Source organism: Paenibacillus sp. FSL F4-0122 (genome assembly GCF_038002845.1).
Classification (GTDB): Bacteria; Bacillota; Bacilli; order Paenibacillales; family Paenibacillaceae; genus Paenibacillus_AQ; species Paenibacillus_AQ odorifer.
This window is the reverse complement of sequence record NZ_JBBODI010000001.1, coordinates 519044-980416: the sequence shown is the minus strand read 5'-3', so window position 1 is coordinate 980416 and position 461373 is coordinate 519044. Positions and strand designations below refer to the sequence as shown.

At 44.9% G+C, this 461373-nt stretch carries 390 protein-coding genes, 4 tRNA genes, 7 pseudogenes and 2 riboswitches (2 of these 403 only partly in view); of the genes and pseudogenes, 307 read left to right on the top strand and 94 right to left on the bottom strand.

The window, feature by feature from the left end; all coding sequences use genetic code 11:
* The 3 genes from MHH49_RS04140 to MHH49_RS04130 all read left to right on the top strand — a co-directional run.
* Window positions 1–767: the 3' portion of an ABC transporter substrate-binding protein gene (locus MHH49_RS04140; RefSeq protein ID WP_076224652.1), read on the top strand. The gene continues 424 nt to the left of window position 1, outside the view; 767 of the gene's 1191 nt are visible here — the last part of the coding sequence; its start codon lies off the left edge, out of view; its stop codon occupies window positions 765–767.
* A 139-nt stretch (window positions 768–906) separates the two neighbouring features.
* Window positions 907–978, top strand: a tRNA-Glu gene (locus tag MHH49_RS04135).
* A 6-nt stretch (window positions 979–984) separates the two neighbouring features.
* A tRNA-Leu gene (locus MHH49_RS04130) sits at window positions 985–1067 on the top strand.
* An 87-nt stretch (window positions 1068–1154) separates the two neighbouring features.
* Here the strand turns inward: MHH49_RS04130 and MHH49_RS04125 are convergent.
* Window positions 1155–1778: a hypothetical protein gene (locus MHH49_RS04125; RefSeq protein WP_051491199.1), complete on the bottom strand. Its 624-nt coding sequence runs from the start codon at window positions 1776–1778 to the stop codon at window positions 1155–1157.
* 227 nt (window positions 1779–2005) lie between these two features.
* Here MHH49_RS04125 and MHH49_RS04120 point away from each other — a divergent pair, with 227 nt between their 5' ends.
* Together MHH49_RS04120 and MHH49_RS04115 are read left to right on the top strand one after the other, a co-directional pair.
* Window positions 2006–2371 carry a helix-turn-helix domain-containing protein gene (locus MHH49_RS04120; protein WP_036681672.1) on the top strand — a complete coding sequence of 122 codons (366 nt, stop codon included), beginning with the start codon at window positions 2006–2008 and terminating at the stop codon, window positions 2369–2371.
* Between the two features lie 88 nt (window positions 2372–2459).
* A tRNA-Leu gene (locus tag MHH49_RS04115) sits at window positions 2460–2542 on the top strand.
* 67 nt (window positions 2543–2609) lie between these two features.
* On the opposite strand, the gene MHH49_RS04110 is transcribed toward MHH49_RS04115, so the two are convergent.
* The gene (locus MHH49_RS04110; protein ID WP_076224655.1) at window positions 2610–3119 is read right to left on the bottom strand and encodes a GyrI-like domain-containing protein; all 510 of its coding nucleotides are present in this window, start codon (window positions 3117–3119) and stop codon (window positions 2610–2612) included.
* A gap of 172 nt (window positions 3120–3291) precedes the next feature.
* On the bottom strand, window positions 3292–3771 hold the full coding sequence (locus tag MHH49_RS04105) for a glutathione peroxidase (protein ID WP_036681674.1): 480 nt from the start codon (window positions 3769–3771) through the stop codon (window positions 3292–3294).
* A gap of 180 nt (window positions 3772–3951) precedes the next feature.
* Here MHH49_RS04105 and MHH49_RS04100 point away from each other — a divergent pair, with 180 nt between their 5' ends.
* The 15 genes from MHH49_RS04100 to MHH49_RS04030 all read left to right on the top strand — a co-directional run bounded on the left by MHH49_RS04100 (window position 3952) and on the right by MHH49_RS04030 (window position 17363).
* Window positions 3952–4374, top strand: coding sequence for an organic hydroperoxide resistance protein (locus MHH49_RS04100; RefSeq protein ID WP_036681676.1), 423 nt, complete (start codon window positions 3952–3954; stop codon window positions 4372–4374).
* Window positions 4375–4564: 190 nt separating this feature from the next.
* Window positions 4565–4843: a hypothetical protein gene (locus MHH49_RS04095; protein WP_036681678.1), complete on the top strand. Its 279-nt coding sequence runs from the start codon at window positions 4565–4567 to the stop codon at window positions 4841–4843.
* A 94-nt stretch (window positions 4844–4937) separates the two neighbouring features.
* Complete coding sequence (locus MHH49_RS04090; protein WP_038569098.1) at window positions 4938–5357, top strand: thiol-disulfide oxidoreductase DCC family protein; 420 nt, start codon at window positions 4938–4940, stop codon at window positions 5355–5357.
* A gap of 79 nt (window positions 5358–5436) precedes the next feature.
* Window positions 5437–6348: a copper amine oxidase N-terminal domain-containing protein gene (locus MHH49_RS04085; protein ID WP_076272106.1), complete on the top strand. Its 912-nt coding sequence runs from the start codon at window positions 5437–5439 to the stop codon at window positions 6346–6348.
* Between the two features lie 31 nt (window positions 6349–6379).
* Window positions 6380–6814: a DUF6526 family protein gene (locus tag MHH49_RS04080; protein WP_036681683.1), complete on the top strand. Its 435-nt coding sequence runs from the start codon at window positions 6380–6382 to the stop codon at window positions 6812–6814.
* A 185-nt stretch (window positions 6815–6999) separates the two neighbouring features.
* The gene (locus MHH49_RS04075; RefSeq protein WP_051491201.1) at window positions 7000–8163 is read left to right on the top strand and encodes a hypothetical protein; all 1164 of its coding nucleotides are present in this window, start codon (window positions 7000–7002) and stop codon (window positions 8161–8163) included.
* A complete protein-coding gene (locus MHH49_RS04070; protein WP_076224663.1) occupies window positions 8156–9388 on the top strand; it encodes a CpaF family protein in 1233 nt (410 codons plus the stop codon). The genes MHH49_RS04075 and MHH49_RS04070 overlap by 8 nt, the downstream gene beginning before the upstream one ends.
* Window positions 9389–9417: 29 nt before the next feature.
* Entirely contained in the window at window positions 9418–10221 is an 804-nt protein-coding gene (locus MHH49_RS04065; RefSeq protein ID WP_326048255.1) for a type II secretion system F family protein, read from the top strand.
* A 13-nt stretch (window positions 10222–10234) separates the two neighbouring features.
* Window positions 10235–11107 carry a type II secretion system F family protein gene (locus MHH49_RS04060; RefSeq protein WP_326048256.1) on the top strand — a complete coding sequence of 291 codons (873 nt, stop codon included), beginning with the start codon at window positions 10235–10237 and terminating at the stop codon, window positions 11105–11107.
* A 13-nt stretch (window positions 11108–11120) separates the two neighbouring features.
* Window positions 11121–11309 carry a Flp1 family type IVb pilin gene (locus MHH49_RS04055; RefSeq protein ID WP_036681690.1) on the top strand — a complete coding sequence of 63 codons (189 nt, stop codon included), beginning with the start codon at window positions 11121–11123 and terminating at the stop codon, window positions 11307–11309.
* The gene (locus MHH49_RS04050; protein ID WP_094902977.1) at window positions 11306–11977 is read left to right on the top strand and encodes a TadE family protein; all 672 of its coding nucleotides are present in this window, start codon (window positions 11306–11308) and stop codon (window positions 11975–11977) included. Before MHH49_RS04055 ends, MHH49_RS04050 begins: the two co-directional genes overlap by 4 nt.
* 27 nt (window positions 11978–12004) lie before the next feature.
* The gene (locus MHH49_RS04045; protein ID WP_341137911.1) at window positions 12005–14233 is read left to right on the top strand and encodes a hypothetical protein; all 2229 of its coding nucleotides are present in this window, start codon (window positions 12005–12007) and stop codon (window positions 14231–14233) included.
* Between the two features lie 18 nt (window positions 14234–14251).
* A complete protein-coding gene (locus tag MHH49_RS04040) occupies window positions 14252–15232 on the top strand; it encodes a TadE/TadG family type IV pilus assembly protein (RefSeq protein WP_326048258.1) in 981 nt (326 codons plus the stop codon).
* 25 nt (window positions 15233–15257) lie between these two features.
* On the top strand, window positions 15258–15767 hold the full coding sequence (locus MHH49_RS04035) for an A24 family peptidase (RefSeq protein ID WP_076316888.1): 510 nt from the start codon (window positions 15258–15260) through the stop codon (window positions 15765–15767).
* A gap of 18 nt (window positions 15768–15785) precedes the next feature.
* The gene (locus MHH49_RS04030; RefSeq protein ID WP_326048259.1) at window positions 15786–17363 is read left to right on the top strand and encodes a DUF6382 domain-containing protein; all 1578 of its coding nucleotides are present in this window, start codon (window positions 15786–15788) and stop codon (window positions 17361–17363) included.
* A gap of 27 nt (window positions 17364–17390) precedes the next feature.
* Here MHH49_RS04030 and MHH49_RS04025 read toward each other — a convergent pair whose 3' ends face one another.
* Window positions 17391–18293, bottom strand: coding sequence for a TIGR01777 family oxidoreductase (locus MHH49_RS04025; RefSeq protein WP_326048280.1), 903 nt, complete (start codon window positions 18291–18293; stop codon window positions 17391–17393).
* 48 nt (window positions 18294–18341) lie between these two features.
* Window positions 18342–18803 carry a DUF2621 domain-containing protein gene (locus tag MHH49_RS04020; protein ID WP_036681700.1) on the bottom strand — a complete coding sequence of 154 codons (462 nt, stop codon included), beginning with the start codon at window positions 18801–18803 and terminating at the stop codon, window positions 18342–18344.
* 172 nt (window positions 18804–18975) lie between these two features.
* On the opposite strand from MHH49_RS04020, the gene MHH49_RS04015 reads away from it, so the two are divergent.
* The 14 genes from MHH49_RS04015 (at window position 18976) to MHH49_RS03950 (ending at window position 34544) form a co-directional block, all read left to right on the top strand.
* A complete protein-coding gene (locus MHH49_RS04015; protein ID WP_038569120.1) occupies window positions 18976–20085 on the top strand; it encodes a deoxyribonuclease IV in 1110 nt (369 codons plus the stop codon).
* Window positions 20086–20150: 65 nt separating this feature from the next.
* Window positions 20151–21050, top strand: a complete 900-nt coding sequence (gene purU / locus MHH49_RS04010; RefSeq protein WP_036681703.1) for a formyltetrahydrofolate deformylase — start codon at window positions 20151–20153, stop codon at window positions 21048–21050.
* Window positions 21051–21225: 175 nt separating this feature from the next.
* Window positions 21226–21975 (top strand): SAF domain-containing protein, encoded by a 750-nt coding sequence (locus MHH49_RS04005; RefSeq protein ID WP_038569122.1) that lies wholly within the window; start codon window positions 21226–21228, stop codon window positions 21973–21975.
* 12 nt (window positions 21976–21987) lie between these two features.
* Entirely contained in the window at window positions 21988–23052 is a 1065-nt protein-coding gene (locus MHH49_RS04000; RefSeq protein WP_038569124.1) for a hypothetical protein, read from the top strand.
* Complete coding sequence (locus tag MHH49_RS03995; RefSeq protein WP_341137910.1) at window positions 23049–24494, top strand: ATPase, T2SS/T4P/T4SS family; 1446 nt, start codon at window positions 23049–23051, stop codon at window positions 24492–24494. Before MHH49_RS04000 ends, MHH49_RS03995 begins: the two co-directional genes overlap by 4 nt.
* A gap of 12 nt (window positions 24495–24506) precedes the next feature.
* Window positions 24507–25556: a hypothetical protein gene (locus MHH49_RS03990; RefSeq protein ID WP_038569125.1), complete on the top strand. Its 1050-nt coding sequence runs from the start codon at window positions 24507–24509 to the stop codon at window positions 25554–25556.
* An 11-nt stretch (window positions 25557–25567) separates the two neighbouring features.
* The gene (locus MHH49_RS03985; protein WP_036681711.1) at window positions 25568–26437 is read left to right on the top strand and encodes a hypothetical protein; all 870 of its coding nucleotides are present in this window, start codon (window positions 25568–25570) and stop codon (window positions 26435–26437) included.
* A gap of 57 nt (window positions 26438–26494) precedes the next feature.
* The gene (locus tag MHH49_RS03980) at window positions 26495–26704 is read left to right on the top strand and encodes a hypothetical protein (protein ID WP_036681712.1); all 210 of its coding nucleotides are present in this window, start codon (window positions 26495–26497) and stop codon (window positions 26702–26704) included.
* A 5-nt stretch (window positions 26705–26709) separates the two neighbouring features.
* On the top strand, window positions 26710–26853 hold the full coding sequence (locus MHH49_RS03975; protein WP_155288092.1) for a hypothetical protein: 144 nt from the start codon (window positions 26710–26712) through the stop codon (window positions 26851–26853).
* Between the two features lie 15 nt (window positions 26854–26868).
* Entirely contained in the window at window positions 26869–27249 is a 381-nt protein-coding gene (locus tag MHH49_RS03970; protein ID WP_036681716.1) for a hypothetical protein, read from the top strand.
* Between the two features lie 20 nt (window positions 27250–27269).
* The gene (locus MHH49_RS03965; RefSeq protein WP_052096826.1) at window positions 27270–27767 is read left to right on the top strand and encodes a hypothetical protein; all 498 of its coding nucleotides are present in this window, start codon (window positions 27270–27272) and stop codon (window positions 27765–27767) included.
* A gap of 36 nt (window positions 27768–27803) precedes the next feature.
* Window positions 27804–28472, top strand: coding sequence for a hypothetical protein (locus MHH49_RS03960; RefSeq protein ID WP_038569127.1), 669 nt, complete (start codon window positions 27804–27806; stop codon window positions 28470–28472).
* 6 nt (window positions 28473–28478) lie between these two features.
* A complete protein-coding gene (locus tag MHH49_RS03955) occupies window positions 28479–30737 on the top strand; it encodes a PKD domain-containing protein (protein WP_341137909.1) in 2259 nt (752 codons plus the stop codon).
* A 12-nt stretch (window positions 30738–30749) separates the two neighbouring features.
* Window positions 30750–34544 carry a glycoside hydrolase family 78 protein gene (locus MHH49_RS03950; RefSeq protein WP_339211476.1) on the top strand — a complete coding sequence of 1265 codons (3795 nt, stop codon included), beginning with the start codon at window positions 30750–30752 and terminating at the stop codon, window positions 34542–34544.
* 87 nt (window positions 34545–34631) lie between these two features.
* Here MHH49_RS03950 and MHH49_RS03945 read toward each other — a convergent pair whose 3' ends face one another.
* A complete protein-coding gene (locus tag MHH49_RS03945; RefSeq protein WP_036681725.1) occupies window positions 34632–35264 on the bottom strand; it encodes a hypothetical protein in 633 nt (210 codons plus the stop codon).
* A 303-nt stretch (window positions 35265–35567) separates the two neighbouring features.
* Here MHH49_RS03945 and tkt point away from each other — a divergent pair, with 303 nt between their 5' ends.
* Both tkt and ppnP read left to right on the top strand, forming a co-directional pair.
* Window positions 35568–37610: a transketolase gene (tkt, locus tag MHH49_RS03940; RefSeq protein WP_036681727.1), complete on the top strand. Its 2043-nt coding sequence runs from the start codon at window positions 35568–35570 to the stop codon at window positions 37608–37610.
* A gap of 33 nt (window positions 37611–37643) precedes the next feature.
* A complete protein-coding gene (gene ppnP, locus MHH49_RS03935) occupies window positions 37644–37961 on the top strand; it encodes a pyrimidine/purine nucleoside phosphorylase (protein ID WP_036681729.1) in 318 nt (105 codons plus the stop codon).
* Between the two features lie 1011 nt (window positions 37962–38972).
* On the opposite strand, the gene MHH49_RS03930 is transcribed toward ppnP, so the two are convergent.
* Window positions 38973–39875, bottom strand: coding sequence for an NAD(P)-dependent oxidoreductase (locus MHH49_RS03930; RefSeq protein ID WP_076215746.1), 903 nt, complete (start codon window positions 39873–39875; stop codon window positions 38973–38975).
* A gap of 235 nt (window positions 39876–40110) precedes the next feature.
* On the opposite strand from MHH49_RS03930, the gene MHH49_RS03925 reads away from it, so the two are divergent.
* The 3 genes from MHH49_RS03925 to MHH49_RS03915 all read left to right on the top strand — a co-directional run bounded on the left by MHH49_RS03925 (window position 40111) and on the right by MHH49_RS03915 (window position 42830).
* The gene (locus MHH49_RS03925; protein WP_036681734.1) at window positions 40111–41466 is read left to right on the top strand and encodes a glucose-6-phosphate isomerase; all 1356 of its coding nucleotides are present in this window, start codon (window positions 40111–40113) and stop codon (window positions 41464–41466) included.
* A 146-nt stretch (window positions 41467–41612) separates the two neighbouring features.
* Complete coding sequence (locus MHH49_RS03920) at window positions 41613–42245, top strand: YigZ family protein (RefSeq protein WP_076104841.1); 633 nt, start codon at window positions 41613–41615, stop codon at window positions 42243–42245.
* 3 nt (window positions 42246–42248) lie between these two features.
* On the top strand, window positions 42249–42830 hold the full coding sequence (locus MHH49_RS03915; protein WP_036681739.1) for a TetR/AcrR family transcriptional regulator: 582 nt from the start codon (window positions 42249–42251) through the stop codon (window positions 42828–42830).
* A gap of 146 nt (window positions 42831–42976) precedes the next feature.
* On the opposite strand, the gene MHH49_RS03910 is transcribed toward MHH49_RS03915, so the two are convergent.
* Window positions 42977–43378, bottom strand: coding sequence for a secondary thiamine-phosphate synthase enzyme YjbQ (locus MHH49_RS03910; protein ID WP_339211479.1), 402 nt, complete (start codon window positions 43376–43378; stop codon window positions 42977–42979).
* A 208-nt stretch (window positions 43379–43586) separates the two neighbouring features.
* Between MHH49_RS03910 and cysT the strand changes: the two genes are divergently transcribed.
* The 7 genes from cysT to MHH49_RS03875 all read left to right on the top strand — a co-directional run bounded on the left by cysT (window position 43587) and on the right by MHH49_RS03875 (window position 51268).
* A complete protein-coding gene (gene cysT / locus MHH49_RS03905) occupies window positions 43587–44402 on the top strand; it encodes a sulfate ABC transporter permease subunit CysT (RefSeq protein ID WP_038569140.1) in 816 nt (271 codons plus the stop codon).
* The gene (locus tag MHH49_RS03900) at window positions 44399–45196 is read left to right on the top strand and encodes a sulfate ABC transporter permease subunit (RefSeq protein ID WP_036681745.1); all 798 of its coding nucleotides are present in this window, start codon (window positions 44399–44401) and stop codon (window positions 45194–45196) included. The genes cysT and MHH49_RS03900 overlap by 4 nt, the downstream gene beginning before the upstream one ends.
* A 1-nt stretch (window position 45197) precedes the next feature.
* Window positions 45198–46262 (top strand): sulfate/molybdate ABC transporter ATP-binding protein, encoded by a 1065-nt coding sequence (locus MHH49_RS03895; protein WP_076104838.1) that lies wholly within the window; start codon window positions 45198–45200, stop codon window positions 46260–46262.
* A gap of 316 nt (window positions 46263–46578) precedes the next feature.
* Window positions 46579–47646: a sulfate ABC transporter substrate-binding protein gene (locus MHH49_RS03890; RefSeq protein ID WP_076099033.1), complete on the top strand. Its 1068-nt coding sequence runs from the start codon at window positions 46579–46581 to the stop codon at window positions 47644–47646.
* Window positions 47647–47785: 139 nt separating this feature from the next.
* Complete coding sequence (locus MHH49_RS03885; protein WP_076099032.1) at window positions 47786–48571, top strand: MBL fold metallo-hydrolase; 786 nt, start codon at window positions 47786–47788, stop codon at window positions 48569–48571.
* Between the two features lie 313 nt (window positions 48572–48884).
* Entirely contained in the window at window positions 48885–49466 is a 582-nt protein-coding gene (locus MHH49_RS03880; protein WP_341137908.1) for a GNAT family N-acetyltransferase, read from the top strand.
* Window positions 49467–49483: 17 nt separating this feature from the next.
* Entirely contained in the window at window positions 49484–51268 is a 1785-nt protein-coding gene (locus MHH49_RS03875; RefSeq protein WP_341137907.1) for an ABC transporter ATP-binding protein, read from the top strand.
* A 71-nt stretch (window positions 51269–51339) separates the two neighbouring features.
* On the opposite strand, the gene MHH49_RS03870 is transcribed toward MHH49_RS03875, so the two are convergent.
* Window positions 51340–52143 carry a Cof-type HAD-IIB family hydrolase gene (locus tag MHH49_RS03870; RefSeq protein ID WP_036681768.1) on the bottom strand — a complete coding sequence of 268 codons (804 nt, stop codon included), beginning with the start codon at window positions 52141–52143 and terminating at the stop codon, window positions 51340–51342.
* Window positions 52144–52155: 12 nt separating this feature from the next.
* Window positions 52156–53103, bottom strand: a complete 948-nt coding sequence (locus MHH49_RS03865; RefSeq protein ID WP_076142158.1) for a DMT family transporter — start codon at window positions 53101–53103, stop codon at window positions 52156–52158.
* A 228-nt stretch (window positions 53104–53331) separates the two neighbouring features.
* On the opposite strand from MHH49_RS03865, the gene MHH49_RS03860 reads away from it, so the two are divergent.
* The 6 genes from MHH49_RS03860 (at window position 53332) to MHH49_RS03835 (ending at window position 60470) form a co-directional block, all read left to right on the top strand.
* Window positions 53332–54045: a metal-dependent hydrolase gene (locus MHH49_RS03860; protein ID WP_038569151.1), complete on the top strand. Its 714-nt coding sequence runs from the start codon at window positions 53332–53334 to the stop codon at window positions 54043–54045.
* A gap of 59 nt (window positions 54046–54104) precedes the next feature.
* Entirely contained in the window at window positions 54105–55916 is a 1812-nt protein-coding gene (locus MHH49_RS03855) for a cache domain-containing sensor histidine kinase (RefSeq protein WP_076104832.1), read from the top strand.
* Window positions 55909–57108: a response regulator transcription factor gene (locus MHH49_RS03850; protein ID WP_051491207.1), complete on the top strand. Its 1200-nt coding sequence runs from the start codon at window positions 55909–55911 to the stop codon at window positions 57106–57108. Before MHH49_RS03855 ends, MHH49_RS03850 begins: the two co-directional genes overlap by 8 nt.
* A gap of 189 nt (window positions 57109–57297) precedes the next feature.
* Entirely contained in the window at window positions 57298–58629 is a 1332-nt protein-coding gene (locus MHH49_RS03845; RefSeq protein WP_076142159.1) for an ABC transporter substrate-binding protein, read from the top strand.
* Window positions 58630–58736: 107 nt separating this feature from the next.
* Window positions 58737–59612: a carbohydrate ABC transporter permease gene (locus tag MHH49_RS03840; RefSeq protein WP_076099026.1), complete on the top strand. Its 876-nt coding sequence runs from the start codon at window positions 58737–58739 to the stop codon at window positions 59610–59612.
* Window positions 59613–59642: 30 nt separating this feature from the next.
* On the top strand, window positions 59643–60470 hold the full coding sequence (locus tag MHH49_RS03835) for a carbohydrate ABC transporter permease (RefSeq protein ID WP_036681776.1): 828 nt from the start codon (window positions 59643–59645) through the stop codon (window positions 60468–60470).
* 90 nt (window positions 60471–60560) lie between these two features.
* Here MHH49_RS03835 and MHH49_RS03830 read toward each other — a convergent pair whose 3' ends face one another.
* Entirely contained in the window at window positions 60561–61562 is a 1002-nt protein-coding gene (locus tag MHH49_RS03830) for a lipoate--protein ligase (RefSeq protein WP_036681778.1), read from the bottom strand.
* A gap of 227 nt (window positions 61563–61789) precedes the next feature.
* On the opposite strand from MHH49_RS03830, the gene MHH49_RS03825 reads away from it, so the two are divergent.
* From MHH49_RS03825 to MHH49_RS03810, 4 genes are all read left to right on the top strand, one after another.
* Window positions 61790–62878, top strand: a complete 1089-nt coding sequence (locus MHH49_RS03825; RefSeq protein WP_038569156.1) for a pyridoxal phosphate-dependent aminotransferase — start codon at window positions 61790–61792, stop codon at window positions 62876–62878.
* Between the two features lie 124 nt (window positions 62879–63002).
* On the top strand, window positions 63003–63740 hold the full coding sequence (locus MHH49_RS03820; RefSeq protein WP_038569158.1) for an adenosylcobinamide amidohydrolase: 738 nt from the start codon (window positions 63003–63005) through the stop codon (window positions 63738–63740).
* A 49-nt stretch (window positions 63741–63789) separates the two neighbouring features.
* Complete coding sequence (gene cbiB, locus MHH49_RS03815) at window positions 63790–64749, top strand: adenosylcobinamide-phosphate synthase CbiB (RefSeq protein ID WP_038569160.1); 960 nt, start codon at window positions 63790–63792, stop codon at window positions 64747–64749.
* Window positions 64750–64757: 8 nt separating this feature from the next.
* Window positions 64758–65438, top strand: a complete 681-nt coding sequence (locus tag MHH49_RS03810) for a histidine phosphatase family protein (RefSeq protein ID WP_052096836.1) — start codon at window positions 64758–64760, stop codon at window positions 65436–65438.
* A gap of 99 nt (window positions 65439–65537) precedes the next feature.
* Here MHH49_RS03810 and catA read toward each other — a convergent pair whose 3' ends face one another.
* Window positions 65538–66197 (bottom strand): type A chloramphenicol O-acetyltransferase, encoded by a 660-nt coding sequence (catA, locus tag MHH49_RS03805; RefSeq protein ID WP_038569162.1) that lies wholly within the window; start codon window positions 66195–66197, stop codon window positions 65538–65540.
* Between the two features lie 142 nt (window positions 66198–66339).
* Between catA and MHH49_RS03800 the strand changes: the two genes are divergently transcribed.
* The 8 genes from MHH49_RS03800 to MHH49_RS03765 all read left to right on the top strand — a co-directional run bounded on the left by MHH49_RS03800 (window position 66340) and on the right by MHH49_RS03765 (window position 73549).
* Window positions 66340–66876 carry an AAA family ATPase gene (locus tag MHH49_RS03800; RefSeq protein WP_036681786.1) on the top strand — a complete coding sequence of 179 codons (537 nt, stop codon included), beginning with the start codon at window positions 66340–66342 and terminating at the stop codon, window positions 66874–66876.
* A gap of 124 nt (window positions 66877–67000) precedes the next feature.
* Complete coding sequence (gene pdxR / locus MHH49_RS03795) at window positions 67001–68452, top strand: MocR-like pyridoxine biosynthesis transcription factor PdxR (RefSeq protein WP_076104824.1); 1452 nt, start codon at window positions 67001–67003, stop codon at window positions 68450–68452.
* A gap of 13 nt (window positions 68453–68465) precedes the next feature.
* A complete protein-coding gene (locus tag MHH49_RS03790; RefSeq protein ID WP_076224705.1) occupies window positions 68466–69398 on the top strand; it encodes a D-alanine--D-alanine ligase in 933 nt (310 codons plus the stop codon).
* Window positions 69391–70554, top strand: a complete 1164-nt coding sequence (locus MHH49_RS03785; RefSeq protein WP_341137906.1) for an aminotransferase class I/II-fold pyridoxal phosphate-dependent enzyme — start codon at window positions 69391–69393, stop codon at window positions 70552–70554. Before MHH49_RS03790 ends, MHH49_RS03785 begins: the two co-directional genes overlap by 8 nt.
* Before the next feature lie 95 nt (window positions 70555–70649).
* On the top strand, window positions 70650–71711 hold the full coding sequence (gene cobT, locus MHH49_RS03780; RefSeq protein WP_076104822.1) for a nicotinate-nucleotide--dimethylbenzimidazole phosphoribosyltransferase: 1062 nt from the start codon (window positions 70650–70652) through the stop codon (window positions 71709–71711).
* Entirely contained in the window at window positions 71708–72256 is a 549-nt protein-coding gene (gene cobU / locus MHH49_RS03775) for a bifunctional adenosylcobinamide kinase/adenosylcobinamide-phosphate guanylyltransferase (RefSeq protein WP_036681798.1), read from the top strand. Before cobT ends, cobU begins: the two co-directional genes overlap by 4 nt.
* A complete protein-coding gene (gene cobS / locus MHH49_RS03770; protein WP_341137905.1) occupies window positions 72253–73068 on the top strand; it encodes an adenosylcobinamide-GDP ribazoletransferase in 816 nt (271 codons plus the stop codon). The genes cobU and cobS overlap by 4 nt, the downstream gene beginning before the upstream one ends.
* Before the next feature lie 154 nt (window positions 73069–73222).
* Entirely contained in the window at window positions 73223–73549 is a 327-nt protein-coding gene (locus MHH49_RS03765) for a YnfA family protein (RefSeq protein ID WP_036681801.1), read from the top strand.
* A 988-nt stretch (window positions 73550–74537) separates the two neighbouring features.
* Here the strand turns inward: MHH49_RS03765 and MHH49_RS03760 are convergent.
* Window positions 74538–76226: a methyl-accepting chemotaxis protein gene (locus tag MHH49_RS03760; RefSeq protein ID WP_341137904.1), complete on the bottom strand. Its 1689-nt coding sequence runs from the start codon at window positions 76224–76226 to the stop codon at window positions 74538–74540.
* Window positions 76227–76593: 367 nt separating this feature from the next.
* Window positions 76594–76639: riboswitch (PreQ1 riboswitch) on the top strand.
* Between the two features lie 10 nt (window positions 76640–76649).
* On the opposite strand from MHH49_RS03760, the gene MHH49_RS03755 reads away from it, so the two are divergent.
* The 10 genes from MHH49_RS03755 to MHH49_RS03710 all read left to right on the top strand — a co-directional run bounded on the left by MHH49_RS03755 (window position 76650) and on the right by MHH49_RS03710 (window position 85219).
* Entirely contained in the window at window positions 76650–77363 is a 714-nt protein-coding gene (locus MHH49_RS03755) for a queuosine precursor transporter (RefSeq protein ID WP_076128125.1), read from the top strand.
* Between the two features lie 277 nt (window positions 77364–77640).
* Window positions 77641–79122 (top strand): AMP-binding protein, encoded by a 1482-nt coding sequence (locus MHH49_RS03750; protein ID WP_341137903.1) that lies wholly within the window; start codon window positions 77641–77643, stop codon window positions 79120–79122.
* Window positions 79119–80270, top strand: coding sequence for a thiolase family protein (locus tag MHH49_RS03745; RefSeq protein WP_341137902.1), 1152 nt, complete (start codon window positions 79119–79121; stop codon window positions 80268–80270). The genes MHH49_RS03750 and MHH49_RS03745 overlap by 4 nt, the downstream gene beginning before the upstream one ends.
* Window positions 80267–80668, top strand: coding sequence for an FAS1-like dehydratase domain-containing protein (locus MHH49_RS03740; RefSeq protein ID WP_076128119.1), 402 nt, complete (start codon window positions 80267–80269; stop codon window positions 80666–80668). Before MHH49_RS03745 ends, MHH49_RS03740 begins: the two co-directional genes overlap by 4 nt.
* The gene (locus MHH49_RS03735) at window positions 80643–80984 is read left to right on the top strand and encodes a MaoC family dehydratase (protein WP_341137901.1); all 342 of its coding nucleotides are present in this window, start codon (window positions 80643–80645) and stop codon (window positions 80982–80984) included. Before MHH49_RS03740 ends, MHH49_RS03735 begins: the two co-directional genes overlap by 26 nt.
* Before the next feature lie 2 nt (window positions 80985–80986).
* Window positions 80987–81808, top strand: coding sequence for an SDR family NAD(P)-dependent oxidoreductase (locus MHH49_RS03730; RefSeq protein WP_341137900.1), 822 nt, complete (start codon window positions 80987–80989; stop codon window positions 81806–81808).
* On the top strand, window positions 81809–82609 hold the full coding sequence (locus MHH49_RS03725; RefSeq protein WP_076274620.1) for an energy-coupling factor transporter ATPase: 801 nt from the start codon (window positions 81809–81811) through the stop codon (window positions 82607–82609).
* Window positions 82594–83451: an ATP-binding cassette domain-containing protein gene (locus MHH49_RS03720; RefSeq protein WP_076099021.1), complete on the top strand. Its 858-nt coding sequence runs from the start codon at window positions 82594–82596 to the stop codon at window positions 83449–83451. The genes MHH49_RS03725 and MHH49_RS03720 overlap by 16 nt, the downstream gene beginning before the upstream one ends.
* Complete coding sequence (locus MHH49_RS03715) at window positions 83444–84247, top strand: energy-coupling factor transporter transmembrane component T family protein (protein ID WP_076147454.1); 804 nt, start codon at window positions 83444–83446, stop codon at window positions 84245–84247. Before MHH49_RS03720 ends, MHH49_RS03715 begins: the two co-directional genes overlap by 8 nt.
* A 6-nt stretch (window positions 84248–84253) precedes the next feature.
* Complete coding sequence (locus tag MHH49_RS03710) at window positions 84254–85219, top strand: NAD(P)H-dependent flavin oxidoreductase (RefSeq protein ID WP_341137899.1); 966 nt, start codon at window positions 84254–84256, stop codon at window positions 85217–85219.
* An 84-nt stretch (window positions 85220–85303) separates the two neighbouring features.
* Here the strand turns inward: MHH49_RS03710 and MHH49_RS03705 are convergent, their stop codons facing one another.
* Window positions 85304–86398, bottom strand: coding sequence for a M24 family metallopeptidase (locus tag MHH49_RS03705; RefSeq protein ID WP_036681827.1), 1095 nt, complete (start codon window positions 86396–86398; stop codon window positions 85304–85306).
* Window positions 86399–86623: 225 nt separating this feature from the next.
* Between MHH49_RS03705 and MHH49_RS03700 the strand changes: the two genes are divergently transcribed.
* Both MHH49_RS03700 and MHH49_RS03695 read left to right on the top strand, forming a co-directional pair.
* The gene (locus MHH49_RS03700; RefSeq protein WP_076099019.1) at window positions 86624–87466 is read left to right on the top strand and encodes an SDR family oxidoreductase; all 843 of its coding nucleotides are present in this window, start codon (window positions 86624–86626) and stop codon (window positions 87464–87466) included.
* Window positions 87467–87491: 25 nt separating this feature from the next.
* Window positions 87492–87995 (top strand): GNAT family N-acetyltransferase, encoded by a 504-nt coding sequence (locus MHH49_RS03695; RefSeq protein ID WP_341137898.1) that lies wholly within the window; start codon window positions 87492–87494, stop codon window positions 87993–87995.
* A gap of 17 nt (window positions 87996–88012) precedes the next feature.
* On the opposite strand, the gene MHH49_RS03690 is transcribed toward MHH49_RS03695, so the two are convergent.
* Window positions 88013–88357: a winged helix-turn-helix transcriptional regulator gene (locus MHH49_RS03690; protein WP_076272025.1), complete on the bottom strand. Its 345-nt coding sequence runs from the start codon at window positions 88355–88357 to the stop codon at window positions 88013–88015.
* A 91-nt stretch (window positions 88358–88448) separates the two neighbouring features.
* Between MHH49_RS03690 and MHH49_RS03685 the strand changes: the two genes are divergently transcribed.
* From MHH49_RS03685 to MHH49_RS03640, 10 genes are all read left to right on the top strand, one after another.
* The gene (locus MHH49_RS03685) at window positions 88449–88709 is read left to right on the top strand and encodes a YqkE family protein (RefSeq protein WP_341137897.1); all 261 of its coding nucleotides are present in this window, start codon (window positions 88449–88451) and stop codon (window positions 88707–88709) included.
* Between the two features lie 228 nt (window positions 88710–88937).
* The gene (locus MHH49_RS03680; RefSeq protein ID WP_036681839.1) at window positions 88938–89885 is read left to right on the top strand and encodes an ABC transporter permease; all 948 of its coding nucleotides are present in this window, start codon (window positions 88938–88940) and stop codon (window positions 89883–89885) included.
* Window positions 89886–89887: 2 nt separating this feature from the next.
* The gene (locus MHH49_RS03675; protein ID WP_036681842.1) at window positions 89888–90832 is read left to right on the top strand and encodes an iron chelate uptake ABC transporter family permease subunit; all 945 of its coding nucleotides are present in this window, start codon (window positions 89888–89890) and stop codon (window positions 90830–90832) included.
* Window positions 90826–91581, top strand: a complete 756-nt coding sequence (locus MHH49_RS03670) for an iron ABC transporter ATP-binding protein (RefSeq protein WP_076147449.1) — start codon at window positions 90826–90828, stop codon at window positions 91579–91581. Before MHH49_RS03675 ends, MHH49_RS03670 begins: the two co-directional genes overlap by 7 nt.
* Window positions 91582–91703: 122 nt before the next feature.
* Window positions 91704–92705, top strand: a complete 1002-nt coding sequence (locus MHH49_RS03665) for a siderophore ABC transporter substrate-binding protein (RefSeq protein WP_341137896.1) — start codon at window positions 91704–91706, stop codon at window positions 92703–92705.
* A 166-nt stretch (window positions 92706–92871) separates the two neighbouring features.
* Window positions 92872–93375, top strand: coding sequence for a sigma-70 family RNA polymerase sigma factor (locus MHH49_RS03660; protein WP_341137895.1), 504 nt, complete (start codon window positions 92872–92874; stop codon window positions 93373–93375).
* Entirely contained in the window at window positions 93368–94561 is a 1194-nt protein-coding gene (locus MHH49_RS03655; protein WP_038569190.1) for an anti-sigma factor, read from the top strand. Before MHH49_RS03660 ends, MHH49_RS03655 begins: the two co-directional genes overlap by 8 nt.
* Before the next feature lie 202 nt (window positions 94562–94763).
* Window positions 94764–95270: a metallophosphoesterase family protein gene (locus tag MHH49_RS03650; protein WP_036681852.1), complete on the top strand. Its 507-nt coding sequence runs from the start codon at window positions 94764–94766 to the stop codon at window positions 95268–95270.
* Window positions 95271–95372: 102 nt separating this feature from the next.
* Window positions 95373–95834, top strand: a complete 462-nt coding sequence (locus tag MHH49_RS03645) for a GNAT family N-acetyltransferase (RefSeq protein ID WP_341137894.1) — start codon at window positions 95373–95375, stop codon at window positions 95832–95834.
* Between the two features lie 33 nt (window positions 95835–95867).
* Window positions 95868–96590, top strand: coding sequence for an HAD family hydrolase (locus MHH49_RS03640; RefSeq protein ID WP_339211550.1), 723 nt, complete (start codon window positions 95868–95870; stop codon window positions 96588–96590).
* Between the two features lie 321 nt (window positions 96591–96911).
* On the opposite strand, the gene MHH49_RS03635 is transcribed toward MHH49_RS03640, so the two are convergent.
* Both MHH49_RS03635 and MHH49_RS03630 read right to left on the bottom strand, forming a co-directional pair.
* Window positions 96912–98018 carry an FAD:protein FMN transferase gene (locus MHH49_RS03635; RefSeq protein WP_076272021.1) on the bottom strand — a complete coding sequence of 369 codons (1107 nt, stop codon included), beginning with the start codon at window positions 98016–98018 and terminating at the stop codon, window positions 96912–96914.
* 173 nt (window positions 98019–98191) lie between these two features.
* Window positions 98192–99124 carry a glycosyltransferase family 2 protein gene (locus MHH49_RS03630; protein WP_076099014.1) on the bottom strand — a complete coding sequence of 311 codons (933 nt, stop codon included), beginning with the start codon at window positions 99122–99124 and terminating at the stop codon, window positions 98192–98194.
* 235 nt (window positions 99125–99359) lie between these two features.
* Between MHH49_RS03630 and MHH49_RS03625 the strand changes: the two genes are divergently transcribed.
* Window positions 99360–100082, top strand: coding sequence for a DsbA family oxidoreductase (locus MHH49_RS03625; protein WP_076099013.1), 723 nt, complete (start codon window positions 99360–99362; stop codon window positions 100080–100082).
* A 615-nt stretch (window positions 100083–100697) separates the two neighbouring features.
* Complete coding sequence (ltrA, locus tag MHH49_RS03620; protein WP_341137893.1) at window positions 100698–101960, top strand: group II intron reverse transcriptase/maturase; 1263 nt, start codon at window positions 100698–100700, stop codon at window positions 101958–101960.
* Window positions 101961–102115: 155 nt separating this feature from the next.
* Here the strand turns inward: ltrA and MHH49_RS03615 are convergent, their stop codons facing one another.
* From MHH49_RS03615 to MHH49_RS03575, 9 genes and pseudogenes are all read right to left on the bottom strand, one after another.
* The gene (locus MHH49_RS03615) at window positions 102116–103696 is read right to left on the bottom strand and encodes an oleate hydratase (protein WP_339211553.1); all 1581 of its coding nucleotides are present in this window, start codon (window positions 103694–103696) and stop codon (window positions 102116–102118) included.
* A 157-nt stretch (window positions 103697–103853) separates the two neighbouring features.
* Complete coding sequence (locus tag MHH49_RS03610; RefSeq protein WP_036681438.1) at window positions 103854–104423, bottom strand: TetR/AcrR family transcriptional regulator; 570 nt, start codon at window positions 104421–104423, stop codon at window positions 103854–103856.
* Between the two features lie 19 nt (window positions 104424–104442).
* Window positions 104443–104781, bottom strand: coding sequence for a hypothetical protein (locus MHH49_RS03605; protein WP_341137892.1), 339 nt, complete (start codon window positions 104779–104781; stop codon window positions 104443–104445).
* Window positions 104782–104883: 102 nt separating this feature from the next.
* Complete coding sequence (locus MHH49_RS03600) at window positions 104884–105405, bottom strand: hypothetical protein (protein ID WP_036681441.1); 522 nt, start codon at window positions 105403–105405, stop codon at window positions 104884–104886.
* A gap of 153 nt (window positions 105406–105558) precedes the next feature.
* Window positions 105559–106539: an RluA family pseudouridine synthase gene (locus tag MHH49_RS03595; RefSeq protein WP_076099010.1), complete on the bottom strand. Its 981-nt coding sequence runs from the start codon at window positions 106537–106539 to the stop codon at window positions 105559–105561.
* A gap of 95 nt (window positions 106540–106634) precedes the next feature.
* Window positions 106635–106823 carry a CLC_0170 family protein gene (locus tag MHH49_RS03590; protein ID WP_038569199.1) on the bottom strand — a complete coding sequence of 63 codons (189 nt, stop codon included), beginning with the start codon at window positions 106821–106823 and terminating at the stop codon, window positions 106635–106637.
* Between the two features lie 18 nt (window positions 106824–106841).
* Window positions 106842–108065 (bottom strand): Ger(x)C family spore germination protein, encoded by a 1224-nt coding sequence (locus MHH49_RS03585; protein ID WP_036681449.1) that lies wholly within the window; start codon window positions 108063–108065, stop codon window positions 106842–106844.
* Window positions 108058–109161: a GerAB/ArcD/ProY family transporter gene (locus tag MHH49_RS03580; protein WP_036681452.1), complete on the bottom strand. Its 1104-nt coding sequence runs from the start codon at window positions 109159–109161 to the stop codon at window positions 108058–108060. Before MHH49_RS03580 ends, MHH49_RS03585 begins: the two co-directional genes overlap by 8 nt.
* Window positions 109109–110607, bottom strand: a pseudogene (locus tag MHH49_RS03575) (spore germination protein). The gene MHH49_RS03580 and the pseudogene MHH49_RS03575 overlap by 53 nt, the downstream one beginning before the upstream one ends.
* A gap of 328 nt (window positions 110608–110935) precedes the next feature.
* Between MHH49_RS03575 and recQ the strand changes: the two are divergent.
* Both recQ and MHH49_RS03565 read left to right on the top strand, forming a co-directional pair.
* Window positions 110936–112771 (top strand): DNA helicase RecQ, encoded by a 1836-nt coding sequence (gene recQ, locus MHH49_RS03570; RefSeq protein WP_038569203.1) that lies wholly within the window; start codon window positions 110936–110938, stop codon window positions 112769–112771.
* A gap of 15 nt (window positions 112772–112786) precedes the next feature.
* Window positions 112787–114694, top strand: a complete 1908-nt coding sequence (locus MHH49_RS03565) for a B12-binding domain-containing radical SAM protein (protein WP_341137891.1) — start codon at window positions 112787–112789, stop codon at window positions 114692–114694.
* A 1438-nt stretch (window positions 114695–116132) separates the two neighbouring features.
* On the opposite strand, the gene MHH49_RS03560 is transcribed toward MHH49_RS03565, so the two are convergent.
* The 4 genes from MHH49_RS03560 to MHH49_RS03545 are packed head-to-tail and all read right to left on the bottom strand — an operon-like array spanning window position 116133 to window position 119686.
* Window positions 116133–117083: an alpha/beta fold hydrolase gene (locus tag MHH49_RS03560; RefSeq protein ID WP_036679539.1), complete on the bottom strand. Its 951-nt coding sequence runs from the start codon at window positions 117081–117083 to the stop codon at window positions 116133–116135.
* A gap of 27 nt (window positions 117084–117110) precedes the next feature.
* Window positions 117111–118079 carry a type I phosphomannose isomerase catalytic subunit gene (locus tag MHH49_RS03555; protein WP_038569207.1) on the bottom strand — a complete coding sequence of 323 codons (969 nt, stop codon included), beginning with the start codon at window positions 118077–118079 and terminating at the stop codon, window positions 117111–117113.
* A 48-nt stretch (window positions 118080–118127) separates the two neighbouring features.
* Window positions 118128–118730: a class I SAM-dependent methyltransferase gene (locus MHH49_RS03550; protein ID WP_036679532.1), complete on the bottom strand. Its 603-nt coding sequence runs from the start codon at window positions 118728–118730 to the stop codon at window positions 118128–118130.
* Window positions 118730–119686: a TIGR01212 family radical SAM protein gene (locus tag MHH49_RS03545; RefSeq protein WP_076107276.1), complete on the bottom strand. Its 957-nt coding sequence runs from the start codon at window positions 119684–119686 to the stop codon at window positions 118730–118732. Before MHH49_RS03545 ends, MHH49_RS03550 begins: the two co-directional genes overlap by 1 nt.
* Window positions 119687–120010: 324 nt before the next feature.
* Between MHH49_RS03545 and MHH49_RS03540 the strand changes: the two genes are divergently transcribed.
* Entirely contained in the window at window positions 120011–120190 is a 180-nt protein-coding gene (locus MHH49_RS03540; RefSeq protein ID WP_036679526.1) for a hypothetical protein, read from the top strand.
* A 196-nt stretch (window positions 120191–120386) separates the two neighbouring features.
* Entirely contained in the window at window positions 120387–121103 is a 717-nt protein-coding gene (gene trmB / locus MHH49_RS03535) for a tRNA (guanosine(46)-N7)-methyltransferase TrmB (RefSeq protein ID WP_036679523.1), read from the top strand.
* 85 nt (window positions 121104–121188) lie between these two features.
* On the opposite strand, the gene MHH49_RS03530 is transcribed toward trmB, so the two are convergent.
* Both MHH49_RS03530 and MHH49_RS03525 read right to left on the bottom strand, forming a co-directional pair.
* Window positions 121189–122304, bottom strand: coding sequence for an MGDG synthase family glycosyltransferase (locus MHH49_RS03530; protein ID WP_341137890.1), 1116 nt, complete (start codon window positions 122302–122304; stop codon window positions 121189–121191).
* Window positions 122305–122355: 51 nt separating this feature from the next.
* The gene (locus MHH49_RS03525; protein WP_036679516.1) at window positions 122356–122883 is read right to left on the bottom strand and encodes a phosphatase PAP2 family protein; all 528 of its coding nucleotides are present in this window, start codon (window positions 122881–122883) and stop codon (window positions 122356–122358) included.
* A 405-nt stretch (window positions 122884–123288) separates the two neighbouring features.
* Between MHH49_RS03525 and MHH49_RS03520 the strand changes: the two genes are divergently transcribed.
* The 4 genes from MHH49_RS03520 to rplT all read left to right on the top strand — a co-directional run bounded on the left by MHH49_RS03520 (window position 123289) and on the right by rplT (window position 125957).
* Entirely contained in the window at window positions 123289–124527 is a 1239-nt protein-coding gene (locus MHH49_RS03520) for a glycosyltransferase family 2 protein (RefSeq protein WP_036679513.1), read from the top strand.
* 280 nt (window positions 124528–124807) lie between these two features.
* Window positions 124808–125305 (top strand): translation initiation factor IF-3, encoded by a 498-nt coding sequence (gene infC, locus MHH49_RS03515; protein ID WP_036679510.1) that lies wholly within the window; start codon window positions 124808–124810, stop codon window positions 125303–125305.
* A 60-nt stretch (window positions 125306–125365) separates the two neighbouring features.
* On the top strand, window positions 125366–125566 hold the full coding sequence (gene rpmI / locus MHH49_RS03510) for a 50S ribosomal protein L35 (protein WP_036679507.1): 201 nt from the start codon (window positions 125366–125368) through the stop codon (window positions 125564–125566).
* 31 nt (window positions 125567–125597) lie between these two features.
* A complete protein-coding gene (rplT, locus tag MHH49_RS03505; protein ID WP_036679505.1) occupies window positions 125598–125957 on the top strand; it encodes a 50S ribosomal protein L20 in 360 nt (119 codons plus the stop codon).
* Between the two features lie 129 nt (window positions 125958–126086).
* Here rplT and MHH49_RS03500 read toward each other — a convergent pair whose 3' ends face one another.
* On the bottom strand, window positions 126087–126629 hold the full coding sequence (locus MHH49_RS03500) for an acyl-CoA thioesterase (protein WP_052096840.1): 543 nt from the start codon (window positions 126627–126629) through the stop codon (window positions 126087–126089).
* Window positions 126630–126938: 309 nt separating this feature from the next.
* On the opposite strand from MHH49_RS03500, the gene MHH49_RS03495 reads away from it, so the two are divergent.
* The 5 genes from MHH49_RS03495 (at window position 126939) to MHH49_RS03475 (ending at window position 132243) form a co-directional block, all read left to right on the top strand.
* Window positions 126939–127988 (top strand): BMP family lipoprotein, encoded by a 1050-nt coding sequence (locus MHH49_RS03495; RefSeq protein ID WP_076107271.1) that lies wholly within the window; start codon window positions 126939–126941, stop codon window positions 127986–127988.
* Between the two features lie 179 nt (window positions 127989–128167).
* A complete protein-coding gene (locus MHH49_RS03490; protein WP_036679500.1) occupies window positions 128168–129706 on the top strand; it encodes an ABC transporter ATP-binding protein in 1539 nt (512 codons plus the stop codon).
* Window positions 129699–130772: an ABC transporter permease gene (locus MHH49_RS03485; protein ID WP_076107269.1), complete on the top strand. Its 1074-nt coding sequence runs from the start codon at window positions 129699–129701 to the stop codon at window positions 130770–130772. The genes MHH49_RS03490 and MHH49_RS03485 overlap by 8 nt, the downstream gene beginning before the upstream one ends.
* Window positions 130773–131729 carry an ABC transporter permease gene (locus MHH49_RS03480; RefSeq protein ID WP_036679496.1) on the top strand — a complete coding sequence of 319 codons (957 nt, stop codon included), beginning with the start codon at window positions 130773–130775 and terminating at the stop codon, window positions 131727–131729. It begins immediately after the preceding gene.
* A 184-nt stretch (window positions 131730–131913) separates the two neighbouring features.
* Window positions 131914–132243 carry a hypothetical protein gene (locus tag MHH49_RS03475; RefSeq protein WP_036679494.1) on the top strand — a complete coding sequence of 110 codons (330 nt, stop codon included), beginning with the start codon at window positions 131914–131916 and terminating at the stop codon, window positions 132241–132243.
* Window positions 132244–132264: 21 nt separating this feature from the next.
* On the opposite strand, the gene MHH49_RS03470 is transcribed toward MHH49_RS03475, so the two are convergent.
* Complete coding sequence (locus MHH49_RS03470) at window positions 132265–132711, bottom strand: GNAT family N-acetyltransferase (RefSeq protein ID WP_036679492.1); 447 nt, start codon at window positions 132709–132711, stop codon at window positions 132265–132267.
* 591 nt (window positions 132712–133302) lie between these two features.
* Here MHH49_RS03470 and ilvB point away from each other — a divergent pair.
* From ilvB to MHH49_RS03445, 5 genes are all read left to right on the top strand, one after another.
* Window positions 133303–135045: a biosynthetic-type acetolactate synthase large subunit gene (gene ilvB / locus MHH49_RS03465; RefSeq protein WP_036679490.1), complete on the top strand. Its 1743-nt coding sequence runs from the start codon at window positions 133303–133305 to the stop codon at window positions 135043–135045.
* Window positions 135042–135530: an acetolactate synthase small subunit gene (gene ilvN, locus MHH49_RS03460; protein ID WP_170914191.1), complete on the top strand. Its 489-nt coding sequence runs from the start codon at window positions 135042–135044 to the stop codon at window positions 135528–135530. The genes ilvB and ilvN overlap by 4 nt, the downstream gene beginning before the upstream one ends.
* A 177-nt stretch (window positions 135531–135707) precedes the next feature.
* Window positions 135708–136700 (top strand): ketol-acid reductoisomerase, encoded by a 993-nt coding sequence (gene ilvC, locus MHH49_RS03455; protein ID WP_036679485.1) that lies wholly within the window; start codon window positions 135708–135710, stop codon window positions 136698–136700.
* Between the two features lie 102 nt (window positions 136701–136802).
* Window positions 136803–138344 (top strand): 2-isopropylmalate synthase, encoded by a 1542-nt coding sequence (locus MHH49_RS03450; RefSeq protein ID WP_036679482.1) that lies wholly within the window; start codon window positions 136803–136805, stop codon window positions 138342–138344.
* Between the two features lie 286 nt (window positions 138345–138630).
* Complete coding sequence (locus tag MHH49_RS03445; RefSeq protein ID WP_341137889.1) at window positions 138631–142563, top strand: collagen binding domain-containing protein; 3933 nt, start codon at window positions 138631–138633, stop codon at window positions 142561–142563.
* A 67-nt stretch (window positions 142564–142630) separates the two neighbouring features.
* Here MHH49_RS03445 and MHH49_RS03440 read toward each other — a convergent pair whose 3' ends face one another.
* Both MHH49_RS03440 and MHH49_RS03435 read right to left on the bottom strand, forming a co-directional pair.
* Complete coding sequence (locus MHH49_RS03440) at window positions 142631–143776, bottom strand: response regulator (protein ID WP_051491105.1); 1146 nt, start codon at window positions 143774–143776, stop codon at window positions 142631–142633.
* An 84-nt stretch (window positions 143777–143860) separates the two neighbouring features.
* Complete coding sequence (locus MHH49_RS03435) at window positions 143861–146965, bottom strand: ATP-binding protein (protein WP_076100438.1); 3105 nt, start codon at window positions 146963–146965, stop codon at window positions 143861–143863.
* Window positions 146966–147083: 118 nt separating this feature from the next.
* Between MHH49_RS03435 and MHH49_RS03430 the strand changes: the two genes are divergently transcribed.
* The 4 genes from MHH49_RS03430 (at window position 147084) to MHH49_RS03415 (ending at window position 149781) form a co-directional block, all read left to right on the top strand.
* A complete protein-coding gene (locus tag MHH49_RS03430; protein WP_051491104.1) occupies window positions 147084–147650 on the top strand; it encodes an RNA polymerase sigma factor in 567 nt (188 codons plus the stop codon).
* Window positions 147647–148099 carry an anti-sigma factor family protein gene (locus MHH49_RS03425; RefSeq protein WP_038569222.1) on the top strand — a complete coding sequence of 151 codons (453 nt, stop codon included), beginning with the start codon at window positions 147647–147649 and terminating at the stop codon, window positions 148097–148099. The genes MHH49_RS03430 and MHH49_RS03425 overlap by 4 nt, the downstream gene beginning before the upstream one ends.
* A 75-nt stretch (window positions 148100–148174) precedes the next feature.
* Complete coding sequence (locus MHH49_RS03420) at window positions 148175–148672, top strand: hypothetical protein (RefSeq protein WP_036680114.1); 498 nt, start codon at window positions 148175–148177, stop codon at window positions 148670–148672.
* Window positions 148673–148689: 17 nt separating this feature from the next.
* Window positions 148690–149781, top strand: coding sequence for a DUF4097 family beta strand repeat-containing protein (locus tag MHH49_RS03415; RefSeq protein WP_038569223.1), 1092 nt, complete (start codon window positions 148690–148692; stop codon window positions 149779–149781).
* A gap of 75 nt (window positions 149782–149856) precedes the next feature.
* Here MHH49_RS03415 and MHH49_RS03410 read toward each other — a convergent pair whose 3' ends face one another.
* Window positions 149857–150837 (bottom strand): aldo/keto reductase, encoded by a 981-nt coding sequence (locus tag MHH49_RS03410; RefSeq protein ID WP_076274977.1) that lies wholly within the window; start codon window positions 150835–150837, stop codon window positions 149857–149859.
* Window positions 150838–151063: 226 nt separating this feature from the next.
* Between MHH49_RS03410 and leuB the strand changes: the two genes are divergently transcribed.
* From leuB to MHH49_RS03380, 6 genes are all read left to right on the top strand, one after another.
* Window positions 151064–152146, top strand: coding sequence for a 3-isopropylmalate dehydrogenase (gene leuB / locus MHH49_RS03405; protein ID WP_036680106.1), 1083 nt, complete (start codon window positions 151064–151066; stop codon window positions 152144–152146).
* Between the two features lie 171 nt (window positions 152147–152317).
* Window positions 152318–152857 carry a peroxiredoxin gene (locus MHH49_RS03400; protein WP_038569225.1) on the top strand — a complete coding sequence of 180 codons (540 nt, stop codon included), beginning with the start codon at window positions 152318–152320 and terminating at the stop codon, window positions 152855–152857.
* A gap of 225 nt (window positions 152858–153082) precedes the next feature.
* Complete coding sequence (locus MHH49_RS03395) at window positions 153083–153490, top strand: hypothetical protein (RefSeq protein ID WP_036680100.1); 408 nt, start codon at window positions 153083–153085, stop codon at window positions 153488–153490.
* A gap of 389 nt (window positions 153491–153879) precedes the next feature.
* The gene (locus MHH49_RS03390; RefSeq protein ID WP_036680098.1) at window positions 153880–154983 is read left to right on the top strand and encodes an ATP-binding protein; all 1104 of its coding nucleotides are present in this window, start codon (window positions 153880–153882) and stop codon (window positions 154981–154983) included.
* 107 nt (window positions 154984–155090) lie between these two features.
* Window positions 155091–156596, top strand: coding sequence for a leucyl aminopeptidase (locus tag MHH49_RS03385; protein ID WP_143766164.1), 1506 nt, complete (start codon window positions 155091–155093; stop codon window positions 156594–156596).
* Window positions 156597–156716: 120 nt separating this feature from the next.
* A protein-coding gene (locus MHH49_RS03380; protein ID WP_094903917.1) for an IS3 family transposase occupies window positions 156717–158275 on the top strand; the annotation gives its coding sequence in 2 pieces (ribosomal slippage) (window positions 156717–157350 and window positions 157350–158275; 1560 coding nt in all).
* 93 nt (window positions 158276–158368) lie between these two features.
* Here the strand turns inward: MHH49_RS03380 and MHH49_RS03375 are convergent.
* The 4 genes from MHH49_RS03375 to MHH49_RS03360 all read right to left on the bottom strand — a co-directional run bounded on the left by MHH49_RS03375 (window position 158369) and on the right by MHH49_RS03360 (window position 161094).
* Entirely contained in the window at window positions 158369–158515 is a 147-nt protein-coding gene (locus MHH49_RS03375; RefSeq protein WP_169744741.1) for a hypothetical protein, read from the bottom strand.
* 103 nt (window positions 158516–158618) lie between these two features.
* The gene (locus tag MHH49_RS03370) at window positions 158619–158798 is read right to left on the bottom strand and encodes a FeoB-associated Cys-rich membrane protein (protein ID WP_038569228.1); all 180 of its coding nucleotides are present in this window, start codon (window positions 158796–158798) and stop codon (window positions 158619–158621) included.
* A 44-nt stretch (window positions 158799–158842) separates the two neighbouring features.
* Window positions 158843–160855: a ferrous iron transport protein B gene (feoB, locus tag MHH49_RS03365; RefSeq protein WP_341137888.1), complete on the bottom strand. Its 2013-nt coding sequence runs from the start codon at window positions 160853–160855 to the stop codon at window positions 158843–158845.
* Window positions 160852–161094, bottom strand: a complete 243-nt coding sequence (locus tag MHH49_RS03360) for a FeoA family protein (protein WP_036680093.1) — start codon at window positions 161092–161094, stop codon at window positions 160852–160854. The genes feoB and MHH49_RS03360 overlap by 4 nt, the downstream gene beginning before the upstream one ends.
* Before the next feature lie 238 nt (window positions 161095–161332).
* On the opposite strand from MHH49_RS03360, the gene MHH49_RS03355 reads away from it, so the two are divergent.
* The 4 genes from MHH49_RS03355 (at window position 161333) to MHH49_RS03340 (ending at window position 165839) form a co-directional block, all read left to right on the top strand.
* Window positions 161333–162292 carry an aldolase catalytic domain-containing protein gene (locus tag MHH49_RS03355; protein ID WP_170914180.1) on the top strand — a complete coding sequence of 320 codons (960 nt, stop codon included), beginning with the start codon at window positions 161333–161335 and terminating at the stop codon, window positions 162290–162292.
* Window positions 162293–162536: 244 nt separating this feature from the next.
* Entirely contained in the window at window positions 162537–164663 is a 2127-nt protein-coding gene (locus tag MHH49_RS03350; protein ID WP_341137887.1) for a putative bifunctional diguanylate cyclase/phosphodiesterase, read from the top strand.
* Between the two features lie 64 nt (window positions 164664–164727).
* Window positions 164728–164801: transfer RNA gene (locus tag MHH49_RS03345), tRNA-Gly, on the top strand.
* A 147-nt stretch (window positions 164802–164948) separates the two neighbouring features.
* Window positions 164949–165839 (top strand): cation diffusion facilitator family transporter, encoded by an 891-nt coding sequence (locus MHH49_RS03340; RefSeq protein ID WP_076274973.1) that lies wholly within the window; start codon window positions 164949–164951, stop codon window positions 165837–165839.
* Window positions 165840–166141: 302 nt separating this feature from the next.
* Here the strand turns inward: MHH49_RS03340 and MHH49_RS03335 are convergent, their stop codons facing one another.
* Complete coding sequence (locus MHH49_RS03335; protein ID WP_036680069.1) at window positions 166142–167497, bottom strand: dipeptidase; 1356 nt, start codon at window positions 167495–167497, stop codon at window positions 166142–166144.
* 158 nt (window positions 167498–167655) lie between these two features.
* Entirely contained in the window at window positions 167656–168339 is a 684-nt protein-coding gene (locus tag MHH49_RS03330; protein WP_038569235.1) for an SDR family NAD(P)-dependent oxidoreductase, read from the bottom strand.
* A 115-nt stretch (window positions 168340–168454) separates the two neighbouring features.
* Between MHH49_RS03330 and MHH49_RS03325 the strand changes: the two genes are divergently transcribed.
* From MHH49_RS03325 to MHH49_RS03310, 4 genes are all read left to right on the top strand, one after another.
* Complete coding sequence (locus MHH49_RS03325) at window positions 168455–168850, top strand: winged helix-turn-helix transcriptional regulator (RefSeq protein ID WP_244886429.1); 396 nt, start codon at window positions 168455–168457, stop codon at window positions 168848–168850.
* 42 nt (window positions 168851–168892) lie between these two features.
* On the top strand, window positions 168893–169846 hold the full coding sequence (locus MHH49_RS03320; protein ID WP_036680063.1) for a TRM11 family SAM-dependent methyltransferase: 954 nt from the start codon (window positions 168893–168895) through the stop codon (window positions 169844–169846).
* A gap of 33 nt (window positions 169847–169879) precedes the next feature.
* Window positions 169880–170497 (top strand): NUDIX hydrolase, encoded by a 618-nt coding sequence (locus MHH49_RS03315; protein ID WP_036680055.1) that lies wholly within the window; start codon window positions 169880–169882, stop codon window positions 170495–170497.
* 202 nt (window positions 170498–170699) lie between these two features.
* Window positions 170700–170852: a hypothetical protein gene (locus MHH49_RS03310; protein ID WP_155288093.1), complete on the top strand. Its 153-nt coding sequence runs from the start codon at window positions 170700–170702 to the stop codon at window positions 170850–170852.
* Window positions 170853–170953: 101 nt separating this feature from the next.
* On the opposite strand, the gene MHH49_RS03305 is transcribed toward MHH49_RS03310, so the two are convergent.
* The 3 genes from MHH49_RS03305 to MHH49_RS03295 form a co-directional block, all read right to left on the bottom strand.
* Window positions 170954–171421: an ASCH domain-containing protein gene (locus tag MHH49_RS03305; RefSeq protein WP_036680053.1), complete on the bottom strand. Its 468-nt coding sequence runs from the start codon at window positions 171419–171421 to the stop codon at window positions 170954–170956.
* 29 nt (window positions 171422–171450) lie between these two features.
* Window positions 171451–173412: an ABC-F family ATP-binding cassette domain-containing protein gene (locus MHH49_RS03300; protein ID WP_341137886.1), complete on the bottom strand. Its 1962-nt coding sequence runs from the start codon at window positions 173410–173412 to the stop codon at window positions 171451–171453.
* Between the two features lie 120 nt (window positions 173413–173532).
* Window positions 173533–173700, bottom strand: coding sequence for a hypothetical protein (locus MHH49_RS03295; RefSeq protein ID WP_162636617.1), 168 nt, complete (start codon window positions 173698–173700; stop codon window positions 173533–173535).
* A gap of 178 nt (window positions 173701–173878) precedes the next feature.
* Between MHH49_RS03295 and MHH49_RS03290 the strand changes: the two genes are divergently transcribed.
* From MHH49_RS03290 to MHH49_RS03175, 24 genes are all read left to right on the top strand, one after another.
* Window positions 173879–174256, top strand: a complete 378-nt coding sequence (locus tag MHH49_RS03290; RefSeq protein ID WP_036680049.1) for a PH domain-containing protein — start codon at window positions 173879–173881, stop codon at window positions 174254–174256.
* 689 nt (window positions 174257–174945) lie between these two features.
* On the top strand, window positions 174946–176523 hold the full coding sequence (ggt, locus tag MHH49_RS03285) for a gamma-glutamyltransferase (RefSeq protein ID WP_076107253.1): 1578 nt from the start codon (window positions 174946–174948) through the stop codon (window positions 176521–176523).
* Window positions 176524–176843: 320 nt separating this feature from the next.
* Window positions 176844–178280 carry an amidase family protein gene (locus tag MHH49_RS03280; RefSeq protein ID WP_256717927.1) on the top strand — a complete coding sequence of 479 codons (1437 nt, stop codon included), beginning with the start codon at window positions 176844–176846 and terminating at the stop codon, window positions 178278–178280.
* Between the two features lie 843 nt (window positions 178281–179123).
* Window positions 179124–179441 (top strand): transposase, encoded by a 318-nt coding sequence (locus tag MHH49_RS03275; protein WP_038573118.1) that lies wholly within the window; start codon window positions 179124–179126, stop codon window positions 179439–179441.
* A complete protein-coding gene (locus tag MHH49_RS03270) occupies window positions 179390–180316 on the top strand; it encodes an IS3 family transposase (RefSeq protein WP_143760599.1) in 927 nt (308 codons plus the stop codon). Before MHH49_RS03275 ends, MHH49_RS03270 begins: the two co-directional genes overlap by 52 nt.
* Window positions 180317–180531: 215 nt before the next feature.
* Window positions 180532–180744, top strand: coding sequence for a hypothetical protein (locus tag MHH49_RS03265; protein ID WP_341137885.1), 213 nt, complete (start codon window positions 180532–180534; stop codon window positions 180742–180744).
* A gap of 829 nt (window positions 180745–181573) precedes the next feature.
* On the top strand, window positions 181574–183148 hold the full coding sequence (locus MHH49_RS03260) for a PucR family transcriptional regulator (RefSeq protein ID WP_036680042.1): 1575 nt from the start codon (window positions 181574–181576) through the stop codon (window positions 183146–183148).
* Between the two features lie 74 nt (window positions 183149–183222).
* Window positions 183223–184347, top strand: coding sequence for an XdhC family protein (locus MHH49_RS03255; RefSeq protein WP_076107247.1), 1125 nt, complete (start codon window positions 183223–183225; stop codon window positions 184345–184347).
* On the top strand, window positions 184289–184861 hold the full coding sequence (locus MHH49_RS03250) for an NTP transferase domain-containing protein (protein ID WP_170914181.1): 573 nt from the start codon (window positions 184289–184291) through the stop codon (window positions 184859–184861). The genes MHH49_RS03255 and MHH49_RS03250 overlap by 59 nt, the downstream gene beginning before the upstream one ends.
* Window positions 184862–185103: 242 nt before the next feature.
* Window positions 185104–186264, top strand: coding sequence for a BMP family ABC transporter substrate-binding protein (locus MHH49_RS03245; protein WP_036680038.1), 1161 nt, complete (start codon window positions 185104–185106; stop codon window positions 186262–186264).
* Between the two features lie 109 nt (window positions 186265–186373).
* The gene (locus MHH49_RS03240) at window positions 186374–187906 is read left to right on the top strand and encodes an ABC transporter ATP-binding protein (protein ID WP_341137884.1); all 1533 of its coding nucleotides are present in this window, start codon (window positions 186374–186376) and stop codon (window positions 187904–187906) included.
* Complete coding sequence (locus MHH49_RS03235; RefSeq protein WP_038569246.1) at window positions 187903–189045, top strand: ABC transporter permease; 1143 nt, start codon at window positions 187903–187905, stop codon at window positions 189043–189045. Before MHH49_RS03240 ends, MHH49_RS03235 begins: the two co-directional genes overlap by 4 nt.
* Before the next feature lie 3 nt (window positions 189046–189048).
* Window positions 189049–189978: an ABC transporter permease gene (locus tag MHH49_RS03230; protein ID WP_038569247.1), complete on the top strand. Its 930-nt coding sequence runs from the start codon at window positions 189049–189051 to the stop codon at window positions 189976–189978.
* A 58-nt stretch (window positions 189979–190036) separates the two neighbouring features.
* Window positions 190037–190984 carry an FAD binding domain-containing protein gene (locus MHH49_RS03225; protein WP_038569248.1) on the top strand — a complete coding sequence of 316 codons (948 nt, stop codon included), beginning with the start codon at window positions 190037–190039 and terminating at the stop codon, window positions 190982–190984.
* Entirely contained in the window at window positions 190971–193265 is a 2295-nt protein-coding gene (gene pucD / locus MHH49_RS03220; RefSeq protein ID WP_038569249.1) for a xanthine dehydrogenase subunit D, read from the top strand. Before MHH49_RS03225 ends, pucD begins: the two co-directional genes overlap by 14 nt.
* A complete protein-coding gene (locus MHH49_RS03215; protein ID WP_080742422.1) occupies window positions 193252–193788 on the top strand; it encodes a (2Fe-2S)-binding protein in 537 nt (178 codons plus the stop codon). The genes pucD and MHH49_RS03215 overlap by 14 nt, the downstream gene beginning before the upstream one ends.
* A gap of 4 nt (window positions 193789–193792) precedes the next feature.
* A complete protein-coding gene (uraD, locus tag MHH49_RS03210) occupies window positions 193793–194305 on the top strand; it encodes a 2-oxo-4-hydroxy-4-carboxy-5-ureidoimidazoline decarboxylase (RefSeq protein ID WP_038569250.1) in 513 nt (170 codons plus the stop codon).
* A gap of 47 nt (window positions 194306–194352) precedes the next feature.
* A complete protein-coding gene (gene pucL / locus MHH49_RS03205; protein ID WP_341137883.1) occupies window positions 194353–195303 on the top strand; it encodes a factor-independent urate hydroxylase in 951 nt (316 codons plus the stop codon).
* Complete coding sequence (gene uraH / locus MHH49_RS03200; RefSeq protein ID WP_341137882.1) at window positions 195303–195707, top strand: hydroxyisourate hydrolase; 405 nt, start codon at window positions 195303–195305, stop codon at window positions 195705–195707. Before pucL ends, uraH begins: the two co-directional genes overlap by 1 nt.
* Window positions 195708–195740: 33 nt before the next feature.
* Complete coding sequence (locus MHH49_RS03195) at window positions 195741–197135, top strand: allantoinase (protein ID WP_341137881.1); 1395 nt, start codon at window positions 195741–195743, stop codon at window positions 197133–197135.
* Window positions 197132–198388: a Zn-dependent hydrolase gene (locus tag MHH49_RS03190; RefSeq protein WP_341137880.1), complete on the top strand. Its 1257-nt coding sequence runs from the start codon at window positions 197132–197134 to the stop codon at window positions 198386–198388. The genes MHH49_RS03195 and MHH49_RS03190 overlap by 4 nt, the downstream gene beginning before the upstream one ends.
* A 34-nt stretch (window positions 198389–198422) precedes the next feature.
* The gene (locus MHH49_RS03185; RefSeq protein ID WP_341137879.1) at window positions 198423–199655 is read left to right on the top strand and encodes a pyridoxal-phosphate-dependent aminotransferase family protein; all 1233 of its coding nucleotides are present in this window, start codon (window positions 198423–198425) and stop codon (window positions 199653–199655) included.
* A gap of 240 nt (window positions 199656–199895) precedes the next feature.
* Complete coding sequence (locus MHH49_RS03180) at window positions 199896–201707, top strand: adenine deaminase (RefSeq protein ID WP_445667551.1); 1812 nt, start codon at window positions 199896–199898, stop codon at window positions 201705–201707.
* Between the two features lie 358 nt (window positions 201708–202065).
* Entirely contained in the window at window positions 202066–202518 is a 453-nt protein-coding gene (locus MHH49_RS03175) for an IDEAL domain-containing protein (RefSeq protein WP_036680123.1), read from the top strand.
* A 91-nt stretch (window positions 202519–202609) separates the two neighbouring features.
* Here the strand turns inward: MHH49_RS03175 and hemH are convergent, their stop codons facing one another.
* Window positions 202610–203623 (bottom strand): ferrochelatase, encoded by a 1014-nt coding sequence (gene hemH, locus MHH49_RS03170; RefSeq protein WP_341137878.1) that lies wholly within the window; start codon window positions 203621–203623, stop codon window positions 202610–202612.
* 454 nt (window positions 203624–204077) lie between these two features.
* Between hemH and MHH49_RS03165 the strand changes: the two genes are divergently transcribed.
* Both MHH49_RS03165 and MHH49_RS03160 read left to right on the top strand, forming a co-directional pair.
* Window positions 204078–206375 (top strand): FMN-binding protein, encoded by a 2298-nt coding sequence (locus MHH49_RS03165; RefSeq protein ID WP_036680007.1) that lies wholly within the window; start codon window positions 204078–204080, stop codon window positions 206373–206375.
* Window positions 206376–206572: 197 nt separating this feature from the next.
* Window positions 206573–207529, top strand: a complete 957-nt coding sequence (locus MHH49_RS03160; RefSeq protein WP_036680004.1) for a 3'-5' exoribonuclease YhaM family protein — start codon at window positions 206573–206575, stop codon at window positions 207527–207529.
* 70 nt (window positions 207530–207599) lie between these two features.
* On the opposite strand, the gene MHH49_RS03155 is transcribed toward MHH49_RS03160, so the two are convergent.
* Window positions 207600–208256 carry a 3'-5' exonuclease gene (locus MHH49_RS03155; protein ID WP_341137877.1) on the bottom strand — a complete coding sequence of 219 codons (657 nt, stop codon included), beginning with the start codon at window positions 208254–208256 and terminating at the stop codon, window positions 207600–207602.
* A gap of 111 nt (window positions 208257–208367) precedes the next feature.
* Between MHH49_RS03155 and MHH49_RS03150 the strand changes: the two are divergent.
* The 4 genes and pseudogenes from MHH49_RS03150 to MHH49_RS03135 all read left to right on the top strand — a co-directional run.
* Window positions 208368–208883: pseudogene (locus tag MHH49_RS03150) on the top strand (TerD family protein); the annotation flags it as partial.
* A 111-nt stretch (window positions 208884–208994) separates the two neighbouring features.
* Window positions 208995–209666 (top strand): vWA domain-containing protein, encoded by a 672-nt coding sequence (locus MHH49_RS03145; protein WP_036680121.1) that lies wholly within the window; start codon window positions 208995–208997, stop codon window positions 209664–209666.
* A gap of 183 nt (window positions 209667–209849) precedes the next feature.
* Complete coding sequence (locus tag MHH49_RS03140) at window positions 209850–210467, top strand: DNA-3-methyladenine glycosylase family protein (protein ID WP_341137876.1); 618 nt, start codon at window positions 209850–209852, stop codon at window positions 210465–210467.
* A 22-nt stretch (window positions 210468–210489) separates the two neighbouring features.
* Window positions 210490–211200, top strand: a complete 711-nt coding sequence (locus tag MHH49_RS03135; protein WP_341137875.1) for a DNA alkylation repair protein — start codon at window positions 210490–210492, stop codon at window positions 211198–211200.
* A gap of 28 nt (window positions 211201–211228) precedes the next feature.
* Here the strand turns inward: MHH49_RS03135 and MHH49_RS03130 are convergent, their stop codons facing one another.
* Window positions 211229–211921: a PspA/IM30 family protein gene (locus tag MHH49_RS03130; RefSeq protein WP_076099515.1), complete on the bottom strand. Its 693-nt coding sequence runs from the start codon at window positions 211919–211921 to the stop codon at window positions 211229–211231.
* A 59-nt stretch (window positions 211922–211980) separates the two neighbouring features.
* Window positions 211981–212199, bottom strand: coding sequence for a PspC domain-containing protein (locus MHH49_RS03125; protein ID WP_038569266.1), 219 nt, complete (start codon window positions 212197–212199; stop codon window positions 211981–211983).
* A gap of 286 nt (window positions 212200–212485) precedes the next feature.
* Between MHH49_RS03125 and MHH49_RS03120 the strand changes: the two genes are divergently transcribed.
* Window positions 212486–212899 (top strand): zinc ribbon domain-containing protein, encoded by a 414-nt coding sequence (locus MHH49_RS03120; protein WP_076273979.1) that lies wholly within the window; start codon window positions 212486–212488, stop codon window positions 212897–212899.
* Between the two features lie 556 nt (window positions 212900–213455).
* Here the strand turns inward: MHH49_RS03120 and MHH49_RS03115 are convergent.
* Window positions 213456–214559: a GerAB/ArcD/ProY family transporter gene (locus MHH49_RS03115; RefSeq protein WP_038569268.1), complete on the bottom strand. Its 1104-nt coding sequence runs from the start codon at window positions 214557–214559 to the stop codon at window positions 213456–213458.
* A 145-nt stretch (window positions 214560–214704) separates the two neighbouring features.
* Between MHH49_RS03115 and MHH49_RS03110 the strand changes: the two genes are divergently transcribed.
* From MHH49_RS03110 to MHH49_RS03035, 16 genes are all read left to right on the top strand, one after another.
* The gene (locus tag MHH49_RS03110) at window positions 214705–216219 is read left to right on the top strand and encodes a spore germination protein (RefSeq protein WP_076099516.1); all 1515 of its coding nucleotides are present in this window, start codon (window positions 214705–214707) and stop codon (window positions 216217–216219) included.
* Window positions 216216–217439 carry a Ger(x)C family spore germination protein gene (locus MHH49_RS03105; protein ID WP_038569271.1) on the top strand — a complete coding sequence of 408 codons (1224 nt, stop codon included), beginning with the start codon at window positions 216216–216218 and terminating at the stop codon, window positions 217437–217439. The genes MHH49_RS03110 and MHH49_RS03105 overlap by 4 nt, the downstream gene beginning before the upstream one ends.
* A 6-nt stretch (window positions 217440–217445) precedes the next feature.
* Window positions 217446–217676, top strand: coding sequence for a hypothetical protein (locus tag MHH49_RS03100; protein WP_036675888.1), 231 nt, complete (start codon window positions 217446–217448; stop codon window positions 217674–217676).
* 287 nt (window positions 217677–217963) lie between these two features.
* Window positions 217964–219523, top strand: a complete 1560-nt coding sequence (locus MHH49_RS03095) for a response regulator transcription factor (protein WP_036675962.1) — start codon at window positions 217964–217966, stop codon at window positions 219521–219523.
* Window positions 219520–221310 carry a sensor histidine kinase gene (locus tag MHH49_RS03090; RefSeq protein ID WP_076099517.1) on the top strand — a complete coding sequence of 597 codons (1791 nt, stop codon included), beginning with the start codon at window positions 219520–219522 and terminating at the stop codon, window positions 221308–221310. Before MHH49_RS03095 ends, MHH49_RS03090 begins: the two co-directional genes overlap by 4 nt.
* 184 nt (window positions 221311–221494) lie before the next feature.
* Window positions 221495–222796: an ABC transporter substrate-binding protein gene (locus tag MHH49_RS03085; protein ID WP_036675885.1), complete on the top strand. Its 1302-nt coding sequence runs from the start codon at window positions 221495–221497 to the stop codon at window positions 222794–222796.
* Window positions 222797–223024: 228 nt separating this feature from the next.
* The gene (locus MHH49_RS03080; protein ID WP_341138769.1) at window positions 223025–223837 is read left to right on the top strand and encodes a carbohydrate ABC transporter permease; all 813 of its coding nucleotides are present in this window, start codon (window positions 223025–223027) and stop codon (window positions 223835–223837) included.
* Entirely contained in the window at window positions 223837–224658 is an 822-nt protein-coding gene (locus MHH49_RS03075; RefSeq protein ID WP_341137874.1) for a carbohydrate ABC transporter permease, read from the top strand. Before MHH49_RS03080 ends, MHH49_RS03075 begins: the two co-directional genes overlap by 1 nt.
* A 37-nt stretch (window positions 224659–224695) precedes the next feature.
* The gene (locus tag MHH49_RS03070; RefSeq protein WP_341137873.1) at window positions 224696–227767 is read left to right on the top strand and encodes a glycoside hydrolase family 2 TIM barrel-domain containing protein; all 3072 of its coding nucleotides are present in this window, start codon (window positions 224696–224698) and stop codon (window positions 227765–227767) included.
* 188 nt (window positions 227768–227955) lie between these two features.
* A complete protein-coding gene (locus MHH49_RS03065; protein ID WP_076099520.1) occupies window positions 227956–228666 on the top strand; it encodes a lantibiotic protection ABC transporter ATP-binding protein in 711 nt (236 codons plus the stop codon).
* Window positions 228663–229409: a lantibiotic immunity ABC transporter MutE/EpiE family permease subunit gene (locus MHH49_RS03060; protein WP_036675878.1), complete on the top strand. Its 747-nt coding sequence runs from the start codon at window positions 228663–228665 to the stop codon at window positions 229407–229409. The genes MHH49_RS03065 and MHH49_RS03060 overlap by 4 nt, the downstream gene beginning before the upstream one ends.
* 2 nt (window positions 229410–229411) lie before the next feature.
* A complete protein-coding gene (locus tag MHH49_RS03055) occupies window positions 229412–230173 on the top strand; it encodes a lantibiotic immunity ABC transporter MutG family permease subunit (protein WP_038569276.1) in 762 nt (253 codons plus the stop codon).
* Between the two features lie 15 nt (window positions 230174–230188).
* Window positions 230189–230848, top strand: coding sequence for a response regulator transcription factor (locus tag MHH49_RS03050; RefSeq protein WP_038574204.1), 660 nt, complete (start codon window positions 230189–230191; stop codon window positions 230846–230848).
* A gap of 101 nt (window positions 230849–230949) precedes the next feature.
* On the top strand, window positions 230950–232212 hold the full coding sequence (locus tag MHH49_RS03045; protein WP_340950471.1) for a HAMP domain-containing sensor histidine kinase: 1263 nt from the start codon (window positions 230950–230952) through the stop codon (window positions 232210–232212).
* Between the two features lie 289 nt (window positions 232213–232501).
* Complete coding sequence (locus MHH49_RS03040) at window positions 232502–233275, top strand: SDR family NAD(P)-dependent oxidoreductase (RefSeq protein WP_036675873.1); 774 nt, start codon at window positions 232502–232504, stop codon at window positions 233273–233275.
* 499 nt (window positions 233276–233774) lie between these two features.
* Window positions 233775–234134: a hypothetical protein gene (locus tag MHH49_RS03035; RefSeq protein WP_036675871.1), complete on the top strand. Its 360-nt coding sequence runs from the start codon at window positions 233775–233777 to the stop codon at window positions 234132–234134.
* A 64-nt stretch (window positions 234135–234198) separates the two neighbouring features.
* Here MHH49_RS03035 and nrdF read toward each other — a convergent pair whose 3' ends face one another.
* From nrdF to MHH49_RS03010, 5 genes are all read right to left on the bottom strand, one after another.
* Complete coding sequence (gene nrdF, locus MHH49_RS03030; RefSeq protein WP_076099522.1) at window positions 234199–235158, bottom strand: class 1b ribonucleoside-diphosphate reductase subunit beta; 960 nt, start codon at window positions 235156–235158, stop codon at window positions 234199–234201.
* 39 nt (window positions 235159–235197) lie between these two features.
* Window positions 235198–237282, bottom strand: coding sequence for a class 1b ribonucleoside-diphosphate reductase subunit alpha (gene nrdE, locus MHH49_RS03025; RefSeq protein WP_076099523.1), 2085 nt, complete (start codon window positions 237280–237282; stop codon window positions 235198–235200).
* Window positions 237269–237628, bottom strand: coding sequence for a class Ib ribonucleoside-diphosphate reductase assembly flavoprotein NrdI (nrdI, locus tag MHH49_RS03020; RefSeq protein ID WP_036675861.1), 360 nt, complete (start codon window positions 237626–237628; stop codon window positions 237269–237271). Before nrdI ends, nrdE begins: the two co-directional genes overlap by 14 nt.
* Window positions 237629–238032: 404 nt before the next feature.
* Window positions 238033–239682 (bottom strand): helix-turn-helix domain-containing protein, encoded by a 1650-nt coding sequence (locus MHH49_RS03015; protein ID WP_052096847.1) that lies wholly within the window; start codon window positions 239680–239682, stop codon window positions 238033–238035.
* Window positions 239683–239712: 30 nt separating this feature from the next.
* Window positions 239713–241536 carry a sensor histidine kinase gene (locus MHH49_RS03010; protein WP_081382494.1) on the bottom strand — a complete coding sequence of 608 codons (1824 nt, stop codon included), beginning with the start codon at window positions 241534–241536 and terminating at the stop codon, window positions 239713–239715.
* Between the two features lie 227 nt (window positions 241537–241763).
* Here MHH49_RS03010 and MHH49_RS03005 point away from each other — a divergent pair, with 227 nt between their 5' ends.
* The 4 genes from MHH49_RS03005 to MHH49_RS02990 all read left to right on the top strand — a co-directional run bounded on the left by MHH49_RS03005 (window position 241764) and on the right by MHH49_RS02990 (window position 251841).
* Window positions 241764–243107: an ABC transporter substrate-binding protein gene (locus MHH49_RS03005; RefSeq protein WP_038569278.1), complete on the top strand. Its 1344-nt coding sequence runs from the start codon at window positions 241764–241766 to the stop codon at window positions 243105–243107.
* Window positions 243108–243205: 98 nt separating this feature from the next.
* Window positions 243206–244144 (top strand): carbohydrate ABC transporter permease, encoded by a 939-nt coding sequence (locus MHH49_RS03000; protein ID WP_036675858.1) that lies wholly within the window; start codon window positions 243206–243208, stop codon window positions 244142–244144.
* A 15-nt stretch (window positions 244145–244159) separates the two neighbouring features.
* Window positions 244160–244999, top strand: a complete 840-nt coding sequence (locus tag MHH49_RS02995; RefSeq protein ID WP_080742424.1) for a carbohydrate ABC transporter permease — start codon at window positions 244160–244162, stop codon at window positions 244997–244999.
* 149 nt (window positions 245000–245148) lie between these two features.
* Entirely contained in the window at window positions 245149–251841 is a 6693-nt protein-coding gene (locus MHH49_RS02990) for an S-layer homology domain-containing protein (RefSeq protein WP_341137872.1), read from the top strand.
* Between the two features lie 160 nt (window positions 251842–252001).
* Here the strand turns inward: MHH49_RS02990 and MHH49_RS02985 are convergent, their stop codons facing one another.
* Complete coding sequence (locus MHH49_RS02985; protein WP_038569280.1) at window positions 252002–252844, bottom strand: helix-turn-helix domain-containing protein; 843 nt, start codon at window positions 252842–252844, stop codon at window positions 252002–252004.
* 180 nt (window positions 252845–253024) lie between these two features.
* On the opposite strand from MHH49_RS02985, the gene MHH49_RS02980 reads away from it, so the two are divergent.
* The 5 genes from MHH49_RS02980 (at window position 253025) to sigK (MHH49_RS02960) (ending at window position 260039) form a co-directional block, all read left to right on the top strand.
* The gene (locus tag MHH49_RS02980; protein WP_076144458.1) at window positions 253025–254167 is read left to right on the top strand and encodes a DUF2264 domain-containing protein; all 1143 of its coding nucleotides are present in this window, start codon (window positions 253025–253027) and stop codon (window positions 254165–254167) included.
* Between the two features lie 73 nt (window positions 254168–254240).
* Window positions 254241–256052: a heparinase II/III family protein gene (locus MHH49_RS02975; protein WP_036675855.1), complete on the top strand. Its 1812-nt coding sequence runs from the start codon at window positions 254241–254243 to the stop codon at window positions 256050–256052.
* A 72-nt stretch (window positions 256053–256124) separates the two neighbouring features.
* Window positions 256125–257261, top strand: coding sequence for a glycoside hydrolase family 88 protein (locus tag MHH49_RS02970; protein WP_036675853.1), 1137 nt, complete (start codon window positions 256125–256127; stop codon window positions 257259–257261).
* Window positions 257262–257271: 10 nt separating this feature from the next.
* Window positions 257272–259131, top strand: coding sequence for a DUF2264 domain-containing protein (locus MHH49_RS02965; protein WP_036675851.1), 1860 nt, complete (start codon window positions 257272–257274; stop codon window positions 259129–259131).
* Between the two features lie 206 nt (window positions 259132–259337).
* Window positions 259338–260039 (top strand): RNA polymerase sporulation sigma factor SigK, encoded by a 702-nt coding sequence (sigK, locus tag MHH49_RS02960; RefSeq protein ID WP_036675850.1) that lies wholly within the window; start codon window positions 259338–259340, stop codon window positions 260037–260039.
* A 219-nt stretch (window positions 260040–260258) separates the two neighbouring features.
* On the opposite strand, the gene MHH49_RS02955 is transcribed toward sigK (MHH49_RS02960), so the two are convergent.
* Window positions 260259–263417 carry an amidase family protein gene (locus MHH49_RS02955; RefSeq protein WP_094903893.1) on the bottom strand — a complete coding sequence of 1053 codons (3159 nt, stop codon included), beginning with the start codon at window positions 263415–263417 and terminating at the stop codon, window positions 260259–260261.
* A 903-nt stretch (window positions 263418–264320) separates the two neighbouring features.
* Here MHH49_RS02955 and sigK (MHH49_RS02950) point away from each other — a divergent pair.
* Window positions 264321–264839 (top strand): annotated as a pseudogene (gene sigK, locus MHH49_RS02950) (RNA polymerase sporulation sigma factor SigK); the annotation flags it as partial.
* 392 nt (window positions 264840–265231) lie between these two features.
* Here the strand turns inward: sigK (MHH49_RS02950) and MHH49_RS02945 are convergent.
* Window positions 265232–266197 (bottom strand): NAD(P)H-dependent flavin oxidoreductase, encoded by a 966-nt coding sequence (locus MHH49_RS02945; RefSeq protein ID WP_036675848.1) that lies wholly within the window; start codon window positions 266195–266197, stop codon window positions 265232–265234.
* Between the two features lie 309 nt (window positions 266198–266506).
* On the opposite strand from MHH49_RS02945, the pseudogene MHH49_RS02940 reads away from it, so the two are divergent.
* The 7 genes and pseudogenes from MHH49_RS02940 to MHH49_RS02915 all read left to right on the top strand — a co-directional run.
* Window positions 266507–266698, top strand: a pseudogene (locus MHH49_RS02940) (sigma factor); the annotation flags it as partial.
* A gap of 201 nt (window positions 266699–266899) precedes the next feature.
* A complete protein-coding gene (locus MHH49_RS02935; protein ID WP_179087385.1) occupies window positions 266900–267052 on the top strand; it encodes a hypothetical protein in 153 nt (50 codons plus the stop codon).
* Between the two features lie 66 nt (window positions 267053–267118).
* Window positions 267119–267238 (top strand): annotated as a pseudogene (locus MHH49_RS31120) (RHS repeat-associated core domain-containing protein); the annotation flags it as partial.
* Between the two features lie 153 nt (window positions 267239–267391).
* Window positions 267392–267799 carry a toxin C-terminal domain-containing protein gene (locus tag MHH49_RS02930; RefSeq protein ID WP_076297792.1) on the top strand — a complete coding sequence of 136 codons (408 nt, stop codon included), beginning with the start codon at window positions 267392–267394 and terminating at the stop codon, window positions 267797–267799.
* A gap of 1 nt (window position 267800) precedes the next feature.
* On the top strand, window positions 267801–268328 hold the full coding sequence (locus MHH49_RS02925) for a hypothetical protein (RefSeq protein ID WP_341137871.1): 528 nt from the start codon (window positions 267801–267803) through the stop codon (window positions 268326–268328).
* A 948-nt stretch (window positions 268329–269276) separates the two neighbouring features.
* A complete protein-coding gene (locus MHH49_RS02920; RefSeq protein ID WP_081384105.1) occupies window positions 269277–270095 on the top strand; it encodes a DUF5071 domain-containing protein in 819 nt (272 codons plus the stop codon).
* Window positions 270096–270196: 101 nt separating this feature from the next.
* Window positions 270197–270352, top strand: a pseudogene (locus tag MHH49_RS02915) (sigma factor-like helix-turn-helix DNA-binding protein); the annotation flags it as partial.
* Between the two features lie 470 nt (window positions 270353–270822).
* On the opposite strand, the gene MHH49_RS02910 reads toward MHH49_RS02915, so the two are convergent.
* The gene (locus tag MHH49_RS02910; RefSeq protein ID WP_036675840.1) at window positions 270823–271872 is read right to left on the bottom strand and encodes a LacI family DNA-binding transcriptional regulator; all 1050 of its coding nucleotides are present in this window, start codon (window positions 271870–271872) and stop codon (window positions 270823–270825) included.
* 200 nt (window positions 271873–272072) lie between these two features.
* Here MHH49_RS02910 and MHH49_RS02905 point away from each other — a divergent pair, with 200 nt between their 5' ends.
* The 8 genes and pseudogenes from MHH49_RS02905 to MHH49_RS02870 all read left to right on the top strand — a co-directional run bounded on the left by MHH49_RS02905 (window position 272073) and on the right by MHH49_RS02870 (window position 278766).
* The gene (locus MHH49_RS02905) at window positions 272073–273071 is read left to right on the top strand and encodes a methionine ABC transporter ATP-binding protein (protein WP_341137870.1); all 999 of its coding nucleotides are present in this window, start codon (window positions 272073–272075) and stop codon (window positions 273069–273071) included.
* Complete coding sequence (locus tag MHH49_RS02900; protein ID WP_036675839.1) at window positions 273071–273733, top strand: methionine ABC transporter permease; 663 nt, start codon at window positions 273071–273073, stop codon at window positions 273731–273733. Before MHH49_RS02905 ends, MHH49_RS02900 begins: the two co-directional genes overlap by 1 nt.
* Before the next feature lie 24 nt (window positions 273734–273757).
* Window positions 273758–274612, top strand: a complete 855-nt coding sequence (locus tag MHH49_RS02895) for a MetQ/NlpA family ABC transporter substrate-binding protein (protein WP_036675837.1) — start codon at window positions 273758–273760, stop codon at window positions 274610–274612.
* Window positions 274613–274695: 83 nt separating this feature from the next.
* Window positions 274696–275073 carry a tautomerase family protein gene (locus MHH49_RS02890; RefSeq protein ID WP_036675836.1) on the top strand — a complete coding sequence of 126 codons (378 nt, stop codon included), beginning with the start codon at window positions 274696–274698 and terminating at the stop codon, window positions 275071–275073.
* 20 nt (window positions 275074–275093) lie between these two features.
* Window positions 275094–276089, top strand: coding sequence for an aldo/keto reductase (locus MHH49_RS02885; protein ID WP_341120538.1), 996 nt, complete (start codon window positions 275094–275096; stop codon window positions 276087–276089).
* Between the two features lie 21 nt (window positions 276090–276110).
* Entirely contained in the window at window positions 276111–277538 is a 1428-nt protein-coding gene (locus MHH49_RS02880) for a Sapep family Mn(2+)-dependent dipeptidase (protein ID WP_341137869.1), read from the top strand.
* Between the two features lie 171 nt (window positions 277539–277709).
* A pseudogene (locus MHH49_RS02875) lies at window positions 277710–277988 on the top strand (sigma factor); the annotation flags it as partial.
* 139 nt (window positions 277989–278127) lie between these two features.
* On the top strand, window positions 278128–278766 hold the full coding sequence (locus MHH49_RS02870) for a YczE/YyaS/YitT family protein (protein WP_036675832.1): 639 nt from the start codon (window positions 278128–278130) through the stop codon (window positions 278764–278766).
* A gap of 55 nt (window positions 278767–278821) precedes the next feature.
* Here MHH49_RS02870 and MHH49_RS02865 read toward each other — a convergent pair whose 3' ends face one another.
* Window positions 278822–279238: a MerR family transcriptional regulator gene (locus MHH49_RS02865; RefSeq protein WP_036675831.1), complete on the bottom strand. Its 417-nt coding sequence runs from the start codon at window positions 279236–279238 to the stop codon at window positions 278822–278824.
* Window positions 279239–279358: 120 nt separating this feature from the next.
* Between MHH49_RS02865 and MHH49_RS02860 the strand changes: the two genes are divergently transcribed.
* From MHH49_RS02860 to MHH49_RS02835, 6 genes are all read left to right on the top strand, one after another.
* Window positions 279359–280408 carry an NAD(P)-dependent alcohol dehydrogenase gene (locus MHH49_RS02860; RefSeq protein WP_036675829.1) on the top strand — a complete coding sequence of 350 codons (1050 nt, stop codon included), beginning with the start codon at window positions 279359–279361 and terminating at the stop codon, window positions 280406–280408.
* Between the two features lie 567 nt (window positions 280409–280975).
* A complete protein-coding gene (locus tag MHH49_RS02855; protein ID WP_341137868.1) occupies window positions 280976–282376 on the top strand; it encodes an ABC transporter substrate-binding protein in 1401 nt (466 codons plus the stop codon).
* Between the two features lie 84 nt (window positions 282377–282460).
* On the top strand, window positions 282461–283378 hold the full coding sequence (locus MHH49_RS02850) for a carbohydrate ABC transporter permease (RefSeq protein ID WP_341137867.1): 918 nt from the start codon (window positions 282461–282463) through the stop codon (window positions 283376–283378).
* On the top strand, window positions 283375–284244 hold the full coding sequence (locus MHH49_RS02845; protein WP_341137866.1) for a carbohydrate ABC transporter permease: 870 nt from the start codon (window positions 283375–283377) through the stop codon (window positions 284242–284244). The genes MHH49_RS02850 and MHH49_RS02845 overlap by 4 nt, the downstream gene beginning before the upstream one ends.
* Before the next feature lie 281 nt (window positions 284245–284525).
* Complete coding sequence (locus MHH49_RS02840) at window positions 284526–285923, top strand: MATE family efflux transporter (protein ID WP_038569377.1); 1398 nt, start codon at window positions 284526–284528, stop codon at window positions 285921–285923.
* Between the two features lie 323 nt (window positions 285924–286246).
* The gene (locus tag MHH49_RS02835) at window positions 286247–287053 is read left to right on the top strand and encodes an AAA family ATPase (protein WP_176462605.1); all 807 of its coding nucleotides are present in this window, start codon (window positions 286247–286249) and stop codon (window positions 287051–287053) included.
* 104 nt (window positions 287054–287157) lie between these two features.
* Here the strand turns inward: MHH49_RS02835 and MHH49_RS02830 are convergent, their stop codons facing one another.
* Entirely contained in the window at window positions 287158–288195 is a 1038-nt protein-coding gene (locus MHH49_RS02830; protein ID WP_036675820.1) for a LacI family DNA-binding transcriptional regulator, read from the bottom strand.
* A 465-nt stretch (window positions 288196–288660) separates the two neighbouring features.
* Here MHH49_RS02830 and MHH49_RS02825 point away from each other — a divergent pair, with 465 nt between their 5' ends.
* The 18 genes from MHH49_RS02825 to MHH49_RS02740 all read left to right on the top strand — a co-directional run bounded on the left by MHH49_RS02825 (window position 288661) and on the right by MHH49_RS02740 (window position 312028).
* Entirely contained in the window at window positions 288661–289581 is a 921-nt protein-coding gene (locus MHH49_RS02825) for an ABC transporter permease (protein WP_051490892.1), read from the top strand.
* A 17-nt stretch (window positions 289582–289598) separates the two neighbouring features.
* A complete protein-coding gene (locus MHH49_RS02820; protein ID WP_036675818.1) occupies window positions 289599–290480 on the top strand; it encodes a carbohydrate ABC transporter permease in 882 nt (293 codons plus the stop codon).
* 64 nt (window positions 290481–290544) lie between these two features.
* On the top strand, window positions 290545–292158 hold the full coding sequence (locus MHH49_RS02815; protein WP_341137865.1) for an ABC transporter substrate-binding protein: 1614 nt from the start codon (window positions 290545–290547) through the stop codon (window positions 292156–292158).
* Between the two features lie 57 nt (window positions 292159–292215).
* Complete coding sequence (locus MHH49_RS02810) at window positions 292216–293697, top strand: glycoside hydrolase family 32 protein (protein WP_036675815.1); 1482 nt, start codon at window positions 292216–292218, stop codon at window positions 293695–293697.
* Between the two features lie 21 nt (window positions 293698–293718).
* Window positions 293719–294612 carry an ROK family protein gene (locus tag MHH49_RS02805; RefSeq protein ID WP_036675814.1) on the top strand — a complete coding sequence of 298 codons (894 nt, stop codon included), beginning with the start codon at window positions 293719–293721 and terminating at the stop codon, window positions 294610–294612.
* 86 nt (window positions 294613–294698) lie between these two features.
* Window positions 294699–298502, top strand: a complete 3804-nt coding sequence (locus MHH49_RS02800; protein ID WP_051490875.1) for a GH32 C-terminal domain-containing protein — start codon at window positions 294699–294701, stop codon at window positions 298500–298502.
* A gap of 298 nt (window positions 298503–298800) precedes the next feature.
* On the top strand, window positions 298801–299802 hold the full coding sequence (locus MHH49_RS02795; protein ID WP_036675812.1) for a LacI family DNA-binding transcriptional regulator: 1002 nt from the start codon (window positions 298801–298803) through the stop codon (window positions 299800–299802).
* A gap of 21 nt (window positions 299803–299823) precedes the next feature.
* Window positions 299824–300804 (top strand): N-acetylglucosamine kinase, encoded by a 981-nt coding sequence (locus tag MHH49_RS02790; RefSeq protein ID WP_076144472.1) that lies wholly within the window; start codon window positions 299824–299826, stop codon window positions 300802–300804.
* Window positions 300805–300847: 43 nt separating this feature from the next.
* The gene (locus tag MHH49_RS02785) at window positions 300848–302146 is read left to right on the top strand and encodes a 6-phospho-beta-glucosidase (protein ID WP_341137864.1); all 1299 of its coding nucleotides are present in this window, start codon (window positions 300848–300850) and stop codon (window positions 302144–302146) included.
* Between the two features lie 24 nt (window positions 302147–302170).
* A complete protein-coding gene (locus tag MHH49_RS02780; RefSeq protein ID WP_036675807.1) occupies window positions 302171–303097 on the top strand; it encodes an ABC transporter permease in 927 nt (308 codons plus the stop codon).
* A 59-nt stretch (window positions 303098–303156) separates the two neighbouring features.
* Window positions 303157–304047: a carbohydrate ABC transporter permease gene (locus tag MHH49_RS02775; RefSeq protein WP_036675805.1), complete on the top strand. Its 891-nt coding sequence runs from the start codon at window positions 303157–303159 to the stop codon at window positions 304045–304047.
* A 33-nt stretch (window positions 304048–304080) separates the two neighbouring features.
* A complete protein-coding gene (locus MHH49_RS02770) occupies window positions 304081–305727 on the top strand; it encodes an extracellular solute-binding protein (protein ID WP_076144476.1) in 1647 nt (548 codons plus the stop codon).
* Window positions 305728–305765: 38 nt separating this feature from the next.
* Window positions 305766–307496: a family 10 glycosylhydrolase gene (locus MHH49_RS02765; protein WP_076297800.1), complete on the top strand. Its 1731-nt coding sequence runs from the start codon at window positions 305766–305768 to the stop codon at window positions 307494–307496.
* 265 nt (window positions 307497–307761) lie between these two features.
* Window positions 307762–309045, top strand: coding sequence for a DUF1963 domain-containing protein (locus tag MHH49_RS02760; RefSeq protein WP_341137863.1), 1284 nt, complete (start codon window positions 307762–307764; stop codon window positions 309043–309045).
* Between the two features lie 166 nt (window positions 309046–309211).
* Window positions 309212–309541: a PadR family transcriptional regulator gene (locus MHH49_RS02755; protein WP_036675798.1), complete on the top strand. Its 330-nt coding sequence runs from the start codon at window positions 309212–309214 to the stop codon at window positions 309539–309541.
* A 14-nt stretch (window positions 309542–309555) separates the two neighbouring features.
* Window positions 309556–310422 carry a pentapeptide repeat-containing protein gene (locus MHH49_RS02750; RefSeq protein WP_076098896.1) on the top strand — a complete coding sequence of 289 codons (867 nt, stop codon included), beginning with the start codon at window positions 309556–309558 and terminating at the stop codon, window positions 310420–310422.
* Window positions 310423–310498: 76 nt separating this feature from the next.
* On the top strand, window positions 310499–311257 hold the full coding sequence (locus MHH49_RS02745) for an ABC transporter ATP-binding protein (RefSeq protein ID WP_076098895.1): 759 nt from the start codon (window positions 310499–310501) through the stop codon (window positions 311255–311257).
* Window positions 311258–312028, top strand: a complete 771-nt coding sequence (locus MHH49_RS02740; protein ID WP_036675795.1) for an ABC transporter permease — start codon at window positions 311258–311260, stop codon at window positions 312026–312028.
* A gap of 66 nt (window positions 312029–312094) precedes the next feature.
* Here the strand turns inward: MHH49_RS02740 and MHH49_RS02735 are convergent, their stop codons facing one another.
* On the bottom strand, window positions 312095–314026 hold the full coding sequence (locus tag MHH49_RS02735; RefSeq protein ID WP_341137862.1) for an ATP-dependent DNA helicase: 1932 nt from the start codon (window positions 314024–314026) through the stop codon (window positions 312095–312097).
* 284 nt (window positions 314027–314310) lie between these two features.
* On the opposite strand from MHH49_RS02735, the gene MHH49_RS02730 reads away from it, so the two are divergent.
* The 8 genes from MHH49_RS02730 (at window position 314311) to MHH49_RS02695 (ending at window position 321653) form a co-directional block, all read left to right on the top strand.
* Window positions 314311–315492, top strand: a complete 1182-nt coding sequence (locus MHH49_RS02730; RefSeq protein WP_076179004.1) for a sensor histidine kinase — start codon at window positions 314311–314313, stop codon at window positions 315490–315492.
* A 182-nt stretch (window positions 315493–315674) separates the two neighbouring features.
* On the top strand, window positions 315675–316121 hold the full coding sequence (locus tag MHH49_RS02725) for a V4R domain-containing protein (protein ID WP_076104743.1): 447 nt from the start codon (window positions 315675–315677) through the stop codon (window positions 316119–316121).
* A gap of 147 nt (window positions 316122–316268) precedes the next feature.
* On the top strand, window positions 316269–317528 hold the full coding sequence (locus tag MHH49_RS02720; protein ID WP_076104742.1) for an MFS transporter: 1260 nt from the start codon (window positions 316269–316271) through the stop codon (window positions 317526–317528).
* Complete coding sequence (locus tag MHH49_RS02715; protein WP_076098889.1) at window positions 317525–318829, top strand: alkaline phosphatase family protein; 1305 nt, start codon at window positions 317525–317527, stop codon at window positions 318827–318829. The genes MHH49_RS02720 and MHH49_RS02715 overlap by 4 nt, the downstream gene beginning before the upstream one ends.
* Before the next feature lie 28 nt (window positions 318830–318857).
* Window positions 318858–319730, top strand: a complete 873-nt coding sequence (locus MHH49_RS02710) for a YitT family protein (protein ID WP_036675789.1) — start codon at window positions 318858–318860, stop codon at window positions 319728–319730.
* A gap of 173 nt (window positions 319731–319903) precedes the next feature.
* A complete protein-coding gene (locus tag MHH49_RS02705; RefSeq protein ID WP_076144518.1) occupies window positions 319904–320986 on the top strand; it encodes a nucleotidyltransferase domain-containing protein in 1083 nt (360 codons plus the stop codon).
* A gap of 129 nt (window positions 320987–321115) precedes the next feature.
* Entirely contained in the window at window positions 321116–321442 is a 327-nt protein-coding gene (locus MHH49_RS02700; RefSeq protein WP_036675787.1) for a DUF6442 family protein, read from the top strand.
* A 1-nt stretch (window position 321443) separates the two neighbouring features.
* On the top strand, window positions 321444–321653 hold the full coding sequence (locus tag MHH49_RS02695; protein WP_036675786.1) for a helix-turn-helix transcriptional regulator: 210 nt from the start codon (window positions 321444–321446) through the stop codon (window positions 321651–321653).
* Between the two features lie 102 nt (window positions 321654–321755).
* Here the strand turns inward: MHH49_RS02695 and MHH49_RS02690 are convergent, their stop codons facing one another.
* Complete coding sequence (locus MHH49_RS02690) at window positions 321756–324428, bottom strand: cation-translocating P-type ATPase (RefSeq protein ID WP_341137861.1); 2673 nt, start codon at window positions 324426–324428, stop codon at window positions 321756–321758.
* Between the two features lie 223 nt (window positions 324429–324651).
* On the opposite strand from MHH49_RS02690, the gene MHH49_RS02685 reads away from it, so the two are divergent.
* The 3 genes from MHH49_RS02685 to MHH49_RS02675 all read left to right on the top strand — a co-directional run bounded on the left by MHH49_RS02685 (window position 324652) and on the right by MHH49_RS02675 (window position 327257).
* Entirely contained in the window at window positions 324652–325833 is a 1182-nt protein-coding gene (locus tag MHH49_RS02685; protein ID WP_036675782.1) for a sensor histidine kinase, read from the top strand.
* 5 nt (window positions 325834–325838) lie between these two features.
* The gene (locus MHH49_RS02680; protein WP_076098888.1) at window positions 325839–326507 is read left to right on the top strand and encodes a response regulator; all 669 of its coding nucleotides are present in this window, start codon (window positions 325839–325841) and stop codon (window positions 326505–326507) included.
* A gap of 231 nt (window positions 326508–326738) precedes the next feature.
* Window positions 326739–327257 (top strand): DUF6622 family protein, encoded by a 519-nt coding sequence (locus MHH49_RS02675; RefSeq protein ID WP_076098886.1) that lies wholly within the window; start codon window positions 326739–326741, stop codon window positions 327255–327257.
* Between the two features lie 60 nt (window positions 327258–327317).
* Here MHH49_RS02675 and MHH49_RS02670 read toward each other — a convergent pair whose 3' ends face one another.
* Window positions 327318–328724: an MFS transporter gene (locus MHH49_RS02670; protein WP_076098885.1), complete on the bottom strand. Its 1407-nt coding sequence runs from the start codon at window positions 328722–328724 to the stop codon at window positions 327318–327320.
* A gap of 111 nt (window positions 328725–328835) precedes the next feature.
* On the opposite strand from MHH49_RS02670, the gene MHH49_RS02665 reads away from it, so the two are divergent.
* The 6 genes from MHH49_RS02665 (at window position 328836) to MHH49_RS02640 (ending at window position 338870) form a co-directional block, all read left to right on the top strand.
* Window positions 328836–329723, top strand: a complete 888-nt coding sequence (locus MHH49_RS02665) for a LysR family transcriptional regulator (RefSeq protein WP_036675776.1) — start codon at window positions 328836–328838, stop codon at window positions 329721–329723.
* 405 nt (window positions 329724–330128) lie between these two features.
* A complete protein-coding gene (locus tag MHH49_RS02660) occupies window positions 330129–334727 on the top strand; it encodes an endo-1,4-beta-xylanase (RefSeq protein WP_341137860.1) in 4599 nt (1532 codons plus the stop codon).
* 243 nt (window positions 334728–334970) lie between these two features.
* Window positions 334971–335528: an RNA polymerase sigma factor gene (locus tag MHH49_RS02655; RefSeq protein WP_341137859.1), complete on the top strand. Its 558-nt coding sequence runs from the start codon at window positions 334971–334973 to the stop codon at window positions 335526–335528.
* A complete protein-coding gene (locus MHH49_RS02650) occupies window positions 335510–336643 on the top strand; it encodes a hypothetical protein (protein ID WP_036675771.1) in 1134 nt (377 codons plus the stop codon). The genes MHH49_RS02655 and MHH49_RS02650 overlap by 19 nt, the downstream gene beginning before the upstream one ends.
* A gap of 81 nt (window positions 336644–336724) precedes the next feature.
* Window positions 336725–337597 (top strand): hypothetical protein, encoded by an 873-nt coding sequence (locus MHH49_RS02645; protein ID WP_036675769.1) that lies wholly within the window; start codon window positions 336725–336727, stop codon window positions 337595–337597.
* A 259-nt stretch (window positions 337598–337856) separates the two neighbouring features.
* On the top strand, window positions 337857–338870 hold the full coding sequence (locus tag MHH49_RS02640; protein ID WP_051490872.1) for a stalk domain-containing protein: 1014 nt from the start codon (window positions 337857–337859) through the stop codon (window positions 338868–338870).
* Between the two features lie 130 nt (window positions 338871–339000).
* On the opposite strand, the gene MHH49_RS02635 is transcribed toward MHH49_RS02640, so the two are convergent.
* Window positions 339001–340443, bottom strand: coding sequence for a DHA2 family efflux MFS transporter permease subunit (locus MHH49_RS02635; RefSeq protein WP_235219372.1), 1443 nt, complete (start codon window positions 340441–340443; stop codon window positions 339001–339003).
* A gap of 294 nt (window positions 340444–340737) precedes the next feature.
* Here MHH49_RS02635 and MHH49_RS02630 point away from each other — a divergent pair, with 294 nt between their 5' ends.
* The gene (locus tag MHH49_RS02630) at window positions 340738–341319 is read left to right on the top strand and encodes a TetR/AcrR family transcriptional regulator (protein ID WP_036675766.1); all 582 of its coding nucleotides are present in this window, start codon (window positions 340738–340740) and stop codon (window positions 341317–341319) included.
* A 98-nt stretch (window positions 341320–341417) separates the two neighbouring features.
* Here the strand turns inward: MHH49_RS02630 and MHH49_RS02625 are convergent, their stop codons facing one another.
* The 3 genes from MHH49_RS02625 to MHH49_RS02615 are packed head-to-tail and all read right to left on the bottom strand — an operon-like array spanning window position 341418 to window position 344442.
* A complete protein-coding gene (locus MHH49_RS02625; RefSeq protein ID WP_143759037.1) occupies window positions 341418–342689 on the bottom strand; it encodes an ABC transporter substrate-binding protein in 1272 nt (423 codons plus the stop codon).
* Between the two features lie 32 nt (window positions 342690–342721).
* Window positions 342722–343561, bottom strand: a complete 840-nt coding sequence (locus MHH49_RS02620; RefSeq protein ID WP_036675762.1) for a carbohydrate ABC transporter permease — start codon at window positions 343559–343561, stop codon at window positions 342722–342724.
* Window positions 343561–344442: a carbohydrate ABC transporter permease gene (locus tag MHH49_RS02615; RefSeq protein ID WP_038569413.1), complete on the bottom strand. Its 882-nt coding sequence runs from the start codon at window positions 344440–344442 to the stop codon at window positions 343561–343563. The genes MHH49_RS02620 and MHH49_RS02615 overlap by 1 nt, the downstream gene beginning before the upstream one ends.
* A gap of 263 nt (window positions 344443–344705) precedes the next feature.
* Between MHH49_RS02615 and MHH49_RS02610 the strand changes: the two genes are divergently transcribed.
* From MHH49_RS02610 to MHH49_RS02595, 4 genes are all read left to right on the top strand, one after another.
* A complete protein-coding gene (locus MHH49_RS02610) occupies window positions 344706–345176 on the top strand; it encodes a VOC family protein (RefSeq protein WP_076225217.1) in 471 nt (156 codons plus the stop codon).
* Window positions 345176–345874 (top strand): SDR family oxidoreductase, encoded by a 699-nt coding sequence (locus MHH49_RS02605; RefSeq protein ID WP_036675756.1) that lies wholly within the window; start codon window positions 345176–345178, stop codon window positions 345872–345874. The genes MHH49_RS02610 and MHH49_RS02605 overlap by 1 nt, the downstream gene beginning before the upstream one ends.
* Window positions 345875–346178: 304 nt before the next feature.
* A complete protein-coding gene (locus MHH49_RS02600; protein WP_076098875.1) occupies window positions 346179–347012 on the top strand; it encodes a metallophosphoesterase family protein in 834 nt (277 codons plus the stop codon).
* Window positions 347013–347162: 150 nt separating this feature from the next.
* Window positions 347163–348323, top strand: coding sequence for a serine hydrolase domain-containing protein (locus MHH49_RS02595; protein ID WP_051490870.1), 1161 nt, complete (start codon window positions 347163–347165; stop codon window positions 348321–348323).
* Between the two features lie 182 nt (window positions 348324–348505).
* On the opposite strand, the gene MHH49_RS02590 is transcribed toward MHH49_RS02595, so the two are convergent.
* Both MHH49_RS02590 and MHH49_RS02585 read right to left on the bottom strand, forming a co-directional pair.
* Window positions 348506–349714: an MFS transporter gene (locus tag MHH49_RS02590; RefSeq protein ID WP_051490869.1), complete on the bottom strand. Its 1209-nt coding sequence runs from the start codon at window positions 349712–349714 to the stop codon at window positions 348506–348508.
* Between the two features lie 118 nt (window positions 349715–349832).
* Window positions 349833–351008, bottom strand: coding sequence for a serine hydrolase domain-containing protein (locus MHH49_RS02585; RefSeq protein ID WP_076141189.1), 1176 nt, complete (start codon window positions 351006–351008; stop codon window positions 349833–349835).
* A gap of 172 nt (window positions 351009–351180) precedes the next feature.
* Between MHH49_RS02585 and MHH49_RS02580 the strand changes: the two genes are divergently transcribed.
* Window positions 351181–351639: an Lrp/AsnC family transcriptional regulator gene (locus MHH49_RS02580; RefSeq protein WP_036675753.1), complete on the top strand. Its 459-nt coding sequence runs from the start codon at window positions 351181–351183 to the stop codon at window positions 351637–351639.
* A gap of 123 nt (window positions 351640–351762) precedes the next feature.
* Here the strand turns inward: MHH49_RS02580 and MHH49_RS02575 are convergent, their stop codons facing one another.
* The gene (locus MHH49_RS02575) at window positions 351763–352611 is read right to left on the bottom strand and encodes an AraC family transcriptional regulator (RefSeq protein ID WP_036675751.1); all 849 of its coding nucleotides are present in this window, start codon (window positions 352609–352611) and stop codon (window positions 351763–351765) included.
* Window positions 352612–352882: 271 nt separating this feature from the next.
* Between MHH49_RS02575 and MHH49_RS02570 the strand changes: the two genes are divergently transcribed.
* The 4 genes from MHH49_RS02570 to MHH49_RS02555 all read left to right on the top strand — a co-directional run bounded on the left by MHH49_RS02570 (window position 352883) and on the right by MHH49_RS02555 (window position 356937).
* Entirely contained in the window at window positions 352883–354262 is a 1380-nt protein-coding gene (locus MHH49_RS02570) for an ABC transporter substrate-binding protein (RefSeq protein ID WP_036675749.1), read from the top strand.
* Between the two features lie 64 nt (window positions 354263–354326).
* Entirely contained in the window at window positions 354327–355229 is a 903-nt protein-coding gene (locus MHH49_RS02565) for a carbohydrate ABC transporter permease (protein WP_036675748.1), read from the top strand.
* 14 nt (window positions 355230–355243) lie between these two features.
* Window positions 355244–356098, top strand: coding sequence for a carbohydrate ABC transporter permease (locus MHH49_RS02560; RefSeq protein WP_036675746.1), 855 nt, complete (start codon window positions 355244–355246; stop codon window positions 356096–356098).
* A gap of 38 nt (window positions 356099–356136) precedes the next feature.
* Entirely contained in the window at window positions 356137–356937 is an 801-nt protein-coding gene (locus MHH49_RS02555) for a histidinol-phosphatase HisJ family protein (protein WP_036675745.1), read from the top strand.
* Between the two features lie 6 nt (window positions 356938–356943).
* On the opposite strand, the gene MHH49_RS02550 is transcribed toward MHH49_RS02555, so the two are convergent.
* The 6 genes from MHH49_RS02550 to MHH49_RS02525 form a co-directional block, all read right to left on the bottom strand.
* Entirely contained in the window at window positions 356944–357870 is a 927-nt protein-coding gene (locus MHH49_RS02550) for a sensor histidine kinase (RefSeq protein WP_036675743.1), read from the bottom strand.
* A 20-nt stretch (window positions 357871–357890) separates the two neighbouring features.
* On the bottom strand, window positions 357891–358652 hold the full coding sequence (locus MHH49_RS02545) for an ABC transporter permease (protein ID WP_036675742.1): 762 nt from the start codon (window positions 358650–358652) through the stop codon (window positions 357891–357893).
* Window positions 358645–359568: an ABC transporter ATP-binding protein gene (locus MHH49_RS02540; protein ID WP_036675740.1), complete on the bottom strand. Its 924-nt coding sequence runs from the start codon at window positions 359566–359568 to the stop codon at window positions 358645–358647. Before MHH49_RS02540 ends, MHH49_RS02545 begins: the two co-directional genes overlap by 8 nt.
* A gap of 82 nt (window positions 359569–359650) precedes the next feature.
* Window positions 359651–360343, bottom strand: coding sequence for a response regulator transcription factor (locus MHH49_RS02535; RefSeq protein ID WP_036675739.1), 693 nt, complete (start codon window positions 360341–360343; stop codon window positions 359651–359653).
* Between the two features lie 209 nt (window positions 360344–360552).
* Entirely contained in the window at window positions 360553–363168 is a 2616-nt protein-coding gene (locus MHH49_RS02530; protein WP_341137858.1) for an FAD-dependent oxidoreductase, read from the bottom strand.
* A gap of 6 nt (window positions 363169–363174) precedes the next feature.
* Entirely contained in the window at window positions 363175–363459 is a 285-nt protein-coding gene (locus MHH49_RS02525) for an ArsR/SmtB family transcription factor (RefSeq protein ID WP_036675735.1), read from the bottom strand.
* A 101-nt stretch (window positions 363460–363560) separates the two neighbouring features.
* Between MHH49_RS02525 and MHH49_RS02520 the strand changes: the two genes are divergently transcribed.
* From MHH49_RS02520 to MHH49_RS02510, 3 genes are all read left to right on the top strand, one after another.
* Complete coding sequence (locus MHH49_RS02520; RefSeq protein ID WP_076104728.1) at window positions 363561–363881, top strand: rhodanese-like domain-containing protein; 321 nt, start codon at window positions 363561–363563, stop codon at window positions 363879–363881.
* Between the two features lie 4 nt (window positions 363882–363885).
* Complete coding sequence (locus MHH49_RS02515) at window positions 363886–364305, top strand: rhodanese-like domain-containing protein (RefSeq protein WP_076316724.1); 420 nt, start codon at window positions 363886–363888, stop codon at window positions 364303–364305.
* 1291 nt (window positions 364306–365596) lie between these two features.
* Window positions 365597–366274 carry a winged helix-turn-helix domain-containing protein gene (locus MHH49_RS02510; protein ID WP_076098862.1) on the top strand — a complete coding sequence of 226 codons (678 nt, stop codon included), beginning with the start codon at window positions 365597–365599 and terminating at the stop codon, window positions 366272–366274.
* Here MHH49_RS02510 and MHH49_RS31115 read toward each other — a convergent pair.
* Together MHH49_RS31115 and MHH49_RS31110 are read right to left on the bottom strand one after the other, a co-directional pair.
* Window positions 366262–366471 (bottom strand): DUF1720 domain-containing protein, encoded by a 210-nt coding sequence (locus MHH49_RS31115; RefSeq protein ID WP_445667565.1) that lies wholly within the window; start codon window positions 366469–366471, stop codon window positions 366262–366264. The two genes, MHH49_RS02510 and MHH49_RS31115, sit on opposite strands and share 13 nt — an antisense overlap.
* On the bottom strand, window positions 366471–366992 hold the full coding sequence (locus tag MHH49_RS31110) for a DUF1720 domain-containing protein (RefSeq protein WP_445667564.1): 522 nt from the start codon (window positions 366990–366992) through the stop codon (window positions 366471–366473). Before MHH49_RS31110 ends, MHH49_RS31115 begins: the two co-directional genes overlap by 1 nt.
* A 236-nt stretch (window positions 366993–367228) precedes the next feature.
* Between MHH49_RS31110 and MHH49_RS02495 the strand changes: the two genes are divergently transcribed.
* Window positions 367229–370060 (top strand): glycoside hydrolase family 3 protein, encoded by a 2832-nt coding sequence (locus tag MHH49_RS02495; RefSeq protein ID WP_036675729.1) that lies wholly within the window; start codon window positions 367229–367231, stop codon window positions 370058–370060.
* Between the two features lie 46 nt (window positions 370061–370106).
* A complete protein-coding gene (locus MHH49_RS02490; RefSeq protein WP_038569451.1) occupies window positions 370107–370523 on the top strand; it encodes an HIT family protein in 417 nt (138 codons plus the stop codon).
* Window positions 370524–370573: 50 nt separating this feature from the next.
* Here the strand turns inward: MHH49_RS02490 and MHH49_RS02485 are convergent, their stop codons facing one another.
* Together MHH49_RS02485 and MHH49_RS02480 are read right to left on the bottom strand one after the other, a co-directional pair.
* Entirely contained in the window at window positions 370574–370891 is a 318-nt protein-coding gene (locus tag MHH49_RS02485) for a hypothetical protein (RefSeq protein WP_076213413.1), read from the bottom strand.
* Window positions 370892–370919: 28 nt separating this feature from the next.
* Entirely contained in the window at window positions 370920–371858 is a 939-nt protein-coding gene (locus MHH49_RS02480) for an MBL fold metallo-hydrolase (RefSeq protein WP_076213410.1), read from the bottom strand.
* Window positions 371859–372006: 148 nt separating this feature from the next.
* A riboswitch (guanidine-I (ykkC/yxkD leader) is annotated at window positions 372007–372114 on the top strand.
* Window positions 372115–372198: 84 nt separating this feature from the next.
* Here MHH49_RS02480 and MHH49_RS02475 point away from each other — a divergent pair.
* From MHH49_RS02475 to MHH49_RS02465, 3 genes are all read left to right on the top strand, one after another.
* Window positions 372199–372561 carry a DMT family transporter gene (locus tag MHH49_RS02475; RefSeq protein ID WP_036675723.1) on the top strand — a complete coding sequence of 121 codons (363 nt, stop codon included), beginning with the start codon at window positions 372199–372201 and terminating at the stop codon, window positions 372559–372561.
* Complete coding sequence (locus tag MHH49_RS02470; protein WP_036675721.1) at window positions 372562–372876, top strand: DMT family transporter; 315 nt, start codon at window positions 372562–372564, stop codon at window positions 372874–372876.
* A gap of 195 nt (window positions 372877–373071) precedes the next feature.
* On the top strand, window positions 373072–373911 hold the full coding sequence (locus tag MHH49_RS02465) for an aldo/keto reductase (protein ID WP_218640637.1): 840 nt from the start codon (window positions 373072–373074) through the stop codon (window positions 373909–373911).
* Window positions 373912–374455: 544 nt separating this feature from the next.
* On the opposite strand, the gene MHH49_RS02460 is transcribed toward MHH49_RS02465, so the two are convergent.
* Complete coding sequence (locus MHH49_RS02460; RefSeq protein ID WP_038569461.1) at window positions 374456–375529, bottom strand: M42 family metallopeptidase; 1074 nt, start codon at window positions 375527–375529, stop codon at window positions 374456–374458.
* A 247-nt stretch (window positions 375530–375776) separates the two neighbouring features.
* Here MHH49_RS02460 and MHH49_RS02455 point away from each other — a divergent pair, with 247 nt between their 5' ends.
* From MHH49_RS02455 to MHH49_RS02380, 16 genes are all read left to right on the top strand, one after another.
* On the top strand, window positions 375777–375953 hold the full coding sequence (locus MHH49_RS02455) for a hypothetical protein (protein ID WP_155288103.1): 177 nt from the start codon (window positions 375777–375779) through the stop codon (window positions 375951–375953).
* Window positions 375954–376092: 139 nt separating this feature from the next.
* The gene (spoVAC, locus tag MHH49_RS02450) at window positions 376093–376596 is read left to right on the top strand and encodes a stage V sporulation protein AC (protein WP_036675716.1); all 504 of its coding nucleotides are present in this window, start codon (window positions 376093–376095) and stop codon (window positions 376594–376596) included.
* On the top strand, window positions 376593–377624 hold the full coding sequence (gene spoVAD / locus MHH49_RS02445; RefSeq protein ID WP_036675714.1) for a stage V sporulation protein AD: 1032 nt from the start codon (window positions 376593–376595) through the stop codon (window positions 377622–377624). The genes spoVAC and spoVAD overlap by 4 nt, the downstream gene beginning before the upstream one ends.
* Before the next feature lie 2 nt (window positions 377625–377626).
* A complete protein-coding gene (spoVAE, locus tag MHH49_RS02440) occupies window positions 377627–377977 on the top strand; it encodes a stage V sporulation protein AE (RefSeq protein ID WP_036675923.1) in 351 nt (116 codons plus the stop codon).
* 155 nt (window positions 377978–378132) lie between these two features.
* Entirely contained in the window at window positions 378133–379089 is a 957-nt protein-coding gene (locus MHH49_RS02435) for an AAA family ATPase (RefSeq protein ID WP_036675712.1), read from the top strand.
* Between the two features lies 1 nt (window position 379090).
* Window positions 379091–380335 (top strand): DUF58 domain-containing protein, encoded by a 1245-nt coding sequence (locus MHH49_RS02430; RefSeq protein WP_076213404.1) that lies wholly within the window; start codon window positions 379091–379093, stop codon window positions 380333–380335.
* 1 nt (window position 380336) lies between these two features.
* Window positions 380337–382577, top strand: a complete 2241-nt coding sequence (locus tag MHH49_RS02425; protein WP_076213401.1) for a DUF4129 domain-containing transglutaminase family protein — start codon at window positions 380337–380339, stop codon at window positions 382575–382577.
* 87 nt (window positions 382578–382664) lie between these two features.
* On the top strand, window positions 382665–383186 hold the full coding sequence (locus MHH49_RS02420; protein ID WP_076213420.1) for a YqeG family HAD IIIA-type phosphatase: 522 nt from the start codon (window positions 382665–382667) through the stop codon (window positions 383184–383186).
* Between the two features lie 2 nt (window positions 383187–383188).
* A complete protein-coding gene (gene yqeH, locus MHH49_RS02415) occupies window positions 383189–384316 on the top strand; it encodes a ribosome biogenesis GTPase YqeH (RefSeq protein ID WP_076104718.1) in 1128 nt (375 codons plus the stop codon).
* 17 nt (window positions 384317–384333) lie between these two features.
* Entirely contained in the window at window positions 384334–385206 is an 873-nt protein-coding gene (gene aroE, locus MHH49_RS02410) for a shikimate dehydrogenase (protein WP_076213398.1), read from the top strand.
* Window positions 385207–385273: 67 nt separating this feature from the next.
* Window positions 385274–385567: a ribosome assembly RNA-binding protein YhbY gene (gene yhbY, locus MHH49_RS02405; protein ID WP_036675703.1), complete on the top strand. Its 294-nt coding sequence runs from the start codon at window positions 385274–385276 to the stop codon at window positions 385565–385567.
* 36 nt (window positions 385568–385603) lie between these two features.
* Window positions 385604–386206 (top strand): nicotinate-nucleotide adenylyltransferase, encoded by a 603-nt coding sequence (locus MHH49_RS02400; protein WP_036675702.1) that lies wholly within the window; start codon window positions 385604–385606, stop codon window positions 386204–386206.
* A complete protein-coding gene (yqeK, locus tag MHH49_RS02395) occupies window positions 386178–386756 on the top strand; it encodes a bis(5'-nucleosyl)-tetraphosphatase (symmetrical) YqeK (protein ID WP_036675700.1) in 579 nt (192 codons plus the stop codon). The genes MHH49_RS02400 and yqeK overlap by 29 nt, the downstream gene beginning before the upstream one ends.
* Window positions 386753–387100 carry a ribosome silencing factor gene (gene rsfS, locus MHH49_RS02390; RefSeq protein WP_036675699.1) on the top strand — a complete coding sequence of 116 codons (348 nt, stop codon included), beginning with the start codon at window positions 386753–386755 and terminating at the stop codon, window positions 387098–387100. The genes yqeK and rsfS overlap by 4 nt, the downstream gene beginning before the upstream one ends.
* Window positions 387097–388020, top strand: coding sequence for a CvfB family protein (locus tag MHH49_RS02385; protein ID WP_076141205.1), 924 nt, complete (start codon window positions 387097–387099; stop codon window positions 388018–388020). Before rsfS ends, MHH49_RS02385 begins: the two co-directional genes overlap by 4 nt.
* 56 nt (window positions 388021–388076) lie before the next feature.
* Entirely contained in the window at window positions 388077–388847 is a 771-nt protein-coding gene (locus MHH49_RS02380) for a class I SAM-dependent DNA methyltransferase (protein ID WP_038569469.1), read from the top strand.
* A 754-nt stretch (window positions 388848–389601) separates the two neighbouring features.
* Here MHH49_RS02380 and MHH49_RS02375 read toward each other — a convergent pair.
* Together MHH49_RS02375 and MHH49_RS02370 are read right to left on the bottom strand one after the other, a co-directional pair.
* On the bottom strand, window positions 389602–389760 hold the full coding sequence (locus tag MHH49_RS02375) for a hypothetical protein (RefSeq protein WP_036675694.1): 159 nt from the start codon (window positions 389758–389760) through the stop codon (window positions 389602–389604).
* Window positions 389761–389894: 134 nt separating this feature from the next.
* Window positions 389895–390851, bottom strand: a complete 957-nt coding sequence (locus MHH49_RS02370) for an ArsR/SmtB family transcription factor (protein ID WP_036675692.1) — start codon at window positions 390849–390851, stop codon at window positions 389895–389897.
* A gap of 376 nt (window positions 390852–391227) precedes the next feature.
* Here MHH49_RS02370 and MHH49_RS02365 point away from each other — a divergent pair, with 376 nt between their 5' ends.
* Genes MHH49_RS02365 through MHH49_RS02345 form a run of 5 tightly spaced genes read left to right on the top strand, consistent with a single transcriptional unit; the run spans window position 391228 to window position 396634 of the window.
* The gene (locus tag MHH49_RS02365; RefSeq protein ID WP_339811470.1) at window positions 391228–392598 is read left to right on the top strand and encodes an arabinan endo-1,5-alpha-L-arabinosidase; all 1371 of its coding nucleotides are present in this window, start codon (window positions 391228–391230) and stop codon (window positions 392596–392598) included.
* Window positions 392595–394070 carry an alpha-N-arabinofuranosidase gene (locus MHH49_RS02360; protein WP_076215856.1) on the top strand — a complete coding sequence of 492 codons (1476 nt, stop codon included), beginning with the start codon at window positions 392595–392597 and terminating at the stop codon, window positions 394068–394070. The genes MHH49_RS02365 and MHH49_RS02360 overlap by 4 nt, the downstream gene beginning before the upstream one ends.
* Window positions 394071–394074: 4 nt before the next feature.
* Window positions 394075–394347: a DUF6171 family protein gene (locus MHH49_RS02355; RefSeq protein ID WP_076101283.1), complete on the top strand. Its 273-nt coding sequence runs from the start codon at window positions 394075–394077 to the stop codon at window positions 394345–394347.
* Between the two features lie 31 nt (window positions 394348–394378).
* Complete coding sequence (locus MHH49_RS02350) at window positions 394379–395656, top strand: glycoside hydrolase family 27 protein (protein WP_076106163.1); 1278 nt, start codon at window positions 394379–394381, stop codon at window positions 395654–395656.
* A 12-nt stretch (window positions 395657–395668) separates the two neighbouring features.
* A complete protein-coding gene (locus tag MHH49_RS02345; protein WP_076215859.1) occupies window positions 395669–396634 on the top strand; it encodes a glycoside hydrolase family 43 protein in 966 nt (321 codons plus the stop codon).
* Window positions 396635–396714: 80 nt separating this feature from the next.
* Here MHH49_RS02345 and MHH49_RS02340 read toward each other — a convergent pair whose 3' ends face one another.
* Entirely contained in the window at window positions 396715–397242 is a 528-nt protein-coding gene (locus MHH49_RS02340; protein ID WP_038569473.1) for a hypothetical protein, read from the bottom strand.
* A gap of 236 nt (window positions 397243–397478) precedes the next feature.
* Here MHH49_RS02340 and MHH49_RS02335 point away from each other — a divergent pair, with 236 nt between their 5' ends.
* Window positions 397479–400154: a YhgE/Pip domain-containing protein gene (locus MHH49_RS02335; protein ID WP_076215863.1), complete on the top strand. Its 2676-nt coding sequence runs from the start codon at window positions 397479–397481 to the stop codon at window positions 400152–400154.
* A gap of 82 nt (window positions 400155–400236) precedes the next feature.
* On the opposite strand, the gene MHH49_RS02330 is transcribed toward MHH49_RS02335, so the two are convergent.
* The gene (locus MHH49_RS02330; RefSeq protein ID WP_036675684.1) at window positions 400237–401211 is read right to left on the bottom strand and encodes an aldo/keto reductase family protein; all 975 of its coding nucleotides are present in this window, start codon (window positions 401209–401211) and stop codon (window positions 400237–400239) included.
* A 66-nt stretch (window positions 401212–401277) separates the two neighbouring features.
* Here MHH49_RS02330 and MHH49_RS02325 point away from each other — a divergent pair, with 66 nt between their 5' ends.
* Window positions 401278–401985, top strand: coding sequence for an SGNH/GDSL hydrolase family protein (locus MHH49_RS02325; protein WP_076215872.1), 708 nt, complete (start codon window positions 401278–401280; stop codon window positions 401983–401985).
* 41 nt (window positions 401986–402026) lie between these two features.
* Here the strand turns inward: MHH49_RS02325 and MHH49_RS02320 are convergent, their stop codons facing one another.
* The gene (locus tag MHH49_RS02320; protein ID WP_036675683.1) at window positions 402027–402797 is read right to left on the bottom strand and encodes a DeoR/GlpR family DNA-binding transcription regulator; all 771 of its coding nucleotides are present in this window, start codon (window positions 402795–402797) and stop codon (window positions 402027–402029) included.
* Window positions 402798–403038: 241 nt separating this feature from the next.
* On the opposite strand from MHH49_RS02320, the gene MHH49_RS02315 reads away from it, so the two are divergent.
* From MHH49_RS02315 to fucU, 4 genes are read left to right on the top strand one after another with little or no spacing between them, the layout of a single operon-like run.
* A complete protein-coding gene (locus MHH49_RS02315; RefSeq protein WP_076215876.1) occupies window positions 403039–404805 on the top strand; it encodes an L-fucose isomerase in 1767 nt (588 codons plus the stop codon).
* A 29-nt stretch (window positions 404806–404834) separates the two neighbouring features.
* Window positions 404835–406280 (top strand): rhamnulokinase, encoded by a 1446-nt coding sequence (locus MHH49_RS02310; RefSeq protein ID WP_341137855.1) that lies wholly within the window; start codon window positions 404835–404837, stop codon window positions 406278–406280.
* Between the two features lie 20 nt (window positions 406281–406300).
* Window positions 406301–406951: a class II aldolase/adducin family protein gene (locus tag MHH49_RS02305; protein WP_038569477.1), complete on the top strand. Its 651-nt coding sequence runs from the start codon at window positions 406301–406303 to the stop codon at window positions 406949–406951.
* An 11-nt stretch (window positions 406952–406962) separates the two neighbouring features.
* The gene (gene fucU, locus MHH49_RS02300; RefSeq protein WP_036675675.1) at window positions 406963–407391 is read left to right on the top strand and encodes an L-fucose mutarotase; all 429 of its coding nucleotides are present in this window, start codon (window positions 406963–406965) and stop codon (window positions 407389–407391) included.
* A gap of 75 nt (window positions 407392–407466) precedes the next feature.
* Here fucU and MHH49_RS02295 read toward each other — a convergent pair whose 3' ends face one another.
* Window positions 407467–409458: a beta-galactosidase gene (locus MHH49_RS02295; protein WP_036675674.1), complete on the bottom strand. Its 1992-nt coding sequence runs from the start codon at window positions 409456–409458 to the stop codon at window positions 407467–407469.
* 264 nt (window positions 409459–409722) lie between these two features.
* Between MHH49_RS02295 and MHH49_RS02290 the strand changes: the two genes are divergently transcribed.
* From MHH49_RS02290 to MHH49_RS02250, 9 genes are read left to right on the top strand one after another with little or no spacing between them, the layout of a single operon-like run.
* Window positions 409723–410694, top strand: coding sequence for an ABC transporter permease (locus MHH49_RS02290; protein WP_341137854.1), 972 nt, complete (start codon window positions 409723–409725; stop codon window positions 410692–410694).
* 17 nt (window positions 410695–410711) lie between these two features.
* The gene (locus tag MHH49_RS02285) at window positions 410712–411596 is read left to right on the top strand and encodes a carbohydrate ABC transporter permease (protein ID WP_036675671.1); all 885 of its coding nucleotides are present in this window, start codon (window positions 410712–410714) and stop codon (window positions 411594–411596) included.
* 34 nt (window positions 411597–411630) lie between these two features.
* A complete protein-coding gene (locus MHH49_RS02280) occupies window positions 411631–413217 on the top strand; it encodes an extracellular solute-binding protein (RefSeq protein ID WP_076275353.1) in 1587 nt (528 codons plus the stop codon).
* 51 nt (window positions 413218–413268) lie between these two features.
* Window positions 413269–415683 (top strand): helix-turn-helix domain-containing protein, encoded by a 2415-nt coding sequence (locus MHH49_RS02275; protein ID WP_081389379.1) that lies wholly within the window; start codon window positions 413269–413271, stop codon window positions 415681–415683.
* A gap of 46 nt (window positions 415684–415729) precedes the next feature.
* Entirely contained in the window at window positions 415730–418348 is a 2619-nt protein-coding gene (locus MHH49_RS02270; protein ID WP_445667550.1) for an exo-rhamnogalacturonan lyase family protein, read from the top strand.
* A 27-nt stretch (window positions 418349–418375) separates the two neighbouring features.
* Entirely contained in the window at window positions 418376–419083 is a 708-nt protein-coding gene (locus MHH49_RS02265) for a DUF1961 family protein (RefSeq protein ID WP_341137853.1), read from the top strand.
* Between the two features lie 21 nt (window positions 419084–419104).
* On the top strand, window positions 419105–419914 hold the full coding sequence (locus MHH49_RS02260) for a polysaccharide deacetylase family protein (RefSeq protein ID WP_038569480.1): 810 nt from the start codon (window positions 419105–419107) through the stop codon (window positions 419912–419914).
* Between the two features lie 27 nt (window positions 419915–419941).
* The gene (locus MHH49_RS02255) at window positions 419942–421213 is read left to right on the top strand and encodes a rhamnogalacturonan lyase family protein (RefSeq protein ID WP_038569482.1); all 1272 of its coding nucleotides are present in this window, start codon (window positions 419942–419944) and stop codon (window positions 421211–421213) included.
* A gap of 15 nt (window positions 421214–421228) precedes the next feature.
* Window positions 421229–423448 (top strand): glycoside hydrolase family 88/105 protein, encoded by a 2220-nt coding sequence (locus MHH49_RS02250; protein ID WP_176462569.1) that lies wholly within the window; start codon window positions 421229–421231, stop codon window positions 423446–423448.
* A 519-nt stretch (window positions 423449–423967) separates the two neighbouring features.
* On the opposite strand, the gene MHH49_RS02245 is transcribed toward MHH49_RS02250, so the two are convergent.
* Window positions 423968–424795: a helix-turn-helix transcriptional regulator gene (locus MHH49_RS02245; RefSeq protein WP_076297615.1), complete on the bottom strand. Its 828-nt coding sequence runs from the start codon at window positions 424793–424795 to the stop codon at window positions 423968–423970.
* A 147-nt stretch (window positions 424796–424942) separates the two neighbouring features.
* Between MHH49_RS02245 and MHH49_RS02240 the strand changes: the two genes are divergently transcribed.
* Window positions 424943–426229, top strand: coding sequence for a Gfo/Idh/MocA family oxidoreductase (locus MHH49_RS02240; protein ID WP_038569484.1), 1287 nt, complete (start codon window positions 424943–424945; stop codon window positions 426227–426229).
* A gap of 191 nt (window positions 426230–426420) precedes the next feature.
* On the opposite strand, the gene MHH49_RS02235 is transcribed toward MHH49_RS02240, so the two are convergent.
* Window positions 426421–427683, bottom strand: a complete 1263-nt coding sequence (locus MHH49_RS02235; protein ID WP_341137852.1) for a TraB/GumN family protein — start codon at window positions 427681–427683, stop codon at window positions 426421–426423.
* 259 nt (window positions 427684–427942) lie between these two features.
* On the opposite strand from MHH49_RS02235, the gene MHH49_RS02230 reads away from it, so the two are divergent.
* The 13 genes from MHH49_RS02230 (at window position 427943) to MHH49_RS02170 (ending at window position 452104) form a co-directional block, all read left to right on the top strand.
* Window positions 427943–429064 carry a glycoside hydrolase family 88 protein gene (locus MHH49_RS02230; RefSeq protein WP_339823565.1) on the top strand — a complete coding sequence of 374 codons (1122 nt, stop codon included), beginning with the start codon at window positions 427943–427945 and terminating at the stop codon, window positions 429062–429064.
* Entirely contained in the window at window positions 429054–431216 is a 2163-nt protein-coding gene (locus tag MHH49_RS02225) for an alginate lyase family protein (protein ID WP_341137851.1), read from the top strand. The genes MHH49_RS02230 and MHH49_RS02225 overlap by 11 nt, the downstream gene beginning before the upstream one ends.
* 67 nt (window positions 431217–431283) lie before the next feature.
* Window positions 431284–433005, top strand: a complete 1722-nt coding sequence (locus tag MHH49_RS02220; RefSeq protein WP_036675655.1) for a sensor histidine kinase — start codon at window positions 431284–431286, stop codon at window positions 433003–433005.
* Window positions 433005–434588 (top strand): response regulator transcription factor, encoded by a 1584-nt coding sequence (locus tag MHH49_RS02215; protein WP_076100553.1) that lies wholly within the window; start codon window positions 433005–433007, stop codon window positions 434586–434588. Before MHH49_RS02220 ends, MHH49_RS02215 begins: the two co-directional genes overlap by 1 nt.
* Before the next feature lie 169 nt (window positions 434589–434757).
* Window positions 434758–435687: a carbohydrate ABC transporter permease gene (locus MHH49_RS02210; RefSeq protein WP_051490863.1), complete on the top strand. Its 930-nt coding sequence runs from the start codon at window positions 434758–434760 to the stop codon at window positions 435685–435687.
* Window positions 435688–435702: 15 nt separating this feature from the next.
* Window positions 435703–436539: a carbohydrate ABC transporter permease gene (locus MHH49_RS02205; protein WP_036675652.1), complete on the top strand. Its 837-nt coding sequence runs from the start codon at window positions 435703–435705 to the stop codon at window positions 436537–436539.
* A gap of 141 nt (window positions 436540–436680) precedes the next feature.
* Window positions 436681–438078, top strand: a complete 1398-nt coding sequence (locus tag MHH49_RS02200) for an ABC transporter substrate-binding protein (RefSeq protein ID WP_076100552.1) — start codon at window positions 436681–436683, stop codon at window positions 438076–438078.
* Window positions 438079–438193: 115 nt separating this feature from the next.
* Window positions 438194–439468 (top strand): alpha-L-fucosidase, encoded by a 1275-nt coding sequence (locus tag MHH49_RS02195; RefSeq protein WP_256717902.1) that lies wholly within the window; start codon window positions 438194–438196, stop codon window positions 439466–439468.
* A 25-nt stretch (window positions 439469–439493) separates the two neighbouring features.
* Window positions 439494–441326, top strand: a complete 1833-nt coding sequence (locus tag MHH49_RS02190; protein ID WP_076100550.1) for a glycoside hydrolase family 35 protein — start codon at window positions 439494–439496, stop codon at window positions 441324–441326.
* A gap of 41 nt (window positions 441327–441367) precedes the next feature.
* The gene (locus MHH49_RS02185; RefSeq protein ID WP_341137850.1) at window positions 441368–449335 is read left to right on the top strand and encodes a polysaccharide lyase family 8 super-sandwich domain-containing protein; all 7968 of its coding nucleotides are present in this window, start codon (window positions 441368–441370) and stop codon (window positions 449333–449335) included.
* A 162-nt stretch (window positions 449336–449497) separates the two neighbouring features.
* Window positions 449498–450205 (top strand): DUF421 domain-containing protein, encoded by a 708-nt coding sequence (locus MHH49_RS02180; RefSeq protein ID WP_076100545.1) that lies wholly within the window; start codon window positions 449498–449500, stop codon window positions 450203–450205.
* A 108-nt stretch (window positions 450206–450313) separates the two neighbouring features.
* Complete coding sequence (locus MHH49_RS02175) at window positions 450314–451810, top strand: alpha-N-arabinofuranosidase (RefSeq protein WP_076100543.1); 1497 nt, start codon at window positions 450314–450316, stop codon at window positions 451808–451810.
* A gap of 12 nt (window positions 451811–451822) precedes the next feature.
* Window positions 451823–452104 (top strand): DUF6171 family protein, encoded by a 282-nt coding sequence (locus MHH49_RS02170; RefSeq protein ID WP_076100542.1) that lies wholly within the window; start codon window positions 451823–451825, stop codon window positions 452102–452104.
* Between the two features lie 49 nt (window positions 452105–452153).
* Here the strand turns inward: MHH49_RS02170 and MHH49_RS02165 are convergent, their stop codons facing one another.
* The 3 genes from MHH49_RS02165 to MHH49_RS02155 all read right to left on the bottom strand — a co-directional run bounded on the left by MHH49_RS02165 (window position 452154) and on the right by MHH49_RS02155 (window position 459450).
* Window positions 452154–453068: an ArsR/SmtB family transcription factor gene (locus MHH49_RS02165; protein WP_076100540.1), complete on the bottom strand. Its 915-nt coding sequence runs from the start codon at window positions 453066–453068 to the stop codon at window positions 452154–452156.
* Window positions 453069–453262: 194 nt separating this feature from the next.
* Window positions 453263–458062, bottom strand: a complete 4800-nt coding sequence (locus MHH49_RS02160) for a LamG-like jellyroll fold domain-containing protein (protein ID WP_076272370.1) — start codon at window positions 458060–458062, stop codon at window positions 453263–453265.
* Between the two features lie 482 nt (window positions 458063–458544).
* On the bottom strand, window positions 458545–459450 hold the full coding sequence (locus MHH49_RS02155; RefSeq protein WP_036675644.1) for an ArsR/SmtB family transcription factor: 906 nt from the start codon (window positions 459448–459450) through the stop codon (window positions 458545–458547).
* A 276-nt stretch (window positions 459451–459726) separates the two neighbouring features.
* Between MHH49_RS02155 and MHH49_RS02150 the strand changes: the two genes are divergently transcribed.
* The gene (locus MHH49_RS02150) at window positions 459727–460971 is read left to right on the top strand and encodes an extracellular solute-binding protein (protein ID WP_076101554.1); all 1245 of its coding nucleotides are present in this window, start codon (window positions 459727–459729) and stop codon (window positions 460969–460971) included.
* A gap of 79 nt (window positions 460972–461050) precedes the next feature.
* Window positions 461051–461373, top strand: the start of a protein-coding gene (locus MHH49_RS02145) for a carbohydrate ABC transporter permease (protein WP_036675641.1). The gene runs 556 nt beyond the window's last position; 323 of the gene's 879 nt are visible here — the first part of the coding sequence; it begins with the start codon at window positions 461051–461053; the stop codon falls past the right edge of the window.

Genomic DNA, 461373 nt, shown 5'->3' with positions numbered 1-461373 from the left:
CCAAAGTGACAGTTGATGAACGTACTGGAGATTTGAACGAATGGGTATTCCGGGCCTCTTTTATTGATCCTTTCCAAGGTGAAGTAATGGCTAACTTTGCTAAGGATACACTTAAAGCGAAGACGGCTGTTATTTATACGGATGCTTCAAGCGATTATTCCAAAGGGCTGCAGACCTTCTTTAAAGCAACGTTTACTAAGAACGGTGGCTCTATCTTAAGCGAAGAATCCTATCAACAAAAAGATTCTGATTTTAAAGCTGTATTAACACGTATTAAAGAAGCTAATCCCGATGTTATTTATCTTCCAGGCTATTATGAGGAGGTCGGCAAAATCGTAAAGCAAGCTCGCGAAATGGGGATCACCGTTCCGTTTATGGGCGGGGATGGCTGGGATTCACCTCAACTGGCTGAGATTGCCGGAGCGGATGCCCTAAACAATACGTTTATGTCCAATCACTATTCACCTGAAGATAGCTCGCCAGAAGTAAAATCGTTCGTAGATGCCTTCAAGGCTGCTAACGGTGATCTTGTTCCAGATGGGATGGCTGCGCTTGGATATGATGCTGTGAAACTAGTGGCAGACGCGATTACACGTGCAGACTCCACAGAACCTGAGAAGCTGAAGGCTGCACTGGCGGGGACGAAGGATTTACTACTGGCCACGGGTAAAATCACAATGAATGAAACGCATGACCCGGTAAAAGCAGCTGTGGTGCTAAAATTTGTAGATGGAGTACAAACCTTTGAGGCAAAAGTAAATCCATAAGCGTTGTGATTAGAGGCGCGTACCTTTATTGGTGCGCGTTTCTTTTAGTTTAAACTTTTTTTTGAAAAAAGGCTTGTCAAAATTCTTATGGTTTGATATACTCATTTTTGTTGTGACAAGAAAATAACTTGTAAAGCATGGCCCGTTGGTCAAGGGGTTAAGACACCTCCCTTTCACGGAGGTAACATGGGTTCGAATCCCATACGGGTCATATTATGCGGTAGTGGTGGAATGGCAGACACGCTATCTTGAGGGGGTAGTGGGTGTATACCCGTGGAGGTTCGAGTCCTCTCTACCGCATACAAATAAAAAGTAAGAAACCCTTTGTTCGCAGAGGATTTCTTACTTTTTTTTATAAGATCAGAAGTGAAATTCAGTGGCCTCAGGTCATCTCTTAAAAGCCCCAGCATACTGGGGATAGAGCTGTCTTATGCAGTCTGGGCAGATATCATGGGTGAATTGCAAAGAAAGCTGATGCTTTAAGAAATGTTCAATGGTGATCCATTCATCCTTGGGATTACGAATACATTTACAGGAAGCACAGATTGGGATTAGCTCAAAAGATGATGGTAAGGTTGAACGGAGGTTTATGATCTCCGGATGAAGAGGTTCTTCTTTATAGGGGCCCACATCATATAGTGAAATTATAAAAGTGGCTTCTGGGTGCGGATCTGAGAGAAATGGATAGATCTCCAAACGGAAGATTCGTTTCCCTTTATTAGCGGTTTGTATGGAGAATTCGGAAGTATAAACCTGATGCTCTCTGCGGAGTATATATTTCACTGATTCATAAAGCTTGGCCCATTGATCGGGATCGATAATCACATCTTGCATGAGCTCTGAGTAATACGCACCAATCCATTTCTTATTAGTAGAAAGACCATATTCATGACTAAAGGCCTTCCACCTACTGTTGGTGAACTGGATAATCCCATGACTGTTGATCACCACCGCATTGTGCGGTAAAGCTTCAAGTGAATGGATAATGGAAGATGATAAGCATTTTGACAAAAGTCACCGCTCCCTCCTAGAGATCATTCAGGATGATAAGTTAACAAAGGGGGCCAGACGGTATTCTAACAGATACTTGTCACCTGAGTCGCCTCTTATCGTCACTCCAGCCATATGATATAATCGGATAATACATAACAATACTAATTATATACTTTTTTACGTTATTTTGCAATAGGAAATTACGTAAATAAGTAATTTATTTTTAGATGGAGGGCGATTCACCGATGCAGACCATATACGAACGTATAGAATACCTGATTAAGCAGAAAGGTTTGACCAAAAAATCATTCTGTGAGCAGTTAAATATCAGCACAGGTAATATGGGAGATTGGAAGCGGGGGAAGACTACTCCAGGAACACATAAGCTGATTGAGATCGGTGATTTTTTTCATGTTAGTCTGGACTGGCTTATTCTCGGCAAAGATACACCGGATACTGTACGAGAGAGCGGCGTAGACTATGATTTGAGTGATGTTCAGCTATCGGAAAGCCGAGTAGATGAATTACTTCCAGCAGAAAAGAATTTTATCAAGGAATATATAGCTTTTGCTGAATATCGTAAACAGAAAATGGTCGACGAAGAATCTTAAAATCTGCATCTTTACTTTTGAGAAAAGTACATTTATAATAATGAATGTTGACCTCAAACAAATTTATGTTCTATGTTTAACACACCGCGCGGTAGTGGTGGAATGGCAGACACGCTATCTTGAGGGGGTAGTGGGTGTATACCCGTGGAGGTTCGAGTCCTCTCTACCGCATACAGAATGAAGAAAGAGGCCTTGCGATGCAAGGCTTCTTTTTTTGTACATTCCTCAATCACATAACCTACTTCTTTACAAGCGGCACGCATAGATTGGCTTCGAATCCTTCATCATCCGGACCGGACTTTTCCGTGTATTGGATGTAAAAGACTCCATCAGGGTTGAACTTATAACCGGAATCCGGCAGCCATTCATTATGTATATAATTCCAGGTGTGTTGAAAAGCCAACTGAGGGAAACCGTTTGCAGTAAATATAGCATAGGTAGACGCAGAAATTTTCTTATGAACAAGGCCTTCAGGGATACAATCTAACTGCTCGACTTCAACACCAAGGAAAAAATCAGTATCCCATGCGGTATGCTCCCACAATTTAGGCACGGACGTACGATTCTGAAATAGACCGAGATAACAACCGCTGCTTTGAACTTTTGTGGGTATAGCATCAAATTTTGCATCAATATCCAGCTCGCCAAAAACATATTCCCAAAGATTCGCGTATGGCTCCCCGGATGAGTTTACATTTGCCCAGCCAATAACATTTAGTTCGGGTATATCAAGCAGTTGAACAGTCACCGATTATCCCTCCCAGAAAAAATATTCCAACAATATTATAAAATATTCCAAGAGATTAAAGGGTGCTGATATATAGCGATATTATGACGTTCTTTCAAGTTGAAAAGGATACTTTACCGCATAACAACAGGGGGGGGCTGTGTGATGTGGTGAGTATCCTTTTACTAAAGAATTATTTTAAAAGCTTGGAAATATCGGATTCGATCTGCTGTGGAGTGGTTTTAGGAGCAAACCGTTTTAGAACACGGCCATCTTGGTCAACTAGAAACTTCGTAAAGTTCCATTTCACGTTTTTTGAGCCTAAGACACCAGGGGCTTCCTTAGATAAGTATTTGAATAATGGATGTGCTTCATCACCTTTTACATCAATCTTCTCGAACATAGGAAAGGTTACCCCATAATTAATCTCGCAGTATTCCGCAATTTCATCACTTTCGCCAGGCTCTTGTCCAGCAAATTGATTGCTTGGAAATCCTAATACTTCGAACCCGCGGTCCTTAAACTTCTCGTACACTTCCTGAAGACCTTTATACTGGGGAGTAAATCCACATTTGCTGGCAGTATTCACAACCAGGAGTACTTTACCTTTGTACTTTGACAATGATTCCTCTTCACCCTTAAGAGTGTTGACCTCAAAATCATAAATACTCATGGATGACACCTCCATAGTTAATTTAAGTTTTTAACAATTTAATTGTACACTATTTATGGTCTGGAGCCAAATAAGAAAGTATTATGAATCATTCCTCATCTTCGTTTCAAATCATACCTGTTGTTTAAAGTATAAAGTATGAGCATGACCAATACAGCTTGATGAAGGAGAAGATGACTCATGAAAGCATTATACACAGCAACTACAACAGTCCATGGCGGTCGTGAAGGCTCCATTGAATCCTCGGATGGCGTGTTAAAGCATAATCTAAGCATGCCTAAAGAGCTTGGAGGACCGGGAGGTTCTGGTACCAATCCAGAGCAATTATTCTCGGCTGGTTATGGAGCGTGTTACGAGAGTGCACTCGCGAATATCGCTCGTAAAGAGGGCGTGAAACTCCATGACGTGGAGGTAACTTGTAATGTGTCCATTGGGAAGGATGACAGTGATGGAGGCTTTAGACTAGCTGTGAGAATGGATGTGAAGCTGCCAGGGATTGAGCATGACAAAGCAGAGGAACTGGCGAAGAAGGCTCACGAATTCTGTCCTTACTCCAAAGCAACCAGAGGTAATATCGAGGTTGAATTAAAGATTGTTGATTAAATGTATCTGTATATATTTTATGGAAATAATGGCTAAATAGAGACGTAAATCATAAAAGAGTAATAAATAGCTGCCGTGTTAGGCGTCTTTGGTTGACATCACCCTTAAAATTCTTTAATATGTCTAAGTATCTGAGAATGTGCCTGCGTGTGCAATTTACAACCAAAAATTTAAATAATGGGTGATGAAGATGTCTTACAGACCGAATATTACGAATGTGACCAAAGCCAGCAGCAACGATAAGGAAGGATTGTACGAGTTCATTATCAAGCTTGCTGATGGAACGGAGTGCCGCGCGTTTTATCATCGGTTTCCGGAATGGAAAATGACGAACATCAGCCGCCTGCTTAAAACTCCATGTCCAATTTGCCGCAAAGATTTCATCTGCAAATGCATGGAGGCATTCACTGCTGATTTCGAAGGGCAAATGATCGGGGATCAATGGATTGAGAAAGCAATCGCAGAATAATTAAAGAACGGCACTTGATGGCGCGGGAGGATATCCCGCGTTTTTGTTTACCCAAAAAAGCAGAAATTTACGCCTTTAAGACGGAGGGGGAGCCATGAACGAAGAACTGAACCTTATGAAAGATAAGTCCATTGTATTGATAGACGGAGTGTGTCATCTTTGCCAGGGGGTAGTTCGTTTCATTATCCCGCGTGACCCCGAGGCTAAATTTCTATTCGCACCTTTACAGAATGAGATTGCGGCAAATCTAATGAAAGAGTCCGGACTTCAGCCTGGACAATTAAACACGGTGATTTTACTGGAGAACGGAGTGTATTATACAGAGTCGGCCGCTGTGCTAAGAATTGCCCGTAAATTGAGATTTCCTTGGCCTGCCGCATACGTGTTCATCTTAGTACCACGCCCATTGCGCAATGCCCTTTATCGGTATGTAGCTAAGAACCGCTATCGTTGGTTCGGACGTGATGAGCAGTGTATGCTCCCTACCCCAGAGATCAAACGGAGATTTTTGTAAACCATAATCTGGGAGAATGTTATAATGAAACTATAAATTGGTATAGTTTTTTCATATTATGACTAGGGGTGAACGAATAGTGAAACGGAAAGGGCTTCTGCTTTTTATAGTCATGTTGTTATCTTTAAGTATGATCGGTACGGCCTCAGCTGCCCCCAAGCTTCGTATTATGGTGAACAATTCAAGTGTGGATGTTGGTGTGCAAATCGTGTCGGGGAAGACGCTGGTTCCGCTGAAAGCTTTTGAAAGATTCAAGAATACTTCTATTCAATGGGATGCCAATACCAAGCAAGCTACGATTGCTAGAGATTCTATGAAGATTAAGCTTACGGTTGGTTCACGGACGGCTTGGAAGAACTCGGAAGCTGTACAATTGGATGTATCGGCCAAAATAGTGGATGGAAGAGTAGCGGTACCCCTGCGATTTATTGCGGAGGCTCTTGGAGCGAGAGTAACAGTAGATGCTGCTACGAATACAGTCTGGGTTCAGGAACGGGCCAATGCTAAACTTGTGCAGAATTATAATAGTAATGACTTAGTTGTTTCCCGCATAGCTGCTTTGCAATTCCCGGTTGAAGAAAGAGAACCCTCCAAATTGACGGGTGGTAATGAAGCATTGTCCATGACGTATTATTTTCCTGAAGGCAGATCTGATGGTTATTTTATAATGTATGGACATTTCGTAAAGTATTATGAGATCAAGGATAATATTGTAAAAGTAGTTTGGGAAGCTGATCTGGATATGTCCAAAGAGGCTACAAATAAAGATTTTACCGCGATATTCGGTTACCCAGTTGCGAAGGAATATGGTAAAGCACCTGTTCTAGCTCCATCTTATGCCTCTTTTTATACGAGTGTTTGGGGAAGTCAGATTATTTATGGAATGGTTCATGCGGATGGAACTACTAAAGTTTCAGGACAGTCTCTGACTTGGGACGATACTAGAAAACCATTTGTCGTGGCTATACCTGGAGAGACCAAGCTTCAGTAATATATAAGTCAAATAAATATGGAGATGAATTATGAATAAGGGGAAACCTAAAGGTTTTATGCGTTTTGATTGGCCTTATCATTTTGTAACTATGCCGCTTGCGCTGATTATATTTGTATGGTCGGGAATTTATGTCGTTCAGGTGTTACGTGATGATGGTGCTTTAACAGTGCCCTTGCTATTATTTGGTTTATCTCTATGCCTGTTATTTGCGATTACTCGAATTCGAATTTATGCGACAAAAAATCAGGATCGAGTAGTGAGGGTGGAGGAGCAGTTCCGGTATTTCCGATTGACAGGTGAAGCATTAAATCCAGAGCTTGAATTAGCTCAGATTATTGCGCTTCGGTATGCAGGAGATGAAGAGTTTCCGGCACTATGTCAGCGGGCGGTGAAGGAAAAGCTTAGTCCTGCCGATATCCGGTCTGCCATCAAGAATTGGCGCGAAGATACGATGAGAGTCTAAAAACCACTTGATGTGCGAAAAAACTTATTGCTGCCTTCTTATATATATGCTACTATAGCTGTAAATTAAAGGGATAGTAACGGAAGCACCGTTCAATGTACCGTATCCACGGTTATTGTCGGTGCTTTTTTGCTGTCTTTTTTTTGATAATATTTATAAATTTCTTACGAAAGGAGAGAGGTTTTATGGCGGCAAGGATTGTACTCGCAGTGCGTGAAAGCCAATATATCGAACCATTGCTACACTATCTTCATCATAGTGAGTATGGAGAAATGCTGCGAATTACGGCTTTTAGCCGGCTGGATGCTTTTATCGAATTTATGAGGGGAGAGGATATGCCGGATGCTGTTGTAGGTGACGTTACTTTTATCGAGGCTTGGCTTGTGGAGGGAAGAAATAAGGTGCCTTGGGCAGTTTTGAGTGAGGAGGGTGCTTATCTTAGCAGGAGTTCTAAGAGCTTGGCTGGAGGCATTATGATTGCGAAGTATCAGGCGCTGCCTTCTCTGCTGGGAGCATTTCTTCAGCTATGTGAAGTGAAACGAGCTAGAGGTTCCTCTGTATTAGATGAAACGCTGCTGCTCGGTATCGTCTCCTCAAGCGGGAACACGGGCAAAACCACAGTAGCTATGAATATGGCTAAGCAGCTAGGTGAAATGGGGCTTTCGGTATTTTATTTGAATCTTGAAAGTGTGGACAGCAGTGGATTATTTTTGCGCCCCCCTGCAGGGGATACGCCTGGACTAGAGCGGCTCCTTTATGAAATCAAAGCTAGTCGAGATAAGGGCGGAGCCGATACGATTGATTTGGGACAATACGTCATCAGGTATGATCACCTTCGAAGCGCTGCATTTAGGCCAATTATTAATGTAAAAGAAATGCTGCAGATGACTACGCAGGATACGCTAGATTTATTGGGGCTGTTGGTTGCCGAAAGGAATTTTGACGTAGTGATTGTAGATACCGGCAGTATTGAAGAAGAACGTGCCAAAGCTGTGTTACATAAATGCGGAATTCTATTGTGGGTAGTTAGAAATGATGAGGTAAGCATTCATAAGACCATGAGATGGCTATCCCATTGTAATGCTCCTAATTCTGGTATGCCCTCCCAAGTGATGGATAAAAGTAGATTTGCAGTGAATTTTGCTGCAGATGGTTTGGAGGTGTGGGCACCTCCCGAAGGGATAACCGTTGAAGGTGTACTTCCATATATCCCATCTTGGACACTGCAGCATCGTGAGGAGCTTTTTCTGAACTCACCACAATTCCAAAGGGAGATCTTACAGCTGTGCAAGCAGATTATAGAACCGTCGCTTCCGCAAGTATTCACTGGTAAGGGTTTACATGAATGAGGAAATGTTTAAGGCACTTCGTAGTGACATCCGGGCAGGATTAGATGTTACTTCTGCAGTTGGAAATCGTGAACTCACCCAATATATTGAAAGGACAATTTTGGACAGCGAAAATCTGCGTTATTTAACAGCACAGGAGAAACATGAGCTCGTGAAGAGATTGTTCGATTCTTTTCGAGGGTTGGATGTGCTTCAGCCCTTAGTGGATAATCCGTCGATCACTGAGATTATGATTAACAGCCATACTGAGATTTTTGTAGAAGAGGAGGGTCAGATTCGTCGCCTTCATTTGGAATTTGAGTCCAGCAGCAGGTTGGAGGATATTATCCAGACGGTTGTATCCGGTGTGAACCGGGTTGTAAATGACTCTTCTCCTATCGTTGACGCTCGGCTAAAAGACGGATCGCGTGTAAATATCGTGCTTCCGCCAGTAGCTCTGAAAGGCCCAGCGATGACTATTCGTAAATTCCCAGAAACACCGATGACGATGCAGGATTTAGTCCGTCGTGAAGCCTTAAGCTTGGAAGCCGCAGAGCTGCTGCAAATTTTAGTGGCTGCTAAATACAATATTTTTATTAGTGGCGGGACCGGCTCTGGGAAGACTACTTTTCTTAATGCGTTATCTCAGTATATCCCCCCACAGGAGAGGGTCATTACGATAGAGGATTCCGCTGAACTGCAGATTGTAACCGTGCCGAACCTTGTTTCACTGGAGACCAGGAATGCCAACACGGAAGGTAGAGGGGAGATTTCCATCCGAGATTTGATTCGTACTTCCCTGCGAATGCGCCCCAACCGGATTGTTGTGGGGGAGGTACGGGGAGCGGAATGTCTCGATATGCTGCAGGCGATGAACACCGGACACGATGGAAGCTTGTCTTCGGGCCATAGTAACAGCGCACACGATATGGTCAGTCGACTGGAGACGATGGTGCTGAGTGCTGCGGAGCTTCCGGTAGCTGTTGTTCGCCAGCAAATTTCATCGGCAATTGATATCTTTGTACACTTATCCCGTCTCCGTGATCGTTCCAGGCGGGTGATGGAGATCAGTGAGGTTGCGGGGTTGAAAGACGGGGAAGTGATCTTGAATCCCTTATATGAATTTCAAGAAGCTGGTGAACGAGAGGGAAGGGTGCAAGGGGGGCTGCTTCCCTGTGGTAACCCATTGTTGCATACAACGAAGCTTAGGATGGCTGGTGTAACCTCCTATCCATTGGCTCAATAGAGATTCAAAATTCCAGAAGGGGGGAGGTCATGCTTAAGTTTAAATTTGTTGCTGCAAAGCCTGTAGAAGCGGATCCTGACGGTCCTTCGTTATTACCAGATTATAAGGTATACGAATTGACCTTGCTGCAGAGGATTCTGACCTTTATTGCAGGTGGACTGCTGATGTATGGAATTGGATATCTTTTTTATCATCATTGGCTGCTGTCGTTGCTGCTTATGCCGGGCGGAGCTTATGCCCCGCATATACTGCGTAACTATCTACTGAAAAGACGTCGAAATGCACTGAATTTACAATTTAAGCAGACGTTATTTTCGCTGTCTTCCTCCCTTTCAGCTGGGCGTTCGGTGGAGAATGCATTCCGAGAGGCGGTTCAGGATTTACGTATGCTCGACCCGGAGGGAAGCAGTGATATGATCTCCGAGTTAAACATTATCTGTGCACGCATGGAATATGGACAGCCTGTGGAAGAAGCGCTGCGGAACTTTAGTGAAAGAGCGGGAATGGAGGACATCGAGCGATTCGCGGATGTGTTCTCGGTCTGTAAACGTACTGGTGGTGATCTTGTAGAAGTGGTGCGCCGTACATCAACGATTATCGGTGAGAAGCTGGATATTCAGCAGGATATTGCTGTAAGTATTGCTCAGAAGAAATTTGAGGCTAAGGCACTGCTGATATCTCCGCTGATCATGGTGATGTTTATGAGTTTGACGGCTGGAGATTATATGGAGCCAATGTATACAGGAGCGGGTATAGCCATATCGACATTAGCTCTTGTTGCTTTATTCCTATGTTATCTCTGGACTACTAAAATAATGGACATTCCACTGTGAAGGGGGTGAAAACATGCGCTGGCTATGTGCGGTGGTTACTGTTATTTTGCTGATAGTCTGGGTTTTACTGCGAATTCAATGCGGCAACAGATATGTCGCGTTACGCAGTCTTCCTATGGAAGGATTACGGCTTCGGAAGTTAGGCGAACCGTTATTACTGCTTATTGAGAAGAGTGGTATCGCCAGTCGGTTTCCCTCACTGCTGTTCAGAATTCAGCGTTCTCTACAGCGCAGTTATGGGATGCGTTATAGCGCAGAGCGGACCCTGCTGTTCATGGGTGAGATGATAAGTTACAGCTGGCTGTTGCTTGTAGGTGGAAGTTTGATTACAGCATTTAGTGGCGAACAGGCAGGTATGATATTGGGTCTATTTTTGGCAATTGCTCTACCAACCGCTATGGTCAGTGATCTGCACAAAAAGGTGAGGGTAAGGGAGCAGAATATTATGCTCGAATTGCCAGAGCTGCTGAACAGTATTGTGTTGTTGGTTGGCGCAGGAGAGACCGTGCAACGAGCTATTATTCGCTGTGTGGAAAGCCACCGAGGGGATATGAATCATCCTCTGTATAAGGAGCTAATGATTATGACTAGTGAATGGGAGGGCGGATATTCCTTCCAGCAGGCGTTTGAAAATTTCAGTAAGAGATGCGCTGTGCAGGAGATATCGGTATTCACAACGACAGTTCTGCTGAATTATCGCAGAGGTGGAGCGGATTTTGTGCTATCGCTACGTGATCTGTCGCGGATGCTGTGGGATAAACGAAAGGCACTTAGCCGGACGCGCGGAGAGCAGGCATCCTCCAAATTAGTTTTCCCGATGGTAGTTATCTTTTTAATAGTAATTGTACTGGTGGGAACGCCAGCATTTTTGATGTTAAAAATGTAGGAGGCTGAAGCTGATGGTATCAACAATGTTGGACAGTATGAAGAACTTTTGGGAAGACGAGGAAGGTTTAGGAACTTTGGAGATGATTTTGATTATTGCTGTCTTGATTGCGGTTGTTCTTTTGTTTAAGGACAAAATTCAAGAGGTAGTAGAAGCCTTAATTAAAACGGCGGGTGAAAAGAGCCAGGAAGTATTCGATTGAACAAGCTTAAGGGTGATCAAGGCAGCTTTACCATTGAAGCTTCACTTCTGTTGCCGATCGTCATGTTTATTACGATGCTTCTTTTGTTTTTTTGCTTGTATAGCTATCAGAAGTCCATGCTGTTGCAAGTGGCCTCAGGAGCTACTGAGCGGGCGGCTTACAACTGGGACAACAGTCACAAGGAGGTCTCTGGTTCTTACATGGCTGGTGAGTATGACTCCCTTTATTGGAGAATTGGGGATGATGCCTTGCTAGCCTCATTATTCGGTGGAGAAGCTGGCAGTGCTGGCGTGACAATAGAGTTGCCCGGTGAAGTATCAGAGAAGAGTGATTTGCCAGTGCTTAAACTGGGCCATTCGTCTACCATGATTCCGGACAATATGCCAGGAACTATGCGTTATGCTCACAGCCTTACAGGACGGAGAGTAAAGACCGAGTTAAACCGTCTGCTGAGCTTACCTGTGCTTGATAAGGTTCTATCGGATGAGGCTAAACCAACTGTTGAAGCCCAGTCTATCATTGTTGAGCCTGTTGAGTTTATTCGTACGGTCGACCTGATGCGTTATTTCGGAGCTAAATTTAAAGGGGGCCCTGAGGGCAGTGGATCAGCAGTTTACATGGATAAGAAGGATGCTTCTGCTATGCTGACCAAGCTTCAGGATAAGTAAAATCTCTGCTCAAGGGAGGGGGTTTTAATGAAAAGTAAATTTACCGGTTGTCCTGCTAAGGGCAAAACAGAAGGCTCAGTTACAATTTTTCTAATCATGGTGCTGGCTTTCGTCTTTCTTTTTACTGCTGTGCTGATTGATTATGCGCGAATTGCTGCGTTCAACGTTCAGGAGGAACGATTAGCGAGAGCCAGTGTCCGCTCTGTTATGTCTTCATATCATGTTGAATTACGAGAGAAGTACGGTTTGTTTGCATTTGGTGATAGCAATGGAGATATGCTGCTGTCCAAAGTGCTCAACGAAAATTTGCATAAAAGTGGGCGGGGGGATACGTTCAATCTCTTACCCTTTGCACTGGAATCCTCCTCCTTGGAATGGAGCCGGCCGCTGGGAAGTTATGATGTTTTTCGTCATCAAATACTGGAAGAGATGAAGTATAAGGCTCCGGTAGATTTCGCCTTGGAGCTGGCAGGTAAATTCAAACCGCTGTCAGGCGTAATGGCAGAGACCTCAAGAGCTACCGAATTACTTAGTAAGCTGCAACCTTTATATGATGAACGTGAAGAGAATTTGGATCTAATGTTAGAGCGGAGAAGCCAAGCGGCGGAGAGTGGAAGAAGAATACTGCTATGGATTATGAATCCGCCCGGGGATTCTATCTCGGCCCATTCGCTCGGAAGCATGCAAGCAGCCGCGGATATACCAGCACAGTATAGTGACTATCTCGGGAAATATTACGACGATCTGTATCGTGATAGTAAAAAGCCTGCAAAGTACACTTATCAGTTGGCACTTTATCAGAGCCGAACTTCAGAGATGTTATCGCGGCTCCCAGCCTTATTAACAACCTTTCGTGAAGAACATGGACAATCAATGGAGGAAGCGAAGGATGCGTTAAACAAGGCGCAGCAATTGAATGATGAGATGAGAGATGTTTTGGCAGCTTCCCGAATAAGTGGCGTAAATCTGGCGGACGATCCTGCTAAAGACTGGGATATTCCGGGAAGTTCAGGGGAAATAAGTGCTGAGCCACTTAAAAAGCTGCATGAACAGGAAGATGCCTTGATCCTCTCTTCGGCTGACATTAGTAGTATGGAGAATAGTTTATTTATGCAACAAAGTGTGTACGAATCCATTGAACCGACGGTAACAGGATTGTCAGCAGAGCTGCATGAAGCTTTGGGAGTCAACGGCGATTCCTACCAAATGATTTCCTCTGTTCTAGGGGCTTCGCATGTAGTGGACAACTATTATAAAAAATACGGTAAGAAGGGAAGTGTTATCGCTAGTGATTTGGCTTTTCTTGAACAGCATCGCAGCTCGGATAAAGCACGTAAGCAAGTAGAGTGGGAAGCCAAATCCAAGCTGGGCGAGGTTAGAGCACTACTGAACAAGATTAGAATGCTAGGTAGCGGAGCGGCAGCTTCGATGGAACGTTATCAAATCCTTCATCAATTTTATGAGGACAATGTTTCATTTAACAACGGATTGGAGTCTCAATCCTCTGATAAATCTGAAGTATCCTCAGATCCCTATGCTGCTGGAAGTTCGGCGATGAAGGATATTGACGGGATTTATGCAGCAATGAGTGGCATTATGGGGGGCGCTAGAGACAGGCTTTTTCAAACGGAGTATTCCGCGCTTTATTTTCAGCATTTTGATGTTTCAAAGTTAGCTAGTCTGGCACTGAATTCTCTGGAAGACACTAGTGAGCTCACAGATCAGCTTGATCCTCGCGCTCAGGAGCTGGAATACATTTTATACGGATTTCATAATCCCGCGGGGAATGTGGCCGCAGCCTATGCCGAAATATTCGCGATGAGGTTGTCCATTCGCACGATGGAAGGTTTTATAGAGAAGGCAACCTTGGGAAATCCACTGGCTGTTCTAGCGGCGGCACTGTTGTATGGAATCCAGCATGCCATTCAGGATATGTTGCAGCTTTGTGAGAAGGATGCGATTCCTTTATCTAAATATATGCCGGCGCAGCTGACTTACCGTGATCATCTGCGACTGTTCATGATAATGCATGGAGGCGGGGAAGTGCAGCTATCGCGGATGCTGGCTCTGATTCAACTGAACACAGGAATAAATCCAGAGGAAAGAAACACCTATGTATCATCGGACATTAAGCTCCAAATGCAGTTATGGTTTCTGCCAGGTGTAGTTAAAATGTTGAATTATACCGCTAGTTTTCCGGGAGATGTACAAGGGAATAAGTATCTGAGGGCAGTAAAAGCTGATTATTCTTATTAGCGGGAGGTTGGTAAGGAGATGGGGGATGGGTATGGAATCAGAGGGGAGGACAAGGAAGAAGGTAGCATGGTAGTAGAAGCGGCGATGATTCTTCCGTTCTTCCTGCTATTCGTCCTGTTCCTGATATCTATCGTACAGATGACCTTGTATTCGACAGCTTTGCAAAGTACAGCATCAGACACTGTAAAGTCTATTTCAACTCATATGTATCCTGCGGCTTTGGCGGTGCAGAAATGGGGAACATCCAGCGAAGTAAGTGATGATTCAGGGTGGGATGACAGTGATCATTCTGCTGGCCTGAATTGGACTATTCCTCGCTTGTCACTTACTGATTGGGGCAATAGTTATGCTGAGTCTTTACCCAATCCGATAAATGAGTGGGTTATGTCCGCTTTAGAAAGTGGTGAGGGACCGTTGCAGAAGCTTCAGGCAGAGACCAGTGAAAGTGTACTTGATCTTGCGATCAAACCTTTATTGAAACCATACCTGACATCAGATTTACTGGATTATGAGCGAATTCATGTATCCAATGTTATGGTGCCGGAGCTAAAAGAGGGTACTTATCCATACCTTGGGCTAGTGGTTAGTTATAAGCTGCCGATGAAAGTCCCTTTTCTGAACCAAAGTATTGTATTAGAAGCAAGTGCTGTTGAACGTCTCTGGATCGGGGATACAGGAGAAGGCACAACCAAGGAGGGGAACGGTACTGGCCAACCAGAAGAATTCATTGAAATCTTAGAAAAGCCGAACCCGGCTGTAGCGAATAAGCAAGGCAAGGTTCGTGCCAGAATACCGCCGGATGCTTCTGCCAGCTTGTCAGTCTTTTATAAGAGCGGGGGCAGTACTGCCAAATATTTAGGCTGGAAACAAGCGGATGCAGATGGATATATCGAGTGGGAATGGAAAATTGGCGTAAATACCACACCGGGCTCGTGGCCGTTTGTTATACAACTGGATGACGGTAGATCTGTTGAGGTTATGTTCACAGTAGTGAAGTGAAAGGGTGGAAAAAGGAGTGTAATAAATGGCAGAGTGGGCATTTTGGGGATGTCTACCGTTTTTAGCAGCGGCACTTATTACAGATTTAAAGTCGATGAGAATACCAAACTGGATCACCTTGTCAGGCTTTTTCACTGGTCTGCTTGCACAAGGGGTGATAAATAGCTGGCATGGACTGCTGAGGGCTTTCGGGGGAGCTGCTGTAGGATTTACAGTCCTTCTGATCATGCATTTAATAGGGGCGGTTGGCGCGGGGGATGTTAAGCTTTTTGCTGGAATCGGCGCGTGGACAGGGATGTTTTTTACGCTGCAAGTCGTGATGTACTCCGTACTATTTGGAGCTTTAATAGGCTGGCTAATTGTTTTAAAGAGACGGGAGGCGATCAGTCGTTCGCGTAAGATCATCAGCAGAATTTCTGGATTTATTTTATGGAAGAGTCCGTTTCTATTAAAAAATAACGATAGTGAACTGTTGAAATTCCCTTTCATGCTGGCTGTTATCCCTGGTTCCATATGCGCTTATCTATACTTTTAGTTCGGGAGCTGATGTTTGTTGTTCGGATTAACCCGTGATTTTATACAACAGGATGGTATATATATGATCCTTGGTGAACCCGAAGGAATACCTGCGGAGAAGCTTAATTTGATTCAGGCACGCATGCTGATGAACACCGACATTCCTCATCATTTGAGGCTGTTACTTAGAGAAATAGATATGAAGGTTACTATGGAATACGCTGTTTTACGCAAAAAAATGCTTAGTCATCTACTCAAAGGAGAGAAGCTAAGTATGAACTCGTTTTACGGGTTATTGCTGCAAATTGTCCAAGGCATGGAAGATGGCAGGTTATATATGCTGCGGGCGGAACAGTATGCTTTGCATGCAGATTACATTTTTATTGAAGGGTCGTTACAGAGCGGTAAAGTATACCTAACCTACATACCCATTCAGGAGAGTAAGTCTGTTTCAAAGCTTGGAGAGTCACTCAAGACACTGATTATGGTGTTAATGGCATCTATCACAGAGCTTACTGGCAGTGGTGTGCAAAGACTATTGCAATATTGCAGTGAAGAGGGATTTACTCCAGCTGGCTTAAAGATTCTTTTATCAGAGTTGCTGACAGAAAGAGAGCCCGTTACACCTGAAAGACAGCTTCATGAAGGCGTAAAAGAATATCTAGTGAAAGAGGCAGCAGCTCCACCATTAAGAAAAATATATGAGCATCGCGAAGATAAGGAATTGGAGCTGCAGCCGACTGCTACTCCTTGGATCAGCAGCTATCCTAATCTTAAGATAAAAGAGGAGGAGAGCCTGTCTCTAAGCTTGGAGGATGAGCAGGTAACGAATCCACAAGCCTCAAGCTCAAGAACCTATATAGTGCTAGGGTTTCTATTAGGCGATGCACTACTGTGGAAGTTTCTATATTTGGATAGTCCCAAGCCGTTATGGCTTGCCGTCTGTGGAGTTGTGACGATTGTATTGGCTGTTTTAAGCTGGATGGTTTGGAGCGGAAGGCTAAAGGTTGGTAAAGAAGATGTTGATGGCCTGGGTGAGGATTCTGAAGATACTAACTGTAATCCGAGTCGAAAAGAATTGGAGTGGAATTTTGGCAGGAACCCTGTGACTTCTACGCGTTCTCCAGCAACAATTCCAAAGATAACTCCGCAATCCTCGGATTCAGCAGCTAGCGTTCCGGCAACCCGTTATGAATCACTAGCAGAGGAACAAAGTTCTGTTAAAGCACCAGAAGCAATAGCTCCAACAACCTTATTATCACAGGAGAAACCGCCTGAGCAAGGACGACAAATCGAAAAGCTGGATCGGAGTATTCCTTATCTCCAAAGAAGCGGTGAGGAGGGCGAAGAGGCAGAGATGATCGAGTTAAATCGAACTAGCTTCATTATCGGCCGATCGGCAGAGGTGGCTCAATATGTGGAAAGATCAGAAGGCGCCTCTAGAGTACACGCTGAGATATCTAGAAGCACCAGCGGATATATTCTGAAGGATCTTGACTCCAGAAATGGAACGCTTTTTCAAGGTGAAGCCATGGTCCCGTATAAAGAGTATCCACTAACAGAGGGGACCACATTTAAAATTGTAAAAGGAAGCTACACATTCCATACAGTATGAAGGTGAGTTCTAACGATGAATGTGGCTCTATAATTTTTGTTTTTTCAAATCATCTAAAGCGACTTGAAGTGTAGGGAAGGTAAAGTCAAAGCCATGATTTAATGCCGCTGCGGGCAGGACGCGCTGACCTTTGAGTAAGATTTCGGATAATTCTCCGGCTGCTGTTTTTAACAGGAAGGCTGGCAAAGGGAACCAGTGCGGCCGTTTGTAGACTTTGCCAATCGTTCTGCCGAACTCTTCGTTCGTTACCGGATGTGGAGCAGTCGCATTAACAGGTCCGTTAATCGTTGGATTTTGCGTACAGAAATCAATTAGACGGACGATATCCGTCAGATGGATCCAAGAGAGCCACTGCTTTCCAGAGCCAATGTTTCCGCCAAAACCTAATAAATAAGGCAGCTTCATTTTGGGGAATGCTCCGCTCTCATTGCCGAGCACAACTCCGGTACGCAGCTTGACCACGCGGATATCATGGTAGGTTTCATCTGAAGCTTCTTCCCATGTCTTAACTACTTCTGAAGGGAAATCCATGACCTGGGCTGGTGAGGACTCATTAAAAGTATCCTCTAAAGAGGTACCGTAAATCGCCACGGCGGAAGCCTGAATGATTACGGAAGGCTTTTGCTTCATTTGATCTACTAACTTAGCTGCTGCGGAAACGGTTGCAAGTCGGGATTGCATAATCGCTTTTTTGCGACTTGGACTCCAGCGCTGGCTAAGGGAAGCTCCGGCGAGATTAATTAGGGCAGTTGCTTTTTCCACTGGAGCGGGATTAGAACTTAGACTGTCCCAGGTGTGGTAACTCAGCTTAGGATGAATTGTTGTTGCGTCTTTTGGTAAATTCCGACCTACAATAGCAACTTCATTACCTGCTTGCAGCCAGTATTTTGCTAGTTCGCTACCTATAAAACCGGTGCCGCCACATATCACATATTTCAAAGGAGGGCCTCCGTTCTAAATCGTACAATTCATTAAAAATTACTTAAACAAATGCTGGTAAGCAGAGTAATCGATTTTATTCTTTTCGAGAAAATTGACAAGAAAACGGTTATCGCGCCGCGGTGTGGCAACTATGTAACCTTTAATACAGTGATCGCGAGTAACTTCTTTTGCATTGCTCTCGACTGCGATTTTTCCGATCTCGGCAGCAATAGAATGCTTCGCAATATCACGAAATGGCCCAGGTACAGGTTGAACAAGCTGGTCCAAAAAGGCCTTTGTTTCGTCACTCCAGAGCGGGCGGCTACGTTCTACCCAGTAATTTTGCCAGTCTAGCTTTGACTTTCCATCAGCTTTGGGCAGGACCTTTAGGAATTTGCGGAACATAAAAAAACCGCCGATACACATGGAACCAAGCAGCATAAATGTCCAGAAAGCGATAGAGTTCATAAACCAATTGCTCGGTGTGGATAATAAACCAAGTCCTGATTGGATAAACATGCATACACCACCTTTTGGCAATGAGGATTCTCACACGAATTATTCTCATATTAAAGTATAGCTTATTTCCAAAGTTTTGCGAAGCAGAACCCGGCATATTGGCCTCGTCTAGATTTATTTTTCCGATCACGGTAGAATAGGGGTTAATTCGTGAAGGAAAGAGGGAAGAAGTATGCTGAAAATAGGTTCACACGTGTCTTGCTCGGACAAGGGTCTTTTGACCGCAGCAAATGAAGCAAATGAGTATGGTTCCAGCTCGTTTATGATATATACAGGAGCGCCGCAGAATACGCGCCGCAAGCCGATTGATGCCATGTATCCCAACGAAGGGAAGCAAGTTATGAAAGAAAATGGTGTAGAGGAGATTGTTGTCCATGCACCTTACATTATTAATCTCGCTTCCTATAAAGAGAATACGTATCAACTGGCTGTTGATTTCCTGCAAGAGGAAATTCGCCGTACCCATGCACTTGAGGTCAAGCATATTGTATTACATCCAGGTGCGTTCACTGATAAAGATGCTGAATATGGTATTCAGCGGATTGCAGATGGCTTGAATGAGGTGCTTGGAGGCACGAACGAAACGGAAGTGCATATCGCTCTAGAAACTATGGCTGGCAAAGGAACAGAGATCGGCCGCAGTTTTGAAGAAATCGCTTCTATTATTGCTAAGGTCGAACATAACGAACGTCTGTCGGTCTGTCTTGATACTTGCCACATTCATGATGCTGGCTATGATATCGTTAATGATTTGGACGGTGTTCTCAACAAATTTGATGAGACTATCGGATTGAACCGTCTTGGTGTAATCCACATTAATGACAGTAAAAATCCATGTGGCGCTCGCAAAGACCGTCACACTCCAATTGGCTCGGGTTGGATTGGCTTTGATACGATTAACAAAATCGTACACCATGAAAAGCTGGAAGGTCTGCCTTTCATTCTGGAGACCCCATGGATTGGTAAGGATGCTAAGACACAACGTCCGATGTATGAGGTGGAGATCGCTTTGCTGCGTGGTAATGTAGCTGAACGGTTTGGAGCGGAATTCGTGCAGGATGTTGAAACATTACGTGAATTTTTTGCCAAGCAGGAGATCGATTCCCGTCAATATGTACTTAATGTCTGGGAGCTGCTGAAGAACGATGCCAAAGCTAAAAAAGCTGATCCACGTGAACCACTGGAGCGTCTATACGATGAAGTTGTCGCTGCCCAGCTGTTCCCGCAGCTAAGCGAGGAAGCTATTAATCATCGCTTAATTGCTTGGTTAGCAGGCAAATAAGTGCTCGTGAACGCTTAAGCTATACTTCAGATTGCGTATGTAGATGAGAGGATGGGAAGAGGGTCATGGAATTACACGTAAAAAGAAACAATTCGTCAGGTGTCGAGCATTATTCCAACCGGGCACGTATGCTCATTTCCTGTCCTGACGGACCGGGAATTGTGGCGGCTGTATCACACTTTCTGTATCAGCATGGCGCAAATATTGTGCAGTCGGATCAGTATACGATGGATCCAGATGGTGGAATGTTCTTTATGAGAGTCGAGTTTGACCTACCTGAATTAGGCGATCGTCTGGAAGAGATTCGCTCTCAATTTGGCGGAGTGGCGGAGCGTTTTAAGATGGACTGGAAGATCTTTAATGTTCGTCATAAGAAGAAACTTGCCATATTCGTCTCTAAAGAAGACCATTGTCTTGTTGAACTGCTCTGGCAGTGGCAAGCGGGCGATCTCGATGCCGATATTGCCCTCGTCGTTAGTAACCATTTGGATATGAAATCTTATGTCGAGTCGTTTGGCATTCCATTTCATCATATTCCAGTCACAGCGGATACTAAGGCTGAAGCAGAAAAACGCCAGTTAGAGGTCATCGGAGACGATATCGATGTTATTATATTGGCACGGTATATGCAGATTATTTCGCCGTCCTTTATTGAGCATTATCGCCATCAGATTATTAATATTCATCACTCTTTCCTGCCTGCCTTTATTGGCGGCAATCCATACGCCCAAGCATATCAACGTGGGGTGAAAATTATCGGGGCAACTGCTCACTATGTTACTGAAGAACTAGACGGTGGACCGATTATTGAACAGGATGTACAGCGGGTAAGCCACAGTGATGATGTTATTGAGCTGAAACGGATTGGACGTACCATTGAACGTGTTGTTCTGGCTCGTGCGGTGAAATGGCATATCGAGGACCGAATTCTCGTCCATCAGAATAAAACTGTAGTATTTAAATAAAGGTATTCTCCGGTGAAAGCAACGATTATGCCCGAGGGCTTTCACCGGAACCCTTTAATTTAATAGTTCTCTAAATCTCTATGAGGTAAAAAAGCATTTTACCAGCAGCTTGGCTATTTATGCCAAGGTGCTTTTTGTCGTTCTCAAAAATCATGTAGTTAAGGAGGTGGAAGGTTTGTCGTTACAGCGGGGACGTTTGTTAAAACGTAATTATTTCTTCGCAAGTCTCATTTTGATTACTGGATTCGGGGGATTGCTAGGTTATGATCTCTATTTCAAGCCCTACGTGCTTTCCCAAACCGTGGTCAAAGTTAAGGTGGGAGCTGGGGAATCTCTACCTAAAAATTATGAGCTGAAAGCAAGTGATTTGTATCTGGATTCTGTTCAGACCAAGGACATACCCTCTGGTGTAATTACGGAGATCGCACAAGTGGAGCACAAAATTACGAATGTGAATCTGACTAACGGTAGTATTTTGACAGCATCACTGGTGGATGTTAGTGATTTAGAGCCTTTGCGGGATGAAGGCATATTTCCTATTCCGAAGGAGGCCATCTATGCCATTAATGGTTCGTTACGAAGCCGGGATAAGGTAGACATTTATCTTGTAGAAGGTGATCGAGAGAAGCAGCGAGAGGCGCTCGTTTCAAATACAGGGGAAAAAGAAAACGAGGAGCAGGTGAAAGAACAAAGCTGGCTTAGCGATCCTACTAAAGAGATCTTCTTATCTGGAGTTACCGTGAACTATGTGCGAACAGAAGACAATAATGATGTGCAGGATTCTGAGAAAGGTAACAACAATAACCGATTCACTTCTACTGGCAAGGTGGCGACACCAGAATTGAAGCTGAAGAAAAATGAGGGTCAAAGGCTAGGGAAATTTTTGGAGCAGGGCAAAAAGCTGTGGATCGTACGGGTAGAGTAGGGGGAGATTGCCTTGAAAATATTTAGTCTGGGCATAGATCAGTTAACGATTAATGATATCAAAAACGCGGGATTTAATGTAGTTACACAAAACGTGTATCCCGATCCGGCGCATACCGAAGGTCATATGTTAATGGTTACTAGTGACCAGGTACCTGTTCAAGCGCTTAGCGAGCTGCGATACAAATATCCAAGCTCTATGATCCTGTATTTATATCTGCAAAAGGGAATTCGGGGCTATCAAGCTGTGCATATGTTATGTGAAAGCTTAGGTCTATATTTTATTCCTCCTCGTTCTACCTCGTCAGCAGTGATAGAGAAGATTCGTTTTATCCTGGAAGAGGATGGGGAGGAACGGAGCAATTTGGTTGGTTTTTTTGGCTCAGGTCCAGGCATTGGTTGCACAAGTGTGGCGAAGCTGTTTGCAAGACGAATTGCTGCGGCAGGTCTACGTGTTCTTGTACTTGGTTTGGATCTATATGATCCCGGGTATGAGCGCAAAGCTACGATCAGTCTAGACAAACTGCGCCCCAAGCTTACAGGGAAGATGATTCATGATGAAGATTTCCAGCAATTGATTAGACAGGATGGCTATTTGTATCTACCGGGAAATTACGACTACTTAAGTGTTCAGGATTATCTGGAGGAGGAGATCGAATATTTCTTGGCTAGAGCTGGAGCAAATGCAGATGTGGTTATTGCTGATTTCGGTTCAATTCCCGAGAGTGCTGCGTGGTATGTCGGTATGCAAAAGTCGTCGTTACGCATGATTGTCACTCATCCTAAACATGAATACAGATTAGAACCTCTTTTCGAGCTTACGGGGCATATAGATCTGCGTCCGCATGATTTCCAGCTGATCATTAACCGCAGTAATGTGGAGGAAATATCTTCGTCCAAAAATATGGCCCTTAGATTTGGCACTGAAATCTTGCTGGAGTTACCGTATTACCAGCCCTTGCAGGAAAGCTTGCCTCTAGGCAAAAAAGAGCTACAGCATGTGGATGATAAGGTACATTCTCTATTGGTGTCGATGGGATTAGCGCCAGAGGCCAAAAAGAAAGGGATATTTCTATGATTGAAACTCTCGCGAGTCGTCCACTCTTTTCTCTAAAACAAAGCGTGTTACGCACTAGCAAACCGGGCAAGGAAGATTTTTATGCTTTTTTACAAAAAATGAAGACCGAGATGAACGAAGGATTAGAACGTGAGGATGACGCTTACTTCGAGCTAAATGCAAAGGCTTTGATTGGCGATCCGCAGGCAGTTAGTTTTTTTATGAATGAGATTGAGAAGTACTTACGAAAAACACCTTTTACTGGAAAGGTTCCAGAAGCGTACCGAACGGCGGCAGAGGCGCTGTATCACGAGTGGAAGGGCTTTGGGCCAGCGTATCGTTGGTTTACTGATCGTGCATACAGCGAGTCAACCGGATTACAAATGATTGGGAAGCAAATTTTTTATAACTATAAAGGTGAATTTATAGCTTATCCGTATGAGATGCCTTCACTGGATCGGGTGGAGCAGCTGAAGCGTTCCTTACTAAAAAGTGATCCCAATAAAAAGCTGAACAAGGATAATCCTTCGGTGGAGTTCAAAATGGATGATCCGCTCTGGCCAGGTCGATTTATTCGGCTTGCGATTTGGGTATCACCTAGGGTCTGGGAGGGTTTTACTACGATATCACTGCGGCGACAAGTTGTAGAATTTCTGGATTTGGAGGATCAAGCGGGTACGGAATGTATTCCTGCGGAGGCGGTTGAGTTCATTCGGGCGTTATCGTCCACGTTTCGTAATACCATTATTGCAGGTGCTGTAGGGTCAGGAAAAACAACCTTTGCCAATACGATTGTTGGTGAGCAGCTGCTTGGCTCTTCATCCTGCATGGGAGTGGTGATGATAGAGAAACATCCGGAATCCATTTTACCGTATCAAATTAAAGGCCATCGAATTATTCCAATTCAAGCTGCGAATGAGGAACTGATGGAGGTGGGAGTAGAGTCGCTGCGGCATGACCCAAATATTTTGTATATGACGGAGATGCGTTATAACGAGTGGGAATTTTATTTGTGGAGTGGGGAAAAAGGATACGACGGGATTACCGGAACCTTCCACACCGTGGATTCGGAGGACATTCCTTATCAAGGTGCGTTTGCTGTGTCGACAAGAATTGGCGGGAGTCTTAAGGGGCATTTGATCTCTGCGCTGAAATCATGCGAGCTAGTGTTTATTTTGGAGAGTGTTCCGAACGGGAAGAAGCGGCTGGCGCGAATATCAGAAATCTTTTACGAAGAGGATAGAAATTCAGTGTTTGCTAATGATCTTATGCGCTGGGAGCCGCAGGAAATGTGTTGGTCTTACAATGACAAGCTGACGAAAAATCTGATGCTGAAAATGAATAAGAAAAATGCGCAGGCTATGCAGATTCTCCAAAAAGAGCTGGGACGACTTGCTTCAACAAAGCCAATGGATCAGCCGCTTAAAGAAAGCTTGAAATCTAAGATTGTACTTAATGAGTGAGGAGGTGCAACTATGGATTTACTATTTTATATTTTTCGTTTTGTCCTTCATTTATGGATTGCGTGGGGACTGTGGTTACTCACCAAACTGCTCATCGAAAGGCATTTACGGCAGGTAGTCCAGAAAGTGGATTTTCGAATTAAACATAAGATGAGTATTTTTGGCAAAAGGGTCAGCTCGGTTAAAAAAAGGCTGTGGCTCTACCGCCATCTGGACAAGCTTCTCTATTTCGTACACCGGAAGTATGAACCGGGCATTAGCGTTATGCGTTTTGTTATGCGTACAGCCATTTTGTTTATTGCGGTTTTCTTATCAGGACTACTGACGCTTAGTGAGCTCCCTGGAAGGTTGCGTTTTAACAATCCTTTTTTGGTGGGGATTACTTTTAATGAGGGACAGCCGATTCAGGGGGCGTGGAGATTTCCGCTTTTTATAGCTGTAATATCTGCGACGATTCCTTATTTTCGTATGAGATACATCTATGCACAGCGGAAGGTACATGGAAGCTACGATCTCCTCGATGTAGTCAAAATCTCCACCAAATTCACTCATTTGTCGGTAGATTCGATTCTTGATCGTACAGCGGATTTTCTAACAGATAAAAATGTACTAAAGAGTCCTCTGAAGCTGCTTGGTGCCGCATTTTCTAATTATAGTAATGAGAAGGAGCTTGTTGAGGAGGCAGGGAGATTCTCCAGCGCGATTGGCACCACCTTCGCTTTAGAGTTTATATCAGATTTGCTCTATGCCGAGAAGGAGGGAACCCGTTATTTAAAAAGCTCGCTAATGCTGTTGAATCGTTCTATGGAGCAGCAGAGAGAGACGATTTTAACTGTAAAAGCAGGAAGCAGAGATGCGATCAGCCTTGGCTTATATGGGAATCTTCTGGTGCTGGTATCTACGGTTGGAACCTTTATGTATATGCTGAAGCCCGATGTCTATTTTCAACTGCAGTTCGAAACTACGGTAGGCCTTTCCTTTTTGATGGTGATCGTCTCCGGCCTTTTTATCTCTTTTGTGATCAGTACTATTCTTGCCAGGCCCAAACTGGACTACCACTAAGGTGATGAACTATGGATAGATTATTACTACTAATTACAGTGATCGGAATCGTGTATGTCGCATTACTTGTGTTTGTGAGCAGCAGCAGTAAGCAGGAACGATATCTTGTCCGACTGGGCATCCGGTGGAATTCGCTGGGTGAACACGTGCAGAGTGATAGATTTCAGCAATTGTTGAATGAATGCGGTTTATCAATTTCGGCTCGAAAAGTTACGCTATTTCGTTATTCAGCGGCAATCATCTATTTATTTAGCCAAGTCGTCAGCGATTTCATCCGATCTGTTCCTTTTTCATTCTATGACCCTCTAATTGCTCTACTTATTCTCGTAATCAGCAGTCCGATGCGTTATCTTCCGCTTGGTTGGGTGTTGGCGTGGCTTCACCAAAAGACGAATATTCAAAAAGATGGCGAGTTGATCTCCTTCATTCGCCTCTATGAGAATAATCGCCTACGTAAGCGCGGATATGTGCAGTTTGGTGCTTTTTGTGGGAGTACAGCGGGACATTTTCAATATATACGTCAGGACTTGTATGAGCTGTCAGAACGGGCAGTAGATGAGGGTGTGGAGGGGGCGATTGAATGGTTTTGTGCCAAATTTCCGGATAACCATCACTTTATTAATGACATCCGGTCCATTTTACTGGCTACAGAAGGTATGGATGATGACACGGAAGCTGCAAACTATTTGCGTGAACAAGGCAAGATTATCTCCAAAATCTCCAGCGATCAGTATTTAAAAAAATGGTCATTCATCGGTGATCTATCGACGATTATTAATGTTATTCCATCGATTGCTACTTTTTTGATGATCGTTGCGATGGCGATGCAGTACATTTTGCTAATCAAAGGAAATTTTAATGGAGTCGGCATGTTCCAGTGAAAAATTGTATATTCAACCTTATTTTTAAAACCTAAAATAAAAAGGGAGAAATTAACAATGAAAAAAGACGCTATTTCTACAGGTTTGTTTATCGCTATCGGTTTTTTGTGTGTGGCCATCGTAATTGCCATTTTGATTCCTCTGGTGCGTGACGTGATTAATGCTGCAGATGATAATAGACCGACGATCCCGGGGGTATCTCTAACTCAACCGCTGGTTCCTAGCCAAACTGCTGTAACTATGTCCATGACTCACGTTTCGGTATAAATCAGATGAAAAAAGACTCTATTTCCGTCGCTATGTTTTTGGCCATTGGATTTATAATAGCGGGGATGTTTGTCACGGTAGCTACGCATATGATCGGCAGCAGTCAGGACGACATCATCTCACATACTAAGCAAGTGGAACAGTATTAGAAGGAGGCGTATCTAATGAAGGAGACCGTCCTCCGGGCATTGTTCATGTGGCTAGTCCTGTTTATTATCCTGCAGCCTATCTTCACCTACATAGATTATCTGCTAGATTTACAGGTCAAAGCTAATACGTCCTATATCACACAAAAAGCAGCAACAGAGGGGATGGTTACAGCTTCTATGCGGAATGAAGTAATTTCAAATCTGAAGGCGATTGGATTTTCTGAAGCTTCGATAGAAATTACGAGCAGTACAGACACCGTTCAAGAGCGAAAGCAACGAATTGATGTGTATGTAACCGCGCCGCGGATAAATCTGTTTCCTTATAATTTTTCTACGGTTTCGCAGCCGACTCGATATTATGGGCATGGATCAATTATGAGTGAGTATCTCGATTGACTAAGGGATGAGCGTAATTTATGGATTACATTATTAAGCTGGCATTTGTCCTACTGATCTTTATCTACTCCTGGTTCTTTCAGATCCAGAATCAGGAGTGGGACCAGCTGCGCAGCATGTTAAAAGACGCAAATAATATGGCTGTTCACGATGCCGCACAGGAATTAGATGAGACCGAATTGACTCGTGGTCATCTGATTATAGATCATACAGAAGCGTACGATACTTTTCAGCAAACCCTGCAAAACAATCTAGGCCTTGATAGCGGTCTTTCCCCCCAAGGGGGCAGTCGTTTTAAGACACAAGTGAAAATTGTGAAATTCGATATTATTGACGATTCCGATGGCGTGACTTTTCCACTTTTATACGAGGATAGCGAATATGGCATAACCAAATACATCGCAGGTCCTTCGGTTATTGCCGTCATTGAGACGGAGCACCCGGTTCTGATCTCCAGATCCAAAACACAACAGCCCATCAGGGTACCAGCAGTTCAGGAGTATAAGTTCAATAAGTAATAAAAATCCAATTAAAGAAAAGGGAGAGATTCAGTGATGAAGAAGACCATTGTAAGGGCAGCTTTGACTACGACAATGTTATTTAGCATGGTATTGGGGCAGAACGTGATTACTAACGCAGCAGCGGTTACACCAGTAGCCACGGCTACACCAACAGCTACAGCAAAACCTACTGCTACAGCAAAACCTACTGCTACACCAGTACCTATTATGAGGGATAACTTAAGTAAATATGGTTTGAAAAAGGATTTGGAGTTGCCGGTTACGGTTACGGCAGGTGGGCTTAGCTATACGCTTGAGAAGTTTATGATTTATGATTTCAAGTCAAAAGATGCACAAAATCTAGTGAAGAAATATGATTATGATTCTTTTGGAGTAATGGTTAGCAAACCTAAACATTTCATCTGGACAAAGATTACGATTAAGAATAACAGCAATAAAATTGTTAAAAGATCCTTAAATGATCAAAAAGAAAAATGGATTTTAAGTTTACAAGGTAAGGGACAATTAGACCAAATTTGGCCAAAAGTAAATGTGGAAAAATTAAATAATAAAGAAGCGTTTTATTATTATACTCTTAAGCCAAGTGAGCAATTAACTACTTATCAAGCATATTTATATGATCAGGATTTTAACTATTTTGCCATCCGCTTGTTCCATGATGGCGGATTCGACGAAAAATTTATAGTTAATTCTCCGGAGTAAGTATAAATGAAAAAAATAATCATCTCATGTCTATGTTTTTTATTGCTCATTCAGCTTATGACAGCTATTTCAGTAAAAGCAGCCGAGACGAAATTGACCTCGGTTGCTGTCCCAATTACTACAGGTTTACAAGGATCAAACAATGCTGCTAAAGACTTCTATTTGGAACTTCCTAGTGGAGTATCTAGTTCTTCAGTTAAGACAGATACTTTAAAATATAGTGGATCTAACGAAAAAACTAGCCTCTCTCTTGAGAACGGGAAGATTAAAGTGACATTACAAGGGGTTGCAAATCAAAAATATATAAAAGAGGTTCAGGGTTATAGAGCATCCTTTGAGTTGCTATATAGGACCGATATTTATAATTCAATATGGTTATACTCTGACGGAAGAAGATGGCAAATAAATCAGTATGATGAAAAAAGAGATAGTTTGGTGACAGATGATAAAGTTGCAACTGATAGTTATCCTTCTAAGAATCCACCAATAACGGTAGTAACCGCAGGACCTTATCAAGATAAAGATTACCTAAAATGGTATAACGGATCTAAAACTGAGGTTATTGATTCTCAAAATATCATTGAGTCTACTATAAAACCTCAAGTAGTTAAGAAATCTTCTTATGCTCAAGATCCAAAGTTTAAAAATGGAAGAATTATTTTGAACTATACGATTCCTACAGGAGTGCCTTGGGATCCTGAAGATAATACGGGTTTAACTGGAAAAGCGGAAGGACGAAAGTATAAAGCATTCGCATCCTACTATTACTTGGCTGACGTCAAAGTCACCACCTACAGCTACGGGGGAACAGTCAGCTTTGAATATGGTCTCCCAGATGAAGCTACTCTTACAGGTTCTGCAATTCTAGAACAACCTAATCCAAACCCAATTAAGTTTGATAATAAGAATGTGCCAGTTAAAATTGCTTTGAAGGGCGAACTCGTATCCTATAAAGATACTTCGAACATTTCAGAATGGATTTTTTATGCCAAAGAGAAAGGTAATGAAGGCTCGCTCCAGACAAAAAAGGTGTATACCAAAACTCTAACGGCAAACGAAACTTTCAGGTTTGAAATTCCAAAGGAGAAAGTGGCAGGTAAAAGTAACTACAGTCAAGAGTACGAACTAAGTATAGTAGTGAGATTTAAGAATGAAGTCGTGACCAAAAGAAGTAAGTTCGACTCGTTAAAAGAATCTTTTACAGTCAAAGCAGGAGTGTATACAACCTCAGATCCTCCGGGAGGAGGGTTTCCAGGTCCTACATCACCGCCAGAACTACCGAGAGAGTTAAAACCTCCAGTAGCTCTTATAAATGCACCCAAAACTGTAAAAGCAGGACAAGAGTTTGTAGCCAGTGCAGCAGGGTCGTATGACCCTGATGGTTATATTACGGATTACTTTTGGGATACGCCTAATGCTAAGGGAGAATTGAGCACTTTGCCAAGGGGAACGCTTTGGTATGATAAAGACCATTTGGGGGAACAAACACTTGCTTTGACTGTAATAGACGATGACAAAATGACTGGAAGTACTAGCACTGAGATCAATGTCATCGAGCCAAAACCAGATGCATCTATCAGGGTAGATGGTACATTAAAGCAAAATCGAAAGGTTATCATACAAAGTTACGTTAGTAGCCCGACTCACTATCCGTTAGTAGATGCTAAGACTAAAATCACCATCACAGCCGTATCAGGTGGAACGAATTCTGATATTAAATATAGCGGATCCCTGAACGGAGTATATAGCAAAGATGTGCTATTCAAGAAGCCAGGGAAATATAAAGCAACCATTTTTGTGGAGAATACATTAGGGCTAACTGCGAGAAACGAAACAACTTTTGATATAGCACCAGACCAGAAACCTTTTGCGTACTTTACGATGGCTGGAACTGCGTATCGTAATCCTTCAGATGGTAATCAAGCGACCATATCAATAGATGATATGTCTTACTCTCCAGATCAAGATATTGTGGTTAGTAGGCTTTGGGAATACCGCTACGATTCAGATAACAACGGTAGTTTTACAGGTGAACCATGGGCTATTTTTAGCAATGAGAATTTAGATCGTTTGAATCTCAAGGTAAAGGAAGTCGGAAAATACGAAGTAAGACTAACTGTATTTGAAGAGTTTGGTCAGCCGACTATTGCTGAGTTTGTGACGCAGGCTGATCGGCAATCCATAGATTCGGAAGCTACACAAAATGTAATCGAACGAATCTTTACGGTTAAAAATCAAGCACCTGATGTCGATTGGTCATGGTAGAGAGGATTAGAGATGCGGAAATTAAAAAAAACAATTTCAACGTTTATGGCCCTTGTATTACTACTTCTTTCATTCCCTGAATTTTATTCGGGGAGTGTTAAGGTAGAGGCGGCAGGTGACCCAAATATCGTCAATTTTATGGATATTCGTCTTGAAGGATTTAATAAAACAACTCCTTGGGAGCCTGCTATGGGGAATATAGGATCTTTGAATTTGAATATGCCTGCTATGACCCTAACCAATATTACTTTTAATCTAACAACAAGAATACTGCGCTACGATTATGTACCTGATGCGCCTGTAGTTTTAACATCAGGGGATATTAATTGGTACTATGATACGCAGCGTACTAGATTTCTTAATATTTACAGTTATATGTACAGGACAGATGGAAGTGGTAATACTGATTATGCTACTGATGCCTCATGGAGAATTGAAGAAATGCCACCTGTGAAAAGTTCGGATAGTCTTCAGTTTAACCTTGACAGAAATACGACCGCTTTTTATGAAAGTTATGCTTATCCAACGAAGTATGGAATTCCAAAAGCTCTTAAAGTCGCACTAAGAGCAAGTGATGCGCAACACCAACCTAACGAATGGATGAATGGTTGGCATAACAACGTATATTATGATTGGGATAACATACCTCTAATAATAAATTCAGCACCTACGCTCACAGTGACTACACCAAGCGAGCAGCAGCTACTGAATGAGCCAGGATTCAGTGGTATGAACATCGAGGGATATGTTCGAGATGTGGACAATAATGATCTAGTCGTTAGTGCTGAAATCCCTAATGTGTTCTATAAACAAGTCAATATCCAACAGGCATTAAATAATAAATGGTTTTCCATCCCAATAGATGTTTTGGCAGACGGAATTCCTCCTGGACAGCACAATATCATTATCAAGGTTGTGGATCCTTATAATTATAAGGATGAGAAATCGTTGGTCGTTAATGTATCCTATAGGCTTAGGAATAAATCCTTTATATTGATCAACACTCCTATAGACATATCAACCACATACAAGGACTATGAAGGAGATTTTAAATATCAAGAACGCTATAGATACGATCATAACCCGTATTTCTTCGATAATTCGATGGGTATCATTTCGGATAGTGGGTTATGGCGTTCAGAAAGGTATACCTCCTTTCCATATAGCGGACTCTATAACGCAACCTTTCAAGCACGAGATAATCCTAAAAACGATGACCGATTCGATAACTATCGTTTATGGAGTCGAGATAATTTATCCTCAATGACCTATCATGTTCATCGGAAGCCCATTGCATTGTTTGCTGCCAAACTGGCGTGGGGATCTCTTCAGCTAACAGATAGTTCCTACGATTTGGACCACATCATGGCTGTTAATAAGGGACTTATAGCTTGGCAATGGCAGTATAAAAAAACTGATTCTGAAATATGGACAGATGGTCAACCGCCAGCTCAATTACCGAGTTCTGGACAATATGACATACGCCTTAGAGTACGTGATGTCGATGGCGAAAATGGGTTAGGGGTCTGGAGCGACTGGTGTGTAAGGACGGTGGGGGCTGCAGGTAATCTACCTCCCGTAGCGCTATTTACTGTTGATCCTAATATTGTTTCCTATCGCAAAGCTACTACCATAACAGACAAATCGTTTGATCCGGATAATGATCCATTAGATATGTATTACTGGACGGTTATCAAAGATGGTTGGAACAAAGTTTGGGAGCATTGGGGTGGAGCTACAACGCCACCTAATATCGCAGCTTTTGGAATCGGTAATTATCAAATTAGTTTACAAGTGCATGACAACCGAGGTTTATGGTCAGATTGGTATCGCCAAAATGTCCAGGTGATTAATCACCCACCTGCAGCAGCATTTAACATGCCAGCTGAAGTATATCGAGATACTGTAATTACAATGGATAATCTAACACCAGATCCTGATGAAGATGGAGATTCGCTTGCTTATTTATGGTACGCCAAACTCAACAATAGTCCTTATTATTATGCTGGCAGCAACCGCAACCAATCTTTGACGATACGAGATCTTATTGCTGGAAACGGAATTTCACCGCAACAGGCTATATCAGAAGGATGGGAAATGCGCCTTAAAGCAACAGACGTACCTAATCCCTCAAGTATTGGAGCTTTAAGTTGCAATGCAACACGTGTATTTACTGTTAAAAATCATGTTCCAACAGCTGCTATTAATGGTCCATCGGCAGTATTCCAATATGATACCCGACAATATACATCTTTTGATGAGGATGGAGATCCCTCAGATCTCGCTAGTCTGCAATACTTCTGGAAAGTAACAGATAGTGATGGCATTACGCAATGGTTTCGAACTCCTAATATTGATGTTAATTTTCCTGAGTCCGGTATCTATACATTGGAACACTGGGTTATCGATCAGATCGGTGATAAGTCTAATATAGCTACGTTGAAGGTGAATGTTACTAAGAATCTAGCGCCCTCGATGACATTGATAACCCCGTCGGGAACCGGAACCAATCCATCCGTAATAGATGCCGAAATACAAGGAGATCCATTAATTAAATGGAATTATACAGATCCAGAGAGTGATCGGCAGGAGAAGTACCGTTTAGAATTTTTTTCAAAAGACGGACTCTTAGTTAGGACAGTTGAGAACCTTGACACCACAGGTCAGCTGCGGCAATATCAACTCCCTAACCATACATTCAATCGATTTGAATACTTCACTGTATATGGGCGGGCTTATTCCAAGTTATCCTGGTCAGAAATATCTAACGAAAAAACGTTTATCATCGACAATCCGCCGCAGCCTGGATTCACATTAATCACGGATACAGGTAGAGATGCTGCCAAAGAGCCGATTTATCGGACGGATCTTCTTAATATCAAGAGCAAAGCGACGGATCCAGACCTTCCAAAAGGAGATACGATCAGCCATAAGTATGATTTGAAATCATCTAACGGGACGGAAGGATTGGCTAGTACTCAAGCTGAATTTACGAAGAAATTCACCTCAAATGGCGTCTTTACCTTGAAACAGACCGTTACGGATTCTCTAGGACTGTATCGAGAGCTATCTCTGATTATCACCGTAGCCAACCGTAAACCGACCGTAACGATAACGTACCCAACAAGTACTGACTCAAGTAAGCCTATGATCGCAAGTACGCTTACACCAATCATCAAGTGGGATTATCAAGATGAGGATGGAGATGAACAACAGCGGTATAAGGTACAAATTATCAACTTGGCGACAGGGATGGTTAAGGTTCAATCTGGCGAACAAAATTCAAGTGCCAAACAGTGGCAAGTGCCCGCGGGAATATTGGTTGAGAACGAAAAATATGCCGTGGAAGTGGAAGCTTTTGATGGTTATAACTGGAGTAATATCTCAGCGCGTAAATATTTCATGGTTAATCTGCTGAATATTAAAGGTAGGGTCCAGCACACAGAGGAATGGAATAACAACCGTAAAGGCTACAATTTGAACAAGAGCGGTAATGAGGAGAGTCCAAGAGGCTACAATGTGTTTTGGGCAGGTGAGCGATTTATATTGCAAGGGATAGCAACCGGTCTACCTGATACTGTTGAGGTAACGATGACGGGAGGTTATTTTACGCAACTAAATCCAACGAACAGTGACAAAACCTTGTGGACAGGCGAATTATATGATCCAGCATTTGTGAAACTTCCCGATGGTCCAGTGAAATTTACCTTCACAGCTAAGAATGAGTACAATACCAAAATAGATACAGTTACTGTTGTGATCGCTGGCGATTGGTCCGAATATTTTCGGAACCATCGTGTGAAGTAATGATACATCTACGACTTTATCCTTTTTCCATCTAAAAAGGGCTACGCGGAAATACGATCCGTATAGCCCTTTTTTACGAGCAACAACTTATATAACTCCTTCAGTCCGTTCTTCATTCATTCTCATCATTCTTGTCGCAACAGAAGGTGTATGTAAAGGTATATTCGTCGAACGTGCCGAGGCTCTTTGAGCTCTACGCACATAATAGGATAACTTGCCGCTGAATATTTTATGGGAACAGAGTGAAAGAGCGAAATCCTCCGGGGTAACAAAGCAGGAAGGCTTATTCACAGGCTGAACTGCGGTATTTTCAAATAAGGAAGCAACAAAATGAGAGCAGAAATAAGCGTTCTCTCGATCTATTTTAACATTTAGAAGTACGCCGATCAGGCCTAAAAGATGGTATTTATAACGTTCCTGATTTTTCATCATCCCTTGGACATGATTGTACATGGCATCGTATTCCGTGGCACTAACACGTAACTGATAAATAGAGCAATTTGCGCTGCTATAAAAAGGGTGAATGAAATTTTCTTGAATCAGACCCGCGACGAATGGATTGTGCATTTTTTTTCTTCCGAAGCTGTACACCTCACGTAGTTCACTATCAAAGGCGATCGAAGCATGGTTCAGATCAGCTTTTGTAAACCACTTAATGAAACCACTGAAGGCTGTACCTGTACCGGTAAGCACAATATAAACATCCTTTTTCGAAGTCATGTTCAGAATTCCTTTCCACTTGGAGATATTGGATAATGAATGAAAATTTTACTTGAGTAACTCCATCTTACTTTATATTCGAGCATTGTAAAACAAACTTTAGTCGCAATAGAAAACTAGACCATAGGCTAAGTAAAAACCCGTCTCATGACATAGTTACTTTTGCGTATATAAATGCGTAGATATTGCAAAACATAAGCTGTCAAACAAAGAGTTTTTAAAAACAATTGGAATTGCTTCCACACTAGTGATACAATAAGAGTCAAAATGACATTCTTGAGATTTCAGAGGAGGAACTATTAAATGAGTGAACAAGAACAAGCGATCCAGAAGGAAGAAAACTCAACAGTAGATAACCTGTCTATCACAACAATTCGTACGTTGGCTATTGATGCTATCGAAAAAGCGAATTCCGGCCATCCAGGTATGCCAATGGGTTCTGCACCAATGGGCTACCAACTGTTTGCAAAAACAATGAATCATAACCCTGATCATCCAACATGGGTAAACCGCGATCGTTTTGTATTGTCCGCTGGACATGGTTCCATGCTTCTGTACAGCTTGCTGCACCTTAGCGGCTATGATCTTCCTATGGAAGAATTGAAACAATTCCGTCAATGGGGTAGCTTGACTCCTGGTCACCCGGAAGTTGGTCACACAGCTGGTGTTGATGCAACTACAGGTCCGCTTGGACAAGGTATTGGTATGGCCGTTGGTATGGCTATGGCCGAAGCTCAATTGGGCGCAACCTACAACAAAGAAGGACATAACGTAGTTGACCACTATACTTATGCTATTTGTGGTGATGGTGACCTTATGGAAGGGATCTCTTCTGAGTCCGCTTCTCTTGCTGGTCATTTGAAACTCGGAAAATTGGTTGTATTGTATGATTCAAATGATATTTCCCTTGATGGTAAATTGAATCTTTCTTTCTCCGAAAATGTAGCTCAACGTTTTGATGCTTATGGTTGGCAAGTTCTGCGTGTAGAAGACGGAAATGACCTTCCGGCTATTGAAAAAGCTATTGCTGAGGCGCAAGCTGAGACTAGCAAACCGACTTTGATCGAAGTGAAAACAGTTATTGGTTATGGTAGCCCTAACAAACAAGGTAAAGGCGGCCATGGCGGTACTCACGGTTCCCCACTTGGAGCAGAAGAAGCTAAGCTGACCAAAGATTTCTACAAATGGGTATACGAAGAAGATTTCTATGTGCCTGACGAAGTTCGTGCACATTTTGCAGAAGTGAAGAAAAACGGAATCGCAGCTAACAAAGCTTGGGACGATAAATTTGCAGCTTACAAAAAAGCATATCCAGAGCTGGCTGCACAATTCGAAACAGTAATCAATGGCGATCTTCCAGAAGGCTGGGATGCTAACCTTCCAACTTACACTACTGAAGATAAAGCAGTATCGACTCGTGTCGCTTCCGGTAGTGCGCTTAACGGTCTGACTGCTGGCGTTCCTCAGCTAGTGGGTGGTTCCGCTGACTTGGAAAGCTCCACTATGACGCATTTGAATGGTTTGACATCTTTCACACCAGAATCTTATGATGGCCGCAACATTTATTTCGGCGTACGTGAGTTTGGTATGGCTGCTGCAATGAACGGTATTGCTCTGCACACTGGTCTTAAAGTATTCGGAGGAACATTCTTCGTATTCACAGACTACCTGCGTCCAGCAATTCGTTTGGCATCGATCATGAAATTGCCAGTAACCTATGTACTGACACATGACAGTATTGCAGTTGGTGAAGATGGTCCTACGCATGAACCAATCGAACAATTGGCTTCCTTGCGTATCATCCCAGGTCTAACTGTTATTCGTCCGGCTGATGCTAACGAAACTTCTGCAGCATGGGCTTATGCTATGGAAAACAAAGAGAATCCGGTTGCTTTGGTTCTGACCCGTCAAAACTTGCCAATTCTTGCTGGAACCGTAGATGGCGTTCGTGAAAATATCAAACGTGGTGGTTATGTTGTCTCTGATTCCAAAAATGGCACTCCACAAGCACAACTTATCGCAACTGGTTCTGAAGTACAGTTGGCAGTTAAAGCGCAAGCTGCTTTGGCAGAAGAAGGCATCGATGTTCGTGTAATCAGCTTGCCAAGCTGGGATCTGTTCGAAAAACAAGACAAAGAATATCGCGATTCCGTAATTCTTCCAGGAGTCAAAGCTCGTCTTGCTATCGAAATGGCACAAACCTTCGGCTGGGAACGTTACACTGGTGACCAAGGCGATATCCTAGGCATCACTACTTTCGGAGCTTCCGCCCCTGGCGATAGAGTTATGAAAGAATACGGCTTTACTGTAGAGAACGTAGTTAGCCGTGTGAAAGCACTTCTGTAATTAACTGAATAATCATTAGGGGGAGAACAAGTAATGAGTCAGTTTAACAACGCAACGATCGAAAAAGCAGCCAATGTATATTATGGCGGACAAGTAACCAGCCGTACGGTAATTTTGCAAGATGGATCTAAGGTGACACTGGGCATCATGTTGCCGGGTGTGTATGAATTTGGTACTGATGGTCCTGAAATTATGGAGATTCTGTCCGGCGATCTTAAAGTGCTGCTTCCCGGCACTGAGGTATGGCAGGAGATTAAGGGAGCGTCAACGTTCAATGTTCCTGGCAACTCTAAATTTGCGTTGGAAGTATTTGAAGTAACTGATTATTGCTGTTCTTACCCGGTTCTATAGAAAACAGACTTTTCTAAGGGCTGTCCTATAAGTAGCTTTTTTCATTGAGTGAGACGACCCGGATACACTTTAAAAATCGTAGAAGTCAGCAAAGCAGCGGTTCTCCCGTTATTGGAGGATCGCTGCTTTTTGTTGTGGCTGGTGATTGCTTGATGTTCAATTATGTATTCACCATTCTCTTTTGGAGCTTAAGGACTCAAATGACGTTAGAGCTGAATCGGATAATCACTAAATTAGCACTGAGTCAGCACCATTCCTACCACTTAAGGACCCAGATGACGCTATTAGCAAATTTGTAGCCTTTGGAGCAAGCTTTCGGACTCCAGTGCAGCTATTCCATAGAAACAGCCTCATAATTGGCATTTTTTATGCCAATAACGACTATGGAGTCCGATAGCATGCCAAATGTGAGATTATACTGCGAATAAGGTCAGCTGAGTCCGATAGCGCTGTGTCATCACCAACTTTAGGCACCCGGTTAGCGCCAACCCACCGCGTACGGACCCAGATGACGTTAACACTAGATCAACACCAATGTAGCACCGGGTCGACACCAATCCTACCGCTAAGGACCCAGATGACGCTATTAGCAAATTTATAGTCTTTTGAGCAAGTTTTCGGACACCAGTGCAACTATTCCATGGAAATAGGCCCATAATTGGCGCTTTTTATGCCAATAACGACTATGGAGTCCGATAGCCAGCGACAAACTAGCCTAACCAGTAACTAACCAGCATTTCACCACTAATTCAGTAACTTTTTGCGACTAACCAGTACTTCGCGACCTTCTTAGTAACTATCCCACCAACACCGCCACAACGTCCCGAGTAACTCTACAGCAACCAATATTTTCTTGCACTACAACTGTTAATTTGGTATTATAAATATACAAACAAACGTTCGTATATTTGATTTAACAATGGAATTCTCCATAAAGAAAAGACCGTATCGCAATATCATGTGCGGGGCGGTCGTAAATGTTCTTATGAAGGAGGTATTGAGTTCTTGAATTTATTTATCGGATACATTTGCACCCATCTTTTGGCCGATCCACTCTTCGTAACATTTCACTACGGCAGAGAGATCTTCTTCACCATAACCTTGGGTGAATCCAGCTTGGAACATGCTTTTAGCCAAGCCCAGCATAGGAGAAGGAACGCCTGTTGAATCGCTGTGGGCAGAGGCAAGCTTCAAATCCTTAAGCATTAGAGCGAGGGAGAATTGATTGCTGAAATCATCTTCTATGATTTTACGGCCTTTAAGCTCAGCTTGTTTGCTGCCCGCAGAACCAAGTTGTACCAGTTCCAGGAACTTGTCTGCTGGTACGCCTGATTTAACGGCAATGGCGAACCCTTCGGCTAGGGCAACATTATGAATACCTACCATAGCATTGTGAGCCAGCTTGGCCACAGCGCCGCTGCCGTTATCACCCATATGTAGCAGCTTCTTACCCAAAGTATCAAAGATATCACGATGTTGTTCTATGACCTCAGCACTACCGCCGACCATGAACACTAAGGTTCCTTCAATCGCTGCTGGTTTGCTTCCAGTTACTGGCGCGTCTAGGAAATGTCCACCGCGAGCTTCTACAGCAGCGGCAATTTCACGAACTAGTCCTGGTGAAATTGTGCTGGAATCAATAATTAGTCCACCAGGCTTCACAGCATCAAGAATACCATCTTGACCATAAAACACTTCACGAACTGAATCATCATTGCTGATCATGGTAATAATAACATCCTTACCCTCAGCCGCTTCGCGGGGCGTGAGAGCAGTCTGGGCACCTTCTGCTTCAAGAGGTTTACATTTGGCTGCCGTACGGTTGTATACCGTAACCTGAAAGCCGCCACGTAGTAAATTGGAGGCCATAGGCGCACCCATTGTTCCGAGTCCGATAAAACCGATTTGTTTCATTTATATAGCCACCTTCCGTTTTCTTTATTCTATCACGGCACTTTGTCCAGCACCACAGCACACCTATGTCTTTTGATACAGGAAACGCTTCCAAGGAACTTTGAAAAACTTGGTTCTAATGCCCTCTATGTGCCCTAAGACCTTGCCAGTCAAGGCAAATTAAAGTATCCTAATTATAAAGTTGTAACAAACGGTTTTAAATTTAAAGAGATAAAACAGGAGGTTACCATTACCGATGTCTAAGAAGATTAATTTTGACTACACAAAAGCTCTTTCGTTTTTTAACCAACAAGAAATCGACAACCTTGCCGCCCCAGTTAAGCTAGCACACGAACAGTTGCATAACAAAACTGGTGTAGGTTCTGACTACCTTGGATGGATCGATCTGCCGACAGCATATGATAAGGAAGAATTTGCTCGCATTCAACAAGCTGCTAAGAAGATCCAAAGCGATTCCGAGGTACTGATTGTAATTGGTATCGGAGGTTCTTATCTGGGAGCACGCGCAGCTATTGAGGCGTTATCGCATTCTTTCTACAATAACCTTTCTAAAGATAAACGCAAAACTCCAGAAGTTTATTTCGCTGGTAATAACATTAGCTCTACATACATCACGCATCTGCTTGATCTAGTAGAAGGTAAAGACTTCTCCGTGAACGTAATCTCCAAATCTGGAACTACTACTGAGCCAGCGATTGCTTTCCGCATTTTCCGCGCTGCTCTGGAGAAGAAATACGGCAAGGAAGAAGCTCGTAAACGCATTTACGCTACTACAGACAAGGAAAAAGGTGCCCTTAAGAAATTGGCAACTGAAGAAGGTTATGAATCCTTCATCATTCCAGACGATGTAGGCGGACGTTACTCCGTATTGACACCTGTAGGCTTGCTGCCGATTGCTGTAGCTGGCATTAACATTGAAGAAATGATGCAAGGTGCTGCTGCCGCTGCGGATGAGTTCAACAATCCAGATGTAGCTACTAACCAAGCTTATCAATATGCTGCAGTTCGTAACGCTTTATACCGTAAAGGTAAAACAACTGAAATCCTCGTCAACTATGAGCCTTCCTTACACTTTGTATCTGAGTGGTGGAAACAATTGTTTGGCGAAAGTGAAGGTAAGGACTTCAAAGGAATTTATCCTTCTTCCGTTGATTTCTCCACAGATCTACACTCCATGGGTCAATTTATCCAAGAAGGTAACCGCAACATTTTTGAAACGGTTATCCAAGTAGATCAAGTAGCTCATCATGTTACGATTGAGAATGATCCGGATGATCTGGACGGCTTGAACTTCTTAACAGGTAAGACTATGGATTTCGTGAATAAGAAAGCTTTCCAAGGTACAATGCTTGCACATACAGATGGTCAAGTACCTAACCTTATCGTTACTATTCCTGATCAAACACCATACACCTTTGGATATTTGGTGTACTTCTTTGAAAAAGCCTGCGGTATCAGCGGATACTTGCTCGGTGTTAACCCATTTGACCAACCAGGCGTAGAAGCATACAAGAAAAACATGTTCGCATTGCTTGGCAAACCAGGTTACGAAAAAGAAAAAGCAGAGCTAGAAGCAAGACTTACTGAATAGTATTGCAGTAGGTTTTACAATAGCTAGTTATCACAGAACATTCATACTAATGTAAGTCACCAGGAGCAGTCCATAGGTAATCCAATACCGGGACTGCTCCTGACATTATATGAAGACATCATATGTAAATAAGGACTGGAATAATTATGTTAGAACACTATCGAACGGTCCGCTCTTCCGGCTCAAAGGAAGTTGTGATCCGCAAATCTCGCTTCATTGGTCATGTTATGCCAGTGGAGAATGAAGAAGAAGCTTTGTTGTTTATCGAGGACATCAAGAAGAAACATTGGAACGCAACGCATAACTGTTCTGCTTATGTGATTGGGGAGAGAGACGAAATCCAGAGGCAATCGGACGACGGGGAGCCGAGTGGTACAGCCGGCAAACCGATTTTGGAAGTAATCCGCAATCAGGGAGTTAAAAATGTCGCAATCGTAGTTACCCGTTATTTCGGAGGCATTATGCTGGGTGCCGGTGGGCTGATTAGAGCTTATACGGATGGAGCAGTGCTTGCGCTTGAAGCAGGAGAAGTAATCACCCGTGTACTGAGACGAGAGGTATTCGTAGAGATCGAGTACACTTGGCTGGGCAAGGTTGAGAACGAACTTCGAGGAAGAGGGATTCAGACTGGCGAGACTTTGTTCACCGACAAAGTAACGTTGTTATGTTTGCCGCGAAATGATGAGGGTGAGACTTTTATGGCATGGATAACAGATCTAACCCAAGGGCAAGCCCTGATAACAGAAGGGCGGCGGATTTACTACAGCGAAGGGGATTAGTATATGGCAAGGAGAGCAGTGGAGCAGGAGTTGTCGAGGGAAAGGATTCTAGAGGCCGCTAGGCATCTATTTATAACCAAAGGGTATCGGGCAATTTCAATGCGAAGTATTGGTCAGCATTTGGGATATAGCCACGGCTCTCTCTATTATCATTTCAAGGAAAAGGCGGAGTTGTTCTACGCTATTGTTGTAGAGGATTTTAATCATGTGGCTGCTTTACTCAGCCAAGTAATGAATAAACCGCCTGAAGAAGGAATGACAAGGGTAGAACAGCTGATTATGGAATTTATTAGATTTGGAATAGATCATCCCTATCAATATGAAATTATGTTCATGATTCGCGATGAGGAATTGCTAGCTTATTGTAGAGCAGAACAGGGACGATGTTTTGATTTATTCTCAAGTATTGTACGCCGTCATATGAAGGAAGAGGGATATGTGTCTGAGGACTGGCAGAATGTGCCGTTAACAATGTTCTTGTCTGCACACGGATTTATTTCTTATTATATCCAGGATAAAGTATCGTTTGACGATGTGAAAGAGGCAGCGTTAGCTCATATAAAGGTTTTATGTCGCAGCCTTTAACATGCTGTTTTTTTTATAGATCTTCACTTTAAAGCTGTGCATTGGTATAACACTGCTTCTCTGCTTGATGAAAGTATTACTAGACTCTAGTTATAGTCTAAATGGCCGCTCCGTAGCGATAACGGAAGCGGCCATTTGTATGTTTATTATCCCTCTACTATTTTTAAGAAACATTGCCGGCGTCTAGGTCCATCGAACTCACAGAAATAAATACCTTGCCAACGACCGAGAATTAATTCACCTTCGTGGATGATCAGGGTCTGGGAAGGCCCGGTAGTAATAGATTTAAGATGAGAGGCAGTATTGCCTTCCGCATGCCGATACTTCGGATGCTCCCAAGGGTAGACCTCATCCAGACGCATCAGAACATCATGCTTCACATCAGGATCCGCATTTTCATTAATAGCAATACCAGCAGTGGTGTGAGGACAATAAACTACAATTAATCCGTCTTGAATTCCACTTTTTTTTACATAAGAAATGACTTCCCGAGTAATATCACGCAATTCATCCCGCTTTGTAGTAGTGATCTCCATAGTATGCAACATAATCATTCCCCTTCCTGTGAGGTGCCATTTTTTAGTGTACCTTTGATACATATATTTTAACCCAAATTCACTTGAAAGTAATTGACGGCGGTGAGAAGGATTTGGTAAAGTAGTAATAATATAAAACCAAGTATATAAATAGGAATAATTAATGAGGATTTTGGTTAGTATACCGACCGGTTATCCGGAGGTGGGAGGGCAAAAATCATTGAATTCGCTGCTTAGACACAAAGGCTGGACTTGGGGTTTCCGAACTACAATTTTGCTCTATTTTGTAGTATTGATCGTGTTGCCCATACTCGGGGTCTATTACAACTCTTTTTCTCTTGGTTTTGGCAATTTTGTGGAAAGCGTCAGCGACCCAATTGCTTGGAAGTCGGTGCTGTTAACCTTAAAGCTGGCGATTATCGCTACTTTAATTAATGTCTTGTTAGGAACTATGATTGCTTGGGTCCTTATTCGTTATCAATTTGCTGGTAAAGCGCTGCTAAACAGTCTGGTCGATTTACCTTTTGCACTGCCAACAGCTGTCGGAGGTTTGATGATTCTACTGCTGCTTGGACCAGGGAGCCTTATCGGCAAAGCAGCTGAGGCACTTGGATTTGAAATTGTTTTTCATCAACCGGCTATCGTAATTGCTATGGTGTTCGTGACGTTTCCATTCGTGATTCGAGCGGTTCAGCCCTTGCTGGAGGAGTTGGATCCATCCGAAGAGGAAGCAGCATATACAATGGGTGCCAAGGGAGCAAGGGTATTCTGGCAAGTTATTCTTCCATCTATGGCGCCTGGGATGATCAGTGGTGGGATGCTCGCATTTTCAAGGGCACTTGCGGAATTTGGTGCAGTGGTACTCGTCGCAGGTAATATTCCGGGCCGTACGCTTGTATCTTCTGTTTTTATTTTTGGTGAAGTTGAAAGTGATAATCCGGTCTCCGCCGCTGCGGTTTCTGTTATTCTCTTGACCTTATCCTTTCTCATTCTTTGGCTGATTAATATGCTGCAGATGCGGGGGAGACGCTCATGAGAAAACTATGGATTGCTCTTACTTATTTAGTGTTTTTTTTGCTGATTGCTGCTCCATTAGGAAAAATGGCTATGGGTGCTTTTAGTGAAGGATTTGGTGGTTTCTGGAATGCTCTGACTAGGCCCGAAGCGCTGCATGCGCTAATGATGACTGGGCTTGTTGTGATAGTAGTTACGTTATTAAATACATTGTTCGGTATTATGATGGCTCTGTATCTTGTTCGGGCGAACTGGATCGGCAAGCGTCTAAAAGGATTATTGAACAGTATTGTAGATTTGCCTTACGCAGTATCCCCTGTAATTGGAGGATTGATGATTGTCCTGTTGCTGGGTCCCGATAGTACCTTGGGGGCGATTTTTGAGGGGATTGGACTAAAGATCGTTTATGCGATTCCCGGAATGATCATTGCCACTTTATTTGTTACCTTTCCTTTAATGGTGCGCGAGGTGATGCCGGTGCTTCAGGAGATTGGTTCACAGCAGGAGGAAGCGGCTTCGACATTGGGCGCTCGTAGCTGGACTATTTTTTGGAAGGTAACTTGGCCTTCGATTCGTTGGGCGGTTGTGTATGGTGTCATTCTTACGGTGGCACGTTCACTTGGAGAGTTCGGTGCGGTGCTCGTGGTCTCGGGGAACATTATGAATAAAACCCAGACGGCGACAACTTTAGTCTATCAGGATGTTGAGAATTTTAATGTAACGGCTGCTGGAGGAATAGCGCTAGTTCTGGCTGCATTTTCCGCAGGTCTGCTGCTGTTGATGGAATGGACCAAGAGAAGAAAGGAAGTGCAGTAATATGCATGTAGAAGTGCGGGGGTTAAACAAGCATTTTGGAGATTTTCATGCGGTCAAGGACGTCAATTTCACCATTACAAAAGGTCACCTGATTGGATTGCTCGGCCCAAGTGGAGGCGGGAAAACCTCAATTCTACGTATGCTGGCGGGACTGGAGTCACCGGATACCGGAGAGATTATTTTTCATGGTCAAACGGTGAACAATCTTCCTCCTCAAGAACGTGGGATCGGCTTCGTCTTCCAGAACTATGCACTCTTCAAACATATGACTGTATTTGATAATATCGCTTTTGGTCTAAAGGTTAAAAAGGCTAACAAAACAGCCATCCGCGATCGTGTTATGGAACTTGTGGAGCTTACAGGGTTAAAAGGGTTCGAGAAACGTTATCCGCATCAGCTATCAGGGGGACAACGTCAGCGTGTGGCTTTTGCACGTGCGCTTGCGCCTGAACCACAGCTGCTGCTTTTAGATGAACCTTTTGCCGCTATTGATGCGAAGATCCGCCAGGAGCTGCGCGCTTGGCTGCGTGAACTGATTGAACGTGTAGGTATCACCTCTATTTTCGTAACCCATGACCAAGATGAAGCGATTGAAGTAGCGGATGAAATCATGATTATTAATCAAGGACGCTTGGAACAAAAGGGTACCCCGTGGGATATTTACAAGGAGCCTAAAACACCGTTCGTGGCAACATTTATCGGTGAATCTACGCTGATTGAGAACGCTTCTGAGGTTAAAGGCTTTACAGGTGCGGGGGACGGCAAGCCTACCAAAGCACTGATTCGTCCTGAATATATTGAAGTGGGTAACCTGCATGAGTTCAAGATGGCTTCTGCCACGGAAAAAGGTGTTGTGAAACATCTGCATTTCCGCGGAAGCGAATGGCTCGTTGAGGTTGAAGTAAATGGCCACAAGCTGGTCACCTACCGTTCGTTGGAGAAAGAAACCTTGCAGCCGGGTCAGGAAATTTCAGTACTGGTACATCGGGCTTATTTATTTAATGATGAGCGCAGCTGGATCCAGGAGAACAACCTGAAAGAAGATCCAATGCCGATTTTTATTTAAAAATAAATAAAATGATTTTCAATTTTTTTGATAGTAGCGAATGTGATGAGCTAGGATTAGAGGAACTGATGTGAAGGTAAGAAGTAATGAAGTGGAAGTTTGGAACTGTAGGAGCGGAGTGACCGCCTTTGTTTCCGGATTTAATCCGCTGAGATTATAAAATCAATAAATCTGGGAACAACAGCGGCCGAAAGTCCAAACATTCCACGTAATTACGGCAAAGACCAAACGTTGGTTACTTGAATTTTAAGTTTCAGCCATAGAGCTACTTTCAAGGAAATATTAAAAATCATTACCTCGAAGGATGTGGGCCGCAATGAATGTCAAAAGGAGCAGACAACTGCACGGATGTTTTGCTGCCCTAATGCTGGCCATACTCACGCTGACAGCAGTCGGTTGCGGGAATGTGAAGGCAGTTACGACGATGGCAGAGCCTTCGAAGCAAGGGGATGTTACGCTGGTAATTGGCGCATACAGTGTGGCTAAGGATGCAATGCAGGATATTTTGCCGTTATTTGCTGCCAAGTGGAAAGCGGATACGGGTCAGGATATTAGTTTTCAGGAGTCTTATGAGGCTTCAGGGACACAGGCACGAGCGATTGTAGGTGGATTTGAAGCGGATGTGACGCTGCTAGCCATGGAAGGTGATGTCGAGAAGCTAGTTAAGGCTGGACTCGTAGCGTCAACATGGAAAGAGCAGGGTGAACAAGGTATGGTGACACGTTCAGTAGTTGCTCTTGGTACCCGCGAGGGAAATCCCAAAGGCATTCGCGATTTTGCGGACTTAGCCAAGCCGGGGATTAAGGTGTTATATCCAAACCCGAAGACCTCTGGTGGTGCGCAATGGGATATCAACGCGATCTATGGGGCTGGTCTGAAGCTGTCAGAGGAGCAGGAGGGGGCAAAGGATCCAGCAGCAGCCAAAGCTTTTTTGGAAAGCATCCATGCCAATGTAGAGTCTCTGGATAAGAGTGGCCGCGCTTCTATGGCAGCCTTCGAGTATGGAGTGGGGGATGTAATTGTCACCTATGAGAATGAACTGCTGGCGCGGATTGCTCAGGGAGTCAAATACGAAGTCATTATTCCTAAAAATACAATTCTGATTGAGAATCCGGCGGCTGTTATAGAGAAATATGCGGATGAGCATGGGACACGCATAGCATCAGAAGCACTGGTTGATTTTTTGATAACCCCACAGGCACAAGAGATCTTTGCAAAATATGGCTTTCGTCCCGTGGATAAACAAGTCTATACTGAGCACAAAAGCGATTACCCTGATCCGGCGGGCCTCTTTGATATTAACTATTTAGGAGGCTGGGATGAGGTGCGAAGTTCACTTTATTCCAAGCGTGGAATTTGGTATCAGGTACTTGCCGGAATATAAGGTAGAGGTATAACAAAAGAGTCATCCCAGCAGTTCTTCTGTGGTGGGGATGGCTTTTTTTGGTGGGTCTCTTTAAGATAGAGAGAGGGTAATTTTGATTTATTACTTCGTTGAAGAGAACCTGAAGGAGAGATAACAGATGGATACGTTGGTGTTTTTGGGTACAGGGGATGCCATGGGGGTTCCTCGGGTATATTGCAGCTGTGAGACCTGTACAGAGGCAAGGGAACAGGGTGAAAATATTCGCCTGCGCTCTTCTGTACTTATAGATAATGGCAGTGACTTTTTAGTGATCGATTGTGGACCTGACTGGCGGCGTCAGATGGAGGCGCAGGGAGTACGGAATATGCGCAGACTGCTGGTGACACACGCTCATTTTGATCATATTGGTGGGCTGCCGGAATGGGCGGATTCTTGCCGTTGGATGGGATATAAGGGCCAGCTCTATGCACCAGCGGAAGTGATTCCGATTATTGAGCGGCAATACCCGTGGCTGCGCAATCAGATCGAGATGATTCCTTGTGATGAAGGTATAGAGCTAGACGGCTGGACAATAGATACCTGGAAAGTGAACCATGGCAAGAATGGATACTCGTATGCTTTTCGTCTGGAGAAGGAGGGCTATGTATGGGTGTATTGTCCAGATTCCATTTCTCTTGGAGCTGAAGAGACACGCCTGATGCATGGAGCTGACTTGCTGGTATTAGGTACAAGCTTCTATTACGAAGCAGCGGAGTTATCGACTCGTTCTGTGTACGATATGACGGAAGCAGCGGAGCTGCTGCAAACTGTGAAGCCTCAAAAGGCAATCTATACCCATATGTCGCATGATGTGGATATGAGAAAATCATATATTTTACCGGAAAATGTTACGCTGGCCGAGACGGGGATGAGAATACCCTTAGGATCTTCGGAGATCAGCTGAAATTTAGATAAAAAGAAAACTCCCTTTTGCTGGAAGGAAGTTTTCATGATCCTATTTAAACCTGTTATATTCCGCCTTGTTGAATATGTTTAATGAACTCTTCAAGCCAATAAATGGAGTGGTCCGCTTTAGTTGAGATATTCACTAAATCAAAAAGGGACATCATTCGGGCAACTTCAGCCTGTTGATGTTCCTTTTGTGATTTCTATTGCATTCAGTATTCAGATCCCGATATATACTATATAATCAAAAAGCATATCGTATTATTTTTACATATTTAGAATAATTATCATCGCCAAAGGAGGAGTACGAAGTGGCTGACTCCAAGGATCCAATCCTGCTTGATTTTCCCGAGAGTTTTGAAACAGAGAGGCTGCTCATTCGTGCCCCTTTATGGGGAGATGGAGTTAGCATGAATGAGGCTATCCGTGAAAGTATAGATGAATTGAGACCTTGGATGGCTTTTGCTCAAGTAATACCCACATTAGAAGAATCAGAGAAAGTTACTAGAGAAGGCAGACTGGAGTTTCTAAAAAGGGATAAGCTACATATGCGTATTTTTAGAAGGGATACGGAGGGTTTTATCGGCTGCATTAGCCTGCATCATCTAAACTGGGAACTCCGCAATTTTGAGATTGGTTATTGGATCCGGAGCGCCTGTGCAGGCAAAGGATATATGACAGAAGCCGTAAATGGAATCACCAATTTTGCCATACGGGAACTAGGGGTGAATCGTCTCGAAATCTTTTGTAGTGAACGAAACACCAAAAGTGCCGCGGTAGCCGAACGTGCGGGTTTTACACTGGAAGGGATCCTGCGCAGTGCGAGTCTTGGGTATGACGGGGAACGGCATGATAATAAGGTGTTCGCTAAGGTTAGAGGTATAGAATTTTAAGTGAGAGGGCTGGTTCTTTGAAGCAGAAAGGCGTTTTCTCAAGATTAAGTACATACATGTTAAGGCACAAGCTCTTATATACGATTTTATTATTTACGACTTTATTTGGGATTGTTCTGGATTTAACGATTGCTTGGCTGCTCTCAGTAATTACGGATGCTGCGGTTAGACTCGATGTGAAAGCTTTTAAAGGGCTGGTTATTTTTGGATTAATCTACTTATTAGTGAGTGCAATTAACGGTTTCATCGATCGATATTTCAAAAATAAAATCTCTGCCAAGATCAGAAATGAGCTGCGGTTGGATATGATGCGGCATGCCTTAGCTCTTCCTCAGTCTTATTTTGACCGTAATCATTCCGGGGATTTATTGTCCCGCTTTACTAATGATAATCAATCTGTTGGTAATGCTGCAGGCGAGGTAATGATTGATCTAATCCGTAACCCTTTACTAGCCCTCGCGGCTTTTGGTTATTTGCTCTATATTAACTGGTTACTGGCATTGATCTGTTTTGCAATGGGACCTTTGATGTTCCTTACGGGAAAAATCTTCGGTTCAGCGATGCGTGAGAACAGTGTGAAGATTCAGACTAATATGAGCAAGATTACTTCCTTTTTACATGACATTCTAGGCAGTAGTATGGTGTTTAAATCCTTTAGCATTGAACGCAGACTAATGAAGCAATATCAGGAGCATAGTGAGAATATTACTTCTGAAGAATTAAAACGGGGAAGAATTGAGGGAGCTACTGGCTCATTCTCCTCTTTTTTGGGAAACTTTACGTTTCTTCTGGCGCTGGTCGTGGCTGGTTATTTTGTGGCAAAAGGATCACTTGAGGTCGGTGCGATGATTGCTTTCATCCAGCTCATGAATTATTTAGTAATGCCGTTCTCGTCATTGCCGGGACTGATCAATTCGATGCAGCAATCACTTGGGGCGGCGGGACGGATCTTTGAGGTGTTGGATAGCCCGGTGGAGGTTGAGACCCTTCCAGAAGTGGAGACTAAGCAACCAGAATTTGAGAGTATGGTTATGTCGTCGATCTCTTTCTCGTATCCGGGAGCAGAGAGACAAAGTATAAACAAGATTAGCTTAGAGCTTCAAAAGGGAACACAGATGGCGGTTGTGGGACCGAGTGGTGGAGGTAAATCTACGCTTTTTAAACTATTGCTGGGATTGTATGAACCCGATGAAGGCGAAGTAATAATCAATGGGCAGCGGATCAACGAGATGAGTCTGGCTAAGCTTAGAAGTTATTTTTCCTATGTGCCGCAAGAGGCAGGTCTTTATACGGGAAGCATTCGTGATAATATCCGGAATGGAAATCCAGAGGCGGATGAGCAAGAAATTCTGGAAGCTTTGCGAAAAGCGAATGCCTATGATTTTGTAATAGAATTGCCTGAGGGACTGGATACTGATATTGGTGAGGAAGGCTCACGACTGTCCGGGGGACAACGTCAGCGGCTATCCATTGCAAGAGCAATTCTGAGAAACGCTCCTATTCTGCTGTTGGATGAAGCTACTGCTGCACTTGACAATGAATCAGAAAAACTGGTGCAGCAGGCTATTCGTAAACTAATGGGAGATAAAACTACACTCGTTATCGCGCACCGTTTATCTACGATTCAGAACGCTGATATCATTCTCGTGATGGAGAATGGTGAAATTGTAGAGAGTGGAACGCATGAGGTACTGCTTGCTGCCGAAGGAAGATATAATGATTTGTACTATTCTCAGCTAGAGCAGGAAGAAGAGAGTGGAATGGGACCCGAGAAAGTGGAATTAGCTTCTACAGGAGTTTGAGTTTTGGAATAAAAAAGGGTGCAGCAACGTCATAAAATATGGCGTTGCTGCACCCTTTTGCTTAAGGAAGTTTAGTTCACTTTATTAAGAATGAATTTATCAATCGCATATTTCACGCCATCGTCATTGTTGCTTAAGGTCACAAAATCAGCAATTTCTTTCAGAGCAGGAATAGCATTCTCCATAGCGACGCCAAGTCCGGCAGCTTCCAGCATCTCATGGTCGTTCCAAGAATCACCTACAGCGATAGTCTCGGAAAGATCACAGCCGTAATGTTTGGCTAGGAATTCAAGTGCAATGCCCTTGGTTCCTTCATGATGCATGATTTCCAGGAAGTGTGGTTTGGATTTGGTAATATGCACGGAATCACCAAGCAATTCATGCAGGATTGGAGCCAGTTCATCCAAGAAATCAGGATCATCGATAATTAGCATTTTTGGTGTTTTTTGCGGGACAAGCTTTTCCCAGTCAGGCTCAATAAAATATTGCGTTTTATTCAAGTCCGTATAGTCTTTGATCTTTTGGTTGTCTTCACGGGCATATAGCTTGTCGTCAATGTAAGTTTGCAGATGCAGATTATGCTCCACGCAGTAAGTGAACAGCTTGCGGACTGCATCTTGCGGGACGTAACGCTCATACAGTACTTTTTCATCGAGCAAGTTCTTAACGAGTGCACCCTGGTAAGTAATGATAGGTACGTTTAGTCCAGTTTGACGGGCAATGGCTTGAGCGGAAGCGTAAGCACGGCCTGTAGCAAGGGTTACAACAACACCTGCGGCAACTGCCTCTTCAAGCGCAGTTTGGGTAGCGGGTGTTACTTCCTTGTCATCATTAATCAGAGTGTCATCAATATCAATCGCGATCAATTTGTACATTTGTCTCTCTCCTTATCTCTTTCTAAATAAATGTAATTTGGAAAAATAACTCTTCTTATGTTGATTCTGACCCGGTTCCGGGCTCAGCTCTGCCATAAGCATAGCCCCCAGAATACAACCACAACCGAGCAGAGCGGACAACCCGAGTGTTTCCCCGCCAAAGGCTAAACCCGTCAGAACGGCAAATACCGGTTCTGTGGCATAAATAATGGCTACCCGCGATGGGGTAGTATATTTCTGACAGGCGGTTTGAATCCAGAAGGCAAAAGCGCTGGTTGGCCCAATGGAGATCAGCAGAGCCCAAAGCACATCTGGGTCCTTAATCAGCTCCCCGCTGTGGGCGAGCGGTGTTGCCCCTTCAAAAATAAGCGAGGCAGCAATACTGAACAGCCCAACGAAAGCAAGCTGCAGAGTAGCTAGCGGCAACGCCGGATAATGAGGTGCATAAACGCCAGTATAGGCTACCTGTAACGCAAAAGCTATGGCACATAGAAGAATCAAGGCATCGCCTTTATTCAAGGATAATGCAGAGCCCGTGAAGGTCAACAGATAAAGCCCGATTGCGGCGAGTGCCGCACTGAACCAAGTGTATCGTGAAATCGCATGCTTCAATAAGGCTAGAGACAGAAAGGGTACTAGGACAACTGATAGCCCGGTAATAAAGCCGGTATTAGAGGTTGTTGTATATAGAAGTCCCATAGTCTGAAAGCCATAGCCCAAAAACAAAAAAAGGCCAAGCAGCAGAGAATCGCGTACCATGCGGAAACTTAGCTGTTTCCAATCCTTGCGGTAAGAAATAACTGTGATTAGAGCCAGCAACAGGGCAGCGCCCATAAAGCGGATGCTATTAAACGCGAGCGGTGGCAGCACCTTGACAGCATTTTGTACAATCAGAAAGGTACATCCCCACATCATCGCCACTAATAGCAGGCTAAAATCGGCTATACGGGAACGCTTCACTACTTAGGTCATCCTTTCTTCAGCAGCTGTCGCCTCTATGTAGACGACAAGGTCAAGTTGTCCAAATTGTATCGTATATTCATGGAGAGGACAAGATAGAAATCGCGTAAAGGCTTATATACTAAGCGATTTCAGCGTTTTATGTAGACAAAAAATCCGGGTCTTGATATACTTCGATAACCGCACATTTGTTCTTGTTTTTGCATCTTAGAAAGGAGCGGTTTCACTATGATGGGCAGATCCCATTTAATTATCAGCACCGGGGTTACCCTATCTGTTATGAGTTTGATGGCCCATGAGATTACAATCCCGGTTATTGCCGTCGCGGCATTAAGTTCGCTCCTGCCAGACATTGATGAACCGAATTCGTTACTGGTACGCAAGGCGATTCCTGACTTTCTGCTCAGGATACTACAGGTTGCTTTGATAGGAGCAGCGATTTATCTTTATTTTGCAGGAATCGTTGAAAGCCCTTGGAATATTGTACTGGCCCTACTTGTGGGGAGTGTAACTTTCCTGCCGGGAAGAAAGCTGCGGCATCTGGTGATGGTACTAATCGCTACTGCGGTATTTGCATACGGAGGGGCGTATGATCCTTGGAACTACATAGTAGCTTGTATACTCGTAGTTACATCACTTGTCCCGCATCGTGGATTGACTCATACCTTATATGCTGTTGCAGGCTGGAGCACTTTATTGTATTTTGCTTCATCGGGTATACAGGATGGTGGTAGTCTATGGATAGCAGGCGGCATGTCTTATGCGCTTCATCTATTGGCCGACTCTCTCACCCAAAGGGGAATTACGCCCCTGCCGCCCATTCCATTTAAGCTGCGTCTAAAGCTAATGAGTACAGGCACGAAAAAAGGTGGAGCTGTAGAGAATGTTTTTATCTTGCTCACACTCGCCCTAGTTGTATATGTATTTATACTTTCTCCTTGAGATTTACGGATATGAAGCACATAATGAATTACCGCTAGAACACACAGGAGGCGGCTGTTATGCGGGGGGATTCCTTAGTGAAGTGGTTTGGAAGATTGCAGATTCGTAATAAAATAATCCTTATTTTTATACCGTTGATCATTTTTCCATTGCTTGCTTTAGGCTTGCTCTCAGGGCAGATGTTCAGCCGTTCGATGATCGAAAAGGCTAAGTACAATTTTAAAGATGAATCCAAGCTCATCATGCAGCAAATAGATACGATTGTAAAAAATACGGAGAGCAGTGCCAACATTATAACTACCGACATCCATCGGATGTATGCTGAACGTCCGTTGTTATCCTCGACAGTGGAGCAGACGCGGTTTCGCAATTTAATGCAGAGCCAGCTTTCTATCGATCTGATTATTTTTCCGGATGTCGATTCTGCTGTATTTGTGGATACGGAAGGCCAGATTTATTCCTCTTACGCCTACGGTAATCCTAACGAGCAGAAGGTATTTACCAGCGATATGCTGGAGAAGGCTAAAGAAAAAGGCAGCTACGGTGTCAACCGTTGGCTTCCCATGGAACAGAGAGATTATCTGGTTAGTGATCCGGCAGTTCCGGTGCTCACACTGAGTAAAGTCGTGTACAATCTTAAAACGGGCAACCTAATAGGTACATTATTTGTGAACGTAAAAGAAGATGCTCTCTCTGCTTTTCTGGAAACCGCTAGAGAAACCTCTTCGGACAAGAAATATTTTATAGTAGACGGAACGCAAAGGACCGTGTCCACCCCTGATAAATCAAAGCTTCTACTGAAGCCTGAGGACAGACTGAACGGCAGTCTTAGGAAGACGGGAAGCTCTGTCTCGGAAATTATCGGCAAGGGGAGCGGGCGAGAGCTGGTCACTGTGACGTATTATGATAAGCTGAATTGGAAGCTTGTGAATACGATTTCGCTGCAGAAGTTAACTGCGGATATTCACCGTAATATAACGTTAACTATATTCGTGGGAATAGGATGCCTGTTACTGTCTCTGCTGCTTGCAGGAAAGCTGTCACAGATTATCGTAAATCCGCTTCTTCAAGTGACGAAGGCGATGCGTAAAGTAAGGGAAGGCGATCTGAATGTCACCTCACCAGTGACTACAGAGGATGAGACTGGGCTAATCTCCACCGTATTCAATTCCATGGTTGGTCGTATTCAGGAGCTGATGCGGACGATTACAAACGAACAAGTCCGGAAACGTGAATATGAACTAGCTCTGATCCATGCCCAGATTAAACCCCATTTTCTGTACAACACACTGGATACGATTTATGTACTCAACGATTTGGAGCTTAATGAAGCAGCTCGGGATACGACCAAGGCACTGGCAGATTTCTATCGGGTTGTTCTTAGCAAAGGGAACGAGGTTATTCCACTGTCCGAGGAAGTATCAAATGCAGCTGATTATTTGGCTATTATGCAGGTTCGCAACCCCGACGTATTACGTTACGAGATTAATATCCCGAAATTTCTCGAAGGAGTCAAGGTACCCAAATTGTCCCTGCAGCCGCTCATCGAGAATGCAATCTACCATGGATTAAAAACAAAGGGCAGTCAGGGGCTAATCTCAATAGAGGCTTATACACACGGAAGAGAAGTTATCATTACCGTGGAGGATAACGGTGTTGGCATGTCCGGGGAGCAGGTGTCGCGGATTGTAGAATACCGCTCACGAGAAGGAAAACCGGCATCCATTGGCATTTACAGCGTTCATGAACGGATTAAGCTGTATTTTGGAGAACCATATGGCCTATCGGTAGAAAGTAAACTGGGAAAAGGTACTGTTATGAAAATGACGATTCCCGGTACGGAAGCGCAGGGGGGCAGCGTAGATGTATAAAGTGATGGTTGTAGATGACGAGCCGCTGTTTCGTTATTATATGCGGACCAAGCTGGATTGGAGTAAATATGATTTCAGTGTCTGTGGTGAAGCGTCAAATGGCAGAGAAGCGCTGGAAGAAGCGGAACGGACGAAACCAGATTTGGCTTTAGTGGACATTAGTATGCCCTATATGGACGGTATGGAGCTGGTTACCCGGTTACAGGCCAATGCTCCTGATATGCTTATTGTTTTTGTAACAGGGCACAATGAATTTGATTATGCGCAAAAAGCGATTCGCTTAGGTGTACAAGATTATTTATTGAAACCGTTTAACCAGCAAGAGTTTAACGAGATGATGATCAAGGTGAAGCAGCGCCTTCAGTCACATAAAATAGGTGCACGCAAAGCTGGGAAGCCGGAAATAATTGCAGAAGGAACGGCTTCCAATAAGCTCTTTCCACTCCAAATGGACGAGCAGAATTCCTCTGAAGGGATAGAGGAGTTCTCCTTTCCATCCAAAGAAATCACTCATCTTGGAATTCAGGATGCCATGCTGATGGCGTTAAAGATGGGGGATGGCGATGCAGCGGCGAAGGACATAAGCAAATTAATTGAGATTCTACGACGCCAGAGAGGGGGAGGCAGCTATTCCTTTACTCTATTAATGAGTATAGTATCCCTTTGCCTTGCCTATGCTGGAGAAAGAGGGATCAATCCGGAAAGTCTCTGGAAACCAGCAGGTTCACCGGAGCAGCGGCTACGGGAGATGGATAACTGGGATGAGACTGAAAGCTGGATAAAAGGCTTGTACAGTAAAGTCATTGATCAAGGTCGTGAGCACCGCCCCTCTAAGTCGTACAATTTATTCATTGCCGCCAAAGAGTACATCCGGGAGCATTATTCCGATTGTGAGCTGACAGTTGACCAGGTGGCGAATGGCGTTTATGTAGATACCAGCTATTTACGGAAGGTTTTTCGAAAAGAAGGTGGAATCTCTGTACTTGATTTCATTACCTATACTCGTATGAAGCAGGCCAAGGAACTGCTTGCTGGAGGAAATGTGAGACTGTCTGAAATCGCCGGTAAAGTGGGCTATAATGACCCGAATTATTTCAGTAAATGCTTTAAAAAACACTATGGCATGCCGCCGTCTGAATTTGAGCAGCTGGCTGCCCGTTCCCGCCATATTGGCGTTAATAATGAAATTTAATAAACATATTTGGTGGCGGCTCTCTGGTGAGGCCGCTTTCATTTTGTCCTGTTTATTACCGATTGTGCCCGATATGGCTCTTTTTGGGTCTTCAAGGCTCAAATATAATAGAAACAGGACGATGAAAACGCTAACAAATAGCGGATTCAACTAGCTCCACTAAATAGAGCATCAGAAAGGGGATTCATTATGAGCAACAAGCTATTCAGAACACTGGGGGTTGCAACCGTTTTATCCTTAGCTTTCTCACTTACAGCCTGTGGTGGTAACAATGCCGGAAACGGTGGTTCAACCTCTGAAGGTTCCAATACGACCGCTGGGAATACCGATAAGAAAATTCAAATAAAAATTTATGCACAGCATTTTGACGAAGATACTTCAAAGCCATTTGATTATGCCGTAGAGGAATTAAAAAAGGAAATGCCGGAGGTGGAGATTGTACTGGATGAGGCTGTTCAAGATGGCTACCAGAAGCTGAAAACATATGCCGCGACTGGGAACATGCCGGATATTTATGAAACAGACTGGCCTACGCTGCAAACCTTCGCCAAATCTAAAAATGTCGAGCTGCTTGATGAATACCAAGCCACCAAAGATTTCAAAGCGAATCTAAACACAGGGAATGAGTCCCGTCTAATTGCCCCAGACGGTCATGTATACGCATTCCCATATACGGGAATTGAATTCCAAATGTTGTTTTACAACAAGGATATCTTTAAAGAGGTAGGCATCGAGATGCCGATCAAGACGATCGATCAGCTGGCTGAAGCGGCTAAGAAGCTTTCTACAGCAGGGTATACACCGCTCTCAATTTTCGCGAAGGAGAAATGGATCACTACTTCTTTTTATAGCGGACTTGTGACTCGTGAGGAGACGAAAGGGTTTGGCCCACTCGAAACGAAGGGAACGACAACATTGCCTTCGCCTTATGTAACAGCAGCAGAACAAATGAAGAAGCTGGAAGAAGCAGGCTTGTTCGACGTCAATGCTACGAATACCAATTATGATCAAGCTTCATCTTTGTTCTACCAAGGAAAAGCTGGCATGTTCGTCAACGGTCAGTGGGAAATCTACAGCAGTGCTGAGAAGCTTGGGGATAAAGTGGATTGGATGTACTGGCCAGCTAAGGACGAAGCGACTTATGAGAACAACAAAATGTACATTAACGGTGCAGGAGGTCCTGGTGGCTTTGCCGTTTCTCCAAGCAGCAAGAATGTAGAGACTGCAGTGAAAGTAGCTAGTTTCATCGCACAAAAATATAGCGAATACAAATATACACAGCTGGGTAGCCCGATCGTAGCGACTAAAGTGGATAAAGAAATGACCGGTAAAGTGCCTGCCATGATGAAAAGAATCGCTGAAGAAGTGCTGCCAAACGTGAAGGGGTACGCCAATGCGGTAAGCAGTGTTCAAATTAAAAATGCACTGGACGACAATACACAAAATATGTTGATCGAAGGATTCTCGGCTAAGCAGTTCACGGATAACATGAACCGAGTGCTGAACAAAGAAAATAAATAATTAGAGAAATAAAATAAATAAAAATTGGTCCATGCCCTGCAGCTCACCCGGATCGAGCCCTTATATCGGGTGAGCAGCTTGGCAAGGAAGGAGTGGAATCTTACCGCATGCATAAATACTTAGGTAATAAGAAAGCCATAATGCTGTTTCTGCTTCCCGCTCTGTTGATTTATAGCGTAGTGATTATCTATCCAGTGCTTCAATCCTTTTATCGTAGCTTTTTCGAGTGGGACGGGCTCAGTACGGCTACTTTTAACGGATTGTCCAACTATGTAGAGATGTTTGATGATCCATTGCTTTTGACATCCCTTCGTAACGGCCTTATTTTTGCACTGGTACTCGCTGTATTTCAGATCGGATTGGGAACCATTCTTGCGCTTGCCTGTGCCGATCCGCGAATCAAAGGGCGTAAGTTGTTGAAAACAGCTTATTTTATTCCCGTAGTTCTGTCGGTTACGGTTGTTTGTCAGCTATGGATTGCCATCTACGATCCGAATAACGGATTGATCAATAGGCTTTTTGAAATTATGCATATTCCTTATCAACAAAACTGGCTTACTTCTCCAACCACATCCATAATTGCGATTGCCTTTGTTAATGCCTGGCAGTTCATGGGTTACCAGTTCAGTCTTTTATATGCGGGGGTTAAATCTGTTCCTGAGCAGTACATGGAAGCTGCCACGATTGACGGTTGCTCCAAATGGATGGCGCATCGTAAGGTGACAATTCCAATGATGAAGGAGACGTTCAAATTCTGTCTGATCATTGCCATCACTTCAGGAATCGGTGCTTTTGTACAAATGTTGATTATGACTAACGGCGGACCGGGAACGAGTAACTATACGCTTACCTTTATGATTTATCGTTATGCATTCTTGGAAAGCAACTACGGCTATGCCTGTGCGGTATCGGTTGTGCTTGTCCTTCTGTCGCTTCTGGCCACCATTATTATCAACAAGACATTTGACCGAAATGAAGCATAAGGCAGTACGCCGGAAAGGAAAAGGAACGTTATGAAAAAAGTGAGAGCATTGCTCATACAGCTTCCCTTATGGATTTATTTTATCATTTCCATCTATCCGCTATTATGGATGATTTCTTATTCTCTGAAAAATAACGATGAGATTTTTGTCACCAACCCTTTCGGATTTCCGACTAATTTCCGGATTGAAAACTATGTGGCCGCTTGGTCACAGTTCAATATACCGCGATATTTTACGAATAGCTTGGTAGTCTCTACGATTTCAACGCTACTTATTATCATATTATCGCTGATGTTCTCATTCGCAATTTCCCGGCTGCGGTGGAGATTCCGTGAAGGGGTCAGATTGTATATGACGATCGGAATGTTCATGCCGCTGCAGGTAATTATGATTCCACTTGCCATACTCGTACGGGATTTACATCTGACTAATACCTACGGTGGGCTTATTGTTCCTTATGTCGCCATTGGATTGCCGTTCTCTTGTCTGGTATTCTACGGCTTTATGAAGGGTATCCCTGGGGAGCTGGAGGAATCCGCTTGTATGGACGGCGCGAATGTATACCGGATGTTTCTGCAGATTATTGTGCCGGTTGTAACGCCAGCTGTCGCAACAGTAGCCATTTTTCAATTTCTGAACAACTGGAATGAATTTTTGCTGGCTTATATTCTGATCTCTGATGAGGGGATGAAAACACTGCCGCTGGGTCTATTGTTCTTCCAAGGCCAATACAGCACAGACTGGGGTGGCATGGGGGCGGTTATGACGATGGCGAGTCTGCCAATGGTTATTGTCTATTTGTTCTTTAGTGAGCAGGTGGAACGGGCAATGACAGTTGGATCTGCTGTAAAAGGATAAAGCGAAGAGTATTAATTCATGCAAAAGAGGACTTCTGGCGAATGCGCAGGAGTCCTCTTTTTGATTCAAATCATGACCAGTGAATTCATCCTATTCCTCTAGGAAGACCAATCCGATAAAATCCTCCGGCTCAATACGACCGAAATAATGCTTCAAATCGAGATCAGCTAATGCTTCTCTAACCTCAGCCTCGTCATAACGTTTGCCACGAAGTGCATTTTCAACATCTACTACGTCACCGACTCCGAAGAAGTCACCATAGATTTTGATGTCTTTAATGAGGGAATCTTCAATATCCATCCGAATATCAATAATTCCGGCAGGGAATTTGCGCGTGTGCTTAACGTTGCTTTTTGGTGACAGACCGTAGTTCCAGTCCCAGTTCTGGTAGTGCTCCTTGGAGATCTCGTTAATTTTGTCCCAGTCGGCTTGTTGCAGCTTGTACTGAGGAACCTCAGAAGAATCCATGCCAAAGATCGAACGCAGCAGGCCGGCGCGGAACTCCTCGATCGTCATATCTGTACCCAGCAGCTCTTTGATATTCGCTACACGACTGCGTACGGATTTGGTGCTCTTTGATTTAAACTTCTCTGGATTCACTTTTAGAGAGGCTTGTACATCATCTAAATTAAGATTGAACATCAAGGTACCATGGCTGAACATACGTCCGCGTGTGGAGAACTGAGCGTTACCGGAAATCTTTTGCTCACCAACTTGCAGATCATTCCTTCCGCTTAGCTCGGCGTTAACGCCCATGCTTTGCAGGTAATCGATGACCGGTTGGGTGAATTTCAAAAAGTTATGAAAGGATTGGCCGTCATCCTTGGTAATAAAGCTGAAGTTCAAATTTCCAAGATCGTGATAAACAGCTCCACCGCCGGATAGACGACGTACGACCTGAATATTATTATCTTTTACATACTCTTGGTTAATTTCTTCGATAGTATTCTGATGTTTCCCGATGATGATGGATGGGCTGTTGATATAAAAAAGCAGGTAACTCTCGTCCATCGGCAAGTGCTTCAGCGCATATTCCTCAATCGCCAAATTGATGGATGCGTCAGTAATCCCTGTGTTATCAATAAAAAGCATAGTGAATTCCTCCGTCGCAGCAAAATTGATTACAACCTTCATTTTAAACCAAAAGCGGTTTTTTAACAAAAGAGATCACATCTTTGAGATTCATGTCGGTTTGGGGGAAGCAGGGGATTTAGCTGGTTCCTTCTGCGAAAGCATTGACGTTCTTCCGGCAAAGAGTCAATAATGGTGGCAATGACATACATATCGTGCTAGAGAAAGTAGATAGAGGGAGTGTAATTATGCTTGAAAAATATGGACATGGCGGTGATTTGCTGACGGCAGCGGAGCTCTATGGAGAAGCTGGGGGCACATTTCTCGACTATAGTGCCAACATCAATCCACTCGGTCCTCCACCGGAAGTTTTGGAGCTGCTTAGAACAGCACTGTCAACGGTGGTTACATATCCGGACCCTGGACACCGACGCTTTAAACAACTACTGGCGGAAAATCTTGGCGTAGATAGTGGCTGGTTAACCGTGGGTAACGGAGCAGCGGAATCTATGGCTTTGCTGCTGTTGGCGATAGCTCCGCAAAAGGTTGGCATCGTGGAACCTTGTTTCTCTGAGTATAGGCAGCTTTCCGGGCAATTTGGTGCTGAAGTATTGTCGGTCCAGGGGACTAGGGAACAGCATTTTCGCGCTGGAGTGGAGGAGATTGCCGGGCTGCTGGAACAGGTGGAGCTGTTATTTCTCGGACAGCCGAATAATCCCAATGGAGTTCAGTATGCTGTGGAGGAACTGCGCTTGTTAGCGCAGAAGGCTGAAAGCTGCGGGACTTATTTGGCTGTGGATGAAGCTTTTATTGACTTTATCCCGGAGTCAGAGCGAAATACACTCCTGCCGGAGCTGGAGCAGTTTCCGCATACGGTTCTGGTGCGGTCGATGACGAAGTTTTATGCGATTCCCGGACTGCGTCTCGGGTTTGCGATTTCGCATCCGAAGCTGGCGAAGGCGATGAGCGGAAAGCAGGTCACCTGGAGTGTGAACGGCTTGGCGCTGCTGGCAGGGGAAGCCTGCCTTACAAGCGGACGTGACTATGAACAGCGCACGCGTGAGCTTATTGCAGCAGAACGCGAAACGCTGCGGCAGGGTCTAGTGCAGTTGGGCTGCGATGTCCCACCGGGAGAAGCCAATTTTCTGCTCTGTGGCTTGCCGTCACCGTGGAGTGCGGCTGAGCTGCAGACTAGGCTTGGCCGCGTAGGTATACTTGTGCGCAGCTGCGCTATGTATGCAGGGTTAGGTTCAGGGCATATTCGAGTTGCTGTTAAGGGACATGAGGATAATGCCCGCCTTTTGCTGCAGATGGCGGAGATTCTAGCGACTAAGTGACAGGTGCACGTATTCCTTAATGATGTGCGGAGGGAGCTGACAGCGCTATTGGCGGGGCATCCTTTCGAGGATGGTTGTAAGTATTCAATGAAAGAAATGAGCGGTGAAAGGAGCGGGATCGGCTATGGTGGAAGTGAAGATTCCATTTAATCTTGCAGGGGGAATCAGGGAGTATCATCCGGCCGTCTGGCCAGGGCTTGCTCTGCAGTGGAAGGATAAGCATCTGCTGCTGGAGCTGCCAGCAGCAGCGGATGGTTTATCGAGCGCGTTCTACGGCGGAGGAATGAACCGGCTGCAGCGGGCGGTTAATTTATATGTAGATCGCAATTACGAATGTAGTGATCCTGTCCAGGATATGGAGAATAAGCTGCGCGATTGGGGTTATCCTTTATCCGGCTGTGCCGGTCTGATGACGGCTGTACCGCTAGAGCATGCAGCGGTAGCTGAAGAGGACACGGGTTCAGCGGGGATTTTTGTTTGCGTTACAGCCGCCGCAGGAAATGCTGCGCGCTCAGGCGTGGAACGCAATGTATTGGCTGTGTATCGGCCGGGTACGATTAACATCATGCTCTGCATTGATGGCCGCCTGACACCGGCGGCCATGGTCAATGCTGTGCAGACAGCTGTCGAAGCCAAAGCTGCTGCGCTGGCAGATCTCGGGATTACCGATCCGGAGAATGGCCTAATCGCAACCGGCACAACTACGGATGCTATTGTACTCGCTGTGAGCCAAAGCGGGAGATACAGCGCCGAGCATGTCTACGCCGGAACAGCAACCGATCTCGGAGGCGCTATCGGCCGGCTTATATATAGCGCTGTGACGGGCAGCCTGCTGTCGGTGCAGGCAAGGAAGGACAGCTAATGACAATGGATAGCTGGAGAAGTAGAAGATTGTTCAGAGGTGATTGCCTGTGACAATCGCTTTGGTGTTGCTTGCGGCTTATGTGATTGACCGGATCGTAGGTGATCCGCGTAACCTGCCTCATCCCGTAATTGGTATGGGCAAAGCAATTACGGCTCTGGAGTGGGCGATCCGTCGTTTATGGTCCCGCCCGCAAAGCCTGCGCAGAGCTGGGGTGTTACTTCCGCTATGTGTGGCGGGCGGTGCTTGGGCACTGACAGCCATCCTGCTATGGCTGCTGTCATATATCTCACCTTGGCTCGTCTGGATAGCCGAGGTTTGGTTGATTTCAACCACGATTGCCTCCAAGGGACTAAAAGATGCAGGAATGGCGGTGTACGTGGAATTGCAGAAGGGCGATCTCCCTGCTGCCCGCAAGGCTTTGGGGATGATCGTGGGACGTGATACGACTTCGCTAGACGCCCCTGAAATTGTCCGTGGAACGGTGGAGACCGTAGCAGAGAATATTGTCGATGCGATTATTTCTCCACTTTTCTACGCGCTGATTGGCGGTGCGCCGCTTGCTATGGCTTATCGGGCGGTCAATACACTCGATTCAATGGTTGGTTATAAGAACGATAAATACCGTGATCTCGGCTGGGCATCTGCCCGGCTCGATGATGTTGCTAACTTCATCCCGGCACGGATTACGGCATTACTTTTGGCTCTATGTGCAGGGATGCTTCGTCTGGATTGGCGTAGTTGCCTGCAAATGGTGAAGCGGGATGCACATCTACATCCAAGCCCTAACAGCGGTTATCCAGAATCAGCTGTGGCTGGCGCACTTGGCATCCGACTCGGAGGCGAAAATGTGTATCATGGCGTCGCTTCTTTTCGGGCTTATATGGGTGATCCGGTACGTACGATGGAACCAAATGATATTATCCAGACCTCGCGGATGATGATGCTCTGCTCTTCAATATTTGTAGGTCTATGCGCGGTTGCGGCATGGATATGGATTGGAGGCTGAGCGTCGGTATGGCAATTCCCTCTATAGAGCTTGAGCTAGTGCTTATCCGACACGGGCAGACGAAATGGAATGTTGAGCATCGTTACCTGGGACATACGGATCTTCCATTGCTTCCTGACGCAAGTGAGCGGCTATCCCAACTTCAGCAGCAGATCTGCATGCAGGCTGAGTTATCAGGTGGTTTTTGGCGTGTGTTCTGTAGCGATTTGCTAAGATGTCAGGAGACCTTGGCTTTCGTAGCACCTTCACTAGAGCAGGACGCTATTTACGATCAGCGGCTTCGTGAAATGAACTTCGGAGCTTGGGAAGGCTGCACCTATGAGCAGTTGAAAGATAACTCTCTATATAGACATTGGATTGATGATCCTTCAAAGGTTACACCGCCAGAAGGAGAATCGTGGACAGAATTCGATGCACGGTTGCGTAGTTTCCTGTTAGATCTAGGTCAAGCTGCTATGGCTGCATTTGGATGCTGTGCTATCAAGGAGAAAAAAAGTGAGGTTACATCGAATAGAGTAATGGTAGTGACGCATGGGGGGGTAATCAGGAATTTACTTGCACAGTTAGTTCCTGACCTCACATTCTACAGTGCAGTGGCTCCTTCTCCAGGGAATGTAATGGTACTAAAAATACTCTGGCAGCATGGACAATGGTCAGCTGATAAAGCTGATATTGTGGAAAAAGGATGATTACATGAAAATAAGGGCTCCACATCATTAGGAAAACCTAATAGGTGGAACCCTTTATGTTTGAACTATCGTTTGCTGTCAGCAGAATAACGTGGTTAATTAGAGGTTAGGTAACCATTCCGTATAGGTATCTGCACGTGATTGTAATTCATTATACAGCATGCTGGCATGGTAACCGTCGCACACAGCATGGTGGAATTGCCCCGAGATGGGTAATAGTATTTTTTTGTCTTGCTGAAAATATTTCCCTATCGTAAAGATGGGAAGTAGGTAGGTTCCCTCGTTATACACGTTCAGGTTAAAGCTCGTGAAGCTGACCCACGGAATGCTGGAAATAGGGAAGGTGTTCGATGGTTCGTTTGCTTTAGCGATAAATTGTTTCACACTTCCGTACATTTTCATATCATCGAGATAACGGTTATAGAAATCATTAAACTGTTCACCGTACGAAGTCCAGATGCTTGAGAAAGTTTTATCATCATCATGGAAAATTGTAAAACTAGGTGACAAGCTATCCCAATAACCTAATCTACCTTCAGAATCAAAACATGTGCGGAATTCACTATGACGGTTCACCACCGTAGTTATCATGTGGATTAGTGCTGGGTACAGCTTAATTCCCTTATGCTTAAGCTCTGACAGTAGAAGGGTGATATCAATATTTACGGTCATGCTATAGGTGCATCTGACATTGTTTAAATAATGTTCAAAATAGGGTTTTCTACTCCAGTTATCAATGACAATCGGGTTAAAAATCATTTATTATGACCTCCTAAAATTATTTCGTTTTTCATTTTAGGAGGTCTGCTGGACTGATTTCACCATATCCTTATCACTATCCCTTGAGAAAGTATTTTGTAACGATGAGTATACCATCAATTGGAAGGGAGATGCATTTATAATGCTGAGCGAAAAGTTAGTTATTGAAAAATTGCTTCAGCAAAAGCGTACGAGTGTTGCTTCCATCGTAGTGATGATGTGCGGTGTAGCGGGGTCGGGTAAAACAACTTTTGCTAAAAAGCTGGAGAAAGAGGGATTCGCCAGACTTTCGATAGATGAAGATATTTGGGCCACGCACGGCCGTTTCGGGGTGGATTATCCAGAGCAGAATTATGAGTTCTATAAAGAAGAGTCGGAGATAAAACTGCGGGGGGAGCTGGTGAATCTGCTTCAGGCAAAACATCATGTTGTCATCGATTTCAGCTTCTGGCAACGTCAGAGACGGAACGATTACAAGCAACTTATTGAGGATTATGCTGGCGTGTGGGAACTGATTCACTTAAAGGTTCAGCCGGATGAATTACGTCAGAGACTGCTTATCCGGAGTGAACGTTTTGACGCCAATGCCGCATTTCCGATTACTGAGGACATATTAACCCGGTTTTTAAATGGTTTTGAGATCCCTGCTGGAGAAGGGGAGCTTGTGATCGAAGCATAGATCTGTAACTTGATTTTTGGGCATTTGTCCCCTCATAGAACCACAGCCGGATTAAAATCCCATGGCTGTGGTTCTTTTTTTAAGCGAGTGATTGTGCCATGATAGTCATGGGGGCGATTGAGAGATGTTTAAGGATTTTAAGCTCATAGCCGGACGGCCGGTGTATATACAAATTAAAGACTATATGAAGCACTTAATCATAAAAGGCGGTCTGCAAGGCAATCAAAAGCTGCCCTCCACACGAGAGCTCAGCACATTGCTTAAGGTTAGCCGCAACTCCGTAATCTCTGCTTATGCAGGGCTTGAGGATGATGGCTTTGCTTATGCCGTGCAAGGGCAAGGAAGTTATGTTGCAGCTACGCCGCCCGGCAGTGAAACGATCTCTTCCTGGACGATGGACTGGAAGTCACGTCTCAATGATCGCGCGGTGCTGGCGGAGGAACTGGATATCATGAAGCGCGGGATTCGAGCGGAGAAGGGGACGATCTCCTTCACCAGCATAGCGCCTGATGAGAGTCTTTTTGATCTGGATAATGTGAAGCGGTCCTTTATGGATCGGATGTCGGTAGAAGGCAACGTTCTGCTAAATTACGGCTATGCCAAAGGGTATAAGCCTTTAATAGACTATTTGAAGCAGTATATGGAGCACAAGGGCGTTGAAATGAGGGGCAAGGATATATTGATCACCAATGGTTTTACAGAGGGGTTCGATATTGTATTGTCTGCTCTGAGTAAAAAAAATGGTTCGGTCATTTGTGAGAATCCGACGCATCATACAGCGATCAAAAATTTGAAGCTGAACGGTTTTGAGATCACCGGGATTTCGATGGAGCGTGATGGGATTGATTTGGCGGAGCTGGAGAAAGCATTGCAACAGCAAGCTTTTGACTGTGCATACTTCGTCCCTTCTTACCATAATCCGACCGGAATTGTAATGTCTCCAGAGAAAAGACAGCGGCTAATGAAGCTGATGAATCGCTACCAAGTCCCGGTGATTGAAGATGGTTTTAACGAGGAATTACGATATTCGGGCTCACATGTGGCTCCACTTATCGCAGCAGCAGGCAGCGGCAACAGCGTGATTTATCTCGGCAGCTTCTCCAAGGTATTATTTCCGGGACTACGTGTAGGTTGGGTGCTGGCGGATCAGGAGTTGATTAATTCCCTCGAAAGCGTCAAGCGCGCCCGTACCATTCATACCTCGACGCTGGATCAATCCATTTTATATCAGTATTTATTGGGTGGCCATTTAGAGAAATATTTGAAAAAAGCCAGAGCGGAATACAAACGAAAGTATGAATTAACCCTGCAATGCTGCAAGGATTTTATTCCTTATACGGCGCTGTCAGGGGACGGTGGCCTGCATCTTTTTGTAACCTTCGCGGAGGGCTTTAATACAAGGACGCTGTTGGCGGCCTGTCATGAGCAAGGGGTTATTTTTACAGCAGGAGATATATTCTTCACAGACGGTAAAGGGCAAAATACGATACGGATCGGTTTCTCCAGAGTGACGGATGAGGATATCCGCAAGGGGATCGAGGTTATTGGCAGAACAGCTCGACAACTAATGGGATAAAGAGGTGCTTGAGATGAAAGTAGGCGTAATTATGGGCGGGGTATCCTCAGAGTATGAGGTATCCATGAATAGCGGTAGAGAAATATTGAAGAATCTAGACCCCAATAAATATGAAATTATTCCAATTGTGATCACCAAGCGTGAGGAGCTTATTGAGCAGGCAAAAGGGATCGATATCGCGCTGCTTGCACTTCATGGAGCTTACGGCGAGGATGGTACGGTTCAGGGAACGCTGGAGACGATGGGGATTCCGTATACGGGCAGCGGGGTTTTGTCTAGCAGCATTTGTATGGATAAAGATCTCTCCAAAAAGCTTATGCGCTGCGCAGGCGTCAACACAGCAGATTGGCTATGCTGGGACAGCATGAAGGATTATTCGGCTGAAGCGGTGGAACGGCTCGGATATCCGGTTATGGTGAAGCCATGTTCAGGCGGCTCGAGTATCGGAATGGAAAAAGTGAGCAGCAGCGAGGAGCTGTTGTGCGCAGTGCAGAAGGCTTTTGCCTGTGATCAGGCGATTTTGATTGAAAGCTACATTCAAGGCCAAGAAATCACCTGTTCTATTCTAAACGGAGAGCTGCTGCCTATTCTGGGAATTACCTCAGCAAATGCCGAGTGGTTCGATTACAGTGCTAAGTACGAAGAAGGCGGAGCAGATGAACGGGTCATTGAATTGCCTACTGAAGTGCATGAACGGGTACGCGAGGCTGCCTTGAGCTGTTATAAAGCACTAAAATGTAGCGTGTATGCACGGGTTGATATGCTGCTTAAAGAGGGTATTCCTTATGTGCTGGAGGTGAATACGTTACCAGGCATGACGAAGGCCAGTCTTTTACCCAAAAGCGCGCAAGCGGCAGGCTACACCTTCAGCGGACTACTGGACGAAATCATCTCCCTTTCCCTAACGGAAAAGAGTGCAAAAGAAGAGGTGTACAGCCATGCATAATGAATGGATTGCTCCACGAGTGCGGGAGATTGCGCCATCGGGGATTCGGGCTTTTTTTGACCTAAGTACGGGGAATCAGGATATTATATCGCTGGGTGTAGGGGAACCAGATTTCGTTACACCGGAGCATGTAAGAGCTGCCTGTATTCATGCCTTGAATAATGGGGAAACGATGTATACGCCAAATTCCGGGTTACTGGAGCTTAGAGAGGAGATCGCTACTTATCTGCACACAAGTTTCAAGCTTCGTTATGAGCCAAACGATGAGATTATGGTTACGGTGGGCAGCAGCGAGGCTGTGGACTTGGCATTACGAGCTTTCATTACACCTGGGGATGAGATTATCGTCCCTTCTCCCAGCTATATCGCATATTCGCCGATTACCCATTTGAACGGGGGGGTTACGGTGGAGGTAGAATCATCGGCCGAGCAGGGGTTTAAGCTTACTGCTGAAGCGTTACGGAAGGTGATTACTCCGCGTTCGAAGCTTCTTATGGTGAATTTTCCGACTAATCCTACAGGTGCAGTAATGACTTATGAAGATTGGCTGCCTATTGCACAGATTGTAAAAGAGAATAACCTACTGGTCATTTCAGATGAAATTTATGCCGAGCTTACGTATGACAGTCAGCATGTCAGCATCGCCTCTCTTCCCGGGATGCTGGAAAGGACGATTGTGATTAGCGGCTTCTCCAAAGCTTTTGCAATGACTGGCTGGAGAGTGGGTTATGCTTGTGGCGATCGAGAATTAATTGCTGCGATGCTAAAAATCCATCAATACACTGCAATGTGTGCCCCCGTGCTCGGTCAAATTGCTGCGATTGAATCATTGCGCAACGGAATGCAGCATAAGGAACATATGAAGCAATGCTTCGATGAGCGGAGAAAGCTGCTGGTTAGTGGATTTCGATCCATTGGACTACCTTGCCATGAACCTGCGGGTGCATTTTATGCCTTTCCTTCCATCGCTCATACCGGAATGAAATCAGAAGACTTCGCTTTGCAGCTGCTCAGGGAGGTCGGTGTCGCTGCGGTTCCGGGTCATGTGTTTGGAGCAGGCGGAGAGGGTTATATTCGCTGCTCCTATGCCGCTTCCTTACAAAAATTGACAGAGGCGCTGGAGAGAATCGAAGATTTTATGAAAGTGAAGTTGTAATTCTAGAAGTCCCCCTCTATCATAGATGGGGGCTTTTCTGCGAATATGAGATAGAATAGGTTATACGGATACATTTAATAGGAGGTCGTAATTATATGCTTTCAGATATTCAAGACGTAATTAAACAAATCATTCCGGCTGATGATCAGTCCATCCTCAAGGCGGAGCATCGGCTGAACATTCTGACCAAACCTCCGGGCAGTTTGGGACAATTGGAACCTCTAGCTGTTAAGCTCGCTGGAATTTCGGGTACGGAGCAGCCTAGTTTCACCAAACGAACAGTTGTTGTGATGGCTGCTGACCACGGGGTATGCTGCGAAGGGGTTAGCGCATTTCCACAGGAAGTCACGCTGCAGATGGCCCATAACTTTCTCAGCGGTGGAGCGGCTGTAAATGTATTGGCACGTCAAGCTGGGGCAGAGGTACAGTTTGTCGATGTTGGCATAAACGGCGATCTTAGTCATGTCGATCTGATTGATCGTAAAGTGCGCCGGGGAACGGATAACATGGCTGTGGGACCTGCGATGAGTCGTGAGGATGCCATGAATGCTCTTCTTGTTGGGATAAGAGTTGCGCAGGAAGCGGTTAAGAACGGAACGGAGATTTTTATAACAGGCGAAATGGGCATTGGGAATACTACGGCTAGTGCTGCCATTCTATGTGCTCTCAAAGGAATAGCCCCTGAAGTAGCTGTGGGACGAGGAACGGGAATTGATGATGAACGTTTACTACATAAAATTGCAGTGGTGGAACGCGCCTTAAAGGTAAATCAGCCGAATTCAGCAGATCCGTTGGATGTATTATCTAAAGTTGGCGGACTGGAAATCGCTGGCTTGGCGGGACTGATTCTTGGTGCGGCTGCTAATCGGACACCTATCATTTTGGATGGTTTTATTTCGGGGGCGGCAGCGCTTGTGGCAAAAGCCCTTGCACCTGAATCCATCGCTTATATGATAGCCTCTCATGTATCAGGAGAACGGGGTCATAAGCTAATGCTGGAGCAGCTTGGACTTGAACCGCTGCTTAATCTCGGTCTGCGATTGGGTGAGGGAACAGGGGGAGTATTATGCCTTCATTTAATCGAGGCGATCTGCCGCATTTTGAGCGAAATGGCAACCTTTGAAAGTGCAGGCATCTCTGGAGCTGGTCAACGATGAGCATTCTTGTAACGGGAGGCGCACGTAGCGGTAAAAGTGGTTTTGCAGAAAAATTGATGCATTCACTGGCAGATCAGGCCTTCTATGTAGCAACCGGACAGGCTTTTGACGACGAAATGAAGGAACGGATTGCTCTGCATCAGCATCAACGAATGGAAAGTGGTTACGCTTGGGAGACGCTTGAGGAACCGTATGATTTACCAGATCTGCTAAAGCGATTATCGGGTGAAAAAGCGGTGCTCGTAGATTGTTTGACCTTATGGTTATCCAATGCATTATTGGCCGTGGAAGGTTTTGAAAATAGACAAGAGCTTGTTGAGAGTGAAATAACAAGACTTGAAGACAGTGTGCGTTCTTTTCAAGGGACGCTTATTCTGGTCACTAATGAGGTTGGCGACGGGATTGTTCCGGAGTATGCGCTTGGCCGATTGTATCGTGATCTGGCGGGACGAATGAACGCCCTGATCGCTCGGCAATGCGAACAGGTCTTTTTAGTAACTGTTGGAATTCCGATTGAGCTTAAGAGCAGGGAGTATCGTTTATGAGGGAGCGTAGGGATGCGGCCGTAGCTGCTTTTCAGTTCTTATCCCGATTTCCTGTAAAAGGTGATCCGGGATTCTCTCCTGAACTGCTGCGCCGCAGTGTAATCTTCTATCCCATGGTAGGCGCAGCAATTGGGCTGTGTGTAGCTGCTGGAGCAGCCCTGACGGGATTGCTTTTACCTGCTTGGCCAGCAGCAGTGATCGCTCTGATTCTGTGGGTAAGCCTCACTGGCGGGTTGCATCTTGATGGCTGGATGGACAGCGCAGATGGTCTGCTCAGCTATCGGCCACGGGAGCGTGCCCTGGAGATTATGAAGGACAGCCGTGTGGGTGCGATGGGCGTACTTGCCTGCGTGCTGCTCCTGCTGTTTAAAGCTTCTTTGCTGGCAGCTCTAATCGAAGGCTACGCCTACTACGAGCTGCCGCTGCTCTTGGTACCAGCGGTCTGGAGCCGCTGGTATATGGTGCGGGCAATGGTGCGTTATCCCATTGCCCGTGGAGACGAGGGGCTGGCCGCGAACTTCGCCGGCCTAGCTTCCTCGCATGAGCGGCGCGCGCTGGCAGTCGCCGCGCTGCTCTCGCTGGCCGCCGCCGCTGCGCCTCTGGCGCTCGGCGCTGGCTTAGCCGCGTGGCCGCTGCATCTGGCGGCAGCTCTGCTGCTGCCGGTCGCGGCCTTGGCCTGCGGCACCGCAGCTGCGCGGCGGATCAGCAGCCGGCTCGGCGGGCTCACCGGTGACGTGTACGGCGCGCTGAACGAGCTGCTGGAGGTTGTGCTGCTGCTAGTGTTATTGCTGCTCCAGTACAATTTAATGTAAGCTCCACGGATGAACCTTGAGTAGTTTGCTGTAGGTAGCTCTACGGGTGAACCTTGAGTAATTTGCTGTAGGTAGCACCACGGATGAACCTTGAGTACAATTTGTTATGAGTAACCTTTGCGTTTTTAGGAGATTGACAGGGAAGAGGGATGACATGTTATTTGCCATTCTGCTATTTATAATTGCTGGCCTTGCTGAGATCGGTGGCGGATATTTAGTGTGGTTATGGTTGAGAGAATCAAGGCCACTTTGGTACGGCTTAGTGGGGTCCTTGATTCTGATAGCGTATGGGATTATCCCTACGTTGCAGAAATTCCCTTCCTTCGGCAGAGTGTATGCGGCTTACGGCGGGGTGTTTATCGTGCTCGCGGTCTTATGGGGATGGCTTGTAGACAAGAAGACACCAGACGTATATGACTGGGTCGGAGCAGGTATTTGTGTGATCGGTGTATCGGTCATCCTCTGGGCACCGCGACACTAAGTTGAGTGATGTTTGCTTAGCCATAAAAGCTGAATGAAAGCTGAGTAACCTAGTTTTTACTGAGTGAGTAACTTGGCTTCGGACTCAGGGGACCTTATTTGCGAAAAAAGGGTTATTTTGGAGCGTTTTCGGACACCAGAGGCGCTATTTGAACAAAAAAGGCTGAGTCTGGGTTGATTATGAGGCCATAGCGTCTCTCGAGTCCGAAAAAGCCTCCAAATGGTAGTTTTTCGAGTAATAGCGGCATCTGAGTCCGCAAGCCAGCAGCAAATAGCGTGCTGAGGTCTAAGTGAGAGCTTCGCGCAAGCTAGTGCATGTAGCTGATTCTATTGCTGTAGGTAGCATCCACGGAGGAACTTTGAGTAACTTGCTGTAGGTAGCATCCACGGAGGAACTTTGAGTAATTTGCTGTAGGTAGCATCCACGGAGGAACTTTGAGTAATTTGCTGTAGGTAGCATCCACGGAGGAACTTTGAGTAACTTGCTGTAGGTAGCATCCACGGAGGAACTTTGAGTAATTTGCAGTAGGTAGCATCCATGGAGGAACCTTGAGTAACTTGGTTCCGGACTCAGGAGACCTTATTTGCGAAAAAAGGGTTATTTTGGAGCGTTTTCGGACATCAGAGGCGCTATTTGAGCGAAATAGGCTGAGTCTGGGTTGATTATGAGGCCATAGCGTCTCTCGAGTCCGAAAAAGCCTCCAAATGGCAGTTTTTCGAGTAATAGCGGCATCTGAGTCCGCAAGCCAGCAGCAAATGGCGTGATGAGTCTAAGCGAGAGCTTTGCGCAAGCCTAGCGCATGTAGCCGAGTCTAAGCGAGAGCTTCGCGCAAGCCTAGCGCATGCACCCTGAGTCTAAGCGAGAGCTCCGCGCAAGCCTAGCGCATGCAGCCGAGTCTAAACGAGACCTCAGCAAGCGCTAGTGAGCCATAAACTAAAAACCCCCCTTCAACACTTTCGTGTGAACGGGGGTTATTGGTTTTCAAGCGTTAAATCTTAAATTGCTGCACAGCTTCTTGGAGTTTCTTGGCTTGCTCATACAGATGTTTAACGGTTTCTGCATGGCCTTCCAGTTCGACGCGCTGCCGCTCTGAGTTAGCAGCGAGTGTGTCCGCACTTTCTTGCGATCTTGATGTAATTTGTGCAGTTTCTTCGACGGAAGCACTGACTTCTTCTGTACTTGCCGAGATTTGCTGTGTAGCCGCAGATACGGATTGGATGCTGTGATTGATGCTTTGGATAAGAATCAGGAGGTGATTAAAGGCATCACCTGCTTCTGCTACTTTGCCGACTCCAGAGGCAACCTCAGAATTCACGTGGTTCATCTCGGTAACGGAGCGGCTCATATCTTCTTGAAGCCCAAGTAGGAAGTCACGGATCTGTTCGTTTGCGTTACGGGATTGTTCAGACAGCTTGCGTACTTCTCCCGCAACAACAGCAAAGCCGCGTCCATGCTCTCCTGCGCGTGCAGCTTCGATTGAAGCATTCAGCGACAGCATTTGGATCTGTTTCGTAATTTCAGTAATGCTGTGAACGACTTCTCCGATCATTACTGAACGCTCATTCATGATTTGTAATTGATCCAGCGACTGTAGGGAAGCACGTTCAACCTGGCGCATTTGCAGCACAGCGCTTTGAGCAATTTCATTACCGCCACTTGCTTCAGCGGAAGCCTCACTGATTTGCTCCGTGACTTCATTCGCTGCTGAGGCAATACTTTGAATGCCTAAATTGATTTCTTCCATTGCTCTCGAGTTATCTGATGCACTGCTAGCGATAGTCGTACTACCTTTGCCGATTTCTATTACCGATGAGCTGGAGTGTTCCGCCATATCATTGAGAACCTCAACACGTTCTTTTAAAGAGTTGGAATCCGCAACGACAGTATTAGAGGTTACCAGTACATGTCCAATCATTTCTTTCAGGCGTTGGGTCATCGCTTGGAAGCTTACGGACAACTGTGCAACTTCGTCATTTCCTTTAACTGATAATTCTTCGGTGAAATCTCCCTCTGCGAGCCGGGCACTATAAGCTGCCAGTTTTGAGATTGGACGTGTTATACGCACACTCATAAACCATGCACCAGTTAGACCGATGATCAACGTCAGAAGTGTGATTCCGGCACTTGTCCATAGAATACTGTCTGTTTTTTCTTGAATGAAGCTTACGTCACTGCTTACACCGATAACCATCGTACTTCCGGGAATACCGATATAAGCTGTTTTATGTATACCATGTGCGTCGCTATATGTATCGCTTAGTCCAGTTTTTCCTTTAGAGGCTTGTTGCATTGCAGAGGATACGGTGACACTTTCTGCCCGTTGCAATTTTGCATCGTGATCTGCGGATAGAATCTCAGCTTCTTTCCCTTTCAGATTGACCAGAAAAATGGTTTCCACTCCATGTTGTTTCCTCTTTTCCTGAAAATAGAACTCGAGATTGGTGGCAGACTGATCGTTCTTATTTAGGGTTTGCTGGGCGTGCATTACGTTGAGATTCTTATATACGTCCTGAGCAGCGGCAGTAAGGATTTTGTTAATCTGTGGCATAACATAGCTGTTGAAGATATTGATGGAGATAAAGTAGAAGCTGGTGCTTAACAAAAGAGACGTGAGCAACAGAACAACAAATAATAAACGCGTGAATTTGCGACTGATCGAATGCTTGATACGAAACATATCGTTCTCTCCTTTTTTTATGGACGGTGAGGTCATTTCTTTTTTTGGTCTTCACTAGATACTCCATGCCAACTGCTGGAAATTGGCGACCCGAGATATATTCCATAGTTATGTCATATTTCTACTAAATGGATCGGGAATAAGGTGTTTGATACTATTCTATAGAATTAACCTCTGGATGAATAGTGAAAGTTTTGTCCTATAGAGCATTTTTTTCTGAAAAAAATGAATTATTGCTGACTATTTTAGATAATTGTCGAAAAAAAAGAACTGGAACTACCAATTTCATATAAAAATATTATTTTTATGGATTGTTAAGCGCTATTGTGATAGAGTATTAATGTTTTGTTCCGAAAATTTAATATTGTAAGCCGCGGTTCGTAACCATCCCGCGTAAACAAAACTAGGAGGAATTTCAGTAATATGTTTAATTTGCTGTGGGGAGTTTTATTTGTTATTGTCAATTTTGCTTTTTTTCTACTCTGTTACCGCTTGTTCGGGAAAAGTGGAATGTATGCCTGGGTAGGTATTGCTACTGTAATTGCTAACATTCAGGTAGCTAAGACGATTGCTATGCCATTTGATATTGTGATGACACTCGGAAATACGATGTATGTCACTTTATATATGACCAGCGATTTACTTAATGAGAAGTACGGAAGAGCGGAAGCACGTAAAGCGGTCTGGTTTGGTTTCTTCACCTTGCTTATGACTACAGTCATTATGCAGATGGTATTAGTATTTAAGCCGCAGGAGACCGATATCGCTCAGTCTTCTTTGGAGACGATTTTTGGGCTGATGCCTCGACTAGCTTTGGGTAGTCTTACTGCTTACTTCATTAGTCAGTTCCTAGATGTTCGGTTGTACTCTTGGATTCGTAAATATTACAGCACCTCAAGTCAGCTGTGGATTCGTTCCAACGGTAGTACGATGATTAGCTCCTTTGTGGATACACTTATTTTCTGTACCATTGCGTTTGCGGGCTTGTATGACTGGAATGTATGGCTTGAAATTTTGCTTACGACTTATCTAGCGAAGTTCTTACTAACCGCAGTAAGCACACCTATCTTATATATCGCCCGAACCTTTACTTTTGCTGAAGAGGGTTCACCATCATCCGTTCAAAAGAAGGACTAAACAACAATACAGCCAGCGCGTACCGATCATAATCGATGCGTGCTGGCTGTTTTTTCGTTGTAAGATGGACTTAATAGTTACATGAAAGATGTGTACATAAAAATAATATAAAGCTAAAATAAGCTATCGTAGCAATTCTAGCGGGTTAGTTTAACAGGAGCGACTTCGATGGCGCTTATCACATATCCTTTAGTTTGGGCTGGACTTGCGGGGCAGTCCGATTGAAGAGAATGTATATAATCGGTAGTCACAGAAATTACGAACAGGTGTGATCAGGATGAATCTAGTAGTTCCTATACTGCGTCATGCAGCACAGCAGCCCGACAGCATTGCCTTAACCCATGACCAAGCAAGTCATACCTATGCCACATTAGTAAAAACGATGCGGAGAATCGCGAATGGCTTACAGCAAAAGGGTCTGAGGCATGACAAAATCGCGATTTTGTCTACGAATCGTATTGAATTTGTTGAGGTTTTTTTGGGGGCGATTTATGCGGGCTGTGTTCCCATTCCCTTAGATCCCAAATGGAGTGCTAATGAACTGCAGGTTATTATAGAGCAGTGCCAGCCGACAATGATTTTTGCCGAGCCGGAAGCCGCAAAGAATCTGACCTTCAAGGATCAAATGATCCAAACATTGACCTTCTCAAATGAACGAACAGGTTCCTATGATCAGTGGCTGGCTGCCCTGAAGCCGGAGGCTGAGTTGGATGAGACGAATGAATTATTATTTATTGGCTTTACTTCAGGCACAACCGGATTGCCCAAAGGTTATATGCGTACCCATTTATCATGGTTAAAAAGCTTTGAGGTCTCGAATATTGCTTTTGAATTGGACGCTATGAAGGATGTTTTGGCACCAGGTCCATTTGTGCATTCCCTATCCTTATTCGCCGTAATGCAGAGTCTATATGGTGGAGCAACCTTTCATATCACACAAAAATTTAGTGCCACGCAGGTGTTAGAGCTGTGCCAGCAAATTCCGGGCGTGGTGCTGTTCGTCGTACCAACAATGATCGAATCCATGATGCAGCAGGCTGTACCTGGGCAGATACAGATTGATGCGATTATTAGCTCAGGTGCAAAGTGGTCGGAGTTGTCCAAGAAAAGGGGCATGGAAGTGTTTGGTGGAGCTAGGCTTTATGAATCCTACGGTTCTTCAGAAGCGAGCTATATTAGTTATTTGGATGTTCTGACCGAGCATAATCCGACCTCTGTAGGCAAACCTTATCCCGGGGTGCAAATTTCCATTCGTGATGACCAGCTCCGGGAAGTCCCTCCTGGGGAGATTGGGCAGCTATATGTGCGTAGTGATATGATATTTTTAGGCTACCATCAATTGCCGAATGAGACAGCAGCAGCTTTTAGAGAGGGATGGCTTGTTTTAGAAGACTATGTTTATCAGGATGAAGCTGGTTATTTATATATGGCGGGACGTTTGAAGAATAAAATCATATCCGGAGGGCTGAACGTTTATCCGGAAGAAATAGAGAGGGTGCTGGAGTTTCTTCCGGAAATAGATGAAGTGATGGTGCTTGGCGTGCCTGACGATTACTGGGGAGAACAGCTGATAGCCCTCGTGAAGTGGAGCGGAGAACAGCATTTATCTGTCGAAGAAATTAAGAATTATTGCCGCCAGTATTTAGCGAGCTACAAAGCGCCGAAGCAGCTGCTAACCCTGGATGAATTTATCTATACAAGCAGTGGCAAAATTGCCCGGCAAGCGATGAAAGACTATGTGAAAAGAGCGATGATATGATAGAAGCAGTAATTGTCATGGCAAAACGTACACCGGTTGGCAGAATGGGTGGCTTATTAAGTACACTTGAGCCGGAGGCATTACTGGCGCCGCTTATTCAGCATATTGTAGCCGAAACGAACTTGCCTAAAGAACTGATCGATGATGTCATTATTGGGAATGTTGTGGGCCCAGGAGGTAATATTGCCCGGGTAGCTGCGCTTGAAGCGGGGCTGCCTGTTTCGGTTCCGGGCGTCACCGTGGATCGTCAGTGCGGATCTGGGCTAGAGGCAATTAATATAGCAGCAAGACTGATTCAAAGCGGCGCTGGTGAGATTTATTTAGCAGGTGGTGTCGAAAGTACGAGCCGTGCTCCATGGAAAATGGCTAAACCACAGACGTTAATGGGGGTTCCACAGCTGTATACCCGTGCACATTTTACGCCTAGCTCTTACGGTGATCCGGATATGGGAATTGCTGCAGAAAATGTAGCTAGGAAATACGGGATTTCTCGAGAAGAGCAGGATCAATGTGCCTTAAAAAGCCATCAAAAGGCGGTTCATGCTCAGCAAAGTGACCGGTTTCAGCAGGAGATAGTACCTCTTCAGGTAGAGGGGCAGTGGGTGAACACCGACGAATGTCCTCGGGCAAATACGAGTCTGGACAAGCTGCAAAAGCTGCCGCCAATTTTTGAAGAAAAGGGTACCGTCACTGCTGGAAATGCCTGTCCTATTAATGATGGCGCAGCGCTTCTATTAATGATGTCTAGTGAGAAATGCCAGCAGCTTAAGCTTACGCCTATTTTGCGGGTCGTGGATGCGCAAGCTGCGGGTGTAGATCCGAACTATTTGGGTATGGGACCTGTACCAGCTGTGCAAAAGGTGTTAAAACGCCAAAAGCTTACCGTTGCCGATTTAGATATCGTAGAGTTTAACGAAGCTTTTGCTTCACAAGTATTGGCATCACTGAACGAGCTTCAAATTCCACAGGAAAAGGTCAATCTTGGCGGGGGGGCATTAGCAATAGGCCATCCATACGGAGCTTCCGGGGCTATTTTAATGACTCGCTTATGTGCTGAAATGCAACATGCCCCTTACCAACGAGGGCTTGCTACTCTGGGAATCGGCGGTGGGATAGGTCTGGCAACACTCGTGGAGGTTATAGAATGAACAGTGTCCGACATCAGATCCATATGACTGCTGAATGGATTTCGGACTATGCACAGAGTATTGAAGCACCCGTGCAGACGATAAATGGAAAGCTGATCGCTCCTGCGACGATGCCTATTATTTTCTGGCAAGACTTCGATATTCCTTGGTTAATCATCGGTGAACCCTTGCTTCACGGCACTCAGAAATTTTCATATCAGGCTCCGATTACGGCGGGGATGATTTTGGATTGTGAATTAGCGTTAACGGGCGAGGTGCAAAAAGAAGGCAGACAGGGTAAACTGACTTTTTACACACATACGCTGGTTTGTAGGTGTGAGGGTAAGCTAATAGTCACCGCAGAAACGGTGTTAATTCGGGTAGGTGATGATCATGATAAAAAAGTGCATAACAGCTGAGGCTATCCGGCAATATGCAACTGCTTCCCAAGATTTGGCGCCTATACATCTAGATGCAGAGGCCGCAGCCAAGGCTGGTTTGGAGCGACCCATCGCACATGGGATGTATCTTATGGGATTAGCCCAATCTTTGTATATTGCTGAGCACCCTACACAGTGGATCACTCAATATGATATGAAATTTCATAAGCCAATAGAGGTCGATAGTGTCGTGATTTTTGATTTTGTAGAGGACGCTTGCTTTGTGAAAGTGATCCTTACAACAGAAGCTGGCGATGTTATTGCTGCGGGAGCTTTTGCTGTGAAAGAGGTGTAGTGATGAATAAAGTGGCCTTAATTACTGGAGCAACAAGAGGGATCGGACGTAGTATCGCCATGCAGCTTGGCAAGTCAGGTTATATAGTGATTGTAAATGGTACGCAACAAATCTTAATCGATGAGGTTGTGCGCGAGATCCGCCAGGCAGGCGGAGAGGCGCTAGGGTACGCTGCTAATGTAGCCGATTCCGTCGCAGTCACTGCCATGGTAGATGAGGTCTTTGCCCGATACGGTCGTATCGAGGTGTTGATAGCTAACGCGGGAATTGTGCAGGATCAGAAATGTCAACGTATGACGGATGAACAGTGGAAGAATGTTCTGGATGTGCATTTAAATGGCACTTATTATTGCATTCAACGAGTATTACCACATATGCGTGAAACAGGTGGGGATATCCTGTTGATGACCTCTGCTGCTGGACTAGCAGGTTCCGTGGGTCAGGTGAATTATAGTGCAGCCAAGGCTGGAATACTCGGCATGATGTGGACGCTCGCAGCAGAGCTGAAACTTGACCAGATTAGGGTCAATGCGATCTCTCCAGCGGCGTTAACGGATATGACCAGACCTATAATTGACCATCTGAGGGAAAAACATGCCAGTCGGAATGAACCTTTGCCTGACTTTTGGAGAATAGGTGACCCGGAGGCTATCGCTTCCTTCGTGACTGCATTATTGAGGGAGTCCGACGCGGATTTAACCGGTGAAATCTTTGCTGTGAATGGATCAAAAGTGACAAAATGGGAGAAGCCTGCACCTGCATTTTCCGAGAACAGCATTGAGGCATTTTTTGCTGCTTGGCACCTTCAAAAGGGGAGTGAATAAATGCTTACCTTCGATCAAGTTTGTTTTTATTATAAAAAGGGACAACCTCTCCTGGAGGATATTAGCTTTACGATAGAAGCAGGGGAGTTTGTGGCGATAGTTGGCGCGAATGGTTCTGGCAAATCCACTATTGCAAAGCTCATGGACGGACTGCTGCTGCCACGAAAAGGGGCTGTACAATTTAAGAGCTTGGACACGGCAAAACCAACGGATCTTGCGGAGATCCATCAGCAAATCGGTTTTGTTTTTCAGAATCCAGAGGATCAGTTTATCACCACAACCGTTATGGATGAGGTGCTTTTTGGTTTGGAGAATATCCGTGTGCCGAGGGAGGAAATGCGCAGCCGATTGGATCATGCCTTGCAGGCCGTTCAAATGGAGGATTATCTGGAGGCTATGCCACATCAGCTATCTGGAGGTCAAAAGCAACGTGTCGCTATCGCAGCTATATTGGCGATGCGCCCGCAAGTCATTATTTTTGACGAGGCTACCTCAATGCTTGATCCTCAGGGAAGACAGCAGGTTCTTTCCATCATGCAAGAGCTGCATCGTCAAGGCCTGACGCTTATTCATATCACCCACCATATGGAGGAAGTGCTTGCAGCAGAACGCGTATTGCTCCTGCACCAAGGGCGACTTGAGTTTGACGGCGATCCACTGACTTTTTTTGAAACCATGCCTGTTGCGGACTATCAATTACAACTGCCCTTCGCAGTGCGTGTACATACATTGCTCCATTCAGCAGCACCGCTAACAGCCGATTGGAAGGGGATAATTCGATCACAATGGTCTACCAATTAAAAAATCTAAGTGTGAACTATGCCGATCATGTGGCTTTGCACAATATAAACTGCACTATTCCTGAGGGCAAATGGATTTCTATTATCGGTCCAACAGGCGCAGGAAAGTCTACCTTTGTCAAAGTGCTGAAGGGCTTGATTCCCACCGTAAAAGGAGACTATTGGATTAATCAGCAGCCTGCCAGCAGAGATGCCAAAGGGCGCTTAAAGGTTGTCCCTGAGTTGGGTTTCGTTTTTCAATATCCTGAGCATCAGCTATTCGAAACAACGGTGTATAAGGAGCTTGCTTTTGCTCTGAATCAGCAGGGTGCTTCACGTCAGCAAATTACAGAGGCGATTGAAACGATTTTGCCACAAGTGGGTTTGCCTGAGGGAATTCTCCCCTTAAATCCATTCCAGTTAAGCGGTGGTGAAAAGCGCCGTGTAGCTATTGCCTCTGTACTGATGACAAATCCGAAGCTGCTGATTTTGGATGAACCGACAGCGGGTCTCGATCCTGCTAGCCAAGTGTCTTTGCTGAAGCTACTAAAGGAATGGCAGCAACAAGACAATCACACGATCCTCTTCGTTTCGCATCAAATGGATGATGTTGCCGAATACTCGGATGAGGTCATTGTTTTTCATGAAGGTCAGTTAAAAGGGCATCATGATATCAGAACATTGTTTCTGGAAAAGGAAGAATTACTGCTGGAACTTGGACTATCCTTGCCTGAACCCGTACAGCTCTTGAAGCTAATGGAGGAATTATCTGACCAGAAGATTGAAGTTGCCAGCTGTAAAGAGCAGGATATCCTCGAAGCGATTTTGCCGATTTGGCATTCGAGGGGGCAAGGGCATGGCTGATTCCGTATTAGTCGGTCAATATGTGGAGACACATTCGATTTTTCATCGTTTAGATCCTCGTACAAAGCTTGTAAGTATCGTGATGCTCATGCTTAGCTTTATGATGCTTGGAACGGGGATTAGTTATGTTGTTGCAACCTTTTTTGTACTGGGAATGTTGTTACTGTCGAAAGTTCCTGTGCATTTTTTTTGGCGAGGGCTGCGGCCGGTATTATTTATTTTATTGTTTACTTTTGTTTACAATGCCGTGTTCACCAAAGGGACGGTTCTCTGGTCATGGTTTTTTATCGAGGTGACTGAAGAGGGACTGCGAACAGGATTACGTTTTGTATGGCGTATTATATTGCTCATCTTGTTAGCCTCAGTTCTAACCTTAACTACTAAGCCGCTGGACTTAGCTTATGGTCTGGAAAAGCTGCTTGCCCCTCTATCCAAATTGGGGGTACCCGTAGAACAGTTCTCTTTAATGATAGTGATTGCGATCCGTTTTATCCCTACCCTCAAGGAGGAGCTTGATCGTATCCTTCTCGCACAGAAGGCTAGAGGTTATGATCTTACAGTATTGTCACTGCCTAAACGGATATACGCGTACATTCCGATCATTATTCCTCTGCTCTTCACAACGATTCAACGTGCTGAACAGCTGAGCTATGCAATTGATGCGCGTGCTTATGGTAATGGTAAAGGAAGGACTTCTTTTAAAAGACTGCAATTTCAGCAGATAGATTATCTGGCAGGGGGAGTTGCCCTTTTATTTGCCGTGATTCTGCTTTGCTTAAAGATAGGAAAGGTGTAGATGAAGATGAAATGGAACACCCGTATTACGGAGTTATTGCACATAGAATATTCTATTATTCAAGGAGGACTTGCTTATTTAGGTTATGCAGACCTCGCGGCTGCGGTTTCAAATAGCGGTGGACTGGGTCAGGTCACAGCAATGAGTCTTCCGGATGCGGAGGCCTTACGTGCAGAAATACGGCGGGTACGAACACTAACAGACAAGCCATTTGGTGTTAATTTTGCTATCGGCATGCATGGGATTGGTTATGAAGACCGGGTGCAGGTCGCTATCGACGAGCAGGTTCCCGTGGTGAGCCTCACTGGAGGGAATCCAGCCCCTATACTGGAAATGTTACTGCCCACCGATATTAAAACGCTCGTGCTCGTCTCCTCACGCAGACAAGCCCAAAAGGCCGAACAATTAGGCGCTTCTGCGGTTATTGTTGTTGGGCAAGAGGGCGGGGGTCACTTAGGGCGTGACGATGTTGGAACCATGGTGCTCGTTCCTCAAGTGGTCGATGCGGTTAATATCCCTGTGATTGCTTCAGGAGGGATCGGAGATGGCCGTGGATGGATGGCTGCTCATGCGCTTGGGGCTGAGGGAATCGAAATGGGCACTCGTTTCGTTGCTACAGTGGAATGTGTGCACGCGGCTGCTTCTTATAAAAAAGCTTTAGTAGAAAGCTCAGAGTCGGATACGGTTGTAATCAAACGTTCTATTGGAGCACCCGCACGAGTGTTGCGTAGTGACTACATTGATCAAATTCTTGAAATCGAGCGCGTGACACCGACCTATGAAGCATTAAAAGAATATATCAGTGGTGCAGCCAACAAGCGCTGGATTTATGATGGTATCAAAGAAGAGGGCATCGGCTGGGCAGGTCAAGTAACAGGAATGATCCAAGATATACCTACAGTCGCGGAGCTGGTCGGCAGGATGGTTAAAGAGGCTGGGTCGATTCGCGGGATGTGGGGAACACAGGTTTAAATAAAAACAAACACAGAGCGGTGATTCTCTCATTATTGGAGGAATCGCTGCTCTGTGTTTTTGACCGTGGCTTGTAATTCTTTTCTACAAATGAAGAATAGTCAGTTCCTTAGGGAAGCTTGTTAAGGTCTCTGCGCCTTCAGCTGTAATAATCAGATCATCTTCGATACGCACACCCGCTAGTCCAGGCACATAAATTCCTGGCTCAACGGTGAACACATTGCCGATCTCGATAATGTCATCGTTCTGTCCGTGAAGTGATGGATATTCATGAACATCCATACCCAGTCCGTGTCCGACACGGTGCAAGAAATATTCCCCGAATCCAGCTTCCTCAATTACATCACGTGCAGCTTTGTCGACTGAGCCGAAAGGTGCTCCAGGATTGGAGGCAGCGATCCCAGCTTCGTTGGCAGCCAGCACAGTGTTATAAATAGTGATTAGCTTGTCGTCCACGGATTCAATTGCAAAGGTACGTGTAATATCAGAAGCATAACCATCGGCATACACCCCGATATCAAACATCAGGAAATCGCCTGGTTGAATGACCCGGTTGCCAGGAACACCGTGAGGTAGGGCAGTTTTCGGACCAGAAAGCACCATAGTGTCGAAGGAAGGACCGGAAGCGCCAACCTTTTTCATTAGATATTCTAGCTCCGCTACTAGATCGTTTTCTGTAACGCCTGTTTTTACGTGGGTAAGAACGCGGCGCAAGGCTTCCTCAACTAGCTCAGCGGCATGTTTCATGCGCTTAACTTCATCCGGGGTCTTTTTGGAGCGCATGCTGCGCAGCAATGGACCAATATCACTAAACCGTTCAGCTGGAACAGCAGCGGTTAGGTGTTCAAAACGGGCTACTGAGAAATGTTCCTTCTCTATGCCAAGAGTTCCAAGCTTGCTGCTGCCGAAACAATCTTTTAGCAGGTTATAGGGATTATCAGTGTCACTGTGAGTTAGGATTTTGGTGACCGAAGAAGCCGCTTGAGCCGCTTCTGCATCCAATGCAGGCAGAATGAGCATAGGCTCTTCTCCGCGTATCAGCAGCAGACCCAGAAAACGTTCATGCGGATCGCTGGCGAAGCCGGTTAAGTAGTAGACATGCTTGGGATCTGTTACGAGCAGGGCATCCAGACCTTCGCCCGCCATTTGCTGCTCTAGGCTTGTCAGAGCATTATTCATAGTTGGTGTTCCCCTTTCAACTTCACGATTAGAACTGCAATATTCCTATTATAGATCAAAAATAGACCAGACGCACCTGACGAACTATAACTATCGTTGGCTAATCATGACATGAAGCTTTTCTTAACCCTACTAGTTGGTGTAACATATCTTTAAATATACTTCTCCTAAGGTTAGGCTAAAGCTTATTCGGGTACGGTTGTTGAGAGAGGAGTGATTCTTGGAATGAGAGGAACAATCGCACTTGTTACCGGAGCGAATTCCGGTATGGGGCTGGCTACAACAGTTGAACTGGCTCGCAAGGGAGCCAAAGTCATTATGGTTTGCCGTAATCGCCAGCGGGGAGAAGAAGCACTTGCTGCCGCCAAACAAAAGAGCCACTCCGAGGATATCGAGCTCATGTTGTGTGATCTGGCTTCACTTGAGAGCATTCGCAGCTTTGCTGAGGAATTTACTATGAAATATCCGATGCTAGACATACTTATCAATAACGCCGGGGTAGTCACGATTAAGCGTCAGCTTACGAAGGACGGCTTTGAGATGGATCTTGGCGTAAATCATTTGGGGCATTTTCTACTTACAAATCTGTTACTTGAGTCGTTGCAGGCAGCAGAGCAAGGCCGTATCATTGTGGTTGCCTCCGGTGCTTACAAAATAGGTGCGCTCCATTATGAAGATCCAACCCTGGCTCGCCGTTTTAATCCTGCAAAAGCCTATGCCCGATCCAAGCTAGCCAATATTCTGTTCACGCGGGAGCTGGCTTCGCGTCTTCACGGAACAAGGGTGACGGTGAATTGCTTGCATCCAGGTGCAGTGGGGACGAATATAGGTGTAAACCGGCAGACAGGCTTCGGCAAGTCGGTACTTAAGTTACTCTCATACTTTTTCTTAACACCTGAACAAGGCGCCGATACAGCGATTTATTTGGCTACAGATCCTGATCTTGAAGAGGTAACCGGTCAATATTATTATCGAAGAAAGATTAAACAACTGTCTCCCAGAGCGCAGAATACAATAGAGGCCGAACGGCTGTGGCAATGGAGCCAGGAGCAGGTCGGCCTGAGTTAATTAACACATTTGGAGGAATTAAGGGATGAATTGGGAGAACAGCAGAATTGAAGATGCGACATCTGCAGACTTAGCAGCTATTGTAGATATTTATAACTCAACGATTGCTGGGAGGATGGTAACTGCAGATCTGGAACCCATTACTGTTGCAGACCGGGAGAAATGGTTTCTTGAGCATAACAGCCATCACCGTCCCTTATGGGTACTGAAGCAAGGAGATGAAATTGCAGCATGGTTCAGTTTTCAATCTTTCTATGGTCGTCCAGCGTATAATGCAACAGCAGAAATCAGCGTATACGTGAATGAAAAGTTCCGTGGTGGTGGTGCTGGCAGAATTCTTCTGACAGAGGCCATTGAGAAAGCCCCTAGTCTCGGAATTAAGAATCTAGTCGGCTTTGTGTTTGGACATAATGTTCCAAGCCTTGGTTTGCTGAAAAAATTTGGTTTTAAAGAGTGGGGAATGCTGCCTGGTGTGGCTGAACTTGACGGTATAGAGCGTGATTTAGTCATTGTAGGCCTTAAAGTCTAAAATACCAGATAAAACGCTTACATTTTGAGAGTTGGATTTAGGCTATCGGTGTCGCAATCGACCCATTCTTTGGACCAACTCTGTAAGTCTCGGATGACTGATTCCAGGGCAAGACCTTTATCCGTCAAAGAATATTGGATTCGCACGGGGGTCTCTGGGAACACTTCTCGAAGAACGATCCCTTCCTGTTCCAGCTCTTTGAGCCGTTCGGAGAGCAGTCTTCCACTGATGGGCAATGCCGCTTCAATTACATTGAAACGTTGGGGTCCTTGAAGGAGCTGGTAGATAATTAAACCAGTCCAACGCCTGCCGATAATATCCATACTTTTTTGTAGCCGGGGACATAAATCATTGGACTTCATAGGGCTCACCTCTTAGTAAACATTATAAACGAAAAGACCAATAACTTAAACAAATTCCAATTTAATTCAGTACTAGAAAGGATGATGGACAGTGGCTAAAAAAAAGAAAATGCCTACCACACCAAGAGCCGCTACGAATGATGGCCCTGCTACGTTAAAAGACCTGCTAAGCAGTGATGTTCTAGGAAAGCTGAAGGCGCAATCTGATGCGTTGAAAGCGGAGGAAAATGACCGTAAAGAAGCTGCCCGTAAGGCAGTGGAATATCAGCGCAAGGCTGAGCAGAAGCGGTTGGAGAATGATTTTGCACATCTGCTGGAGAACAGTAATCAGGATTGGAAGAAATTTAAATAAATCCTATGGCTTCGCGCTAAAAATATGGCAGAGATTAAAGAGGCACCCGTTAGGGTGTCTTTTTTTATGTAACTTAAGCAGATAAGCCTAAGTCTTAATTATTTTAAATTTAAGTATATGAAAGGGTTGACCCTCAAAGTGGGCTTAGGTATAATTTAAAACATTGCGAATGAAAATCATTATCATAAAATCGCATTTGTAAACTATTAAACAGATAAGGAACAACTCATGAAACTAAAATATTTGTCCCTACTTCTAATAGTATTTTCATTTATTTCTTTGTTTATAGGCGTTAAAGATATATCCCCATTAGATCTCTTTCATCTTACGGAATCTCAAGCACAGACCTTGCTGGTAAGCCGGATTCCCCGGTTAGCCGCATTGATTATCGCTGGAGTCAGCATGAGTATTGCCGGATTAATTATGCAACAGCTGTCACGCAATAAATTCGTCTCACCGACTACGGCAGGGACGATGGATTCCGCAAAATTTGGTATTCTCGTATCCCTCATGTTATTCACAGGCGCAACGCCAATGCAGAAATTGCTTGTTGCTTTTGTTTTTGCGCTATTGGGCACCTTTATTTTTATGAGAATCCTGGATCGGATCAAGTTCAAGGATAGTATTTTTATCCCGCTGGTCGGACTCATGTTCGGCAACATTGTAGGCTCGATTACAACATTTTTTGCGTATAAAAATGATTTGATTCAGAATATCTCATCTTGGATGCTTGGGGATTTCTCGACGATTATCAAAGGCCAATACGAATTAATTTATATCAGCATTCCACTTGTCATTCTGGCGTACCTCTTCGCTAATAAATTTACGGTAGCCGGTATGGGCGAGGATTTCTCCGTTAATCTTGGCATGAACTACAAAGCGGTGGTCAACGTGGGATTGGTAATTGTAGCGTTAATCTCTTCTGTTGTCATTTTAACCGTAGGTACGATTCCATTTCTGGGTCTAGTAGTACCTAACATTGTAACGTTGTACATAGGGGATAACCTCAAAAAAAGTCTGGCGCATACAGCCATTCTCGGAGCGGTGTTCCTCCTGTTCTGCGATATTCTGGGCAGGCTCATTATCTATCCATATGAAATATCAATCAGTCTCACGGTAGGCGTCATCGGTAGTGGTCTGTTTATCTACTTGCTGATGAGAAGAAAGGCGAACTAGAGATGAAGACAAAACTAACTATATTATCAATAAGTGCTGTCGCCCTCATCGTCTTGTTTATGACGTATCATGCTTTGGGAAATTGGGACTACGTTCTGCCCAGCCGGGGAAGAAAGCTGGCGGCCATTCTGATTACCGGAGCTGTGATAGCTGTCTCTACCGTAGTTTTTCAGAGCATCACGAACAATCGTATTTTGACACCAAGTATTCTCGGGCTCGATTCCCTGTACATGTTAATCCAGACGTTCGGTGTTTATGCCTTAGGTTCATCGAATATGACCTTTATGAATAAAAACATCAACTTCTTGTTCTCTGCGTGCCTCATGGTCCTGTTTTCAGGCGTATTGTATAAGCTAATGTTCCGTAGGGAAGGACAAAATATTTATTTCCTGCTGCTGGTAGGGCTGATCATGGGGACGATGTTCCAGAGCGCGTCTTCTTTTATGGAAGTGCTTATTGATCCGAACGAATTCCTGATTCTACAGGGGAAAATGTTCGCCAGCTTCAACAATGTCAGCAGTGACCTATTGATTCTTTCCACCATTGTTCTGACGCTAACTACGTTGTACTTCCTGCGATTTGTTAAGTATTTGGATGTTATTTCGCTTGGAAAAGACGAAGCCATTAATCTGGGGATCAATTATGACTATGTAGTCAAAAGGCTGCTAGTTATTGTATCTATCTACGTTTCGATCTCGACGGCTTTAGTGGGGCCAATCACTTTCTTAGGTTTGTTGGTAGCTAATGTAGGACACCAGTTGTTCCGTACCTATAAGCATGCCTATCTGATTCCTGGAACGATTCTGCTGAGCATTGTTGCGCTTGTCGGCGGGCAGTTCCTGGTCGAACGTGTTTTTGGATTCAATACTACGGTTAGTGTGATTATCAATTTTGCAGGCGGCGTTTACTTCGTCTATCTGCTGTTAAAGGAGAATAAGTCGTGGTAGAAGTTAAAAATTTAACCAAACGTTATGGCGGAGTAACCGTCGTTGATGATGTGTCCTTGTCCATTAAAAAGGGCGCAATCACCTCGTTTATCGGACCAAATGGTGCGGGTAAAAGTACACTGCTCTCCATGATCAGCAGACTTATCTCCAAAGACGCGGGAGAGGTGCTGATCGAAGGTAAGGAAATCGGTACCTGCAAAAGTAATGAGCTTGCTCGTAAAATATCGGTATTAAAGCAGTCCAATCATATTAGCGTACGCCTCACTGTGAAGGAGCTCGTTTCTTTTGGGAGGTTCCCGTATTCACAGGGGAAGCTGAGCTCTGAAGATCGGGCGTTCGTTGACGAAGCGATTGCTTACATGGATCTCCAAGAGATGCAGGATAAATATATTGATCAGCTCAGTGGAGGGCAACGCCAGCGGGCATATATTGCCATGGTCATGGCTCAGGATACAGAGTACATTCTGCTCGATGAACCGCTCAACAACCTTGATATGAAGCATTCCGTCCAAATTATGAAGGTGCTTCGCCGCTTGGTAGACGAGAAGGGGAAGACGATTGTGCTCGTTATCCATGATATTAACTTTGCTTCTTGTTACTCTGACTACATTGTTGCGCTTAAAAATGGAAGAGTAGCTTCCTCGGGTACAGCGGATGAAATTATAGATTCTGCAGTTCTTAAAGAGGTATATGACATGGACATTCCTATTGAAACTATAGGAGGCCGAAAAATCGGTGTCTATTTCTAAAAAGGTAACTATTACTATGCGGATATTATTATGACGTAACGTAAGAAGTGAAAGGCGCCAGCTTCTTAACGCATACGCGAATAATTCAAATAGCTTCACTATAAAAATTAGGGGTGAATACGTTGAAGAAGAACTTATCTTTACTGATGATGACAGTATTTCTTGCGGTAATCTTGGCGGCTTGTGGCTCCAATAATGCAGCAACTTCAAATAACAACACAGCAGCAGGCAATTCGGAGGCTACTACTGCACCAACAACGGAAGCAACTACAGCACCGACAGAGCTTACTTTCAAGCATGCGCTTGGCGAAACAACTATCAAAAGCAATCCGCAAAAAGTGGTTGTTTTTGACTTCGGTACACTGGATACGCTGGATAAACTGGGCGTAGAGGTGACTGGAGTGCCTCAAAGTAATGTACCGGCTTATCTCTCTAAATATAACGATGCTAAATATGAGAATGTTGGTGGTTTGAAAGAGCCTGACTTCGAAAAAATAAACAGTCTTTCTCCGGACCTGATCATCATTTCCGGCAGACAACAGGATTCTTATGAAGAATTCAGCAAAATTGCACCTACTCTGTATGTGGCTGTAGATAATGCAAACTATATGGAATCTTTTACGAATAACGTGAAAATGCTGGGTCAAATTTTTGGAAAAGAAGCAGAAGTAGAAACTGAGCTTGCGACTATCAATGATTCCATCAAAGCTTTGAATACGAAGGCAACAGCTGATGGCAAAAAAGCACTTGTTATTCTCGCGAATGAAGGAAAAATCAGTGCTTACGGTGCAGGTTCCCGTTTTGGGATTATCCATGATGTGTTCGGATTTGCACAGGCAGATGATAAAATTGAAGTATCCACTCACGGACAAAGCGTATCTTACGAATATGTAGCGGATAAGAACCCGGATTATCTGTTTGTAGTAGACAGAGATGCGGTTGTGAAGAGTGATGGCGGTGAATCCGGTTCAGCTAAAAAAGCAGTTGAAAACGATCTAGTGAAGAATACAAATGCCTTTAAAAACGGTAAGATCATCTACTTGGATCCTAACTACTGGTATTTGTCCGGTGGCGGTTTAATATCCGTTAGCGAAATGCTCAAAGAAGTTGAAGTTGTTCTGTAAGCAGAGTAACTTGGTGAATTAAAAAGCCTGTTGGCGGGATTAATACTCCTTGCCAACAGGCTTTTTTCGCTTTTTTCCATCGATTTACTGGTATATTCATACTAGTTGCTAAATTTATCTGTAACTTTTCAGGCTGGGATACGTGGTTAGGTTAAGGGGGGAGTGCATGAAGCGAAATTCATTGGATGAAATATATCAGATGTATGTGATGGATATTTACCGCTATTTGCGCTCCCTTTGTGGTGATCATTATGCGGCTGAAGATTTGATGCAAGAAACCTTTTATCGCGCTTATCTACATTTGGAGAATTGTAAAGAAGAGAAGATTAAACCATGGCTGTTCCGTGTCGCTTATAACGCCTTCGTAGATTATAAGCGAAAGGAAGGCCGCAGTACAGTTCAGAGTGAGGATTATTTCAAAAAGCTTGCTCATCCAGATACCACAGAAAGCACACTGCTTCATCAGGAACGTTGGGAAGAGATGAGGATAGCGGTAAGTGAGCTACCGGACAATCAGAGAAATGCACTGCTGCTGCATGATTTTCATGGGCTGAGTTATCGGGAAGCATCGGACATTATGGATGTGGGCTTGTCCCAATATAAGATATTGATCTTTCGGGCCAGACAGAAGCTGCGTGAGGCAGAGCGGAGGAGAAATGAATATGAGTGAAGAGTTTAAGGAGAAGTTAAGAAGGTATGGCGAAGGCACTCTTGCTGATGAGGATAGGGATGAGGTTGAGCGTGAGTTAGAGAAGATGGAAGCTTACCAGGCTTATCTGGATGAACTCATGGGCGAAGAAAAGCCGGCTCCAGATGAGGAGAAGAGCATAAAATTCGGAAAGGGTAAAAGAAACAGACCCGGCAAAGAAAAAAAGATCATCCGCCGTGGCAAGTGGAAAGCACGTATATCGAATACTTTAACGGTGATTTCTGCGTTTTTGATTTTTTTGATTGTCAGCAGTATCATCACAGCGGTATTTTATAGCACTGGAGAAAGAGGAGAGACTTACCGTGATGTCGTTTCTTCCGCAATTGCTGTTTCACAGCCAAATACGATCGTCCATTTGAGTAGCGATTCCGGACCGTTTTTTAGTATGAATCTGCAGGGTGAAATAATAAAACAAATTGGTGATGCGCGGATTAATGTTGGAGATTATTCGATGAAGTTTCTATTAGGCTGGCCTAGAATCTATAGTTATTCATGGACATATGAACGCAGTGGGACAGGTAATTACTTTATCTATCCCATTGAGAACCAGTCTGCAGAAAATAGGATGGATGACAGCAGTGAGTGGGAAAAACTAGAGAAGCTCCCTGAAGGTACGGTAGGAGAAGCCTATTTGTCTTTTGAACAATTTTTTACGACAGATGAGCTATTGAAGAAGTTTCAGCATAAAAATCTTGAACTTTTATGGTTCGCAGCAGATACAGGTCCAAGGACACAAGAGCCAGTAATAAATGATCCCTTAGGATTTCCAAGTATGCCTATCTGGCATGCTGATGATATGAAGGTGACACAAGAATCAAAGAAAAAGTGGGGTTGGTTTGGAGGGGTGACTAGCCGCACGAGTGTTTCTCCATCTGTTGACTCATATGGGGATGGTGAACTGCGTAATGCGAACTTCCTTAAGACACTGCACTTAATGCAGGAGCATAAATCGATCGCCAACAAGGTAATTCCGTTTATTGATCTGGATGACTCCATTAGCTATCTGGAGAAGAACGGAGTTAGGCTGTATGGAGCTGTCGTAACCGGTCCGGTTAAAGAGTTGCTCAAGTTAAAGGAAGAAAAATGGGTCAGTAATATTCATGTTGAAGAAGTAAGATTATGGAATTGGCAGGATAGAGAGAACTGAGTTGGGATGCTAAATACTGTAGAAGGTAGTAAGCGTAAATGATTTCTTCGTAATTACTTAATGGCAGTCGGATATGCCCTGTGTTAGTGGGGTGTACCCGGCTTTTCTGTGTGGGAGAAGTCACAGAACTTGCTTCTCGTTTAAGCAAATCGTACAATTATTTGAATATGAGATGAGTATGATAGATTAGGAGCTGAGTTATATGAAAGTAGGCGTGGTATCAGATACACATATGACAAGAATGGCTAAGTCTCTGCCCAAAGCGCTTGTTGCTGAATTCCGGAATGTAGACTTGATTCTGCATCTTGGAGATTGGGTGAGTATGGGAATCTACGATTTGTTGGCTGAATTAGCTCCAGTGGAAGGGATTGCTGGAAATAACGATGGAATAGAGATCATTGAGCGTTTCGGGGAGCGTAAGCTGCTAACGCTTGAGGGAGTCCGGATCGGAATGGTCCATGGGCATACGCCACACTCCCGCAAAGGAACGGACGGGAATGCGCTGCTTGCTTTTGCGAACGATAAGGTGGATTGTATTCTTTTTGGTCATTCGCATCAGCCTTTATTGCGGGAAGAGAATGGGATTCTGCTCTTTAATCCAGGATCGCCAACAGATAAACGACGTGAGAAACTGTATTCCTTCGGAATTTTGGATATCGAAGAGGGTAAAGTCAGTGCCCGGCATGTGTTCTACGATTCCAAAGAATAAGAATAATTGTCCAAATGATCTGGCGTTCGCTCCATGGTGCACGGTACGGCTGAAATATACAATAACGTTAAAACGGCCCAAGCCGGAAAGTGAGCGCTGAGGATGAACAACTATCGTATTGAACGTGTGATCTATGATGATTTGGAACGGCTTATCCCATTGTTTGATGAGTATCGGGTATTTTATGGGGCAGTCTCTGATCTGGATGGTGCACGTGCTTTTTTATCAGATCGATTGAAGCTGAACGAATCGGTAATCTTTATTGCGGTGGGGGGAGAAGGCGAGGAGAAAAGAGCGTGGGGCTTCACTCAGCTCTATCCCTCTTTTTCATCGGTTTCTATGGAGCGTCTCTGGATATTGAATGATCTATATGTAACTGCGGAACTGCGAGGCCATGGGCTCGGCTCCAAGCTGCTGGAAAGTGCCAGAGCTCATGCGCTCGCTACGAATACGAAGGGCTTGTCCATGACAATAATGACGGCGAATGTGGGGGCACAGCGTTTATATGAAGCGCATGGCTACATTCGGGATGATGATTTTTATACCTATAACCTTTTTTTCTAAAGCTAGAGAGAAAGATGAGTAAGGGGCGTTAAAGTGGATACAAGTAATAAGCTGGCAATCTTTTTTGACCTTGATGATACTTTATATGATCATTTGGTTCCTTTTAAAGAAGCGGTGCGTCAAGTGCTTAGACCGGATGAGAACAGTCTGGACTTTGCAGAATTATTTTATAAAGTAAGACATCATAGTGATGTATTATGGCCTATGTATTTACGTGGAGAAATTCCGCTGGAGGAAACTAGGGTACGCCGATTGGAGCTTGCTTTTGCAGAGTATGGTTTACAGCTTGATCGTGACCAAGCCACGGCGGTACAAGCGGCATACATTGGCCGTCAGTACACCATTCAAATGATAGATGGAGTCCGGGAGCAATTGGAAAGGTTCATTGCTGCTGGTCATAAAGTAGGCATCATTACGAATGGACCCAAAGATCATCAAATGAAAAAGATTCGCGGATTAGGTCTGGATCAGATGATCCCCGAGGAGATGATTTTTATTTCTGACGCGGTAGGTCTGGCCAAACCAGATCCGCAACTCTTTTTGCATGTAAATCAGAAGTCTGGCACTTCACCAGACCATTCACTTTATATAGGCGATACCTGGGCTAATGATGTAGTAGGAGCGCTTGCGGCTGGCTGGAAGGTCTGCTGGTATAATCCGAGAGGCAGACAGCCGGCTACGGATCATAGGCCTAGTTATATTTTTACGAATTATAAGGAATTTAGCGAGTTGCCTTTGGTGCTGCAAAAATCTTGATCGGGAATTAATTAGGGAAAAACTCCCTGAAATTAACCGGTTAGAGCGCGAAATTGAGGTTATTGGGGAATTCCTCCCTAATAAAACCGAAATAAACATGTTTATAGCCATATTCGGGTGATTTTTAGGGAGGTTTTCCCTAATCGAAGGTTTACCTTGAAAAAATCTAATGATTTTAGGGAGGAATTCCCTAATTATCAGGCTGCTGGGCGATGAATGGGCAATGAATATCCCTCAGCCACGCCAAAGAACCTTTATCCACAACAAAAGAGCTTGCCTCCCAAAGCCAACAACGGCCTTATGGGGGCAAGCTCTTTTCGTTTAATCAGCGAAGCTGTACGTAGGATCAGTCAGATTCATTCTTTCTTTAATGCCTGGTGTGGCGTAGATTTTGTTGTCATCGGTAATAAAGAAAGCTTCTACATCTTCAGGTAACGACTCCAGATATTTCATACCTTCTTCGATCCCCATCAAGAACACCCCAGTGGACAAAGCATCCGCATCTGTTGCATTAGGGCTCATAATGGTCAAGCTTTTGAGACCGTTCTGAGAAGGGTAACCTGTGCGTGGATCAAGAATATGGTGATAACGAACATTGTCTTGCATAAAATAACGTTCGTAAACACCAGAAGCATCGATGACCTCATCCGCGATTTTAATCGTTCCTAGTTGTGTGCCGCGGCTTTGGTCAGGGTCTTGCAGACCAATATTCCAATCCGTTCCGTTTGGTTTCGTACCTAACGCAATAATACTGCTGCCGCCGAGGTTGATCATTGCACTGTTAAGGCCTTGCTCTTTTAAATAATCAGCGATACGGTCAGCAGCATACCCTTTGCCGATACCTCCAAGATCCAGTACCATATTTTCCTTCAGTAGCTTCACGGTCTTAGCAGCTTCGTCAATTTCAACGTCCCTGTAATTGGTTAGGCTCTTGGCTGCATCGATAGATGCTGGATCAGGGACTTTATCTCCGCCACTACCGATGTTCCAGAGGTCGATCAGCGGACCAATCGTGGGATCGAATAGCCCGTCCATTTCTTTTGCATATTGCACGGATTGTTTTACAACATCTAAGGTCTCGTCCGAAACGACAACCGCTTCTTTTCCTGCTGCTTGATTGACTGCGTAAACCTCGCCGCCTTCTTTTGTACGGCTAAGCTCCATATCCATTCGCTCCAGCATTTGCTGGATATCATCCATATTTTTTTGGGCTACATTTTCTCCGAACACTTTGATATTCACGACCGTGTCATAGATATAAAAGGTCTGTGAGAGTGACTTGGCTTCGCCTTTTCCTGAAGCTGTTGCGCCACCCGGTGTTTCCGTCGCTTTGTCATCCTTATTTTTAGTAATTAGCCAAGCGCCGACAGCTATGACGACGATGACGATAACAACGAGGATCAACGTCGTTTTTTTGTTCTTGAACATATTCCACCATCCATAAAGTTAGTTTCTAAAACACATTATTACTATCATACCCTAGATCAGAAGTTGATGGAAATTAATTTCATGGCGTATTTACGTACAACTCCGTCTGCACGAAAAAAAAGCCCCGCAATCTGATTCGGAGCAACGCTGTGGATATAGAGGTAGCTATTAAGCTAATCTAGCATGTATTCACGGTATTTGTTTTTACGAGGATTCATTACGAAAAGGATTCCTTTGGCATAACCGCTAACGGCTTTAAAATTTCGTTTGAGAGTTTCTTTACCTGTAAGACAGGTTAACGTCCAGATCAATGCGGCATAATTCATAGGGGGTGCTTTACGTAAGTTGAGCAGATAATAATGATTGATGGCAGTAGCTCTTGCAACAACGCCCGCCTTATCCCGAGAACCCGGCGACTCATGATGAATGATTTTCATAGCCGGGTTAATGACAAGCTTGCCATAACGGCTAGCCAAATGGGACAAGTAAATATCCTCGGCAATGGAGTAACTTGTCATCCAGGGATAGGGTTTCATATCTTGTAATGCTGAGCGCCGGAATGACATATTACAGCCGTGAAAAAAATCGGTCTCAAAAACCTGCTCCTTCTCTCCCCAGAGGAATAGGGAGCCTGCAAACATGCTTGGGGATAATCTGCCCGGGGATCCGGACATTTGTCCGGTCAGCATGCCAAACAGCCGGCCCGGTTTGCTGCTGCGCATGCCTTTTGCCACACCGCCTACACCGACAATTGAATCGTCCGCTGCATAAGTATCAAGTAATCGTCGAATATATAAGGAATCATCTAATTCTGCATCATCGTCTAAATGAAGCACAATTTCAGCATTTACTAGTCCAAGTGACTCATAACGGGAAAGCCAGAGTCCCGGATTAGTCTTACGATGATATCGAAACTCAGCCTGTGGCAATTTGTTCAGTATGTTACGATAATAGGTTAATCTCTCTACAGGAATCTCACCGTCATCTACAATCCAGAGCTCGATGGAGACATTCTCTAGCTCTGTCTGCTTGCTTATAGACTCTATGCACACTGTAAGGTCGTTTATACGGTTACGGGTAGGTATCACTATAGATACATCATGCATATGGGGATCTCCCTTCGGAATTCTGGTGTTAACTTTATTCTATCTGCCCAGAAGGGGAGCGTATATACCACTTTCGTTTACTTTTTGCTTTAACATTCACGTCTATAAATGTCATTTTATTAAAAGTTAAGTTTGTAATTTTGAGTTTTTAACTATATAATAGTAAGCGACGTATATTTAGTTATTACTCTTATATGACAGCTACAAATTATCAATAATATTAGGAGGTTTTTTCGTGAGAATAGATATCTGGTCCGATTATGCATGTCCTTTTTGTTATATTGGCAAAAGACGTTTGGAGAATGCGCTAAGCCAATTCCCGAACCGTGATCAAGTAGAGGTAGTATTCCGTAGCTTTCAACTGGATCCACATGCAGAGGTAAGTACAGACAAGAGTATTCATGAGCTGCTGGCTGCCAAATACGGGATGACCGTCGAAAAAGCAAAAGCAATGAACGCACAACTAGCGGAGCAAGCTAAAGATGTGGGTTTGGAATTTAATTTTGATACAGTAAAGCATACCAACACTTTCGACAGTCACAGACTGAGTCATTTTGCAAGCACAAAGGGAAAAGGTGCAGAAATGTCCGAACGTCTGCTGCGCGCCTACTTTACGGATTCATTAAATCTTGGAGATCGCAGTGTACTGGCTTCACTCGCTGCTGAAGTTGGTTTAGATCAAGTGGAAGCTGCGGCAATGCTGGAAACGGATGCTTTTGCGAATGAGGTTAATGGCGATATTGAAGAAGGAAGCCGTCTTAATATTACCGGTGTACCTTTCTTTGTATTCAACAATAAATATGCTTTATCTGGTGCACAACCAGGTCCTGTATTTACAGAGGTACTGGATACTGTGTGGGCGGAGGAACAAGCAGGACCAACATTACAAGTGGTTGGTAAGGGGAATTCTGAAGTATCTACCGATGATGGCTGCGCAGATGGATCTTGCAATATTTAAAGTTTGGATTCGAGTAAAACAAAAGAGCTGAGGGAGCCCTCAGCTCTTTTTTGTGTGCGCCCAGCATGGGCGCTATCTATAGGGTTGAAGTCCTGAATGGCGAAGGCAGTAGTAGCCATTAGCTTAAGGCAAGGGTGTCCACCGCGAGGTGGAATCTGAAGGAAGCCAGCGGCAAATCTCCGGTCTGAGGAATACGAACTTCATACAAGGCTAACGTAGGCTGGATGAGGTTGCACAACAAACCAAAGTCCATACTGCCAAAGGCGTACGAGAGTAAATGAAGCAGATAGATGGAGAGGAAGATAGCGTTCTTACCTGGGGAGATCTGTGTGATAGGCGAGTATACTTCGTAACCCTACTTGTGAGAGTAGGCTGAGTGCACAGAAGTCAGCAGACGCCATAGTACGCAAGCTGTTGCAACAGCTGCGGAAGGGCTGAACATGGAATAGGATTTATACATCCAGGCGTTCAAGATGAGCGATGAATGCAGAAAAAAATCCGAAAGGACCTGACTGAAGAAGGAAACGGTGAATCCCGTGGGGGTCTTCAGCAGGGCGGAGTTCATCTTTGGCACAAATGGAAGGTATAAATCACGTAAAGAGAGGTTAAAAAAAAATGTTGGAGCAACTGCTATCACGGGAAAATCTTCTGCAAGCCTTAAAGCGTGTTGAAGCGAATAAAGGAAGTCATGGCGTAGATGGGATGTCCGTAAAATCCTTACGAGAACACATCGTACAAAACTGGCAGACCTTGCGGCATGCCATAGAAGAAGGAACCTATGAACCGAGCCCCGTGCGCCGAGTCGAAATCCCGAAACCCGGTGGCGGAGGTGTTAGGTTACTAGGAATACCTACCGTGACAGATCGAATGATTCAACAAGCAATCGCGCAGGTGTTAACTCCATTGTTTGATCCAGAGTTTTCCGACCATAGCTATGGATTCCGTCCGAAAAGACGAGGGCATGATGCGGTGAGGAAAGTTCGAAGCTTTATGAAAGAAGGCTATCGATTCGTAGTCGACCTAGACTTGGAGAAATTCTTTGATCGCGTCAACCATGACCGACTGATGATGAAGATTTCGGAGAAAGTGGAGGACAAGAAAGTTCTCCTGCTTATCCGCAAATATCTACAGTCAGGTGTGATGGAGAACGGGTTAGTAACCCCGACAACGGAAGGTGCGCCGCAAGGCGGTCCACTGAGTCCGTTATTATCTAACATTGTCTTGGATGAGCTCGACAAAGAACTCGAGAAACGTGGACACCGCTTCGTTCGTTATGCGGATGATTGCAATATTTACGTGAAAACGCTAAGAGCAGGAGAGCGAGTCAAGACAACTGTCACCCGATTCATCGAGACGAGGCTAAAGCTGAAGGTGAACCAAGTAAAGAGCGCGGTAGACCGTCCCTGGAAACGAAAGTTTCTAGGATTTAGTTTTAGTGTGGACAAAGAACCAAAGGTGAGAATTGCGAAGCAATCCTTACAGAGAGTCAAGGTTCGAATACAGGAGATATCCTCTCGAAAGAGATCGATGAAGATGGAAGAGCGAATCAAGGAACTAAACCACTACCTCATGGGATGGTGTGGTTATTTCTCGCTGGTGGATACCCCAAGTACCTTTCGAGATATGGATAAATGGATACGAAGAAGGCTACGAATGTGCCTCTGGAAGCAGTGGAAGACCCCTAGAATCAAAGTCAAAAGACTTATATCCTTAGGGGTACCTAAGGATAAAGCCTATGAGTGGGGAAATACCCGAAAAGGGTATTGGCGAATTGCAGGGAGTCCAATTCTACAACATGCATTGAATAACCAATATTGGGAAGCCAATGGATTAAAGAGTGTATTGGACAGATACAACTTCTTACGGAATATTTCATGAACCGCCGTATACCGAACGGTACGTACGGTGGTGTGAGAGGTCGGGGGCTAGCCGCCCCCTCCTACTCGATTTTGATAAACCTGTTCTTTTGTTGCTTCCCACACTCAAAAACAAGCGCTCCCGATATCCGGAAGCGCTCGCCGCTGATTGTGGTTTTATCTGAAAGATGTAACAAAGCTTGAGAATAGTGTGCGTACATCGTATTGATATTGGTTGATTGGCTCGATAGGCCGTTCGATACCAAGTAGAGTATATACCGCAATTCTCGCTGCTCTCACGGAGTATTCTTCAGTGAATACAACGTCATCTGGAATTTCACAGAATTGTCCAATAAAGGCCAGGTTCGTGGAACCCTCAGGGACAACTTTTGGTCGGTCACTATTGAGTCTAGGCATGAACTGAGAAGTGATATAAGGCATCATGCAAGGAATACAATTGGCGGTAGCCATGATCTCGTCCTTATGTTCTTCAAAGTGAAGATGACCGATCAATTCTTGCATAATTTCTTCGCCGGTACAATCACACATTCTCTTTTTCACGAAATCTCCAACTTTGTCTGGATACAGTCCGTAACCCCAGAACACTTTAACATGCTCAGGCTGATTGCGGAAATGCGGTTGGAAGGCCAGTACAACGGACATAAACCAGCTCGAATCCTTAAATGTGACCAAAGCGCCTGTGCCGGCACGGTTACGTGTGAATTTTTCCATCAGATCGAAGAATTTGGAGTCATGGAAAGTTACAGTAAAGGACTCCCATTTCGAACCGTCTACATGATCATCGAACGAAGAAGGATTGCCAAGACTTGGTTTCTTGGAAGCGATGTTTTCCCATAATTTCCACGAGCTTCCCTTGCCGTTAAGGCGTGGAGCAGAAGTCATAGAGCCAAGGCTGGAGCCTTCGGTCATAGAACCGTTTGTGATAATTACGAGATCATCTTCTTTTACATCAATCACATCTTTGACACCTTCGCGCACTACATTCATTTGGGTTACGGTAATTCCGTCACCTTTTTTGAACTGCAGATCAGTAACTGTACATTTCAGTGTGAAATCGACACCGAATGGTTCAAGATATTTGTGCAAAGGCAGAATGATGGAATCATATTGGTTATAAGGAGTGCGAGTTACACCTTCCAGTGTTTGAATTCTTGGGAATTCATGGAAGAAACGAAGCATATATCTTTTAAACTCTACAGCGCTGTGCCAAGGTTGGAATGCAAAAGTAGTAGCCCACATATACCAGAAGTTTGTTGTGAAAAAGTGAGGGGCGAACCAGTCGTTGATACGCGCTTTACCCATTTTATCTTCTTGTGTAATAATCAGCTTGCCCATAGCGAGACGATCAGCCATATCAAAACCCATGGACAATACATCTTCTACTTTGCCGTCTTTGTTTACAAGTCTGGCGTTTGAGTGTGTTGGGTTTGCGGTATCAAAAGCAATAATTTCATCCCGCACAGACAACCCCGGACGGTCGACAGAAGGAATCGTTGTTAATAGCTCCCAGAGATTCTCATAAGCTTCATCGTTGAGCATACGGCCGCCGCGGACAACGTAACCATGTTCAGCGTCACCTGCGCCGTCATTGCTACCACCAAGAATCTTCATCTCTTCAATAATGTGAATGTTTTGTCCCGGAAAATCACAGTCTCTGACCAGGTAAGCAGCGCCCGCTAAGGATGCAATTCCGCCACCGACAAAATAAACCTGTCTATTACCGTACTCTTTTTTCACAATGGTCGCCTCCAAGTAGTTGTTTAAATAATCACACTCTTAATGTAAACCAACTCCTATTTTGAAGGTATAATCAAACTCTTTAGAGTGTCTGGATTTTTGTCATTATGGGTGATCTGTCTAGTTTTTAGACAAAAAAAACCGCTGCAACCAAAGGTTACAACGGATGGTTCTCATATTTGTGTAAAGCTTTCAGAAAATTTCCTTCAATTAGATCACTTAGCTTCTCAATCATATGGTGCGGCTGTTCCTTCATGCCTTCTCTCATCCACTGAATGATTAGGCCTGTGAAGGCTAGCGTATAAAAATTGGCTATAAAGTGCTTGTCTTCTTCGCAAACCTCCATCCCGGAGGACAGCTCGTTTATAACCCCCATGATGAGATCGTTTGTCACCTCGTACAGATATGCATCCAGATGATTTCTGCCTAATGAATTTAGCGTGTTACAGCAAAAGGATTTATTCCGCTCAATGTAGCAGAAGATTCTATAAAACCCGTCTGTCCAAGTGCTGTAGCTGCGATACTGGGCGAGGCTTTCGACAGCCTCAGTCTTATAAATCCAACCTAGCAAATCAAATATATCCTGGAAATGATAATAAAACGTTTGTCTGTTTAGTCCGCAATGGTCCACTAGTTGTTTAACAGTAATTTTATTGAGCGGTGTATGCTCCATTAGCTCTTTTAAAGAATGCGACAATGCATTTTTGGTTAGAAAAGAATTGGACAACAGCGTTCACCTCTTCCATTCAAGACTTCGATGCTCGCTTATACAGCAGACGAATACCTTCGGCTAATAAACCCAGTGCAAATCCGGCGCATGAAAATAAGGAAAACGCGAGGAAGCCTGCGAGATCCTCCCAACCGGACATCTCTTGGTAGGTGTAGCCCAGCATAAATGCCGCACCTATGATTATTCCCGCCGTGCTAAATACCCAGAGCAGACGCGCTCCGAGCCAGCCTAATGTGTTGACGATCCCAGCCACTACAACGGAAAAAAGAGCAAAGCGCAGTAAGAGTGTGGCATCCATTTCCTGGGCCAGCATCACGAATCGGTGGAGGGAAGAGAAGCCATAGAAGAATGGCATAAACGGTCATCCAGAGAAACCAACTTTTACTTTTGGCAGCAGGCAGGAATTTCATTTCATGCACACCTCTTTTCCCATAGTACGAACGTTAAAAAGTAGGGATTATACCGTGAAGGATTCCAGTTCTTCCGCACTTTGCAGCAGGTGGCTTAGCAGGTTTGGAATGTCCTCCATTTGCTCTTCTGTGAGTTGTCTTTTGAATTGCAGCTCGATGCAGTTATTGTAAGTTTCACTTTCCTGGCCATATATGAAGCTTAAAGATTGCACAGGCTGGAAATCAGGTCCCCAGATCGCTTTTAGAATACTGTCTATCGCCTGACATTCGCTAGGAATATCTTCGACTTCCATATAAAAACGAAGTGAAAGATTACAGCCGGGATCCGTATTAGGAACCTCCAAGATTTCATCGCTGAGATCTTTCGTGGACGAAGTGAGCAGGATTTCGGCGGTTACTTTCCTGCCTGCAGTTAATTGGAAGGAGAGACTGAACTCTCTGGACATCAGCGCCATATTCAGAAGGTCGGAGCGATCCGTAACCACCAATATTCCGTCTAAATTATCGTAGTCATAAATCTGGTTCTCAAAGGCGATCTTAATATTATCGAAAACTGTAGGGTGGAACAATAAGAGCACCTTCTTTGTTTATTTATATTGTAACATGATGTGATAGGAAGTTAAAAAAAGACGCCCAGGACCAAATGGACCGGGCATCTTGTGTAGAAGTTACGGCTTCCCATAAGAGGGAATACTCCTCGGTTGTGGGTATACGTTCACTTCTTAGTTTGTAGGCGCAGGCGCAGTATATTTCAGGAACGTCTTCGGAATCGGGCTCTCAAAGGTCATCAGTTCTCCAGTGGTTGGATGAATAAAAGAGAGCACTCGAGCATGTAGGCCAAGTCTTCCTACCGTTTTGGTCTCTGCACCATATTTCTTGTCACCTGCGATAGGGTGGCCGATATCTGCCATGTGCACCCGAATCTGATTTTTTCGTCCGGTTTCGAGCTTAACCTCTAGCAAGGAAAAATGGCGGTTAGCCTGAATGAGTTTATAATGTGTAATTGCATGTAGTCCATCGCCTTCATGAGGACTGGAATACATTTTAAGGGTTGAGGTTTCTTTGAGCCACGAGCTTATCTTGCCTTCAGGTCTTTTAACCGCGCCTTCCACGAGCGCTACGTAAGAACGTTCCTTCACGGTATCTTTCCAAGTAGTTTGTAGTGCTTGCTGAATCCTTTCGCTTTTGGCAAACATCATTACGCCTGATGTATCTCTGTCCAAACGATGTACGACAAAAATCCGATTTTGTGGATTGCTAACACGGACATGCTCCATGAGCTGGCGGTAAGCCGTCAATTCATTTTCTTCCGCAGTGGCGATAGATAGCAGTCCAGCATCCTTTTGAACAATAATCAGGTCTTCATCCTCATGAACGATTTTAAGTCCGATCATCTCTGCTGTTTGTACAGGCTTCTCTTGATCAATAGTAACGTTTTGACCCGGATGCAGTTGGAAATTATGCTGTGTAACTACCTTATTATTCACCGACACTTGTCCACGCGATAGGATGGATTTAATCGCATTTCGTCCGCGACCCGTGACGTGGGTGAGTAAGAAGGGCAATAGTTCAGAAGGTTCGTTTACAGTAAATGTTTTGGGTGCTGCGGGTGCTTTAGTTTTATGATTAAGCTTGCCAGTAGGCTTGCTGTGAGAACGAGTACCTCTTTTGGCTGTTTCTTTAGGATTTCTTCTTGAGTTCATGGATGCATTCTCCGTCCTTTAATATTGTACTCCTCAATATACCATGGGCTGTTAAGAAATACTATGGAGAGGCAGGCGTACTGGTTTGCTGCTGCTCAAAGATAGAACAGCTGTGCTAATCCAAGAAGCAGGAATAAACCGAGATATACCCAGCCTAACCTGCGGGCATATTTCTTTTCCCGGGGCATGGCGCTTACAGCATAGATCTTGGTATCCACAGTAAGCAGGAATAGTCCGGAGAGCAGGAGCACGAGAGTTAAATAAGTTAGTTGATGATAGATCATTTGAACACATCCCCATATCTAGTCTTCTTTAAGACCGACTCTTTCAATATTCGTCTTCACATTAAGTTCTATAGAGAGATCAGAATACTGTTGCTCCCAGTCATGTTTGTCACGAACATTAGCTTTCCAGTAGGAAGGAGCATATGCACGAACATATTCACCCATGCCAAAGATATCCGAGTGAGCCTGTTGCGTCTGTTTAATCAGATGGTCGAAGATGGTGAGGACTCCTTTTTGAAAGTTGGCCTCAAGTTTTTTTAAATCCTGGCTGGAATCAATACGAATATTATTACCTAGGTGCTCATCTAGCGCTGCTTCTAAAAAAATATTTATAGTGATATGGGGTTTGCCGTCTTTGATTTTAACTTTAGACCTTGTAAATCGGTCGTTAACTTTAAGAGTCAGTGGGCCAAAGTCCTCTGAATTGAACATGACGGAATAGCCCCCAGGATCAAGACCTTTCATGGACATATATGCGCCAATCTCAATGGGAGTAGTCGAACCAACCATAACGCCTCCGCTAAAGTAAGCAAGACCTTTTATCAACATATTGTCTTTTTGATGTAAAGACACATAAGGCAGATAACCGCTCTCTCCCCATTTAGATTCAGCTGACCAGAATACGCCTATATAGTTAGCTGGGAACTTTCCGGATCTCACGGCTTTTTCCATGGTGGATAGGATATAGAGGGTTGGAACTCGCTGAAGTGGTGGATTAATATTCATAAATTTAGAAGCCTCGCCTTCGGACACTAATAACCAGGTACGGCGACGGACTTCAGGGTTGCGGCGTAAATAATCATTTAAATCCGACAGGTTTTTGCGTGCAAAATCCTCGCTGATGATAATCACCCGAAGATGGATGAGGTAACGTGGGTCAGAGATCTGTTGTTGCAAATTGTTTAAGGCATCATCTAGTGAGTAACCGTAAACTTGTACAACCCAAACCGGATTTTGATTCCCCCCGCTACCTTCTCCCCCGCTGCTAGGACCTAACGGAACTCTCCCTGGAACTGCAATTTGGGCGGTCACACGGATTTTGGGCAAATTAATATTTGCGCTTTTTAGATGTGTCGTTTGATCATCTTCGGTTTTACTATTTGCCGGCACTGAATCTATAGACAATCCCAGCACTAATGCACGATCTTCAATTTCGAGCTGGTCCCAGCAGCCCGTAAGGAATACAAATACCAGAGAGAGAAGGAGGAGAAGACTAATACGCTTGTTAATTACTTTATTCATTCGATAGCCCTCCTTTTTGCCGAATCAGAGCTATTAACCATAAAAGAAGAGGGTAGAGAGTCAAAAAAATCAACCCGATAATCGCTGTGACGGAAGAAAAGGTATAAACCTGGTAAATATTTCTTGGCAAAAGTGAAAAGACGAAGATAAGTGGAAGTGAGAAGCTTGATACAAGGCGGTGATCTTTGTACCGAAATACTTGCTGAAGTGAATATGCTGCTAAGTAGTAGTTCGTAAAAATGGTAGTAAATATAGATATTACCCAAACAGTAATAAACAGCGCATCGAATCGTTCTAGTAGTCCTGCACCAATAGAAATGGAGCGGGCGGTTTCTAAGGTTGGATAAGCGAGTAATTTGGTTTCTTGCGCTCCGAACATTCCTAAAGTGGCCGCAACAATCATTACATAGATGAAGCCAATAATAAAAAGGGCAGCAGCTCCTGCTTTAAGCACTTGCTGAGGTTTTTTCATTAAAGGAACCAGCAGTGTGATGACAAATGTGCCCTGATAAAGGGCAGCTGAAGTGACAGTCCCTTTGGAAAAGCTTGAAAAGGTGATGTAATTTCCAGTGAGTGGAAGTAAGTTTAAAGCATCTACATTTTTCATGGCTACTAATATAATGCTGAGAACGGTTAACAAGATGAAAGGCAAATAAAAAATATGTACATAGGTGAATTTCACAATGTTTCTGCGGATAGATAAAGCAGCCAAAATAAGCATTAATAGAATGACCGCTTCGATAGGTGTTTTTTTAAACACGACCGCAACACATACCTCTCCGAATTGACGCATGGTAATCCCGGCAGAGAAAGCAAAAAACAAAGAGATAAGTACATTGAAAATATCCGCGATGCTTCTCCCGACTAACCGGCGGCTGAATACAAACAGAGTTTCATTGGGGAATTTCCGACATACAGCGGCTGTAAACCAGCAGCCTAGAAATGCAACAGGGATGCCTGAAGCCGAAACCAGCGGCGCCCCACTGTCTCCGGCTTCAGCCATATAACGGGGAATACTCAAGATACCTATTCCAATAATCGTACTAACGACTACTGCGACGACTTGGATCGTTGTTATGGGGCGGTTGTTGTTCATCGAGTTCACCCTTCTCCTTAAAAATCTGATCTGAATACGTCGTTGGTAACTCATGAGCGAGACGAGTAGGGTCTTGAGTGTTCAAGAAGCTCGGACGTCTTCTCATCCACCATAAGGGGACACGAATCAGACTGTCCTTCAGATCTCTCCATTTCGTGGGCACATATGGTGTCATGTAAGGAACGCCAAAGGATTCCAAGAATAATAAGTGATTCACGATAACGATGGTACCTAACATGACTCCGTAAAGACCAAAACAACCGGCTAGAATAATCAGTGGAAATCTTAGCATTCTGGATGAGATAGCGGCATTATAGGCAGGGGTGGCAAAAGAACCGATAGTGGTTATAGCGACAATAACAACGGTTGTCGGACTTGCTAGACCTGCTGAAACAGCAGCCTGACCAATAACAAGAACACCTACAATAGAAAGGGCGCCCCCAATCATTTGTGGTAGACGAATAGTTGCTTCGCGGAGCACCTCCATGAAGACCTCCATAATCAGAACTTCCAAGACCGCTGGAAAAGGAACTCCTGCTCTACCCCCTGAAATCGCTACGGCAAATTCGGTAGGCATAAGCTCCGGGTTGAAGGAGATAACGGATACATATAGAGCAGGGAAAAAAGAGAGAACAACAGGGCAATTAGTCGAATCCCCCGGATTAGGCTGCCTACAATAAAACGTTCCGAATAGTCGTCTATGGTCTGAAAAAATTGATTGAACAATGCAGGGACGATGAGCGAGAATGGGGAGCCATCTACCAGAATGATGACTCTTCCTTCCAATAAGGCTGCCGCTGATTTATCCGGACGTTCTGTTGGTTGAACCTGAGGAAAAGGAGATAATGGGTTATCCTCAATGAATTGCTCGATGTACCCTGCATCAAGGATGCTATCTGTGTTTATCATGGATAATCTCTTCATCACTTTTTCAACCAATTCAGGATCTACTATCCCTTCTATATAGCACACAGCAACCTGTGAGCGTGTCCGCACACCAAGCGGAGCAGTAATAACCCGGAAATCTGGCGTTTGCAGCCGATAACGGAGTAAGGAAAGGTTTGCCTCCAAGTTCTCTATAAAACCTTCGCGTGAGCCACGAATTACCTGCTCGGTCTGTGGCTGTTCAATGCTGCGATGTTCGATTTTACGCAAATTGAAGTGAAGTGCTTGATCCATACCATCTATAAGGAGTACAACGCTCCCTTCTAATAGAGCGAGTGGCAGAGAATTTAAGTCCTTCGTTCGGTTCCCAGCCGCTATTTGTATGGTCGTATTCCAGATGAAATCAGGCAGATCCTTGCGCTCTTCAGGAATTGTCGAGAGATCAGAGGGAGGGCTCATTAACGGTTTAAGCACATGCTCATGAATTTGATTTTGGTCCACCAAAGATGAAAAAAAGATAATTACCGCATCATATAAACCGTATACCCGAAAATTACGCACAACGAGATCTGCATCTTCTCCAAAAATTTGGCTAATGGCTTTAATATTATTTTTTAGGTCGGGATCTAGTGGCTTTTCCGAACGCTGATCAGGAATGGTGGGATCTTCGTGCGTTTTTTTTTGCTTAAAAGAACTATAGTTTTGCTTCCAGTTTTGCACGGCTATTCCCCTTTCCTAAAGAATGATGATTTTTAAAGCTTGGCTCAAAAGCGCTCCTTTTATGTAATTTTTCCAAAAGGAGAAACGAAAGAAGGACTTCTAGAGTGTTGCTCATTACACCATTGACCGCTAAACTAAAGATAGAAACGCCTAAGGAGTCATGATAGATATGAAGATGCAAGCACCTACTATTGAACAGGCGCAGGCTGAGCTGCAAAAATATTACGGTTATCCAGACTTTCGGGATGGCCAGAAAAAGATTGTTCAGAACTTGCTGGAAGGACGCGACACATTGGGAATCCTCCCTACGGGTGGCGGGAAATCAATCTGTTATCAGGTTCCTGCATTGCTCCTGCCAGGGCTGACACTGGTGATATCACCACTGATCTCGCTGATGAAAGACCAGGTGGATGCGTTAACTACCGCGGGTATTCCGGCAGCCTTTATTAATAGCACGTTAAGCGGAAAAGAAGTGAATGAGCGGATTCGGGCTGCCCGGCGGGGTGATTTGAAGCTGCTCTATGTTGCGCCCGAAAGGCTTGAGCTGGACTGGTTCCGTCTGGAAATGGCTGAGCTGTCAATTTCCTGCGTGGCTGTTGATGAAGCGCACTGTGTATCCCAGTGGGGGCATGATTTTCGGACAAGTTATCTGTCTGTGTCTCCATTTGTAGATGAGCTGCCTGACCGGCCGATCTTGGCTGCATTTACTGCCACGGCGACGCCGGAGGTTATGGAGGATATGGTCCGGCTGCTGCGTTTGCGCGAGCCGGGTATTTTCATGACGGGACTAGGAAGAGACAATCTGGCAATGTCCGTACTGCGGGGAGAGAACAAGCGGGAGTTCGTTATGGATTATGCGGCTACGCATTCCCACCAGCCGGGGATTGTATATGCGGCAACCCGCAAAGAAGTGGATGATCTGTATCAGAGGCTGCAGGCCTCTGGCATAGCAGCAGGTCGCTATCATGCGGGTATGAATGATCAGGAGCGGGCAGATAGCCAGGAAGGGTTCCTCTATGACGATATCCGGGTTATGGTGGCTACGAATGCCTTTGGGATGGGGATTGATAAATCCAATGTCCGATACGTAATTCACTACAATATGCCCAAAAATATGGAAGCTTATGTTCAGGAAGCGGGTCGTGCTGGACGTGACGGGGAGCCGAGTGAATGTATTTTGCTGTTTAGTGCGCAGGATATTATGACGCAAAAGTTCCTGATCGAGCAGAATCCACAGGATACTGACCGTAAAGCTAACGAATATCGCAAGCTTCAGCAAATGATTGATTATTGCTATACTACTCGCTGCTTGCGCAGTGCCCAGCTGGATTATTTCGGGGAAGAACATGGGGACAAGCCATGTGGTATCTGCAGCTCATGTACGGATGAACGAGAGCTAGTGGATATGACCGTCGATGCGCAAAAGATCTTCTCCTGCATTCACCGCATGCGGGAGCGTTATGGTGTAGCGTTGGTAGCATCTGTGCTGAAAGGCTCTCGCAATCAAAAGGTGATGCAGTACGGCTTCGATAAGCTGCCCACACATGGGGCGATGTCGAGCCGGACGGAGAAGGAAATCTCAGAGAGTATCAATGTGCTTATCTCAGAAGGGTATCTTGCCTTGTCGGAAGGCCAGTACCCTGTAGTACGGCTACAGCCTCTGGCTGCCGAGGTCCTGCGCGGACAGCGTGAGGTGATGCAGCGTGTGGCGCGGCCTTCGCGGGCAGGCACAACATCCGGTACGAGAGTTCGTAGTCGGGGACATGACCTGTCGCCATCAGCCGTCAATGAGACTGTCTTTGAGCAGCTGCGTCTTATCCGGCGTGAATTGGCAGGACGCGAGCATGTGCCATCGTACATTATTTTTAATGATGCCACGCTGCGTGAGATGAGTGTGGTTTGCCCGCAGACCGAAGCGGAAATGCTGAGGGTAAAGGGTGTTGGGGAAGTGAAATACCGGAAGTACGGTAAGGCATTCTTAGAGTTTTTTCAAAATGAAATGTAGAAAAGGTCGTGTAACATGAAAATCGTCCTGACCACGTTAAACGCCAAATATATTCATACCTCACTCGCAATCCGCTTGCTAAAAGCGTACAGTGAGCATGAATTTAAGGATATTCATTTGGCAGAGTACACCATCAAAGATCCCGTGATGAATATCGTGTCCGACTTGTTTCAGAAACGGCCAGATGTGATTGGCTTCTCCTGTTATATCTGGAACATCGAAGAGACGCTGAAGCTGATCGGTATTCTTAAGCAAGTGATGCCTGAAGTTACGATTGTTCTCGGGGGACCGGAAGTTTCGTATGAGCCGCTTCATTGGATGAAAAGAGAAGCTGGCATTGATTTTATAGTCAATGGAGATGGGGAAGAGACGTTCCACCATTTGCTGCAGGAGCTAAGGGATGATCGGAAGTTTCACTTTGTGTATGGAGCCGCTTATCGCAAGGGAGAAGAGATCATCGTCAATCCTCCACGTCCCAAAAGCGATCTGAATACGCTGCCTACGCCGCATCGTTTTCCTGAGGATATTCCAGATTTGAGTAAACGTATTGTTTATTTTGAGACGAGCCGCGGATGCCCATTTAACTGCCAGTTCTGTTTATCCAGTATTGAAGTAGGCGTACGTTATTATGATATTGAACGAGTGAAATCTGATCTGCTTTATTTAATACAGAATGGCGCCAAAATCATTAAATTTCTGGACCGTACCTTCAATATCAACCGCAACTATGCGATGGAAATGTTTCAATTCCTGATCGATAATCATCAAGGCTGCGTGTTTCAGTTCGAAATTACCGCAGATATCATGCGGCCGGAAGTTCTGGATTTCCTATCTAAGAATGCGCCTCCGGGTATTTTTAGATTTGAAATTGGGGTGCAATCTACCAACGATGAGACAAATGAGCTTGTTAAACGCCGCCAGAATTTCAAAAAGCTGTCCCGTACCGTAATGAAGATTAAGGCAAGCGGCAATATCGATCAGCATCTGGATTTGATTGCCGGACTACCTATGGAGGATTACAGTACCTTCCGTAAAACGTTTAATGATGTATTCGTTATGGAGCCGGAAGAGCTACAGCTAGGATTCCTCAAAATGCTGCGGGGAACGGGGCTGCGGGCGCAGGCGGCTAAATATGATTACACGTATATGGAACACGCACCTTATGAAATCCTTAGCAGTCATATGATGCCTTTCTCAGACATTATCCGTTTGAAGCGGCTTGAGGATGTGCTGGAGAAATACTGGAACAGCCACCGGATGGACCATACGGCCAAGTACTTGATCCGTCATGTATTTGATTCGCCATTCGATTTCTTTCAGGAGTTCGGTGACTACTGGGAGGAGAGAGGCTGGCAAAAGATTGGCCATCAGCTGGAAGATCTCTTCACCCGCTTGCAGTCCTTCCTGATAGATCGCGGGACGCCATCTATGGATGTTATAACTGGCTTGATGAAGCTCGATTATTTCCTTGGACACAAGTACAAGCCGCGCAAAATCTGGTGGGATTTCGTGCTGGATAAATCGGATTGGTCGAGCTATTTGAAGGATATCGCGGCTAATCCGGGTCAAATTTCTGCCCAATTGGCTGAAGCAGGACTTAACGAAAGAGAACTGCAAAAGTATACTGTGCTGGAAGTGTTGCCATTCTCGCTGGAAGCGGTGTTGGATTCCATCAGCGGCATGCGTGCCGATGAGGGCCTTGAGGATGGTGAAGCTGATATGGCTAATCTGGAGGCGTTGCCTTCGGCAGACTCGCCATTACAGGAAGCAGCAGATAGTAGTTTAGAAGAGACTGCCCAACCAGCAAGCTCGGCTGTAGCAGTAGCGGAGCCCGCTTCCATTAGGGAAGGGCGCACGCTACTAATCGTAATGTATCAGCAGAACGAGAGCCAACGCGCTCAGTACTACACACTGCCTTTGTGATAGGCGGGTGGAAGGATAGACCGTTCCTTAATGGGACGGTCTATTTCTTTTGCCTTGTGCGCTAGCGCATCTGAGTCCGGAAGCGGCGTGGGAAGTGATGATGTGTAGTTAGCGTCATCTGGGTCCGAAAGCGGTGAGTAACCCGTCGCAGGCGGACCCAGGGGACCTTATACGTGGAATTATCCTGTTTTTTGGATGCTAACGGACCGCATAGTCGCTATTGGCATGAAAAACACCCAATATGGACCTGTTTCGCTTGAATAGCTGCACTGGAGTCCGAAACCCAACTCGAAAGGCTATAAATTAGCAAATAGCGTCATCTGGGTCCGGAAGTAGCGGGGAGAGTAATGATGTGTAGTTAGTGTCAACTGAGTCCGGAAGTGGCGGGAGAAAGTGATGTGTAGTTAGCGTTAGCTGAGTCTGAAAGTAGCGGGAGAAAGTGATTAGTGTAATGACTCGGCGCAGGCGGACCCAGGGGACCTTATACGTGGAATTATCCTGTTTTTTGGATGCTAACGGACCGCATAGTCGCTATTGGCATGAAAAACACCCAATATGGACCTGTTTCGCATGAATAGCTGCACTGGAGTCCGAAACCTAGCTCAAATGTCTGGAAATTAGCAAATAGCGTCCACTGAGTCCGGAAGTAGCAGGGGAGAGTAATGATGTGTAGTTAGCGTTAGCTGAGTCCGGAAGTGGCGGGAGAAAGTGATGTGTAGTTAGCGTTAGCTGAGTCTGAAAGTAGCGGGAGAATGTAATTAGTGTAATGACTCGGCGCAGGCGGACCCAGCGGACCTTATACGTGGAATTATCCTGTTTTTTGGATGCTAACGGACCGCATAGTCGCTATTGGCATGAAAAACACCCAATATGGACCTGTTTCGCATGAATAGCTGCACTGGAGTCCGAAACCTAGCTCGAAAGGCTATAAATTAGCAAATAGCGTCATCTGAGTCCGGAAGTAGCGGGGAGAGTAATGATGTGTGGTTAGTGTCAACTGAGTCCGGAAGTAGCGGGGAGAGTAATGATGTGTGGTTAGTGTCAACTGAGTCCGGAAGTAGCGGGGAGAGTAATGATATGTAGTTAGTGTCAACTGAGTCCGCAAGCGGCGTGGGAAAGTAATGATGTGTAGCTAGTGACAACCGAGTTTGTACGTGGTGTGGGAGAGCGATGAGCTGAAGACAGCGTCAACTGAGTCCATTAGCGGTGGCGGAAGTTTATTTACTAAAGTTCAGATGCGCGGAGGAACTGGAGATTGTTAGATTGAGAAGTCTGCTGAGATAAGCTACCCAAACCGCAAACCGCAAACCGCAAACCGCAAACCGCAAACCGCAAACCGCAAACCGCAAACCGCAAACCGCAAAGAAGCGACCCCCCAAATAACGGGGGCATCGCTTCTATATTGTCTCATAAATTCACTAACAACCGCGTTTTTTTCTTAACTTATCGTAGAAACCTCTGAAGGAAGGTGGCTCTCTAACCAGTTGAGTACATCGGCTGTGACTTGATCTCGATTTACTTCATTTAGCATTTCGTGTCTGCCTTCTGGATAGAGTCGGTACTCAACGTCTGATACTCCTCGTTTCTTATACAACTCCGCAAGACGGGGAATGCCTTGACCGTTCATCCCGACAGGGTCCTTATCCCCACCAAATATATAAATGGGCTTACCTGTACATAATGTGCTAAGTGATTCCTCAGTATGAATCTCTCTTAGGAGGTGGAAGAAACCACGGAAAAAGCGGGTTGTACAAATAGCTCCGCAGAATGGATCGGAAATGTACTTATCTACTTCCGCAGTATCGCTGCTCAGCCAGTCAAATGTTGTTCTGACCGGGGAAAAAGCACGGTTATAGCTGCCGAATACCAGACTGTTCAGCAATACACTGCGATGATGCTCCCCCTTTAGCTTAAGCTGTGCGCTAGCCAGAGATTCTCCAATACGCAGCATACTGCGTGGACCATTTGTCCCGCTGAGGATAAACCCTGAATAGATTTCGTTGCCTTCTTCGCACATGAGTTTTTGACCCAGAAAGGAACCCATACTGTGAGCGAATAAAATGATGGGCTTTCCTTCATGCTTGGAGAGTGCTGCGGCACCTACCTGCAGAAGATTGCGCCGCATCCAATAAAATCCGTCCTCCCCAACATCACCAAGCAGATTGACTTGGCCAGCGGTTCTACCATGTCCCCGGTGGTCATTGGCATATACTGCATAACCAACCCCGGTTAAAGCTTCCGCAAAACGAGCGTAGCGGGCAGCAGTTTCACACATCCCGTGTGAAATTTGCACGATTCCTCTAACTGGCACATCGGACTCAGGTAACCATTCATAGACATGGATGGTTACACCTATGGGATCCGTTAGAGTAAAGCTGTTTTCCTTCATGGTCCATTCCTCCTAAAGGTTCTCGACTTATGGTAAATAAGAGCGAAGCACAGTAGAATGACCCTCGATAGTATAACGGCCTAGGTTGGAAGGAATCAGATAACATTCCCCTGCGGCATAAGGCTGGGAGCCGCCTTCCCAAGTCAGATGTCCGCTGCCTTCGCAGATAACCAGAATAGTGAAGCTGTCTTCTGAAGTGGTGAGATCCCATGAACCATTTACGATCCCTTTTTCGACAATAAAATAAGGTGAAGCGGCAAGCTGCAGCCACTCTCCAGGCACTGCATGATCGGTCTTCATCGAAGTAGCGCCGGCGCCTTCATAAGCTGTAACATTCAGAGAATCCTCGATATGAAGCTCGCGTGGTTTTCCATCTAGACCTGGACGGTCGTAGTCATAAATACGGTATGTAGTGTCGGAATTCTGTTGAATTTCCGCTACAACGACACCAGCGCATAGAGCATGTACCGTTCCGGCAGGGATGTAGAAGGAATCGCCAGCGGAGACAGATACCTCTTGAAGGCTATCCATAACCGTGCCGTTTTCCAGTGCTTCGCGTAATGTTTCACGGTCTACGCCTTCTTTAAGGCCGTAGATGATTTTTGCATCTGGCTTAGCGTCTAGTACGTACCACATCTCTGTTTTACCCAGTTCACCTTTAGGCAATCCTACATAATCATCCGTAGGGTGGACTTGAACGGAAAGGTTGTCGTTGCAATCCAACAATTTGATCAAGAGTGGAAATCTTCCGCCAGCTTCTGATATTCCCTTGCTTCCGAACCACTCATGACCAAATTGCTCACGAATTTGATCCAGACCTTGTCCAGCTAATTCTCCATTAACCACCGAAGATGTTCCATTCGCATGATCGGCAATCATCCAGCCTTCACCAATATGACCTTCTGGTAGATTCAGGCCGAATTTCTCCAGCGCGCGGCCACCCCAGACACGTTCTTTAAACTCCGGTTGAAATTTTAAAGGATATGGTTGTGTCATTCGTAATCTTCCTTCCCAATTACAAGATTGTTTGATTGTTTACAAAGCTTAAGATGGGGAACCTTTTTTCTTCTCGAGGGCAATTACATAAGGTGCGTCCGTGCGCTGCAGCTGACGGTATACAATGCTCTGCGCTACCTTAGGGGAAACAGTCGTTGCCCAAGCTTCAACAGCGGCGGCTTCGAGATCTCCGCCTGCATGGCCAGGATACAGTACAGCCGTAATAATTCCCCCCGGACGCAGCAGCTGGAGTGAAGCTTCCAGGGCTGCAATAGAGCTATCCGGCTCAGTAATGATATTCTTGTCGGCATCGCCTGAAGGCAGATAGCCAAGATTGAACATTACAGCACCAACGGTGCCTGGCCAGTTAGCCGGGACGGCTTCTGCCATTTCGGCATGGCTGCGTTCCAGTAAGGTAACGCCAGAGAGTGAAGAAGTTTCCTCCCGCGCAAGCCGGAGACGTTCTTCTGCCAGCTTCAGCGCCGCAGCTTGAATGTCAAAGCCGTAGACTTCGCCACGAGCTCCGGTTGTTTTGGCTAGAAAAAGCGTGTCAGCACCAGTACCTACAGTTGCATCAATCGCACGGTCACCTAAAGTCAGCCGCTCAGAGATTAATTTATGAGCAAAGCTTAGAACGGACATAAAGCCCATTAGCCCTTCCTCCAATACTTACCCTGCCAAGTATCACGAGCAACAAGCTCATCGTCAATGGCATTTAGCACTTCCCATTTCTTGAGACTCCACATCGGTCCAACTAAGAGATCCCGTGGGGCATCTCCAGTCAAGCGATGAACAATCATCTCAGGGGGCAGAATTTCAAGTGAATCAGCAATCAGCTTCACATACTCGTCCTGTTCCATGAATCGGAGCAATCCTGCTTCATACTGCTTCACCATTGGTGTTTTGCGCATGAGATGCAGAAGGTGAATCTTAATTCCCTGCACATCCATGCGAGCTACAGCAGATACCGTTTCAAGCATCATTTCGTGCGTCTCCTGTGGGAGACCGTGAATGATATGGGTACAGATTCGAATATTGTGACGGCGCAGCTTCTCCACAGCCTCCACATAACACTGCGTATCATGCGCCCGATTAATAAGCTCAGAAGTGGAGTCATGTATAGTCTGAAGACCCATCTCTACCCAAAGATACGTACGCTTGTTGAGCTCTGCTAAATATTCGACTACATCATCGGGCAGACAGTCAGGGCGGGTAGCAATAGACAATCCAACGACACCAGGCTGCTGCAAAATAACTTCGAAATATTCTCTCAGCTCTTCGACCGGAGCATACGTATTAGTATAGGCTTGGAAGTAACCGATATATTTAGCATTTGGCCATTTCAAATGCTGTCTGTCACGGACGTTATTGAATTGTGTGACTAGGTCATCTCGGCGGCTTCCGGCAAAATCACCAGAACCTCTGGCACTGCAAAATGTGCAGCCTCCCTTAGCGATGGAGCCGTCACGATTGGGACAGGTAAAGCCTGCATCAAGCATAACTTTGAATACCTTGGTGTTCATGTGTTCACGCATTTCGTAATTCCAAGTATGAAAACGTTTATCTCCCCAAAGTTGCGGAGGAGAAGTGTATTGAAGATTAGACACGAGAAGCCCCTTTCTGAAAATATAATTATGGATAAGTTCCCTTATCCTTATATTTTTCTGAGACAGATGGCGTCCTTATCCCAGAGAACGCACAGCCGTTTCTTATAATCCAATACATTGTATCAAAAAACCGAGCTCGGCGTAACATTGACTCCCCATAACGGCATGAAAAATAGGCAGGAAATAAGGCGCTTTCGGCTTGAAAATGCTTACATAGTATGTTATATTCAGAGTGTGAAAAGCTGCTGTGGCATAAAGAAATTCATCCAGGAGTTCATAATTTCGTGTCGTCCGATCCATAATAATAACCGTGAGGTGATAGCAATGAATTCTCAAACGGTATATGCTGAGGGTAAAGATTCGATTGAAGTCCATTTAACGCCAGATGAAGCCCTTGCACTAACGGGCGTGGAATTTAACGGCAACCCTAAGATCAAGACAGATGCGCAGCGTAAAATTCGTAGCGCATTCGAAAAAAAGACATTTGCCACAAACACAAAGTAAATCCTGATCTGCCAGACAAGAACGAAATTTATTTCCAATATACAACAACGAAGGAATTCCTCTGAACAGCTCATTTAAGAGCTGAACCAGAGAATTCCTTTTTCTTTTTTACCGCAATCCCTTTACTTTTTGGGACAATTTCGGCACAATATTGCAAGTGACAGTTATCGTATAAGAGATAATCGGAGGAATACCTATGCGTTTACGCGGAAGAAAAGGAATACGTGAAAGTTTGGAAGAACAGACGGATTTAGTCATTCTAGATCCTCGGAGTTATAAAGGTGAGTGGTCCAAGCTGTTCGGTAACGATCATCCGATCCATGTGGAGTTCGGAATGGGCAAAGGACAGTTTATCAGCCAAATGAGCTTTAAATATCCTGATATTAACTTTATCGGAGTGGATATGTATGATGAGCTGATCCGCCGTGCTGGAGATAAGGCTAGAGCAGTATGGGAGCCGGCAGGACATGAAACACCGCCTAACCTGAAATTGGCACTTGCAAATATCGATTATGCTGAGGAAGTATTTGCTCCGGGAGAGCTTGAACGGATTTATCTTAATTTCAGCGATCCATGGCCTAAAAGCAAGCATGCCCGGCGTCGTTTGACACATCCGCGTTTTCTTGACAAATATCGCGGTTTGCTTAGCGATCTAGGTGAAATTCATCTGAAAACAGATTCCCGCAGTCTTTTTGAGTTCTCATTAAATGCCTTTGCGGACTTTGGCTTGCAGATGAAAAATATTTCTTTGGACCTACATGCAGATGGCATCATCAACGAGGATCATATCATGACAGAATATGAGACGAAATTTGTCGGACGTGGCGTGAATATCCATCGTTGCGAGGCAATTGTAGGCGCAGAAGCACTCAAACAGTATCAGGCTACCCGATTGGATAAATATCGGTTGTAGTTACAAAGCACTGCTCCATAAGGCATGCTTCAATAAAAAAGCGGCAAGTCTCCATGTGGTTTGGAGGCTGCCGCTTTTTTATTAACTATTCCAATAATTCGATGATACTCTGAGCACATTGTAACGGGTGATAGCGAGCGATTTCTTCAAGGTGGAGTTTGCGCTTGTTTTGCACATCCTCATAGTTGTTCAAGAGGCGCTTCATCCACATTTCGACAACCTCTAAAGATTCGATGGGTTCTCCGAAGCCGGCTGCAGTAAAGTAGCGGCAATTCTCCTCCTCCTGACCGGGAAGAGGGTGATGGAAGAGCATGGGAATACCCTTTGCCAGCCCTTCACTGCAAGTCATTCCACCCGGTTTTGTAACCAGCAGATCGGAGACCTCCATCAGCTTGTGGATTTCACGCGTAAAGCCGATTAAGGAAATATTAGGATGATTATAACGCGGGTCTTCTTTCATTTCCTTTAGCAGCTGCTCATTTTTGCCGAGACAGAAAACAATTTGAATCTTGTCACGCCATTCCGCCAGACAAGCATTTACGACTTGGTCGTTCATGATTCCCCAGCCGCCGCCCATGACTAGAACGGTTGGCATCTCCCGCAGATTGAATTGCTCTCGAATCTCCTGCTTTCCGGGATGCTTCCAAAAATTAGGGTGTATCGGTATGCCTGTTACCTGAATTTTCGTGGCAGGAATATTTCGGCTGCGCAATTTGGATTTAACCTCAGGTGTTGAAACCAGATAAAGGTCTACCTCTGGGCTAATCCAGGTAGCATGCGCATCATAATCTGTTATAACGGTGACGAGCGGCACTTTTAAGGTAGGATCTAGTCTCTTTAGGCGGGATACTACAGCACCTGGAATAAAATGAGTGCAGACAATTACGTCAGGTTTCAGTTGTCTCACAATATTTTTGGCATGCGTATAAAATATACGATGCAAGGCAAGCGTGGTAAGACGATTAAATGATTTCTGGTGACGGTAGACATAACCCATTAATTTTGGCTGTGTCGTTACCGTCTTTCGGTAAGCAGACAGAATAATAGGTGCCATCTTGGGGTTTAGAAAATTCCCAAGTTCTAGCACCTTCGTTTGTAAATTAGGCGATAATTGGCGCAGACTGCTCGACAACGCATAAGCTGCTTGTGTATGTCCGGCGCCAAAACCTTCCGAGAGTATTAAGATTCTTTTTTTACGCAATGTTGATTCACCTATTCTCAAGGGTTTTCCCGGTTATTAACAATAAATGCTTCACATCCATAAGGCTATAGTACCAGCTGCTACGCAGGAACCGATCACTGCGCCAGCTATAACATCCGATGGATAATGCAATCCAAGATAAATACGAGAAAATCCGACAATACAAGCTAGCGGCAGCAGAATAACGGTCATAGCAGGAAACGCCAGCATATAAGGGACCGTAGAAGCAAAGATAGCTGTAGTATGACCAGATGGAAAAGAATGATCCTTTAATGGATTACGAAAAGTATTGGTTTCCGGTAACGCCAGATATGGACGCATTCGCGGGTACAGCTTTTTGGCGATAGCTACGGGTATATGGCTGACAGCTAGTGCTGTCAAGGCTTGTAAACCTGTAGTTCTCCAAGGCTCAGGAGCTAATACCCATATCAGTATATTGATAACAATCGTGCTTGTAGCTCCACCCAAATGAGTAAGGTAAAAGAGCCAAAAGTTCAAAAAACGATTATGCATTCGTCCGTTGATCCACTTAAAAAGATGCCGCTCCCAGAGATGTAGTTTCATGAATAAATGTCTCATATCTAATTCCCTCCGCTAGTCCGGCTACCGTTAACAGATGTTAATGCAGTAATCCGTTCTATAGCTTAGATCTGTCTTAATCATACTTTTTAAAGGTAGTTCATTTCAAGGAAAAGCTCAGGTTTACTCGAAATTTGCCAGTTTTGACTTAGAGCACTATTACGCTTTACAATGATTCAAGCAGACTAAACCTGTTTAAAAGGGTAAGAGATAAATAAGGATTCAAAAAAAGGAATCCATAGAATTCTTTTAAACAGCATATATAAAAATTGTGAAGTCTGCCGAGAATAAGAATACTCTTGGTCTATTGTTAAGGGATGCAACAAAAGGGTCAGAAAGAACGTCAAGCAAGCTAGAGAGAAAAAAAAGAACACCAAGAGTGAAAAAAGGGGGCATCAAAAGGTCATGACAGACGCACTGTTTGTTACGCTCCAAGTGATCTTGGCAGCAATCGCAGTCTATCAGTTTACGTTTTCATTATTCGGGCTGCACAGGAAAAAGAAAAAGACGCAGTATAAGCCGGAAAAATCTTTTGCCGTACTTGTTGCCGCACATAACGAGGAAGAAGTTGTCGGCGCATTAATGGAGAATCTGAAGCAGCTTAATTATCCATCAGAACTGTACGATGTATTTGTAATTTGTGACAATTGTACAGACGGTACAGCTCGCATCGTTAGAGAACACGGCATGAACGCTTGTGTCCGCACCAATGCAAATCTGAGAGGTAAAGGCTACGCAATAGAATGGATGCTTAAAGAGCTGTGGGCTATGCCGCGGCAATATGATGCTGTTGTCATGTTCGATGCCGATAACTTGGCGCATACTGAGTTCCTGATGGAGATGAATAATGATCTTTGTTCAGGTGCACGGGTAATCCAAGGTTATATCGATACCAAGAATCCAGAGGATTCCTGGATTACAGCTGCTTATGGTATTTCGTACTGGTATATTAACCGTTTGTGGCAACTTTCACGCCATAATTTAAATATGGCTAACTTCCTTGGCGGAACCGGAATGTGTTTTGAGACCACACTTCTTAAAGAAATGGGCTGGGGAGCTACAAGTTTGGTCGAGGACTTGGAGTTTACGATGCGTAGTGCAGCACATGGTGTATATCCTAAGTTCAATTATGATGCAAAGGTATTTGATGAGAAGCCGTTAACCTTCAAGGCCTCCTCAAGACAGCGTCTGCGTTGGATGCAGGGGCACTTCACTGTTGCTCGCCGTTATTTTTTTCCATTGCTTTGGCAAAGTATTAAAGAACGCAGCTTAACGAAGTTTGACCTCGCGCTTTATGGAGCGAATGTATATATTGTATTGCTCACTTTTTTAATGACGGCGGTAATGTGGGTGGATATGGCGTTCTTTAACGGACCGAATATCGCTAACATTTATGGCAGCTTGCCGATCTGGCTCAGCTTCCTAGCTATTGGCGCCAATCTGGTGACTTTTGGTATTGCGATGGCATTAGAGAAGGTTACGTTCAAGAAAGTATATGCTTATCTTGTATTCTTCCCGATCTACTTGATCTCGTGGTATCCGATTACGTTCTATGCGTTCTTCACGCAGAACAATAAGCAATGGAGCCATACCAAGCATACTCGCGTAGTACGACTTGAAGAGGTACAAAGTAAGCAGGTATAAAGTTCACGAAATTTCTGCATAAAAGGATTGACACCCCAAATAGTGTGGTGTATAGTATTCAAGTACGCAAATCATAGGGATTGCAAGAAGAAGCACCTGCTTCTCACCTGACTGGCATATTCGCCGGCTGGTTTTGATCTCAATGCTTTATGAATGTTAATGTTCATGAACGTTGATCAAACACGGGGTGTCGGGTGTTACCGGCACCCCTTTTTTATGGAGTTACGTGAGAATAGTTGTTAAAAAGATCCGGAGGTGGAGAGTTATCAGTAAGGAACATATGATCAATGATGAAATTCGGGCCAAAGAGGTACGGTTGGTTGGTGCGGAAGGTGAGCAAATCGGAATTAAACCGATCCGCGAAGCGCTGCAAATGGCGATCGATCTTAATCTGGATCTAGTCAATGTAGCACCACAGGCTAAGCCGCCGGTATGCCGCATCATGGATTACGGCAAGTTCCGTTATGAAACGCAGAAGAAAGAGAAGGAAGCGCGTAAAAACCAGAAGGTCGTTGATATCAAGGAAGTCTGGTTCCGTGCTAACATTGAGGAACATGATTATCAAACTAAGTTCCGCAATGTGATCAAGTTCTTGGGTGAGGGCGATAAAGTGAAGTGCTCCGTACGTTTCCGCGGACGTGAGATTACACACGCGAATATCGGCCAAAAAATCCTCGAACGAGTGAAGAACGAAGTGGCTGATATATCTGTTGTTGAGCGCCAGCCAAAGCTGGAAGGCCGCAGCATGATTATGATTTTGGCTCCTAAAGCTCAATAAATCTGGAGTCACTTGCTTATCTGCAATTTGGCGCCGCATAATATTCAAGGAGGAAACACCATGCCTAAGATGAAAACACACAGCAGCCTGAAAGGCCGCTTCAAAATTACCGGAACTGGTAAAGTAACACGTTACAAAGCTCACAAAAACCACTTGCTGTCCCACAAATCTAAACGCGCTAAGCGCGTTCTGAACGGAAATCCAGTAATGGCCCCTGGGGATGTAAGACGTTTGAAACAAGGATTGGCTAACTTGAAATAGTTTATTACACATTTTTGGGAGGTTTATTAATATGGCAAGAGTTAAGGGCGGATTTGTAGTTCGTCGTAAACATAAAAAAGTGTTGAAATTGGCAAAAGGTTATTTCGGTTCTAAACACCGTATTTTTAAAACAGCTAAAGAACAAGTAATGAAATCGATGGTTTACGCTTACCGCGACCGTCGTCAAACTAAACGTAACTTCCGCAGACTGTGGATCGTTCGTATTAATGCAGCAGCTCGTTTGAACGGTCTTTCTTACAGCAAGCTTGTATACGGCCTGAAATTGGCTGGTGTAGAAGTTAACCGTAAGATGCTGGCTGATCTGGCTGTGAATGATCTTAACGCATTCAACTCCTTGGCTGGTATTGCTAAAGAGAAAATCAACGCGTAAGTGTTGTAATATAACCGAAAAGCACCGCCTGCGGGTTGCCCATGCAGCGGTGCTTTTTTGTGCGGTAAGATAGGTAGGAAGCAGCATTGGGTTTCCCTACATAAAAGAAAAAGCTCTGCGGATGCAGAACTATTCCCAATACTTTATGGTATTTAATTGAGCAGCGAGCTTTTTGCTGATGTTGCGGCGTACTTTTCGCAGCTCGGAACGTTCATTAGCGGATTCATTGATCAGCTTCTCTTCGTCTGTCTCTGGGATAATAGCTGGAACCGGAGTAGGTGTGCCATCCTCTTCGACTGCGACAAAGGTTAGAAATGAAGTGGCAGCGACAGCGCGCTCTCCAGTATATAGATTTTCTGAAATGATCTTTACAAACACCTCTATGCTTGTCCGTCCAGTCCAGGAGACGAAGGATTCAAAACATACGGAGTCAGTAGGCCGAATGGGTCTCAAGAAGTCTACAGAGTCTGTAGAGGCTGTGACGACGTTAGTTCGACAATGGCGCATAGCTGAAATGGAGGCTACTTCATCGATGCCGCTCATAAGCTTGCCGCCGAATAATGTTTTGTGATTATTGACATCATTAGGGAAAACGCGTCCGGTTTTGAAGACACGGGATTCACGGCAATATTTGAAGGCCGGTGATGTTTGTGGATTTATTTCTTCGGTCATGATCTGATAACTTCCTTTCAGTGCAATTACTAAGGAATCATAATAATAGAAAACACTTAAGTGTGCAATAATATTTGTAATGTGTTGGAATACTATACAGAGTAAAATCAGGGTTTCTGACATTAACCAGACATAACTGTAACATGCTATGTCATGGAAAGCGGTTACTTGCTAAAAAGTGCAAATTATTATTGACCTGAGGTCATTTATGCACTGGATTTTAGATTTTATTGCAGTTATAATTTGAACTAATGGAATGTCCAAGCAGAACACAGAAGACATCCAATATTTTAAGGGGGATTACATTCAATGAAAAAAGGTTTAAAGCTATCTCTTGCAATGTTGCTGTCTCTTACAGTCGTTTTGACAGGCTGTGGAAACAACAATAACAACGCCGCTAAAGGTGAAACTAATGCAGGAACCAATGCAGGAACAAACGCACCTAAATCCGATTTCAAATTTGGTATGGTTACTGACATTGGTGGCGTAAACGATAAATCGTTTAACCAATCCGCATGGGAAGCATTGCAAGCTCTTGAAAAAGAAACAGGTAGTGGCGTTAAGTACTTGCAAAGTAAATCAAATGCTGACTATGAGCCAAACCTTAACTCCTTCGTTAAAGATGGATACAACTTGACTTGGGGTATTGGTTTTGATCTTGGCGACGCAATTAAAAAAGTAGCTACTGAGAACCCAAATGCTAACTTGGCTATCATTGATAGCGTAGTTGAAGCTCCTAACGTAGCTTCCGTTACTTTCTCCGAAAATGAAGGTTCCTTCTTGGTTGGTGTGGTTGCTGGTCTGACTACAAAAACTAACAAAGTTGCATTCATCGGTGGTCTGGAAAGCCCTGTAATCAAACGTTTTGAAGCTGGCTTTAAAGCTGGTGTAGCAGCAGTTAACCCTTCAGCTAAAGTAACACCTACTTATGCTGGTGGTTATGACAAACCAGACGTTGGTAAATCTCTTGCGGCTACATTGTATAACGACGGAAACGACATTATCTTCCCTGCTGCTGGACAAACAGGAAATGGCGTATTCAACGAAGCTAAAGCTCGTAACAAAGCAGGCGGTACTAAAGTATGGGTTATTGGTGTAGATAAAGACCAATCCATCGAGTTTGGTACTGACGTTACTTTGACTTCCATGATCAAACGTGTAGACGAAGCTGTTCTTAAAGTTTCTAAAGAAGTAATTGACGGTACGTTCAAGGGTGGTACTACAACCGTTCTTGGTCTGAAAGATAATGGTGTAGGTATTTCTGATACTAAGGACAACGTTTCTGAAGAGATCCTGGCTAAAGTTGAAGAATACAAAAAACAAATCATTGATGGAACAATCACTGTTCCTTCCGAGTAATAGTTAGTCTCCATTTATTGCATTACAATAAGGATCAAAGAATAAGGCCGGTGTTGTGCTGGCCTTATTCCTTGTTAAAGCACTGGTTATGATAAGAGGAACATAGATATACCGCCTTACAAAGGGCGGTACATCCGTGTCTATAAGGTAGTTATATATTCTGTGATGAGGGTGATTCCATGAGTGCTGCGGCTCCTGTCGTAGAGTTGAAGCAAATCACAAAACGCTTTCCCGGTATTGTTGCTAACGATTCCATTAGCTTGACGCTTAAAAAGGGTGAAATTCTTGCATTGCTTGGTGAGAATGGTGCAGGCAAATCCACTTTAATGAACATTGTATTTGGATTGTATCAACCGGATGAAGGCAGTATTGAAATCGACGGGAAACCGGTTATTATTGATAACCCCAATAAAGCTATTGAGCTTGGTATTGGTATGGTTCATCAGCATTTCAAGCTTGTGGAGCCTTTTACGGTGACCGAGAATATTGTTCTTGGGATGGAGCCGAAAAAAGGTCTTAAAATTGACTATAAATCCGCTGCGGAACAGGTTCGGAAGCTATCGGAGCAATATGGCCTGCAAGTGAATCCAAATGCCGTTATTCATGACATTTCGGTAGGTATGCAGCAAAGGGTAGAGATTATGAAGACCCTGTACCGTGGAGCGGATATTCTCATATTTGATGAGCCGACCGCAGTACTTACGCCTCAAGAAATTACGGAACTCATGGCGATTATGAAGCGGCTTGTTGCAGAGGGAAAATCCATTATTTTGATCACGCATAAGCTTAAAGAAATCATGCAAATATCTGATCGGGTCACCATTATTAGACGTGGGAAAGTAATTGATACTGTGAATACCGCAGAGACCAACCCTAATGAGCTAGCTGAAAAAATGGTTGGGCGTGGCGTAACTTTCAAAGTGGACAAGAAAGCTCCTGAGGTTGGCCAATCTGTACTCAAACTGAAGGATGTCAGCAGTAAGAGTAAAGACGGGGTTTCCGTACTGGATGGTCTTAGCTTTGAAGTTAAAGCAGGGGAAATTCTCGGGATTGCTGGCGTAGATGGCAATGGACAAAGTGAGTTGATCCAGGCGATTACAGGTCTGCGCAAAATTGATTCAGGTTCGATTACCGTGTCTGGCAATGAAATTGCTAATTTATCACCGCGGAAGGTTTCAGAGATGAATGTCTCTCATATTCCTGAGGACCGCCACAAGCATGGGTTAGTGCTTGATTTCACCATGAGTGAGAATATGGTTTTGGAAACTTATTATAAGAGTCCTTACAACAAAAATGGCTTTTTGCAAAATGATGTCATTGATAAGTACGCAGCGAAGCTTATAGAGCAATTTGATGTACGTACACCTTCAATAGAGACCAAAGCCCGTTCTTTATCCGGCGGAAATCAACAGAAAGCGATTATTGCGCGGGAAATAGATAAAAATCCGACATTGTTAATTGCCGCACAACCTACACGCGGTCTAGATGTTGGGGCTATCGAATTTGTTCAGAAGCAACTCATAGCTCAGCGTGATCAAGGAAAGGCTGTTCTACTTATTTCCTTTGAATTGGACGAGATTATGAATGTCTCTGACAGAATCGCTGTTATCTATGAAGGGAAAATTGTCGGTGAAGTGTTCCCGCAAGATACGAATGATCAGGAACTGGGTCTTATGATGGCAGGCAGCTTGCAGCGGGGAGGTAAGGCAGTTGAATAAGTTCAAAAAAATCTTCACAACTGACAGCTACATCGTTCCTCTGGTTGCCATCGTGCTTGGTTTTCTTGTGGGAGCAATAGTTATGCTTCTGGGCGGTTATGATCCGATAACTGCTTACTCCGCACTGTTCAAACGGGTGTTTGGTAATTTGTATAACTTTGGTGAAGCTGTGCGCGAAATGACACCATTAATGCTTACAGGGCTAGCCGTAGCTTTCGCATTCCGTTCAGGGATGTTTAATATCGGGGCAGATGGCCAAGTAATGATTGGTATGACAGCGGCAACAGTGGTGGGTATTAAGATGGCAGGTCTGCCGTCCTTCCTGCTTGTCCCGCTTGCTGTAATTATTGCGGGTGTCTGCGGTGGTTTATGGGCAGGGATTGCCGGTTATTTGAAAGCAAAACGTGGGATTAACGAAGTTATTACCACAATCATGTTAAACTGGATCGCTCTTTACCTGTCGAATTATATCGTTAGAAACTTTTTGTTGCTTCCAGGACAAAATCGTTCCGAGGATATTCCGGCCTCACTTTCCATGACCTTTTTGAATTCGATATTTGATAATGCACGTCTACACTGGGGTACAGCTATTGCTCTTGCTGCAGCGGTATTCTTCTATGTGTACTTATGGAAGACCAAGCAGGGCTACGAAATGCGTGCAGTTGGTTACAATCCACATGCTGCCGAATATGCAGGGATGAATGTTGGACGTAACGTTATGAAGGCAATGTTCATAAGTGGTGTATTCGCCGGTCTGGCCGGAGCAGGAGAGGTGCTTGGTGTATTCCATTATCAAGCTATTTTCGCGGCATCGCCAGGATATGGATTTGATGGTATCGCCGTTGCTCTTCTTGGTTTAACACATCCACTTGGTGTTATTCTGGCTGCGATTCTCTACGGTACGCTGACTTATGGTTCTGCGGGTATGAGTTTTGCTGCAGATGTTCCACCGGAGCTTATTCGTATCGTTATTGGTTCAATCATATTCTTTATTGCGGCACAAGGGATTGTGCGCTGGGTGCTTAAGCCCTTTTACTTCAAGCGCAAGAAAGAGAAGGTGTTATAGATGGATCTGCAGACGTTAGGTCAACTGCTTAATACAACGCTTGTTTTTTCCACAGCGCTCATTTTTGCCTCACTTGGCGGCATCTTCTCTGAACGTTCCGGTGTCGTAAACATTGGACTTGAAGGTTTGATGATGTTTGGTGCCTTTGCGGCAGCAGTAGGCGGTTATTATGCTCAGGACGCTGGAATGGGCGAATGGGCTCCTTGGGTTGGTGTACTCTGTGCTATAGCTGTTGGTGTGCTAGGCTCACTAATTCATGCGGTTGCATCTATAACCTTTAAATCTGATCAGACGATTAGTGGTACGGTTATTAACTTTTTAGCTGCAGGCAGCACGCTCTACATGGTAAAGCTCCTGTTTGATGGATCTGCTGAAACTCCGATCATTGACGGATTCAGCAAGGTTGCAATTCCTGGGCTCTCCAAAATCCCAGTGATTGGTGAAGGGATTTTTAATTCCTATCCTACAACTTATCTGGCCATAATACTGGTCATCGTTATTTATTTGGTTCTGTTTAAGACGCCATTTGGATTGCGTTTGCGTGCTGTAGGTGAGCATCCAAGTGCTGCAGATACACTAGGTGTAAAAGTTAATCGGATGAGATATATCGGTGTAATGTTGAGTGGATTGATGGCGGGTATTGGTGGGGCTACAATCACTTTAACAACGACCGGAACCTTTGGACATAATACAATCTCTGGTCAAGGTTTTATCGCCATTGCAGCGATGATCTTTGGGAAATGGAATCCACTTGGTGCCTTTGGTGCAGCGGTATTCTTCGGATTCTCCCAAGCGATTCGCAACTATGTTCAATTGTATGAGTGGTCACAAAATATTCCTCAAGAGTTTATCTTTATGATCCCTTATGTACTGACTATCATCGTACTGGTAGGGGCTGTAGGCCGTTCCTCTGCTCCTAAGGCATTAGGACAGCCATACGATCCTGGTAAGCGATAGAAATGTAACTTTTCAAAGCCGTATTTCCGGTCTTTTCCCGGAAATACGGCTTTTTTATTAGGATCAGCAAGGATAAACATTGAGGTAGGAGGGCAAGTGTACAGGCGAAGGTCCTTTCCAACGAATAGACTGTTTTGTAGATGATGCGAATGAGAGGCGTACAAAACATTTAGGAGGGGATCATATGACTAAGCCAGTTACGAAGAAGCAAGTTATGAGACTCGTAGGTAAGCAGATCATTGCAGTAAAAAAAGACGGTACTCAGGTGACAGGTAAACTGCTGCGTGTATCCGGAAATCGTCTGATATTACAACGCGTAAGTGGTAAAAAAGTACAAACCAAAGCAATCATTCCTTTAGTGTTGTTTGATTTGCTTGCCATTGGTACAGCACCTTATGCTTTTGGTGGTGGCTATGGCGGTGGAGTGCCTTATGGTGGAGGTCCTGGCTATGGCAATCCTTATGGAGGCTATGGGTACGGAGGCACACCCTATCCACCTTTCGGATTCTTTTAAGTTCAGTTGAGTTTGATTTAATTAGATGAACCTTTTTTCCAGTTCGTAACAGAAGCTTAGGGATTGATAACGGGCTACGCTGTAGCCCAATTTTTGATAAAAGGCAAGAGCTGCTGTATTTCCTAAATCGACGGATACCTTAGCCCGATGACATCCGCGTGATAGTGCAAATCGTTCTGCTCGATCCATGAGCATATTCCCCAAGTGTTTGCGCCGTGCTGCGGGTGCTATGGCTAACATATCGATATAAAGTAAATCACCATGCAGCAGGAAATGGACAAACCCCATTGGATCACTCTCATAGTCGGGACAGGCGACTAAGGTGATACCGTGTCCCAGACGACGGGGGATATCTTTTTTGATTTTGGCAATTTCAGTCTTTGGCAAATGAGATAATGGTACAAGCTGTCGCTCGATTAAATCAAGGATAATGACGTCATCCTGCTTGGGTCGACGATAACGGATCATAGAGCGCCCCCTTTCTACGCATTGTCGTACATCATATGTCGGGAGCGGGGTGGGGGTTCCCAGCACGTAGAAGTAGGAGTTGTGACAATATTAAAAATAAGGGTATTGACTTATCCATGTTAGGAATCATATAATGTGTCTAAACATTTTATCGAACATACATGTATCGGCAATGATGAGGACGAAGTTTTAAGGGCTCTTTTGCTCAGAGAGTGTGAGGATCTGCTGCAACCTCCACCGAAATCCCTTATATACGAGCTCACCTCGGAGCTGTTTTCCTGAAAGGTCCACTGGCTAGAGTGGTGGAATTATTAGGGGAAATCGTTTAGTCCGCGTTAGGGACTTCAGGTTACAGAGATTAGGGCCCTTGCCTACATCGATGGATTTTTGTATACCTGATAAGGCGTTGCATCGCGAGATGTAATGCAAACATGGGTGGTACCACGGAAGATCAACCTTTCGTCCCTCACGCGCTAATACTGTGCGTGGGAGGCGAAAGGTTTTTTTGTTTTATAAGGAACCATTTGCTGATGTATAAAGGACGGTCCGTCATTTGCATAATGAATGTTAAATATCGGAGGAGGAATACTGATGAGCGCGCAAATACCGGAATTACGGTCTACTGAGCAGTTAAAAGAAAAATGGATGGAGCCGGAGGTCATTTCCGGTTCCGAGATATTACTCCGCAGCCTTGTATTAGAAGGTGTAGACACTGTATTCGGATATCCGGGTGGAGCTGTATTGTACATCTATGATGCATTGTACGGTTTTACGGATTTCAATCACGTGTTAACACGTCATGAGCAAGGTGCTATTCATGCAGCTGACGGTTACGCTAGAGCAAGTGGCAAACCAGGGGTATGTATTGCTACCTCGGGTCCCGGAGCAACGAATCTTGTAACAGGTATTGCTACAGCATATATGGACTCCACTCCATTGGTTGTAATCACAGGTAACGTATTCTCCAGCCTGATCGGTACAGATGCTTTCCAGGAAGCAGACATTACCGGGATAACGATGCCAATTACTAAGCATAGCTACTTTGTAAGAGATGTTGAGGATCTCCCGCGTGTTATACATGAAGCTTTCCATGTGGCGAATACCGGTCGTAAAGGTCCAGTGTTGATCGATATTCCGAAAGACGTGTCAGCAGCGAAGACGTTGTTCACACCAGTGAAAACAGTGAATCTTAGGGGCTACAATCCTTGTACAGTTCCAAACAAACTGCAGCTTGATAAATTGGTTCGTGCGATTGCGGTTGCTGAACGTCCGATTATCATTGCAGGTGGTGGAGTTATTTACTCCGGAGCACATGAAGCTATGTTCGAATTCGTGAAACGGACAGAGATTCCAATTACTACAACCTTGCTGGGTCTCGGAGCTTTCCCTAGTGCAGAAGAACTTTGGATGGGAATGCCGGGTATGCATGGTACGTATACCGCGAATAATGCGATTCAACAGTGCGATTTGCTCATTAATATCGGTGCACGTTTTGATGATCGTGTTACTGGCAGACTGGACGGCTTCGCGCCAAAAGCCAAAATCGTGCATATCGATATAGACCCTGCAGAAATCGGGAAAAATGTATCGCCTGATATTCCGATTGTAGGCGATGTGAAAACTGTATTGGAAATGCTGAATCCTGAGGTTGGCCGCGCATCTAATGCTGATGCTTGGAGAACACAGATTGCTCAGTGGAAGCTAGATCAGCCGCTTCGGTATAAGGATTCAGAAACAGAGCTTAAACCACAATGGGTGATTGAAATGATCAATGACACCACTAAAGGTGAAGCGATTGTCACAACGGATGTTGGTCAGCATCAAATGTGGGCTGCACAATACTATAAGTTCAATCATCCGCGTTCATGGATTACTTCAGGCGGTCTTGGAACGATGGGCTTCGGATTCCCGTCAGCTATCGGTGCACAGATGGCACATCCTGAACGGTTGGTAGTATCGATTAATGGTGATGGCGGCATGCAAATGTGTTCCCAAGAGCTAGCAATATGTGCGATTAACAATATACCAGTCAAAATTGTAGTAATTAACAATCAGGTGCTTGGCATGGTTCGCCAATGGCAGAATCTTATCTATGATAAACGTTACAGCTTTACAGATCTCGCAGGCAGTCCGGACTTCGTTAAGCTGGCTGAGGCCTATGGCGTAAAAGGTCTACGGGCGACGAATAAGGAAGAAGCACGTGATGCATGGCAGAAGGCACTGGAAACACCGGGTCCAGTATTGGTAGAATTCGTTGTTCCAAAAGACGAGAATGTCTACCCGATGGTAACTCAAGGTTCAACCATCGATCATATGCTGATGGGGGATGAATAACAGTGACAAGACATACGATTTCTGTACTCGTAAATGACCAGCCGGGTGTGCTTCAACGGGTGTCGGGTTTGTTCGGTCGCCGCGGATTTAATATTGAGAGTATTACGGTTGGCCAGTCTGAAGAGGTTGGATTGTCCCGGATGGTTATCGTTACTCTTGGAGACCAGCATACGCTTGAACAAATCGAGAAGCAGCTCTACAAGTTAATTGATGTAATTAAAGTCGTTGATCTTGGATCTAAGCCAATGGTTGCTCGTGAGCTGGCTCTGATTAAAGTGAATGCTGATCCAAGTGAGCGTCCGGAAATTATGGGCGTTGTAGAAACCTTCCGGGCTTCAGTTGTTGATATTGGCAGCACTACATTGTTAGTACAGGTAGTTGGAGATACAGTGAAGATTGATGCGATGATCGAGCTTTTGAAACCTTATGGAATCAGAGAGCTGTCTCGCACGGGTATTACGGCTATGGTACGCGGTAACTCTTAAATATTTTATTTTGCGACTTTAACGGATTACTGCTTGATTGCATTAATCTGATATGATATGAATGAACTTCCCGCTAAAGAGCGGGAGCTTGAGGAGCAGCTAGATCTTCTATGAATCCAGTTCTCTTGAAGCACCCGCTCTTTATGATGGGTCTCAAATTAAAGGAGGATATTGACAATGGCAGTTACAACGTACTATGAACAGGATGCAGAACTTAGTGTATTAAAAGGAAAGACAATTGCGGTAATCGGGTACGGTAGCCAAGGACATGCCCAAGCACAAAACCTGCGTGACAGTGGTCTTCAAGTTGTCATCGGTCTTCGTGAAGGTAAATCTTTTGAAACTGCGAAAAATGACGGTTTTGAAGTATTGCCAGTTGCTGAAGCAGTATCCCGTGCAGATGTTGTGCAAATCCTAATGCCAGATGAAACACAGGCTTCGGTATATAAAAATGAAGTAGAACCAAACCTCAAAAAAGGCGCAGCTTTGATGTTCTCCCACGGCTTTAACGTACACTTTGGACAAATCGTTGCTCCTAAAGATGCAGACGTGCTGCTTGTAGCACCAAAATCTCCAGGTCACATGGTTCGTCGTACTTATGTTGAAGGCTTTGGCGTTCCTGGCTTGATTGCTATCGAACAAGATGCAACTGGAAAAGCTAAAGAAATCGGTCTTGCTTATGCAAAAGGTATCGGCTGTACACGTGCAGGGGTTATCGAAACTTCTTTCCGTGAAGAAACCGAAACTGACTTGTTCGGTGAACAAGCTGTACTTTGCGGTGGTGTATCCGCACTGATCAAAGCTGGCTTCGAAACATTGACTGAAGCAGGATATGCTCCTGAAATGGCTTACTTCGAATGTCTGCACGAATTGAAGCTGATCGTTGACATGGTATACGAAGGCGGATTGTCCAGCATGCGCGATTCCATCAGTAACACTGCTGAGTACGGTGACTATGTAACTGGACCACGCATTGTAACTGAAGATACTAAAAAAGCTATGAAAGCTGTTCTGACAGATATTCAAGAAGGTAAATTCGCTCGTGACTTTATCCTTGAAAACCAATCCGGACGTGCTTTCCTTACCGCTACTCGCCGCAACGAAGCTGCTCACCCAGTAGAAGTTGTAGGTAGCCAATTGCGTGAAATGATGCACTGGATTAAGAAATAATCATAATCATACTTATGATTAAATAGTATTACCTTCAAATGCGGCCGTGACTTTGCGAGCCGCATTTGAGAGTTTCAGCACAATTTTTGGGAGGTGCTTAGCATGCGGAAAATTTATGTGTTCGATACGACACTGCGAGATGGAGAGCAGTCACCAGGTGTGAACCTCAACACGCGTGAGAAAGTGGAGATCGCTTACCAGTTAGAGAAGCTGGGAATTGATCGCATGGAAGCGGGTTTTCCTGCAGCTTCTCCAGGTGATCTAGCTTCTGTTAATGCGGTGGCAAGAGCTGTGAAGAACGTCACGGTAATCGGCCTTTCTCGTTCTAGAGAGACAGATATTGATGCTGTAAAAGAAGCACTACAGGGAGCGCAGGACCCTTGTATTCATATTTTTCTAGCTACATCTCCTATTCACCGCCAGCATAAGCTACGGATGGATAAGGCTCAGGTGTTGGAAACTGCACAGTCTGCTATCCGATACGCTAAAAAATATTTCCCTAAGCTCGAGTTTTCATTAGAAGACGCGGGCCGTACGGAGTATGATTTCATGGCTGAAATGGTCGGCATGGCTATCCGGGAAGGCGCTAATGTTGTTAATATCCCGGATACTGTAGGTTATTTGAATCCTTCGGAGTACGGAGCTATCTTTAAATATCTAAAAGAGAATGTGCCTGATATTGAACGCGTACAGCTTAGTGCCCATTGTCATAACGATCTTGGTATGGCTACAGCAAATACGCTGGCTGCGATTCAGAATGGTGCAGATCAGATCGAAGGAACGATCAACGGTATCGGTGAACGTGCCGGGAACACAGCGATTGAAGAAGTTGCGCTAGCGCTTGAGACACGGGCTGAATTTTTTGGCGCAAAAACATCGCTTACGTTATCCGAGATCTCTCGCACAAGCCGTCTGGTCAGCAAGCTGACAGGTATGGTGGTTCCAGGGAATAAAGCGATTGTAGGAGCTAACGCATTTGCTCATGAATCGGGTATTCACCAGGACGGGATGCTGAAAGAGAAAACTACCTACGAGATCATGACACCGGAGACTATTGGACTTAAAGAGAGCAAGCTGGTACTCGGCAAACACTCTGGACGTCACGCTTTCCGCGATAAGTTGAGTGATCTAGGGTATGATGTGTCCGAAGAAGAGCTGAACACCGCTTTTTCTAGATTTAAGGATTTGGCAGATAAGAAAAAAGAAGTATCAGATGAAGACATTTTGGCTTTGATTGAAGAGAAATTAATTGATACGCCAGAAGTCTTTAAGCTGCAAACGATGTTCGTTACTTATGGTAATGAAGCTGTTCCAACCGCCAAGGTTATTATTGCGGGTCCGGAAGACCAGCCGATTGTAGCTGAGGCAGAAGGTAATGGTTCAGTAGATGCCATCTACAATGCTATTGATAAAGCCACGAATGAGGAAGTTACCCTTGGAGATTATTCGATTAAATCGGTCTCCCGTGGTAAAGATGCGCAAGGTGAGGTTCATGTAGTACTGTCGCAGGGAGAAGTAGCTGCACAAGGCCGTGGACTTAGCACCGATATTCTGGAAGCAAGTGCCCGCGCTTATATTGATGCGCTTAACAAGCTTCTGGAGAAACGCAAGACTTACACCAAACGTGATCACGCTAGTCTGTAAAATGTACAATGTTATTTTTATTTTCCATTAAGTAGTAAATAAGACAGGGATATGCGAGTTATTGCGCATATCCCTGTTTTTTTTTGCAATAAAAAGATCTCTAAGGCTGCAATAGGACGCTGTTCAGATTATGTATAGATGGACTATTTACAATAGTTGTTAGGTTGCAAATTTATATCATGAGAAAGGGTCAAGGAGGTTAATGCGGGGAGTAGAGTACGGGATTCAAAGGATAAAGCTTAGGAAAAGCACGATAAACGGAGTGACAAAGGAGGCATTTTTAATAATGTTATCAAAAAAGAAAATTAGCGCATTGCTCGTAGTATTCTTGCTTGTGACGCAATGGGCTTACAGCTTTGGCTTTGGAGTCAATTCGCAGGCATATGCGAGTGGCAACGGTACTGTAATTGGAGATGACCTCATTACTAGTGTTACGCTTGCTGTATACACCGATGATAAATACACAAATACGGTTACAGAAAGCGTATATGAACTTGATTCCTATTCGGAATTGAACTATACATGGTCACTTCCAGATGGGCATGGATATAAGGATGGGTCCACCTATACCTTTGATCTTCCAACACAGTTTGAACTTTATAACGATCTGAATGGTGATCTTATTTTTGACGATGAACCTGTAGGGACTTATACCGTCGACAAAAATACTAACCGCGTTGTATTTACATTTAATGCGTATATCGAAACCCACGATAAAGTGGGAGGGACTTTCTCCGTAAGGTCGCTTTTGAGCTCCAAGAAGATTACTGGCTCCACGAAGCAAACCCTGATTTTCCCGATACAAGGCGGTACTCAGACCATTGAGCTTAATTTTAAGCCGAAGGTTAGCTCTACTATAGAAAAAGACGGTTCGCCTAAGCCGCAGTATTATAACCCAACAAGCATCGCTTGGACGGTTGATGTGAATAAGGCACTGGAAAGCGTAAAAAATGCAGTTATCACAGACACACTCCCTGCGGGATTATCACTAAATACGGTATCTATTGCTGTTTATGAGCTTGATGTGAAGGTCGATGGGACTGTGAGTCTTGGCAATATAGTGGACAGCAGCAAGTATGATGTGACAGGATCCACTTTGGGAGAGTTAAAGCTGAAATTTGCGGATAACCCGCTTACTAAGGCCTACCGGATTGGCTTTTCTACGGATATAACTGGTACTGGTGTAGATGCGAAAACCTTTTTGAATGAGGCAGTCTTAACAGGAGATAACGGATTTTCTAAAAAGGCTAGCACTACAGTTACAGTAGGACGTGGCAAACCACTATCGAAAGAGTCCACTAAATACGATGCAGCGAATCAGGTGATTTCCTGGGCTGTTAATTTCAATTACAATGAAAAAACAATTTTAGCGGCAAATGCTATTTTGAAGGATACATTCAATAACACCCAAGATCTGATTCTCAGCTCGGTTAAAGTTTATCCTGTAACGATCGACAGTAATGGCAACGGGGTTAAAAGCGCGGAAATCGCTTCAAGCGAATATACAATAACTCCAACAACTGCAACGGGATTAAATGGTTTTGATCTGAAATTTAACAATGATATTAATTCTGCCTACCGTATTGAATATCAGACAAAGGCAAATGGCAGAGTATTTGATGATGGCAAGATTACGAACAAGATTACTTATGATGGAAAAACAGAAACGGGTTACAGTGATATCAAGCAGCAAATTCTCCATAAAAATTATAGCAACGTTAATTATGCGACTAAGACCCTCGATTGGACTATCCAAATTAACGATGACAGCAAGACTATGGAAAATTTAGTGGTGACAGATACTTTTGGCAATGCCGGATTAAAGCTTGTCCCGGGTACATTAAAGGTTCAACCAACTAAAGGTGGAACTGCTACCGTCCATAGTGTTGTTTACAATGCGCATGATCCGGTTGCAGTAAACGATGGATTTGTGATTACTTTTAATGCGCCGATAAATGAGCCTTACACAATTACTTATACAACAAGCTTTAACTATGATTGGCTGGCTCCGGGCAAAACTCAATTCACTAATACAGGTGCACTCGATTGGAAAGAAACGGTTAATGGGGTGAAGGAGTCTAAGCATAAAGAAGCGACCGCAACCTTTAATCCAAGAGATGAGGTTAAAAACAATGGGAAGAAGAGTGGTTCCTACAATGCTGTAACTAAGGAGATCACTTGGAACATTGGGGCTAATTATAATCAGAAAACGTTAAGCCAAGCTCAACTGGTTGATACCATTTCAGCTGGCCAAGTTGTAAATATGGATTCTGTGAAAGTGAATAAATGGGAGTATGGAAAGGATGGAAATCCTTCTCCTCAAGCTAGTGTGAATTCCGCTGATTATAAAGTGGAGCTGGATGGCAGTGAGCTGAAGGTGACATTTAATAAAACGATTAATTATGCGTTCTACGTCACTTTCAAAACAACGTTCGCGGATCAAGCGATTGATTCAAATGAAATTAAAAATACAGCTACGTTATATGATGGTACGAAAGTAGAGTCCGCTAAACTGCAAGCTTCTGTTAATATCCCTCAGGGCGGGGAATATGTTAACAAAGAAGGTGCGCAGGATGGCAATAAAATACATTGGACGGTTTACATCAACCGTAACCAATCTTTTGTAAAAGAAGCGGTAATTACGGATATTCCAAGCGACAATCAAATCCTGCTGTCCAATACATTCCATGTCTACAAAACGAAAGTTGCAAGCAATGGGGATGTAACATCCACCAACCAAGAATTGGTGAGTGGTACAGATTATAAGCTGGAAATCACTACGGATAATGACGGAAAAGAAAGCTTTAAGCTTAGTTTCCTCAAGGATATTTCCGAAGCTTATATTTTAAAATATGATTCCCTGATCACAGCACAAAACAATGATAAGGTAACCAATCAGGTTAGTTTTGATGGTAAAAACATCAAGGTAGTTCCAGGTGTAAGCACCGAGGAAATTATCGTTAAGCTCTCTAGCGGCTCCGGTACAGGAAGCGGCGTAAGAGGACCGTTGACGATTACCAAAGTAGAAGACGGGAATACCAGCAAGGTGTTAAGTGGGGCCGTTTTTGATCTGTATCGCGTAGTTGATGCCGATAAGATCTGGATTAAGGAAGGCACGACGGATACAAACGGGATACTTGAATTTACCAAACTGACAGGTGGGAAATATGTATTAATTGAGAAAACAGCACCTGCTGGTTATGTTCTTGATCAAACACCACATGAAGTGACTATTTCTTCGACGACAGGGATAAGCCTTCAGGTTAAAAACAAAGTTCCGGCACCAACAGCAACGCCTATACCGACCGTAACGCCAGCACCAACGGTAACACCAACGGTAACACCAACGCCAGCGCCAACAGTAACACCAACGCCGACAGCAACACCAACGTCGACGCCGACAGCAACACCAACGTCGACACCAACACCAACGTCGACGCCGACAGCAACACCAACGCCAGCGCCAACACCAACAGCAACACCAACGCCAGCGCCAACAGCAACACCAACGTCGACACCAACAGCAACACCAACGTCGACGCCAACAGCAACACCAACGTCGACGCCGACAGCAACACCAACGTCGACGCCGACAGCAACACCAACGTCGACGCCAGAGGAACCGACAGGTCCTATCTGGACACCATCACCGACTCCGGAAGTAGTCGCTACTTCTACGCCAACACCAACACCAGTTGTGGTGGCAACACCTTCACCAACACCGATGGTAACGCCAGTGTCGACAGCAACGCCAACGGTTACGCCAACAGCTACTCCAAGCCAGCCTGTGGCAACTAGTACGCCTGTTGTTCCGCAGGTAACTCCACCTGTGCAGAAAGAGATTACCAATGAAGATGTTCCTATTGAAGGTGAAATTCCACTTGGGGGAGTGCCAAGCCTGGGAGATGAGCCGGGACATGGTAAAGTAATTATTACTAAGGATGGCAAATGGGTCTACACACCTGATCCGGGCTATATTGGTAAAGATAAGTTCACCATTATTGTTACAGATGAGAATGGAAATGAAGAAGAAATCCTCATAGAGATTGATGTGGAGGAAGTACCAAAGGGTACAGTCACTAAGCCAGGAAATAACAGCAATAAACCGACTCAGCTTCCGAAAACGGGAGAAGACAGCGCATTTCCGATCTACTTGGTAGGTGGAAGTCTGGTACTACTAGGGTTTGTATTAACAAGACGATTCAAACGTAATAACTAGGAAGGTAATAATAAAGACACCCGGTTTTATCCGGGTGTCTTTATTATGTCTTGATAGGGTATTTAGCTCATCGCACTCTATGGTTAAACTGTTCCCATTGCTCGTACCAGTGCTCAACGCTGGCTGGAAGGCCAAGGTTAAGTTCCTTTTGGAACAAATCCTTGAGCAGCTTGTACTGCTCTTCCACAGCGGAACGTTCTCCAATACTGTCGTAGACCTTCATTAATCCTAAATGCCCTTGTTCAAAATAAGGCTGCAGCTGCACTACTCGTTGATAGACAGTAACGGCCTCGGCAATTCTGTTGCTTTCTATATAAAATTGGGCAATGCCCATTGCATGGTGCAGCCAAATGGTACGAAGGCGTTGCCGCTCACTTTCGGCCCATAAATAATCATAATCGTCAAAGTAATCTCCAGAATAAAGCTCGAATAAAACTTGATGCTCCGCACAATTAACTTCACTAATGGTTTCCAGAGCCAGAATCCCCTGTTCCCACTTATCTACATCGATCAACATTGATCCGGTTTCAAGGGTATAGCCTTCCCCCCCGCTAAGGTTGCTGATATGCAGGTCGACTTCATTCTGCTTTAAGCATTGCCGGACTTGATAAATTGTTGTATAGAGATGGGTAGAAGCCTTTTTCAGATTAAAGTCAGGCCACAGCAGTTCAATCAGCATGTCTTTACTTACAAAGCGGTTGCGATTATGGAGCAAAAAAGCAAATAACTCTTGGGCCTTAGAGGTTCTCCAACGCAGATTATTCAGAGATTGTCCACCTCGTTCAAAACGAAGCGATTGAAGACAACGAATGGTTACCTCTTCTGTTGCAATGATGAGTTTTGGGGCAAGTGACAATCTTTCTTCTAACCGTTGGACGGCCTTCAGTAGTCGGTCATTTCGCACAGGCTTCAAAATATAATCGAGCGCATTGATCTCAAAGGCTTCCACAGCATAATGGTTATACGCGGTAACAAAGATAATATTTGCGTTTGGACAGGTCTCTTGGAGCATCTCCGCAGCTTGAAGACCATTAATTTCAGGCATTTCAATATCAATAAAAATAACGTCAGGATGATAAGACGGAGCCTCTTGAATGGCCTGCGAGGGGTCCGTATAGGAAGCGGCTATATGTATGGATGGTATTTTTTTTAACATAAACTCTAATTTCACAAGGGCAAGCCGTTCATCGTCAACTAATATTGCCTGAATCATTATTAATCACCACTCAGATATAGTATTTTAGCCAAAAATACGTCGAATCCTTACTTGATATTTGGGTTCACAATAGTTTGTCTGTTAATCAGAAAGTTTTCGAATCGGATTTTTTTTGTCAGAAGGAATAATAAAACTCACAGAAGTTCCTTTCCCTTCGGAGCTTTTAATCTGCAGCCCTTTTCCGTAGACCCGCAACAGCCGTTTATGTGTATTTAAAAATCCGATTCCTCGTACATCATTAGACGGATTGCTGAGCAACTGCTGGAGTTGTTCGTTTTTCATGCCTTGGCCATTGTCTGATATCGTGATTTCAATATCGCCAGCTTGTTCCTTGATGGTTATGGACACCGTTCCTCCTTGGGAGCGACTCAAAATACCGTGCCGGACAGCATTTTCAACCAGTGGCTGTATAGTCAGAGGCGGCAGCTGAAAATGCAAGCTTTCCTCATAATCCCAATGAATGGTCATCCTATCTTCAAAGCGCTCCTTCTCTATGTAGAGGTAGGCACGAACAAGCTCAAGCTCTCGTTCAATCGGTATCATAGGCTCAGCATTCAGGAAATTGAAGCTTAAACGCAAATAAGAGCTGAAGGCATCCACAAGGTGACTCATTCTATTAATATCAAAAGAGGCCAGCGCGGATATTGAATTTAATGTGTTGAACAAGAAATGTGGTTGTATTTGCGCTTGAAGATAGGCAGCTTCCACACGAAGCCGTTCGTTTACGGACTGTTTTAGATCTGTTAAGGAGCGTACACGGGCCTTCAGCTCTATTGCATTCATAGGCTTCATTACATAGTCATTTGCACCTGAAATGAATCCGGTATAAATATCTTCTGGTTGGTTTCGTGCCGTCAGAAGCAAAATGGGAAGCTCAGCAATGGTGTAACGTTCACGAATTCTATGCGCCAGTTCATACCCGGACATTTGTGGCATCATTACATCTGTAATAATTAAATCCCACTGAGCGGTATCCAGCAATAGTAAAGCATCGTTTCCGCTGGTCACCGTAACGATTTCATAGTCCTTGATGGAAAGTACGTTGGTAAGTATTTTTAGATTAACCGGATCATCATCTACAGCCAGAAGCTTGGGTCTCCTGCCATGGGCTGATGAAACGATACCCGGCGCGGTTAATTTGGAAAAAGTGATCATAGATGGCGTGTCCGAGAATTCAGTCATAGAGGGCAGTTCTGAATTCAATACCCGGCTGGTTGAATCGTATAACGGCATTGTGAATGTGAAGGTAGTACCTTCTCCAAGTGTAGAGACTACACTTATTTTCCCGCCGTGAAGTTCAACTAACTGCTTGCTGGTGCTTAATCCAAGCCCGATGCCACCGCTAACTTCGTTCATGCTGGAGTCGCCCTGTTCATAGGGCTGGAAAGCTCTGAGCAACGTCTCCTCGTTCATGCCAAGACCAGTATCCGTAATATGAATCTGCGCCGATTTTTTATGAATATCTGCATGGATTCTTATCGTGCCTACAGTCGTATATTTAACAGCATTTTGAAGCAGATTGAACAAGATCTGAATGAGTCTTTTTTCATCAGCCACAATAGAAGGGAATGAATCTGGTATTTCTGAGATTAAGGTTAAAGATTTCCCTTCTGTTAAGAATTTGAACATATCAAGCACACCCACTGCGAAGGATTGAATCTTAAGTTCTCTGAGCTGCAATTGTATATTGCTTTCACGGAGCTGGGATTGATCCAGCAGATCGTCTACCAGAAGGGACATACGTCTTCCAACGGTAATGAGCAGTTTTAAATTCTCAGCATTTTGATGCGTTACAGTGTCACGCTCGCTGTCCAGAACAGTTTCGGCAATGTTAATGATACTGTACAGCGGATTTTTTAATTCATGTGAGGTGTTAGCCAAAAAAACATCCTTTTGCGTAACACTTCTCTGCAGGCTGTGCGCCAGTTTTTCTGTCTCCTTAGTATTCCAGTGATATCGCTTAAATCCAAAAGTCGCAAAGCACAAAAAGGCGATAATTAGATCAAAAGGATAATAGGTAACGTTGACCCAGTTATAATTCTTGAACATTCCCCAAAGTGTGCTGTTAACGATGGCAAACATAGATAACAACAGGAAAATAGAGCCTTCGTAATTTTTAACAATAGATCTCAGAAAAAGAATTACGACACCTAATGCTAAAACTAATAAATTTATGCCGAAAATCAGTGTGTGAAATTCATAATAGTGAACAACGGGTCCAAATAATATGAACAGGATGTCTACTATGGACAGGATGGTTAGGATACGAATACTTTTTATTTTTAAATCCGCGAACAAAAGATGTTTGCTTGTCTGCAGGATAAAAATAAATACAGCAATATAAGAGATAAAAAATAGTTTGAAATTCCATTGATAGTTCAAGGGAAATACGTGCAATAAAAGCCTGTCATCATCTATGAGTACGGTAGTTATAGCGGATATTACCAGCAGAAAAAAATAGATCAACATCTTTTGCCGCAGCCCAATTATATATAAAATAACAGCATATACAGCGTGCAGCAGTAGAACAACACATAATAGCAACTGTAGGCTAATAGATAGCAGTCTTTCCTGTGTTAAAGCTTTTTCGCTGCCAAATACAATCGTTTTAGAAATTCCCCCCGTTTGGGAGAAGGAATAGTTGGCTACATGGATCACAATTTCAATCTCACTTTTATCGGTTGTAAAGGATACTGAATAAGGCAGTATGTATGGGATATAGTGCTCTTTATTCTCAGCAGGAGTGCCAGAGCTGCCCAGCCGTTCACCATTGATATACACTTCTGAAGAAGAGCGAGCTCCGGAAATGAGAAGACTATAAGATTGCTTCTTATTATTATCTGTAAGCACACGTAGTCGATAGGAGCCGTAGCCATAAGCAGATTTATCACTATCGCTATCGCTAAGTGCATCTTTCCAGTTCCCCGGGACTTGTATATATTTTGTAGGAGCAGAGGTTAGAGATTGTTCGTTGAATGAAGGAAGCAGCATACCCGGGTAGAACTCCCACTGCCCATCTAAAATAAGAAGTTTGTCCGGATTCAAATTTTGATCCCGTAAATCCAACACCCCATTGATCAATGGTGGTTGTGTGGTGTGTGGAGAAATCATTACCCATAGGATACGAAATCCAGTGAGTATAATAAGAAACAATGCGATAATTAAGAAGAGTTTTCTTTTAGTCATAGTAGTTAAACATTATTCGACAACAAACTATATATTCCTCTCTTCGGCCTATTTCAAAAAATTCAAAAAAATTTATGCATAGGTTGCAGGGGGGAAGGATTGTCTGGCGTCTAACGTTATGAAGGTGAAGGAGGGGAGAAAGCTGGAAGAGGCAGAATGGATTGCTGCTGTGCTGAACGGTCAACATCAAGCCTTTGGGCATTTGGTGACACGTTACCAAGGCATGGTATACAGAGTATGCGTCAAAATCACAGGGGAAGCCGAATCGGCCAAAGATATGGCCCAGGAGGTTTTTATAAAAGCATATAAAGCGCTCCCCTCTTTCAGAGGACAGTCCTCCTTCTCGACATGGCTGTATCGGATTGCCTACCGCACCTGTCTGGACTGGAAACGGGCCAACGATAGGGAGTGGAAGTACCGAAGTGCAGCTGATTACACAGAAAATGATTGGGTAACGTCTCAAACTCCGGAGCATGAGGTACTTGAGCAGGAAACATCAGCTGAATTAGGAGAGAATGTGAACAGTCTGGCGGAACCGTACCGGTCGGTCGTCCAGCTGTACTATTTTCAGCGGAATTCCTACCAAGAGATTGCAGAGCAAAAGGGAGTTTCCGTGAAAACAATCGAATCGCAGCTTTATCGAGCCAGACAGATGATGCGTAAACAAAGGGAGGAATGGCGATGAATTGTGCAATAGTGAAGGAATGGATGCCACATTATATAGACGGCCTACTGTCTCCAGAGATGGAGCTGAGTATCCGATTGCACATAGAGTCATGTCCTGATTGCGCAGAGTGGCTGGAGGAAGCCAAAGCAATGTCGGAGCTGTGGTCGGAAATGGATGCTGACAGAGAACAGCTGCAGGCGCAGATGGACTTCCCGGATCTCGCAGCAGATGTTATGACACATATTGAGCAGCTCGAAACAGGGCGCAGATCACGAGCGACTAAGGCGACAAATGTAAGACGTCGTTCTGCCCCAAAAACCTCATGGATTCATTATGGAGTGGCTGCTTGCCTCAGTTTGTTATTGTTGCAGTTTGGGGTATTTGAGAATTTGGCCTATGGCATTACCGAAATAAACGGCCATATGTCGAATTCAGTAACCCAGTGGTTTGGTGGCTTTGGGAGATAGAAATAAAATAATTGATCATTAATAGATGTTTAAATTGGCTAAAGTTTTGCTACCCAAATTTTAGGAGGATGTATTATGATTAAGAAGAGACGTTGGCTCACTTTTATGCTGGCTATGGTACCTGGAGTAGGTCATTTGTACTTAGGCTTTAAAAAGCAGGGGTTACAGTTTATGATCGGGGCGTCCTTATGTATAATGTTTATTCCGTCCGAGCCCTTGATCTTCCCGTTTGCCCTGGCGGCGCTGTGGTTTTATCAATTGTTTGATGCCCTGCAGAAGGCGGCTTGGATGAAAATAACTGCTGCTGAACACGAACGAATGATGTTTCATCCAGACAGCTTCGGAGCCCCTTGGACCATGGGGATGTCCTCTATGCCTGGATATCCGCATGAAGAGATCAATCCAGCTTGGGTGGGAATCGGCTGTGTTGTTGCTGGATTCCTCATGTTGGTAATCACAGCTTTCCCTACCCTTTGGGATATGCTGACTGAGATCAACATCGGCACGATCCTATTATCAGTGGGTCTGATTGCGTACGGACTGAAGATGTTAAGGAACAATACGAGAGCATAAGAAACGGGGATTTAACTATGGGGAGATGGAAAATAGGAAGTTTCACAGCAGCCTTGGGCTGCATTGCCCTTGGTGTCATTATCGTGATGGCTCAGTATGATATGATCAGCTATGAGGTGCTTGGTTTTTTATGGCCAGCGTTGTTGGTCTTATTCGGACTTGAGATGTTGATAAGACTTTTTATCAAATCCGATGTCAAAAGCCGTGTAAGCGGCTGGGCCATCCTGTTAATTATTGTACTGATCGGAGCAAGTGGTGCTCAGACAGTAATGGCGGGAGGTTCACTCAGCAATCTGATCGGTAATACACATCTAACTCCGCTTAGTGGGAATGTGGAAGTGAAAGAGAATATTACGACGCTCAAAATCGTACTTCCGAGTGGAAAAGTAAAGGTTGAGGGTGTAGCTGGAAGCTCTTTGGATTATGAGGGAAGTTTACTGCTGCCTGGAAAATCGCAAAGTGATGCTGAAAGTGCACTGGAAAAGAAATGGAAGGTTAGTACTGAAGGAGATACACTGATTATGGAGCTTGATTCCGATCATAATTGGTTCTCTAACATTCAGTTTGGATTCAATACCAAAAGTCCTTATCTAAATGTAAGTGCACCCAATAACCTTGCTGTTGAGGTTGAGACAAGTGATGGCTCTATAGAAGCCTGGAATCTAAAGTCAGGTATAGAGGTTGAGACAAGTAATGGTGCATTAAATATTCATGATATTGTCGGCGAAGTGGATGCGCATACCAGTAATGGGTCACTATCCGTACAGAATATCCAAGGTGAAGTTGAACTCGTGAGCTCTAATGGAGCCATAGTATTGGATAACATTGATGGGGCGTTGTCAGCCAAGAGCAGCAACGGCAAAATTACTATAAACTCAGCAGTGACCGGAAACTGGAAGTGTACATCCAGTAACGGAAAGATTATAGTGGGCTTGCCGGCCGTGTCGGATGCGAAGATTATTGCAGATACAAGCAATGGCTCGCTGAAGGGGAATGTACCCTGGGATCGGGACGGCGATAGCTATGGTACCGCTGTGCTTGGTAAAGCCACATATACTGTGGACTTAAGCACGAGTAATGGAAGTGTGACCGTGGACACAGCTGAATAAGTATGAATAAAAGGGAGCTGGGGCTTCAGCGTATTGATTCTGCTGAGGCCTCAGCTCCTTTGTGATAGAACTTACCTACCAAGCATACGCTTTAGGGGCTTCACCGCCGGGTCCAGGGAATATTTCATCTAGTCGTTTAAGCACAGCTTCATCTAGCACAATCTCAAGACTGCGCAGCGCACTCTCAAATTGCTCCAAGGTGCGGGGGCCGATAATTGGAGCAGTTACAGCAGGATTAGCCAGTAGCCAAGCAAGAGCGACATTATCCTGTGGTTCTCCCAGCTCCATACATAAGCTGGCAAAAGCCTCAAGCTGGCTCTTGTGCTGCTCTACACGATCTGCATTTCCGCCACTTCGGCTGCCCTCTATTTTTTTGAGTGCATTTCTTCCGAGAAGACCTCCATCGAGTGGGCTCCAAGGAATAATACCTAGTCCCAGATGGCGAGCGGCTGGCAAAACTTCAAGTTCAGGAAGCCGACAGGTCAGACTGTATTTATGCTGCTCTGAGACTAGTCCAAGAAAACCACGAGCCTTAGCTTCTTGTTGAGCTACGGCGATATCCCAGCCTGCAAAGTTACTGGAACCGACATAACCAATCTTGCCTTGATTCACAGCCAGCTCGAAAGCCCCCCAGAGCTCTTCCCAGGACGTACTGCGGTCTATATGATGCATCTGGTACAATTCAATATGATCGGTCTGAAGACGCTGCAGGGACCCTTCAAGATGGCGGCGAATGATATATGAGGATAATCCTTCTTCATCATTAGGACCATCAAGGTTATCATTCATGGCTCCATAAACTTTGGTGGCTAGTACAACCTTTTCCCGCCGCCCGCCGCCTTGTTTAAACCAGCGTCCGATAATGGTTTCAGTCAGGCCAGAATTTTCGCCCCAGCCGTAAATGTTAGCGGTATCAAAAAAATTAACACCTGCATCCAGTGCAGCGTCCATGATGCGGAAGGCTTCTTTTTCATCCGTCTGCGGGCCAAAATTCATCGTTCCTAGACATAGGCGACTGACCTTCATGCCGGATTTGCCAAGCTTTGCATATTGCACTTCGCATTCACTCCTTTGATAGATGACTTCATATTAATTGTAAACATCTTCAGAACTAAGAGCAAATATGCTCAGCATTGAGGGTGGTGGTCTGATCCTGATTGTTTATAGGCTATACCTATCAGCTCAATAGAATCTATATCTTTGTCCTTTACGACTGGGTATGATACAACAATATAAAGAAGAACTATGTCTGTTAGAGCAGAAAACTTGAGGAGTGACTGAGATGAGTGAAGTTAAAAAAATCGCCGTAATCGCAGGGGACGGTATTGGACCAGAAGTTGTAGCAGAAGCGGAAAAAGTATTAAAAGTAACAGAAGAAGTATTCGGTTATGCTTTTGAAACAGAGCACGCATTATTTGGCGGTATCGCAATAGACGAGAAGGGGACTCCGCTGCCGGAAGATACACTTGAAATCTGTCGTAGCGCAGATGCTGTGTTATTGGGTGCTGTTGGTGGACCGAAATGGGATAATAATCCAAAGGAGCTTCGTCCCGAAACCGGACTGCTTGGAATTCGCAAAGCACTGGGGTTGTTCTCCAACCTGCGTCCAGCTGTCGTATTTGACTGTCTTAAGGATGCTTCGACTTTGAAACCTGAAGTCCTGGAAGGCACAGATCTTATGGTAGTTCGCGAACTGACTGGCGGGATTTACTTCGGAGATAAATTGCGCCGTCAAGGAGAACATGGTGAAGAAGCTGTGGACACCTGTGTATATAACGTAATGGAAGTAGAACGAATTGTCCGCCAAGCTTTTGAGATTGCCGGCAAGCGCCGTAATAAACTGGCGAGTGTTGATAAAGCGAATGTACTTGAAACTTCACGTTTGTGGCGTGAGGTTGTGAATAAGATTGCTCCAGAATATCCGGAGGTAGAGGTAGAGCATGTACTGGTTGATAACTGCGCAATGCAGCTGCTGCGCCGTCCATCTAGCTTTGACGTTATCGTTACTGAGAACATGTTTGGTGATATCTTGAGCGACGAGGCTGCTATGCTAACAGGTTCTATCGGTATGCTTGCTTCAGCTTCGATGGGTGACGGCAACTATGGTCTCTACGAGCCCGTTCACGGCTCTGCTCCTGATATTGCCGGACAAGGGCTTGCGAACCCGATCGCAACAATCTTGTCGCTGGCCCTGATGTTCCGCTTAACCTTTGGTTATGAGGATGCTGCTGCTGCAATCGAAGCGGCAGTTGCTGCAGTATTGGATGCAGGACACCGTACAAGTGATATCGCCGTGGATAAGAGCAAAGCGATCAGTACAACTGAAATGGGCGACCTGATTGTTGCAGCAATCCGCAAAGCCTAATGCTTTATTTATAATAATTATAAATAAATAATTGATCTAATCTTGACTTTGATTTTGTGCGATGATACCATTTGTTAAGTAGACAAGATATTATCTATTTCAGCATTTTTCAGTATATTGAGAGATACAAATGGTATTTTTTCTTACATAATCAGAGGGAGGATTCTAGCAATGGCGGAACGTTTTGTAGGTAGACCGGCTCCCGATTTTACTATGGAAACCGTATCAGGTGATGGTAAGGATTTTGGTAAAGTAAGCTTGTCTGATTATCGTGGCAAATGGCTTGTATTCTTCTTCTATCCGCTTGATTTCACATTTGTATGTCCAACTGAAATCACAGCTCTCAGTGACGCAGCAGCACAGTTTGAAGCACTTGATACAGCGATTCTCGGCGCAAGCATCGATTCGATCCACAGCCACAAAGCTTGGATTAATACCCCTAAGGATTCCAACGGCCTGGGTCGTTTGAATTTCCCGCTTGCAGCTGATATTACGAAACAAGTCTCTAAAGACTATGGCATTCTGATTGAAGAAGAAGGTATCGCATTGCGTGGCTTGTTCATTATCGATCCTGAAGGCGAATTGAAATATCAAGTCGTTAACCACAATGATGTAGGCCGCAGTGTGGAAGAAACTCTTCGTGTTCTGCAAGCCTTGCAATCTGGTGGTTTATGCCCAATGAACTGGAAGCCGGGCGATAAGAATCTGTAAATTTTAGACCGTTATCATAGTGATCTTTGATATTCTGATTTCTACCTCCTTGCAGAAAATTTTCTGTAAGGGGGTTTTTTGCACCAAAAGATCTTGTATATCTAAATAGATTTGAAAATAGGCGCGAAAAGTTATATTATGTCCTCGAGTGGAGGAATCTCCATTGGGGTAATGTAATACAATAATAAACAATCAAAGGGTTACTTCTAAGGAGGGCGAACAAATATGAGCTTTTGCTGTGGAGCGAGTATGGTAGGAACAAAGGGGACCTTAAAACATTATCGCACGCAAGTCCATAATGTTCCCCTGCTTTTTTGTCCGGTATGTCATCGTGTGGAGGTTCACTACAAGGTCGAGAATGAATATGAGATCTTAGCGGAATATGCACATGGAGATGGTGTTACCGACGTGGACTTTCAGGACTATGTCATGGAAGACGAAACTGCAATTTTCGAGAACGTCATTAACGTCGAGAGTGAAGATCCTCTAGCCGTTGTACGCAATCAAATCGATATGGCGCTTGATCTGCTAGCTGTAGCCAAACAGATTGAGGATACCAAGTGGGAACGGGAATTGAAAAAAAGGTTAGCTGTGATGAGTCAGCGCCGTCTACGCCTGCAACAAAAGGCATAAGTTTATTACTAATTTTTTGGGCATGCCCCATTTCCATGTAAGCCTCCGCAATCGCGGGGGCTTTTTAGCTTTTTATAATCCTTTTTAGTTTTTCGTGATCCTTTTTAGATTTTTTTAAATCATTTAGGCGAATAAATAGCGATAAATATAATTTGATGTGATGTTTCATATGTCTTTGGAATCATTTTATGAATTTTTTTACCATTCGACAGTTTCTCCGATTGCGTTGTCTAGTTCTCTTGGATATGATTGGAATATAATTGAACCGGTTGGAAAAAGTGCAACGATTACCGAATGTTCTGGCGGCTTCGTCATACACTCAAATACATAGTAATTTGATGTCGCTTAAGCGTCTTCGTCAAATGCAGTAAAAGGGGGAACTTCGTATCGTGATTAGCCAATATCAAGAAAGTCTTCTATTACCGGGAAGAACCTATCAAACTGGACCTGTGGATACTACATACGAGGATGTTCTAGAGAATATTGACAGCGGAATCATGCTTTTTGATGAAGAGGGAGTTATAAGTTTTGTAAATAAGCAAATGTACGGGATGCTCGAGCTTACCCGTCACTCTCTTGTGGGCTGCACATTTTCCCATCTGCTGTCTAATGTTCGACTGAGCCGTTCCAAGAAAAAACAAGTACTGCAGAGCTACAGAGAGATGGTATACAAAGGAAAATCAAATTATGAGTTTCTAGACGAGTATGGCCGTTACTGGAAGGTTACTTTATGCTGCGGAGAGCAAATGAAAGGCTGTTATTTGTTCACTGTCAAGGAAATCTCGGATTATAAGTTAATCGAACAAACGGCTTACCAGAACGATAGCTTAGCTATGCTAGGCAAATTATCCGCATCTATTGCCCATGAAATCCGGAATCCGTTGACCGCGATCCGGGGATTTATTCAACTGCTTCATCCATACTTGCACCAACTGGGGAAAGAGGAATATGCCAAGATTATATTGGCCGAGATCGATCGTGCGAACGATATTATCCATGAATTTCTCTCCTCCTCTAAGCCGTCAGTTCCGCAGGTGGGGATGATACCCGTGTCCGCATTGCTCAAGGAGGTTGTTCTCCTTACAGAGAGCGAAGCTTTAATGAAGGGCTGCCAGATCAATCTTCATCCTCTTCAAGAGGACATGGTGATTTCTGGAGATGTCAAACAGATGAAGCAAGTTGTGCTTAATATGATTAGAAATGCGATGGAGGCTGTAGCGGATCGAGAAGATGATTCGATGGGGAAAATCGAGGTTGGTGCCCGCAGAGAAGGCTCTGAGGTCCGTATGTTCATATCTGACAACGGTAAAGGAATGGATATTCGTACACTGGACAGGTTATTTAATCCTTTCTTTACTACCAAAGAGAATGGTACAGGATTGGGTCTTTCCGTAAGTGACCGCATCATCAAAAATCATGGCGGATGCATTTCTGTTAGCAGCAGAGTTAACGAGGGTACTCATTTTGTGATCTCTTTGCCATTAATCCATTAGAATAAGTAATAAGAGGCTGATCCCTGCGGATAATACAGATGCGGAGATCAGCCTTTGCTTATGTTACAATGGGTGTTGGTTTTGGGAAACAAATGGAGGTAATCACAATGAATATAGAATACAACAGTGGTGTTGCCAACAATGTGCAGGGTGATGCCCTTATCCTTATTATTTCTGAGTCTGAGGTCGAGAATGGAGGCTTTTCCGAAGGATGGGATGACAGAATTCGCCTATTGGGAAAGACGGGTTTATTTAAAGGCAAGCTTAATCAGACTTATGTACTACCTGCTGAGAATTCATCTGGTTGTCCTGTTGTTATTTTGGTTGGCAGGGGGGACCAACTTCTCACGACTGAGGATCTAAGGCAAATGGGGGCTCAGACAGCTCGTGCAGCGCTTCGTTTGAAGGCGCTCAAGCTGGTATTTGAAGTGCCGGACAAATTACAGGAGCTTACCGTAGAGAAGGATGTGACTTCTATTGCTTATGCGCTGACGGAGGGGCTAATGCTAGGTTCCTATCGCCGGGCTACCTATAAGCAGGTGCAGTCTTTTTATACAGGCCCAACAGCAGTTGTTTTCACTATAAAAGAGAAATTAGAGGGTAATGCCGGACGGGATTGGACTCAAGGCATTCAGAAGGGGCTAGCTTTCGGTGAGGCCACGAATTTGGCGCGGAGCTTGACCAACATGCCTGGTAATCTATTGACCCCCTCAGACCTTGCTGTGGCCGCTATAGAGGTTGCTGAGCGATATGGCTTTCCTTCTGAGGTGCTGGATGAACGGGAAATTGAGCAAAAAGGAATGGGCGGATTGCTCGCAGTCGGAAAAGGAAGTGTAAACCCTCCACGAATGATCGTCATCCGTTATCAGGGGACAGGGAATTGGGATAAGGTAGTGGGGCTTGTAGGGAAGGGAGTTACCTTTGACACCGGCGGGATTTCCTTAAAAAGAGCACCAGGCATGGAAGAGCTGATTAGTGATATGGGTGGGGCAGCGGCTGTACTCGGAGTAATGGAGGCGCTTGGCCGCTTACGTCCACGAATTAATGTCGTTATGGTTATTCCGTCTGCGGAGAATATGCCATCGGCCAATGCTTTTAAGCCTGGAGATGTTATTACCTCCATGAGCGGACGAACGATAGAAGTGTTGAATACCGACGCTGAAGGCAGAATTGTACTGGGAGATGCGCTGACTTATGCTCGGGAATGGGGAGCGAAACGTATTATCGATGTAGCTACACTGACAGGCGCTGTGTTGTCCACTTTGGGAGATATAGCAACAGGTGCTGTAACTAATGATGAAGCGTTTCTGGAGCGATTTCTGGCCGCTTCAAGCTATTCAGGGGAAAAGGTCTGGCAGCTTCCGGCATACCCGGAATTTCGTGAGATGCTAAAGAGCGAGGTTGCCGATATCCGTAACACTGCTGGAAGATATGGTGGAGCCACTACAGGCGGATTATTTGTAGGTGAGTTTGCTGAGGGCTTGCCATGGATTCATCTAGATATTGCTGGCACTGCATATGTATCTAAAGAACGTGGAGTTAATCCTAAGGGAGCAACAGGTGTCATGGTTCGTTCTATCATTCAGTGGCTGCTGAGCGAAAGCGAGATCTAAACATCCGGGGAGCTGTCCGTTCTAAACAACAAGGGGTGTTCCCTAAACCAGAGTGATATGCTCCCCATATAGTAGACAGGTGAAATAATAAAAACCTGTCGCTGTATGGGGAGCATTTTTATGGAACAAAAAAAGTATACAGCACTGGAAAAGTTAACGATTCTCCAAGAAATTGAACGGGGCGACATTGGTTTGAAAGCTGCGGCCCGGAAGTATGGAATATCCAAAAACTCTATAGTGAAGTGGCGGCAACGTTATCAATTGTATGGATACGAAGGGCTGGAAGTCCGAAGCTACAATCGTACGTATTCTGCAGAACTTAAACTCTATGCCGTTAAGGATTATCTCGAGGGAGGATTGTCGCAAAACCAAATCATCTGCAAGTATAAGATTGCAAGTGCAACCCAACTCGCCAACTGGATTAGGAAGTATAATGGTCATAGCAACAGCTTAACAGCTCATTCAGGAGGAACTAAAGCTATGACCAAAGGACGCGTAACCACTTGGCAGGAACGGATAAATATCGTGCTGTACTGCCTTTCGAACGGAGAAGACTATGCGAAGGCGGCAAGCCATTTTCACGTGTCTTACCAACAAGTATATAGCTGGGTAAAGAAGTACGAAGCAGGTGGTGAAGAGGCATTACGAGACGGTAGAGGACGCACCAAAGCGCCTGAAGAACTTACGGAAGCAGATCGCCACAAACTCGCGATGCAAAAGCTGGAATACGAGAATGCACGCCTGCGTGCGGAGAATGCTTTTCTAAAAAAGTTAGAGGAACTCGAAAAGAGGAGGCGTTAAGAACCATTCGCCAGGTGAATATCTACCTGGCCATTCAGGCTGTTCAGCAGGAACAGTCTTGCTCCATTCGGCTTTTGTGTGACATCGCAGGGATTTCACGGTCAAGTTATTACAAATGGTTGAATCGCAAACCCAGTTTTCGAGAGGCTGACAACGAGAAACTGACAGAGGCCATGCTCCTCTTGTATGAGAAGGTGGAACGAACCTTTGGGTATCGCCAATTGACCCTGCATTTGCGCAGACAAATGGATAAATCTATTAACGCAAAGCGAGTGTACCGGCTGATGAGATGCCAAGGTATCCAGTCAGTCATCCGCAGAAAGAGAAAGAAGTATGTAGGCTCCACGCCTCAGCAGGTTGCAGAGAATGTGCTGAACCGTAATTTTGAGGCTGAAGCTCCAAACCAAAAATGGGTAACGGATGTAACGGAATTCAAATACGGCAACGGCAAGAAGGCGTATTTAAGTGCAATAAAAGATCTGTATGACAAGTCCATTGTTGCTTACGTTCTGGGTCATTCCAATAATAATTCGCTAGTTTTTAACACACTGGAATTAGCTTTGCAGGCAGCACCGGAGAGCCGAACCTTACTCCATAGCGACCGTGGTTTCCAGTATACCTCTCTGCATTTTAAGAAGATGCTGGACGATGCAGAACTGAAGCAAAGCATGTCCCGAGTAGGCTGCTGCATTGACAATTCGCCGATGGAATCCTTCTGGGGAACATTGAAATGTGAGAAGTACTACTTACATACCTACCAGACCTTTGAAGAACTCCAAACAGATATTGATACCTACATTCACTTTTATAATAACGAACGGTTACAGGCAAAACTAAACGGCCTCAGTCCCATTGAATTTAGGACTAAGGCCGCTTAAACTACTTTTATTTTTTGTGCTGTCTACTTGACGGGGTGCAGTTCAGAGTCTGGTTTAGGGAACACCCCTTTATTGAAATCCAAGAGCAGAAGCTTAAACAGTACGACTGGATTTTTTGGCCTTCGATTGGGAAGTGTAAGATTGAATGCCGTTCATAATTTTATCGCGAGTTCCCTTATTCTTCAGTAAATATGCTGCTCCCAATGCGACCGTTGTAAATAATGTCTTTTTGGTATTCATAGGAATTACCTCCTTGGTATTGTCTGTAGTTGCTTATAACAAACATACCCGTTAGTTAAGGAGGCTAAACGATAAATCACTATTTATTGCCCATTTTACAAGCCTACTTCTTGTTGTTAACCGGTGTTGAACAACAAGAAAGCGGGGAATCCATCGATGCTGCCGAGCAGCTTTTTCCTTTATCACAGCCTGCACAAGCGCCCTGCTTTCCCTTTTGCACATGTCGATAGATGGTCCAGCCAGAATAACCGAAAATTAAGGCGACAATCACAACATTTATCATAATGGTACCCCACTTTCATCATGAGAATCTTATAATTTACAAGTCTACGACCATCCTAATAACCGTCCGCCTTGAAAAATAATTAAAGATACGATATACGCCAGAACGAGAGAATACCCCATGGAGAAGAAGGTCCATTTCCAAGACGCTGTTTCTTTTTTGATAACCCCTACAGTAGCCAAACAAGGAATATATAGCAGGATAAAGGCCATAAAGCTGATCGAACTCAATGGTGTGAAGACTTGAGAAATTTGATTTTCTAAACCAGCAGCATCTGGTGCATGATAGATGATATTCATGGTAGAGACTACGACCTCTTTTGCCAAAAATCCCGGAACCAACGTAGAGCCAGCCTGCCATGTTCCGAAACCAAGCGGTGCCAGTAGCGGTGCGATCATACCCCCAAACTTAGCCAGGAAGCTGTGATCCATGTCCACATTAAACCCGCCAGGACCGGCATAAGACATAAACCAAATAATTGCTGAGCCTGCAAGAATAATAGTTCCAGCTTTTCGCAGGAAACCCTTGCCCTTTTCCCAAGTGCTGCGCGATAAGGTCTTGATCTGCGGCATACGATAAGGTGGAAGCTCGATCATGAAAACTGAGGATTCATTTTTGAATAAATATTTAGAGAATACCTTACAAAGAATCAGAGCAAACACAATACCCATCACATACATGGACAGAACTGCTACGGCCTCTTGCGCCGGAAAAAACACAGCTGCGAATAAAGCGTAAACAGGCAGTCTCGCAGAACAGGACATCAGCGGCATTAGCAAGGTGGTCAGCATGCGGTCTTTGGGCTGTTCGATGCTGCGCGCCGCCATTATGGCAGGTACATTGCAGCCGAAGCCAATGATGAATGGAATAAATGCTTTTCCGTTTAGTCCCATACGTTCCATGGTGCTGTCCATTAATAAGCAAACCCGAGCCATGTATCCTGAATCCTCCAAGAAGGAAATGATCAGGAAGAGAATGAAGATTTGCGGGACAAAGACGAGGACGCCCCCTACACCGCTAATTAATCCATCGACAATCAGGGCATGCGTGAAGCTGGATGCTCCAAGCGTCTGAAGCAGGGAATTGGCTCCATCACTAATCGGTCCGGAGATCAGGCCATCGAGGAGATCTGATAGAGGTCCGCCGACCCAGTCAAATGTGGTCTTAAAGAGAGCATACATAAAGAAGATAAATAAGGGCAGTCCTAGAAAACGATGCGTCAATATGGAATCTAATCTTTCTGTTAAGTTATGAGGTTTCTGCGTTGTTGTATCAAGTACAACCTCACAAATGGAGTGGATATAATCCATCCGCTGTGAGCGAATCCATTGGGGGAGCGTCAGGGCCAGCTTTTTGATCTGTAGCTCACTCTGACAGGATTCACAGATGTTTAGCAGGCGAGTGGTGTCCATACGTGTCTTCAGAAAATGAAGAATAACCGGATTCTGCTCCATAAGCTGTAAAGCAATCCAGCGGTGATTGGGTAAGTCCTTGATAGGAAGTAATTCCTTTTCTATAGAAGATATCGCATGCTCTACAATCTCACCGTAGTTCAACTTGAACTTTACAGCGGGAATCGCAGAGGATTTCTCTAAAATACTGAGGACTTGTGCGCAGCCTTTTCCCGTTCTTGCAACAAGCGGGAGGACAGTTATACCCAGTCGTGATTGTAAGACTTCATGATTGATGCGAATTCCACGTGCATTAGCGACGTCAATCATATTCAGTCCGAGTAAGGTAGGTTTGCCATACTCAAGTAATTGAAGCGTGAGCAGCAGATTTCGTTCCAGCTGTGAAGCATCCACGATATTAATTAAGGCTTCTGGAGATCCTTCTATTAGATACTGGGCAGCAACCCCCTCATCGCGTGAGAGTGGGTGCAAGGAATAGATGCCCGGCAAATCAATGAGCTTGCCAGCGCCGTTCTTCAGGCTGCCGATCTTCTTTTCTACAGTTACCCCTGACCAGTTACCAACATATTCGTATGAGGAGGTTAACGTATTGAAAAGAGAGGTTTTACCTGTATTGGGGTTACCTACAAGAGCTATTGAACTCAAGACACGTTCACCTCAATCAATGAAGCTTCCTTCCGGCGGATGGCGAACAGTTGTCCATTGCACTCTAAGGTAATAGGTCCTAAAAAAGGTCCTTTTCCTTTCAGGCGAATGCTCACACCCTCGGACACTCCAAGATCAGCCAGACGACGGCGTAGGATAGGATTGATTCCTTCTATTTTATGAATATATCCGGTCGAACCCGGTTGTAGTCGCAGTAATGAGCAAGAGGTAGAAGCCATTTTTATCCCTCCAAAAGAGACTGATAATCAATCTCAATGATTTTCTTGTAATGTAGCATTTTTAGGGCTTATTTACTGTGATCATTGTCGCTGACACGATGTGGTAATAGCATTAAGGAGAAGAAGATGAAATTCCTTTACATTTTATTCTTCATTAAAGTATGATTATACGATATAAATTGCATAGTAAAGCTATATTCGCGGTTATAATGATTGCAATAGTTGAAGGGAGATAATTATGAAGACTAATCAATGTAAGATTGTTGACTGCACCATCCGAGATGGGGGCCTAGTGAACAACTGGGATTTTAGTGTGGAATTTGTACAAAACTTATATGCCGGCTTGAATGAAGCTGGTGTTGATTATATGGAAATCGGTTATAAAAATTCACCAAAATTGCTCAAAGGAGCAGAGGGTGCCGGACCATGGCGTTTTCTGGACGATGATTTCCTGCGTAAAGTGATTCCGCAAAAAGGTCACACCAAGCTATCTGCTTTGGTTGATATCGGCCGCGTGGATGAGAATGATATTTTGCCCCGCAGCGAAAGTATGCTGGATTTGATTCGTGTGGCATGCTACAGCAAAGATGTAGAGAAAGCCCTCCAATTGGTACAAACTTTCCATGATCTAGGCTATGAGACAACGATCAACATTATGGCTTTGTCTAATGTTATGGAGAATGAATTGTTGGAAGCTTTTGAAATGATCCGTGAGAGCGTTGTTGATGTGGTATATATTGTAGATTCATACGGCAGCTTGGATCACAATGACATGAATTATCTGGTTGAGAAGTTCAAGACACATCTGCCAAACAAACGTCTAGGCGTACATACTCACAATAATCTTCAGTTGGCGTTCTCCAACACGTTGATTGCTGCTGAGAATGGTGTAGAGTTACTGGATGCTTCTTGTTATGGGATGGGACGAGCTGCAGGAAATTGCCCTACAGAGCTGTTAGTAACTCATTTGAAGAATACACGTTACTCCTTGCGCCCTGTGCTTGATATTATTGAACGCCTGATGATTCCTTTGCGTGAGAAAGAGGAGTGGGGCTATATCATTCCTTATATGATCACAGGTACACTTGATGAGCATCCACGTTCAGCAATGGCACTTCGTGCATCTGCAGACAAGGATAAATCCGTTGATTTTTTTGATAAGCTTACAACACCAGAAGTAACCTTTGGTGACAAATAAACCTGAGTTTCTTAGAAGCACTGAACCCTTTCGTAGGGGGAAGTGCTTTTTTGGTTGCCTGCTAGCAGAAAATGGTTTATATTTATGCAAGATTTATGAATATATAACTTATAAACGCGCCTTCCATTTGAATGCCGATAAAAGAAATGTAACTTAAAAGTCCTATCCCGCCGATATTTATACGTAGGACATAACTATACTTGAATGTTAATTAATAGATATTATTTTCAGACGCGAGGGACTTATGAGACAAGAAGAGAAAAAGACAATTCAAGCAGCTGCTGTAGGCGCCTTGCTGTTCCTTTTAATTCAAATTTTCCATACATCGCTTAACCGATTGGACGATTGGGATATTATTTCTTCTCTCTATCTCATTGTCGGCTGCTGTAATGTTGCTTTTGGATTTGCAATATTTGCACAGGGCTGGTTATTCTTCTCTAGCAGATTATCTAAAGGAAGATTATATGCCGCTGCTCTTTTTGGTGGAATATGTATTATTGATTTTTTGCATACACTGGGTTTTGTGGGCATCCCGTTGATTTCATCATTCATAACTTTTGAAGAATCGTTGTGGCTGCGAACCCTCTCACGACTAATCAGCGGTTTAGGAATGTTGTTTATTTTTAGCAGGGAAGATAAGCCCGTGTCTGTCTCTGAAAAAAGAAAGTTGTTTAGAATAGCCTTCATGCTGATTGTGCTTTCCATTGTTTTGTTTATATTCAGCCACTCGGCGTTACCTCAGTTTTTAACTAAACTTTGGATGAATCCTTTGAAGCAGATTGCTGATTTGGCAGTTCTTTTTGTTTACTTGGCAGGTGTTGCAGTTATTGTATTTCCTGAAAAAAGTGAAAAGTCAGCCTCCCTGCTTATTATTATTCGAGCACTTATCTTTTTCTCTTTGGGCCAAGCCTTTTTTATGAGTCCGTTCAGTAGTGGCAATATAGATGATCTTTTTGGAATGGTGTGTAGCGGTGTTGCATACTATTTGCTTCTTACTGGAGTATATCGTCTGACGATTGAAGAACCCTTTTACGAAAAGCAGTTGGCTGAGGAACGGATCAATTATTTAGCCTATCATGATGATTTAACGGGACTTCCCAATAGACGTCGTCTGACGCAGCGTGTAGAAGAGATGATTATTGCTGGAGAGAAGAAAACGAGCGATAAATTCTCAGCGTTAGCTATTATGAATATTAATCATTTCAAGAATATAAATGACTCCCTGGGCCATTTTGCCGGAGACCATTTACTGAAGCTGGTGTCTGAGCGCCTTGTGAATGAGGCTAAATCTACTGAAGAGCTTTATAGTATGGGGGCGGATGAGTTCGCTTTTCTTATGATGGAGAGAGCAAGTCTTGGAGAATGTTTGGTTCGAGCTACGGAGCTGCATCGATTGTTTGAGGTACCTATTGCCTTAGAGTCGGGGGAGTACCATATTTCGCTTAGTATGGGGTTAAGTATTTATCCCGGTGACGGTGAAACTGCGGAACATCTAATTCAGAATGCTGATACGGCGGTACATAATGCCAAGGAACAGGGAGTGGAGATTCGCCGGTATATTCCAGCTATGCAGATGAAAGCAAAGGAACGTCTAAAGCTGGAAAATGACCTCCGCAGAGCGCTTGAACGCAATGAATTCTTTCTGGTGTATCAGCCAAAGGTTTTGCTGGAGACGGAAGAGATCGTAGGAATGGAAGCTCTGCTCCGCTGGAATCATCCGAAACGTGGTCTGGTCTCTCCTGCGGAATTTATCCCGTTAGCTGAGGAGAGTGGACTCATTGTTCCGATTGGGGAATGGGTACTCAAAACAGCTTGTCTGCAGAATAAAAAATGGCAGCTGGCCGGCTATGTGCCGATTTGCGTCTCCATCAACCTATCTATGCGGCAATTCCTTCAGCCTAATCTAGCAGGGAGGATTCATACCATCTTAACCGATATTGGTTTAGATCCGTGTTATGTGGACCTTGAGATTACTGAGAGTATGACCTTGGATAAAGAAACAGCCTTTGATCAGCTGAAACGTCTGAAAGAGCTTGGTGTCTTCATCAGTATTGATGATTTTGGTACAGGCTACAGCTCCCTGCATTATCTAAAGAACATGCCGATCGACAGATTGAAAATCGACAGGTCGTTCGTATCAGAGGTTATGGAGGACAGCAACAATGCTGCTATAGTCTCTACAATCACTTCTATGGCGCATCATTTGAAGCTGAAGGTTACGGCTGAGGGTGTGGAGAACAAGGAGCAGCTGCAATTTCTGCGGGAGCAGCATTGTCATGAAGCTCAAGGATTTCTGTTCAGCAAACCTATTCAACCAGCAGAGTTTGAGGCGATATTTTTAAAAAAGGCACCCCTCGGCGCTTCCCTGTAAACTAAAAAAATGTTGATTTTTACTTGTAGAGATGATACAATAACTCTTGTATTCACTTTCTAGTGCGGGTGTAGTTCAATGGTAGAACTTCAGCCTTCCAAGCTGATAGCGTGGGTTCGATTCCCATCACCCGCTCCATAATTCAAACTTCCAAATCCTTGCGATGCAAGGGTTTTTTTATATCCCATCAGCCTATATTGGTTGGTGGGATTTTTTTTGTTTATACTATTTGCCTAATGGAAAAACTTTAATATAGCGTACTTTTAAGAAAAGGTTGTGAAAATTTTGAATGGTGCAAAGATTGCGTTCCTATCTGTACTTAGCAATACATTTATCGTTTCTTTAAAGCTTATAGTCGGAGTACTTACAGGTTCAGTAGCAATTATCTCGGAAGCGATCCACTCCTCCTTAGATTTAGTTGCTTCGTTGATTGCTTTTTTCTCGGTCCGATGGTCAAGTCGTTCTGCGGATAAAACTCATCCTTATGGTCATGGCAAAGTGGAGAATATCTCAGGGACGATTGAAACGTTGCTTATTTTTGTAGCTGGATTCTGGATTATAGATGAGTGTGTTCATAAAATAATGAATCCAACCGCGATCGAACTTCCCTTTTTGGGCATTATTGTGATGGTGGTCGGAGCGGGGATCAATTATATGGTTTCACGCAAGGTTAAAAAGAAGGCAGACGAACTTCACTCTGTGGCTATGAAATCGAATGCTCTGCATTTGCTTACGGATGTTTTCACCTCTTTGGGTGTTGCATTCAGTTTATTATTGGTTACCCTCACTGGATGGACGATACTCGACCCTGTCATTGGGATTGTGTTGGCTCTGTATATTATGGGTGAAGCCTATAAGCTTCTAAAGGAGTCATTTCCTCCGCTGTTGGATGCACGATTAACTGAGGCAGAAGAAAATGAAATATTACATGTCATAAAGTTATTTCAAGGGCGATATATTGAATTTCATGATTTTCGTACCCGCCGATCTGGTCCAGAAGAGTATGTCGACTTTCACCTTGTGATTCCTTCTAAAATGAGTGTTGCTACTGCGCATCAATTATGCGACGAAATTGAACAAGCCATTCAAGGCATATTTGAACGTGCCCAGGTGTTGATTCACATTGAACCCGAACATGAACAGTTAGCTAACAAACCGGTATTACATGAAGGGTAATAATGGTGATTACTCACAGAGTTTCTCTGCTATTTCAATATTTTGTATTAAGTGATATGGTGATTATATCTCTTTTATATTCATTCTATATGGGGGACGGATAATGATCGCTTATTTAAGACCTTTAATAATAAGTAGCTCAGTTAAAAGCCTGATTTTTCTTTTAATAATAATGGTGATAGCAATGGTATGGTGGTTTTATAAATGGACTAAGCAATGATGCTCTTTTGTTTGGCCGCATACTAAAAAGCCAGGCTCCCAACTTAGGGAACCTGGCTTTATTTGTTTGTAGCTTGTGTATCTTAAACAGTCTTTAGGAACTCAACAATGGTGAGTAATCCCTTGTCGAAGTTCTCCAGGTTGAAATGCTCATCCGGTGCATGCAGGTTCTCATCATCGAGACCAAAGCCCATCAGAACGACAGGTGCTTCCAGCACACGGGAGAAGCTCTCCATGATCGGAATGGAGCCGCCGTCTTTGGTGAAGAGGGCACGGGTTCCATATACTTTTCCATATGCGTCTGCTGCAGTTTGCAGAATAGGATTCGACGGATCGATGTTAAAGGCACGTGCCTTCTCCATTTGCTTAACATGCACTTTCGCTCCGGTCTGAATATTAGCCTTCAGATGTGCTTCAACGGCATCGAGGATATGCTGTGGATCCTGATCGCCAACTAAGCGGCAGGTAATCTTCGCATGTGCTTCTTTAGGGATAACCGTCTTACTGCCTTCCCCTTGGAAACCGCCGTATACGCCGTTAAGCTCAAGCGTAGGACGAGCGCCAATCCGTTCTACAAAGGAATAACCTTCTTCTCCGTATAACGATTCCAATCCAAGACCTTCGCGGATTTTATCTTCATTCACACCTTGCTTCACGAATTCTTCCCGCAGCATTGGGGAAAGTTCAGGAACGCCATCATAGAATCCGTCTACAGATACGCGTCCTTTGTCGTCATGAAGCGAGCTTAGCAAAGATACTAGGGCATGCAATGCATTCGGAACGCCACCGCCGTAAGAACCAGAGTGCAGGTCTGTCAAAGCGGTAGTTACATCAACTTCAAGGGAAGCTAGACCACGTAGCCCAGTGCAGATGGCAGGACGACCGCGTTCCAATAGGGATGTATCGGAGACTAACACCGCATCCGCAGCGAGCTTTTCTTTATTGGCTTCAAGGAACGGAGGCAGATTCACACTGCCGATTTCTTCTTCACCTTCGATGCAAAGCTTGAGATTCACAGGAAGAGTACCTTCTTGTTTCAGGATCGCCTCAATGGCTTTGAGGTGAACGAATACTTGTCCTTTGTCATCTGTTGCTCCGCGTGCATAAAGCTTGCCATCACGAATCTCTGGTTCAAATGGAGGTGTGGTCCATAGGTTTAATGGATCTACTGGTTGTACATCGTAGTGACCATACACGAGAATAGTTGGTTTGCCTGGAGCATGAAGATAATCGGCATATATAACGGGATGTCCCGCTGTCGGATGCAACTCAATGTTCTCAAGTCCGGCTTTTTTCAGGGTGTCTGTCAGCCAATGGGCTGCCTTCAGTACATCGTCCTTATGTTCAGATAAGGCAGAAATACTTGGAATTCTGAGCCATTGTTTTAGTTCTTCGAGATGTTCATCCCGGTGGGTTGAAAAATACGTTTCGTATGACATAGTGAGTATGTACCTCCTTAAGTTTTGCTGCGCAAAACCGGCTTTGTAAGCGCCTGGGCATAAGCTTATTGGCCATGCGTGACCGTCTTGTTTAGCATTCTATAGGAACCATTATACTGGAGAACTCACTATGGATCAAAAGCGATGGGGCAAACCTCTCACCAGATGATTGTAGCCGGTGTCACACCTTGGGGAAAAGTATCCTCAGCTTTGCTTTTGTTCATATACATCTCATACCAAACATCAGCGATGAGTCCTGGATCTGTAGCGGTGCCGGGTTTAATGAATACACCAAGTGCTAAATGACCTACATAGATTCCTTGTGGAGCCAAATCTGCATGCAGGTTAAGTGCGTAGTTTCTTAATCCGCTAAGCGCAATGCCTACATTACCCATCATCTGCATGGGATAGATGGAGGACAATCCGGTTGTGAACAGCAGTGCGCCGCTGCGTTTCTCCAGCATCTCAGGCAAGACCTGTGCTACGCTGCGGATAGCGGCTACAACCAGTGCCTGAAAGGCATCCTGTGCATTTTCTTCTGTTACTTGTGAAGCAGGAGTAGGAGGGTAATTTCCACTTGTCGGGCTGAACTCGAGCACATCGATAAAGCCGTATTTTTTCTTGATATTATCGAAGGCTGTGGCTACTTGTTCTTTATTGTATACGTCGGCAGGAAAAGCAGCAGCCTCGATATTCAGTGCTTGCAGTTCCTGAACAAGGGTGTTCAGCTTCTCTTCATTTCGAGAGATTAATGCCACTTGAAATCCGTTGGCTCCGAATTTTTTGGCGATTGAGAGTCCTAAGCCGGGTCCAGCACCTATGATGGCAATGGTCTTTTTCATGATTTATTAGTTCCTTTCCGGTTGTTGATTACTAACAGTAACCATGATAAGCTGAATAGGCTTGAGGGACAAGAAGGCACTATTACATGCTTAAGTTACATGGAGGTAACCACAGTTGGAACATTCAAAGGAAGAACCCACCCGGTTCATGCCGATGCTGGAGGATTGCTCCATTACCCGCCAGATTCTGGATAGGGTCGGAGATAAATGGAGTGTACTGATCATAGTCAATTTAGGTGCTGAAGCTTTGCGGTTCAAAGAGTTGCAAAGGCGCTCTGGAGGGATATCACAACGGATGCTGACCCAGACCCTGCGCCATTTGGAACGGGATGGATTAGTTTGGCGTAAAGCGACGCCTACAGTCCCATTGACTGTGGAATACGGTCTGACGAGCATAGGAGAATCATTGTTGGGACCTTTAACCTCGCTTGTGGACTGGGTCAACAAAAACAATGGGAAGATCGCCAAAGCGCGTATAGATTATGACCACCAGCACGACACACAGGAGTAACAAGACAGCAGAACAATTCACTGGGATAGAGGATGGATTATATTGCATAAGGAAAGTGGAACAAACACATTTATTTATACTTACACCTGTTCAGAGGACGAGTTATCGCTGTGTCAGATGGAGCTGCGATGTCTTTTTGGCGAGCAGGTGCCGACTGTTCTTTTTAAGAGTGAGGTTGAGGTGGATGTCAGCCGCAGTCCCTTCATTAAAGAGCGGATAGATGTAATGTATGAAGGGGACAGTCTGCCTGAGATTTATGATCAAACGGAGCAGGTGGAGCTTGGCGGCAAGACGTTTAAGGTTATTTTTGTGAAGACCAACGATCTGGGCCCTGCAGACAAAATAGAGTATGATGAGCGCAGAGTGATCGAGCGGGAAATTGGGTTGCGGATTGAAGGAGAAGCGGATGTTAACCATCCGGAGCTGGTATACGGCATTGTTACGCTGGGTGGACGCTGGTACTTCGGATCTTATCATAAAAACAAGGCAACTTGGTTCCGCCAAATGAAGAAGCCACGCAGCTATTCTATCGCGCTTAGTACACGTGTTGCCCGTGCCGCGGTTAATATGGCTATTCCGAATCCTGAAGGTATACGTGCTATAGATCCTTGCTGCGGTATTGGAACTGTAATGGTAGAAGCCTTGTCAATGGGAATCGATATGGTTGGACGTGATATTAACCCTATGATTGCTATCGGTGCGAGAACAAATATTGCCCATTTTGGATTCACCAGTGAGGTTACGCTCGGGGATATTGCGGATATCACTGATCATTACGATGTAGCCATTGTAGATATGCCATATAATCTATATTCTAGTATTACACCTGAGGAGCAGTTCGCGATTCTAGTGAATGCGCGCCGGATTGCAGATCGGGTGGTTATCGTTGCGATTGAACCGATGGACGAGATGATCACTGAAGCTGGATTTACAATCATAGACCGTTGTGAAGCTAAAAAAGGAGCCTTCTCGCGTCATTTAATGCTTTGCCAGTAATCCTAATCAAGGTACCGAAAAAGGGGTGCAGCAATGGAGCAGAAATGGTTAACGTGGGCCAAAGAAATTCAGGCCATCGCACAGACTGGATTAACTTATGCTAAGGATGTTTATGATATAGAACGGTATCAAGCTTTGCGGGAGCTCAGTGTAGATATCCTCGCTAATTATACCTTCGAAAGCAAGGAGAGAATTAGACTCTCCTTTGCGGGTGAAGGGGGTTATGCTACCCCAAAAGTTGATGTCCGTGGTGTTGTATTCCGGGAGGATAAAATTCTACTTGTTCGCGAGAAGTTGGACGGGAATTGGGCGCTTCCTGGTGGCTGGGGGGACATTGGACTGTCGCCGAGCGAAGTTGTTGTGAAAGAAATCAAAGAGGAATCGGGTTTTGAGGCAGAAGCAGTTCGCTTACTGGCTGTACTGGATAAGAAATTTCATAGCCATCCGCCGGAGCCTTATCACGTGTACAAGTTCTTTATTTTATGCCGCATCGTGGGCGGAGAGGCAATGGAAGGGGTAGAGACAAGCGAAGTTTCGTTTTTTGCTGAAGATAAGCTGCCTGAGCTTTCAGCAGAGCGGAATACAGAGGCACAGATTCGGACGATGTTTGAATATTTACGAAATCCGGAAAAAGTAGTAATATTGGACTAAGAATCTGCATATACTGTATGACTTCCGCAAATTTAAGTTTTGAATTATTCAAAATTTGGTTAATAACTAATATGTAAGCACTTACAACGGTTTGGCCGCTGAGCCTTTATATCTACCAAAATTCAAAATTTTAATTTTTTGGGTCGAGCGGTCTACATTTTTTCCTCTACTGTGACGATAAGATATTTTAGGAGGGGATCGCATGGAACAAGAAGAATTGAGCATTCCATTGAAACAGGAAAATGTGGTGCGTCCTGCAGAAGGCAATATTGCCACTGGGCTGGTTTGGGGTATTTTAATCAGCATTCCGTTATGGATCTCTGTTATTGGCTGGATTTTGGGATTTTGGCACTAAACCATAAATTAATGAGGATCTAATTCTGTTGATTTTATAGTATACACAAAAGGCTGTCCCTTCCTTGTGGAAGAGACAGCCTTTTGCGTTTTCTGAAGATCTTAGTCTTTTGTATATACCACTCTAAAGTTCTCACAAACAACTTTCATCTTTGGATCAAAGGGTTTGTTTAAGAATTTTAAGGATTCTCTGGTGAAGAACTGCTCATGATCATGACGCCATGACTTAAGCGTCCGGTCACCTTCTCCTTCAGTATAGGCAAACTCAGCGCTAACCTCATCAAAAGGTATAATTTGTACATCTGTAGTAACAATTATTGCCCGCGGATCACCAGATCCATCCAGCACGATACTGTGACCGCCAACTTGCGGAAACGTCTCGTCACAAGTTTCAAATATATCATAATTTGAAGCAGTTCCTGTCTTGATCCCACGAATCACCAGATCGAGCAGTTCATCGGCCATCTGGGGACTGTCACCAAAGGCCCAGGCGTCATAGTTATCCGCTGTTTGTGGATGAAGCTGGGTGTATTCTTTCCACAATAACTTAATCTTCTCTTTGTTGCTCATATGCTCATCTCCTTATAGATCAATCTATTCTATAGACCAGTTGTCTCCATCCATCCTGTATAGAGCTCATCCAACTGCTCCTGTATCGCATCACGTTCTTGTTGCAGCTCAGCAAGTTCAGCTGCATCGCTGCTGATCAGGGGATCTAACATCTTAGCATCGATCACGCCAAGGCGTTCCTCTACCTCTGCAATGGCCGTTTCCCAGTCGAAGGTGGTGTTTTTCCTACGGGAACTGGTGGATTTAGCGTTGGTTTCTTTCCCTGAATCGTTAGATTGAGGCTTATCAGGGCGTGAACTTGTTCGTTCTGCAGAGACAGGTTTAGCTTGATCCGCAAAAGAGGGAGCTAGTAATGCCTTTTCAGCTTGTTTTTCCTTGTAATATTCATAGTTTCCGTTGAACACTCCAAACCGCCCGTCTTCAATGGACCATAGTTTGTGAAATAGGCGATTGATGAAATAACGGTCATGAGATACCGCCAGAACCGTGCCTGGAAATTCCTCTAATGCTTCTTCGAGTGCTTCACGAGAATCTATGTCCAGATGATTGGTCGGCTCATCCAGAATCAGCAGATTTGGCTTGCGATGCATTAGTACAGCGAAACGCAGGCGGGTCCATTCACCACCGGACAGATTCGTAATGTCTTTGAATACATCGGGACCATAAAATAGGAAACGTGCAAGCTGCCCGCGTGCTTCACCTTCTTCAAGTCCAGCTTCTTCGCGGAAGTAGCGGAGTACAGACTGTTTGTTATTTTCAGGAACAGCCTCTTGTGCGAGGTAGCCGACCACAGTTCTTGAGCCGAGTGTACAGCTTCCGCTGTCCGGGGTTTCCTGCCCTAAAATAATTCTTAAAAGTGTACTTTTACCTGCCCCGTTACCGCCGATGAGTGCCGTAGTCTCTCCGTAGCGAAGTACTTCGTTTGCCTCTGCGAAAAGGCTTCGCTGACCATATGCTTTTCCGATATCCTCCAAAATGACAACCTGATTACCGGAACGGTCATTTTGCTGTAGCTGCAAATCCATCGATTTGCGCTCCAAAATAGGACGTTTAACCTTCACCATACGATCCAGTGCTTTTTGCATGGATGCTGCTCTCCGGTAAAAGGAAGGGTTAGGAGGTGTCCCGCGATTGCCAAATTCAATGAGACGTTTGATGCTTTCCTGCATTTGTTTTATTTTTTTCTGCTGCTCTTGATAATCGGCAAATTGTTGAAGAAGTCGTGTTTCCTTCTCCACTTGGTAGCCGCTGTAGTTGGTATGGAAGGTAAAGGCCTCGCCATCCTCAATCTCGATCACTTTCTTGACTACAGCGTCCAGAAAGTAACGGTCATGGGAGATCGCAAGCACTGTTCCATCATAACTCTGTAAAAATTGCTCCAACCATTCAATGGCGTTCATATCGAGATGATTGGTTGGTTCATCCAATAGAAGGATGTCTGGACGGCGCAGCAGCAGCTCCGCAAGTCCGACTTTTGTTTTTTCTCCTCCTGAAAGAGAGGCGAACAATCGGCTGTATTGTCCGGTTCCAATCCCGAGACCCGAGGCTACGCGCTGAATAGAGGATTCGATCTCGTAACCTCCGGCGGCCTCGAACTTATCCTGCAAGCTGCCATATTCTTTCAGCAGCCGATTCCAGAGGGTTTCATCCGTTCCGCTGTTAAAGCTGGACATTTCCAGCTCAAGCTCCCGCAGGCGGTGCTGCCATTGCAAAGGTTCGGCAAAGCTGCGCTGCAGAACATCATATACGGTTTCTTTTTCGTTAACTTCTTGAATTTGAGCTAACAGACCTACTACGCTGCCTTTGCGTATTGAGATTTGCCCTTCATCGGGGCGTTCCTCCCCGTTCAGCAGGTGGAATAGTGTCGTTTTGCCACAGCCGTTGCGGCCGATCAGGCCGATTTTTTCCCCTTGGCGGATATCGAAGGTAATGCTATTCAGCACGAGTTGTGCCCCGTGGTATTTTTGAACATTTTGGCATTGGATGATCATATATATTCTCCTTTAAGAATGCCCTTCGCACCGCCAGTACCCTAAATGGCTCCGAAATCCTGTAAAAAACCATAAAAAAAGACCGTAGGGAAATTTCCCCACGGCCTTATCATTCTCCGGTTAACTGATCCGTCCGGGTGATGGCAGGAAAGGCATTTCACAATTGTGTAGTGTTATTAAATTCATACAAATGGACAGACTTCTCCCGTTATCGCCATTTACATGAGCAATGCCAGCTATCGCTTTAGGTAGCCGACTCATAACACTGTTGGTCCAATTGTGATCCATTCCTTCCACACCCCTCTCTTAGTAAATTTAATGACAGTGTAATCAAAAATCAGAAAATAAGCAAGTAAAAAGATGTCAGAGAGTATTTTTACACAGCATAGAATATGAAAAATAGAATAATATGGTTCTGTAGTGGGGGGCAAGTGGCTAAATTTAACGGATGAAAAGAGGAAGAGATATGGCACTTTTTGACGGATTAATGGGCAATGCATCACAAGTAAATCTTACGGAGGTCCAGCGGGAATACGCACAAATTCTTGCTCCTCAGGAGAAAATCGAACGCGCCTATAAGCTGATTAGAGATATGTTCATTTTTACGGACAAGCGGCTTATTCTGGTGGATAAACAAGGTCTGACGGGCAAGAAAACAGAATATCATTCGATCCCTTACAAAAGCATCTCGCATTATTCCGTGGAGACGGCAGGGCATTTTGACCTGGATGCGGAGCTATGTATCTACATTTCCAGCAGCACGCTTCCGGTGAAGAAGACCTTCAATAAATCCGTAAATATTTACGAGGTGCAGGCCGTGTTATCGCAATATATTTTAAAATAAATTGTTTATTCGGTGTTTCAAAGCACAAGCCCCCCTCTAAAAGTGGCTAAGATTACTAAGGTTAGATGCAGCTATACATATTTGAGATAGGTAGCCATTGGTGGCAAAAGGTCACTAAACATATTCGAGATGGGTAGTCATTGGGTGCAAAAGGTGACTAGACATATTCGTGATAGGTAGCTATTGGAGGAAATAGGTTAGAGACATAACCGAGATAGACAGCCATATGGCGGCAAAAGGTGACGGTAGTACGCCATGGCAGTATGCGGCTCCCTGTAATTAAAATGATTTTATAATATTCGTAGGCGTGAATCTACAAGGTTAAACAAAGATGACCTCTTATTTGTGCATAGCTCACAAAAAGAAGAGGTTTATTTTGCGTTTCAGCGTAACCGATTGACAAAGGATTTTCGTGTAATGTTAAATGACACTAATTAAGTCAGAAGTTATAGGGGGCTCGCAGAGGAACCTGCCGCAAAAGATAGGAAGATTGAATATGTTGAAGAAACCCGCCGCAAAAAATAAGGAGTTGGGACATGGCGGAAAAACCCGTAAAACATAGGGGATGGGCATGGTGGAGGGGAGAAACCCGTAAAACGTAGAGGAATGGCATGGGGAAGAAACCCGAAAAACATAGAGGGAAGGGCATGGCGGAGCGGAGAAACCCGTAAAAGATAGGGGGACGGAACATGGCGGAGAAACCCGTAATAGGCACAAAAACTATGGTAGTTAGCCCCCATTATTTAGCCTCGGCTGCTGGTGCACGTATGTTGGAAAAAGGGGGTAATGCCTTTGATGCAGCGGTGGCGATCAGTGCGACACTAGCTGTTGTATATCCGCATATGACGGGGCTAGGCGGAGATTCCTTTTGGTTGACCTATAACACGCAAGAGGCGCGTGTTCGGGCCTATAACGGAAGCGGGCGCTCCGGGTACGGAGTCCGCAGAAGCAGCTATGCCGGGGAAGCTTTCATCCCGCGGCGGGGGATTCGCAGCGCCATTACGGTGCCGGGGATGGCGGACAGTTGGGATGCCATACTGAGTAAGTATGGCCGCTTTATGCTGGCGGAGGTACTGGAGCCTGCCATTGGTTATGCTTTGGAGGGATTTCCGCTGTCGCCGGATCAGCGGAATAACACGGCTGTTGCGGGCTCTGCGCTGTCGCCGGAGGCGGCAGCGATTTACACGCCAGGCGGCGTGATTCCTTGTGCTGGATCGCGATTCCAGCAAAAACAGCTGGCGGCCACCCTGCGGACATTGGCGGCGGGTGGGCGGGATGCTTTTTATAAGGGGAAGATTGCGGAGGACATCTGTGACTATATGCTGGCAACTGGCGGGTATTTGACTCGGGATGACTTTGCGGATCATCAGGGGGATTGGGTCGAGCCGATTCATACGGATTATCACGGGCATACGGTATATCAAGTGCCGCCTAATTCTCAAGGTTTCACTGGACTAATGAGTCTTAATTTATTGGAACATTACAATTTTGAAGCAATCGGGCATGGTTCGTATGAATATTATCACCTGCTTGTTGAAGCGTTGAAGCTAAGCTTCCGCGATCGGGATAGGGTGCTTACAGATCCGGATTTTAGTGCTATTCCTTTGGAGCAGCTGCTGGATAAACGTTATGCAGGACAATTAGCGTCTACCATCTCGATGCAAAAAGCTGCACAACTGACAAGTCAGCCTATCGGCAGTGATACAGCTTATGCTGCGGTTGTGGATGAGGACGGGAATGCGGTCTCTTTTATTCAGAGTCTGTATTTTGAATTTGGTTCGGGCGTGGCCGCTGGGGATACTGGGATTCTGCTGCAGAATCGAGGTTCGTTTTTTTCGCTGGACCCCGGGCACATCAATACGCTTGAGCCGCATAAGCGCAGCTTCCACACACTGATGCCAGCGATGGCCTGCCGCGAGGGCAAACCTGCGATTCTGTACGGGACGCAAGGTGGCGAAGGTCAACCACAGACTCAAACCCTGCTGCTCACACGGATGCTGCATTATGGCATGAATCCACAAACGGCTGTGAATGAGCCGCGTTTTGTGTGGGGGAGAACGTGGGGGGAGCCTACGCAAGAGCTAAAGGTGGAGAGCAGGGTAGCTGATGAGGTGCTGGCAGATTTGGCCGCAGCCGGTCATATTGTCCGGAAAGTAGATGACTATGATGGGATTATGGGTCACGCTCACATGATTTCGATAGATGACAATGGATACCGCAGTGGGGGAACGGACCGACGCTGCGATGGTGCGGCGATTGGGTGGTAGGTATAGGTGTGATGGAAGGATTGGAAGGACTCTGAAGGAATCGTAGGTGGAATGATGGATGGAAAAGCTGCTGATGGGGTCGTAGGAGGAAAGATGGAGAATTGGAAGGACTGCTGGAGGAATCGAAGGCGGGATGGTGTGGGATCCGAAAGGCTGATGGAAGAATCGTAGGTGGAATGATGGATGGAAAAGCTGCTGATGGGTCGTAGGAGGAAAGATGAGGAATTGGAAGGAACGCTGGAGGAATCGTAGGAGAAGCGTGGGATCCGAAAGGCTGATGGAAGGATTGTAAAAGTAATGGTCTGGGGAGGAGGGGAATTATGGTTTTGGATAATCGGTATGGTGCGTTTATAGATCCTGAGCTTACGGTTGAGAGTTTAGGAAGCGGGATATTGGATGGACTGACCTTTGCAGTAAAAGATGTATTTGCTGTAGCTGGACACAGCTCTTCTGCAGGTAATCCTGATTGGCTGCGTAGCCACCATCCGTCCACGGAGCATGCGGTGGCTGTACATCGTTTACTGTTGTCGGGTGCTACACTTCGTGGTGCTGCCCATACGGATGAGCTGATGTATAGTCTGGGCGGCGAGAACCATCATTATGGAACGCCGATTAATCCGCGTGCTGTAGGTCGTATCCCAGGCGGATCTTCAAGTGGTTCGGCAGTAGCGGTAGCTTCTGGTAGTGTTGATTTTGCGCTCGGAACAGATACCGGTGGCTCAATTCGAGTACCTTCCTCTTATTGCGGAGTATATGGCTTCCGGCCAACGCATGGAGCTGTGGATTTTCAAGGTGTTATTCCATTATCTCCGGCTTTTGATACAGTTGGCTGGGTGTCGGATCGCTTGGATGTGCTCCAGAAGGTAGGGGAAGTGTTACTTGTGGCTGGGAGTACATCTGTGAAGACGTCGAAGAAAATAGGAAGTAGTCTAGAAGAAACTGTAGGGAAGAGCATAGAGAAGAATGTATTGGAAAATTTGAAGAACAACTTAGAGGGAGACATGGTGAAGACTGATAAAAATAATTTAGAAAAGAGCCAGAAGGAAAGTTTAGAAACGATTTTGGAGAAACGTATTGAGAAGAGTGCTGAGAAGAGTACGGAGAAAATTTTAGAGATTGGCCCGGAAAACAAGGTAAAAAAGAATATGGAAGACAAAAATAAAATGGGTACTTTATTTGTTGCTACTGACTGCTGGGCTTTGGTTAATCTGGAGAATGCAGCTATTTTATCGGAGGGATTAAGTTGTTTGCGATCCGGGGCAGATCATCTCATGGAGATAGAAATTGCTTTGGAGGGGTTAAGGGTCTGGATGGATGTTTTTAGAGAATTGCAGGGGAATGAAATTTGGGAAACTCATGGCGTTTGGATTGAGAACGAGAAACCAGTCTTTGGGCCTGATATTGCAGCGCGATTCTCGTGGGCTGCCAGTTTGGCGGAAGAGGATCATAGCGTTGCACAATGTAAGCAAAAAGAGATTTCTAATCATTTGCGCCTGCTGCTAGGAGAGGACAATTGTCTTGTGATTCCGACAGTTCCGGGACCAGCGCCGCTGCGTGGAGGGGATTTGCGCCAATTGGAGGTGAATCGTAGTGGTGCGATGATGTTGAGTTGCATAGCTGGGTTGGCGGGTTTGCCTCAGGTAACATTACCTATGCTCTCCACAAGTGGATTGCCACTGGGATTATCCGTTATTGCCGGACATGGTCAGGATCTCCGGTTACTCTCTTGGGTGAATGAAGTGTGGCAGCAGTCTTGAGAGGCTGAGTGCAGTGGTCTTGAAAAAGCAGCGATACTAAACAGACCGTAGCTACGAACAACATATCTTGACACTTTTCTAGTTACATTTCTAGTTACTGTTAACCGATACTCCTCCATTACTCTCTTGGAATACACTCTAGAAATACATTCTAGGAAGACGCTTTAGGGTTACACTCTAGCAATACACTCTGGGAATACACTATAGGATTACACTCTAGGATTACACTCTAGAAATACACTCTAACGCCACACTCACTTATTGATTCACAAATTAACGAAATACGCATGTCATTCCCTCCTACTCTTAGTTTATTTACACCGGGGAGCCCAGTGGAGTTGCTTTAAAAACTAAGGTAGCTTAAGTTGGCTCAATAGTGGAGTGGTAGAGTGAAAAAGATTAATTCAGCGCTCGATTGTGTGGTATAAGACCAGTAGATTTAAGTGAATACGTCGCTGGAGAGAAAAGAACGGTATAAATCCCGCAGAAATCGGGGGAAGTGCTTAAGTAACTAAAAAGAACGGTATAAATCCCGCAGAATCCGGGGAAATGGCTCAAGTAACTAAAAAGTACAGTATAAATCCCGTAGAAATCGGGGAAATGGCACAAGTAGCTAAAAAGAACGGTATAAATCCCGTAGAAATCTGGGAAAGTGGCCCAAGTAGCTAAAAAGAACGGTATAAATCCCGTAGAAATCTGGGAAAGTGGCCCAAGTAGCTAAAAAGAACGGTATAAATCCCGCAGAATCTGGGAAAGTGGCCCAAGTAGCTAAAATGAAGCTAGAATAAAAAGTGGACAGTAGTTAACAGACTGGCGATAATGAGTCCACGGAGGTGTGTTCACATGGGAGAACATCGACAACGGTATAACGAAGAATTTAAAAAACAGACAGTGCAGTTCATTCAAGAGCAAACAAAGACAGTGGGCGACTTGGCGGAAGAGCTCAACATCCCAAAAAGTACCCTGCATCAATGGATGAGCCAGTATCGAGAACTAAAAAATGAACCGGCAGCTAGCTTGGATCGAGTACGGGAACTCGAGGCACAGTTGAAAGAAATGAAACGTCAACTTCAAGAAAAAGATAACAAGATTGCCGATGTGGAAGAGGAATTAGCGATCGTAAAAAAAGCAGTGCACATCTTCAGCAAACCAAGGAACTGAGATTCCAGTTTATTGAAAAACATCGCTCCGAGTTTCTCTTGGAGAAGATGTGCATGACCCTACATGTGTCACGGAGCGGGTACTACAAGTGGCGGACAGAAAAAAACAGTACGCATATGCTTCGTAAGGCTGCGATAATGAAGCGAATTCAGTATCATTTTGCAGACCATCAAAAGCGGTATGGGAGTCCGAAGATCACCCGCCTGTTGCATCAAGAAGGTTATACCGTTACCGAACGCACGGTGAGTGTGTACATGCGACATATGAAGCTTCGCTCCATTGTCTCCAAAACGTATCGCGTACAGACCACCGACTCCAATCATGACCATCCGATTGCCCCAAATACGCTGAACCAGCAATTTAAAATACTCAAACCCAATTCAGTATGGGTTACCGACATTACATACATTCCTTGCCGGGGAGGGCGCTTGTACCTGGCTAGTGTGATGGACCTTTGCACGCGTGAAATCGTGGGGTGGCGCTTGGAGAACCATATGGAAACTAGCTTGATTTCGGGCGCCTTACAAGATGCTTACGAAGCTAAACAACCGGAAAAGGGTCTATTACATCACTCCGATAGAGGTTCTCAATATACTTCTCATGAATACACGAAGCAGTTGAAAGCGTATGGCATGGAGTCCAGCATGAGCCGCAGAGGTAACTGTTATGATAACGCCTGTATCGAGTCGTGGCACAGCATTTTGAAAAAGGAGCTCATTTATTGTAATCCACGATTCAAAACTAAGGAGCAAGCCTACCAGACACTTTTTCAATATATTGAGTTTTACTATAACCGCAAGCGAATGCATGGCGCGCTGGGGTATCTTTCTCCAGTTCGTTTTGCTGAGCAATTGACTAGAATGTCTGTTGCGTGACTGTCCACTTTCTTGACAGAGGTCCAAAAAGAACGGTATAAATCCCGCAGAATCTGGGAAAGTGGCCCAAGTAGCTAAAAAGAACGGTATAAATCCCGCAGAATCCGGGGAAATGGCTCAAGTAACTAAAAAGTACAGTATAAATCCCGCAGAATCTGGGGAAATGGCTCAAGTAGCTAAAAAGTACAGTATAAATCCCGTAGAAATCTGGGAAAGTGGCCCAAGTAGCTAAAAAGAACGTTATAACTCCCGCAGAATCCGGGGAAATGGCTCAAGTAACTAAAAAGTACAGTATAAATCCCGTAGAATCCAGGAAAGTGGCACAAGTAGCTAAAAAGAACGGTATAAATCCCGCAGAATCTGGGAAAGTGGCCCAAGTAGCTAAAAAGAACGGTATAAATCCCGCAGAATCTGGGAAAGTGGCATAAGTAACTAAAAAGAACGGTATAAATCCCGCAGAATCCGGGGAAATGGCTCAAGTAGCTGAAAAGAACGGTATAAATCCCGTAGAACCCAGGAAAGTAGCAAGTACAGTATAAATCCCGTAGAATCCAGGAAAGTGGCACAAGTAGCTAAAAAGGACGGTATAAATCCCGCAGACAATCGGGGGAAGTGCTTAAGTAGTTAAAAAGAACGGTATAAATCCCGCAGAATCCGGGGAAATGGCTCAAGTAGCTGAAAAGAACGGTATAAATCCCGTAGAACCCAGGAAAGTAGCATAAGTAACTAAAAAGAACAGTATAAATCCCGCAGAATGTGGCGAAGACGCCTATGTAGTCAAAAAGAAGGGCAAAAGTGCCTTTCACCTCTACCGGTAAGAGCTTGTACCTCCGCCACAGCTATAGTGGGGTGGTATTATCTCTGCTCGTACGGATCTTCTACACTGCTCAATTCCCCGTCTTGCAGCGCTGGTGTGCCTGCGACTTCGATCCGATGGCCAATTCGAATGGCGCGAGCATTCCCTCCCATCAGCTCCCAAGTTGAACCCGTAAAAACTTGTTTTTACTCGAAAGCCCTCCCTCAACTCCACCTACTATTTTCCAATCCCCTTATACAGTTCACATGAACGATATGAGCTAAAGTTCAATAATTCATAATTCATGATCCATGTTCGTTTTATGTTATGTTTATTAACATATAAATCATGAAAATTTAACTTCCCTCTATTCAACACGGTTCATTTTAATTATAATGTTACATAAAATAACATTATAAATTAGAAATGGTTCTATTGATCCTAATAAGGAGGGGTGGCATATGCATCTTACGGTTGAAGAAGCGTTGTCCATTTATCCTTTGTCCGAGGCGAAGCTTATCGCTGGGTCTAAAGGGAAACATCGAATTGTGAAGTCAATTAATGTGATGGACGCCCCCGATATCTCGGATTGGATCAAAGAAGGCGAGATGCTGCTAACGACAGCCTATTTGATAAAGGACAATATGGAGGAAGCCTCTGCCTTGCTGCAGACTTTGAATCGCCGGGGATCTTCGGCCTTGGGCATTAAGCTGGGGCGATTTTGGGATGAAGTACCAGAGCAACTGGTTGCAGAAGCGGAGAGTCTTAACTTCCCGCTTATCCAGCTGCCTTTCGAGTTTACTTTTTCAGATCAGATGAATGGTCTGTTTCGCGCCGAGCTTAGCCGCAGCACTCACGTTCTGCAGAACATTATGGAGAAGCAGAAAAAGCTGATGCAATTCGCCCTAAGATCTGTCCGCAGCCGTCCGTTGTTTGATTCGGTGTCTGAAGTGATTGGCCATTCACTTGTGGTGGTTAGCGCACGGGGGGATGTGATCTACAACAACTCTGAATACTATCCTTCACAGCTGCTGGAGGGGTGGCCGTGGCAGAAACGGAATCAGCGCTTTCGTGTTGGAGATCATGTGGGCTACCGTACACCACTTTTGCAAGGAGAGAAGTGCTCCGGATATCTATTGTTTTGTGCCATCGACCCTTTATTGCTCCCAATGGAAGAAAGTTTGTTCGTTCAGGGAGCTGAACTTATTTCATATCATATTCATTCAGGATACGAAGATTATTTTGAACAGGCAGAACACAGGGAGTTTAGCGGATTGCTGAGACGTTGTTTGAGCGGTAATTTATCTTACACAGATTTGGCGCAGGCTGCTCTCGACTTGGAGATTGAGCTGCTTCAATCACCATTTTTTCTCTTATTGACCGATACAGCTGCGACTGGGGAAGAACGCCAAGGTGAGCTGCTCAGACTAAAAGAAGAATATCTTGAACATCCCGGGCTACGGGAAGTAAAGGGAATTCATGTGATCATAGATCAAGGACTTTTGTCTATATATCCGGGAGATCGTCAGCGTCCTGAACAATTCCGGGATATAATCCAGGTTTGTTTTAACAACATGAAGTTTGATAAGGGATATTATCCGCGAGCTGCGATAAGCAGTTGTAAAGCGAAGCCGGAGGGGCTGAAGGAGGCTTTTGCGGAGGTAAAGGATTGTATGGGAATGCTTCAGGGCGGGGGAGTAAAAGGGAATGTTGTGCATTACCGGCAGCTTGAGCTTAACCTGCTACTCGGGCAAATTCCGGCAGAGGTTATGGAGAAATATTGTAATGGAAGTCTTAGAGGGTTGCTTAACCGAGAACCGGAGTATGTCAGGGAAATGCTGCGGACGCTGGAAGTTTATCTAGAGAACGATGGTCATGTTAATGAGACGGCTAAGAAACTGTTTATTCATCGAAACACGGCTACCTACCGGATCGAGAAGCTTAGTGAGCTGCTGGACGTCGATTTTAAAAAAATAAATGATCTAATGAGGTTGAAGTTAGTATTCATGTTTCGGAGGATGCTCGGAAGGGACTAAGTTCTAAGTTCTAAGTTCTAAGTTCTAAGTTCTAAGTTCTGGGTTGAAATGCAAACACGGAGGAGGGGAACCTCGTGAATACACATGAAATCGCAATGCATATTCAAACCCATCAGGCGCCTGCGGTGCTGGCAACGCTGATAGAGGTGGAGGGACACTCGTATCGTAAAGCCGGAGCGGTGATGTTGTTTTTTGAAGAAGGTACGATTGGGAGCCTGAGTCCAGGTTGTCTGGAAAACGATCTGCAGCTGCGAACTTCTGAGATCTGGGAACGAGGGCTGCCCGAAATTGTGGAATACAACATGCTGTCTCCGAATGATCTGTCCTGGGGTGAGGTTGTCGGCTGTGGAGGCAAAATCAAAGTAGTGCTAGAACCCGTGCGGGGTCAGCTCTACAAGCTTTTAGTGCAGGCGAGTGACAGATTGGCTAGGGGAGAGAAGCTAATTTTGTTCCGCGAAGCAGTGGAGAAAGGTTTTATCTATAAGCTGGAGCTGGATCCAGACATTGTACTGCCGCAGAGCAAGAAACATCCGACATTATCCCACTCGGCAAAAGAAAGCCTGGCGGCAGGTCGCTTTATGGCCGCTCCAGCAGAATTGACAGCATTCCATACGTCTTTCGTGCCCAAACCGCGGCTTGTGATTTTTGGCGGGGGACGTGATGTGGTTCCTATTGCGGAACTTGCTGACAGAGTTGGCTTTCGGGTAGCGGTTGCGGATTGGCGTGAAGGAAGCTTGCACAATAAGTTTCCTCGAGCTGAACAAGTAATTTGTTCCCCTATGGAGGTTGTTCAGCGATTGAGCGTAGCTCGGGAGGATTATGTATTGATTTGCAGTCATCAACTTGGGCGGGATAGACAGTTCCTGGAGAGTGTGATTCCGCTTGCTCCTCTATATATAGGGATTATCGGTTCGAAGGCGCGGATATCTCTTTTACTGGAAGGGTTTGAGGTTCCTGCATCTTTGCATGCACCTGTAGGGTTGCCAATTGGAGGAGAAGGTCCGGAGGAGATTGCGGTCAGTATTATAGCGGAAATTATTCAAATTAGAAGGGTGGGCTCACGAGAGCTGCCCAAAGGAGCGGATAGTATTGAAGGTAGCAGGAATATATTTGGCAGCGGGGCAGAGCAGGAGGATGGGCGTGTCCAAGGTTTCACTGAAATTGTCGCAGGAGGTCTCACTCGGGAGCGTCGCGCTTAGTGAATTGGATCGTTGCAATCTAGAACCGCTAATCGTGGTAGTGCGTGCGGATGACAACTTGGAATGGCTGCCACCCGCGATTGAACCGCAAGCATCCAGACGTACCGAAACTTGCTTAACCGCACATCTAGGATTGTCTTTTTCACTGCGCTGTGGCCTTAATGCGGTATTACCTTTACAGCCCGATGCAGTAGTTGTGGCGCTTGCGGATCAGCCATTTATTACTACAGCATTAGTGAACCGTCTAATACAAACGTTTGAACAATCTCCGGAGATGGATTATGTCGCTAGCGTCAGCAATGGGTCGGCTATGCCCCCGGCTTTGTTCTCGAAGACGTTGTTTCCAGCACTACAGGGATTAGATGGAGATCGAGGAGCGGCGGGGATATTGCGTTCACCTGATTATAAGGGGATTGTTCTGGAATCTGAGTCTGCCCATTATTTCATGGACGCAGATACAAAAGCGGATTTTGGTGAGATTCAGGAGCAATGGATTCTGAGAAATGGAAAGTGAAGTAAAGAATAGTCTGAAAAGTAATCTGAAACAGTGTTCCTTTCCCACCTTTGGTCATATAATATGACATGTAACTCACCTTCCAAAAACCAATTAGTGCATTACACACAAAAAAAGTTCTGATTCTTATATTTATATACAAACGTATGTTATATAAATTTACGCCAAGGCCACCTCTAAGTATAGTAGAAGTACATTAATGGTTGCAGCCATGATGAGAGATGATTTGGAGGAGGAGAATTATGAAAAAAAGGGGTCAGTTCATAACATCTTGTCTTGCATTAATGGTTCTAATGACGGTGGCTTTGGTGGGGTGTGGCAGTAATAATAATACTTCTACAAATGCAACTGAGGCACCAGCGACAACTACAGCGGCAACAGAGGCAACTGCAACAACAGAACCGGCTGCAAAGAAACCGACGGTTGCTTTTGTTTATATCGGACCTCCAGGGGATGGCGGCTACACATACCAACATGATCAAGGACGGCTGTATATGGAGAAGGAGCTTGGGATTAAAGCTGACTTTGTAGAAAATGTCCCTGAAAGTGCTGACGCCGAACGAATCATCACCGAGCTTGCACAATCACACGACATCGTGTTTACAACGAGCTTCGGATATATGGATTTCACATTAAATGTAGCGGGCAAATTCCCCAACGTGAAGTTCCTGCATGCTTCGGGTTACAAAACCGCAGAGAACATGGGGACCTACTTCGGGAAGAACTATCAAGCCAGCTATTTGAGCGGCATAGCGGCAGGGAAAATGACCAAAAATAATCAGTTGGGTTATGTAGGGGCTTTTCCGATCAGCGAAGTGATCTATAACTTGAATGCTTTTACCCTTGGAGCACAAAGTGTCAATCCTGATGTAAAGGTGAATGTGGTATGGACGAATACATGGTATGACCCGACGACTGAACGTCAAGCGGCAATCAGCTTGCTGGATAAGGGTGCGGATGTGCTTTTGGCCTATCAGGATTCACCTGCAACACTGCAGGCTGCTGCTGAACGAGGGGCTTTTGCCGGGGGGAATGACTCGGATATGAGCAAATACGCTCCGGACAATTATTTGACGAATCCGGTATGGAATTGGGGGCCGTATTACGTAAAAGCTGTGCAGGCAGTTATGGATGGAACCTGGAAGAGCGAGCAATATTCTGGTGATATGGCTGACGGTATGGTGGAGCTGGCTCCTTTCGGGAACAAGATCCCAGATGATGTGAAAAAGCTTGTCGAAGACGCCAAAGCCAAAATTATCAGTGGTGAGCTGGAGGTTTTCACAGGTCCGATCTCAGATAATCAAGGGAATGTGAAGGTTCAGGAGGGTCAGAAGCTGACCTTGGAGGAAGTGCTGGGCATGAACTGGCTCGTAAAGGGTGTGGAAGGAACTATCCCGCAATAATGTTTAAAAATAGGGAATCAGATGTGCACAATCTATGGGTGGGGCGGGTTCCGTTAAGCGGAAACTTCCCCACCCGTACTACAACTTGAAGGAAGGAGGGGTTCAGGCCATGCGGGGAACTTCAGTTGAAATGCGGGGGATTGTGAAAAAATTCGGCTCGGTAACCGCCAGTGATCAAGTCGACTTTTCGGCAAATGCGGGTGAGATTCATGCGTTGCTTGGGGAGAATGGGGCCGGGAAGAGCACGGTGATGAGCATGCTGTCAGGGGTGTATAGAGCAGACGAAGGAGAAATCTTCATTCATGGGAAAGGTGCTCAGATCCGTTCTCCTAAAGATGCTGCGCAGCTGGGTGTAGGTATGGTGTTTCAGAACTTTAGGCTGGTGCAAAGCCTCACAGCAGCAGAAAATATCGTGCTTGGCGAAAAGTCGTCTTTCTGGCGCGGCCGTAAGTGGATGAAGAAGAAACACAAGGAGATCGAGGCATTAGCGGAACGGTTTGGACTGAATTTCCCGGTGGATCGCCCGATCTGGCAGTTGTCCGTGGGTGAGCAGCAGCGTGTTGAAATCGTTAAGACGCTGTATCGCGGGGCTGACATTATTATTCTGGATGAACCAACCTCTGTACTGACCCCGGGAGAGGTGGAACAGCTATTTGAAACGCTGCGGGTCATGAAGCAGGCAGGAAAAACGGTCATTATGACTACTCATAAAATGAAAGAGGTTATGGCGTCCTCCGATCGGATTTCCGTCATGCGCAAAGGAAAAATGATCGCCACGCTGACCACAGCAGATACAGATGAACTGGAGCTGGCTCGTCTGATGGTGGGCAAGGAAGTAACCATCACCCGTCAAGAACGGGAAGCCACTGAAGGGGATTCTTTATTAGAAGTGAAAGATGTGGACGTATATGCCGATCACGGGCGAAAAGCACTGGATCACTTCTCTCTGAACGTATGTAAAGGAGAGATTGTAGGCGTAGCTGGGGTAGCTGGCAATGGGCAAAAGGAACTGGCTGAAGTGTTAACTGGTCTTAGAGGCTGGAAAAGTGGTGAAATCACGTTTGATGGAAAGACGGTGAAATCGGCTTCGGTTAGAGGGGCAATTGATTCAGGAATCTCCCACGTGCCGGAGAACCGGATGAAGAGCGGTTTAGCTGGACGCCTCGGATCGGTGGATAATCTTTTGTTTAAGTCTTACCGCTCAGAGGAGCACTCCAAATTTGGTTTCTTGAAGTCCGCGAAGAACCGTTTGTGGTCACAGGAGCTGGTCCAGCGCTTTAACGTCAAGACACCTGAGCTGGAGACGCCAGTACAACAGTTGTCAGGTGGTAATCAGCAGAAGCTGCTCTTTGCACGTGAGATCAGTCATCGGCCTAAGCTGATGGTCGCCGTTCATCCGACACAAGGGCTGGATGTAGGTGCCACGGCAGGTGTTCACCACCTTCTTATGGAGCTGCGTGGTTCAGGTAGTGGCGTGTTGTTAATTTCGGAGGATTTAGATGAATTGCTTCAGTTGTCCGACCGGATTCTAGTGATCTATAACGGCTCAATTATTGGTGAGAGTACACATGAGGAAGCGAATCGAGAGAGCATCGGACTACTAATGGCTGGTATTCATAATAGAGAGGAGAGCGCCGTATGAGTCTGGAGAATGGAAGAAATACCGCAGCAGCTGTACTGGAACCCCTCCCCTCCCACTCCGGAAAACGATTCTCTCTACGTTTCGAATACGATGCCAGCCGCATCCGTTCTCCTTGGTGGACACCTATTGTATCTATAATTTTAGCGCTATTGTTGTGTGCCCTATTTATTGCGGCGAATGGCATGAATCCGGTGCTGGTCTATGAAAAAATGTTCCGTGGCGCATTTGGCACTGCGTATGGGCTCACGGAAACGATGGTTAAAGCGATCCCGCTTCTTCTATGTGGGCTTGGGATTGCTGTGGCTTATCGCATTTCGGTATGGAATATTGGAGCAGAAGGTCAGCTAACTGTTGGGGCTATGGCGGCCACAGCGGTCACGATTTATTTTCCTGACTTACCTTCATTCTGGTCCCTGAGCTTAATGCTGCTGTTCGGGATTGCCGCGGGTGCGCTTTGGGGATTGCTGACTGCTATTCCGCGGACACATTTTGGAGTGAATGAGCTAATCACTTCATTAATGCTGAATTATGTTGCCCTATTGGCGCTCGATTACGTGGTATTCGGACCCTGGAAAGATCCTAAAGGATTTAATTTCCCGGGATCACCTATGTTTACTGCGGCTCAGTCGCTGCCTGTTCTCGGAAGTACAAGATTGCATATTGGATTGTTATTTGGACTTATCGCCGTTGTGATTTATTACTTAATGATTCGTTTTACCAAGTGGGGTTACGAGCTCCGGCTGATTGGGGCCAATCCTGTTGCAGCCAGATACGCGGGGATTCCTATCAAGCGCCATATTATTATCGTCATGCTGATCAGTGGGGGGCTCGCCGGGATCGCTGGCATGGCGGAGGTCTCCGGTGTTACACACAAGCTGATGCAGGGCATTTCACCGGGTTATGGATACACCGCCATTATTGTAGCTTGGCTGGCCAAATTGAATCCACTCGGTCTAATCGTTACTTCTATTTTATTCGGTGGCTTAATTGTTGGCGGATATAGTGTTCAAACCATCGGGCTGCCCTCATCGATATCAGAAATGCTGCAGGGCTCCATCCTGTTTTTCTTGATTGCTGGCGATATGATCTATCGTTTCCGCATTCGCCGTAGCCGGGTTCAGCTGAAAGGGGGGAGATAGGCAATGGATTTTACAACACAGCTACTTATTGCCGCTATTTCCGCAGGGACCCCGCTGCTGCTGGCTACGCTGGGAGGCATTCTAAATGAACGAGCCGGCATTATACAGCTTGGGGCTGAAGGTCTGATGCTGATGGGAGCGGTCATCACTTGTATCGTGTATATTCGCTCCGGAAACCTGCTGCTCGCTCTGTTGGCTACCGTAGCTGTAACGGCTGTGCTTGGTTTGCTGCATTCTTTTCTCTGTGTGACCTTGCGGGCGAATCAAACGATGTCCGGTCTTGCGATGACCCTGTTTGGCAGTGGGTTGAGCGCTTATCTTGGTAAACCGATCAGCGGCATTCCTTTGCCGGGAACCTCCCCTAAGCTGCATCTGGCTTGGCTGGAAAATGTACCGTTCATCGGAAAAATATTCGGCAACATGGACTACCTAACCTGGTTCAGCCTGCTGCTAGTGCTTGCTCTGCATCTGCTAATTCACCGCACTTCATGGGGCCTGCATTTGCGGGCAGTCGGAGACAGTCCGGCTACCGCAGATGTGATGGGGATCCGTGTACAGCTTATCCGCTACAGCTATGTGATCACCGGTGCTGCTCTCATCGGCCTGGCCGGAGCGGATATGGTATTGGCCTACGCGCCAACCTGGAATGAAGGGCTGACAGCCGGCCGGGGCTGGATTGCGGTAGGGCTGGTGATTTTCGCCAGATGGAATCCGCTGCGTGCCTTGTTCTGCGCCTACTTTTTTGGGGCATTGGATTCACTTGGCTTCCGTATTCAATTGCTGGGCAGTGCAGTTCCGCCCTATTTTCTCAAAATGATTCCGTACCTTGTGACCATTCTGGTCCTGATGTACCTGGGGTACCGCAATCGCAACAAACCATCCGGCACACCGGAGGCGCTCGGAGTTCCTTATATTCGGGAACAAAGGTTTTAAGGCAGGCTATACGAGAAGGGAAGCGGCAATCTGGTACTCAAAAAGGGAGGCGGAGTGTATGGGAGCTATACGGGAAGAGGAAGGAAGGCTACCTGAAGTAATTCAACCCCGCAGCCTGCACGAAGCTTGGGAGAGAAAGACGGCGTTTGGAGACAGTGCCCGATATGTTGCAGGGGGAACACTGCTGAGAACAGGGTGGGAAAATGGAACGACTCATATGCCCAAACAGCTGATTGATCTTCGGCAAATTACAAATCTCGGCGACATTACCTTAACGGAATTTCACTTATCTCTGGGCGCTCTTGTTCCACTCTCCCAGTGCCGCAGTAATGAGCATTTGCAGGCCGTAGCTCCTGCGCTGCAAGAGGCTGCACGTTGCATAGCGGCTCCGTCGGTGCGTAATCTTGCCACGCTCGGGGGCAATATCGCTTCTGGCTTCGGAGATATTCTACCTGCGTTACTGGTCTATGACGCGGAGTTAATCTCCTTTGACGGCAAATTTATGACGGCACTACCTTTGATAGAGTGGCTAAACAATCACTGGAGCGGGATAAAATCTGCGGCGGATCTTGTGGCTGAGATTCGCATCTCACCTACTCGCTTAGAGAGTCCGTTAACGGATAGGCTAGAAATTTTTCGTAAGGTTGGCCGCAGGGAAGCGTTCACCCCTTCACTTGTAACGGTAGCAATCTCAGCATCAATCGATGAGGAACACCGTTTCCGTGAGGTGCGTATCGCCGCAGGTGGGGGCTCTGGTCGGCCACAGCGACTAAGTAGGGCTGAAGTTATGCTTGAAGGTGTGAGGTATACAGATGAGCTGTTGGCTTCTTTATATGAAGGGGTTGAGAACAGCTTTGAGACGTATAGTGATCCCTTTGCAACAGAACTTTACAAGAAAAAGACTGCTGGGAATTTGGTTGTATCTGAGCTGTGGAAGGCTATGAATATACGGAGTTTAGAGGTGAATAACCCGACGAAAGGAGAGAGGGAAAATGCTGCTGAATAAGGAATCCAGCGGTAGCCGCTGGCGTACACGACCTGATGGAGAGGGCAAGGTATCCGGTAAGCTGCAGTATTTGACCGACATGAGGGCAGAAGGAATGTTGATCGGCCGCGTGCTCCGCAGTGAGCAGGCACATGCTCGTATTTTGTCCATACGCATTGAGAAGGCCATTGAAGTCCCTGGTATACACGCTGTAATCACTCATGAGGATGTGCCCGGACTTAACGGCTTTGGCATAGCTTTGCCGCATCAACCGGTATTTTGCAGTGATCGTGTGCGTTACACTGGCGATGCGATTGCGGCAGTCGCGGCTGAGACGGACGAAATTGCGGAATACGCCTTATCTCTTATCGAAGTGGATTATGAGCTTCTACCCTTGCTGGAGAATCCGGAAGAGGCGATGAAAAAGGACGCAATTTTGCTGCATGCCGAGGGAAACGTGCTTCATCATACGGAATATCGGAAAGGGGAGCCGGAAACGGTATTTACGGATTGCTGTCATGTGGTAGAGGAGACTTACTATACACCACGCCAAATGCACACCTATATGGAGACTGAAGGTGGACTGTTTATCCCAGAGGATAACGGACGGCTTACCGTATATTCAGCTACACAACATGGGTTGATGGATCGCCTGCAGCTATCCAGAATTCTGGCTATTCCTCAAGAAGATATTCGCGTCATCTCGAGTCCTATCGGCGGGTCCTTTGGAGGAAAAGACGAGCTGAATGTACAGCCGTATGGAGCGCTGCTCGCCTTGCGGACACTCCGTCCGGTAAGACTGCATAATTCGAGAGCTGAATCGGTACGTGCAGGACTAAAACGCCATCCCATGAAAATCACCATGAAGACTGGCTGCGACCCCGAAGGAATCATCAGGGCACATCAGGTCAGAATTATTTCGGATACGGGAGCTTACGCAACACTGGGGGCGGAGGTGCTCAACTTTGCGACAGAACATGTGATGGGCCCCTATATCATCGATCATGTGGATGTGAAGGGTTTTGCTGTATATACCAATAACGGTGTATCTGGTGAATTTCGCGGGTTTGGCGGCAATCAGGCGATTTTCGCTTTGGAGGGACAAATCGATCGGTTGGCTGAGCGATTGCAGATCGATCCGTGGGAAATGCGCCGCCGCAATTTGCGTAAATATGGAGATCTGGGGCCACTGGGTCAGGAAATTGCTCAGACCGATGGTGCCTTTCAGGTGTGGGAAGCGCTGGCGGGTTCGCCTCTTATGACTGAGGCCGCATCTACAGACAGTGATTCAGGTGTTGTGGAACCTTGGATCGTAACTGGAACGGGTGCTGCTATAGCTATGCATGGTGCAGGACTTGGTTATGGTATTCCCGATCCGGCGGGTGGCAGGCTCTCTTTGACGCTAGAGGGCAAGATTGAGGCGGTGTTTGGTTACGAGGAGTTTGGTCAGGGGTTAATCGCAACAATGGAACAAATGCTGATTGAACAGTTTGGCTTGGCGGCAGAGGATCTAAGCATCGTCATTGGCGATACGGATGTTGTGCCTGATAGCGGATCTAGTACGGCTTCCCGATCAACCAGCATGATGTGGATGGCCTTGAAACGGCTGCGTCCAGACTTCACCGCTCGAGTGCTGCAGGCAGCTGCGATGATAAAGCCAGAGCTGGATAACTATGAAATGAAGCTCGGCCCTGGCGGCATTTGGCTAAAAGACGGCGGTCTGCTTCTGACTTACAAGGACTTGGCACAGCGTATTTCAGAACCCATTGTCTGTAATACAAAGTTTACTTATCCAACCACACCCTTTAAAAGAGTGGGGGCACATTTCCTATACACCTATTCTGCAATCGCAGTCCGCGTGGAAGTTAATCTACTTACTGGACGTGTCCGTGTACTGGACCAATATCATGCGGTAGCGGCGGGACCGGTGGCTAATCCGCAAGGTTATCTCGGGCAGATCGAAGGTGGCAGCAGTATGGCGGTAGGCTTCACCTTGTCAGAGGATGCTGTGATGTCAGGCGGCAGCTATGTCACCAAAAATTTAGACACCTATTTGGTGCCGACCATTGCCGACATGAATGGCAGCATTCAGGTGCAGCCGATAGAGGATTTGCCGGATCATGACACGTACGGTCCTCGCGGCATTGGAGAGGTGGGTTCCGTCAATTTAGCTCCGGCAGTCGTGTCAGCCATATTTCAGGCTGTAGGGAAGCATGTAACCAAGCTGCCCATTGATCCCGAATGGCTGCAGTCTACACCGTTTATTCCACAAAAGGTGGTGAACATCCATGCCGAGTCATAATTCAGATCACAATCTAGATGAAGAGAACCCAATCCCAGCTTCGTCTGAGGAAGCCTTCACAGAAGAGAGGTTCACCTTTAATTGCAATCTTAATGGGAAAGCGATATCCATGGAGATTCCACCCTCCCGCCGGCTTTTAAATGTCATACGTGAAGATTTGGAGCTGACCGGCACAAAACGTTCTTGTGAGATTGGCCGCTGCGGGGCATGTATGGTGCTGGTGGATGGACGTCCAGTGAATTCATGTCTGGTCATGGCCTATCAATGCTCAGGTGCGGAAATTACAACGATTGAGGGTCTTAGTGAAGTAGGCCTGCACCCCGTTCAACGGGCTTTTTTAGAAGAGGGGGGGTTCCAATGCGGTTATTGTACACCAGGGATGGTTATCTCGGTGGTTGCTCTGCTGGAAGAGAACCCGCATCCTACTCAGGGTGAAGTGGAAGAAGCTTTATCGGGTAACATTTGTCGCTGTACAGGGTACGGAGGCATTTTACGGGCTGTTAACAAAGCTATTGGAGGTTGAGTGGATGGTCGTTTCTGAAGGCAGGTTTACGTTGGAAGAGATAAATGCCATGAGTATAACGGATTTTGTGAAGCATCTAGGCGGCATTTTTGAACATTCACCGTGGGTAGCAGAGGAGGCGTATAAGCAGATTCCGTTCCATTCTTTAGAGCATTTGCATAGCACAATGATGCAGACCGTACTGAGTGCTGACCGGAGCCGAATGGAGGAACTATTAAAAGCTCACCCAGATTTGGCGACTAGGCTTCAAGTTACGGCTTTATCTGCCTCAGAGCAGCAGGGAGCTGGACTGGATCGGCTAACAACGAAAGAGTTCAATCTATTAAATGATCTGAATCGAAAGTATACGGACAAATTTCATTTCCCTTTTATTCTAGCTGTTCGTGGCAAAAACAAAGATGACATTATCAGCGCCATTGGAGTGCGAGTAGAGCGTTCCCCTCAGGAGGAATGGGTTCAAGCCTTTTCTGAAGTCGGTACAATTACGAGATTTCGCCTAAGTGATTTAATTATTTAATCATTCATTCATTCATTCATTCATCATAAACGGGGAGGGTGTCAGCCATGCTGGAACCAATTAACGGACGTACAATGTTTTATGGAAAAAGTGATGTGCTAACTTATCGTACCTATGCTAAACCGCTGGCCGTTACCCCCGTTCCCGAATCTTCCTTCACGGGCTGCGACAACATTATATTCGCACATAATATTACATTCGCAGTCATGGGCGAAGCGTTTCTTCCTTCTTTTTCAGAGGGGAATAATTCCATGGTCGTTGCTACCGATTCTATGAAAAATTTCATCCTGCGCAATACCGCGGACTACACAGGAAGCACAACGGAGGGGTTATTGCAGCTTCTAAGCAGCCGTTTTCTCGATAAATACGATCATGTCACCGCAGTTTCAGTTTCCGCAGACCGGTTACCTTTTGAACAGGTGATGGTGCCCGGGGTTGACGGGCTTAAACAGAGTCATTTAGTACTGCGTCACTCCAATAATGAATCTTATTCGGCTTCGTTAACTATAAAACGTGGAGAGAATGGGACTGAGGTTATCGCTCATGAATGCCGATTGAAGGATTTACAGCTGATAAAAGTAAGTGGAAGCTCGTTTTATGGATTCGTCCGTGATGAGTATACAACATTGCCGGAGAGCTTTGACCGTCCGCTTTATATTTTTCTGAATATTAACTGGACCTACAGTGATGTTGAACATGCTCTGGATGGAGATTTAGGCCAATATGTGGCTGCGGAGCAGGTTCGCGATATCGCCCATAGCGCTTTTCATGAGCTGAACAGTCCATCAATCCAATCGTTGATTTATCAAATTGGGCTGCGCGTATTGTCCCGTTTTCCACAGCTGGCTACCGTTTCATTTGAGTCCAATAACCGGACTTGGGAAACCATTGTTGAGCCTGAAGAAACTAAAGGTGGAGTCTTCACCGAACCTCGTCCACCCTATGGTTTTCAGGGCTTTTCTGTCAGCCGTGCAGATCTGGCCGGAGAGACAGCGTAATGAGCGGGCGTCTTACCACCCATGTGCTGGATCTGTCGCGGGGGATTCCTGCTACAGGTCTGACGCTTCAGCTCTGGAAGCTTACGGATGGGATGAGCAAGCTACTGTGTGAAGAAGTCACGAACAGTGACGGGAGGCTGGATGCTCCGCTGCTGGAGGGAAACGAAATGGAGGCTGGATGTTACGAGCTGCTGTTTATGGTTGGCGATTACTACCGTAGAGCTGATGCCAAAGCGTCAGCAGCTGGCATAGGAGTAACAGAAAGCTCAGTAGATACTCAACGTGAGATGTCTTTTTTTCTAGAACAGATACCTATTCGCTTTCATATAGAGAGCTCCATGCAACACTACCATGTACCTTTGCTAGTAGCTCCTGGTGGATATAGTACGTATCGGGGAAGTTAAGAGAAAGTTGACGACCGGAGGAGGTGGCAGCTCATGAAGGAATCCTATGAACTTGTGATTAAGAACGGGAATGTAGTGCTGCCCGATCAGGTACTCAAGCTGGATATTGCAGTATCAGAGGGTAAGATTGTCGCACTTGGAGAGGAACTTTCGCTTGCGCGGCTAACCAAAGTCATCGACGCAGATGGGTTTTATGTGCTCCCCGGTATGATTGATATGCATGTCCACTTTAATGAACCAACGTTTGGACGTTGGGAAGGCTTTCGCAGCGGTTCTGCGGCGCTGGCAGCTGGCGGCTGCACAACCTATGCAGATATGCCGCTTAACGGCAATCCACCGACTGTGAACGAGGCTGCACTTCGTCAAAAGGTAGATGCTGCGGCTGGAAACTCTGCCGTTGATTATGTGCTGTGGGGTGGGCTCGTTCCCGGCAATCTGGATGATTTAGAAGTTTTGGCAGCCTCTGGTGTCACTGGGTTTAAAGCCTTTCTCTCCAATCCTGGAGGGGAGGGCGAAGGCAGATTCCGTGAAGTGGATGAGGATACACTCTATCAAGGGATGCAGCGAATCGCTTCTCTGGGCGGGATTTTGGCGCTTCATGCAGAAAGTGAGGCTATCACGGCGGTGTTGACCGCAGATGCAGTGCGAAATGGCAGAACCAGCGCAAGTGATTTTGCGGCTTGCCGCCCTGCTGAAGCAGAGCTGGAGGCAGTGTCCAGGGCGCTGCTGTACAGTGAACGTACGGGCTGCCGGTTGCATTTTGTTCATATTAGCACGGCTGCTGCCATTGAGAAAATCTATGAAGCTAAGCTTCGAGGTCTGGACGTTTCGGCCGAAACCTGTCCACATTATCTGGTCCTCACTGAAAATGATATGGAGGCGTTAGGACCTGTGGCGAAGTGTGCGCCTCCGCTGCGAAGTGCGGTGGAGCAGGAGAAGTTATGGGAGATGCTAGCCCACGGCAAAATCGATCTGATCGCTTCGGATCATTCCCCCTGTCCAACGGAATTGAAGGTGAAGCCGGACTTGTCTTTTTTTGCAGCTTGGGGTGGGATCTCGGGTGCGCAGAGCAGTCTGGAGCTTATGTTCCATGAAGGCGTGAATGTGCGGGGATTGCCTGTGACGTTAATTTCTCGTCTGCTCGCAGGGCAACCCGCAAAACGGTTTGGAATAGAGCATCGCAAAGGCGCTATAGCTCTAGGTCTAGATGCCGATCTAGTTCTGCTTAATCCAAGCACAACCTATACGCTGACTGCGGAGGATTTATTGTATCGCCACAAGCACAGCCCCTACATCGGAAGAACTTTATCCTGCAAGGTAGTTGCTACGATCTGCCGCGGGAATGTGGTCTATACCTCTGAAGAAGGAGTGATCAGTGAGGGAGGTGGACAGTGGCTGCGAATTAGGAAGGAGCAGTACAGTCTATGAATGATTCCAGAGTTCAAGCATCGACTCAGAAACTGCTGGACCTGCTGGAGGAGCTGGCGGCATTCAGCACAGCTGGGCCAGGAGTTACTAGACTGCTATATACGGAGGAATGGAGCCGGGCTCAGATTTTTTTGCAGGAAAAAATGTCTGGGCTCGGCTTAGAAGTTTCGGTAGACAAGGTTGGCAATGTATATGGACGATTGAGTGGACGCGATCCGCAGCAAAAGGTTATTTTAACCGGATCGCATATCGATACTGTAGTCAATGGCGGAAAATATGATGGTGCCTATGGGATCGCTGCGGCTATGATTGCGCTTCAAGATTTGCAGAGGAACTTTGGCCAGCCGCAGCGGACGCTTGAGGTCGTATCTTTTTGTGAAGAAGAGGGGAGCCGATTTCCGCTTGCTTATTGGGGCTCGGGCCATGTCACGGAAAGGTATGACGGAAGCGAGGCCGAGACCTGTATGGATGCAGAGGGCGTGACGTTAAAAGCAGCAATGGCACAATCCAGCTTCTTACAGGACATAACGGAGGAGAAAGCTTCTAAGCGGACTGGAGTCAGAAATGATATTGGTGCTTTTGTAGAACTGCACATCGAGCAGGGGATTATTCTGGAGAAGACGGACACTCAGATAGGCGTAGTTCAGGGGATTGTTGGACAGAGACGATATGTGGTCAAGGTTAGTGGTATTGCTAATCATGCGGGCACGACACCGATGTTTATGCGGCAGGATGCACTGGCTAGTGCGGTTGAAATGCTGTACGTGCTTGAAAGTTCTGCTAAAACGGCTGGTGAACCTCTTGTAGCAACCTCGGGTAAGCTTGAGGTGAATCCGAATACGCCAAATGTAATCCCGGGTGAGGTTCTTTTTACATTAGATATCCGCCATAGTGAAGAGGACGAATTGGAAGGTTTCTGTGAGAAGCTTCTTGCGGAATGTAATGAAATTGCCGTTAAACGTGGGGTAACTCTGGAGGCTACATCCGTGCTCCACACAGTCCCTGCGCCTATGGATATGAAGCTATCTGCAATGCTGGAAAATATCTGCCGCCAACAGGGGAAGACGTACCGCACGATGGTAAGTGGAGCGGGACATGATGCCCAGCTATTGGCGCCGCGTTGCCCTACTGCGATGATATTTGTGCCAAGCCGAGCTGGCATCAGCCATTCTCCGGAAGAGTATACCTCCCCTGAGCAGCTCGCGGCCGGGCTTGAGGTTCTGACTGCGATGTTATATGAGTTAGCTTATTAAAAAGAGTTCGCCGAACTTTTAAGGGAGGATCATCATGAAGCGTTACGAAGATTTGTCGCCGTCCCAACGCTGTATTATGACTCCGGGTCCGGTCGAGGTAGATCCGCGTGTACTGCGGGCGATGTCTTTTCCGGTGCTGGGTCAGTTTGATCCAGAGTTCACCTCTATTATGAATGAAACGATGGAAATGCTGCGGGAGCTGTTCGCTACTCGTAATTCATGGGCTTACCCTATCGATGGTACTTCTCGTTCTGGAATTGAAGCCGTGATGATTAGTTTGATCCTGCCGGGTGAGCGTGTGCTGATTCCGATCTTTGGCCGCTTCGGACATCTATTGCATGAGATTGCTGAAAGATGTGGCGCTGAGGTGTTCGTGCTGGAAAAGCCATGGGGGAGTGTGTTTGAGCCGGATGAAGTGATAGCAGCTATGGAGACTTTTAAGCCACATGTGGTGGCAATGGTTCATGGGGAGACCTCTACAGGACGTGTGCAGCCACTCGCGGAAATCGGTAGAGCTTGCCGCCGGATGGATGCTTTATTCATAGTTGATGCAGTTGCAACCATTGGGGGCCTTCCTGTCGAGACAGATGCTTGGATGTTGGATGCCGTCGTTGGCGGTACACAGAAATGTCTGTCCGTCCCTTCCGGAATGGCACCGATAACGTATAATGATCGTGCTGAAGCTAAGCTCATGACCCGAAAACGAGTAGAACGAGGGATTAGAACAAGTGATGTCCAGCCAGGTGACTTATCTTTTGTCCGCAGCAATTATTTCGATCTCGGCATGCTTCAGGATTACTGGAGTCCACAACGTCTCAATCATCATACAGAGATGACCTCAATGCTTTATGCACTGCGGGAGGGCTTGCGGCTTACCCTTGAAGAAGGGCTGGATGCCAGATTCGCCAGACATATCCTCCATGAAAAAGCACTTGTAGCTGGATTAACAGCTATGGGTTTAGAACTATACGGGGATCCTTCCTGCAAGCTTACTGTTGTTACCTGTGTGCTGATCCCTGAGGGGATAGATGGGGAAGCTGTCCGTTCGCTGCTGCTGGGGCGGTTCGGAATTGAAATTGCCAGTTCTTTTGGACCGTTAAAGGGAAGGATCTGGCGCATCGGTACGATGGGTTTTAGCTGTCGTGAGAATAACGTGTTGCGGCTGCTTGGAGCGCTGGAAGCCGCATTACAGCGTCATGGATTTAAGGGGCCTTGCGGGTTTGGGGTTCAGGCAGCACTTGACGTATATGAGGCAAAAGTAAGATAATCGTTGGAATAGAGCGGATGGCGGGAGAGTAAAAACAGGGGCATGTCCGGATGGTTTGGACAATCTTTGGGAATAAGTAAACGGCTATCATCTACAGGGATGATTGAGCCGTTTTTTCTTACAAATACAGACCTGCGCAACTATATTATCCTAGGCTTAATAGTTAGGCAATCCTCTATGATTACGGATCTATTCACTACATCAAGACAACACTTGGATACTAACGGGGGAGAGATGAAGATGACAACTTTTACAAGAAAGCCTTTAGCAGATTGTGTACCTGAGCTTGTGGCTACGGCAAGAGGCGATAAACCGGCAACACTGGTAATTACAGGTGGAAAGCTGGTCAACGTATGCTCTGGTGAAATTCTAGAAGGAATGTCTGTTGGTGTTCAAGGTGGACGAATTGCTTATGTTGGTAAAGATGTGACACATATGATTGGCGAAGGAACGCAAGTTATTGATGCGAACGGCAAATATATAGCTCCGGGATTGCTCGATGGCCACTGCCATATTGAGAGCACCCAGCTAACCGTTACTGAATTTTCCCGCGCTGTTCTGCCGCTTGGCACAACAGGTGGTTTCTTTGATGCGCATGAGATTGCTAATGTATTCGGGCTGAAGGGTATTCAATTGATGCTGGATGAGATGCGGGGTACGCCGTTAGCTGCTTACATGCAGGTGGCTTCTTGTGTGCCTGCGGCAGGTGCGGAATTCGAGACAACGGGTGCCTCAATGGGTCCTGAAGAAGTTGCCGAAGCTTTTACTTGGGGCAAAGATGTGATTGCTCTGGGCGAAGTGATGAATTTCCCTGGCGTTGTTTACGGCGATGAGAAAATGCTTGGAGAGATTCAAGCTACGCTGCGGGCTGGCAGATTTGTTGACGGTCATTTCACATGGCCTTCCAGCGACTGGAGACTGCCAGTGTATGCTGCGGCAGGGGTAACTGGTGATCATGAGTGTGTTACAGCAGACGATGTGATTGAGCGCGTTCGACTGGGGATGTATGCCAAAATGCGCCGGGGCTCGGCTTGGCATGATGTTGCCAAGACCATCACCGCTCATACAGAGCGTGGACTTGATCCGCGCCGCATGATGCTGGTAACTGACGACCGCAGCTCGGAATCGTTACGCGATGAAGGTCATATGGATTTCGTTGTTCGCCATGCGATTGCTCAAGGCTTGAAACCAGTAACAGCCTTCCAAATGGCAACTATTAATACAGCAGAGCGTTTTGGGTTGTCTCAGGATATCGGATCTATTACTCCAGGTTCTTTTGCGGATATTATTCTGCTGGACGGGAATTTGGCCGATGTTCGTGTGGTACTTACGATTGCCGCGGGTGTAGTAGTTGCCGAAAATGGTGTGATGACGGCAGAGCTTGCTAAATTCACTTATCCAGAGGAAGTTTTGGCTTCGGTTCATTTGCCACAGCGTCCTACCGCCGAAGATTTCATTATCGCGGCTCCAATTGAAACAGGTGAACTTACTGCAAGAGTTATTAAAGTAAGAGAAAATCATGTAGAGACCATTGAACGTATAGTTTCGGTACCTGTAGTGGCAGGGCAGTTGGATGTAAATGCTGTGGAGGGTCTGTGTAAAATCGCTGTGCTCGAACGGCATAAAGGAACAGGAAATAAATCAGTGGCTGTTGTGGAAGGTATCGGTTTTAAAGAGCCGGCTGCTATCGCAATGACTGTTGCTCATGATAGTCATAATGTACTCGTCATCGGCAATGATAATGAGTTAATGGCCAAAGCTGCGAATGCGGTGGCGGACGCTCAAGGTGGGGTTGCCGTAATTACTTCTAGTGGAGAAACGTTATTCCCGTTGGCCATTGCAGGCCTAATGTCTACAGAGCCATTTGAAATTGCTGCTGAGAAATCAGCTGCGATCAGCAAAGCGTTGTATGATGCCGGCTGTACTTTGAATTACGCGTTTATGACTTTATCGCTGCTTGCTCTGGCGGTTATCCCAACGTTACGTATCACCGATAAAGGACTCGTGCGGATTTCACCTGAGGGAATACAGTTAGTGCCACTGTTTGTTTAAGTAAATTAACTGAAGCATAATCCTAATGCGAAAAACTGTTCTGAGGTCGTAATGACCATTCAGAACAGTTTTTTTTGTTTAAATATAAGAAAGTAAAAGCTTCACATGATGCGTAATCTTTATACATCTTATTGTAATGAACAATAATATTAAACAGATTTTTAGAGAATGAAACATTTTTCTGAGCGAAATCCTAAAAAAATATAAATAAAGCATAGTCAGGTGACGATAATAATGTTAAATTAGATAAAATTAAAGTGAATTAATGGAGTTAATTTTACAATAATGGCATATAAAGAATTATAGATAATGGCAGGTTTCGAATAACCCAACTAAGAGGGACGAGGTGCATGGAGAGATGATCAGACTAGAAACGCAAGATATTTTGAATATTAGCATGAAGCAAATTGCTACTATTTTTAAGATGAAGCCGCTTGAACTGAGATTTGTCACCGATTTTCAGGGTGAGAAATATCTCTTAACTAATGATAAGTTACACCTCAACAACCAGCAATATTGGGCAAAGGTTATGGAATGTGTCTTTGATGATCATGTTAGACCTGTGTTAATGTGTGAGGTATTATATTTCCTTCGTAATGAATTTCTGGAAAGTGACATTAAGTTATGTTTTTCTTATGATTACGCAGAGGATGGGAATGGCGCAGCTACAGCTATGGCTGAAGTATCCTTTAATGACTCAGCAGATTTACAGCCGAGTGAGATTGCCGAGCTGATTGATTTTGCGTTGACCTTACAGGACAAGCAGTGGTTCCATGAACTGACTACGAAATATAAGCAGCTTACAGCATAAGTATCCTTTCGATTCTTCATGCTTAACAATTGATATAGCTAACCGTCTTGTCTACAACAGAGATGATCTGTGGACAAGACGGTTTTTTGTTTTACCACCCTTGGGTATTTTTTTCTACATGTTCAGCCAAAAAATCAAGCCAATCCTCATGGTTATTCAAACAGGGAATTGCCATAAATTCCTCTGCTTGTCCTCCACCAGCCTCGAATTGTTCTCGTCCTTCTATGGCTAGCTCATGCAGCGTTTCCAGACAATCGGTCACAAGACCCGGTGAAAAAATCAGAGGTCTACGTATTCCTCGTCCGGCAAGCTCTCCCAGAACATCCGCTGTAGACGGTCCTACCCATTCTTCTCGCCCGAAACGTGATTGAAAACTAAGCTGCCAGCGTTCGGGCTCCCAATTCATAGCTGAAGCAAGAAGACGCGCGGTTTCCATACATTGCTGCGGATAAGGATCACCGGTATCCGCATACCGTTTGGGAATCCCATGGAAGGTCAGTACAAAATAATCAGGTTCTATGCTCAGATTCTCCATTTGACGCAGCAGGTGTGACTTCAAGGCTGAAATATAACCGGGCTCATTATAGTAGGCATCAATAAATCTTAGAGCCGGAATTAGACGTTTAGTTACAGGTCCAGTGGAGCTTTGGCGACCTAAGGCTGCAAAGCTGGCTTGATCGAATACGGATGCGGTAGTCGTGGACGAATATTGCGGAAACAGCGGCACAATGATAATTCGGGTAACTCCGGCCGTGTCGAATTTCGCCATCGCTTGCTCCATGCTGGGTTCGCTATAAGCCAATCCAAGCTCTACCTGATACCTTGGACCCAGCAGTTCTTGCAATCCAGATTGCTGAGCTGAAGAATGAAGGAGCAGTGGTGATCCTTCGGTTGTCCATATTTGACTGTACAGCTCAGCGGACCGGCGTGGACGTGAACGCAGAATCACGCCTCGCAGCAAAGGCTGCCACAGCAGAGGAGAATAATCTATGATTCGGCGATCTGATAAAAAACGTTTCAGATAAGGCCGTACAGCTTTTGCAGTTGGTGCAGTAGGGGTGCCGATTTGGGCGAGTATAACTCCAATAGGTGGCTGTTTGCTCAAAGCACAGAACTCCTTTCCCATATAAGAGATCGTTCTAAAATAGCATAGCTAACCTTGAATGCACAGTTATTGAGATCACTTTGCGTGTATAAATTAATTTTAATCGCAAATAGTGATGTTTCTTATAGGGTGTGTGATTTTCGATACAGAAGAACCGCAGAAAGGTCTGGTAGTATCAAACCAGAAATTGATGGAAAACGGGTGTAAGTGTTTTTATAATAACTTATGTGAATTATTTCACCTTTTATGCAGCTTTGTGTTAAAAGGAAGAAATGAAATAGATTCAAGATATTTTTTTTATTGAAAATCGAGCGTGCAAAAGCATGAGAGGGGGGATGAGTTCTTATGAAGAGAGAAGTTATGCTTCATAAGAAGAGAAGGGGCGCATCGTACGAAAAAGGTTTGGTTAACAAAAAGCTACATATCACTGGGGTTTGGTAAAGGAGAATTTTCATTGAAAAAACTAATTTCTTTAACGGTTAGCGCGGCTATATTGTTAGCGCCGTTTGCTTACACACTTAATGTGCCTGCTGTAAACTTGAAGGTGGATGCAGTATCGGCAGCCTCCGAAGAAGCGGATGCACCGGCAGCAAAACCAACAGCAAAACCAACGGCAAAACCAGCAGCAACACCAAAAGCAACGGCAAAACCAGTAGCAACACCAAAGCCAACAGCAAAACCAACAGCAACGCCAAAGCCAACGGCAAAACCAACAGCAACGCCAAAGGCAACAGCCAAACCAGCAGCAACCCCAAAAGCTACAGCAGCACCAGTAGCAACCCCAAAAGCAACCGCTGCACCAGCAGCGACAGTAGTACCAGCAGAAACTGTTAAGCCTGTGGCTACAGCAAAGCCTGTTACAGTTAATGAAAACGTATACCAAGATGGAGTTTACGTAGCTTATGGCGATGCATACTCCAAAGGCACGGAAGGTGCCAAGATCGAAATTAAAGATGGCAAAATTACTAGCATTGAGCTTTTGAGAACCAGTCCTAAGCTGATTGATAGAGATGCCCGTAACAATTATAGTGCTTTATGGCAAGCTTATGGATTGATGAAGGATAGATTGCTTGGCAAAACAAGAGATGGAGCAGCGGCAGTTGATGCTGTTTCGGGAGCTACCCGCTCCAGTAATGGCTGGAAATTGTCTGTAGATAGAGCGTTTGAAAGAGCTCTAACAGTGAAAGATACAAATGCCGTTTACTTTGATGGAGTTCATATGGGCGTAGATCCTACAGGTAAATATTCTGTATTTGCGACCTACGAATCCAACAAGCTCACAGATGTTAAAGTGTATCCTATGAACAGCGCTGGTGATTTCATTGAGGAGAAAGCTTACACAGCTGAGCAAGCGGCAGCGGTTGCAGCTATAGCTCCAGCCTTGCTGGCCAAAGGAACAGAGGCACAACCTGCTGGAGGTCTTGAAGCCGACTTTAAAGCAGCGATTAACGCTTTCTGGGATGCTGAGCAGAATGCAATAATCAACAATACATCTGCTTATGTAGACGGATTCTATTCCTCTTATGGTACGGCAAGAAGTGTTGGCGTTGAAAGAGCTGACATCGTGATTCGCAACGGTAAGTTGGTTGATGTGAAGCTGTTTAGACTTGGCAACAACCTGATTGACAGAGGGGCAACAGCTTATGCGGAAGTAGTAAAAGCAAATGCTCCTATGACAGCTAAGCTGCTAGCGAATGGTTCATATATCGCTAACTATGATGAAAAGGTTGACGGAATTTCCGGAGCTACGGAAAGTAGTCACAGCTGGAACCAAGCTGTAGAAAGAGCATTTGAGAAGGCGCTGAAGGTTCCTGCTGAAGGTCAATATTTTGACGGCAAATTTGCCGGAGTAGATAACCAATCTAAAGTGCTGCTGCTAGTTGATGTTGATGCAGATGCGGTAACAGGCATTAAAGTAAGTCTGTTTGGAGCTGACGGCAAGCTGATTGCTGACGATAAACTGAGTGCAGAACAAAAAGGATGGGTAGCTACACTCACATCCGGGCTGTTAGAAAAAGGTGTGCAAATGGCCGATATTACAGGCCAAGAAGCATTGTCGGCAGCAGCTAAAGCAGCACTGACAGATGCTTTGACCAATGCATCCAAAGTCCAAGGAACCTATAAAGACGGAACCTTTACTGCATTTGGTGATGCTTATGATAAAGGAACGAACAGAGCGGACGTTACCCTGCGTAACGGCAAAATCGTAAATGTAGCATTGTATCGTGTAGGAATGAACCTTGTAGATAGAGGGAACGCTGCTTACCCTGAGGTGGTAAAAGCAATTCCTCAGTTGACGGCTAGCTTCCTCGCAGCAGGTACTAGAGAAGGCGTGCAGGAAGTAGATGCTGTGTCCGGTGCAACTAGCAGCAGCGTGGCTTTAAAGACTGCGGTGGATAGAGCATACGGAAAAGCTGAGGTTGTAGAAGCTAATAAAGCGGCTTATTTCGATGGAATCTTCATTGGTGTAAGTGCCGATAAGCTTGTAAATGTTATGGTGAATGTAGAGTACGGTGTTCCTGTCAAAATGCTTGTTTATTATTTGGATAAAAACGGAAGTGTAAGAACAATCAATCAGTTAACGGACGCGGAGCTGGCAGTGAAAGGTGAAATCGAGTCGACATCGACCGGATATAGCCTGCACAAATATGGTTACCGTCCAGCAGTCTTCGGAAAAAATGATGCAGAGAAAGAAATATCCGCTAAAGCGGTAGAAGCTATTAAATCAGCACTTGAATCGGCTGGTAAATAATTATCGTTTTATAATAAAAGGAGGATATTCCAGTGCCAGAATATGGCCGGGGAGTAGCCTCCTTTTTCAAATATTCTTGGCTTGTACATAAATATGAAAATAGATCGTATAGTGATTTAAAGGGATTTTGGAGGTGAGTGTCTAAAGTTTAATATAGAGAGCAGGCCGAAAGCCTGTTATTAATAGGAGGCTCCAACATGACACAAATTAAACAGCTCGCTCCACAAGATGAATTTGTTGGCTTTTATCTTTTAAGAGAGCTGGCAATTAAACAAACGAACGGCACTCCTCCAAAAGATTATTTTGACATCGTCCTGGGGGATTCCACTGGACAATTATCCGCGAAATATTGGGATGCCAGCACAACTGATAAAGAAACTTTTTTTCCTATGGCGCTTGTGAAGGTACGCGGGATTGCTCATACTTATCGTGAGAAATTACAAATAAAAATTACTAAAATCAGGTTGGTTAACGATGAGGATGGCGTTGCACTTACGGATTTCATCCGTTCTGCCCCAATTCGTCCAGTAGACCTTATTCATACGATTAAAGGGGTTATGGCAAGTATTTCGGATCCGGAAATTGCTTCAATTGTCTCTTTTTGTGTGGGTAAAGTGGAAGAGAAATTGATGCATTATCCGGCAGCCAAAACACATCATCATGCTTATTTTGCCGGACTTGCTTATCATATGGTGCGTATGCTGGAAATTGGTGATTTTCTGTGCAAGCAGCGTCCGTTCTTGAATCCAGATCTAATGAAGGCCGGGATCATTCTGCATGATATCGCGAAGCCGGAGGAGATGGTCTCCCAGCTTGGGATTGTCTCGGAATATAGCGTTCAGGGCAAATTAATTGGCCATATCTCGATGGCGTCTAATTGGATCACGGAAGCGGCTATCCGTTTAGATATTGATTTGAATTCGGAAAAGGTTATGGCGTTACAGCATCTCGTATTGTCACATCATAATCTGGGCGAATGGGGGAGTCCTGTTCAGCCACAGACAGCTGAGGCAGTCGCTCTGCATCATATCGATGCGATGGATGCGAAGCTGCAAATGGTGGAGGATGCTTTGGATACCACACCGGAGACCGAGGAATGGACACCGTTCATCAGAGGTCTAGAGAATAAGGCTGTGTATCGTTTGAAGATTTAAGAGATACCCTGTAAAACCAAACCCCCAATCAGCAGAAAAGAGCTGGTTGGGGGTTTTTGATGTTCTTTGGTTATTTGGACAAAGTGGCGCTGCTGCTATAAATGGAGGGTTTATGTTTATTGCCTTGTTTCTTAGCAGGCTTTTTCGCGCGAGTAGAAAATGGGGTATACCCGCCGGCAAACATCGTTCCGCTAGTATATCCTTGACTGGCAGAGAGCAATAGAGGATCATAGTGCTCCTCTTGCTCCATAAGTTTTACTAGAATTGCAGCGGCTGCGCGTGCGTCATCCAAGGCATCATGGTGCTTTAGCGTAATGCCGAAAAAATCGGAGACTACATTAAGTTTATGGGAGGGCAGGTCGGGCAGCATTTTTTTGCCTAATAAATAGGTACATAAGTATTGGAAGCTTGGGTAGCTTAGGGACATTCCATCGAGACAATAACGCAGGACGCTCATATCAAAAGCAGCATTATGCGCCACGACGATTTGTCCGTGTAGTAAAGGTTCAACGGTGGGCCATAGCTCTTGAAAAGTAGGTTGGCCGATTACCATTGATGGTGTGATGCCGTGTATCGAAATGTTCATGCCATCAAACCGCTGCTGCGGGTCAATTAGCCAAGAATGCTCTGCGGTTATATTTCCAGCTTTAACTTCCACAAGTCCCAAGGCACATGCGCTGGATCGACTGGAGTTCGCGGTCTCAAAGTCAATTGCTATAAAGTCCATTCGTAAAGCTCCTTATCTATCATATATACGTTTCATATTAAAGTAGTAAAATGATAAATACAATCTAGTGAATCACAATGAGCTGTTCAGTAAAAATAAGGAGATGATAGAGTGCGGCTTATAAAGGGGCAAAAGGTGGATATTACGAAAGGGAGAAACGTGAACAAGCTTTTGCTGAAATTTGGATGGATGACTGCTGATATTAGGATTGGCATAGACTCTGCTGCTTTTTTACTGTCAGAACAGAACCGTTGCGAACGCGATGAGAACTTTATCTTTTATGGCAATCCGTTGTCTATAGACGAAGCTGTAACTCATTCTGTCTTACAACTAGGGGATAAAGAAGCTATCGCCATTACGCTTTCTCGACTTCCTAAGGATATTACTAGAATAGCTTTAACTTTAACGATCTATGAAGGAGAAAAATTAGGACACTCTATGAAGCAAGTAACCTCTCCTTATCTACGCTTAGTGGATGCTGCTAGCGGTGAGGAATTATTCGTTTTCGAGTATGGCTCTGACCTGTCGACGGAGACAGCTATTGTGGTTGGAGAGCTATATCGCTATGGTTCAGAGTGGAAATTCAGTGCAATTGGTAGTGGCTTTGAGGGAGGATTGGCTGCGTTATGTACAAACTATGGGCTCGTTATTGAAGAAGACGAAGGGAACCCTGAGGTAGCGGCCACAGCTGAGTTAACCCTGCCTTTAGAGACGATCCGCTATGAAGAGAAGAATGTACTGTCCTCTATTGATTTACGTAAAAAAATTGTTCAGATCACCTTAGAAAAAAAGAATCTGACAGGAGTCATTGCAAGGGTAGGCGTTGTCCTGGATATTACAGGATCTATGAGAAATCTCTATAATAATGGAACCGTTCAAGAAGTAGTTGAGCGTATATTAGCCGTTGCCTGTAAATTTGATGATAACCAATCGTTAGATGTGTGGGTGTACGATACGGAGTTTAGCCGGCTGCCACCTGTGACAGAGCAGGATTTAGGAAGATATGTGTTTACACATATTTTAAATAATCGTACCATTCATAAGTTTGGCCGCAATAATGAACCGCCAGTAATGGAGGATATCATTAAAAAATATACGGAGGAAGAACCCGATTCTACACCGGTATTTATCATATTTATTAACGATGGTGGTGTAGTGAAATCCACTAAAAATGTGATTATGGCTGCTTCGGTCCAACCAATTTTTTGGCAGTTTGTCGGAATTGGTAACTCGGATTTTGAAGTATTGAAGCAACTTGATACGATGAAGGGACGTTTGGTGGATAACGCCAATTTTATTCATCTGGACCAAATTGAAAAGGTGACTGATGAAGATCTGTATGATCAGCTACTGAATGAATTCCCCATGTGGCTAAGGGCAGCGAAAGAAAAAAGAATCCTGCGAGCATAAAAATACATTATTCAGAATGAATAAGCCTATGCGCTACAATAAGCCATAACCACCTATCTTAGGGATGTTATGGCTTTTTCCAGTTTCGCTATCTTGCTATTCTATTCAACAATCCGTACACTGCCAAATAGGTATTGTATATTAGGATTAGGGTCATCACTATCAGATACGGGAGGAAACACTTTGAGCAGCGTAATTACTAAGTTTTTTGATTATGGGCAAGAAGACATAGATTATCTCCGAAGTGTGGATCCAGTACTTGGCACAGCTATGGCACGGATGGGCAGAGTGGAACGTGTAATTATACCGGATCTTTTTACTGCGCTTATCTATGCTATAGTAGGACAGCTTATTTCAGTAAAAGCGGTTCGGACCATTTGGAACAGAATGTTGGCTCAGTTCGGAGACATCACTCCGCAGCAGTTAGCGTTACATACGGCGGATGAGATTCAAAGCTGTGGGATGACGATGAAAAAGGCACTATGTATCCATGAGATTTCCAATTTGGTCGCTCAGGGTGATTTTAAGCTGGAGGAATTGCCTGGGTTATCAGATCAAGAGGTTATACAAAAACTTATGACGTTAAAGGGCATTGGCAAGTGGACGGCAGAAATGATGTTAATCCATTCTATGGAACGACGGGATGTGGTCAGTTGGGGAGATATTGCGATTCGTCGGGGGATGATGAAGCTGTATGGACTTGATAAGCTTACCAAAGATCAATTTGAACAATACCGGCTAAACTATTCTCCTTTGGGTTCTGTGGCTTCTATATATTTATGGGAAATTTCATTTGAATAATGGACGGGTAAGGAGTACTACTATGGAAAAAACAATAAGAGAACAGCTATTGAATTTGATAGAGGTGGACTACCAGAAGTTTTCTGCGGCCTTAATTCCGACGATAGATAATGTTATAGGCGTCAGGCTACCGGAACTGCGCAAGCTTGCCAAAATCATTGCAAAGGGTGATTGGAGAGCCTATTTGGAGCATGCCGAGACAGATTATTTTGAAGAAGTGATGCTGCAAGGTATGGTGCTTGGCTACGTGAAGACAGATCTTGAAGAAATCCTACGTTATATCGCAGACTTTATTCCCAGAATTGATAACTGGTCCGTATGCGATAGCTTTTGCACAGGCCTGAAGTTTACCGTAAAGAATAAAGAACGGGTGTGGGAGTTTATAATGCCTTACCTATTGTCAGATCAAGAATATGAAATCCGTTTTGCTGTGGTAATGATGCTTAATTTCTTTATTGAAGAGGCGTATATCAGCCGGATTTTACAATTGCTCGATAAGGTCAGTCATGAAGGCTATTATGTAAAAATGGCGGTTTCTTGGGCGCTTTCGATTTGTTATGTGAAATTGCCAGAGCCTACGATGAGTTATTTGAGAAACAACAGCTTAGATGATTTCACTTACAACAAAGCTTTGCAGAAAATCACTGAGTCTTATCGTGTGGATCCAGAAACGAAAAAATGGATTCGCGGGATGAAAAGAAGTAAAAAACAAGCCCCTTATTCAGCTCAATAGCTGAGTAGTAAGAGGCTTGTTGTCCTATTTATTTTTTCTCAGTGTTTACTTCAGTGTTGGTTTTACGGTTGCGGATTCGCTCGATTTCGATGTCAACGGCGCTACGCAGGTTAGGATCGATGGAAGGACTTATTCCTGTGCCTGTATTGAATTTATTTTTGGAGTTTTCCGCCAATGCTTCCCACTCGAAAATCTTTTCTTCCATTCGTTCGAAACCTTGTGAAGCTGATCCTACATTTAGACCTTTCGTAGAAGAACGTGGAGCAGAGTTGAGTGTTTCTGTCGCTTGTTGAGCGCGAGCGATAAGTTCAGTTCTTTTCGCTTTGAGATGTTCACGCTCTTCTTTTGCTCTAGCGATATTGATCTCAAGCTCTGCAAGGGATTGCTTAGTTTGTACTTGGCTATTTATGGACTCTTCCAACTGTTCTACGTACCGTAACTTGGCTATGAGTGCCAGACGAGCTCTTTCTTCATTTCCTTGTTCAACTGCTTGAACGGCTTCGGCTTCACTTTGCTCTACTAACTGAGTATATTCTTGCTTACGGCGTTCCAACACACTTGCTGTAACTTGCAGATCACGCTCATTGCGTTCCGCCTTAGCGATATCATTTTCAAGATCACGTAAATACTGACCTGTCAGCAACACCGGGTTTTCTAATTTGTTTAAACCTTCGTGTAGGGCTGCTTTAGTAATTGTGGAAATTCTTTTTAATAGACTCATGTTCTATCTCTCCTTTTTTATGGTTGGATTAGGGTTAGTTTGTATTAAACGACGATTTATTAATAGAAATCATGTCCATCTGAAAAGCTGTTAAAAGGTTCCTTAGGAACGATGATACTAGCGATGACGTAGAAGATAAGTACTGTTCCGAAGCTGAACAATGCTGCGGCAACAGCAACGAGACGGATTACTGTAGCATCAATACCAGACCAACGAGCAAGACCTCCGCACAAACCACTTATCTTCTGATCACTTTGGGAACGATATAATTTTTTCATTTATTGTTTTCTTCCTCTCGTATGGGTGTGATTGTTATTGAATCCTGCAACCCGTTTGCTTATGTACTCATTCTAATGTCTTTTTGCATGCGAAAAAACGGCCTGGAGGCGGTTTTGTATACCAGACCTGAGTCGAGGTTCGTTCCCGCAGGAAGGCGGGGAAAGGGTTAGTAAATCGGTTATAGGCTACAAACCATGGACGAAGTTAGGTACAATAAAGAAAGGAATACTTCTGGCGGTGTCGAAATATGCTTATATATGACTACTACGGAATTGGGGGCTGAATATGAGTTTTTTTAACAAAGTAAAAGCAGGGGTAAGCGAGGCTGGGAATAAAGCAAAAACAGTGGTGGAGATTAACCGGTTGAAGCTGCAAAATAACGGTAAGCAAAATGATATTGACCAGCAGTATCAGGTTATGGGCAAACTGTTATTTGAAGCCGTAACTCAAGGTGCAGGGCCACTGCCAAGTGAGCAAATCGAGACTAATATCAATCGTATTCTCGAATTGAAGGCTGAGATTGAGACGAACCTTCAGCAAATTGCTGAGTTGTCCGATGTAAAGCATTGCAAAGCATGCGGTGGGAATGTGGCGATCGAGGCACGCTTTTGTCCGGCCTGCGGATCCACTTTTGAAGTGGCAAAAGAACCTGTCATTGATGTAACTCCATCGTCGATGTCTTTGGATAAGAAGGAATAGATTTACTTCATACAAGAAACTTATGAATAAAGAGGCTGTCTCAAAAGTAGTGAATACTACTTATGAGGCAGCTTCTTTTTAGTAAAAAGGCTATAAGCGGATTCTTGCTGTAGCCAATAGACTCTGGGCTACGCACACAAAGTATTCTATGCCATTAGGTTGGGCGGCGGAATATTCATTTTGTGTGATACCTGTTGGGGACGATATCTATTGGACGGTGCGATAAGCAGTATGCGGGGGCCGTTTGTGTTGTCTGCGTTTATGAATGTGCGAAGCCGGCCTAAAACTAATTAGGGAAAAACTCCCTGGAAATAACCAATATTCGCTCTAAATGAACGAATTTAGGGAATATCTCCCTAATAATAAGGGGAATTTCTTTAATTGCTAACGAATCAGCTGAAATTTAGGGAGGTTTTCCCTGATTATTAGTCTAATGAACGAAAATCCCAGAATTTCAGGGAGAAATTCCCCAATTATTTTAGCGGAGCTTAATTAGATCTTTAAGCGGGATTCGTATCTACAATCTTAATTTCACTTGTCTATAATCTAGTGTCGTTTAAACCTTAGAAGCACGGCGTTTCTTAAATTGATACACAATTAGCAACATAAGCGGCAGAACAAATGCACAGGTGAAATCCCAATCTACCCAGTAGGCGGGGATCTCCTTTACGTAGAAAATGATGTCTTTGGCAATCAGTTGTGACATACCGAATAACAAAAATCCAGTAGGTATGATCAGAGGACGGTGGCTTTTGAGTTTAAATAATTGGGCTGTACCTAAGGTTAAAGCATAGTAATAAACTGCTGTTTTGAAGTACGTGCTGATAATCCATGCTGTAGCCATAAGCGCTTCAATACGTTGCAGAGAATTAGCAATATTAATTTTTTGAGCAAGAATATAAGCGGCATAAAATTGATGTTCAGAAGCGTAAACACCTAGAACGGTAAGGGAAAACAATAAGATGAGGTTAAGGCCCAGAGCTCCGATGATCAAGGCTATGAAAATATCGCGGCTTGTTTTGCTATTTTTCTGAGCATAAGGATATATCATTAGAAACACGCACAATTCGCCAAAAGGATAAAAAACACCATACATCAAAGTATGAAGCATGTCCGGTACTGGTGTGTTTAAGATGGGGTATAAACGTTCCATTTTGACATCGGGGGTCAGCAGGAGCAGCAGACCGATCAAAAAAACTGCAAATAAAGGGAAAAAAAGCTGAGCTGCCCGGCCCAATGTTTCTAGGCCAAGTCGTACCCCATATACCAGCAGGAAAATGGCCATGAAACGAATAACCCCACCGGGTGTTTTCTCGTAAATCTGTGTACACATGAAATCTTCAATTTCTCTTATGTAGGTGGAGGCAGCAATCAGGAAGAACCCTAAATAGAATAAGGCCACAGCAGTTCCGACCCATTTCCCTAAAATTTGTAGGCTAAGCTCGATAATATTCTTGTTGGGTTCAAGGTCTGCTAAGCAGAGTAACAGTTTTATGGTCACTAGACCCAAGGGAATACTAATCAAAGCAGCAATCCATGCATCTTGTTTCGCTCCTGATATCATTAACGCCGGATACACAAGCGCCATATCCCCAATAAATGTGAATAGCCCGAGTATAATCATTTGATTGGTACTAATTCGATCTTTCTCCAAACTCATATACCCCCTCAAATTTATTGGACTAGTTTTAGTATGGTTGTAGTTACCAGAATTATGCCATCCCGATTTTTTAATCCGAAGGAATAATTATCATAATTAACATCAAACTATACTCATCTATCTATGGAGAAGTGGAGGCTGCATCATGAAAGATACGGAGATTGGTACATTATCAAGCCGGTTGGAAGTTAATATTGCTAATTTGTACCAATTGATGGGTGAAAGCTCTGATGTAGTGATAAAAGAGTTGCAGATAGAAGAGAACACTCATATTTCTTTGATTTACATAGATGGTCTTGTGGATACTCAGGTGCTGCATAATTCAATTTTGTATTCCTTGCAGGAACACATTCCTTACGAACAGCTGAGGGGGCTTTCTCCCGAGCGGAAGTTTGAGATGATTAAGAAACAGATATTAATAGCCGGCGATATAGCCGTCATTGACGATTACAGCCAATTTATTCATCATTTATTGTCCGGTAATATAATGCTGCTGCTTGACGGGTTATCCAGCGCTCTGCGGATCGGCTTACCAGGCTGGGAAGATCGTAATGTAGGGGAGCCTAGCTCACAGTCGGTTGTTCGGGGTCCAATGGAAGGATTCACTGAGAATTTACGGACGAATACGGCACTGGTTCGGCGAAAAATCAAAGATAGCCATTTATGGCTGGAAACCGTTCAGATCGGAAGGGTGACTCAAACCAGCGTATCCATTATGTATCTAAGTAACATCGCGAATAAGGAACTGGTGCAAGAGGTAAAGCGCCGTCTGAATAAAATAGATACGGACAGTATTCTCGAGAGTGGATATATTGAGGAGTTTATTCAAGAGACGGCAGTTACACCTTTTCCTACCGTATACAACAGTGATCGTCCGGATACGATTGCAGCGGGTATTTTGGAAGGAAAAGTGGCCATTCTTGTTGATGGAACTCCTTTTGTACTGCTGGTGCCCACATTTTTTGTGGCATTTTTCCAGTCAGCTGAGGATTATTACCAAAGGGCTGATATTGGAACATTGCTGAGATTAGTTCGTTTTATTTCATTTTTTATTACTTTGCTTGCCCCTTCATTGTATGTTGCGATTACTACCTATCACCAGGAGATGATACCGACCAATCTTGTAATCAGTTTAGCTGCCCAGCGGGAGAGTGTTCCTTTTCCTGCTTTTGTTGAGGCGCTGATCATGGAAATGACTTATGAGATTTTGCGGGAAGCCGGGGTGCGGATACCCAAAAATATTGGTCAGGCGATTTCCATTGTCGGAACGTTGGTGATTGGACAAGCCGCGGTAGCAGCGGGTTTTATTTCATCCGCAATGGTCATTATTGTATCGCTAACAGCCATTTCTAGTTTTGTTATTCCGGAGACAGGAATGTCTATAGCTGCGCGGATGATCCGTTTTGTGCTTATAGCTTTGGCCGGATTTATCGGATTATATGGAATTCTCTTCGGTATTTTCATCATCGTATTGCATTTGTCGAGTCTGCGTTCTTTCGGAATGCCTTATATGAGTCCGCTCGGACCGTATAATTCCAAAGATTTAAAAGACTCTATTTTTCGCTTTCCGTGGCCGTTTTTAAAGACAAGGCCTGCTGAGAATAAGACGCAGAACCTGTTTCGTCAAAGCACATCCAGTGATAAGGAACCAACCAAATGAATAAAAAATTAGTTAGAGGCGTTCTTCGATTAATGATAGCTCTCCAATTTACGTTAGTGCTAAGCGGCTGTTGGGAAAGAAATGAGCTGAATGAGATAGCTTTTGTCTTGGGGATAGGGATTGACAAGGCAGAAAAAGGTTATACCGTTTCGATGCAGGTCGTTATTCCATCTGCGATTTCCTCCCAAACGAATGGAGGAGGGGGAGGCAGTGGAGTCCCAGTGGTTGTATATAAATTTACTGTACCTACGTTTTATGATGCGCTGCGTAAGCTGAATCTGGATAGCTCTAGGTCAAGTTATCTCGGTCATATCCGGGTGTTGGTGATTGGGGAGGAGCTTGCCCGCACCGGAGTGGGTGAGATACTCGATGTATTTAAAAGAAGTCGGGAACCCCGGATGGATTTCTACGTTATGGTTGCCAGAGATACAACCGCCAGCAATGTCTTGAATGTCCTTACACCTATGGATAAATTACCAGCGAACAAATTATTTAGCTCTTTGGATAATTCTTATAAAGATTCAGCAAAAACAGTCGCTGTCACGCTGGATGATTTTATTGAGAATTTATTGTCTGAAGGTGAGAATCCTGTGCTAACCGGAGTGAAAATTATAGGAGATCCCAAAGATGGAGAAGACAAAAGCAATGTAGAGCGAACAATGCCTAAGGCAAGATTGGAATACCATACTGTAGCTGTGTTCAAAAAAGACAAGTTGATCGGTTGGCTAAACGAGGGAGAAACGATTGGTTACAATTATATCAACGATAAGGTAACCGCACATTCTGGCTCGATCGCAGGGGAAGACGGAAAGCCCATAGTAATCGAAGCGATCCAGGCTACAACTAAACGCAAAGTGAAAATCATTAATGGGGAGCCGCATATTTACCTTAGTGTTAAGACGCTTTGCAATATTGAAGAAGTGCAAAGTGTAGAAAATTTGGAATCGGAAAGCACTATAAAACGTTTGGAAAAGGAAACAGAGGAGCGGATTATAGAGCGGATGCAAAAAACTGTGGAGCATGTAAATGATCGTTTCAATGTTGATATTATGGGATTCGGACAATCGATCTACCATGCCAGCCCTAAAGCTTGGGCAAAGCTGCAGCAACAAAAGGGTGACGATTACCTTAAATCATTGCGCATCCATTACAAAGCCTCAGCAGTTATTAACCGCGTGGGTCTCACAGATAATTCTTTTCTTGAAAAAATCAAGGAGTGAAGTCAAATGCTAGTACTGTTATTCTTGGTGATTGCTGTAGGTTGTATGGCACTTGATTTGCCTAAATTAATGCGAAAGCGCCGAGTGCGTGATCTTAGCGTATATTTTATTTTTTGGATTTTGGGTCTTGGCGCGACCTTCTGCTCGTTGTTAAAATTGAACATCCCCAGTCCGCTGTTTCTTATTATCTTTATCTATAAGCCAATAAATAATTTATTTGGCTTATTGTTTCATTAACAATGAAGCTGCAATTATCGCGGCTTTTTTTGTTTTATCATGTAGAAGTTCTTGTCCTTAACTTAAGAATATTTCATAGAATGAAAATGAGAGGTTGACCATATTTGTCGGTGGGGCATATTATTTGGAATGAACAATTTTTAAGTAAGCTTACGGCTTTACTTGTATAGGAGCTTGCTCCTTGTTGGATGTATTGTATACTAACGAATAAAAAGAAAACGGTTACAAAGAGATTTTCAATTCAAGGAAAAAGGCATAATCATTCTCAGGGCTGCAAGGGGGAAGAAATGAAACCAATATTCAAAATTATGATTGTTGATGATGAGATGCTTGTAAGACAAGGAATCAAACATCTTTTGGATTGGGAAAATGAAGGGTATCGAATTGTTGGTGAGGCTGCTAACGGTCTTGAAGCACTAAATATGATGGATGAGGTTAATCCTCATGTGATCATTACAGATATTGTTATGCCAATAATGGGCGGGGAGAAACTGGTCAAGATCGTTAAGGAGAAATACCCTCATATTGAAGTAATCGTCTTAAGTAGTTTCAGTGAATATGATTATGTCCGATCCACATTTCAAAGTGGTGTAGCGGACTACATTCTGAAGCCAAAGTTGGAAGCTGATTATCTGTTAACCATCCTAAATAAAACCACTGCTAAATTGGTAGGGATGGAGATGACCGATCAAGGAAAGGATCCTGGGGAAAAGCAAGTTTTGCTAGTTATCGAGAAGCTTATGACCGGATATGAGTCTGGGCTTGAGTCTGCTTTGCTTCATGCAAAGTTTCCACACACACTATTCGCGTTTTTCGGAGCGGATATGAAACATATTAAAGATTCTGGGGATAGGTTAACTTTCACACAAAAAATAGAAAAAGGGCTTAGTAAGCTCCCTTTGGGCGATACAGTGTTTATTCGGCTGAAGTTTGTCAATGATTCGGTTATATATTTGCTTAATGCAAAGCCGGAACAGTGGGACGAGCTTGTTATAGAGCTCCGATATCTAGTCTCGGAGATGGACCATTGGGCGAGAGAAACACATTTCGTTATCAGTCAAAGCTTTACGGATTTTAATAAGCTGGGGGAGATTTATCGAGACAATTATTTAAAGCTTACACGATACAGTTTCTACTTGCCGGATCGAAGCTTAATTGAAAATGATCATTTGCCCAGCCTTCCGAGTGCATATCAGGAATATGATATGGGCGAATTAATGGAACAACTGAAACGTAAGCAATACCAGAAGGCATTCACTGGATTTCTGGAATATGTTCATCTCCGTTCGATGGATTATCGGACCGATATTTTCGAATTCAAATCGTTATTGGGGAATTTTATATTTAACGTAGCGACCACACTTGGAAAAATGAAGTATGAGACCGGAGGCTTGGAGGAATCCAAATACGACTTCTTTCGAAAAATAGATGAAGCGATGTATGCCGGAGATGCAATCGCTGTTGCTGAAGCTTTTATTCGCGAAGCTGAACGTGCGATTGGTGAGACGAACCTAACGATCAATCCAAATATGACCCGCTTGCTTGAATACATTCAGGATCATTACGCTGATCCCATCACGTTGACTGGGGTTGCGCGGCAGTTTCATTTCAACGCTTCTTATTTATCGAGCCATTTCACAGCTCAGAATGGTGAAGGATTTAATGAATATCTGAACAAAGTCCGTTTGGAGAAAGCCATGGAGTTACTCGTGACAACGGAAAAAACAATTTCTGATATTAGCGCTAGTGTGGGCTATTCGGATCAGAGTTATTTCACTAAAGTGTTTAAGAAACAGGCTGGTATTTCTCCGAGCCAGTACCGAAGACGGGACGTAGAGCGACCATGATTGGAACTATCATTAACAAGATTAGAAAGCAGGGCCTATTTCTCAAGCTTTTTCTTGTGACCCTCATAAGCATTGTTGCTGTATCCCTGCTGACTTTGTCTATTACCATCCGTATGTCAGAAAATTTATTCTTAAAGACCTTCAGCATAACGAATGGCAAACTACTAAATCAGATGAAGACAAACTTGGAGTCCTACAACAACGTTGTAGCTACGGGTGCTACAATGACAGCTCAGAAAGGTGCCATCCGCAGCTATTTGTCCGGGGGAGAGACGGATTCATTGACACTCGCTATCAAAACCTACCAGATGACAGAAAGCATGCGGGCAGTCCGCTCCAACCTGAGTGCCTTTGATGTGGGTATTATGATTGTAGGTGCGAATGGCAGAAGTTATTCAACCGATCCTTGGTATTGGTCTGCTACTGCTGATGAACTGAAGAACCACCCGATTACGAAAGCGACAGTGGCCCATCCACAGCAAATTCTGTACCAACTTTATCAAAAAGAGGATGGTCAAACCAAAAAGAAAGAGATCCTGTTAGTGGCTTCTAAAGCTCTATTTGATCATTCGACCGGCCGTATCTATGGCACTATGTACATTGCAATTCGTGATAGCGATTTTAAGGCCTTCTATGCCAATTTTACGAGTGAAGGTAATGATGTTGTTTTGCTGAATGCAAAAGGGCAAATTGTATCCAGCAACAGGACAGAGCTGATTGGGCTGACCGATCAACAGCTGCTTCAAGAAGTAGTTGATGAACAGAGCACAGGAGACAATGGAGAATCTGTCTATGTGATGGGGAATGAACGGGTAGTATTCTCGGAATACTTGCCTGAATTTGATGTTTATTTGGTGAATCTGATCGATAAGAAAGCTGTAACGGGTCAGATGGTAAATGCTAAAGCAGTGTCGTTGACGATCATGGCTATCGTAGCCATTTCGCTTATTATTGTATTTTTAATTACCAGGAAAATGACGAAGTCCCTGCGTGTACTCGTTGAACAGATGTCGAGTATTCCTAAGGGGGGATTTGATAATCATGTGGATGTCGCCACTAGTAGTTATGAAGTTAAGGAGCTAGGAAATGCCTTTAATTTTATGCTTGATTCCCTACATGATTATGTTGATCGGTTGATGGAGACCCAGAAGCAGCAGCGTAATGCGGAGCTGGCCGCCCTTCAAATGCAGATCAATCCACATTTTTTATATAATACGCTGGCTTCTATCAAATTTCTGGTGCAACAGGGCAACAAGGAAAAAGCAGCTGGAACAATAAATTCGCTAATCTCACTCCTGCAAAACACTGTCAGTGATATTCAATCCACTATACCTGTTAGTCAGGAATTAGAATCGCTGAAGCATTATGTGTATATCAATCATGTAAGGTACGGTGAAAAGATTCGCGTGAATTATTTTGTGGAGCCTGAAAGCTTGGATTATCATATGCCAAAGCTAATTCTGCAGCCTTTTATCGAAAACGCGTTCTTTCATGCATTCAATCTTAAAGATGAGGGAAGAATTCTGATCATGATCGCCGTTCAGGAAGATCAGCTTGTATGCGAAGTTGTAGATAATGGTGATGGGATGGACCTTGATCCGAATTTGATGAAAGAAGAACAGCTGCCAGCCTCGAAGCACAAACGCCAATTATTCTCCGGGATCGGTATACGGAATGTTGATGACAGAATCAAATTGTTGTACGGAGAGCGCTATGGTATTAACATTACAAGCAAACGAAATGAAGGTACGAAGATCATAATTACGCTTCCATTGTTAAAAAGCTAAAATTTTTACAAGAACCTAAAAATAGTACCATAGTCGATCTTAGAGTAAAAATAGAATCCAATAATAACACCAAAGCTAACAAAGATACTGCCAAAGAAAGCGAATACAAAATGATAAGATGGAAGCGTAGCAGAGAAAACGCTTCCATCTTTATTATTTTACAGATTATCAAGGGGGTTACGAAGTGAAAAAATTATTATCCGTAATGCTGGCTAGTGTGGTTCTACTTTCGGCATGTTCCTCAGGTGGAACGAAAAACGAAACGAGCAACTCCGGAAGCGAAGGTAGCAGCAAGCCACAAGAGATCACAGTTTGGGCTTGGGACCCAGCGTTTAACATTGCAGCCATGAATGTTGCTAAAGAAGCTTATGCGAAAGTCAATCCAGACGTAACGGTAAACGTCGTTGAGAACGCGCAGGCTGATATCGTGCAAAAGCTGAACACAGGACTGAACTCTGGATCTACGAAGGGTCTTCCTAACATTGTATTGATTGAGGATTACCGTGCGCAAAGCTTTTTGCAAGCGTATCCGGATTCCTTTTATGAATTGACGGATGTTGTAAAAGCTGCTGATTTTGCGGATTACAAAATTGGCCCGACCAGTGTTGACGGCAAGCAATATGGTGTTCCGTTTGATTCTGGTGTAACTGGAATGTATGTACGTACAGACTATCTTGAGCAAGCAGGCTATAGCCTGGATGCACTACAGGATATCGACTGGAAGCAATATATCGAGATCGGTAAAGCTGTAAAAGAAAAAACCGGCAAAAGCATGATCACACTGGATCCCAATGATCTTGGACTTATCCGGGTCATGATTCAATCGGCGGGTGCATGGTATACGGGTGAAGACGGTCAAACTCCGACCATTGCAGACAACGCTGCTTTGAAAGAGGCGCTTGTATTGTACAAAGAAATGATGGATTCCGGCATCGTGAAAGTTAACTCAGACTGGAGTCAATTTGTAGGCGCATTCAATAGTGGTGAAGTGGCTACTGTGCCAACGGGTAACTGGATTACACCTTCAATTAAAGCCGAAGCTTCCCAATCCGGTAAGTGGGCAGTAGCTCCACTTCCTAAGCTGGCAGCCACAGCAGGCTCCGTCCATGCATCCAACCTTGGGGGCAGCTCCTGGTATGTAATGAATGTAGATGGTAAAGAAGCTGCTGCGGAGTTCCTTGCAAAAACATTTGCTTCTGATGCGGAATTGTATCAGACGTTAAATACAAAAGTTGGTGTTATCGGCACTTTAAAAGCTGCGGCAAGCGGAGAAGCTTATTCAGCTGCGGATGAATTTTTCAAAGGTCAAAAGGTCGTATCCGATTTTGCGGCTTGGACCGAACAAATTCCTAACGTCAACTATGGCATGAACACTTACGCAATAGAGGACATTATGGTTGTAGCAGTGCAATCTTATCTTGGTGGAAAAGATGTAGATACTGTTCTGAAGGATGCCCAGAAGCAAGCAGATACCCAAGTTCGCTAATCACACTTAGGCTGTACAATCTAGGCCCTTGCTTCTTCTTCTCCTGTAAATTGGATTTCTACAGAAGGATGGGTAGCAGGGGCTTTCATCTCTAATTTATCAGACAGAAGGGTGTGGAGTGGAGTGGAAACTGTAAAGCCAGGGCTAAGCCCTCAAAGACATAAGAGCACTAAAGGTCAACGGCAAATCCATCTGACAGGCTGGTTATTCGTTCTTGTGCCGGTCATTATGATCAGTATTTTCTATTTTTATCCAATGATTCAAGCCTTAATTCTATCCTTCAAGACAGGCAGAGGCAACAATCTTCAGTTTACCGGCCTTGATAACTATATTCGTCTGTTTAGCGACACCACTTTCCTTACAGCCGTCAAAAACACTTTTATTTACTTGATTATTCAGGTCCCAGTTATGCTGGTACTGGCACTTTTTATAGCTGTGCTGCTGAATGACGAAAGATTGAAATTCAAAGGATTTTTCAGAACGGCCATATTTCTGCCAACGGTAACTTCACTTGTAGCGTACTCCGTTGTTTTCAAGTACATGTTTGGAGCCGAAGGTATCGTCAATAAATTTCTGGTGAATCTGCATCTAATCAGCGAACCGATTCAATGGATTACCGATCCCTTCTGGGCCAAAGTTACTATCATTATCGCTATCACTTGGCGCTTTACTGGCTATAATATGATTTTCTATTTGTCCTCACTGCAAAATGTCGACAAATCAATATATGAGGCTGCTCATATAGATGGAGCGAGTGCATTTACACAATTTTTCAAAATTACAATTCCCCTATTGAAGCCGATTATCTTGTTCACGACGATAACATCGACCATTGGAACACTTCAGTTGTTTGACGAGGTGGTTAACATCACGAAAGGTGGACCCGGCAATGCAACCATGTCGATTTCCCAATATATTTATAACCTTTCTTTTGAATACACGCCTAACTTTGGTTACGCTGCAACCGTCTCCTATTCGATTGTTGTAATGGTGCTCATTCTGACGCTTATTCAGAACAAAGTAGGAGGGGATAAGAGATAATGAAAACCAAACGCATGTTTACTTATGTATTTCTAGTCATCGCTGCGCTGATCTCTATCTTTCCATTTATCTGGATGGTTATAAGCGCCACGAACCAGTCGGTTGATGTAACCAAAGGGACATTGTTGCCGGGTGCACATTTAGTGAAAAATATAAACAATCTATTTAGTTCAGTGGATATGTGGCAGGCTCTCTGGAACTCAGCAAAAATCTCTGTGGTGACTACTGTGCTTTCACTGCTAGTAGCATCGGCGGCTGGGTATGGTTTTGAAATGTACCGTAGCCGGAGTAAAGATATCGTATTCAATATTTTGCTTGCTTCAATGATGATTCCATTTGCGGCGATCATGGTACCTCTATTTCAAATGTTCGCAAAAGTATCGAGTGTAGTGCCTTTTCTGGGTATCGATACAGCATCGGCAGTCATCCTTCCGACATTTACAACAGCATTCCTAATTTTCTTCTTTCGTCAAAGTACAAAAATGTTTCCTAAGGATATGATGGAGGCTGGGCGCATCGATGGTCTTTCGGAATTTGGATTGTTCTTCCGCATTTATATGCCAACGATGAAATCAACTTACGCCGCTGCTGCGATTATCACATTTTTAAACAGCTGGAACAATTATCTGTGGCCTTTGATCGTATTGCAATCACCAGAAAATATGACTGTGCCCCTTCTTATCTCGAATCTAGGCTCAGGTTATGCCCCTGACTATGGTCTGATCATGTCTGCGATTGTCATTACGACCTTGCCGACAGCACTAGTGTTTTTCATGATGCAAAAGCAATTTGTAGCTGGGATGACGGGTTCGGTTAAATAAGTTAGCGATCATGTTATGAATAGAGGAGGAAATATAGATGAAGCAGCAGGTTGAACGAAACCTCACTCCAAGTCTGGAATGGTTATCAGACCCTTCCATTTATGCAATAGGCAGAGTGCACGCGCATTCTGACCATCGATATTACCAAACGAAAAATGAAGCCGAAGCGCTTGGAGAAATGCCCTGGCGCCACAGCCTGAACGGCAGCTGGAAATTTAGCTATGCCCAAAATGCCATGGAACGACAGGTTCAATTTTATAAGGAGGACGTGTCTTGCAGAGGCTGGAAGGATATTAAAGTTCCCGGTCATATCCAACTTCAGGGTTATGGGCAGCCACAGTACGTGAATACGATGTATCCATGGGACGGTCATGAGCATCTTAGACCTCCGATGATCTCTGAGGACCACAATCCTGTAGGCAGCTATGTCAAATATTTTGAAGTTCCTGCGGGCTGGGAGCAACGTCCGGTGTATATATCTTTTCAAGGAGTTGAATCGGCTTTTTATATATGGCTAAACGGGGAATTTGTTGGCTATAGCGAAGATAGCTTTACACCGAGTGAATTTGATTTAACATCATACTTGACGGAAGGCGAAAATAAGCTGGCGGTCGAAGTCTATCAGCGCAGCACGGGGAGTTGGTTGGAGGATCAGGACTTCTGGCGCTTTTCGGGAATCTTTCGTGAGGTGTATCTATATACCGTGCCGGATGTTCATGTGCGGGATCTCCACGTTCAAACCGATTTGGATGAAAAGTTTGAGCAAGGAACGCTGACGGCTGTCCTGCAATTGATAGGTAAGTCTGCTTCAAAAGTATGCCTTGAGCTTAAGGATAGAGCAGGTAATCTTGTGGCTAGTGGTGAAAGTGAAGTTTCAGGAGATTCTCTTTCGCTTACGCTTGCGGCAACAAAGGTGCAGCTGTGGAGCGCAGAAGCTCCAAATCTGTATACCCTTTACGTCTCTGTTTACAACGCCTCCGGGGATCTTGTGGAAGTTGTGCCGCAAAAAATTGGTTTTCGGAAATTCGAAATGATGGATAAGATTATGCACTTAAACGGCAAACGTATTGTATTTAAAGGCGTCAACCGACATGAGTTTAATCCGCGCTTTGGACGCAGCATTACAAAAGAAGATATGCTGTGGGATATAAAAACCTTAAAGCAGGCGAACATCAACGCTGTGCGGACCTCGCACTATCCGAATATGACACTCTGGTATGAGTTGTGTGATGAATACGGAGTCTATGTCATTGACGAGATGAATTTAGAGTCGCATGGATCATGGCAGAAAATGGGGGCAGTTGAGCCGTCTTGGAACATCCCCGGCAACAAGCCTGAATGGCAGGATATCGTGATGGATCGTGCGATTTCCATGGTAGAGAGAGACAAAAACCATCCCTCCATTCTAATTTGGTCCTGTGGGAACGAATCTTTTGCAGGAGAAGTAATTCTGAACGTAGCCAATTATTTTCGAGAGAAGGATCCTACTCGTTTGGTTCATTATGAAGGGGTGTTCCATAACCGTGAATATGATGATTCGAGCGATATGGAAAGCCGCATGTATGCGAAAGCGGCAGATATCGAAAGGTATTTAACAGAAGATCCGTTAAAGCCATATATTAGCTGTGAATACATGCATGCGATGGGCAATTCCGTCGGGGGATTGCATAAATACACAGAGCTAGAGCAAAAGTATCCCATGTATCAGGGTGGATTTATCTGGGATTATATGGATCAGGTGATTGTGAAAAATGATCGATACGGTAAGCCCTTCATGGCTTATGGAGGAGACTTCGATGACCGTTCAACCGATTACAACTTCTCCGGTAACGGAATTGTGTATGCGGATCGGAGATGGTCGCCAAAAATGCAGGAAGTGAAATTCCTGTATCAGAACGTCAAGCTGCTCCCGGATAGTCAAGGTTTTACAATCAGAAATGAAAACTTATTTGTGGGCTTGGATGCTTATGAATTACAATACGCTCTGAACTATGAGGGTAGGGTCATCCAGCGTGGAACAGTATTCGCACAGGTTAATCCGGGCGAGGAAAAATATGTAGAAGTTGATCTACCTGATATTAAGAATCAGCCTGGCGAGTATAGCTTGGATGTTGCACTTGTCCTGAAGGAAGATTCATTATGGGCGAATAGCGGTTATGAAATCGCTTTTGGCCAGCATGTTTTTCAAGTGGCCAATACGTCAGCCGAGGAGTCTTTAACAGATGCTAAGATAACATCTGTCGTGAATGATTTTCGCGTGGTTGAAGGAGATGTGAATATTGGTGTACATGGTCGTGACTTCTCCGTAATGTTCTCAAAGCAGGCGGGTACATTAATTTCTGTTAAATATTCAGGACAGGAAATGATCTCTTCACCGCCGGCACCGCTCTTCTGGAGAGCAATGACCGACAATGACAAGGGGGCAGGAATGCATTTCGACTCTTCCCCTTGGTATGCAGCAAGCTTGACCCGTAGAACGTTAAGCTTCGAGCTCGTGGAGGAGAAAGACCGTGCGACGGTGACTTACGTGTATAAGATTAGTGTATCAGAGGCGGTACGTGTAAGTGTAACTTACACCGTGTTCTCCGATGGAAGCATAAAGGTGAAATCAAGCTACCATGGAGCAGCGGGTTTACCAAAGCTTCCGATCTTCGCTTTAAGCTTTAAGGTGCCAGCGGATTATCACCAGCTGGATTGGTATGCAAATGGGCCGGAAGAAAATTATATCGACCGTGCGTGTGGGGCGAGATTGTGTCGCTTCCAGAATCATGCGGTGGACAATGTGTCGTCCTATTTGGTACCTCAGGAATCGGGCAACCGCACAGGTGTACGCGAAGTATCCATAAAGAACGATTATGGCCAAGGCATTATAATATCGGCACCAGCTACAGCCCCTGTTGAAGCCAATATCTCGCCTTACTCGGCAATGGAGCTGGAGAATGCGACACATCATTATGAGCTGCCGAACGTTCACTATACCGTTGTTACCATTGCTGGACGTCAAATGGGTGTAGGCGGGGATGACAGCTGGGGAGCTCCAGTTCTTGATGAATATCAAATCAATCCATCCTTAGATATGGATTTTGAATTTACAATTCGCAGAGCATGATTTTTTTGCAATATTTGAAGTCATGTATTAGATGATAAAAATTCAACAGGCTCGGTTCAACGTTAAATTTGAACCGAGCTTTTTTATGCTCGTTATAATTCCGTATAATTTGAGCTCAGTAAAACCTTATAAAGTCCTTAGATTTGCTATATATGATCAACTTATAGCAAATGAGAGGATGATATAGGATGGGAGAGTATATTTTACAAACTAATAATTTATCCAAGAGTTTCAGGGGGCAGCGTGCGGTTAACGATATTAGCATAACCGTAAAAACTAATTCGATTTATGGACTGTTAGGCCCAAACGGCGCAGGTAAATCGACGACTCTAAAAATGATAACAGGAATACTTCGAGCGACGTCAGGACAAATTTTATTTGACGGTCATCCATGGACACGTAAGGATTTACTACACATTGGAGCGCTGATTGAGTCCCCGCCACTTTATGGGAATCTGACTGCTGTCCAAAATTTGAGGGTACACACGACAATATTAAACTTACCGGATTCTCGGATTCGGGAAGTTCTTGAAATTGTTGATTTAACAACAACAGGCAAAAAAAGAGCGGGACAATTCTCTATGGGCATGAAGCAACGTCTCGGGATTGCGATCGCCTTGTTAAATCAACCTAGACTCTTGATTCTGGATGAACCGACAAATGGGCTTGACCCGATTGGAATTCAGGAATTACGTAAGCTTATACGCTCATTTCCTGCACAAGGGATTACAGTTATTTTATCGAGTCATATTCTTCATGAGGTGGAGCAAATTGCCGATCATATTGGAATCATTAGTAATGGTGTTCTAGGGTATCAGAATGCAATATTTCCTGGTGATGATTTGGAGAAATTGTTCATGGAAGTCGTGAGTCGGAACAGACAGGAGGTAACCAGATGATCCACTATCTTTTATCCGAAAATATTAAATTCAAACGAACATTTTCGCGAAAATTGATTGTCGTGGTGCCACTGTTTTTTCTTCTATTTTCATTTTTCACACAACAGAACCTGCAAACTGAAGACCACTATTTTATGGAAATGGTCTTTAATTGGTGGCCGCTGTTATTCATGACCATAGGATCTGCTTTGTTGTCTACACTATCGAATAACAAGGATCGTAAGGCTGGAGGATACCGCAGCTTAAGCAGTCACGGAATTAGCATCGTTAAACTTTGGCTCAGTAAAATTATTGTGGTGTCATATTATTTGCTGTTGTCTTCGCTGCTCCTTATTGCAGTAATGTACCTATCTGGTCTTTTGTTTCCTTTGGGTGCAGCACCCTTATCTGAAATTACAACAGCCGCTATGGTTGTTTGGTTGACCTCTTTGGGGATGATTCCAATCTATCTATTCTTAGCTGAACAATTTGGGTCTGTAGTATCTATTCTTGCAGGTCTGTTTGGGATGATTGTGAGTGTACTAGCAGCGGATCAACCTTCATGGATTTATGTTCCGTGGAGTTGGGCTTTAAGGTTAATGTGTCCCATTGTTGGTGTACGTCCAAATGGTGTGGCTCTTTCAGCACAGGATGCTCTAAGAGACTCTTCGGTTATTTTACCTGGAATTGTGGTGTCGCTTGTATTCTTTTTGGTAACCCTCACCTTAACTAGCTGCTGGTTTAGTAGAAGAGAGGTGCGATAGAGATGGTGATACTCCGGCTATTACAAGCTGAATGGTTGATGACTAAGCACACTGCAATTCGTTGGTTGATATTCCTTGTTCCTGTTCTATATCCGATGATGGTACTTTGGTATTTTTCACAGCGTGCGGATCAGTTTCACATCTATGATGGTTATTTTTCATTAATAGCCTTTGGGTTGCCTGTTGGGATAGGATTATTCTCTGCTTTAATGAGTGGTTTAGAGGAGGGGGCAGGGGGATTCTATAATCTATTAAGTGCTCTTTCACGTCCGAAGTGTTATATAAGAAAACTCGGGTTCATAATCTTGGCGATGATATGGATCGTATTCGGTTCAACATCAATTCTAATACTGGGCATGAAACAAATTTTGCATATAGAGCAGATACAATATCTAATATTCTGGCAAGGAGCTTGTTGGGTAGTAGGCACTGCTCTAATCTTAATGATCTTTCATCTCATCTTAAGTTATGCTGGAGGTTTGGGACTTTCTCTAACGGTGGGTAGTGCAGGTACGCTAATTGCAGCCATCGTAGGTGGAACCATTGTAGGAGATAAAGTGTGGTTATACATACCGTGGGCCTGGTCGATGCGGATGATTCAACTTCCCTTGTTTTATGCACAACCCAACGGGTTCATTGAAACGGAAGTATTGAAGCTGCAACTTCTTCATTCCGTACCTGCTATACTTATTAGTACAATGATAATGGCAATGTTAGGCTTGACATGGTTTCATTACTTTCAGGGTAGGAAATCATATGAATAAATAGGAGTGAGGTCACTGGCTAATATTTTAATAATAGATGATGAACCTGATATTTTGGCGCTAGTAAATAATATTCTTAGCAAAGATCACCATAGGGTTACGGTAAAAACAAGTGCACGACATATGCCTTTGAACGAGTACTCGACATTTGATTTAATCCTATTGGACGTGATGATGCCAGATATCGATGGTTTTGAGCTCTGTACTCAAATCAGGGATATCGTAGACTGTCCGATTCTGTTTCTTACAGCTAAATCAATGGAGACAGATATTATGTTTGGACTTAGTGTAGGGGCAGATGACTATATCGTGAAGCCTTTTCGCGCAGGCGAGTTGAAGGCTCGGGTTAACGCTCATTTGCGGCGTGAGGATCGAGGGAAAAATCATATGTTAAGCGCATCTGGAGTGAAATTCAATCTCTCGGCAAAGGAGGTTTCTATTGATAAAGAGAAAATAAATCTCACTAAAAGTGAATATCAGATATGTGAATTTCTTGCTAGAAATAAAGGTCAGGTTTTTTCCAAAGAACAAATTTATGAATCGGTTTATGGCTATGACAGAGAAAGCGATAGCTCAACTATTACAGAACATGTAAAAAATATCCGCAGTAAGCTGAGTGCGAGGGAGGTTTCACCGATTGAAACCGTTTGGGGGATAGGTTACAAATGGGTGTGAAACGAATACGGCTCCGTACAGTCTTCATTCAATATTTATTATCATTAGGTGCGTGTACTCTATTATTGGCATTTCTGTGTTTAGGGGTATTTACTCTCTTAATGCAGTATGGAATGATTGTTCCAGCAAACCATACTGAGCAATCCATTGCAAAGTCTTGGGATGTTTTGCAGCGTGCGCCAGAAATTACGCAAGAAATGATCCCTTGGGGAGCGGAACATGCGGTATTGGATCAGCAAAAGAACTATATTTCAGGAAATATTCCTAAAGAACGCGCTCTAGATATATTGCAGAAGAATCAAAGCAGTTGTAATCTCATGGGTACAAACTGCACCGATGTGATTGAGCGGGAGCATGAGGTTATCGTACTGCAATATGCAATCGTACCGCAGTTCACCTCGAATTTTCTGCATAACACGCTGCCTAATCCGCAATTAACGTTATTGCTGTTTTTTGTAGTTCTGATGTTACTGGAAGTTATTCTGATTTCTGGATTTTTCGCTCGAAGACTGAGTCAAAAAATGGCTTCCTTGCAAGAAGCTGCACATCACATTGAAGCTAAGAATTTGGATTTTACTGTCGTGTATTCTGGGGTCAGTGAAATTGATGAGGTGCTATCATCCCTGGAACAGCTGAGAGAGGAATTGAAAAAGTCGCTAGAACAGCAATGGAATTTGGAACAAATGAAAAAAGAGCAGATTTCTGCGCTTGCCCACGACATTAAGACTCCTCTTACGATTATTCAAGGAAATGCAGATTTGCTGATAGACTCAGATTTAGCGGAGAATCAGCAAGAATATATAGGGTATATTTCCAAAAATGCGGATCAAATCGAACAATACATGGCAACACTTATTGAGATTTCTAATACGAGGAAACAAATTTCTCCCCGCTCTAAATGGGTTAGAACGGAAGCTTTTATCCAGCAAATTCGTACGCAGTTAGATGCGTTGGTTGTCCCTAAGCATCTTCGGATAGAATTCCACCAGGACAATAATCTGCCCCCTGAGGTGTTGATAGACAATGAACTACTTCATCGGGCTGTGATGAATGTACTCGCTAATGCGGTAGAGTATTCCCCGTATGAGAGTGTGATTTATTTGCAGGTTGAGGCAAAACAAGATTGGTGGAGTATAACGGTAGCAGACAGTGGATCAGGATTTACGAGTGAAGGACTCCAATCTGCAGTTAAGCAGTTTTATCAAGGGGACAGTAGCCGTACCTCCAAAAGTCACTATGGATTGGGACTTTATATTGCCGACACCATTGTCAGGCAGCATCAGGGCAGTCTGCATATTAGCAATTCTCCTCTGACGGGTGGAGGTCAAGTTCGAATCGACGTCCCAGTTCGTGGAGTTAGGTAGAGGTTTATTACACCTCTTAGAATAACATTGGATAAAACTTCTGGTTTATCTGATGAAATTCTAAGGGGTGTATTTTTTATGACGATCAAAACCAAATTCTCAATTGTTGGAAAAGTAGATTAAAATATTGATTGCTATATACAATTAAATACAATAAAGTTGTCATATAGAGGATAATTTTGTCGATTTTTCTGCAAAAATGTTCCAATCTACACTGTATCAGGTGACATTAGGGTCTATGAGGTTCAAATCCTCTTCCTGAAAAAGACATAAGAAAGTGGTGCGCATAATGAGTAGCAACAGATTTGAAAACAAAGTAGTTATTATTACGGGTGCTGGTACCGGAATCGGAAAAGCTACAGCATTGAGAGTAGCAAGAGAGGGTGGTACTGTAGTAGTTGCCAATCGATCAGATGCTGGCGCTAACACAGTCGAAGAAATCAAAGCTTTAGGTGGAGAAGCACTGTTTGTGCGGTCAGACGTTTCAGTTGAAGCAGACTGCAAAAATATCGTAGATCAAACCTTAGCAGCTTATGGAAAGATTGATTGCCTTTATAATAACTCAGCAATTACAGGAGATAATGCGGATGTTACAGAATATGATCCGATATTGTTTCAAAAGGTGATTCAGACAAATCTTAATGGCCAATTCTACATGTTGCATTATGCATTACCACATATGAAATCCGGTGCTTCCGTTCTAAACTGTTCCTCCTTGCATGGTATTTTTATTGGGATGGCAAATGATGCAGCTTATTCAGCAAGTAAACACGCCATTGTGGGCATGACTAAATCGGTTGCTAAAGAAGTGGGTCACCGTAATATCAGAGTAAATGCTATTTGCCCTGGTCCTATCCCTACACCAACCATGAACAGATACGAAAAGCTGTTGTCTGATGATGTAGAGATGCTTCAATCTCTTATCGCTTCTGGAACGGCTTTGGGCAGATATGGTACGCCTGAGGAAGTAGCTGCTTTTGCATGTTTCCTTCTAAGTGATGAGGCTTCATTTATTACAGGTACAGCACATGTGATTGACGGGGGCTACTCCGCAACTAAGTAATTAGTCGGATTAATTTACTTATATAAGCATCTAGTATCGAAGGCTTTGCGGCGTATTCCTGTTCGAAAATCCTGTAGGATGAATGGACTGGAGTTGGAAGGCGCACGCAGAGCCTTTTTTAGTTGTTTCTAAATGATAACGGAATTACACAAGTGTGAATGAAATTAAGGCAGATATAACCATGGATATGTTGGAATTTGTAGAAATTTGTATTTTAATATAAATAAAAAAAGAAATTTGTCGATAATAATATAGGTAATAGGTATGAGTTAAAATATATTAGAAAGGATGTTGCAATAAAACGATACAGGAAATAGATGTCATTTACTATTGATTGTAACGATATGGCATCATTTAAACAAGGCAGTTTGTTCCAAACCCAGTTGCCAAAAGTAGAAGTTACTGAAAAGCCTGGGCAGAAATTTTTTTGTCTGTTGGAGTTACATACATTACTTTCTATTATTAAAAAATAACTATTAAAACTTGGAGGAATACAATTATGTCATACACAATTAAATACAACAAAAGTGAAAACCACATCGATGTAGTATCTATCGATTTTTCTGCTGAGGATGTTCCAGGATACTTGAAAGATTTTGAGAATATCATGAAGCTTGTTAGTCCTAAATTTACGGGTACAACTGATGTAACTGAATCTGCAAGTGTACTTTCTCCTGAAGTTGCAGCAATGTTGGCTCCAACAGGTGAGATGGCGAAAGCAGCTGGTCAAGCAGGATGGGCTTATGTAACTAAAAACCCAATTTGGAAAATGCAATTGAAACGTATTTTTGGAAGAGATTTTGCTGATGCTTACGATACCTATGAAGAAGCTAGAACAGTACTGAAAAAATTGCAATAATCTAATAAATAGAGTTAGCAAAAAGTGCGGAGAGCTTTCTCCGCACTTTTTGTTTTATCTATATTTAAAATTGAAAATCTTCATCCTTCAGTGGCTCCACATTAAGCGCCCGGACATATCCGTTGCCTTTCTTCGAGAAGAAGTCATGCTGCTTGGTGTGGGTGCTGATCCCGTTCTGAACAATCGGGTTGATCTCTTCCTCGTCAAATAGCGGATCATGGCCCAGATTCATCATCGCTTTATTGGCATTGTATCTTAGGAAAGTCTTAACCTCGTCCACCAATCCGATAGGGGCATAGATCTGCTCGGTATAACGCTCTTCATTCTCATGCAGCAGTCGAAGCAATTCTACCAGCGTATGGTGAAGTTCGCGTTGCTCGTCTTCTGGGAGCCCGTCAAAGATCTCTTGTGCCAGCACGCCGACATATACCCCATGGATGCTCTCATCCCGTAGAATAAGGTCGATGATCTCACCGCTGCAAGTCATTTTGCCCTGCCCAGCCAGATATAGGGGATAGAAGAAACCACTGTAGAACAAGTAGCTCTCGAGCAGTACGGAGGCTGCCATGGCGAGGTACAGGTCTTTAGGTGAGTCTATGTTTTTGTAATATTGTGATATGGTCTCCGCTTTGAACTGGAGGAAGGGGTTCTCTTCTACCCAGCGGAATACACTGTCGATCTCCTCTGTAGAGGACAAAGTGGTGAAAATACTGCTGTACGATTTGGCATGAATTTGTTCCATCATACCCATGAAGCCCAGTACGGCTTTACGTTGAAGGCCTTCGACATGCTCCATAATCTGCGGCATTCCGACTCCGCCTTGAATCGTATCCAGCAGTGTCAGACCGCCCAGCACCTTCATATAGGAGTCCTTTTCTTGCTCACTGAGCGTGAGCCAGGACATTTTATCATCGGATAATGGAATTTCATCGTCCGTCCAGAATTGCATAATGTTCTGATTCCAGAACATCAATGAGAAATCGTCGTCGGGACGGTTCCAGTTAACGGCTTGGATAGCGGTCATAATATTGCAATCTCCTTTTCTGCGGCTATAGCCTTCCTTTTAGATTGAGCAGGTGAGGCATTCCTCGACAGACAGCTTTTTGGTCCGGGTGTAATACAGCGACTTCAAGCCTTTATGCGCCGCATACAGGTAGGAGCGGGCCAGTTCTCTGGTGGAAACATCACTGTTAACATGCAGAACGGTCGAGATACCTTGGTCGATATGGGGCTGAATTTCCGCGATCAGATCGATTACCTTGAACTGGTCCATCTGGTAAGCCGATTTATAGAAAAACACATTGTCCGGCCGCAGGTACGGCATCGGATAATAAGTAGTTGAATTAGCATAAGTCCGAGTCTCAATCTGCTCAACAATCGGCATAACGCTTGAAGTGGCGTTTTGGATATAGGAAATGCTGGCCGTTGGCGCAATCGCCAAACGGTAAGCATGGTATAGGCCATTTGCTTTTACCGCATCCCGCAATTGTTCCCAGTCAGCTGGGGATGGGATATAAATATCTCCGAATAACTCTTGTACCCTTGGGGTAACCGGACGGTAATCGGTAGTCAGGTAACGCTCAAAATAAGCTCCCGTAGCATAATCAGAAGCCTCAAATCCATGGAAAGATCGGCCCGTCGCGGCAGCGATTTCCATGCTTTTCTCCAGCGAGTGGAAATTCATGGTCATAAAGAAGGTCCGGGCAAAATCGCGGGCCTGCTCGCTTTCATAAGCAATGTTGTTCTTAGCCAGATAGCCGTGCAGATTCATGACGCCAAGACCGACAGAGTGCATCTCCTTGTTTGCTTTGGCTACGCCTGGGGCATTGGAAATACTGGTCATATCGCTAACAGCGGTCAGGGCGATCATGCCCTCATGTACGGATTCACGGATTTTGCCATGTTCCATCACGTTAACAATGTTCAAGGAAGCCAGATTGCAGCTTACATCGCGGCGGATTGTACTCTCCTGTCCGTAGTCGGCAATCTCTGAGGTCTCCTGCAGCTGGAAGATTTCAGTACAAAGGTTGGACATTTTGATCTGTCCGACGTTTTTCAGAGCATGGGCCGCATTGGCATTGCTCTTGTTCATGATATATGGATAGCCAGATTCCAGCTGGATCATGGCAATTTTGGTCAGCATATCCCGTGCGCTCATAGCTTTCTTCTTTTTGACACGTGGATCGGCCAGCAGCTTATCATACATGTCATCCAGATCCATATCGTCGAGATGCGTTCCGTAGGCTTTGTACACACTGTAAGGAGCAAATACATGCAGTGCTTCATTGTCCTTCGCCAGCTTATAGAAGCGGTTCGGAATAATCAGGCCGATGGACAGGGTTTTGAGTCTTGTTTTTTCGTCGGCATTGATCTTCTTGCTGTCGAGGAATTCCAGAACGTCCCAGCCAAAAATGTTGTAATAGGCTGCTCCTGATCCTTTACGCTGACCCATCTGATCTGCATAGGAGAAGCCGTCTTCCATCAGCTTAAGTACAGGTATAATTCCCTTCGCAGCATCCTCAACACCCTTGATAGTTTCACCACGGGAGCGTAGCTTGGATAGGTTGACGGCCACACCGCCACCGATCTTCGACAACTGCATGCAGGTATTCAGCACATAGTTGATGGAATTGAGCGAGTCGTCCATTTCGATTAGGAAGCAGGAGACGAGCTCACCACGCCGGCTCTTACCGGCATTTAAGAAGGTTGGGGTCGCAGGTTGCAGGCGCTGTTCCATCATCGAACGGGCAAGTACCCCGGCAGTATCGGCGTTGCCGCGTCCCAGGTGAAGGGCGACTGCCGCCACACGGTCCGGGTAATGCTCCAGATATTGTTTGCGGTCATTGGTTTTTACAGCGTAATCCGTGTAGAATTTCGAAGCTGCCATATAAGATGGAAAACTGAAGTTGTAGGCGTGGGTAATCTGGTAGACTTCTTCAATTTCCGCCGTGCTGTACTGTTCGTAAAAATTCTCGTAGAAATCCTGTTCAATCATATAATCAACCTTGGCTTTTGTATTCGCAAAAGCCAGACTCCGGCGCTCTACATCCCGCATAAATTCGGCTACTGCCTCAAGATCTTTGTCTAACTGAAAGAAGCCACTTTCGTCTCTCTTCATCAACATGTTGTTTAATTCAATATGCCGCAACCCGGCTCACCTCCTGTTTAATCCGTTCTACATCGCCAAATGTACCCGATAACTCAAATTTACCGATAACGGGCACGTTATACCGATCTGCAATCAAGTCCGCGCTGTGCGCGAACAGCTCGCCCCAGTTCTTATTGCCGCTGGCGGCTATGCCTTTCAGATTGGCATTATTGTTCTTCAAGAAAGTAGACACCTTTTCTGGAATCTGTCCAAAGCCGGTGGTATATGTAATAAGCACATAGGGCTCGTCAATCGTCATATGCTCCTCAATCTGCACAGCCGGCAACTTAAGTTTGCTGATGAAGCGTCTGACATTTCCTGTTTTTGAATCATACGCGACTAGCATGGTGTCTGTCCCCCTGTAAATATTAAAAACTATTGAAAATAGTATGAAAACTGAATGGATAAGCTTTAAATACTGAAAAATTGTATCTATACTATATTTAGTGTGCGTTGTTTATTTTAATTACTATATGTTGAAAAGTCAATATGGGAACAGCCGTCTTAATAGCTGGGAAAGTGTCTCGTAAGCGGTTTTTTGGCAGGCTTTTAGGGCAGAAAGACCGGAGTATTAGTATTTTGCTAGTTTAAAAATAAAAATAAAAAAATTTGCAGGAGTAAGGGTGATACTTAGGGATGCTGCTGAGGGTGATGGCAAGCCAATAAATCTGCAAGGAACAGAGCCTGCTCCTTGCAGATTTATTGGCTTTATTTTTGCGAAGTGGGGTTATTCTTAATAATCTCTTGATCTCAAGAACGGTTGTTTACTCCGAGGCTTCGGTCAGGCGGTGAATCTGCTTTAAGTTGCTGCATGTATTCTCTGGGGGAAATTCCGGTTACCTTTTTGAAGACCTTGCTGAAATAGAAGGCACTCTCATATCCCAGCTTCTGTGAGATTTCGTAGATGCGACCTTCCCCGCGTGCCATCATTTCTTTGGCTGTCGTGATTTTGATCTCCGTGATATATTCCACATAGTTGACCTTGGCAACCTTGGAGAAAAGGTGGCTCAGATAGTTGGGACTGAAATTGAAGACATCCGCCACTTGATTGAGCGAGAGCTTAGTTCCGAGATTTCGTTTAATATACTCTTGGACATTTTTGACGAGCTGCTCCTTGTAGCTTTGTCTGCGGGTAGAGAGGATGTCCGAGCAACCGTCCCTGAACTGGATCAGCCAGCCGGCGATCTCTTCAATCGTATGCATCTGGTAGATAGCCCGGTAGCCCTCCGGTTCATTTTCGAAAATTTGCTCCACAATATTCTCACCGTCTGCAAGTAGTGAAGTGGCCATATACAGAATGTTGCAGGCGGCATCAGTGGCGGGAACCAGCAGGTCGGCCCGGCCGTCGAAGATTTCGATCATTTTGGAGATAATGGCGTATAAAGCTTGGGTATCCATTTCTTCAAAAGCACGGCGGATCTCTGTACGCAATTCGGAGAAATCAAACAACAGATGATCCTGCTCCAGCGACTCTCCTTCGGCAAAAAACACAAACGACTGTGCTTTAACCGCAGCAGGAAGCGCTTTTCGCGCAGCGAGGTAGCTTTCCCGCAGCAAATAAGGATCCTCGACCGCAAAGCCGATCGCGCCGATGATCCTTACATTGAAGTAGTTATGGAGTATGGAGGCCATATGGGTCAATAGCATTTCAATCTCAGGCATCCATTGCCGTGAATCCGTCCCGTTGACGGGCAGGGTTACAGCAAAATTGCGCAAGTCCAGACTGGTCACATAACAAGGTCTTATGGAAGTAAGCGTATCTTTGGCCATTTGGACGGTACTTGAGCACAGAGCAACCATTTTATCGCCGCGGGGCGGGACACTGTCTGGTCCCAAAATACGGCAAGTGCAGACTAGATAAGCAGGTTCCTTGAGCTCAAGGTTTAAATCATCTCTCTGCAGAAGGTACTGGTTTTTATTTGCGAATAAGTTATTGAACAGGCGGATGAAAAATTTATCGCGTTGGGCTTGTAGATTGCCTCTATGAGCAAGCATGGGATAGCTGTCTAGGGTTTGAAAAGCCTCCAATTGGGAAATTGCTTTCCGAATGGAGGCATCAAGTGCCTCTGGTGTCAGTTCCAGCTTCACTAGATAATCTGTGGCTTGCACTTCAATCGCTCCACGTGCGTATTCGAATTCCTCGTAGCTTGTTAAGATGATAAACAGCGGAAGCCGGCCGTGTTTTTTGCGTACCGCATTGGCAACTTCTAAGCCGCTTTTAATTGGCATTTTTATATCGCTGATTACAATGTCAGGACGGAGGGTGTCAATCATTTCTTCCTCTTGAGCCCCGTTGTGTGCAATGCCGACAATTTCTATATTATATTGCTCCCACTTCAGCATGGACTGCAAGCCGATACAGACCAGCGCCTCGTCATCAGCGATTAACAACTTGATCAATTCCATCACATCCTTGCTTGGTATGCTACTCTATTCCTTTTGCAGGAACGGCAGAAGAATCTTCATCCGGGTATATTGGCCCGACTCACTCTCAATCGAAAGACCGTAATTATCCCCAAATGCCAGGCGCAAACGTTCATTTACGCTGCGGAGTCCAATATTCTCGGGCATTTCTTTGCTTCCGTCACCTGGATTCGACAGAATCGTGGAGATTTCTTCTTCCTTCATCCCTACACCGTTGTCTTCAATCGTAACTAGAATATCGGCGAATCCACTTTTGGCCACCTTAATGAGAATTTCTCCTCTGCCTTTGGGCTCAATGCCATGGAAGATGGCGTTCTCGACCAGGGGCTGGAGCGTGAATCGTGGAATTAGGCCGGTTAGCAGTTCCTCGTTGTCAATCTCCTTTACCATAGAGACCGTACTGCCATAGCGGTATTTCTGAATCAGAAAATAATCATCCAGCAGGCTCAGCTCATCCTTCAGCGGCATCAGTCTACGGTTGTCTTTGGCGATGCTGCGCAGCAGTCTAGATAGTGAAGTGGTCATTTCTGCGATGCCGGTAGCATTCTGAATTGTAGCCATCCATTTGATCGAATTCAGTGTGTTGTACAGGAAATGGGGATTGATCTGACTCTGCAGCATCCGGTATTCCAGCTCCTGTTTCTGTTTCTCGTCAGCGAGCCGGCTGTCCATAAGCGCTACGATATCTTGGGACAGGCGGTTAATACCCCGTCCGACATCGCCAAGCTCGCTGTTCCATTCGATATTGCGGTCCAGCAGGAAATTGCCCTGGGCGATCTTATCAATCCGCTTCTTCAGTTTTTCCACCGGAAGACTGATGGTACGGGTCAGATACAGCGTAATGATAGCGCTTAAGACAATAACCAGGAGACAGACGCCGAGCATAACCAGAATCCATATATTTGTCTTGGGAGCGAACAGGTCATTGGATAAAGTCTGTGACAGAATGACTCCGCTGCGTACGGGATAAGATACCACGATATGGCTCTCTTTCTCGTCCGCCAGCTTGACCATGGACAGCTCGGTTTGCGGACCGACAGGTTTATCATTGGTATAGGCCACCGGTTCATACGGCTCTGCAATGGCGATGACCTGATCGCCGATGAGCTGATAATGATGATTGCCGAGCGTCAGCAGCAGCCGGGAATTCTTCGGCAGGGAGTACCCTTTCAGCTTGTCGGTAATAACAGTTGTATTCGCTAACAGGTACACCGTTCCAACCCGGGAAGCTCCTTTGCCGTAAATAGGAAAAACAAAAGGAATTCCGTTCGTGTTGGAGAGCGGGTCCTTGATCACCCGGTCCCATTTCTCCTCGGCATCATTGCTAAGGCCGGTAATTTGACCGATATTGTGTATGGTAAGCGGAACAGAGGTGCCGGTTTTATCCACCTGCAGAAACTTGCCGTTGCTATCCGTAACAATCAGACGGCGGGCATAGCTGTTGGAGCGGTTGTTCAGGAAGTCCTGCTGCATCGAGTTGAATACATTAACTGCTTCCTTAGAGCTAGCCTTAGGTGAGCTGAAGTAGTCTGTGATCAGGGTATTAGTAGAAGAGTTAGTGCTGCAGGTCATCGCCAGGGATGACAGATCAATCAAATCCTGTTCAATAATATGAGATACCAGCTGCAGATTGAACTCGGTCGCCTGGATGGTTGTTTTACGCTGATAATAAGTAATTAATTCATAGCTGAAAAAAGAAAGCAGCGACGCTATCAGCAGTGCGAATACGGCCATGAGCAGAATAATGCGACTTTTAATGGTGGATTTTCTTACCGTATTTAACACTCCTCTACAAAATGTGAAAACATATAAAGCGTTTTCATATACCATAGCATATTCCTGCGTTCCGATACAGGGGGAGGTACATAAGCTGAATATTTTACATGTTTTAGATAGAAAATTACAGGTTTGAACCCGAGCAGGGAAGAAGAGCACAGAAAAGTGAATGAACTTTGTTTGATAATGCATGCCATTCTTGCGGAAAAAGCTATAAACTTTGAACTAAGCTCAGAAGAGCCGATCGTAGTTACACAATCAGAAGAAAAGGGGATATTTAAATGAAACTGAAAAGATTCTATGGCATAACCCTCGCCACAGTATTCTCCATGAGTCTGCTGGCTGGATGTTCTGGTAATAACAACAACGAAGGTGCTGCTGCAACGACAGCTCCAGCAACGGGGAATTCTGCAAACGCTTCCGCTGAACCGAGCCAGGAGCCTGTGACTTTGAAATGGGCCTTGTGGGATTGGGAAGCTACCGCTTACTACAAGCCGCTAATCGATGCCTATAAAGCTGAGCATCCGAATGTAACGATCGAATATGTCGATCTGGGGTCGACGGACTATATGACCATGTTAAGCACACAACTGTCCGGTGGCGCAGATCTGGACGTACTTACAATTAAAGATATTCCGGGCTACTCGAACCTTGTGAAACAGAATCACCTAGAGCCGCTTAAAAGCTTTATGAGTGGCAACGCTATTGATCCTTCGGTATATGGAGGTACTGTAGAACAAATCGAAGTGAACGATGAGGTGTATGCGCTTCCTTTCCGCAGCGATTTCTGGATTCTCTACTACAATAAAGATTTGTTCGACAAAGCAGGAGTGGAATATCCAAGCAATGATATGACATTCGAGCAATATGATGAGTTGGCCAGAAAAATGACTTCTGGCAGCGGTTCTGAAAAAGTGTACGGAGCTCACTACCATACTTGGCGTAGTGCGGTTCAACTGTTCGGTATTCTGGACGGCAAGAACACTGTTGTTGACGGAAACTACGATTTCTTGAAGCCAACCTATGAGCGGATCCTGAAAGAACAGGAAGACGGCATCGTAATGGATTACGCCACACTGAAGACTTCAAGCACGCACTATTCTGGCGTATTCTACAATAATTCCGTTGCTACTATGAACATGGGCAGCTGGTTTATCGCTACACAGATTGAGAAAGTGAAGAGCGGCGAGTCCCAATCGGCTAACTGGGGCATTGCGAAATACCCTCATCCGGATGGTGTGGAAGCCGGTACAACCCTGGGTACAATTACTTCTCTGGCTGTAAATCAGAAATCCAAACATAAAGAAGCAGCACTTGATTTCATGAAATTCGTGACTGGTGAAGAAGGCGCTAAAGTTATTGCTTCCACCGGAACCATTCCAGCGATTAAGAATGATGAAGTTATCAATTCCATTACTTCCATCGAGGGCTTCCCTGCGGATGAGAACAGCAAAGCGGCACTGACTACTGTTAAGACTTATCTGGAAATGCCTATGCATGAAAAGAGCGCGGACATCGAAGTTATTTTGAATGAAGCGCATGACAATATTATGACTAAAAATGCTTCGATTGACGAAGGTTTGGATGATATGAATGCTCGCGTACAGCAGCTCTTGAATAATTAACCTTAAGAGAGCCGGTTCTAAGGGCGGGTGAAAGCCCGCCTTTTATATTAAAGCGTATAGATTTGTGGGGAAGTTTTAGAAGGTTTGGAGGAGAAAGAATGCAGAACGAAACCATATTGGGTACAAAAAAGATCCCTAAACGTCATTTGTCAAAAGGTGTCCGGGAAAACCTGGTAGCTTACAGCTTCATTGCGCCGAACTTTATCGGATTTGCCCTGTTTACACTGGTACCTATGTTCTTTGCCTTTATCCTTGCTTTTGTGAAATGGGACGGGGCCAATCCAATGAAGTTTATCGGGCTGGACAATTTCACCCGGTTGATCAGAGATACAACATTTCACAAAGCATTATGGAATACCATTGTTTACACTATTGGCGTAGTACCGTTTACCATGATTGTCGCGCTGGCGCTGGCGATCCTGCTTAATCAGAAGATAATGGCCCGCAATTTCATGAGAACCGTATTCTTTTTCCCTTATGTAGCATCCCTGGTAGCCGTTGCTGCCGTATGGAACTTTATCTTCAGTCCTACGATGGGTCCGATCAACAATATCCTGCATACCCTTACCGGTATCCCGCTGGAGGATCTTCCCCGCTGGGCGGCGGATAAACACTGGGCGATGTTCACAGTAATACTGTTCACAGTGTGGAAAAACATGGGTTATTACATGGTTATTTACTTGGCAGGTCTTCAGGGCATCAACCCTGAATTGTATGAGGCTGCTGAACTTGATGGTGCGGGCGCGTGGAGAAGATTCCGCAATGTGACGGTCCCTCAACTGGCGCCTACCTCTTTCTTTGTTCTGATGATTCTAGTCATCAATTCGTTCAAAGTCTACGATATCTTTATCAACCTATTTGCCGGCGCCGATAACCAGTTGAATGATTCTACAAGGGTTATGGTGTATCAAATCTACAATACGGCGTTCCGCTCGCTTGATTACGGATATGCCAGCGCCATGGCCATTGTATTGTTTCTGCTGGTACTTGGCATCACCATCGTCCAGTTCCGCGGCGAGAAGAAATACGGACAATAGGAGGATTCAAAAGATATGGTTGGTAAAAGTAAAGGACTTAGAATCAGCCTTATGGTTCTTGTGTATATTTTGTTGTTTGCGACAGTACTGGCGATGCTGGTTCCGTATATATGGATGTTGTCTTCTTCACTCAAGATGAACAAAGATGTGTTTTCCTTCCCAATGCAGTGGATTCCACAGAATCCGCGCTGGGAGAATTTCGCGGATATCTGGACACGCATTCCGCTGGGCCGTTTTATTTACAATACGGCGAAATTATCGATTATCGTAACGATTCTACAACTACTGACTTCCAGCTTTGCTGCGTATGCGTTTTCCAAACTGCATTTCCGGGGAAAAAACATTCTATTCCTTGGATATATTGCAACAATTGCGATCCCTTGGCAGGCTTACATGGTGCCGCAATTTATCCTGATGCGTTACATGGGGCTTAACAACACGCATTTGGCAATCATACTGCTGCAGGCATTCTCGGCATTTGGAGTATTTCTGATGCGCCAGTTCTATCAAGGTGTTCCGGATGAATTATGCGAGGCTGCCCGTATTGACGGCTTGAGCGAATATGGAATTTGGGCGCGAATCATGCTGCCGTTGTCCAAGCCAGCATTGTCTACATTGACGATCTTCACCTTTGTCGCCACCTGGAATGACTTCCTGGGGCCAATGATTTATCTGACGGATACGAAACTCAAGACCATCCAAATTGGACTAAGAATGTTCATCTCGCAATATTCCGCCGAATATGGCCTGATTATGGCCGCAAGTGTGGTTTCCATTATTCCGGTTGTAATTGTTTTTCTGGCTCTGCAAAAGTACTTTGTACAAGGTGTTGCAGCATCGGGCATTAAGGGCTAGAACCGTATTTCACCTGGCAGTTGCATTTTTTATAGGCTGCCAGGTTTTTTATAAGTCAAAGGGGTCTGTATAAATCTAGTGATTATTCGTTTAACAACGAAATGAATACGCTTTCTTTTATTGATTTACAATCAAAGGAGGAGAAGAGAATGAACAGAAGGCACTTTCGTAAAAGGTTTTTCTCAATAACGATGACTACTGCGCTCGTAGTTGGGATGTTTCCGGCATTCACTCTGTCTGCAGCCTCTGCTGCTACCGTAAATTCTATCTACGCTGCCGCCCATATGGGGGCGACAACAATTGCAGATACTACTCTGCCATCCAGCATTGATATCGGAGGCCAGAGCACAGCAGTGAACTGGAATATTGGTGCAGATACCTTTGCCGTGCCATACGATGCCGTGACCGTCAGCGGTACAGCGAACGGGGGGCCGGTCGTTGCCAGTGTGGAAGTTATTCCGCCCGCAAGTAATCCGTTGGTTTACTTTGTGGATAGCGGCAGAGGGGGCGATTCCGTAGGCAACGGGCCTACTTCCTCGCCGCTGTACGAAGCGGTTCGCACGCTGAGCGGCAGCGATTTGCTCAACCAGTCCCCCGACCAGAAGTATATCAGCGGTACGGCGGACTGGGGATTTGATGATTCCGTAAACAAGGTTAAGAATTCCAAAGACGGGGGACTTACCGATCCAGCTACTGATCCGTCCCTATGGACTGTCGGACTTCGTGCCGACCCTGCCAGCAATCATATCGTGTATAAATTAAAAGCGCTTGAAGCTGGAACCTATACGCTCAGCAGCGGTTTCCATGATTGGTATGGCAGCCGCTCCCGTGTAATACGTCCTCAGATCGAGTATAAGGATGCTAGCGGGGCAACCAAGACGATCTTGTTTGACCAGTTCAACACTAATGTGACTAAGCTAATTTCAGGCGAATTCACCATTCCTGGAGACATTGACGTTAGTAGTCCAATGACGTTGACTTACGCCTATGTTGCTGACGAAAAACCTATTTTGAGCTGGTTCGCCGTTGCCAAGGGCGGAATCAAGAAACAGATCGAAGAAGCTACACAGAGCGCAGCTTCTATGGTCAAGGTTCTGCTTGACGGCAACGATATCCAAGCTGACAATGTCAACGGCCTCACATTTAAGGGATTTGGCGTACTAAGCGCTAACAGCACCAGTGCGCTTTTGCTGGACTATAAGTCAGAGCATCCAGAGGCTTATGCAGAAATGCTACAGATCTTGTTCGGTGGAGAACATCCGCTCATGACGCATGTGAAAATCGAGATGGGCAATGACCGCAATAACTCCACGGGACCTGACCCGGCGACTATGCGTACGGCCGATGAAGAGGCAAATGTTACCCGGCATCCCGGCTTCCAGCTTGCCGCAGATGCCAAGGCAGTGAACCCTGATCTTAAAGTGAGCATCCTGCGATGGAGTGCTCCGGCCTGGGCGAATAACAACGACAAAATCTATACCTGGTACAAAAAAACCATTCTGGCCGCTTATCGTGAATACGGTTATATGGCCGATTACGTTAATCCTTATATCAACGAGCACGCTCCAGATTTGGCGTGGACCAAACAGTACGCTGAGAGAGTCAAGACTGACAGCGAAGGCTTCAACAGCACCGAAGAGCGGGAACTGTACAACCGGATCAAGTCTGTGATTTCCGATGAAGTCGGGATTGGCAGCTTCGGTGCCAGTATGGTGAGTGATCCTTCTCTGCGGGAAGCTGTGCCGATTGCTGGATACCACTACAACACGGACGACGACAGCGCAGGCAATTTCAAAAAACTCGCAGAACAATATGATATTGAGATCTGGAACAGTGAGGCGCAGTCTACCTTCAGTAATTCCTCTTTCCGTCCTAACAACAATATGAAAGATCCTACAGTGGCAGGAACCGGCATTGGTGGTGTCGGCAGTCCGCTGGAGATGAGTAACACGATTATTAAAGGATTTGTTAACTCCCGCCGGACGCACTTTATTTACCAGCCAGCCATTGGTTCCTTTTATGAAGGCGGACAATATTCCTTCAAGGAATTGGTCAGCATGCGCGATCCGTGGTCAGGCTGGATTCATTATGATGCGGGTCTTGTCACTTTGCAGCATTATAGCTGGTTTGCGAATGTAGGCTGGGAGAACGAGGATAATACTGCTGGGATCTGGCGAGCGGTTCCTCAAGCCAGCTCCACAGGTGCGACAGGCACCAATCCGGTAAGCGGCCGCAACGGTTCTCCTAGCTATATAACCCTTGCAGCACCTGATAAAAAAGATTTCTCGACGGTTATCGTGAACGACAGCGAGTATTCCAAAATCTACAAGCTGCAGACAGTCAATATGGCTTATACGGGTAATCCATCCATGGAAGTATGGGAAACCCGTGCCGCTGATGCAGGAGAAGCGTTCAACAGCAATTATATGCAGTATCTTGGAGACGTCACTGCAGACGGTAGCGGGGTATATACCGTTAAGATTAAGCCGTATTCGACCGTGACTGTGTCTACTTTGAAGAACAAGGATAAAGAAGAATATAATACACCGCTGCCTGTAGAAGGCGAGCGTACCGTACTGGATACTGATGCTACAGGAGCGGGACACAGTACTGGGGATAACATTTTGTACGCTGATGATTTTGACTATTCCAAGCAGACTGTTGTGAAGATTGGTGCAGGCGGTCAATCTGAGGGTACCCAGAGCTATATCGAATCCCGCGGCGGTTCCCAAAGCGTTATCCCGCGTTATACCCATGACCGCAATGGGGCATTTGAGGCCTATCTTCCGGACGGGTCTGACAATTATGTCCTGCGGCAGCAGCTGGACACGGGAACCATGGGGCTTGGCGGCACATGGAACAGCGGAGATCCAGTAACGGCCATCGGCGACAACCGGTGGATGAACTACAAGGCCAGTGTTGATGTTTCGTTCGAAACAAACAATACTCAGGGCGGAGCCAATTATGCTGCGATAGGTGCCCGTTATCAAGGAGGTGGCAGTTCCCACTCCATAACCGGTACACCGTATGTGCTGAAATTCTGGTTCGACGGCGGCTGGCAGCTGCTGGTCAACAATAGCGCAGTTGCGAGCGGAAATGCCGCGAACGGTTCCGGCGGCGTGAAGATCGACGGATTCGATACCGCATATGACGCATGGCATAATATTGCCGTTCAGGTTGCGGGCGATAAAGTGACCGCCTATCTGGATGGGGTGAAGCTGGCTTCCTATACCGATCCTACTCCTGAATTGTCCGGCCGGGTAGATCTGGCCAGCGGCTACTATCACGTCCGCTTCGATAATTTGAAGGTGGAGAAGGTTGAGGGCTACACGCCGTATTATTCAGAGCTTCTAGACAATCTTGAAATGTATGACCTGGCTGCTGCTCCGAACCCTAAATTGATATATACCGGGTCGTGGAGCCATATAAACGGAGCGGGCATGTACATTTACCAGCGTTCTCTTTCTACCAGCCAGGCTGTAGACGCTGCAATGGAATACACGTTTGAAGGTACCGGACTGGATATTCTAGGAGCGAATAACGGATCGGCGAAGCTTGAGGTAACGGTGGACGGAAAAGTTATTACTCTATCGGCTGATACATTAGCTTCCAAGGAGCTGTACCAGACGTACACACTCCGCGGGCTTAAATATGGCCAGCACCATGTGCAAATAAAGGTGGTAAGCGGCACCTTGGTTGTCGATGCGGTGGCGGTTGTTTCCGGGGAAGTAACCGGCACTGTAGATACTGCTGCTCTTCAGGCGGCGGTAACAGCCGCGAAAGAAATGAACAAACAGGATGAATATTCGGACAGAGACTGGCAGCTCTTCGTAGATGCACAGAGCGCTGCACAGGAAGCGCTGGATAATCCTATTTTATACAAATTGGATCAGGAAGGAGTTACTCAGCTTGAAGCACGCCTGATCTCCGCCCAGAACCAGTTGACTACGGGAGATATACGGGAGCTTGTCGCTCCTCAGGATTTGGCTACTTATGCCGGAAAACTGCCGAATCTTCCAGACAAGGTGGAAGCCACTCGGGCAGACGGATCCAAATTGCTGGTATCAGTAAAGTGGAATGTAAATGCGGCCAGCTTCAATAATCCGTATGAACGGGTAGCTGTAACCGGCACTTATGGAAATCTGAAAACAACTTGTTATGTGGAAGTGGTGCCGGAGGGGCTCTTATACTTCCTCGATGCTGGTGTATCGGTGGACGGTATCACGCCGCCGTATACGTTAATCAAGGATTTTGTAGGTGACAGCTTGCTTAATAACAAGGCGGATCAGCCTTCGACAGGCAATAGCGTATGGGGGCATACCAGTACTAAGTACCTCCTCAAGGGGCTTGGTGGCGCTGTAGTTCCTTCTGATAAAAGTCAGACAGGTGTTTATGGTTCGGATACAAAAAATAATCCACTTGTATACCTGCTCCCTTTGAACGCAGGCAAATATACGATTACGTCATTCCATCGGGACTGGTGGAACAACACCAACCGCACGATGGATATTACGCTCAGCTATATTGACGCTGAAGGGAAAGAAGTGACCAAACCGGTCCGAACCGGCCTCGTCGCAGGTCCTAATGGCGCTATGATTAACTATGACTTCACGCTTCCGTTGAGCGGTACTGTGAAATACTCAATAAACAATACGTATTCAGGCAATCAGGCTGCATTGATCAGCTATGTGGCTGTAGCTAGAGATAAAGCCAGTGTTGCTAATGAGCAGGCTGTAAATGAGGCTAAGAGTATCATAGAAGGTGCGGTATACAGCGTGCAGAAGGAAGCGGCAAACAGCGAAGAAGCTGTCCAGACTTGGCTGCTGCAGACGATACGCGCTCTGCCCGGTCTCAATGATACTGGAGTTGCGATCGGTGAGATTACCTTGTCTTCCTTCCAAGAAGCAACCGATGAGACTAACGGCAGCTTCAGCTTTACGGTATCACTGAGTAAGGGAGAGGCTACAGCGGACAGTTCAGCGAGCGGAACAATCAAGCTGCCGGAGCCGGATACTGTTCAGCCTTTGATTACTCTGTTAGGTGATGCGACAGTGAATTTGCACATCGGTTCTGAATATACAGATGCAGGAGCGACTGCTTATGATGACAAGGATGGTGATATTACAGACCGTATAACTACAACAGTTAGCAGTGAAGTATACGGCTTGACTGCTCTCGATACGGCGAAAGCTGATATTTATACCTTCCATTATAATGTCAGCGATACTGCAGGCAATGCGGCTGCGGAAGTGACAAGAAAAGTAGTCGTTGCACTTGATCCGGATGTAATGAAGCCGGTGATTACACTGCTTGGTGAACCATCCATTCAACTGGAAAATGGCGCAAGCTATACGGATGCCGGAGCCACAGCGGTAGATGACCGTGACGGCGACATTACGGAGCACATTGTAGCAACGATTACGAAGAATGAGGAGAATGTGCTGGCACTGGACACTAAGGCGGCAGGCATCTACACCTATCATTATAATGTGAGTGATGCGGCGGGCAACGCGGCTATCGAAGTGACTAGAACCGTGACAGTGGGCGAAGCAGAGCAACCTCCGGTAGTGACACCAACACCAACACCAACACCAACACCAACACCAACGCCAACGCCGGAACCGGAGCCAACAACAGCACCAACATCTCCGCCGGCGCCAACGGAAGCACCAGTGTGGACGGCAGCACCAACGCCAGCAGTCACCCCGTCCCCGGCGCCAACACCGCTGCCGCAGGCCGAAAAGGTTCTTGATCGAAAGGATTTCACGGCACCGGTTGGAGGAGTAATAACGGTTCAGCTTACTGAAGCTACAGAATCCATACTGCTTCCAGCAGGACTATCAGGAATCATCGGAGAGAACACTCTACGTCTGGCTTGGAGTAAGGTTGCTATCGATCTGACCCCAGAAGTGCTGAAGAGCATTCAAGAAAAAGCTATTGGAGGTCAAACGGAGGGGGCGCGAATTAAGCTCTCAGCAGTGAAGGTATCCAGAGATGCTGTGGAACAGTTAATCAATAATCGGGCTGCTAATGGTTCCGTACATTTATCTGCGGCAAGTGATGTGATCAACTTCAGCTTGGAGGTTGTTGCTGCGAACGGCACTGCTGTAACGGTAACTGCTTTTGATAAACCGTTGACACTTACGTTCAACGTAGATCCGGATGCCAATATAAGCTTGCTAGGCAGCTACTATATTTCTGCAAATGGTGCGCTTGATTTCATGGGCGGAACGTTGACTAATGGTAAGTGGACTGCTGAAATACGGCATTTCAGCCAGTATGCGGTCCTGGAATACGATAAGCTGTTCACGGATGTCAGCAGTGACAGCTGGGCCACTAATGTGATTAAGACCATGGCCGCGAAGCATATTATCGAAGGCATTTCCAGTACGGAATTTAATCCGCAAGGGGATGTAACTAGGGCACAATTCGCTGCTATGATTGCACGCGCGCTTGGGCTTAAGGCAGGAAGCCATGCAACATTTGGTGATGTGGATTCCAAGGCCTGGTATGCCGAAGCCGTTGCAGCTGTTAGCGGAGCTGGCATCGTGCTCGGACGAAGTGCAGATTCGTTCGCACCGGATCAGAGCATTACCCGCGAGGAAATGGCTGTGATGATCGTTCGTGCTTATGAATATTTGCAGGGAAGCGGGACCAATGAACCTGCTGTAGGATCGTTCAGTGATTATTCCCGGATTCATGACTGGGCGAAGAGCGCAGCAAATATCGCCGAACAGGCGGGACTGATCAAGGGACGCGGCAATAAGCAATTCGCGCCACAAGAGACGATGACCCGTGCCGAAGGTGCGCAAGTTATCTCCAATCTGCTGGGATATTTGTAAGTAGCATTTCAAAGAACCTGGCAGGCTGCATTAAGCGGGCTGCCAGGTTCTTTATAGATTTGGAGAGGCAGGGAGTGCTTAGGAAAACAGCGGCCGGAAGTCCAACTATTCACCGCAGTTGCGAGTGCATCTTTTTTTGAAAAATCCTTGAATTTGAGTTTTATAGCTCAGCTCTTTTACCATATTTCCCAGGTGGAATGCCCGTGATGTTCTTGAAGGTACGGATGAAATTGGCATAATCGTTAAAGCCGGACAGATAGCAGGTATCGGATACGGAGTTCCCGGCGGACAAGAGCTGCTTGGATAACGCTATTTTTTTGAGCAAGACGTAACGGTAGATGGTTCCGCCTGTCTGCTGTTTGAACAGATGGCTGAGATAATATTTATCGACGTTCAGTTCTCCAGCGATTTGCTCCAGTGACAGATTTAGATGCAAGTGGTTGTCGATATAGCTCATGGCTGATTGAATATGTGAGGAAATAATGCTGGGCACGGTGGATCGGGTACGGCTGTACAGCTCATTGATGAGGACGAGGATTTGAACCAGGTAGGTCAGAGCCAGAACTTCGCTCCCGTACTGCTGATTCTCTAATGTCTCAATCAGGCGGGAAGCAAGGGTTGTATACTCTGCAATCAGCGGTTCATCCATTTGCGCGAGATTATGTTCTCCGGGCTGGCGGTTCTGGAAACAAGCGAGCAGATTTGTAGATGCGGTACAGAAGGGATAGACAAGTGGAGCTTTGAAATGGATTGTCAACCGTTCATAAGGCTCTGGAGATAAATTGATGATTTTATGAATCTCGTGATTGTTGAACAACAGAACATTGCCCCGCTGCAGGGGATAGCTGAACTGATCTACAAAACCGTTCACCTTGCCGCCCAAGAACAGGAAAATCTCATAGTGATCATGGATGTGAAAATCCCTGGTAGGTGAGATGGGCGAGTTTCCGATACCTGCCAGAATATCTCCATCGAACGGCTCATAATACTGGGCATGCTTCATTGGAATTGCCCCTTTCAGATTGATCACAATATACGCAATAAAACATCATTATTCGCAAAGACATTGCAATAATACAACACTAAACTATAGTAGAAGATTACGCAATATAACAAGATTCAGGCGGTAGGCAAGAGAAATAGCTGTAGCTGATTAGACGCAATTGAAAGGGTGGAATTGTGCATGAATGGGAAGGAACAGCGTAAATACTGGCTGGATACAATGCTGCTGATCGGGGGGCCTGTGCTGAATGCTTTGGCTGAGCGGAAATTAAAGGAACAGCTGCCTACAGAGTTTCATAGGGATCGGAGCCAGTTTGCCCATTTGGAGGCTTTTGCGAGATTGGCTTGCGGAATGGCCCCTTGGCTTGAACTAGAGGGACTTGAGGGCACGGAAGAACAGCTTAGAGCACGTTATGCAGGGCTAATGCTGGAAGCCATTGATGCCGCTGTTGATCCGAATTCACCTGATTATATGGAATTCAAGACCGAAGGCCAACCGCTGGTTGATGCGGCATTCCTGGCACACGCGCTGGTTCGTGCACCAAAGCAGCTTGCCGCCAAGCTGAGTGCGCGGGTCAAAGGGAACTTAATAACAGCGTTGAAGCAGACACGCCGGACAGCACCAAGCGGAAGCAACTGGCTGCTGTTCAGTGCAATGGTGGAAGCCGCTTTGTATATACTCGGCGATCCTGAATATGACCGGATGCGCGTTGGTTATGCGGTCCGTATGTTCATGGATTGGTATAAGGGCGACGGAGTTTACGGGGATGGCAAGGACTTTCACTGGGATTATTACAACAGCTTTGTTATTCAGCCGATGCTGGTGGATGTGGTAGCACTTTTTGAACAGGAGTCGGAGCAATATTCCGCATTGAAACCGCTGATTCTGGAACGGGCACAGCGATACGCTACTGTTCTCGAACGGATCATTGCACCGGATGGAACCTATCCCTTTATCGGGCGTTCGATCGTTTACCGTTTTGGGGCGTTTCAACTGCTGTCGCAGGCGGCGCTGCAGCATTTTTTGGAGGAAGCATTGCCCCCTGCACAGGTACGCTGCGCTTTGACAGCTGTGATTACGCGAATTATGGAATATCCGGATACGCTGGATGAGTCCGGATGGCTACGTCCGGGGGTATACGGTTATCAGCCGGAGCTTGCGGAGAGCTATATCAATACAGGCAGTCTTTATTTATGCGCCTCCGTATTCCTCCCGCTGGGGCTGCTCCCTTCTGATCCTTTCTGGTCAGGGGAAGAGATGAAATGGACTACATTAAAAATTACAGCCGGTGAGGATGTTATGAGAGATCATGCCTTGGAATAAAAAGTATTCAGCCATATTAGTGAAGAATAAGATGCTTCGCGGATCTGACTGATCTATAAGGAGGAAAAAAGGCATGAATAAACAGATGCTTTTGGAAATAGTGCATAAAATGAAGCCAGTCGATCTGAGCTTGTATTATCCAAAGGGGGAGGCGGCTGCTTTTTGGAAACAGGCGTTATCATCGGGAGTACTACAGGCAGATAGCAGCGAGATCCGCGCGGAGGCGGTAAGACTGGACGGGCAGTCTATACCTGAACTGTCGTATACGTTATTTTCCACTTATTCGCGTACGGGTTCGAGGCTGGAATATGAACGGGTCTATTTTGAACGGAGAAGAAGGCTGAATACTTATGTATTTCTGGCTTTGCTGGAGCCGGATCATCCGGAAGTACTGGAGAAGCTGGAGGACATCCTCTGGGCTATATGCGATGAGTACGCCTGGTGTCTTCCGGCCCACCTCCCAGCGGATCATAATGCAGCTGATATCAACCGGTATATTGATCTGTTTTCTTCCGAGACCGGATTTACTTTAAGTGAAGTTTTACTTTTGCTCGGGGAACGACTTTCGCAGCTTCTGAGATCCCGAATCCACCATGAAGTAGAGCGGAGACTGTTTCGTCCATTTCTTGAAAATGATCCTTATGATTGGGAGACAGCGCGGCATAATTGGGCAGCGGTCTGTGCGGGATCAATCGGGGCTGCTGCCTTGCTGTCTGTGGAGGACCCGGCCATGCTTGCGGATATTCTGCTGAGGACAGAGCGCGCCATGTTGTATTACCTGGAAGGGTTCGGTGAGGACGGTGCCTGTCTGGAAGGCCTTGGGTACTGGAATTATGGGTTTGGTTATTTCACTTATTATAGCGATCTGCTCTGTTCCAGAAGCGCAGGCAGACTGGACTGGTTCAAGCAAGAGAAGGTAGCGCAAATCGCGCGCTTCCAACAAAAATGTTTCATTGACGGAAGTCATGTAGCCAATTTCTCTGATTCAGTGCCTCAGGTGCTAGTACATATGGGATTGTCCCATTATCTGGCGGAAGTCTGTACGGATGTCGAACGCCCCCCATCCGCTTTGCGTGCTCCTTACACTGAAGATCATTGCAGCCGCTTTGCACCGGCTTTCCGCAATCTGATCTGGACCAGGGCTGGCAAGGAGGACGAAGCTTGGCGAGCCGCCAGCTATTTTCTCCCTGATGCCGCTTGGCTTGTCTCGCGTCATGTGTCGGAGGCGGGTTCATTCGGATTCGCAGCCAAGGGCGGGCACAATGCTGAACCGCATAACCATAATGATCTGGGACATTTCATTCTGAGCGGCCGGGGAGAAATCTACGCATCCGATCTTGGGAGCGGAGAGTATACTGCTGATTATTTTGGGGCTGGCCGTTACCAGTATGACTGCAATGGATCGCAGGGTCATTCGCTGCCGATCATTGATGGCCAGTATCAGCTGGCCGGTCGGGAGTTCAGCTCCACAGTGCTGCATGCATCGGCGGCGGAGGAGAATGATGAGCTGACACTGGATCTGACACAGGCGTATCAGGTAACAGGACTACAGTCCTTAATCCGTTCGTTCGTCTGGCATAAAGAGGAATGTCCACAGCTGGAGCTTACAGACACTTACCGGTATGCGGGAATTCCAGCGAGCTGGACGGAGCGGTTTGTCACCTGGCGTGAGCCTAAGCTTTTTCATCCGGGTACCTTGCTGCTGCCGGGGACTATGACTCGCGGCGTTGAAGTGACTTACGATTCACTGAAAGTTGAGCCGGAGATTACTGTGCATATGTACCGGGATCATTTTGGCATGGAGAAGCTCTGGTATAGTCTGGACTTCCATGTGCTTCAGCTTGGCGCGGTGGGCAAACTGGTATTCACTTTTCAATTTCTATAAAAGATGGGCCTGAGCTTATAAAAAGTCCTCTATCAGAGGGTAGAGGCTAATTCGAATAAAGGCGGGATTTAGATGAGTAGATTAGTAAAGCAAGCTTGGGTAGACGAGGCTTGGGGCAAAGCCTTGGAGAAGACTAGAACGAACAACCGGAGAATCGGTGCAGAATTCCCCCATGCGAGTCAAGGCGGCAAATACGTGCTTGAAGCACCAAACTGGTGGACAGCCGGCTTTTGGCCGGGAATGCTCTGGCAGCTCTATGCTGAGAGTGGTGATGAGGATTTGAAAGCGGTTGCTGAGCAGTGTGAGGAACGGCTTGACGAGGTGCTGGATGGTTATGTGAAGCTGGACCATGACCTAGGCTTTATGTGGCTGTTGACCAGTGTTGCGAACTACAAGCTCACGGGCAGAGAAGCATCACGAGTCCGGGCGTTGAAGGCAGCCAACTATCTGGCGGCCCGCTTCAATCTGAAAGGACGCTACATCCGGGCCTGGAATCCATGGAGTGAAGGCGAGGATAACAGCGGGGTAGCCATTATCGATTGCTGCATGAATACCAGCCTGCTTTTCTGGGCTTCCGAAGTAACAGGGGATCCACGTTATCGACATATCGCTGAGGCGCATATGGATACGGTGCTGGAGCACTTCATCCGGCCGGATGGTTCGGTTTATCACATCGTCAAATTCAACCCGGAATCGGGCGAAGTGGTTGAAAAGCTTGGCGGGCAAGGTTTTGCGCCCGAGTCAGCTTGGTCGCGCGGGGCAGCCTGGGCGCTCTACGGACTGTCATTGGCCTATCATCATACAGGCAAGCAAAGTTACCTCAATGCAGCCAAGCAGGTCGCGCATTTCTTCTTGACCCGTCTGCCCGAAGATCATGTTCCACATTGGGATTTCCGTGCTCCCGGTGAAGTTGGGGAGATTCGGGATAGCTCTGCTGGTGCCTGTGCAGCGAGTGGCTTGCTGTTGTTAGCTAGCCAAGTAGATGACTCGGAGGCACATGTGTATCAGAACGGGGCTATAAGAATTACAGAATCCCTTTATAGGAATTATGGAACTTGGGACAATGCAGAAGAAGAAGGGTTGCTGCTTCATGGTACGAGTAACTATCCTGAGAATCGGAATATAGATGTTCCGCTAATCTATGGTGATTTCTTCTATGTCGAAGCGCTAGCCCGGCTAAAAGAAGCCGGACCGTTCTACTGGGAATAGGGGGCACATAATGCAGACTGAGAAGACATTTACGACTATTGCTAAAAATCCGCTAAAGACCCGGGAGGATCTGATCTCTGCTCTTGAACAGCTTACAGATCCGCTTCGGCCGCTCTACAGCAGAGGCGGTGCACGGCTGGCAATCGGCGGAACAGGAGCGAGCTATCCGGCTGCAACTGCAGAAATGGAAGGTTTCTCCCGGGTATTGTGGGGCTTAGTGCCCCTGCTCATGGGAGGCGGTGAAAGCGGGCTTTGGGATACTGTGCTGGATGGCATACGCCACGGCACGGATCCTGCCCATGAAGAATACTGGGGTGTAGTTCAAGATTATGACCAGCGTCTGGTAGAGATGGCGGTCTTCGGTTTCGCCTTAGCCGCCATTCCTGAACAGATCTGGTCACCACTTACCCAGAAGGAACAGGAGCAATTGTACAGTTGGCTGAATCAGATTAATTCCCATCCTTGCTATGACTGCAACTGGCTGTTCTTCAACGTGCTGGTTAATGTCGGATTCCGCAGAGTCGGCTGTCCCTACGACGCGGAGCAGCTGGAGAACAATCTGAAGCGAATGGATGATTTTTATCTGGGTGATGGCTGGTACAGTGATGGAATTAACGGGCATAGCGATTATTATGTTCCTTTTGCCATCCATTATTATGCGCTACTGTACGCGAAGCTGATGGAACAGGAGGACCCGGAACGTTCACAGGTGTTCAAAGAACGGGCCCGGCTTTTTGCCACCGAATTCTTGGGCTGGTTCGCTCCGGACGGATCTGCCCTTCCTTATGGAAGGAGCTTAAGCTACCGTTTTGCCCAGTCTGCTTTCTGGGGTGCCCTCGTCTATGCAGGCGTTGAAGTATTCCCTGTAGGTGTGGTCAAAGGATTAGTACTGCGCAATTTGCGCTGGTGGTTCAGCCAGCCGATCTTTGATGCCGGAGGCGTTCTGACGATTGGTTATACCTACCCCAACTTGGTCATGGCGGAGAATTATAACGCTCCCGGTTCGCCCTATTGGGCGTTAAAGACATTCCTGCCATTGGCTCTCAGCGCGGAGCATCCATTCTGGAAGGAAGAAGAACTGCCGCTGCCGGATATTCCTGCAGTTATAGTCCAGAAGCCTGCGCATCTTGTCATTGTCCGCGAACCTGCTTCCGGCCATGTGGCTGCCTTCAACAGCGGTCATCTATATACGAATGAACATACCCACACGTCTGCCAAGTATGAGAAATTTGTATACTCAACAGGCTTCGGATTCAGTGTGCCCCGCTCCGAATGGGGATTGTCTCAAGGGGCATTTGATTCCATGCTCGCTCTGAGTGAGAGCGGGGACAACTTGTATCGGGTCAGACGGCGGAATATGGAGACAACAATTGTGGACAATGTGCTGCACTCCGTCTGGAAGCCATGGACTAATGTGGAGGTTCGGACCTGGATCGTTGCTGGGCTGCCCTGGCATATTCGGATACACCGGATCGAGACCGGACGACCGTTGGACGCCGCAGAGGGCGGCTTCGCGCTTGGTCAGGAAGCGGGGGTGGAACAGCAGATCGGCCTTACAACCGCCGCAGTATCTACAGCATGGGGAACAAGCGGAGTCAAGGGTTTGATCGGCTATGAAAAGGCGGAGCTAATTTGGCCTAATGCCAACACAAACCTGCTTCATCCCCGGACTGTTTTGCCTACACTGACGACTTTCCTTGAACCTGGAATCCACTGGCTGGCTTCGGCTGTGTACGGTGATCCGTCGGGAGATTCTTGCGGGGGTATTCTTGAACAATTACCAGAGTCTATTTTGAAGGTTACTTTTGATAAGGACATCATAAAGGTTTTTACGTCTAGTGAAGCGGAAGTTATTATCAAAAGAGAGTGAGAATTACCGCTAACAACATCGTGTTAAAAGACAAGTGAATGAGTAGAGTATGACTGATTTCTCGTATAAAAAATAAATTTCTGTGGTTGTACAATTTCCCCCGTACAGGCACTTCTAGGCGCACGCCCACATACAATAAGGATGACCATGAACCCGTAAGGCAAACAGATCGGTTTCATTGTACAAGTGCGGGAGGTGTCGCCAAGTTGCCTGGATTCTTAAGCACGATTGCGTTGCTGATCAAAGAACTGACGCTGCTGGTATCATACGTAAGGAATAATGCATTTCCACAACCGCTCTCGGAGCAGGAGGAAAGCCGATACTTAGGGATGATGGCTGAGGGAGATGCCAAGGCCCGCAATTTGTTGATTGAGCATAATTTGCGGCTCGTTGCCCATATAGTGAAGAAATTCGATAACACTGGGGAGGACATGGAGGATCTGATCTCCATCGGCACGATCGGCTTGATTAAAGCTATCGAGAGCTACCGCCCGAACAAAGGCACAAAGCTGGCCACTTTTGCTGCCCGTTGTATCGAAAACGAGATCCTAATGCACCTGCGTTCGCTCAAGAAAACACGTAAAGACGTATCCCTGCATGATCCAATTGGGACGGACAAAGAAGGTAATGAAATTACACTTATCGATATTCTTGGCTCCGAAGCTGATGATGTTATTAAAGAAGTGGATTTGAAGATTGAGAAGAGCAAAATTTATCGTAACCTCGATATTCTGGATGACCGGGAAAAAGAAGTTGTCGTTGGGCGGTTTGGATTGGATACGGGTGGGGAAGAGAGGACACAGAGGGAGATTGCTAAGGAGTTGGGGATCTCGCGGAGTTATGTTTCGAGGATAGAGAAGAGGGCGCTCATGAAGTTGTATCATGAGTTTTATAAGGCTAAGCGGTGAGACTGATGACAATTACACAGTAATAATCTATTAATAATAAAACTTAAAAAACGACTTGTCTACGGATGAGTCGTTTTTTGTGTGGATAGGGTTCGCCCTACTTATGATACGGTTCATCGCACCATCTGTAACGGCAAGTTATAAGGCCATCCCTTTCGGGATGGCCCTTCCTGTAAACATGGTTACTCAAGTACTCTGTCATTTATAATTGAACTTATTTTAATTATTAGTTTCTAGTAATCTGGATACAATAGTTGCAAACTCAGCTCTAGTAATATCTTTTTCAGGCTTAAATGTACTGTCTGCGTACCCTGTAATAATATTATTGGATGCGAGTGCGTCGATGGAATCATAATACCATGCATTTCTTGTAACATCTTTGAATGATGTGTTTCCAGTACCAGTTAGCTTAAAGGCTCGAGTGATTAGTGCCGCTAATTCACTACGGCTAATCTTCTCATCTGGACGGAAGCTTCCGTCGCTATATCCGTTCATCAAGCCTGATCCGGCTGCTGCACCGATAAACTTATTCGCCCAATGAGTTGAAGCTACATCTGTAAAGTTACTTTCATGTCCTTCAAGTCCCATGTGCGTTGCAATTACCTTGATGGCTTCCGCACGAGTCAAACCTGAATTTGGGCGGAATGTTCCATCGGAATATCCCGTCAATAATCCCTTAGCAATTAGTGCGTCAATGCTTGTTTTTGCCCAATGATTCATTGTATCTACAAAACTAACAACTTTCGGCTTATCTGCTGGTGTTATTGTTTCTGCAGGTGACGGTGTTTCTATAGGCGTTGTTATTGCTGGAGGTGTCACTGTACCTCCTCCAGTATTTGGATGGGTTGGTCCATTATCTGTGTTTGGATCAGGATTAGTAGAGTTTGAAACGTATTGAAGTGCTGGAGCAAATGTTGTAAGTAGTCTAGCTTGACTTTGTTGCTCAAGAGCGTAGCTCATGCCTAAAACTTTTGCATCGTCCCATGCTCTACCAACCAGTTGCATAGAGATAGAATATCCGCTGTCATTCGTTCCTACAGGAACAACTACCGTAGGTAGTCCCATAGTAGAGGTTAATACGCCTGTGTTACGGTCTGAACTTAATTGAGAAGCTGCTGCGTCATTGTTATATACGTCGCTAATAAAACCTGCATAAACAACAGCATCAACACCATTCGCGTCCATCCAGCCTTTGATAACTTCCTTATAGTCAGTTCTATACTTAATGTAATCTTGTACAGCCTGTTCAGTCATACGAGTTGGGGTACTATATCCTCTTTGGTTATAGATAAGCACTTTATCTGAAGCTAATACACTTGCTCCATCAATATAAGGGAAGTCCTTATGAAGCTCAATATAACGTGCCCAACCTTCAGTAGATCCATTAATACCTGAAGGACGACTAGGGCCTGATGGTACAGCTGACATTTCAACCATTGTCGCCCCCGCTGCTTGAAGCTCTGAGAACTTATCCATCACTGCCTGTCCAGTATCATCATCAGCATATGCAGATACAAAGGATGCAGGAATGTATCCAATTTTCTTTCCTTTCAATGCATTAGCATCCAGAGATTCCTTCCAATCCACTGGACGCTTATGATCTGCATCAGCAGTGACTGTGAAAATATCCTGTGGGTCCGTACCCGTTGTAGCATTCAATATAATGGCTAGGTCAGTTACTGTTTTGGCAATGGGACCTGCATAATCTTGTCCCCAAGTGAGTGGCAGTACACCTGTAGTACTTGCCATACCGTCTGTACCCCGGAAGCTTTTTAAGCTAGCGCCTGTAGTTGGTGCATATAGAGATACCCCTGTTTGCGATCCCATTGCTGCTGCTGCAAAATCAGCTGCAACAGATACTGCAGACCCGCCGCTTGAGCCAAAAGATGTTTTCGATGGATAGAGTGCATTCCATGTTTGCTGCCAGCCGCTTTCACTAAAGCTTCCGCTGTTAGCAAACTCAGAAGTGTTTACTTTACCAATAATTACAGCTCCAGCTTCCCGCAGTTTTTTCACTTGGAATGCATCAGAATCAGGCTGCCAGCCTTCAAGAGCTTTACTGCCACCGGTAGTAGGCATATCCTTTGTATCATAAATATCTTTTATCGCAATTGGAATACCCAATAAATCACCTTTTACACCTTGTGCACGGGCATCGTCAGCAGCTTTTGCTTGGTTAAGCGCAGTTTCAGATACATGCAGGAATGCATGGAATCCCAATTGTCCCTCATCGTATACCTTGATTCTATCTAAATAGGCTTGAGTAATTTGTACAGAAGTAGTTTTGCCATTAATCATATCCTGCTGCATTTCTGCAATGGATTTATTCTTAACATCATACGGCGATGAAGTTACTAATTCTTTAGGTGCAGGAGCATTTGGAATAACCAGATGATCTCCAGTATCAAGTCCCTCTATAGCAGATATATCCCAGTTGCTAATTGAACGAATTTGTGCGTTTGTTAATCCGGTTACGTCTAGCAGACTATTAAGTCCATCTAGACTAGCAACCAGATTTTTTAATCCTTCTTCACCAGCTTCTCCAACTTGTACATAATTTACTAGGGACTTCGACTCACCCGGCCTAATATTTAATGTGTTAATGAACCCATAGAAATTCGCTTCATTTCCATGCTCAGCTAAGGGTATTGTGAATGGATCCTGTTGCTGATTACCTAGACCGGTTAATCCATTATCAAACGGCTTTGGAGATCCCACTGCAACGCCTAGCGGCTTATTGTTTTTGGCGCTACTATCTACAACAATCCATGAATCATCTGTAGTTACCTTTAGATCGCCTGAATAGGTTGCCTTAACTACTGAAGCATTTGTTGTTGTACCATATCCTAAAGAGCCACCGAATGATACATCAACTTTTATTGCCACATCATTTTTATTAGTGAAAGTATCAAAGAATCTCGTTCGATTATGAATAGTATCCACATACACCTCACGTGTTACAGTTACATTTCCTAGATTTACAGATTGAGCCGAAGTAAACTTATTAACGCCGTCATATTTCAAGTCAAACCCACGCATCATTTGACCATTCATCAGTGGAGCTGAAGGCGAGGACACTTTAACAAAGATATTGCCGAAACCTTGTACTTGTGTAGCACCAACTGTACGTAAACTTCCTGTGTCTAAGCTAGGAGCAAAGACATCGTGAATCTCCCATACTGTGCCACTTTCTGAAGTAACTCTAGTTAAAGCGTCAGCTGTTTGGAACGGAATTACACTCGTAGCAATAACAGATAACACAATTGAAGTAGCTATAAATTGCTTTTTACTCCAATTTTTTTTTGCTGGTGAATATTCAGATCGGGTGGAACCAGAATGCTCTCTTTTAGTTTCACGTAGACGTTTGAACTTATTCATGTGCGTAATCTCCTTTTCCTGTATGTATTTTATTATTTAATGTTAGGAAATATAACACTAGTATTTGTTTCAGTCAATGAATATTATGAATTTAATATATTTTAAGTTTGTAAAAAGAAAAAAATAGCTCTTTTAATTATATAATGTAATGTATATGTAAACTATTGCGCTAAATATATTACAATTTATGATAGTTTTTGGAGAATCCATAGGATATTGAGTATCATCATCCAGCTGCATCACCAAAAACCTTGAATTTTACTTAACTTTATGTGAATTTGACGAAATGAAAAAGAAAAGGAATAGCTAAAAATTAACGGAGAATATTATGTTTTTCATTTCATGAAAGTGGAAGATTGAAGATTCTATATCGGAGCATGGCATAAGGCAGAATCACTGATGATTCCAGATGCATAGCCGCAAGATCACTAATGGGCATCCTGAAAAGAGTAAAGTATCTGTTGGGAAAGAAGCCATAAGAATAGCCAGGTAGTGTATCTGGAATAAGTGAGATTTCATTGTGGAAACCCTTTAGCGGGTGGTAACGTTATAAGGCAGATGAGGATGCAAAGGAACAAGGCTTTGAAATTATTGTGTTTTATATGGGACTAGCAGATGTTCGGCTAAATATTGAATGTATTGCTCTACGTGTGAAAAACGGTGGCTATCATATTGAAACCGAGGATATTGTTAGATGCAATTTAACAAGTATGAATATTCTGATATCTCACTTAGAGTTGATTGATCAAGTAAAGCGTTATTTAAATGGATTACCAGGATGTACACAAGAAATCAATCGGAAACTACAAATTAAATATAATATGCAAAAGGAAACCAATTCGAATCAGAATCGATCGTAATTGGTTTATTTTTTTGACCTCACATCGTTGTCCATAACCTTAAGAAATCGATAATACTGTGGAAGACATGGAGGATTTGATCTCCATCGGCACTATCTGTCAAATTAAAGCTATTGAGAGCTATCGTCCAAACAAAGGAAGCAAACTAGCCACATTTGCAGCACGTTGTATTGAAAACGAAATTCTGATGCACCTGCGTTCGCTCAAGAAAACACGTAAAGACGTATCCCTGCATGATCCAATTGGGACGGACAAAGAAGGTAATGAAATTACACTTATCGATATCCTTGGCTCCGAAGCTGATGATGTCATTAAAGAAGTCGATCTGAAGATCGAAAAGAGTAAGATATATCGTAACCTTGATATTCTGGATGACCGGGAAAAAGAAGTTGTGGTTGGGCGGTTTGGATTGGATACAGGTGGAGAAGAGCGGGCGCAGCGGGAGATTGCCAAAGAGCTGGGGATCTCGCGGAGTTATGTTTCGAGGATAGAGAAGAGGGCGCTCATGAAGCTTTATCATGAGTTTTATAGGCTAAGCGGTAAACTCATAATCACAAGGTAGTATCCGTTAACCGGCATACATAGAAAGCTTCAAGGACCATATTAGAATTTTTTAGAGAAGATATAGTTCAGCGAATTTTTGTATTAAACCAACTCATAAAAATACATGAGAAAGGGAGAGGGCAAATTGTTAAGTGGTGCTCTGAAGAGTACATATATCCAGTCATCTTTTGCGATTATCCTGGGTATTGGGCATATTGCATTTTGGCTGTGAAGATATTTAGCTGTTGTTGCAATTAAAAAGAAAGGTACGGAAATCTTTAGTTAAATACAACACAAAAGCTTATTAAATATAACTAAATTTGAGTATCAAGCGAAATGAAAAACCACTTATGCTCGGAAATCCCAAGCTTGCTTAAGTGGTTAATCGTGCTTTTGAATCTTATAACAACCTTAAGTTGTCGGGTTCAATGCCCCTTGATACTCATCCATTAAATTGTCGATAATCTGCTGTACGGACAAAATCTCTTTAATCTCATGAACTCTGGACCCAGCAAAAACCAATCCGTTCTTAACATCTCCTCTAAGGGAAGTGAGCAGGGATTCCATTGTACAGAAGCGATGTGAACAAACCTTTAGACAATTATAGCATTTGACTATCTTTAATTTGGCATCATCACTGATCCGGTCCGTAAATTCATTCCGAATCGCTCTACCTTCTAGACCCACAGTAGACTTGATTAGGACAGTATCTCCTTGCTGAGCATCTACATACTTTTGCTTGAAGGCTAAGGGAGCATCACACTCAAGGCTAGCCACAAAACGGGTACCCATTTGAACACCAGATGCGCCGATCCGAAGGGCTTTTGCGATATCATCCCCTGTTAGAATTCCACCCGCAGCAATAACAGGAATCGAAACGGCCTCTAAGACTTCAGGAAGGATATCAAACATGGATCTGTCTGTACCTAAATGCCCTCCAGCTTCGAACCCTTCCACAACGACTGCGGAGGCACCAAGTCTTTCGGAAATTCGGGCTAATTTGGCGGATGAAACAATAGTTACGACAGGAGTACCATATTCTTTACCCCAAGCATAAATATCTCTAGAAATTCCGGCTCCGGAAATAATAAAGTCAACCTTTTCCTCCAAAGCAATCTTCATTTTTTCGGCAAAGTCCTTCACTGCGAATAGTACATTCACACCGATGTAGCCATTCCCTTTAGAGAGTTCTCTTGTTTTGCGAATATGCATTCTCAGCTCATCAGGAGTGATCCCTGTACCAGAGATGGTGCCGATCCCGCCTGCATTGGCTACAGCAGCGGCTAGTCCACTTAAGGATATGCCTACACCCATTCCACCTTGAATAACAGGAACTCTCGATTTAATATGTCCGAATTGGATTGTTGGAAGTTTCAATTACACACCTCTTTTGCAAGTTGTTGACATTATTAATACTCCTCTAGAGTAATAAGATATATCGTAACACAGCTAATTCTTTCCCGGATGTGACTGTAAACATGCTCAAACTATGTTAAATATCATGTCTTTCAACTGTTTTCTTTAAGTTGTTGATATCAAGTGAAAATTTAAGAAAACGAAGTGACTATTAAAAAAAGGACAATGAATAACAAAAAAAGAGCCATCCATCCGGTAAAACCTTCATACTTCTATCAACGCTTTTCTATCAAGAAAGTGGATTTTGACATCGTATCGTGTCCACAACCTCAAAAATTCGATAATGCCGGAGAAGACATGGAGGACTTAATCTCCATCGGAACCATTGGCTTGATTAAAGCCATCGAGAGCTATCGTCCGAACAAAGGAACCAAACTGGCCACATTTGCAGCACGTTGTATTGAAAACGAAATCCTAATGCACCTTAGATCCTTAAAGAAAACGCGGAAAGACGTATCCCGCGGCTGTCCTCGCAGTGGGCGCCATCCAGTTTTCCGCTGGCGAGAGGCTTGGCGTATTTCACTGTTCAGCGAATACGGGTCAGAACACTGGCTTGCAAGCAAGCTTGTTGCTGTTAGTCTGGCAATAGTGCTTGGTGTTATTACAAGTATTTTGCTGTGCCATCGGCATTATTACAAGCAATATGGATAGGAGGGAAGAGTGGTGCGAGGAGCTGAGTTAAAACTTACCGCGGTTGAACTTCTTGCAGATAATGGTCACCTGCTGCTAGGGAATGTGAATCTGGCTTTGCCGCCAGGCTGGTATGGTCTGGAGGGAGCCAATGGCAGCGGAGAACAGCATTGCTCAAAGCGATAGCTGGCCTCGGCCTCTAACTGGCGGGCAATGGAGACTTTTCTACCCTTATTATTTGCAAAATAATGTATAGGGCGGTTTTTAAATGAGGATACGTATGAAGGGCAGATTGATAATCCGCTGACACTGAATTTGTATACGTATGTGGAGAACAATCCGTTAACTCATGTCGATCCAACAGGACACTATACTGAGAACCAAGTGGATTTGATGCTTACAACAGCTTGAATTTCTGGGAGTAAATCACAACTCTATTGGGATATTCGTAGCGATCTTGGTTCATCAAAACCTATTCAATATTTAGATGAAAAGGGCAGAAAGCAATGGCTGAATCTCTTTAATATGGCTACATCAGCTGAAAGTAGCAAGGAACAGGTTACATCGGCAAAGAATCAATTAATGAGAGATTATGGAAGAGTCCAAGCTATGGACGATGCTATGCTTGGCGCTGCTTTAAGTCTATTTGCCGGTGGAAGTAAAGATAAAGTTCTAAAAACTCAAGTAAGCGGTAAAGCCTTAAGATTAATAAATAAAGAAACAGATATGTTAGCGGAATATTTGGGTTTTACAAAGACGAAATTAAAAATTAAGGATAAACCAGTGTATAAAAATGGTAAACTCTATATTGTCCAAGATCTTGATTCGCATATCGAAGGTATATGGAAAATGGCTACAAAACCAGAATATTTAGCTAGTAAAGATACTCGTTTGGGTACTTATGATGCGTTATTAAATAGGATTGGAGATTGAAATGTACAAATTCTTTTGGAGGATTACTAAATTTGACCCAACTAATCGTATAAAAGGAGTGTATAAAAATGAAGAATGGACTTCAATAAGTGAAGTGGGAAGAGTATTTTCAGCTGAGAAATTCCTGTTAGAACATTATTTGGAAACTGAATCATTATATATAACGGCTATAAATTTAATAATGAATGAGAATAACTTAAACACAATTCAAGTAGTAGATCTAGAAAAATATTATTTTGACGTGGAGAAAGCTGAATTCCGTGACATCTACACTGACGAGATGAAAAGTGTTTATAACAGTGTGAAAAACGGCGACTATATCTCTATGTATGAATTGAAATTACTTTCTCAATTAATTTTAAGAGAAAAGATTTGGTGTAAATTTCAAAGTAGGGAGATGTTTGTTCACTTTGGTTTTGATTATTACATGTATATTGGGAGTTTGAAGGAATGTAAAGATTCTTTAATAAAGATCAGTAGTTCAGGTTTATTTGTTGAGAGTTTTGAATCACCTTATTTGGAAGAATAGTAGTGCTTTAGCCACATACGAGTGTAATAACTCTATGTGGCTTATTTTTTGTAATTTAGCATTTGACATTCTGAGTATGGCGGTTGTTGAGATTATAGTTATGATGCTCTAAATCGTCTAACCTCCGTCTACGATGCATTAAAGCACACACGCTTTACGTACGATGGGAATGGTCAACTTGCGAAAGTCACAGTGCAAGATAAAGGTGGAACGGAGTTTTGGAAATACAGTTAATAAAATTATTAGAGAGACAGCAAAAGCGCAGCGTGCAGCTGAAAGATTAAGGAATGTAGCAATTCGTGAGCAATAAAGGAATTTAAGGCTGCAACGTCAATATGAATGTGAGAATGAGAGCATGCCATTAAACAGTCGATACGTGAATAAAAGGCATATGAAAAAGAAGAAAAAGCGCTATACATAGAAGGACGTAAAGAAGAAACTAAAGATAATAATGAAGAAGTTCATTACCGATTAAATGAATTTAAATCCATTATTAGTGAAACGCTCAGCCTTGATGACAAAATTTCTTTCGAATCACTGTACAAGAAGGATGATTATCCCGAGTTTGTTGAACCTTACGTTAAGCCACTTCCGGCTAATCCCTTACCAGTGAGAGAAGGCTTCTTTGCAGGAGTTGCTATGGAAGCCTCTTATGTGGAAAAGGTACTTGGCCTCGGGAAAAGAAGCGCTTCTAAGATCTATTGAAGCAGCGAAGAATGCATACCACTATGCCCTTAATAATCATGAGTCTATTCAAAATAAAATAAATGATTTAATTACGGGAAATACCTTATTTCCGCAAAATATCCATATAAAAACAAATGCTAATAAAGTCCATACTATTTAACAGAAATACTTATGAAAATATCAGTTCCAGTCCAAGTTCAAAAATAGTTTTAAATTTGATTGAAAAAATAAATTTTTTACCAAAAAGGGAGGGAATCAATTATGGGGAATTTACCTCTAAGTAAAATGGATTATGAGAGTATTAAAAAATTAAAGCAATTAAATAAAAATGATCTTTTAGATCTGATTGAAGGGTTATCGATATATTTAAAGGATAGGAATTTTCCTATATTTGAAGATGTTGTGGATTTATTACTTAATTTTAATAAGGAACTTATTCCACTCATCAATAGAATATTCGAAGGGGAGGAAAGTGATTGGAAATTAAATGTTTTAGAATATTTATTGCCTCAGTTTCCTATTGGAGTTCTTATTGAACTAGAAGTCAGTTTAATCAAGCTTGTTGAAACCCCAACTACATTAGATAGGGAATTAGAAGTTGATATGGCTGCTAAGGAAGTGTTAAAAAAACTCAGGCTTAAGGATGGAGCCGACCCTATCAATATGATTTTAGGTAGGAGGATAAAGATGGAGATCAAAAGATTAATCCCGAAAGATAAAATGGATATCGAGTCAGTAAATAAATTAAAAGCATTGGATATAAATTTAATTAAACCGATTATTCCTGATTTATTAGAGTGGACCGCAGATGCAAATTGGCCTACTTCAAAAGAAATTGGGAAGTTGCTGCTTCCGTTAGGCAGGGAATTAATTCCTCATCTCAGGAAAATTCTCGCTTCTGATGACGACTGTTGGAAATATTCAATACTTGTAAAGTTGGTTATAAATCTACCGAAAACTGTATTATCGGAGATGGAAGCTGACCTTAAAAGATTAGCCTTTAACCCAACTGAACGTGAAAAACAAGAATTAGTCGACGAAGAAGCAGCCGATATTTTATCACTTCTATATCAAATATGAAGAGTACTGAGGAGTGTTTTCCTATATTTCAATATGCAAGGGCACGTTTATTGTTTTATCAATAAATGATACTCTTGTATTTTGAAAATATTCTAGATAATATTGTCTTTGGCCAATTTGGATTGGATACAGGTGGGGAAGAGCGGACGCAGCGGGAGATTGCTAAGGAGTTGGGGATCTCGCGGAGTTATGTTTCGAGGATAGAAAAAAGGGCGCTGATGAAGTTGTATCATGAGTTTTATAAGGCTAAGCGGTAGGGTCTTAGATAATAACTAAATAATCACTATTGAGTGTTTTAGAAGCGACTTGCCAATAAGGGAGTTGCTTTTTTGTTAAGAAAAGTAAAGAGCAGTGAAAGTGATGATATTTCAATGTAGAGACGGACTAATGGGTTTAATAATCAAAGTTTAACAGTCGAACCGAAGGAGATATTAAAGCTCAAAAAGAATGGGGATTAGGCAACTTGTTGATGAGATCTCTAAGAGGATTGTTTAACATAAAAATGGACAGCATGTACTTGCTTTATCAATAATGTGGAATTAACTAGATATATATGTAAAAATAATTAATTTCTTTTATAATGTTCATTTGAGGTAAGAGGTTCGCTTGAGAAGAAATTCAGAAGACCGGTAAGAACAAAGACCAAAAGTATTAATAAAGAATTTATTAGTATTGGAGTTCCCGGAAAAACAACACAAGTCCGGAGAATGAATCCGGATTGTGTCGATTATAAAGGGCTGGATGAATGGAAGCCGCTATAGCTGGTGGAAGACTCACGTATAATCAGCTGAGGCGGAATAATAATTCTGGTAGGTTCTGACTGATCGCCGTTGATTCGTTTGAGCAGCAGCTTGGCAGCCTCGCTTCCCCATTTATCCTGGAATACGGAAACGCTGCTTAGACCAGGCTTGGCAGTCTCCGTTTCCTGTACATTGTCAAAGCCAACGATGGCCATATGTTTCCCAGGCGTACGTCCTTGCAACTGCAGGCCGATCATGGCGCCCAGGGCAATGACATCATTGTTGCAAAAGCAGGCGGTTGGCGGATTGTTTAACTGCATCGCCTCTTGCACAGCGCGGGTGCCGCCGTCACGGTTGATCGGGCTTGTAATGATTAGAGCGGGATCGATCTCCAATCCAAATTGCTGCAGGGCTTGGCAGTAACCGGCAAAACGCTCCTTGTAGGATGTGTTTCCCTGAGGGCTGCCGCCCAGATAAGCGATGCGCCGGTGCCCTTGCTCGATGAGATGGCGCACGGCCATTTCGGCTCCCAGCCGATAATCGGTCCCGACATAGTCGGTATTCACGGTATCAACCTCACGTCCAATCAGCAGCGTGGGGATGTTTAGATTTTGCAATTTGGTGAACAGGGCGGGCGATGTAGAGGCGACAGGAGTCATAATAATGCCGCACACACGGTGCTCAAGCATTGTTTCCAGCACACGCTCCTGCTTTTCGGTTGATTCAAAGCTCATGCCCAGCAGCACATTGAACCGCTGTTCGTATAGAACATGCTCAATATGCGTCAATATATGTGGATAAAACGGATTTTCGATATCAGTGACAATAACGCCTATCGTTGAGGAACGCTGTAATCTAAAGCTGGCGGCTACGCGATCATATACATAGCCGAGCTTTTCCATGGAGTCCAGCACCTTTTTGTGTGTACTAGGTTTAATGGATTTGCTGCCGCGAACGACAAGAGAGGCGGTTGCTCTCGAAACGCCGGCATCATCGGCAACATCTTGTAGTGTAACTCTTTTTTCTCTAGAAACCACAAACTTTTCCTCCTCTCAACTACCTTCCAGTATATCATAATTCATTTGACAGAAAGGTTTAAAAAATAGTGTTGACAGGCTACTGTAGAGCTGATAACATAAATCAAAGTAAACTGATAGGAATTGTTTTAGGTTGAAATTAGATCGATCTAATTTATTTAGAAAAAGCATTTTCTGGGTGCATGAAAGGAGTGGATAGGATGGTCGGACAACTGGAGGGCAAACCTACGGAGCTTGTCGGTTCAGGCATAGAAATTCGTGATTTATTTAAATCATTTGGAGGTAGGGAGGTTTTGTCTGGTATTAATGTCAACATTACGGACGGGGATATTTTCGGACTTGTTGGGGTGAGCGGCGCGGGCAAGTCAACGCTTTTGCGCTGTATCAACGGTCTGGAGACCTTTGACCGCGGCAGCTTGCATGTCAACGGAGTTGAAATCCGCAGCATGCGGGGAGCAACACTACGCAAGTTTCGCAGCAATATCGGCATGATCTTTCAGCATTTCTCTCTGCTGGAGCGAAAAAATGTGTATGACAACATTATGTTTCCAATGAAATGCTTTGGCTACAATAAAGCGGTGGCTGATGCGCGCGTGAAAGAGCTGCTGCAGCTCGTGGAATTGACGGACAAGGAAAAGGCACTGCCGCGCGAGCTTTCCGGCGGACAGAAGCAGCGGGTTGCCATCGCCAGGGCGCTTGCTATGAACCCACGCATTCTGCTTTGTGATGAAGCGACAAGCGCACTTGATCCCAACATCACCAAATCCATTCTGGGTCTGCTCAAAAAAATTAACAAAGAGCTTGGCATCACCATTGTCATTGTGACGCATCAAATGGAAGTGGTAAAAGAAACTTGCAACAACATCGCGGTGCTCAGCAAGGGTCAGTTGCAGGCTGCCGGAGCGGTGCAAGATATCTTCCTGGAAAACTCCGGTCATCTGAATGATTTCCTGGGCGCACATGAAGTGAAAACTGGCGAGGATAACATTCTGTTTGAGCTTATTCAGCGACCAGGTCAGGAAGACATGCTTTCCCGCTTCGCCTTGTCAACAGGGGTGCCGTTTGAAGTTGTATGGGGCGGACTGGACCGTTATGTGGACAGTATCGCGGGGGCGTTCACCTTATCGGTCAGCAGGCAAGATTTTGACAAGGTCAGGGTCTATCTGGAGCAGAGCGGCATGGAATGGAGGAATTTGTAATGTATCAGTACGATTACCAGACTCTGCTCGATAAAATCATTTTTCCGGGGCTGCGCGATACGCTGATTATGTTGGGCGGCACCGTTGTGACCTGTACCCTGTTCGGTTTCATTTTGGCACTCATTCTCATTACTACAGATGCCAAAGGACTCAGGCCCAACCGAGCAGTCTACGAGACCTTCAGCGCCATCATTAATGTGCTGCGTTCTGTACCCTTTATTATTCTCATTATTACAATAATTCCGTTAACTCGCTTTGTTGTGGGGACGACCATTGGTACAACAGCTGCCATTTTCTCCATTACCATTGTAGGTTCTCCGTTACTGGCGAGATTGCTGGAGGGCTGCTTTAAGGAGGTGAATCCGAGTCTGATCGAGGCTGCTAGGTCATTTGGCGCATCCGATTGGCAAATAACATTTAACGTTATTGTCAGTGAGGCGATTCCATCCATCATTTCAAACTTAACGATTGGTTTTATTTCGTTGCTGGGCTTTACAGCTATGGCAGGGACCGTTGGAGCCGGCGGGCTGGGGGCAGTTGCGCTTTCCTATGGCTACCAGAATTTCAATGACACGATTATGTACACAACCGTTGTTATTTTAATTGTTATTGTTCAATTTATACAACTGGGCGGGAATATGTTGTACCGCAAGTTGAAATAAAACATCAGAAATGAGGGGTTTTACATGAAAAAACAGGCAACTGCCAAGCTGATTCTGATCATGACCACTGTCATTGTGCTGCTGGTCGGATGCTCTCAGTCATCCAGCTCATCCTCCGACGCACAATCGGATGCAAAGTCCCAAAAAATTGTGATTGGCGTGATTGCCAGGGAGCAGCCGGATATTGATTATGTGGCCGAAAAGCTGAAGCCGGAAGGCTATCAAATTGAGACGCAAGTCTTCAATGACAATATTGCCTTGAACAATGCGACTGCAGACGGCAGTATCGATGCCAATTATTTTCAGAATGAAAAATATATGAACAGCTTCAATGAAAGCAACGGTACAGAGTTGGTCGCTTATGGCCCGAATATTTATACAACACCGGTGCTGTTCGTATCCAAGAAATACAAAACTGTGGATGAGCTGCCGCAAGGAGCGAAGATCGGCATTGCCAACGATTCCGCCAACAGGGCGCGAGAACTGCAACTATTGGCGGACAATGGGCTAATCCAATTGCGCGAGGGTATTGACCTGCCAACAGTACTCGATGTTGTCGAGAACAGCAAGAAGCTCGAATTCGTTGAAATTGATCCGCGCAGCCGCGTAGGGGCTTTTGCTGATCTGGACGCCATGACTGCGCCGGCTATTACGGTAGCTCAAATGAATGATCCCCAGGTGACGATTGATACGGCGCTGCTACAGGAAACACCTGAGGTATACAAACAATATGGCGGTATTTTGCTGGCTATTAAGAAAGGAACTGAAGAGAAGAATAAGGAATGGCTGGATGCTATCGTATCGGTGATGACTTCGAAAGAATATTCGCAATGGCTGCTGGATACGTACAAGGGAGTCAAGAAACCGTATAACGAATAATGCATCCTGAGTAATGGGAATGCGGAAATAAGCAAAGCGTTTGTCTGAAAAAACTAACTATAATGATAAAGGAGTGCTGAACCATGGCAACTGTATTGGCATACGCAACGACATCTCTGAAGGAAGAACAAAAGACAAAATTGGTAAGTGAGTTGGGCACGGCAGTAACAACGGGTCTTCGCCTGCCTCCGGAGCTAAGAACTATCTCCTGGATCGAACTTCCACAGGCATCGACAACACCTAAGGACTTTTATGAAATTACATTTTTTGTATACACCGCACCAGGAAAACCAGTTGAGGCGAAGCGGGACTTGGTTCGTAATCTGCAGGAGACTACGGATCGGGTGCTTTCCGGCTTGCAGGTAAAAACGATTGTCATCATTAAAGAACACGCCGATGAAAATGTGGGTGTGGGTGGGCAGCTCCGGCTGGATATTGTTGCTGCACAGGCGAATCAATAAAGTGGGAGGATACAGTCACGATGAGATATAAGGAGATTGGACAGAGCGGCATACAAGCCTCTGTCGTTACTTTCGGCGCTTTCGGTATTGGTGGAGGATTCCAGTTCCCAGATACCAATGATACGGAATCGATTCGCGCCATTCATGCCGCGCTGGATCTGGGCATCAATATAATTGATACTGCCCCGGTTTACGGCTTTGGGCACAGTGAGGAAATCGTTGGGCAAGCGATCAAAGGCCGGCGGGATAATGTCATTATTTCGACAAAATGCGGCTTGTGGTGGGGTGACGAGGAAGGCAGTTATCGTTTTACCTGGGACGGGCATCGCGTGAAGCGGAATTTGAGCCCGCGAACGATTCGCATGGAGGTGGAGCAAAGCCTGAAGCGGTTAGGGACGGATTATATCGATATTTACTATACACATAATCCGGCGATGGAGCCTTTTCTAACACCAATTGAAGAAACGATCGAGGTGCTGATGCAACTGAAGCAGGAAGGCAAGATTCGCGCCATAGGCGCGTCCAATTGCGAGCCGCATCACGTGCAGAGCTACATCGATTATGGTGAAATCTCAATCGTGCAAAAAAAATTCAATATGCTGTCCAGAGAACCCGAGCAGGCGATCCTGCCTCTGTGCAACGAGCATCAGATTAGCTTCCATGCGTATTCGCCGCTGGCGCAAGGGTTACTGACAGGACATATTCGGCCTGATCATGTGCTGGAGCCGAACGATCCCCGCCAGAACGATGCCTGGTGGCATGGACGCAACCTGAAGCTGGCCACTGAGTTTGCCGGCGGTCTGGTTGAGATCGGAAGTGAATATGGGGTTAGCGCCAGTTCTATTGCCGTAGCCTATTTGTTGAACAAGCATGCCAATGTCAATGTGATTTGCGGCATTCGCAAGGAAAAGCACCTTCATGAGAATATTGCCGGTGCCGAGGTAGTACTGCCGCCAAATGTCATAGCTGAGCTGGATTTCCGTCTACAAAAGCTGGAACTTGCAGCCGAGCTGTAAACCTGAAAGGGGTGAGCGATTATGACCAGTATGGAGCTGGACAAGCAGGTTGAACAGTTTCTAACCGATCATCAAGCGGCGATTCTCGAAGATATCAAACGTCTGATTCGTGTGCCGAGCGTGGACACCACCTTTCATCCGGATAGCCCGGAGCCTTTTGGTGCCGAATGCGCTGCTGTATTGCGTGAGGCGGAGCAGTTGGCCGCGCGGGAAGACTTGTCGGTAACGGCTTTTGCTGGCTATGGCATTAAGGTGCAGCTGGGAGACAGTGAGGAGGGCATCGGCTTGTTCGCCCATCTGGACGTGGTGCCCGCAGGGCGGGGCTGGAGCTTTCCGCCCTTCTCCCCGTTCGAGAAAGATGGGTTTCTATTTGGCCGAGGTGCGATGGACAATAAATCGGCTGCTGTGCTTGCGCTTTATGTACTGAAGTTTTTCAAAGAGACCAACGTGCGGCTGGATCATAATGCTTATGTATTTCTGGGCGTCAACGAAGAGAGCGGCATGCGGGATATCCGCTATTTCCTGTCCCAGCATCAGTCGCCGTCCTTCGGGATTGTTGCTGACGCTTATTATCCGGTATGCTATGCGGAAAAAGGGATTGTGCGAGCCGATGTGACTGGAAGCGCGTCCGACGACAGGTTGCTGTCCTTTCAAGCTGGCGAGGATTACAATATGGTGCCCGCCGTTGCGGAGGCCCGGTTGCGCGGATTAACCTCATACGAAGTGCAAAAGCTGCGGTCGGAGGGGTTTGAAGTCGCGGAGCTAGAGGGGATAGCGGTTGTTCGCGCGCAGGGTAAGGCCGGGCATGCGGCGTTTCCTGCCGGGACGCAAAACGCGGCAAGAAAGCTGGCGGGGGCGCTCCTTGCGCATGAGCTGGTTGAGGATGCTGCGGCGCGTGCTGTGCTCACTTTTTTGTCACAAGCGCTGGGTGACCCTTACGGGGAGGGGCTTGGTATCACTCACAGGGATGAAACGGGTCCTACCACCAGCAATGCCGGCATCGTAGCGTGGAATGAGGGAACCGTTCGGATCGGAATCGATGTCCGTTACGGTCTGTCACAATCCGCGGATGCGCTGCGGGAGCAGTTGGCAGCCTACTCGCGGCAGCATGGACTGTCACTGACTGAGTGGACGGACAGTCCGCCACACTACATGGACAAGGATGACCTGATCATAGCGGCCTTATGCAGACTTGCCAACAGTGAGCTGGGCTTGTCGCAAGCGCCCTATGCAATGGGTGGGGCAACGTATGCCAGATGGCTGCCGCGCACAGTAGCCTTCGGCCCGCTTCGCACCGATGTACAGACTCCTTTTCCCGAAGGAAAAGGGAGCAGCCATCAGCCGGACGAGGCCATGCGCATCAGCCAGATCTGGGACGCATTCAAGATTTATATTAAGGCAATTGTGGAAATTGACCAGCTGCTGAGTGACCAAGAAGAGACTGGGTGAGGTGAGCAGCGCGGCGGGTTTCAGATAAGAAAATAAATACACACTTTTTATGCCCACGCAACTTGGCTGCCAAGGTTTTTAGCAGACATTAGAAGCTGGGCTTATTTTCATTTTCTGTGATAATAAAAAGACTTGGCTTCGAACTGGACAACTCTTTCTGTTGGGGCGTGGATCTCCATTGGCACAATCGGCCTGATTAAATCTATTGAGTGCTATCGTCCAAACAAAGGAACAAGGTTAGCCACATTTGCTGCTCGTTGTATTGAAAACGAAATCCTGATGCACCTGCGTTCGCTCAAGAAAACACGTAAAGACGTATCCCTATATGATCCAATTGGGACGGACAAAGAAGGTAATGAAATTACACTTATAGATATTCTTGGCTCCGAGGCTGATGATGTCATTAAAGAAGTAGATCTGAAATCGAAAAAGCAGTGTTCCCTTCAAAATAATGCTCAGTGCTGACCGATCTGCTTATCCAAATCATTGAATACTATCAATAAAGATAACCGTCAAACAATAGAATATATGATATAATGACGTGGTTGTTGTATGGTGCAATTTTAATATGAAAAATAGGATGGGCAATATGAAGGGTTATCTTTATAACGTTGATAAAAAACGATTGATTATTATGGTTATCGGCAATGTATTTCTGGGCATGGGAATCAGTATTTTTAAGCTGTCCGGCATGGGGAATGATCCCTTTAGCGGCATGGTAATGGCACTTGCAGAGTGCGTCGGTATAACATATGCAAATTTTCTGATCTTGCTGAACCTGGTATTGTTTGTAATCGAATTCATAACCGGACGAAGGTTTATTGGAGCCGGGACTTTTGTAAACGCAATCTTTTTGGGATATATCGCTACGTTCTTTCATAGTACTTGGCTATCTCTGTTGGGCGAACCTCAGCTGTTATGGCAGAGGGTGGTCGTCGTAGCGATTGGCGTGGTGGTATGCAGTTTTGGGGTATCCTTGTATCAGACATCGGCTGTGGGAGTAGCTCCTTACGACAGCCTGTCCCTGATTATGAGGGATAACTTCCCGAAAATATCTTATTTTTGGCACCGGATGTTTACGGATGCGCTTTGTGCTTTGATTTGCTTCCTGGCAGGAGGCGTTATAGGCTTAGGAACTCTAGTGTCCGCACTTGGTCTGGGACCCATTATTCATTTTTTTGATGTGAATTTTACGGAGAAGCTGCTGGCAAAAAAGCGTCCAAATTAAGAAAGGCGGGGCAGATCAATCTGCCCCGCCTTTACTGTAATTTGAAGGTTCATTTCTAATGAGTAAATGCACTCTTAATGTTATTTTTTTTATGAACATCTTCCGTGCCGCTATCCAAGGCGGTCTTGTAGTAGAAGCATTTATGTTCTATGACTTCCATCGTTTTTCTTAATTCTTCCATCTGTGCTTCTACGGAAGCTTTTCGCTCCAGGAACATGTCATATCTCTGCTGCAAGGTGGAGTCCCCCTCAGAGCACCACTCAATGAAATGTTTTATTTCCTTAATCGGCATCCCGGATGACTTCAGGCATTCAATTACTTTTAAAGCGTCCATATCCGTTTCTTTGAAAACGCGTTTCCCGCTGGGGGTTCTTTCTATAAAAGGCAAAAGCCCCTCCTTGTCATAGTAACGCAGGGTATGTGATGTCATATTAAAGTATTCTGCAACTTCACTTATGGAGTATGTCTTCATCATCTATCTCCAGTCTTAATTATATTTTGTGCTTGACTTAGAGTTAACTTTAAGTAATAACATAGGTTTTGTAAAGTCGGCATTACAGTTTTTTATATTAACTAGAAGAGAGGTTTCACTATGATAAAAGTTAATGCACGCGCTACATTCAGTCAGGAAGGCCCGTTCAAGCTAACTACAATCGAACGCCGGAATCTGCAGCCGCACGATGTTCTTATAGAGATTAAATACGCGGGCATTTGCCACTCGGATATTCATACAGCCCGCGGGGAGTGGGGACCGGTTAAGTATCCACTTGTTCCAGGGCATGAGATCGCCGGTATTGTCAGCCAGGTCGGTTCCGAAGTTACAAAGTACACAGTTGGCGATCGTGTAGGGGTAGGTTGTATGGTTGACTCCTGTGGAGAGTGCAGTAATTGCCAGAAAGGTGAGGAGCAGTATTGCCTGAGTGGAAATACGGGCACCTATGGAGCTATCGACCGGCACGGTCACTATACACAGGGCGGATATTCCACGCACATCGTTGTAACAGAAGACTTCGTGGTCCGGATTCCTGACGCTATTCCGCTTGACGCGGCTGCACCGCTTTTGTGTGCAGGAATCACCACCTATTCACCGCTGCGCCATTGGGGAGCCGCTCCCGGCAAAAAAGTAGCTGTAGTGGGTCTTGGCGGGCTTGGACACATGGCTGTGAAGATTGCTCATGCTATGGGAGCTGAGGTTACTGTGTTATCACAGTCACTGAAGAAGAAGGAAGACGGATTGCAATTAGGAGCGGATCATTATTATGCCACAAGCGATCCGGAGACATTTAAGCAGCTTGCCGGTTCATTCGATCTAATCGTGAATACAGTAAGCGCACAGATTGATATCGATGCCTATCTTTCACTTCTAGCGCTGGATGGTACATTAGTCAATGTCGGTGCGCCTGCTGATCCATTGGCAGTTAACGTATTCTCGCTGATCGGCCACCGCCGTTCGTTTGCCGGATCGATGATTGGCGGAATCCGTGAAACGCAGGAAATGCTTAATTTCTGCGCTGAACATAATATTGCATCTGAAATCGAGGTCATTTCTGCTGACCGGATAGATGAAGCCTGGGAGCGTGTGCTTGCTTCAGATGTCCGTTACCGGTTTGTCATCGACATCAGCACGATGGGGAACGAATAAGAGACGTCCTCTTTCTTGACATCGGTTCGTGTCCACAACCTCAAGAAATTCGATAACATAGCGGGAAATCGCAAGGAGCTGGAAATCTCACGCAGTTGTGTTTCGAGAATAGAAAAACGGCGTTGCTTCATACAGCAGCGTAGTGTATAAATGCTAAATAGGCAGAGCAGTGCTTCTACCATTGGGGTAGGAGGGCGGCTCTGCTTATTGTCGTTACTGCAAGTGAATATTTTGGATCAGCTGATTCTGCTGTTTTATGAAAAAGATGATTCTTTAAAGGTTGGAATTTTTAAAAATCAGGTTGAAAAATGCTATTTTCCCTAATAGAAAATCATGACACAATAACAATAAAGCGCTTACTTCATTAAAACATCCCAAGTTCATGAAGACTCTATACCACTTTTTGAAAATATTTACGATATTAAAAGTCGTATCGGCTGGCCGAAATTTCGGATTCCAAGCAAAGGTTGGAATTATTAAAAAAAGTTGGTACTAAACGTTTAACTCAATAACTTAGGGGGTCAAACGGTTGGACATATCTATGTGATTATGAAGGGGGAGAGGGAAATGAAGGTAGGTAAAGCATTCGGGGTAGGTATTCTTTCAACTGCACTAGCATTAAGTGTCATTGGCTGCGCGAAAGATGAGACAAACACAGCAACCAAGGCAACTGATGGACCCAAAGCATCTGAGAACGCCACCTCCAAGCCTGAGGAGAAGGTCAAAATTATCTATTCGATGTGGGGAAGTGCGGAAGAGGGAAATGTAACCCAGGGAGTGGCGGATAAGTTTAATGCTTCTCAAGACAGAATTGAAGTAGAAGTACAAGCAATTCCTTGGGAAAACTACATGACCAAGCTGAATACAATGGCTACGGCAGAGCAATTACCTGATACAGGGATGCTCAGAGAAGATGGGGTCGTTCAGTGGTCTACCCAAGGCATGCTGAATGATGTAAATACAATGTACGAAGGAAGCGACAGCAAACCACTGGATAGCCTAGCCTACAAATATCAAGGGAAAACCGTAGCCTACGCGGCTGCCAATGAAATCTTACTCCTCTATTACAACAAAGATATATTCGACAAAGCCAATGTACCCTATCCCCCAGCCGCTCTGGATAAAGCGTGGACATGGGAGGAATTTGTAACAACAGCAAAGAAGCTGACCCTTGATAAAAATGGTAAACATCCTGATGAGAGTGGCTTTAATGAGCAGAGTATCGTTCAGTTTGGCGCATCCGTTGATAACTTACCATGGCAGCTTGAGACCTGGGCGCTTGGTAATGGTGGGGGGTTCTATTCGGGTGATGGGACTGAGGTGAGAATTGGAGAAGACGCCAGTATAGAGGGAATTCAGAAGGTTGCAGATCTTTACTTGAAGGATCATGTTGCTCCGTTGTCTGTCGGACAGACTGATGATGGCATTCAACGAACCATTATCGCAGGGACTGTTGCCATGGCTACTAACGGTGCGTGGAACGTGGGAACTAGTCTCAATACGGCTAAGAATGAAGGCCTGAACTATGGCGTTGCAGTATTGCCTTACATGAAGGATAAGGTTACCCTCAACACGGGTGGCGCCAATGTCGTGTTCTCCCAGACTAAGCATCCAAAAGAAGCGATGGAATGGCTGAAATGGTACAACTCAGAAGAAAATAACTGGGGCCTCATTAGCTCGGGAATCTGGATGCCGACACTGGAGAAGTGGTACACGGATGAGACCCTTACCCGTAAATGGGTCGAAAATCCTAACTTCCCTGTTTATGACGAATATAAATCTGCAGTAGTCGATTATGCGCAATCACCTGCTGTGAAGCCCGCAGCGTGGTTCTATACGAATCATACGACGGAGTTTAACACCTTACTCGGGTCGGTTCTAGGGGATGTATGGACGGGAAAGACGACCGCTAAGGATGCTATTTCTAAAAATCTGGATGCGTTGAAAGCAGCCCATTTAGGCAATTAGTAAAATCCGCAAAGAATGGCCGTTGCCAAGCTCACACCCGCGGCGGCCATATTATGATCTTCAGGTGGGGAGATAGAGATGGAAATGATTAATAAATCTCCGAAACGTCGTTCACGTATCCATGCAGGTGAGGCACGAGCCGCGTATATATTATTGATCCCTGCCTTCATTGGCCTGATCTTTCTAACGTATCTACCTCTTATTGGGGTGCTCGGGATCAGCTTAACGAATTGGACGGGACTTTCAGACCCCAAATTTATTGGCTTCGAGAATTATATTAATCTATTTACCACTGATCCTTATATTAAAGATTCTATTATAGCTACGGTCTACTTTGCCGTTTTATCGGTAGTTGGAGGCATGATTTATTCACTTTTTATCGCGATGCTACTGAATCGTAAAATTCCGGCAAGAGGGTTTTTCCGAGCTGTTTTCTATGTACCGTACGTTTTGCCGGCAGCCGCGATATATGTAGGATGGTCTTGGTTATACGAAGCTAATTTTGGATTTTTTAACTTTATTCTCTCTGAGATTGGTTTGAACAAAGTTTCTTTTATCGCGGATTCCAGCTATGTTGTTCCATCTCTATCCTTGATTTCAGTTTGGCTGTCAGGTAACTTAATTGTTATTTTCTTAGCGGGGCTGCAAAATGTTCCGGTCGTCTACCATGAAGCGGCTGAAATGGATGGTGCGAATGGATGGAAACGATTCTTGCATATCACTTTACCGTGCATGTCGCCCATTATCTTTTACAATTTGTTAATGAGCTTGATTGCCAATCTCCAAATTGTTACGCCGGCTCTTTCATTAACGAATGGCGGCCCGGGTAATTCTTCACGATTTTTAACTTATCTGATGTATGATCAAGCTTTTGTAAATTATAAATTAGGGTATGCTTGTGCAACAACGGCCGTTATTTTTGTTATTCTTGCAGGCTTTACTGGTGTATTATTCAAAACCTCCAACCTATGGATTTTTAATGAAGGAGGCGATGACAAATGAGTGTAGCCACATACGGAAGATTAAAGAGTAAAAAACGTAATAATCAATGGATGAACCTGATCTCGTTTGTCGTCGTCATTTTTTTTACTATACTCGTGCTCTTTCCAATCTGGTGGATATTTCGCACGTCGCTCATGTCGAATGCCGAGATATACAAATATCCGCCTTCACTGCTGCCAGGAAATTGGTTGTTTTCAAACTATGCAGAAACGCTAAAGATCTTTAAGTTTTGGAAATATTTATGGAACACCATGATGATTATTGTACCCGCTTGTTTGGCAGGAACCTTTACAGCGACCTTATGCGGTTATGCCTTTGCAAGACTGCGTTTTCGGGGCAAAAAATTGATTTGGGCGCTTTGTGTCGGTTCGATGCTTCTACCTGCCATGGTTACTCTTATTCCACTATATATTGGGTGGACGAGAGGCTTAGGAATCCATGACAGCTATCTGCCGTTGATTTTGCCTTATTTCTGTGGTGGTGGCGCTTTTAATATCTTTTTGATTAGGCAGTTTATCATGTCTATTCCGAGAGAGCTTGATCAAGCAGCAACGATCGATGGTGCTGGATATTACCGCATTTTGTTCAGCATTATTATGCCGGCCATTAAATCTGCAATGATCGTTGTGGCATTATTTATCTTTATCGGTTTATGGAATGATCTACTTCAACAGATGATTTACATAAACTCAAGCGATAAGTACACGATAGCCTTGGGACTAACCGCTTTTAGAGGACAACTAAAGCAGGACTGGTCGCTGACGATGGCGGCTACGTGTATGTCCTTTGCGCCGGGCGTCATTTTTTATCTGATTGGTCAAAAATATTTCGTAGAAGGAATCGTGTTGACAGGACTGAAAAATTAGCTCCAATGGCTAAAGATAGCGCACTGTAATCTGCTCTGAAGTGTTAATGGGGGCACCTTTCTGCTAAGGCTTAAGTACAGAGCCTGGCGATATAGGGTGCCCTTTATTTGTGCTGTGAAAATATAATTTTAAAGATAAAATCCTTTATGAGATAGAAACAATCCCTTTTGCGGTAGTTGCTAGCCATCCTGTCTTATAGACTTGTTAATGTAAGGAGTCCCGTAAATCTTTGAACGAGGACTTCGCATATTCAGTCAAAAGAAGGAGAGAAAATCCACATTATGAACACTGTAACACAGATAAACAACAGCAAAGACAAGCAGACGCATTTTATTCTCAACGGTAATCTATGGAATATTATGGTCCAGTTATCATGGCCCGCTATCATCGCAATGGTTCTCTATGGCTTAAATGCGGTTATTGCCGCTGTATTTGTGGGAAGGTTTGTCGGAGAGGAAGCACTGGCTGGGGTTTCGGTAGCTTATCCTTTAACCCAGATCAGCTTGGGACTGGGCTCCTTGATCGGGGTGGGTGCCGGTTCTGCTTTAAGTTTAGCCCTCGGCAGGCAGGACAAAGAAATGCAGAAGCGTTTGATGGGGAATGTTAATTATCTGTCCATCCTTGTAACGCTTGTCTATATGGTGTTAGGTTTATTATTCTCCACACAGCTGGTGCGAATTATGGGAGGAGAAGGGGAAACTCTGGCTCTTGGAGACAGCTATTTTAGAATTACGGTGATCGGTTCATTTTTCTGGATTTATGGACTGGCTGCCAACATGATTGTGCGTGCCGAAGGGAAAATGAAATCGGCAGCCGTGGTAATGGGCATTGGACTGGCAGTTGATGTATTGTCCAATTATATTCTGGTAGCCTGGCTGGATTTTGGAGTAGAGGGTGCTGCCTGGGCTACAAATATCGGGATGCTGGTCTACACCTTGCTGGGATGGATTTATTTTGGCAAAGGATTTGCCTCATTCCGAACGAATGTCTTTGCAATCTATCGGGATGCTGCCACAATCAAATCCATAGTTGGACTGGGAATGTCCTCTTTCATTATGAACTTTATGAATCTGGTACAGGCTGTTGTAGTATTTAATGCACTGTCGAGATACGGGACTACAGCAGATATTGCATTTTATGGTGTGGTTTTCCGTGTATTCACCTTCCTGTTGACGCCGATATTCGGTTTAATGCGCGCCTTGCAGCCAGTCATCGGCATTAATTTTGGAGCAGAACAGTATGAGCGCGCCATCAAAGCCTATAAAATATTCACACTCGTCTCCATGCTGCTGACTTTGCCTTTCTGGATAATTTCCATGATCTCGCCGGCTTCCATTCTGGGACTAATGCTGCCGGATCAAATCTTTAAAACCAGCGAAATGTTATATTTCCGGTTGAACATGGCGGTTCTGCCGTTATTGTCGCTCATTTTTATGGCCATGACCTTTTTCCCTGCGATTAATAAAGGGAAGCCGGCGGCCGTTATCGGCATCACCAGACAACTTGTTTTTTATGTGCCAGTGATGCTTGTTTTGCCAAGATGGTTAGGCGTCTCCGGAGTATATTGGGGTTCGCTTGTGATTGATTCTGTGGTTGTAGTGTGGACGGTAATCCTGGTAACTAAGGAATTCACCCGGCTCAGAGCTAAGTCCAAGCTAGCCAGGACTTACAATATGTGAAGGTAAGATGCTGGAACTTCTGCTTTGCCTGGATGGACAATTTAATAGATATACCCCAAAAGAGCCTTGGAACTATAAAGGCTCTTTTTTGTGCTACTGGTTGACATTATAAACAAAAAGAAAGTATGATATTTTAAATCGTAATAATTACGAATAAATATAATTTGGAAGTTGAATTGATTTGTGGATAATGAATGGTCACAAGCCGGCTCTATCGTTCCTCACGAGGACTTCGAGCGGCAATTAGAGCAGGTTGAACTGGATTCAGAAAGGATCTTTTGGATTTCTTGAAAATAACCATTTTAAAGGAGCTTTAATAAATAATGAACAAAAGCAGCAACAATCAACGTCTACCCAGAGCAAAAGGGATTGATATGGGTACCTATTATACACCCAAAGAATGTGCCAAAAAGGTTAGACATCTCGTCCTACCCGATATGAATCGAAAGATTGTCGAAGAATTCATTACGATCTTAGGTATGAGGGGAAGCTTTGAAGAACATCGAGTTCCCATTCCCAATAAAGTGGTTATGTATGGTCCACCGGGCACAGGGAAAACACTTACTGCATTTTATATGGCGCAAATGCTGGAGCTTCCACTTATCCTAGTTAGACTTGATGCAATTATTCACAGCCATTTGGGTGAGACAGGAAGTAATATCCGGAAAATATTTGAGTATGCCAAAGCATCTCCTTGTGTTCTTTTCCTGGATGAGTTTGATGCCATTGCAAGAACACGGGAGAGTAATGACGAGGTTAAAGAAATGGCCCGTGCGGTGAATACACTGCTGCAATGTCTCGATGATTTTGGTGACAATAGCATTTTTGTAGCAGCGACGAACCTAGAAAATGAACTGGATAGAGCTATTTGGCGAAGGTTTGATACAAAAATGATTTATTCCAACCCGGATGAATCAAGTAGGCGTCAATATGTTGAACTGTTAATTAATGACTTTGAAAGTGAAGCTGGGTTGATGGAGGAGGCATGCGAACGTCTTTCCGGTTGCAGTTTTGCTGATATTGAACAAATTGTCCTGAAAGCGAAACGTAAGGCGATCATAGAGCATTGTCTGCTAAAACGAGAGCATATTGTTCTATCCTATGAAGAATACAATCCTTCCATAAACTAATTGTGGGCGATTATATATACAGGATATTGTAATTGGAACAATTCAACGAAAAAAAAGAACCCCAGCGACGGAATTATTAATCGCTTGGGTTCTTTTTAAATTCATCAACTGATATTAGGTGTAGAGTCTCTTATGATGAGTTTGGTATAAATATGAGAAACCTGATAGGGTTGCTTCGGATCATGAATTCGGGAAAGTAGCATTTCGGCTGCTTTGACACCCATCTGATTACTATAAATATGAACAGTAGTGAGATGGGGTTCAACAATGTTTGATTCAGGACCATTATCAAAACCACAAATGACGATGTCATTAGGAATGGAAAGCATGTTTTTGAGTGACTTCATAAAGGTAACCGCAATATAATCGTTAGCACACACGAAAGCAGAAGGAAGCTCATTGATTTGACTCAGCCTAGTATCTGCCCACTCCGGATTCGAAAAAAATAGTCGATCGTCATCGAGAATACATTGTGAGAGATCAAGCTGGATGCCAGATTCTATCAATGCGCGATTAAAGCCCACCCATCTTTCATTAAAGCTCCTACAGTGATTATAGTCCCCGATGAACCCCAGTGATGTGTAACCGCCATCAATTAACTTTTTTGTAAGTTGATATGTGCTATGTTCGTTTTCCATGAGAAGTACATCCGCTTGGAATTCAGGGTAGCAGATATCTGCAGAACAGTCGATGAAAATAGTTGGAATGCCAAGACTTGTAATCAGCTTACTATATTCCGAATTGAACAACTCAATACAAATAATTCCGTCTACATTGGCGACATCAAAATTATTTGGAAGAGACAGGGACGCCTGATCAATGTCTCTTATAATGTGCATGGATAAATTATATCCTTCTGCACTGATTCGTTTCTCCATGCCACTGATCAGTTTCGATCCAAAGTGGGAAGTGTTAGGTAAGTTTTCTGTTAATAAAGCGATATTTCCAGAGTTTCTTGGTTGAACACTCTCGGTGTCCATAAAAGCAAATTGTTTATATTTTAACTCTATCGCTTTCTTTATAACCTTGTTTCTAGTTTCATCAGGTATACCATTCGTTCCATTTAAGGCTTTGGAAGCTGTATTTCTGGAGATTCCTAAAGCATCCGCGATGTCTTGTATGGTTACTTTTTCCCTGGCCATCTATGTAATTCACCTCTATATTCTTGTTCTTAACCTTCGCCACAAATAGTGTACTATTTGGCATGATTCCAACTCTCTTTAATGTATATTAGTTTACTCAAAATAGCAATATGATATTTACAAATGCACAATTTAGTTTACATTTTATCGGCGTATAAGTGTGCGAAAAAGGTATTATTCTTTTCATATTCATGAGAATATGTTGACTTTAAAGTATATAATCCTATTTAAATTGGCTGTATTTGTAATTATGTAAAATTATATGCATCATTTATGAACATAATGCTTTGTCATATGCACATAAATATTTTTACAAAATGTATTGACGAACGATTAAGTGTTTGGTAAATTGTAAAAGCAGCAGGACATAAGCCAATTGAAAGCCCTTACTGCATCAAGATATAAACATTGATAAGAACGGAGGTAAAGGCATTGCAAAACCTAATAGAAGCTGAACACAGAACAATGGTGACCAAACATAAGAGCTCCTTACTAGACTATCTAAAGAAGTACTACTTTCTTTATATTTTGCTCGCACCAGCTGTGATCCTGACCCTGATTTTTAAATACGGTCCTATGTATGGTGCGATTATCGCCTTTAAAGATTTCAGCCCAATCAAAGGGATTATGGGAAGTGAATGGGTAGGCTTGTACAACTTCGAGAAATTCCTGTCATCCCCCAACTTCGAAGTTATCTTTATGAATACGCTTAAATTAAGTTTCTTCGGATTAATTCTGAGTTTTCCAATTCCTATCCTGCTTGCGTTGATGTTAAATCAAATTCGCCGTGCAGGCGTCAAAAAGAACATTCAGTTGTTCTTGTATGCACCTAACTTTATTTCTGTTGTCGTTGTGGTCGGGATGTTGTTTATCTTCTTGTCCCCAACGGGACCGATTAACCAGTTTTTTACCTGGCTTACAGGTGAACCAATCATGTTCATGTCTCGTCCGGAGTACTTCCGTTCGATCTACATTCTGTCCGATATTTGGACCGGAGCCGGTTGGGCATCCATTATTTATGTAGCAGCGCTTGCTAATGTCGATCCTGAGTTACATAATGCAGCCAATCTTGACGGCGCTAATCTTCTACAAAGAATCCGCCATATCGATTTGCCAACCATTCGTCCAATTATGGCTATTGTATTTATCCTTGCAGCTGGTGGGATTATGTCCATTGGCTTCGAAAAAGCCTATCTCATGCAAACGGCGATGAACTTGCCAACCTCAGAAATCATTCCGACTTACGTTTATAAAATTGGTTTGCAGTCGGGCGATTATGCCTATTCAGCCGCAGTAGGATTGTTTAACTCTATCATCAACATCGTCCTGCTCATCACCGTTAACTTCACCGTGAAGAAACTGAATGAGGGCGAAGGTCTTTACTAAGAAAGGAGCAACAAGCTATGCCCATTAAACATTCCGGATTAGATCGCTTTATCGTCGTGCTTAACGCGATCTTCCTGACACTGGCCGTACTTATCATTGTACTTCCTTTGATTTATGTAGTGATTGCATCTTTTATGGATCCATCAGTTCTGCTCAGTAAAGGATTATCATTCAACCTTTCGGATTGGTCATTAGAAGGGTATATAAAAATTCTTTCTAATCCGGCCATGATCCGAGGTTTTGGAAACTCTGTTTTATACTCTGTTTCATTTGCTATGCTTACCGTTCTCGTCTCTATCTGTGCAGGGTACGCACTGTCTGATGACAGGCTCAAAGGAAAAGGATTCTTCATGACCTTGTTTATTATCACCATGTTCTTTGGGGGTGGGCTTATACCAACCTATCTGCTCGTTAAGAATCTTGGTCTGCTTGATACAGTCTGGGCGGTGATTATTCCAGGGGCAGTTAATGTATGGAACATCATTCTCTCTAGAACTTTCTTCAAAGGAGTACCGAATGAAATGAAGGAAGCCGCTAATGTAGACGGAGCTTCGGAGATGCGGATTTTCTTCAGTGTCGTATTACCGCTCTCCAAACCGATTGTTTTCGTGCTCGCTCTTTATGCCTTTGTGGGCCAATGGAATTCCTATTTTGACGCGATGATCTATTTAGATAATCCGAATCTTCATCCACTGCAGCTCGTGTTGCGTTCCATCTTGATCCAGAATCAGGTAGATCCGGGCATGATCAGCGATCAACTCGCCATGGCGGAAATGAAACGATTGTCTGAAATCATCAAGTACGCTGCCATCGTTGTTTCCAGTTTGCCACTTATTGTTATGTATCCGTTCTTCCAGAAGTACTTTGAAAAAGGTGTTATGGTCGGTTCCCTTAAGTAGGAAACAGGCTGCACATAGATAAAGATTAATTCATTCATATCTAATAATTTGGAGGTCATACCCTATGAAAAGAATTAAGAAATCAAGAGTATCAACGAAAGTAGCTTCTGCATCTGTACTTGCTTCGTTTATGTTCCTTACTGCATGCGGTGGCGGAGGAGGAGGGGGAAGTGCGGCTAGTAAAGAACAGGACGCCAGCGGTAAAGTAACTTTGAACTTTATTACGCAAAGCTCTCCACTTGCACCAGTTGATCCAAATGAAAAACTGATTAATAAGCGTCTTGAAGAAAAGACGAATGTTCATATTAATTGGAAGAATTTCACGAAAGACGTATTTGTTGAAAAAAGAAACTTGGCTGTGGCAAGCGGTGATCTTCCTGATGCGATTTTTAATGCGGACTATAGCGACTATGAGCTGCTCAAACTTGCTAAAGACGGTGCCATTATTCCGCTGAATGATCTCATCGAGAACAATATGCCCAACTTCAAAAAGGTGCTGGAAGAAGCCCCGGAATACAAGAGTATGATTACGGCACCAGACGGTAATATTTATGCCTTTCCGTGGATCGAAGAGCTGGGCAATGGCAAGGAAAGAATCCAGGCGGTAGACAGTATGCCTTGGATCAATGTGGAATGGCTTGAGAAGCTGGGCCTTGATATGCCTACAACAACAGAAGAATTAAAAGAAGTATTAATTGCATTCAAGACAAAAGATCCAAATGGCAACGGTAAGGCTGACGAAATTCCTCTGTCCTTTATTAACAAGCCTGGAGCAGAAGATCTGGTTTTCCTATTTGCTTCGTTCGGATTGGGTGAGAACCCTGACCATGCGGTTGTGAGCAATGATGGAAAGGTAATATTTACGGCGTCACAAGATGACTACAAAGAAGCCGTTTCTTTTATTAACGAGCTGTATAAAGAAGGACTCATTGATATTGAAGCCTATACACAGGACTGGAGTACTTACCTTGCAAAAGGGAATGATCAGAGATACGGACTTTACTTCTCATGGGATAAAGCCAATATCACTGGAGCAAATGACACTTACGAGGTTATGCCTCCGCTTGCTGGACCAGATGGTGAAGTTAACGTAACAAGAACGAACGCGCTTGGTTTGGGCAGAGGCAAGATGGTTGTTACTAGCGCCAATAAGAACTTAGAAACGACAGCGAAATGGGTTGATCAACTCTACGATCCGATTCAATCTGTACAGAACAACTGGGGAACGTATGGAGACGATAAACAGCAAAATATCTTCGAATTTGATAAAGAAAAAGAAATGCTGAAGCATTTGCCGCTGGAGGGTGCAGCTCCTGTAGAACTACGTGAGAAAACAAGTGTCGGTGGACCATTAGCTATCCTTGATTCCTATTATGGCAAATTCACAACCATGCCGGATGATGCTAAAGGCAGAATGGATATTATCAAGAACATCATGGCGCCAAAAATGAAAGCAGAAAACGTAATGCCGAGTGTATTCCACTCCATTCAAGAGCTTGATCGCCTAACGACAATTGAGACGGATCTTTTTGCCTACGTGCTTAGAATGCGTACTGAATGGTACCAAAATGGTAAAGTTGAAGCGCAGTGGGATGAATACCTGAAAGAATTGGACCGTCTGGGCTTGCAAGAATGGCTTGAAATTAAACAAGGCGGCTATGACAGAGCAAGCAAATAATAAACTATAAATAATATACGGTAAAGACCGTGTTCGGGAGTAAAGGAGAAAACAATAATGTCTACGATTGCGAAACAAAATTACCGCGGAGTGTATCATTTTTCCCCTAAGGAAAAGTGGATGAATGATCCAAACGGAATGGTTTATTTTGAGGATGAATATCATTTGTTTTTTCAGCACCATCCAGGTGGAATGACTATGGGCGCTATGCACTGGGGCCATGCGGTCAGTAAGGATCTTGTTACATGGGAGGAGCTGCCTATCGCTCTTGCTCCAGATGAATTAGGTATGATTTTTTCCGGCAGTGCCGTAGTCGACTGGAACAATACGACTGGATTTTTTGAAGATAAACCAGGTCTAGTAGCAATTTTTACACACCATTTGGATATGCCGGAAGGCAAGCCAGCAATTCAGCGTCAAAGCTTGGCCTATAGTAAAGATAACGGAAGAACCTGGACGAAATATGATGGGAATCCGGTACTTGAACATGATACATTCATTGATTTCCGTGACCCGAAAGTATTTTGGAATAAAGATACTAATAAATGGGTGATGATTGTAGCTTGTGGTCAAACGGTGTGTCTATATCATTCTCCTGATCTGATGAACTGGACATTTGCCAGTGAATTCGGAGAAGGAATCGGTTCTCATGACGGGGTATGGGAATGCCCGGACTTGTTCCCGCTGGCCATTGATGGCGATCCTTCGAACACGAAATGGGTGATGCTAGTGAGCATCGGTGCGGATCCCGCTTTTGTGGAAGGATCAAGAACACAGTATTTTACAGGGGATTTTGATGGAGAAGTGTTCACGCCAGATGAAGATTCGATAAAAGTTCGCTGGCTTGATTATGGAAGAGATAACTATGCAGGTGTAAGCTGGTCCGATATACCGGCTGAGGATGGAAGAAGACTATTTATCGGCTGGATGAGCAACTGGATGTATGCTAACAAGACGCCAGCAGAAGAATTCCGTGGTGCGATGACAATTGCAAGAGAACTTCAGCTCGAATCAAGACAAGGGGGAACTTTTCTTGTGCAGAAGCCGGTACAAGAGTTGGAATCAGCTCGTGTACAAGTCCTTTCTATAAAAAATGCAACGGTGCAAGAAATCAATACTCTTCTTAAAGAGATTCGCTTGGAATCTTATGAGATTATAGCTGAGTTCACTCGGGGTAAATCTGTAGGTTTCAAAGTAAGAATTGGTGCGGATGAACAAACAGTGATCGGTATCAACGGTGACACAGAGGAACTTTATGTAGACCGGAAGGCTTCGGGCCAGCATGATTTCCATGAACATTTCGTAGGACATCATTCAGCCAAACTCGCAGCGCTTGATGAGTCAAATGATCTCCGTATTTATGTGGATCGCTCTTCCGTTGAGGTGTTTAGTAATGGAGGTCAGGCAGTGATTACGGATCTTATATTCCCTGGACTAGAATCTAAAGGTATTGCTGTGTTTGCAGAAAATGAGAATGACTTGCTGATTTCCCTGGATATCTATGAGCTTACTCTCTCTGCTGAGCAAGACAAGAATTAGTCACCGAGAGGAGTCTTGTATATGCGTATAGGAGCGATAGAAGCTGGCGGGACGAAGTTTATATGTGGCATCGGGAATGAAAATGGGATCATTGAAGATCAGATCAGTTTCCCGACAGAACATCCTGAGTTGACGTTGCCCAAAGTTATTCAATATTTTCAAGACAAACCAGTAGAAGCTATCGGAATTGGATCGTTTGGTCCAATCGATATACGCCCAGATAGCCCGACGTATGGTTACGTTACAACAACACCAAAACCAGGTTGGGGAAATTACGATATGCTGGGCACTTTGAAAAGATACTTTTCGGTTCCCTTTGGCTGGGACACGGACGTCAATGCAGCGGCATTTGGTGAAGCCAAATGGGGCGCTGCCCAAGGGTTATCCAGCTGTTTATACTATACAGTTGGCACGGGTGTTGGTGTGGGAGTGTATTCAGAGGGCAAACTTATTCATGGTCTTGTGCATCCTGAAGGGGGTCACGTTCTTACAAGACGCCATCCTGAAGATGAATTCCCAGGGGGATGTCCCTATCATGGGGACTGCCTAGAAGGGATGGCGGCAGGTCCTGCTATTGAAGCAAGGTGGGGGAAGAAGGGACATGAACTTCCTATAGATCACCTTGCATGGGAAATGGAAGCATTTTATATTGCGCAGTCGATTACGGGTGCTATATTGCTTAACTCTCCTCAGAAAATCATTCTGGGTGGTGGTGTTATGCAGCAATCACAATTGTTTCCACTTATTCGGCAGGCCGTGCTTCAGAACCTGAACGGTTATGTTAGCTCAAGTACTATTTTAGAACACATAGATGAGTATATCGTTCCACCAGGTCTAGGCCAACAGGCGGGATTATGTGGTGCTCTGGCTCTTGGACTCACAGCACTGGAAATTCAGATTTCTGCTCAATTGTAAAAGAATATAGAGAGGAGGTCAGTGCAGTAATGAATTGGCCTCCTTCTTGTTTTTCAATATTAATGATAGAAAAGAGGCTGAAGAAGATGAAAAATAAAGGAAAATTAGTTTTGCCCTTTCTCATGGCAACAGGATTTGTTATGACTTCAGCAGGCATTTATGTAGCAAATCCCGGTACTGGGTGGGCTGCGCCCGCTGATCAGGAGGTAAGTAAACAAGCTAAGGAGGGGCTTTCTATTTTTGAAAGCGTAACCAAAACAAACACAAACTTGACAGGTTGGCAAATAAAAGGAAAAGGTAAGTTGGCGGATACTGTTGAAGGGATTTTACTGACTTCTGATCCACAAGAAAATGTAATGGCAATCTCCGAAACGGTATCAGAGGATTTTATCTATGAAGCTGATGTCATGATCAAGGATATGCAAGTGGACGCGACCTTATTGTTCCGTTCTAATGAAGATGGCTGGGGTTCCTACATGCTACAAATTGTTCCGAATGCAGGTATGATCCGCTTACGAGACGCAAGTGATGGTGAAGGGAAATTAAAAGAGGAGCGGAAGGTTACTGTTAAGGCAGGAGAGATCTATCATCTCAAGGTAAAAGCAGAGGGTTCATCACTGAAAGTATATTGGGACAACGAATATAAATCTGTGATTGAGGTTCAGGATCATGCGTATCGTACTGGTAAGCTAGGGCTCAATGTATGGAATGGTTCTGTTTTGTTCCAAAATATTATCGTAAGCGACCTGAAAGGAAATCTGGGTGCTGTGGTTACAAATAAAGGACAATGGCAGCCTAATATCAACGGCAAAAAAGGAATGGCAGTAAACCAGATGAAGTCACAGCAAATTTATAATAAACAAGCTGCTGATTTTGTATATGAAGGAAATATATCTCTTCGTCCTGATTCTGTTGCAGCGCTCGCATTTCGTTCATCGGCTGATGGAACAAAGGGATATGAAGCATCCCTGACAAAGGAAGGAAATCAGGTTCGTGTAAGTTTGACGAAAGCTAACGGAGCAACAATTGCAAGTTCACAGCAAACCTATCCAAGTCAGACCGGAGCAAAACATCATGTAGAGATAAAGGCGAAGGGAAACAGAATTCAGGTCTTCCTAGACGGATACACCCCGGCTGCGATCGATCTAACAGATAAAACCTATACCGATGGATATGCAGGAATCGTCGTTAAACAGGGAACGGCTTACTTCCAGGATACCTATGTGACGGATGCCAGCAGTTATTATAATGAAAAATATCGTCCTCAATACCACTATACGCCAATTCGTGGTTCTGCCAGTGATCCTAACGGACTTGTCTACTTCGATGGAGAATATCATCTATTCCATCAGGACGGAGGCACATGGGCACATTCTGTCAGTAAAGATATGCTGAACTGGAAGCGCCTTCCGATTGCGCTGCCGTGGAATGATCATGGGCATGTCTGGTCTGGATCAGCTGTGGCAGATTTGACGAATGCATCAGGTTTGTTCGGGGATTCAGGAGGCAAGGGGCTGATTGCCTACTACACTTCCTATAATCCCGATGGCCCGAATGGGAATCAGCGTATCGGTCTTGCATACAGCAAGGACCAAGGTCGTACTTGGGAATATTCCAAGACGCGTCCTATGGTTATCGGAAATCCAGGCGATAATGGAGGGGAGCCCGGAGGTTGGAATTTCCGTGATCCGAAAGTGATTCGTGATAACGACAATAACAGATGGGTAATGGTTGTATCCGGTGGAGATCATATTCGTTTCTTTACTTCAACAAATCTACTTGATTGGACCCTAACAGATAGCTGGGGATACGGGGAATATGTTCGCGGCGGTGTATGGGAATGTCCGGATTTGCTTCAGCTTTCGGTAGACGGAACATCACAGAAAAAATGGGTTCTGATGATTAGTACAGGAGCGAATTCAAAAACAGGCGGATCAGATGCTGAATATTTTGTGGGTCATTTAACAGCGGAAGGTAAATTCGTTAATGATAATCCGGCAGGGAAAGTTTTGCGAACAGATTTTGGAAAAGAATTCTACGCTTCAATGTCTTTTTCGAACATGCCAGATCATCGCAGCGTAATGATGGCGTGGATGACAAACTGGGACTATCCGTTTGCTTTTCCAACAACCCATTGGAAAGGCGTACTGTCAATCCCAAGAGAAGTCTCATTAGTAACGACAAAAGATGGGATTCAGCTCGCTCAAAGTCCGATCAAGGAGTTGGAATCGCTGCGTAATCAGCTGTATTCTACTGCTAACAAAGAGGTGAGTCCTTCTTCTCAGAATCTATTGAAAGGGGTTACCTCTGGTGCATACGAAATTGAAGCTGAAGTAGAAATTCCAGCAGGTAGTCAGGTTAGTGAATTTGGCTTTAACGTTCGTGTAGGGGGAAGTCAGCAAACGGTTGTTGGATATAAACCTAGTGAGGGTCGGATTTTCGTGGATCGGTCTGCATCTGGTTTGACGGATTTTTCGAATCTATTTAGTACAAGACATGAAGCGGCAATGCAAACGGAGAACAAGCGAGTTAAGCTGCGTATCCTTGTAGATGAGTCTTCTGTTGAGGTTTTTGGCAACAACGGTAAAGTTGTTTTCTCTGACGTCATTTTTCCGGATCCAGCCAGCAGAGCTTTGAGTTTTTACACCAAAGGAGGCAACGTAAAAGTCGTATCTCTGAAGGTGAATCAGTTAGGCTCTGTATGGAATCAGGAGACGGGCTCAGCTACCAAGATAATGATGGATACAAGTGATCGCGAACTGAGCAAGGGGCAAAGCGACATACTTTTGGCGATGGTAGAGAATGGTACCGGTAATGGGGCACAGCCGCTTAAATGGAATTCCAGTAACAAGGATGTAGTTGAACTAAACGTGGTGGATAAATCCCAGGCAACCCTTGTAGCTAAAAAAGAAGGCGAGTCTATCATTACCGTCTCTACTCCAAATGGGAAGACATCAGCTAGCTTATTAGTTAAGGTATCTGGGGGTGAATTTCATACGAACTTAAGTGGGTGGACTAAAGATCTATCTGCAGCCTCCTGGGTCATTGGTGAAAATGGGATTCGTGGAAATTACTTGAGTGACGCGAATTATATCGCAGAGAAGCAGGCAGGAGATTTTACTTATGAAGCAGATATGATGTTAGGGAAATCCGGAGGAGCAGGCTCTATGTTGTTCCGTGCCAGCGAAGATGGACGCAGCGGATACTACTTAAATCTGGATCCGAATATGAAGTCCATCCGTCTGTTTTATAAAATCGACGGCCGTATTGAAGAGCGTCAGATTCTAGCAAAAGTTCCGACGTTCATTCAGCCGGGTCAAACCTACAAAGTGAAAATCGAAGCGAAGGGCCCGCATATCGTGGTTTATGTGGATGGGCAGAAAGTGATCGACCTCCAGGACGGCACATTTGCCGAAGGCCGCTTTGGACTACATGTATTTGGCGGAAATGCTTCATATCAAAACGTTAACGTGAGCGGAGCAACACCTGCCAATTTAACCACTTCCAGTCTAGTAAATGCAGAACTACAGAAATCCCTTTATACAGCAAATCTCGCAAATGGTGAAGCTGTTACACTGAAGGATGCGAATGATTCTACGGATCAGAAGTGGGTATTCGTGCCGACGGGGGACGATGCAGGTTCTTATTCTATTCGTACAACAGCCGGTCAGGCGCTTGATCTAGACACAGGGCAAAATAAAATCCAGTTATACCCTTATCTCGGATATAACAATCAGCGTTGGATTTTTCACAAAAATGATGATGGTACCGTAAGTATTATTTCTGCTCATCATAAGAAAGCGCTGGAAGTATCAGCGGATGGGTCGACACTGTCCCTAAGCGAGCTTGATCCTACTCTTGATCGACAAAAATGGGTAATTACCAATTAACCTGAGGATGATAGAAGCAATGGAAGAGGGGAATAGCGTGTCTAAAAAGCAACTTGTCTGCGGATGAGTTGCTTTTTGTTTTGGCTGCATTTTATGTATTGACGGATATTGGAAATGTAAGTAGAATGTAAATTAGTTAAAACCTTAAAACTTTTGTAAAGAATTTTGGTGTTCTTGATAGAGGCAAAGCTGACATTCAGTGTGCAATTTTCAATCAGAACATAGAAATATCACGAAAGGTAAGGTTTTTTTATTTACCTAAAAAGTTTAATCGTTTAAACTTTCGGGTGACGGAGGTATGGAAGCTAAGATGAATATACATGATGTAGCCAAAAAGTCGGGACTCTCTGTAGTGACCGTATCCAGGGTGCTTAACAATTTACCCTCTGTACGGGAAGCTAATAGACAGAAAGTGCTGAAAGCTATGGAGGAATTGAATTATCAGCCCAATTCAGCAGCGCGGAGTCTTGTGAGGGGCAAAACGGGAGTCATCGGGATGTCGATTACCAACTTTAACGACTCTTTCTATGACCGGGTTATTCGCGTGGTGAACCGGAAGCTGGCAGCGCAAGGGTATTTTTTAGCCCTATCGATCGCCGAGAATGAGGATGAGGGCGACAATTTCCTGTTTCAGAAGGATCGCGTTGACGGAATTATCCTGTTGTCCCCACTTGAAGAAAAGGCATATGTAGAGGAACTGAAAAGAAAAAATATTCCGTTTGTATTGCTGGATAACCAGTTTCAGCATGAGGATGTGCCTAGCGTCGTGGTCGATAACTATCAAGGCGGGTATGAGGCTACAAAGCACTTGATCGATCTTGGGCACACTCAAATTGCCTATATTGGCGGCCCTTCGGTATTTCTAAGTGTAGCGGAGCGTAAGCGAGGTTATGTCCAAGCGCTCGAGGATGCCGGGTTAACGCCATTCGGAACGGAATACTGCAGCTTTACAGTAAGCGGCGGCTATGAGGTGGCCAAGAGATGGATCCGCGAAGATAAGCTGCCGACAGCTTTTTTTTCCGGGGATGACTTTATTGCTCTTGGAATGGTTCAGGCTCTCCGGGAAGAGGGAATTCGAGTACCCCACGATATCTCAATTGTTGGATTTGATGATCAGCAGTTCGTAGGTGAATTTTACCCGCGGTTAACGACGGTCAGACAACCTGAGGCACAAATGGGCAATATAGGCGTTGATTTACTACTAAAAATGATCAATGGGGAGGTGATGCCGCCCGCTGTAACGAAGCTCGCTCCGCAGCTACTCATTCGTGAATCCACCGCATCTGTTAGATTACCTTGAATTTTAGGAGTGAAATCATCCGTGAAGTATTTTTTGGGAGTTGATGCAGGAGGCAGTAAAACCCACGCAATGATTGCAGATGAACAAGGGAAGGTCATCGGAGTTGGCAAGGGTGGGATCGGAAATCATCAAATAAACCGTGAGCAGGCGGTGAACAGTTTGCAGCAGGCCCTATCGGAAGCAATTATGGCGTCAGGGCTGACCAAGGATCAGCTGGATTACTCCTGGTTCGGCTTAGCGGGAGCGGACAGAGAGGCTGATTTCCGGATTTTGCGACCGGTCATCAGCAGCTTTGATCTTCCCCAAACTGAGATTTCCTGCGATACCTGGATTGCCTTGCGGTCAGGTACAGAGAAGAACTATGGGATCGTACTGATTTGCGGATCGGGCGTGAACTGTAGTGGTAAAAATCCGTTGGGTGCTACATACCAATGTGGTGGATTCGGCTACCGGTTCGGGGATTATGGCGGTGGCTATGATTTAAGTATTGAGGTATTCCGTAGCGTCCTTCGGGCGGATGAGGGAAGAGAGAGGGAGACGGTCCTAACCGAACGCTTAACGCAATTGTTGGGCTATTCCAATGTTTCAGAGTTAAGAGAGGATTACCTGGATCATTTCAGAGACCTGCCTCCCCATATTGCTGAACTATTATTTCAAGCGGCAGAGGAAGGGGACCAGGTTGCCACCGAGCTGCTGGTCAAGCAAGGGGATGAGCTGGGTTTGGCCGCGGTATCGGCCATCCGTCGCTTGGGCATGGAGGAGGACTTCTTCGACATCGTACTTGCAGGCAGCCTGCTGACAAAGGGAGACCGCTCAGGCATCATCCGGCGGGCCATTGAGAGAAGAGTGAAGTTGTCGGCTCCGAATGGCACTTTAAGGATTTTGACCCGGGAGCCGGTTGTAGGATCGGTCGTTCTGGCTATGGAAAGCAGCGGTATGCGTGTAGATCAGAAGGTTCTAGATAATCTATCACAGGGGAAAGTACCGAACACAATAGGCTAGTTTTTATAAGACCAAAATGAAAAAGATGAAGGAAGGGTCTATCATGGAGGAAACATTGAAGCTGGTTGTCATCGGAGCGGGATCATCGTATACGCCTGAGCTTATTGAAGGCATCGTCCTGCATCACCAAGAGCTTCCCATCCGCGAAGTATGGCTGGTGGATATTGAGGAGGGAAGGGAGAAGCTGCATACGATTGCAGAACTGAGCAAACGCATGATCGCTGAGTCCGGACTGCCGATTACCGTGGTCCAGACGTTTGAACGCAGGGAAGCCATTGCCGGAGCGGACTTTGTATGCACGCAAATCCGGGTAGGCATGCTGGAAGCGCGCAAATGGGACGAATTAATTCCGCTTCAATACAATGTCATCGGCCAGGAGACGACAGGTCCCGGAGGGATGATGAAAGGCCTACGGACCATCCCGGTCATTCTGGATATTTGCAAAGACATTGAGGAGCTGGCTCCGGATGCCTGGTTGCTGAATTTTACGAATCCGGCTGGTATGGTGACTGAAGCTGTTCACAAATACTCATCGGTAAAAAGCGTAGGATTGTGCAACTCACCGATCGGTTTTCAAAAGTGGCTCTCCGAGTTCTTCGGACTTCCTATGGAGAAGATCTACGCGGAGTTTGTCGGCATCAACCATCTGCACTGGGTATCCGATATCGTGATTGACGGTAAAAGCAAGCTGCAGGAGCTCATTGATTACCCGCAGAGCTACAAGGCGAGCAATGTGCCGTTTGATTCCTGGGACTACCGGTTTCTGAATGCTTTGAAAGCGATTCCCTCTTATTACCTGAGCTATTACTATATGACGGACGCGATGCTTGCGGAACAGAAGGAAGCAGCAGCAACGAATGGATCGCGCGCTGAGGTAGTGAAGAAGGTGGAGGAAGAGCTGTTTGAACTGTACCGGAACGTAGAGCTGAAGGAAAAGCCCGAGCAGTTGGAACAGCGCGGCGGAGCCTACTACTCGGAGGCGGCAGTGCTGCTGATGCGCTCCATTTATAATGATTCCCGCGATATCCAGACGTTGAATGTAAGGAATAACGGAATTATTGACTTCTTGCCGGACGATGCCTCCATTGAGGTGAATTGTATGGTCACCAAGCAAGGTCCGCTGCCGATTCCGCTGCGCATAATTCCTCAGCCCGTAAAAGGCTTGCTGGCTGCAGTCAAACAATACGAGAGCCTCACCATCGAAGCGGCTGTGCACGGAGACCGGGATATAGCCCTGCAGGCTATGGTTCATCATCCGCTCGTGCCTTCGGTCACCGTAGCTGAACAACTGCTGGATGAAATGCTGGAGAAGAACAAATCGTTGTTGCCGTTGTTTCACTAGAATCGTCCAGAGGAGGAAAAGCGGATGAACACGGCCGAGAAACCGCGTAGATGGAAGAAATTTATCAGTCAATTGGATTTGCAGTCCATGGTTTGGCCGGGAATTATCTTTGTATTCATTTTTAGCTACATTCCGATGTATGGCGTGGTTATGGCATTCCAGCAATACGATATTTTTGGCGGCATTATGAAGAGTCCCTGGGTTGGATTTATGCATTTCAGAATGTTCTTCGAGGCGCCGGAGTTCTGGAATGTGATGCGAAATACCCTTGTGATCAGCTTGCTTAAATTGATTATCTCTTTTCCTGCCCCGATTCTTCTTGCGCTGATGCTGAATGAAATAGGGAATATGGGCTTTAAACGCATTATCCAGACCGTCAGTTATTTACCTTATTTCCTGTCCTGGGTTATAGTATCCGGTTTTGTATTTTCGCTGTTATCCGTTGACAACGGGACGGTGAACTATGTGCTGGAGCGATTCAATCTGGTAGGGGAACCAGTTAACTTCCTGGCGTTACCCAAATACTTCTGGTCGATTCTAGTAAGCGTAAATGTGTGGAAAGAGGTCGGATTCGGGAGCATTGTCTACCTGGCCGCGATTGCAGGCATTGATCCAACCCTATATGAGGCCGCTTCTATAGATGGAGCAAGCCGGTTTAAGCAAATTCACTTGATTACACTCCCCAGCATTACCCCCATTATCATCATCTTTATGATTCTTGCCATCGGCAGTCTGCTCAGTGCGGGCTTCGAGGACATTTTGCTGCTGGCAACCAATCCAATTCTGCGACCCTACTCCGATGTTATCGACACCTATGTGTACCGTGTTGGGATTTTAAATGCCAGATTCTCTTATGCGACAGCGGTAGGGCTATTCAAGGCGGTGATCAGTGTCATTCTGCTAGTGACGGCCAACAAAATCGCTCGCCGGGCAGATGTTAGTCTCTGGTAGTACTACTACTCATAGCGAATGCTTCCGATGCTCCATAAACCTTTTAGGAGGGGTGAACAATGAGACTAAGCCTAGGCGACAAAATCATGCAGCGGAGTATGTATATCCTTTTGACGCTGCTGGCGTTACTCATGCTATACCCGTTTTGGAATGCGCTGGTCATTTCCTTTAATCTAGGGAGCGATACGGCGCTCGGTGGTGTAACCTTGTTACCGAGAGCTTTTACTCTGGAAAATTATTATATTGTGTTTCAGGATCAACGCCTGCTGAATTCTTTTCTGATCACCATTCTTAGAACGTTATGCGGCACGGCATTGTCTGTCTTTTTCACGGCACTGTTAGCCTACGGAATGTCCAAGAAGACATTGCTATTTCGAAAACAATATATGGTGTTCTTCATGATTACGATGTTCTTCAGTGGAGGGCTCATCCCTAGTTATTTACTAGTTCGCTCTTTGGGTATGCTGGACACCTTTTGGGTGCTGATTATCCCCGGCATCATAAGTGTCTGGAACATGATTGTCATCCGCACCTTCTTCCACGCTCTGCCGGAGGGGTTGGAGGAATCGGCCAAAATCGACGGCAGCAGCAACTACGGCATTTTTTTCCGAATCGTCATTCCCGTCTCCGGTCCGGTGCTGGCCACGATTGCCTTATTCACCGCAGTAGGTTACTGGAACGACTGGTTTACGGGAGCGATCTATATTACAAAGGATCATTTGCTTCCTATACAGACCCTTCTGCGCCAGATTATGAACTCCAACATCATGACCCAAATAGGCTCATCGAATGCTATCGCGCTGGATCATATGAACCGAAATCGGACGATTACCACGAAGTCACTGACTATGGCTACGATGATGATCGCTACCATTCCAATTATCCTGACGTATCCTTTTCTCCAAAAGTACTTTGTTAAGGGCGTAATGATCGGTTCGATGAAAGAATAGCAGTCTCCATATTATGTAGAAAGAAGGGAAAAGATGCGCAATCGTATGAAATGGGTATCTCTTTTGCTGACTTCACTGGTGCTTCTTCTCGCTGCCTGTAGCGGAGGAGGAAATTCTAACACTTCACCAAACACAAGCGAGAAAAATCTGAATACTGAGGCCGCCACAGATGACGGCAGCGGGATCAAGCCCGTCACCTTCAGCTTCTATGGAAACTATGACTGGCTTACGACATCACCATGGGGGGATAATGAGGCGACAAAATGGATTCAGGAGAACCGTAAGGTTACTGTTGAACCCATACAATCCGGAGGAGCGGCCGGAGAAAAGCTCAACACGATGATCGTCGGCGGTGATTTACCGGATGTCATTTTTACTGACCGGGGATCCTCAGTGGAACGGCTGGTGCAGGCAGGACAACTCGTTGCGCTGGATGATTACTATGAGAAGTATCCGAACTTCAAGAAATATGTGAAGGAATCCACCCTGAATTTGCTCCGTTCAGAAGACGGGAAAATCTATCAAATCCCGAACTGGTATACATCCGGGCAATTCGGCAACGGCGGATGGATGGTGAATAAAGATATTTATAACGAACTCGGCAGACCGGCGCTTGAGACCTTCGATGATTTGTATCAATATTTGCTTAAGGTGCAAGAAAAGTATCCGGATGTAGTACCTCTGGAGGTTGGGGAGAAGGGGGCAGGTCTGGAAATTATGTATGGTGGTTTTAAGGAGAACTCCACCAGTAAGTTCATTTCACTCATGGGATATCCGGATGGCGACAAGCTGTCATCTATCTTGGACGATCCCGCTTACGAGGAGATGGTGCTGTATATTAATAAGCTGTATCGTGAACGGCTGATTACGCAGGATGCTCTGCAGCAAACCCAGGATGCGGTCAAAGAAAAGGTCAATACCAACCGGGTAGCAGTCATGGTCGAATCCAATATCACTACGTATGGAGCCGAGGGACACCGGGCACTGACAGCGAATAATCCGGACAGCGGTTATGAGATTATATGGCCGATTCATAAAGCCGGTCTAGACAAAACACAAGTGTTTGTAAGCGGCTTTGAGACGCTGGGTTGGAACGTTAATGTCATTACGAAAAAGGCCAAGAATCCAGAGGCCATCTTCGCTTATTTTGACTGGATTACGGGTCCGGAGGGACAGAAGGTGCTTTTCTTCGGTCCTAAAGGCTTGTACTGGGATGAAGAGGATGCGGACGGAGCGCCAATCCCGAACGAGAAATACAAGACGACTCCTGCTAACGAGCGCACGGAAACGATGCGGAAATTCGAGGACTTTAACTGGGCGGGAAATACAACCTTTATTGATACGGCGAAAATGAGCCTCGAGGCGCTGCTTTCCGCGAACCAGAAATCCTGGGAGACCGTGGCGCAGTCCACGGTGACCTGGAAAACCGCGTTGGATATCACGGAGTTTGTAAATACCGATCCGATTCCGGATACGGAAATCGGCATCATCGCACAGAATATCGGGGATATTTATACCCTTGCTTACGCCCAGATGGTTCAGGCGAAGTCGGATGAAGCGGTGCTGTCGGCGCTGGAGACAGCTAAAAAGAACACCGAAAAAGCGGGGCTGGCTAAGCTGCTTGAATTCAGAACCGAAAAATGGCAGGAAAATGTTAAGAAAATCAACGCGACGAAATAAGACTATTTATAAAATCTTATACTAGTGGAGGCGAGATTATGGCATTTGCGTTGAGTTCGAGGTTCATAGCACTGTTAAGCATCGTGTTGGTTTCTTCGATAGCCGGTGGTTCCGTTCCTGTTATGGCCGAGGAGAGTAACCCCCCTTTCGAAACGGAAGTTATTGTACGGACCGTAAACCAGTTTAAGAACATGACGGATGTCCAGAATTTCATCGCGCTGTCTACAAGCTATGGCGTCGATGTTATTAGCATGAACGTGAAGCAGGATGAAGATGATGAGGTTCCGTCTGGAAGTGTATTTTATCAGAGTGATATCGCACCAATTGCCCAAGGCTACCAGAATTTCGACGCCCTGCAGGCTGTCATTACGGCAGCCCATGCTGCAGGAATCAAGGTTCATGCCTGGATTCCGCAGTTCCATGATCAGCAGGCCTTCCTGGAGCACGATGAATGGCAGATGCAGGCGCTGGTTGACGGGGTTCAGACTCCGTTTACAGGTTCTAACGGCAACGAATACTTCGTCAATCCGATTCACCATGAAGTGCAGCAGTATGAGCGTTCCATTATTCAGGAAGTGATCGAGAATTATGATGTGGATGGCGTTGTGCTGGATTGGATCCGCTTCGACAATTACAACATGGACGTCAGTGATTATACGGTTGCGAAGTATCAGGCGCAGTTCGGGTATTCACCGCTCAGCATTGACTTCGAGACAGATTCGCCTCAGCGTGAGCAGTGGAATGAATGGAGGACCGATCAAATCGGACAGTATGTGGGCGATATCCGTCAGGATATCACCCAGTCCTCGAAGCCGGATGTGCAGCTCGGTGTGTATATTTTGCCGCCAGAATTCATTGAAGTTGGGCAGAATGTAGCGAAATTCAAGGATGATATCGACTTTGTTGCACCAATGGCGTACTTTGATGACTGGGAGTTCAACAGTGATTGGGTATACAGCACTTCCTACGGCATCCTGAAGGATACGAGCGACCGGATTAACGGCAGTGACGTGGAAATTGTTGCGACGCTGGATAATGACTGGACAGATGATCAATATCAGGAGATTTACAAGGGAATCCGCGAGAATTATCCAGGTGTGAAGCGTCTGTCGTTCTTTGCTTACGGGGCCTGGCCAGAAGATGAGCTGGCCAATATCAAAGAACGTGAAACCTGGCCTACGCCAGGCTGGACGCCTCCGGTAGAACAAGACTATCCGGCTCAATTACCAACAGGATGGAAGGCGCGGAATATCGGTTCCATGCCGGGGAACGTTACCTACAATTCTTCCAATAAGCAATTTACACTCAGCAGCAGCTCTACGGATATTTGGGGAAATGGAGATCAACTGAATTATATATACCAATCCGTGCGAGGCAATGCGGAGATTATTGTTAAAGTGCAGTCCACTAGCCGATTGGACGGCTGGGCCAAGGCCGGCATTATGATTCGGGAGTCGCTGGGTCATAATTCGAAGCATGCAGATATGATGCTTACCCCCGAAAATGGGGCAACCTTCCAGTATCGTGCAGAGACTGCCGGCAATATGGTTGATCAGACTGCGGCTGCCTCGGCTCCAAGATGGCTAAAGCTGACCCGAAGTGGAAATACCTTCAAAGGGGCTATTTCGAGTAACGGGAATAACTGGCAAACGGTCGGAACTGTTCAGATTCCGATGAACCGCAAGGTGTATATTGGCATAGCACTTAGCAATCCCGGGGATGACTCGAGGAATAAGGCTGTGTTTGGAAATGTGAAGATTACGGATTAAGCTTAATACAAGGGCACCGGTTCTTCTTTATCCGGGGGAGTTTTCGTTTATCAGGTTAACCAGAAATATCTGGTTAACCTTTTTTATTTCGGTATAAGGTGATGGTGGGGGATATATCCAATTGAAATCTGAAATGAATTTAAAGCTGCTAAATCCGGTGGTATATTTAATGCAGCTAATTCTATAATATAGCTAATTCTATAATGCAGTTTAGCTTATTAATAATAGTCTTTGAGAATAACTTATACAGAATAGGAGAGATACGATGAGCGAGCGTATACCCTGCCAAACCTCAGGCTGCAAGGGAAGCATACTTCCTGCAACTGCTTTAAAGACAGGTGGAATCTGCATGCCCTGTCATCAGAGGAAGCTTGCGCTGGAGGAAAAGGCTTATATTGAACAAAATCGAAAAGACATTGATTTGTACGCAGGTGTGAATGATCCGGTTGAAATTCTTAAAATCATGCACAAACCGCGGAGATTGAGCCCGCTTGAACACGTAATTCCCTATCACAAAACCGCGCAAGAGTTATATCGTCAACTGACTGAAAGCGAAAGGGAGCGATTGGAAACCTACGCCATTGAATTGATGGAAGAAGATGATTTTGACCAGGCTGAAACCATTTTACTGTCGCTTATATGTTTTTCAAGTGCTTCCATTGAACGGGGGCTGGAGGCTTTTTTTCTTAACGGGAAGTATTATCCCGGCATTCTCTATAAAGAAGCGGGTCAGGAGATCCGTGATAAGATCATTCATCAGTTAGAGCATGACTCGGAAAACCGTAATCATTTGCTGCTTGCAATGGCCTGGATTGGTGATGAAGAGGTTGTTCGGCAGTTCGAGACATGGCGGCAGCATCCGCCTCGATGGACATCGGAGTTAAATGTGTCTCCGGAAACCTATGCTCACGAAGCAGGATGGGAATTAGATCCCGACGGTGGGAAAAGGCTGCTTTTTTACCCCGAGAGTTATCATTTTGAAGTAAACAGGGACGGAAAAAATGGGATGGATCGGGATCATACGGCGGTAGTGGCGCTGCAGGAGGGTGAGCATTCCTGCCCTTGGTGTGGCGGTAAGTTGACAGTGCTGTTTGATTACAATTTGCAGAATCCACTGGTTCAATTTATGAAGCTTTCCGGCCAGCGGTTAAGGATTGCAGCTTGCATGCATTGTAATTGTTATGGCACCGTGTTTATGAAAGCGGAGCTGGATGGCCAATATTCGTGGAGTGAATATAATACCGTTCCTGATTTTTTGCCTGCAAATGAAGACAGGGAAGAAATAGCATGGCATGCCATGCAGCTATCGGAACGGCAGATGGGAACCTATGAAAATTCATATTGGATGCTTGAGGCGCCTGCGTCGCAGATTGGAGGACATCCGGCTTGGATTCAGGATGCGGAATATCCTGTGTGCCCTTGCTGTTCGACGACGATGAAGTTTATTGCCCAAATGGACATGGAACAGGCCGAGGACAGCGAGGGGATTTATTATGCATTTTTGTGTGAGGGTTGCCTGCAGGTAGCTGTGAATTACCAGCAGACGTAAATCAACTTATTTCTGGTTAGCGTAGATTGGAACTTCAGACTTAAAAGAGAAAAATGCTGCCTTAGACAACTAAGGACGGCATTTTTTTATTTTGTATAAACATGATGATCAAAGTACCTTGACTGTCACAGTAGTATGATATACAATGCGATTATGAGGTGATGAAATGAGTGAGAACAAAATCACATCCGATCTGCTGCGAGGACATACCGATACGATGGTATTACGGCTCTTGTCCGAAGCCGATCGTTATGGATATGAAATCGTCAAATTAATTGCTGAGCGTTCCGGAGGCGAATATGAATTAAAAGAAGCTACGATGTACTCCAGCGTCCGGCGGCTTGAGGCAGACGGTGACATTGAATGGTATTGGGGGGATGAGTCTCAGGGGGGACGACGGAAGTATTTTCGGATTACCGAGAAGGGGAAAGCTGTTTACGCCAATAACAAGACTAATTGGGAGTACGCAAAGCGTGTGCTTGAAAACTTATTATAAGGAGACTTGATAATATGAATGAGAAATTAAACATGTATTTAAATGGCGTATTCGCACCCTATGACGGGATAAAAAGCGTTGCTGAATTAAAGAGTGACCTCCTTTCCGATTTGCAGGAGCGGTTCAGTGAACTCAAGGCTGAAGGCAAGGATGATGAAACGGCGTTTAAGATGACGATAGACAGCATCGGCGACATTGAACAGACGGTGCAGGAGGTTGCCAATCTCTCCCGTTCACTTGAGCGGCAGGTGGTGACGAGCTTTAGGGCGAGCAACTTATCGAAGAGCGATTTTGCAGGCGTTACCGCCCATAAAGGGGATTTTAAAGTGAGCGCGTTGCGGGGTTCGGATTTTACAGGCGCTGACTTGACTGGCAGTTCTTTCGCGGGCAGTGACGTAGGCGAGGCCAAGTTCGACAGCGCTAATCTGACCGACTGCAATCTGTCCGGCATTGAACTGGCAAATGCGAGCTTTCACAAATCTATTCTTGTTCGCACCAACTTTAGCTCATCAGGACTTACAGGGGCGAAATTTATCAGTGCAAGACTGACCGACGTCAAGCTGTGTACGACTGATCTTACGAAAACAATCTTTGAGAGCTGTATCTTTGACGGTGTGGAATTTAAAACCTCAGATCTGCGGGGATTATGTTTTGACGACCAGACCTTTATCGGGGTCAAGTTTGAAAAGTCGGCGCTGAACGATATTTCGTTTAGAGGTGCGACGTTAAAAAATGTGTCATTCCTCTCCGGGTTTTCGTTATCCAAGAAGTTTTATCGTGCAATTAAAACGATCAACTTTGACGGTGCAATGATGGATAAGTTGACCTTCGCTGCGCTCAAAGGCATGGAAGCTGATTTGACAAAGGTTACAGTCCTATAAGCCTGAGCTTCCGAAGTGAGTTTTGCGGGGGAAATTCCATGAAGATATGTTAACAAAACCTTAGGGAGGGAATGCAATGAACAAGTCCATTAAAGTGGTTGGGTTGGAAAAGTCCTACAGACAGCTTCAAGTTTTAAAGGGGGTGGATTTTGAAGTGGAGCAGGGCAGCGTTTTTGCCCTGCTTGGCTCCAATGGCGCAGGCAAGACCACCATTGTCAAAATCCTCACCACTTTGCTAAATCAAGATGGTGGGACTGCTGCAGTGAACGGATTCGATGTCGCCACAAAGCCTGATTATGTACGCCAGTCCATCAGCCTGACGGGTCAATTTGCCGCCGTGGATGAGATTCTGACCGGCCGGGAAAATCTGATCATGATTGCGAGGCTCCGCCATGAGAAGCATCCGCGTCAAGTTGCGGACGATCTGCTGGAACGCTTCACTTTGACCGATGCCGCGGATCGCAAGGTATCCACTTATTCAGGCGGGATGCGCCGGAGATTAGATCTCGCGATGAGCCTTGTTGGAAAACCGCAGATTATTTTCCTCGACGAACCAACCACTGGACTTGATCCTGAGGCAAGGATTGATGTATGGAAGATGGTTAAGGAGCTTACCGACGGCGGTACGACTGTCTTTTTGACGACGCAGTATTTGGAAGAAGCAGAGCAGCTTGCTGATCAAATCGCCATTCTACATGAAGGTAAAATTATTGCGAGCGGTACACTCGAAGAACTAAAAAAGCGTTTCCCGCCCGCAAAAGTTGAGTACATTGAAAAGCAGCCGACGCTGGAGGAAATATTCCTCGCAATCATCGGCAAAAAGGAGGGGAAGTAAATGGAAATGATTAAGAAGCACTTTTTCAGTGACATGAGTGTAATGCTTGGACGCTCTATGCGCCATATTCTCCGCAGTATGGATACCATCATCACGGTAACTATCATGCCAATTGCATTTATGCTGTTGTTTGTTTACGTGTTCGGTGGGGCCATCCAGGCGGGTACGGATAACTATGTGAATTATTTGTTGCCCGGGATCATACTGATCGCTATTGCAAGTGGTGTAACTTATACGGCTTACCGCCTGTTTAACGATGTGCAAAAAGGGATTTTTCAGAGATTCCATTCTATGCCGATTGCACGTTCTACCATGCTGTGGGGACATGTGCTGACCTCCCTGATATCCAATGCGATTTCAGTTAGCGTCATCATTCTTGTTGCATTGATTATGGGGTTTCGTTCATCGGCAGGAGTGCTCTCATGGCTGGCGGTTGCTGGCATCCTCATATTGTTTACGCTGGCTCTAACTTGGGTCGCGGCAATTGCTGGACTATCCGCAAAATCGGTGGACGGCGCGACTGCTTTTTCCTATCCGATTATTTTCCTTCCTTTCATCAGCTCGGCCTTTGTGCCTACCGAATCGATGCCGCCAGTCGTTCGCGCCTTTGCTGAAAACCAGCCCGTTACATCTATAGTAGAGGCGGTTCGCTCCCTCCTGATGGGGCAGCCTGTCGGCAATGATATTTGGGGAGCCATCATATGGTGCATAGCCATTCTAGTAGTTGCTTATTTAATAGCAATGCGGGTATACAAACACAAAGTAGTTTAATTTCCAGATAACATTACAGGGTTTAGAAGCGACTTGTCTGCGGATGGGTTGCTTTTTTTCATCTCTCTACGTATCACTAAGCTGAATCCCATTTTCTTTCACAAACTTCTCCAGAACCTTGAAATCCTCAGTAACCTTTTTAAAAGGTAAAGCTTCCAGTACCTGATCCCGGTAATCCTTTTTGGCGGCAATGGACAGGCGGGAATCAAGTATGCTGAGCACACCAAGGTCAGTTTCACTGCGGATCAGGCGCCCGGTTCCTTGTCTTAACCGAAGCAGCATGTCCGGTACAAAAACCTCCTTCAAGGGATTCTTTGCCATCGAAGTCTTATATTCATAGACAGGATCGGCAGGAACAGGGAAAGGCAGACGGAAAATGATTAACTGCGACAAATCGGAACCCTCGATATTCACACCTTCCCAGAATACACCGGTACTAAGTAGAACGCCTTTACTGCCCCGAAAGTCAGCGATCACCCCGTCCTGGGACGAGCCTTCCCTTTGAACATGTAATGCCCATGCAAGCTTCTCAGAGTTTAACTTCTTATGAATATACTTCATATCCTCTTTAGCTGAAAAAAGAACTAATGTCCGCCCGTCTGTTAAATTACAGAGCCTCATCATTTCCTTGTATGCCGCTTCAAGATAATCTTCCCGCCGCCGATGGTTATAGTAGGGGATGTCCTTGGCAATATACAGCATGGTGTGGTTGTCATAATCAAACGGTGAAGCTTGGCGCTCCATATAATCTCCCCTGTAACCGAGGGACTCAGTGAGATAAGCGTATTGTTCCTCCAGCGTTTCTCCGCTTTGACACATGGTTGCTGACGTTAAAATAACTGAGGTTTTCCCGTTAAATAAGGTATATTTCAGAAACTGGCTTATCCCTTTAGGGCAGATACTAAGGGTACTCTCCCGCTGGGTATTACTTGCCCAGATCAGATAGTTATCCTCTACTCCGGCGAGTACATCAAAGAGGTCGATAAGTCCGTTCATGGCTTCAAAAATATTGTCAATCTCCCGTTCATGCCGTGAAGTTAAGACGGAAAGGCTGAGATTAAAATCTTTTAAAACCTGTGCCGCTCGTCTTAAGGGGATTCCTGTGATCTGCGATATTTTTATACGGTCATTGTCCTGCTTGGCTGTTTGCAGTAAGTCTGCCTCTACTTGTTTAAAAATATGGCCAACGCATCTTTTTATAAATTTAAATTGCGGCATAAGCTCCGTATCGGCAGATTGCTTGAAGAGAATCTGTAAGGCGTCATCCAGAATACGGCAGGTTCCCCGGTAAGTAAATTCGAGCGTTCTTGCATCTCTAACCTTTGCTTCCAGATTATGCGCTTCATCAATTACGATCAGAGCCGGCCGTTCGGTGATTAACCCCTTCGTTCCTTCCTTTTTCTTGATTAAATCACGGATGAGCAGATCCTGGTTTACGATAATAAAATCCATGTCGCTCGCGTTGGCATTAATTTTAGCTCTCATCTCATAAAACGTACATGTACTTTTATAATGGCAACGTTCAAATTTGCAATCATTCACACAAACGTTAGACCATACAGCATCACTAACCCCGCCCTTAATATCTGCCCGCTCATCAATTTCATAATTCACAATCTGTTGAGAAAGCGCAGACAGAGGAGTGTTTGAATCATCCGCTTGGAACAGATCTGCTGCCCTATACCGGCAAGCATACTGCCCCATGCCTTTTCCAACTACCGAACGTACCCTTGTAAATCCGAGACGACTTCCGATGAATCTCAGATCTTTATGTATTTGTTCTGAAAGTTGTATGGAGGATGTCGCAATAATAACCGGTTGCCTTGAGATTTGGTTAATAAGCAGGCTGGGAATGAGGTAGGCAAAGGACTTGCCGATACCGACTCCAGCTTCAATCATCGCGTTACGACCATTTATATAGGCATCAGCGATATCTAGAGACATATCCTGCTGGCCGATCCGCTCTTTAAGTCCAATCCTGGGGAATTTATCATACATTCGAAAGATAGCATTGACTAAAGAGGGCTCGATGTCCTTCTTTAGCTCCTGCTTCTGTAATTTATAGAGATCACTTAACCAGCTAATGACGACCGCCCCTTTTCAAAATCAATGATCTTCCTAATTATAGTTTTTTTGGTGAGGTTGTAATTATCTTCGATGCTACTCTAACAGTCAAGTGTCAGAATATAATATAGTGATTAAAACAAAGTGAATTACTGTGTTTTTGAAGCAGGAAAATATACACATATCTTGAATACAAACTACAAAGAAGGAGGATGAAAATGTCATACAAAGAAAATGAATTGCGTTCGTCATTAACCTTAGCAGTTCCAATCATTTTAAACAGGCATTATCATTCTATGACTATGAAAAACATCGAATTCTCCTGGTTTGTAGAGGCGCATAAGGAATTGTTAGATTCATCATTCAGTACGATATTAATGAGTATGGTAGAAGCCTTGTTTTTTGATTCTTTTGGTTACGATCAATACTTAAACCTGCTAGAAAAAGAGGGGGCTGAGCAAGGGGTTTATACTGCAGAAATATTCGGTGATCATTTTGATATCTTACTTGATATGAGCAAGGATTTAAATTTAACCGCTCAGAATATTATGTTTAAGATCATTGAAGAGTTTGTAGATGATTCCGCGATCCGATTGTTTTTTTATAATCGTTTAATGGAATGCAACTGGACCCGTTTTACTGGCTTTGCACAAGGTTATTTGTCTAATAAAAATCAACAGATTGACAATTTACATGAACAAAAAATTGCTGTTATGGGACAAATGGCAGCAGGAATGGCGCATGAAATAAGAAATCCGCTAGCTTCGATTAAAGGTTTTGCTCAGCTTGTAAATATCAGGCTAAATGAGCCGGAGATCAAAGCGGATGAATTGCGTGCATATCTGGATATAACCATCAAAGAGATTGATGCTCTGAATGGATTAGTAACGGACTTTCTAATACTGGCTCGAAAAGGTGACAGTACAAAAAATAACGGCGTAGTATTTAACGTTATGGAGGTTATACATAGAGTTAATAACATTGTGAATCAACTCATACTTAGTGATGATATTATACTTTCAGTAGAGTGCTCTTTAGAAAAAGTACTGACGTTTGGGAGCGCCTCTCAGCTAGAGCAGGTAATTCTTAATATTTTGAAAAATAGTATCGATTCCTTCACAGCTTTTAGAGGCAGAATAGATATTTCTGTTACCACAGCTGCTGAGACAAACGAAATTATTCTACTCTTTAAAGACAATGGAGAAGGAATTCCACAGGATAAATTAAAACGGATATTTGACCCTTTCTTTACTACCAAGCAAAAAGGGACAGGGATTGGATTATCGATTTGTAAACAACTAATCGAAATGTATGGGGGGCATATTATGGTAGATTCAGAGGTTCAGGTTGGAACTAGCGTGAGGGTTATTTTGCCTTGGGTTTATGATTATCATATTTGAGATGCTGCTGCATCTAATGAATGAAGGAGCGACTTGCCAATAGGGAAGTTGCTTTTTTTGTTATAGTTCTACAAAAAATCAGGATGTGCGTAAGATCACAAAGCAATTATTGGATATGTTTATACTCAATATATCAATTAAATTTGAAATATAAATTACATAAGCAATTGGAGGCTACTGGCATGGATCAATTTACTTTTACAGATATGAAAAAAATAAAGAGAAAAAATTTAGGTAATGTCGTACCTTTAGAGCTTTTCAGAACGATCAGACTGATTGGTTTATATCAAGCGTTACCCATGAATGGTAAGGGTACAACGTTGACTATAGGAAGAAAAATTGGGGAAGAATTTGGTGTTACCTCGGTTAATGAACTATTCGAGTTATTCGAAGAATTGAAGATAGGGATTCCTATAATAACCCATGAAGATGACAAGGGGATGACGATTGCAGTACACGATTGTTTCTGCGAAGGGTTACCTATTATGGAAGGGAAAATGGTTTGTGACCTGGAGGGGGCCATTATCGAAGGAGCACTTACTAAAATTCGTGGGAAACGAGTTTCCGTCCGGGAAATAAAATGTAATGTTAATGGGGATGAATATTGCGAATATATCGTCAAATATTAAATCATATATAAAAGCGAGTAAGCGACCTTTCAATTTTAAAAGGTCGTTTTTTTATGAAGAAGTTGTGATGGAATTAACATTCATTTAACATGGCTCTTATGCTGAAATGATATAACAGTTACAAATAGGTGAAAAGGTGGCTGTTAGATGAAACTTAGCAAAGAGGAAAAATCATGGATTTTATATGACTGTGGTAATTCAGCCTATTCGATGGCGGTTACAACTGCATTATTGCCTATTGTATTTGGCATGTTTTCAAATGTTAACAGCAGCATGGATTTAGGGTACTTTAACTCCATTGCTAGTATTCTTGTGGCTATCCTTAGTCCGATTTTAGGCACGATCGCAGATTACAAGGATAAGAAAAAGCGCTTTTTCTTATTTTTCTCTTTGATTGGTGTGCTGGCTACGGCTTCGTTGGCGTTCGTTGCACCTGCGAGCGGGCAGTGGCAGTTATTGATTGTGTTTTATATCCTGTCTGTTATAGGTTTTGCCGGAGCCAATATTTTTTATGACTCTTTTCTTGTGGATATAACCACTGATGAAAGGATGGATAAGGTATCCACAAAAGGTTTTGCTTATGGATATATCGCCAGTGTCATTCCATTTGGCATCAGCCTGCTATTGATTCTGTTTATGGGGATGGAGAAGTCGATCGGTTATCAGATTGGGTTTATCATTACTGCCCTTTGGTGGGGGCTGTTGACCATACCCATGATCAGAGATGTGAAGCAGAGATATTATATTGAGCCTGAACCAAGACCTGTAATCAACAGTTTTAAAAGACTGGGAGACACCTTTAGGAATGTTAGACAGCATAAAGTTGTATTTGTTTTCTTAATTGCGTACTTTCTTTATATTGATGGGGTAGATACGATTATTAAAATGGTAGTGCCCTATGCCACATCGGTTCTGGGTGCGGATGCTTTTGACACCTTTACCTTACTGGGGATATTATTAGTTATCCAGATCATCGCTTTTCCTTCTGCAATCCTGTATGGTAATCTCGCCAAAAAATACTCCGCCAGGACTTTGATAATCGTGGGAATTGTTACATATATCATTTCCTGCATCGCGGCTTTTTTTATCACTTCAGTGTGGCATATATTTATTTTAGGTGCGCTAATTGGTTCCGCTCAGGGAGGCATTCAGGCGCTCAGCAGGTCTTATTATGCGAAGATCATTCCAAAGGAGAATTCCAATGAATTCTTTGGTTTTTACAATATTTTTGGTAAGTTCGCGGCCATTGTTGGTCCTGCTGTAATGTCTTTAACAACAACATTAACAGGTAATGCTAAATTTAGTATTTTAGCGATTATCCCACTTTTTATTATTGGATTATTCGTATTTATAACTTTACCTAAAGAGCAGCCTGAACATGACGAACCTAAGGGGCTTATTCTATGAAGTCAATTAAAGCACAAACGGCTATGGCCAAGCATTTAATCGTCATCTCTTACGATGCCTTTTCAGAAGACCACTGGGCATTGGCCAGCCGGCTTCCAAACTTAGCGGAATTAATTAAAAACGGAGCCCATAGCCATAAATTGAAAAGTGTGTATCCCACGCTCACATATGTAGTGCATACCACCATAGCAACCGGTGTATATCCGGATAAGCATGGCATCCATCACAACAATCCGTTTCAGCCTTTTATTAAGGAAGAGGAGCAGAATTGGTTCTGGTTTAGAAATGCGATCAAGGTGCCAACGATTTACGATGTTGCGCGCGAGCATAAGATGAGCACAGCCGGAATCCTATGGCCAGTATCGGGTAAATCCTCCATCCAATACAATATACCTGAAATCAGAGCCATCAAAAACGAAAATCAGGCACTGAAGATATTAAAAAGCGGAAGCCCCTTATACTGCGTGGATATGGAGCTGAAATATGGCCGGATCCGCAAAGGGATTGAGCAGCCCTATCTGGATGACTTCACGACCAAATGTGCTATAGACACGATTAAGCGCAAAAAACCTAATCTTCTAATGATGCATCTGATCGATCTGGATGATGCCAAACATGCTTATGGAACTGACAGTGACGAAGTGAAGCAGGTAATCACACGTATGGATAAAAGGTTAGGCGATATTATGCAGGCAGTGGATGAAGCGGGGATGAAGGATGATACGATTTTTTTAATTTTGGGGGACCATGGCCAGTTTAATGTTAGGTACAGAGTGCATTTGAACAACCTTTTGCAGGAAAAGGGCCTGATCTATGAAGAGAACGGCGAAATGAAGTGGAGAGCTTACTTTCAGTGTGGGGGTGGAGCGGCTTACTTGCATATCCGGCAGGGCGATGAAGAAGCTGAGCAAATAGCATTAGCTGTTATTGGAGATCATATGAGAGATGAATCCTCAGGTATAGAGAAATTGTATGCTAGAGATGAACTGGATTATTTTCATGTGGGCCAAACCACAAAGTATATGCTTGAGGCTAAGAGAGGTTATTGTTTCGACGAAAGTATGGATGAACCAACGATTGTTGATTTGGACAAACAAGGCGTTAAATTTGCCACGCATGGCTATTCTCCTGATAAAGACGGCTATAGATGCAACTTGGTTGTCTCTGGGGAAAAGATTAGAAATGGGCATCCTATAGGGGACATCGAAATGGTAGATATAGCCCCCACGATGGCAAAGATTTTAGGGATTGATTTTAATCCAGGTGACGGAAGACCTTTAGAGGAAATTTTTATGGACTAAATTAAGCAATGTGAAACGGAGAAATTCAATGATTGAAACGCGAAAACAGAAATCAAATAAACTCAAGATATTCTCAAAAGTATTCATGATTATTATTGGGGCGCTAATAGCTGCCTATGGTCTAGAATCTGTATTGATACCCAACAATGTCTCAGATGGAGGTGTCACAGGTCTAAGCATCGTTGGCTCTGAACTGTTTGGCTTACCGCTAGGGCTGCTAATTGGCATAATTAATATTCCTTTTGTGTGGCTAGGATATAAGCAAATTGGTAAAAGCTTTGCTCTTTATTCCGTTATCGGTATTGCTTCACTGGCTATTGGCACTAGTCTTATGCATCATGTACCGACGATTATAGAAGGTGATACCTTATTAATTACCGTTGTTGGCGGGATTATTATCGGTTTTGGTATGGGTTTAGCCTTACGTAATGGTGGAGCATTAGATGGGATAGATATGTTAGCTGTCTTACTTTCACGAAAATTACCTTTTGGGACCAGTGATTTAATCTTATTTCTAAATATGTTTGTCTTTATTGTTGTTTCAACAGTATTTGGCCTACAAGGAGCTATTCTATCAGCGCTTGCTTATTTTATTGCTTCTAAGGTCATTCATATTATTGAAGAAGGTTTGAGTGGCTCTAAAACGTTTAAAATCATCACTATTCAACCGGAAATCATGGTCGAGACTATTCGTGACCGATTGGGTCGTGGAGCAACTTATACAGATGCTTATGGCGGCTACTCAAATGAACAATTCAAAGAAATCACTTGTGTCATTAACCGTCTGGAAGAAAGTAAAATAAAAGATATTATTCGTGAAATTGACCCTAATGCCTTTGTAGTAGTCTACGATGTTGCAGAAGTTAAGGGCGGCAGTTTCAAAAAGAAAAATATTCACTAATGACTATAAATCGCGTTGGAGAGAAGCTAATTATGCTCTTGCCAGCGCGTTTTTTGTTTTCTTTGAAGGAGAGGAAAGGCTTGGTATAGATTTAATATAATTAAAGTCGGAATACCTACTTTAACAACATGCTTATACAATAGAATTAATAAGGTTGGAGAGGGGGCATGGATATGGATGATGTTCATAAAGACAAGATTTTAATCAAAAATGAAAAGCTTATTAGCATGGTCATTGAACGGGTTAAGAGAGATTTTTCTGATGATATTGCAATTATAGGGCTTACAGGTTCTTTTAGTACTGGGGATTTTCATGAAAAAAGCGATCTTGATCTAATCATAATTAATAACACAGAGCAAGGCTGGGGGATATCTTCGTGTTTTATTTTGGATGATATTGGATACGATCTATATTGTACGCCATGGGAAACAAGGATAGAAGATCAAGCCAATCTCGAGAGTCCAATGATTTCATGTCTGGTGGATTTACAGGTGTTATACTGTGCAAAACCCGAATATTTGGAAAAGCTAAATTTATATAAACAGAGAGCACTCGATGCTCTGGCCATGCCTATAGGGAGAGAATGTATCAGTAGAGCGAAAAAGTGTATAGACATAGCAAAACAGGAATATGCGAATACATTACTTTCTGCAGATATAGGAGCAGTAAGGTATGCTTCAAGCGAAGTTTTATACAATTTGTTAAATGCGCTAACTCATTTGAACAATACTTATTTCAAACGGGGAATTAAGAGATATTTGGAGGAAATAGCTACGTACCGTTATGTTCCTGATGATTTTGAAAAGACATATATGGCTGTGATAGAGGCGAAGACTATCGATGAAATCAGAAGTGCAGTATATAAGGCACTTAAAAACATCAATGATTTATATAATAAAATGTATAAGGATTTTGTAGTGCAGCCTGTCCCAAGCTATGATAATCTTGGCGGAACTTATGAGGAATTATGGTGCAACTACCGCAATAAGATTATAGCAAGTGTAGAATCGGGTGATAGATCGTATGCGTATCTTGCAGCAATGGGCATACAAGGTTTTCTTGATGAAATGACAGAATGGAAGGGAACTAAAAAGTTTGATATCATGCAGTATTTTGATTCTGACCATCTTCAAGTCTTTAAAAATGAGATTCTGAAGGTCATGGATGAATATCTGGAGGAATACAATAAGGTAGGCAGGAAAGTCGAACGATACAATACTTTCGAGCAATTATATAACGAATATATGAAGGTATAGAAAATAGCCCACTACCAATCTTTGGATTGGAGTGAGCTATTTTTTATTTGACAAGAAAACTTGGCGTATTATAATAATGATGACAAGAAAACTTGTCATCATCTTTTCAATTTGAAAGGAGAAATTTTTATGAAAAAGGAAGAAATATTAGAAAAAAGCAGAAATGAAAAAGGAGACGAAGGAAAAGAATTTGTATTTGCTAAAGGCAGAAAAAGCGGATTCATTGGAATGTTGATTGTATTTTGCATTCTGAGTGTCTTCAGTTTATATAATCATAGTCAGGAAACAAATCTTGCATTAAAAGCCTTGATAGCCATGTTTTTTGGATATTTGAGCTGTGAAGGTCTTGGGATGTATTCTGTAACTAAGAAAAAGATGCATTTACTCAATTTCATTTTAGGATTAATTATAAGTGTTTCGTTTTTGTTTATTTACTTTTATGGGATGAGTGATTAGTATGAGTGAACCTTTGGTTTTAAAAAATAAACTGCGCGAAGCAAGAACGGAACAAAAATTATCGCAAGCACAATTGGCAGAAATGGTGGGTGTCTCAAGAAATACTATAAGCTCGATTGAAACCGGACAGTTTAACCCTACTGCAAAATTAGCTTTGATTTTATGTATTGCGTTGGATAAAAAATTCGAAGAATTATTTTATTTTGATTAAAATCAACAGAAGTTTTTCTGGGTTTAACTCTAGATGTCAGAAAAACAGCGATACTCCATCATTGGAGATCGCTGTTTTTTTTTTCAGTCAATTATAGCTTACTCAGGAATTTACAGGGTTCTGTTCAACAGATTTGGGTGTAAAAGCTCTTCGAACAACCTTCGTTAATTCCATTAGGATGAGGGAGCCGAGGGCTAAGCCTGCTGCAATCAGCCACTCTGACATTCCAAATGAAGCCGGAATCGAGAAGATTTCTCTAACTCCTGGCAGAACCGCAATGCCGTAAAAGGCAAAGCAGACCAGAACGGCTCCGATGACGTATTTGTTGCTGAAAAGGCCAGCTTCAATAGCAGTTTGACTGTTCGAACGGGCGGCAAAGGTCTGCAATGTACGAGACAAGATCAGGGTTGTGAATGCCATAGCTACGCCCATATCAGGCGAATCCTGAAGTCCGATATACAGGGATATGATAACAGCTATACCTATGAGTAGACCACGAGTGACAATGGCCTGCATCATTCCTCCTGCGAATATTCCTTCCTTGAGCTCTCTTGGTTTTCTGTTCATCACATTAGGTTCAGGTTTTTCCATCCCAAGAGCTATGGCGGGCAGAGAATCATTCGCCAGATTGATGAATAGAAGCTGAATCGCTGTGAAAGGATTAATCCAGTTGAAAATAAGGGCAAAGAGGATGGCGATAATTGCACCCAGGTTACCTGAGAACAAATAGGCGATCGCTTTTTTAATATTGTCAAATACCGTTCTGCCCACAGATACAGCATTGACAATGGATACAAAATTATCATCGGTCAAAATCATGGCAGCCGCATCTTTGGCAACATCGGTTCCACTGCCCATGGCAACTCCGATATCTGCTTGTTTCAAAGCAGGCGCGTCATTTACACCATCACCGGTCATGGCTGTTATTTTGCCTTTCCGCTGCCACGCGCGGACAATTCTGATCTTGTTCTCCGGAGAGACACGGGCGTAGACACCGATCTGTTCAAGTTTTTGATCAAGTTCCTCGTCAGACATGGCATCGAGTTCTTGGCCGGTTACGGCAATTTCATTCTCAGTCATCAGACCGATATCGCGGCCGATCGCTTGTGCGGTTGTCTTATGATCACCGGTAATCATGATGGTTCGGATTCCAGCCTTCTGAGATTCTGCGATCGCGCCGTAGACAGCTTCCCGAGGTGGATCAATCATAGCTGTCAAACCTACGAGCACTAGATTTTGTTCATCCTCCAATCCGACTTCAGTAACTGTATTTGGTACGGTTTTGTAGGCATAGGCAAGTACACGGAGTGCTCTGCTGGAGAACTCCTCATTGGCTTCGAAGAAGCGTTCAAGAACTTCTGGTGTCATCGACACTTCTTTTCCACTTAACAGTACATGCGAGCATAGACCAAAGAGCACATCGGGTCCACCTTTAGTAATCATTGCTTTTTGTCCGTTAAAAGTATGCAAGGTCGTCATCAGCTTGCGATCCGAGTCAAAAGGTAGTTCGGCTTCGCGAGGGAAATTATCGCGTATTTCCTTATAATCTTTATTCTTGCTGTTGCTGAAGGCAATAAGTGCTACCTCTGTAGGATCACCCAGCTCTTTACCATCCTCATTAATGTTAGAGTCGTTGCAGAGCACGGCAATATGCAGGAGCCGCCGGGCTTCTTCAGACCATTCTTCAGGCGCTTGATTGAATTGATCACGGTCACCTTCTGGAAGAAAGTAATCTACAACAGTCATTTTATTCTGGGTGAGGGTACCGGTTTTATCTGTACAGATGACACTGGTTGACCCAAGGGCTTCGACAGCGGGTAGCTTACGAATAATCGCATGTTGCTTAGCCATCTTATTAGTACCTACGGATAGGACAATAGTTACTATTGAGGAAAGAGCTTCGGGAATCGCAGCAACCGCCACAGCGACTGCAAACATTAACGCATTCAGGATAGCTTCTGTTGTATCCACAGTCTCATTCGATAACCAAACACGTCCGGCCTGGATGGCAAAGATTACAATGGACAGGAGTATAATTGCTACCCCCAGCTGCTTGCTGAATGTTTCGAGCTTGCGCTGCAGCGGCGTTTGCTTGGCTTCGGCGCTTTCAATGAGTTCAGCAATTTTTCCGATTTCGGTAGTGAGTGCAGTTCCCGTTACTACTAGCGTTCCGCGGCCATATACAACTAGTGAACCGCTGAACGCCATATTACGCCGGTCTCCAAGCGGAGATTCTTTCGCGATGATATTTGTATGCTTTTCCACAGCTTCGGATTCTCCGGTTAGCATACCCTCATTTATTTTTAAGCTTTCCGATTCTATAATCCGGCCATCGGCGGGTACGAAATCGCCGGCTTCCAGCCAGACGATATCACCGCGTACAAGTTCCCTTGCCGGGACGGTTTTTAATTCTCCATCACGCAGCACTTTGGCCTCGGGGGCTGACATCTGCTGCAAGACATCAAGTGAACTCTCCGCTTTACGGGTCTGGATGACACTTATAACTGCATTGAGAATCAACACGAGGAAAATAATAAGCGACTCCATAACTTGTCCCATAACAATCTGGACAATGGCGGCTATAAGCAGTACGACTACCATAGGGTCTTTGAAGTTTTCAAGAAAAAGCTTCCAAACAGGATCTTTTTTCTTTCCTTTTAATTCGTTAAAACCATAATCTTTTAGACGATTGTCGACTTCTGCCGAAGTAAGCCCGTTAGCTGAACTCTGAACATCCTGTAAACTGTCGGCTACATTGTTGCGGTAATATTCCACTAATGATAGCTCCTCTCTGCTGTGCTGTGTCTTTGTTCTTAAAAATTACGGTTCAAGCCGGGACAAGTTTCAAAATATCGAGCTGCATAAACTGTTTTCACATTATAAATGTGTCTTTTGAGCTTGAAACTGGACTGAGCATTGAGCTTGACGTATAGTATTAATACTGTCGAATCTTGTAATAAATTGAGTTCTGAACTAGATAGAAATTTGGAGGAACCTCGTGAAGTTTACATTCAAGGAAGAAAAAATATATGTAAATCTGGTTCGTTTCGTTGGGTCATTGCTCTTAGCAATTTCCTATTACAAAGATTATAGCGGTCAAGGATTCATTAACCTTCTAGGTGGTCTGATCGTGTTGTTGCTATATATGGTGTTGATTTGGGCAAAAAACGCTTGGTGGACTGAAGTGAAATATTATGCTGTTACTTTTATAATGATTTTGATTATATTAGTGCTTCATTATGTTTTTGGCTCACCGAATACAAGTTTACTATGGCCGCTTTATTTTATTATCCTATTTATGAATCGAGTTTATCCCCGTGTTTCTTTTATTGTTGGAATCACTACACTTACTGCTGTTTTTCTGATTTATTCATTGTCCTTAAGCAGTTTTTTAGGGCTGCTTTGTGTAATCCTCGTAGCGCGAAGTATAAAAATCAGAAGAGATGCTCACTACTTAACAACGCTCCACCTTGAAGAGTTAAATAAAACTCATAAAGAGCTGGAGGCTACGCATAACGAACTTCAAGAAGCTATGGTTCATTCGGTACGTTATGCAGCTTTAGAAGAAAGAACCCGGCTTGCCAGCGAAATTCATGATGGACTGGGTCATCAATTGACTTCACTGATAGTACAATTGCAAGCCCTTCAGATTATGCAAGTAAATGATCCTAAAAGAGCAGCTGAGTCCACCAGCCAGTTAATTACTATTGCTCGTCAAGCTATGGCGGAAGTTCGAGTTGCGGTAAAGGAATGGTCAAATGACGAAATGGGTTTAGGGCTAGTTGCTTTAAAAGGCCTCGTAGCCCAAACTCAAAGCAGATCTTCTATACAGTTCAAACTTAATCAAAAATCGGAAGTCACAGAGTGGCCTATTGAAACAAGTATCGTGTTATATCGAGTTCTGCAGGAGTCATTAACCAATGTGCTTCGTCATTCAAATGCGACTATTGCCAGCATTGATATTGAAGAAGTAAACGATACGATTTACCTTACGGTCACAGACAATGGAGTAACTGCTAAAGAAGAACCTTTAAATTTAGGGTATGGTCTAAATGGCGTAACAAAGCGGTGTAAAGCATCGGGGGGCTACTGTTTTTTTTCGTCTATAGAACCTCATGGCTTTCGCCTGCAGGCAGTCGTTCCCGTTGCATGTAGACCTATTGTGGAAGAGAAGGAGTAGTTCACTTGGATAAAATAATTAGGATTGTACTTGCTGACGATCAGCCTTTCGTCCGGCAAGGATTAAGGTACATTATAGATTCACAACCTGATATGGAATGCGTAGGAGAAGCCTGTGATGGGGAGGAAGCTTACCTTGTTTCACTTGAAACTAAACCCGATATTGTGTTAATGGATATTCAAATGCCTAATTCCTCGGGGCTTGAAGCAACTCGCAAAGTTCTCCGTGTAAGTCCAGAAATTAAGATTGTACTTCTAACCACTTTTGATGTTCAAGCCTATGTTATTGAAGGGATACGTGCAGGCGCAGTAGGGTACTTGTTGAAGGATACGGATATGCAAGAAGTTCTTGCGGGAATACGCTGGGCGAATCAAGGTAATGCAATTTACAGGACACCTACTGCAAGTAAGGCGCTTATAGCAGCCATTTCGAGTGATGCTAAACTAAACAAAACAGAGCAAGCATCAGATGATTTTTCTGAATCTCTGACCGAACGTGAACTTGATGTACTCCAACAAATGGCATACGGGCGCAGGAACTCTGAAATTGCGGAAATTCTGAATATTTCACAGGGCACGGTTAAGACTCATATTCATCGTATTCTCCAAAAGCTTGAGGTCGAAGATCGTACACAAGCTGTTGTATTGGCTATACGGACAGGGATGGTAGAGTAACAGAGGGAGAAGTTGTTCTATAAAAAAAATAGCCATGTAGTTAGAAAGACCGGCCACAACCGGTCTTTTTTTGTTTTGTTTGTGGGGTCTGCTCAAACATTGTATATCTCTAGATAGAGGTATCGTTGCTTATAAATCAATCGCTGTGTAGATGTGTTAGTCCCTATGATTTTTTATTATTAGTAAGGCAACACAGTGGAACTGCAACGCTCTATACAAGGAGGAAATATAATGCACATTACAGTCACACAAGTAATTTCAAGCACACCATCATGGGTGTGGATATTATTCATTCTTTTGTTCATAATGGGGATTAAAAATTCTCAGGAACGGCCTGTTATTTTTTCACGGATGTTTATTGCCCCGCTTATTTTTATGGCATGGGGATTACGGACAATAACAACTACTTTTCCTCAATTAGGTCTAACGTTGACGAGTTATATGATCTTTATCATTCCAGGTTTCCTGATTGGCTATCTTTTAAATAAGAGGTACCAATCCTTTGTTAGAAAAGAATCAGTAGTGTTCAAAAAGAAAAGTTATCTTCCATTATTTATTGTCCTACTGAATTTTATTGTTAAATATATTCTGAATGTGATGTCGATTTTTTACCATAGCAGCGTATTTCATATCATTTATTCTTCAGCAAATGGGCTAACTGTTGGATTGTTTTTTGGAGGTATCGTATATACCTTTTATATGCAATGTAAGCTTAAAAACTCTATAAGTGGCAGAAGGGGGATCAATTGATCTCGTTAAAAGAACAAAATAAGACCTGTCTGATGACAGGTCTTATTTGTCTATACTTTCCTATTTGTTAGCGCCCGAATTAGCCGGCTCATGCAATTGCCCTGACTCACGGTGCCTCCGACTCATGAATACCAAAGACAATGCAATTACCGTGAGGATAACCCCAAGGACTTGAAATCCCGCGAAGCTAAACTTACCTCCCATTATGATACCTATTAACAATGAAGAGAGAATGGTTCCCAGGTATCTCGATGTATTAAATAATCCGGAGGCAACACCGATGATTTCTTTTGGAGAACTTTGGAACAAGGCTGCTTGCAGGCCGACATTGTTCAATCCGTTGCTAATACCAAATGCAGCTAAAGCCACACATACACTGATCACCGGTGAAGTCTGATTTAAGGTCACAAGCCACACTGATCCCAATGTCATCAGGACCCCGGACACCAGCAATGCTGGCCGGGGTCCTGATCTATCGATCCAGCGTCCTGCTATTGGAGCAGTAACCAGCGAGCATAATCCCAGCGTTAGCATGAGAATCCCAGTTTGGAATTCACTGACATGACGTACCATTTGCAAGTAGGATGGAATCCCGAAAAAGAGTGAGTAAAAAAGTACATTAACGAGCATGAATTCAACATTAACCCAAGTCATTGCCGGATATTTGGCAAATGTACGTAAAGGAATAAAGGGTGACGCCGCTTTTAGCTCATGCCGGACGAATGCCCCCAGCAGAATGAGTCCTGTTAGCAAGGTAATGACATGTATTAATGAGATATGTCCGGATGATTTTGCTGAAAGCAATCCAAGGAGCACGCCAACCAGCCCCACAGTGAAGAGCAGGATTCCTGACGCATCAATCAAATCAAACCATTTGCGCAGGGACATTCCCCGGGTAATGGTTGTTGACGGTTCGTCCTTGGGGATATGCCTCCAAGATAATAGAAAGCTCGCCACCACGAATGGAATATTGACGAAAAAGATAGCTGGCCAGTCCCACCAGTGAATAATAACCCCGCCAATAAAGGGTCCAATTGCTGCCGCGCCGGATAGGAAGATGGATAAAACAGACAGTGCGGTCGCTTGTTTCTCCGTAATATGAATCCGCACAATGGCCATTCCAACGGCAACCATCATGCTAGTTCCAATGGCTTGCACAATACGGAACACGATGAGACAGCCAAAGTTTGGGGAGAGAGGAGCTAATAAACCTGCAATGAAGGATACGACAAGCCCGGTAAGAAATATTTTCCTCCGGCCGAATAAATCGCTGGCCTTTCCCATGACAGGTTGAGCGATGCTGCTTGCAATGTAAAAAGAAAAAATAATCCAGGAAACACCTGTATAGTCAAGCTGGAATACATTTTGCAGCCTTGGAATAGCCACAGACACCATCGAAGAATTTAAAGGGTTCAATAAAATCCCCAGACCTACTGAAATCATTAACCACCTGTTGCGAACACTCATTTTAAATCCCCCTAAAGCTTATTAATGTCATCGTACTTGAAATCGATTATTCATTCCAACGCATTTTATGTTATGATCTCATTGACTTGAGGGAATGAATGGAGGTGCGAAATGGAACTTCTGCAACTGCAATATTTTCTCGCGGTAGCTCGGTTGGAACATATGACTGAAGCTGCACGAAATCTACACGTTACTCAATCTTCACTAAGCAAAACGATTCAGCGTTTGGAGGAGGATCTGGGGGTACCTTTATTCGATCGGGTAGGAAGAAAGCTGCGACTGAATGAGTCCGGAAGCCGGTTCCTTCGCCGAGCTGAAAGGGCATTATTTGAATTGGAGCAGGGAAAACAGGAGCTTAGCGATTTATCCAGTCCTGAACATGGCACACTCGAATTAGCGGTGACGACCGCAAGCACATTACCCAATATCCTGCGAGAGTTTCGGAAAAAGCGGCCTGATATTCAATACCATGTGCAAATGTTGACCATGCAGGAAATGGTTACACTTCTTAATAGAGGAGAGGTTGATTATTGCTTATCCTCACCTCCAATAAAAGGGGATGACATCGAATGTCAAATCGTCTTTATCGATCCGATTCTTGTGGCTGTTCCAAAGGGGCATCGGCTGGCTAATCGAAGCAGCGTATCTTTGACAGAGCTAAGGGATGAATGGTTTGTTGGTGTAAAGAGTGGCTATGGTACTCGCGATTTAATAGACTCTGTATGCAAATCGGTAGGATTTGTGCCTAAATATGTGTATGAGGGGGATGAACCTGCAAGGCTTAGCACTCTTGTGGAAGCTGAAATTGGCTTAGCTTTCATACCAAGCACGGCACGGAATTCACGGGAAGATATCCAATACCTCCAAGTAGAGAATCACGAATTGGAAAGGGAGATAGCTCTATTGTGGCACAGGAGCCGGTACATTTCTCAGGCTGCTTTGGAATTTCGGGAGGTAGTTGTAGAATATTTTGGAGCGTTATCCAAACAGACAATTTAATTACGCCGCAGAACAAATAACAAACCAAGTCCCCGTTACCTTCCGTTACGTTCAACGGTCCGCAAGTGGGGTTTTCTTTTGGGTTAAATACGTAGAATCTTTAATCATACATACGTTTTCCTATAATTATGGGGGGTAACACCTTTAATATTAGCGTAGTAGTGCGTAGCAGCGAGGCTGTAAAATAGTGTGAGTACACATGAAAGCGTTTACATAAAAGGAGGGGGTCTGTAAGTAAAAAGATTCATTTGTGATGATGTTCTACTGCTCTTCGGAATGATTGTGCCACTGTTGAAATTGAGGATTTAGCAGGTAAAGAAATTAGCGTGGGAATATAGGGCTGGTGCTAATAAGGTAGGTCATTAACTGATTTGTATGAAAATCACTAGAGGAGGAATGCATTAAATGAGTAGAATGCTTAAACAAGTAATCTCGATTTTACTCGCAGCTGCCTTGCTTATTCCGACAAGCTGGATCGCTCCGGTTACTGAAGCTGCGGCGCAGGATACGACAGTATCATCAGATACGGTAACGGTATATCACGAAACTTTTGCGAGTGGCAAGGGTATTGCAGCTCAAGCAGGCAGTGCTAGCCTTACACCTGTGACCGATAAAGTTTTTGCGGGCAATGCTGACGGGGCAGCTTTATATGTAAGCAACCGAGCGAATAACTGGGACGCGGCTGATTTTAAATTCAGCGATATGGGCCTAGAAAACGGCAAAACCTACACGGTAACTGCATCCGTGTATGTAGACGCTGATGTGATTGTACCTAGCGGTGCCCAAGCTTATCTTCAAGCGATAGGCAGCTACGCTCTTTTGGCAAATGTGAATTATGAAGCAGGCCAAGCGGTCACCTTGACGAAAGAATTTACCGTGGATACGGACAAAGATACAACGCTGCGTGTTCAATCCAACGATGACGGGAAAACGGTTCCGTTCTACATTGGGGAGCTCCTCATTACAGCAAAAAAAGCAGTGACGGAAACGGATAAAGAAATCTATCACGAAACTTTTGCGAGTGGCAAAGGTTTAGCCTCACAATCAGGTAGCGCTAACCTAACCCCTGTCACCGGAAAAGTTTTTGCGGGCAATGCTGACGGGGCAGCTTTATATGTAAGCAACCGAGCGAATAACTGGGACGCGGTTGATTTTAAATTCAGGGATATGGGCCTAGAAAACGGCAAAACCTACACGGTAACTGCATCCGTGTATGTAGACGCTGATGTGACTGTACCTAGTGGTGCCCAAGCTTATCTTCAAGCGATAGGCAGCTACGCTCTTTTGGCAAATGTGAGTTATGAAGCAGGCCAAGCGGTCACCTTGACGAAAGAATTTACCGTGGATACGGACAAAGATACAACACTGCGTGTTCAATCCAACGATGAAGGGAAAACGGTTCCGTTCTACATTGGGGATGTATTGGTCACAGAAAAGGTGGCTACAGTAGAGCCAACTCCAACACCAGAAACACCTAGAGACCCAGCTTTACCTTTTACCACTGTTACTTTTGAGGATCAAACGGCAGGTGGTTTTGAAGGCAGAGCAGGTACTGAAACGCTTACGGTTACTAATGAAGCGAATCATACAGATGGTGGTTCATACGCTTTGAAGGTTGAGGGCAGAACCAGTACATGGCATGGGCCGACATTACGTGTGGAGAAGTTTGTGGACAAAGGCTACGAATATAAAATTTCGTTATGGGTCAAGCTGATCCAGCCAGCAAGCTCGCAGCTTCAGCTGTCCACGCAGGTTGGCGATGGAAGCAGCGCCAATTATGTGCAGCTCGCACCTAAAACCATCAGCGCAAGCGATGGCTGGATTCAGTTCGAGGGAACTTACCGTTATAACAATGTAAGCAGTGAGTATTTGACCATTTATGTGGAAAGCTCCAGTAATAGCGCGGCCTCATTTTATATCGATGATATTAATTTTGAAAAGGTAGGCTCTGGCCCGGTTGATATCGAAAAAGATCTTGTGCCGATTAAGGATGCTTACCAGAGTGATTTTCTGATCGGAAATGCGATAACCGCTGAGGATCTGGAAGGTGTCAGACTTGAGCTTCTGAAAATGCATCACAATGTTGCTACGGCAGGTAATGCCATGAAGCCGGACGCGTTGCAGCCTACGAAGGGCAACTTCACGTTTACCGCGGCAGATACAATTGTAGATAAAGTACTGGCTGAGGGCATGCAGATGCATGGACATGTGTTGGTATGGCATCAACAATCGCCTGCATGGCTGAATACAACAACAGACGCAGCTAACAACACGATCCCCTTGGGACGGGATGAAGCTCTTATGAATTTGCAGACCCATATCCAAACCGTTATGGAGCATTTTGGTGACAAGGTGATCTCCTGGGATGTTGTAAATGAGGCGATGAGCGATAACCCATCCAACCCAACAGATTGGAAAACTGCGCTGCGTTCCGCCCCATGGAAAAGTGCTATTGGAGCAGATTACGTAGAGCAAGCCTTCCTGGCGGCAAGAGAAGTGCTGGACACGCATCCAGATTGGGATATTAAGCTCTATTACAACGATTATAACGAAGACAATCAGAATAAAGCGCAGGCCATCTACAGTATGGTCAAAGAAATCAATGATAGGTACGCGCTGACTCACCCTGGCAAATTGCTTATCGACGGGGTTGGCATGCAGGGGCACTACAGCATCAATACGAACCCAGAGAATGTGAAGCTATCCTTGGAAAAGTTCATTTCCTTGGGTGTCGAAGTAAGCATAACTGAGCTGGACATTCAGGCCGGAAGCAACTATCAGCTTTCTGAAAAGCTTGCTAATGCGCAGGGTTATCTGTATGCACAGTTGTTAAATATCTTCAGGGATCACGCTGATTCTATCAAACGTGTTACCTTCTGGGGAATGGATGATAATACAAGCTGGAGAGCTTCATCCAATCCGTTGTTATTCGATAAAAATCTGCAAGCTAAGCCGGCTTACTATGGCGTTATCGATCCTGATACCTTCATTGAAGAGCATGAGCCTGAATCAGTAGAAGCCAATCAATCTACTGCCAAATTCGCTGCACCTGTTATAGACGGAACAGTTGACGAGATCTGGAGCCAGACCGCTGAGATTCCGGTCAATCGGTATCAAACCGCTTGGCAAGGAGCGAGCGGAGTAGCAAAAGCACTCTGGGATGATCAATATTTATATGTCCTAGTCCAGGTGAGTGATACGCAGCTTGATAAGAGCAGCGTGAATGCACATGAACAGGATTCGGTCGAAATCTTCGTAGACCAAAATAATGGGAAAACGACGTTTTATCAAGATGATGATGGCCAGTACAGAGTCAATTTTGACAACGAGACTTCATTTAATCCTTCAAGTATCGCAGCCGGCTTCGAATCGGCAACCCAGATTTCCGGAACAAACTATACGGTTGAAGTGAAGATTCCACTTCAAGGGATCACTCCGGACAACGATAAAAAGCTTGGTTTCGATGTACAGATCAACGATGCTAAAGAGGGCTCACGTCAAAGTGTCGCGGCTTGGAACGATACGAGTGGAACTGGGTATATGGACACATCCGTTTATGGTGTGCTTACTTTAAAGGGGAAATCTGCCGGTCCGGAACCAACCCCAACGCCGACAACAGCACCGACACCGACACCAACGAGCCCAACCGATCCAACAGACCCAACTGACCCAACAGATCCAACAAACCCAACCGATCCAACCGATCCAACAAACCCAACGGAACCATCGGCAACCCCGACACCTGTTCCAACAGCGACGCCAGCACCAACAAATGCACCAACGGGTAGCAGTAACTCGGGTAATGTAGTATCAACTCCACAGCCTGGAGCCATTACAAACAAAGATGGTGTTGTTACGATTAAACTGGAGGTAAAGTCTGATAACGGGCGGGTTATAGGTACGATCTCCAGCGACAACATGAAAAAAGCGCTTGAACAGGCTACTGTAGCAGCAAACGGCAAGAAACAAATTATCATTGAAGTGCCAAAGCAAACGGACACGAAAGGGTATGATATACAATTACCGACCCAAAGCCTAACAGGGAAAGAAAACTATGAACTATTGCTTAAGACGGAAAATGCCACAATTCAAATTCCAAGCAATATGCTGTCCAACATAACAGACAATGCTGAGCAAGTATCCATACGAATAAGTAAAGTCACCACGGACAGCTTGGAAGCAGCTACCCGCAATTTGATTGGCAACCGTCCAATTATCGGTCTAAGCGTAGTAGCAGGTGACAAAGTTATTCCTTGGAATAACCCTAACGCACCTGTAACGGTAGCCATTCCTTACGTGCCGACAGCGGAGGAGCTTAACCATCCAGAGCTTATCGTCGTTTGGTACATTGATGGCAAAGGCAACGTAATGCCGGTTCCGAACGGTCGATATGATGCTGCAACCCAAACGTTTGTCTTTCAAACAACCCACTTCAGCACTTATGCAGTAACCTTCGTAAAGAAAGACTTCGGAGATTTGCAGAATCTGTCTTGGGCTAAACAAGCTATAGGCGTTATGGCAGCTCGCGATATCATCAAAGGAACGTCCACGAACAGCTTTTCACCTGCAGATTCAATCAAACGAGCGGATTTCATTGCTCTCCTCGTAAGAGCGCTTGAACTGAAGGGAACGGGCAAAAGTGCAATAATGTTCAACGATGTCCAAAAGACAGACTACTATTATGATGAACTGGTCATCGCGAAGGAATTGGGAATTGCTACAGGTTTTAAAGATGATACGTTTAGACCCAATAGCAATATCTCCAGACAAGATATGATGGTGCTGACAGCACGAGCGCTGGCGGCAGCCGGCAAGCAAGTTAAGGCGAGCGGTACTGTAGCTGCTTATCTAGATGAAGCAAGTATATCCAGCTACGCAAAAGACAGCGCATCATTGTTGATCAAATCCGGAGTTGTAAACGGAAAGAATAATAGAATTGCGCCGAGCGATACGCTTACCCGTGCTGAAGCGGCAGTCATCCTGTACCGTATCTGGAAGCTGTAGTCCCGGCAGCAGAGAAAAAAAGTCTGAATTGGCTCATGTTCATTTTTAATCTGAAGAGCGGAAATACGTGTATATCCATCCCTTGCGTTCTTCTGTTTTAAGCATCGCTGCTCACCTCCCTGCGGAGAGGAGCAGCGATTTTTTTGTGTATGTTCCGTTAAATTGGAGCTAAAACGGAAAAAAATGTCACGAAACAGACCGCTCAAGTGTTATAACTGTACTGATAGTAGAAAGGAGACAGTCGTGGACTCTATTGAAGAAAAGATAAAGCGGGTACAAGCGGGGGAAGTCTACCTTTTTTCAGATATTATCAGACTCTACCAACAACGGATCTACCTCTACTGCTTTCGCTTGTTGAACAATAAGGAAGAAGCCGAGGATGCGGTTCAGGACATATTTATTAAGGTTTACCAGAACATCGGCCATTTTGAGTCTCAGGTGAGTTTTAACTCATGGCTCTACAGGGTTTCTTATAATCATTGCCTGAATCAACTGCGCCGGAAGAAATTTCAAAATCAGCTGCGAAAATTACTCAGACAGGATGTAACCACTAAAAGCGCTGAACAAATGGTAGAAAATCAGTTGTTCAGTGAATCCGTGGCCTCTGCCCTGGAAAAGCTTAGCGTGGAGGAACGCAATCTGTTGATTTTGCGCATTTTTGAAGATAAATCATTTGCAGAAATTAGTGAAATTCTGGGTAAAAGTACGGTCACAGTTAGGAAACGGTACGAGCGGACAAGGTGCAAGCTCAGAGAAGTCATTGAAAGAAAGGAGAAACAACTATGCGCAAGGACGAATTGACTTCCGAAGAGTTGTTTCTGAAGGAGGGGGATAATTCTGCCAAACTTCCGCTGGTTGATGTTCATGATTCTGTAATGCAAGCCATCGGGCTAGGTAATGGTCACCTTGCTGTTAAGCCTGTACCTCACCAGCAGGAGGGGGACATCCCAGATATTATGCATAGAGTGGAGCCAGAAACCTATGCCAAACGATACCGTAAGCGCATGTGGAGCAGGCCTGTAAGGAGATGGGCAGCGGTGCTGATCCTGGTTGTCTTGGTAGGAGGCAGCTATTCCTTGTTTAAGGAGAGTCCCTGGCAAGCTGCCAAATTTCAATATGAGGTGCTGCCATACGAGCCGCTTCTTGCAACGAAGGAAGGGGGGACGATTGAAGTATCTAAGAATCCGTTAGTTCCTTCAAAGGTAAAAATTCCTCAGAGAGTGGCGACCAAAGAAGAAGAGCTGCTGAGTGAAAAAAATTTAGAGGCATATAGAGTTGTAGAGAAATTATTACTACCGGGAGAGGGCGCTTCTTACGTGTTAAAAAAGGAAGGTGCTGGAGATGAACGTCCTCAGCTTGGCAGAGTTATTCCTGCGATGCTATTTAATGATTATTCCAGTTATTTAGCCAAAGCAGAAGAGTATAAGGTGCCATATTTGCCACGTCCGGAGTATCTGCCAGAAGGGTATGTTTTTGATCAAGCATGGATACAACCTGATTTTGAGGTCAACGAGAATGAACTGCTTGCCCTGACTGATGGTATAAAGCTGGAAGGCGGTTACCGGGTTATGTGGAAAAAAGAAGCTACGGCCAGTATTAATTATGACTATTCGTCGATGAGATACAAAAAAGGGGAGAGTATGGTAAGAATTAATGCCAAACACATCAAGGCAAAGTCCGGAACGGTGGAAAGCTTACTAAGGACGAACACCACAATCGTACAGAATATTCTTGTTAACGGAACCCAACTGATCTATACGGAAACTACAAACAATGAAATAAAGTTGGGGTATAGATACAGACTTGTCTGGACGGATCCAGAACAAAATGTAGTATACGATATGACTGCTGCACCGGAGTCTTCTTCTTTAACCAAAGAGGAGGTTATCCGAATTGCTGCCGACATGATGAAATAAGTATAGAAATTTGATGTCACAAATCCGGTAACGTAAGTGTTATGTAAGAGTACTACATATACAGGAAGGTGAGGTATTTTAATGAATAATAGAAAAACACTCATTGCCATGACCAGTATGACCCTAATGTTCGGTTTAGGTTATGGCTTCAAAGGAGAAGCTTACGCCGAGAAGACTGTTGCTCAGTCTGTGGAAGAAACCGCCATTAAGGCGGAAGTCAAATATATAGCTCAGGGCATCGATGAAGCTGCCAAAGCGAAAACAGATCAGGAACAAAAAAAATTCAAAAATCTCAAAGATCTGCAGCAGAAAGCATTAAGTGAAGAGCTTAAACCTGGAGAAATCAGATATGTGTATATTAATGACAAGGAATATCAAGCCTATGCTAAGGGATCACCCACTGCGGGTGCATATTATTCCCTTTCGTTTAATACGTATAATGAATATGTGGAAAAGTATGCTGCCGGCAATACCTCCATGCCACTGCAATTGCAAGAGCCTCCGGAAGGCTACAATTTTTTCAGGGCAATTGTTTCTCCATATATGACGAAAAAAGAACAGGATAAGATATACTATCAAGTGATCGCCGAGGGTAAGGCGTCCGATAAGAAAATATATGTAAAGAAATTGCAGGAGAAGCGTACAGCTATCAACATCATCTATAATATGACCACAGAGAAAAATGGTAAAAGAGGAGTTCTTGCCATCGCTGCCGAACCTGCAGGACCTAAGGATACGACTGTTGAATCCGAACCAGCAAATGCACAGTCGCAGAAGCTAAAAGTGAGTGGCCAAGAGGTGGTATACACACCTATTGATAAGATGGAGTACAAGTCAGTTGCATGGATGAATCCAAAGACCCGTGTCAATTATATTATTCGGGAAACCGGTGGACACCTGACCAAGGAGGATTTGATTGCTTTGGCAGGACAGATCATTGAAGCTTCGGCGTAGAATGATTCTAAGACACTTACTAATTAATTTGATTAAGGCAGCCCCCAGGGCTGCTTTTTGGTTTGAGTATAAAGATCTATAGTATTCACGCTATTTAGGAGATTAAAAGCGAAATGTGGCGTTGGCAATGGAAATGTGTCTTTTTTAAGTATTCACAAATAAAGAACGAATATCCTATCATTCCAATATTTACAATATTCGATATAAAGTGATATAATTTTCGAGATTCATATACATAAACATGAAAGAAGAGTGTAAGATGCTAAAGGTAACAAGTAAAAAAGTCATGTCAATTATTACAGTTAGCTCAATGCTGTTGGCTGTGGGTGCAGTCGCTTACGCAGACACGACATTGAAGAAGATTTCTGCATATCAGAATGCGGCCATCAGCATTGAAGTGGATAATCAGAAAGTGAACCTGTCAAGTAGTGAAGGAACAATGTACCCAATTATCTATGAGGGACATAGCTATGTATCCGCCAAGGCTGTATCTGAAGCACTGGGGGCAACCGTGAAATGGGATAACAGTCGTCAAGCTGTTGTGATCACATCGGCGAACGGCGGAACATCTACATCCGTTGTCCCGGATAAGGACAATACCGTTGCACAAGCTACTGCGAAGCCAGCAACCGTATCTACTCCGCCTGCAACCGAGTCCACACCGCAGGCAACACCAAAGCCTGCTGCCTCATCTTCCGCTACGACTTCCAGTAACAGCGGCGCTTCGTTTGCAGATGCAGTGAAGTTAGGTACTTCTTTTACTTATACGGACCTTGATAACAATTATAGCCCTAAAGGTGATTCAACATCTGTTCAATATACTTTCACTATCAATAAGGTTACGTCGACTACTCTCGGACAATTACATGCTCTTGGGTTTGAGGAACATGTCACTGATCCCGATGTAGCTGTAGATTATGTCCTGCTTGATGTAACGCTTAAGGTGAAGAACGCCACTCTTGTAAAAGGTAGTCAGGACCAAGGGCGGAAGTTCCTTTCAAGTTTTACACCTACCATTTGGGGGGTAGAAACATCCAGTGGACAGTACTATATTGGTGGCTCTAGTGATTATTTTGAGGGATCTCTCGGAGAAAATATCGAAAAGTTGTTAGCTGATTTTCCTGAAGTCACCCCAAGTAAACCGGGTTCTTTTGAAGCTTCGGGTAAAGTTATTCTGCCAATAATCAAAGGCAAGGAGAACAACCTTGTTCTTTATAGAAACGATAGCAAGCTTGAGTCCGACAAAAGGTCCATCTATTTTAAACTGAAATAGTTATGCAAGTTAGCAGATGGTTTGGTCGCTAATTGTTGTAATAAAGATCAAACTAAAAAGAGATCAACGATGTCATTCATCGTTGATCTCTTTTTTATGATTCTTAAACAGTGCTGATAACTTCTATATATCAAGCTTCTTTGGCAATGACTTTTTTTAGCTTCACTTTGGGTTCTTGCTCAGGATCAGGCGCTTGCCCAACACGTTTAATAAAGAAAGATAGCAGCAGACCGAGGATGCCAATTCCCACAATCACTAGATAGGAATCATTGATCCCTTGAATGGATGCTTCCATAATCATATGTTCCTGTGTTCCGTTCTGTGTGCTGCCAGAGGCCAGCATATCCTTCATATGCGTTGTAGTACGGCTCGTCATTACGGTGACGAGCAGGGAAGTCCCGACGGCGCCAGCTACTTGTCGAATGGTATTTGAAATCGCTGTACCATGCGCACTAAGCTTGGCGGGTAGTTGATTTAGACCCAAGGTTTGTATAGGCATGAGAAGGAGAGCCATCCCGATCCGGCGGCCTGTTGACATGTATACCAGATACATGTAGCTGGTTGAGTCGGTTAAGTTCACAAAGCTTAGAGTCGTTGCAATTGTAATTAATAATCCGATGATGGCGAGCCATTTCGCTCCGAACCGGTCGAACAGCTTTCCGGTTACCGGCATCAACAATCCCATTACGAGTGCACCGGGAAGCAGCAGCAAACCGGACTCCATCGCTGTAAAACCGCGGGCATTCTGCAGGTACAGAGGCAGCAGCATCATATCCGCATACATCACGATTGTAACTGCGATACTGATGACAGTCGTTAAGGAGAACATATTGTATTTAAAGGCCCGGAGATCAAGCAGTGGATTTTGGGAAGCCAGCTGTCTCCAAGTAAATAAGCCAAGGGAAAGCACACCTGCTGCTAAAGACAATAACACTTCTGCGCTCGACCAGCCTGCACTGGCGGCGCGGCTGAAGCCATACAGCAAGGTTCCAAAACCAATGGTAGAAAGAGTTACGCTAACAATGTCCAACTTGGGAAAGATGCGTTCTGATACATTTTTTAAATAAATAAATCCGCATATGATTACAATGACGGTCAAAGGAATCATGCCATAAAACATAGTCTCCCAAGAATAATGTTCCAAAATATATCCAGCCAGAGTAGGTCCAATCGCAGGTGCGAAAATAATGGCTAGCCCTACCATCCCCATGGCGGCCCCTCTCTTTTCAGGAGGGAACAGGGTCAAGATGACATTCGTGAGCAGTGGCATGATAATCCCGGCACCAGCTGCCTGAATCATACGCCCGGTCAACAGAACAGGGAAGTTTGTCGCGAGGGCCGATACGATCGTTCCAGCCAAAAATATAAACATAGAAGCTTGAAAAAGCTCTCGCGTCGTAAATCGTTGCATTAGATAAGCTGTAATTGGAATTAGAACACCATTAACCAGCATATATCCCGTTGTCAGCCACTGAGCTGTAGCCGCCGAGATATTAAAATCATGCATTAACTCCGGAACGGCAACGCTCATTACCGTTTGATTCAGTGTCGCAAGAAAGGCGCCCAAAATCATAATGAATAAGATGGGGCCCTTTTTCACGGAACTGCTTGTTACTTCTGTCTTTGTACTCACTCCACTCCATCCTTTCAACTCGTCGATCATGGACTAAATTTACAGTGTGTTGTATAGTTTACAATGCATGAATTAGATTATAAATGAAATTTTCATGTAATCAAGCAACAATTTGCGAAAAAATGTAAAGTAGTTTACATTCGTTCTGAAAATGTAGTTTTTTCTTTTTAAAAAACAACAATTATCTAAAATATGTAGCTTACAATATGAAAGTAAAAGATTGGAGAGTACAAGATGAATAACACAACGCAACGTACAGATCCCCGGGTACTTCGAACACGTCAATTGCTTAGAGATGCTGTGATTGAATTGCTTGAGGAAATGGATATTGAGAAAATATCAGTAAATCGTATTGCAGAGCGGGCTAAAATCAATCGGGTTACTTTTTATCTGCACTATCGGGATCTCCCGGATATGCTGGAAAAGATGGCGGATGAGATGGTGGAGGACATTCTACAAGTGGTGAACAACGATGACAACCATCACCAGTCGGTTGATGAAGAGAATTTGAGGATATTAGAAAGTCTGCTTAAGCATATTGCGGAAAATGCAAAATTCTACAAGGTCATACTCACATCCAAACGAAGCCCGATTTTTACAGATCGCCTGTTTAATTTGATGGCGGAAATCATTTCTGCGCACCAGGAGAAAAAGGAGGGGACTGCTGATCATTCAAAGACGCCGATACAAAAGGACATTGCCGTTTGGTACGGTTCAGCAGCTCTAATCGGCACGGTTATTTCTTGGCTCCGAGATGACATGCCCTATACGCCTGTGTATCTTGCCAGACAAATTAGTATGCTGCGTGCGAACTAGCAACGGGTTCCGACTAATGAACGGAGAGGAATTAAATGAACACGAACAAACAGCCACGCATCGTTGCGCGGCTGTTTGTCGTATTTAGAGCAGGTAAATCACTGCACACTGAGATTATCCCAGTTGACTTGGAATTCCTTCAACATCCCTTCTTTGGTCAGCTTGCCGCCGAGATACCCTTGTATGCTGCTGGATAATTCCTGTGGCATCCCGTTCGGCAGACGGGTCCAGTTCCAGGTCAGCGCTTGATCTTTATCGGTATAGGCCAGCACCTCAGCACCTAGTGCTCCAAGATCTTCTTCGGTTCCCTTAATGTTGTCGAGCGCAGGGATGAATTGGAATTCCTTGGTGATATATTTTTTTCCGGTCTCGGAGGTGACGAGCCAATTCAGGAAGACCTTGGCCTCCTCCTTAACGGGAGAGTTTTTATTGATAACCCAATTGCTGGGTACGCCTACATAAAGCTTGTCGTTGTCTTCGGGAGTGTCGTCAATGGGCATGGGCAGGAGGCCCAGATTAAGATTGGGATCGATGCCGTCGATCTGTCCTTGTGTCCAGTTACCCTGCTGCATCATCGCAGCTTCACCGCTCGCTAGCATAGTGACTTGAGTATTATAGTCGGTCGAGAGCGGGTTCTTATTGCCGTACTCTACAGTAAGGTCAAGTAGATCGATCCACTTGGAGAAAATAGGGTCTCCGGCGAAGGTTTTGGAACCGTCTGTAAGTCCGGCGATGAATGCCTCCGGATCAGGCTGCTGGGCGAAAGGTACGTTTACATTATGATTGCCAAGCACGAACCATTCTTGGTAACCATTCGCAAAAGGTGTGATGCCTGCCGCTTTTAACTTCTCGGAGGCTTCGCGCAGAGCGGTTAGCGTTAATGGCTTCTCGGTGATTCCGGCTTTCTTAAATAGATCCTTATTATAGATGAAGCCGTATCCTTCCAGATTCATCGGCATCCCATAGAGTTTGCCATCGATGGTCATTTGTTCTGCTGCGAGTGGCTTTACATCCTTGGCCCAAGCTTCGCCGCTCAGGTCCTCCAGATATTCCAGCCACATATCACGTTCATTGTTGCCGCCGATGGTGAAGATATCCGGCTCATCTCCGGAAGAGAATTTGGCACGCAGCGAGGCGCCATAATCGGTCCCGCCTCCCACGCTTTGCACCTCAAGCTTAATATCGGGATGTTCTTTCTCGAATTCGGTCTTGAGCGAAGCCAGCGCTTCGGATATTTCAACCTTGAATTGGTAGATATGCACGGTTTTTACTCCGTCTGCATTGTCGCTGCTGCGTCCGCAACCGGCTGTCAGAGCAGCCAGCAGCAGGGAGCATGCGAGGAGAATTCCACGTTTTGTTCTCATATTCATTCATCCTCTCTGGCTGAAAGCAACATGTATCGTTAGCCCTTTACGGAGCCTTGGGCAATGCCTTCAATAATATATTTTTGCATTACTAGGAAAAAGATGACCACCGGCGTAATCCCGAGCACAAGTCCTGGAAGCGCCAAATCCCACTGCTTCGTATATTGTCCGAAAAAGCTATAAGTGGCGATGGGAATGGTGCGGAGCACCGGATCCTGCAGAATAAGCGATGGCATCAAGTAATCGTTCCAGATCCACAGGGTGTTCAGTATGATGACGGTGACGATAATCGGTTGCATAAGCGGAAGAACAATCCGGAAAAAGGTACCATAAGGACTGCTTCCATCTACTCTTGAAGCTTCCTCTATATCGAGAGGTACCGATTTGACGAAGCCGTGGAATAGAAAAACAGTCATCGGGGCGCCAAACCCAAGATACGCTAAAATCAAACCGGCGGTTGAATCCATGACGCCCAAGCCGCTGACGACCTGCACCAGCGGGATCATAATAGATTGAAATGGGATAACCATGGCGGCTACTAATGCAATATAGAGCACACGGTTATACAAGCTGTTGTTGCGGACCATTTTGTAAGCGCACATGGAGCAAAGGAATGCTAGCAGAATATTACTAATCACCGTGATGATAAAAGAGTTCAGGAAAGCGCGGGGGAAATTGGTAGCTTTCCAAGCTTCCGCGTAGTTGCTCCACTGGAGTGCTGAAGGCAGCGCAGCAGAGTCTGATAGTATTTCACTATAGCTTTTCACTGAGTTAGCCAGCAAAAAGTAAAATGGCACTAAAAATAGTAGTCCCAGCAGGATTACAATCACTTCGATGAGAAGCAGGGGGACATTAAATTTCTTGGCGGTAGTCTCCATTACAGCTCCACCTCTCTTTTCTTGGTTGCTCTAACCTGTAATAGGGAAATCAAAGCCACGATGACGAAGAAAACCATCGCTTTGGCCGAGCCCATTCCGAACCGACTGATGGTATAGGCTTCATTGTAAATATTCAAGGCTACAGATTCGGTAGCTTTAAAGGGTCCACCCTTGGTCAGCGACAGGTTGAGGTCAAACAGCTTAAAGGACCAAGAGATAGATAGAAATAGACAAACAGTTACAGCGGGCATGACCAGTGGAAGAGTGACATGGCGCAAGGCCTGAAAACGTCCGGCTCCATCCACTTTGGACGCTTCAATTAGGCTTTGGGGAACATTGTTGATAGCAGAGATGTAGATCACCATCAGATATCCCGCATTTTGCCAGACAAATACGATAACAATCGCCCAGAATGCTGTTCCTCCGGTGCCTAACCATGGAAGATTAAAGAAGGACCAGCCGGTGGCCTGCCCAATAGAGGAGAATCCTCTGACAAAAATAAACTGCCAAATAAACCCGAGCAAAAGTCCGCCAATGACATGCGGTACAAAAAATACCGTTCTCAGGACATTGCGTGTGAACAGTTTACGCGTCAGCACATAAGCGAGTGTGAAGCCAAGCAGATTGGTCAGCACTAGACCGAAGATAGTGAACTTCGCCGTGAACCAGAATGAATTAAGAAAGGAAGGGTCCTTGGTGAAAATATGTAGATAGTTCCGCAGCCCGGTCCACTCCACATGCCGCGAGATTCCGTTCCAGCTGGTAAATGAATAATAGAGTCCCAAAAAGAAAGGAATCAGCACAATAATAAAGAAAAACAAGGAAGTTGGCCCGACAAAAATAAACTGCTGCATCAGGCGTGATCTTTTTCTATGGTCCATCGTTCCTCACCCCTTTTGTTAATTTAAACTTTTCATTCTATAACCGAATTGGTCATTAACCGAAACAAAAAGTAACATCACGCACCAAATATTCTTAACCAGTTGCGGCATCTGGAGAGGTATAAATGCCTATGATAGCGCCGAAGTCGGCTGGACTTTCTCTGGATAATTTTCACTGGCCCGGAGCGATTTATTTTCAGGCTTGACAGCCTTTTCAAAGAATCGGTATGGTGGACTTGTCAGACAAATGGGAGGTAGAGTACATGTCAGGATGGCTTGGGAATCATTTTGTTACGCAGATTGGAATTTTGGTGAATGATGTTGAAAAGGTAAGCACGGCTTATGCGGAGTTTTTTGGACTGGAGAAGCCGGAAATTATCGTTACAGATACAGAAGATAAGGCGCAGACTCGGTATAATGGCGAGGCGACGGTGGCGCGGGCTAAGCTGGCTTTTTTTGATATGGGCTCCCTGCAGCTTGAGCTGATTGAGCCAGATCAGCAGCCCAGTACGTGGCGTGATTATTTGAATGAGCATGGTGAGGGACCTCATCATATTGCTTTTGTGGTTGAAGGAATGAAGGAGAAGATTACGCTGCTCGAAGGCAAAGGGTTCCCACTCCAGCAAAAGGGTGAGTATACCGGGGGGAGTTATGCTTATCTGGACACGTTCAAGGAGTTAAAGATGATTGTGGAACTGCTGGAGAACGATAAGGATAAAGGAGAGGATTTATAGTGAATATACTAATTACTGGTGCCGGACGTGGATTGGGTTATGAGCTGGCGGCTGAGGCATTGAAGCGGGGGCATGGAGTCATTGCCGGGGTTCGCCGTCCTGATCAGGAACAAACAGCACTATCCCAGCTTGCTGCGACCTATGGCGAGAAGCTGACTGTGGCCGCGCTGGACGTGACGGATGAAGAAGGAATCGCGGCGCTTGCTGCGAATCTGCAAGGACAAGGCCGGACACTTGGTGCCATTATTAATAATGCGGCGGTGCTGACCGCCAGGGACACACAGATTGAAGAGCTGGATTTCCAAGATATGCTTACCACGATGGATATTAATCTTTACGGACCGATGCGGGTGGTTAAGCATTTCTTGCCGCTGCTCACTGAACCCAAACTTTCGATTATCAATATATCGTCGGAAGCAGGCAGCATTACTAATGCTTATTCGGGAGACTATCCATATTCCATCTCCAAAACGGCACTTAATATGTTCTCACAGCAGCTGCATGTGTATTTAAAAGAACGCGGGGTACAAGTACTCGGCGTACATCCTGGCTGGATGCATACGGAGATGGGCGGGGCAGAGGCGCCAACGAATCCGACCCAAAGTGCTGAGGGCATCATGGACTTGATCGAGAAGCGGACAACACCGGAAGGTCATTTCATGTTTGTAGATTATACGGGTAAGGACATGAAGATTTAAGTAAGAGTGTTCTAACTAAAAGAGGTAACTCAATAGCCATTCGTGGCTTCTGAGTTACCTCTTTTTGATTTTTCTATATGCTTATTTATTTCTTAATCAATAAATAAGTCTATGAATGGTATTATATTATTCATTTCTATGGGACTAATTATAATCTCCCGTTTGGGACAAGCCGCATAAATGACCACAAAGTATAAGAGGAACTAATCTCCTAGATGAATCCATTGGTCCAAGAGTCCCTAAGGTAAAGCGAATATAAATACTACTATGATCCTTCATCCATTTTAAAAGAGGTGAATCTAAGATGAAAAGACAGGTGAAACCTAGTAGGAGAAGAAGACCTGCCTCCAGACTGCAGCCTAAACGTAGTTTAATTCTTAAGGCAAAAGCACAAATCATTAACTTTGCGGTTATTGGTGATAGTCATGTGGGGTATGGAAACAGCGCAAGCATTTTTAGGAATCTTTTGCCTAAAGCTGTGAATAGCGGGAATAAGAGATTTGTTATTTTTGGAGGAGATAATACGCAAGCGGGAGCTAATCATGGAAATAATGCGAATGCTTACTACAAGGACTTCAAGGATACGGTAACAAGCACGCTCGGGAGTATTCCTTATAAAGCATCTATAGGAAATTGGGAGGCAAGTACACAGTCCTTATTCAGACAATATTTAGGTGCTGATGAAGGGCAAATGAATTTCCCGGGTACTCAGGGGAAGGTCAAGTATGTATGGCTTAATTGTGCGCTTGGACGGTTCACTCCGGGTAGTATAAATTTGTTGAAAAATTTAGATGATAGTTTTTATTATATTATAGATTTTCATTGGCCCCTCAAAGTGAGCGGGATTACGGTGGACCCAACCCATGTATTAAGCGCATCGGAGACGAATAAGTTTTTTTCATCCATTCCTACAAAAGTGAGAGATAAGGTGCTAGCTATTTTTACGCATCATGGACATCTGTTTTACCAAAAACTTAGTAATATATATCCCGGTTACAACAAAACTAAATTTTTTGTATGCGGATGTTCCGGGGAATATAAATGCAAAACAAATGGCGATCGGGGTTATTACAATGCCACATTATCCATCAACGGGACAACATTTAATGTGGATGCTTTTAAGGTAGCGGTCAATTAGTAAAACAAAGCTAAGCTGATTTTCGGGAGAAGCCGGGGTCAGCTTTAGCAACAATTCAGGCACAGGATAATAGTAAGCTAGCAGGATTATTTAATATATTTGTATAATAGTTTATATATGTATTAAATGAATCATATTGGAGGGCTACCGATGAGAGGGTTAGTATTTAATTCTTTAGAACAGGCGGGTGTCTCGGCTTTTGGTGTGGAGCGCATTCGTACAGCCGCCGCGCAAATGGTTGAAGACAATATCACACCTGCGCAAGTTATTGTTGCTGCGAGAAAGGGGACGCTGCTGGTCCATCAAGCGAATGGAAAAACCGGCCCTGAAGCAGACGCAGCGGAATTAACCGCGGATGCTATATTTCCACTCTGTTCCATAACAAAACTATTTACTGCAACCGCTATTATGATGTTAGTGGAACAAGGGAAAGTGGGTCTAAATAGGCCGGTTTCTGATTACATCCCCGAATTTACAGGGGAAAACAAAACAAAGGTATGCGTACATCATTTGTTGACACATACCTCTGGAATTGAGGTTGATGTGATTCGTTCTAATGGAATTGCCAAACAGGCGCAAGAGGAATATCCTCCACACGAACCTAATCAAGATCCAGAACTGCATAGTTACTTATATGGCGGTTATGATGCACCACTTAGCCATGAGCCAGGTACTGTGATGTCTTACTGTGGATATGGTTATGAGCTGTTGGGTGAAATCATACGGCGTGTTAGTGGACAAGCTTATGATGTATTCGTAAAGGAAACCATTTTTAAACCGCTGGGAATGGAAAATACATATTATCGTGTGCCAATGGAAGTGCGGAACAGAGTAGTTAGACGTGCTCCTGAGGCAGCATGCGCGGAATGGGTAGACAGCGAATACAATTTGAATTCTGTATCTGCGGGGGGCGGCGCTTACTCAACGGCTATGGATTTGGCTGTTTTTGGCCAGATGTTCCTTAACGGTGGAATTTATAACGGAGTACGATTCCTTAGTCCGGTAACAGTAAAAGAAATGACCCGCAATCAAATTCCGGGCGTATCCTCACAATATAGAGATGAAGTTTTTCCTGAAGCGTACTGGGGATACGGATGGGCGATTAATGGCACGAAGCGTGACGGCGGAGATCTGCTCTCTCCTGATGCCTATTCACACTGGGGGGCGGCAGGTCCATTCCTCTGTGTGGATCCGATTTATCAGACGGTGACGGTTCATTTATCCGTAGAGCTGGATCACCAGAAGCCATTTAAAAATATGTATGTTGATTATTTCAATAATACCGTTCTGGCAGCGATCACAGATCTGTAATTCGGCCAAGGATCTGCAAGAATTTATCAAGGGTTGATTTTATAAAATCTAATATAAGAAAGCCAGTGGCATATATTAGTCCTATCTAATATGCACCACTGGCTTATTTTTTAAAAAATCTCTTGTTCAGCTACTGTTATCTGTAAACTCGATGATTGTGGCAGGATTTCTTATGTGTGTGCTTAACGCTTCCTTGAAGGAAATCCGTAATCTTTAGCACGCCACGCTACTAGCAGCGCAAGAATCAATAGTATAAACATTACCCACGGGAAGGAGCGGACACCAAGTGTTTCAATAAGAATCCCGCCCATCACGCCGCCCCCGCCAATAGCTAGGTTCCATGCCGTCACCAACATCGATTGGGCCACATCTGCACTTTCGCCAGCGGTTTCGGCAACGGCTGTCTGTAGCAAAGTAGCCGCTCCTCCAAACGTCAACCCCCATACACCAACCACTAAATAGATCACTACGGGCTGGCTGCTACTAATGCCTAGTACAATGGATGACAAGGCGAAAGCAGCGAGGCTGATCAGAACCAATGGACGCAGCTTGCGGTCGATCAAAATACCGATGACCCAGATGCCAACAAGCGCTGTAATGCCGAAAATAAGCAGTACCAAGTCAACGCGCTGGGTTAGCCCGGCCTGAGTAAGATAAGGGGCAATGTAGGTATACAAGATGTTGTGTGCCAGTACCCATGCCAGAACAACAAACAGTACCGGCCGTACCCCCGGAATAACAAAAACCTTGTAGAGAGGGAGTCGCTTATCAGGGGCCTCTCCTGGATAGTCCGGTAGCTTCCAAAACACCCAAGCGATTAGCATCAGAGCCAATAGCGACATGATCCCGAAGATAGAGCGCCAGCCTACAAGGGTGCCAAGAAGTGTTCCCGCAGGGACACCGAGTGCCAGAGCGAGAGGCGTGCCAACCATGGCTACCGCCATTGCTCGTCCCTTGAGTGACTCCGGCACCATGCGCCGGGCGTAACCTGCTATCATCCCCCATAAGACTCCAGCGGATACGCCTGCGAAGAACCGAGCTGTCAGCGTAAGTATATAATTGGAAGAAAAAGTGGTGACGGTGTTGAATATGAGAAAACCAAGGATGCACATTAGTAGCAGTGGTCGCCGCCGCCATCCACGCGTCACGGTAGTTAAGGGGATCGCCGCCAACAGTGAACCCAGGGCGTACAAAGTGACAAGTTGACCTGCAAGGGCCTCGGAGACTCCAAGCCCGTCACCTATTTGGAGCAACAAGCCGGCCGGAATCGTTTCGGTAAGAATACAGATAAACCCCGTCATAGCTAGGGCGAGTAATCCAGCCCATGGCAGACGTTCAGAAGAGGGAGTGCTGGAGGCACTTTGTGTGGCAGAAGATGTGTTTTGGCTCATAGAGAAGCCCCTCTCTTATATAATTTTAGCAAACTCAATGATACACACGACGAATAGGTCTACTAGACAGAGCGCCTAGGCCGGTTCATTCCGGACCCAGGCACCTTGTGTTCTTGCTCTATTTATTACGTCTGTCATAAATGGCATCACAAAGGTCAACAGTAAACTGACCCGACATGCCTTCCAGTGCAGTATTAGTGAAAGCCACGACACTGAGGCGTTGCTTGGGATCGACGAACCACGAATGACCATAAGTGCCACCCATGCGCCAAGTACCCGGGGATTCCGGAGTGTCTGCGGCGACAGGATCCTTTAGTACCGTAATGCCTAGGCCAAAGCCTCGTCCTGGCCAGAAGGCCATTGGCAGATCACCGATCTGGTTGGTCGTCATATCGTGAACCAGTGACTCCGGTAGCAGCGGCGCTCCGCCCTTACGTAATGTTTCCAGCAGTTGCAAAAAGTCTCCGGCGCTGCCGACCATGCCAGATCCTCCAGAAAGATAGGCAGTAGTGTCAAATGCTCGGCTAGGGGCAAGCAGGAACCCAGCCGTTCCCTCCACAAAGGCAATACTGTCGGGCTCAAGTAAGGGCCGTGGCTCTGGAGTATCATTGGCATAGGAAGTGGCCAGCCGTTCTCGGTCAACTGCAATAAAACCCGTGTCGCTCATGCCAAGCGGCTTTGTCACGAGTGAATGTACAGCTTCACTAAGCGGTGTTTCTGTGACCTTTGCAATTACTGCTCCCAGTACATCTGTCGCGATGGAATATTTCCACTCGGTACCTGGCGTATAAAGGAGGGGGACAGAGGCAAGACGACGCAGGTTCTCTTCCAACGTGATGCCGGGCTGATCCATACCATCTGATACCCCTGCTGACTGATAGGAACCCTTCTCTTCTTGAAAAAATCGGTAAGACAGGCCTGCGGTGTGCGTCATCAAATGACGAATCGTCAAGGTCGCGAACTCGCCATTCTGCAAACGCGGCTGAAACTCTGGAAGCCAACGATCAACGCGGTCGTCCAGCTGTAGACGACCTTGCGCAACTAATACTAGGGCTGCCGTTGAAATGATAGGTTTAGTAACTGAAGCTAGCCGGAATAAGGCATCTTCTCGCATAAGTCGGCCTATCTCACGGTCGGCAAAACCGGCAGCACGGCTATAAACCAGTTCCCCATCTATCATCACTTTAATGACAGCACCGACCAAACGCTTGTCAGCGAGGGTTCGATCGATTACTCTATCGATGCGACCTGATAAACATTCTGTATTTATTTTGTTTGAATCCAATATACTCATCTGTCTTCATCCCTTCGGAATAGTTAAAGCCAGGAACACTTTACTATTGTAGGGTTATTATATATAACGAGTTATCTTGATTACATAAGGCAACTAAGTTAAATTAGCCTTATAACGGTTAATTACAAGCTAGTTAATATAGAACACCTTAAATTTAAAGGAGGCGATTTTGATGGACCATGTTGATAAGCAAATTCTTTTCCATCTTCAAAATCAAGCAAGAATTTCTATGACAGAGCTGGGGAAATGTGTCGGTTTATCGCAACCTGCGGTTACGGAGAGAGTTAGGCGTATGGAGGAAAAAGGCATCATCAGCGAATATCGCACCATAATTTCTCCTGAAAAGATTGGGAAACATGCTGCTGCCTACATGTTATTTCATTCTAGGGATTGTAATGCATTCCTTGATTTCTGCCGCTCAAGTCCTGATGTCGTCGAATGTTACCGTATAAGTGGGGAACACAACTACTTATTGAAAGTAGTAACCGACTCTACACGAGCCCTCGAGGAGTTCGGAAATCAATGTGATAAATACGGTACCTACACGATTCTAATCGTGATGTCATCGCCAATCGATCATAAATTTCTTATACCATCGCTTGAAGAAGCAAGCCTAAACTTACTGAGTTAGATTTTAAACATAATCCGTTAGCCTGTCGCAACAAAAAAAGACTCTTCTATATAAATAGAGGAGTCTTTTTGGTGTGGATATTGTAATAAAAATGATTGCAGCTGCTCCTTTTTCGTAGATACATCATGGACTCTCTATTTTATAAGTCTGGCGGTATTTTAATGGAGAAAGCCCGGTGATTTCCTTAAATACCCGACCAAAGTGAGTCATATTATCAAATCCAACATTTTCAGCTATCTTGGCTACTTTAAAGGCAGTATTAATTAACAAGGCACGAGCTTCCTTTATCCGCACATTATTCAAATATTCTGTAAAGGTGAAGCCTGTACTATCACGAAAAGTTTTGCAGAAGTAGGAAGGACTGATATAGAATCTGTTGGCAATATCGCGTATGGAATGACGTTGGTCGTAATAACGATTGAGATAGTCAACAATTTCAAATATTTTTTTGTTCACTACACTGATTTCTTCAGTGATTGCAGGAGGCATCGCTTCCTGGTGGCGATAAATATAAATAAGCAGCTCAAACATTAGTGTTTTTAGATAGAATTCATAGCCGGGAGGTTGCTTCGTAAATTCAGAGACCATTTTATTGAATAATTTCTCGATAAAGTTTTGTTCAGAACCATTAAATCGCAGCAGATGACAATCTCGTGTAAAAGTGGACAGCAAATCAAGCGTCTTATTGTTCGGAAACAGATCTTCGAGGAACTCGCGTTTAAATACAAGTGTTATTCGTTCAAAGGTCTCCCCACTCGAATTGACAAGCTTATGAATTTTATTGATGTCAATCAGCAATAGAGAACCCCCGACAACCTGATAAGCCTTATCCTCTATGAAATAGCAAATATCCCCCGAAACCATGTAAAAAACCTCATAACCGTTATGGTAATGTCGTGTAGGCATGCTGGATTGACTTTTTTTCTCTCGACTGATGTCGAATTTTTGTACTTCATAAAAATTGGTTTCCATTTGCTATCCCTCCCAATTCAGTTGTATGTCAACTATATTAACAAGAATATATGCAGAAAAACAATATATTTAGTGAATATATGTGCTGAAAATCATATTTTTAGACGCTATGATGAAGTTGTTCCGAATGGTTTAGCAAAGAGGGGGGTGAAGAGAAAATTAGAATGTTATCTAAATTATCGAATTGTGTAATCTATATGTAAACTTATGCTGAAATTAGAGATACTTTGAACGATTTTAAACGAAAAATGAAAAAAGGTGGGACATAAAAATGAAATCTCAATTCTTAAAAAAGAACCTTCTTTCTACATTTCTACCCGTTGCAGTTCTCGGAATGTCATTGTCGGCATGTGCCGGATCTGGTGATAAGGAATCTACTATCGACCCTTCAGGTGTGCAGAGTAATAAGGGAGAGACAGTAGAGATTAATTGGGTGATGGCTGCAGATCCGGATAAAAAAGCTTGGCAAGACGAGACGATTGCTTCGTTCGAAGCCACTCATCCTAATATTAAAGTTCATCTTGAGAATATTCCGTATGATCAGTTCGATCAGAAATTGACCACTATGATCTCAAGCGGCAACGCTCCTGATGTGTGGAATCCGAACCAGGCGGACAGCGGCTTTGCTACTTATATGAAGATGGGTGCCCTGAAGGACTTAACGCCTTACATTGAAAAAGGGGCTCCAGAGCTGGATACGATGGATAAGGATTTGCTGGATGTATATAAAATTGATGATAAATTTTTCGGAATTCCGCTTGTCAGCAATGCGACGTATCTGTTTTACAATAAGGATTTATTCGATCAGCAGGGTATTCCTTATCCAACAACGGACTGGGATGACACTTCATGGAACTACGATAAAATGTTAGAAATTGCTCAAAAGCTTTCTCATGATGTAGGTAATGTGCGCAAGCAGGTATTCGGATTTGCAAGCGGCCTTAGTCCGAATGCTATGGCTTGGTCATTTGGCGGTGATTTTTTTAAGCCAGAAGCGTATACCTCAGGGGTTATGGGGGAGCCGGATCTACTTAATGACAAAAATATTGAAGCGTTACAATTTAACCTCGATTTAATTAACAAGTATAAGGTTGCACCGGACCAACAGACTGTGTCTGCCGCGGCTCAGCTTGGAGATGTGTTCATGACGGGGAAAGTTGCCATGTACATTAATGGAGGTTGGGGATTGGGTTCTTATGAAAAAGCGGACTTTCGCTGGGGTGTCGCAGCTGTTCCCTACCATGATGGCCGCAAAGTGACACTTTTTGTGGACCCATGGAGCATCTCAAACTCAAGTAAACATCCGGATGAAGCCTGGGAATTTGTCAGATATCTGGCCGATCCCAAAACCGATGGAGGCGCCTATCGCTATATGAATGATGTCGGTAGAACGCCAGCGGACAGCAGCTTGTTTGAACTGTGGTACGAAAAAATATCCTCGCAGATTGGGATGGATAAAGCGGAATTCAAACAAGTCCATGAGGGTGCTATTAAGTATGGACGTGAAGCTGAAAATCATCTGATCGTAAAGTTCAATACGATTCTAGAAACCATGAACCAGACCATGTCTTCTGTATGGAATGGAAGTAAAGATTTGAAAGATGGACTGAAGGAAGTGGATCAGAACCTCCGTTCACTCAAACTGGATTAACTAGAACTGGAAGGATAAGCGGCCGCTAATCGCAGACTAGCCGGCCGCGTAAGGAGGATGATTCATGAAGCGAATGGCAACTGAGAGTAAGCGGGAGGAACGCGCCTTCTGGATGTTTATTATGCCGTGGTTTATCGGTTTCATATTGTTTACTGGCGGACCGATCATCGTGTCGCTAATGTTAAGTTTCTCCGAATACAATGTAATTTCGTCTCCTGAATTTATAGGGTTTGATAATTTCAGGCTGTTATTTCAGGATAGGCTGTTCTACAAATCGTTATCTGTCACCATCTATTATTCCTTATTGTCCGTACCCTTTACCATTGTATCTTCGTTGGTGATTGCCCTGCTGCTGAATCAGAAGGTTCGAGGACAGTCATTACTTCGTACGCTGTATTATGCGCCAAGTGTTATTTCCGGGGTGGCTGTGTCTTTCCTGTGGTCTTGGCTGCTTAACCCGACCTTCGGGGTAGTCAATTCCTTACTCTATGACTGGTTTGGTGTGGAAGGTCCAGGCTGGTTCACGAGCCCGGGGACGGTCGTCCCATCTATGGTTCTGATGCAATTAACGGCGTCAGGTTCAACCATGGTGATATTCCTAGCTTCCTTGCAATCTCTTCCGAGTGATCTATATGAAGCGGCGTCAATCGAAGGAGCAGGTGTGTGGAAAAAGTTCTACAAAATTACACTTCCGCTCATTTCGCCGGTGGTTTTGTTCAATACGATTATTGCAATGATCGCTTCCCTGCAAGTATTTACTGAATCCTACGTCATTACGAAAGGCGGACCGGACTGGAGTTCATATTTCTATGTATACTACTTGTTTGATACAGCCTTTAAACAATTTCGGATGGGTTATGCCTCTGCTCAGGCCTGGATTCTATTTATCATCCTTTTTACACTGACTCTTGTATTCATGTGGAGTTCGAAGCGGTTTGTCCACTATGAATATGACTCTAAAAGATAGGAGGGATTCACATCATGAGACAGCGAAGTTTTTTACACGGCAAGCTGAAGCCCATTCAGAAGATACTGTTATATCTAATCCTTTATGGCGGCGTTATTCTTTTCGCATTCCCGTTATTCTGGATGTTGGTCACCTCGCTAAAAACCATGGGCGACATTCATAAAGTCCCGATGATATGGCTGCCATCCTCTATTCAATGGAGTAATTATAAGCAAATTTTCATAGATGCTCCAATGGGGCGATATTTATTGAATTCGGTAGGCTACACATGTATCTCAGTATTTGGGACTGTGCTTGCCTCCTCTATGGCTGCGTTTGCGTTCGCTCGTCTTCGTGCCCGTGGAAATATGCTTCTGTTTGTGCTTGTACTCAGCACAATGATGATCCCGTCACAAGTGACTTTGATTCCTCAATATTTGTTATTTAATCAAATTCATTGGACAAATTCTTATTTGCCGCTTATCGTTCCGGCATTTACAGGCAGTGCATTTGTTATCTTTTTGTTACGCCAATTCTATCTTGGGATCTCTAGGGAAATGGATGAGGCAGTTAAGATAGATGGTGGAGGACATCTAGTCATGTATTGGAGAATTCTCCTGCCCTTGTCGGCACCGGCGCTCGCTACATCGGCTGTTCTAGAAATCATGTCCCGTTGGAATGATTTATTTGGTCCACTTATTTATTTAAGTGAAAGCAGTCAATATCCTCTTTCACTAGGATTAGCAAATTTCACAGCCGCATATGGACAAACACCATGGAATCTGTTGATGGCAGCATCTGTGGTAACCGTCTTTCCGTTGCTGTTATTGTTCTTTTTTGCTCAAAAAGTATTTATTCAAGGAATTGTTATTTCTGGATCGAAAGGTTAACGCGAATCATAAAAAAGTTTATTACCTGGAGGGAACTTATGAAGTTTGATTATCATACACATCATAATCGTTGCGGGCACGCAACAGGAACAGTAAGAGATTATGTAATTGCAGCCATTGAAAAGGGATTACAGGTTATTGGAATCTCAGATCATACTCCTGCATTTGCGCTGGAGGAAGACCTGCCCTGGCCCGGAGGAGCTATGGCGAAGAGTGAATTTCCTGCATACGTGGATGAGGTTCTAGCTTTAAAAAAAGAATTTGCGGGACAGATTGATGTAATGCTGGGGATTGAAGCGGACTTTTTGCCTGATTCCCTGGATATATATCGTAGTGTCATCGCCAGTTATCCCTTTGATTATGTGATTGGTTCGATTCATAATTTCGGCGGAATCAGCATTTACGATGGAGAATACTGGGACGGATTGGATCAGGCGGGGAAACTTGCGACCAAAAATCTGTATTATGACTATGTCTCTCAATCGGCTAAAAGTGGCTTATACGACATACTAGGCCATGTGGATGCTTTAAAGCGGTATTTTCCCGGTTATTCCGGCTTGTGGACAGAAGCGCTGGATTTCACCCTGCAAACCGTTGCAGCAAGTGACGTAGTTCTCGAAATTAATACTTCTGACGATAACTGTGTCCCAGATACGGCTTTTCTAGAAAGAGCTCTGTTTCATGGTGTGAAGGTCACGATTGGATCAGATGCACATGAACCCGAACGGGTGGGAGATCAGTTCGAAGAAGTCCGGAAAAACCTGCAGGCCATTGGCTATCGGGAATGGGCTACATTCCATAAACGGGTTAGAACAATGGTTAGTCTAGACCAAATATAAAATGAATTAAGTAGCCAAGCTAATGCCGGCATCACCTAGTTTCCAACGGCAGGTCATTATCAGCTGCTCATCCTCCAGTTCGGCTGTCAGCGTGCCACCCATTTTATTCATCAGACTTTTGGCGATGGAGAGACCCAGCCCGGAGGCTTGAGAAGATCGGGTACGGTCTGCGGTATAGAATCGGTCAAATAAGAGGTTAACGTCGCTTCCGGCTAGTTCCTTCGCATCGTTTACTATCGTTAAATCAGCTGTTTCCTGCCGTCGTTCGAAACGGATTTCCACATACCCGGTCGCGTGTTTGACCGTATTGACAAGTAAATTCTCGACAACTCTCCGCACAGCGGATTCATCGGCGTATACGGATACATTTTCCTCAGGTAGCCGTATATCCGGTGTAATATTGCGTTCGTTGAAGGAATCGTAAAATCCGACCAGAATTTCCGAGAGCAGGGCCGTCATCCCAAGCTTTTCGGTATGTAGAGGATAATCTAGCGATTCGATCAAGGAAAGCTCAAAAAAATCATTCAGCAGCGCCTGCAGCCGTTTCGTCCGATTTTTAACGATGGCAACATATTCAAGCTTTTCATCAGGGGTAATAGACTCATCCTCCAACAGTTGAATATAACCGAAGATGGAGGTGAGGGGTGTACGGATATCATGTGAAATATTCGCAACAGCCTGACGGAATTCTTGTTCGACACGTTTTCGCTGGGCATCCGCTTCGACGATTAAATCAGATTGACGATTGATTTGTCCCGCAAGCGCCTCAAGCTTCTGGTCGAATAGAGCCACATCAATTTTTTTACCGGTTGCTCGCTCATTGTAGGTATGCAATTGCTCTGTTATCCGCCCTAGCTCTCGCCTTAAAATCAACAAACGGAAAAGCAGGAGAGCTCCTGCCGCAAACAATATGATTGTCAGAATAAACAACACTCTCCTGCACCTCCTATTTGTTATTTGATTTCTTTTCGGTGGAATACGAGAATACCGAGTACCCCGGAAACGGCTATTGTCAACAACGGTACAAGTAAAAGCGCTGGCCAATCTCCACTGTCGATACTGGGCTTACCGATATCGCTCACCAGTTTGAAGATGGAATAATCATACAAATTACTAAAGAAAGAGATCTTTGCACCTATACTAGCCAAAACCGTATCAATCATAAGGAAGAAAATCATTGAGAAGCCGATAGTTTTGCCGCTGTCGGTTAGGATTACGGTGAACAGCGCCCCGATGGCTGCGTAACCAGCTGTGTACAACAGGGTTAGCCCGAGGGCTCGCGGTATAAAAAGTGTAGTGCTTCCTTCTGGCAGATGACCGAAGCCCGAAAGCAGCGTGACTTCGACTGTGCTGACAATAGGAAAGACGAGCGAAATCGCCATGGCCCCAACTGCGAATACGATTAGTTTTGCCGCGAACAGCCGGCCTCTGGTGTTGCCCGAAGATGCGATCGTCTTCATGACCCCTGTGGAATATTCGTTAGAGATAAAGAATCCAGCCAGAATGGCTACGCCGAATTTAATAATGTAGGCATTGCTTGAAATAAAGGTAGTCAGAAATTCAGCACCGGTGATCTGAGGTTCCCCATTGGACCGATGATCAAAATAATATAGCAATGGGTAAGCAAGTGAGAGGACGGAAAGTGCCAATAGAAAAGTCCAAAATGATCTATTCTTACGGAGCTTGAAAAACTCAACTCTGATCAGATTATACATTTGGATTCCCCCCAATTCGCTTCGTAAAATAACTTTCCAAGTCTTCACCCATAGGCATAAACTTCTCGATCTCGAGGCCGGCAGAGAATAACGCTGTTGATACTTTGCCTGGCTGCTCAATGCGGCTATACAACTTGATGGTTCCATCCTGCATCACTTCGAAATCGGCCGTACCCAGCTCGTTCTGAATGACGGCTGTTGCCTTGCCCGGATCATCCACTTTGATAAACAAATACTGCTGACATTTCTCGTTTAATTCCTCCGCAGTGAGTTGTTCAAGCAACTGACCGCGATGAATAATGCCATAATGACTTGCCATTAAATGCAGCTCACTTAGAATATGACTTGAGATCATTATCGTAATGCCAAGCTCACGGTTTAGTCGCTTGAGCAGTTCGCGCATTTCGACGACACCCATTGGATCCAACCCATTGGTCGGCTCGTCCAGAATCAGAAATTCTGGATCTCCCAGCAAGGCGATGGCAAGACCTAACCGCTGCTTCATTCCAAGTGAGAAATTTTTGGCTTTCTTCTTGCCAGCGCCCTGCAGTCCAACTTGTTCTAGCATTCTAGGAACGCAATCTTTGCCGGGAATACCGCGTAGAATCCGGTTTGCTTCTAAATTTTCGCTTGCAGTCATATGGGGGAACAAAGCGGGGCTCTCGATAATCGAGCCGATTCGCTTACGAGCCTGGATCAAGGCCTGCTCTTCACTGGCTCCGAACAGCTCGATCGTCCCCTGAGTCGGAAAAGCAAGTCCGGTCACAATCCGGATTAATGTTGATTTTCCAGCTCCGTTTTGCCCAATAAAACCATAAATAGAGCCTTTACGGATTGACAAATTGACTTTGTCCAGCGCCGTATGGCCCTTGAACTTTTTGGATAGTTGATTTGTTTTTAATACATACTCGTACATCTCGTCTTGGCCTCCTTTTCGTGATAGACCAAGTATAGAATTGAAAACATAAGAAGAGCTAAAGCCAAATCTTAAGAATGTCTTAAGGCTTGAGCCGATAACCTATGCCCCATACCGTCTCGATAAATTCGCTTCCTGGTGCGGCCTTGGTTAGCTTGCTGCGCAAATTGCTCATGTGGACATTGACCGTATTGTCGTCCCCGAAATATGGCTCTTGCCAGACTCTTTCATACAAATTCGCTTTCGTAAACACCTTTTTTGGGGCCGACAAAAGTAACGAGAGAATCTCAAACTCTAGAGCTGTGAGCGTCAGTTCCGCACCATTTGCCGTAACCGACATCGCATCTCGATGAAGTACAAGGCCCTGATGCTGGAGCACGTTAGGCAAAGCCGATTGCGCAATCCGCGAATACAAACGTAGATGAGAATCGATCCGTGCAGAGACTTCTTCAACATCGAAGGGTTTTGTAATGAAATCATCCGCCCCCGCCCGTAGGGCAGACACCTTGGTCTGGGGCTCACCCTTGGCGGAAATGATAATTACCGACATATCGTCCCGCCCGGCAATCCTCTCAAGTAGTTCCTCTCCCGACATGCCAGGCAGCATCAGATCCAGTAGCAGCATGCTCCATTGACGTTGCTCCAGATAGAGAAGTGCCTCCGTTCCCGAGTAAGCGGGTTGGGGAATGTAGCCGCTTTTCTTAATAATGTTGCACAGCAATCGGTTGATGTCGCTGTCGTCCTCAGCAACAAGAATATGTATCGGGTTATTCATTTAATCTCCTTTTTCCACCTAAAATAGGTCGTTATTCGGATGAATGCCTATTAAATAGGATAGCAGGTTTTAGATTCTGTATCCAGATCCAGCCAATTTCTGCATTTTGGTTATTCAAATCTATATCACCGATTCTTGTGAGTTCATTTTTATATAAAAAAGAGACTCTTCTATTTAAATAGAGGAGTCTCTTTGCTATGTTAAGGTATTTAGATAAATAGATTATGACCGGACTGATCGGCTTGGCCGAGGTAATAACCAACGCCGCCGATTCCGACACCGTCAATCAGTTCTTCACGAGTGATGCCCATAAGATCCATGGACATTTGGCAGGCGACGATTTCCACACCTTGGTCGATAGCCATCTGAATCAATTCTTCCAAGGAAGAGATATTTTTGCTCTTCATTAGAGAGCGGATCATCTTCGAACCCATGCCCATCATGTTCATATTTGAAAGCGTCAGCTTCCGGCTGCCGCGTGGCATCATGGCACCGAACATTTTACCGATGAAGTTCTTGTTCACATGCACCTTCTCATCCTTGCGGATAATATTGAGGCCCCAGAAGGTAAAGAACATCGTGACTTTTTTGCCGCTGGATGCTGCTCCGTTGGCAATGATGAAGGAAGCGATCGCTTTATCCAAATCCCCGCTAAAAACAACCATTGTGCTTGCGTTGCTAGTTTGAATTACTTGTTCGCCTGCTCCGGTTGGTGCTGATGCTGAAGCCTCGATAACTCCTTTGCGCAGATAAGCTTCGATCATACCAGTAGGCAGCTTTGTTAGCTGCAAAAGCGTATGGTTGGACATACGAGCCCAAGCCTTGATATCCTCATAAAATCCGGGATCGGAAGCAGTTACCTTCAGGACTTGGCCGTCCAAGAGCGGGTCCATACTCATTTTAACTTGGATCAGCGGCCCTGGGCAGCACAGTCCGCAGGCATCAAGCACGGAATCAGGTGCTAGTTCCGTTTCTATTTTGGATGAAGGGGCACCTATTGTGCTGGAGTTAGCTGTGAAAGCTGTAGCATTGACGGTTGGTGTAACTGTGCCAGTCCCAGTCTCTGTCCCAGTCCCAGTCCCAGTCCCAGTCCCAGGCTCCGTCATTGCTCCCGTTGCTGCGATTTCTTTACTGGCTACGGCTGTATCAACGTTTGGCGTCAAGTTATCTTTTTTTTTAGGCGTAAATTGGCTCATCTGATAGGTTTTATACCCCCCAGTCAGATTTTTCACACGGTAACCTTTTTGCTGCAAAATCCGGGAAGCGGTGTAGCCTCTGAGTCCAACTTGGCAATACACCCAAATTTCTTTACTAGGGTCAAGCTCGTTTAGCCGACCACGCAGATCATCCACAGGGATATTAATGGACCCTTCAATATGACCGTTGGCATGTTCGATTTCCGAACGTACGTCAACTAAAATGGTGTTGTTTTTGTCACGACCCTCTAAATCCTTAGGGACGAATACCGTAGTCAAACCTTGCAAAATATTTTCAGCGGCAAAGCCGGCCATGTTCACCGGATCTTTTGCGGAAGAATAAGGAGGGGCATAAGATAGCTCCAACTCCGTCAAATCAGTGACCGTACCTCTAAAACGAATAACTGTAGCGATATCGTCGATACGTTTATCTACACCGCTGTAACCCACAGCTTGTGCTCCTAGCACCGTACCTTTTGGATCAAAAATCAGCTTCATAGATATCGGAGTTGCCCCCGGATAATAGGTTGCGTGTGAGCTTGGATGTATATAAATCACGTGATACGGCAGACCCAAACGTTGTAGTGTTTTTTCGTTATTTCCAGTAGAAGCACCTGTGACTCCAAAAACCTTAATAATAGAAGTCCCTTGTGATCCTTTGTAAGTTGTGCCGAGACCACTGACGTTGTCCGCAGCAATGCGCCCTTGCTTATTGGCAGGACCAGCTAGTGGAATGGCAGTTTTTGTTCCGTTTACGAAATCAACCACCTCAACCGCGTCACCTACAGCGTACACTTGATCCAGATTTGTCTCCATCCGCTCATTGACTACAATATGGCCACGGGGACCGAATTCTAAGCCACTGTCCTTCAGGAAAGAGGTATCCGGAGAAACGCCGATAGCCAGCAGAACCATATCACTTTGCAGTACAGTACCACTTGCTAATTGCACCTGTATTTGTTCTCCCACCTCAGCAAACCCTTGGACCATATCGGAAAAAATAAGATTAACGCCATGCTCGTCAAGTTCTTTTGCCAAAATAGAAGACATTTCAGTATCGAACGGAGCTAATATTTGTGGTCCTGCTTCAATTAAGGAAACTTCCAGACCAGCTTCTCTAAGGTTCTCAGCCATTTCCACACCGATAAATCCACCACCGATCACCACGGCCGAACGTGTGCCTTCCGCAGCGACTTTAGCTTTGACTTTGTCAGTGTCGGGAATGTTACGCAACATGTGTATTTTGGAACTCTCGATACCAGGCAAATTCGGACGAATCGGTTTAGCACCTGGCGATAAAATAAGCGCATCATAACTCTCTTCATAGGAGCCTTTTTCTATACTTTCTACTCGCACTTTTTTGTTCACGGGGTCGATAGACACTACTTCACTTTGAATCCGAACATCGATGTTAAAACGTTTATGCATCGCCTCCGGTGTCTGCACTAGCAGCTTGGAGCGGTCCTGAATGGAACCCCCGATATAATAAGGAAGTCCGCAATTGGCAAAAGAAATGTACGGATCACGCTCAAACATTACAATATGCGCATCTTCATCTAATCTCCGAAGTCGAGCGGCTGCTGATGCGCCTCCTGCAACTCCACCAACAATCAATACTTTTTTACTCATGATGACTTATTCCTCCCCTAAAAATAACTGAATCAGATGTTTGATTTTTTCGTCTTTAACAGAATAGTTAATTTCCAGCCCATTACGTTCGGTTTCAACGATGCCTAGTGATCTAAGCTTCTGCAAATGCTGGGAAACCGTAGATTGGGGAAGGTCGAGACAGTCCTGCATGAAGCTCACGTTGCAGCTGCCCTTTTCCAGAAGTCCTTTGATGATGCACAAGCGCACGGGATGAGCTATAGCCTTTAAGGTTTCGGCGGTTTGGTTATAAGCTTTAAAATTTTTGTCCATGGTAACGAACACCTCACTTTACAATATCCTTATATCGTAATATTATGATATAGAGATATGAAAATCAAGTTATTTTTATAAAGGTGAAGGAGAGATGCTCGATGTCTTTTAAAATTTCAAAGGAAATTACCCCACAGCAAGTTGCAGAACGCTTGAAGAATGGCGAGACTCCTACCATGTTGGATATACGCGAACCAGCCGAATGGGTGGAGGGACATGTAATGGGTGCTAAACATATTCCGCTTGGACAGCTATTGATGCGCACAGATGAACTGGATTCTCATGGCGAGATAATTGTGATGTGCTTAAGTGGTGGCCGTAGTGGACTGGCTTGTGAGCTGCTGAGTGAAAAGGGGTATAACGTTGTGAACATGACGGGTGGATTAGGCGCTTGGACGGATGTTTTTTTGGTACGGGAGTAATGGCATGAGCATGATGGTACGGATCCTACTGAGTATCATAATTGTCTTTAGTATTTTGAGGTTTTTACGTTATGCATGGCCTGTTCGTTCACTTTCTTATATAGAAGTCCGTGAGGTTCGCGAATTAGCAGATCAATCACTGGCTATGAAAATGCTCGATGTCAGGGATGCCGTTGATTACCAGAAGGACAGTATCCGTGGTTCGATAAATATATCGCTTGGGCGGTTACCTTATGTCTGGCAGCACTGTCTATCTCCAGGCGATTCGGTCTTAATTCTTGCAGGAAGCTACTACAATAGAAATAAAGCTGCGCGAATTCTTTATAAGCAGGGATTTCGTAAGTTATATGCGGTAAACGGTGATTTGTTAGGGAACAAAAGAACGCTCTCCGACATTTCTGTGAAAGGTTGTTGTGAAGGATAATGGATTTATGATCATTGATTTCCCGTCTCGGATTGAAGCTAGGGTATCGAAGTCAGGGTGTCGATGGAATGATCTCTTATGATGCCTATGGGCGAGGCGCTCGGCATGCACATTTGCTAGGTGAGGGAGAGCAGTGAAGAGGAGCAATATGTCACTCTAGTTGAGCCGCTATATTAATGGTGCTAAGTTGTGATGTTGTGGCTAGGTCGCTAAATCAATGTAACTAAGTCGCGATGTTGTAGGTAGGTTGCTACATTAATGTTGCTAAGTCGCGATGTTGTGGCTAGGCCGCTAAATCAATGTAGCCAAGTCGATGTTGTAGCTAGGTAGCTACATTAATGTTGCTAAGTCGCGATGTTGTGGTAGGTCGCTAAATTAATGTTGCTAAGTTGTGATATTGTGGCTAGGTCGCTATATTAATGTTGCTAAGTCGCGATGTTGTGGCTAGGCTGCTATATTAATGTTGCTAAGCCGCGATGTTGTGGCTAGATCGCTAAATCAATGTAGCCAAGTCGATGTTGTAGCTAGGGCGCTAAGTGATGTAACTAAGACGCAATCCAACCAGCTTCACTCGAACTCAGTTTTAATTGCATTTTGTGCAGCTAAACTTCAGTAGTTTTAGGAAAAGTAACAATTAACTGCACTTTGTACATCTAAATTTGATCATTTACGCGTAACTACCTAATATCTCCTTTTTTAGTTGTAGAAAGTACAACTAAATGGACTTTTAGGGGGATAAGGGTTAAATAGTTGCATGAAATACAATTAAATAGAAAAATCACAGGTCGATAGCCAGTGAATAGTGGAGAATGGGAGACGATTTTAGACAATTTCAAAAAGGTAGGTCGAATAATATTATTCTAGGGGAACTTAGTCAAACCGAGATTACTTTAACTGAACCTACTATACAAAACATACTATATTGAGCTAAGTCTAGTCGTCTAACTCAAAAGTAGTTTACTTAACCGAGATTGTTCTTGCTGAGCTAATACTAACTGAACTGTAGTGATCTAACTGTAGCTAAATTTAGCTGAACTCACTGTAGTGATCCAATTCTAGCTGAACTCACTGTAGTGATCTAATTGTAGCTGAAATTACTTTAATGCAACATACTCTAACCAATGTGATTTTTTAATAGGCAAGTATATTTAGCTCGATGCTAACGTTGAATGTAGAGTGTCATTGACAGCATAAGAAGGCGAATACTATACTTTTGAGTAATAGGACGAAGCACGTCCCGCATCCATAATTGGGTGCGGGATTTTTTTATGCCAAGGAGGAGGGGAACGTTATGGGATTTACGGAAGAACATCGTAAGTGGGTGGAAGATCATATTAGTCGAAGAACGGGAGAAAGACGGGGGAGATTGGAGCGGGGACATGGGCATGGTGAGCGAATGTTTGCGGAGAAAGTTTGGTGGCCGATGATGGGTCATTTTGATGATCTCCATCCTGAATATGAAGTGTTGGATTGGCGGGGATGGCCTTATTTTGTTGATTTTGCGTGGAAGCCTGGGCAGGTTAAGTTTGCTTTTGAGGTAAAAGGTTACGGCCCACATGTGCAAAACACAGATCGGACGCGTTATCGGCAGGAATTGAATCGAGAGACTTATCTACAAATCGCGGGTTATCGGGTAGTGGCGATACCATATGATGATCTGGAAGCCAATTCTGAGAATACTATTTTTTTGTTGAGATCATTACTGATGCCGTACCTTGCCTTGAGGACAGAAGAGAAGGAGGCGTTTAGTCGACTGGAGCGTGATATTTTGCAAATTGTGGTGCGTTCGAACGGGGACATTCGGCCTGTTGATTTGGTGAGGGAGCTTGGCATTGATCTGCGTACAGTTAGGAAATGTATGAGGTCACTTTGTGAGAAAGGTAAGTTTAAGCCGATAGTTTCCCAGGTGAGTGGGAGGGTTTGTCGCTATGAATATGTACATTCACTTAACGATATTCAGCTGTGGTGAATGAACGGTATAAATCCCGTAGATTGCGGAGATGGAGCGGGAATTGGGCAAATGAACGGTATAAATCCCGTAGATTGTGGGCGTGGAGCGAGAAGTGAGCAAATGAACGGTATAAATCCCGTAGATTGTGGGCGTACAGCGGGAATTGGGCAAATGTACGGTATAAATCCCGTAGATTGGGGGCGTGGAGCGGGAATTAGGCAAATGAACGGTATAAATCCCGTAGATTGCGGAGATGGAGCGAGAAGTGAGCAAATGAACGGTATAAATCCCGTAGATTGGAGGCGTGGAGCGAGAAGTGAGCAAATGAACGGTATAAATCCCATAGATTGGAGGCGTGGAGCGGGAATTGGGCAAATGAACGGTATAAATCCCGCAGATTGGGGGCGTGGAGCGGGAAGTGTGGCCAAATGTACGGTATAAATCCCGTAGATTGTGGGCCTACAGCGGGAATTGGGCAAATGAACGGTATAAATCCCGTAGATTGCGGAGATGGAGCGAGAAGTGGGCAAATGAACGGTATAAATCCCGTAGATTGTGGGCGTGGAGCGAGAAGTGAGCAAATGAACGGTATAAATCCCGTAGATTGGAGGCGTACAGCGGGAATTGGGCAAATGAACGGTATAAATCCCGTAGATTGTGGGCGTGCAGCGGGAAGTGAGCAAATAAACGGTATAAATCCCGTAGATTGTGGGCGTACAGCGAGAAGTGAGCAAATAAACGGTATAAATCCCGTAGATTGTGGAGATGGAGCGAATAACGAGCAGACCTACGTACTCACATCATCCCCCTAAATCTCTAATTATGACCTGATTTCTATTTAGATTGTTAAGGTGTTGCGGAGGAGGGGAATCTTCTATGATTAGATGGATAGGACGTATAGGAGTTTTTTTGAAGGATTGTCCTCGGGAATGAATGAAACCGCTATCAACAAGAGACGAAGGAGCGATTTTGATGGGAACAGATATAGCTAAATATCCATTTCAACAGATTGATTTACCTTTAAATGAGCGAGTGCAGGATCTGATCTCCAGACTAACACTTGATGAAAAAGTAAGCCTGATGCCTCAGTATCAAGCTGCCATAGAGCGTTTGGGTGTTGGGGCCTACAAGCATGGTACGGAAGCGGCGCACGGGATTTCTTGGCTTGGAAAAGCGACTTCTTTTCCTCAGCCAAGCGGACTGGCTTGTACTTGGAATCCAGAGCTGCTGAAGGAAATTGGTTCGGCCATCGGAGATGAAGCTAGAGCCTTTTATAAAAAGAATCCAACGGTGAACGGTCTGACGTTATGGGCGCCAACGGTGGATATGGAACGTGATCCACGTTGGGGAAGAACTGAGGAAGCTTACGGTGAAGATCCAGAGTTGACCGGCCGACTCAGCACATCACTAGTGCAGGGAATCCAAGGTGATCACCCGGTCTATTTGAAAGCGGTAGCAACGCTGAAGCATTTCCTCGGCAACAATAATGAGATTGAACGCGGGAACTGCTCCGCGAGCATCGATCCGAGAAATATGCGGGAGTATTATCTGGAAGCGTTTAAGCCTGCTTTTCAAGAAGGTGGCGCACAGTCCATGATGACCGCTTATAACTCGGTGAATGGCGTGCCTGTTATTCTTCATCCGGCAGTAATGGATGTGGTTAAAGGCGAATGGGAAATGGATGGCTTTATTGTAAGCGATGCCGGCGATCTTTTTGGGATCGTGAAGGACCACAAGTATTATGAATCTTTTGCACAATCGATGGCTGAATCTATCAAAAATGGAATTGACAGCGTAACAGAAGAAACCGCAGAGACAATCAAGGTTCTTCACGAAGCGCTAGACCAAGGCCTCTTAGCAGAGGAAGATTTGGATCGTGCACTTGCCAATACTTTCAGAGTTCGTTTCCGTTTGGGAGAGTTCGATCCGGTTGAAGGTAACCCGTACGCAGCAATCGACGATTCCGTTATTCTTAGCAAAAAACATACGGCACTCTCTTTGGAAGCTGCGAAACAATCTATAGTATTGTTGAAGAATGAACAAGGCACATTGCCATTGAACAAAAGCAGTCTGAGCAAATTGGCGATTATTGGTCCGCTTGGTGATGAAGCCTTTAGAGATTGGTATTCTGGCACATTACCTTATGGAGTGACTCCTTTGCAGGGTGTTAGCAAAAAGCTGCCTGGTAAACACATTACTTTTGAGAGTGGCGCAGATCAGATCATTCTTACTTCAGCTGCAAACGGCCAAGCCATTGGAATCACAGGTGAGGACGGAAGACTGGCTGTACAGCATGACATAGCAGAGCACGGAGAATTGTTCCAACATACAGCCTGGGGTTGGACTAGCAATACTCTGAAGGCGACAAGTCGCGGTCAGTATGTAACTTTAAGCGAAGCAGAGACTCTCACAGCATCTGCTGATGAAATTTACGGCTGGTTTGTAAAAGAATCGATTAACATCGTTCCGGAAAGCGAAGATACGGTATCTTTGCGGACCTGGAATGATAAAATGATCTCGGTGAATCCGGAAGATGGAACACTGCAGGTGGCAGATCAGGATGCTAATGCGGAAGCACGTCTTTTCAAAAAGAACATCGTAACTAACGGCATAGAGGCTGCAGTAGAAGCTGCCAAGGCTGCGGAAATCGCTGTGGTTTTTGTGGGCAACCATCCACTCCTTAACGGAAAAGAAGAAATCGATAGACCGGATATTGTGCTTCCAGAGGAGCAAGAGCGACTGGTCAAAGCTGTCTATGAAGCGAACCCGAATACAGTTGTAGTCATTGTCGGCAGTTACCCGATAACTTCCACTTGGATTGACGAGAACATCCCGGCTGTATTGTATACCTCCCACAGTGGACAAGAGCTGGGCAATGCGGTGGCAGAAGTTCTTTTCGGCGATTACAGTCCTTCCGGCAAGCTGAACATGACTTGGTTCCGTTCTGTAGAACAGCTGCCTGAGCTGATGGATTATGATATTATCAAAGGCAAAAGAACATATATGTACTTTGACGGAGAGCCACTGTATGCGTTTGGACACGGCTTAAGTTATACCCAAGTTTCCTACAGCAACCTAAGCCTAAGTGCTAAGGAACTGCAAGCGGATGACACGCTTAAAATTTCCGTTCAAGTAGAGAATACAGGCGTTGTTGATGGGGACGAAGTGGTGCAGCTATATGTGCAAGCTCTGAATTCCCGGGTCAAACGTCCGATTAAACAGTTGAAGGGTTTTGAAAAAGTAAACCTAACCGCAGGTCAATCGCAAACCATAGAGTTTACGTTGCCGGTTGCCGAGCTGGCATTCTGGGATGTTACCCGTGAGCAATATTGCGTGGAAAATGGAGAGTACATGGTTCTGATCGGCCGTTCATCTGCGAATATCCAATTATCCGCTCAACTATCGGTTCAAGGGGACGTTATTCCGTCGCGTAATCTGTATATCAATACCAAAGCAGAGAATTACGATGACTACGAAGGCGTATATCTGGACGAGTGCAAAGCAGGCGGTGCTTCCATACATCCGGTAAAAGATGGCGCTTGGATCGCTTTTAAAGATGTATTGTTCGAGCAAGGGGCAGGAGCTTTTGAAGCCTTGGTATCCTCTGCAAAAGGTGGCACCCTCGAGATTAGAACGGGCAGCCCAGCAGGGACAATGGTTGGATCTGTGACTGTACCATCGGGTGGCGTGTTGCAGCAGTGGAACACACTTACTGGTGAAGTATCCGTGGAATCTGGAACTACCGATGTTTATCTCATCTTTAATGGTGAGGTACTGCTTAGCCGTTTTCAATTTAATCAATAAGATAAGCTAGAGCGCTCTTAATTTCTTTGGATGGAGAGGTGCCTGTATGGATTGTTTGGGATGTCGGATCGCTAACGGGATTGAGCCTAACGTAAACGTAGTATACGAGAATGAAATTGTAACTTGTGTGCTCGACATTGCTCCATTTAACGAAGGACATCTCTTAATTCTCCCTAAAAAGCATTATTGGGATCTCGAAGATATCGATTCAGAAACATCGTATGCGATTATGGACGCTTCAAAGAAGCTATCAGTTGTCCTGAAGGTTTTGTTTGCACCTGATGGCATCAGCATTTGCCAAAATGGTGGGAAGTTTAACGACCTGACTCACTATCATATGCATCTTATTCCTAGATACGAAGGAGATGGCTTCGCTTGGAGTGAACCAATCCATCCGCACGGTGCCGAAAAGTTATTAAGCCAAACTCAAGCTGAAATTCTCAGTATCATAAATGAGTATTAAAAAAAGGACATTCCTGAAAGATCAGGGATGTCCTTTTCGTTTCTTTTCATCTAATCACAACCGCCCCCGCCAGCATCTCCACCACCACCGAAGTCTCCACCGCCACTATGTCCGCCGTCTCCACCCCAGCTATGCCCCCCGCTGTCAGGTCCAGAGTGGTGATGCGAGTGATCTCCAGGGTGATGATGATGGTTAGAGTGGTTTGGATCCAGCAGATCCGGATGACTGGCAGCCATAAAAGACATGTTGGCGGCATCATTTTGCCTATTTCTATCAAAGGTACTTCTGTTCGAGCTCGAGCCATTCCGTATAACGGCTTGTATAATAATAAATACAGCGACACCTACAAATAGTATCCCAAAAACCATAACGAACCTCTCCCTTCAACTCCAAAAATTAGTTATTAGCTGCTTTCGTCAAAAACTCAAGATTTCTGTAAAAAATACTCCCATAATTCCAGCCCAGATAAGGCTCAGGAATTTCTATATGGTTCACATTCACATTCATGTCTTCGTGTATTAATGATTCGCTAATATGGATTATATCATTTATATATCGTTTTATTTGCTGTAGATAATGTTTTTGAGTAACGGGCCCGTGACCGGGAACAATTATGTTCACATCTAAGCGCTCGACATAAGTAAGTGCCTCCAACCAGGATAAGGGATTACCGTCTACTAATAATGGATGATTATCAACAGCGACAATATCTCCAACAAAAGCTAAAGAATCGGAAGGAGAAAATAGAATAGAATCGCATTCCGTATGGGCAGCACCCACCGATAAGAGCTCAACGGATCTAGCCGAGCCATGTATGGTCATTTTGCGGTCATAAGTTAGTTGGGGAAGCGTTACTTCAAGCGTTAGTATAGACTCTTTGATTTCTTGTAAATAACCTATTTGCGAAAGGAGCTCTCGTTGTTTGGAAGCGTTCAGTTCGAGCTCGAGAGAGGTATTAAGCTTATTAAGATCCTCATCAAGATTAGGAAGCAGTTTCTTCATTCGGGCTAGCCAGTCGGGTTGAGTTTTTATCATGAGCTCTCTAGTTCTACTGGAGGATATGATTACTTCTTCCGAGAAGAATTGGTTCCCTCTAACGTGGTCTCCATGCCAATGGCTGTTGATGACGTATTTGATAGGTTTATTAAAATAATACAGAGCGGCATCCCTAAGATCTTTGCCAGCTTGTGGAGTGTTGAATGTATCAAAGATTAATGTGTAATCACCCATATCTATCAAACCGGCATTGCTCATGGCTCCGCCTTGCTCCTTCGCTTCAAGGCAATAAATGCCTTCCACTAGAGGGACGCAGTTAAAATGTCTGGAATGAAACATAAATTAACCTCTTTTCCTAGATAATCGAATGAAATTTATATCTATTTTATAATTTTATGGAAGTTTATACTATGATTTAATTACTCTCGGAATAGAAAAGGTTGCTTTTATACGCCCGATTTGCTACCATACGATGTAACTTAATCATTTATTTGTTTTCTAGGGTTCCGCAGCGAGTGCATAGCTGGTCTGGTCCGAGGGAAAACGCACGAACATTAAGTTTGTGTCTACACGGAGGGATAAAAGCCCGGGAGGTATCGCCATTTGGCGATGACCTTCCGGGCTTATTTGTTTGTCCGTGGGCAATCATAAGATATGGTGAATTGAAGGAGGGCTTGAAATGAAAAAGAATTCAGAGTGGCTGAAGGTAGTTGGCGCTGCGATTTTCGAAGTCATGTGGGTCATAGGTTTAAAGCATGCTTCAAGCGTGTGGGAGTGGCTGATCACAGTTGTAGCCATAATAATAAGTTTCTATGTCATTATTTCAGCAAGCAGTAAATTACCGGTGGGTACCGTATATTCTGTATTTGTTGGGCTGGGGACAGCAGGTACAGTCATTGCGGACATGGTTTTATTCGGTGAACCCTTCAAGCTAATGAAGCTGGTACTGGTGGTTATTTTGCTGGCAGGAGTAATAGGTCTGAAAATGGTAACTAACGAAACCAAAGATATCAAAGAAACTGAAATAAAGGGGGAGTCTTAAATGGCATGGGCATTTTTGGTTGTTGCTGGATTGTTTGAAATGTTCGGAGTGGCTATGATCAACAGGTTGAATAAACACCGGAATCTGCAGTCGTTTTTGCTGCTCTTCCTTGGTTTTGGGGGGAGTTTTCTTTTTCTATCATTTGCAATGAAAAGTTTGCCTATGGGTACAGCTTATGCGGTATGGACGGGGATCGGTGCATCTGGTGGGGCGATTTTGGGGATGCTTTTATATGGAGAGGCCAAAGATTGGCGGCGGGTTATCTGTATTTTTATGATACTGGGAGCCGCAGTGGGGCTGAAGTTGATAGCGTAGTTAGCAATCAATTTGTTGCTTTTTCTCTCCTAAAGGAAAGATAAGTTATAAATTAGACACGATTCAGATGTTTCGAAAGGGTCATAAAGGTCGTATAAAGTAAGTATACAATTTATCGGTAAGGAGATTTTTACAATGACTAAGGATTCAATCGAGCATTTGGCTGAAATTGTGAAAGTGAACCGAGCTAACCGCATGCTTCTTCCAGATGGTACCTCTCTGCCTAGAATAGGACAGGGAACTTGGAATATGGGTGATGATGTTTCCCGTAGAGAGGAAGAAATTGCTGCTCTTAGATTAGGCGTGGAACTAGGCATGGATTTGATAGATACGGCTGAGATGTATGGGGAAGGAAACTCAGAGCTTTTAGTAGGTGACGCTATTAAAGGAATTCGGGATGACGTTTTCCTGGTGTCCAAAGTATACCCACATAATGCCGGCAACGAGAATCTTATTCGTAGCTGTGAAGAAAGCTTGCAACGACTGAATACGGATCATCTGGATCTCTATTTACTGCACTGGCGGGGAGATATTCCGCTTGAAGTGACTGTGGAAGGCATGGAGAAACTGGTCTCTCAAGGTAAAATAGCAAGATGGGGTGTATCGAACCTTGATGTTGACGATATGAAAGAGCTGCTTAGTATAGCTGGGGGAACTCACTGTGCTATGAATCAGGTGCTGTATCATTTAGGGTCGAGAGGCATTGAAGCTGGATTGCTGCCATGGCAGAAAAGTCACCGCATGCCCGTAATGGCGTACTCTCCGCTTGCACAAGCAGGCGCGCTCCGCAAAGGGGTTATTGAGAGTGAGGCGGTTCAGGAAATTGCCCGTGTTCATAACGCAACACCACTGCAAATAATGTTAGCTTGGACGATCCGCGAGGAGGACATTATTACGATTCCGAAAGCTTCTTCACGTGAGCATGTAATTGAGAATGCTGCTGCAGGTTTAATTACGCTGAGTGAAGAAGAAAGATGGAAGCTGGATGAGGCTTTCCCGATACCTTCGTGGAAAGTGCCACTGGATATGAGTTGATATAGCTGTCTGAGAATGGTCAAGGAGCTCGCCGTGAGGCGGGCTTTTTTTATATGGGACGGGGGATAGGGGAGTATCTATAGGACACAGATGATCTTAAACGCAGAAATATGCCACTTTTGGAGGAGTATCGGACACCATAGTCGCTATTAGCATGAATGACACCAATTATGAGCCCATTTCTATGGAATAGTGTCACTGGGTTCGGAAGCAACATTGGGGGCGTAAATAGTAAACAACATGGGTGCGTTAGCAAGCAACTTGGGGAGCGTAAACAATAAACAACGTGTCGCCGTAAGCAAGCAACTTGGGAGCGTAAACAATAAACAACGTGGGTTCGTAAGCATCATGGGTCCGTCGTAGTACCTATAGCGGGATCAGCGAGCAATGGGATTGATAAGCATAAGCACAATTGGTTTTTAAAAGTAATATCGGGGTTTGTAAACACCACTGGGGCGCAAGTGACACAGGTCCGTAAGCCACGACCCCCAAAAAAAAGCAGCAATCCTTCAAAAAGGATTGCTGCTCTTTTAAAAATAAGAACCTAGCTGTTCTCGATAATCGTTTGCAGTGTAGTGCGGTCGAGGCCTTCTACGAGTTTAACTAACAGCTCTTTAGCAGCTTCGTAGTCATCGCTATGAATAACTGATGAAGCGGTATGAATGTAGCGGGAGCATATTCCGATGACTGCGGAAGGAACGCCGATTCCACTTACATGAACCTGACCTGCATCTGTTCCACCTTGGGAGACAAAATACTGGTATTTGATCTTGTGAGTATCCGCTGTGTCTTGTACATATTCGATCAGGCCGCGATGTGTAACCATCGTTGGATCAAAAATGCGCAGGAGAGCGCCTTTACCCAAATGGCCAAAGGCTTGGCTATCACCGGTCATATCAGCAGCAGCGCTCGCATCCAAGCCAAAGAAGATGTCTGGGGACAGAAGATTAGCGGCTGTACGTGCTCCACGAAGTCCAACTTCCTCTTGTACGGTAGCTCCAGCATAAACAGTATTAGGCAGCTTTTTGCCGTGTAATGATTTAACCAGCTCAATGGCGAGACCTACGCCGTAACGGTTATCCCACGCTTTAGCCATGATTTTTTTAGGGTTGGCAAGCGGGGTGAACGGACAGATTGGCAGTACTTGTTGACCTGGTCTGACGCCAAAGCTTTCTGCCTCTTCACGGCTGTCTGCACCGATATCAATATACATTTTGCTGATTTCGCCCGTCTTGCCGCGTTCTTCAGCGCTTAGTAGATGGATAGGGGTGCTGCCAACAACACCAGTCAATGTGCCTTTTGGGGTAATGATTTGGAGACGCTGGGAAGCAACAGCAGAAGCAAGCCAGCCGCCTAGCGGTTGAAAACGAATCATCCCGGTGTTAGTAATTCCGGTGACCATAAAGCCCACTTCGTCAAAATGTCCAGCGACCATAATTTTTGGCCCGTTTTCCTCACCGCGCAATACGCCGAACAGACTTCCGAGACGATCCTGCACGAACTCTTCGGTATAAGGTGTCATAGCATCCTTGACGTAAGCGCGGAGTTCGCGCTCAAAGCCCGGGGCTGCAGGGAATTCGGTAAGTGTTTTGAATAGATCCAATGTTTCTTGATTCATTTGAAATCACTCCTTTATTAAAATATAAGGACGTATAAGCTTTGCGTTATACATCATCCTTATAGTTCTACGAGAAACGGTTGCCATCCAAAATGGACGACAACGTTATTTCTTCCTGCCACTTAGTATGAACATTGTGAGCTCACTTGTCCATGCTAAAGAGACAAATGAACACCCGGTGAACGCTCCGCGAATACAATGCAATAGGGGCTCTGGTGGCAGGAGCTTTAGAAAGGATGCGAAGGAAATGAGGGTAGCAGGTAGTGTACCCAAAAGAAGGGTGCAGGGAGGATACTCCAAAAGAAACCTAAAGGTTAGCGGAGCGCGCAGACGTTACTGGCGCCACAACTCTCTGGAAAAGGAAGCGGTGCTTATTCTTGTGCTGTTCCTGCTGCTGATAGTTGTGTTACTGTATTTTTCCTGAATTGGAGGGACATAACGAAGCGGGGTATGGCAAACAATAAGGAAAACTTCTAAGCGAAGAAACAACTTGAGGGGCTCAAAGTGAGTACTACTATGATGCTTGTCAGCCCCCTTCGCCTAACTTTCAGGAGGTGCTCTCAATGCCGGCGAAAACGAAAAAATCGGGTGTCAAGCTGAAGCTTGATACCCTGACCCCGCAAGATTACGAGAAATTGTCCAAGCCCTTTGTACCCGCTAGGCCCGTATTCAAAAACTGTGTGCGAGCATTTCTTGCTGGCGGCCTAATCTGTGTAATTGGACAAGGGATTCAGGAGGCTTATATGGCCATATTCGATATGACCTCCAAAGAAGCTGCAAGTCCAACTGTAGCGACGATGATTCTACTCTCTGTAATTCTGACCAGCTTTGGCGTTTATGACAAAATGGCCCAATGGGCCGGTGCAGGAACTGCGGTTCCGGTTACTGGTTTTGCGAACAGTATGTGTTCAGCAGCTCTGGAACACCGTGCGGAAGGACTTGTGCTCGGTGTGGGTGGCAATATGTTCAAGCTGGCGGGTTCAGTCATCGTATTTGGTGCTGTCGCTGCTTTCATAATTGGTATCGTCTATCTCTTTTTAGGCGTAGGTGGAGGTGCACATACATGAAACAGCTTGGCAGTCAGACTTGGGAGTTCACGAGCCGTCCCGTTATTTTAGGCTCTTCCGCTGTAGTGGGGCCTGAAGAGGGAGAGGGTCCATTAACGTCAGATTTTGATTTTATATTTGACTCCCTGGAAATGGGAGAAAAAACATGGGAAAAGGCCGAGCGGGCTCTTTTCGAAAAAGCTTCCCTACTGGCACTGATTAATGCAAACCTCGATAAGGAGAAGCTGGAGTTTTTTGTTGGCGGAGATTTGATGAACCAGATTATCAGCAGCTCCTTCGCGGCAAGAAAATTAGGTGTGCCTTATCTTGGAGTCTTTGGTGCTTGCTCCACTTCCATGGAGAGCCTGGCGATTGCCTCTATGATCGTTGATTCCGGAGGGAGCAAATACGTGCTCGCGGGAACATCCAGCCATAACTGTACGGTGGAAAAGCAATTCCGTTATCCTACCGAATACGGTTCACAGAAGCCGCCAACAGCGCAATATACGGTCACAGGCTCTGGCTGTGCTGTAGTAGGTCAGAATGATGGGACTGGCAACAATCCGGTAGTGGTCTCGGCTACCCTTGGACGAATAATGGATCTCGGTTTGACAGATCCTTTTAATATGGGAACAGCGATGGCACCGGCGGCAGCGGATACGATTACTGCGCATTTTCGGGATACCGGACTATCCCCCGGGCATTATGACTTAATTGTAACAGGCGATCTTGCATCTGTAGGCTTGCCCATTGCGAAAACCTTATTAGCTAAAGAAGGGATTCCAATGGAGCAAACAACCTTTGATGATTGCGGTTTGCTTATCTACGATTTGGAGAAACAGAAGTATGTGATCGCCGGAGGAAGTGGTTGTGGATGTTCCGCGGTAGTGACTTATGGTCATATACTCAAGCGTATTAAAAAAGGTGAGCTTAAACGGGTGCTGATTGTGGCAACTGGAGCCTTATTATCCCCATTGTCATACCAGCAGGGAGAGAGCATTCCGTGTGTGGCTCATGCTGTTGCTATAGAAAGTGGAGGTGGAGTTTAATGATGATTTACTTATGGGCTTTTCTGATTGGAGGAGCCATTTGCGTTATAGGCCAGCTGATGTTTGATGTATTGAAGCTGACACCTGCACATACGATGAGTACATTAGTTGTAGCCGGAGCGATTGCTGATGCTTTTGGCATCTACGATCCACTTGTGAAATTTGCGGGTGCAGGCGCAACCATTCCAATCACAAGCTTCGGTAACTCTTTGGTCCATGGGGCATTGACAGAGCTGGAACGGGATGGCTGGATCGGTGTAGTTACAGGGATTTTTGATATCACGAGCGCAGGGATTTCGTCAGCGATTGTGTTCTCTTTCCTGGCTGCATTGGTTGTCCGGCCTAAAGGATAATGGGATTCTAGCGCTTTAGATTAGAACCTGCGGGACATTGTGTCCTGCGGGTTTTTGGTTTGTTTACACTTCGTAAGCTTCAACAATGTACTTTGGGTCCCCTAATCATGTAAAATATAAATATTACTGCTTATTCTGACCTAGGAGGATCATATATGCCCGTTCGTCAAGAATCAATGCACATCATGAATGCTGTCCGTAATAATCTAGAATCCTGCATACTTGGAAAATCATTTGAAATACAATTGCTGCTAACAGCGCTGCTTGCCGGTGGTCATGTTCTGATCGAGGATGTACCGGGAACAGGAAAGACCCAGCTTATTCGCGCACTTTCCAGATCAATGTCCGGGGAGTATCGCCGGATACAATGTAATCCGGATATTCTTCCGAGTGATATTACCGGTGTATCTGTGTATCATCCGAGGGACGAGATGTTTCATTTCCGCCCAGGTCCGGTGATGACGAATATCCTGCTGGCTGATGAAATTAACCGAGCCACGACAAAGACACAATCCGCCCTTCTGGAAGTGATGGAGGAACGTAATGTAACCGTAGATGGGGAGACCTATCCGCTTCCGCATCCATTTATGTTGTGCGCCACCCAGAATCCGATAGATTTTGAGGGAACCTACACGCTGCCGGAAGCTCAGTTGGATCGTTTTATGCTAAGAATTAGTCTTGGTTATCCTGATGCAGCAACCGAAAAAAATCTATTGTTGAGCCATCAAGAAGGTCAACCAGTGGACAGGCTTACAGCTGTCACTAGTATGGAGCAGATCGCTAGTATTCAAGAGGAGATTCGTGAGATTTATATGAGTGATCCTGTACTGAATTACTTGTTAGATATTGTACGCCAGACAAGAGAGCATCCGCTTGTATTGCTAGGTGCAAGTCCACGTGCTTCGTTATCGTTTATGCTGGCTTGTAAAGCTTATGCTTTCCTACAGGGAAGGGATTATGTTCTTCCGGATGACGTAAAGGTGCTTACTCCATTTGCCTTGGGTCATCGTATATTGCTGCGTCCAGAGTCGCGCCTAGATAATATTAGCGTAGATTCTCTGCTTCAAAAGCTTCTGCAGAGCATTCATGTGCCTGTTACGATGAGGCAATAATATGAGACGTTATTTGTCTACGGTGGCAGCTCACATTCAGCATACCAAATTCGCCAGCATCCTTGTAATTTGGAGTATTACTCTCTTATATGTACTATTTCAGGGCGGCAAAACTGCATTTATGTTGTTTATTATGGTCTCTGTACTTATTGCATATCTGATTGCTGGAGGTTTAGGAGGCGTTCGGCGGGCTAAGGGTGTTCGCAGTTTTTATACCGAACAGGATAAGGGAGATTTGCTCTCTGCCGGTGGGTATCTTCGTGTAGGTCTGAAGGTCACAATCCCGGGGATTTTGCCTTTACCTTATGTGGTTGTAAGGGAAGTTCTGAAACGGCATAATGGCGAATCATGGGTATTTGAGGAAAGCCTGATTCCCAGCCTCAGAGGGCATGGGGAACTGCGGTTTCAGACACCGGTTCTGGAACGGGGCACTTATACATTTTCAGATACGGATATCATCAGCCAAGATATTTTTGGCCTTGTCGAGCATAAAGGTACTTTTCTGGCTGAAGGACAGTTTCAGGTGTTGCCTCGTGCAATCTATGTTCCGCGCTGGCAGTTATATGAAAGAAAATCCCGTCTTTCTGGACCACAGACCTCTGTTGTTCAATCACGTCGTGAGACCACCCAAATTAACGGTGTACGCGACTACGTATACGGCGACCGCCTAACACGCATACATTGGAATGCAACGGCAAAGACAGGCTCGTGGAAGTCCAAAGAGTTCGAGCATGAGTCGATTCCCAAAACCATTCTAGTTCTGGACGGCTCTGCTTCTGCTTATATGAATTCGAATCAATTTGAACTCGCAGTCTCTGTAGCAGCTTCACTTCTTGGATTCGGTATTCGAGAGCGGATAGGGATCGGTCTTTGCTGCTTGGATAAGACCACGAAGGTATTTGCACCAGTTGAAGGTGCTGCTGAACGTCAGAAAATGATTCAATATTTGATCGATCTTAACGCCGAAGGGCATGGTCCACTCATTTCCCGTTTGGAAAAAGGATATCGTATGTTCCCTAAAGGCTCATACTTCGTGCTAATTAGTCCTCAAAGTGGCCAACCTGTACTGGATGCATTACGTTGGGCTGACAGCAGAGGGATGACTCCGTCTCACATTCATATAGGGAATTTATCAGAAACGAACAGCAGCACAGATTGGACAGACGTTCTAAGATCTCGGGGGATTACAGGCTACAGCATTAATTCACTGCAAGAGCTTCCCATAGTATTAGGAGGGGAAGTCTGATATGAAAAACTGGTGGAATCAGATGAAATTCTCCTGGCACCGTTCTTTAGGTCTATTGTGGCTTTTGATTATAGCCCACCAGTGGGTCTCTTATACGGAGCCTATCTGGTTAAGACAGACAACTGCTGTTGTGTGGGCTGCATTAATAACGATCACTGTTATTGAAATCATAATTCCTGTTAAAGTTCAAATAAGACTCTTTATTGAAGCGGCAGCTATTATTTATATCGTTTATCGTATACTTATCAATTATGGTATATACGTCGCTGATCCTTGGGCAACAACCCTCCCGGACAGACTGCAGGATATTGCAGTTCATATGGTGCCCTATATCTGGTTTGCTCTCGGGGCCTCAGCCCTGCTGCTGTTGTCGTCTTGGTGGGCATCCTCAAAAAGACGTATTTTATGGTTTATAGGAATGAACATAGTGGCTTTTGCTGCCTTGGATTCCTTTACATCTATCGTTTTGTGGCAGGAAGTAGCCTGGACGGTATTTGCGGGGATGGGCTGGCTGGTCAGCCATCATCTGAGAAGCTTCCAGCTACATTATCCGCGTGGTTGGGTGCATCTGCTGAAATATCCCACGAAAATTGTCATTAATATTGCCATCGTCTTCTCTTTGGTCATCCTAATTGGAGTGAATATGCCTGGGGTAAGGCCTACCCTAACCGATCCTTATACCGCTTGGCAAGAATGGAATGGGATTGGGAAGTCTTCTGGGAAGGGCACAGTTGGGACCACGAAATCTGAGATGGGTTCTGTCTCCCCTACTAACAATACTTCGTCAGGTTACAGTCTGAATGATGATCAACTAGGCGGCGGCTTTACCTTCGATTATACACCGGTGATGACAGTGGTTTCTGATTTGCGTATTTATATGCGGGGAGAAACGCGCAGATTATATTCCGGAAGAGGCTGGGTCGATAGAGATCGGTTAAATCGGGGACCTCTAGAAGCGGTGGATGTAGGTGAATCTTTAGAGAGCAGTGCGGGTTCTAAAGTGAATACACGAACACTGAAACAAACAGTAACCGTGCTTAATAATAATGAATTTCCTGTGCTGTTTGGCACTTATTCAGTATCTTCGGTGGATTCTTTAAATGGGGAAAAAGCTGGAAATGGACTCTCCTGGAGAAGCCGGGACAGCGAGCTGATCTGGGATGTGGATGGGAAGAAACTCGCTTATCCGTCTACCTTTGAGGTGACGTCTGAGGTTCCTGTAATTCCTGTTCAAGAATTGACAACAAAGACGTATGAGGAGCTATATAAAGGGAACGATTTGGAGAAAATGTTTCTTCAACTGCCTAACGATTTTCCTAAAAGAGTCAGGGAGCTGGCTGAGGAAATCACGGCTGAAGGAAAAACGCCGTATGAAAAAACAGCGCTTTTGCAACAATACTTACAACAAACCTTTCCATATACCAATAATCCAGATATATCACGTGTCACAAGCAACGATTTTGTAGAAGGGTTTTTGTTTGAGTTAAAGGAAGGTTACTGTGATTATTATTCTACTGCACTGGTTACTATGGCGCGCTCTCTGAACATCCCTGCACGATGGGTTAAGGGGTACGCACCTGGGGAACAGCCAGAAATCCCAATGAATCCGGCACAACAGCAATCAGGCACAGTGAATAATAACTATACAATTACCAATGCGGATTCCCACTCTTGGGCTGAGGTTTACTTTGGTGATTATGGTTGGATCCCAGTTGAAGCTACACCTGGATTTAATATTCCGCTTTTAACTCAGAATGAGCAAACCCCTGAGGTCGAGTCAGAAGATCAAGAAGAACAGGCAGAACCTACACCAGCGCCTGTGAGTAACGCACAAGAAGATCAAGGGTTTCATGTAGGTCTTTGGGTTGTTGTGGCAGCTGTAGTGGTGTTGCTGTCCTGGACGATTTTTATAATTTGGTATAGACGCTTTAAGCTTCGCTTCTTCATGCAGCAGCTGCGCAATGGCCGGCCTTTAACGCCAGATCAGAAAGTAGTGGCGGAAACTGAGCGTTGGGTAAGGTATTTGCATCGCAAGGGAATGCTAAAAGAAGAGCACGAAACTTTGCGTGAAGCCGTAAATCGCTGGAGTGGAGAACGGCCGGCAGTGGCTGATCATCTATCCTCACTATTAGCAATGTTCGAAAAGGCGAAATATAGCCCTGAGGTTATTGAAGACAAAGACTGGCAGAGCGTGTATACTGAAGCTTTGTGGGTGCGGAGAAAAATGAGATCCAAGAAATAACACTTTGCGTGAAAGCATAGATACAGATTTATTTGCGATGCGCAAGGAGTATGTTATAGTTTTTTGTATGAAATCGAGGTGAACGTATTGTTTGAAATGTTAGTTCCCAAACTCCGGGTGAATACGGTATTCGATATTGCTCTGGACGAGCTGTATAGACAGGGATATCGCGGAATCATCACGGATCTGGATAACACACTGGTCGGTGCCAAAGCGCCTGTGGCTACTCCGGAGCTGTTGTTATGGTTCGAAAAGGTGAAGGAACTGGGCTTTAAGCTCATCATCGTATCTAACAATAACATGGAACGGGTGTCACGCTTTGCAACACCGCTTAATATTGAATTTGTGCACCAGGCTCGTAAACCGAGTAATGCTCCTTTTCTCAAAGCGATGAAGCAGATGGAGCTGCCACCTGAACAAACGATTGTGGTGGGAGATCAAATGCTTACAGATGTATACGGCGGCAATCGCCTTGGCCTGTATACTGTTTTGGTACTGCCAATCTCCGTCAAGGATGAGGGGTTCGGCACAAGGTTTAATCGCCGGGTAGAGCGGGTTGCTCTGACACGGCTTCGCAAAAAAGGATTGTGGCACGAGGAGGAAAAATAGTAATGAACGAACAAAGCGAAACACAGCGTCCTGAGAAGTGCAGCGGTTGCGGCATCAAGCTTCAGACGGAGCATAAGGATCAACCAGGATACCTTCCGGAGGTTGCACTTGAACGGGACCCGGTGATTTGCCAACGCTGTTTCCGGATTAAAAATTATAATGAGGCTTCATCTGTTTCGGTGAATCAGGATGAATTTCTTCGCCTGCTGAGTGGAGTAGGAGAGAAGAATGCGCTTGTTATTCATATTGTCGATATCTTCGATTTTGAAGGCAGTCTGATTTCCGGCCTGCAGCGCTTTGTTGGCAATAACCCTGTTATTCTTGCAGTGAATAAATGTGACTTGCTGCCGAAAGTTACAAACTGGAACAAGTTGCGTAACTGGATGCAGCAGCGCTGTAAAGAGGAAGGCTTGCGGACGGCTGAAATCGTACTTTGCAGTGCGAAACGCAATCAAGGTTTTGACCGTTTGCTGGAAGCCGTAACGGAGTTGCGCGGCCAACGTGACGTATATGTCGTGGGTGCTACCAATGTGGGCAAATCCACACTTATTAATCGTCTGATTTCGGACTATAGCGATTTGGAGCAGGAGTTAACGACTTCACGTTACCCTGGCACAACACTCGATACGGTCAAAATTCCATTGGATGATGGCCACTACATTATAGATACTCCAGGGATTGTGTATCCTTGGCGTTATAGTGAATTAGTAGAGCGTCAGGATCTGGATGCAGTTATGCCTGCCAATCCTTTGAAGCCAACAGTCTATCAGTTGAACGAAGGACAGACTCTTTTCTTCGGTGGACTGGGACGTTTTGATTTCGTACAAGGCCCGCATCAATCCTTCACTTGCTTTATTAGTGGTACTTTAAAAATCCATCGCACGAAGCTGGAACGCGCAGATTCCCTCTATCAGGATCATCGCGGTGAAATGCTGTCTCCACCGGGAAGTGACCGGATGGACAAGCTGCCACCTTGGCAGCGGCATGAGTTCCGGATTAATCGGGGCAGCCGAACCGATCTGTACATTTCGGGTCTGGGCTGGATTAAGGTTAATGGAACTGAAGGTGCAGTTGTGGCCATTCACGTTCCCCGTGGTGTGAAGGTGCTTACCCGCCCTTCGATGATTTAACGAGGGAGGATAATCTATTGTCTACAACAGCAGTCGAAGGCTACAATAGCGGTAATATTCTACTCGGTGTAATGGGAGATCCTATTATACAATCCAAATCTCCAATTATGCATGAAGCAGCGCTGCAAGCGCTGGGAATTCCGGGTGCTTATGTACCGCTTCATATCCTCCCGGAGAAGCTGGGGGATGCGGTGCAAGCGATCCGTACGCTTGGTTTCCGTGGAGTGAATGTGACGATTCCGCATAAGGTTGCGGTGATGGAGTATTTGGATGTATTAGATGAGAGTGCAGTAGCCGTTGGTGCAGTCAATACGATTGTTAATGATAACGGAGTGCTCACCGGATATAATACGGATGGAATCGGTTATGTGCGTTCGCTCAAAGCGGAAGCTATTTCTGATTTGTCTGGTGCGAAGATTATGGTTATCGGGGCCGGTGGAGCAGCAAGAGGAATTGTTGCCGCACTACTTCAAGAGAAACCTTCTTCAATCATTATTGCTAATCGCAGCGCTGAGAAGGCAGAGGACTTGGCGACACAGTGCCGGAGCAAAGGGAATGTCATCGGGATTAGCATGAACGAAGTAGCAGAAATGCTAAGTGGTGTAGACGTGCTGATCAATACTACCTCCGTAGGTATGTATCCTCATATGGATGAGACACCGATAGATCCTGGACTGCTTCGTGAAGGAATGGTCGTAAGCGATCTGATTTATAATCCGCTGCGCACGCGGCTATTGTTGGAAGGACTCGAACGGGGCTGCACGATTCATGGAGGTCTTGGTATGTTTGTCTATCAGGGAGCTTATGCTCTGGAGTATTGGACAGGGCAGCCTGCTCCTACGGAAATCATGCGGCAGACCATTCTGGATTGTTTGGGTGGAAATGAGTAAGAAATGGATTCATTAAGTTAGGGTAATAATAGGTAATAATATATGTTAATTAAGGAGTTATTCATTTATGTTAACTGGTAAACAAACACGGTATCTTCGTTCATTGGCGCACCATCTCGATCCTATTTTTCAAGTGGGCAAAGGTGGAGTAAACGATCACCTCGTACGCCATATTGAAGAAGCTATTGAGAAGCGCGAGCTTATGAAGATTAGTATACTGAGCAATAATATTGAGAATCCCAAGGAAATCGGTGCTGCTCTGGCTGAACAATCGGGTTCTGAGCTTGTGCAAGTGATCGGTAAGACTGTCGTTCTATACAAAGAATCACGTGATAATAAAACCATTGAGCTGCCGCGTTAATAGCTGTAAGTATACCTTACCGAGGAGGTCGTCCTCTTGAAAGTTGGAATTATGGGAGGTACCTTTGATCCTCTTCATATCGGTCATATGATGGCAGCGGAAGCCGCAAGAGATACTTATGGTCTGCAAGAGGTATGGTTTATGCCTTCACATATCCCGCCTCATAAACATGAGGCAGGTGTATCTGGAGAAGACCGGCTAGCAATGGTGCAGGAAGCGGTGAAGAATCACGAAGCTTTTTGCACATTAGATTGGGAAGTTGTCAGAGGTGGCGTCTCCTATACCTATGAGACCATAAGACGTCTGCAAGAGGAGTATCCGCATTTCGATCTTTATTTCATCATTGGAGCGGATATGGTCCAGTATTTGCCGAAATGGAACGAGATTGAAGAACTGGTGCAGCGGCTTACATTTATTGGTGTGGGTCGTCCGGGAACACCTCTTGATCTAGATGCATTGCCAGACTTTATAGCAAAAAAGGTATTGCTTGCAGATATGCCACTGGTTGATATTTCGTCAACGATGTTAAGAGAACGGGCGGCAGCAGGTAAATCTATTCGTTATATGGTTCCAGAGGCAGTGTTCGATTATGTTCAAAGGAGTGGATTGTATGGCATACGGCCGCGAAGCGCTGATTGAGGCGGTCTCCACACAGATGCCTGATAAGCGCTGGAAGCATACACTCGGCGTGATGGAGACATCTATTCAACTGGCGAAGCAATATGGTGCTGACCCTGAACGTGCAGAGACAGCAGCGATTCTGCATGATGTGGCCAAGTATTGGCCGGTTGAGCGAATGAAGGAGATTATTGAACAAAATCAATTGAATTTGGATCTTCTGGTGTATGACAAGCAGATGTGGCATTCGGAAGTAGGCGCCTTTGTAGCTGAGAAAGACTATGGGATTACGGATCCTGATATTATCAATGCGATTCGTTTCCATACCTCAGGCCGTGAAGACATGAGTTTACTTGAAAAAATCGTCTGCCTAGCTGACTACATCGAGCCTGGGCGTGATTTTCCCGGGGTTGATAAGATACGCGAGAAGGCACAAGTAAGTTTGGAAGAAGGATTAGTCGCTGGGTTCGATTCTACGATTAGTTTGTTACTGGAGAAACGCCGGGTGATTTTCCCCTTAACGGTACTGGCGCGTAATGATTTAGTTAGAATATTGGAGGATAAAATATGAGTGTACAACCAAGCAAGCTGTTAGAACTGGCCCTTAAGGCTGTTGAAGATAAAAAAGCAATGAACGTCGTGGCACTAGATCTACGTAATGTTTCACCAATCAGTGATTACTTTATCGTATGTCACGGTAACTCGGATATTCAGGTACAGGCGATCGCTACCGAAGTCCGTAAAGTAGTTCATGAAGCAGGCGGAGTCATCAAAGGGATTGAAGGCATGGATTCAGCACGCTGGGTGCTGATGGATCTTGGCGATGTTATCGTTCATATATTCCACCGCGATGAGCGTGAATATTACAATATCGAGCGTCTGTGGTCCGATGCCAAGGTTGTGGAGACTGTATGAGCCTGATTGCAGGAACTACGGTTACACTTCATGTAGAGCGGGAAGTTTCCCCATACGGATTCTTTTTAAATGCTGGAGACCAAGATGTTATGCTGCATTATACGGAGCTGACAGAGAAGGTAAAAGCAGGCGATAAAGTTGAAGTTTTCATTTTCTTTGATACCGAGGACCGTCTTGCGGCAACGATGAAAAAACCATTTCTGATGCTGGGCGAGATGGCGTTATTGGAAGTGGCTGATATTCATCCGCGTCTGGGCTGCTTTTTGGAGATGGGCCTTGGACGCCAGCTGCTGCTGCCTATTCGTGAGCTTCCAGAACTTCCAGAGCTGCGTCCGCAGGTTGGAGACTATGTGTTTGCGATCATGGAGCATGATAAACAGGGGCGTCTGCGTGCCAAGCTGGCCGGAGAACAGGAGCTTGCTCCACTAGCTCTGCCTGCACCTGAATCTTGGATGGGACAGACTGTAACAGCCCGAGTGTATAAGCCGCTGCAAATGGGTACTTTTGTACTTGTGGATGCGGGTGTTCTAGGCTTTGGGATTATCGGTATGGTCCATTCATCTGAGCGGAGCCGTCTGCTGCGTCTTGGTGAGCAGTTTGAAGCACGTGTCTCTCATATCCGTGAGGATGGACGTGTTAACCTTTCTATGGGTCTCCGTAAAGAAGTGGGGATGGATGTAGATTCTGCCGCACTTTTGGAGTTCTTAAATGCTCGTCCAGGGGGAGCGATGCCTTATTCGGATGCTACGCCGCCAGATATTATCAAACAACGGTTCGGAATCAGTAAATCCGCCTTCAAGCGTGCACTTGGGAAGCTGATGAAGGAAGGCCATATTACTCAAAAAGAGAATTGGACTTATCTTGTTGCTAAGGATAATGAAGAAGGAACAACCGAAGGGCAAGAAGAAACGACGGATTAAGCTTACGATTCAATAGACGTAATTTATAAAATGTTGTTATAGAAAGCGGTGTAATTGTGTCTTCCTATGGGAAATTTGCTTATGTATACGATGAGCTTATGGCAGATATGCCGTATCCAGATTGGATATCCTTTGCTGAAGCCGCATGGAGTAAATACGGCAAGCCGTTAACTGTAGCCGAGCTTGGCTGTGGTACAGGGAGTATTACAATTCCTTTGGCGGGTTCAGGATATCATATGACCGGAATCGATTTATCTTCTGACATGCTCTCAGTGGCACAGCGCAAAATGGAGGAGCATCCCCAGGGACGGCGCTTTTTGCGTGAAGGCAGTGTTCGTTGGATTAGACAAAACATGAAGGAATGGGAGCTTCCCGAGCTGGTGGATTCTGTGATTTCCTTTTGTGATTGTCTGAATTATGTGTTGGAAGAGGATGACATCAGCGCTGTTTTTGCCAGTACCTATGCAGGGTTAAAGCAAGGCGGAACCTTTCTGTTCGATGTGCATCATCCAAACACACTAATTCGTTATGAAGAAGAACAGCCCTTTATTCTGGACGAGCCATCTGTGTCTTATATTTGGACTTGTGAGATGGATGTTCCACGCCGCGAAATTGAACATCATCTGTCCATTTTTGCCCGTGAAGACGGACACAGCGATCGCTATCGCCGATTCGAAGAGACCCATATTCAGCGTGCCTACGATCCTAACTGGATGAAGGAAGAGCTGCTTAAGGCTGGGTTTAGTGATGTGAAGATCTATGCCGATTTCGAGTGGGTAGAGGCAGAAGATGATGCTGAACGATTATTTTATGTAGCTATAAAATAAATATTCAAAATGCTAAGAGGGGCTGTCCCATAAGCTATGAAAATAGCTGCTGGGACAGCCCCTTTTTTGACCTTAGCTGATTGCTGGCGGAAGCGAGTGGAATGCTGCTGTTGGAAGCACCTAGGTTGACGCTGCCGGAAACAAGTGTGTTTCCGCTATCGAATGCTCATGCATTACCGCTGGCGTGAGCGTGTGGGTTCTCGCTCTCGAAAGCTCATATATTGCCGCTTTGCGGAAGCGTGTAGGTTCTCGCTCTCGAATGCTCATGCATCGCCCTTTACGGATGCGTGTAGGTTTTCACTATCCAACAACATGCATGCACAACTACCATCAGATATCCGTATTAGTACTAGCTATCGGACCCAGCGGACCTTATACGCAGCATTTGCTAATATTTTGGGTGCTATCGGACTCCATTGCAGCTATTGGCTTGAAAAACGTCCAATATTGGTCATTTTCCAAGGGATAGCGTCACTGGAGTCCGAAAACATGCTCCAAGGGCTAAAAATATGCAAATAACGTCATCTGGGTCCGTGAGCCACGTGAGATACGTAAGCCACGTGAGATACACGTGAGATGATGGAGACAAGGTTGGAGTAACCAGCCAGCGACCCAAACATAAACAGCGATTCTCCGATATCAGGAGAATCGCTGTTTTTATGACTTCATTCGTTGGAGCAGCTTGTAATTGCGCCAACATAATAAATACAAAATAAACCGGGCAGTGTTCATACCACCCGGCATCTTCCAATCCTTACCGATGCTCAAACAGATCAATGGCACCCAATACGACATGAGCCAGACCAAATCCAAGTACGCCTGTTGCTGCCATCTTATACTTGCTTCCAAGAAAAGCGGCGCTAGAAGCGGTTACGACGGTTCCAAGAACAGCGGGAATTAGACCTTCACGCATTCGAAACACTCCTTCTCGGTGGTTTGGGAGACAAAGTTATTATGGTTCAATATCGAAAAAATATACGAAGCTCAAAAAGACCCCTAAATCAGCGTTAGCTGAATTTAGGGTCTTTTTATTTAAATCAGGGTTGGTTACTCTGCTATTATAACAGCGTTACGAGGGAGGCCCTCTCCAACTTCATGTACATCATACAACACACGTGCCAGTAGGTCCTGGCTATAATTGCCGAAATGTTTTCCGTAAATCGTGAGTCCACGTTTGTTTGTAGGCTTGTCGGTTACTGCGATACGGAATGTGAGTTCACTTTTGTAATCCAATTGAATATCATCAAGGGTCACATCAGAAATCCGACAGCCATCAATGAAGCTGCCTTCATTATTGATACGGATCAGCTTCAGCATGCCGTATTGGTTTAGGTGCGGAGGCCACCAATCGGGGTTAAAAGTTCCCCGGGTATCTCCGAAATCGCCAGGGCTAGTCCAGAATCCGATTTCAATTCCATTTAAATAGAAATAAAGGTCGGACGGATAGTTATCGTTAGACCCAGGAGCTTCAGAGCCGATCTCCATCGAGAACTGAATTTCGCGGAACGTTTGGTTGGCTTTAAGGTAGTTTGGAATTCTATATTCGAGGAACCCTTCAGCCATCCAAATAATTTCGGATTCAATTCGCTGCGGATCTGCAAAATAACGCGGCTCGTCGAAATCCCCGATGATGCTATCTTTGGTAGCCAATCCACAAGTTGGAACAGCCTGATAGTTGCTGTAATGACCTACTTGAATTTCTACTTCGTAAAGATTATCAACATCCTTGCTGCGAAGGTCAACAATAAGCTTGTCCTTATTTAAATAGCAGACCTTTTGAATACCGTGTTTGCCCACTGATGTGTTTATCTCAATGAGACCGCTTTCTTCTAACTTTTTAATATGCATGGTAATGGCGCCGTTGCTGAGGTTCAGTTTTTTGGCAATTTCATTCAGGTTCAAGGCTTGATTGGTGGCAAGGAGCTCTAAAATGAGGATTCTGATTTCTGAGCTTAGTGCCTTGAAAATTTCTAATCCACTCATTAAATCTTTAATATAGATCATTTTATCAATACCTTCTTCCGATTACGTCATAAATTATACTATTTTATAAAATTATAAACTAATAAGGCATATAAATAAAGTATACTTCCTTATTTTGTAGAATGGTCAAATATAAGAGGGATTTTTGGCATGATTTTCTTTTAATTTAGTAAAATTTAAACAAACAAAGGATTAAACTAAAGAAAAAGACGATTATTTCGCCATAATTCATTTATTTCGAGTTTAATTTCATATAAACATAAAAAGGTTTATAGAAATATATTTACAAGGCTTTTTATATATGTTATTTTATATTGTAAGCGAATACATATTTTTTCATTTTAAATTTAATATTTATTGCTGCTCAATCTGTTGCTATTTCTGAGGTGATAATTTAATGGTAAAAAAGACAACAGATCTTGTCTTTCCATGTTCCCCAGGGAACATGCCAATGTATGATCTATCAGTGATTGATATTGAGTCTTTATGGACGCTTCACAACACACATGATCCAGGCATTATTAAAACAGATGAGGGTTACTATGTTTTTTCTACCGATATAAGAGTCGGAGGAGAATTACGTCCAGGCGTAATGGTTCGAAAATCACAGGATCTTATCCATTGGGAATGGGTTCATTATGCGCTGCCGGGAATTCCCCGAGTTGCGAAGGAATGGGCAGGGGCTACTAATTTATGGGCACCCGATGTGGTGAAATACGGTGATCAGTATCGAATGTATTACTCGGCCTCATCTTTTGGAAGTAGACAATCGCTAATCGGACTTCAAACTTCATCTTCTATTGAGGGACCTTGGACCGATGAAGGTGTGGTGATTCAGACGCGTGCTGAAGATTCACTGAATGCGATTGATGCAAATGTGCTTACGGATGCAGATGGACGGATGTGGATGGTGTATGGTTCTTTTTTTGGTGGAATTCATATCATTGAGCTGAATGCGGAAACGGGCAAACCGAAGCAAGAAGGTTTTGGTACGCTGATCGCTAAACGGGATAACACCATTAAAGATGGAGCAGTTGAAGGACCGTACATAGTGTATAACGAGCAATTCAAAAAATACTATTTGTTCGTCTCCTATGACTCCCTGTTTGAGGATTATAACGTTCGTGTCGCTCGTGCAGATACTATTACCGGCCCATATGTGGATTATAACGGACGAGATATGAGTGATAGTGCGCATCAACCCCGATATGAGGTCGGCAATAAAATACTGGGTGGCTATCGCTTTGGACAAGATCCAGGTTGGATTGCTCCCGGCCATAACTCAGTTCTTCATGAGGATGGCAGCTATTATATAGTTCATCATGCACGTGGTGAAATCGATAAACATTGGTCCTATTTACAGGTTCGTCGAATTCTGTGGACAGAGGATGGTTGGCCTGTTGTATCTCCAGAACGGTATGCGGGTGAAGTGGAACAGGATATTCCAGAACAGCTAATCGCAGGACAGTGGGAATGGATTGTAATGGACCCCTCAGTGGATGGCCAGATTCAGTCTACCCTCATAAGTCTATCGTCTGACTTTAAGCTGGAAGGTGCGAATGGAAAGGGAAGCTGGTCTTTTGATGGACGCAGAGTCCTGACCTTGGTCTGGAATGACGTTATCGAGGGTAAAGGCCGGATAGAGAAGGTGCAATTGCTTCCGTCATGGGATTGGGAGAAAGAAACTCAGACCCTTGTATTTACTGGATTAAATGAAAATGGAATTTCCATCTGGGGTAAGCAAAAGAATGGAGAAGAGAATAGATGACTACTATCAAGCTACATGCAGGTAAAGGAATTAATAAGATTAGCAAGTATCTATATGGTCATTTTGCCGAGCATTTGGGCAGATGTATCTATGATGGGATCTATGTGGGGGAAGATTCGCCGATTCCGAACACCAAGGGCTTTCGCAACGACATCCTAGCAGCACTCAAAAAAGTTAATATTCCTGTCCTTCGTTGGCCGGGGGGCTGTTTTGCCGATGAGTATCATTGGAAGGATGGCGTCGGTCCAAAAGAAACCCGTAAGCGGATGGTGAATACGCACTGGGGCGGTGTCGTCGAGAATAATCATTTTGGGACTCATGAATTTTTTGAATTATGTGAGTTGCTGGATTGTGAACCATATATCTGCGGGAATGTTGGCAGTGGCACTGTTCAGGAGATGTCGGAGTGGGTTGAATATATGACCTTTGAAGGCGAATCACCGATGGCGGATTGGCGTCGTGAAAATGGGCGTGAAGAGCCGTGGAAGTTGAAGTATTTTGGTGTAGGTAATGAGAACTGGGGCTGCGGCGGCAATATGCGTCCAGAATATTATGCAGATTTGTACAGACGTTACCAGACATATGTGCGTAATTATGGTGAAAATCAGATCTATAGAATCGCTGGTGGCGCCAACGTTGATGATTATAATTGGACAGAAGTGCTAATGCGCGAAGCTGGACGGTTTATGGATGGTCTCAGTCTTCATTCGTATACGATTCCTGGAAGCTGGGAAGAGAAACGTTACGCTTTAGGTTTTGACGAAGCCGAATGGTTTGAGACTATGCAAAAAACCTTGCATATGGATGAACTGATTACCAAACATTCAGCGGTAATGGATAAATATGATCCGGATAAGCGGGTTGGAATGATTATAGATGAGTGGGGAACCTGGTTCTTAAATGAACCTGGTACGAATCCGGGGTTCCTGTATCAGCAGAATACACTCAGAGATGCATTGGTAGCAGGGGTAACGCTGAATATTTTCCAAAAGCATAGCAGTCGTGTGCAAATGGCGAATTTGGCTCAAGTGGTCAATGTACTGCAGGCTCTTATCCTGACGGAGGGCGACAAGATGATTCTAACGCCTACCTATCATGTATTTGAAATGTACAAAGAGCATCAGGATAATGAACTGCTTGAAGTAACTGTTGAGAGCCCTGATTATACGTTTGGGGAGCTAACAATTCCACAGATTAGCGTTTCTGCTTCTCGCGATACGAATGGCAAAGTATATGTTTCTCTCTGTAACTTGAGCCATAATGACAGCGCATCGCTAAGTATTGGTATTGAAGAGGTTACCTTTAGCAAAGTGACAGGTCAGATCTTAACGCATTCCGTGCTGGGTGCGCACAATACGTTTGAGGCACCGGATACAGTTACTCCAGTAGCTTTTGAGGGTGCATCTTTATCGGGTGAAAAGCTGAGCTGCGAGCTTCCACCTGCTTCTGTAGTAGTCTTGACTCTGGAATAATATCATGTCAGAGAATCAAGAAAAAAACCGTCGCTGCAAAAGCTGTGATGAGAACATGAGAATAAGCCCAGAAAAACTGGAGCGTTTAATAGAAATAGCCACTAGAGAAAGACCCTTAGCGCCGGAGGAGCAATATTTGCAGCGTATTGAACATTGCCGAGATTGCTCTGGCCTGCAATTTGGTAGCACTTGCCGTTATTGTGGCTGCCTCGTAGAGGTGAGAACAAGATTACAGGACTCTACTTGCCCTTATCCCTCGGCACCTCGCTGGGATTGAATACTAAGTTTTTGAAAAGGACGTGAAAATCATCAAACAAAATTTGTTAGCTGCTACGCCCCCGATGGGCTGGAATAGTTGGGACTGTTACGGAGCCAGTGTAAATGAAGAAGAAGTAAGAGGCAACGCAGAATATATGGCTACCCATTTGAAGGACTTTGGTTGGGAATATGTAGTTGTGGATATTCAGTGGTATGAGCCTGGAGCGAATTCTTCGCAGTATCGCAACTTTGTACCGCTGGTTATGGATGAGTACTCCAGACTTCAACCTGCTGAGAACCGGTTTCCTTCCGCAGCGGGAGGCAAAGGGTTTGCGCCACTCGCTGAATATGTGCATGGATTGGGTTTGAAATTCGGCATACACATTATGCGCGGAATTCCGCGTCAGGCTGCTCATGCGGCCAGTGCCATACTAGGATCTGAGCAAACCGCACGCGATGTGGCTCACCCAAATTCTATTTGTCCATGGAATACGGACATGTATGGAGTAGATGCTTCAAAAGAAGGCAGTCAGGCGTATTATGACTCGCTGTTCCAGTTGTATGCCAGTTGGGGTGTGGATTATGTGAAAGTGGATGATATTGCCGCTTCTCGCATTTATGGATACCACAAAGAAGAAGTTGCTATGATCCGTAAGGCTATTGACCGCAGTGGTCGCGAGATGGTGCTCAGTCTTTCGCCTGGACCTGCTCCAGTGGAAGAGGCTGAACACTTAGCCGGACACGCTAACCTTTGGAGAATGACCGATGATTACTGGGATCATTGGCATTTGCTGCGCGGGATGTTTGAGCGCTGTGAGAAATGGGCTCCTTATGTGCAGCCGGGCCATTGGCCGGATTGTGACATGCTGCCGTTAGGTCATCTGGGCATTCGTTCTGTAGATGGCGGGGGAGACCGGTTCACGCGGTTTACTCATGACGAGCAGGTCACCATGATGACACTGTGGAGTATTTTCCGCTCCCCGTTAATGTTTGGAGGAGAACTTCGGGACAATGATGATTGGACATTATCTTTATTGACCAATAAGGAAGTGCTTCATCTGCATCGTTATGGTAAAGGCGGCAGACAGGTAGCGCTAAATGAGGAGCATGCGATCTGGACATCTGAGGATGAACAAGGTAACCATTATGTAGCTTTGTTTAATCTTAGCGATGAAACATTAACGCTTCAGGTATCATTCGAGCAGCTTAATGTTTCAATTCCTAGTACTATACGTGATCTATGGCAGAGCCGCGATTTGGAAGTAGTTAACGAAGGTATTTCTCAAACTCTTCCACAGCATGGTTCTGTATTGTTAAAGTTTAAATAGAGGAGAGAGATTATGAATACGAGTGTAGAATATAAAAATCCATTGGTGGAGCAGCGTGCTGATCCATGGGTATATAAACATACAGATGGTTATTACTACTTTATTGCTTCTGTCCCAGAATACGACCGGATCGAAGTGCGGAGAGCAACAACAATCGAGGGATTGGCTGCTGCAGAACCGGCTGTAGCTTGGCGTAAATATGAGACGGGTCCGCTTAGTGCAAACATTTGGGCACCAGAGCTCCATTATATTGACGGGAAATGGTACATTTATTTCGCAGCGGCGCGTACTACGGAGACAAAGGATGGATTATTTGATCACCGTATGTTTGCTCTTGAGAATGAATCTGCCAATCCTTTAGAAGGAACATGGGTAGAAAAAGGCCAGGTGAAAACCGCTTGGGAATCCTTCGCTTTGGATGCAACCACCTTCCAGCACAAAGGAAAATTGTATTATGTATGGGCACAGAAGGACCTGAATATTGAGGGGAATTCTAATCTGTATATTTCTGAAATGAATAATCCATGGACGCTAACGGGTCCTCAGACGATGATTGCTACTCCTGAATATGACTGGGAAATTATTGGGTACAAGGTAAACGAAGGAGCTGCAGTGCTTAAACGTAACGGCCGTATCTTTATCAGCTTCTCGGCTAGCGCTACGGATTTCAATTACTGCATGGGACTTTTGGTTGCGGATGAAGACAGCGATCTGCTGGACGCCGCTTCATGGACCAAACTGCCGGAACCGGTATTCCAGACCCACGAAGAGAATGGACAATATGGTCCGGGTCATAACAGTTTTACTGTAAATGAAAATGGGGAAGATGTACTCATCTACCACTGCCGCAATTATAAAGAAATTACTGGCGATCCGCTGTATGATCCGAACCGTCATACTCGTGCTCAAGTCTTCCATTGGAATGAAGATGGTACGCCGAATTTTGGGGTTCCCGTTAAGGATGCTGCTAAACAATAATTCGTTGAGTATATAAAAAAGAGGGTTACTCATAAGCCATGTAGATGGCTGCTGAGTAACCCTCTTTCTTATGTTGCACCTTAAGGTATATATTGTTGAACGATCGAAGTAATTACGCCGTCCTGAATGGTGATGTGATACGGGAACTGGCTCAAGTCGATGACATCCGTATTATTAAATTGATCCATAAATTGCTGTAAGGTGATGGACTCATTCCAGTTGATATCCAAGTCTTCCATGTTGCCAGTGTGATCAAAAATTTGCATCGTCACTGTGGCGTTATCCGCTATCGGATAAGTTGTTAGAGTATCAACATCATTTACAATATAATAACTGTCTGGAGCTCCGCCGATTTCTGCTGCAGCTTCTGGATCTCTTTCAGCAAAGATTCGATCGGCATCAGCACCCTGATACCAGTTTATTTCATCGGTCGTACCGGAGAGCTTGCCATGGTCGGATTCAATAGTATGAAAGTAAACTGTTTGATGCTGGGTCTTGTCACTATCTTGCGCATCTACCCGTGTTCCAACGGTACTTGCAGAAGTAATGAGGGAAAGAAACAACAGAACAACAACCGGTAACACATACGCTGACTTTTTCTTAAACATTATTAATCTCCCCCTTGAGATATGTAAGACGTTGTATAAAACTTATTACCCGCTCCGTTTTTTCTTAAACGGGTTATATATTACTCTTTACGTGAAATGAGCAGTTTTTGTTGCATTTTTTTAAAAGTTTTTTTAAAAAGCAATGAGAAGTCACGAGTTCCCTAAAATGAATAGTAAAAGCTTATCTCCTCGGGCATATTAAAATATCAAAACATGCAGATTAGGGGGAGCAGCGAATGGGCGGAATACTACGGATTTATAGGAACGATTGGCGTAACTTATTCAGAGTTCCTGTGGCCGTATTGCTGGTTGCCGCTTTGGTGGTATTGCCCTCCGTGTATGATTGGGTGAACGTTGCGTCAGTATGGGATCCTTATAGCAATACTTCTGGCATTAAAATTGCAGTTACCAGCTTAGATGAAGGTACTAAGGTACAGGAGAAGGATTTTAATATCGGGAATGAGGTCATGGAAAGTCTTCGGAGCAATAAAAACCTGGGCTGGACCTTTGTAGATGCAGAGACTGCACATAATGGTGTCAAACGCGGAGACTACTATGCCAGTATTGTTATCCCTGCTAATTTCTCCAAACGAATGACTGGAATTCTTGAAGGAACGATTGTGAAACCAGAGATCGAATATACCGTCAATGAGAAAATAAATGCGATTGCTCCTAAAATCACGGATAAGGGCGCCACTTCAATCACCACACAGATCAGTGAGAATTTCACGGAAACGATTAGTGAGACGGTATTTACTGTTTTAAGTCAAATCGATAAGGAATTTCAATCTGAATTGCCCATTATACGCAAGGTAGAAAAAGGATTGTTTAAATTAGAGGCGAGCCTGCCAGAAATTGAAACCGCAGGTAAACGTGTATTGAAAATTCAGGAAAATTGGCCGCAGATTCATGCTTCAGCAGAGCGTATTTCCACATTGGAGAATAAGCTGCCAGAGGTGGAAAAAGCGGGTGAGGCTTTAGAGAAAATTGCTGAGCATTGGCCGCAAATCGCGAGTACCTTAAATCATTTAGGGGGGCTACAGGACAAGCTGCCCAAGATTGAAGAAGCAGCACAGCTAATCGTTCAACTTGATAACCATTATGGTGAAGTTGAACAGATCATGGCTCAGGCCTCGCAAGGTCTTACGGAAGCGCATAAAATCGTTAATGCTGCCTTAACAGCACTGCCTGAGGCAGAAAAGATTGCCACTGCCGGAAATGATTTTGTTCTGGAACTTCAACAATTTTTGGAGAAGAGCAGTGCTGCATTTGAAGCTGTTCCAGCAGCTATCAAACAGAATCTTAATCTCCTACAGCAAACGGAGAACTCAGTGGTCAAGCTTGCTGAACAGTTAAAGGGAGAGGATAACGAGCCGCAAGCTGTACGTGAGCAGCTGGAGGTACTCTCAGCACAGTTGGCTGCAGGAAGCAGCGTGATTGAACACACACTTTCTATGTTAAATGCATTGAACACATTTTCACCTGAAACAGTGTCTATTGCTGATCTTGCAGCATTGAAAGGTGTAGACAGTGTTTTGAACAGTCAGAAGTCCTTGGTAAATGCTATGGCGGCTGACGTTCAGAATAAGGATAACGCTGATTCCAGTGCAATTAACCAATTGTTCCTAAAGTCTGGTCTTGGGAAGCTGGCGATTGCGAAGCTTATCTCAGGGTATGATTCGTCGACAATCCCTGCCATAAAAAATACACTGGAGCAAATAACTTCGGCGGCAGATGTCACAGCCACCGCATTGCAGCAGGTGCCAGATCGCTTACCCGCGCTGGGTACCCTGCTGGAAGAGACAGTGTCGGCGATTGAGTTTGGGCAGACAAGCTTAGCTAGTCTGCAGCAGGATTTGCCAGCTATACGCGAAGCGGTCCACACAGCAGCCAGTGGGGTTGCCGATCAGACCCAGGGCTTTGGTGCCTTCATCCGAGATACACTTCCGCTATTGGAGAGTAGCTTGCCTACTGCAGGGGAAAAGATACAGCAAGCTGCGAACTTCGTGCGTCAGGATCTGCCTACTGTAGAAGAGCGGGTTCATCAGGTCTCGGAGTTGATTCGTACAGGACTCCCCCGTGCGGATAAAGGAGTGGCGCTTGCCGCAGATTTGGTGAGAAATGATCTTCCAGTACTGGAAGACTCGATTCGAAAAGCCGCTTCCACGATCCGCCAAATTAAAGAGGAGATTGATCTGGGGGAGATTGCACAACTGCTCGGAGGAGATATTAAGAGCAAAAGTGATTTTTTGGCCAATCCGGTAGTGTTAAAAGAGAATAAGTTATATCCCATTCCGAATTATGGCTCGGCAATGACTCCTTTTTATGTCGTACTTTCCTTATGGGTCGGAGGCACACTGCTTGTCTCCCTTCTCCGCACAGGTGTGGATACGGGTGGGCTAACGTACAAAAGATATCAATTGTATTTTGGCCGCCTGCTGACCTTCCTTACGGTGGGAATTCTTCAGGGGCTGGTGGCTGTCCTTGGCAACATTTTTATTCTGCATTGTTATGTGGTGAATAAGGTGTGGTTTGTAGTTTTTGGAGTGTTAATCAGCATCGTGTTCGTAACCATTGTATTTACGCTTGTCGCTGTATTTGGCAACCTGGGAAAAGGAATAGCGATCGTGTTCATGGTGCTTCAATTCTCTAGCTCCGGCGGTACATTTCCGATTAGTACGACAGGGCGTTTTTTTCAAATATTAAATCCGTATATGCCGTTTACCTATGCAATTAGTCTGATGCGGGAGGCGGTTGGGGGAATTCTGCCAGAAGTGGCGATTCGTGATGTGATCTATCTGATTATCTTCGGTGTGCTGGCACTCTTGCTGGCATTACTCCTCAAGAAACCACTGGAGCCTTTTATCCATAAGGCTTCTGAACAAGCCGAAGAGTCTAAATTGATTTCTTAAAGAAAAAGAGGATGTGCCTAAGCCATGGTGATGGCTTTTGGCACAACCTCTTTTGTGTACTATATGGCAAGTTTGCAATAGGTTATCTTGCAGGAGCAAAATCAGCTACTGGCTTAAGAATCTCCTCGATCTGCTGTAAAGTATCAGCGGAGAGTACCGCATCTACAGCTTTGGCGTTTTCTGCAACTTGTTCTGGCTTACTGGCACCAATTAATGCTGAACTTACACCAGGCTGGCGCAGGATCCAAGCCAATGCCAATTGCGACAGCTTCAGGTCTAAACTGTGAGCGAGTTCAACCAGCTGTCCAACCACGGACAACACATCATCACGGAGGTAGCTGGAGATTACACCATTAACTGAATTATCCGCTGCACGGGTTCCTGCTGGAGGTTGTTGCCCCGGTTTATATTTGCCAGTCAGAATTCCTTGCGCTAGTGGAGAGAAGACCACTTGGCCCAGCCCCTCACGCTGGGATACTTCAAGGACCTCGTCTTCAATATAACGTTCGAACATATTATAGATAGGTTGATTCGAGATCAGTGGACGCAGATTCAGTCTGCGGCTGATACCAGCAGCATTGGAGATTTGGGCTGCGCTCCATTCGCTAACAGCGGAGTAGAGAATCTTACCTTGAGCAGTCAGATCATCCAGTGCGCGTAGAGTCTCCTCTACAGGGGTCTCTGTATCGAAGCGATGACAATAATATACATCAATATAATCAGTGCCTAAGCGGCGGAGGCTGGCCTCACATTGCTCCATAATGTGCTTGCGGGACAAGCCACGGTTATTAACATCGTCTCCCATGGGGAAAAAGACCTTTGTGCTTAGCACATAAGATGATCTTTCATAGGAACGTAGAGCAGCACCCATCGCTTTTTCGCCTTCGCCACGGTTATATGCATTAGCCGTATCAAAGAAATTGATACCGCATTCAAAAGCTTTGCTTATACAAGCATCGGCTGCCTTTTGCTCTGCTGCGGTTCCATATGTAAGCCAACTGCCTAGTCCGATCTCACTGATTTTGAGCCCTGAATTGCCTAGTCTTCTATATTTCATTTTTCTCTTTCCTCCTTGTATTCTATATGATAACTTTACTTGTATTATAGGAGACATTCAAGTTGAATGATTAATATACTAGTAATCAAGGAGATGAAAGATTCAATGACTAATCCAGCTACTAAAAAATCAAAAGTGATCTTATTTCAGGGTGACTCCATTACGGATGGGAATCGAGGTCGTGATGAAGACCCGAATCATATTCTTGGACATAGCTATGCGTATATCATCGGAGGCAAGCTAGGGAATGAGCGGGCAGAAGAAAATCTGGTATTCTATAACCGCGGAGTGAGTGGAGATCGAATCTCCGATTTATATGCACGCTGGAATGAAGATGCAATTAGCTTGCAGCCTGACATCATTAGTATATTGATTGGGGTAAACGATATTTGGAGAATGATGAAAGGGGAACCAAGTGGAGTTACGGACCGTTTTGAACGCGCTTACCGTCACGTACTTGAAGAAACACGTGAAGTTCTGCCACATACGAAGCTGGTTTTATGTGAGCCTTTTATTTTAAATACCGGAGCTCCAGCTGAACAGTGGACAGAATGGGAAGCGAAGATTAGACATTATCAGGGAGTGGTTAAGCAGCTGTCTGAGCAATTTGATACAGTTTATGTACCTCTACAGGATGCTTTTAACGCAGCTGCAGAGAGAGCAGAGGCAGCCTATTGGCTGTGGGACGGCGTTCACCCGACGACTGCCGGGCATGATCTGATTGCTGGGGAATGGCTGAAGGTCGTTTTGGAAAGTGGTCTTTTAAACAATTAAGTTATAAAGTCATTATCTCTCTTTATCTATGCACCTACTGATCACTCAGCGGGCGCATAGATAAGAGATACATGGTAATTATTTAAGAAATCGATCCATTCCTCAGAAGGCTTCTGATCTGTAACGATATAATCCACTCTATCAAAGCTGAACAACTTAATGAACGCGGTCCGGTCAAATTTGGAGTGATCTACGAGCAGAACCACTTTATTCGCCTGCTGCTGCATAAGCACCTTCAGTTCGCTTTCTTCTTCATTTGAATCACTTAGACCGCCTGTCATGGACAATGCTTTACAGCTGAATATGGCTACATCCACATTATATTTTCGAATTGTCTGTGAAGCGGTATTTCCAACAAAGGAGCTGGTCTCGGGGCCTAAAATTCCACCTGTGGAAATCAGCTTTTGACCGGAGTGTTGAAATTCAGATAATACCACCAGAGAGTTCGTAATAATTGTCAGATTGTTTTTCTCCTCAATAATTCTACGCAAGGCTTCAAACACCGTTGAGCTCGTATCCGTCACCAAGCTGTCTCCATCATTGATTAATTGCAGTACATTATCGGCTATGATTCGCTTCGCTTCAATATTGACCTGATGCCTGCTGGTATAGGAAGGATCTTCATTGGTATGGGCGTTGAGAATGGCTCCACCATAATTTTTTTTGGCAAGACCTTCTTTGTCCAGTTTATCTAGATCCCGCCGAATGGTCTCTTCCGAGACGTTGAATTTTTGCGCTAGCTCTGCGACATGGACCTTCTTCTGTCTGTAAAGCTCTTTAATAATTAGATCCCGTCGTTCAAATGCTTTCATTCGTTCACTCACCTTTATATATAAATCGTCTGCTTTCTAGTGTACTACATTGTTGTTTAAATCTAAAAATAATTACATATTCACATAAAACCACAATATATAATAATTATATCACATAAAACCACACTTTTGTTTAGGTAATATGTTGTTTTGTGTTGACTAAAGCGCTTGCAGATTTTATGATGAAGGAGAAATAGATCTATTAACGATGACTCTAAGATGATCTTGAGGAGGAACGGCATTGATAGAAAACTATCCGAAAATTGGTATCCGCCCAACCATTGATGGCAGAAGAAGAGGCGTTCGTGAATCACTGGAAGAGCAAACGATGGGCATGGCTCAGCGGGTGGCTAAGTTTATTGAAGCGAATTTAAGGTATCCGAATGGAAGTCCTGTAGAGTGCATCATCGCCGATTCTACGATCGGTGGTGTTAAAGAAGCTGCTGCTGCGGCTCAGAAATTCTCCGGGGCTAACGTAGGGGTGTCGATCACCGTGACGCCTTGCTGGTGTTATGGCTCAGAGACAATGGATATGGATTCATCCATTCCGCATGCCGTGTGGGGATTTAACGGAACGGAACGGCCGGGTGCTGTGTATCTAGCTGCTGTTCTCTCTGCGTATGCTCAAAAGGGAATTCCTGCGTTTGGTATCTATGGTGAAGAGGTTCAAGAGTCTAGCAGTGAAGAGATTCCAGCGGATGTGCAGTCTAAATTGCTACAGTTTGCTAGAGCAGGCTTAGCAGTTGCTCAAATGAAGGGAAAATCATATTTATCTATGGGTTCTGTTTCGATGGGGATTGCGGGTTCCATTGTGAATGAACAATTTTTCCAAGAGTATCTGGGCATGCGCAATGAATATATCGATATGTCTGAATATGTCCGGCGCTTTGAAGAAGAGATTTATGATAAAGAGGAATTTAAGCGGGCGCTTGCGTGGACTAAAGAAAACTGCCAAGTTGGCGCCGATAATAATCCGCAGCATCTGCAAATCAGTGCAGAAGAGAAAGAGAAGCAGTGGGAGACCTGTGTGAAAATGACATTGATCGCCCGCGACCTGATGATCGGCAATCCGGTTCTCGCTGAGCTTGGTTTTGCGGAGGAAGCTAACGGCCACAATGCGATTGTTGGCGGTTTCCAAGGCCAGCGACAATGGACGGACCATTTCCCTAACGGCGATTTCATGGAGACGATGTTGAATTCTTCTTTTGACTGGAACGGCAAACGTGCTCCTTATCTCGTAGCGACAGAGAATGACAGCCTGAATGGGGTAACGATGCTGTTCAATTATTTGCTTACGAATACGGCACAAATCTTTGCTGATGTCCGGACCTTCTGGAGTCCTGATGCTGTGAAGCGAGTGACGGGTCATCAATTGGAGGGAGAAGCAGCTCACGGAATACTGCATCTGATCAACTCTGGTTCGGCTGCGCTTGATGGCACAGGTGAGCAAAGGATAGAGGGTAAGCCTGCAATCAAACCTTTTTGGGAGATTACAGACGAAGAGGCTAAGGCTTGTCTAAGCAATACACAATTCCGGCCTGCTTCTCAAGAATATTTCCGGGGAGGCGGCTTCTCTACCGATTATTTAACCCAAGGCGGAATGCCGGTTACTATGGCTCGTTTGAACCTGGTGAAGGGGCTTGGACCTGTTCTTCAGCTTGTTGAAGGTCACACCGTAGAGCTGCCTGAAGAGGTTCATCATACTTTGGATCAGAGAACAGATCCGACATGGCCGACGACCTGGTTCGCTCCTAAGCTAACTAACAGTGGTTCATTCCAATCGGTATATGATGTCATGAATAATTGGGGCGCCAATCATGGGGCGATCAGTTATGGCCATATCGGGGCGGATCTGATTACGCTGGCGTCGATTTTGCGTATTCCAGTAAGTATGCATAACGTTGAGGAATCACGTATTTTCAGGCCACGGGTGTGGTCGTTATTTGGGACGGAGAATCTGGAAGGAGCAGATTACAGAGCCTGTCAGAATTTCGGACCGCTATATTAAAATCTTCTTGTGGAGCAGGTGTGCTTGAAATGGGTGATACGATTAAGCTTCTGGCTATGGATCTTGGCGCCAGTTCCGGAAGAGTGATGTTGGGATTGTATGACGGTAACACCCTTCGCATGGAAGAAATTCATCGGTTTGCTAATACGCCGGTGTATGTTGGCGGGCATTTGTATTGGGATGTTTTGAAGCTCTTCCACGAAATGAAAAAAGGAATCCAGAGAGCTTATAGGGCGCATGGAAAATTGAGGTCTCTAAGAGTGGATACTTGGGGAGTCGATTACGGTTTTATTGATAAAAGAGGGATGTTGCTCTATTCCTCCCATCATTATAGGGATAGGAGAATGGGAAGCCATCGTCTAGGGTTGGAGGCGCTGCTTCCACCAAGGGAGCAATTTAGCATTACAGGTATTCAACCGAGCTTGATTAATACGGTTTATCAGCTGTTTGCTGATTTTCAGGATAATGATTCTCTGCTAGAGGTCGCAGATACTATTTTAATGATGCCAGACCTGTTCCACTATTTATTCTCTGGTATCGCGGCAGCAGAAAGCACGATTTGGAGTACAAGTGGCTTAATGGATGCTGTATCTGGTGAAGTCTCCACTGAAGTATTCAGCAGGCTTAATATTCCGGTTGGTCTAGTGCCACAACGGGTTCAAGCGGGAACGGTTATTGGTTCTATCCTTCCGGTAATTCAAGAGGAGCTTAGCGTAGGTTCAATGGAGGTAATTGCGGGTGCTTCTCATGATACGGCTTCAGCAGTAGCGTCTATTCCTTATTCTCTAAAGGATGATGCAGCATTTATTAGCTGTGGTACATGGTCGTTAGTGGGCATGGAGACGCCTAAAGCTGTCATTACAGAGAAAAGCTATGAATACGGATTCACAAATGAGCAGTGTTACGGCCAATCTAATCGTTTGCTCAAAAATATAACGGGACTATGGATTTTGCAGGAGCTGCAAAGGAATTGGGCAGAAGCGGGAAAATACGTCAGCCAAGGCCAAATGGTTGAGCTAGCTGAAACCATAAATCATGCCCCAGCAATTATTGATCCGAATGATGAACTGTTTAGTACACCCGGTGTGATGACCCAACGGATTAGAGAATATTGCGAACGAACAGGCCAGCAAGCCCCCTACACGAAAGCTGAGATTATTCGCGTCATACTTGAGAGCTTAGCAGAGTCCTATCGCCATACGATTAACGAAATGGAAGAGATCACCGGCAAAAAAATCAATATCATTCATATGGTCGGTGGTGGGATTCAGAATGAACTGCTCTGTCAGCTTACCGCTAATATTACGGGGAGAAAAGTTGTAGCAGGGCCTGTGGAAGCTAGTGCAATTGGCAATATAATTATTCAACTGGCTGCCCTAGGGGAATTGGAAATCTCCGAGGGCAAGCAGGTAGTGGAAAGATCTTTTGCCTTTAAGACATATCAGCCTTCTTTGGTGAAGGTTTGTGAAAAATAGGATACGAGGAGAGAAACCCTATGGATACATTGGAACAAAAATTACGTTTGCAGATTTGTGATATCGGGAGAAACCTGTTTAATAAAGATTTTATCGCGGCTAATGATGGGAATATTTCTGCTCGCTTATCAGAGAATGTAATTCTGACTACCCCCAGAGCGGTGAGTAAGGGATATTTAGAGCCTCATATGCTTGTGAAAGTGAATTTGCAAGGTGAAGTCCTTGAAGCAGCTGAAGGCTACAGACCCTCAACGGAAGCGAAAATGCATCTAAGAATTTATAATGAGCTGCCAGAGATGAAGGGTGTGGTCCATGCACATCCCCCGTATGCTACTGCATTTGCCATAAAAGGTGAGGCGCTCGACAAGATGATGATGCCAGAGTCGGTGATCATGATCGGAGATATTCCATTGGCGGAATATGGAACACCATCGACGGAAGAAATTCCAGATTCACTGATGCCTTTCCTGGGCAAAAAAACTGCGGTCCTGCTCGAGAATCATGGAGCCCTTACTTGGGGAGAAGATGTTATGGAAGCATATCTGAACATGGAGCGGCTTGAGTATACCGCCAAGCTCACCTTCATTACCCGGATGATTGGCGGGGAGAGAGAATTGCCGCAGCATCGGATTGATGAGCTGGTAGCGTTGCGATCATTTTATGGGAAGTAAAGAGGTGCCTTATGTTAAAAGGAATTCCTAAGCTGCTGTCTCCGGAGCTGGTGCGCATTCTGATGGAAATGGGTCATGGGGATGAGCTTGTATTGGCTGATGCGAATTATCCCGGACATTCGTTGAATCCGAGGGTACTGAGATATGATGGCATCGGTATTCCTGACCTGCTGGATGCCATCTTAGAGTTGTTACCTCTGGATCATTATGCAGAGCAACAGGTGGCTTTTATGGCAGTGGTGGCTGGAGATCCAACTGTACCGGTCATCTGGTCCACATACGAGACTATCATTGCCAAACATGATGCTGAAGCGACGATTAAACATGAGGAACGTTTTGATTTCTATAACCGTTCTAAGCAAAGTTATGCGGTTATAGTTACTGGTGAAGAAGCATTGTATGGGAATGTTATTCTTAAAAAAGGCGTTATTAAAAGTTAAAATAACGGAAATGAAGCCGCTAACCGCTTGGGTGACCAAGGAGTTAGCGGCTTTTTATGCTGTAAGGATAAGTATTTATAACCGGATTACTCTGTACTCATATGCACCAAGGGAGAGGGGGCCGCAGGCCACGGATTTGCCTGAGAGAACATCATGTCCGTCCCGCGGGAGTGTGAGACTTCCCCCGTGTCCATCCATATTTACAATGGTCCACACTTCGGTACCTTGGTCATTGCTTCTAGGGCAGACAAGGGTTCCCTTAGTGACATCACTGCGTACGGTAACACCAGTACGTTCTGCATAATGATCAATAAGTTTACATAACATTAGGTCACCTTCTTCACCGGCAGGCATTGAACCCAGCATAACAATAGTACCTTGTCCGTAAGGCTGCTCCGTCAGGAAGGACAAACCCGGCGTCACCCCCTCCGTAATCATTCCGAGACTGGAAGCGGACTCTGAAACGGGTTCAAAAACAGAACTCCACATGGACAAGGGAGCAGATACCCCAAAAGCGTGTCCAATCGTGCCTGTTAATTCCAGCGGATAGATAAACTTAGTTTTGACTCCTGCTAATCGCTCCAATTCCCCAAGTCCGGCATTCCTATGAAGGGTATGCTCCTTCGTTCGTCCTCCGGTAAGAGGACCGACAATCCAAATCCCGCCAGCTGCTGTGAAGGCCAGCGCACTTTCCACATACTCGGGGGACAAATAATGTACGAATGGAGTGAATAACAGCTTGTATCCGGTTAAGTCACCGCCTTCGGGCAGCAGATCCCGGTGAATACCCATATGTAGAATTCTTTTGTAGAAATCGCCCAGCAGACTACGATAATTTAGCTTCCGATGAGGTTCAGTTGCGAGATAAGCTTTGGTTCTGTCCGAATAGGTAATCGCAACATCTGCCCGAAGGGGCCGGGTGGAGAGCATAATTTGTTCAATTTCTTGCCGTGCTTGATTGGCCTCCAGCACATTATCGTACCCTAGAGCTGGTTCTCCCCAGGCACTAAGGATCGAGCTATGTGTTTGTTCACTTCCGGAAGTATGCTGGCGCCAGAGCCAATAGCAAAATGCACCTGCACCCAGCGCATAGGCGGCAACCGCTTCTGCCTTCAGATATCCGTTCGGATGTGGCACACCAAAACTTACTAGAGATGCGGCAAACGAGGGTCCTGTCTCCATTATCCAGAAATCTTTTCCCGGCTTGAAATTTCGCCATAGATCACAGTTAAGCAGATAAGCATGCATATTTTCCTGTGAGGCATAAGTGTCGTAGGCGGCAAAGTCGAGATTCTGAAATAGCCGCTCATTATCTAGATGAAAAGCGACACTGCTGTTGTGGGTAATTGGTGCAGAGGAGTGGCGGCGGATAATATCAGCCTGCTCATCGGCGAATTCAGCGATTTTTTCCATTGAAAATAAGCGGTACATCGTCCGCAGAGATGAATTGTGGAGGAAAGGTGCGGGTCCTGGCTGTGGCACCTGATCAAAACGTTGATAAGTTTGGCTCCAGACGGCTGTTCCCCATGCCTCATTCAACTTTTCAATGGAGCTGTAGCGCTGCTGCAACCAGATATGCCATAAGCCTTTACAGGTTTCACACATGCACTCCGCCACATGCGCTTTGAATTCGTTATCGAGCTGCCAGGCGGTTAACCCCGGAAGTGCTCCGGTCTCCTTGGCAATATGCTCCGTAATGATGGCAGCCCGCTCACGAAAATAAGGATTGTTCGTACAGATATGCTGCCGTGCTCCATGTCCCATTACCGTTCCGCTCTCATCCACATAACAGCGCTCAGGATGTCCATGGGTAAGCCAAATGGGGGGTGTAGGTGTCGGCGTACACATTACTGTGTCAATTCCGTTTCTATGTAACCTTTCGATATATTTCACGACGGGACGGATATCAATCTTATCTTCTTCTGGCTCCAAGGCAGACCAAATGAATTCTCCGATTCGTACGATATTAATCCCCGTTTCTTTCATTAGAAGGATGTCCTGCTCAAGCACCTCTTCACTCCATAGTTCGGGATACCAAGCAGCACCATAGTATAACTTGTTCTTCAATTCAGCTCCCCCTTTAAGGCAAACATTTGCTGGAAATCATCACTTGGAATCATAGGTTGTTAGGGTCTTGCGGGCAATAGTAAACTTTTGCGCGGTTTGGACTTTTTAGATAAAATGGGATTTTTAGCTTATATAGAGCGTTCAAAAAAGTCCGATTGCTGGAAAAAATCACTAGCAGCATAATAGGAGTCGCAGTAAGGGTGATTGCAGTAATCCATGGCTACAGTAATCGCGAGCTGTACATGACAAATGGAGGTGAACAGGATGAAGCACGTAACAGTTCCGGGAACTGCAGAACAACAGCCAAAGCCGCAGACCTATCGAAATATCCGGGTAAGAAGATGGAAACGTTTTAAACGTGATAAATGGTTATATATTCTGCTGCTCCCTGGAGTCCTTTATTTTCTTGTTTTCAAATATGTTCCGATGTGGGGCGTGCTGTTGGCTTTTAAGAATTACCAGCCGTTTCTTGGTTTTCAGAAAAGTGAATGGGTAGATTTTGAGCATTTTCGTGTTTTTTTCCAGAATCCCGATTTCTTTATGCTGCTGCGCAATACGTTATTGTTATCGTTTTATAATTTGATTTTCTTTTTTCCGGCGCCGATTATTCTGGCACTGCTTCTAAACGAAATACGGCTTTCCTTCTATAAAAAGACGATACAAACGATGATTTATGTTCCGCACTTTATATCCATGGTCATTGTGGCCAGTATGAGCTATGTATTTCTAACTACGGAAGGCGGGACTGTAAATGAGTTTTTGTATACGTTTACAGGCAGGAAAATAGACTTTCTAGCTAATCCCGACTGGTTCCGTCCATTGATTATTCTCCAGACGATCTGGAAGGAGTGCGGCTGGGGGACGATTATATTTTTGGCAGCGCTGGCCGGTGTAGATGTGGAGCAGTATGAGGCTGCGGTAGTAGACGGTGCGAACAGGTGGCGGCAGATTTGGCATATTACGTTGCCTGCTATTCGCAGTACAATCGTTATTTTACTTATTCTTCGGATGGGAACGATTTTGGATAACGGTTTTGAACAAATTTATTTAATGATGAATGCTCTTAATCGTGAAGTAGGGGAGGTGTTCGATACCTATGTATACGCACTGGGAATCACCCAGGGAGCTTTTAGTTACAGTACGGCTGTTGGATTATTCAAATCAATAATCGGTGTGACGCTTGTGCTCGGGACGAATTGGATCGCCAAAAAATTTGGTGAATCCGGACTTTATTGAGAAGGGAGTAGCTTGCTGTGGCCAAACAATACAAGAGTACGGGTGGAACTGCATTTGATGTATTCAATTATATATTTTTAGGGATTATCGGAATCGTAGCGATTCTCCCTTTCCTCTTTGTGGTTTCGGGCTCCTTCGCTACAGATGCGGAAATTACTAAACGTGCCGTATTCCTGATCCCGACCACGATTTCATTTGACGCCTACCGATTTATCTTTTCAACAGATACGATTATGCGCAGTATAGGGGTTTCTATTTATGTTACGGTAATCGGAACTGTCGTTAATTTATTCTTCACGGTAACAATGGCTTATCCGATGGCAAAACGATATCTGATGGGCCGTAATTTGGTACTCAACCTTGTTATTTTTACGATGCTGTTCGGTGGAGGAATGATTCCAACCTATCTCGTCATTCGGGAACTGCATCTGCTGGATACGCTCAATTCTCTTATTTTACCGGGAGCAATTAGCGCCTTTAACCTGATTATTGTCAAAAACTTTTTTCAGGAGCTGCCTATAGAAATGGAAGAAGCGGCGCGTATTGATGGTTGTTCTGAGCTGGGCTTGTTGTGGAAGATAGTCCTTCCGTTATCCAAACCGGTTCTTGCTACATTTACGTTGTTCTATGCTGTGGGACATTGGAACAATTTCTTCTCGGCACTGCTCTACATTACGGATCCGACAAAATGGCCTTTGCAGGTGATGCTGCGACAGATCGTAATGTTGTCCCAATCTGCAGCTGGCGATATGAGTTCTATGGATCCGAGCTTTGTGCAGCCACCGGAGCAGTCGATTAAAATGGCGGTTATTGTAGTAGGTACTCTACCAATTTTATGTGTGTACCCATTTCTGCAAAAACATTTCGCTAAAGGGGTGATGCTGGGTTCTGTTAAAGGATAGCAAACTTAACTTATTCCAATTTGGAGGTATAATAATGGAAGCTAATCGTTCGGTAAAAAAGAAGCGCTGGTTGTTACTTTTACTTGTGGCTATGATGGTTACCACTGTTGTTGCAGGTTGCTCAGGTAATGAATCTGCAGGTTCTAACAGCAAAAGTGAGGGGAGTAGTAATACTGGAGAAGAGAAAAGCGAGTCCCCGCTGGATCTGACCCTCATGCTGCCGATATTCAAAACAAATTATCCGAAGGATGGCAGTCCGGTTGCTGCTGAACTGGAGAAACAGACCCACACAAAAATCCACTTTGAGTGGGTCCCGAACGCATCTTATGCAGATAAATTTAATATTACGCTAGCTTCTGGGAAGCTGCCGACTATTATCTACGTGGGGGATGTTAAGGCTTCTAGTTTTGTGAACGCTGCCAAATCGGGCGCATTCTGGGAAGTAGGGCCTTATCTTAAGGATTATCCGAATTTAAGCCAAGCGAACCCGGTTATTCTGAAAAACTCGGCTATTGATGGGAAGAATTACGGAATCTATCGGGGGCGTGTACTCGGCCGTAACGGTATGGTTTTCCGTAAGGATTGGCTGGAGAAGGTGGGGCTGCAAACACCGCAGACGGTAGATGATTTCTACAATATGCTGAAAGCGTTCAAGGAAAAAGATCCAGACGGCAATGGTAAAGAGGATACTTATGGCATGGTGCTGGTCAAATGGAGCGGCCAGTGGGCCAGCGGTTTTGATACTATTAAGTTATGGTTTGGAACACCGAATAAATGGGGCGTGCAAGATGGCAAGCTGGTGCCTGAGCATGAATATCCAGAATATTTGGAAGCGCTTAAGTTCATGAAGAAGCTGTATGATGAGAAATTGATCAACTCCGACTTCGCAGTTATGGATAGTGCCAAATGGACAGATCCGATCGTGAACAATAAGGCAGGAGTAATCGTCGATGTGGTCGATACAGGTGCCCGGGTGGATGATAAAATTCACGCTGCGCTAGAAAAAGAAGGCAAAGACGAACCGGATAAACATTATGTAGATGTAAGCGGGGGCGTAACAGGTACGGATGGCAAGCTACATACATTGCCGACCTCTGGTTTCTCGGGCATGCTGGCTATTCCAAAATCATCTGTGAAGAGCGAAGAAGAACTGAAACGGGTACTGGCTTTTCTAGATCAAATCAATAATCCGGAATTACAAACGATGTTAGGTTTTGGTTTGGAAGGTACTCACTACACTATGGTGGATGGTTTTATTGAACGCTCCAAAGACACTGTCCTTCTGGAGTCAGAAGTGGAAGGGTTAAACCAAATTCTGGCCTTTATACCTGAGGACAAATCCAAGACTGTAGCTCAGACACCGCTGCGGCTTAAACAAATCGAAGTTCAGAAAGCAAATGAAGCTTCGATCGTGGTTAATCCGGCAGAGGCCTTTATTTCCACAGTATATTCCCAAAAGGGTGCTCAACTTGACAATGTAATTAATGATGCACGCATAAAGTATATTGTAGGACAAATTGATGAAGCTGAATTGAAATCAGCATTTGATGTATGGAGAAAAACAGGTGGAGATGATTTAGTTAAGGAAATGAACGAGTTATACGCTAAGGCTGACCACTAGATCCTTCCTAGTGCTTTTATCCGGCTGGAAAGGATCTGAGGAGCAAAACGAATGTGGTTCGATTGCACTTCAAATTTATCTGATTCGGCTGGTGAGAGCATAGTGATGAGAAATGTGGCGAAATGGAAGCGTTATACAAAAGGCTGGTCAGGCTGTAAGGGCCGATATTATCGTAAAAATCTGATCATTATGCTGGTGGTGTCATCCATTCCGGGGTTTATTATTGGTGCGCTTGTCTACTGGATGGCAGGGGGACGCCTGGAGAGCGAGCTGCTGCAGATGCATAACAGGCAGATTGAACAGCGGGCGGCTAATATTGATGATCAACTGTCCAATCTGGAGCTGATGCTGGCACATTGGGCCTTTGATCCCAAGTTTGATTACAGCTTGAATGGCCTTGATTTTATTCAGGATCATGAGCGGGCTTGGGATATTACGAAGACACTCGTAGTGATGCAGGGCTCGAACACGATGACGAGTAACGTTGAACTCTATCTATCAGGAGATCATCCATTACTATTTAATCCCGAATATGGCACGATTGACTCCAGCGCGGTATCGGGTCAATATGACAAATTGATTGATACTGAACAAAGCACCTATTGGACGCAGTGGGCATTCGATCCCAATAAACCAAATGTCAAAGAATTAACGCTTGTCCATCATATTCCGGGCGGAAGCTTGAAGCCCTTCGGGGCTCTTTTGCTCCGCATGGATACGGAGAAAGTAGCTGCGATGCTACGAACTATGACACCTTATAATAGCGGCGAGACATTTTTGCTGCAGACGACGGGGGATTTGTACGTATCTGCTGGAGACAGTGCCGAGGATTCTCCCTTACTTACCGCATTGCATAATGAGATTGTGAAACGGAGCGCGAACCATGAGTCAAATCTTGAGTCCTCTTTTCTCTTCGACTGGGGTAAGGCTACATATGCAGTGACTTATGGTGAGTTTTCCCGACTCTCCGCAGATTGGCTCTATGTGTCCGCTTCACCGATAACCAGCATAACTTCACCTGTCGTCTTCATTTCGAGACTGATATTTTTAGTTAGCTTTAGTGCTTTGCTGCTGGCGGCGATTCTGTCTTGGTTTGCTTCCCGTAAAATCTATTCACCGATAGGACGGTTGCTGCAGACTTTGTTGCCTGACCAAGCGGCGGCTGCGAGTAGGGAGGATGAGTTCATTCTGATTGAACGGCATTGGCAGAACTTGCACGGGGAGAGCCATGCCCTGAAGTACACTCTTTCCGAGCAGCTTCCACATGTGAAGGAAAGCTTCCTGCATCAGCTGTTTCAGGGGTATTTATATTCTTATTCTGAGCAGGATCTGCAAAGCCGGATGCGGCGTTTTAAGTGGGAAGTAGAGGATTGTCATTATATTATTCTTTATATTCAGCTTACAGGCATCTCCAGCCAGGAGGGGAAGTTCCGCAACGGTGATGAAAGTCTTGTATCATTCGCCGCCGTCAATATTATCGGAGAATTGTCTGCCGAGCACTTTAAGCAGGCTGATATTATCAATTTCCATGATCTCACGGCAGGATTACTTCTTATCGAACCCGTTGCGAATCCATCGCTGGAAGCGGTGCAAGCCTTTAGCGAAGAACTGACAGGAACGATTAATCGCATGTTAAAAATGAGGGTAACAGTGGCGTTTAGTGCACCGGTTGGAAGGATATCCGGTATTCCGCTAGCGTTCGAGGCTGCGAAGCAAGCCGCTAGTTATCGCCAGTTTGGTGGTGAGAACCAGATTATTAATATGGAGCTACTGGATCGTGAGGGGCAAAGTACGCCTGAACCGCAATATTCGTTCACTTTGGAGCGCGGAATGATTCAGGCCCTGCGCACAGGAGAAGCGGAAGAGGCTTACCGGCTGTTGGAGGAATTTCTGGAGGCACTGTGTGCCAATGGGGCAAAAGTGATTGATGTGCAGCAGGGCATGCTTCATTTGTTAGGCAGTATTCAGCACGCCATTATGGTCTCAGGCATTCATCCAAACCAACTGTTCAAAGGGGCTAATCTGTACGCGGCACTGTCGCAAATTCATGAGCCGAAGCTTATCCTTGCCTGGTTTCAGGAAAAGGTAGTCGCACCGTATCTGACGGAGCTGAGCGAGCGTTCTGATGCCGGAATCAAACGGACGATTGAGCATGCCATGATGTATATCAATGAGCATTATATGGATAATATTTCGCTGGATGGATGTGCGGATTATACAGGGATCAGCCCATTTTTACTGAGTAAATCATTCAAACGGGTCACCGGGAAAAATTTCATTGATTATCTGACCGAATTGCGGCTTGATAAAGCCAAGGAGCTGCTGCGTGATACCTCGCTGCGAATTAACGATGTAGCTGAACAGGTGGGTTATCAGCATAGCTATTTTAACCGGATTTTTAAGAAACAAGAGGGAATAACCCCAAGCCGCTATAGAGAGCTAAGCCATAATAATGAAGCTCTTTAAAAGTAAGTGGACGTGCGGCGAAGAACGTATAAAGGAGATGGTTGTTGTGCCTACGGCTCTGCCGATTAGCCTGCATTGGCTAAAAAAGCCCGCTATTGATGTGGGTGTTACCTGGGGGGTTCCTTGGAAAAAAGGAGCGCTCGACAGGGAATCGTTAAAGAATCTCTGCTTAAGTATGCCGAAGAACGAAAAGCTTGTGCCGCTGCAAAGCTGGCCGGCAGCTTTTTGGCCTGACGGGAGCATCAAATGGTCCACGCACTCGGCAGTAAACAAAAATTCGGATATTCAGCAGGATTCCTTAGCGACAATGACAATAAATCAAGCGGCTCCAGCTACGGAAATGACTGAGCGACTAACTGTGCAGGAAACAGAGGAAGCTTTCATTATAGATACAGGTGTTATTATTTGCACGGTTAACAAGCAGGGGAAGGGTCTTATCCGCAGTATTGTGCGCAGAAATCCGGCGGACACGGAAGGAACCGAAGTATGCAGTAATGGAGAGCTTGTATGTATACGTGAACAGAGAGATGAGGGTGCTGGCACCCTGAGCATACGTGAGGAGCGATTCACAGGACGAACGTTAAGTGCCATCCTTGAACAGGACGGACCTGTTCGCGCAGTGGTGAAGCTAGAGGGACTTCACCAAGCTTCACACAATGCTCGTGAGTGGCTTCCCTATACGTTACGTTTATATTTTTATGCTGGGCTGGAGTCTATTCGATTAGTTCATACGTTTCATTATGACGGTAATCCACAGCAGGATTTTATTAAAGGATTAGGAATAGAATTCACAGTGCCGCTGCGTGGACCGCTTTACAACCGCCATGTTCGTTTTGCCGGAGATAGCGGCTTGTTTAGCGAGTCTCCTAAGACGTTGCATACACGGCGAACCAAAGGTAAGTACCGTGATTTATTCGTCGATCAGGTAGCAGGATGTGCTGTGAAATTTGATCCAGAAGAGGATGCCTATTTCCTTAGTTTATTGGATGACTCCGCGACTTGGGGCAGCTTTCGGCTGGTTCAAGATTCTTCCGAGCATTATGGGATCTGGAAGCGGACAGAGGATGGGTGCGCTTGGATCAAGGCAGCAGAAGGCCGCCGGGCAGGTGGGCTTGGTTATGTTGGAGCAGAGGGTGGAGGGCTAGCCGTCGGGATGAAGAATTTCTGGCGTAAGCATCCGGCAGGAATGGAGATTGGTTCCACTGCCACAGATGCGGCAGCTCTTACTGTCTGGTTCTGGTCACCTGATGCGGCAGCTATGGACTTGCGGCATTATGATACAAAAACACATGTGGAATCCTCGTATGAAGGTGCAGAAGAATTACGGGCCACTCCATTTGGTATCGCTAATACTAGCGAGCTAACATTCTGGTGTACGGCGCAGACTCCCGGGCCTGAATTGTTGCAGCGGATGCAGGCAGAAGCTGAAGAACCTTCATTGCTGGTTTGTGAACCAACTTATTATCATGAAGCGGGTGCTTTTGGTTTCTGGAGTTTGCCTGATCGGAGCACGCCAGCCAAGGTGTATCTGGAAGAGCGGCTGGACGGGATCATCTCCTTTTACAAGGAAGAGATCGAGCAGCGCAAATGGTACGGTTTTTGGGACTACGGAGATTTCATGCACAGCTACGATCCGGTCAGACATGTATGGAACTATGATCTCGGTGGCTGTGCCTGGCAGAATTCCGAGCTGGTGCCAAATATGTGGTTGTGGGTAACGTTTCTCCGGTCCGGGAGAGCGGATGTGTTCCGAATGGCCGAAGCTATGACCAGGCATACGAGTGAGGTAGATGTATATCATTTTGGCGAATACGCCGGACTAGGCTCGCGGCATAATGTCATCCACTGGGGCTGCGGCTGCAAAGAGGCTCGTATCGCTATGGCGGGTCTGCATCGCTACTATTATTATCTGACCGGAGACGAGCGGGTCGGCGATATTATGGACAGTGTAAAGGATGCTGATTATTCAACAGTTACTCTGGACCCGATGCGGGCGTATTTTCCGAAGGATGAATTCCCCACTCATGTTAGGGTGGGTCCGGACTGGGCGGCCTTTAGCTCTAATTGGATGACCCGCTGGGAGCGGTTCGAGGATACCGCTTATCGTGACAAGATTATAACAGGCATGAATTGCATCAAAAGGGCAAATTTACGGCTTTTATCTGGTCCCACATATGGGTATGATCCGGCAACTGGCCTATTGTCGGGAATGGGCGACGATAACTGGGGGCGTCATCTAGCGATTAGTATGGGAGGTCCGCAGGTGTGGTTCGAGCTGGCGGCAATGCTGGAGGACTCGGACTGGGAAGATATGCTGGCTGAGTTCGGCGTATTTTATAATTTGCCACAAGAAGAGAAGGACGCATTTACAGGAGGGTTGATTTCAGGAAAACTCCGTTTTGAGCATCCTGTGCTCAGCGTAGCCATTGCTGCATATGGAGCATATTACCGCAAGGATCCGGCGACGGCAGAGCGGTGTTGGACGATTTTGCTGGAGAATCCATTTGGTTGTGTGAATCTACAGGAGGAAGCTGATCGGGTCACTTATATGACTGAGTTAAATGAGATCGATTGGATGAATACAAATGAAGCCTCGCAGTGGTCTTTAAATACGATCATTGCCTTGGAATTAATCGGTAGTGCTATACCGGAACTCGCGAATTGAAGGCTTCATTGTGGGGAGGAATGATTTATGGCTAGGCCGATGCAGGACACGGGTATAGGTGGTTTGATCCCTGAAGCATGGAAACCAATCTACCATAATCCCCTCGCTTCAACTAGTGATATCGCTGGATTCCAGATGGAGGGAGAGGGAACGGTTTCCTTCCCTTTGCAACGAATGAGATTAGAGAGCACTATCCATGCCGAGGCCGGACAACAAGCAAATGTCGTTCTCTGGTGTCCAGAGGAGTTCCCGGCAGACCTCGCCGTATCGTGGAAATTCCGCCCATTGTGTGAGCCGGGGTTGGCGATTTTGTTTATAGCGGCCAAAGGAGAGGGTGGGAAGGATTTATTTGATTCCACGCTTGCTCGCCGTACGGGTGAATATGATCAATACCATCACGGGCAGATAGACACGTATCATATCTCGTATTTTCGCAGGCGTTGGGTGGAAGAACGTGAATTTCACACCTGTAATTTGCGCAAAAGTTATGGTTTTCATCTGGTTGCGCAGGCAGCCGATCCGCTTCCGGACGTCAGCGACATGACTGAGCCCTACCGGATGTTAGTGGTGAAACGTGGCCCTATGCTGTCTTTTGCAATCAATGAACTGCCGATTTTTACATGGATAGATGATGGTGAAACCTATGGGCCGCTACTGACAGGCGGGAAAATTGGGTTCCGACAGATGGCACCCCTGATTGCTGAATACTCGAATCTGACGGTTTTTGGACAGTAATGCGAAGGAGGCTTCAGATTGATGTCTATTATTTATTATTGTTACCCTGAGGGCAGACATAAGGCGCTTACAATGAGCTATGATGACGGCAGACGGGCTGACGAAAGATTGGTTGGACTATTTAACCGCCATGGGATTAGAGGAACATTTCATCTCAATTCTGGCCTGCTGGGTGAAGGTGATCGTATTACGGCAGATGAAATAACTGAGCTGTACCAGGGACATGAAGTATCTGTCCATACGCAACACCATCCGACGCTGGCCCGTTGTCCGCAGGAGCAAATCATCCATGAGATTATGGAGGATCGAAAATATTTTGAGACGCTACTCCAGGTGCCGATACGGGGAATGTCTTATCCTAACGGTTCCTTTAACAAGGAGATAAAGAAGCTTTTGCCTCATTTAGGCATGGAATATGCCCGTGTGGTACAGACCACTGGCGGCGGCTTTGGGCTGCCGGAGGATTGGCTGGAATGGCGGGGGACTTGCCATCATAATGATCATTTGCTGGAGCATGCGGAGCAGTTCGTGAAGCTGCATAAACGGCAGTATTTATATCTGATGTATGTGTGGGGCCATAGTTATGAATTTGATAACGATAATAACTGGGAGCTGATGGAAAGCTTCTGTGAAGCAGTGGGAGGACTGGAGGAAATCTGGTACGCCACAAATATTGAACTCGTTCATTATATGAAGGCTTGTGAAGCCCTTATTTTCTCCGCTGCTAGGGATTTTGTATATAATCCGGGAGCGGTATCTGTCTGGCTGGAAATCGACGGTGTGATTATAGAAGTAGCAGGCGGACAAACCGTCCGTTTCCCTGAGATCTAATCGAAGAGAGAAGACAGGAGGATTCTAATGAGAACGAAGGACACACAATCAGTCTATCAGCTGGCAAAAGTAGATATTTCCGCTGCTGGTCCACGCTGTAAAATGCTTATTGGCGATCTGAATGGGGATGGACGTGCAGAAATGCTGCTGGTCCAGCCGGATAATCGCCAGGATGTTCGTTATATTCCCCATCAGGTGCAATGCCTGACCGCTTTTGATATGGATGGCAAGCTGCTGTGGCAGGTGGGCACACCCGATCCTGACGCTGGCAGCCAAGGCTCGGACTATCCAGCGCAAGTTTATGATATAGATGGTGATGGGTCGCTGGAAGTATTATGTGTAATGGATGGACGTTTTCATATTTTTGAAGGTTCAACAGGAACGGTTAAGTCCATATACGACTTACCTGCTGAACATGCACATGATTGTATTATCATTGCCAATCTAACAGGGCAAGAACATGCTTCCGACATCATTCTGAAGGACCGTTATCATCAACTGTGGGTCTTGGATAAGAATTTCAATTTATTATGGACGCATACAGGCAATGTAGGACATTATCCGTGGGTTCACGATCTTCATGGAAATGGACAGGATCAAGTGATGGCAGGTTATGATCTGCTTGATTCTAAAGGTAATTTATTATGGAGCTGCCACGATCTGGATGACCACGCGGACTGTATTTGGGTTGGCGATGTGAATGGAGATGGTTATCCTGAACTGGTTGTCGGCGGAAGCGTAACGGTGATGTATGACCGGGACGGGCAAGAGCTTTGGCGTTATGACGGTTCTATAGAGTCACAGCATCTGGCGTTAGGCCGATTCCGGCCCGAACTGCCTGGTCTTCAGGTTGCCGGGCTGGACCGAATGATCCGCGAAGATGACGGCAAAGGGCTGAAGGGCAAGGATGCGTTGTTTCTTCTAGACTGTAATGGCAAGGAACTGTGGAAAGAAGAACGCACAACCGACGGTTGGCTGACTATAGTGGAAGCTGTGAGCAACTGGCAAGTGGGTTCTCCGGATTATATTCTCGCGTACCGCCGGGGAGGCGGGGTATATCCTGCTTTGTACGATGGACATATGCAGGTTGTAGCTGAATTCAAGGAGGAAGGTTATGCCGTTCACGGCGATCTTCTGGGATGTGGCAGCGAACAGGTTGTAATTTATAATGATGAGTCAGCAACGGTATATTCAAGCGAGTGGATAGATATTAGTACCTGTGCCTCTGAGAAATCGTTACCTCAGCCTAAAAGATTGTACAGCTCGACGCTGTATCCCGGTGGAGAAATAACGGTGTGAAGGAGGATATGCTTAGTGAGTACTTATATTCCAGAATACTTTCCTGATCCTGATTGTATTGCCAAATATAATGGGGGCAAAATCGAAAATGTACTGGCCGCTGTGGCCAGCCGTTTTATCGGTGCCTATCCCCCGCAGCCTCCGGTTTACCGGGTACATTCACAGAGTGGTTTCAAACGGCTCCGCGACTGCCGTTACGATATGAATCTGGAAGAACGACTGCCGGAGCTAGAGGCAGGACAATTCGTATATGTATGGGGAAAGCTGTGGAGTGACAATGAGGTAGAAGCCCCTTTCTCAGTTAGTTGCTACAGTCCAGTTAAGGTTTACATAAATGGACGTCTGGTGTTTAGCTCCAATCTAAATGATGATGTGTTTCCGGACCGGAGGACGTTTTTTCGGGCGGGCATGGATAAAGGCTGGAACCATCTTGTGCTGGAGTATGTAGCAACAGGTACAGGTTGCGGAGGGGTTTTTGGAACGGGCAGCGTCAAAGGTGCACCGGTACACTTTCTTACTCCAACGGCGCAGTTAAGCGGTTGTGAAGGTTGGATTTATAGTGGACCCCAACAGACGTCTTGGGCAGCTTGGCTGGAAGCTGATTTCACTGAAGAGCAGATGACAGCTCGCTGCGCTTGGTTTCCGACGCCGCAATGGTCGCCACAGGAACAGGCAACTGGCAACTGTTCACGTATATTTGGGGAATTACTAGGAGCCAAGGCGTTTGCTTGGTGTAAGCTGGAAGTTAAGAGCCTACAGAAAGATGACATACGCCTGCAAGGTAGCTATCGTGGAATGGCTGAAATCTCTATCTATGTGAATGGGAAACTTGTAGCTGAGCACCAGAACGTGAACGGCACGCTGGATATCCAACTGGAGCTTGGTTATGGACTACATGATCTCGTCGTGGAGTCCGTCTGCGGAGAGGGGAATTGGGGATTTGAACTGGACGTACGGTCTGGTGGTGTTCAGAGTAGTCTCGTGCAACCTTATTCAGTTGAAGGATTAACTGATCCTTGGCTGTACCTTGGACTATTCACCTCGGGGACAGCGCCGAAAGTCTTAGAACTGACCTCTATGGATACTTTATTTGGGGAAGCGGATGAAGTAACCTTTTGGCGGGTGGACCAACCGAATAGCTGGGTTAGGCCTTATTTGGAGAGTGTTATGTTTGGGCGCTGGAATTACCCTCTAGGCGTAACCCTGTACGGATTGCTGAGAACAGGAGTAGAGCTTAAGGCCCCCCATTATGCCGAATATGCACAACACCATATTGAGCAATGTACAGGGCTGCACGAATATGCCTTATGGGACCTTGAACGTTATGGCGCTCCGGGCATCAATCATCAGCTGGCGCTGATGGATTCGCTGGACGACTGCGGATCCTTCGGGGCAACGATGCTGGAAGCAAATAAGCTTCGTCCACTACAGGGCGCACCGGAAGCTGCTGCTGAAATTGCCAATTACATTACTAAAGTGCAGAGCAGGCTGCCTGACGGAGCTCTGTATCGGACCAGTGGCACAGTTGATTTCATGCAGCAGACGATGTGGTGTGATGATCTGTATATGAGCACGCCTTTTCTAAGCAAATATTATAAATTGACCGGAAATGCGGCTTATCTTGATGATGCGGCGGCGCAGTTTTTACATTACAAGGAGCGGCTGTTCCAGCCGGAGCTTGGCATTATGCATCATGTATATGATTATAAGTTTAATAAACCCAATGGCGTGCCTTGGGGCAGAGGTAATGGTTGGGTGATTTTCTCGCTGACTGAGCTGCTTGAAGTTATGCCTGAGCAACATCCGTTGCGGGCTGATTTACTTGATTATTTCCGTGAGCTTAGTAAAGGCTATCTTAAGCTGCAAGATGAGCATGGCTTATGGCATCAAGTGTTGACGGATCCTGAGTCTTACGCGGAGGCTTCTTGTACCTCTATGTTTATTTATGCTTTTGCTAGAGGCGTCCGTTGCGGTTGGCTGCTGGAACCGGAGTCATACGTAACCTCTGCACTCCACGGCTGGAGCGGCTTAACCCGTCATTGTATTGACAAACAAGGCAATGTTTACGGTGTCTGCCGCGGTTCGGGTTATTCGTTTAACAAACTGTATTATAAAGATGAATTGACCTGGCAATTAAACGATACACATGGGATTGGCATCGTGCTGCTGGCCGGAATTGAGGTTCACAGGCTTGTACGAGATTTGGAAATGAAATCACATAACGAAGCAAAATGAATGGCATGATGAGGAATGAGACGACCGTATTAATCACAAAATGACAGCGGAGCAGCGATACTCCATTAGTGGGGATCGCTGCTCTTGTTATGCGTTACAGTGCTACCTAAACCCCCGAAACCCCGAAACCCCCCGGCCCCCCCGAAACCGCCGATTACTCCTGCGAGACAAAGTTATGCGGACCCAGATGACGTTATTTGCAGATTTATTGCTTATTCGGCAGGGGTTCGGACTCCAGTGACGTTATTCCTTCGGAAACGCTCAATATAGGTAGCTTTTTATACCAATAGCGACTATGGGGTCCGATAAAATCCCAAAATAGCGATTATGCTGCGAATAAGGTCCACTGGGTCCGATAGCCTCATGAACTTTGTTCGCGCGAAAAGGTAATCTAGGGACGGGGTATTGTTATTGCCTCAATGCTCCGGATGCCCCCGTATGCCCATGGCAGTTCACATAAGGTGCTTTTGATCGACGGAGCGGCTACATAGAGAATCGGTTGTGATTTCTAGCTGTGGATCAGCGGTTTTGCTTGCGATATTGCAAAGGCGAACATTTAACGATTTGCTTAAACACACGCCCGAAGTGGGCGATGCTGTCAAAGCCGGTATCCTCGGCGATGTTCGTAACTTTAGCGTTGGTGCTCTGCAAGAGACGTTGGGCTTCCTTGATCCGAATGTAGTTTAGATATTCTACGATAGTGAAGCCAGTCGTTTGCTTGAACACACGGCAGAGATAGGTGCTGCTGATGAAAAAAGTTTCAGATAGCCGCTCTAATGTAAGCTTTTCAGCATAATGTACTTGTAAAAAATCGATAATTTCGTAGACTTTTAGCTGCTTCTCACTGCTCTCAGGGGCAATGGGCTCGCGGCTTATTTCCTGTATTCTGTTCATTTCAATAAATAGTTGGATGAGCAGCGTCTGAAGATAGGAGATTTGCTGTGTCCGTGGTTCTGTTTGTTCTTTTAGCATGCTGAAAAGAAGATATTCAATGGCACCCTGTTCATGTACTCCGGGCCGCAAAAGCAAGCTTTGTGTAGCCATAAATGGAAAATGCAGCTCGAAGTGCGCCAATGTCTTTTGCAGAAAGCTTTCCTCAAAGTTAATTAAGATCCGTTCATGGCTTGCAGAGCCTTTAGAGGTGGTACGATGGAGCTCGTTCTTGTTAATAAAAATCAGATCACCTTTACGCAAGGTGTAGATCAGATTGTTAATGTAATAACTGCGTTCCCCGGCGAGTAAATAATAAATTTCATAAGTATCGTGATAATGGTCGGAATCCATGCTGAATGGACCGGCTCTTTTTATTTGCTCAATCATAAAAGGAGGCTGAGGCTCCTGTTCCATGCTAAATCTGCTCCTTTCAGATAATGAAGATAATATATGCAAAGTTTTTATTGTTTCTGCTAAGAATCGCTTAGATTCAGATGTATTTTATACTATACACTATAAGAAGAAAACGCTTTTAAATCAATAAGTGATGGAGTGATCCTGATGTCCAACAAGAAATATGCTTTCGTAGGAACCGGCGGCCGAGCGGAGTTTTTTTATGGTGAGATCACTACGAATTATCGTGAAACCTCTGAAATTGTAGCCTTTTGTGATGTGAATGGAGCAAGAATGGATTATGCGAACCGTTTGCTGGAGGAAAAATATAAATATCAAGCGGTTCCTACCTATAAAGCTCATGAGTTTGACCGTATGATTGAGGAAACCCAACCTGACACGGTAATTGTCACGAGTATTGACCGCACGCATCATCGTTACATTATCCGGGCGATGGAGCTTGGCTGCGATGTTATTTCGGAGAAACCGATGACAGTGGATGAAGAGAAATGTCAGGAAATTCTTGAAGCGATTGAGCGGACTGGGAAAAAGCTGCGTGTGACCTTCAATTACCGCTATGCACCACACAACACCAAAATCCGTGAACTCATTATGGACGGCGCGATTGGAGAAGTGCTTTCCGTCAACTTCGAGTGGCTGCTAAATACGCAGCATGGGGCGGATTACTTCCGCAGATGGCACCGTGATAAACGGAACAGCGGAGGTCTCTTGGTTCATAAATCCACACATCATTTCGATTTGATGAATTTCTGGCTGGGTTCGCGCCCGGATACGATTTATGCGATGGGCGATCTAAGATTTTATGGCAGAGAAAACGCGGAGAAGCGCGGGGTGACTGAGTTTTATCAGCGTGCTCATGGAAGTAGCGCGGCAGAAAATGATCCGTTTGCCCTGCATCTTAAAGACAACGAGCAGTTAAAGCAGATGTATCTGGATACGGAGCATGAGGATGGTTACCTGCGTGATCAAAGTGTGTTCGGTGATAATATCAGCATTGAGGATACGATGGCGGTTATGGTCAAATACAAAAATAAGACGATTATGAATTATTCACTTAATGCTTATCTGCCTTGGGAGGGCTTCATTGTAGTATTTAATGGAACGAAGGGGCGGATGGAAGTAAAGGTCGTCGAACAGTCTTATGTAAATGCCGGAGGAAACAAGGAAGATGAAGGGGCGTTAAAAGACAAGCGGATCACGGTTTTCCCTCATTTCGCAGCACCTTATGAAGTGGAGATTGAAGAAGGAGTTGGGGGGCACGGGGGCGGAGATCCTGTGATGCTGCGTGATATTTTTGAACGTCCGCTAGAGGATCGCTTTAATCGTGCGGCTTCCCATGTGGACGGGGCGTTGTCTATTATGACCGGGATTGCGGCAAATCGTTCAATAGCTACTGGACTTCCAGTTAAGGTAGATCAGTTAATAAAATTGTAGTAGCCCGTTTATGAACAAGCGGCTTTGGGTTCGGAGGGTGCGTTTCTCCAGAATCCCGGAGGGCCCTCCGCGTGTCCGCACGTTAAGTCAACTTCTACTTTTAGATTAAGCTAAAAAAAGTAAAATACAAGGCTGTCTCTTAGTCATCTACGATGACTAAGAGACAGCCTTGTTTATTTTAGCTAAAACAATTATTGTTTGACGACGTTAAAGCCATCTTTTTGCAATTGGGTCACGATACCATCGTCACCGAGCATATGCAGCGCGCCAACGACGACAAGGTAAGTCGCTTTTTTATCACTATTCAAATATTCTTTTACATGCTTCACCATGTTGACGTTACGATCCGAAACCAGGCCCTTATAATACTCTGGCTCTTGCGCGACCGCTTTTGTCATCGCTACGAGCGACTGCTCATCACCTTGCATCCACATTTGGGATAGTGCATCCAGTGAAGCTGCTGCGGAAGTATTGTCCGTTTGATTGAGGCTGCCGAGTGTGTCGACAAGAAGCTTTTCTTGCAATCCATCTGAGAACTGGTCGAACATATTCAGCTGCAATTGTGTGTTTTCCAGCTCAATAATAGGTTTGTTCAGCTTGCCTGCTTTTTGTAAAAAATATAAATCAATGCCGGTATCCGCCGTATAACTTGTAACTTGCATCTGTAGACTTGAGACACCTTGGGTAACGACCCACGGTTTGAAGGAATCGAATGCATTTTCCGCCAGACCATTTGCTTTTAGCAGTTGAGTCACTTTGTTATAGGTATCTGCGGATACATGATTCTTGAGCTTGGTTCCATCTGTATAGGAGCCTTTTTCCAAAATAAACTTTTGGATCTCAGCTTGATCAATCTTAGAGATATCTACTTCGACACCTAAATATTGCGAGGCTTCAAAAGCAGCTTCAATCTCCGGACGCAGCGGGTACATTTTGTCGTTAGCCACATGGATAGAACCAAGCAGATAAACGGTGTTGCCTTTGTTCTCCACTTTCCATAAGAATCCGGTGCTTCCTGCAGCTTGAGTATTGGCCACAAAAGTGATGGTGCGCAGCGCTGGACTCCACTCCACTTTATAGCCGATCGTTTCTCCTATAAAGCGGACAGGAACATAGGTGACATTGTTGATGGTCTTAGGAGCCACCTCTAGTTTTTTCTTCTCCCCATTTACCGTTGCAGTTGTGCTGCCAATGGTCAGTGAGAGGGCCAGTCCATTTTTGGTCCCTGTTACGGTTTGGGTTTTTTTATTCCAATTAATATTTACATTAAGCTTCTCTAGCAGAGGACGCATAGGAACTAGGGTCGTTCCTTTTTCTACAACAGGGTTAGAATCGCCTAACTTTATTTCGGTTCCATCAATCCATACACCGACAGGCTTTTCAGCAGCATGCGCAGTGGTAAAGACAGACATAACCATGAAAATGGATAAAAATAATGCACCTAGCTTTTTCATTAATAGGACACTCCGTTTCTAAAAAAGAATGAAAGATGTAAGTCACTCTCTGATTTTAACGTATTTTCCCATAAACAGTTATACCTTTTGTTACTATATTGATTTGATGCCTATGATTGGAAAGTAAACTTACAGTGCTTCACGTCATTCAGAAGTCAAAATAATGCACATCAAAGCAAAAATCGCCCCTATTAGATCCTGTTCACTCTCCTTATCATGAAACGTAAGAAACGAAGAGCCTGAAGGGAGCAAGGAACTTATGTGGAGCAGTGCGATTGAAGATGCGATAGAGAAGGTACGTAAGAACATAGACCGGTTCGGGGGCAGTTTCCCTCATGTCAGCAGGAATGGAACTTATCAGCTCAATAACAACGACGACTGGACTAACGGATTTTGGAGCGGCATGTTGTGGTTGTGTTATGAATATACGCGGGATGACAGCTTCCGTATTGCGGCATCCCATACCGTAGAAGATTTCCGCCGCCGTTTCGCGGCAAAGACCGTGCTTGATCATCACGACATTGGCTTCCTGTATTCGTTATCCTCTAAAGCCCAGTGGATTATAGATAAAGACGAATCAGCGCGTCAACTGACATTGCAGGCGGCAGACCTGCTGCTGAAGCGCTGGCGTACAGCTGGCGGTTATATTCAGGCATGGGGACCGGAGGGGGATGCTCAGGAAGGCGGGCGCATCATTATTGATTGTCTGTTAAATCTTCCCCTTTTGTATTGGGCAGAAGAACAGACCGGTGATTCCGTATACCGGGAGGTGGCGGTCATGCAGGCGGAGAAAACGAGACGGTATCTGGTACGGGGAGATGACAGCTCTTACCATACGTTTTTCTTCGACCCGAAGACCGGAGAGCCGATTGGCGGCGCCACACACCAGGGTTTTACTAACGGATCGACCTGGACGCGCGGGCAGGCTTGGGGCGTTTACGGTTTTGCGTTATCATACCGCTATACCAAAGATCCGTTGTTTTTGGAAACGTCCAAGCGGATGGGCCGCTATTTTCTGGAGCATTTGCCACAGGATCATGTCGCTTACTGGGATTTTAATGCTCCGGTGTCTCCGGATACTTACCGGGATAGCTCGGCCTCTGCAATAGTAGCAGCCGGACTCCAGGAACTGCTGGAGCTAATGGATGGGGAGGATCCCGAACGGGCTTATTTTCAGCAGGGATTAGTGCAGTCGATGACTTCGCTTGTGCAGAACTATTCCACGCTCGGCGAAGAGGCGGAGGGGCTGCTGAAGCATGGTTCTTACCATGTGCGCGGCGATCTGTCTCCAGATGACTTCATGATCTGGGGAGATTATTTCTATCTCGAAGCATTGATGCGGCTGCAAAATGGCAACAAGGGGTACTGGTATGAACGCTGATGTCAGACAAATCTCCCCCTATGCCGTCTTTGCGCTGCTCGATCTTGAGTTGCCCGCTTTAGCTCTAGTGAAGAATGCGCTCAGCCAAGCTCGGCAGGACGATGCGCTGACTGAATTGCATCGGTATTTGACCCGCCGGACCACGCCGGGCTGGCGGATAGAGGATAACCGGAAGCAGCAGCTTATTGACTATGTGCAGCGCTATTGTGCAGACGAGCTGGAAGCTGTAATGAAGACAGCGGATGAAGTTGTGGAGCAGACGTTTCTCTTTCGTTTTCCCTGGGATATGGAGCGCAGCCGCATTCCGGTTACCTTTGAGGAAGAAATTGACTGGCGTCATGTTCCAGACAAGGATGTAGAATGGGCTTATATGCTGAATCGCCACCGCTACTGGGTGGCATTAGGACAAGCGTATACGATAACAGGTAAAGAGGATTATGCGAGAGCAGTTTGCTGCCAGCTTGAAGATTGGATAGACCGTAACCCCGTTCCAGACAAGCCTACGAATGATACGCTGACATGGCGCACAATTGAAACGGGCCTTCGCTGTGCTAACTGGATCAAAGCGTTGTCCTATATACAGGATAGTCCACTGCTCACACCGGCGCTGCTGGCCAAAGTGATGATATCTCTGCATGAACACGGCCAATATTTAGCTTTATCGTTTACGGGCTGGAAGAAGATCAGCAACTGGGGGGTGCTGGAGACTTGTGGTTTGTTCCAAACTGCGCTCTACTTCCCTGAGTTCACTAGCGCCAAAAACTGGCGACAACTCAGTAAGGAGAGACTGGGAGAGACAGCTCGAATTCAGATTATGGCGGACGGCATCCACTGGGAGCAATCGCCCACCTATCACCATGAGGTTTTGGTATGTTTTCTCGACTGCATCCGTTTAGCCCGATTGAATGGAGTGGAGCTTCAGGATGAGTTTCAGCAAAAGGTTCAGCAAATGGCTGCCGCTTCATTATATTGGGCCAAGCCGAATCACCGACAGCCGATGCTTGGCGATAGTGATGACAGCGATATCCGTTCGCTTTTGACTTATGCGGGCTGGTTATTTCAGGATGCTGTACTCCGCTTTGGCGGATACGATCAAATGGATTATGACAATGCCTGGTTGTTTGGGATAAATGGAGTTGAGGGCTACGAGCGGCTGAATGCGGAGCTACCACCAAACTTGTCACGCTCCTATGCACATTCCGGCCATTATGTGATGCGAACGGGCTGGGACGAGCAGGATTTGTACCTATATTTTCACTGCGGACCGCTTGGGGGTGGACATGGGCACGCGGATCTGCTACATTTCGATCTGTATGCCTATGGGCGGGATCTGCTTACCGATCTTGGCAGATACAACTATAGTGATCATACACCACTTAGAAAAGCGCTAAAAGAAAGCGCTGCCCATAATACGACCACTGTCGACGGAATTGGATTTACCGAAGTCACGGATACATGGTCCTTCTCTCAGATTGCGAAGCCAATGGGCTGCCAATGGATCAGCCATCCGGACTTTGATTATGTAGAGGGTAGCCACGACGGCTACCGTCATTGGGATGATCCGGTTTACCCGTTAAGGAGGATCCTATTTATTAAGCCTTTTTACTGGCTTTTGGTGGACAGCTTCAGTTCCCGGCAGGAGCATACATTTTCCCAGCATTTTCATTTTGCACCCGGAGCGGTTCAGATGGAAGATGGAACGCTAATATGCCGTACAAAAAATGAGCGGGAAGCCAATCTTTGTATCCTTCCTGTTCATGTTGAGGGTCTTCAGGGCAGGGTTGCTGCTGGGGTAATCTCCCGCGAATATAATCTGCTGGAACCCAATCAGTATGCTGTGTACTCCCGAAAGGGGAAAGGGACGGTCTCGATCATGCAGGTGCTGTACCCGCAGTCTTCGGGTGAGTTGTTCTGTCCGCTGGTCGAACAGGTGCCGATTTACCGCCATACAGGTGAACCGGTGGCTGCTGCACACGCGGAGGCCTGCCGCATCATCCTCCCCGAAAGGAATGAGGAGCATATTATCGTGATCAGCCACGAGATTCCATCCAGTCATTTAGATTCCTATGTAGTGGAAGGCGTACAAATTTTTGGAGAAGTAGTGCTTATTGTTTCTGCAGACGGTCAAAAGAAGGTCACGGTAATCAGATAATGTATGAATACTGGACAACGGGCTGATAGAATAAAAGAAAAGAGCATGAGAGAGGCGCGGAGAAAACATGTTCAAATTCACTTACTATAGACGTATCCAGGTTTCATTTCTTTTGCTGATTTTTATCCCTCTGATTGCAGTATCGATCATTTCCTTCGTGCTCATCCGGGATACGATGGTAGAGAAGCTGCAGCTCAGCAACGATAACTTCCTGAACGTTATGATTGACGAATTAAACAAAACTATTGATGATGTGACGTTCGCTTCCCATTTTATTGTAAACGATACCAATTTCCGCGCTAATCTGAAGTCATTTGCGGATACTGAGCGGCTAAATAGCTATCAGGATTACGTACATTTTACGCAAATTCAAGATGTGTTTTCGCTCATCAACTCTAAGCCGTTGAATAATAATATCCGCATGTATTTGGTCAACCGGAAACACTTTGTGATCTCCTCTGGGACTGAGAATTTATCCGTGATCAATGCCAACCTGGACAAGCTGATGAGCCGTGTCAATATTCACGAACCGGAGACCTTGCAATGGCTTGGGATGGCTGACAGCGGTTCTGGTAAAAGCAGCAGCTATTATATTGCCAGAGTTATCTATGACAGCCGGGAGAAACGGCAGGTGTCCGTGCTGCTTATCTCAATTCCTGAATCCTATTTCAATAAATTGCTCGGACCCGTCGAATTTGGCAAGGTTGCGTTATTTGATTCTGGAGGAGGCTTGATTGCTGGGAACTCAGAGCTGGCTCCAGAAGGCAAGGAAGCAAGAGGAAGCGTTCGTACGGCCAGAGCTATCGACAAATCTAATTGGCAGCTGATCTATGAAGCTTCGGAGAAAGAATGGTCGGGTCAGATCTCGCGGACGTTTTATAGTGGCATTGGCTTGGTACTCCTCTTATTTATTGTCTTTTCGGCTACCTCCATGCTGATTGCCAAAAGATTGCATAGTCCGATCATGAAGCTGCAGCGCGTTGTGCGCCAGTTCGGGATGGGGAATCTTGATGTCAGGCTGGAGGTCAAGGGCAAGGATGAAATCGCTGAGCTGGGGCAGACGTTGAATACTATGCTGGACCAGCTGCAAGGACTGATTCACGACATCGAGCTGGAGCAGGAACAGAAGCGGGTGATGGAGCTGGAGGCGCTGTTTATGCAGATTCGCCCCCACTTTTTGATCAACACGTTGAATTCGATTAAATGTAGTCTTATTTTGTCCAAAGATAAGCTGCATAGTGGGATCATCGATTCATTAATGAGTCTGCTCCGGGCCTATTTGAAGGTCAATGAACCGGCTACCTTGCGGGAAGAATGCAAACTGCTTGGCCATTATATCGATATAATGAAGATCCGCAACGAAATCCCTCTTGAACTGGAGGTCGATCTGGAAAAGGATACAGAGAAGCTCATCGTCCCTAAGCTGATTTTGCAGCCCCTTGTAGAAAATGCAATCGTCCACGGATTGGTTGACCACCCGGCACCGCGTATTGTCGTTCGCTCGCGAACGGTCCCTGATGGGATCATGATTGAAGTTGAAGATAATGGCTGCGGTGCAGGGGCTGAAGTTCTGGCGGGACTGAACCGCAGGTTACTGTATAAGGACGATGAACAGGATGAAGCTTATCAAAGGGTCGGGTTAATGAACGTAGTTCAAAGGCTGAGGCTGACCTATGGGCAGGATACCCGCTTGTCGCTGCATAATCTGCCGCAGGGTGGGGTGTCCGTTTCTCTGTATTTGCCGCAAGGCAATCATCAGGTTAATCTGTCAGAGAGAGAGGGATATTGATGTATAAAGTGATGCTCATAGACGATGATGTTCCTATGCTCAAAGTGCTTCAGCAGATGATTGACTGGGAGGCACATAGCTTGCAGATTGTCGGCAGCACCTATTCCAGTGCCAAGGCGTTATTAATGTTTGAGGAAGTGCAGCCTGACATTGTGATCACGGATATTGGTTTGCCGCAAAAGAACGGGATTGAGCTAGCCGATTGTTTCACCCGCATGAAGCCGGAGGTCAGAATTATTTTCCTGACCTGTCATGAGGATTTCCATTATGCTCAGCAGGCGGTAAAGCTGAAAGTAGATGATTATTTAATCAAGGACCAGCTTACAGAAGAGCAACTGGAGAAAAGCCTTGCCAAGTCCGTACACTTGCTTAAGTCGAAGATTGGCTTGATCAGCCATGGGGAGACAGGCTACAACAGCCAGCTCTTCCGGCAGAACCTGCTGCAAAGGGTGATTGGCGGTGCTCCGCCTGAAACCACACTGGCTTATGCGGCGCAAATCGGCATATCCTGGACGTATCCGTGGTTTATGCTGGGCACGGTTAGTATTCATTTTTCCAGTTTCGACAAGCGATACAAGCAGAGTGAGTATCCACTTATTTTATATGCTATTTACAATATAGCCTTGGAACTGTCCGAAACATGTGAAGGGATTACGCCTTTCTTGGAGCAAAAGAATATTGTGATTCTATATAATTACCGTGTGAATCTCGCGCAGAATGCCAGTCTTCATTTTCACGATTATTTACAGCGGCTGTGTTCCGAATGCTCCCATCTCCTAAAGATTCAACCCGGCATTATTGCCGTCACAGAGAAAATGGAGCTACAGGCGATTGGCCAGATCCATCGGCAGATTGTTCAGGACAAATGCGAGTTCTATGCAAGTGCGGATTACACGGTTCTGGATACTCTGCAAATCGCTTCTCCACGTTTCCAGCCTGCACCCCAAGGATTTCTGGACAGCTATATCCCGCAGATGGAACGGGCCGTGATTAAAAAAGACCTTGAAGCCATCCGTGGCACTCTACAGGAAATCGCTAGGACTGCAAAAGCAATGTCTATTCATCCTGGCGATTTCGCCCGGGATTTATCCTTTATGCTCCGCGGCATCGAGTTAATGTTTACGAGCCTGATGTTCGATGAGGATCTGTTCGTCTATCTCGTGCAGACCCGCACACTTGAAGATACGATGGAACTGGTGGAAAGAAAGCTTGTACAGATTACAGGCAGCAAGCAGCAGGTGACAGGAGCTTCTCCGCAGGAGCCCAAGCTGCAGCTTATCCAGCAGTATATCGACCAGCATCTTGGCGATAATATCACCTCAATTGATATGGCACGTTATCTGTTTCTGGATCCAAGCTATTTTTCGCGTTATTTCAAGCGCATGACTGGCCTGACCTTTACGGACTATGTACATCAGCACAAGATGAAGGTCGCTACCAAAATGCTGAAAATCTCCAGCCAGAACCTGGAGTCGCTGGCCGTCGGCCTGGGATATTCGGACAGAACCTATTTTTCAAAAGTGTTCAAAAAATATGTAGGAACTACGCCAAGCGAATATAAATCCAAACATTCGGTACGCTGAGAAGCACAATTGTCAACGATATGAACAGACCCGCCGCCCCTCTAGGGCGGTTTTTTGTTGTCGGCGGACAAAGGTCAAAATCTTGCACATTCCGGGTCATAATCACTCCTTCTTGCGGAAGGCGGATGTATTACTATAATGACAAATCAAATTGTCGAGGTGATACAACGTGGAGGCTGCAAAACAACCTGTGCCAAAAATTCTGCAAGAGAAGCGGAAATTCTGGACTCCGCAACGGAAAGAGGCTTTAACCGGGTGGCTGTTTTTGGCACCGGAAATTGTCGGGATGCTTTTTCTTAATGTATTTGCGCTTGGATTCTCACTTTATTTGAGCTTCTCGAAATGGGATCTATTGTCGGGAGTCAAAGGAATCGAGTTCATCGGATTGGATAACTATATCAAAATGTTCCATGATCCGAGTATCATTCAAGCTTTGAAGAACAATGCTTTTTATATGATTATGACCGTGCCGATACCGATTGCGATTGCGCTGGTGCTCGCGGCATTGATTCAAAACAGTGTGTTCCTCAAAAATTATTTTAAAGTGGCTTTCTTTATTCCTTATATTTCTTCAATTATTGCGATAGCTGCCGTATGGAGTGCATTGTTCCATCCGTCTCTTGGACCGATCAATCAGTTGCTGATGGAGTTTGGAATTTCCAGCCCTCCGAAATGGCTAGTTGATCCAAAGACCTCACTGTTATCCATTGCCATTATCAGTTCTTGGGCAAGTCTTGGCTACACCATTATTATCTATATGGCTGGCTTGACGAATATTTCCGATGAAATCTACGAAGCCGCCGAAATAGATGGCGCCAGCGCGCTGAAAAAATTCTTTGCCATCACAGTTCCGATGCTGCGTCCGACTACATTTTTCCTGCTTATTACCATGCTGATTGGCTCGTTTAAGGTGTTCGACATCATCGCCTTTTTGACCGAAGGCGGTCCGAATAATTCTTCTACCGTGCTTGTGTTCAGGATCTATGAGGAAGGGTTCAAATACTACAACATGGGCTACGCTTCTGCAATTTCCTGGCTGCTATTCGCTGTTATCGGCTTGATTACCGCAGCCACTTGGAAAATGAGAAATGAAGAATAAAGGGGGGAGATTAACATGCAACTGATTAGAAAAAATATGTCCAGAGTGATCACTACCTGCATCATGGGGGCTTTGTCCATTGTGTTTCTTATTCCGCTGATCTGGATGATTTCCGCAGCCTTCAAGTATGAAAAAGATGTAATGCGCTTCCCGATCCAATGGATTCCCGAGAAGATCAATGTAGCGTATAATTTCAAGATGGTTTGGATGGGACGGGTACCTTTCTCCCATTTCTATTTAAACTCCTTTAAAGTTGCGATTATTACAACCTGCATCACACTGATCATTTCATCTATGTCGGCGTACGCCTTGACCAAAATCAAATTTAAAGGACGGAATATGGTCTTTCTGGCGCTGCTGTCGTTCATGATTATTCCTGACCAGGCCACGCTGATTCCGCGTTTTCTGCTGATTCGTTGGTTCGGCCTCTATGATACTCATGCTGCTATCGTATTAATGAGTATGTTCTCCATCTACTTCACGTTCTTGCTGCGGCAATTTATGATTGGTATCAGCGACGAATATATTGAAGCGGCACGAATTGATGGTGCAGGCCATTTGCGGATATTCTGGTCTATTATTGTTCCGCTCTGCAAGCCGGTGCTCGCTACCGTGGCGATCATCAAATTTATCTGGACCTGGAATGACTACCAGAATCCGCTGATCTTCTTGCTAAACAAGAATCTGTACACTATCCCACTCGGTATGACACTGTTCCGGGACGATTATTCGAACAACTATGCGATTATGATGACGGCAGCCGTTTCGGCGATCATCCCATTGGTCATCGTGTTCATTGCCCTGCAAAAGCAAGTCATTAACGGAATCTCCTTGGGAGGCGTAAAGGGCTGACTTGCGGGTATGCAAAAGAGGGTAAAAGTCAAAAATGTGATCCTACTACAGCAAAATTGTGCACTTGGCTTGTACAGCGGGTGCCTATAATAAGAAATGAACAAGGCACTATACTTAAATTTCAGTGCGGGGGGAAGTAAAATGAAAACAAAGGGCAAAAAAAGATTATCCGTTGTACTAGGCTCCATGCTGGCGGTTTCCTTAACGTTAAGCGCCTGTGGAAATTCCGGAAATTCAGAGAAGAATGGCGGTGCTGAAGCCAGTACGAATGCCGGGAACACCAAGGTGGACAAGCAAGTCGCCATCAAATATTACAACTGGGACAATGAAGCCCAATCAGCAGGCACGGATGCCATGCTGCAGGAATTTATGGATCAGAACCCAAATATCAAGGTAGAGCATGTGACACTCGTTCCCGGTGATTCTGTGGAGATGCTGAAGAAACTCGACTTCCTGATTTCATCCGGCGAAGCGATTGACGTTGTTCAGGTACCAAGCCTTGGAGGCGTACTTGAACGGGCGACCCGGGGAGCACTTGCCCCGCTGAATGAATTCTATGAGAAGGATAACCTCGTTCCTGAGGATGAATATTATGTGAATGCTAAGGTAGACAACAACTATTATGGGATGCAATATACCAAGAGCAGCAACTATGTAATGCTGAATAAAGATGCACTGGATGAAGCTGGGCTGCCTGTACCTACTTTTGGCTGGACATGGGATGACTACCGCGACTATGCCAAAAAACTGACCAAAGGTGAAGGCGTAGACAAACGTTACGGCACATACTTCCACACCTGGGAGTTGTATATGAACGCTCCGGCCCAAACGATGATGAAAGATCCATTCGTGTATGATGACGGGACGACCATTTTCGCGGATCCAACCTATAAATACTTCTTCCAGCTGCGCAAAGATATGGAGTCTGCTGATAAATCTGCGAAAACTTATGCAGACGCTTTAGCGGCTAAGCTCAATTACCGCACGGAATTCTTTAATGAAGAAGCCGCTATGATTCTGGCTGGTAACTGGACGATTGCTGATCCGGGCAATACTGAGCAGTATCCGCATGATTTCAAGACAGCTTTTGCTCCGGTACCGGTGCCTCCGGCAGGATCGGAACCAAAAGAATACGAGGGCAAATACTTCACCAGCGGCAATATGCTGGCGATGGGCGCTACTTCGAAGAACAAAGAGGCGTCTTTCCAACTGATGAGATTTATGTCAACGGCTGTTAGTGATAACAGACTGGAATTCTCCGGTTATAAAAAAGCGGATAATGAAGCCTTGCTGACCAAACTGGTAGCTGGCAAAGAGGATATGTATGATATGGATTCACTCAAATATACACTCTTTGACAGTGCAATTCAGTTCCTTGATGGCGCGCAGGTGATGACGACTGCAACGTCCGAATTGACCAAAATAATCGATGACGGCTTCAGCAGATTTATGCTTGGAAATGAATCGATTGATAAGGTGCAGCAATGGATGGTTGATGAAGCAACAAAAATTATCAACGAAAAAGGTGTTATCAAATAAATAGGGAATAAGCAAGTATCACAAGTTGTGGACGGGGCTTTGGAAGGTCATCAACTGGCTTTCCAAAGCCTTATTTATATATTGGGCCTACACAAACATATGGGAGAGTGTAGAAATGATGGAAAGCAGATTTTCACAGAACAAGCCGGAAGAGCAACTGGCGCTGCCTTCTAGGGAACAGCTGGAGTGGCAGGACCTGGAGCTGGGGATGTTTTGCCATTTTGGCATCAATACGTTTTGCGATCAGGAGTGGGGAGAAGGCAATGATTCACCTGCGGTCTTCAATCCGCTTCATTTGGATGCCCACCAATGGGTTAGTACAGCCAAAGAAGCTGGATTCCGTTATTTTATACTGACAGCTAAACATCATGATGGCTTCTGCTTGTGGCCGACTGCGACAAGTACTTATTCTGTGGCTTCTAGCCCATGGAAAGAAGGGCGCGGCGATGTCGTCAAGGAATGCGCGGAGGCTTGCCGTGAACTTGGAGTTGGCTTCGGCATTTATTTGTCTCCGTGGGACAGACATGAGCCCTGTTATGCAGATCCGCAAGCGTACGATGATTTCTATGCCCTGCAATTACAAGAGTTGCTTACGGGCTATGGTCCGCTTACGGAAATTTGGTTCGACGGCGCAGGGTCGGAGGGCCGCAATTACGATTGGCAGCGGATTATGGATCTGATCAAGCGCCACCAGCCAGGCGCCATGGTGTTTAATATGGGGGCACCAACGATCCGCTGGGTTGGCAATGAGGATGGCGTTGCTCCTTATCCATGCTGGAACACTGCAAATTCTGCGCGGGGTAGCATGTTCAGTGAAGCTTCATTGAACTGGCTTCCCGGAACGCCGAGCTGGGTGCCTGCGGAATGCGATGTGCCCATCCGTAAAGACCGCTGGTTCTGGCATCCTGAGGAGGAGCATCTGCTGCTGTCTCTGGAGCAGCTAATGGATATTTATTATCGTTCGGTTGGACATGGGGCAACTTTGCTGCTCAATGTAGCCCCTGACAACCGCGGGCTGTTTCCGGAGGCTGATGTGCAGCAGCTGCTGGAATTCGGCAAGGAGATAAGACGCAGATTTGACAAGGCTCTGGCGGTAACAGCAGGTACTGGAGATATTGTTGAACTGGAATTGCCAGCAGCTACTGTGATTGATCATGCCGAGATTATGGAGGATATCGCTTACGGCGAAAGAGTAGAAGGATATATGCTGGAAGCGTACAGCAACGGAGCGTGGCTGGAGTTGAAGCGTGGCAGTTCGATTGGCCATAAGAAAATCGACGCCTTCCCTCCGGTTGTCGCAGAGAAAATCCGCTTACGGGTGTCAGAAGCTGCCGCAAGCCCCAAGATTAGACGGCTTGCCGTCTACCACTGCGGGGAATCGTTAGAATAAATATTAATAAAGGAGGTTGTCGATAATGAGCCTGCTCACCTGGAACGACGGACACTATTTGCTGGACGGACAGCCTTATCGTATCGTATCAGGAGCCATTCATTATTTTCGGGTTATGCCTGAATATTGGAAAGACCGGCTGCTGAAATTGAAAGCCTGTGGATTCAATACCGTGGAGACCTACATCGCCTGGAATATACATGAACCTAAAGAAGGGCAGTTCGTATTTGATGGCATGGCCGATGTGGTATCTTTTATCGAACTGGCTGGTGAACTTGGGCTTCATGTTATTGTCAGACCGAGTCCATTCATCTGTGCAGAGTGGGAGTTCGGAGGCCTGCCGGGCTGGTTGCTAGCTTACGGGGAACTCCAGCTTCGCTGCTGTGACCCTCTTTATTTAAGCAAGGTAGACCGTTATTACGATGAGCTAATGCCTCGGCTGGTTCCGCTGCTCTCCACACATGGCGGACCAATTCTGGCCGTTCAGGTAGAAAATGAATATGGCAGCTATGGTAATGACAGTGGCTACCTGGGCTATATGCGTGATGGACTGGTCAGCAGAGGGATCGATGTGCTGCTATTTACTTCCGACGGGCCAACCGATGAGATGTTGCTCGGCGGAACACTGGAGGATGTGCATGCGACAGTCAATTTCGGCTCCAGTACAGAGGAATCCTTCCGCAAATATCGGGAATACCGCTCTGAAGAGCCGCTTATGGTGATGGAATACTGGAACGGCTGGTTTGATCACTGGATGGAGGATCATCATGTACGCGATGCCGGGGATGTAGCAGGTGTTCTGGATGAGATTCTGACACAGGGCTCCTCATTTAATATGTACATGTTCCATGGTGGAACCAATTTTGGTTTCTATAATGGTGCGAATCATATCGTCACCTACGAGCCAACGACTACAAGCTATGACTATGATGCCCCGCTCACGGAATGGGGAGATACGACGGAGAAATTTGAAGCTGTCCGGTCGGTACTCAGCAACCATGGATTTGCCCCGACTTGTCCACTCCCTGAGCCGATTCCGAAGATTTCTTACGGGAAAGTCGCTTTGACGGAAAGAGCGGAACTATTCACAGCTTCCAATCTGGAGAAGTTATCAGAGACGGTGAACAGCGTGTGTGTACAGCCGATGGAGAAGCTCGGACAATCCTATGGTTTTATATTGTACAGCACTTATGTGAAAGGGCCGCGCTCTAGACAGAAACTCTACATCGAGGGCGTGCGCGATCGGGCGCAGGTCTTCCTGGATGGACAGGTGCTTGGGGTGATTGAGCGCTGGAATCCGCTGCCACTGGAACTTTCCATCCCCGCTGGGGGAGCGCAGCTGGATATCCTCGTCGAGAACATGGGACGAATCAATTACGGGCCGCTCATTCGCGATCCGAAAGGGATTCTGGACGGGGTTCGGATTGATAACCAGCTGCAATATAACTGGACGATTCGTACTTTGCCGTTGGAACAGGAACAGCTGGATTCACTAGCGTACAAGAAGCACCCGGTGGAGAAGCAGCAAACTGCGACCCTTTCGGGTCTGCCCGGATTCTACCGGGGGAGCTTCGAGGCGGAGGAGATTGGCGATACCTTTCTACGATTCGATGGATGGAATAAAGGGGTCGCCTGGATCAATGGTTTTAATCTGGGCCGCTACTGGAACGCAGGGCCGCAACGCGCCCTATATATCCCGGGCCCATTGCTGCGCAAGGGGCGCAATGAACTTGTTCTTTTGGAGCTGCATGGCCGTGCGGAGACTTGCGAGATTGAGCTTGTGGACCTTCCTGATCTGGGAAGAACTTCGGCCGTCGATGACGCCGTGTTGAATTTTGTGCAGGATGATAACTTGTAGATGCCTTTAGCTTTAACCAATTCTAAGATTGGGGTGAACAAATGCGTAAACCAAGTCTATTTTTAGTATTAGTTCTCATTGTTGATCTTTTTTCTTCCTGTGGGGGAGTTCTTTATCCCTCGCATAGCAGGGCATCTGCGGCTGCATCAAATCTTATGCTTAACGGAAGCTTTGAGAATACAACGACAGCCCTTGACTCAACCTGGACAGGGGTTACAGACGCTGCTCCGGTGGGCTGGAGCTTATGGGTCCCTACAGGTAGCGGGAAAGGCACGAATAAAACAGCGAATATCAAGATAGACGCTGGCACTGCGCATGAAGGAACCCGGTCCATGCTGTTCGATGCCTTTGCCACAAGCAGGATTTCCATCAATCAGGGGGTAACTTCGGTTATCCCCGGTAAATCCTACAGACTTAAAGTCTGGCTAAAGACGGACAACGTCACTGGACAGGGAGCCTACTTTAGAACACAGTATTACAATACTGCCAAAGTGGGAGATGGACCTTCCTCTCCCAAAATAACAGGCACACAGGACTGGAGTATGCAGCAAGTACTTCTAACTATGCCGGCTAACGCGACGAAGCTAGTCATCGAGCCTTTTTTGGAGACTGGAAAAGGAAAGCTATGGATAGATGATATCGCATTGGAGGAATATGCGGGTCTTACAGGAATTGCGCTAGACCGTACGGCCTTTTCTATGGTCAAAGGGGACACGGTTGCACTTCTGCCCACTTTATCCCCTATAACGGCGGTGGATAAAACGGTAGTGTGGACTTCGAGCAATCCAGAAGCTGCGACTGTGGACGCACTTGGTAATGTAATGGGTACGGGGATCGGCTCTTCGACCATCAAGATCGCCACACCGGATGGTAGCCTTGCAGCCGAATGTCTGGTTACTGTCGAAGCTCCCGACATGATACAGGCCTACAATAAACTGAGGCTGAAATGGTACGACCGATTAAGTGGTGGTCAATACGATGGGAGTGATCCTGATATAGCTGCTAGTATTAGCGCTCAGGCTGCATCGGCTGCTGCACTTTGGGAGAGTATGGATAAATCCTCCGGCCGCACCTCCTTGTGGAGTGATACCGCGAGCACTACAGATTCGCAGTTTATTACAAGCGCTTACAATCGCTTGAAGACTATGGCATTGGCCTATTCTGTGGAGGGATCGGAGCTTTACGGCAACAGCGCTTTGGCGAATGATATTGTAAGCGCAATCAATTGGATGTATACAAACCGCTATAATCCGAGCAAAAGCGCTTATGGAAACTGGTGGGACTGGGAGATTGGCACGCCGCAGATTGTGAATGATCTTATGGTGCTCATGTACGACCATCTAACACCGCAGCAAATCAATCAGTATCTTGCGGCTATTGATGCCTTCTGTCCAGACCCCAAAGTAGGGTCGGTGCTTGGCGTTAAGGGCACGAAGATGACGGGAGCAAATCTACTAGATAAAGCGCTTGTGGTCACGGTAAGAGGCGTGATTGGCAACAACAGTGCAAAGATCATTCAGGGCCGTGATTCTATTGGCTCCGAGTATGTGTACACGACCCATGGTGACGGTGTGTATAAGGATGGTTCCCTCGTTCAGCATAATAATATTGCCTATACGGGAGGATATGGTTCGGTCTGGCTCAAAGGGACGGCGGATATGTCTTATCTGCTGACCGATTCTCCATGGCCAATAACGGACCCGAATGTTCTGAACATTTACGAATGGGTGGCTCAGACTTACGAGCCGGTGATCTACAACGGTCAATTTATGGATTCGGTAAATGGCAGAGGTATATCTAGAAAAGGAAGCGGCAGCGCAAGAGGGTTAATTGTCACCTTGCTGCGGATGGCTGAAACTGCTCCGGAGAATATTGCAGTATCCATTAAGCAAGCGGCGAAAGAATGGATCTCAGCGAATATGACATCCGGCAATTATTATGAAGGGTTGTCGCTTGCCGATATAACGATTGTGAAAAAGCTGATGAATGACGGGAAGATCAATCCAAGAGGAGCTCTCATTAAGAATCAGGTATTCGCCGGCATGGACCGGGTGGTTCATCTACGCGAAGGTTACGGCTTCGGTTTGAGTCTGTTCTCGAATCGTATCTCGGCGTTTGAGAAAGGGAATAACGAGAACCTGAAAGGATGGTATACGGGGATTGGGATGACCTATTTATACAATCAGGATCTGACCCAATACCGCAATGACTTCTGGCCTACCGTCAATTCCTATCGCTTGTCTGGCACGACAACGGATGGATCGGGGCAGGGGATGGTGCCTGTGGAATGGAAAAGTTACATGAATCCGAAAAACTGGGTGGGTGGATCGTCGCTGGAAGGCCTATACGGTGCAGCAGGTATGGATTTCTCACTCTCCCAAGTGACCGGTAGCGATTTGCAAGGCAAGAAATCCTGGTTTATGTTCGATGATGAGATTGTGGCGCTTGGTTCGGGAATTTCCAAATCAACTGCCGGCCCGCAGTCTGTTGAGACGATTATCGATAACCGGATGCTAAACGAAGTGGGAAACAACAAACTTCTAATCAACGGAGCTGTAGAACCGTCACAGTCCGGATGGTCAGCGACGTTAAAGAACGTTCAATGGGCCCATCTGGAGGGTAATGTGCCAGGTTCCGACGTGGGCTACTATTTCCCTGAAGCTCCAAGTATACTGGCGCAACGTGAAGCCAGAACCGGCAGTTGGAAAGAGATTAATGCCACTCAATCCGATGTTCCCATTACGCGCAACTACTTAAGCCTGGCAGTTGAGCATGGAGATACGCCTACGAATGGCTCATACTCCTATGTTCTGTTGCCTAATCGTGACATTGCCGGTACTGAAGACTATAGTGGCAACCCGGATATCGAAGTGTTGAGCAACAGCAAGGATGTGCATGCAGTCAGAGAGAAAAAGCTGGGCATAACCGCCGCTAATTTCTGGAATGCCGGAACGGTGGATTTCATCAAGGCACGCAATCCAGCTTCCGTGATGATTCAGCAGACCGATCAGGAGCTTATCGTTTCGGTGTCTGATCCTACACAATCGCAAAACCTATTGGCCCTAGAACTGGATGTGCCGGGGTTGACATTGCTCAGCAAAGACAGCAAGACGGAAGTAGTGCAAGCTTCGGGAAATACAGTTATAACGGTGGATGTGAAGAATTCTATAGGGGCAACGCATGTATTGAAATTTAATATTACTGAAGGAGAGACTCCAAAAGACGAATATGACGAGCTTCGTGGAAGATGGGTGGAGTATTTGACCGGAGGGCAATCCTTCGACCCGAATAACCCGGACATTGCCAAGTCTATAAAAACTTTATCCGATAAGATCAGTAATCAGGAGCGAACTGGATTCTGGGATACGATGAACAAGCAAATGAACCGTACTTATTTATGGAGCGATAAGCCGGGCAGCACAGCGGATGCTTTTGATACGGCAGCCTCTTATAACCGGTTGAAGGATATGGCTATTGCCTTTTCGACATCCGGCTCACCATTGTACGAGAATATGCAGTTGAAATCAGATATTCTGGACGGTTTAGATTTCCTATACGCGAATTGGTATAACGAAACCAAACTGGAGAAAGGCAATTGGTTCGAATGGGAGATCGGCATTCCGCTTGCATTGGGAGATACGATGGCCTTAATGTTCGAGTATTTGTCAGGCGATCAGATTACCAAATATACCAAAGCCATTGATAAATTCTGCCCGGACCCAACCAAACGGACCAATCAACCCTCGTTGATGGAAACCGGCGCGAATCGGCTGGATAAAGCACTGGCAGTGGTCTTGAGGGGCATTTATAATCGTGACAGCGCGAAGATCAAACAAGGGCGGGATGCAGTTAGCCAAGTATTACCCTATGTGACCCGCGGAGACGGATTTTATGAGGACGGCTCCTTTATCCAGCATAATAATATTGCTTATACCGGCAGTTATGGGGCTGTATTGCTTGGCGATATGATGAAAATGATGACTTTGCTGACAGGGTCCTCTTGGCCGCTGACTGATACCAATATGAAGAATGTATACAACTGGGTAACGGATTCTTATGAACCTCTTGTCTACAGAAAATTAATGATGGATATGGTGTTCGGTAGATCGATAGCCCGGGGAAACCGGCAGCTCGTGCCTTGGTCGCATATTTTGCGGCTGGCTTCTTCCGCGCCACCGGAGCAAGCGGCCCGATTTAAATCGATGGTGAAGTATTGGTTCGAAGCCGATACGGTAGTAGAAAGTTATTACGACGGTCTAAGAGTAGCCGATATTGTTCTGCTCCAGACGCTTATGGACGATCCAGAGGTGCAGCCATCAGGAGACCTTACTGTGCATAAGCAGTTTTCGGCTATGGACCGGATTGTCCACCATCGGCCTGGATATGCCTTTGGGATCAGCATGTCTTCGGCCCGAATTGCCAACTATGAAGCGGGCACAGAGAATCTGAAGGGCTGGTATACAGGCGAAGGCATGACCTATCTGTATAATCAGGATCTGGATCAATATGCAGATGCATTCTGGCCGACCGTGAACGCTTACCGTCTACCTGGGGTTACATCGGATGGGGCAAGTCGCGGTGCAGCCAAGACTACATCTAAAACATGGGTGGGAGGATCATCCATAGACGGCCTTTATGGAGCGGCCGGCATGGATCTGGATCCGGATAACAGCACATTGTCCGGTAAAAAGTCCTGGTTCATGTTCGATGATGAAATCGTAGCGCTTGGGGCAGGCATTACAAGCACAGATAACCGCAAGGTGGAGACCATCGTAGATAACCGTAAGCTCAAGGCGAGCGGAGACAATGTACTTACGGTCAACGGAGAGGCCAAGCCATCCGCGCTGGGTTGGTCTGAGTCAATGAATCAGGTGCATTGGGCACATCTGGAAGGCAATGTTCCCGGCTCGGGAATCGGTTATTATTTCCCTGATGCCCCAACGATTGACGGTCTGCGTGAGTCTCGGACTGGCGCATGGAAGGATATTAATCAAGGGGGATCAACGGAGCCGATTACGAGAAATTATGCCAGCCTGTCGATTGCTCAGGGAACGAATCCGGTGAATCAATCGTATTCGTATGTGCTTCTGCCGAATCAGGATGAAACGGCGACAGCGCGCTATAGCAGTAGTCCTGACATCGAAATTATAGCCAACACGGATAGTGTGCAAGCCGTCAAGGAACAGAAGCTGGGACTTATGGCTATGAACTTCTGGGTACCGGGAATGATCGAATCCGTGCGCGCCAATCATCCAGCCTCCATTATTATCAAGGAGTCTGGAGATGAACTGACGATAGCCATTTCGGATCCGACACAGTCTCAATCTGTGGTGAATGTGGATGTCGGCAGAACCGCGCTGGAAGAACTGATGAAAGATCCAACCGTAACGGTACTGCAGACCTCGCCGAGGATTGAACTCGCAATTCATACAAGCGGGTCCAAAGGAAAAAGCCATGTTGTCAAGTTCAGAATTGATCCGAATGCCGAACCTTCTGAGCCTTCCGATTCGGAACCAGACGAAGCGGCAATAACGAAGCTGTATGTTTCTGAAGATGCGTATGTCAATGGAGGATCGAAAGCTGCAGTCAATTATAGTTCGGTCAATTACTTGCAAATCAGAAATGGCAGCGGGGACACAGACAGAAGGGTTTATCTAAAATTCGATCTGAGTCCGTTTGTCGGTGAAGTCGGTTCTGTGAAGCTGAATGTGTTCGGAAAGACAAATGACGGGGCAGGCACTTTGTCCGATATCGGTGTATTTGGAGTCCAAGATGATGATTGGACGGAGGCAACGCTAAATTACAATAATGCTCCAAAAATCGGTACTCAAGCTGCGCTGCAGACTTTTTCCGGACCGGAGCAGTGGCGGCAGTTCGATATCACCTCATGGGTTGGCACGGAGTTCCCTTCCGATCCGGTGATAAGTCTGGCTCTTAGGCAGGTAGGCTATAATCTCGCCACAGACATAAGAAGCCGTAAGAATGAGAATGGCAAATATGCCGCGTATCTGGAAATTTTGCCGAAAGATACAACACCTCCAGTCACGAAGGCTACCATACTTGGAGAAACAGGAGAAGGGGGCGCATATAAGGGCAAAGTCAATATCACTTTTGATGTCACCGACCAATCCAATGGGGGAGCTGTCGGCTGGGGAGTCAAGCGGACAGAATACCGGCTCAATGGTGGTGCATGGAATACGGTTACTCAGAGCGTATATATCGAGAACCCCGGAACCTTCGGGATCGATTATCGTTCGGTGGATAAGGCTGGCAATGTAGAGCCGTTCCGACAGCTTCAGGTGACGGTCATGGAGCCTACAGAAAGAGTCTCAACGGCAATTAGCGGCCCGGAAAGCCTGGGTGTCGGGGAGACCGGAACGGCGGTTACTTCGGTAGTGTACAGCGATGGTAGCCGTTATATAGTAACCGAAGGTATAGTCTATGAGAGCAGCGATCCTAACGTCGCAAGTATAGGCAAAGATGGCCATATTGAAGCTAAAGGCCCGGGCGTTTCGGTTATTTCATCCGTATATGACAACATGACCGCTTCCTATTTATTAAAGGTGTATGAACAACTGCCGGAGCTCGTCTCTATTTCGTTAAGCGGTCCGACATCCTTGGAAATAGGGCAGAGCGGTAAGGTGGTCACAACGGCGGTATATAGTGATGATAGCCACCTTACGGTAACAGAGGGTGTGATCTACGAGAGCAGTAACAGGAAGGTAGCCACAGTAACGGCAACGGGGCAGCTGCAAGCACTTGATCCGGGCATGACAGTGATTACTGCAAGTTACGGAGGACGGCAGAGCAAGCTGACGCTTCAGATTCTACAAGCGGAAGACAATACTTCAACTGTTCCGAGTCCGCAACCACAAGTGCCTTCCGTACCGGAGGTAACGGCGGGGCGGCTGCAACTAAACGCAGCTTCGTTGAACGATCTTTCGGCAGCCATTGTCTACGAGGGTAAATTGAGAATGCTAGTATTGCCGGGGATGGCAGCAGACATGCTCAAACAGAAGCCGCTTCGGGTAGAGGCTTCTAACTTTAATGTGACCCTTCCGGCAGCGGTGCTTCAACAATTACGGGGTTTGATTCCTGCGGAGCAATTGGCCGGTAGCCAGATCTTTCTGGAGGCTTCTGAGGTGAATGGGGAAGCGGCGCAGAGAATACTAGCTAGCGCAGAGAAGAAATCTGGTGCAGTGCTAAACCAGGCAGGAGAGTTCCTTCTCTTTAACCTGTATATTGTTGCTGGTGACGGTACAAGAAGCATACTTCACCAATTTGTTGAGCCCGTTACATTAGAGCTTAACGCCTACCCTGAGGCCAAAAGGAATTTGCTCGGCGGCTATTATTTTCCGGATTCCGGAAATATAGAGTATGCGGGCGGTTCCTGGCTGAAGGGCAAGGTGGCTTTGCGCACCGAATACTTAGGCACATATGCTGTGCTGGAATACAACAAATCGTATGACGATGTTCCTTCTGGACATTGGGCGGCGGCGGTTGTACAAGAGCTAACGGCCAAACATCTGATTCAAGGAGTCGGACTTCGGAATTTCGAGCCGAACCGGTCAGTGACCCGTGCAGAATTTACAGCTATGCTGATCCGCTTGCTGGGACTTGAAGGGAAATCATCTACAGCATTTGCGGATGTATCTGCGGATGAGTGGTATGCGGAGGAAGTGGCGCAGGCTGTAGAGGCGGGGATAGTCCATGGGGTGAGTGAGACTCTCTTCGCTCCAGAAGCCCCTATTTCCCGCCAAGAGATGGCGGTCATGGTGATGCGAGCCTACCAATATGTCAGCGGGAAAAAGGTGGAACCAAAGCCTGTAATCCAATTCGGTGACTTGCGTGCGGCTGCCTCATGGGCCCGTGAATCGATCATTGCTGCCCAAGCCCTTGGACTTATCCAGGGTCGAAGTGACCAGCAATTCGCTCCGGGAGGCTCAGCAACTCGAGCTGAGAGTGCAATGGTTCTATACAATCTTTTAGCAATTAAGACTGAAAAGTAAGAATTTGAAGCCAGGGCTTTGGGAAGGTTCAGTAGAACCATTCCAGAGCCCTTTTGGCGTTTAGAGAAATCGGCAGGTTTGGATGGGCAGAGCTTTCGTTGAGGTTTCATTTCTACTCGGTTTGTGAATAATGGAGGATTGAATAGGAAGGGAGCATTAGAGATGCAGGTGTATATGGACATTGTGCTTCGGGCCTTTGTTGCTATGATCATGCTTTTGCTGATCGCCAAAATATTGGGAAAACAAACGTTATCTAACTTGACCTTCCACGATTTCGTGACGGGTATTATATTGGGCTCAATAGCCGCGAACTTGGCGTTTAATAAACAGTTGCATTCTTCCTACATGATCCTGGCGCTTATAGTCGTTACCGTTACATCTTTTTTACTATCTGTCATCGCTTTAAAAAGTCGTAAAATGAGAAGCTGGATTTCAGGTTCACCCACTGTACTTATTGAGGATGGGAAAATTCTTGAGCAAAATATGAAAAAGGTAAGGTATTCGTTGGACTCTTTGGATCAGGCATTGAGAGAAAAGGAAATCTTTAATCTAGAGGTAGTAGAATACGCTGTGCTGGAAGATAACGGAATGGTGTCTGTATTAAAGAAACAAGAGTACCAATATGTTACCCGAAAAGATCTAAAGCTGTTGTCCGTTCCTCAGAGCTTTCCCGTTGAATTGATTATGGATGGAATAGTGCTTGCAGATAATCTTAAGGATAATAGCCTGACCCACGAGTGGCTGGAGAACGAGTTAAGACGTAAGGGAAAACAAATTTCTGATGTGTTTTACGGGGTAAGAGGAACGCAGCAGCAGCTCATTTTTGACTATTATGAAGACGGGATAAAGAAACCTATTGATAAAGAATAGCTTTTGTTCATATTGGAGATTGACGGATACCTAAGCAGCATCTTATAATGTTTGTATAATTATTAATTAGTTAATAAAAATATAAACGTTGAGAGGCGGTATTTAACCATGGCAGAACGTGCGATCCTTAATACTGACATTCGCAAAGGAACGATTAACAGAAATATTTACGGACATTTTTCTGAGCATCTTGGCCGTTGTATTTATGAAGGGATTTGGGTTGGAGAAGATTCAACTATTCCTAACACCAACGGTATTCGTAATGATGTCGTGAAAGCGCTTAAGGAAATTAAAATTCCTGTACTTCGCTGGCCAGGCGGATGTTTCGCGGATGAATATCACTGGAAAGATGGTATCGGAGCCCGTGAAGGTCGTAAACGTATGATCAACACTCACTGGGGCGGAACCGTTGAGAACAACCATTTTGGTACGCATGAATTCATGGAATTATGTGAGATGCTGGAATGTGAGCCTTACATTAACGGTAATGTGGGCAGTGGTACCGTTCAAGAGATGTCCGAATGGGTGGAGTATTTAACCTTTGGAGGCGTATCTCCAATGTCCGAGCTTCGCCAGCAGAATGGCCATCAAGAGCCTTGGGCTGTGACTTATTTTGGCGTGGGGAATGAGAACTGGGGCTGCGGCGGGAATATGCGTCCAGAATATTATGCAGATCTTTATCGCCAATATCAGACGTATGTACGTAATTACGGGGACAATCGTATTCACCGGATTGCTTGTGGTCCTAACGTGGATGATTATCACTGGATGGAGGTTCTGATGCGTGAGGCAACACGCTTTATGGACTCGATTACCCTGCATTATTATACAATCCCTGGTCCAGCATGGGAGAATAAAGGTGCAGCTACAGGCTTTGAAACGAGTGAATGGTTTAGTACATTAGAGAAAGCCCTTCGCATGGATGAGCTGATCACCAGACATGGCGTTATTATGGATAAATATGATCCGGATAAAAGAGTAGGCCTTATCGTAGATGAGTGGGGAACTTGGTATGATGTAGAGCCGGGAACGAATCCAGGATTCCTGTATCAACAAAATTCAATTCGGGATGCTCTTGTGGCAGGCGTGACCTTGAATATTTTCCATAAACATAGTGACCGGGTACGTATGGCAAATATTGCGCAGACGATTAACGTACTTCAGGCAGTTATATTGACCGAAGGGGAAAAGATGGTGCTGACTCCTACGTATCATGTGTTCAATATGTTTAAAGTCCATCAGGATGCGGAGCTGCTGGATTTGGCACTGGAAAGTGGCACTTACAGCTTTGAAGGCCGTGAGATTCCTGAAGTATCTGCTTCGGCTTCCGTAACTGCTTCTGGAATCATTCATGTCAGCCTTTGCAACTTGAACCATGCAGCTTCTGCTACTGTACCACTCGAGCTTCGTGGTCTTTCCGGGAAGAAGGTTGAAGTGACAGGCACAACACTTACCGGTGACAAAATTGATGCTCACAATACCTTCAGCCAACCGGAGGCAGTAGTGCCGCAAGCCTTCACTGCCTTTACTCTGGAGGGCGATCTTCTTAATGTTGAACTGCCTCCAATGTCAGTAACTGTGCTGGAGATTACGCCGAAGGCTTAAGGTGGTGTTACCATGTCAACAACATCAACATGCAAGGGATGCAGAGAGGATTATAAAGTTACGCCAACGCAGATTAATCGTATCTTGTCTTCTTCCATGTTTAAGCCAGAGTTTTGTGTTCCAGATGAAGTTTACGCTGAACGGGTTGCCCTTTGTGGGACTTGCCCTAAGCTGCACGAAGGGGTAACTTGCGTCGCTTGCGGTTGCATCATCCCCGTAGTAGCCAAGCTTAAGGAACGTAGTTGTCCATTACCCGGGGGTGGCTTGTGGGGCCCCTTTATCGAAAAGAATTAAGCTAAAATAAGAGCCGCATTCGACTCTCCAATGGGAGGTGAATGCGGCTTTATTCTTGGTTATCCGTATAGAACAATTCAACGATTAGATCTTCATTGTAATTTCCAAAACCTTTGCCAAAAAGAGTAATCCCGCCAATATGCTCGGCATCTTCATCTACGGAAAGCTTAAAAGACCACTGTTTGTCACGGATATTCACTTGATCAAGGGTAACTTCTGAGAGCTTCAAACCATCCATAAATGTACCTTTTGCTGTAATGCGCAGCTGCTTGAGCAAGCCGTATTGGTTCGTGAGTGCTGGCCACCAGGCCGGTGTATATTTACCACGGCTATCCCCGTAGTCACCAGGACTTGTCCAGAATCCAAGCTTCACTCCGTTCAGAGTGAATGTGATATCCGAAGGCCAATTATTATTAATGGAAGGTGCTTCGGAAGCAATTTCCATGGTTATAATCAATTCCTCAGGATGCTGGCTGGAGAGTAGGAAATTAGGGATTTTATATTCAATAAATCCTTTGCCGAACCAAAGAATCCCCGCATTCATACGCTCAAGATCCCAGAAATATCGGGGATCATCAAAACTGCCGATCACTTTCTCAGTAGTTGCAAGACCACAGGTTGGCTCGATCAGGAAGTCGGAATAATGTCCAACCGGAATTTCCTTACGATAACTTTTGCGCTCATTGATTTGTCTGCCTGGAAAGGTGATTTCTGCTCCTTCAGCAGCTAGAGTACAGATCTTTTGCAGACCACTTCGACCAGGTGCCATATGCGTCTGGATCAGGCCGGCAGCTTCCAGCTTACGCACATGCATAGTCATAATTGCGCTGCTCAAATTTACTGCTGCGGCCAATTCCTTAACATTCATAGGATTTTCGGCAAGCAAACGCAACATGTGTAGGCGTACTGAGCTGGCTAAAGCTTCATAGACGGGAAGGGATTCTTCCGACAGGTCAAGTTTCATAAATGGCCTCCAATTAAAATTTATGGGCTAATCGCCGATGATTAAGAAATTTATTAATAACAATATAAAAATCGACGTTTATCTCGGACGTATAGTTAATGATTATATTAGTTAAATACTTTTTTTACAATATGGGACTTTAAAAAAAGAACGGAGCCTGTGGCTCCGCTCTCTCTTTTCAAATCAAGTCTTGCTTAATCTACGTTCGAGCTATACTCTGCCTGTACTTCATCTGATTTGAGCGCTCTGCTGTAAATCTTCAGTTCATCAATCATACCCTTAAATGGTGCATCCCAATAGTTGACGCCTAGAGCGAAAACGCCATTCTTATTCTTAAAGACATTCGGGAAGCCCTCACCAGAGAACTGCTCTACTCCGTTGAGGTAAACTTTTACGGTTCCATTGCTGACCGTAAACGCAACATGTGTCCATGTATTTACTGGAATCTTCATGGCAGAAATAGCATCATACCAAGCTTCTCCGGACCATAACAACGTTTTACCGCCACCGTTCTGAGGAACGAAGCTAATCCAGCTATTTTTAGTGGCAGCGCCGAAGAAAGTAGTTGTTGCATCTGTAAGTTGTTCAGGGTTTAGCCACATAGATACGGTGTAGGTATTGCTGTCAATTAATCCATCAGGCAAACGGATACCGGAGGTACCGTTGAATATTGCAGCTTGACCGAGGACACCGTTACCGTATGTGATATTGCCTACTGTTGGGCTATCTACTTTTGCTCCTGTAACTTCGCCTTTTCCGTTCAATTGGAAGGAGTCATCCAGGTCGCCATCAAAAGCATAATGAGCTACTTTTCCTTCAGTTACATTTACTGTGTAGCTGGCTGAAACTTCGCTTCCATCAGTCGCTGTTGCAGTAATTACAGCTTGGCCACCGACAGTTAGTGCTGTTACTATTCCGCTCGCTGCGTCAACAGCCACTACGCTGGAATCGCTAGAGCTCCAAGTTAGCGCCTTATTTCCGGCATTGGTCGGAAGCACACTTACTTGAGGGGTGAAAGTATTTCCTACAGCTACTGATTTAACAGCTTCACTGAATGAAATATTACTTACTTTGATGTTCGTATCAGGCTCACCGTTTACAAGCCAGCCTACAGCTTCCGCAGACAATGCTCTATCATACACGCGGAATTTATCAACCAAACCTTTGTAGGGTGCATCCCAATAGTTCACACCAAGAGCAAATACGCCGTCTTCTGTATCAAAAATATCTGTGAATCCTTTTCCGGAGGATTTCAATACACCATTTACATACATATTGACTGTTCCAGCATTGTAAGTGAAGGCTACATGCGTCCACTGGTTAACTGGAATTTGTAAGCCTGTATCAGCATCCAGCCAAGTCTCGCTACCGAACCAGAGTCTAGTGGTTGCTCCACCGTTTCCATAAGGCAGGAGACTGAACCAGTTCGTTTCGGTTTTAGCACCGAAGAATACAGGAGTAAAAGCTTTTAATTCGGATGGATTCAGCCACATCCCTACCGAGTATGCGCTACTTTGAATTAATCCGTCAGGTAGACGAACACCGGATTTGCCATCAAACTTGGCTGCCTGACCGTCTTTACCAGCCTCAAAAGTGATGTCTCCATCCTCAGTGTTGTTGATCAGATTTCCGGTGACTATGCCGTCAGCTGTACGATCACCATTTTCTGCAAGGTCGCCATCAAAGTCAAAGGCAGCTACTAAGCCGTCTTCCAGTTGCGTGCTCTTTTTTTCCATAACAACGGCGGTGAAGGTTTTAGTTACTGCGACTTCGCCCAGCTTAATTGTAGCAGTCAGTTCAACTGTAGCGTTTCCAAGTCCAAGTTCAGGACGAGTAACATTACCATTGTTACCAATTACAGCCTCATTGGAAGAGGACCATGAAATTTCTGCTCCGCGCAAGCCTTCCGTAGGGAGGGTGATGTCATCGTATATTTTTCTTGTGTCACCAATACTCAAGCCTGCAGCAATATTGTTCAAAATCTGCTCAACGCTCATCGATTCCATCTGGCTGCCCCAGATAGTGATTCCTTGATCTGACATTGCGGTGAACGTCATAACATGCTGTTGGCGTGAGGAATCCCATTGCTTCACAAATACACCTTTGTAGAGATGTTGTACGGTGTTTCCATTTTCCGTTTCGTTAATAAGCAAATGAGCGAAGTACTCATCCTTCAATTCCCAAGTTCCGGTTAACGATCCAGCGATCGTTCCGTCACTTTTCAGCTCGATATCTACTGTGGGTTTGATGATGCCTGAAACATCTTTGCCGTGGTTTACGAACTGATAAGAGCCGACAACATTATCCCGTGCTACAGCCCCAATAGTTTCACCCGTGTAACGATGTACGGCAGTTACTGGCCAGCCATCTTCGTTAGTGAACATTTGATGCACACGAAGTTCATGTGTTTCACCACGGAGTGGGAAACGAGTGTGGAAGAAGTTAAATATTTTACCCGTTTCATCATCATATTGTATCGAGTTATGTCCTGAGGACACATAACCATACGTTTGGAAATTCGGGTCTGCATTTTGATTTGTAAACATGAAGTTTCCTAATAGCTTATTACCATATGGTGTGTTGTCACCATCGGTAGTTAGAACAGCATTCTGTCCTGCTGCATCCGTATAAGGGCCGTCCGGATTTGTTGAACGGAACTGCCGCATGCTGTAACCGCCTTTGGAGTCAAGTCCACCGTAAGTTACATACAAGAAGTAGTAACCAGTATCCTTGTCGTAAACGATATACGGACCTTCACCCGATTTGGTCATTCCGCCAGAAATATGGGTTCCGAAATAGCGGTCGATAAGACGTCCATCAGCGGTCTTTCCATCTTTGCCTGGATATTTAGGTTCTCCGGTAGCTGGATCAATCTCCAGAATGAATATACCACCTGACCATGAACCATAAGTCATCCAAAGCTTGTTGTCTTTGTCGTAGAAAATAGTTGGGTCAATTGCATTTGTATAGGTTTTGTTTTGATACAAACCACCTGCATTAAACCAATCTGGATTGACACCTTCCAGCGTTCCATTGCCGATAAGGTCCTTGATATTTGTATTGTCCCATTTCTTATTTACTTTACTGTCACTGTCATAAGCCTCTTCCTTGGTGAAACCGGAATAAATTACGGTATTTCCATAAGTATAAGGCCCTTCGATATTTTGCGAAGTGGCGTAGCCAATCGCCGAACGGATATAAGTAGAAGAAGCGCTGTAATACATCATATAAGCGCCAGTTGTTCCATCAGCGTTCTTATAATCGTTATTCCAGAATACGTCCGGTGCCCAGATGGAGAATCCGCCTTTACTGTCCGAATCGTTCTCGCCAGCCCATTTAAAGGATTCTGCCAGATTCTTGGACAGATCACCAAAAATCACGTTGCCCGGTGTTGTATAACCATTAGTGAACTGTGTCCAGTTCATCAGATCATCTGATTTGGCCGCATCGATATGGGAGCCAAATACATAATAAGTTCCATTATCCACAACCACCGATGGATCATGCACCGAGACATTGGTGAGTGCTGGTGCAGTTGCTCCCGGACTAGGTGTAGCCGTCGGACTAGGCGTAGCCGTCGGATTTGGTGTAGCTGTTGGATTTGGTGTAGCCGTTGGATCTGGTGTAGCAGTTGGAGCCGGAGTAGCTGTAACTTCCGGAGCTGATGTAGCAACAGAACCGCCGTTAGATCCACCAGTACCAGTGGTTGCCGTAGCCGTTGGAGTTGGTGTTTCAAAATGGATTAGCTGACTGTACTTGCTATCAAAGATAACCTTACCCGTGCCTTGGATGGTTAGGATATCGTTGAAACCAAGGATTAGATTCTTGATTTCCGTACCTGCCTCTACACGCAGCTTGGCTTTTTGCTTCAGTGTAACTTCAGCAATACTGCCTGCTGTCAGATGGAGTGTAGGCTCTCCCAACGCTTGAAGCTCAACGGAATCAAAGCTTCCTTTCAGCTTGAGGATGGAATCCTTAGGCAGCGTATTCTCAACAATAACCCGGCTGAAACCTGCCCCCGTTAATGCATCTTCCTCTAGTATTGCACCGGAATGTACGCGTACGTTTGGTACAGCACTTGTGCCTCTAGTAACGACGCGCAGCTTGCCGTTATGCTTATCTACTACCATTTCAGCAGCATTGGAGTCGCTTAGTACGACACTGTTCTCACCGCCACCGGCAACGAATACTTTTCCCTTAACAGTGACATTATTCAGTGTGACATCGCCCTCAGCAATACCTTCGGTAAGGTAGAGATTCCCTGAGATTGTGGAGTTTTTCAACTCTACGCCTGGGCTGCTGATAACCATATTCCGAGTGTTAATCCCCGAATAGCTTCCGCTCTTAGGTGTGATTTCTCCGCCCAGCTTCTCAATCATGCGCAGTGCTTCCGCTCTTGTTACAGCCTGAGTTCCTTTAAAGCTGCCGTCAGTGTAGCCTTGCAGATAACCTTCACCAAGTAAAGACAATACTGCTTCTTGGCTCCATTCTGGCAAATCAGCAGCATCCTTTGGTGCAGAAGTGCCAACAGATGAGTTGAGTTGGAACAGTCTGTATAACATTACTGCAGCTTCTTGACGACTTACTTGCTGTGCGGGTCGGAAGGTGCCATCGCTGTATCCTGTCACATATCCTGCAGCGGTTGCTTTTTGGATATCGCTGTAGTAAGCACCTGTCGTGGAAACATCCGTGAAGCCAATTTCGGCTTTTTCCTGCAAATTAAAGACCCGATTAACCAGAGTAACCCACTCTGCACGGTTGATTTCTTGATTTGGCTTATATATTCCGTTTCCGTAACCCAGAATCAAGCCCTTATCTACCCAAGATTGAAAATCCTTCTGTGCCCAGTGGCCGGAATAATCGGCGATTTGTTGCTGAGTGGATAATGCGACTGATTTGGAATCGCTTGCAGAAGCTGCAGAAATTAATGGAGCAGGCACTAATAGAGTGAGTGCAAGCAGGGAAGCGGTTAGTTTACCAGTAGTTTTTCTCAAATGTATGATCCTCCGATTCTAGTGATGTAGAGCTTGTACACGCGTATTTTTCCAATTCTTCCCTTCTTTACTGAAAAAAATGTAAAACGCTTACATAAATAGCTACTAAAAAAACGCTTTCGTATATGAAAATGGTTTTAATTTATGTGTTACTAAACCATAACAAGGAAAACGTTTTATAATGCTCTCATTTTAAGCATGATATCAGCAAATAGTCAAATAGAAATTTATAAATCTGTGAATCTTTTTATATTTTTATAAATTATAATTTCAAATAAGAGGAAAATGATTTAACTACTGGTGATTAATGCTGAAGTGGATAAGAGTGAAATTTGGTGAATGGATGACTAGGCGGGATATATCAGCATGGATAAAGAGAGGGGGTAGGGCATAACGGGTGGGGGGGAGCTAAGGAAGAATAGCTAATTAGTTGTTCACCCCCGCAAAAAGAACCAGTTTTGCTTAGAACATAAAAGAAAAATTTACAGATAGTACAATTTGAAAATGATATCTTGATCATGGTTTCCGAATTTTTTTCCGAAAATCGTTGCTCCTCCTACATGCTTTGCATCTTCCTTCACTTCGATCCGAAAGGTCCAACGGTCACAAGTCGTATCTAAATCCTCAATCGAAACCTGAGACAGCGGGTCACCGTCAATGTAAGTTCCATTGTGGTTTGTAATTCTAATCGTTTTTAGCAATCCGTATTGATTGATATTGTGTGGCCACCATTCCGGTGTGAATTTACCTCTAGCATCAGCGAAATCCCCGGGGCTCGTCCAAGTCCCTAATTCCAAGCCATTCAAAGAAAAGGTGATGTCTGAAGGCCATACGTCATTAGCAAAGGGGAATTCGGAAGAAAGCTCCAAGCTAATTTCAAATTGCTGTAGGGTTTCCTCTTTTTTTAGGAAATTAGCGATATTATATTGCACATAACCTTGAGTGAACCAGAGAATCTCTGCGTCCACTCTTTTAGAATCCATGAAATACTTAGGTTCGTCTACTCTGCCGATAAACTCCTTATCCGTAGCAAGTCCGCAAGTAGGTTTCAGATCATAATCGGTATAATGACCAATCGGCACTGATGTCTCGTAGGAGGCAAAAGAGTGAAAGATTTTCTTCGGGAAGTTAATCTCAATATGATCCACCCTAAGAATTGAAATTTTTTGCATTCCTGATTTACCAGGCACCTTTTCCGTTTTTATGAGCCCTGCATCTTCTAGTTTTTTAATGTGTTTGGTAACGATAGGACTGCTTATTTTAAGTTCTTCTGCCAAATCTTTGATGTTCATCTTATTTTTGGAGAGCAACTGAATAATTTTGATGCGTACTTCACTCGCTAAAGCTTCGTAAACAACAAGAGAGGATTTGTCGATTTCCAACTGCATTTTACCCACTTCTTTCAAAGTTATTTCATATACTGTAAAGTTTATTAATCTATATATAAAGTAACATGAAAGGTAACCGAAGTAAATATAATATCGCTTTCATCTCCGAGAGATGAATCAAAAGGTTAATTAAACGAAAAAAAATTCTGTTAAGTTTATTTAAATGTTATTGACTACGCTTTCACAATGAATGTATACTAATCTCAAGTTAATCGTTTTCAAAGAAAGTGAACATGAATGGTTATCTTAACATTACAGCTGCAGGGGGAGAGAGTAATGAAAAAGAAATTTGGAGTTTTATTAGCAACGGTTCTAACATTATCGACAGTTTTGGCAGGATGCGGTGGTAAAGATGATAGTAAGACGATTACGTTCTGGACACCGCTGACCGGTGATGACGGTGCTTATATGGATCAAATTGTTAAAAACTACAATGCAACGAATCCCGAAATTAAAGTAAAACATGTTATTACGGCTGATATGTACACAAAGATTTCTACAGTTTTGGCATCTAGCAAAGGTGTTCCTGATTTAGCAATTATCCATGCTGACCGTGTTCCTGGATTTGTTAAACAAGGTGTACTGGAATCCATGCAAGATACCGTATTGCCAGCACAACCTGAACTGAAAGCTGAAAATTACTTACCACAAGCTTGGAACACTGGTAATATCGATGGAACTCAATACACAGTTCCTCTTGATATTCATAGTAACGTAATGTATTACAATAAAGATTTGCTGAAAAAGTATAATGCTGAATCTTTCTTGGATGATAACGTGGTTACTATTGATGAAATGCTTTCCTTACAAGGTAAATTGGATGAAGGCGATTACGTAGTTAATGATGCTTTGCTGGGCTGGGTTATCTTGGCTCAAATTCAAGATTTGGGCGGCGATATCCAAGTTGATGGAAAACCGGCTGTTAACACCCCTGTCTTTAAACAAGCGTTTGAAAATGTTAAGAAAATCGCCGATGCTGGCCTTATGACTCCATTTGGTGAAGACGGTTACTTGATGTTCCAATCTCAAAATGTACTTTTCTCGACAGACGGAACTTGGAGTTCTACAGCACATGCTGGGGTTGAAGGTTTGAACTTTGGCGTGACCAATGTTTATTCTCCTACTCCTGACAAATTCACCAACAGATCTTCTTCTCACTTGTTCGCTATGTTGAAAAATGATAAGAGAACAGACGAAAAAGAAGTAGGTATTGCTAACTTCTTGGAATATGTTCGTACGAATTCGATGGAATGGGCAAAAGCTGGACAAAACGTAGCAAGTAACGTAGTTAACCAAAGCCCTGAGTACAAAGACTTTATGCAATCCTTCTTTACATCTGATGAAAAAGAAATCGAATCCCTTTACATTTACACATATGAATACTACCCATACATTGCGGAAGCTGTAGATACTTACTGTGCGGATATCGTGCGTGGCAACGTTGATATTGATGAGACTTTGGCAACGATGCAAAAATTTGTTGAAGATAAAATTGCGGAAAGCAGCAGTGCAGCAAAATAAAGCAAAATAGAATAGATTGTACGAAGTAATGTGCCATGTTATGGTGCATTACTTTGTGCAAAAGGAGAAATGAATTCCTATGAAAAAGAAAATCAATTGGGCACCTGCTTTCTTTGTAGGTCCGCATGTCATTTTGTTTGCTGTCTTCATTTTATTGCCAACGATTTATGGGATTTATGCTTCATTTACAAAATGGAATTTAATGAGTGATCCGGTATGGGTAGGCTTTGATAACTATAAAGCTATTCTTTTTGACGGCGGATCAACCTTTCATACTCAATTTTTCAGAGGCCTAAAAAACACATTGATTTTCGTTGCTCTGTCTGTTCCGTTGCTGATTATTATTCCATTAATGGTCGCGGTGGCGTTGGAGCATAAAAAAGTTAAAATGAAGAGCTTAAT

Excerpts from the sequence above, each read along its gene's own strand:
- MHH49_RS03680 (WP_036681839.1), top strand. The coding sequence starts at position 88,938 with ATGAAACTAAAATATTTGTCCCTACTTCTAATAGTATTTTCATTTATT.
- MHH49_RS02890 (WP_036675836.1), top strand. The coding sequence starts at position 274,696 with ATGGCAACTGTATTGGCATACGCAACGACATCTCTGAAGGAAGAACAA.
- MHH49_RS02695 (WP_036675786.1), top strand. The coding sequence starts at position 321,444 with ATGAGTGAACCTTTGGTTTTAAAAAATAAACTGCGCGAAGCAAGAACG.
- MHH49_RS03350 (WP_341137887.1), top strand. The coding sequence starts at position 162,537 with ATGAGACAAGAAGAGAAAAAGACAATTCAAGCAGCTGCTGTAGGCGCC.
- ilvC (WP_036679485.1), top strand. The coding sequence starts at position 135,708 with ATGGCAGTTACAACGTACTATGAACAGGATGCAGAACTTAGTGTATTA.
- MHH49_RS03295 (WP_162636617.1), bottom strand. The coding sequence starts at position 173,700 with ATGGATCACAATTGGACCAACAGTGTTATGAGTCGGCTACCTAAAGCG.
- MHH49_RS03495 (WP_076107271.1), top strand. The coding sequence starts at position 126,939 with ATGAAAAAAGGTTTAAAGCTATCTCTTGCAATGTTGCTGTCTCTTACA.
- MHH49_RS02220 (WP_036675655.1), top strand. The coding sequence starts at position 431,284 with ATGTTCAAATTCACTTACTATAGACGTATCCAGGTTTCATTTCTTTTG.
- MHH49_RS02305 (WP_038569477.1), top strand. The coding sequence starts at position 406,301 with ATGGATACATTGGAACAAAAATTACGTTTGCAGATTTGTGATATCGGG.
- MHH49_RS02155 (WP_036675644.1), bottom strand. The coding sequence starts at position 459,450 with ATGCAGTTGGAAATCGACAAATCCTCTCTTGTTGTTTACGAAGCTTTA.
- MHH49_RS03950 (WP_339211476.1), top strand. The coding sequence starts at position 30,750 with ATGCGGAAATTAAAAAAAACAATTTCAACGTTTATGGCCCTTGTATTA.
- MHH49_RS02480 (WP_076213410.1), bottom strand. The coding sequence starts at position 371,858 with ATGTTTCATTCCAGACATTTTAACTGCGTCCCTCTAGTGGAAGGCATT.
- MHH49_RS02515 (WP_076316724.1), top strand. The coding sequence starts at position 363,886 with ATGAGCATGATGGTACGGATCCTACTGAGTATCATAATTGTCTTTAGT.
- MHH49_RS02805 (WP_036675814.1), top strand. The coding sequence starts at position 293,719 with ATGCGTATAGGAGCGATAGAAGCTGGCGGGACGAAGTTTATATGTGGC.
- MHH49_RS03035 (WP_036675871.1), top strand. The coding sequence starts at position 233,775 with ATGTCATACACAATTAAATACAACAAAAGTGAAAACCACATCGATGTA.
- MHH49_RS02520 (WP_076104728.1), top strand. The coding sequence starts at position 363,561 with ATGTCTTTTAAAATTTCAAAGGAAATTACCCCACAGCAAGTTGCAGAA.
- MHH49_RS03850 (WP_051491207.1), top strand. The coding sequence starts at position 55,909 with ATGTATAAAGTGATGGTTGTAGATGACGAGCCGCTGTTTCGTTATTAT.
- MHH49_RS03565 (WP_341137891.1), top strand. The coding sequence starts at position 112,787 with ATGAAAATCGTCCTGACCACGTTAAACGCCAAATATATTCATACCTCA.
- MHH49_RS04070 (WP_076224663.1), top strand. The coding sequence starts at position 8,156 with ATGAATGAGGAAATGTTTAAGGCACTTCGTAGTGACATCCGGGCAGGA.
- MHH49_RS02825 (WP_051490892.1), top strand. The coding sequence starts at position 288,661 with ATGGTGACCAAACATAAGAGCTCCTTACTAGACTATCTAAAGAAGTAC.
- MHH49_RS02200 (WP_076100552.1), top strand. The coding sequence starts at position 436,681 with ATGAAAACAAAGGGCAAAAAAAGATTATCCGTTGTACTAGGCTCCATG.
- MHH49_RS02485 (WP_076213413.1), bottom strand. The coding sequence starts at position 370,891 with ATGGTTTTTGGGATACTATTTGTAGGTGTCGCTGTATTTATTATTATA.
- MHH49_RS02345 (WP_076215859.1), top strand. The coding sequence starts at position 395,669 with ATGAATACGAGTGTAGAATATAAAAATCCATTGGTGGAGCAGCGTGCT.
- MHH49_RS03925 (WP_036681734.1), top strand. The coding sequence starts at position 40,111 with ATGTCTAAGAAGATTAATTTTGACTACACAAAAGCTCTTTCGTTTTTT.
- cobT (WP_076104822.1), top strand. The coding sequence starts at position 70,650 with ATGCTTTCAGATATTCAAGACGTAATTAAACAAATCATTCCGGCTGAT.
- MHH49_RS03730 (WP_341137900.1), top strand. The coding sequence starts at position 80,987 with ATGAATAAAGTGGCCTTAATTACTGGAGCAACAAGAGGGATCGGACGT.
- MHH49_RS03690 (WP_076272025.1), bottom strand. The coding sequence starts at position 88,357 with ATGAAGTCCAATGATTTATGTCCCCGGCTACAAAAAAGTATGGATATT.
- MHH49_RS03930 (WP_076215746.1), bottom strand. The coding sequence starts at position 39,875 with ATGAAACAAATCGGTTTTATCGGACTCGGAACAATGGGTGCGCCTATG.
- MHH49_RS03175 (WP_036680123.1), top strand. The coding sequence starts at position 202,066 with ATGATCAGACTAGAAACGCAAGATATTTTGAATATTAGCATGAAGCAA.
- MHH49_RS03245 (WP_036680038.1), top strand. The coding sequence starts at position 185,104 with ATGAAAAAAAGGGGTCAGTTCATAACATCTTGTCTTGCATTAATGGTT.
- MHH49_RS04095 (WP_036681678.1), top strand. The coding sequence starts at position 4,565 with ATGTCTTACAGACCGAATATTACGAATGTGACCAAAGCCAGCAGCAAC.
- MHH49_RS02335 (WP_076215863.1), top strand. The coding sequence starts at position 397,479 with ATGGGCGGAATACTACGGATTTATAGGAACGATTGGCGTAACTTATTC.
- MHH49_RS02470 (WP_036675721.1), top strand. The coding sequence starts at position 372,562 with ATGGCATGGGCATTTTTGGTTGTTGCTGGATTGTTTGAAATGTTCGGA.
- MHH49_RS02620 (WP_036675762.1), bottom strand. The coding sequence starts at position 343,561 with ATGGAGACTACCGCCAAGAAATTTAATGTCCCCCTGCTTCTCATCGAA.
- MHH49_RS03635 (WP_076272021.1), bottom strand. The coding sequence starts at position 98,018 with ATGTTCAAGAACAAAAAAACGACGTTGATCCTCGTTGTTATCGTCATC.
- MHH49_RS02280 (WP_076275353.1), top strand. The coding sequence starts at position 411,631 with ATGGAAGCTAATCGTTCGGTAAAAAAGAAGCGCTGGTTGTTACTTTTA.
- MHH49_RS04020 (WP_036681700.1), bottom strand. The coding sequence starts at position 18,803 with ATGTTTATCCAATCAGGACTTGGTTTATTATCCACACCGAGCAATTGG.
- MHH49_RS03735 (WP_341137901.1), top strand. The coding sequence starts at position 80,643 with ATGATAAAAAAGTGCATAACAGCTGAGGCTATCCGGCAATATGCAACT.
- MHH49_RS03945 (WP_036681725.1), bottom strand. The coding sequence starts at position 35,264 with ATGACTTCGAAAAAGGATGTTTATATTGTGCTTACCGGTACAGGTACA.
- ppnP (WP_036681729.1), top strand. The coding sequence starts at position 37,644 with ATGAGTCAGTTTAACAACGCAACGATCGAAAAAGCAGCCAATGTATAT.
- MHH49_RS02970 (WP_036675853.1), top strand. The coding sequence starts at position 256,125 with ATGAGTAGATTAGTAAAGCAAGCTTGGGTAGACGAGGCTTGGGGCAAA.
- MHH49_RS02320 (WP_036675683.1), bottom strand. The coding sequence starts at position 402,797 with ATGAAAGCATTTGAACGACGGGATCTAATTATTAAAGAGCTTTACAGA.
- MHH49_RS03985 (WP_036681711.1), top strand. The coding sequence starts at position 25,568 with ATGGATAGATTATTACTACTAATTACAGTGATCGGAATCGTGTATGTC.
- MHH49_RS02780 (WP_036675807.1), top strand. The coding sequence starts at position 302,171 with ATGAACACGGCCGAGAAACCGCGTAGATGGAAGAAATTTATCAGTCAA.
- MHH49_RS03160 (WP_036680004.1), top strand. The coding sequence starts at position 206,573 with ATGACACAAATTAAACAGCTCGCTCCACAAGATGAATTTGTTGGCTTT.
- MHH49_RS02630 (WP_036675766.1), top strand. The coding sequence starts at position 340,738 with ATGAATAACACAACGCAACGTACAGATCCCCGGGTACTTCGAACACGT.
- MHH49_RS03280 (WP_256717927.1), top strand. The coding sequence starts at position 176,844 with ATGGTTTTGGATAATCGGTATGGTGCGTTTATAGATCCTGAGCTTACG.
- MHH49_RS02555 (WP_036675745.1), top strand. The coding sequence starts at position 356,137 with ATGAAGTTTGATTATCATACACATCATAATCGTTGCGGGCACGCAACA.
- MHH49_RS02590 (WP_051490869.1), bottom strand. The coding sequence starts at position 349,714 with ATGAGCCAAAACACATCTTCTGCCACACAAAGTGCCTCCAGCACTCCC.
- uraH (WP_341137882.1), top strand. The coding sequence starts at position 195,303 with ATGAGCGGGCGTCTTACCACCCATGTGCTGGATCTGTCGCGGGGGATT.
- MHH49_RS02770 (WP_076144476.1), top strand. The coding sequence starts at position 304,081 with ATGCGCAATCGTATGAAATGGGTATCTCTTTTGCTGACTTCACTGGTG.
- MHH49_RS03055 (WP_038569276.1), top strand. The coding sequence starts at position 229,412 with ATGGTGATACTCCGGCTATTACAAGCTGAATGGTTGATGACTAAGCAC.
- ltrA (WP_341137893.1), top strand. The coding sequence starts at position 100,698 with ATGTTGGAGCAACTGCTATCACGGGAAAATCTTCTGCAAGCCTTAAAG.
- MHH49_RS03070 (WP_341137873.1), top strand. The coding sequence starts at position 224,696 with ATGAAGCAGCAGGTTGAACGAAACCTCACTCCAAGTCTGGAATGGTTA.
- MHH49_RS02475 (WP_036675723.1), top strand. The coding sequence starts at position 372,199 with ATGAAAAAGAATTCAGAGTGGCTGAAGGTAGTTGGCGCTGCGATTTTC.
- trmB (WP_036679523.1), top strand. The coding sequence starts at position 120,387 with ATGCGTTTACGCGGAAGAAAAGGAATACGTGAAAGTTTGGAAGAACAG.
- MHH49_RS03190 (WP_341137880.1), top strand. The coding sequence starts at position 197,132 with ATGAATGATTCCAGAGTTCAAGCATCGACTCAGAAACTGCTGGACCTG.
- MHH49_RS03120 (WP_076273979.1), top strand. The coding sequence starts at position 212,486 with ATGAGTTTTTTTAACAAAGTAAAAGCAGGGGTAAGCGAGGCTGGGAAT.
- MHH49_RS02540 (WP_036675740.1), bottom strand. The coding sequence starts at position 359,568 with ATGTACGAGTATGTATTAAAAACAAATCAACTATCCAAAAAGTTCAAG.
- spoVAE (WP_036675923.1), top strand. The coding sequence starts at position 377,627 with ATGATTTACTTATGGGCTTTTCTGATTGGAGGAGCCATTTGCGTTATA.
- MHH49_RS03975 (WP_155288092.1), top strand. The coding sequence starts at position 26,710 with ATGAAAAAAGACTCTATTTCCGTCGCTATGTTTTTGGCCATTGGATTT.
- MHH49_RS02885 (WP_341120538.1), top strand. The coding sequence starts at position 275,094 with ATGAGATATAAGGAGATTGGACAGAGCGGCATACAAGCCTCTGTCGTT.
- MHH49_RS02525 (WP_036675735.1), bottom strand. The coding sequence starts at position 363,459 with ATGGACAAAAATTTTAAAGCTTATAACCAAACCGCCGAAACCTTAAAG.
- MHH49_RS03540 (WP_036679526.1), top strand. The coding sequence starts at position 120,011 with ATGAATTCTCAAACGGTATATGCTGAGGGTAAAGATTCGATTGAAGTC.
- MHH49_RS02215 (WP_076100553.1), top strand. The coding sequence starts at position 433,005 with ATGTATAAAGTGATGCTCATAGACGATGATGTTCCTATGCTCAAAGTG.
- MHH49_RS02565 (WP_036675748.1), top strand. The coding sequence starts at position 354,327 with ATGAAGCGAATGGCAACTGAGAGTAAGCGGGAGGAACGCGCCTTCTGG.
- MHH49_RS03605 (WP_341137892.1), bottom strand. The coding sequence starts at position 104,781 with ATGCCATTCTTCTATGGCTTCTCTTCCCTCCACCGATTCGTGATGCTG.
- MHH49_RS03890 (WP_076099033.1), top strand. The coding sequence starts at position 46,579 with ATGAATGTCAAAAGGAGCAGACAACTGCACGGATGTTTTGCTGCCCTA.
- MHH49_RS02900 (WP_036675839.1), top strand. The coding sequence starts at position 273,071 with ATGTATCAGTACGATTACCAGACTCTGCTCGATAAAATCATTTTTCCG.
- MHH49_RS04105 (WP_036681674.1), bottom strand. The coding sequence starts at position 3,771 with ATGAGTATTTATGATTTTGAGGTCAACACTCTTAAGGGTGAAGAGGAA.
- MHH49_RS03960 (WP_038569127.1), top strand. The coding sequence starts at position 27,804 with ATGAAGAAGACCATTGTAAGGGCAGCTTTGACTACGACAATGTTATTT.
- rpmI (WP_036679507.1), top strand. The coding sequence starts at position 125,366 with ATGCCTAAGATGAAAACACACAGCAGCCTGAAAGGCCGCTTCAAAATT.
- MHH49_RS02290 (WP_341137854.1), top strand. The coding sequence starts at position 409,723 with ATGAAGCACGTAACAGTTCCGGGAACTGCAGAACAACAGCCAAAGCCG.
- yhbY (WP_036675703.1), top strand. The coding sequence starts at position 385,274 with ATGTTAACTGGTAAACAAACACGGTATCTTCGTTCATTGGCGCACCAT.
- MHH49_RS03490 (WP_036679500.1), top strand. The coding sequence starts at position 128,168 with ATGAGTGCTGCGGCTCCTGTCGTAGAGTTGAAGCAAATCACAAAACGC.
- MHH49_RS03330 (WP_038569235.1), bottom strand. The coding sequence starts at position 168,339 with ATGAAAAAGACCATTGCCATCATAGGTGCTGGACCCGGCTTAGGACTC.
- MHH49_RS02635 (WP_235219372.1), bottom strand. The coding sequence starts at position 340,443 with ATGATTTTGGGCGCCTTTCTTGCGACACTGAATCAAACGGTAATGAGC.
- MHH49_RS03010 (WP_081382494.1), bottom strand. The coding sequence starts at position 241,536 with ATGGTATATGAAAACGCTTTATATGTTTTCACATTTTGTAGAGGAGTG.
- MHH49_RS03980 (WP_036681712.1), top strand. The coding sequence starts at position 26,495 with ATGAAAAAAGACGCTATTTCTACAGGTTTGTTTATCGCTATCGGTTTT.
- MHH49_RS02330 (WP_036675684.1), bottom strand. The coding sequence starts at position 401,211 with ATGAAATATAGAAGACTAGGCAATTCAGGGCTCAAAATCAGTGAGATC.
- purU (WP_036681703.1), top strand. The coding sequence starts at position 20,151 with ATGGAATTACACGTAAAAAGAAACAATTCGTCAGGTGTCGAGCATTAT.
- MHH49_RS03060 (WP_036675878.1), top strand. The coding sequence starts at position 228,663 with ATGATCCACTATCTTTTATCCGAAAATATTAAATTCAAACGAACATTT.
- MHH49_RS03420 (WP_036680114.1), top strand. The coding sequence starts at position 148,175 with ATGATTAAGAAGAGACGTTGGCTCACTTTTATGCTGGCTATGGTACCT.
- MHH49_RS03275 (WP_038573118.1), top strand. The coding sequence starts at position 179,124 with ATGGGAGAACATCGACAACGGTATAACGAAGAATTTAAAAAACAGACA.
- MHH49_RS02570 (WP_036675749.1), top strand. The coding sequence starts at position 352,883 with ATGAAATCTCAATTCTTAAAAAAGAACCTTCTTTCTACATTTCTACCC.
- MHH49_RS03430 (WP_051491104.1), top strand. The coding sequence starts at position 147,084 with ATGAAGGTGAAGGAGGGGAGAAAGCTGGAAGAGGCAGAATGGATTGCT.
- MHH49_RS03065 (WP_076099520.1), top strand. The coding sequence starts at position 227,956 with ATGGGAGAGTATATTTTACAAACTAATAATTTATCCAAGAGTTTCAGG.
- MHH49_RS02190 (WP_076100550.1), top strand. The coding sequence starts at position 439,494 with ATGAGCCTGCTCACCTGGAACGACGGACACTATTTGCTGGACGGACAG.
- MHH49_RS03995 (WP_341137910.1), top strand. The coding sequence starts at position 23,049 with ATGATTGAAACTCTCGCGAGTCGTCCACTCTTTTCTCTAAAACAAAGC.
- MHH49_RS04045 (WP_341137911.1), top strand. The coding sequence starts at position 12,005 with ATGAAAAGTAAATTTACCGGTTGTCCTGCTAAGGGCAAAACAGAAGGC.
- MHH49_RS03180 (WP_445667551.1), top strand. The coding sequence starts at position 199,896 with ATGACAACTTTTACAAGAAAGCCTTTAGCAGATTGTGTACCTGAGCTT.
- MHH49_RS02545 (WP_036675742.1), bottom strand. The coding sequence starts at position 358,652 with ATGTATAATCTGATCAGAGTTGAGTTTTTCAAGCTCCGTAAGAATAGA.
- MHH49_RS03310 (WP_155288093.1), top strand. The coding sequence starts at position 170,700 with ATGGAACAAGAAGAATTGAGCATTCCATTGAAACAGGAAAATGTGGTG.
- MHH49_RS03130 (WP_076099515.1), bottom strand. The coding sequence starts at position 211,921 with ATGAGTCTATTAAAAAGAATTTCCACAATTACTAAAGCAGCCCTACAC.
- MHH49_RS02360 (WP_076215856.1), top strand. The coding sequence starts at position 392,595 with ATGACTACTATCAAGCTACATGCAGGTAAAGGAATTAATAAGATTAGC.
- MHH49_RS03750 (WP_341137903.1), top strand. The coding sequence starts at position 77,641 with ATGAATCTAGTAGTTCCTATACTGCGTCATGCAGCACAGCAGCCCGAC.
- MHH49_RS02185 (WP_341137850.1), top strand. The coding sequence starts at position 441,368 with ATGCGTAAACCAAGTCTATTTTTAGTATTAGTTCTCATTGTTGATCTT.
- nrdI (WP_036675861.1), bottom strand. The coding sequence starts at position 237,628 with ATGCTAGTCGCGTATGATTCAAAAACAGGAAATGTCAGACGCTTCATC.
- MHH49_RS02895 (WP_036675837.1), top strand. The coding sequence starts at position 273,758 with ATGAAAAAACAGGCAACTGCCAAGCTGATTCTGATCATGACCACTGTC.
- MHH49_RS02465 (WP_218640637.1), top strand. The coding sequence starts at position 373,072 with ATGCTTCTTCCAGATGGTACCTCTCTGCCTAGAATAGGACAGGGAACT.
- MHH49_RS03835 (WP_036681776.1), top strand. The coding sequence starts at position 59,643 with ATGAAAAAAGTGAGAGCATTGCTCATACAGCTTCCCTTATGGATTTAT.
- MHH49_RS02665 (WP_036675776.1), top strand. The coding sequence starts at position 328,836 with ATGGAACTTCTGCAACTGCAATATTTTCTCGCGGTAGCTCGGTTGGAA.
- MHH49_RS03135 (WP_341137875.1), top strand. The coding sequence starts at position 210,490 with ATGGAAAAAACAATAAGAGAACAGCTATTGAATTTGATAGAGGTGGAC.
- MHH49_RS02255 (WP_038569482.1), top strand. The coding sequence starts at position 419,942 with ATGAGAACGAAGGACACACAATCAGTCTATCAGCTGGCAAAAGTAGAT.
- MHH49_RS02225 (WP_341137851.1), top strand. The coding sequence starts at position 429,054 with ATGAACGCTGATGTCAGACAAATCTCCCCCTATGCCGTCTTTGCGCTG.
- MHH49_RS03225 (WP_038569248.1), top strand. The coding sequence starts at position 190,037 with ATGGGAGCTATACGGGAAGAGGAAGGAAGGCTACCTGAAGTAATTCAA.
- MHH49_RS03435 (WP_076100438.1), bottom strand. The coding sequence starts at position 146,965 with ATGACTAAAAGAAAACTCTTCTTAATTATCGCATTGTTTCTTATTATA.
- MHH49_RS02905 (WP_341137870.1), top strand. The coding sequence starts at position 272,073 with ATGGTCGGACAACTGGAGGGCAAACCTACGGAGCTTGTCGGTTCAGGC.
- MHH49_RS02795 (WP_036675812.1), top strand. The coding sequence starts at position 298,801 with ATGGAAGCTAAGATGAATATACATGATGTAGCCAAAAAGTCGGGACTC.
- MHH49_RS03195 (WP_341137881.1), top strand. The coding sequence starts at position 195,741 with ATGAAGGAATCCTATGAACTTGTGATTAAGAACGGGAATGTAGTGCTG.
- rplT (WP_036679505.1), top strand. The coding sequence starts at position 125,598 with ATGGCAAGAGTTAAGGGCGGATTTGTAGTTCGTCGTAAACATAAAAAA.
- infC (WP_036679510.1), top strand. The coding sequence starts at position 124,808 with ATGATCAATGATGAAATTCGGGCCAAAGAGGTACGGTTGGTTGGTGCG.
- MHH49_RS02375 (WP_036675694.1), bottom strand. The coding sequence starts at position 389,760 with ATGCGTGAAGGTCTAATTCCCGCTGTTCTTGGAACCGTCGTAACCGCT.
- MHH49_RS02990 (WP_341137872.1), top strand. The coding sequence starts at position 245,149 with ATGAACAGAAGGCACTTTCGTAAAAGGTTTTTCTCAATAACGATGACT.
- MHH49_RS02980 (WP_076144458.1), top strand. The coding sequence starts at position 253,025 with ATGAATGGGAAGGAACAGCGTAAATACTGGCTGGATACAATGCTGCTG.
- MHH49_RS03825 (WP_038569156.1), top strand. The coding sequence starts at position 61,790 with ATGCTTGAAAAATATGGACATGGCGGTGATTTGCTGACGGCAGCGGAG.
- MHH49_RS03115 (WP_038569268.1), bottom strand. The coding sequence starts at position 214,559 with ATGAGTTTGGAGAAAGATCGAATTAGTACCAATCAAATGATTATACTC.
- MHH49_RS03375 (WP_169744741.1), bottom strand. The coding sequence starts at position 158,515 with ATGAATACCAAAAAGACATTATTTACAACGGTCGCATTGGGAGCAGCA.
- MHH49_RS03645 (WP_341137894.1), top strand. The coding sequence starts at position 95,373 with ATGAACAACTATCGTATTGAACGTGTGATCTATGATGATTTGGAACGG.
- MHH49_RS02870 (WP_036675832.1), top strand. The coding sequence starts at position 278,128 with ATGAAGGGTTATCTTTATAACGTTGATAAAAAACGATTGATTATTATG.
- MHH49_RS02275 (WP_081389379.1), top strand. The coding sequence starts at position 413,269 with ATGTGGTTCGATTGCACTTCAAATTTATCTGATTCGGCTGGTGAGAGC.
- MHH49_RS02180 (WP_076100545.1), top strand. The coding sequence starts at position 449,498 with ATGCAGGTGTATATGGACATTGTGCTTCGGGCCTTTGTTGCTATGATC.
- uraD (WP_038569250.1), top strand. The coding sequence starts at position 193,793 with ATGGTCGTTTCTGAAGGCAGGTTTACGTTGGAAGAGATAAATGCCATG.
- MHH49_RS03000 (WP_036675858.1), top strand. The coding sequence starts at position 243,206 with ATGCAGAACGAAACCATATTGGGTACAAAAAAGATCCCTAAACGTCAT.
- MHH49_RS02600 (WP_076098875.1), top strand. The coding sequence starts at position 346,179 with ATGAAAAGACAGGTGAAACCTAGTAGGAGAAGAAGACCTGCCTCCAGA.
- MHH49_RS03425 (WP_038569222.1), top strand. The coding sequence starts at position 147,647 with ATGAATTGTGCAATAGTGAAGGAATGGATGCCACATTATATAGACGGC.
- MHH49_RS03675 (WP_036681842.1), top strand. The coding sequence starts at position 89,888 with ATGAAGACAAAACTAACTATATTATCAATAAGTGCTGTCGCCCTCATC.
- ggt (WP_076107253.1), top strand. The coding sequence starts at position 174,946 with ATGGCGGAGAAACCCGTAATAGGCACAAAAACTATGGTAGTTAGCCCC.
- MHH49_RS02800 (WP_051490875.1), top strand. The coding sequence starts at position 294,699 with ATGAAAAATAAAGGAAAATTAGTTTTGCCCTTTCTCATGGCAACAGGA.
- MHH49_RS02720 (WP_076104742.1), top strand. The coding sequence starts at position 316,269 with ATGAAACTTAGCAAAGAGGAAAAATCATGGATTTTATATGACTGTGGT.
- MHH49_RS03915 (WP_036681739.1), top strand. The coding sequence starts at position 42,249 with ATGGCAAGGAGAGCAGTGGAGCAGGAGTTGTCGAGGGAAAGGATTCTA.
- MHH49_RS03800 (WP_036681786.1), top strand. The coding sequence starts at position 66,340 with ATGCTGAGCGAAAAGTTAGTTATTGAAAAATTGCTTCAGCAAAAGCGT.
- MHH49_RS03415 (WP_038569223.1), top strand. The coding sequence starts at position 148,690 with ATGGGGAGATGGAAAATAGGAAGTTTCACAGCAGCCTTGGGCTGCATT.
- MHH49_RS02230 (WP_339823565.1), top strand. The coding sequence starts at position 427,943 with ATGTGGAGCAGTGCGATTGAAGATGCGATAGAGAAGGTACGTAAGAAC.
- MHH49_RS03315 (WP_036680055.1), top strand. The coding sequence starts at position 169,880 with ATGGAGCAGAAATGGTTAACGTGGGCCAAAGAAATTCAGGCCATCGCA.
- MHH49_RS03095 (WP_036675962.1), top strand. The coding sequence starts at position 217,964 with ATGAAACCAATATTCAAAATTATGATTGTTGATGATGAGATGCTTGTA.
- MHH49_RS03185 (WP_341137879.1), top strand. The coding sequence starts at position 198,423 with ATGAAGCGTTACGAAGATTTGTCGCCGTCCCAACGCTGTATTATGACT.
- MHH49_RS03005 (WP_038569278.1), top strand. The coding sequence starts at position 241,764 with ATGAAACTGAAAAGATTCTATGGCATAACCCTCGCCACAGTATTCTCC.
- MHH49_RS02930 (WP_076297792.1), top strand. The coding sequence starts at position 267,392 with ATGGCTACATCAGCTGAAAGTAGCAAGGAACAGGTTACATCGGCAAAG.
- MHH49_RS03235 (WP_038569246.1), top strand. The coding sequence starts at position 187,903 with ATGAGTCTGGAGAATGGAAGAAATACCGCAGCAGCTGTACTGGAACCC.
- MHH49_RS04075 (WP_051491201.1), top strand. The coding sequence starts at position 7,000 with ATGGCGGCAAGGATTGTACTCGCAGTGCGTGAAAGCCAATATATCGAA.
- MHH49_RS03560 (WP_036679539.1), bottom strand. The coding sequence starts at position 117,083 with ATGAAGGAAAACAGCTTTACTCTAACGGATCCCATAGGTGTAACCATC.
- MHH49_RS02845 (WP_341137866.1), top strand. The coding sequence starts at position 283,375 with ATGAGTGTAGCCACATACGGAAGATTAAAGAGTAAAAAACGTAATAAT.
- MHH49_RS03080 (WP_341138769.1), top strand. The coding sequence starts at position 223,025 with ATGATCAGTATTTTCTATTTTTATCCAATGATTCAAGCCTTAATTCTA.
- MHH49_RS02760 (WP_341137863.1), top strand. The coding sequence starts at position 307,762 with ATGAGCGAGCGTATACCCTGCCAAACCTCAGGCTGCAAGGGAAGCATA.
- leuB (WP_036680106.1), top strand. The coding sequence starts at position 151,064 with ATGAGTGAAGTTAAAAAAATCGCCGTAATCGCAGGGGACGGTATTGGA.
- MHH49_RS03595 (WP_076099010.1), bottom strand. The coding sequence starts at position 106,539 with ATGAACTCAAGAAGAAATCCTAAAGAAACAGCCAAAAGAGGTACTCGT.
- catA (WP_038569162.1), bottom strand. The coding sequence starts at position 66,197 with ATGATTTTTAACCCGATTGTCATTGATAACTGGAGTAGAAAACCCTAT.
- MHH49_RS03830 (WP_036681778.1), bottom strand. The coding sequence starts at position 61,562 with ATGCTTTTTATTGATAACACAGGGATTACTGACGCATCCATCAATTTG.
- MHH49_RS03810 (WP_052096836.1), top strand. The coding sequence starts at position 64,758 with ATGGCAATTCCCTCTATAGAGCTTGAGCTAGTGCTTATCCGACACGGG.
- MHH49_RS03470 (WP_036679492.1), bottom strand. The coding sequence starts at position 132,711 with ATGATCCGTTATCGTCGACCCAAGCAGGATGACGTCATTATCCTTGAT.
- MHH49_RS02325 (WP_076215872.1), top strand. The coding sequence starts at position 401,278 with ATGATTAATATACTAGTAATCAAGGAGATGAAAGATTCAATGACTAAT.
- nrdF (WP_076099522.1), bottom strand. The coding sequence starts at position 235,158 with ATGACCGCTATCCAAGCCGTTAACTGGAACCGTCCCGACGACGATTTC.
- MHH49_RS03755 (WP_076128125.1), top strand. The coding sequence starts at position 76,650 with ATGTTTAATTTGCTGTGGGGAGTTTTATTTGTTATTGTCAATTTTGCT.
- ilvB (WP_036679490.1), top strand. The coding sequence starts at position 133,303 with ATGAGCGCGCAAATACCGGAATTACGGTCTACTGAGCAGTTAAAAGAA.
- MHH49_RS03820 (WP_038569158.1), top strand. The coding sequence starts at position 63,003 with ATGGTGGAAGTGAAGATTCCATTTAATCTTGCAGGGGGAATCAGGGAG.
- MHH49_RS02560 (WP_036675746.1), top strand. The coding sequence starts at position 355,244 with ATGAGACAGCGAAGTTTTTTACACGGCAAGCTGAAGCCCATTCAGAAG.
- MHH49_RS02775 (WP_036675805.1), top strand. The coding sequence starts at position 303,157 with ATGAGACTAAGCCTAGGCGACAAAATCATGCAGCGGAGTATGTATATC.
- MHH49_RS03215 (WP_080742422.1), top strand. The coding sequence starts at position 193,252 with ATGCCGAGTCATAATTCAGATCACAATCTAGATGAAGAGAACCCAATC.
- MHH49_RS02385 (WP_076141205.1), top strand. The coding sequence starts at position 387,097 with ATGAGCCTGATTGCAGGAACTACGGTTACACTTCATGTAGAGCGGGAA.
- rsfS (WP_036675699.1), top strand. The coding sequence starts at position 386,753 with ATGAGTGTACAACCAAGCAAGCTGTTAGAACTGGCCCTTAAGGCTGTT.
- MHH49_RS02340 (WP_038569473.1), bottom strand. The coding sequence starts at position 397,242 with ATGTTTAAGAAAAAGTCAGCGTATGTGTTACCGGTTGTTGTTCTGTTG.
- MHH49_RS03105 (WP_038569271.1), top strand. The coding sequence starts at position 216,216 with ATGAATAAAAAATTAGTTAGAGGCGTTCTTCGATTAATGATAGCTCTC.
- MHH49_RS03580 (WP_036681452.1), bottom strand. The coding sequence starts at position 109,161 with ATGAACAACAACCGCCCCATAACAACGATCCAAGTCGTCGCAGTAGTC.
- MHH49_RS03590 (WP_038569199.1), bottom strand. The coding sequence starts at position 106,823 with ATGATCTATCATCAACTAACTTATTTAACTCTCGTGCTCCTGCTCTCC.
- spoVAC (WP_036675716.1), top strand. The coding sequence starts at position 376,093 with ATGCCGGCGAAAACGAAAAAATCGGGTGTCAAGCTGAAGCTTGATACC.
- MHH49_RS03240 (WP_341137884.1), top strand. The coding sequence starts at position 186,374 with ATGCGGGGAACTTCAGTTGAAATGCGGGGGATTGTGAAAAAATTCGGC.
- MHH49_RS03965 (WP_052096826.1), top strand. The coding sequence starts at position 27,270 with ATGGATTACATTATTAAGCTGGCATTTGTCCTACTGATCTTTATCTAC.
- MHH49_RS02640 (WP_051490872.1), top strand. The coding sequence starts at position 337,857 with ATGCTAAAGGTAACAAGTAAAAAAGTCATGTCAATTATTACAGTTAGC.
- cobS (WP_341137905.1), top strand. The coding sequence starts at position 72,253 with ATGAGGGAGCGTAGGGATGCGGCCGTAGCTGCTTTTCAGTTCTTATCC.
- MHH49_RS02920 (WP_081384105.1), top strand. The coding sequence starts at position 269,277 with ATGGGGAATTTACCTCTAAGTAAAATGGATTATGAGAGTATTAAAAAA.
- MHH49_RS04080 (WP_036681683.1), top strand. The coding sequence starts at position 6,380 with ATGAATAAGGGGAAACCTAAAGGTTTTATGCGTTTTGATTGGCCTTAT.
- MHH49_RS02195 (WP_256717902.1), top strand. The coding sequence starts at position 438,194 with ATGATGGAAAGCAGATTTTCACAGAACAAGCCGGAAGAGCAACTGGCG.
- MHH49_RS02765 (WP_076297800.1), top strand. The coding sequence starts at position 305,766 with ATGGCATTTGCGTTGAGTTCGAGGTTCATAGCACTGTTAAGCATCGTG.
- MHH49_RS03860 (WP_038569151.1), top strand. The coding sequence starts at position 53,332 with ATGATGGGCAGATCCCATTTAATTATCAGCACCGGGGTTACCCTATCT.
- MHH49_RS02235 (WP_341137852.1), bottom strand. The coding sequence starts at position 427,683 with ATGAAAAAGCTAGGTGCATTATTTTTATCCATTTTCATGGTTATGTCT.
- MHH49_RS03765 (WP_036681801.1), top strand. The coding sequence starts at position 73,223 with ATGTTATTTGCCATTCTGCTATTTATAATTGCTGGCCTTGCTGAGATC.
- MHH49_RS03355 (WP_170914180.1), top strand. The coding sequence starts at position 161,333 with ATGAAGACTAATCAATGTAAGATTGTTGACTGCACCATCCGAGATGGG.
- MHH49_RS03450 (WP_036679482.1), top strand. The coding sequence starts at position 136,803 with ATGCGGAAAATTTATGTGTTCGATACGACACTGCGAGATGGAGAGCAG.
- MHH49_RS03745 (WP_341137902.1), top strand. The coding sequence starts at position 79,119 with ATGATAGAAGCAGTAATTGTCATGGCAAAACGTACACCGGTTGGCAGA.
- MHH49_RS03360 (WP_036680093.1), bottom strand. The coding sequence starts at position 161,094 with ATGGCTTCTACCTCTTGCTCATTACTGCGACTACAACCGGGTTCGACC.
- MHH49_RS02730 (WP_076179004.1), top strand. The coding sequence starts at position 314,311 with ATGTCATACAAAGAAAATGAATTGCGTTCGTCATTAACCTTAGCAGTT.
- MHH49_RS02150 (WP_076101554.1), top strand. The coding sequence starts at position 459,727 with ATGAAAAAGAAATTTGGAGTTTTATTAGCAACGGTTCTAACATTATCG.
- MHH49_RS02705 (WP_076144518.1), top strand. The coding sequence starts at position 319,904 with ATGGATGATGTTCATAAAGACAAGATTTTAATCAAAAATGAAAAGCTT.
- MHH49_RS03790 (WP_076224705.1), top strand. The coding sequence starts at position 68,466 with ATGAAAGTAGGCGTAATTATGGGCGGGGTATCCTCAGAGTATGAGGTA.
- MHH49_RS04060 (WP_326048256.1), top strand. The coding sequence starts at position 10,235 with ATGCGCTGGCTATGTGCGGTGGTTACTGTTATTTTGCTGATAGTCTGG.
- MHH49_RS03125 (WP_038569266.1), bottom strand. The coding sequence starts at position 212,199 with ATGAAAAAATTATATCGTTCCCAAAGTGATCAGAAGATAAGTGGTTTG.
- MHH49_RS03910 (WP_339211479.1), bottom strand. The coding sequence starts at position 43,378 with ATGTTGCATACTATGGAGATCACTACTACAAAGCGGGATGAATTGCGT.
- MHH49_RS03045 (WP_340950471.1), top strand. The coding sequence starts at position 230,950 with ATGCAGTATGGAATGATTGTTCCAGCAAACCATACTGAGCAATCCATT.
- cobU (WP_036681798.1), top strand. The coding sequence starts at position 71,708 with ATGAGCATTCTTGTAACGGGAGGCGCACGTAGCGGTAAAAGTGGTTTT.
- MHH49_RS03525 (WP_036679516.1), bottom strand. The coding sequence starts at position 122,883 with ATGAGACATTTATTCATGAAACTACATCTCTGGGAGCGGCATCTTTTT.
- MHH49_RS02625 (WP_143759037.1), bottom strand. The coding sequence starts at position 342,689 with ATGAATATGAGAACAAAACGTGGAATTCTCCTCGCATGCTCCCTGCTG.
- MHH49_RS02740 (WP_036675795.1), top strand. The coding sequence starts at position 311,258 with ATGGAAATGATTAAGAAGCACTTTTTCAGTGACATGAGTGTAATGCTT.
- MHH49_RS03475 (WP_036679494.1), top strand. The coding sequence starts at position 131,914 with ATGACTAAGCCAGTTACGAAGAAGCAAGTTATGAGACTCGTAGGTAAG.
- MHH49_RS02670 (WP_076098885.1), bottom strand. The coding sequence starts at position 328,724 with ATGAGTGTTCGCAACAGGTGGTTAATGATTTCAGTAGGTCTGGGGATT.
- MHH49_RS03300 (WP_341137886.1), bottom strand. The coding sequence starts at position 173,412 with ATGATCATCCAATGCCAAAATGTTCAAAAATACCACGGGGCACAACTC.
- MHH49_RS02660 (WP_341137860.1), top strand. The coding sequence starts at position 330,129 with ATGAGTAGAATGCTTAAACAAGTAATCTCGATTTTACTCGCAGCTGCC.
- MHH49_RS03260 (WP_036680042.1), top strand. The coding sequence starts at position 181,574 with ATGCATCTTACGGTTGAAGAAGCGTTGTCCATTTATCCTTTGTCCGAG.
- MHH49_RS02810 (WP_036675815.1), top strand. The coding sequence starts at position 292,216 with ATGTCTACGATTGCGAAACAAAATTACCGCGGAGTGTATCATTTTTCC.
- MHH49_RS04015 (WP_038569120.1), top strand. The coding sequence starts at position 18,976 with ATGCTGAAAATAGGTTCACACGTGTCTTGCTCGGACAAGGGTCTTTTG.
- MHH49_RS02370 (WP_036675692.1), bottom strand. The coding sequence starts at position 390,851 with ATGATCTATATTAAAGATTTAATGAGTGGATTAGAAATTTTCAAGGCA.
- MHH49_RS03500 (WP_052096840.1), bottom strand. The coding sequence starts at position 126,629 with ATGACCGAAGAAATAAATCCACAAACATCACCGGCCTTCAAATATTGC.
- MHH49_RS02595 (WP_051490870.1), top strand. The coding sequence starts at position 347,163 with ATGAGAGGGTTAGTATTTAATTCTTTAGAACAGGCGGGTGTCTCGGCT.
- MHH49_RS03040 (WP_036675873.1), top strand. The coding sequence starts at position 232,502 with ATGAGTAGCAACAGATTTGAAAACAAAGTAGTTATTATTACGGGTGCT.
- MHH49_RS03630 (WP_076099014.1), bottom strand. The coding sequence starts at position 99,124 with ATGCATGATGTATCTATAGTGATACCTACCCGTAACCGTATAAACGAC.
- MHH49_RS02715 (WP_076098889.1), top strand. The coding sequence starts at position 317,525 with ATGAAGTCAATTAAAGCACAAACGGCTATGGCCAAGCATTTAATCGTC.
- tkt (WP_036681727.1), top strand. The coding sequence starts at position 35,568 with ATGAGTGAACAAGAACAAGCGATCCAGAAGGAAGAAAACTCAACAGTA.
- MHH49_RS03920 (WP_076104841.1), top strand. The coding sequence starts at position 41,613 with ATGTTAGAACACTATCGAACGGTCCGCTCTTCCGGCTCAAAGGAAGTT.
- yqeH (WP_076104718.1), top strand. The coding sequence starts at position 383,189 with ATGAACGAACAAAGCGAAACACAGCGTCCTGAGAAGTGCAGCGGTTGC.
- MHH49_RS02955 (WP_094903893.1), bottom strand. The coding sequence starts at position 263,417 with ATGAATAAGTTCAAACGTCTACGTGAAACTAAAAGAGAGCATTCTGGT.
- MHH49_RS02710 (WP_036675789.1), top strand. The coding sequence starts at position 318,858 with ATGATTGAAACGCGAAAACAGAAATCAAATAAACTCAAGATATTCTCA.
- MHH49_RS02575 (WP_036675751.1), bottom strand. The coding sequence starts at position 352,611 with ATGGAAACCAATTTTTATGAAGTACAAAAATTCGACATCAGTCGAGAG.
- MHH49_RS02170 (WP_076100542.1), top strand. The coding sequence starts at position 451,823 with ATGTCAACAACATCAACATGCAAGGGATGCAGAGAGGATTATAAAGTT.
- MHH49_RS03290 (WP_036680049.1), top strand. The coding sequence starts at position 173,879 with ATGGCACTTTTTGACGGATTAATGGGCAATGCATCACAAGTAAATCTT.
- MHH49_RS02585 (WP_076141189.1), bottom strand. The coding sequence starts at position 351,008 with ATGAGTATATTGGATTCAAACAAAATAAATACAGAATGTTTATCAGGT.
- recQ (WP_038569203.1), top strand. The coding sequence starts at position 110,936 with ATGAAGATGCAAGCACCTACTATTGAACAGGCGCAGGCTGAGCTGCAA.
- fucU (WP_036675675.1), top strand. The coding sequence starts at position 406,963 with ATGTTAAAAGGAATTCCTAAGCTGCTGTCTCCGGAGCTGGTGCGCATT.
- MHH49_RS03385 (WP_143766164.1), top strand. The coding sequence starts at position 155,091 with ATGAATATAGAATACAACAGTGGTGTTGCCAACAATGTGCAGGGTGAT.
- MHH49_RS04040 (WP_326048258.1), top strand. The coding sequence starts at position 14,252 with ATGGGGGATGGGTATGGAATCAGAGGGGAGGACAAGGAAGAAGGTAGC.
- MHH49_RS03155 (WP_341137877.1), bottom strand. The coding sequence starts at position 208,256 with ATGGACTTTATAGCAATTGACTTTGAGACCGCGAACTCCAGTCGATCC.
- MHH49_RS02265 (WP_341137853.1), top strand. The coding sequence starts at position 418,376 with ATGGCTAGGCCGATGCAGGACACGGGTATAGGTGGTTTGATCCCTGAA.
- MHH49_RS03555 (WP_038569207.1), bottom strand. The coding sequence starts at position 118,079 with ATGACACAACCATATCCTTTAAAATTTCAACCGGAGTTTAAAGAACGT.
- MHH49_RS02975 (WP_036675855.1), top strand. The coding sequence starts at position 254,241 with ATGAATAAACAGATGCTTTTGGAAATAGTGCATAAAATGAAGCCAGTC.
- MHH49_RS03395 (WP_036680100.1), top strand. The coding sequence starts at position 153,083 with ATGAGCTTTTGCTGTGGAGCGAGTATGGTAGGAACAAAGGGGACCTTA.
- MHH49_RS03305 (WP_036680053.1), bottom strand. The coding sequence starts at position 171,421 with ATGAGCAACAAAGAGAAGATTAAGTTATTGTGGAAAGAATACACCCAG.
- MHH49_RS02725 (WP_076104743.1), top strand. The coding sequence starts at position 315,675 with ATGGATCAATTTACTTTTACAGATATGAAAAAAATAAAGAGAAAAAAT.
- MHH49_RS03445 (WP_341137889.1), top strand. The coding sequence starts at position 138,631 with ATGTTATCAAAAAAGAAAATTAGCGCATTGCTCGTAGTATTCTTGCTT.
- MHH49_RS04065 (WP_326048255.1), top strand. The coding sequence starts at position 9,418 with ATGCTTAAGTTTAAATTTGTTGCTGCAAAGCCTGTAGAAGCGGATCCT.
- MHH49_RS02735 (WP_341137862.1), bottom strand. The coding sequence starts at position 314,026 with ATGTATGATAAATTCCCCAGGATTGGACTTAAAGAGCGGATCGGCCAG.
- MHH49_RS02880 (WP_341137869.1), top strand. The coding sequence starts at position 276,111 with ATGACCAGTATGGAGCTGGACAAGCAGGTTGAACAGTTTCTAACCGAT.
- MHH49_RS02535 (WP_036675739.1), bottom strand. The coding sequence starts at position 360,343 with ATGAATAACCCGATACATATTCTTGTTGCTGAGGACGACAGCGACATC.
- pdxR (WP_076104824.1), top strand. The coding sequence starts at position 67,001 with ATGTTTAAGGATTTTAAGCTCATAGCCGGACGGCCGGTGTATATACAA.
- MHH49_RS03075 (WP_341137874.1), top strand. The coding sequence starts at position 223,837 with ATGAAAACCAAACGCATGTTTACTTATGTATTTCTAGTCATCGCTGCG.
- MHH49_RS03760 (WP_341137904.1), bottom strand. The coding sequence starts at position 76,226 with ATGTTTCGTATCAAGCATTCGATCAGTCGCAAATTCACGCGTTTATTA.
- MHH49_RS02925 (WP_341137871.1), top strand. The coding sequence starts at position 267,801 with ATGTACAAATTCTTTTGGAGGATTACTAAATTTGACCCAACTAATCGT.
- MHH49_RS02430 (WP_076213404.1), top strand. The coding sequence starts at position 379,091 with ATGAGACGTTATTTGTCTACGGTGGCAGCTCACATTCAGCATACCAAA.
- MHH49_RS02425 (WP_076213401.1), top strand. The coding sequence starts at position 380,337 with ATGAAAAACTGGTGGAATCAGATGAAATTCTCCTGGCACCGTTCTTTA.
- pucD (WP_038569249.1), top strand. The coding sequence starts at position 190,971 with ATGCTGCTGAATAAGGAATCCAGCGGTAGCCGCTGGCGTACACGACCT.
- MHH49_RS02650 (WP_036675771.1), top strand. The coding sequence starts at position 335,510 with ATGCGCAAGGACGAATTGACTTCCGAAGAGTTGTTTCTGAAGGAGGGG.
- MHH49_RS02495 (WP_036675729.1), top strand. The coding sequence starts at position 367,229 with ATGGGAACAGATATAGCTAAATATCCATTTCAACAGATTGATTTACCT.
- MHH49_RS02365 (WP_339811470.1), top strand. The coding sequence starts at position 391,228 with ATGGTAAAAAAGACAACAGATCTTGTCTTTCCATGTTCCCCAGGGAAC.
- MHH49_RS04055 (WP_036681690.1), top strand. The coding sequence starts at position 11,121 with ATGGTATCAACAATGTTGGACAGTATGAAGAACTTTTGGGAAGACGAG.
- MHH49_RS03845 (WP_076142159.1), top strand. The coding sequence starts at position 57,298 with ATGAGCAACAAGCTATTCAGAACACTGGGGGTTGCAACCGTTTTATCC.
- MHH49_RS02615 (WP_038569413.1), bottom strand. The coding sequence starts at position 344,442 with ATGGACCATAGAAAAAGATCACGCCTGATGCAGCAGTTTATTTTTGTC.
- MHH49_RS03650 (WP_036681852.1), top strand. The coding sequence starts at position 94,764 with ATGAAAGTAGGCGTGGTATCAGATACACATATGACAAGAATGGCTAAG.
- MHH49_RS02850 (WP_341137867.1), top strand. The coding sequence starts at position 282,461 with ATGATTAATAAATCTCCGAAACGTCGTTCACGTATCCATGCAGGTGAG.
- MHH49_RS02750 (WP_076098896.1), top strand. The coding sequence starts at position 309,556 with ATGAATGAGAAATTAAACATGTATTTAAATGGCGTATTCGCACCCTAT.
- MHH49_RS02175 (WP_076100543.1), top strand. The coding sequence starts at position 450,314 with ATGGCAGAACGTGCGATCCTTAATACTGACATTCGCAAAGGAACGATT.
- MHH49_RS02965 (WP_036675851.1), top strand. The coding sequence starts at position 257,272 with ATGCAGACTGAGAAGACATTTACGACTATTGCTAAAAATCCGCTAAAG.
- MHH49_RS03855 (WP_076104832.1), top strand. The coding sequence starts at position 54,105 with ATGCGGGGGGATTCCTTAGTGAAGTGGTTTGGAAGATTGCAGATTCGT.
- MHH49_RS02835 (WP_176462605.1), top strand. The coding sequence starts at position 286,247 with ATGAACAAAAGCAGCAACAATCAACGTCTACCCAGAGCAAAAGGGATT.
- MHH49_RS04100 (WP_036681676.1), top strand. The coding sequence starts at position 3,952 with ATGAAAGCATTATACACAGCAACTACAACAGTCCATGGCGGTCGTGAA.
- MHH49_RS02165 (WP_076100540.1), bottom strand. The coding sequence starts at position 453,068 with ATGAAACTTGACCTGTCGGAAGAATCCCTTCCCGTCTATGAAGCTTTA.
- MHH49_RS02785 (WP_341137864.1), top strand. The coding sequence starts at position 300,848 with ATGGAGGAAACATTGAAGCTGGTTGTCATCGGAGCGGGATCATCGTAT.
- MHH49_RS03885 (WP_076099032.1), top strand. The coding sequence starts at position 47,786 with ATGGATACGTTGGTGTTTTTGGGTACAGGGGATGCCATGGGGGTTCCT.
- spoVAD (WP_036675714.1), top strand. The coding sequence starts at position 376,593 with ATGAAACAGCTTGGCAGTCAGACTTGGGAGTTCACGAGCCGTCCCGTT.
- MHH49_RS03955 (WP_341137909.1), top strand. The coding sequence starts at position 28,479 with ATGAAAAAAATAATCATCTCATGTCTATGTTTTTTATTGCTCATTCAG.
- MHH49_RS02245 (WP_076297615.1), bottom strand. The coding sequence starts at position 424,795 with ATGGAACAGGAGCCTCAGCCTCCTTTTATGATTGAGCAAATAAAAAGA.
- MHH49_RS02240 (WP_038569484.1), top strand. The coding sequence starts at position 424,943 with ATGTCCAACAAGAAATATGCTTTCGTAGGAACCGGCGGCCGAGCGGAG.
- pucL (WP_341137883.1), top strand. The coding sequence starts at position 194,353 with ATGCTGGAACCAATTAACGGACGTACAATGTTTTATGGAAAAAGTGAT.
- MHH49_RS03970 (WP_036681716.1), top strand. The coding sequence starts at position 26,869 with ATGAAGGAGACCGTCCTCCGGGCATTGTTCATGTGGCTAGTCCTGTTT.
- MHH49_RS03400 (WP_038569225.1), top strand. The coding sequence starts at position 152,318 with ATGGCGGAACGTTTTGTAGGTAGACCGGCTCCCGATTTTACTATGGAA.
- MHH49_RS02860 (WP_036675829.1), top strand. The coding sequence starts at position 279,359 with ATGATAAAAGTTAATGCACGCGCTACATTCAGTCAGGAAGGCCCGTTC.
- MHH49_RS02865 (WP_036675831.1), bottom strand. The coding sequence starts at position 279,238 with ATGAAGACATACTCCATAAGTGAAGTTGCAGAATACTTTAATATGACA.
- MHH49_RS02310 (WP_341137855.1), top strand. The coding sequence starts at position 404,835 with ATGGGTGATACGATTAAGCTTCTGGCTATGGATCTTGGCGCCAGTTCC.
- MHH49_RS03550 (WP_036679532.1), bottom strand. The coding sequence starts at position 118,730 with ATGGGCTTTATGTCCGTTCTAAGCTTTGCTCATAAATTAATCTCTGAG.
- MHH49_RS03585 (WP_036681449.1), bottom strand. The coding sequence starts at position 108,065 with ATGAATAAAGTAATTAACAAGCGTATTAGTCTTCTCCTCCTTCTCTCT.
- MHH49_RS03700 (WP_076099019.1), top strand. The coding sequence starts at position 86,624 with ATGAGAGGAACAATCGCACTTGTTACCGGAGCGAATTCCGGTATGGGG.
- MHH49_RS03335 (WP_036680069.1), bottom strand. The coding sequence starts at position 167,497 with ATGTCATACGAAACGTATTTTTCAACCCACCGGGATGAACATCTCGAA.
- MHH49_RS03725 (WP_076274620.1), top strand. The coding sequence starts at position 81,809 with ATGCTTACCTTCGATCAAGTTTGTTTTTATTATAAAAAGGGACAACCT.
- MHH49_RS02675 (WP_076098886.1), top strand. The coding sequence starts at position 326,739 with ATGCACATTACAGTCACACAAGTAATTTCAAGCACACCATCATGGGTG.
- MHH49_RS03655 (WP_038569190.1), top strand. The coding sequence starts at position 93,368 with ATGAGTGAAGAGTTTAAGGAGAAGTTAAGAAGGTATGGCGAAGGCACT.
- MHH49_RS02260 (WP_038569480.1), top strand. The coding sequence starts at position 419,105 with ATGTCTATTATTTATTATTGTTACCCTGAGGGCAGACATAAGGCGCTT.
- MHH49_RS02435 (WP_036675712.1), top strand. The coding sequence starts at position 378,133 with ATGCCCGTTCGTCAAGAATCAATGCACATCATGAATGCTGTCCGTAAT.
- MHH49_RS03695 (WP_341137898.1), top strand. The coding sequence starts at position 87,492 with ATGAATTGGGAGAACAGCAGAATTGAAGATGCGACATCTGCAGACTTA.
- MHH49_RS03370 (WP_038569228.1), bottom strand. The coding sequence starts at position 158,798 with ATGATAAATGTTGTGATTGTCGCCTTAATTTTCGGTTATTCTGGCTGG.
- MHH49_RS02645 (WP_036675769.1), top strand. The coding sequence starts at position 336,725 with ATGAATAATAGAAAAACACTCATTGCCATGACCAGTATGACCCTAATG.
- MHH49_RS03895 (WP_076104838.1), top strand. The coding sequence starts at position 45,198 with ATGCATGTAGAAGTGCGGGGGTTAAACAAGCATTTTGGAGATTTTCAT.
- MHH49_RS03440 (WP_051491105.1), bottom strand. The coding sequence starts at position 143,776 with ATGATTCAGGCAATATTAGTTGACGATGAACGGCTTGCCCTTGTGAAA.
- MHH49_RS02815 (WP_341137865.1), top strand. The coding sequence starts at position 290,545 with ATGAAAAGAATTAAGAAATCAAGAGTATCAACGAAAGTAGCTTCTGCA.
- MHH49_RS02830 (WP_036675820.1), bottom strand. The coding sequence starts at position 288,195 with ATGGCCAGGGAAAAAGTAACCATACAAGACATCGCGGATGCTTTAGGA.
- MHH49_RS02840 (WP_038569377.1), top strand. The coding sequence starts at position 284,526 with ATGAACACTGTAACACAGATAAACAACAGCAAAGACAAGCAGACGCAT.
- MHH49_RS02530 (WP_341137858.1), bottom strand. The coding sequence starts at position 363,168 with ATGAGTAAAAAAGTATTGATTGTTGGTGGAGTTGCAGGAGGCGCATCA.
- MHH49_RS03785 (WP_341137906.1), top strand. The coding sequence starts at position 69,391 with ATGCATAATGAATGGATTGCTCCACGAGTGCGGGAGATTGCGCCATCG.
- MHH49_RS02745 (WP_076098895.1), top strand. The coding sequence starts at position 310,499 with ATGAACAAGTCCATTAAAGTGGTTGGGTTGGAAAAGTCCTACAGACAG.
- MHH49_RS03900 (WP_036681745.1), top strand. The coding sequence starts at position 44,399 with ATGAGAAAACTATGGATTGCTCTTACTTATTTAGTGTTTTTTTTGCTG.
- MHH49_RS02205 (WP_036675652.1), top strand. The coding sequence starts at position 435,703 with ATGCAACTGATTAGAAAAAATATGTCCAGAGTGATCACTACCTGCATC.
- MHH49_RS02995 (WP_080742424.1), top strand. The coding sequence starts at position 244,160 with ATGGTTGGTAAAAGTAAAGGACTTAGAATCAGCCTTATGGTTCTTGTG.
- MHH49_RS02610 (WP_076225217.1), top strand. The coding sequence starts at position 344,706 with ATGTCAGGATGGCTTGGGAATCATTTTGTTACGCAGATTGGAATTTTG.
- MHH49_RS03740 (WP_076128119.1), top strand. The coding sequence starts at position 80,267 with ATGAACAGTGTCCGACATCAGATCCATATGACTGCTGAATGGATTTCG.
- MHH49_RS03230 (WP_038569247.1), top strand. The coding sequence starts at position 189,049 with ATGGATTTTACAACACAGCTACTTATTGCCGCTATTTCCGCAGGGACC.
- MHH49_RS02490 (WP_038569451.1), top strand. The coding sequence starts at position 370,107 with ATGGATTGTTTGGGATGTCGGATCGCTAACGGGATTGAGCCTAACGTA.
- MHH49_RS02580 (WP_036675753.1), top strand. The coding sequence starts at position 351,181 with ATGGACCATGTTGATAAGCAAATTCTTTTCCATCTTCAAAATCAAGCA.
- MHH49_RS03705 (WP_036681827.1), bottom strand. The coding sequence starts at position 86,398 with ATGAATAATGCTCTGACAAGCCTAGAGCAGCAAATGGCGGGCGAAGGT.
- MHH49_RS02700 (WP_036675787.1), top strand. The coding sequence starts at position 321,116 with ATGAAAAAGGAAGAAATATTAGAAAAAAGCAGAAATGAAAAAGGAGAC.
- MHH49_RS03100 (WP_036675888.1), top strand. The coding sequence starts at position 217,446 with ATGCTAGTACTGTTATTCTTGGTGATTGCTGTAGGTTGTATGGCACTT.
- MHH49_RS03110 (WP_076099516.1), top strand. The coding sequence starts at position 214,705 with ATGAAAGATACGGAGATTGGTACATTATCAAGCCGGTTGGAAGTTAAT.
- MHH49_RS03715 (WP_076147454.1), top strand. The coding sequence starts at position 83,444 with ATGGCTGATTCCGTATTAGTCGGTCAATATGTGGAGACACATTCGATT.
- MHH49_RS02985 (WP_038569280.1), bottom strand. The coding sequence starts at position 252,844 with ATGAAGCATGCCCAGTATTATGAGCCGTTCGATGGAGATATTCTGGCA.
- MHH49_RS03990 (WP_038569125.1), top strand. The coding sequence starts at position 24,507 with ATGGATTTACTATTTTATATTTTTCGTTTTGTCCTTCATTTATGGATT.
- MHH49_RS03660 (WP_341137895.1), top strand. The coding sequence starts at position 92,872 with ATGAAGCGAAATTCATTGGATGAAATATATCAGATGTATGTGATGGAT.
- MHH49_RS03090 (WP_076099517.1), top strand. The coding sequence starts at position 219,520 with ATGATTGGAACTATCATTAACAAGATTAGAAAGCAGGGCCTATTTCTC.
- MHH49_RS04120 (WP_036681672.1), top strand. The coding sequence starts at position 2,006 with ATGCAGACCATATACGAACGTATAGAATACCTGATTAAGCAGAAAGGT.
- MHH49_RS02820 (WP_036675818.1), top strand. The coding sequence starts at position 289,599 with ATGCCCATTAAACATTCCGGATTAGATCGCTTTATCGTCGTGCTTAAC.
- MHH49_RS02855 (WP_341137868.1), top strand. The coding sequence starts at position 280,976 with ATGAAGGTAGGTAAAGCATTCGGGGTAGGTATTCTTTCAACTGCACTA.
- MHH49_RS03870 (WP_036681768.1), bottom strand. The coding sequence starts at position 52,143 with ATGTACAAATTGATCGCGATTGATATTGATGACACTCTGATTAATGAT.
- MHH49_RS03520 (WP_036679513.1), top strand. The coding sequence starts at position 123,289 with ATGACAGACGCACTGTTTGTTACGCTCCAAGTGATCTTGGCAGCAATC.
- MHH49_RS03710 (WP_341137899.1), top strand. The coding sequence starts at position 84,254 with ATGAAATGGAACACCCGTATTACGGAGTTATTGCACATAGAATATTCT.
- MHH49_RS03840 (WP_076099026.1), top strand. The coding sequence starts at position 58,737 with ATGCATAAATACTTAGGTAATAAGAAAGCCATAATGCTGTTTCTGCTT.
- MHH49_RS02460 (WP_038569461.1), bottom strand. The coding sequence starts at position 375,529 with ATGAATCAAGAAACATTGGATCTATTCAAAACACTTACCGAATTCCCT.
- MHH49_RS02755 (WP_036675798.1), top strand. The coding sequence starts at position 309,212 with ATGAGTGAGAACAAAATCACATCCGATCTGCTGCGAGGACATACCGAT.
- MHH49_RS04035 (WP_076316888.1), top strand. The coding sequence starts at position 15,258 with ATGGCAGAGTGGGCATTTTGGGGATGTCTACCGTTTTTAGCAGCGGCA.
- MHH49_RS03480 (WP_036679496.1), top strand. The coding sequence starts at position 130,773 with ATGGATCTGCAGACGTTAGGTCAACTGCTTAATACAACGCTTGTTTTT.
- MHH49_RS02355 (WP_076101283.1), top strand. The coding sequence starts at position 394,075 with ATGTCAGAGAATCAAGAAAAAAACCGTCGCTGCAAAAGCTGTGATGAG.
- MHH49_RS03720 (WP_076099021.1), top strand. The coding sequence starts at position 82,594 with ATGGTCTACCAATTAAAAAATCTAAGTGTGAACTATGCCGATCATGTG.
- yqeK (WP_036675700.1), top strand. The coding sequence starts at position 386,178 with ATGGCATACGGCCGCGAAGCGCTGATTGAGGCGGTCTCCACACAGATG.
- MHH49_RS04090 (WP_038569098.1), top strand. The coding sequence starts at position 4,938 with ATGAACGAAGAACTGAACCTTATGAAAGATAAGTCCATTGTATTGATA.
- MHH49_RS02510 (WP_076098862.1), top strand. The coding sequence starts at position 365,597 with ATGGGATTTACGGAAGAACATCGTAAGTGGGTGGAAGATCATATTAGT.
- MHH49_RS02455 (WP_155288103.1), top strand. The coding sequence starts at position 375,777 with ATGAGGGTAGCAGGTAGTGTACCCAAAAGAAGGGTGCAGGGAGGATAC.